Genomic DNA, 461,373 nt, shown 5'->3' with positions numbered 1-461,373 from the left:
ATTTTACAAGATGTTGATTTAAATGAAATATTAGAGGTGCTTAAATTTTCTACATTTGAGCAATTAAAAAAATTTTTGGATAATTTACAAGTGAAAAAGCTGGAGTTCTCAATTTTTAGTAATGACAAAATTGTACTTTACGGACGATTTCCAATTTTAGTGTCTTACAATATTGTTTATTCCAAAATTGAATTTCAATTTGCAAGAGAAATTCAAAATGCTCGAAAAAATAATACTTTATTCTCACTTCTTAGACTTGATTTTCTGGTTTTTATGGGAGACGAGGCTACTTATAATTTTTATACTTATTTAATTTCTGATAAAAACTATAATAATGATACTGTAATTACGTTAGAAAGACTAAAAGAAATGTTTGATACTGGGGATAAATATGAACGTTTTTTTGACTTTGAAAAACAGGTTTTAAAAAAAGCGATTGAAACTATAAATCTTTTTTCTGACATTAAGGTTGTCTATAAAAAAATTAAAGTTGGAGAACATGTAAATAATAAAGTGGAAAAAATTCGTTTTAAAATAATTGATAACAGTAAATCTTCTGAAGTGAAAAACAAGGAGCTTGCTCAGCATATAAACAGCATTATGGACTTGATAAAAAATGATGTAAAAGATTTTCACGCTACTTATGAATTGATAAAAAAGTATATTTTGAAGAAAAATTACGATTATGTTTATACAAATGTTATTTTTACAAAAAAGCAATTTAAAAACAATATAGAAAAGCAGTTAAAAAAAGTTTTGTTGCTTGACTTGGCACAATTTTCAAAAACTAATTTCAGAAATGAGTTGGAAATTATTAACATTAAGAGAAAATATATCACATCTTTTTTTCTTCAGTTAGATGTAGCAAATATTCTAAGACAAAATCATTTAGAAAATGAACTCAGAATAATAGTCGATGATGGTTATTTTAATGAAATTCTTACTTTAAAACATACACAAGCTATGGAAAAAAACTTTTATGATTTTAAAGTCTATATTCAATATTTTCAAAATTCAGAGAGTATTGTAAAATTTACTAAATTTTTATAAAAAAATATATAAAATTTTATTTTTTTTAAAATATTTGCCTAAAAACTAAACGAAAAATTAAATATTATTTTATCGTTTATTTTATTTTTAGATTTATAAAGACTTATTTTGATTATATTTAAAACAAAAGATAGACGAAAAATAATGGTTTTTTTATAAAATTTGACTTATAGAAAATTAATGGTATACTATGGATATAAAAGCTAATCTCATTGATTTGATAAAACAATGAAGTATAGAACAATAAAAATTTTAAGAAGAGAAGGAAGGATGATTAGAAATGAAAAAAATCTTATTATGTTGTGCAGCAGGAATGTCTACTAGCCTATTAGTAAACAAAATGAAAGCAGAAGCTGAAAAAAGAGGAATTGAAGTAGAAATTTGGGCAGAGCCACTTGATAAAGCAAAAGAAGAATTTGCAAAAGCTGATGTTGTTTTATTAGGACCACAAGTAAAATATGCTTTACCAGAAGCTAAAAAAATCGCTGAAGAAAATAACATTAACATAGATGTAATTAATATGGTTGATTATGGAATGATGAATGGTGCTAAAGTATTAGATCAAGCACTAAATTTACTTTAAAATATTATATTTATAGTATATTTTTTGTTTAAAGTTTAAATACTAATATTTTTTATTTTTAAGTACTTATATTAATCTTGAAATATTAGTATTTAGCTTTAAAACAACTTATTTTAATTCTATTTGGAATATAGAAAAACCACTTTAATATTAAACTTTAATTTTGTGACTTTACTAGTCTAATTTTGAGAAAGTTAAAGATTAATTTGAAACTTTATAGTTATCCATATCATTTTATTTTATTGATTTAATAATTTATTCTTATAAATTATTTTGATAAATATTTTTAAAATTAACATATTAATTACATCATCTATTCGTTTTATATACGACAAACACTTTATTCATTAAATGAAATTGAATATTATTTTAGATAAAATATAGAATATTTTTACAACTAAACATTAAAATTTCAAACAATTATTATTTAGGAGGAATTAAAATGGCAAACATTATGGACAAATTTACACAGTTTTTAGAAGAAAAATTAATGCCTGTTGCTGTAAAAGTGGCTAACCAGAGACACTTGGCAGCAGTTAAAGACGGAATGGTTATTACATTACCGTTTATTATTGCAGGATCTGTATTTTTGATTTTAGGAAACTTACCAATACCAGCATTAGCTGACTTTTATAAAAATAACGCAACTGGGCAGATTATCGCAAAATGGTTATCTTATCCTGTTGGTGTAACATTTAGTTTATTAGGATTTATTGCATGTGTCGGTATTTCATACAAATTGGCTCAATACTATAAATTAGATGAAATTTCGAGTACAATCTTAGGAGTTTTGGCATTTTTACTAGTAACACCTTTTGATAACAACGGAATTCCATTAGCTAGTATGGGAAGTGGAGGTTTATTTGTAGCTATAATAATGTCACTTTTAGCAATAGAGATTGTAAACCTTATTGTGAAAAAGAACATTATTATTAAAATGCCTGATTCTGTACCGCCTGCAGTATCAAAATCATTTGCTGCATTAATTCCAGGATTTTTTGTTATTCTAGTTTCATTAATAATAAGAATTGCATTCGAAGTTTCTCCATTTGGAAATATTCATAAGGTTGTTGAAATGGTATTAACTAAACCGCTTACAGCATTGGGAGGATCTTTCTTTGGAATGATGGGACTTTCTTTCATAACTAATTTACTATGGACTGCTGGAATACATGGTTCAAACCTAGTAACAGGAGGTATAGCAAGACCTGTACTGGATACATTAATGGATCAGAATAGAATTGCACTTAGTGCAGGACAACCTCTTCCAAATATAGTTACAACTCAGTTTTTTGACATTTTCCATAATATGGGAGGTTCTGGAACTACTTTCTCTCTTGCTATTATGCTGCTTTTCCTTTCTAAGAGTAAACAGCTTAAAGAAATTGGTAAATTAGCAATTGGTCCTGCTTTTTTCAATATTAACGAGCCTATTTTATTTGGACTTCCAATAGTTATGAACCCTATTTTAATTATTCCGTTTATATTGGCTCCTTTAGTTACAGTAATGGTTACTTATCTAGCTATGTACTCAGGATTAGTTGCAAAAGTAACTGGAGTCGCCTTGCCTTGGACAACGCCTCCTTTCATTTCTGGTTTCCTTGCAACGAACGATTGGACAGGGACAGCCATACAAGTAGTAAACTTCTTCATAACAGCGGCTATTTACTATCCATTCTTTAAATTATGGGATGATAAGAAACTTCAGGAAGAAAACGGAACAGCAAGTACAAATTAATCATTAGCAAAAGTTATGGTTAAATTAATAAAATATATTTTACAAAATACATTTTTTGTGATATATTATTTGTAAAGTAAAATAATAAATAAAAATTTTAAGGAGTGATTACAATGATCAAACAAACTTGGACTTGGTGGAAAAAATTAAATACAATTTAATATTTTTTTGCCAGCTATGTTGAAATTTATTGTAATTACTATTATTAAATATTGTGAGAAAAGCATTGGTGAAACAAAATCAATGCTTTTATTTTATACAATTCTCTTAGTCGGTAAAACGATTTAAGAGAATTTTTTTATTATAAATTTCAACAAAAAATAAAAATAGAGAAAGGAATACACCTATGTTAACAAATAAACCTACTTATTACTACTCCATTATCAGAAAAAAATTTAGCAATTCCTATTTTGCTGAAGATGAAAGGCAAGTTATTATTGGGATTGACTGTGAATATTTTGATTCTAATGAATACAGTTATAACTCGTTAAAAAAAATATACAATTCTTTTGTAAAACAGAAAAGACTTTCCCCTTTTGCAGGGCTTTTTGGAACATTTGCTTATGAGTCGATACATTTTTTTGAAAAAATTGGAAAAATTGAAAAAGAGCAGTTTAAATTTCCACAGTTTATTTTTGCCAATGCAAAGGCATATTTACACTATTCAAAGACTAGTAAAGAATTTTCCTTTTATGGAGATGAAGAAAAATATTTTAATTTTTTAAATGATAAAATTTCTGAAAAATTTAATGATTCTGATTTATTTTATGATATAAAAACAGATTTTGAAGAGGAAAAATTACATTATTATGAAATTATTGAAAAAGCGAAGGAATATATTAAGTCTGGAGATATTTTTCAAGTTGTACTAAGCGAGCAGTTAAAACTTAAGACAAATATGGATTCTCTTGATTTTTATAAAAAATTGTCAAAGGCAAATCCGAGTCCGTATATGTACCATTTTCCTACGAAATATGGAGACATTGTTGGTTCAAGTCCTGAAATACTGGTTGATATTTCATCGGATAATATTTATATTGCTCCTATAGCTGGAACACGTCCCAGAGGAAAAGATGCCAACGAAGACGCATTTTTAGCAAACGACTTATTAAATGATGAAAAAGAATGTGCTGAACATCGGATGCTTGTTGACTTGGCTCGAAATGATATTGGGAAATTTGCGGAAAGTGGCTCAGTTGTTGTAAAAAATCTTATGCATATTAAGAATTATGAGCATGTAATGCACATTGTGACGGATGTTTATGGGAAAAAGAGAAAAGATGTGTCGATATTTGAAGTTATTGCTCAGGCTCTTCCAGCGGGAACACTTTCTGGGTCGCCAAAAATTCGTGCTATGCAAATCATTTCAGAACTGGAAAAATTTAAAAGAAATGTTTATGCTGGTGGAATTGGATTTTTAAGATTTAACGGAGATGTTCAGCTTGCGATTATTATTCGTACTGCATTTTTTGAAAATAAAAATTACGACTTGAATAAAGTTGATGAAGTTCGAAATGTATTTATTCAGGCTGGAGCAGGAATTGTGTTCGATTCTCTGAAAGAGAAGGAATATGATGAAATTTGCCATAAAAGAGCATCTGTGCTAAATATTTTTAAAAAATTCTGTAATGAAGAAAAAAATAAAAACAATGAAAACAAAAGTGGAAAGGATGTGAAATAAATGATTTTGATGATTGACAATTATGATTCTTTTGTATTTAATGTTGAACAGTATTTAAAAGAAATGACTGATGATGAAGTTATTACTGTTAGAAATGACGCAATTACAATTTATGATATAAAAAAAATGAATCCTAGCAAAATAATTTTTTCTCCAGGTCCAAAACATCCAAAGGACAGTGGAATTTGCCTAGAAATTTTAAATAATACTGATGAACTGGGGAATATTCCAATTTTAGGAATTTGTCTTGGGCATCAGGCAATTGGAATGAATTTTGGCGGGGAAATAAAAAGGCTTGAAAATCCATTGCATGGTAAAACTTCAGAAATTACAGTTTTATCCGAGAATTCTGTATTATTTAAAAACTTGCCAAAAAAATTTAAAGTTATGAGATATCATTCGCTTTATGTTGACGATATTCCAGAAGATCTTGAAGTTACGGCGAAATCTGAGGATGGGATTGCAATGGCTGTGGAACATAAAAGTAAAAATATTTTTGGAATACAGTTTCATCCAGAATCAATTTTTACTGAATATGGAAAAAATATGATACGAAACTTTTTGAATATTGAAGTTTCAGAAACTTTGCAAAATAATGAAAATTCTAAAAATATTAAAGAGAAAGGAAACTTTATAGATATGAATAAATATTTAAAAAAATTACAGGAAAATATTGCATTGACAGATACTGATTTTCGTGAAATCTGTAAAATTATTGATAGCAAAAATTATGACATTGTACAGCTTGGAGCTTTGCTTGTACTAATTTCAGAAAAAAGCCTTTATCCTGAATCGCTTACAGCATTTGTAAAAAATATTCTGGAATACAGTACAACTTTTGAAGATGAAACTCCAATGATTGATGTTTGTGGGACTGGTGGTGATGGATTTAAGACAATAAATATTTCGACAGCTGTCGCATTTATTCTGGGAGCAATGGGAGTAAATGTAGCAAAACACGGAAATCGTGCAATCTCGAGTAAAAGTGGAAGCAGTGATGTACTTGATAGACTAGGAGTACCGCTTGAAAACTCACTTGCAAATCAAATTGAAAAACTGCACGTAAAAAATCTTGCTTTCTTTCATGCCCCATTTTTTCATAAATTAGTCGGAGAAGTGCGAGAAGTTAGAAGCCGTCTTGGAATCAGAACTGTCTTTAATATTTTAGGTCCACTGCTTCACCCAAACACAAAATTGCAATATCAATTGGTTGGACTTTACCACGAGCCTGTACACAGATTGTACGCTGAAACATTACAATTACTAGGAAGAAAACACGCATTAGTTGTTCGAGGAAATGATGGGCTTGATGAAATCACGATTTGCGATGATACAAGAATTATAGAAGTAAAAGGCGAACAGATTCTCGAATATACAATCTCGCCTGAAAGTTTTGGCTTTAAGCGAGCTTTCCATTCTGAAATTGAAGGCGGAACTCCAGAGGAAAATGCTGAAATTTTGGTAAAAATCTTAAAAGGTGAAGAAAAATCAGCAAAATTTGATATTGTCGTATTGAATGCAATGTTCGCACTTTATACCGCGGATGTGGTGGATCATCCTGCGAAGGCGAAAGACATGGTTTTGGAAGCGATTAAGAGTGGGAAGGTTTATGAGTTTTTTGAAAATTATGTGAAAATTACAAAATAATTTTTTAGATATAATTGATAAAATTACTAATTTATATTTTTTATAGATTATAACTGATAAAAAGCAAAAAAATATCTTTTTTATTAGTTGTAAATATGATAAAATATTTATAGAGGTGATTTTATGATAGAAAGAAAAATTTATTTTGAAAAAATTAAGCCCTTTATAGATAAAGATATTATCAAAGTCTTGACAGGAATTAGGAGAAGCGGTAAATCTGTAATGTTAAAATTAATTATGAAAGAATTGAAAAAAAATGGTATTGACGAAAATCAATTTATTTATATCAATTTTGAAAATTTAAGAAATAGACATCTTTGCTATGCTGATACATTGAATGAATATATATTGGAAAAAGCAGAAAATATTCAAGAAAAATGTTATTTATTTTTGGATGAAATTCAGGAAGTAAAAGAATGGGAAAAGTGTATAAATTCATTAAGAACAGAGGATAAGCAATTTGATATTTATATAACAGGTTCCAACGCTAAACTATTGTCGGGAGAACTTGCCACTTACCTTGCAGGAAGATATGTTGAAGTTGAAATTTACCCTTTTTCATTTAAAGAGTTTTGCTCAATATACCAAAATATAAATAAAAATATTTCAAAAGAAGAAATGTTTGAAAAGTATGTCAAACTAGGTGGAATGCCATTTTTACATAATTTGAATTATGAAGTGGAATCAAGCATGCAATATTTAAAAGATATATATTCATCAATAATATTAAAAGATATTACTCAAAGAAACAATATAAGAAATACTGAATTATTAGAGCGAATCATCAATTACATTGTAATGAACATTGGGAATACATTTTCTGCAAATTCAATTTCAAAATATTTCAAAAGCGAAAATAGAAAAGTTGCAGTAGATACTGTGCTAAATTACATAAAAGCCTGTGAAAACGCATTTCTGATTCACAAAGTCCCTCGTTACGAAATACAAGGTAAAGAAGTTCTAAATGTGAGTGAAAAATATTATATTGCAGACCATGGAATAAGAGAAGCTATTTTGGAAACAAACGAAAGAGATATAAATCAAATTCTTGAAAATATTGTCTATATGGAATTATTGCGAAAAGGCTATAACATAAAAATTGGAAAATTGAATAATTTAGAAATAGATTTTGTCTGTACAAAAACAAATAATGAGAAAATTTATATTCAGGTAGCATATTTACTTGCATCTGAAGACACTATAAAAAGGGAATTTTTACCATTTGAAAAAATTAATGATAATTATCCTAAATATGTAATTTCTATGGACAGATTTGATATGTCAAGAAACGGGATAAAACATTTGAATATTATTGATTTTTTATTGAAAGACTAAAAAGAAACTGAAAATATTTATAAATTAAAATTTTTAGAAAGAATGGTGCAAATATGTTAAAAACTTTATATAAAGAAAAATTTTTGAGGTATTTTATAATCCCAGAAATAATACTATTGTTTATATTTTTCTTCAAATTTTCGATATTAGCAGTATATGTAATACTGCCTCTTTATGTTTTTGAAAGTATATTTGATAATATTTTTTTCAATATCCCATTAATTTGGTTATTATTTAAAATAACAACCATGTATTTTTGCTCTATAAAATTTGAAAAAATAAATAAAATTGAAGATGAAGAAAAAAAGAAAAAAGAGAAAATTAGATTAAAGATAATAATTTTTTTATTAAATATAATAGCACTTATTATTTTTACAATATTTTCTATTGATTTAGTAAACAATATTTTTAATACATTATTAAGTTTTTAAATGTGAAAGGAGAAATATGGATATTTTAGAAAAAATAAAAATTAAAAGAGAGATACAGCTTGAAGACGAATTAAAGTCTTTTAAACAACCATCTTTAAAAAAGACACTTAATCAAAAGGGAATTCAGATTATTGGAGAAATTAAGAGAGCTTCTCCATCGAAGGGAAAAATTGCGAAAGATGATTTTGATTTATTAAAACAGGCACAAAGTTATGTGGATAAAGGAGTTTCCGCTTTTTCGATATTGACAGAAAAGGAATATTTTAAAGGGGAGAATGATTTTATAAAAATTGTAAGAGAAAAATTTCCAGAAATCCCGATTTTGAGGAAAGATTTTATTTATACTCCGTTTCAGGTGGCTCATGCTAAGTTTTTGGGGGCTTCAGCGATTTTGCTGATTGTGAGAATGTTGGATGATAAGACACTTTTGGAACTTCATAAGCTGGCACAGGATTTGGAAATGGATGTTCTGGTGGAAACTCATGATGAAGAGGAAATAAAAAGAGCTTTGAAGATTCCGAATTTGGAGATTTTGGGGATAAATAACCGAAATTTGAATACTTTTGAAGTTGATATTAAAACTACGGAAAAACTGATAAATGAAATTCCAAGCGATGTTTTTAACAATTTGACTATCGTAAGTGAAAGTGGATTTTTGTCAAAAGAGGATGTGGAGTATGCAGAAAAATTGAACGTGGATGGGCTGCTAATCGGAGAGGCACTTATGAAAGGGCTTATTTAATAAACTCAAAAATTTAAATAAATAATTATGATTTTGGAATTTAATTTTCTTGAAAATAGAACTAATTTAAATTAATCAAAATTTATTAAATGTTTGATACTTATACTATTCCCCACTAAAGCAATGGAGTTTTTATAATTCCGTTTAGCAAGGGGTCAAGACCCCTTGTCAGAAAGTAAATAGGAGATTATTTCTTTTCTTCAAATGGAGTTTAGTATTAAATGGAATAGTATTAGTAAAATAGTTATAAAAATAGATTTATGGAAGGAAAAAAATTGGAGAAAAAAGAAAATAATGTGGCAACTGATAATTTCATAGAAAATACTACTAAATTAAAGGTTTGTGGAATTAGGAGCATTACTGAAATTAATGAATTGAAAACTTTGGATATTGACTATTTTGGATGTATTTTTGCAGAAAGTCAAAGACAGGTGGATAGCGAACTTGCTGCTAAAATTACACGGATTGCACACAGGCATGGGAAAAAAACTGTAGGAGTGTTTGTAAATGTAATGATTGAGAATATTGTAAAGATTGTAGAAGAAACAGATGTTGATATTGTGCAACTGCATGGAGATGAGTCAATGGAATATTGCATGGAACTTACTCAAAAATTAGAAAAATTGTATGAGAAAAATTGTTTTAGAAAACGTAAAAATTTCCCTGCTAAAACAAAACTTTGGAAAGTTTTTGGCGTAACCGATGAACTTCCGAATATTACTGACTACAAGCCATATATTGAATATCCTCTATTTGATGCAAAAGGAGAAAATCGTGGGGGAAATGGAATTGTCTTTGATTGGAACATTTTGAAAAATTTGGAGAAGTATTCATTTGTGCTGGCTGGAGGGCTGTCAATTGAGAATATTCAAAAATCGCTTGAATACAAGCCTGCCATTTTGGATATAAACAGCAAAGTTGAAGTTAATAATAGAAAAAATAAAAAATTAGTTGAAAATATTGTAAATTTGGTAAAAAAGAAATAATAATAATTTTAAAATATGAATACGAAAGGAAAAAAATATGGAAAATAAACATTTTAATGAAAAGGCATATTTTGGGCAATTTGGTGGACAATTTGTACCTGAAACTGCGATGTTTGCTCTATCGGAACTGGAATCCGAATATGAAAAACTAAAGAATGACAAGGAATTTTTTCAAGAATTTGATAATTTGCTAAAAAATTATGTTGGACGTGAAACTCCGCTCTATTATGCTAAAAATTTGAGCGAACATTATAACCACGATATTTACTTGAAAAGAGAAGACTTGAACCATACTGGCGCTCATAAAATTAATAATGCGCTTGGGCAGGTTTTACTTGCTAAAAAAATGGGAAAGAAAAAAGTTATTGCTGAAACTGGGGCTGGACAGCACGGAGTTGCTACTGCTACTGCGGCCGCTCTATTAGGTTTGGAGTGTGACGTTTACATGGGAGCTGTTGATATTGAAAGGCAAAAATTAAATGTTTTTAGAATGGAACTTTTGGGTGCAAGAGTTATTTCTATTGAAGACGGGCTTAAAACCTTGAAGGAAGCGACAACTGCAGCTATACAGTCTTGGGTTGCAGAGATAGAAACTGTGTTTTATGTAATCGGATCTGTTGTAGGGCCTCATCCATATCCGACTATCGTGCGTGATTTTCAGTCAATTATCGGTTACGAAGCAAAAGCACAGCTGGAGGAACTTGGAAAGCATGCTGATCACGTGATTGCCTGTGTTGGTGGCGGAAGTAATGCTATTGGTATTTTCAGTGCATTTTTGGAAGATAGCTCAACAAAACTTTATGGAGTCGAAGCTGGAGGATATGGAATTGACACAGATATGCACGCTGCTACATTGACACTTGGAAAACCTGGAATTATTCATGGAATGAAAACTTATGTTCTTCAAAACAAATACGGACAAATAAGCCCAGTTCACTCAATTTCCGCTGGACTTGACTATCCGGGAGTAGGTCCCGAACATTCACATCTATTTGATACAAAAAGAGCAACTTACGCACCAATTACTGATGATGAGGCAATGAAGGCACTAATGCTTGTTACAAGAAAAGAAGGTATTATTCCAGCAATTGAGAGTTCTCATGCGTTAGCCTATCTTGAAAAATTATGTCCTGCACTTTCTAAAGACAAAAGAGAAACTATCGTCGTAAACGTTTCTGGACGTGGAGATAAAGATATGCACACTGTTTTTTCTGTGTTAAAAGATAAGGAAACTGGTGGAAAAAATGGAATTTATGAGTTAAATGGAGGTTTGGAAAATGAGTGAAAAAAAATTAGATAAAAAAATTATTGATATTTTTAGAGAAAAAGAAAAAGTAAACATTGGTTATATTGTCGCAGGCTCCCCAAGCGTTGATTTTACAAAACAATTTTTACAAAATTTGGATAACACGGCTCTTGATATACTAGAAGTTGGTATTCCCTACTCTGACCCCATAGCCGATGGAAAATTGATTTCACATGCTTCATTTCTTGCTTCAGAAGCTGGAGTTACTACCGATATCGTATTTGATTTATTAATAGAAATAAAAAACGATATTTCAAAACCTTTAATTTTCTTAATTTATTACAATTTAATATTTGCTTATGGAATTGATGAATTTATCAAAAAATGCTGTGAAGCTAATATTAAAGGTATAATCATTCCAGACTTGCCTTACGAGGAAGCCTTTGAAATGTCGGAAAAACTAAGAGAAAACAATATCGCTCTTATCCCCCTTGTAAGCGTTACTTCTGGAAACAGAATGAAAAAAATCATCTCTCAAGGTGACGGCTTTATTTACGCAATTGGTTCTCTTGGAGTTACAGGTTCAAAACAAGTTGATTTGCCACGTTTAGAATCTTTTATTAATGAAATTAGAGAAGTTTCGGATTTGCCAGTTTCATTAGGTTTTGGAATAAAAAATAACGATAACGTGAATACGATGAGAAAATATGCGGATGGAGTGATTGTGGGAACGAGTATTGTTGAATTTTTAGAGAAAAATGATGTAAATTATTTGATACAGAAAATTAATGAGTTGTTTAAATAGCTATTATTCAACTAAAAGAGAGGTCTCATAAGTCAAAATATTTTTTCTTACCTTATGAGACACACTCCTTTATATGAAATCAAAATATAAATAAATCATATTCATTTTTATTTTGTTAAAAATTTTCTATTCCTTTCAACAGTTCCCTTAATGTCTCAGAATTTGCTTTTGGCTCATTAATAGATCTTTTCCAAGCCTTGCTACCACGTACGTTGTGAAATAATCCATGAGTATGCATTAGAAACAAATGAGGTCGAAGAGATTGTTTTTCCATGTTTTCAACATAATAAATCATTTTTTCAATAATTTCTTTACGAGTAATATTTATTTCTTTTCCATAATATTTACCAAATTCAGTTAAAATCATAGGATTGTCGTAAATTTCACGACCTAACATTACAGAATCTACATACTTTAAATGATTATCAATTTCTTCGATTGTTTTTATTCCCCCATTAATTTCTACATGTAAATCTGGATTTTCATTTTTTACACGGTAAACTTCATCATATCTAAGCGGTGGAATAGTTCTGTTTTGTTTTGGATCAAGTCCTGCCAATATCGCTATTCGTGCATGAATTATATATTTATTCACACCAGCTTTTCTAGTAATATTAATAAAGTTCATCATATCTTCGTATTTATCAAGCAATGTACGTTCAAAGCTATTAGGCAGTATATTTTTCCCATCAATCCCAATTCTATGCTTTATCGAAATTGGCTTACTTGTTGCATCTTTCATTGCTCTAACAATGTTTGCAACTTCTTCTGGAAATGCCATAAGATAAGCACCCATCATATTTCCAGAAACTCTGTCAGACGGACAACCAACATTTAGATTTATTTCATCATAATTATATTTTTCAGCAATTTTTATGGCTTCATACGCCTCTTTTGGATTAGTTGCTGCAATTTGCAAAACAATAGGATGCTCAACTTCATTAAACCCCAAAATATAATCTAAATCTCCATTTAAAATTGCCTGTGCAGTTATCATTTCAGTATACAGCAAAACATCTTTATTTATCATTCTCACAAAATTTCTAAAATTCTTATCCGTCCTATCCACCATTGGAGCTATGCTTATCTTATTTTCCACTACATTTCCTTTCGTACGTTTTTTATTATTTCAATTTATCTTGCCTTGTAATATTTCATTGCTTCAGGTAAAAATTTTCTAGCTGCTTCAATTCTGTTTTTTCCAGATGGATGTGTTGATAATATTTCTGCTCCTTTTCCTGTTCCTAGCGAATCCATTCTCTCAAGAGCTGTAATCGCTTCAGATGGATTATATCCAGCCATTGCCATAAATATCATTCCATATTTATCTGCTTCATATTCCTGAGTTCTATTAAATTTTAAAAGAGTAATCGAAAGTCCACCTGAAACAAGGGAAGATACTCCATTCCCACCTGTTACAGCATCTGTCACAGTGGCAGCAATTCCAGCAAGAGCTTTGTTACTTGAAGCTTCAGCATGGTGCCCTCCAATAACATGCCCAATTTCATGCCCCATTACAAATGCAATTCCAGCATCAGTATTTAAAACTGGTAATATTCCAGTATAAAAAGCAATTTTCCCACCTGGCATAGCAAACGCATTTACCTCATTTGTTTTTATCAAATTAAATTCCCATTGTAAGTTTGAAACTTTGTTCGACATTCCATTTTCATTTAAATATCGTTCTACTGCTGATGAAATTCTACTACCAATTGTTCTTAATCTTTGTCCATCTGCTGTATTATTTGCAAGCAATCCCTTTGCATTTGCCTGCTGTATAAGTTGTCTATAAGCTGAAACCGAACTTGAGGCTACACTTTCATCACTCACAAGTTTAAGCTGCCTTCTCCCAGTAAGCGGTGCTACTGTACAACTAGCAATCATTCCTAAGGCTGTTATTAAAAATAATATTTTTGAATACTTTTTCATTATTAATCCTCTCTCTCTTTTTTATTTTATAAATTAATATTCTTTATATAATTTTACAATTTTTTCTTAAAATTTTCAATATTAATTCTCTTATAATTCTTTTAAAATTTCCAAGTTATGTTAATACCGCATAAAAAGCAATTTAAACGCTAGTTATTTTTTACAGTGCTTACTCTTTCTGTTACGTACTTGTTACATACAGTACAATTTACAAAAATAATTTCACAAGTTTTTTCTTATTTTCCTTTATTGTTTAATGGTTTTCGTTAAATACGCCAAATCTTTTAAATCCAACTATCAGAATCAAAGCAATTACATTTGTGTCTATTAAAAATATAATATGTACCAAATGAACTATTATTAAACACTTTTTTGTAACAAAAAATCACAGCTAAATTAATAACTGTGATTCAATACATTACTTATAAATTTCTCTCCGATGAGCAAAATCAATTGCAACTATAATCAGCTTATCATCTTGAATATCTACAATTAATCTATAATCCATTACTCTATATCTCCAAAGCCCTCTCAAATTTCCTTTTAGAGCCTTGCCGTTTTTTCGTGGGTCATCAGTGTTCTTTAAATTTCTGATAATATAAGAATATAGCATTTTTTGAATATTTTTATCCATTTTCTTAATTTTCTTATTTAATTTTTCAGAAACTTCTATTCTAAATCCCATTCTTTTATTGCCTCCTCAAATGGAATTGTAACCAAAGTTCCTGCCTCTTTAGATTTTAGATATTCTTTACAAACTTCCAAATCATACTCATCCTCTATCCTTTCCATAAGAGTATCTTTTATTAATTGTGAAACCGAAAAGCCTTTTGCCTTCGCATAATTTTTAACAATATCTTCCTCATCGTCGTTAAATCTAATCGAAATAACAGACATAACATCACTCTCCTTTCTTGTTTACATTGTAAACTAAAAAATAAAGAAAGTCAACTAATTCTTTATTACTGAAATGTACAAACAAATACATAGAAGTATGGTATAACAAAATATACTCGAACCCTTTTAAAATATAACAGCTAAAAATTTAAAAATCTAGCTTTTGAGTTTAGTTTTAAAGAAGTTTCAATAATCATTTCTTATAATTCTTTTAAAATTTCCAAGTTATGTTAAACTGTGTGTTAGATATTTATATCAAAATTTTATTTTGGCTTTTTTCTTTCTAAATTTAACAAACAATAAAAGAAAATTCCATTGACAAACACCCCAAAAATGAAGTAAAATTTAATAACAAAATGAGGAGGAAACTTAATGGAAAAAAAGAGAGCAGCAAAAAAAAATAACAATAAAAGTAGCGGATTAAATATAACATTTGAATCAATTTTAATTGGAATTATCGGAGCAATACTTGTATCTGCCAGCTCTTTTTATATCGTACTCAAATTTGGAGCATTACCATGGCCAACGATAATGGTTACACTTTTATCAATGATGGCGCTAAAATTCTTTAAAAAGACAAATAATAAGGAAATTACAATTACACATACCATTATGAGTGCTGGTTCAATGGTGGCGGGAGGAGTTGCCTTTACAGTTCCAGCCTACATTATTTTAGGCGGAAAATTAACAGACATAAATCAGCGGCTGCTTTTTATCACAATTTTGACTGGAAGCATTGCAGGTTCGTTTTTGTCCTACATTTTTCGTTCAAAGTTAATTGAAGAAGAAGATTTGGAATTTCCAATTGGGGAAGCGGCTTACAATCTTGTAAATTCTGGTAAAAATACTGCGAGTTTTCATTATGTTTCATTTGGAACGTTATTTAGCTCAATTGTCGCCCTTTTCCGTGATTTCAGCTTTACAAAGGGAAAAGCTCCTATTATTCCAGCATTAGTTTCACTAAAAAATGTGCCTTTCAGCTTTTATGTGTCGCCTCTTTTAGTCGGAATCGGGTATGTGCTTGGATTTTTAAATACATTTGTCTGGTTTTTAGGTGGCGTTGCTGTAATTTTTGTTGGGGAACCGCTTGCAAAAATGTTTAAAATTGCTGATTTTCCCATTATGAAAAATAGTTTTGGAATGGGATTTATGATTGGAATTGGAATTGCTGTAATTTTAAAAATTATTTTTTCAAATAAATCAAAGAATAATTCAGAAAATAGAAGTATCATTACCAAATTATTTATTTTATCAGCCGTTTCAGTAATTATAATAATTTTTATTTATAAACTTCCAATATTTCTTGCATTAGTTTTAGTATTAATCTCGATTTTATGCACGATAATCGCAGGTTATTCGACTGGAAAGACTGGAGTTAATCCAATGGAAATTTACGCCATAATCACAATTCTAGTAATTTCGTTTTTAAATAAAATGTTAAATGGATTAAACATTGGTGGAATAAAATTTTCTACAAACTTAAACACTCTGACGTTATTTTTACTGGCTTGCATTATAGCTGTCGCATGCGGACTTTCTGGCGATATTCTAAACGACTTTAAATCAGGCTACAAAATGAAAGTAAATCCATCAGAACAGCTTTTTGGTGAATTAATCGGCTCAATTGCAAGTTCTTTTGTAATAACATTCTTATTTTTTGTATTTTTCAGAGTCTATAAAACTATCGGTCCAGTAGAAAATACCGATTTGATAGCATTACAAGCCTCCATTGTTGCAACAGTAATAAACGGAATTCCGTTTTTGAATATTTTCTTTATTGGACTTGTAACGGGACTACTTTTAAGCCTGTTAAATTTACCAGTTTTAACTTTTGGAATTGGAATCTATGTGCCGTTTTATTTAACTTCAACTGTATTTTTAGGCGGACTTGCAAGTTTTTTTGGAAACAGAATTTCACAAAAATCTCACTCAAACCTGCTTTTAATTTCTAATGGATTAATGAGTGGAGAAGCAATTATAGGCGTTATTTTATCAATTGTTGCTTATATTAATCTGTTTATAAAATAAAAAAATATCTTTATATATTTAAATTTAGACAAGATTTTGAGTTTAATCTTTTAATAAACTTACTAACAGAAAGGAAAAATAATGATTTTAGGATTTGATATTGGAAATACACATATTATACCGATTTTTTATAATGAAAGTGGCGATATTCTAGCAACTTTCAGAATACCAACACATCTGGAATTTACCGAAGATACTCATTTTGTAATGTTAAAGGAATTTGCAAAAAACAGCAATTTAGAAATTTCAGATATTAAAAATATTGTTATTTCATCAGTTGTTCCAAATATTAACGAAAATTTTACAAGGCTTGGAAAAAAATATTTTAACATCAATCCAATGTTTGTAACACTTGACAATGTAGAAAATGAAATAAAAATTTTGCCAAATATGGAACGTGGTCTCGGTGCTGACAGGATTGTAGACATTTTGTCCGCAAAAAAACTGTATCCAGAAAAGGAACTTTTAATAATTGATTTTGGTACAGCCACAACTTTTGACATGATAAAAGATTCCACTTATATGGGTGGCTGCATTCTTCCTGGAATCACACTTTCAATAAATGCCTTGTTTAGCAATACCGCTGCCTTGCCAAAAATCGAATTTACCAATCCTGAAACAGTTTTGGGAATAAATACAATTTCACAAATAAATGCTGGTATCTTTTACGGAAATGTTGGTTCAATAAAAGAATTGATTTCACAATACAAAAACTTCTTTCCAAACACTTACGTTATCACAACTGGCGGACAGGGACAGAAAATTTCAGAATATATCAAAGAAATTGATGAATATGTAGCAAAACTTGGAGAAATGGGAATTTTTGAATTTTACAACTTAAATAAAAATAGATAAAGGAAATAAAATGAATAAAATAGCAAAAAATATATTAATTAGCTCAATAATTACAGTAGCTGGAGCAGTTGCAACCCAAAATGTTGTTGCTGGACTTCTTTACCATGAATATAAAATCAAGACTTACTATGAAAAAGATGATAAATCTCGAAAAAATCAGGATTTTATGGTACTTCTTCACGGTATTTACGGGAAAAGTTCGGATATGGAAAGTATCGCACAAAAATTTAAGAATAATTACAGGGTTATCAATATTCAGTATCCTACCACTAAGGACACTGCTGAAGAGATTGTTGAACGTTATATAAAGCCAAATATTGAGGACATTAACGGGCAGATTTATGCAGACAATCTGCATAGAAAAATAGAAAATCAGTATTATGAAATTGATGAAAATGGTAAACGAAAAGATAAAAAAAATGATGAAAATACACAAAAAAATATAAAGATTAATTTTGTGGCACACTCGATGGGAACTGGGATTTTACGATATTATTTAAAGGAAAATCCTCTTGAAAATTTAGGAAAAGTTGTATTTATTTCTCCGCCATCGCACGGAAGCCATCTAGCAGATGTTCCATTTGTAGACAAACTTCCATTTATGCTTGGAAAAGTCGTCCCCCAATTTAGCACGAAAAAAGATAGTTTTGTAAATCAGCTTGGCGAACCTAATTATGATTATATGATTCTGATTGGAAATAAGACAAATAATCCGCTATATTCAATGATTATTCGTGGAAAGGACGATGGAATGGTGCCTTTGGAAACTGCAAAAATGGAATCTGATAATTTTAAAATTATTAATAATACTACTCACACGAGTATTTTGAAAGATAACCGAACAATGAAGGAGATTTCTGACTTTTTAAAAAGTCCTGATATAAAAGAAAATGATGAAAAAAAAGACAATAAAACGAACTAACTACACAACAAAAAAAACTACAAGAACAAGAAATATTCCAAAAGCTGAGCAACCTTTCTTAGAAGGGATTTCCTGTGACATCTATGTCGGAAAAAAGGCTGGAATTAGTGTACGAAATGCAATCCAAAAAGCCAAGAAATCAATCACGGTAATCTCTCCCTTTTTAAGTGGGGATATGATAACTGAAGATATTTTTAGTTCATTAAATAAAGACGTGCAGGTAAATATTGTCTCAAAAGATAATGAAAAAATTTATCCTTTTTTACGAAAAAACTTATTTAAATATCATTCAATGCCAGGTTTTGGAAAATTTATTGTCCTCTTAGGAAAACTCATACTAACAATGTTTTATTTAATTTTGTCGATTGCAGCACTAGAAATTTTTACACTATTTCTTTTTGATATTTCCTTTACAAAGTCTGTATTTCCAATTACAAAAAACAATCTTTTAGTTTTAACAATTTTTCTAGGAATTTTTACATTTTTTCTAAGAACAGCAATAAAAAACAACGAATTTTACTATTCGTTACGTGATAATTTTAATATTCATATTTTAAGCAAGAACTACAATCTTCACAGCAAAATCTACATAATTGACAATAAAATTGCATTTTTAGGCTCCTTAAACTTTACCGATACAGGATTTATGCTAAATCACGAAACTTGCATAAAAACAACCGACAAAACTGCAATTAAGCACCTAAATAACGTTTATAAAGATTTGCTGAAAGTAAACTCAATATCACTGAAAGAATTGAAATATAAAATTAGCAAAAAAAATTAGAGTTGCCTAGTTTAACAATTTAGACAACTCTTTTTTTAAATACAATTACAATTAATCTATCGGATTATAGCTTCCGTCCCATTCCAACCCCAAACTGTTAGCATAATCAAAATTATCTGTTGCAAGTTTACCAGTTCTCTTATTTACAGTATAACTGAACAAACGTGGCTCAACATTTGGATCTCCACCGCATTTAGCATTATTACTTCGCACATCAATTTCAAATTCCTCATCAGTTTCATCAACATAAAATCTCATGCATTTTGTCCCTTGACTACCACCAAATTTATGCTTAGCTATTGAATTTTGCACAAGTCTCAAAGCTTCATTCTCACTTCTTACAGGTGCAGCGTTTGCCAATCCCGCACATACCAAAGAAAAAATCAAAACACCAATCTTTTTATTAAAAATTTTTTGCATCAAAATCACCTTCTCTTTCAATCTTTTTCATATAATTATACCATATTTTTTTATAATACAAAACCCGATTTTTAAAATAGAAATAAAATTCTATAAATTAATTTGACAGCTTTGTTAAAATTCTTAGTTATTCATCTTAAAGACTTTTATAATTTTATTTATAAATATTATTATTAATAAATGTTTTTTCTTATTTTATTTATATATTTTTCCTTTAACGGAATTTTGCTTATTTAATGTTTTTCAAATTTCAGAACCATACTAAAACAATTCTGAGTGTGAACCTAAACGAGATAAGGATAATACTAAAATGTCATCATAATATTTATATATTAATAGCCAATCAGGTTCTATATGGCATTCTCTGAATCCTTTGTAATTACTGATTAATGCATGATCTTTATATTTAATGTCTAATACTTTCTTTTCAGCTAAAATATCAACGATTTTAAATAGTTTATTAATATCTTTTCCTTGCTTTTTGGCTAATTTCAATTCTTTCTTGAATTGTCCTGTAAATTTAATTTTATACACCAAGTGCTTCTCTCAACTCCTCTATGCTGTCATATCCCTTTACACTATCATCTCTTGCAATTCTATCAGCTTCTCTCATTGCTTCTAAAGTCACTTCATTTGGCTCTTCTTCCAATTTCAATTCAAAAGGGATTCTATTTTCTCTAATTGCAGTTTTTAAGAACATATTTACTGCGGTTGTCATTGTCAAGCCAAATTTGTTAAATAATTCGTTCGCTTTTTCTTTTGTTTCTTTATCAACTCTAATACTTAAATTTGCATTTGCCATAACAAATACCTCCTTTTTTTCTTCATTGTATCAATTTTTAATTACATTGTCAATACAACAAACCAACATTATTAATATTGAAAACAGAATTAATTTTATACTAAATCCCATTTAAATAAAAAATTTATTACAAACTTTTCCAACAAAGGATAAAAATTTAGTATTTCAAAATAATTAAAGTATAATTTTTAATAAACCGACGGAGCTTTTATTTGTTCAACTACGACTGTTTGACGACTGAAAGGAGGAGTTTCGGAGTTGAATAAATAAAAGTCGTAGTCTAGCCATAGGTATTGCGTAGCAATCTTGCCACAATTTTAATTTTAGGATAAACCTTTAATGCAAGATAAGGTTTTGCGGCAATGAGCAATCCTGCGAAAAAAAGAAAAAAACTAATAAAAACAGTAAAAATTAATATTAAATAAGATGGTCTAATACTAAATCCCATTATAAAATAGAAACTATATTAAGGGCAAAAAATTTAATTCTTTATTAATATAGTATGTAATTCAAAATTTATTAAAAAATACAATTATTTAACTAAAATAAAAAGAGCAAGATACATCCTCCCCAAACAAGAAGCATCTGCCCTTCCTAATATAAATTCATTATTTCTTATTTTGTACCTTTGCAGTATACATTAGAATTCCCTATTTCCGTATCTATCCTCACAATATATATATCCACTAGGACGTTTGTAACATTTCACTCCTCTTTCAGCTGCTTCTCTCTTAGCTTCATTGTATTCATCTACAATACTACAGCTGAACACTGTCATAGCCAATATAGCCAACATAATTATTTTTTTCATAAATATACCATCTCCTTTTGTATTGTTTTTTCTATATCAAATTATCATTCCATTTCATGTATTAACTATTTATGTGTTTTTTTATATTTTTATTATACAATATTTTGAGTTTGGATGCAAGTTATTTTATATTTCGATATTTTTCTATAACTTCCCAATCTCCACTTCCAATTTATCTAACAGCAAATCAAATTGTTTTGCCACAGCCTCGATTGTTTCAATTTTTGACAAGTCAACTCCTGCTTTTTTAAGCTGTTCCATTGGGAAGTCATTTCCTCCTGAGCTTAATAATTGGATGTATTTGTCTAGTGTTTGTTTTTTCTCGCTTTCATCACTTGAATTTATCATTTTTTCATATAAAATCGCTGATGAGGCAAAGCAAGTGGCGTATTGATACACGTAAAATGGCGAGTTGAAAAAGTGTGGAACTCTTGCCCAGAAAATATAGATTAAATCATCTTTTTCGATTATATCGCCGTAATATTTGTCAAACAAGTCTTCCATAATTTTGCTTAAAACTTCCACTGTAATCGGCTCTCCAGCTTCTGCCAGCTTGTGTGCCTGATATTCATAATCTGCTAGCAATGCCTGAAAATAGAATGTTCCAACAATATTTCCAATTTCCTGCTCCAGCAGTGCGATTCTTTCTTTTGGATCATTGGTATTTTCCAGCATATAGTCAAGCAGTAATCTTTCGTTAAATGTGGAAGCCACTTCCGCTACGAAAATTGTGTAGTCTGCCATCGAGAAAGGCTGATTTTCATCTGAATAAAGAGTGTGCAAGGTATGTCCCAGCTCATGTGCCAATGTAAATACGCTGTCTAAAGTCTTGTTGTAATTTAGAAGCATATATGGGTGAACTCCGTAAACTCCTGCAGAATACGCTCCCGTTCTTTTCCCTTTCGCCTCAAATACATCCAGCCAGCCTTCTGAAATCGCTTTTTTCATTTTTTCTACATAATCTTTTCCAAGTGGAGCAACTGAATTTAACACTATTTCCTTCGCATCATCATACTCGTATTCCTTGTCAAATTCTATTAGATTAATTGAACCATCAAAATTATAATATTTTTCAAGTCCTAAAATTTTCTTTCTCAATTTTAAGTATCTTTGTAATGGTTTTGTATTATTTTTTGCTGTATTTACAAGATTTAAGTAAATTTCTTCTGGAATATTGTCACTTTCCAGATGGCTTAACAAAAATGAATCGTAATTGTAGGCTTTCTTTGAAGCAATTCCTTTTTGCAAAATTGAGTTATAAATTGCAGCAATTGTATTTTTTTTCTTTTCATAAATTGTGTAAAATGTCTGAAACATGAGTTTTCTGTCTTCCTGATTTCTATTTGTAGACAAAATTTTAGAATAATTGGCAGGCGTTACATCTACTTTTTCTCCAGAGCTAAGGGTAACTTGAGGCCATTCCACATCCGTAACAGTAACTTCCGAATAAATGCTTCTCGGTGCTGAAAAAAATGAACTGTAGTACGATAGCAATTTGCTTTCCTTTTCTTCCAGAATATGCTTTTGCAGTCTAAATAAATTTTTTAGTCCAAATCTATAATCATCAAATTCTTTTTTTTCAATCCATTTTTCAATATTCTCACGATTATCAACCAGTTCTGAATTTACCCAAGACAATTCAGTAGAAATCTCTGCAAACAAAAACTGCACCTTCTGCAAATGCTCCACAGCGTCCTTATCCGATGAGTTCAAATCCCTCGCAAGCTGAGGATACCGATACAATTTATAAGAAATCTTATCCATTTCCTCCTGCTTCTGAAAAAACTCCAACAACTTCCCTTCATTCCCAAATTGCCCTTTAAATCCAGCCAATTCTTTTTTCAGCTCACTAACTTTCTCAAAATCCTTTTCCCAAGCTGAATAATTTTCATAAATATCCGATAAATTCCATTTATATTCTTGTTTTATTTCACTTCTTTCCATCTTTTCATTCCTTTTCTATTTTTTATAATAATACTTTTTCAAATCTAAATGTAAAAGTTACATATTTTCAAGCCCTAAAATTACTTAATTATCAATTTGATAAAAATTTTTTAAAAAAACTATTTTTCTTTAAATTTTTCATACAAAAATAATATCAATGCAATTGGAATTATCCATACTGCAACTGATAAAAATACTGCAAGTGCCAATTTCAGCAATGCAATCACGGCAACAATCCCAATTGCTATTACAAGACATCTTATCAATATTTCAAAATTACTTTTTGGCGTAACATCTTTCATTTTTCTACCTTCTTTCTTTAATTTAGAACATTCTCTATTTTAAAACATTTAAACCAAGTTATAAATAATAGACATGTTCGATAACCTGAGTTTTTGTGTTTCCACAAGTGGTCAAGACCCCTTGCTTTAGAATATTTATTTTTATTGAATTCTAAATGTATTTCTTCACAAGTATCCGTTCTTTCCCCTTTTTCGTTTCCCCCTTATCCAAAAACAATTTATACTTCCCAAACCCTCTAATCGTAATCAAACTCCCAATTTCAAGCATTCTAGACTTATCCTTTTCTTCCACATAATCAACTAGAACCTTTCCTTTTTCAATCGGCTCAATTACTTTTGTACGAGATAAATTTGTAATCGTTGAAACAATGCTGTCCAGACGCTTGGAGGGAACTGTAATTAACTTATCATCATATTTATATTGCGGAAGAGTATTTTTATTTTTTGTGTCAATAATTTCAATTTCACAAGACGCTTTTCCTATTTGCTTTAATTCCGAAATAATATAATCCGCAATTTTCTCTGATACTGGAATATACCCTGATATTTTCCTGCCCTCATTTTCCAAAATCAAGTCTCCCATAAGCTCCCTTTTTATATTAAGTCCCATAAGGCTTCCTAAAAAATCCTTATGAAGATATTCACGAAATCTTGAATCTATTGATATTTTTAACAATTTATTTGGAAATTGAAAACTATTCTCATTAAACTCATTATTACAGTCCGCATAATCTTCAAATTTTTCATCATCTTGTACCAAACTTTTGCCATTTTTTTCAAAATTATCATAAACATCTCTATTTCCAACTATAAAACTATCAGGCACAAATGCAATTTGCCGTCTATCACTATCCGCAAAAACTCCATCACAAATAACATTAAGTCCATCCATCCTTTTTCCTAGCCTCTTCCAAAAATTCGGCGTATAAAACTCCTCAGTAAAGCTCATAATCTCATATTCCTTTGCCACTTCATAACAATTATACAATTTACTAGCCAAATACTCCATTTCTTTCGGAAACTGTCTCAAAAAATTTTCTTTTTTCATATTTCTCCACTTCTAATCTTCATTTACAACCCTTAGATTATCCCAATCTACATTTCTGTCCTTCTCTTCCCTTTTCTTCTGAAGCTCAAATTTTTCATATTCAGAAATTAAACTTCCCAGCTTTGAAATCACATACGCCACAACACCTATATCATCACCAAACCCAATAATCGGCAAAATATCAGGCACTGCATCAATTGTCGAAATCACATAAATAATCGCTCCAATAATTTTTACCTTATCCATCGTTGGAATCTTAAATTCCCCTCTTTTGTCCGCTTGCAACATTCTCACAAGAAGTCCAAACTTTGATGCAACTGCTCCTAAATTATTTTTCAACTTTCCAGCCTTTTTCAAATCTTCTGCTGTAATATTTGTCTTTTTATATTTCTCATATAATTTTTTTGCTCTTTTTAACATAATATTCCCCCTTTCGTAAATGAAACTTTTGGTAACCTAATTATACTAAAAAATTTCTTACAATTCAACTTAAATAATTATGGATTATTCTAGTTAAATTATAAAAGCTCCGCCAGTTTATTAAAACTAAAAAGTTTATTTTATTAAAGAAAAAACATTTATTATAAATTTCAATATAAATAAAATAAAAAAAGTGATATTTAAAAGTTTAAAACTCTATACATCACTTTTTTAAATTCTTATAATTTTATCCATTTAATCTTAAAAATAAATTCAATATACTTCATTTAAGATCCATTATCATTACTTTCAATCCTTCATCAGAAATAATATGCTCCAAAAGTTTAAATCCAAAATCTCTATAAAAATTAATCAATCTAGATTCATTCTGACATTCCAACCATACATATTTAGTATTTATCAATTCCTTTATCTTCAATAACAAATTATATGCCGAAGTTAGTAAATCTTTTCCTGTAATTTTTTTCAAAATATCATCTGAATAATTTTTCCCCAGTTGTCCCAACAAAAAACTACTTGTCATCAAATCACCATTTTTTAATATACTTCCGCTATTACTCAGTTTCTTTTGCTGTGTTTTTGAAAGCACATTCAATTCTTCTTTTGAAAGAATTAAACTTCTATTTGCAATAGTAAAATATCCTAACATTTCTTCAATATTATCATCGTATACAAGATATGTGGAAGAAATACAAGATTTTTCAAATTTGATCGCTTTTTCCTGTAAAAATATCTCTATATCATTCTTTTTATTTGAAATAGAAATACTTTTAAAATTTTTCAACATTTTATTTACATCTGTTTCTTCATATGTATTCACAAAATTTTTTAAATTGATATTTTCCAATTATTTTGTCCCCTTTTTTCTAAGATTCCATTTTTTACCTATCGCTTCTATAGTTTTTTCATCATTAACCTTAATCTCTAAATCCTCATTTTTATTTACAGTAAATCCCTCTTCCATCATTTTAATCAGCTCTTCAGCTGCTTTCTTATTCAATTCTAAATTTTTGAAAAAACTGCTTGTAGCCATAACTATCACCCCTTATCTTTTATTTCCTAATTAATACTAAACCCCTTTTGAAAATAGGAATAAATTTTTATAATAGAATTGTTTGATAATTAACTCATAATCATTCAACTAAATTATTTTTTATTATTTTTTGGATATTTTATTAATAAATATTTTTTCATATTACTATGTTTTTTCTTTTTTATTTTCGTAGGATTGCTCATTGCCGCAAATCCTACAACCTATGGCTAGTCTACGACATTTTTCTGCACTGCCAAAAAACTCGCTATGCTCAGACAGTTTTGCCAGCACAGAAAAATGCTCCGACGGATTAATTTATACTAAAATCTGTTTAAAAAGTAAAAATTATGTTTTAATTATTTGAAAATATTAAGTTTTATCCTTTAATTAGAAAAATTTGTAATAAATTCGTTGTTTAAATGGAATTTAGTATAAGATAATTATACCACATAAGAAATAAAATTTCCACAAAATTTTAAAAAATAGTTAAAAAAATTAACACAAAAAAGAGAACTACATATTAGTAATCCTCTTTAAAAAATATTATTTATTCAAAATATTATTTATCCTAGCCAATGTTCTTTCTTTTCCAATAACTGCAATTACTGTGTATAAATCCGCTCCTCTGGCTTTTCCTGTAATAACTGCCCTAAGTGGCATTAATACTGCTGCTGGACCTTCTCCAATTTCATCTTGCAGTTCGTGCAGGATTTGTTTCGCTTCGTCTTCTGAAATTTCTTCATTTAATTTATTGATTTTTTCAATAAACATTTGGATAGATTTTTTACCAGTTTCTGTTTCAAGTGAAGAAGTTAATTTTTCAATTGATTTTCTTTCCTTTTTATTCATTCCTTCCTCAATTACTGGCAATTCAAATTCATCTTCAAAATAAATTGCCGCATTTACTGGCAATTCCTTTAATGTTTGTGAACCTTCCCTTGTAATTTCCACAATTCTTTTTAATTTTGAAAATTCTTCATCTGACAAGTTTTCATTTTCATAATAACCAGCTTGCACAAAATATGGAATAGCCAATTTTGTCAATTCATCCAGATCCTTTAATCTCATGTGATGATTGTTTACCCATCCTAATTTAACTAAGTCAAATACAGGCCCTCCAAGAGAAATTTTATCAAATGAGAAATTTTGAATCATTTCATCAATAGTAAAAATTTCCTTGTTTTCTCCAAAGCTCCATCCCATAAGTGCAAGGAAGTTTAACAATCCTTCTTTTAAATAACCTTCTTCTTTATAATAGTTCAATGAAACTGGATTTTTTCTTTTTGAAATTTTAGTTTTGTCAGCATTTCTCAAAAGTGGCATGTGATACCATTTTGGCTCATCCCATCCAAATGCTTTGTATAATTGAATATGCTTAGGCGTAGAAGAAATCCATTCTTCCGCTCTTATAACGTGAGTTATCCCCATCAAATGATCATCAACAATATTTGCCAAATGATAAGTTGGGAATCCATCAGATTTTAGTAGTACCTGATCGTCAATTTTACTGTTTTCAAATCTAATTTCTCCTCTTAATCCATCATTTACAACAGTTTCACCTTCATAAGGCATTTTCAGTCTAATAACATAAGGCTCTCCAGCCGCTAATTTTGCTTCCACTTCTTCTTTTGACAAGTTTCTGCAATGCCCGTCATATCCTGGTGCTTGTTTCATAGCCGCTTGTCTTTCTCTTAATTTCTGTAATCTTTCAGCAGTACAGAAACAATAATATGCTTCCCCTTTTTCCACCAGTTGTTCAGCATAATCCTTATAAATCGAAAATCTTTCCGATTGTCTATAAGGCCCTGCTTCTCCCCCAACGTCTGGACCTTCATCATAATTTAACCCAAGCCATTTCATCGCATCAAAAATTTGCTGTTCCGAATCTCCTGAAAATCTCGTTCTATCTGTATCTTCTATTCTTAAAATAAAATCTCCGCCATTATGTTTTGCAAACGCATAATTAAATAGTCCAATGTAGGCAGTTCCTACGTGCGGATCTCCAGTTGGAGACGGTGCTATTCTAACTCTTACTCTTTTATTATCACTATTTGACATTTTTTTCTTTTTTCTCCTATCTATTTTGTTATTCTTTGTATATTATATAATAAAATAAAGTATTGTGCAACAATTTGATTTTATGATATTCCAATAAATTTAATTAATTTATGTTTTTTTATATATTTTTTTATTTTTTATTCTCAATTACTTCTATAGCCTCTTTAGACCAATTTACATTTTTATCTTTATATAAAATTTTATTATTTATAAATGAAAAAATATGTTTATATTTTATAGAATTATCATATAGGTAAACTTCATCAAACTTTGTAATCATCTGTTTTAAATTTTTTAAAGATTCATAATATCTTTTTTCGACTATTTCATCAGCTATATTATGACCACCTTTTTCTACTCTATTTCTTATTCTTTCCTTTGCTATTTCAGGATTATTTACACCAACATAGAATAGTTGTAATTCATAACCTAATTCTTTTGCTTTATCAATAGTTTTTAAAATCGTTTTTCCAGTTAGAGTTGTTTCTTCATTAAACGATTTTCCATCCTTCAAGCAGTCATTTCTTAAATTTATTGCTATTTTCGCTGCTTTTATTTGATCAGAATTATTCTTCCAATCTCCGATTTTTCTAACAATTTCATCTGTATTAATTCTCGTACTGTATTTTATGTTATCATCTAAATTTCCAGAATTGTATAGGGTTGATTTTCCTGCTCCATTTACTCCCGCAAAAATATATAAAACTTTTTTCATTAAAATACACCTTTTTTTATTAATTCATCCTGCTTTGTTTCCAAAATTAAATTAAATAACTTATTATAAAAAATTTTATCTTCTTCTTTTTCAGATTTTGCCATTAACTCATTAATATCTTTTTGATTTAATGTCAATATAAAATCTTTTAAATTTTCCTTTTTTAAATCCATATTTTTTTATATGATAAAGAATATAAATAATTATATAAAATATCACACACACACCTTTCTTTATATTTTTATTTCATCCTTGTTATTTATAAAAAGATCTATTTCCAACAGGTCTAAATTTACCCAAGATTCGAAATTATAGGAATTTATAAACAACTGTAGTTTAAATCAGATTTATTCTAACAAAAAATCCATTGTCTCAATATCTTATAGCTCTTTTATATTTATCAAAAGCATCACTTATTGCCTGCTTGTATTCTTCCTTTTCATAAAGGTTTTCTAAAATATATGAATAATATATGGACTCGCTAATCCGTTCTTTCTTATCTAAATCAAAAAACTGAACAATTACAAATTTATATTTTGTTCCTTTATCTTTGCACCATTTCCCAATAGTCTCAATAATATCAACTCTATCAATAATAATTTCCTTAGCAGTTTCTTCTTTATTTGTAGGATCATTAACTGCTTGCACTATAAAAAAACGTCCATCGTTTGTTACAGCAGTTATTACTGAATTTTTAAATTTTTTTTGGATAATCTGCTTTATTTCAGTCACATCTTTATCACTTAATTGTTTATATTCAGGACCTCCATCAACCTTAACTTTCATTAAATCGTTTTCATAAGTTGTTTCTGCTTCTATTCTTTTTTTCTTCGTTCCTTCTGATATCTGTTCTGAACTTTCTTGCTTTTGATTCGTCTGTTCAGATGTATTATTTGGTTTATTTTTATTTTCATGTTGATTATTTTTATTACCACACGAAAATGCCGTTACCAGCAACATCATTACAAAAATTTTTTTCATAAAAATCCTCTTTCTGCAATAAATTAATTTTACAATTTTGGTATATTCAAAATTCAAGTATTCAAAAACTACTCAACAATCTCATAAACTTCCAACAGCTCTCTTCTAGTTTTTGGAGTAATATCTTCATCCCTATACCCAAAACTTACAAAATATGAAATTCCATATTCCTTCAAATCAAAGACACCTTTTTCAGAGAAGTATTTTTCAGCCATTTCTTTATTAAATCCTTCAATCGCACAGCTGTCAATCCCAAGAGCCGCAGCCATATTCATCATATTTACCATTGCAATGTAAGTCTGTTTTGAAGCCCAGTCAAATAATGCTCTTTCACTTTCCAGCAACTTAAAATGCTCTTTTTGAAATTTTGTAAAGAATTCTTTTCTAATCTTCAAATTTTCATCAGAAATATTTTTTATTTCCTTCCCAATTTTTTCAAAATACCCGCTATCGCCAGTAACACCTTTTCTAGCTAGCACCATAACAATATGGCTCGCCCCATTCAAGCTGTTAATCGCTCCCCAAGCAAACTCTCTCATATCATTCAGCATTCCCTCATTCTTCACAAGAATAAATTTCCAAGGTTCAAGCCCAAAAGAACTAGGAGAAAGTCGCCCTGCCTCAATAATTGCCATAAAATCTTCATCTGAAACAACTTTTGTCTTATCATATTTTTTACACGCATATCTTCTGTTAAATATTTCAAGCAATTCCTTTTTTGCCAATTCTTTATCTTTTAGCATTTTTATCACTTCTTTCTGTATATTTATCATATCTTATATAAACTTTACTATTTTTTTATTTATTTAAAAAATTATTTTCTATTCTAAAATCTTGTAGCTCTTGAATACTTAGAAAACCCTTCTTTAAGTGCTTTTTTATAATCTTCATCTTCGTATTTGATTTGTAAAATATGAGAATAATAAATTGAACGACTAATTTCTTTATTCTGTTTTTTATCATAAAATTGATTAATTATAAATTTAAACTCTATCCCCTTTTCCTCACACCATTCTCCAATGGTATCAATAATATCTACTCTATCAATTGTAACTTCTTTTCCTGTTAATTCTTTATTATTACCATCGGTTACATTTTTTCTTATAAAAAATCGTCCATCTTTTGTTACGGCTATTAATTCTAAATTGGCAAATTTTTTCCGAAGCATCTTTTTTATCTCTTTTACATCACTATCACTAAATTGTTTAGAATTATCGTACCCGCTAACTTGAATATTCATTAATTCTTTTTCATATATTTTTTCTTCTTTATTACCACACGAAACCAAAAACAACAAAAACAATAAAAATAATCCTTTTTTTATCATGCATCAATTCCTTTCATATTCCAATAGAATTTACTGATTTTTGATTTTCTCCATCACATCTTTGTCAAACTTCCCAGCTCTAAGCATCTCAATCTCAAATTTATACGGCGGAACTTTCTTAGCCTTTTTATCATCGCTCAAAGCCACATAAGGCGTTTCCAGAATTTTTGGCAAATGAGAAAATTTCTCAAAATGTGCAATTTTATTTAGCACTTCAAAGCCAATGTTTCCAAATCCTATATTTTCATGCCTATCTTTATGTGCACCACACACATTCTTACTATCATTCAAGTGAATTACTGAAATCCTGTCAATTCCAACAATTTTGTCAAACTGCTCAATAACTCCTTCAAAATCGTTTACAATATCATATCCAGCATCGTGAACGTGGCAAGTATCAAAACAAACTGTCAGTTTTTCCTTCAATTTTACACCATCAATAATTTTTGCAATTTCTTCAAAACTTCTCCCGCATTCTGTACCTTTTCCAGCCATCGTTTCAAGTGCCACAGTCGTTTTCTGATCTTTTGTCAAAACTTCATTCAATCCTTCAATAATCTTATTAATCCCAACTTCTTCACCTTCTCCAACGTGAGCACCTGGATGAAGAACAATTCTTTTTGCGCCAATAGCATCTGTCCTTTCAATCTCCGTTCTCAAAAACTGCACTGCAATTTCAAAAGTTTCAGGCTTTACAGCATTCCCAAGATTAATTATATAAGGAGCATGCACAACAATATCGTCAATATCAATATTATTCTCCTTCATAAGTTTAAGCCCAGCCTCAATATTCAGCTCTTCAATCGGCTTTCTCCGTGTATTCTGCGGTGCTCCAGTATAAATCATAAAAGTATTCGATCCATAAGAAACCGCTTCCTTAACCGATCCCAAAAGCATATCTTTCCCACTCATTCCCACATGTGATCCAATTTTAAAAATTTCTTTTTTCGACATTTCTATTTTACCTTTCTATTATTTCTTTTTTTTCTTCAAAACAGGAAGTTCATCATACATCGCTTCAAATAAATTCTTCAAAAACTCTTTATTTTCAACATCATCAACAAGCAACATTTCCTTTGCCCCCTCATAAGGAATTTCATGCAAAGCATTCGGCATAAGTTCTTTCGCCGATTTTACAGCCTTCACAAGAAACCTGTCATCATAAATCCCACCGATAACTTTTTCCCTATAATAAAGAATATATTCCCCCATCATCGCTCTATATCTAATATTTTCCACTTCCGACAACTGTTCCAATACAAAATTTAAATATTCTTTACTTGAAGCCATATTTCATCACCTATTTTTATTTTAATTCTCAATCAGTTACAAGTTGTAACCAATTCATTACCTTCATCTTTCACAGTTTCTCAAAATTGATAATCCAAACAGATTTTGCCTTATTATTCTTTTAATTCTAAATATTTTTCCACATTATATTTTCCTCTAAATCTATTTAACTCTTATAGATTATCTTCCTAATTCTTTATTAAGTCTTTTGCAATTTCATTATCTGGAACATATTTTGTTGTAAACTTAGTTTCTCTTTCTGCTGTTTTAAAAAATCTCTGTAAAACATCTTTTGCAATATTGTCGTATATTTTTATATCCAGCTTTTCTGATAATTCCTTCTGCAATTCAAAATATGGCTGCATATCATCCCCATAAGCATCTTCAAAATTTTCTCGCCCTTCTGGTTCAGCTTTTTCTACTTCCTTTTCTAGCAGTTCAAAATTTTCCAAATATTCCCTATTCGCATAATTCCACCAAAAATTAGCACAATTTAAAAGCAATTCACACCATTCTACCAAATTTTCAGCAATTCTTCCACACTCAAGCGGAAAATCAAAACAAACAAATCCAATACTGCCATCTTCCAGCAAAATATAAACCCCAGCTCCACCATCTTCTGCAAAAGCTTTTCCATCAAGATTAAATTCATAATCTGGATATTCATCTTTTACCGATGCCAGTTCTTTAAAGTCCAATGCAAATAATGCTTCTGTTTTTTCTCTCAAATCTTCATTTTCTAAAACCATTTTAAATAATTCAGCTTGAGTATATTTTTTATTTTTTGTCAATTTTTCTGTATTATCAAACATAAACTTCTCCATTCTACAAACTCTCCAATTTCTCCCTCATCTTATAAAGAAAAATCCCTGTCGCCACACTCACATTCAATGATTCTATATTCCCATAAATTGGAATAATCGCTTTTATATCAGAATTTTCTATCAGATATTCAGACACTCCGCCACCTTCGTGTCCAAAAATAAACGCATTATTTTCTCGCAATTCTATTTTTTCATAAGAAATCGAATCTTCATATAAAGCAGTTGCTATTTTCAAATAATTTTTATTATTCAAAAATTCCACAATTTTTTCAGGTGTTTCATAAATTATGTTTAACTTGAATATCCCGCTCATTGTAGCACGTACTGTCTTTGGATTATAAACATCTACTGAACCCTTTGTCAGAATTAAATTCTGAAAGTTTGCTGCAATCATTGTTCTAATGATAGTCCCGGCATTTCCCGGATCCTGAATATCATCCAGAATTACAACATCACCCTGTATATCCTCAATTGTATTTAAATTTTTAGAATACAGGAATATTATTCCCTGACTATTTTCCTGAGTTGAAACTTCATCAAACAGATTATCCTTCAAAATTGTCAAGTTATCATGTCTAGAAATTTCATATTTTTCATCAAAATATTCAAATTTCGATTCCTTTACAATAATTTTATTAAAATTGATATTCTCATTTAAAAACTTTTCGCCTTCAGCCTTAAAAATACTATTTTCATCACGATACTTCTTTTTATCCAGCTTTTTTAACAATTTATAAAATTTGTTATCTGGGCTTGCTATTACATCTCTCATTTTATATTTTCCGCTTTCTACTTATTTAAAGGTACAAAAATCCCAATCTATTCAATTCATAAAGCTCAATTTTAGAGGGATTTCTGTATAATTTAAAATATTTATGTTTAATTATTGTTCACAACTGTCTGTGTATTTATAAATTTTATTTTTATCTTTTATTATATCTTCACCATCTATAGTAAATGCTGCAAAACTTTCAACATCTGCACCTTTAACTTCCTTAGTTCCACAATATACTTTATTTTTATCTTTTGCATAACCTGCCATATATTGTACAAATGATGAAATATCAGCATTTTCAACTTTAGATAAAATATTATTTGGAGTTAATTTAGCTAATCCATTAAAATAATAAACTCCATTTTTATCTTGAAAATAACCAGTATAATTTAAATTAGTTAATTCATAAAAACCTTTATTAGAATATTTAAAGGACTTGCTGTCAAAGTTTAAAGGTATTATTTCATATTTTTCCTTTCCTATTTTCCCTTTCAAATAATAAACGTTATTTTTATCTTTTAAGAAAGAAATAAAATCTTCATGATTTTTAAATACAAATTCGTTTCCAATAAATTCAAATCCATCTGGACTTATACCTTTAATTTTATTTCCATAATAATAAACATTGTTTTTATCTTTTGAAAATTCACTATTCAAAATCTCAAAACTATTTCTATCTGCACCTTCTATTTTTTTCAAGCTCATTTTGTATAATTCATTTTCATAATACACATTATTTTTATCACGGAAATAAACAGGCCAATACTCAAATGTTTCAAAAGTTTTCGAATCTACTTTAGGATTTTTTACAACAGCCGTTTTTACACTCTTTAGTTCTCCAGTTTCTTTATCAAATATTTCAATAAGTTTGTATATATTTTTATCATCCTTTAAAAAAATAATTGATTGATTTGAATTATTATCAACCCTTGTTACCTTAAATTCAGATGGTTTTATATCATTTAATTTTCTTCCTGCATAATAAACATTTTTCTTATCATATGAAAAACCATTTTCTTCTCCAATAACAAAACTATCTTTATCTACATCCTGTAGCTGTACAACATTATGTCCTGCATAATAAATGTTATTTTTATCTTTTGAATATCTAGTATCCTTTTCCATTACTTCAAAAGTATCCTTGTCAGCATTTTTTATTGCCTTGAAATATCCATGCTTTTCATCTGATGTTACTACATATATATTTTCATCATCTTTTCCATAAAGAATGTGTTTATCATCTGAAACTTTTATTGGTTCAAATTTTTCAGGATTTTTTATATTAGCTTTTTCTCCCGAATAATACATTTCATTTCCATTTTTAATTAACTTGCTGTCTAAAATTTTAAAATTATTTTCATTTATTTTTCCAAGAATTTTATCTTCACCATAATAGTAATACAGATTATTTTTATCTCTGGCATAATTTGTTTCAGAAATTCTTTTAAAAGTTTTAGGGTCTGCACCTTTTACAATTTCTCCTGCAACATAGACATTCTTATCATCCTTTGAATACATTCCATCCGATATTATTTTAAATGTTTTTGAATTCGCACCTTCTATTTTTTTCCCAAAATAATACACTAAATTTTTGTCCTTTGCATAACCATTTTCTTTGTCCAGAACTACAAACGAATTTACATCTGCATTTAAAATTTTATCTGAATTATAAAATACATTTTTATCATCTTTTGAATAATATTGACTCAAAACTTTTATTGTTTTTGGATTTGCCCCGTTTATTTTCTGAATCCATTCGTTAATTGGACTGTAAACATTATTTTTATCTTTTGAATAATAGTCTGGTAACACTTCAAAAGTTTTACTGTCCACATCTTCAAAAGATTTATTTCCTAAAAAATAAACGTTTTTATCATCTTTCGCATATTTATCATTCAATATTTTAAAGGTATTCAAATCCACATTTTCAACTTTAAATCCTGAATCATCTTCTCTATCATATTTATAATAAATTTCGTTATTCTTTTTCACATATTCTGCCATTCCTAAATTAGCTAAAATAAATATCCCTAATACAACTTTAAAAAATTTAATTTTCATAAAAATTCCTCCTTTTTTTAATAATTCATTTAATAAAAATAAAAAATATTTAAAATACTTCAAAATTGAACTAAATAATTAAAAAAAATTTTAGTAGAATAATTATGATTTCTAAATTTTTTTTCAAAGCAGTTTTACTGAAATATAAAGCAAAATAATTTTTACTTGTCACTCACAATTATTTTCATAAGTCCTATTTTTATCCTTAACTACAACTCCCTCATCTTCCCGCACGACAGTAAAGCTTGGTACATCCACCCCTTTAAATTCTTTATATTCACAATAAACTCTATTCTTATCTTTGGAATACCCATATCCAAATGCTTTAAATGTTGGAATATCTGCCCCTTCGAGTTTAATGAAGGCATTCTGCACATTCTTTAATTCTGAATTTAACAGTTTACCGTAATCAAGATAATAAATCCCATTTTTATCTTTAAAATAATTACTTGTATCCTTATTCGCTATATCAAATGAAGCACTGTCAAAATTTAAAGGTACTATCTCATAATCTCCTTCTCCAGTTTCATCTTTCAAAAAATATACACCATTTTTATTTTTTGCAATATCTGGACCAACAAATTTAAACCCTTCTGAGCTGATATTCCTAATTTGCTTCCCAAGATAATAGACATTTTTATTATCCTTTGCAAAAAAATTATCCATTTCAACAAAGCTTTTGCTATTACTACCTTCGACTTTTCTTAGTTCATTTTTATTCATATCATAATAAAAAACGCTGTCATTATCCCTATAATAACTTCCCGTGTCTTCTTTAACAATCTCAAAACTCGGAGCATCTACTTTTACATTTGTTACAGTAACCAATTTTATATTTTTCAATTTATACGTTTCAGGATCAAATTCATAAATAAGTTTATATAAATTTTTACTGTCTGTCAATAGTGCAAATGTTACAGGCTCCCAAAAATTAACAGCTAAATCAACAATTTTAAATCCTTTTGGGCTTATTCCATCTATCTTTTTCCCATAAAAATAAACACTGTTTTTATCATACGAAAAGCCATGTTCTCCGACAGTAAAACTGTCTTTATCTACATCTTTCATTTGCACAACATCAGAATACGTAAAATAAATATTATTTTTATCTCGTGAATATGCACCAATTTCCATTATTTCAAAAGAGTTTATGTCCGCATCTTTTATTACTTTACTACGAATTTTTTGTCCATTTCCTATAATTACGTATATATTTTTATTGTTTTTTCCATAAATTATATTTGGATTACTGTAATAATCATTTTTTATTATTTTAAAATTTTCTGGATTTTCTATATCAAGACTATTTCCATTAGCATAAATTCTGTTTCCATTTTTTATAATATCAAGCACTCCAGCACTCATAATTTTTAAGTTATCTTTAATTTCATCAATTTTTTTCCCAGAATAATACAAGTACTTTCTATCCTTTGAATAAGACGGCTCTTCTTTTATAATTTCAAAAGTTTTCGGATCTGCTCCTTCTATAATGTATGTTTCCAAATAAACATTATTCTTATCTTTTGAATAGTGCTTAAAAAATTCTTCTGAAATTACCTGGAAAGTTTTTACATCGGCTTTTTTTATTTTTTCTCCCATTAAATATACATTGTTTTTATCTTTTCCGTAGTGTTGTCCTAATGCTTCAAAAGACTTAACATCTGCATTTTTAAGTGTATTACTAAAAGAAAAATCCGAAAAAACAGTTTTATCGTCTTTTATATATACAATATTCAAAACTTTTATTGTTTTTGGATTTGCCCCTTTAATTTTTTTATGTCCTGCATATACGCTATTTTTATCTTTAGCGTAGTAATTTGGCATTATTATCTGAAAAGTATCCATATCCACATCAGACAAAGTTACACCATCATAATAAATATTATGTTTATCTTTTGAATATTCATCATCCAGTACTTCAAAAGTATCTACATCTTCAATTCCATTAAGTTCATCTAATCCTTCTAAATCATATATTTTCCCATTATTTCTAAAATATACTATTTTATCCTTATTTTTATAAAATTTAAAATCTTTTGGATTTATTTTTACTTTCTGGTTATACCAATAAAAGTTATCTTTATCTCTTCCAATATTTTCCCCAACTGCCTGAAATGTTTTAAAATCTGCATTTTCTAGTTTTTCGTCTCTATAAAAAACATTTTTATTATCTTTCCCATAAATCTTATTCAGCTCTACAAATGTCTTAAAATCGGCATCATTTACCTTATTCTCATCAGCCTGCCATATTTCATCCTTATAGTAAACAGCATTATCTTTTTTTATATATTCAGCCATTCCTAGATTTGCCACGAGAAAAACGAATATCACAATTTTAGAAAGTCTGCTTTTCATGCACTTCCTCCATAATTTTAGAAAATTTGACTGTTTCTATTTCAATGTAACTGGTAATTTTTCTCCACCTAAAATGTGATAATGAATATGATAAACTTCCTGTCCGCCATTGTCACCAATGTTAGTTATAACTCTATACCCATCCTTATCCAATTCCAGAATTCTAGCCACTTTTGCCACAGTCAGCTGCAATTTACCAAGCAGTAAAGTATCTTCCTCAGTTGCCGCATCCAAATTTTTAATTTCCTTTTTTGGAATTACAAGTACATGGACTTTCGCCGCTGGATTTATATCATGAAAAGCTAGAAACTCCTCATCTTCATATACAATATTCGCTGGTATTTCCTTATCTATTATCTTTTTAAAAATTGTTGACATAACAATCACTTCCTTATTTTATTTTTTAAATTTTGAAAAGGGGTCAAAACCCCTTATTTTATAATAATATTTATTTTGTTAAAACTTAATAATTTCCAAAAAAGTCTAACAAATATTTAGCAATAAAATTTTAATTAGAATTTTTTAAGATATTTTCTAAATTATAATTCTATTTTTCCAACTCTTTTAGCGTGTCTTCCACCTTCAAACTCTGTATTTACAAATGCTTCAACACATGCTAATCCCAAATCTTCTCCTAAAACTCTAGCTCCTAATGCTATTATATTTGCGTTATTGTGAAGCCTTGAAAGTTTTGCTGTATACTCGTTGTGGCAAAGAGCCGCACGAATTCCTTTTATTTTATTTGCAGCAATAGAAATTCCAATTCCAGTCCCACAAATCAAAATTCCAAAGTTAACTTCCTCATCCAAAACTTTTTTACTAACTTCCTTAGCAATATCAGGATAATCAGCCGAATCCAACGTATCAGTCCCCACATTCACAACTTCATACCCCTTACTTCTAAGTTCCTTCATAATTTTATTTTTAAATTCTACTCCTGCATGATCATTGCCAATTGCTATTTTCATTTTTAATACCTCTTTTCTTTTTACGATTTATAATAAATTTATTTCATAATTTTAATTTTATTTCACAAAATTATTTTAATAGCAATATATACTTGAACCATTTGAACCTGAACTGCTAAAATTATATAAATTTAGAGTTTTAGTAAAATAGCCCTAGCTTTTGAGTTCGATTTTAAAGAAATTTTACTATAAATATTACAAATAACTATTTAATAAGTTTTTCCATCAATTCATTTGAAATTCTTTTTAATTTTCCATTTTCATCCACGAAAACATTTACAGTTTCAGCCTTTGCCTTTAAAACTCCATCTGAATTGTGCATCTCATAAGAAAATCTGATTTTAATATTGTTTATTTCTTCAATTTTCACAGAAACTTCAATTTCTTCATCGTATTTTGCAGAATTAATATATTCGATATTCAGCGTCTTTACTGGCAAAATAAATCCCATATCTTCCATATTCTTATATGGAAAAACATCCCTAAAATATTCAGTTCGTGCCATTTCCATCCATTTCAGATAATTTGAATGGTATACAACTCCCATTTTATCAGTATCATAATAGTAAACTCTTAGTTTAAAGCTTTTCTTTTTCATTACATTTCCTTAACTTCAATTTTTACACTTTTTCTATCTTTTTTTGCAAGTGAAGACATAAGAACCCTAAGTGCTGTGATTATTCTTCCGTTTTTCCCGATTACTTTCCCCATATCATCTTTTATTACATTAATCGTTATATCTACAAATTTCCCTTTTTCATTGCTTTCAATTGTATAGCTTTCTGTTGAATCCAATAAATTCTCAACCCAAAAATCCACAGTTTCAAAATATTTACTCATTTTATTTCTTTCCTCCATTTTTTTATTTAAAATTTTATTTTCTTATAACTATTATATCATAATTTCAATATTCTTATCAAATTTTGTTTGTTAATTTTTTGAAGAAAATTTTTTGGAATAAATTATTATAAAATTTAATTATAAATATTGCTTGTTTTTATAATATATAATTAATCATAAACGTCCGATAATATAAATTAGTGATTATTAAAAATTTAGTATTGATTTTTTACACAATATTATGTATAACCAATTTGAGGTGATACTATGCCAATGAAACCAAAGTAAATGATTAAATTTTTATTGAGAAATGGTTTTGTTGAAATTAATGGCGGTAAAGGTTCTCATAGAAAATTTTTCAATCAAAGTACAGGCAGAACAACCTTAGTTCCATATCATTCTAAAGAATTGAAAAAAGGTATGGAACATACAATTTTAACGCAAGCAGGGCTTAAAAAATAGCCTTGTTTGTAAAAAAGAAAAAACAGGAGGTAACGAAATGCTAGTATATCCAGCAATATTCCACAAAGCCACCGAAGGTGGCTTTATAGTTGTTTTTCCAGATTTTGACAATGGTGCAACTCAAGGAGAAACATTGGAGGAAGCAATGGAAATGGCTCAAGATTATATAGGGACTTATTTATATGATGATTTTATAAATAATAATGAACTTCCTAAAGCCAGCAATATAGACGATCTTGAAATAAAGATTGGAAATGATGAAAAAGAATTTTATATTCCAAATCAAAGTTTTAAATCATATGTAAGTTTAGATATGCAAAAATATGTGAAAGAAAGCAAAAATCAAATCGTAAGAAAAAATGTATCAATTCCAAGTTGGCTAAACGAAATGGCAAAAAGAAATAATATAAATTTTTCAAATACTCTTCAAAAGGCTTTAAAACAAGAGTTAGGTATTTAAAATTCATAAAATCACAGTTATTTTGACTGTGTTTTTTTATCCAAAATTTTTTTATACATAATTTTAATTTATACTTCTAAACTATTTAAAAATAAGGTTTTATTTGATATAATATACAAATAAATTATGTTTTTAGAAAGGACTGAGAAATATGAAAAAAATGTGGGAAGGGCGATTTCATAAGGAAACTAATAAATTGTTAGAAAAATTTAATGCATCAATTACGTTTGATAAAAGAATGTATGAAGAGGATATTGCTGGAAGTATTGCACACAGCAGAATGCTTGCTAAGCAAGGGATTATTGCGGAAAATGAACAAAAAGATATTGAAAATGGGTTGCTTCAGATAAAGGAGGAAATTGAAAAGGGAGAATTTGAGTTTAGAATTGAAGATGAAGATATTCATATGTCGATTGAGAAAAGGCTGACACAGATTATTGGGCCTATGGCTGGGAAATTGCATACTGCCAGAAGCCGAAACGATCAGGTGGCTCTTGACGTGCGAATGTATGTACGAAAAGAAGCCCGTGAAATCTCAAATTTACTTGTAAAAATGGAAAATATACTGCTAGGGCTTGCTGAAAAATATAAAAATGTTATTATTCCTGGATATACTCATTTACAGAGAGCTCAACCAATTTTATTCTCTCATCACTTGATGGCTTATTTTCAAATGTTTAAAAGGGATATTTCAAGGATTGAGGACTTTCTCAAAAGAAGTGATGAAATGCCACTTGGAGCAGGGGCATTGGCTGGAACTACATTTAATCTTGATAGACATTTTGTGGCAGAAGAGCTTGGATTTTCAAAGCCTACTGAAAATAGCCTTGATTCTGTAAGCGATAGAGATTTTATAATTGAGCTTGCAATGATTATTTCAGTAATTTCAATGCACTTGTCAAGATTTTCAGAAGAAATTATTATCTGGTGCACATCCGAATTTTCATTTATAAATCTAGATGATGCTTTTGCAACTGGCTCTTCAATTATGCCACAGAAAAAAAATCCCGACATTGCTGAACTTGTAAGAGGAAAAACAGGCAGAATCTACGGAAATCTTATGGGCATTTTAACAACAATGAAGGCACTTCCGCTAGCTTATAATAAGGATATGCAGGAGGATAAGGAAGGAATTTTTGACTCTATTGACAACATCAAATTATCCATCGAAATTTTCTACCTAATGCTTGACACAATAACAGTAAATAATGAAAAAATCTATGCTTCAATGCGAGCAGGATTTCTAAACGCAACAGATGTAGCTGATTATCTTGCAAAACACAACGTTCCATTCAGACAGGCACATAAAATCGTTGGAGAAATCGTATCCTACTGCGAAAATAAGAAAATCGCAATTGACGACATGAAACTAGAAGAATTTCATAAATTTTCTGACGTTTTCAAAGATGACATTCTTTCAGAAATCACAATTGAAAACTGCGTAAACAAGCGAAATTCATTTGGTGGAACTTCCATAAAAAATGTTGAAATGCAAATTGAAAATGGAAAGAAATTTTTAGAAACTTTATAATATTACACTCATTTAAAAATGAGAATAAATTTTTATAATAGGTTTAATAATCATTCAACTTTTTCTTTTTTATTTTCGTAGGATTGCTCATTGCCGCAAATCCTACAACCTATGGCTAGTCTACGACATTTTTCTGCACTGACAAAAAACTCGCTATGCTCAGACAGTTTTGCCAGCACAGAAAAATGCTCCGACAGATTAGTTTATGGCAGACTCTGTTTAAAAGATAAAAATTATATCTTAAATTACTTGAAAATATTAGATTTAGAAAAATTTGTAATAATTTCGTTATTTAAATAGAATTTAGTATTAGATATAATTTTATTTTCTATTAAATTTTTGGAAGAAATATAAAAAAATTGCATTTTAACTTGAAATATTGTATAATTAAAATATAAAAAGAACACAAGTAATTAATACATAAAATGGAATAAATATTTGATATTGATATTTAAAACAGAAGGAGATGATATGCAATGTTTAAGAAAATTTTACTCATGATTATACTGACCGTGGCAGTTATGGGATGCACAGCAGAAGATATAGCCCTATGGAAAGAAGCGGAACAGGAAAGAAGAGAAGAAGGTCGAACATGTTATAAGACTTCTAGTGGATATTATTACTGTGTAGATGACAATGGAAACAGGGTCTACTAGATATATGTGACATGGAAAAGATAAGATGGATGACAAAGGTTTAAAAGCTATGAAATATATACAGAAGGGCAGGGGCTTCCCATACAAGGGAATGTACTCCTGTCTGTCTTTTTTTGTTTAAATAATTATAAAAATTATATCTAAATTTTTAAATTTTAATAAACTGATGGAGTTTTCATTATTAAACCCTATTCAGAAAATAGAAACTATTTTAAGAACAAGAAGTTTTAATTCCTTGATAAGACTATATAATTCAAAATTTATTAAACATTCACTATTTAAATAGGAAATAATATTAAAAAAATACAAATGAAAGGAAAAATTATTACAATGAAAGAGATTAGACTAGCACAAGAAAAAGATATTCCAAAAATAGAAAATTTACTGGAACAAATTTTATTAGTTCATCACGAAGGTCGTCCAGACATTTTCAAGGCAACTGGGAAAAAATATACAGCAAAAGAATTAACAGAAATGTTAAACGACTCAAGTAAGCCAATATTCGTAGCAACTGATGAAAATGATAACGTAATCGGATATATTTTCTGTATTTTTGAGCAACAAACAAATCATAATATTCTAACTGATATAAAGACATTATTTATTGATGATCTTTGTGTTGATGAAAGCACTCGTGGGCAGAATATCGGAAAGAAATTATACGATTTTGCTTTGGATTTTGCAAAAAAAGAAGGCTGTTACAATTTAACATTGGATGCTTGGGCGGATAATGCTGGAGCTGTCAGATTTTATGAAAGATTGGGAATGAAAGTTCAGAAGTATGTTTTTGAAGAAATTTTGTAATTTTCTATTATTTAATAATAGCTAATTTATAATCATTCAATTAAATTATTTTTTAGATATTTTGATTAATAAATATTTTTTTCATATTATTATGTTTTTTCTTTTTTATTTTCGTAGGATTGCTCATTGCCGCAAATCCTACAACCTATGGCTAGTCTACGACATTTTTCTGCACTGACAAAAAACTCGCTATGCTCAGACAGTTTTGCCAGCACAGAAAAATGCTCCGACAGGCTATTTATACTGAAATCTGTTTGAAAAATGAAAATTATATTTTAATTATTTAAAAATATTAGATTTATACCTTTCATTAGAAAAGTTTGTAATAATTTCATTATTTAAATAGGATTTAGTATCAGGCATAATTTTATTTTCTATTAAATTTTTGGAAGAAATATGGCAGAGTAAAAAATATAGGGGCAAATAAATTTAATTAAATTTCAAATTAACAAAAAAGAGGAAACCAGTTACAATATAATCCCTAAATCCTATCGAAAGGTGGTTCCCTCTATGATTAGAATATCAAATTTTTCTTCACTTGTAAAGACTTTTTTTAAAAATATTTTTTCTTTCAGACTTCCGTTTGAGCAGCAGTTTAAGCTGTTTGTCTCGAAGGCCTTTGAAACGCTGTTTAGAGTTTATGTCAAAAGAGTTGATGATTACTTCTTTCATTCTAACGAAAGAAAAAATAAGTTTAAAAGCAAAGGATTTGTTAAAAGAACTGTTACCACTGCCTTCGGGGATGTAACTTTTGAACGTCGAAAATATGTAGACAAGAAAACAGGCATTCACTATTACATTGATGAGAAAATTGGACTTAAGCGGTATAGACGGCTTTCTGAGGAGATGATTTTTACTATACTTTTTGAATATCAGCATACTACAGCTTCATTTCTTGCAAAAACTTACGGTGTTTCAAGGGCTACCGTGTATAATCTTGTCAATTCTTTTCAAATGCCAAAACTTGATATTGAAAGATTTGAAAGAGACAACAATTCGCCAGTATATATGGAGATTGATGAAGACCATATGAAGTGTAGAAGAAGTAAAAATACATATATGAGGATGGTTGTAATACATCGTGGAATTGAGGAAATCTGCACAGACAGGAACAAACTCATTGACAAGCACACAATAATGTTTCCTACATCCGTATCGCTTGAGGAAGTGTCGGAGTATGTACTTAACTATCTTGAAAAAAGATACAATATGGACAAAAAGAAACTAATTGTGAACTCTGATGGGGGAATATGGATAGACAGCTTTGTAAGAGAACTTGGAATTTACAAGCCAATACACATCTATGACAAGTTCCATTTAGTAAAAGCCATAGCTGAAATTTCTAAAGGGACAAGGAAATATCAAAAAATCTTTACAGGTGGCTTGAGAAAGATAACTTTGCAGAACTTAAAAATTTTTATGAGAATTTCAAGGAAAAAAAGAATGTAAGCCATAGAAGAAAAGACCAGACGAAGATGCTGTTTAACCAGTATGAGAAGATAAGAAGAATATATACGGAGGAGGACTACATAGGCTCAAGGACGGAAGCCCTTGTGTCCCACGAATGCTCAAGATTTCTATCAAGCAGGCCAAAAGCATTTTCAAGAAGAAAGATAAAGGCAAGAGCGTTATACCACACTTTCTTTGCAAACTATGGAAAAGACAGGGAAAAGGCGTATGAATTGTACTTTAGCAGCAAAAGAATGGGTTCACTAGAAAAGGTAATAGAGATGGAATGCTTGCCAGAAATTGTTAATGAAACAGGAAAAAGCACAAATATGCCATATTTGAGAGGAGGAGAATGTCCGATTAGGGAAGTTTTGAAAGAAATATCACAAAGTAAAATATTTTAAAAAAAGCAGTCAAAAAAGATTTGTTGTGGTATTTAATGACTGCCCCTATATTTTTTACTCTGCCATAATTTTAAAATCAATTTTTAAATTTTTTAAAAATATGATATAATATGCTAATTACTTAAAAAAATTTAGGAGGAAAAATAAAATGTCTGAGGGCAGTTTATTATTACAGATTGTAATAATAATAATTTTAACGGGAATCAACGCTTTCTTTTCCAGTGCGGAAATGGCGATTGTTTCGTTAAATAAAAACAAATTAAAAATATTAATTGAAGATGGAAATAAAAAGGCAATTTTACTTGATAATTTGCTGCAGGAACCTAGCAAATTCCTGTCTACTATTCAGGTTGGGATTACTTTGGCAGGTTTTTTTGCGTCAGCATCGGCGGCGACTGGTTTATCGCAATATTTGTCGAGTGCATTGCGACCTTTGAATATTCCATACAGTAATCAAATTTCGATGATTTTAATAACTTTTTTGTTATCATACATCACTCTTGTTTTTGGGGAACTGATTCCAAAGAGAATTGCACTTAGAAACTCAGAAAAGATTGCTTTATCGTCAATTGGAGTTATTGTATTTATTTCAAAGTTATTTTCTCCATTTGTAAAATTTTTGACATTTTCTACAAATTTGGTGCTTACAATCTTGAAAATGAAAGAAGACAATATCGAAGAAAAGGTTTCTAAGGAGGAACTGCGTTCGCTTGTGGAAGTCGGTAAGGAACACGGTGTTATCAATGAAACTGAACAGGAAATGATTGAAAATATTATTGAATTTGATGAAAAAATTGCAAGAGAAATAATGATTCCGAGGACAAAAGTATTTTTGATTGATAAAAATATCTCAATTCATGAACTTTTTGAAAATAAGGAAATTGGAAAATATTCACGTATTCCAGTTTATGAAAATGAAGCTGACAATATTGTCGGAGTATTGTTAACCAAGGACTTGATGATGGAAGCCTACAAAAAAGGGTTTGATAACATAAAAGTTGCTGATTTGCTGCAAGAGGCGTATTTTGTTCCTGAAACAAAAAATGTAAATGAACTTTTTAATGAAATGCAGCTAGAGAAAAAGCACATTACTATACTGATTGATGAATATGGAGGTTTTTCGGGAATTGTTACCCTTGAAGACTTGATTGAGGAAGTCATGGGAAATATTGCCGATGAATTTGATGATGAAGACTTGTCAATCCGTCAGTTGTCACGAAATAAATATTTAATTAGTGGAGAAGTTTCGCTAAATGACTTGAATGATAACTTTAACTTTGAACTTGAATCAAAATATTATGACACTTTAAGTGGAATTTTAATTGAAAATTTAGGATATATTCCCGAAGACAATGAAAATATTGAGCCAATTACAATTAATGGTGTTGTATTCAAGCCACAGCGAGTCAGAAATAAAAAAATTGAAAAAGTTGTTATGACTTTTGACAAAGATAAAACAGAAGATGAAAAAGCTAAAAATAAATCGAATGAAGACGAATAATATTTGTAACAACATAAATAATACATAGAAATGGAGTTGATTAATCAAAATGGGCATCACTAATGTTCAACAAACAGGCGGACTTAAACGACTTTTCCCGCTTCTAGCAAATGAAAATGTCAATATGAAAAAGGAAATTATGGCAGGGATTACAACATTTCTTACAATGGCGTACATAATTGCTGTAAATCCAAATATTTTGTCAAAAACAGGGATGGATGCAGGTGCATTAGTTACAGCTACTTGCTTTTCCGCTGCACTTGGCTGTTTTCTTATGGGCCTTATTGCAAACCTGCCTTTTGCCCTCGCCTCAGGTATGGGATTAAACGCATTTTTCGCATTTACAGTTGTATTAAAAGGCGGTATCAGCTGGCAAACTGCTCTGACTGCCGTATTTTGTGAGGGAATTATCTTTATCTTCCTAACACTCTTTAAAGTGCGTGAAGCCGTAGTAAATTCCATTCCAGAAAATATGAAACACGCCGTTACCGGTGGAATTGGAGTATTTATTGAATTTGTCGGCTTTTCAGGAAGTGGACTGATTGTTTTAAATGAATCTACCAAAGTTAGCATGGGGCATTTTTCTCCAGCCGTTATTATTTCATTTATCGGATTATTTTTAATAGCAATTCTGGATAAAAAGAATGTACGTGGCTCAATTCTTTATGGAATTGTTTTAAGTTCTCTTCTAGCTTGGGGATATGCTCTTATAAATCCTGCACATGCAAAAGAATTAGGGATTTATTTGCCATCTGGTGTCTTTAAATATGAATCAATGATGCCTGTTATGGGAAAATTAGACTTTAAGCTATTTACAGATTTTAAAACATTTGGAAATTTATTTGTTATAGTTTGCACATTCTTATTTGTAGACTTTTTTGATACTGTCGGAACATTAGTCGGTGTATGCTCAAAAGCTGATATGCTGGATGAAAATGGAAATGTTCCAAACGTAGGACGGGCTTTAATGGCAGATGCACTTGCAACTACAGCTGGTGCTGCACTTGGAGTTTCAACAGTTACAACTTATGTAGAAAGTTCAACAGGAGTTATCGCTGGCGGAAGAACAGGGTGGACAGCTATTACAACAGGCTTCCTGTTCCTAATATCAATGTTTTTCTCACCAATATTCATCTCAATACCAGGATGTGCAACAGCTCCAGCCCTAATTTACGTCGGTTACCTAATGCTGAGTTCAGTTAAAAATATAGACTTGCACGATATTCTAGAAGGTGTTCCATCTTTCATTACAATTACAACAATGGCTTTGACTTATAGTATCGGAGATGGATTAACATTAGGAATTCTATCTTATGTATTAATAAATCTATTTTACAATTTATTCTCGAAAAAAGAGGACAAAAGGCATGTTTCATGGGTAATGGTTATTCTAGGAGCATTATTTATAGTTAAATTGTTATTTATGTCGTAAATTAATAATCAAATAAAAAAATTTTCATAAACAAAAAATATGATCTCTTATACATTAATCTGTATTTGAAATCATATTTTTTATTACTTTTACATAAAATAATTTAAAAAGTTATTTGTAATGATTAGCACAAGCTATTATTATAACTTCATTTTCAGTCAATTTATAAATAAATCTGTGCTTATCAGTTATTCTTCTGCTCCAATACCCACTTAATTCATGCTTTAAAGCCTCTGCTTTACCTATTCCTTCATTTCCGTTTCTCTGAATATCTTTTATAATTTCATTTATTTTTTTTATAACTTTTTTATCTTGAGCTTGCATTTCTGCTTGCTTTTTACTTTTCAATAATTCATTATAATAATCTTTATTAGACATAATATATAAATTTTCCATAAGATTATTGTATTCTTCTTCACTCATTAATACCACATTTTCATCATTTTTTCTAGTTGCAATTATTGTTTCATAATCTCTTGTTGCCTTATCACAATACTTTTTAAAATTATTTCTAATATTAGAATAATTTGTAGCTATCATATTTCTCACTCCTTTTAAACCTTTGTTCAATTTATTGTACAATATATAATGAAAATTGTCAATTATATTTACAAAAAAATAGAGAACTAATTTTTAATTCTCTATCTTTTATAGTCTCAAATATTAAATTTTTATAACAAAATTTTAGAAAAAAATCCCATTCCTAAACTTACCTTCTGACTCAATCGGCTCTGTTCCAGCCTTAAACAATGCTGTCCGCTTGTTCACTCCATCTCTGTCAAGTAATCCAATTTGTAAATCAATATCTCTTGTTGTCAAATCTTTTCTTGTAATATAATCATCTATAAATTCAAAAACTCCAACATTGTAATTTGGCAAGTCAACTACCGTCTGCATATAAGTTTTCCAAATTGGTGCAGCCGCAGCTCCTCCAGTCATTCCTGCTCCCATTGACTTGTTATCATCGTTTCCAACATATACTACAGTAGCAAGAGTTGGAGTATAACCTGTAAACCACGCTGAAACATAATCAGAAGTTGTTCCTGTTTTTCCAGCCATCGGAATAAGCTGTCCATCCTTAAATACTTTTGCAGATTGCCCAGTTCCATAATTTACAGCATTTTCAAGCATATAAGTCAAAATTGCTACATCTTTTGAATCGTAAACTTTTTTCATTTTTGGTTTTGCTTCATAAACAACTTCACCATATTTATTTTCGATTTTGTAGATATACTGAGGTTCCACTTGATAACCTCCGTTTGCAAGTGCTGCGTAGAACATTGCCATATCTATTGGTCTTGTAGAAATTGAACCAAGTGCCAATGTATAGTTTTTAGGAAAATCTCCTCCTACAATTCCTGCATCTCGCCACACTTTTTCAGCAGCATTAATTCCAACGTGCTGTAATAATTTTACTGGTATTATATTATTTGAAATTTCCAACGCTTTAGCAAGTGTCATACTGTCTCTAAAAACTCCATCATAATTCTTTGGACTCCAGTTTCCAATTTTTACTGGGGAATCTTCCATAACACTGTTCATCGCCATATTTTTTTGCAATGCCGCAAGATAAACAACTGGCTTGTAAGATGATCCTGGCTGTCTTAATGCACTTATTGCACGGTTAAAATTACCTTTTTTATAATTTTTTCCTCCAACCATCGCTTTTACAAATCCATTACTTGGATCAATTGAAAATAATGCACCATTCAAACTTGCACGGCTCTTCAAGTTATAATTGTTATTAAACGCTGAATAAGCTGCCCTTTGTAAATCCAAATCAACTGTTGCATAAATTTTATAACCATCAAATAGGAATTTTTGATCTTCTTCAGGTATTTTCAATATTTTTCTTACTTCGCTTAATACAACTGTTGTAAATTCAGGTGCCACATTTGAAGTTGAAATCTGTTCTTCTTCATTACGGCTTTTAATATTTCCATTTACAAATGTAATTTTTTCTTTAACAGCTTCATCATATTCTTCCTCTGTTATAAACCCAAAGTTTCTCATCTGATGAAGTACAATTTTCTGTCTTTCCAGTGCATTTTCTATTTTTGAATATTTTGTTGGTGATTTAGGAAGACTCGCTAAAATTGCCGCTTGTGCAATGGATAATTTTTTTGGCTCTTTATTAAAATATTTTATTGCCGCATTTTTTATTCCGTAAGCTCCTTGCCCAAAATAAATTGTATTCAAGTAATTTTCCAGAATTTCATCTTTTGTATATTTTCTCTCGATTTCTATTGCTAGAATTGCTTCTTTAATCTTTCTTGTCATTGTTTGTTCTGGCGATAAAAAAGCATTTTTTGCAAGCTGCTGAGTAAGTGTACTTCCACCTTCACGCCGTCTTCCTGTAATTGTCAAAAACGCCGCTCTTGCTGTTCTTATAAAGTCAAATCCATGGTGAGTCCTAAACTTTCTATCTTCAATTGCCAAAAACGCATTTTGAACATGCAAAGGAATTTCTCCGATTCCAATTGGTGCTCTATTTTGAACCATTATCGTATCTATCTGATTTCCGTTGATGTCATAGATTACCGAAGGCGATACAGGTGCATACCCATCAATTAAATCAACAGGTGTTTCCTTGCTTACTGTATAAACCAAAAAAGCTCCAGCTCCAACTCCGATTACAAACAAAAATACAAAAACTTTGAAAAAAAATGAAAATAAACTAAATTTTTTTCTAGGTTTTGTCACTTTCTCTTTTTTCTTATTCTTTTTCATTACTACCTCTTTTCGTAACTGTTTCAACATTTACTTAAAATAAATTTTTTAAATATTATGTACAGAATCCATTTGTTTTTTTGCCTTCAACTGTCCACAGGCCGCTGCAATGTCCTGCCCTTTAGTTTCCCGCAACGTTACATTAACATTTTTATCTTTCAATAATTTATAAAATTCCCTTTGTTTTTGTTTTGATGGTGTTTTATATGGCTTTCCACCAACAGGATTATAAGGAATCAAATTTACCAGACACGAAAATGAATTTAAGAATCCAGCTAATTCCCTCGCATCTTCAGGCTCACAGTTCAAATCATCAATCAAGATATATTCAAATGTAATACGATTTTTAGTTTGTTTCTGATACTCCAGAAGAGATTCTTTTAATTGTTTTACTCCCCATCTTTTATTTATTGGCATAATCTCGCTTCTCACATCATCCTTTACCGAATGTAGCGAAATTGCCAAATTTATCTGATTCTCATTTTCTGTAAATCTTTTTATTCCATTCACAATTCCGCTTGTAGAAATTGTAAAATTCCTTTTTGAAAAATTTTGCCCTTTTGGAGAATTTAACATATTAATTGAACCAAGAACAGCATCATAATTTAAAAAAGGCTCTCCCATTCCCATATAAACTACATTTCCAAGTTTTTCTCCACGTTGCAGCAAATGTTTCTGAACATAATAGTATTGCAGTAAAATCTCAGAAATTGACAAGTTTCTTTCATAAGTCATTGTCGCTGTTGCACAAAAATCACATCCAATAAGGCATCCAATTTGCGAAGAAACACAAAGCGTATGCCGATTTTTATGAGAAATAAGCACACTTTCAATCAGCCTTCTATCCTTCAGTTCAAACAAAAATTTCTCAGTATCCCCATCTTCTGAAACTTGATGCGTCTTAAATTCAAGCTTTGCCACATAAAATCTCTCTTTCAAAATCTCTCTGTCTTTTTTGGAAATATTAGAAAACTCATCAAAATCAAATACCAATTTATTATGCAGCCAGTCAAAAACTTGACTCGCATTAAACTTTTTAAGACCAATTTCAACAAATTTCTCCTGCAAACTATCTAAATCCATCCCCAAAATATCAATTTTCTCAACTGTATTTATATTTGTCATTTCATTATTATTTATCTCCATTATTTTATTCTTTTCAATTTCCTCCTTTTATTTTTACAATTTTCATTGCCTATATCATACCATATTTTGAAAAAATATTACAGCATAAAAAATAGAATTTTCAATTGTTTTCAATTGTTTTCATTCTCATCATTTAACTATTTTTAACAGGTGCTGTTACCTTTTGCTACAAATTTTAAATATATTTTTTTTCTTCAGGAAGCATAATTTCTGAAAAAGTTCCATTTTGAATGCTATTTCTCATCTCAATAACTTTATCTGTTATATCCGTTATATTTACAATCCATTCATTTATATATTTTTTTACCATTTCTCCCTTTATACCTAACTGTATCGCTCTTCTTCCTATTGGATTGCCGTAAATATCCCTGTCCGGATCCCACTGACATCTTACTTCTGAATTTTCCAGTTTTTCTTTCCATTCTTCCTTAGATAAATCAGAAACTTCTCTAAAAGATGAAAGTACAGAATTTTTCACTATTTCATCAAATCCTTCTCTTTTCAGGTCAATTGCAAGTATTCTTTCCTGTCCTTGTTTAGTAGCCCAGCCGCTTCGGTACATCATCCATAAAAATGATGGCTTTATCCAGGTCATTCTTGTAAGGCTGAATTTACTTCCAAACTTTCCTAATTTTAAAGCCTCATCTGCTATTTCATTGTTATACGCCTGATAAACTCTTATTGTTTTATCATCAAATACAGCATAAATATTTCTTTCCTCTTCTTTTTTCATAATTAATCCTTTCATTCAACATCCTTATTTGTAAAGTCACATCTGTTCAGCTGTTCCATTGCATGTTCTCTTATAGTCTCTTCTTCACTTTGTAATAATAATTCCAATTTTTCTTTCGCCTTAGGAGTATTAATATCTCCCAAAGCAAAACAGCATTTTCTCACTAATGCAAAATTATCATCCCAACGGTATTTTTCAAAATTTGAAATTGCTAATTCATATATGCAGTCTATTGTTCTTGGTAACCTCATTTCTTGAAAATAACTTGCAAAATCCTCATGTTCGTTATGCCAATTTTCTTTTGATAATTTGCATAAAATATCTATCCATTCTTCAGTATATAAATTAAATTCCCATATTGCTGAACATACATAATAAAGCTTATCTTCATCTTTTTCATCATAAGCCTCTTCTAGTCCTTTTTTAATAATTTTTACTTTTTCTTTATCGCTAATATTGAATTTATTTTTTATCTCATTTTTATTTTTACTTTTCATTAACTCAATCATTATATTTAAAAGTTTATTATTTTTTGCTTCCATTTTATTTATTCTCCTTTATAAATTCATACTTTTTCAAATTCTGATTAAATATTTCTAATCCTTTCCCTCCTTCTTGTCCTAATTGTATATCTATTGCATTTTCTCTAGTTACTTTATTCGCCTTTTCTTTAAAAGAAATCATTTTTTTAACATCTTCAGTCTTCTCACTCAAAATCCTTATTTGTAAAATCACATCTGTTTAATTGCTCCATTGCATGTTTTCTTATCATTTCTTCATCATTTTGCAACAATAGTTCCAATTTTTCTTTCGCCTTAGGAGTATTAATATCTCCCAAAGCAAAACAGCATTTTCTCACTAATGCAAAATTATCATCCCAACGGTATTTTTCAAAATTTGAAATTGCTAGTTCGTATATACAGTCTATTGTAGAAGGTAATTCTAGTTGCTGGAGATAAAACACTATGTCTTCGTGTTTTCCATGCCATTCTTCTTTTGTTAATTTGCATAAAATGTCAGCAACTTTTTCACTATGTAATTCAAACATATATATTGCTAAAATCAAAGTGTTTATACTTTTTCCATTTTTTTCATTATATGCTTTCTCCAACTCTGTTTTTATATATTCTATTCTTTCATTATCATTTTTTAAAAACTCTTTTTGTAACTGTCGAAAACTTATTTCTTTTCTATATTTTTTCAACATTAAATTTTTCAGTTTTTCAAGACTATTTTTTTCCATTTTTTATTATTTCCTCTTCTTTTTTCATAATTATTCCTTTCATTCAACATCTTTATTTGTGAAATCACATCTCTTCAACTGCTCCATTGCATGTTCTCTTATCATTTCTTCATCACTTTGTAATAATAATTCCAATTTTTCTTTCGACTTAGGAGTATTTATATCACCTAAAGCGAAACAGCATTTTCTTACTAATGCAAAATTATCATCCCATTGATATTTTTCAAAATTTGAAATTGCTAGTTCGTATATACAGTCTATTGTTTGGGGTAAATGTAGTCTTTGAAAATATGATGCTATAGTTTCATGTTCTTCATGAAATTCTTCTTTTGCTAATTTAATATAATCTTCAATAAATTCAGATTTACCATATAATCCAAAAAAACTAATTGAAAGCATCAAATTCTCTATTTCAGTTGAATTTTTTCTTTGGCATGCTATTTTTATTCCCTCTTTTATTATATTTATTTTTTCTTCATCTGTAACATCAGAAAAATTTGAAATTAATTCCTCATTTCTCAGTTGAAAATTTACAATATAAGTTTTTTTGCTTAATTCAAATAATTTTTTTAATTCATTTTCATATTTTGCTGATATTTTCATTATTTGTTCTCCTTTATAAATTCATAATTACCAATTTTACTTTCTTCAGCCGTCATTCGTGCAACAGAATATTTAGTTTAAAAGTTTTGCTATTTGTTATTCATTCCTTTCCCTTAGTAATAACAACCATTAATAAAAACTGTTAATTATTACTCATTATAAGCAACTGAAATTTCTTTTTTAATTGTAGCTATTTTACCTTCATTTTCTATTACAAACTCTAAATCAAATCCTTTTTCCATATAGATTGATGTGGTAATTTTATATTTTTCGTTTTTTGAACCTAAAATGTCAGTTATTTCCTTATTTATTGAATAAATAAATTCTTTTTTATCAACATCAATATATTTGGCATCTTTTAAACTATCAATTCCCAATCTTTCATTTACAATAATTTCACCAATTTTTTTATTTTTATAATACACTATTATTTTTTTCAATTCCATTTTATTGTATATTTTTTTTAACTTTATAATAATATTTTTAAAATAATCAATTTCAATATCTTCAACTTCAAAAATCTTTTCTTTATTGTCAGAATAAAAAAATGAAACCGAGTAAAACCCTTCTTTTTTTACTTCTCTTGAATTATTAAAATAAAGAAATATAACTAATATAATTAATAATAATACAATAATTTTTTTCATTTTATTTTCTCAAATTTTCTATCCAACTTTCATAAAATTCTTCTTGTTCCTTAACACTGCCAATTTTTAATTCACTATCGTAATCAAAAATATCTACTACATCAGATAAAGTAGCTTGTTTTCCCATTTGTAATTTATACGCCTTTGTCCCTCCAAATTCTTTTTGCATTCCAGAAGGATAAACATTAATAACCGAAGCATTACAAAGTAAATAAATGTTTTTTAATTCTAATTTTTTTCGCAATTCCAGAACAGAATCAAAAATATTATCACTTTTTGAAAAATATATTGTTCTTTCAATTTCTATTTTTAAATTAATTTCATCTTCAATTTCTGATAAAAATAGTTTATTTTTTTCTATTTTTCCATTATTAATAATCTCAATATCAAATATTTCCACATTATTTTCATCTTTCACATTTACCAGTCCTTCTTTCACTTTCAATTTCTATATTTTTAAGTACAGAAATATGCTCTTTCTCTTCAATTTTCTTTAGTACAACTTTTTATTATTTCTCCAACTCACTTCCAACAACAATTTTCATAATTCATATTAACATACATATTTCAAAAATACAATGTAATTAAAATAAAAAAATATAAAGATGCATTGTAAATCAAAATATATAAATTCTTTTTACATTGACTTTGGCAAATTTCGTAGTACAATACTATTAGAAAAGGATGATAAACAGTAAAACTTAGTATAGAAAGAGGGAGCCTATCATGTTTAAAAAGTTTAAACCATTAGTTATAGTTTCAATGTTTCTAACTATTTCATCTATTGGATTTGGCAATCAATTCAGAGGCACTCCAACACAAGCAACTCTTGAAGCTAGCTACAGACAAGCATAAAATGCCGTTAATAAAGGATTGGGGAAATGTTTAAGTGACGCATATAGTGTAGGGGCAGGAAGAGAAGTGGAAGATTACATAAGACGCATAAATAATCAATACTTTAGCGATATTTCTTTTTTTAGCGGAGGACGAGTAACAGTAAAATTATTACCTAGAAGCAAAGACATTGATGAGGATACATATTTAGATTTAGCAGACTTTTATGCAGGAGAGGCATACACCAGATGTACTGCGGCATTATCAGAATATAAACGTAAAAATAAAAAATAATTAATTAATAACAACCAAGTCTTTCGTATATTATCACATCGCAAATTAAAAAATAAATTTAAAAATATCATACTAAGTTTTACAACATATAATACTAAACCCCATTTAAATAAGGAATTTACTACAAATTTTTCTAATTAAAGGATAAAACTTAATATTTTCAAATGATTAAAACATAATTTTTATTTTTTAAACAGATTCTAGTATAAATTAATCCGTCGGAGCATTTTTCTGTGCTGGCAAAACTGTTTGAGCATAGCGAGTTTTTTGGCAGTTCAGAAAAATGTCGTAGACTAGCCATAGGTTATTGCGTAGCAATCTTGCCACAATTTTAATTATTAGGATAAACTTTTACTGCAAGATAAGGTTTTGCGGTAATGAGTAATCCTACGAAAATAAAAAAGAAAAAACATAGTAATATGAAAAAATATTTATTAATAAAATGTCCAAAAAATAATAAAAAATAATTTAGTTGAATGATTATGAATTAATTATCAAACAACTTTATTATAAAAATTTATTCCTATTTTCAAAAGGGGGTTAGTATAATTTTATACTTAATGATTAAACTGTTTCATGAACTTTATCATTTATGAAGCAGTTTTTTTATCTATTGTTGTGAGATAATACATATGTGACAAGAATATACAAAAAAAGAAAGGTTTCTGATATTAATGTAAATCTACCAAACCACATTAAGGAGAAACCTTTCATATGAGTAGTATATCAGAAATATACCGTGTTCGTCAACGGGCAATTGAGTATGCAATAAAACATAATAATAATTCAAAGGCAGCAGTGAAGTATAAGACATCACGTCAGCAGATAAAACGTTGGAGAGACAGATACGACGGCACAGTCCAATCTCTTCTACCAAAAAGCAGAAGACCTAAAAGCCACCCAAACCAGCACACGCAAGAAGAAATAGAACTGGTTATGAAAAAATACAGGAAATTTGGCTATGAAGGGCTGGCAGAAGTTTATGTCAAAGCAAGAAATGAAGGCTACGGCCGTACATACGATTCAATGTGCAAGATAATAAGGAAAATGAAGGGTAATGCCAAAGAAAAGCTTAAAAAGCTACATAAAAGAAAAAAGAAGGTTGAACAGGCTAAGTACCCTGGGGAAAGAGTACAGATAGACATAAAATATGTTCCGGAAGAATGCATACAGTTTGGTACACGTGACCAGAAGTATTATCAAATAACGGCATTAGATGAATATACAAGAAAAAGAGTGTTAAGAATAGCAGATGAAAAAAGTACCTATCAGACTGCAAAGTTTCTAGAGAACTTGGAAAAGGAGCTGGGATTTGACATAAAGAAAGTTCAGACAGACAACGGGAAAGAGTTCACAAATTCTGAAAGTGATAAGAAAACACTGTTTGAGCTGAAACTGGAGGAGAAGGGGATAGAGTACGTGACAACCCGTCCATATTCGCCATGGGAGAATGGAAAAGTGGAAAGAAGCCACAGGCTTGACAGCAAGTACTATGGGGACAAGAAATTTAAAAGCAAGGAAGAACTGTTAAGGGCAATAAGGAAATACAATACAAGATACAACAACATATCAAGAAAAGTACTAGGCTTTAAGAGTCCAAATGAAGTATTAAAAGAGTACAAGGAAAATCAGTAGGTTAAAGATATATTAGGAAAGAAATATTTTTTTTAATATATTTTTGTAACAAATGTTTGACATCTATACAATTTATGAAGCAGTTTTTTTATCTATACACTATAAATATTTTCCAAAAAATGATATACTTTAAAATAATTATACTTAATTTTTGAAGGAGTCAAAGTGAATTTATTTAATCAAGAAAAAAATAATGAAAATGAAAATATAGATAATGAAAAAAATATGAGTTTTTTTGATATTCAAGAAAAATATACAAAATTAAGAAATGAAATCGAATATCATAACAATCTTTATTATAACGAGGATAAGCCTCTTATTTCGGATATGGAATACGACGCTTTAATGCGTGAATTAAAACAGCTTGAACAGGAATATCCAGAATTACTGAAAAATGAAAAAAATGGAGAAAGTTCACCTACTGAAAAAATTGGGGGTACTGCGAGTGAAAAATTTTCAAAAGTACGACATCGGGTGCCTATGCTTAGTCTGTCAAATACTTATAATATTTCTGAAATTGAGGATTTTGATAAAAGAATCAAAAAAATTATTTTATCTGAAAATCTTAAGGATCATTCAAAGGAGCTAGAGTATATTCTGGAATTGAAACTGGATGGGCTTAGCATAAGCCTGATTTATGAAAATGGAGTGCTTGTTCAGGCTGTAACACGGGGAGATGGGCAAGTTGGGGAAGATGTGACTGAAAATATTATGGAAATCACAACTATTCCTAAAAAATTGAAAAAAAATGTTTCATTAGAAGTTCGTGGAGAAATTATCTTGCCAATTTCTAGTTTTAACCGAATAAATCAAGAACGGGAAGATGATGGAGAAGATGTTTTCGCAAATCCTAGAAACGCGGCTTCTGGGACAATAAGACAGCTGGATAAGACAATTGTTGCAGAACGTGGGCTTGACTGCTATCTCTATTATCTTGTAAATGCTGAGAATTACGGAATAAATACTCATTTGGAAAGCATTGAATATATTGAAAAACTTGGGTTTAAAACAACAAAAATATTTGAGAAATATACTGATTTTAAAGAATTGGAAAAATCCATCGATAAATGGCATAACGACAGGAAAAAACTTGATTACGAAACAGATGGGCTTGTTATAAAAGTAAATAATTTTGCACTTTACGAAACGCTTGGCTACACAACTAAAAGCCCACGATGGGCAATTGCCTACAAATTTCCCGCTGAACAAGTAAAGACTAAATTAATGGACGTAACTTTCCAAGTTGGAAGAACTGGTGTAATTACTCCTGTCGCTGAACTTGAAGCTGTGAATTTATCAGGTTCTGTTGTGAAAAGAGCAAGTTTACACAACTTTGATGAAATTCGCAGAAAAGATATAAAAATTGGCGATAATGTCATTGTAGAAAAGGCGGCAGAAATTATTCCTCAAGTTGTAAATGTTGTGTTTGACGATAGAACTGGAAAAGAAATTGAAATTCAGGAGCCAACAAATTGCCCTGTCTGCAATAGTGAGCTTGTACACGAAGAAGGACTTGTCGCCTTAAAATGCCACAATCCAATTTGCCCCGAAAAAGTCAAACGTCAAATTGCCTATTTCGTTTCCCGTGATGCAATGAATATTTCTGGACTTGGTGACAAAATTGTCGAAAAATTTATTGAATTAGGAAAAATAAAAACAATAGTTGATATTTATTCGCTTAAAAAATACCGTGAAGAATTGGAAAATCTGGAAAAAATGGGACAAAAAAGTGTAGACAACTTGATAAATAGCATTGAGTCCAGTAAAAATCGTGATTTTTCAAAAGTTCTCTATGCACTTGGAATCCCTTTTGTTGGAAAATTTAATGCGAACCTTTTGACAAAAACTTTTAAAAATATTGAAAATCTGAAAAATCAGTCAATCGAAAATTTACTGGCTGTAAAAGGTATTGGCGATAAAGTGGCAATTGCTGTAAATACTTTCTTAAATGATGAAAATAACTGGAAAATTATCACAGATTTACAAAATATAGGATTGCAGTTTGCCGTTGATGAAACTAATTCAGAAGAAATAGCAGATAATCCAATAAAAGACAAAAACTTTCTTGCAACTGGAAAACTCCAAAAATACAAACGAAACGACATAAAAGATATTATCCTGAGCAAAGGCGGAAATTATCTGTCAGCAGTTTCAAAAAATCTGGATTTTCTAATCGCTGGGGAAAAGGCTGGAAGTAAACTGGAAAAAGCTGAAAAATTGGGCGTTCGGGTACTTACGGAAGATGAATTTGAGAAGGAATTTTTGGAAATTTAATTTTTAACATATCACCGAACACTTTCAATGTTAAATAAATTCAATAGATTTAATAAATTTTATTTATAAATAAAAAAATAGGGATTTCGTTAAATTACAGTAATCCCTATTTTTATTTCAATGAATATATTACTTCACTATCTCATTTGTTTCTTTGTCCAATTTATTTTGATTCATCAATTAACCATTTTCCATTTTGTTTTACGAGTTTTAACATTATTTCTGTCCCACCTTGGTAATTTTTCGTACCATTAACAACAAATTCTTCCTCGTATTTATCTTTTAAATAAACCGTTTTAGTCTTAGAATCATATTTTTTCAATTGAAATCCACTTTCTTCTCTTATATCTATTATTCTTGATCCTAATAAAGCATCATAGTCATAATTAATATCGTCATTTTCTTTTAAAAATTTCTCATCAGCAGGAGATAATTTTCCTTCAAGTGATTTTTGACTTAATTCTATATATTTTTCTCTTCTTCGGTATTCTTTTCTGAATTTTTCTGTAATTGGAGCTTTTGCAAGCCATTTATCGAACTCATCAGGATCTCTAATTTCTATATATTCGTTCATAAAGTTTATTGCTGTATTTATCGCTTCTTTATCCTCACTATTTAATTTTGTATTTGCTTGATTACTTTCTTTAACTGTTTTTTGAACTTTACCTACTTTTGTTTTATTTCTTGTAACCGCCATTCCTAAACTTGCTACTATTAACATAGCTATTCCTACTTTTTTTAACATTTTTATCACTCGCTTTCATTTTTTATTTTTTATATTTATTCATAATTTTTCAAACTATTGTTTAATTTTCCAACATTATAAAGAGCAACATTTATAAATGTATGGTCTACTACTCTATATATTTCAATTATTTTTTTTGAATTATATAATAATAAAGCTCCTTTATGCTCTTTTATATTCATTTTTTCTTTAGAAATCTTGCTTATATTTTTTTTATAACTTTCAATTATTTTTGCATGCTCCTCATCTGTTGTAGCCGAATCAAAGATTGTCGAATACAGCTTATTTTCAGAAAAAGCAAAACTGTTAAATTGTCTTTTTATACCTAACGGATCCTCTACATTTGCATAATAATAAACAGCATAACTTCCATCATCATGTGAATTTGATAACGGCTCACTTTTCACAATATTTCTCAATTCTTTTGGAGAAATTTCAAAATTAATTTTATTTGTAACTTTTTCTCCAAATACTATTGCTGATAATAACAACATCATAAATAATAACATTTTTTTCATAATTAGCTCTCCTTTATTTTTCTTAAATTATTTTATTTTTGATTCATCAATTAACCATTTTCCATTTTGTTTTACAAGTTTTAATACTATTTCTGTTCCACCTAAATAACCTTTTCTACCATCAATAACAAATTCTTCCTCATACTTATCTTTTAAACGGACTATTTTAGATTTAGGATTATATTCCTTCAGTAGAAATTCACTTTCCTGTCTTAAATCTCCTATTCCTAATCCTAATAAAGGATCGTACTGATAATAGGAATCAATATCATCATTTTCTTTTAAAAATTTCTTTTCAGCAAGAGTTAATTTTTCTTTAGGTGATTCACTTGTTACTGCATACAATTCTTTTTCCTTTAAATCTATATATTTTTCTTTTCTAAAATATTCCTTTCTAAATTTTTCTGTAATTGGAGCTTTTGCAAACCATTTATCGAACTCATCAGGGTTTTTTAATTGTATATATTCATTTGCAAAGTTTATTGCTATATTTATTATTTCTTTATCTTCATTGCTTAAGTTTTTATTTACCTGATTACTTTCTTTAAATGTTTTATGGAATTTAATTTGTTTTAATTCATTTGTTGCAGCTGCAATTCCTAAACTTGCTATAATTAACATTGCTATTCCTATTTTTTTTAGCATTTTTTATCCCTTGCTTTCGTTTATATTTTTTTTAAATATTAATTTTATAATTAACCTGCTGGATAATATTCCAATACATTCTTTATATTACCATTTTTATCAGTAATTACAACCTTTCTAGATTTTTCATCAAATCCAAAGTACAATTTAGGATGTTTTTTCCCATCTTGACCAATATAGTTGTCTATATAATAAATTCCTTTTACAGCTGTTTTTCTTATTTTATAATATGAAACATAAGCTTCAGAATTTTCATCAAGACTTTCTTTAATGGTAAAACCGTTTAAATTTTTGATATTATTAAAATCTGATACTAATGGAAGGCCATTTTCAGGTTTTTCATCATAATATGATGATAGATAAAAGTTATTATTTTTACCAGATTCTAATTTTCCTATTTTAAAACTATATGCGTTATATACACCCTCTACACCATCTTTTTTATCCAACCAGCTAAAATTCATTATGCTGATTTCCTGTCCGGGAACTTTATTTTCTTTTTCAATTTTCTCCCAGCTTTTTCCTGTTGTAGTAATTTTTGCTGCAAATGCCATTGCACTTAATACAAGTAATCCTGTTAAAACTAATTTTTTCATGTTTTTCTCCTTTCCCTTTGATAAATCTATTTTAACAAATGAACCTTAAAATTAACTGAAAATTTTTAAAAAAATTAAATTATACTTGAGCGTATTTAAAATTGAACTACTAAAAATTATATAAATTTAAAAAATAGTCGTAGCTTTTGAGTACTATTTTAAAGAAGTTTTACTATACAATAAAAAAATTGTAAATGAAGAAAATTTCAAATACAGTTTTTTTATTACTCCTAAGTTTGTTTATGATAATTTAGTGTTTTTATTATGATTTATAGCACTAATACATAATTGGTAACGGAGTGTATTCTCTTACACCACTATCTTTTTTCTCTGTCAGTTCCTTAAGTCTTTCAAAATCATATCTGTAAATAGTATCTTTTATATCCGTTATATTTATTTTACTTAAAGTTTTTGATGCTTCTTCAAATTTTCCTAAACGACGCTCAGTTTCAGCTTTTAAAATTATAGATAGATTATATTGAATTTTATCAGCACCATTATTTTTAGAAATCATTTTTACTAATTTGTCAGCATAGCTTAGTGCTTTTTTCAAATTATCTTCCGTCGCTAATTTTTTTTCATCATAGACATCACCAATACTTCCTATAGGCTCGTCTAAATAATATGACACAATCGAACTCCAGTATTCTGATGGTGCTTTGGAAAATAATTCATCAATTGACCTCTCATTTCCTAAAGATTTATACAAATTTACCTGTCTAAAAAGTTCTTCTTCTGAATAACGTCCTTTATTTTTCTTAATTACATCCTGTAAGTAATACAACGCTTTTTCTCTAAATTCTTTTTTTGTTTTTTTATCAATACTTTCCTTATTAAAATCCATATAGTCATAACCATAATAGTTTATTTGAGATTTTTCTATATCAGAGAGAGTGTAGTAAAAATTTGCTATTCTTTCCAAATGAACGTTCTTATCCTGTTTTTCCACTAAGGCATTTGCTTTATCAAATTCTTTGTTACTAATATATAAATAAGCTAAACTCCAAGGAAATTCGCTTTTATTTTCCATAGGCAAAGATTTTTCAAGATAACTTATCCCTTTTGTCAAACTTTCCTTTAAAATATCAATATTTTCAGAATTCCAATTAATTTGCGCTCTATACGCTTTGTAATACGTTTCGCCTATTTCCTTATCTGAAAATCCGCCTGCCATTTCATAAAATCTCCCTAAATAATATTCTTTAGGCAAATTTTGGGGAATAGCCTTGTATTCTTTTGAATTTATTATTTTTTCATATTTTTCCAATTCTTCTTTTGTAAATTTATTCTTGAACATTACAAATTTATTAGTTGGGCATTGTGGCGAATAATCAATGCTTCTAAACTTCTCTTTTCCTATTGGACAAATATAATCCATTTCTATTGCTGGTACAGAAAATCCATTTGTAGCATAAAGTGTTAATCCTGCTACAACCAATGCTAATAAAATCCTTACTTTCTTCTTCATAATAATTCCCTGCTTTCTTATCATAAACTTTCCTTAAATATTATGATATGTTTAAATTTAAAAAGATTCAAGTATATCTTAGCAAATTAACCTTAAATTTAACTGAAAATTTTTACTTTTTTAGATTCTATTTTTTTAATTTCCATTTTAGAATTTCACCTGTTGATAAATTAATTTTAAAATTATACTCTATATAATTGGCTTTTATTGTACCCTTATAAATTGATTTCTCAGCATCTATAAGAATAATTTCTTCAAATGAAGCATTTTCAAGGTTTTCAGAAACTTTTCGTTTCAGTTTCCCTAAAATCATCTCTTCCACATTTTTTTCTTTCTCAACATGCTTAGCAGAACCTTCCTCGCTGTATCTTCTCTTGCTGTATTCCAACTTGTTCTCCATATCGGCATATTCATCAGGCTCAGACTTTTGTTCTATTGGTGATGGTGCTGGCGGCACTGCTATTGGTGCCTCTTTCGGTGGCAATGTTATAGCGTTTCCTATGTTCCAACGAGAATCAGATACAAGTCTTTCACTAGAACTATATGTGATTACTTTTCCTGTATTTGCATCAACATTATATCTATATCTTTTATTTTTATAATAAAATTCAATTGCATAAATATATTTTTTATTTTCTTTTTCTAAAATAAGTTTTGTCAATTTTACATTATTTGAATGCACTTTAGAATGTTCAAAAACAATTTTTTTGGCTTTTTCCAAATTTATTTTCACTCTATTGTTTCTTATTGTTACAGTCGTTATTTCTGAAGAATATAAATTTATGCCAGATACAGCAGGAATCATCGTTAAAATTAGAAACGGCTTTACTTTTTTCTTTAATGTTTTCATTTTTTTCCTTTCTATAAATAAATCTTTATTACACTCTAACCTATTTAAAATTAAACTATTAAAAACTATATAAACAAAGGGTTTGACTAAATAGTCACATCTTTTGAGTTCGGTTTTAAAGTGGTTTTACTATAATATTAATCAAAATAATTTTTTTAATTTTATGCTACAAAATTTTTTCAGGCAAATAAAAAGTAAAAATTGTCCCTTTCCCTAATTCACTTTCTACCATAATTGTCCCCTTATGCTCTTCTATTATCCATTTCACAATAGAAAGCCCAAGTCCTGAATTATCGCTGGAACGGGAAGAATCAACCTGATAAAACCGATTCCATATTTTATTAATATGTTCACTTGAAATTCCAATTCCGTCATCAATAATTTTACATTGTATTTTTGAATTTTGCAAATCAGTATTTTCAGATTCATTTTCTATTTTATCTAAAGTTATTTTTATTGTTCCATTTTCATTTCCATAAGTAATTGCATTTGAAATAAGGTTTATAAAAACTCGTGTAAGCATATCCTTGTCAACATCTGCAAAAATATCATTTTTCTCATCGTAAATAATTTTGATATTTTTTTCTTTAGCATAATTACTTTCGATTTCGATAACTAACTGAATAATTTCATTCAAATTCTCATTCTCGATATTAAGTTTTTGATTCTTTTTATCCATTCTGGCAAGCATAAGTAGTTGAGAAATCAATGTTGACATTTTTTTAGATTTTTCCAAAATATTTTTTAATATATCTTCTGATTCTTCATTTAAGTTCAAATATTTCAAGCTGTACTCACTTTGCATACGAATTGCTGAAAGCGGAGTCCTTAATTCGTGAGCCACATCCGATGTAAACTGAGCCTCTCTATCAAATGCCTCCTGCAAGCGATTAAACATCTGATCAAAAGTTTCAGCCAAATCATATATTTCCCTCTCTCCACTTTGTAAATTAATTCTTTGAGAAAGATCATCCCCTCTTGAAATTTTGTTAACCGTTTTAACTATTTGCTCAATTGGGCTAAAAGATTTTTTTGTTATAAATTTTCCGCTTAAAATAGAAACAATTATTAGGAATGGAAATATAATAATAAATATTAAAATAATTAGTTCTATATTTTTTTCAAGGCTTGAAAAAGGTGTAATTCCCCTAATTAATATTTCTCCATGTCCGATAAAATTTTTCCTTATATCATAAACGTACCATTTTGAATTTGAATTTTTCTGTTTTACTATTTTTACTTTATTGCTTTCATCAGAATTTTGAGAAACTTCTAAATCAATATCTGTATTTCCGTATATAAAGTTAAGATTTTTATCATAAATTGAAATAAAAATATCATCGGTTATTACGCTAAGATTATTGTCAATTATTAACTCCCCATTTTCAAGTTCAATGCTTTTATTTATTTTCTCTACTGTTGTTTCAAGCCTTTTATAAACAGAATTTTTCACAGCAATAGAACTGATATAGAACATAGCTCCCAAAAAGCACAACACAATTATAATTATCATGCTTGTATACCATAACGTAATTTTGGTTTTTATTGAAATTCTTTTTTTATTATAACTAATTTTATTATTCATCTTCTTCCTTCAAGACATATCCTACACCTCTTATAGTATGAATTAATTTAGGTGTAAAATCTGTATCAATTTTTTTTCTTAAAAGTCTTATATGTACTTCTATTACATTACTGTTTATTTCAGAGTCAAAATCATAAATATGCTGTTCAATTTTATCTTTTGAGATAACTCTTTTTTTGTTTCTTATCATATATTCTAATATTGAAAATTCTTTTGGAGACAACTTTATTTTCTTTTCATCCCTAAATACAGTATGCATGTTGCAGTCAACCGTAAGATTGGCTATCTTAAAAATATTTCCTACTGAATCAGACTTTATGCTATTTTTTCTAAGTATTACACGGATACGTGCGAGAAGCTCCTCAAAATCAAATGGTTTTACCAAATAATCATCAGCTCCATAATCCAGCCCTTTTACCCTGTCCTGAACACTCTCCCTCGCAGTAAGGAACAATACTGGCGTCTGTATCCCCTTATTCCTTATCCTTTTCAACACTTCAAACCCATCCAATTTAGGCAGCATTATATCCAGTATCAGCACATCATATTCTGCAGAAAAAATATAATCTAACGCCTCTTGCCCATCAAAACAGCTATCAACACTATAATTCTCTTTTCTTAGCGTTCTAGCTATAATGTCATTTATCATTCTCTCGTCTTCTACTATCAAAATTCTCATTTTCCAAATCCTCGTTCCCATTATTTTGTTTCCAATTAAATATTTTTTATTTATTCAAAATTAATTTAATATCAGCCTATTAAATTAATTGTTTTCTAAATTTGATTTTAAAGCGATTCTGTTATGTATTCCTTCTCAAATTCTTTTGAAGCATGCTCCAGCACTTTAAAGTTATTTACTCTTCCATACATTTTTTTCTGCGATTCACTTAATTTATCAAGATTTTTTGTAAAAATATTATATATCTTTTCAGCTTTTGCAAGTATAATATTTTTATTTCTTTCACAATATTCCAATTGATTTTTTAATAATCTAAAATATTTTATGTCGTCTGTATTTAAACTCTTACTTAGCATTTCTAAATCCAATTTATTTCTACATAAATCATTATTAATAACAGGTATCATATTGTTAAAATTAATAATTCCTAAGTTACCTTTATCTATTTTGAAAAAATCTATATTAGTTTTCATTCTTTTATGTTTTTCTTTTGGAGAAGATAATGGTGCAAAATACTCTTTATTATTTACCTTAAAAACTATTCCTATAAATGGTCTGTTTGCTTTTAATGAAACTTTATTTTCATAAATTCCTAAATATTTTAAATAATTTGACGTTAATGTTATAAAGTATAATTTATCCTTTTCATTCATCTAATTTCCCCTTTCATTTAAAAAGGCGATACAAAACAATATCGCCTAAAAAATACTTTAAATTAATGATTAATAAATCAGGAAGACTTAGACTGCTCGCTCCTTTATGGTCTAACTTTTTAATACCTGACTGAACCAGGAAGACTTAGACTTGCTCGCTCCTATTATGACCTAACTTTTTAATACCTGACTGAACCAGGAAGACTTAGGTTTACTCGCTCCTTCATGTCTAACTTTTTAATACCTGACTTTTATTAATCCTTTTCAAGTATATTATATCTTATTCTCGTTTATTTTTCAAGGCAAATTTTTAATTTTCTCACTGTTTCTTAATAAATCAATTTTTTTAATTTCTCCATTTTCTATTTATACTCATTCAAATCAATCCCCTGATCCATCGCAGCAAATACGCAGCCACAGTAACATTGCCTATACACATCATATTCTGCACACATATCAACTGAACGTTTGTATCCGTTATTTTTCTTAAAGTCAGATGGCAAGTATTTTACATCAAAAATTTCCTGAATTTCCAGTCCCAACGTGTTTATTAGCTGGCTGTTCTTATGCGGGCTTAACGTCAAGGCGCTTCCAAAATAGTCAAACCCCAATTCCTGAGCCTTTTTTGCCACAATGTCAAGCCTCATCTGAAAACAGGCAGTACATCTTGCTCCACCCTCCTTTTCATTTTCCAGACCTTTCACAGCCTTATAAAAATCCATCGGCTTATATTCATCTTCAATAAATCCAACATTATTTCCAGTACGCTCGTTGAATTTCTTAATAAATTCCTCCTGCACTAAGGCCCTTTTTACATATTCTGCTTTTGGATGAATATTATTATTTGCAAACAGAACGGTCACGTCTGCATATTGCGTTAAAAATTCCAGCGTATAAGTACTGCAAGGCGCACAGCAACTATGAATCAATATTTTAGGACGAATATCCTTATTTTCCCAATCTGAAATCAGTTTTGTCAAAATCGTATGATAATTGATTTTCTGATTAGGATTCATTCTTTCCAGAATTTCCTTCGCATTTTTTATATCCCTTTCAATATAGCTTTCCGTGTTTTTTGTACTTTCCAATTGTTCAATATTTCCAATATTTTTCATTAAATTATTTTCTCTCCCAAATTTTTTTATATATTTATACTAAATTCCATTTAAAAAATAATAATAAAATTCTATAATAATTAATTTAATAGCCTTGTCAAAAAAATGCTTTAATTCTATGAATTTCATGATTTCTACTATTTAAATGAGAAATAGTATTAAATAATCATAAATTTTACTTTCTGCTAGATTATAAAATTAGACTTGTCTACATAATCAAGCATTTTGAATTATTAAACAAGTCTACTAAAATTTTAAAAACTATTTTTTATTATACTCTTCCAGCGCCTTTTTCAACACTTTCATTCCATTTTCAATTTCAATCAAGTTATGTGTACAAAACGAAAATCTAGCTTCCTTCGTACCTTTTCCTGGCGTTGTATAAAATCCAGGTCCTGGTGCAAACGATAATGTTTGATTTTCATATCTAAATTCAGTCAATAGCCAGATTGCAAATTTTTCAATATCATCTACTGGAAGTTCTGCGATTAAGTATAATGCGCTGCTTGGCTTATATGTTACAACTCCTGGTATTTTTATGATATTATTATAAATCATATCACGTCTTACTTTGTATTCTAATTTTGTATTGTCAATGTAAGTATCTAACGTATTAATTAAGTTTGTACTTGCATATTGCTCAATTGTCGATACTGATAGTCTTGCTTGACAGAATTTTAGCGCTTGTGCTAAAAAGTCTTTATTTTTAGAAGCAATAACTCCTATTCTTGCCCCACATGCACTATAGTGTTTTGAAATACTGTCAACTAAAATCACTCTGTCTTCAATTTCTTTTATTGACATAAACGACTGATAACTTTTCTCAATTTCTTCATCGTAAATAAACTGTCTGTAAACTTCATCAGTAATAATATATAAATCATGTTTTATCGCAATATCCCTAATTAACTCCATTTCTTCTGTTTTGAAAACAATTCCAGTAGGATTGCTTGGATTTGAAAACATTATTGCCTTTGTTTTTGGAGTGATTAATTTTTCAATTTCTTCCCTTTCTGGCAAATGATAATGATTTTCAATAGATGTTTCAATTGGAACTAACTTTGCGTCGGCAATTCTCAAAAAACTGTCATAATTTGTGTAATATGGTTCAGGGACTAAAACTTCATCTCCTGGATTGCAAATTGTCTGCAATGTAATTTGAATAGCCTCACTTCCACCTTGAGTAATCAATATATCTTCAGGCAAAATATCAATTCCAACTTTTGCATAAGATTTTGAAAATGATTCTCTCAATTCAATAATCCCTGCCGAATTTGTATATTTAACAATTTTTTCCTTATAATTATTTAATCCTTCAAAGAATGTATCTGGTGTTTCTACATCAGGCTGCCCTATATGTAATTGATATACTTTCACACCAGATCTGTTTGCTTCGTCAATATATGGCACTAATTTTCTAATTGGTGAATAGTGCATTTCTAAAACTCTTTTTGAAAATTTTTTCATATTGTAATTTCCTTCCTTATGTAATTTTTTAAAATTTAATTTTTAAAAAGGGGTAAATTACCCCTTGATTAATTATTTACTATTATATTTATCATTTAATGCTTTTAAGATCGCATAAGTTTCCAAATCAAGTTTTCCATCATACTTAGACGGTCTAAAATGATATTGGAATGCTTTTATTACATTTTTAGTTTGCTCATCCCATTTTCCAGTTGCACTAATTGTATATCCAAATTTATTAAATTCTGCTTGTACAGTCGCAGCTGGTAATGTGTTCCAAGTACTTGAATATTCAGTTTCGTAAAATGATTTTTTATCATTATCATACCACATTCCTATGTTATGTTTTCTATACAAATCTTCCCATGGGAATAATGGACCTGGATCAGGCTTTCTTTGAGGAGCAATGTCTGAATGTCCCAAAATATTCGTTGCCGGAATTTCATATTTATCTGCCAAATATTTTACAAGAACAGCGACTTCCTTAATCTGAAAATCTCTAAATGGCTCGAAATTTCCACTTACATTTCCATTATTAACAATTTCAATTCCAATTGAACTATCATTTAGATTTTTACTGGTTTTCCACTCACTTACTCCAGCATGCCATGCTCTTTTATTTTCATCCACTAAATAGTATACTGGATCATTTTTTTGATCTGATATTAAATAATGAGCACTCACTTCGTTGGTTGTCAATGCTTTAAGTGACCCTTCTCTATTCATCGCTGTATAATGTAAAATTATAAATCTTTGTCTATAATTTTGCCCTGTTGAAGTGTAAGAAGAATCAACTGTTATTGAACCTGCTGAATTTTTAATTGTTTGTGTGCCACCTCTTCCAGACTGATTGTTATTATTTCTACTACTGTTATTATTACCTGTCTGATCTTTCATTACTTGTCCATTTTCATCAATACGTATATTTATTGGTGGTTTTTTAACATCGTTTGAAACGTCTTTATTGTGAGCATTCAAAATACTTCCAATTGACAAAATTGACGTTAGTAATAATAATTTTGTTATATTTTTTTTCATTATACTTAGTCCTCCTTATATTCTATTTCATTAAATTATTTAGCATTTTCAAGTTTTGGATTATCAGTTTGTTTAAAACTGTATTTTATAATATTCTTTAAAAAAATATAATAACCAATTGCTAAAATAGCAATAATAATTCTCATAATAGCGGTAATATTTCCATCAAAGTCTAACCAGATCATTACCGAAACTACTCCATTTAATAATGATATGATAAATAAAAACATATTTCTTCTGCTCCATGCAATAAAACCGAATACTATTGCTGAAAAAATAAATAAGACTCTTGTTCCACCAAAAAACAAAACATACGAATTTACTGTTGATACAACATCGTTCATATACGGAGAACTTTGTAAGATAACACGTGAAATATTTACGCAAATTAAACTTATTAAAAATAATGCAAAACAGATTAGTAAATCACGTATATCCTTTTTTTCTTCCAATTCAACAGTTTCTCGACTTTTTCCATTTGAATCATTACTAATACTTTTGTTCTCTAGATAAAAAACCGAATAAAGCAACATAATCCAAAAAAATACCTCTACAATTCCAAGCCATAATGTTATATGAAAAATTTTGGCATTTGTGTATTCATGGTAAATAGAATTATAGAAATTGTAATTTACAAAAATGTAAAAGAATGATACTATTATTGCCAATATTTTTTTATAATAAAAAAACATAGTTATTCTCCCGAAAATTTATTTATCCAGCTCAAATAATTTGAGTCTGTAATATTCAATGCTTCTATATTTGCTTGAAAATTAACATCATCATCATATATTTTAAATATGATTGGTGCAAGTATTTTTAATGTCTGTGTTTCAAATATTCCGTGAATATTCATACTATAAATAATTGGTTTTTGAAATTTTAATAATTGACTGTTTGTTTGCTTTATTTCATACAAAAGTTCTAACAAGTTGATTTTCTTCAAGTCATTATTTCTATCTTCAAGCACCACATCAATCTGATCAGAAAGTAATTTTTTGTATCGCCACGATTGATGCTCCTTATGAACTTTGCTTTGAATCAAAAATTTCATTTTTGGTGAAAATAAAACTAGGTTATTCATATTTTTTTCATATTTTATCGCAAAATCTCTTTCAAAAAAACTGCTTACTGATTTTAATAAATCATTTTGAACATTATAAATCGTGTTTTCATCATAAATTTTATTAATCAAACTTGACTTTTGTTCATTAAAAGTATCGTATAAATAAATTTCAATTTCATATTTTTCAACATTCGGCATTTTTAAAATATTCCCAGCCAATACAAAATTTAAATTATTGTTCTGTTGTCTTATTAGTTTCATATAATCTGTACTGTAACGTTTTTTAGATACAAAAAGATTTTCATTATTATAAGCAATTGCCAACTGATAATTTAAGTTTGTCTTATAATGTAAATTTTCATTTAAATATAAAGGCAGAGAAATCGCAAGATTTTCAGCCAATTCTGATTTTTCTCCAATTGATGTAAATGCCAAAATAAGAATATTTGGTTTTACACGTCTATTTTGGTTCAACATAAATTCAGGATGATTGAATTCATAATACCAAAGAGGTTTATTTGTTGAAAAAAATCGATTTGCTGTTTTCTCCTGTTTATCTTTATTTTCTGCTTTCACTTTTAACTTCCAAAAATAATCCTCATAGTACATAAATTTTTTGTAATGCTCAATCCAAGGAAATTTTGAAGTAAATTTACAAAGTTCTAATCCCTCTTTATACATATCTTTTACTTTATAATATTTTAGTACATTTAAAGCAGTGTGGGCATTATGATTTTCAGGATTATAATATGCCAATACGTATTGCTTAAATTCATCATAAAGTTCGTTCAAAATATAAATACTTGATGTAATATACATTACTTCTGAATTATATCCAGACTCTTTCAAAGCCGTTATCAAAAAATAATTTCCAGTTTCCTTATCGCCTTTTTTGAAATAAACAACCGCTTGCATCATTTTTGCCCGCCAGTTTCCTCTTATTGCAGACAATTTTTCCATTTTGTTTTCATATTCGCTACTGCTTCTTTTTTTCACAATATCAAAATATTTTTTGAATGCTATTGCAGAATTTGGATTTATTTCCAAGGCTTCATAATATTTTTTTTCAGAATCTGCAGCACGTCCACAAAGTTCCAAGGCTTCAGCATAAGCTATACAAAGTCCTTCTGTCATATTATTAATATTTAGATTTTTTTCATAAAGCTCAACAGCATTTTGATAAGCTCCCGTTCTCACATGATAAGTTCCAAGCAAAATTAGTTTTCTTTCAAAATCTTCATCAGCCGCATAAAATCTTAACACAGCTTCTTTTATTTCAGGATAAACTTCTTTTGAAAAAGCATCCTGTATTATAGGATATAATCCGTCCATATTACTCCAGTTTTTTCTTACAGCTGGATATAATTTCTTATTAAGCCAGTCCTTTTTAGGCATTTTAAATTCTTTTCCAAATTCATCGTAATAAGAAATTTCCTTAAAATCATCTGAATAATTATTATTTTCCATAACTTCTGATTCATTATTTACAATATCGTAAATTTCTCTTCTAATTTGACGGTTGGGTTGATTAACATTAGTATTTATATTATTTTCATTTATTTCCTTATTTTTCCTCTTATCAGAAGATTTAAAAAAATCAAAAATCCCCATATATCCTCCTATCTAAAATAACTTTTTGCTACAATTTCTTTTTCAATCTATTTTTAAAAATAGTTCTATATTGTATCCTTTACTTAAATATGGTTTAAATTAAAACTTATCCATTTTCAACTATACTAATTTTATCACAGATAAGATAAAAATACAACGGAGTAAAGATGAAAAAATTAAAAATTACTTTTTGAAAAATTTACACAAAATATTGATTATTTAACTCTTTTAAACAAAATGATTAAGATAACCTATTCCTAAAGTCTTCATATTCAAATTTTCTAATGACCTCAACTCCACCTTTTTCTGTATAAACTGCAATCACAGGCAAATTTATCCCATTAAAAGTATTCGTCTTCACCATGCTGTAATGTGCCATATCAGTAAAAATAAGCTTATCTCCCACTTTTACAGGATTATCAAAGGAATAATCTCCAATTACATCTCCAGCAAGGCAAGTAGGCCCTCCCAATCTATAAGTGTATTTCTTCTCATTTGGCATTCCTGATCCGAAAATAAATGGACGGTATGGCATTTCGATTACATCAGGCATATGGCATGAAGCTGAAGTATCCATTAACAATATATCCATCTCATTTTTTGTAATATCTAAAACTTCTGAAACTAAAAATCCTGTATTCAAGGCAACTGCTTCTCCTGGCTCCAAATACACTTCCACATCATATTTTTCTTTTATATAATTTATACATTTTACAAGTTTTTCAATATCATAATCTTCTCTTGTAATGTGATGTCCTCCACCGAAATTAATCCATTTCATATTATGTAAATATTTTCCAAATTTTTCTTCAAAAATTTTTAATACATTTTCAAGAGCATCCGAATTTTGTTCACAAAGTGCGTGAAAATGAAATCCATCCAATCCTTCAAGCTCATCTTCCTTAAAATTTTCAAGTGTTACTCCGAATCTCGAAAATCTTCCCGCTGGATTATAAATCTCAGTTTCAACTTCTGAAAATTCTGGATTTAATCTAAGTCCACAACTAATTTTCTTACCATTTTTTTCTTCAAATTCCTTTACTTTACTTTTAAATTTTTTCCATTGATTGAAAGAATTAAAAACAATATGATTTGTTATTTCCATTATTTCATCAAACTCATCATCCCTGTAAGACGGATTAAAAATATGAGTTTCCAATTTTCTACCAGAATTTTTTAACTCCATTTCCTCATACCCAAGTCTTGCCTCAAATAGTGAGCTTGCAGTCGTTCCATTTAAATATTTACTAATTAACGGATAGAAATAAAACATTGAAAATCCCTTTTGTGCAAGTAATATTTTACATCCTGTTCTATCAATTACACTTTTTAATGTTTCAAGATTTCTTTTTAACAGCCTTTCATCAACTATAAACGCTGGTGTTGGCAAATTTGTTATATCCATATCAAGATACTTATTTTTTGACATTTTTTATCATCTCCTTTTATACTTTACACTTTTTATTAATATTATAATTTAAATATCTCTAAAATTTATTCCTTATTATATCACACTTTTCTCAAAATCTATAAAAAAAGATTATCCTAATTTAATATTTTAAGATAATCAATTTTTATTTTTATTTAAACATAATTCTAATCTGTTCTCAGTGCTTCCATTGGCTCCAATGCCGCGGCTTTTTTCGCTGGATAAACTCCAAAAATTAATCCTATCATTGTAGACACCAGTATGCACACAAATACTATAACTGGACTTAAAATTGGCGAAGTTTGTATAAACATTCCAACCAAAAGTGCTAACGAATACCCAATTACAACTCCAATTATACCTCCAAAAAATGTCAAAATAACTGCTTCTATAAGAAACTGAATAAGAATATGCCCTGTTTTCGCTCCAATCGCCTTTCTAAGTCCAACTTCTCTTATTCTCTCGGTAACACTTACAAGCATTATATTCATAACTCCTATCCCGCCTACAAATAATGAAATAGCAGCAACTCCACTTATAAAAAGTGAAAGCATATTAAGAATATTGTTAAATTCATCTAGCCCTTGACTTGTTGAATTTACATTATAAACATTAGGCTCACTCCCTCTTGTTTTTAGCTTTTCTTTTACAACTTCCATTATTCTGCTCATTTCATTAGCATCCGTAGTCTTTATCTGAAGAGCAGTGTATTTATTCTGCTCATTTCCTTCCAAATGGTTTAAATAATTATTAGGAAGAAGTCCCATTGCAGGCATTTGAGCACCACCTCCCAGACTTGCATAAGGATTTTTAAACACTCCAACAATTGTTACAGTTTGACTATTTTTTCTAAAATTTAAAGTCAACTTCTTTCCTATAGGATTTTCACCCGCAAATAGTTGATCGGCTGTTATGTTATCTATTATTACATATTTCCCATCTTTTCTGTATTCATTTGGCAAAAATTTCCTTCCTTTTATTATTGTGTAATCAGAAATTTTAAAATAATCTTCTGTGACTCCCGTTCCAGTAAACATCTTATCTGAACCATCATTTGTAGATAATCTTGCAAAAGTGCTGGAAGTTGGAGTAACTGCTTCAACACCTTCTATATTCTTTAATTCTTTAATATCCTTAGGTGTCAGCAAATCTTGCGACTTATAAGTCTGCCCCGGAGAAGTGTCAATTGACACTTCAAAATTTGACACTCCAAGTTTATTCAAATCTCCAGTAATATTTTCTTTAACTCCCGCTCCTAATGAAGACATCATTATAACTGAAGATATACCGATTATTATTCCAAGCATTGTCAAGAAGGAACGTACCTTATAGCTAAATAAATTTGATACTGATAATTTTAGTAATTCCATAAAATCCATTTACACTACACTCCTCTCCGATGCTGAACAATTTCATCCTTTTCTATTACACCGTCTTTTAATCTAATAATTCTTTTACAATGCTCTGCCACATCTTCCTCATGTGTAACCATTACTATCGTTGTTCCATTATCATTCAGTTTTTTAAAAATTTCCAAAACTTCTTCCCCAGATTTTGAATCCAGATTTCCAGTTGGCTCATCTGCCAAAAGGATTTTTGGATTATTTATTATTGCCCTTGCAATTGCAACCCTTTGTCTTTGACCTCCTGACATTTCATTAGGTTTATGATGAATTCTTTCACCAAGTCCAACACTTTCTAGTGCCTCTGTTGCCTTTTTTAGTCTTTCAGCTTTTTTTACTCCGGCATACAAAGCTGGCAAAGCCACATTCTCTAAAGCAGTCATTTTAGGCAATAAATTAAAAGTTTGAAATACAAAACCTATTTTTTTATTTCTTATTTCAGCAAGAGCATTTCCTTTTATAGTCGAAACATCTTGATTATCTAAAATATAAGTTCCAGATGTAAGGCTGTCAAGACAGCCCAAAATATTCATAAGGGTAGATTTTCCACTTCCAGACGGTCCCATAAAAGCCACATATTCCCCTTCACTTACAGAAAGATTCAATCCTTTCAAAACCTTTAATTCCATGTTTCCATTTTTATATATTTTTACTATATCGCTCACTTTTATCATAAAAATTTACCTCTAAAGTTTATTTTTCTATCTTGGTGGTGGTCCACCAGGTCCTCCACCTTTTCCTGTTTGTTTTTCTTCCTTAAATATTACACCATTAGGAGCTACTTTCTGTTTTGACGGATCTGCAATTTTTATTTTTTGTCCGTCTTTCAATCTTTCATCCGCAACAGTAATTACTCTTTCTCCTACTGATACTCCTGTTTCTACAGCATAAAAAGAATCATCGTTTATTCCAATTTTAATTTCCCGTTTTGAAACTTTGTTATCTTTTCCTACAATAAAAGCGTAATATTTACCATTTTCATTGATAACAGAGCTATATGGCAGTTTTGTTACATTTTTACTTTCCTTGTAAAAAATTGTTGCCGTTATTGTAGCACCTGGTTTTAAACCTTTAGTTTCATTTATTTGGATTTTTACAGTAGTATTACTTTCATCAAGTGTTGAGCTTTTTTCAGCCACTCCAGAAATTTGCAAAACAGATCCTTCTATTTTCTCTCCGTCCGGCAATGAATCTGAAGTAATCTCAACTCTTTGTCCAACTTGAATATTTTTTACCTCATTGTCTGAAAGGCTTACCTCTACCCTCATGTTTGTTGAATCCGATACTTTAAACAAAGTCGTTTCAGTATTTACACGGTAATTTTCATCTGCAGTCATTTCTGTAATAACACCATCAACTGGACTTGTTATTTCATCTTTTATAAGCGACAGATCTTCCTGCAATGTAGCCAGTTCTAATTTTGCTGTCTTTAATGATGTTCTCGCATCTTCAATGCTGGCCTTCTGCTCACTGTCAACCGTATCCAAATCCAGCCTTGAATTTCTTAGATCTTTTCTTGCATTGTCTACATTAACCCGTGTTTCTCCACCAACTTTATACAATTCTTCAGCATTATGTAAATCTCTTGATTTTTGCTGAATTTCCAAACTTTTAGACTCTTTCTTTCTTCTAAGTGATCCTTGAGCATCAACCAAATTTCTTTCATATTTTTTAATTTCTAAATTTTTCATTTGTATTTTTCTCAAAGTCTCATTTTTGTCAACTGGATAAAATGTCAGAACTACATCGCCTTTTTTCACATTATCCCCTTTTTTAAAGAACACTTTGTTTACTCTTTGGCTTGAAGTCGTAAATACTGAAACCGCATTATCTGATACAACTTGTCCATTTTTTGAAACTGATAGCGAAATATCTCCCCTATCAACAGTTGTCACTTCATATTCAGGTTCAGCTTCTTTTTTTCCACATGAAACTGCAGCAAACAATATTACAGCAAATATTGTCATAAATTTATAAAAATAATTTTTCTTTTTTGACTTTTTCCTCTTTGATTCAATAGTTTTAACTATTTCAGAAAATTCTGTATTTATTTCCACAAAATCACCGCTTTCCTAATTTTTGTTTTTATTTTTTACATTAATAATCTCTATTTATAATATTTTATTTTTTTAGTAAATGCCGCAAGTTCATTTTTGGCGGTTTCATAGTCTATTACAGCTTTTTTATAGTTATTCCGCTTTTCCACGTAGTTAGAATATGTGTCAACTCCCAGTTCGTATTTCTTAGCATAAATTTCATATTCTTTTTTCTTAATATTCATTGTATTTTGTGCTGTTAACTCATTTGTCTGGTAAGTTGTGTAAGTTATCATCTGCTGTCCAGCATTTGACACTAGCTCATTTTTTTTCTGTTCATACTGCAGTTTTAATTTATCTGCTTCATTCTTCAAATCCTCAAGAGTATCATTGTGTATTTTGAAAGTTTTTGACACAGATAACCCAACAACAACAGAATGATCCTTTAACGAATATCCAATATCTCCTGATAATTTAGGATACTTATAGTCAATATTTTCCTTTCTTAACTGTTCATTGTTCAGCTGTGAATTCAATTCTATTGTTTCAGCTTCTGATAATCTAAGAGCATAGAAATCATCCTTTTTCAGCTCAACTTTTTTCAAGTCATCAAGTTTCTCTTTTTCAGGCAAAGCAACATTGTAAACTGTAAACCGTTCCCCTAGAACCTGCAGTTCCCGTCCAAGATTTTCATATTTGAGCTGAGAATTTTCATATTCTGTTTTTGCCAGCTCATAGTCATACTGCGTCGCCGTCCCCAGTTCCAATTTTTTAGTCTGAATAGCATAATCTTTTTTAGTATCTTCTAACGTAAGTGCTTCCTGCTCAATTTCTTTCTGCTTATTTTTATAATTTTTGTATAAATCTATCAAATCACGTATTTCTGAATTTTTTGTAGTTTCATTGCTAATTTTCTGTATATTTCGTGAAATTTGATTGGTTTTTTTATTATAATTAACATCACTATACCCAAAATAATCATTCAAAGTTTTAGAAATACCAATTTTATTTTCTGTAAGTTCACTGCTTCTAAAATTATATGCATTCCTATAATAAAACATCCCATACTTTACATTATTTTGCATAGTTAGACCATTTGCTACTCCGTGTAATGTATAATTATTATCCGAAGTTACACTAACTTCATTCCACTCCCCATTTTTTAAAGCCTTATCCTTTATATCAAACTTTCTCATATTTTTTTCATTAATTTTTGTCGTATACGAATTTTTTTCATACTCAGAAATCAAGTCATCCACATTAACTGCAAACCCTACTACACTAAACGTGAATAATGCTGATAAAACCTGTATTTTTCTATTTTTAAAATTCAAAAATATCTTAACCATGTAATCTCCTTCCCTCTAGAATGAACAGCTTATTTTTATCAAGATTTATTATAACACCTATTTCATAGAATATCATTTTTTTTTGACAAATTTATGTCATTTTTTTAAATTTTTTATTTAATTAACCTTAAAATGAATCGATTATTTTTTTATATTTTTAAGTACTAAATTTGTTTAACAATCTAATTTATCAAATTCTATAATCTTTTAGTATTTAAATTAGTGATTTTAAGATAAAATTATTAAACAAACTTAATTTTTAAAAGATTGAAATATAATAAATAAAATGATATACTTTTATAAGATAAATAACATTTATAATTATTTTTTAATAAAAAATAACAACACAAATTAAATAATATAAATTGGAGGATGATTTAATGGAAAAATCCGCATTTTATCATAGAACTGAATCTGAATACGCCTACCTTTATACAGAAGATGAAATTCACATTAGACTAAGAACTAAAAAGAACGATGTTGCTCAAGTAATACTTCACTATGGAGATACAGCTCTATTTGACTTTACGCAAGATTATCAGTATCATATTTCAATGTCAATAATTACAAGCGATCTTTGTCACGATTACTGGCAAGCCAGTGTAAAAGTTGATTATCGTCGGATTTCATATTTATTTGAAATAATAGGCACAGATGGGGAAAAAGTATTTTTTGGTGATATGGGAGTTGTTGAAAATCAGCCATATCAGTACCAAGCTGGGGCAAATAGTTTTAAAACACCATATTTACATGATTCTGATAGGGTAAAAGTGCCTAAGTGGGTTCGAGAAACTGTATGGTATCAAATTTTTCCAGAGCGTTTTGCTAATGGAAATCCTGAAATTTCTCCCATAAACAGCTTGGCTTGGGATACAGATATTTCGCCTAAGCACGATGATTTTTTTGGTGGTGATTTGTATGGGATACTCCAAAAACTTGACTATTTACAAGATTTGGGTATTACAGGTCTTTATTTCTGCCCTGTATTTGAAGCTCCAAGTAATCATAAATACGACACTGTCAATTATTTTGAAATTGATAAGCATTTCGGAGATAAAGAAATTTTCAGAAAATTAATTGAAGAAGCTCATAAACGAAATATGAAAATTATGCTTGATGCTGTTTTTAACCATATTGGAAATCATTCAGCACAATGGCACGATGTTATAAAAAATGCAGAAAATTCCATTTACCGTGACTGGTTTTACATTCACAGTTTCCCAGTTTATACAAACACAGAAAAAATTCCAGATATTCATCATTACTTAAATTACGACACCTTTAAATTTAGTCCAAAACTTCCTAAACTAAATACTTCAAATCCTGAAGTTAGACAATACCTGCTCGATATTGCAACTTATTGGATAAAAGAATTTAATATTGATGCATGGCGGCTAGATGTGGCAAATGAGGTTGAACATCAATTTTGGAAAGATTTTCATAACACAGTAACAGCTATTAAACCAGATATTTACATACTCGGAGAAATCTGGCACAATTCACATACGTGGCTAAATGGTGATGAATTTCACGCTGTAACAAATTATCCTCTTGCTGCTAGTATAAAAAATTATTTTCTAACAAAGACACTTTCAGCAGAAGAATTTAAGAATCAGATTAACAGCCAACTTATGTATTATCGTCAACAAACTAATGAAGTTATGTTAAATATGCTTGACTCCCACGATACCGAGCGTATCCTCACTACAGCCAAAGAAAATCATAATGCCGTTAAATCTGCACTAGCCTTTACGTTCCTGCATTTAGGATCTCCATGTATTTATTATGGTACTGAAGTCGGTATGAAAGGTAGTTCAGATCCTGATTGCCGTCGAGTTATGCCTTGGGATGAAAATAAGCAAGATACAGAAATGAAAAATTTTATTAAGAAATTGATTGCTTTAAGAAAAGAGTACATAAACTGGATTATTTATGGAAAACGAAACATTGAAATCCTTGAAAATAATATTTTGCAAGTTACAATTAATTATAATAATTTTAAGCTTACTATAAGCTATAATAACACAAGTAATATTATTAAATTAGCAAAGATAAGGAAAACTCTTTTAACTAATTCTAAGCTTATTCCCGAAGATAACGCTGTTCTCCTTGAACCTGATACTTTTCTAGTACAGCTGCTTTAAACCAAACTTAAGTTTTAGATTTATCAATTTTAATCAAATTTTAGAAAATTCCTCTTGCATGAGAGGATTTTATTTTATAATCTATCATATTTATCTAACTTACAAAACAAATTTAGACTGTTGCGAACCGTTGCGAATTGTTAATTTATATTTTTTGGTCGTTAAAATTCAACATAAATTCTATTGAAAATATAGATTTACAATTTCACGCATTTATTATATAATAATCTATAAAATAAATTATCAAGTTAAGAAAAGGAGTATTTTATTATGGCAAGTTACAAAAATTTTGACTTCAAAAAATTATATTTTCTTGTATATATTGCTTTAATTTTGCTAGTGGTGTTTATAGCTTTTAAGCTAGGAATATTTTTATTTCCATTCACAATAGCATTATTTTTGTCAATCTTAACACGTCCATTTACAAGATTTTTAGAAAAAAAATTGAAATTATCAAAAAAGCTTTCAACAATAATTTCAATTGTAACATTTTTAATTATATTTTTTGGAGCAATTGGATGGGGGTCATTAAAGTTAATAAGTGAAATCTACAAATTATCACAAAATCTTAACAATTACAGCGAGATGGCACAAAAACTATGGTCTGACAATATGACAAAAATCGATACTTACTTAGGAAATTTCCCCTCAGGTTTTACAAGACAGGTAAATGATACTATAAACAGCTTTATTTCATCAGGTTCTGCACGGCTTGGAATATTTATAAAGGGATTGATAAATTTTATCACTTCTATTCCGACGTTGATTTTATATATTTGCATAACAATTTTAGCGACTTTCTTCATAAGCCTTGACAGAGATGAAATTGTAATTTTTTTAGAACAACAATTGCCAAAATCTTGGCTAGATAAGGTTTTTAATATTAAAACAGACATGTTTACAGTTCTTGGCTCTTATATAAAAGCTCAGATTATCTTAATGACAATTTGTTTTTTTGAACTTTTGATATGGTTAAACTTGTTATCATTCCTAAAATTAAACGTTCCTTATCCTTTACTAATGTCAATTATAATTTGTCTAATTGATGCTTTACCAATTTTAGGAGCAGGAACAATTTTAATCCCATGGGCTATAATTTCTTTTGCTTTAGGTGATATTAAATTAGGAATTATGCTAATAATAATCTATCTATTTGTTTTATCAGTGAGACAAATGCTAGAGCCAAAATTAGTAAGTCAAAACTTGGGAGTTCATCCATTAATCACACTGATTTCAATGTATTCAGGTTTTAAAATTTTTGGAGTAATTGGATTTCTAATAGGACCTGTTGTAATGATTATTTTAAAAAATGTATTTTCAAGAGAATTGGAAGTTGGATTTTTTAGGGATATTTTTGGTGATTCGTCTGACAATATTCAAAACAAAATACATAAAGAAAATAAAAAGAGCCGCAATTAAGCGACTCTATTTTTTTATTTCAAAATAAATTTATAATTTTATGCTTTTTCAGCCATCATATCCTTAACTTTCATAAGCCTTGTGATGCTTGATCTTTCATTTTCATCAAGTTTCATCTGAATATAACGGATTGTTTCTTCAAGCTGTGGAATTGTCATATATTCCAGTGCGTTTACACGCCGTCTTGTTTTTTCCACTTCATCTGCCATAAGCTGACATGCCTTTTCGATTTCTGCCAGTTCCAGCAAGTCTTTCATTACTCGATTCAAGCCATCAACAGCATCATCTAAATCAGCAGATGTTTGAGCATATCCATAAGGATAAGATACTTCTGGATTTTCCATATCTCTATTAAAAGTCATTGTTGGAACAATTACGCTCATTACATTTTTAGTTTTTATATCTGCTAAAAGTTTATCTTCCGAATATGCAATAGCATTTTCAAGCATTTCATCAGACATTACTCCTCTTGCAAGTAAAAAATCCTTAAATGAATTTTGTAATTTTCCTTCCACTTCTTCACGTAATTTTCTATTCTGTTTTATTAAAATAATAAATTGACGCATAAGTTCATCTTGCTTGTCCTTTAACAGTTTATGTCCACTTTTAGCAGTTTTTAGACGTATCTTTAAACGGCTCAGCTCCATTCTTGTAGGATTTACATTTAATCTTGCCATAGTCTATTCATCTCCTGCAGGCAAATATTTTTCCAAATATTCGTCTCTAATTCTTTTCAACTCTGTTCTTGGTAATATTTTTAGTAAATCCCATCCTAAATTTAAAGTGTCTTCAATAGTTCTGTTGTTATCAAATCCTTGAGCTACGTATTGTTCCTCAAATGCAGTTGTAAATTTAACAAACGCTTTATCAGTTTCAGATAATGCTGATTCCCCTAGAATTACAGCCAGTTCCTTTGCTTCCTTACCAGTTGCATAAGCTGCAAATAATTGGTTCATTGTATCTGCATGATCTTCTCTAGTTTTTCCTTTTCCAATTCCTTTATCCTTCAATCTTGAAAGTGATGGTAAAACATTTATTGGAGGCATTAAGTTCTGTTTGTATAAATCTCTTGACAAGATTATTTGCCCCTCTGTAATATATCCAGTCAAATCTGGAATCGGATGTGTCTTATCATCTTCTGGCATTGTCAAAATTGGTATTTGCGTAATTGAACCTTCACGCCCTTTGATTCTTCCTGCTCTTTCATAAATTGTGGATAAGTCAGTATACAAGTATCCAGGGTATCCTCTTCTTCCAGGAACTTCTTTTCTTGCTGCCGAAACTTCCCTTAACGCTTCACAATAGTTAGTCAAGTCAGTCAAAATTACAAGTACGTGCATTCCTTTTTCAAATGCCAAGTATTCTGCACAAGTAAGTGCCATTTTTGGTGTAGACAGACGCTCAATTGCAGGATCGTTAGCCAAATTCATAAACAATACTGCCCTATCTATTGCTCCAGTTTTTATAAAGTCTTCCGTAAACGTCTGAGCTTCTTCAAACGTAATTCCAATCGCTCCAAACACCACTGCAAATTTTGAATCTGTTCCCAAAACTTTTGCCTGTCTTGCAATTTGAAGCGCTAATTCTGCATGTGGAAGCCCTGAACCAGAGAAAATTGGTAATTTTTGCCCTCTAACAAGGGTATTTAAGCCATCAATCGCAGAAACTCCTGTTTGAATAAATTCTGACGGATAATCACGTGCAACTGGATTTATAGCCGTTCCATTTATATCCAATGTTTTTTCAGGAATTATTTTTGGTCCATTATCTTTTGGTCGTCCCAACCCATCAAATACACGCCCTATCATATCTTCTGATACTCCAAGCGACAAAGGTCTACCCAAAAATCTTACTTTTGAATCCTTTAAATTAATTCCAGCTGAATTTTCAAATAGCTGTACTACTGCCTTATCGCCATTTACTTCAAGTACACGTCCACGACGAAGCTCTCCATTTTGTGTTTCAATTTCAACAAGTTCCTCGTATTTTATTCCTTCAACACCTTCAACAACCATCAACGGCCCTACTATTTCCTTAATAGTTTTGTATTCCTTAAGCATTTGCTACACCTCCTTTATTTACAAGTTCATCAATTTCTTTTTCCAACTCTTTTGCTATTTCTTCAATTTTACCTAACTCTGCCTCAGGTAAATATTTTGCTCTTGCGATTCTTTCTCTTACAGGCATTGCAACGATTTCATTTAAATAAGCTCCATTTTCAAGTCCTCTTAATCCCTCATCATAGAATTTCAATACTATATCAAGCATTTTATCCTGTTTTTCAAGCGAAGTATAAGTATCTGACTCCATAAACGCATTTTGCTGCAAGTAATCTTCCCTTATAGATTTTGCAATTTCCAGTTTAAGCTGATCTTTTTCTGACAAAGTATCCTTACCAACCAGTCTAACTATTTCCTGTAGACTGTTTTCTTCTTGTAATAATGAAATTGCACGTGCTCTATTTTTAGAAAATTTCGGTCCTACATTCTGATCCATCCAATTATCCACTTTTCCTTGATACAATGAGTATGAATTTAACCAGTTAATTGCTGGGAAGTGACGTCTATACGCCAGATTGGCATCTAATCCCCAGAATACCTTAACAATACGAAGTGTAGCCTGAGATACTGGCTCTGAAATATCTCCACCTGGAGGAGAAACTGCTCCGATAACTGTAAGTGCTCCTTCTCTTCCATCTTGTCCAAGACAAATTACTTTCCCCGCTCTTTCATAAAACTCAGCAGCTCTTGAACCTAGATACGCTGGGTATCCTTCATCTCCCGGCATTTCTTCAAGCCGTCCAGACATTTCCCTAAGAGCTTCTGCCCATCTTGAAGTGGAATCCGCCATTATTGCCACAGAGTATCCCATATCCCTAAAATATTCTGCAATTGTGATTCCAGTATAAATACTAGCTTCTCTGGCTGCAACTGGCATATTTGAAGTATTTGCTATAAGTACAGTTCTTTTCATTAGTGATTGTCCTGTTTTTGGATCTATTATTTCTGGAAATTCCATAAGAACATCGGTCATCTCATTTCCACGTTCTCCACATCCTACATAAACTATAATTTCAGCATCTGCCCATTTAGCCATTTGGTGCTGTACAACTGTTTTTCCAGATCCAAAAGGTCCTGGTACACATGCAGTTCCACCTTTAGTTACAGGAAAGAATGTATCAATTACTCTTTGTCCTGTAATTAGTGGCGCTTCTGGATTTAATTTCTGCTTGTATTTTCTTCCACGTCTTACTGGCCATTTTTGCATCATTTGAACTTCTATCAATTCACCTTTTTCTGTTTCAATAACTGCGATTGTATCAACTACTGTGTAGCTTCCACTTTTAATAGTTTTCAAAGTTCCTTTAATTCCTGCTGGAACCATAATTTTATGGCTTACAACAGAAGTTTCCTGAACTGTTCCCAGAATATCTCCAGTTTCAACTTCTGCTCCAGTAGATAAAACAGGCTCAAATTCCCATTTTTTATCTCTATTTAAAGGATTTACTTCTACCCCTTTATCCAAAAAATCTCCTGCTATTTCCTGATATTCCTTTAGTGGACGCTGAATTCCATCAAACATCGCTTCAATAAGTCCAGGTCCCAATTCAACACTCAAAGGCTCTCCAGTTGTAAAAACCTCTTCTCCTGGACCAATTCCAGATGTTTCTTCATATACTTGAATAGAAGCCTGATCGCCTCTCATTTCAATAATTTCACCTATCAACTTTTTCTCTGAAACTCTTACCACATCATATACATTGGCATTTTCCATACCTTCTGCAACAACAAGAGGTCCAGATACTTTTATTATTCTTCCTGTTTTCAATGAATTTCTCCTTTCATCTAAAATATATTAGATCCTATCGCTTTTTCAACGTACTCATCTATCTTTTTAAGCCCTATTCCCAGACTTCCTTGATTATTCGGAATCAAAATAACAGCTGGAAGCACTTCACGATTGTATCTTTCAATAGTACTTTCTATCATAACTGCAACTTGCTCTGTTACAAAGATAATACCATAGTTATTACTTGCCATTTCATCTATTGTACTTCTTGCCTCTTCTTTTGTAATAACTGGATACACGTCAATTCCCAATGCTTTAAATGATAAAATAGAATCTTTATCTCCAACTACACCTATTTTATGCATAAGTTTCACGCAACCTTTCTCTTATTTTATCCGAACTTATATTATTTATCTTACTTACCATTATCATTCTTATTGCATTAATTTCACGCTCTTTTGCAACTAGATATGTAAATAATGGCTCTGGTCCAAATACAACATATTTTGACTCTTTATTTAATTCCATCAAGTAATTATCAGAAATTTTTTCAAATTCTGATAATCTTTTTGTTTCACTAAATACTTCTAGTCCTTTTGTTAGATATATTCCCAATTTTTCCTTCTTGAACTTATTCAAAATAGTATCTGTATTGTCATTTATTGACTCAACAATTTTATTTTTTGAAATTGTCCCACCTTCAAAAATAACAGTTTCCAAAAATCTTGCATCACGATTTTGTTTTTTCACTCTAAATAAAGTTATCATATTTTGAAAATCAATCAGTCCTTCAACATAATCAGTAATAACTTTCACATCAATTTCTCTTGATAGTCTTGATAAATTTTTAAAATAATGTTTATCTACGAGTATATCAATTCTTTGTGGATCATGATTTTCTTCAAAGTCCTTCTGCACTTCGTTAATTGCATCTAGAATTTCTTGTGGCAAATCATGACTTTGCAAATCAAATTTTGTCTTAAACTTCCCAGCATCAATTGTCCCAGCTTGCATAAGCAAACTTGAAAAATCTTTTCCTGTTATTTTACTTTTTAATAACACCTTTAGATTATGATAATCATATTTAAGAGATAAAATATCAACAATTGCAGTGTTTTTAACCATACTTCTTACAATGGAAAAAACACGCTCTGTTTCTCTTTTCAGTATTGTTTCATAATCTTGACTGCCGTGAATATCAGCCATATCTTGAGAATATTCCGTTTCTCCCAATAATTTTAGCACTTCTTCGGGAGTTTCGGCTTCTATCATACGTTCCAGCCTATTTCTAGTCAAAAGCCTCTTTTCAAGTACTCTAATAGTTACGACACTTTGTCCGTAATCCATTCTATCCATTTTTTTCTCCCTTGTTTACAAATTCCAGTTAATTATAAAATTTATTTTGTAAAAGAAAATATAAAACTTAAATTTCTATAAATTTTATTTACATTATGAAAAAAGAAGTTTGGAAATTTCAACTTCCAGTTCATCTCTCATAAAATCCAGTTTCACTTCAAAAGTGTAATTTTCTTGAATTCCATTTTCTTCAATAATAAATCCTGAAGTTACAAACTCATTTTCTTTCACTTTTGCACTTGGAAATTCTTTTTTTACTTTATTTAAAAACTCTTTTTTTACAATTAGTTCTTTTCCTGTTATAGATTTTTTATCAATATTTTGATTCAAATAATTAATATATTCCTTCTCATTCATATTAACAAGTTTTGTTTTTAATTTATTTATAACTTTGTCAATTACTATCTGTTTTGCCTTTAATTTTTCATTTCTAGCCTTTAAATTTGCACTTGACTTAATTCTGTCTGAAAGCAGTTCACGCTCTCTTCTTGCATTTTCAAGCAATGTTTGTTTTTTTGCAATAGCTTTTTTTATTTCCAAATCGTATTTTTGCTTTGCTTTTTCCTCTGCACTTTTTACAATTTTGTCGGCTTCCTCTTTAGCATCATTTAATATTTTTGATGTTAAATTATTTAAATTAGACATATTCACTCCTTACCATATTTAAGGGGTATAAATACCCCTTTTTAAATTAGAATCTTCCTAATAGCATAATTGATACAACGAATGCCAATAATGCATAAGTTTCAACCATTACTGAGTAAATAATACCTTTTGTATTTTGTTCTTCATTTTTTGCAAGCAGGCTAATACCAGACGCCGCAACTCTTCCTTGCGCGATTGCCGAACCATAACCTGCTATTGCGATTGGTAAACAAGCCATTAAAATTCCTAATCCAGTTTGTAAAGGCATTTCAGGTTTTAATTTTCCTAACACCATAAGTCCAATAACGAATCCATATAACCCTTGTGTTCCTGGTAATAATTGCAATACTAACGATTTACCAAATTTTTCAGGTTCTTCACTCATAAGTCCAGTAGCTACTTCCCCAACAATACCTACACCTTTTGCAGACCCAATACCTGCTAATAATGTCGCTAATGCCGCACCTAATGTCGCCATTACGATTCCTCCATTTTGTACTAAAAATTGTGAAAAATTCATTTTATTTCCTCCTAATTTTTTCTATTTTTTGTTAAACATTTTTACTAAACTTAAATTATAAAATTAATCATCAAGATTTATATATTTATTTTCTGTTCTAAAATCTTTAAACGGTTTTCCTCCACCTTCGTAAAATTTTCCAAAATACTCTACATACATAAGTCTTGAAGTATGAACATAAGCACCTAGGAAAGATAAGAACATATTAAACAAATGTCCTGCTATCAGTATTACTGGAATAAAAATCATACCAAACCAGTTTCCACCAATCATTCCTGCTATCATATTTATAGCTGACGCAATAAATCCACCAGAAAGTCCTAAAGCCATAAGTCTTGAATATGATACAAAATCTCCTACATAACTTGAAATTCCATAAAGGCTATAAAGTCCGCCACCTAATTTTGCACCGACTCCTTTAGCTTCACGTCCACCAGTAAGTACGATTCCAGCCATTCCGGCAATCATTACCCACATTGACACGTTTGCCACAACTGCTGATAAATTCATTAACTTGAATATTAGGAATAACATTCCGCCAATAAGAGCCATATACCAAAACAATACATCATAAACTGCTTCCAATGATTTACCATCTCTAATTAACATATACGCTTTTATTGCCAATCCAACAAATATATGGACTACACCAAATACAATTGAACCTATCAATAAATCGTTATATTGTGACGCTGGATCTACCAATCTCCACATTCCTGGGATTGTCGCTCCAAAATATGAACCATATAAAAGCCCCCAGAAAATAACAGAAAAACTTAAATAAAAGAAAAACTTGATAGATTTTCTCATTTGAGAACTTAAATTCACTACTTTTAAAACAAACATTGTTGCAAGCAGTAATACAAGCCCATAACCTACATCTGCTCCCATCATTCCAAAAAATAAGATATAAAACGGTGTAAACAGTGGAGTTGGATCAATTTCATTATATCTTGGATATGCATACATTCCAGTCAAATTTTCAAATGTACTTGCAACTTTTCCATTTTTCAGCTTAATAGGCACTGTCGCATCATCCCTATCCGCATCTGTAAATGTCAAGTAATAATTATCTCCAGCCTCATCTTTTATCACTTTCTCAAATTCACTTACTTTTTCAGTTGGAATCCATCCTTTTATCAAAATAGTATTTTCAGTCTGTGCTAATTTTTCTGATTCAACAATTCTTAACTTTTTATTCTGCATATATTCGTAAACTGCCTGTAAATCAGTCAAATCTTCACTATAAGTTTTAATTTGAGCTTTTAGTCTTCGTTTTTCCTTCTTCAGCTCTGAAATTTCCTTTTGCAGTTCATTTTTATAATCTTGTGGAACTGCATCAATGTCAAGATTTTCCACTGTAAAACTGCTATTTCTAAAAACTTCAGCCAACTTTTCCTTTTCACTTTCATCAATACTTGAAATTACAAGATAATACACTTCATCTTTTACTATTTTCAGCTCTTCATAATAAGTTTTATCAAGCTTAGAAATACCATCAATAAAAGTTCCTTTTAACTTTATTGGCACTGTACCTAAAAATGTATTTACTTTTTTCAAGTTCTTTAATTCTTTAGGATTTACATCTAGTCGTTCCCACAAATCAATTTCATCATAACGCATGTATTTTTTAGAAATTTCCGATTTTATTTGTGAATATTGTGTTCCAATTTTATTCAGTTCAAAAGAAACTTTCTTCCAGTCATAACTCAATGCTTTTTTTGCCAATTCATCAAATGTATAATTTTCATTTCCATGAATAACATCTCTTAAACGTGTTTTTCTTTCATCATATTTTTTAATAAGAGAAATCGCATTGCTTAACTGATAAAGACGTTCATCAATGTGTGTCAGCTCTTCATTATTCACATATTTAGCAACACCTTCAACAGCATCTTTACTAAGTTCCCCATTTTCATCATGCAACTCAATATCTACAAAATTTACTTCTTTAAATTTTTGAAGTTTCTTTAATACTTTAGCTCTTTGTTCTGCGAAAACAACTAAATCAAATTTGCTCATTTTAACTATTGCCATTATTTCACAATCCTCTCTGCTAATAAATTAACAACTTCATCTATTTTCTTTTCGTCAATTTCAAGAATTTTGTTTACATTTTCTTCTTCACTGCTCAAAAGAGATTTTACTCTTTTTTCAGCATCATCCATTGACTCTTTTTTCAAATTTTCTACTTCAAGATTTGTCTCAGAAATTAGTTTATCGCCGTCATCTTTTATTTTCTGCTCAATATTTTTCAAAATATCTTTTGCCTTTTCATTTGCATCAGCAATAATCTTGTCTGATTCACTTTCAGCATCTTTTATTTTTTGTAAAACTTCTTTTGCCAAGATATAACCTCCTTCAAAATTTATTTTTACTTTTTTATAACTATAATAATATTACTTTAAAAACAAAACTTCACAAATATTATTTTACTCTCAAACCTCTAATTTATCTGTTTTTTTATTCATAAATATGATTTTTTTTAATTTTATATTTATAAAAACTAAATTTGGAATCGAGTAGTATAATTGTGACCTAAAAACTTTCTTAAAATAGTTTTACTATAATTATAACAAAATAAGTTGACTGCTTAGTCAGTATATCAATATGTTACCAATTTTTTGACTTATTGTCAATATTGATTTTACAATTTGTTTATATTGTTGGGTTTTGTAAACATTTGAATTTTAAACTGTATCTTATTTGTATATTACCGTAAAATAAATACAAAAATTTATACAATCTTTACAAAAATAAAAAAAAGAGGATAGCCATTTCTGACTACCCTAATAACTTACAAAAATAATTTCACAAGTTTTTTCTTATTTTCCTTTATAGTTTCATCGCTTTCCTCAAACACTCCAAATCTATCGAATCCGACAGTTATCATTAAAGCGATAAAGTTTGTGCTTATCAAGAGTATTAAATCTTCCGTCTTCGACTTCTCTTCTATGTAATTAAATACTTCTTTGTTGCTTTCGTTCTTCAATTTACTCTGCAACAAGTTTAAATTCTGCCTTCTTTGATAGCCTCTTAATTCCAATATAATTACTGAATTTAAAAATATCAACGCAAACATTACGATTGCAAACTTCCTACTTCTGTGATATATCTTCATCTTTACCATCCCTCTTCTTGACAAACCCCAGCTTTTCCAGTAAAAGTTCCAAAAATCCTGTGCTTATGCCATATCTTTTCTGATTTACTGTCTCTAGCAGAGCCTCTCCGAAAAATCCCAAGACAGGACTCCACGGATATAGAAACCCAGCTTTAAAATGCCCTACGACTTTGTTCAAAGATAGAGCGATAGCCATTGTCATTCCGGCGACGGCTATTCTTTTTATGTACGGTTTTACTGGCTGGTTGTCTATCATTTTCTGTGCAACCACGCCAAAGAGTACACCGCTGAAAAACAGTATGAGGAAAAGTCCGTGATTGTCTATTATTACTTTTAAATCCTCTATCATTAATTATGCTCCTTATATCCCTATTGCTGTTTTTTCTTCTCCAAGTATTTTGTGTATTATTTCATCCACATTTATAGTTTTTTCAAGTGCTTCAGCACCTTTTAACAATAAATCCTCAGTGAATCTCTCAATATCATCAGGAATGTATGGGTTGTTTATCTCCTGTGCCTTTTTTACAAACTCCTTAAACTTTCCAAAAAAGTTGTTTTTAACAGCTTCCAATTTTTCTATTCCTTTTTTAGCTCCAAAGATTATTTCCTTCTCTAGTACTTCTTTTCTAGTGAAATCTACCAACATCCCTATTAAAATTACTTGTAACTGTTTATCCATTTTTTATCTCTCCCTTTTCTTATTTTAATTAATATCAATTTTAAGCTATCCAGCAAGCCCTACAATCAATTTTATCTTACTAGCTAAATTTATACCAAAATTATTTTTAACGCTTGTATTAGGCTTATATCAAAGCCATTTGTACATTACTTCAGTTCAAAATGTGGTGTATCGTGCATTTTCCAGTTTCCGCCCCATTCAATATTAATTTTTTTACTTTTTGCTACTGCCAAAATATGATCTGCTATTAATTTTAATTTTTTATCATCATATCCTTCTTCTGATGTGAATTTTCTGTACACACCATTTTCTATAACTCCACAAGGGAATATGTCAACCGCATGTCCGTATCCATCAGATTTTAATTGATGATTAGATTTAAATGTTTTTCCGTCACAATTAGTTACTTTTTTTAATTTTTTTCCTTTTTTATCATATAAAACAGTTCTTCCTTGTTGATATAAAGCAAACTGTTCCTCTGTTGTTCTAGCACCGTCTGTGATTCTAAAATCAAACGGACTATTTATAATTGCAGCTTTCATAACTTCGACTAACTTTGGATGTACTTTTTTCATTTTATCCAAACTTTCTTGGCTGAAAGAATACGTTTTATTCTCTGTTGCTGTATTTTCCTTATTCCAGTCTTTCAAATATTCCTCCTTTCTCTGAACTCTGTTTAACCAGCCTGTCAAAAATCTTTCTTGTGTGTTGTCAGCTTCAACTTTACCTTTGTAATAAATTCTCTGCAAGTTGTGATAAACTTCTAAAAATTTACCAGAATCTGCTGCATTCAATGCTTCCAATGTTTTATTTCCAATTATTCCGTCTACATCAAGATTTGCATTTGTCAATTGATTTATGGCAATCTGTGCGTTTTTTGTTCCATTTCTGCCACTGTTTACAGCCCAGTCGCATATAGATAGTGCCACTTTATCATTTACAACTTTATCCAGCTTGTTTCCTAAGTAATATTTTTTCAGATATATATTTTTTGCAAAATCTATTGTTAAATCTTGCATATCTCCAGTATAGCCAAATTCTCTTGCTTCTTCTTCAATGATTCCATACTTAGTTTTTCCACCTTTATCGTGCTTATCATTTGAATATCCTCCCTCAACTTTCAGCAGATAATCAAATATTCTTTCAAATGGGTCCATTTATACCACTTCCTTTTCTTTTATTAATTCCATATTTTTTAAATACTTATACAACTTTGCAGGGCTGAACTGATAGCCAACCCTATCCTTTAATGATTTACCTTTATAGGTCAAGGTAAATTGTAAAGCATAATCGATTGCATTAAGGCAGAACTCACTGCAAAAATACCTATTATCGTCCTGCACCTTATCAGCATAGAAAAATTGTCCTAAAATTCCTAAATAATCATAGCCCTTGCCTTGAGCTGTTCTAAAAAATTCAATCACATCTTTGGGATCGATATTTTTATCAAGCTCATAAATTTCCATATTTTTCTGATACTCAAATTTCCTTGTCCTAACTCCTCCAGGATTAGATAAAAAAATTTGACCATTGTAAATAAATTCACAGTGAGAGTATTTACCTAGCGTCCATAATGCTATTAAATGCCCTATCAGTCTCTTGGGCTTGTGGAAACATATATATAGCTTGTCTTTTTCTAACTGCATAAATACCTCCTAACCTTGCTTTATTTCACTTTCAAAAAGTTTATTGTATTCTGCTTCGGCGTCAAATGTTTTCAGCTCCTCAACCGTCTTGTTTTCCAAACTGTGCGACAATGTTGTCTCGGCAACCATTGAAACGGTTGTGTGCTTTCTCATTATCTCACTCATTTCAATAAATCTCTGAACGCTTACATTTACATACTTTTCAGAGCCGTCTTCCGTGTAAAATTTCCAATTGCTATACTCTGTATTCATTAAATCACCCATTACTTGAGTGAAGTCCAATTTCTGACCCTTAGCAATTTTTCCCATAAGTCCAAGAACGAATTTCAAAACTAAGCTGAATAATATTTTGGTTATATTACTTTGGTCTATCGTCCTGTTATGTTGTAAATACTTAGTTCCCTTTACTTCAAACTCAAAGGGCTTCTTTTCCCTTTCAAGCCTTAACTGGTATAATTCTTCTTTCAGTTTTTCAATTTTTCCTTCTTTTCTGTACTTTATTTGATTGTCTTCGATGTACTCGAATTCAGATAGTTCAACTGCCTTGATTTTTCCGTCCTCGATTAATTCATTTTCAGCTAAAGTATATTTTCCAGCCTTGTACAACTCTTCTTTTGTTGCCTCCCTTAGATTTCCATTTTCGAGAACTGGATTTTGATATTCCAATTCGTTCCAGATGTGCTTTTCCGAATCCCAGTCTGGATAAAATAAATTCGGCTCTTTTTTAAAATCTTCCAGATTGGTAATAATAGGTCTCGCTATTACTTCAAGACTTTTTTTATCATAAATTACAACATTCATCTTTGTTTTCCTTTCTATTCATTATTTTGCTAAAAAACTGACATTGAAATATAAGTAGCCTGATAACTTGATGTTTGACATCAGAATTACACGTCCATCAGTTTCTACGTTGAACACACAAGCCTGTCCTGCACCTGTGTTTCCTGAAAAGCTTGTACGATTTCTGGGTCTGAAACCGTCTGGCAGTGTTAAGATTACATTGCCCTCGGTTCTCCCATTTAGCCTTTGGTTATCGTCTATAATCAAGAAGACTATTCCAGCCTTCTTGTATAATGTTGCAGAAGAAAAGCCAGCAATCTGACTTGCATTTAAAGTTCCTGGTATAACTTCGTATAAATTTTCTAATTTGTCTGAAAGTGGCTTGTTGGAGATAGCTCTGAATTTTGACACATCGTTATATGTTAAATTTGTGTCCGCGATACATTCGTAATAAAATTTTGTTACACTGTCATAGTAGAACTTGCCTCTAGTTTTATTGCCGACGTCCTGTATGTTTCCGCCAAATTCTAGACCTATTATTTTTGCTAATGCCTGTATTTCCAGATATCTTCTGTCTGCCGACTCTCTTGTTAAGTATGTCATTGAATTATCTATTGTTACATTTAAATTAGCAGCCTGATCGATTATAATAATGCACTTCTCAACAATATCAATAGCATTTTTTCCATTGTAAACAGGTATATAATCGCCATCTGTTCCTTTATTGTATGCATATAAAATTTCTGTTCCTGAATCATCCTGGGCATAAATCCCCATCTCTGAAATTTTATATGAATTCGTTATTGTACTTGTACCACTTCCAGTTTTGTTAGAAACAATGAAAGTAAATTCCACTATTCCATTTTCTTTTCTTTCGTAACTGTTCACAGGGAATTCATTTCTTTTATCCAGTAAATCTGTTAATTCCCTGTCATTTCCTGTGTTGTATCCAGCTCCAATCTTAAATTTTGTGATATTTATTTTAGTCTCGTTATTTATTGCCTTTGCAAGAAGCTCCCTTCCTTTATTAGTCAATATCCAACCTATGTAATTAGCCATACTACCTCCTTATCTAATCCCTATTGTATTTTCTTTTACAGTTACATTTATTATTCCTTCACTTAAATTCTGTTCCATCCACGGAAGTTCAAAGTTTCTTTCATTCAGAATATTAATTATCAGTTTTTCAGAAAATATCCCAATATGCTTTCCAAACTCTGCAGTCCTGTCAAATGTCAATGCTTCAAGCCAACTTCTTTCATTCTTATATTCATTGACTACATCTAATACTTTAAGATAATCTTTTTCATCTTTAAGTTCTCCCAAAGTAGATATTTTAAAATATCCTGGTCGACCACCATACTCAAACCATTCTTTTATTTCTGCATTTCCAAAAAGAATTTTACAAATAGCCTTTACACTTCCAAGTGTTCCTTTGTTAAAATGGGCTATTACTGCTATTTTTACCAATTCTCTCTTGCTTTCAAGACTGGCATTTTCTCCAACATAATCTACATGATATTCCCACAATAAATAATCAATTTCCGTTTCACTTAATTTATCAATATCAAGAAAAAATTTACTTATTATTCTATTTTTCTGCTGTTCTATTGCATAATCTATTGATTCATATATCCATTTTGTTGTTTTATCTGTAAGAGTCGATTTTGCAGCAATGTCAGTTAATTTTAAATCTTGTACAGTTATCATAACTCTTCAACTCCTTGATAGTTACTTGTTATGCTGTTATTTATTCCAACCTGGTTAAAATTCAATTTTTGGAATACAGGGCTTCTTAATACCACTCTTTTTACTCCGGCAATTTTTAATCTTTTAATCAGTTCATCTGGATTAATATCCTTGCCTATCTTTTCTTTTTGCCATTTGATAAACTCCTGTATAGTCTTGTCAACATTAGATTTTATTATATTTACAAGAGTTTCATTATCCTTATCAATATAGTAGTCAAAATCTATAGAATAGTTGACTTTGTTTGGCTCTTTAATATTTACATTGTCAGTTAGTGGTCTTACATTTTCTTCATTGAGTACTGCCTTTACTTTTTCCTTAAGTTCTTGACTTACTGTGCCAGTATCTGTCCAAATGTACACATCTACATTAGTAGCACTAGGAGAATGAACTTTTACATCAATAATATTTGTACTTGCTGTTTTAGTCCAGAATGTATAAGCTCCTGAACTCCCAGCTGTTGTGAAAGATTCAGGAATTTCCCTTATTCTTTCCCTGTAGCTTTCGTCCGCTTCTTCATTTGTTCCTGAATTGCTTTCCGTGATATTTTCTACTTTTGAATAATTTGGATAAATGTCCACCATATCCTTTATTTGTCCTACTGGGATACCGTTTCCAATAATTCCAAGTGTATTACATGTAGCTTTTCCATCAACTGACAGATTTCCTTTTAATATCTTATATTCCTCATTTGTTTCAAAATAAAGCTCATTGTAACGTATTCTTGACCCCTTTGGGATAACTGTGTCAGTTGCTTGAACACTAGATATATAAAATCTGAAAGTTGCTATTGCAGGCTGTTCTACCAGCCTTTTACCTCTGTTCCCATAGATTTCTCCTTTCAGGTCAAGCCTTTCATTTCTTGCATATCTCAAATAATTCTGCTTAATATCATCATTATATTTCTCTTCAAGCAATGCCAACTGATAAGCAACTGTACTAAAAATTAATGTTTCCGGACTTGCTTCAGTCAGAGTTTTTCCACTCAATTCCTGAAATTTGTCTATCATATCTCTTTTTATTTCCCAAGCATCGCTGTCTATCGCTTCGTATTCCTCAAAATTATCCAATATTTATCACCTCAATTCCCAGTTCAATATCAAAATCATTATTGTGTTTATCTATCATTTTTATTTCTGTGGTTTTTAAAATTGCCCTCGGCTCATATTTCCTGAACAACTCAAGCAACTGAGACATTATTTTATTTTCCACAACGTTTATGTTTTTATCTATTAAATCGCTGTCAAAACTGAAATCACGGTTAAGTGGCTGTTCTTCCTTACAAACTCTTAAAAGCATTCCAACATTTGTTACAACTTCCTCAACATAATTTTTTGGAGCGTAATTAATTTCTTCGTTAGATGAAACGTATATCATCATTTACCTCCAATCTGATTTCTTAAAAAATTCATTAGTATTTCTCTATCTGTTTTATCAAAATTTTTAGCATAATCAATCATTTCATTAACTTTATCTGCTGTAATCATTCCGGCTCTTACTAAATTCATCAGTTCATCAATTTTGGCATCTTTTTTGATTTTTTCAAGCTGGCTTAGTATTTCGTTTTTCTTATTTTCTGCAATCTGAATAGCTTTATCTACTTTTTCAAGCGTGCTATCTACTTTATTTTTTACTTTTTCCGCAAATTCCTGTAATTTTGTTTTCTGCTCGACTTCAATATTCACAGCTTCTGCTTCAACAAGCTCTTCCTGCTCTTTCTTTTGAGCTTTTAACTGTTCTATTATCTGATTATATTTTTTAGGATCATCTATATATTCCTTTAACGTCAGGTCTAAATTTATATAATCAAACTCAGAAGTTTCTCTGTTGAAATAAGAATTCTTTTCACTTATATCTATTATCAAAAACGGAAAAGCTCCAAATGTCTGCCCTCCTAATGTTAAATAACCATACTCTCCGAACTCCCACATAGTCTTTATTTTATCAAGCTGTTCCGATGGTGTTGTTTCTTGTAGTAATGAGGAAATTAATGTAATCCCAAAAGTTATTTCCGTTAATTCTCTGCCTTGATGTCTTAACATACCAGGACCGTATATTGGATTATGTTCAGAAATTTTAGATTTATATGATCTATTTATCTGATTATTAATTGAAAATACTTTCTTGTCAGATACTTCAAATATTACATCTCCGAGACTTCCTATCATTATTCAGGTCCTCCTGTCTTATCTCCACCAATCATAACGCCACTATGTTTATGTGTATTAAGATTAATACTTCCACCAGTTTTTGTAGTTCCACTGACTTCCAAATCTCCATTAATTACAATCTTGCCAATATTCAAAGTCAACGTATTTTTATCATAACTCCAGCTTCCACCATCAGAAAAAGTCCTTTTAACCTCACTTTCACTGCTGGAAGACCCTCGCATAGGACAGCCAAGCACAACTCCTTGTTCAGGCATTTCTGAAAAGAATAAGCAATAAACAGTCTGTCCTAGTCCAAGTGTGTAATTGTCGCTGTGGCTTTCAGAATAAGGAACCAATACATTAAGCCAGTCCGTCGTTTTATCATCATCGCCCTTTAACAGCACTCTCACTTTTCCAGTTTTTGAATCTATCGCACTTACTTCTCCTGCTTTTAATGTTTCAATCAATTTAACCACCTGCCTTATCACTTTTTGTAACAAAAAAATCACAGCTAAATTAATAACTGTGATTTTAAATATTTTTAAAAAATTATTCTATTTCCAATTCTTTTTCCAAGGCTTCTTGCAACACTTTTGAAAAATTTATATTATATCTTTTTGCTGTTTCATTAAGCCAGCTTGGTATAGTTACATTTTTTCTAACCGTTGTTTTTTGTGTTTCTTTAACGTATTTCAGTAAATCTAATCCAACTAAAGTTGTGTATGAATTTTTTACAGCTTCTTCTATTTCATTCTTTTCTGTATCTTTATCGTATAATGTTTCAAAATAGGCTCTTATATCTATTTTTTCAATTTCTGTTGCTTTTGGAAGTTCCTTTTTTTCTAAAAAATCTTCCATTAATACCGTACCTATATAGTCTGTTGCCATATAGTAGGCATCTTCTAAATCGCTACCACATGTCGCACCGCCTAAATCAGGAAAATGAACGCTATAGCCTTCTTTTTCTTTAGAAAAAATACTTGGGTACACTACATACATAATTAACCTCCTATTTTTGAAATGAGGAACAGGATTTATTTCAATCCTGCTTGTTTTAATATCGCTCTTTCGAGATTCTTATTAAGTTCCCCACTATGACAAGGCACTTCGGTTACCTTACCGGTATCGAAATTCTTAAATCTTCTATGAGAGCCTTTTCCACCTTTTATTTCGGTGAATCCGTTTCTCTTCAAAAATCTAATCATTTCTCTTGAATTCATTGGCATCCTAACCACCTCAAAGATATTATACATCAAAATACGTATAAAGTCAACGATTTTTTTATCACAGTTATTATATTTAATTGTAATTGTCCTATAAATAATTTACTTCTTCTTATTTCTAGCTTTTCGTCCTTTTTTCTTGCTAGAACTCTTGCTACTTCTACCTTTTCTGCCTTTAGATTTAGCCTGTCTTTCTGCTTCTTTTTGCCGTTGCTCCTCTTTAGTCTGGGCAATCGCATTTTGTTCGGCATTTTCTCTTGCTCCAAGTTTCATAGCATTGATTTCACAGGTATAATCTCCAGTTACATTGTGCGTTACCTTATCGATTACATATTTACCTTCAAATTTTCCCCAACTCTCATCCAGTTCTATTATTGCTCCTGCCAAGTATTTAGTATTTCCGTCAACATTTAAAGTTATCTGATACTCCTGTTTCATATTTTCTTTCAATGTTTTTTTAGCTACTTTCTTGGCTGTACTTTTCCCTTTTGTCTTAATTTTTAAAGTTTTCTCTTTTTTACTTCTGCCCTTTTTACCTTCAGCTTTATTTTTTAACTTCTCTTTCGATTCCTTAACTGTTTTTCCTTTTTTGGAGGAATTTTTACTTCCTGATTTTTTACTTTTTTCCTTTTTAAAAGACGCGTAGCTCATTCTTTACCTCTTATTTTTTCTTGGATTTAACCTTTTTGCTAGACTTCTTGTTTTTAGAAGACTTGCTACTGTTCTTTGATTTTTTATTTTCTGACGATTTTTCTTCTGAGCTTTCAGTTGTAACTTGATTGCGTTTTTCAAGCTCTTTTTTTGTAATAATTTCCTTAATAACTTTCTTCTTGTCAGGATCATAATATGAAACTTCAACATTATCATAAATTTCCTTATTTTTCTTTTTCAAACTGAAACTTCTGATTCTCTCATCATTAATATTAAAAATCTCAACAGTATCATTCTTTTCCATTTCTTCATCATCAAAAATGATTATCTTGTCATCAGATACTTTCATATTTAATCCAGTTTCCTTGACAACTCTGTTAATAAAAGCCAAATCTGTTTCCTGGTTCTGATCAAGCCTTTCAAAAAATTCGTCATCTGCATATATTTCCGCATTCATTTCATGCTTATTGGCAATCTGTGTAACAAGCTCTTTTAGAGTTATCCTTTCCCAAGCAACACTATTCTTTTGGTCTCTAATATTCTGGTCTAATGGTAAAGCTAAGCATTTCAGATTAAGCCTATTATTTTCAAATGTCGGCTCATCCACATAAAAAGTTCCTAAATCCAAAAAATTAGTTTCATTTTCCAAGTCTTCATGAATCCCAACAAGTAATTGAGCATTTTCATCTGGATACCATTCTTTCAGCCAATGGTAATCCAAATTTTCAAGTTCCAGCTCCAAGTCATCTATAGCATTCTTAGAGTTATCAGTATAGTTTAGAGATGAAATAGAATGGGCTATCTCATCAGAAATATCAACTTTATTAAAAATTACTACAACTCTTATATTTCTAGCAAAAGCCACTTCTATTCACCTCTTTTCCAAGGTGGCAAACGCTCATCGTTATCATTTTCTTCATCAGCGATTTCAGGAATAATAACAGGAATATCGGCATCGAAAATAGCAATGTCGATTAATCTTAAATTGCTTCTTATAAGATCATGGAAATATCCTTCACTTCCGTAAACTTTGTAGGATATTAAGTCCCAGGTGTCGCCTGAAACTGTTCTATACACTTTTACCTTTGCCATTATCCGAATGCCGTCCTTTCTCTTTTGTTTATATCTCCTGCTATTACTTTCCTTACAATTCTTTCGACTTCTGATGGATTTCCGCCATTTACATTTATAGTGATTGAATAATTATTTCCGCCATGAGAATTGCCACCTTTTAAATTACTTACTCTGTCTCTTAGATTAGCCACTTTATCTCTCAAAGTGTTCTTTGTTTGAGAATTATTAAGTATTCTCGTACCTTTCGGAAGATTTAAAAGCATTTCACTTTCAGCTAGGAATGCTGGTTTGCCTGGTATCTGAATTAATTCCGCCCCACGTTCTGCTACTGTTGTAAGCCCTCCGCTCCAGTAGTTAGTTCCTGCTGCATTTTTCCCAAATCCTAAAAGTCCTCCAACTGCTCCAAGTCCTTTTGAAACCATATTTTTCAATCCGTTCCATTTATCCGTGAAAAATTTTACAACACCGCTGATTGCACTTTTCAATCCAGAAGCAACTGCATCAAATGCCGATTTAATACCGTTCCACACAGCAATTGCAGCTCCTTTTATTCCTTCCCAGGTTGATTTAAAAAATGATCCAACCGCTGTTATACCTGATTTTAATCCGTTCCATAATGCTAGTGCTGCCGCCTTAATTGCATTCCATACTGCTTTAGCTACAATACCAATTGTTTTGAATATCGCTTTCCATACTGCAACATATACTCTTATATACGCAGCAATTCCAGAAATAACAGCCATTACTACCGGCTTAATTCCTTGCCAGACTTGTTTTATAAAATTTCCTACAGCTCTAAAAATAGCATTTACCCCATTCCTGAACCATGAACATTTATTATAAAGTACTACTAAAATTACAACAACAGCAACTATTGCCGCTATAATAAATCCAACTGGATTTGCCATAAAAGCAACCTTCAAAGCTACTCCCACAGCTTTAACCGCTCCAACTGCTTTTTGAGCTCCAGTTGCTAACAATTGCATTCCTTTAGCAGCACCTTGCATCGCAAAATTACCTACAGCCTTAGCTCCTGTCCCAATAACTTTTGCACCTTTTACAGCACCACTTCCTACAACTTTAGCACCTTTAACTATTCCACTACCTGCTATTTTAGCTACTTTTCCTGTTGCCTGTACTCCTTTTACCAATCCTTTTCCAAGTGTTTTTCCTATTTTTAATCCAGATTGTCCTAATTTTTTTAATCCGCTTCCAACTTTGGATAATGTTGGAAACGCTGTTTTAAATCCTTCAGCAAAACTTCCAGCAACTTTAAATTTATCAAATATTAAAATTCCTTTTGATATTGCACTAAATAAAGGAGAAAATACTTTTGTAGCTCCACCAATTCCAATTGATAGCACAGCAAATCCAGCTACAGCTTTCATAATTCCTGATGCTAGTTTGGGATTTTGTCTTATCCATTCGGCAACTTTTTTTATCATCGGCGTTAAGGCTTCCAATGCACTTTTTATAGTAGGTGCTAGAGCCATTCCCAAATCTGCTAAAGTATTCATCATTTGGTTTTTAGCAATTTTCAATTGTGTTCCCAATGTTTTCATTCTTTCGGCGTATTCTCGTTCAACAGCACCATTTGCCATTTCAGATTTAGCTTTTGACAAATTTTCTCTTAACTTATCAGTGTCGTTTGCCAATGTAGCTATACTATTCGCAGCTTGTTCACCAAATATATCAGTCAATAATCCTATTTTATCTCCAGCGTGAGAACTCTTTATTTTTTCTAAAACTTTCAGAATTGTTCCTTCGGCATCTCTTGCCATATCATGTGCTAAAGTCTCTCCATTTATTCCTAAAAACTCAAAAGCATTTGCTTTTTTTTTGGTATCTGCCCCTTTTCCAAGCTCCAAATATAACTGTTTTATCCCTGTTGCCGCAACATTTGCCTCTGTACCTGTCGCAATTAGAGTTGCCCCTAATGCAATGTTTGCTTCTTTTGATACATTAGCAGTCCTTGCTACAGAACCTACTCTCTGAGAAAAATCTACTAGCTGTGCAGCAACAGAAGCGGTATTATCAGACATATAATTGATAGTATCAGCAAATGAGAATACTTCTTTTTTCGTTAATCCTAACTGTTCTTTTGTTTTTGCTAAAAACTGTCCCGCTTCCTGTGTAGACATATCAAATGCAACCTTTAGTTGTTGAGCTTTATTTGTGTATTCAACGATTTGATCTCCTACTATTCCTGACTGTGCTAAAGAGCCAGCAATTTCATATAGTTCTGGTTGAGATAATGGTGAATTTTCCGAAATTTTTCTAATGTCTGCATAATATTTTTTCGCTTCGTCGCCTAACATTTTTCGTAAATCTGCCTGACTTTCTTCAACATCCATATAGACTTTCATAGGTACTGCCAATGCTCCAGCTGTTGCTATTCCTCTATTAAAAGTTCTGTCGCTAAATTCTTTAACTTTTCCAATATTTTCTTGTCGAGCTTCATATCTTTTTTGGGCTTCTTTCAGTTTATTCATCTTTTCAAGTTCAGAATTTACTTTGGTTAATTGAGATTTATAGCTTCCCAAACTTTGATTTTCGCCTTCAATTGCACTTCTTGCGGCTTCAAACACATGTTTTTGACGTTCTTTTTGTTTGTTTAAACTGTTTACAACTTTTTCTTGCTCTTTTATTTTTTTAGCAAGTTCAGTATTACTTTGCCCTGTCTTGTTGTATGCTTCTTTGAGTTCGTGAAGTTTTCTTGCGGCATTAAGATATTCCTTGCTTACATTTACATAAGCACTTTTTAATTTTTCGATTTTTTCCAAAGCTCTTTGAGCCTTTTCCAATTCTTTAGCCTTTTTTCCTAATTCCTCTGCACTTTTTGCTGTATTTTTCATAGCATTTGCAACCTGTGCCATTCCAGTCAATGCTCCTGCTACAGCCGCACTCATAACTATATTCAGTTCCATATTTTTAGCCATAAATTCCTCCTTTCCTGTTGCTTTTTTACACTTTTCAATGTATAATCCTAATGAAAATAAATTTTAAATTAGGTGATTTTATGAAAAATAATAAAAAAGATGGTATTCTTTATATAATTTTTGCATTTTTGGGAACTCTTCCCGCATTATTTTTGAATATTTTTCCAATCTTATTTTGGGGAATATTCCTATTTTTTATGATACTTTTGTGTCTTTCTCTAGGAATATTTGGTATTTTCATCATAATAACAATGATAATTACAGTTATAATATCAGCAGTTTATATTTTTGGAGGCAAATAGCCTCCATTTTTTATTCCTTGCTTTCTTCATACCTTGTTTCTGCTTCCTGTATCAGTTCCTCTGCTCTTGTTTGCCAATATTCCAGTTCATACAAGCTACAGGACATCAGTGTCTCGTAGCTCATATTTAAACTGCTTTTATATTCATTTGAAAAGTTTAATGCTTCAAGAATATCAGTTACTGTATCAAGCAGCTGTATTATTTCTGGTCTTCTTTCTTCATTTCTTCCTCTTGTGCTTCCGTTTCCTCTATCACGAAATTCTCTGTATCGTCTGCTGAACCCAAGCCTGCGTTCAAAAAACCCTTAGTTTTATTCAAAACTTTTATATAATCAGTTCCTTTAAGCCCAAGTAAGTCACCGTATTTGATTCCGCTGGCTTTCGACGCAACTGTTAAAGCCCAGCCGTCTTCAAGCTCCTTTACTGTTGCTCCTTTATTTCTTGCCTTATATTCTTTCTCGGCAAAAACTAAATCTTGCCCTGACAACTCTTCTAAATCTAATACAATCTCCTTAATATTTTTTGCTCCAAATTTATATTCTCTTCTTAATTTAATTACTTCTGCCATTTTGTATCCTCCTAAATTTTTATGATAATCCTAACATTCTTCTGATTTTTCCGTTTGTTTCTCCGTTTATATTACTGATTCTGTTAAATACATCAAGAAATGCTATTTCTTTACCATCTATCACTACTTTATAATAACTTAATGATAAATCAAGCGATGCTTCAAGTTTGTTTCCTGGTTTTAATTTTGGTCCATCAAACTTTTTAAGCATTCCTTTAAAAGTTACATCTAAACCTATATAAGTTGGTGCATGTGTTATTCTATTCATCTTTTGGATTACACCTTTACACTCAATCATTAACTCTCCTTCATTATTAAAATTCAAAAGAGTTTCGTCTATACATTCCATTTTTATTTTTGCTTCCAGTTTTTTATAGTGTCCTGTAAGCACGGCATCGTACTCTGATACCATTCCAATTTGGTTTACACTTACGGTTGAAGTTTCCACAGTAGGTAATTCTACTTCACCTATTCCTACCAAATTATTTTCTCCATTAATAAATATTTCTATATCGTTTAATGCTATCGGTATATTAGCTTTTCCCATTTTTTAACCTCCTAACTTCCTAAATTGTTTGCGAATGTCTGCAATGCATCCACGTCGTATTTTTTCTTAAATGTCATGGATTTTAACCCTGGAGCAATTCCAAGTTTTATAATCCAAGTAACATCTCCGTTTATTACATTTGTTAAAGTATTATCTTCTTCTGATAATACAGCCTCTGCAGCAAGGAAATGATTAGCTGCGACAAGTCCGTTTAATCTTATGTTCATAGACTTTGTAATAGTTTCAGCCAATTTAAGTGTAAATCTCTTATCTATGCTATTGAAATAACTAATTACTAATTCATTTCCTATATACTTGAACATTCTACGAGTATAACCAAACTTGTCTTTTGGATCTGTTGCTAGAGGATTCTTTGCTGTTTCGGTTCCCCAGCAACGCCAACCTTTAAAGTTTATTGCTGTTACAGCTCCATTTTTATTCAAAAAGTTTGCTTGCTGTTCTTTATCCAACATTATTTCTTCAAAATTTCCGCTTGAATTTTTATATGCTAAGGCATCTATTTTATAAGCATGATTTGAAGGTGCTTGTGATGGAATGTTGTCATTTTCTGAATCCACTTTTAATGATAATGCTCCATAGTGGATAGAATGGAAATAAATATTTCCTGATAGTTTTGGGTAACCGTATAAAATTATCTGATCTTCTGACAATATATTTTTACTGTCTTTCCAAGATACAATTTCATCATATCTTTTATCTGCAGGTGCATTTATCAAGGCTACTGCCTCAAACATTCCCGAATTTATATTTTTAGCTTTTGTCGCCATTACAGCCGCTACTGCACTGTCGTTTGAAAAATCTGGAACATCAAGAAACGCTGGAAGTTCCGAAAATTTTAAATACACTTCATCAACCAAATCAAGCCCAGTTCTTTGCATTGTGTTAATGTTATATCCACCAATTGCTTCTTCTTTTTTCACTTTTGTCAAATCCACCTCATAATATTCAATGTCAATTTTATTATTATTTAGTGCTGTTGCATAAATTTCCAGTCCCTCATCTGTCCATAAATATCTTGCATCCGATATTTCAGAACTTGTCGAATTATCTTTTACAACAAAGGTATCTGTTATTATTTTGTGATTTTTAACAAGAACTTTTCCGTTTTTTATTTCCAGTCCTTGTACTGTTTTTTTGTTATCAGACTTATGTTTATCTAAATCCAAAATATTTACAACAAATAAAGGTGCTACTGCATAAAGCTCAAAAAATACTTTTACTGCCTGAGAAATACTGAAGTCTAAATCATAAGTATCTCCAAAGTATTCAATAGCTTCTCTTAGCGTTCCAATTCTGACAACTTCATTAGTTTTCCTTTTTTCTTTTTTAACTTTATGAATTGGTGCCATTCCTACGATAAAATGCCCATAATCAAGTGTAACAGGCAAATTTATGTCGCTTGCTGCTTCCGTTTGATACGTTCCGTGTTTATACGCCATCATTTTCTCCTTTCACACTTTCTAAAAGTTCATCTGTTAGTTGCTCAAGCAAAATTTCATTCTTTTCTGCAAAAGGTAAATCATCTGCTTTAATAAGCAATTTTTCAAGTAAAGGATATTTTTTTCTTATTTCTTCTACCTTTTCTCCAAAATATATCCCGCTTTTGTTAAGTCTTACATCAGGTAAATCAATATTTTTACCTATATAAACATATCTTGTTTCTGTTTCCATTTTTCCTCCTATAAATTTGTATATTCTGACACAATAGGTTCTGCATAAGCTGTAAATTTTAGCCTAGAATAAAAATATGGATTAGCCTGATCACTATAAAAAGCAACCTTGATTTCTTTATTCTGTTCCAATACAAACTCCGCATTCCCAATATTATTTTTAACTCTTGTTGTTTCTTCAAGAAGTTTTCCGGCTATATATCTAGCCATTTCTAAATTTTTTAGATAATCCTCTTCTTTTTCCTCTTTCGTCCCAACCCAAATTTCAAAATCAGAAAAAGCGTTATAATATCCAACTCCAGCTCTATCCTGTCTAAACTCTAATGCTCTTAAAATTACAAATGGGAAATAATCGTTTGTCTTTTTTCCGTTTTCTCTATCTTCAAAGCTATTTGAAGGTAAGAAACCTCTATAAACATTAAATCCTTTTTCTTTCATTATTTTTTTAAGAAACTCATAAATCTTTTTTTCGGTATGAATCATTATTCCAATATCCTTCCAAGTTCGTAGTCTATTCTCATATTAAACTTCTCTTCCATAAATCCTTGCAAGTAATCAAGAATACTCATTTCTCCAAGCATTTGAGGGGCAGATGGTCCCATTCTACGTTTTATTGGCAAAGATTTTCCTGTTTCTCTTGTAAATGCCCCCAATCTTCCGTCAGAATAAGCGATAAAGGCATTTGGTAAATCTCCACCTTCTCCTTTTTTGACTACTGCTGAAACCATTGTTTTTCTTCTTGTTTTTGGATTTAATTTGAAATGATCTAACCCAATCATTCCCCCTTTTGAATTTATTTTTCCAACCAAGTTTCCTGGACTGGCATTAAATACGTTTATTGATTCTGCCAATTTTCCTCTTGCAACAGTATACATTGCAGTAGTTCTTCTCATTTGTTCCGTTTTCGTCATCGCAAGAGAACGATTTACTGCAAATGCTACAGCTTTTGGAAATTTATCAGGAAATTGACTCAATGCACTTTCTACTTTTTCCAGTTGATGTGGATCTAATTTTACATCAAACATTTAGACCTCCTCATATTTCGCCAAATCTATCTCATGCATCCCCATATCAAATTTACTTAGCATAACTTCATAAGTTTCTCCATCCAATGTCATCATTTCCCCTGGATGCGGCTTAATTTTTAAATCCTTTTCTCCAACAAAGACTGTAAATCCTTCCTGAAAAGTTCCTTCTTCCTGTGTAATAAGCCCATTTTTCTGCTTATTCTGAAAATTTTCCTCATCAATCACACATTTAATTTCACGTCCATTAAAAGTATGCGTTGTACCAAATTCATCAATATTCAAAAATACATTTTCAATATCATTGGCAACCATTTCTTTAAAATTCATAATTATCACCTATTTATTTTTATTCTTTTTATCTTCTTTATCATCTTTTTCTATATCTTGATTATCTTCATCAACTGAAGTTTTAGATACTACTTTTTCAGCAGTATCCTTTATTTCTTCAATTAATTCTCTTTCAAGACAGCTTTTTACAACTGATTTTTCCAAAATATCCACTTCTGCCCCTGCTTCATAACTAACGCCACTATAAATCAAAGGCTTTAATGCTCTATACTTCATCACAACCTCCTATTTAACCTTCAGTATTTTTATAGCTTCAATATCGTATACAACTGGCAAAGGTCTTGATTCAGTTCTGATTTCTACAGTGTTAGATTTTGAATCTTCATCAGTAAATACTGAACGTTCTGCCACAATTATTCCTTGTTTCACATCTGCCGCTGGTCCGTACATAATTTTATTGTTACTTGGTGCTAATAGGACTTTCCCTTCAGGAATTAAATCCTTATCACTATAAGTTTTTCCATCAGCATTTAATACAGAGTATTGAGATTGATAAGAATAAATTGGCAACCCAAAAGGTGCTATTGTTCCAATATAAACGGCTCCTGCTGCTGTTTCTCTTGGATTTACTTCTCCTACATTATAATTTTTTACATCCAACAACTTCTGAATTTTGTCGTTATCTACAAATAATTTTGCTGCCACAGGATCCATTAATATCATTTCGGGTCTTAATCCCGTAACTTTCCCAATTTTTGTTATAGCTGCCTGTAAATCTCCAATTATATCCGCATTAGGCTGCGTCCATAGAGTAGCAGGAGTAATTTCTTCAACTGTTCCGAATTTTATTTCTCCTTTTATTCCTTCACCTTCCACAATTACTTTTCCGTTAAACAATGCTTCAGTACACATAATTTCTTCACGTCTTGTAATTTGTTCCTCAAATTCTGCAAACGATTCAGCAAGCAAGTCCGCTTTTCGTTCTTCAGGACTTTTTCCACCATATATAGTTTCTCCTGCCGTTTTATTAAAAAATAACTCAAAAGCCGAAAAAGTTCTTTTTGGTGCTACTTTTGGAGCTTGAAAAAATTTACTTTCATAAGTGTTCTTTACCATTTCTGTTCCTGGAATAAATTCAGATACAAAAGGTGCAACAAGCTGTCTCCCTTTTCTAAATTCTATTTCCATTTTTTGATTTTCTGATGTTTTTCTATTTTTAAAATAACTGTCTTTTATAAATGATTTTGGTCTAATCACATTTTGGTCATACAACCCAATAAATTCTATTACTGCTGGCATTATTCCTTACCTCCTAATCCTTTTATCACAATCCCTTTATCTCTAGCTGCCTTTGTAAAGCCTGCTTTCTGTGTTCCTGCTTTCACTTTCAGCCCTTCAAATATAAATTCTCCTGAAATAGCTACAGTTGTTTTAGTTTTTGCAGTTGTTCCATCCGCGTCTTCCATAACTATTCCAAACAAATCCGTCCCATCCGAAAGTTCAGCACCTGCATTTACAGCGTCTCCTCTTTTCACATTCTTACCTTGTGGCACTTCAAATTCCATATATTTATGCCCTGTACCACTTAAAAACTGTTCGCTGGCATATTCATTGCCTTTTGTTACAAAATCCATTATTTGCCCTCCTCTGTTTTTTTATTCATTAAAGAAAAAATGTTTGAAATGTTCACTCCCATAAATTTTTTCTCTTCATTATTTTCCGCTGTACCATTATTTGGAACTGGCGGTGTAAAATTATTTTGACTATCATTCTTAATATTTTGTAATTTCTTAATTCTTTCTTCCTTCTGTTTATTCAAAATATTTACTGCCAATACACTAGCTTCTACTGGCTCATTATATTTAGCATTTTCAATAAGTTCAGAATAATTTGATACATCCAAGTTATCAATTTCTCTCATTCTTTCCCTTTCTTTGGTTATTCCAGCTTCCTTACCTTCATTGAAGATTTGATTGTAAAGTTCTGGAAATTTGTTTTTTAACTCTTCTAACGTCATATTTCCTCCTTCATTTTTTTGATTTTCTGTCGAATTTAATATATCTCTAAATTTATCAGCTATTTCTTCAGGACTTCCTGTACTATTTACAGAAATATTTATAATTCTTGGATCTTGATTTTTCTTTTCTTTAAAATTTTTAAATCTTGAAATATCAAAAGCCATATTGTTTATAATCAATTTATTCTCAATAACTTCTTTTTCCACACTTTCATCTAATATTTCATCAACAAATCCATATTCCTTAGCTTCTTCTGCGCTCATCCAGGTTTCATTATCCATTAATTCCGACAATGTTTCCTTATCAGTCTTTGCTTTATTTAGATATGTCTCGATAATGCTATTTTTAACTTTATTTAGCATTTCAAGCGTTTTTTGCATATCTTGATTATTTCCGTAAGCAAAAGTAATTGGATTATGAACCATAAACAAAGCATTTTTAGGCATTTTTACAATATCACAGGCACTCGTTATGATAGTTGCCGCACTTGCTGCCAATCCATCTATATTTGCTGTTATTTTAGCCTTATGATTTTTAAGAGTATTCGCTATTGCTACAGCACTAAATACACTCCCACCTGGACTATTTATATGCAAAGTTATGTTTTCCACGTCACCAAGATTTTCAATGTCCTGTTTAAACGCCTTATCAGATATATCATCCCAATATTCATCACTTCCAATACTTCCATAAAGTATAAGTTCAGCTGATTTTTCTTCATCATTCTTCATCACGTTCCAAAATTTGAGTTGTTTCGGCATTCAACACCACTCCTTTCTCTGTTAATAATTTATTTTCCTTTGCCAAAATTCTTACATTCTGCTCAAAATCTCCGCCATTAAGTTCGGCTGTTTCTCTCGTCCTAGTCGATAATCCATTATTGATTCTTATAACTGCCGCATTAGCCTCTTTTAACGGATCTATTTGTCCTTGAGACGGTCCGTTCCATTGAGAGCCACACCACGCTTTGTCTATAAGAAAATCAGTTCCATAATTTTTAAGTTCAACTCTACCTAACAAATACGCTTCGTTTAACCATTCCTCATAAACAGGCTGGGTAAAATTCTCTACAAACCATTCACGTCTTTTCCTAAACATTTTCCACGCTTCCAGAAGTGCTGCACGACTTGCTGAATAACTTGCTGTAAAATGCTTTATTAAAAGCTCATATGGTACTTCTAAGGCACTTCCTATCTGTCTTAAAATACTTGTAACAAAAGGGTCAAACTGTGCATTAGGTCTCCCTGGATTAGTAGCTTTCGCTTTTTCTCCTGGATTAAGTCCTACAACCATTCCTGGTGCAAGTTCTATAGTAGTTTCATCTTCTGAATCTACCAGCAAATCATTTTCAACTGCTTCTAGTTCACCTACATCAGCACCGCTCGAATTTTCGGCATCGCTTTCAATAAAAATTGCATACATTCCGCTTATAACTGCTGCCATTAGTTCGGCTTCAGTATAATTCCCAAGCTGCTTTAAATTCTCAATAACTGGAGATAATATCGGAATTCCTCTTACTTGTTCAGGTCTTTCTGTGAAAAGAAGATGTATTATATTTTTTTGATTTTCACTTCCATAAACTTTTATAAGTTTCTCGCTTACTCCCCCAGTTGCGTCTAATGGATGTTCAGATGAAACATAATAGCCTTCAATTCTTCCGTTTTTATCTATTTTCACACCTTCGACTACACTTTTATCTGAAATCATATTGTTTGGAGTATATATTCTGTCAGGTTCTAAAATTTCCAGTTTTAAACTGTATGGATTTTTTGGAGTTTCAAAATAATTTAATTTTATAAAACATTCTCCATTCATCAGCACTGTCAAAAATACAAGTTCCTGGATCTGATAAAAGTTCATAGTCCCTAGATTATCAATCTTGTCTTTAGACCAAAGTTCAAATTCTTTTTCAATTAAACTTTCTATTGCTTCGGCTTCTTCATCACTAATACCTATTGTTTCGTTATCAATAGCGGACTTTAATTTTAATCCGCTCCCAACGACATTCGTATTAATAGTTTTCAACGCCCCAGTAGCCACAGAAGTTCCCATATATAAATCTCTCGAACGTTCAATCAACTTTTTATGGTTCTTATAAATATCCTTTTTTACTCCGCCGCCAGCACTTTGCCAGCCTAGCATTGATTTTTTAGTAGTTGAAGCACCGTGATTTGAATATCCAGTATTAAGAATTTCTAATTTTCTTCTTGCTTGAAACCTTTTAAGTCCTTTTTCCGGATTAAATGCCGTTACCAATTTATCAATAAAATTCATAAAACACCTCCTTTTCTGCTAAAGATTTCTAGGCACACCTCTTCTCACTCTCCTGTTGCCTTTGCCATTTATTTTTTGAAGTTCATTTTCCCAGTAAGCTCTTCCTTTTCTTATTGCATCTATTCCCATTCGAGTAAGTTCCCTAGTTCCAATTTTATAACTAGTTCCAGCCAAAGCCGCTCGTTCAGCTTTACCGTATTCAACAATCATTTCTAAAATATATTCTCTTGAATAATTTGATTTTCCCATTTTCTAAATTCCTTTCGACAATATTTTTCTTTTTGTTTGCACTTTTGGCCTTTCTGTAACATCAATCAAATATTTTTTACTCAAATCAGGATTAGCTATTTTTAACGCAGCATAAGCATAATTTCTAATATCCAACGGTTCATTCCTTTTAGTTCCTGTAACAACCCACTTAGTTTTTCTTACTCCTTTTTCAAAAGTTGTAATCTTAACTTCTGCAGTCAATCCTTTAAAGTATGTTTCATCATACCCTCTTTCTGCATTATCCGGAAAATGCATATATCTTGGTCCAGGTAAATCAATTCTTAATCTGGCCATAATAGTTTCTTTCCCAGTATCAGTATTTAATACAAATAGCGAAATTTGTCCTTTATTTGTTTTAGTTGGCCTTGTAATAAACGGCTTACCTTCCACACTTCCACCTTTTACTCCAAATATTCTTTTAATTTCACGAGGTTTCACAAATCCGTAAGTTGACATTGTGTGATTTCCTCCTGTGTCAATACAGGTGCATATTATTTTTATTTTCTGTCCGTTAGAATAGGTAAATTCAGTATCCAAGAATCTCTCAAGCTGATTCCACACATGAGTTTCTGCAGGATTTCCTATGAATACTTTATAATAAATCCCCCAGCTTTCTTCATCAGATCCCCAGCCTACAACTTCACATTCCAATCTATCATCTTGAACATCAACTCCCGCAGTCAAAACGTTTACTTTTTCAGGAATTTCGCAGCCATAATGTTCTTTTCTGTGAGATATTTTTTCAAAATCTATTTTATCTCTTTTTTCCTCAAAAGTTTCACCTAATGCAGTATTAGTGAAAACCTTCATAAGTTGAACATCGCCTTTAGATTCCTTGAATTTTTTTATTATACTTTTCCAAGTCGAAAAAGGACTATACAATTCACTAATATGAAATCCTCTTACTGCTTTCGGATCAATTTCAACATTTCCCGCAATCCATTCTCCCTCTTTCATATTTTTTTTCCATTCGTATTCACTTGAAACTTCAAGGCAATCTTGACATTTGTGTCCAATATTTTCAAAAACAATATTTTTCCATTCTAATCTTTGCATTGTTCCACATTTTGGACAAGGGATATAATATTCTTCCTGTGTACTGTTTTCATACTCCTGTTCTATTCTTGATTCTCCTCTTACTGTTGGCGTACTTGTTAAAACAATTTTTTTGTTCCAAAATGTTTTTGTTCTCTCAATTGCTAAATTTAACGGATCACCTTCACCCTTTACATCATTTGGAAATCTATCAATCTCATCTGCCAATAATATCCGTATTGGTCTACTCGCAAGTTCAGCTGCTGAATTACTTCCAGTTAAAATAATATATCCACCTGGAAAATCTTTTTGAGTTTTAGTATCTCTTGACGTTTCATTTTCAATTATTTTACTTTTTAATTGTGGTGTGCTAAGTATCATGTCATTTAATCTTGTTGTCGCAAAATCTTCTGCCATTTTTTGAGTCGGCATTAAAAACATTATAGGAGCAGGGTCATAATCTGCATGATGTCCAAAAGTATTCAATAAAAGTTCTGTTTTGGATAATTGAGCTCCATACATCATTATCACTTTTTCTGTTTGTTTATCAGATATTGCTTTCATCACTTCTCTTTGAAACGGTACTCTATCAGTATTCCACCTACCTGGTTCCGCAGAAGTTTTGGAACTTAATATTCTATAATTGTCTGCCCATTCATCAATCGTTAATTTTGGCGGTGGCTTTAATACCGAAATAATTTTTTTAAACAAATTATTTGCTTTTTTTAGGTCTGCCTCTCTTTTTCGGGTTGTCATTTTTCTCTTCCTTTAAATTTTTTTTAATTGATTTAGTGCTTAAATTCTCTTCATCCTCATCTTCATCAATATAATTTTTACTTTTAAACATTTCAGGACTATATTCACTTAATTCTGTCAAAGTATCAGATATTCCTGTTAAAATGATGTCCTGTATTTCTCCCAAGTTATCACAAGCAATTACAGCAGGTGCTAATTTATTAGGCAATGAAAGCAATTTTCCCTTTATATTGACAAGCATACTCGTCATTACTTCTTCAATTACTCCCGCCGGATGTAATTGATTCTTTAACTCCGATATTTTCAAGGCTTTCAATTCTGTATCTTTTTTTATTTTCTTTATTTCTTCCCTAATTTTTTCGTCTTTCAAATCTACATCTGCATCATTTTTTAACTCCAGATACTCAATATATGAATGAATACTTTCCAAAAATAAATATTTATTTTGTCCGTTTTTTTTGATAACATTTTCCTCTGCCAAACGCCTTAGATGCCTTTCACTCAAATTCAATATTTTAGCCAATACAACACCTTTTACAACCTCGTCATATTTCGCTTCCATTTTCACCTCCTATCGGACAGGACATGAACTTAAAAAAAATTCATATCGGGATGTTTTCTGGCACTCGCCAGACCCACGACCCAAAAAAATCTCCCAAAAGTACCTTTTTTTTATTTCATTTTTTCCTTTACTTTTTGTGTCAATTCCCTGTACTCTCTTTCCATTTTCCTTTTCTTTCTCAAACTCTCTTTACATCTATCAAGATACATATCATATATCTTAATCTTCACATTATTTATCTTTGTATCCAGTTCATCATTTATATTCTCAAGGTTTTCTAAAAGGGTAAGGCCCTCATCAATACTTTTCTCAATATATTTTCTTAGCCATCTTCCCAAATAATTTATAGAAATTATTAATATTAATGTTATTACTAAGTAATAAAATATAATTGCTATGACTATCATAATTTCAATTCCTTTTTTAGTTTTTTAGACAAAAAAAAGAGCCATTAAACAAATAGACTTATTTTAAAATCTATTCATCTAATGGCTCATATATCTATAGTCTTGCCTATTCAATTGTAGTTTAATGATGTAAACTTCTTACAATATATTTTTTTTTAGTAAGTTTCCCTTTATTGAAAACAATTCTTATTTCACATTCCTTCTTCGTTTTCTTTAAAGTTAGAATGTCGTCAAGTAAATATTTTATGTCTAAATCCTCTTCAATTAAGATTTCATATTTTTTATTCACATTACCTCCTAATTATACCTTATTTCCCTGTTTTTTTCAATCCTATTTCTTCAAAATATTTCTCTTTCAACTCATCGAAGTTCATTTCATTTATTTCATCAAATTTTAAATTCTTTTTCTTATTTCCTCTACACATTTTTTTATACCTTTCAAACAATCTCTAATCATATTGTCAGCACAATCATAATTTTTACGTCCACAAGTTAATAACCGTAAACCATATGCACCCATTTCATCTGCCATCAATCTAGCCAACACTTCTAAATTTTCTAAAAAATTTTCTATATTTTTATTTTCCTGACATGCTTCACACATTTTTCTTAGTTGCTTTTCCATTTGTTCTAAATAAAATTCAACCGTTTCATAAGCTATGGTAAATTTCTTTATTCCTACTTCCCTAAAATAAACACGGTAAATTTCATGCATTTTTTTAGCAACCCTAATATGGGATTTTATTTCATTTGAATAACCGTTTATTTTTCTTTCTTTTATAGTTTCACCAAGTAAATATCCCTTTAAATAACTATACTTTTCTTCAAATTCTCTTACAATTTCTTCTTCCGATAAAAACTCTATCCCATTTGCTCCAACAAAATTAGATAACCGTATATATAGAGTGAAGGTGTCACTATCATCAATTTTAAATGAAATTTTTAATCGATCTATCCCATACAGATTACTTTCCTCTTTTATTTCCAAATCACTAATCGATTCGCCTTTCAAAATTTCAGACAACTCTTTTATTTTTCTTCCAAATAATTCTATGTATTTCATATTAACTCCTTAGCTCTAATTGATTATTTCAAGTTCATTTTTTATATCTTGCGGTATATTATTTTTCCATAGATAACTATTTTTCAAAATAAACTGATTATATTGAATCGCTGTATTATTTGCTCTTATCTTTGCTTGTAAGGCTATCTCCTTATTCTCATCTTTCATAGACAAATAAATTTGCTTATCACTTTCATAACTGCTTACCATTGCTCTTGCAGTATCTTCCACTTTTTTTAATCTGTCATATCTTTGTCTATCATTCTGTTTTTCTAATTCATAGTCTATTTTATTAAACCAACTATTTATCCCTAAAAAAGGATTGCAGGCTGTCGTAGATAGCCCACAAATAATTAATATAAACATTTTTTTCATTTTATTCTCCTTTTATTTTTCAAATTTAACAACTGTATTTTCTACTTTCATTGGAATATCTGTATATATGTATATTCCTGTCCACTCAATATATTTTCCATCTGGAGTAAAGAAAAATATTCCGTTATCATTTTCTCCATAACTTCCATCTACATCAGGAATCCAATTATTTTTACAGCTATAATCACTTGAAGGATTGCATTCATATAATTCACTATCTGGAGTTAAAAAACTATTTAAACTTGACACTTTTCCATCTACTACAAAACTTCCAACTATTCCACCGTTTTCTGTAAACAATGTTATATATCCTAACGGACGTTTCACAGCACTTGGTAAATTCAATGCTTTTTCACGCTGTCCATTTACCCAGTAGGCCCTTTTTATTAAATTATATCTTTCTAAACTATAATCAATATCACTAGGTGTTGCTTGATTGCCTGCTAACTTATCACCTATTTTTAAAGTATTCTCTTTATCATTTTTTGTATCATTCCCAAAATTTTCTTCATCACAGCTTGTAACTAATGCTCCTAAAATCATCACAATTAATAGTAATTTTTTCATTCCTATTCCTCCGCTTTCCATATTTTATAAATTTCATTACCTATTCCCGCTCCTAACGTAACAGATAATATTGTTTTTGCTAATTTTAATAAACAAAATATTGTTTCCATTATTTTTCTTACCATTTATCCTCCTCAATTTTAAACAATCCAAAAATAAAAGTTAAAATTTGAACCCCTACTCCCCAAAAAATATATAATATAAAATCTATTAACATTAATTTCGCAAATTCTAATAATGTTTTTACACTTGAAATATCACTTATTGTTTTATACACTAATAATCCTAAACTTCCCAAAATAATTGCTAAATATAATATTGTTATTATTGCTGATACTATTTTTCTCATACTAATTCCCTTCCTATTTCTTTTTATACTTGTCTTTATTTAATATTCTTTTAAAACTCGCTTTATTTTCATCTTCCTTATTCCATAAACTCCAATTCAATTTTCTCCAGTTTTTTAAATTAAATTGCATTCTATCCTTGTTTTTCATACTTTTCTCCCAATTCTAATATAATTTCAAAAAAAGTTTATCCCTTCTTTTTGAATTACTAATCTCAAATAAATTTATAATTTCATCATCAGTCAAATTGTTACTATCAAAATTCACTTTATACACATTCATTTGTCTATTTAGATTCAACCTTTGTCTAATATCAGTCTGTGTAATAAGTCTTTGCACTTCTTCCACATTTTTTGTGATTACTGATTTGTATTCATCTTCACAATATAATATTTTAAACATCTTTTTCTCCTGATTATTCAAATATTAAACTTTTACTTTTATTCTATTTTCCAAACTTTCTATTCTGTTATTTAATGTTTCAACAATATCAATTAATTCATTAATCGTTTTTTGACTATCTTTACTTGTGTCATTTACTGCACCAGCTCCAGCACACAATTCTCCCATCATTCTATAGTACCTCCTGATGTCATCATCACTATATCCTTTTTTTACTAAAGAATTTATAATTTCTATCATTTCTTCTGTGGCTTTTAATTCTTTACTCATTTTTATATTTCCTTTCAAATTTTATTTTGTAATAAACTGTTTCAAATTTGGCCTAAAAAAATTAGGCCCTTTTATTATCTTACCGTCTTCACGAAATATTGGTTTCCCATCTTTACCAAGTTTACTCATATTGCTTTTATGAACTTCTTCAAATGCTTCAGGTAAAATTACATCAAATCCATTTTTTACTTCTAATTTAAAAAGATACTCCGTTTCTTTATCTCCCAAAAAAAATATTTTATTTGCAATCTTTTCTATATCACCCTTATTTTTCTCAAGTAGTGTCCCGATGTGGATATAATACATATCACAAACAGCATCTAACATTTCTGCTCTATCCTTATTTTTTTCTGCCACTTCATATTCTTTAAATTCTTCATCAAACAACTTTTTTCTTAATTCCATTCTTTCATTAGTCATTTCTTTTTCCAAAAATTCCTGTTGTCCAAATGTTATATAAAACTCTTTTACAAGCTTAACTAATTTTTCCCACTGTTCCATTTATCCTCCTATATATTTTCTATAGTTTCTATTATTTCATCAATCCATTTTTCATTTTTAAGTTTTCCCAAAACCAATTCTGTTTTCAGTTTTAATAACAACATTTTTTTTGAAAACCAGTCTGTATTTTCTTCTAAAAATTTTATATTATGTATTAAATTTTTCTTATACTTAAAAGGGAAAATCCTCATCATCTTCTGTTTCATCATAATCATTTTTGTTACTTTGAGCATTTACAGTATTTTTACTTTCGACAAACTCAAAACTATTTGCTAATACTTTTGTAAATTTTCTTTTTTCACCGTTTTGTTCATAGTTACTTACGCTCAATCGTCCTTGTATAAGAATTTTACTACCTTTTTCAAAATATTCAGCAATTGTTTCAGCTGTCTTTTCCCACGCTGTACAATCAATAAATTCTGCCTCATTCTTATTTTTCTGTACAGCTAGTGTAAAATTGGCGTATGCTTTTCCACTTGATGTATATTTTAATTCTGGATTCCTTACCATTCTTCCCATTAGTATCACTATATTCATAATCTATATTCCTTTCTTTTTTGAATTATCAAATAAATATTCCTATTCATCTTTACATCTCTTTTCAAAATCTTTTTTTACATTTCTAAAAAAATTCAATACTTGTTTTTTAAAGTCTTCATATTCCATCATCACATCTTTTTTATCAAATAATAATTGTTGCTCCATTTGTGGACTAACTATATTCTTTTGCATTTGTTACACCTTTCTTTTTCAACTTATACAATTCCTCGATAGAATACTCTAAGGCCCTTTCCAATTTATTTTTTGGAATTTCCCAACTAAAACATAAAATTTCTTTTATATCTTTCCTGTTTCTCCTTACAAATTTTCCCAGTTCCTTGTAATCTGTTGTTTTTATTTCATTTTCATTTATTTTTAAACAATATAGCTTAATTTTCATATTAATGTTCCTTTATAATGCAATCTATTACTCTAATTCCATTTTTATTTTTTATTTTTCTAAATTTTATTTCAGCTTTTTGTTTATTTTTCAACTCTAATTGCAGCACTTTTTTCTTTCCATCTATCCAATACGATTGAATTTTGTAATATTTATCAAAAGTGTATTTAGCTCTTTTTGCTATATCAATTAATTCAATGCCCTTCAAGTTTCGTAATTCCTTTAATAATTTTTCGTTCATTTAAACATTCTCCTCTTGCACTTGATTACGAATTTTAACAATTTTTCTACAAAGCCTTTTTTCTCTATTTTTTATCATCAAATGCTTTAAAATGCCCAGTATAAATATTTTTTAATTCTATAACCTGTTTCTTTTTAAGATATATTCCTTCCACATAATATTTATTTTTAAAACCTTCCTGTCCCATAAAATGTTTTTCAATATGATGTTTTCTACAAAGAGATATAAATCTTCCTTTCAATCCATCATCATATTTATATCCTCCCGCTGTACTTGCTACAGTATCCCAATGTTCTAAATCAATTGATTCTCCATTTTCAAAATCATGTGATTTGTTACATACTGCACATATTCTCTTTTTTAGACAAAAATAAACATACTTTTCCGTATCTGGATATATCTGTGCTGCAAATCTTTTTCTCCCATTTTTTTCCTTAATCACAATTGGCACATTGTAATCAAGGCCCAACTCAATCAGATATTCAATAAATCTATTTGCAGTATCAATATCTAACGTATCAATTGAATCAGGACTTAACGAAAAATTGGGAATTTCATATTTTTCTGCAAAAAATATTTTCAATATGTCTTTCATATATCCATATTCGCTGCCACCACCTGCAAGATGTTCAGAAAATTGATTTATCAAGGCATATATCATTCTCATCTGCTGTAATGTCATCGCTTTAATTGGAACAATTTCTACTGAATAATTATTTAATATTTTTTCCAGATCTTCCTTTACTCCTGGAACAATCTTTTTCATTGGATAAAATATTTTTATTTTCTTATTCTCAATTTGTGTTCTTAACATTACGATTCTTCCTTAATTTCAATTTTTGATAATATTCCCAGCAATGTTTCTATTTCAGGATTTCTAAAAGCAAAATTCAAATAATCCATTGGATTTCTATAATGATGTTTGTTCTCCTCTATGTGTTGTCTACATGCTTTTTCTGTAAAAAAAACATTATTGAAAATATATTTAAAATCACCAATATAACAATGAAAATATATCCATTCCCTATCCAAATCTTCCAGACAAATATTGTCAATTTCTTTCAAAACATTTTCATCGTCAGTAATTTCCCTTAAAATAGCCTTTACTTCTTCCACACCCTCTGAGGTATATTCAAAAATTCCTAACGAATCCCCTTCAAATACCGCTTCAAAATATTTTCCTTCTCCATTAGGATTTGTTTGAAATTTTTCACTTCTAATTTGATATATTCTAGGATTAGCAGTCATTCTACTATTTTGTGTATTCAATTCGTGCTTTAATTCTTTTAAAAATTTAATATCTTCTGTAGTTAAATTATTTATTATCATTTTTACACTCCTATCAACATTTTATTTTTCAATTCCGACAGATCAACTTTATTTTCAATCTGCGGAGTATTTTTATATTCCAACGGTATAAATTCTAAATTTTGAGTATTCTTTACTCCTATGCTCTCGTAAGTAATTCTTGTTGGATTTTTCTGTCCGATAATTTTATAGTTTCCAGTGTAATAATCACTTGTTTCATAAGGATTTTTCATAAATTCTTTGTATATTCCATCGAATTCCCATTTCAAAAAGTTATCAAATTCATCATCCTTCATCGAACATAATCTTTTCCAACCGATAAAATCAATTACAGCATGTATTCCCTTATCCTCAAAATTTATCATCCCGCTTTTTCCACATTTATGGATAGTCTCAATTAACATCTTCTTAGCCAATATCACTTGATTTTCTACATTCCTATTTTTCGCATATTCAAGTATTTCAGCAACCTGTGGCATAAATTTTTCCTTACTTGTTTTTATAATTTTAAGTGTTGCATTCATAAATTCCTTAGCAGTTAATTCATTTCCTAATACTAAAAAATAAAGACTTCCTAACTCATTTGGATTTTTTGTATTTGGATAATTTGTGCATAATAAATTAAAGACTTTATTAAATTCATCCCTTGTCATCATTGTGTAAATCCTCCTATCAGATCTTCAATACTTTCATCTGTAACTCCCGTAAATTGATTATTAGATTTTTGATAATATTCTTTTGTATTTTTAGGACTGGAATCGGTATTAACTTTATCATCATAATTTCCTTCCAGCACTTTTAATAGATTTGCTTTATTAATAAACCAGTCAAATGTTATTTGCCAGTTATTTTTATTATCTCCCTGTAAAAATTTAGAAACATAAATTTTGTCCATTGCCTGAAAAATTTCCTCAACAGTATATTCTTTAAGCAATGTTTTTATTGATTTTTTACGTTTCTCATTTATTTTTAGTCGTGTTCCAGATAGTCCAAATGTATTTGCAATTTCTATCCATTTATTTTTTATTTCCTCACACACAAAAGAAAAATTAATTTTTTCTTTTTGGACACTTGTATTATTATAATAACTATTATTAATATAATTATTATTATATTTATTATTCTTATTCTTATTCTTATTTATTGTCCCCTTATCGTTATACGTGTCGTTCGACGTATCGTCAAAAGTGTTGTTTTCAGGACTTTCATTAATATTTTCTATATTTTTCTCTATTATTTCTGCTTCAATTATTTTGTCATCATCTAAATTATCAGAATTTTTTTTATTTCCTAATGTCAAATTTTCCTCAATCATTTTTGGCTTATCAATATATTTTTCTATTATTTTTTTTATTTCCTTTTTTTCACACTGACGATAAATAATTTCTATAAATTCTTTTTGTTTAACTTCTTTCAGTTCACTTAAAATTAGATCCTCAAAAGGTTTCCCGCCTTTATTAAGATTTGTTTTTGCCCATTCAAGCAATATTATTTCCCGTGTTTCAGAATCATATTTAATCAATTTATGCTGCTCCATAAATCTTTTCAATAAATTTCCCACTGATTCAATTGAATATCCCATATCAAATGCTATTTGCTTTTTCGTTATTTTATATATACCTATCTGTGTTGACTTTTCATTTGTCATTAAGTATAAATAAAAAAACTTATCTTCGGGAGTCATTTCTTCCTGAACATAGGGATTGCTCCAAAAATCCGTCTGTATCTGTCTAAACTTAGCCATATTTCTCTCCTTCGATAAACAAGTTACCTTATTTTATTTTTCCTATTTCTCCAAGCAATAAAATTCTTATATTTCACAAACTTCACGCCTATCAAACTAACATTTTCTCCGTCAATAACAATATACGGATATTGAATTTCAAAATTTCTTATACCCGTATATGTTACTGATCCTACTCCATATTCTAAAATTAAATTTTTTTCTCTTTTCATTTTCTCTCACTTGTGATATAATAATCTTGAGAATACGAAAGTGTTTTTTAGATCTTTTATGTCAGTGTTTTTCCACTGGCATTTTTTTATTCAATTTCTTCCTCTTCTTCAAATTCGCTTAATATTTCCATTGTTTCATCAGATCTATTTTTATCATCAGAAATACCTTTATTAATTTTCTCAATTATTATTTCCATTTCATCATTCAAGGCCCGTATATCGTTTTTAAGCTCCTGAAAACTTTTAGCCTTACTCATTATCAGCTTTTCATCAATCCAAGCTCTCAATGCACTCCTAAGACTCGTAAAGTACCATTTTGCTACAAATTGTACTTCACCTTTACTATTTTTCTGTTTACATCCAATCACAAAACACCTTGGTTGACTTTTGATATAATAATTTCCACTCAAATTTATATACATTTTTCTTCTCCAAACTTTTTATTTTATTCCTAAAGCCGCTTTTCTTATTTCTGCTATCATCGGAAATTCTCTTTCCATTCTATTTTTTATTATTTTATAAAAAGCTGTTTTCAACTGTTCAACACTTAAATCTTTCAATCCCAAATAATAAATATCTATCTTTTCAGATTTCATTCCTTTCATTCCATAATAAAGAATAAAACCACGAAAAACTTTATTAAATTCTCTTAATTCCACTTTTTACTCCCTCCTAATACCCATTTTAATATCTTTACTCTTTCATTCATCTTTTCTGCTTCAGAATCCCATCCTGAAATTCTTACGTGCTTATAAAGTTTTACATTCAACTTTGTAATTTCAATTCCAATTTCTTCCTTTGTTTTCATATTTTTTATCCTCTATTCCTAATTTTTATTCATATCATTTTTTCCTCCAGCTCCAATTTTCTTGTTTTGCTTTCTCAAGTACCTCATGCACTTCAACTTGGCTAATTTTACATCTATTAGCAAGCAATTCCACCTCATAACCCAATAATTTTTTATCTCTTAAAAATGATATTGATAAATTCAAATCATTTAATGTTTCAAGAAATGTTTCCTTTAGATTTTCTATTTCCATAATCCCACTCCCTCCTATTTCCATTTTTTAAAATAAGATGGCCACCAAAGCAATATCGCCAATAATACCGGAAATGCTAAATTTCCACCAGCAACCCAATGCCCTTTTTCCCTAATCACTTCCAACTGTATCAGAACTGTCATTGTTATCAGGAATATTATTTTTATCAGATTTCTCACTTTCAGCATTTTCTCCCTCCAGTTCCTTAATTTCCTCTTGATCCATTTCTTTTTCCAGCTGTTCTCTTATTGTCATTTTGATAGTCCAACCTTTCTTACAAGTTTCTTGATTCTGTTCTTAATTTTTCTTTCTTCCATTTTTCTTCTTGTTTCTTTATTTTGATTGTTTACCATTACTAAAGCGTCATATTTCATTTTAAATTCACCTTCTTTCCTATTATGCTACTACCACATATTTCAGTTCCAAAAATTTTCTATAGCTTATTCCAACATATCTTTCAACATGTACTCTTTGAATATCGTAGTCCCAATTACGTTTCCCAGCTCTCCTTCTTGCTTCTTTTTCATTTTCATCTTTAAATTTGGGTACTGCCGTTCCAAATTTAAGTCTTCCTGTCTGCAATCCTACTCTTACATATTGCTGACCTTTTCCGACAAATTCAGCGGTTTCCTTTATTGATAATTGCAATTTTGTAGCCTGTTTCCTTATCCATGATTCTGAAACTTCCATAGTTTTTTCCTTTCCGGGATTGCCGTCCCTTAATTTTTTTTGGTGTTTGATTTTTCATTACTTAGTCCCTTAACGACATTTTTTATTTCCTAATTAACTCCCAATTCCTCAGAATTTTTCCTTTTTAATTTTTCTAATACTGAATCTAATATTCCAAGATTTTTATTTGTCAACTGTTCCTTTTGAACTTTTTCATACCACTTATTCCAAATTTTTTCACAGTTATTTTCTGCTTTTTCCTTTAATTTTTCATCTTGTATCTGATTTATAATGCTATTTATTTTAACTGCCCATCCAGTCATCACTAAATCATTTTTTAGATTATATTTTTCTTTTATCATTTCTTCCGCAACTTTTTTTAATTCACTTACTGTTGCCAAATGAAATGTATCCGTATTGTGAATTTCCATTCTTAAAATTCTCCTTTAAATAAATTTATGTAACTAAAAGAATTTTGTACGATTCTTCTTTTCTTTTTCATCCATATCTTTTAATACTGTGACTATTATTTCATTAATATCATTTTTCTTTTTCGTTTTTGTTCTTACCCTTGTACTATAATTTCTATATTTACTGCTTTTTTTCCTTCGTTTCTTTTTAAAAAACAAAGGATAACCATATAATAATTTTTTAGGTTGCAAAATTTCTTTTTCTTCCTCTTTTTTCCTATCCAATATAGCCTTAGTTCCTACCAAAGCTACAATTATAACCGATGTTATCATCAAAATTATTTTTTTCATCTCTCACTCCCTTACTTCAAAATTATTCATTTTTAAATATTCTATGGTATAATCTAACTACTCTAATTGGAAGGAGGTTAAACTGTGGAAAAACATTTTGATTTTATTGAAAATGGTGTCTTTTATGATATTCAAACTTCTCAAAGATTATTTAAAGATGTTATTATTATTAATGATGAATCTTATCGCCATAATTTTATAAGAATTATTGAAGGTAATTTTGTTTATTTCCTGAATATTAATCAAATAATCTATATCACACAAACACAATAATAACTTTCAAAGAGTGCTAACGACAATAGTACTCTTTTTCATTTACTTCAACTATTTCAATTTTATCCATATCCAACACAGTTTTCCGTTTTTCTCTCTCAAAAAAACCATCTATTTTTCTTTTTAACTCTTCCCATTCAAGATATGTTATATTACATTCATTCAATTTTATCAGTATTTCTCTAAAACGATTTCCATTCATCCCATCCTCTCACTCCCTTCTTTTTTCCAAATAACCTCTTTTGTGCTATAATATTATCACCAAACAAAATCAAACAGAAAGGAGGTGTCACTATTATTAAAGCTATTGTTTATGCAATTTCAAAAGTTAATGATTTTAAAGTTTTGTTACTTCCTAATGGAGAATTTGCTCCTATAGAAACTACTGAAAAATTACATTTAAAAGACGAAATTTTTATCCAAGATTTCGGTCTTGGCGGTGTAACTTTTAAGTACAATAATGAAATTTGTACAGGATTTATTGAAGATTTTTGTTCTTTGGAAATCGCATTGTCTTTTTTGAATTAGTTTTAATATGTGTCCTTACGATTCAACGCATCTAATAAAAGGACACATCTTCTATTTCTACTCCTAAAATCTTTCAATTCCGTACATTTGTATAAATTTTTGTAAATTTCTTGTTTTATTTCTTTTTCTTTTTCAAAATCTCTGTGTTCACTTCTTCTAATTGCAGTAAAAATATGTATAACATCAGTAATATTATTTTCGTCTTCCAACAAATCTATTCCTAATTCAATTTTTGTAAAATCTTTTTTTAAAAAATTCAGCATTTCTTCATAACATTTTTCTACTAACTTTTTCTCATTTCCCATTCTCTCACTCCCTTACTTCAAAATCTTATTCATTTTTAAATATCTTATGCTATAATCTAACCATCCTAAATGGAAGGAGGTACAGCGATTATGTATAAAGTTTATGCTTGTCTACTTGGACAATGGACTGAACTTACTGAAGATGATTATCAAATTGGATATAATAATCAATTCTTTTCTCCATATAATTGGGCTAAAGAGGGATATATAAAAAATATTCATAATTTTATCGAAAACAGTTTTTATGATATGTCAATAGTCCAAATTATTCATAAAAATAAAAAATATTTTTTAAGTCTAGTACATATTCAAGTTGTTATAGAAGAATAGGGCTTTTAATACTTTTATAAAAATCTTTTATTTTTTTTAGAGACTCATCTTCTGTAATTTCAACATCAAAGGTGAGTTTCTCTTTTTTATTTTTAAAATATTTTTCTATTTCTTTCACAACTATTTTAAATTCTAATTCTGTAAGTCCTTTTAACGCTTCCATTCCAGCTACAACTTTTTCAGTTTCTATTTCTCCCTGTGCAGGAAGATGTACTCTCATTAAAATACCTCCTTTCCAAAAAAATTAAATTATTAATTAAATTCCTGGTTTCTTGGGTTTTTTCACACTTGGTTGTAGATTTGAACCACAACAAGATTGACTATTTAGAGCAATTTCAGATTTTGAATATTGCTCTTTTTTAAATGTCGCTTCTTCTTTAAATTCCATTTTTATCCAACCAGAAATTGTTTCAAATTCCTCTAAAGTAACATCATTTTTTTGTAATATTTGCTTAAACATTTCTTTTATTGATTTACATTTCTTTGATTTTTCACTAAACCTCGTTTTTCCCATCCTCTCACTCCATTCTTTCAAAATTTGATATTTCTATGTTATAATTTTTACGTGTGCGATTATTAAGGAGGTACTACTTTGATAGATTATGATTTTCAAGGTTTTGTAAATAATAAATATATTATTAAAGCCAAAAGTGATAAATTTTCCATTTTGATTGAAGCTGATAGTTTGGAAGACGCTCAAGCTAAAGCCAAAGAAAAATTAATTGAACTATCAAAAACAGCAGAAACACAAATTCAAAACACTAAACCACATAGAAAACCTAAGCGTAAAATAAGATACAGATTTAATATATAGACATTAATTAAATTTTCAAATCGCACACACTTTACAGACTAAATGATAGTTCCATTAATTCCCGAATCAGTTCTAAAAAATAATTCATTTCTTTATAACCTACATGATACTTTTCAAATACTTCCATAACCTCCTCTACAACTTTTTTACAATCATCTGAATTTCTTTCTACTAATTCAAATCCTAACTTTTCTAATTCAGTTTTTTGAGTTTCTTCTCCCATCCTCTCACTCCCTTCTTTCAAAATTTATTCATTTTTAAATATTCTATGGTATAATCTAACCATCCTAATATGTCTATTTTATAAATATCAATCAAATTATATCTATAACATTACATCAAAATTAAATTTTACTTTGGGCTACTTCTATAGAGTAGTCCTTTTCATTGTCAGCATTAACTGAAATAACGAAGTCTTTAATATCAAAAAATATTTTTTGTATACTGTTTTTTATTTTCTTTTGGAAACATCTTTGCATTATAATGTCCAGTTCTCTCCATTCTTCAGAAGTAATATTGCATTCACTTAATTTATTTGCTATTTCTAAAAATCTTTCTTTCTCCATCCTCTCACTCCCTTTCTTTTTATTTTATATATTCTATGATATAATTATTAAAAAATTTTTATCATAGGAGTTTAATTACAATGAATAACAAATATTCTATGCCAAAATACGATTTAAACATTTTAAAACATATTAATGAACATTATAAAATTTCATTTAGAGAACTTTGCTTAAAATATCCAGAAGAAAAATTTTCAACAAACGAAAGGCTTGTTTTTCTAATTTCAGAAGGATATGTTCAATATTATCAAGTCATCGAAAAATCTAATATAGATAATCAAAATTATAAATTTAAAAGATTTATTGTTTCCCCTAAAGGAAAAAAATTTTTACAAGATTACTTTGAACAAAAAAGACAAGACAATATAAATAATTTCAGAACTTTAATTTTAGAAATTATGCGTTCTTTCTTTTTCCCCTTAATTGTTTCTATTATAGCCGCATATCTTACAGCAAAGTTTACAAAATAGTATTTTCATTTAGATTTAATAATGAACGAAGTCTTTGATTCTCTTTTTCTAATTTCTCATTCTTAATCTTTAGTTTTACAATTCTCAAAATATTTATTATTGTTTCAATTGTTATCATTACAGAATAGACTCTAATAAATATAATCCAAAACTCTTCTCCCATCCACTCACTCCCTTTTTTCAAAATTTATTATTTTAAGTGATTTAAAATTTGAAAATTCTAAAATAATTTTAGTTTTTGGAAAAATATCATTACTATTTTCGGAATGCTGTATTTCGTATGCAGTAACTCCTTCCAAAATTTTTCCGTCCATTTGTACTTCTAATGTTTTTTGACTTTTTGTATCTCTTAAAATCTTAAATTCTGGCAAATTTTCAAATCTTTTATTAATCTTTTCCTCTTCTCCCATCCTCTCACTCCATTCTTTTTTTTAAAAATTTGTTTACTTTTCGTGTACTAAATCTTTAAAAAAAATAGACTCTATTGACACGCCATAGTATTTTGCAATTTTAACTTTTATTTGATCTCTCGGAGTTCTAATGCCTGATTCATAATTAGCTAATGCTGATGGAGTTATACCTATTTCCTTTGCTGTTTTAGCTAATGACTTATCCCCTCTTAATCCTCTCAAAATCTCAGAGGCATTATTCACTTTTAATCACCTCACTTCTTTATAATTTTTTGTTTACATTTCGTGTACAAAATGATAATACCATATTAATATTTTTTTGTCAACACATTTTGTGATTTTTATTCTTGACTTTTTTTCACAATTTGTGTATCATACTAATGGAGGTGTATTTTATGAATGCTTTTTCTGAAAGATTAGTATTATTAAGAAATGAAAAAAAACTTACTCAAGAAAAATTTGCAGAAATTATTGGAGTTTCTAAAAGTACCATTAGTATGTATGAAAACGGAAATCGAACTCCGTCGTTTGAAATAGAAGAAAAAATAGCAGATTATTTTAATGTTGATTTAGAATTTTTAAGAGGACGAAGTAATATAAGAAATAAATATCAACATAATAAAAATATGAAACTAAAGAATGAAAATAGTGTTATCCTTATAAATTCTCCGATATGTAGATATGATTTTGTTCTTCCGAATGGAAAAGCTGGAGATATAAAAATAAAAAAAGGAAAAATACATGTTTCCATTGGAATACCAGAAAATCCTAAATCTTTTAAGGAAGTAAATCTCAATGATGAAAAGAATTTTAGATTGAAAAATGCTCTACAGTTATTAGAATTGTCCATAAAAGACATCAAAATAACCTCTGAAATAACAGCTGATTTAGAAAAAGCCGTTGCCAAAATATTTCTTGAAAATTACACGTCTGATAATATAGAAATTAATGAATCAGAAAAAGTCGATGATTAAAGTAAATATCCTCTGAATTTTATTTACGAAGATAATTAAAAAAAATATTTATAGAATGGAGAGTGATTTATTATAGTAAAATTTTTTAAAATTTTAGGTTTTATATTTTTATGGATTATAATAATTCCAATGATATTTAATGGAAACAATCTGATGTTTTCAATTGCAGGATTAGTATTATCTGCGATATTATTGTTAAGAGGATATTTAGGAATTAAGGCCAGAAAATTTCAAAAAGAATTATTAGAAACCAAAAATAAGTATGAAGAGATGTTAAAACCTGATTCTGATGCATTAGAAAAATTAAAAGGCGAACAAAAGGAAGTATTAGAGAGTATTCAAAAATTAAAAGAAGATTTTAATAATACTCAAAATAACTTAAATTCTGATATTAAAGACTTGGAAATTGATAAGCAAAAAATTATTGATGAAATAACTGAATTAAATAATAAATTATCTCCTTTAATCGAACTAGACAATTTAGATATTGCTATTTCTAATTTGAAAACAAAAAATAACAAATTAGCTGAAACTAAAAGAGAATTAAAAATTGAAAAAAATAGATTGATTGAAGAAATAGAACGTAAAAAGAACGAATTAGGCGATTTTAAACGTGATGAACGTAATATATTAGTTCTAGAAAATGTAAAAGATTTACAAGCAGCATTGGAGAAATTACAGAAAAAAGAAGATAATCAGAAAAAACGGCTAAAAAAAATTAAAGATTACTATGATGCCGTTAAATATGCTATTGATAACTATTTTATTTTTGTTCCTGAGGCATTTAATGTAAAACTGAACAAGGAAAAAGAGATAAACGAAATAGTGCCTCAAGTAACTTTACATTTACATCATATGGAAGTTAAGGAATTGAACAAAGCATTCAAGGAAAATTACAAACAAATTGATCAAACTTTGAACAAAGTAAGTGATAGATATTCAACTAAAACTAATAAAATGGTTTATGATTTAATGGTTATTGCCTTAAAATCTGAATTACAAAACATTCTATACGATTTAAAATATAATAAACTTGAAAAAGCTATTGAAAATATAAAGGCTGTTACAAATAAATATATTAATATTGCTTCAGAAGGAAACCAGACTATCGCAGGAACAATGGCTCAATTCATTGGTGTACTGGAATATCAATTTATAAATGCTGTTAAAATAGAATATAACTACTATATCAAACAAGAACAGATAAAGCAGGAGCAAATAGCTTTAAGGCAAAAATTAAGGGAAGAAGCAGAAGAACGGCGACTATTAAAACTTGAAAAAGAACGTATAGAACGTGAAGAAGAAAAATTTAAACAAGAAATTGAAAGAACACAGGAAATACTTCAAAACTCACAAAACAATGAAGAGATTCAAAACCTAAAAATGAGAATTTTAGAATTACAAGGACAATTATCTGATGTAACAATCAAAAAAGATGAAATCACAAGTCTACAAAATGGAAAAGCTGGAAATATTTACATAATAAGTAACTTAGGCTCTTTTGGGGATAAAATGTTCAAAATCGGTATGACAAGAAGGTTAGATCCACAGGAAAGAGTAAACGAACTAGGAAGTGCTTCAGTTCCTTTCAAATTTGATGTTCACAGCTTTATATTCTCTCAAAATGCAGTAGAATTAGAAAAAACATTACACAAACGATTGAATGACAAAAGAGTAAATAAAGTGAATTTAAGAAAGGAATTTTTTTACAGCACAGTAGATGAATTAGAAGAATTAGTAAACGAATTAGATCCAACAGCAGTCTTCAACAAAACTATGCTTGCTGAAGAATATAATCAAACAACATCGGTTATTTCTGATGAATACGGAATTGAGGATGAAGATGATTTGGATGATGAAAATTGTTTAATTTAATATTCAAAATAAATTAAACGACAGAATATTTAAAAATTAATAAAAAAATAAGAAAGAGAATATAAATGAACAATAATAACAAGTTAATAATTGCAGTCGAAAATTCAGAAGGTAAGATTATTTCAAAACAAGACTTTAACAACTTTTTTAATAAACCATCAAATATTGAAATTATAAATTTATACACAGGACAAAAGTTATTTGATATTTTACTTGATGAATTAGGTTATATAAAATGGGAAGAAAACAAATGGGTTTTTAGATATATTTTAAACCAGAATCCTTTAATTTCTGTAATGCAAATTCTAGGACGAATAGCTGAGGCGATTATTGTTAGAGATTGCAACAATAATGAAATCTTAAATAATATTTGGTTTTCAAAAGCACGTTTAATGAAAAATACCAATAAAAAATTTTCTAAAAAGTTTAAAGCCATTGGAACTGGGTTATTAAGTACAAAAAAACAATTTTCTCAAAAATATAATCCTTTTGATCCACAACGAGATATTGTTTGGATTGATAAAAAAGATAGGTATGCTCTAGTTTCAAAAAAAAGTTCACAAATATCGGGTTTAATAGCTGGACTTCAAATTAAAGTAAGTACAGATTATAAGAACTATATCTTACAAGACATATTAAATTCTAAATATGAAAACCCAATAGTATATTTTGATTTGAATGAAGATTTTTATAATTTGGTTGGATATTTAACTTCTAATAATGTTATTCAACCAAATGAAATCGGAACAAATATTATTCAAGGAAAAAGCATAAATGTAAATACTCATATTGAACTTTTACATTACTATGAGCTTATTAATGCTATAATTAATAATAAATTAACTATTGAGCATTTGATTTCAAATCCTGATGCTTATGGAGATAAAAATATTCTAAAAAATGTTATTATAGGTAATTCATTTAACATTATTAATAATGAAGATATTTTATTTTGAATACTCTATGTAAAATGTCTATTTTTTAGAAGGGAAATATAAATATATGCTTAACTAAATCAAGATAATTAAAAAAAATAGTCCCTACGGCAATAGGGACTAAGCAATGTGATATACTCACAAACACCAATAGAAGTATATCACACAAACCTTTAAAATTCAATACAAGGAGTGTGATTTTTTTATGAAAAATCCAAATGGATATGGATCCGTTATAAAACTGGGTGGAAAAAGAAGAAAGCCCTTTGGCGCCAGAATTACGACTGGCTATGACGATAAAGGAAAACAAATTTTTAAATACATAGGATATTTTGAAAACAGGAAAGCGGCTATGCAGGCCCTCGCTGAATACAATACTAATCCTTATGACACAAAGCTGTCGGATATGACTTTTAAAAATGTAATGGACATATATCTTAACCGAAAAAAGCACACTGTCGAAAAATCATCAATGAAAGTATACACTTCATTAAGTGCCTACCTGTCTTCTCTCCACAATAAGAAAATGTGCGAGATTAGAACAGCCCAGCTTCAAAATTTAATTGACAGCTTACTGCATTTATCTTCAGGAACATTGAAAACTATAAAATCCTTTATAGGAGCTATTTTTAACACAGCGATGGAAATGGATGTAATAAGCAAGGACTACAGCGAATTTATCAAACTACCTAAGCATAAGCCCAAAATAGAGAGAAAAGTATTTACTGAAGAAGAAATTGCATTACTATGGGAAAATATTAATGATCTGGAATATGCTGACGTGATTTTAATATTAATATATACAGGAATGAGAATAAATGAACTTTTAAAACTTCAAAAATCAAATGTAGATCTGGAACAGAACATAATTATTGGTGGAAGCAAAACAGAAGCTGGTAAGAACAGAATAATCCCGATACACCCCAAAATAAACCCACTTATTGTTAAAAGAATGGGAAATAAAACGGAGTACCTTATACCAAATAGAACAGAGAAGAATTATTACGGGTATAATAATTTTAGAAAGTTTGAATTTATGAATATCATGAAACAACTTGGAATGGAGCATACTATACATGATACAAGACACACTTTTGCGACAATGATAAGTGATGTATCAGATAATGAAACTGCAATAACTGGAATAATAGGACATACCAACATAAGTATGACTAAGAAGTATACACATACCAATATTGAAAAAATGAGAAAAGAAATTGAAAAAATAAATTAGAAGATACTGGGGTCTAAACCCAGTATTTTTTAATGGTTATTTGTATACTACTTGTATATTACCTCTAAAAATTTAGTAGTTTTGATAGATATTTTTAAGTAATTAAAAAATTTCAATTCCCTTTAAATCCTTTATTTATGGGTATTCAAATAAAAATATTTTTTAATTCTACGCTTATTAGTTAATTGACTTATTGTCAATAAAAAAATATAACACCTGTACTTTTAATGTTATATTTTATTTAGTTTAATTATTCAAATCTATATATATTGGAGAATTTGGAAATTCAAAGCCTCTTTCTTTAGCTTTTATTTCCTTAGTTTTTAAATCTTCCTTGTTGACCATTTGAGTATCTAATAATGCAATTTCTTTTTGTAACATTACTACTTGTTTTTCTTTGGTATTAATTTCTCTTTGTAACTCAGAAATATTAAATGAAACAAAAACACGAAGTAAAGCTACTATTGTTACAATAGCGACATAAATACTAACTATAACTATTACTCTCATATTTAACCCCGCTGTTCTGGAAAGTTTTTTTCTAACTTCTGTAGGAGCTACTATTCTTTCTCTTCTTGCATCTTCTTTTGATCTTGCTGTATTCGTAATTTTTGGAACATCAAGGATTTCCATTTGCATTTTTTTGTTTTTTGAAACACCATTCATAACTGTTTATTCACTCCTTTCAAAAATTCTCAATTTTGCTGAATGTGCCCGATTATTTTCTTCTAATTCTAATTTTTTAGCAATAATTGGTTTTTTTGTAATTATCTTTCCCAAACTTTTTTTATTACATACACAAATTGGTATATCTTTTGGACAAATACACGGATCTTCATATTCACGAAATTTTTCCTTTACAATTCTATCTTCCAATGAATGAAAAGTAATTACTAATAACCTACCATTTTTATTAAGTAGTTCTACTGCTTTATCCAATGTTTCGCTCAGCACTTCAAGCTCCTTATTTACAAAAATTCTTATAGCTTGAAATGTTCTTTTGGCAGGATGCCGTTTCATACTTTTTCCTATTGATTTTATAACAATATCCGCAAGTTCCAATGTTGTTTCGATTGGCTTATTTTTCCTATATTCTACAATTTTTTTTGCAATTTTACGAGATTTTGGCTCTTCACCGTACTTATAAATAATATCTGCGATTTCCTTTTCAGAAAAATCATTAATAACTTCGTAAGCACTTATTTTTAGGCTACTATCCATACGCATATCTAACCGTGCATCAAATCTATATGAAAAACCTCTTTCGGCATTATCCAGTTGATTTGAGGAAACTCCTATGTCCATAAGTATTCGATCCACTTTTTCAAAGCCTGCAAGATAAACAGCTGTATCAATATTTCTAAAATTGTCTTGAAATATCTGCAGTTTGTGCCCATATTTTTCAAGCCTTTTTTTTGCAAACTCAATGGCTTCCATATCCTGATCAATTGCAACAACTTTTGAATTTTCAGAAGAATTTTGTAAAATACCCTCTGTGTGCCCACCGCCGCCAAGTGTACAGTCAACATAAACAGCGTCTTTTTTCGTTATTATATTATCAATCACTTCGTCAAACAGCACGGGCTTATGGTATTCCATATTTTCTTCCTTTCTTAGACATTTTAAAATATACAAATCTAGCATTTATAAAACTTTTTAAAACCAATTTTAGAATGTAAACTAATTTCATGCAAACTCCTAAATATCTAATTTATTTTTGGTTTTATTTTTAAAATTATTTTAAAATAGTTGTATATTGTACTTAAATCAATAGTTTGTAATCTTGTTAATTATCAAATCATTTTATTTCTTTCATAATTACTGAAACATTTTAGCATACTTTTCTTATTTTTTCCATATAACTTTTTAAAATTTATACTTTTATTTACAAATTTATTTATAAACTATCTCATCAGCAATTTTTTCTGCTTCTTTTTTTCCCAAAAGTTCACTAATAATTTCAAAGGCAAAATCCAATGCAGTTCCTGCACTTCTGCTTGTTATAACATTGCCATCTGTAACAACTCTGTCTTTTCCTAACACTGCCTTCCCTTTTACCAGTTCATTTTCGCACGCTGGAAAACACACTGCATTTTTCCCTTCCAAAATTCCAAGGCTAGATAATACCGTAGGTGCCGCGCATATTGCCGCAATTTTTTTATTTTCATTGTCTTTTGAAAATTTTAACACATTATCTAACAGTGTCTGTGAATTAAAATAATTTCCGACTCCAGGACCACCAGGCAATATCAGCATATCATATTCAGAAAAATCAATATCATCAATTATCTTATCTGCCAGTATTTTCATTCTTCTCGCACTCTCCACAAGGTTATCCTTTGTGATTGAAACTGTATCTACATTAATCCCTGCCCTTTGAAGCAAATCAATTGGAGTTACTGCCTCAATTTCTTCAAATCCGTTTGCCAAAAAAACTGCTACTTTTTTCTTTTCCATATTTTTACTCCTCAGTCATTATACTTATTATTTTTTAGAAATAAAATCTAATATCGAATAAAATTATGGTTTAAACAATTTTTTCATTTGTCTTCAAAATAATTTTATTCTAAAATAATAATCCCGATTTTAAGGCAAAAAAGGCTAAGAAACTAACTAGCCTTTTTTGTTATAATTTATTACACTTTTGCTACAACTTCTTCAGGGGTATCTTGTTGTAAAATTAAATCTCTGAATTTTTTCGCATCTGCATAATTACTGTTTCTAATTATTTTCTTAACAGTTAATCCTGATGATGCACTCATACTGAATGAATCAAGCCCCATTCCTAACAATAATTTAGTTGCTCTTTTATCTCCAGCAAATTCTCCACACATACTAACATTTATATTTGCTCCATGTGCAGCGTCAATTACTTTTTGAATAGCTTCTAATACCGCAGGGTTAAATGAGTTGTATAAGTTTGCAACCATTTCATTTCCTCTATCTACTGCTAAGAAATATTGTGTCAAGTCATTAGTTCCTATTGAGAAGAAATCAACTTCTTTTGCAAATTTGTAAGCAATAATAGCTGTTGAAGGAGTTTCAACCATTATTCCCACTTTTATGTTTCTATCATAGATTTTTCCAATTTCATCAAGTTCTCTCTTACATTCTTCCAAAATAGCATTTGCTTTTCTTATTTCATTAATTGAACTAATCATTGGATACATAATTTTGATTTGTCCATATTGAGATGCTCTTAAAATCGCTTTTAACTGAGTTTTGAACATATCTTTATTTTCTAGCGAAATTCTGATTGCTCTATATCCTAAGAATGGATTTAATTCTTTTGGTAAATCTAAATATGGTAATTCTTTATCTCCACCAATATCCATTGTTCTTATTGTTACAGGTTTTCCTTGCATTTTTTCAGCAACCACTCTGTATGCTTGATATTGTTCCTCTTCTGTTGGGAAGTGATCAGAGTTCATAAATAAAAATTCTGTTCTATATAATCCAATTCCTGTTGCTCCTGACTCAATTACAGCGTCAACATCATTAGGGCTTCCAATATTTCCCCAAATATCAACTTTTCTACCATCAAGAGTAACTGCATCTTCATGAATTAATTTTTTCAATTCTTCTTTTTCTTTTCTTATCGCTTCTTGTTTTTTAATATATTCATTTACCAAGTCTTCAGATGGTTCCAGGTATAGTTCTCCAGTTTCTCCATCCATAACAACAACTTCACCATCTTTTACTTCAGCAAGTATTCCTTTTACTCCAACTACTGCCGGTAATTCAAGTGATCTTGCCATGATTGCAGAGTGAGCTGTTTTTCCTCCAATTTCTGTAATAAATCCTATACAGTTTTCCAAATCCAATTGAGCTGTGTCAGATGGAGTCAAGTCTTCAGTTACAACGATTGTCCCTGGCTCTAAGTTGCTCAAGTCATGAATTTTCATTCCTAATAAATTTTTTAGCCATCTTTTACCTATATCTTGTAAATCAGCGGCTCTTTCTCTTAGGTACGGATCATCTAATTGTGAAATCATATCACAATATTCATTAATTCCATCATGTAACGCTTTTGCAGCTGGAAGTCCTTCTCCTTTAATTTTATCTTCAACTTCCATAATCAAATCTTCATCCTCAAGAAGCATAATATGACCATCAAAAATTGCTGCTTTATCTTCCCCCATTTTCTCTTTTACTTTTTCTCTAATTGCAATTAATTGAGTTTTGGACTGTTTCAATCCATCTTGCAATTTTGCCAATTCAGATTCAATTGTTGAATCCGCCTCTTTTGTTTGCGGAATAACAATCTCCTCTGCGATAAAAAGTAATACTTTACCTATAGATACTCCCTCTGAAGCACCAATTCCTGTCATTCTTTTCATTGTTTTCTCCTCTATATATAAATTTTTTTATTACAAACAAATTCAAAAAACTATAATCTGCCTCTATTAGCCTTTATGTAATCCCTCAGCATTTTTACAATTTCACCTTTTCCAAATTTTGTTGCCATATCCATTGGAGTCCCACCATGCTTATCTTTAATTGTGGGATTTGCTCCATGTTCCAACAACATTTTGACGATTCTGGAATTAGCTTTTAATGTTGCATCTTGGAGTGGAGTCCATCCATCCACATCACTTCCAACATTTGCAAGTCTTGCATCTTTTTTTAACAATATTTCCACTGCTTCGGCATTTTCATAATATGCTGCTGTTCCAAGTGTAGTTCTATTAAAAATTGGATGTTTTTCATATAAATCTGCACCATTTTCAATAAGAAGCTTCAAAATTTCATTATTTTTAGCTTCAATGGCTACAATAATTGGTGTATATCCATCCTTGGTTTTTGCATTTACATCAATCAATTCACCATTTCCTTGAAACAATAATGCTTCATCTAAATTTACACCATACACTCCTTCTTTCCGATTTGCAAACTGGTCTTTTATTTTTTCTCTATTATTAATATTATCTTTAGTTGCAAGATAAAATCTAACAAATTTATTATTATGTCCACGTATAGCATCCAATACTGATTTTATTAGTTTTTCCTGTTTTTCTTCACCTCTTATCTTTTGTACTAGATTTTCTCCAGTATTATATTTAAAAGTTACAGGAAATAGTATTTGATAAAAAAATACAAAAAACATAATAACAATTATTTTAAAATTTTTAAATAAAAAAAACTTGTTCACTTTTTATACCTCACTATATTTAATATTATACCATATCATTTTAAAAGTGCAAATATTTTTTCAGTTTTTTTCCAATTTATAACAATATTTATATAAAATTAAAATTAGAAGTTCTGCTCATTTTAGGCAATTTCTAAATTTTTTCATAAATTCCTAAACTATAAATATTAATCTATATCATCTACATTAATTCTTCCTTCCAGTGATCTTCCCAGTGTTGCCATATCTGTATATTCAATATTTCCTCCCATTGGAATTCCACTGGCGATTTTTGAAATTTTTATATTTTTATCTTTTAAGAATTTTGTTAAATAAAGGCTTGTCGTTTCCCCTTCTAAATCAGGATTTAGGGCAAGTATAATTTCTTTTACACTCCCATCCAGCCTTCTTATCAATTTTCTCAAATTCAAATCTTCAATAGTAACTCCATTTAATGGATCAATTTTTCCGCCAAGCACATGATAGAGCCCATTGTATGTTTCTGATTTTTCAAAGGCAATTACATCTCTTACTCCTTCAACAACACAGATTACTTCCGTATCTCTTTTCTCATTAGTACAAATATCACAAATATCATTTTCCGATAAATTTCCACAAATTTCACAATGTTTAATATTCGTATGTGAATCTTTTATTATTTCAAGCATCCTATCAATATCAGCTTCACTTCTATCAAGTACATCAAACGCAATTCTTGCTGCACTTTTTCTACCAATTCCTGGTAATTTTGCAAAAACATCTATTAAATCATCAAGTTTTTTCACTTTTTTATTCCTTTCCTAAATTTTGCAATCAAATCGTTTTAAGTATATTTCTTAAGTTTAAGTCTATAAAAGTTCTAAGTATATAAACAGAGGGAAAGGCATAAGACCGTTTCCCTCATAAAGTATTTATAATTGCTTGTTATGTGTGGTATGGTTAAATAATCAGATTTTTAATTATTCTCCAACTCTTTCTACTCTGAATGTGTTAGTTGTTCCTTCTTTAGAGATTCCAGTTACCATTACTACTAAATCACCTTTGTTAGCTTCTTCATGGTTAGCTGCAATTTCTCTTGCTTTTGCGAAGAAATCATCTGTTTTATCCAATCCTTTTGCTACATAAGCTCTAACTCCTCTTACTAATGCCAATTGTCTAGCAGTTTGGTCATTGTCTGTCAAAGCAATAATTGGTATAGTTGGTCCATATTTTCTAATCATTCTTGGTGCTCTACCAGTTTTTGTCCAACATACAATTAATTTAGCATTCAATGCATGAGAAGTACTTACTGCACCGCTTGAAATTGCTTCTGTAACAGTAATTTCTGATCCTTCTGGAGTTTCAATTGTTTTGAATTTTTTAAATTCATCTGTTCTTTTTGAAATAGTAGCCATCATTTTAACAGCTTCTACTGGATATTTACCTTTTGCAGATTCTCCTGATAGCATAACTGCATCTGTTCCATCCAAAATAGCATTAGCAACGTCTCCAGCTTCTGCTCTTGTAGGACGTGGGTTTCTAATCATTGAATCTAGCATTTGTGTTGCTGTAATAACTGGTTTCCCAGCTTTGTTACATTTTCTAATCATCATTTTTTGCATAAATGGAACTTCTTCAGCAGGTACTTCTACTCCTAGATCTCCTCTAGCAACCATGATTGCATCACTTAATTCCAAGATTTCATCAAAGTTATCAACACCTTCTTGGCTTTCAATTTTTGAAATAATTTGGATATTTTTTCCACCGTTATCATCTAACACTTTTCTTACTTCAGCAACGTCAGAAGCTTTTCTTATAAATGAAGCCGCTACAAAGTCAACACCTTGTTCACAACCAAATTTCAAGTCAGCAATATCTTTTTCAGCTAATGCTGGCAATCCAACTGAAACGTCTGGCAAGTTTACACCTTTAGTTTCTCCTAATTCTCCAGTGTTTGTAACAACACAGTGAACTTCTCCAGCTGCCTTATCAACACTTTCAACTTTTAATCCAACTAAACCGTCATCCAATAAAACTGTTGTTCCTTCATATAAGTCATCAACAATCCCAGGATAAGAAACTGCAAATTTTTCAGCATTTCCAACGAAAGAGTAGTCAGTAGTAATAGTTACCTTTTTACCAGTTTCTAATAATACGTCTTTTCCACCCTCTAGTTTACCAGTTCTGATTTCAGGCCCTTTAGTATCTAATAAAATTCCTACTTCTCTACCTGTTTTTTTCATTACTTCTCTAATATTTTTAATTCTTGCTCCATGTTCTTCAAAATCACCATGTGAAAAGTTTAATCTCATTACGTTCATTCCACTTTCCACTAATTTTGTCAACATTTCAACACTTTCAGTTTTTGGACCAATGGTACAAACAACTTTAGTCATTTTAATTTTCATTTTTCCTCCTAAAATTTGATTTAAAATTTCATTGTCTTATTATCAATGAATTCTCACTTTGTGTAAGAAATTTCATTTATTTTTAAAAAATCAGTTTTTCATTAACAATTATAATGATAATATATTTGCTATTGCATAATCGGCAACAGATGCTTTTGAATAATTTTCCCAAGCGTAAGATAATTTATGAGTTGTTACTTCTTCACTTTGAATTCCAACCATTAATCCACCTTGTCCTTCTTCAATAAGCTCAACAGCTCTTACTCCTAATCTTGTTGCTAAAATTCTATCAAATGCAGTAGGCGCCCCACCTCTTTGTATATGTCCTAAAATAGTAACTCTTATGCTTGTATCAACTTTTTTGGCTAACTCATCTTTAATTTTCATAACATCTCCTACACCTTCAGCAACAACGATTATGTCATATAATTTACCTTCTTCACGTCTTTTTTTAATTACTTCTGATATTTTATCAATAGATGTTTGAGTTTCTGGAATCATAACTCCACTTGCTCCTCCTGCTATTGCAGCATAAAGAGCCAAATCTCCACAGTTTCTTCCCATTACTTCTACTAAATATGTTCTTTCGTGAGAAGTAGCAGTATCTTTCAATTTTGAGATAGCGTCTAATATAATATTTAATGCTGTATCATAACCAACTGTATAGTCTGTTCCAGCTACGTCGTTATCAATAGTTCCTGGGATTCCAATTGTTTTAATTCCGTGTTCTTCATACAAATAATGTGCTCCATGGAATGAACCATCTCCTCCAATTACAACTAGTCCGTCTATTCCATGTTTTTTTAAATTAGCCGCCGCTTTTGCTCTAACTTCAGGATCTTTAAACTCTGGCAATCTAGCTGATAATAAAATTGTTCCACCTTTATCAGCAATTCCACTTACATCTAACAATGTCAATGGAAAAATTTGATCTTCAAGCATACCTTTATATCCTCTTCTTATACCATAAACTTCCATTCCTTTGTTTATTGCAGCTTTAGTGACAGCTCTTATCGCTGTATTCATACCTTGTGAATCTCCTCCACTTGTTAAAATTGCGATTTTTTTCATTGTATTTTTTCTCCTTCTATACATATAATTACAAATTTATTAACTTAAAAAAATCTTTATAAATCTTACATTTTTATATTAGCATTTTTAATTTCCATTGTCAAATAATTTTTAAAATTATTTTATTTAAGCCTGTTTTTTTAATGGTTTCAAAATAATCTAGCAATAAGTTTTTTTATGTATGAATTACAATATCATCCATACTTTTTCCGTCCTGAACTACCCATTCCACTGCCAACCTACTAAAATATAAAATACTTTCATTTACAATTCTTTCATACCCATTCATTTTTATTTCAACATTTGCCCAGTTTAACCTATATATATAGTCAAGCATATCCATAATTTTATTTTTAGAACGAATCTCACATTTCCTTGCAAATGATTTTAAATTTTCATTTTTTATTCCATTTATTAAAATTGAAATATCACAAAATGTATTAAAATCCTGAAATTCAATATCTATAATTGATAAAACCCATAGTAGCATTTTTGCTGACTCAAGTCTAAAATAAAACTCTGCATTCAAATCCTTATCCTCACTTAAATTTTCAATAAAATCTTTTTCACGCTCTGATAAAACTTGCTTAAACTGGTACTTTTCTTCAAAAACATCTACCATTGCAGCCAACTCTTTTTTACCATTTTCTTTTTTCTCAAGATATGTTTCTGCAGCAAGGCGTGTTACTACTATTGCTACAATTCTTCTTATAATATCCCATTTTTTATGTATCTTCACATTTTTTTCAGAGATACTCACTTCCATTTTTTCATCATAAGGAAGGCCGTTTTCTCTCAAAATTTCAATATTTTTTTTCATTCTTTCGACATCATTGTCAGTCATTTCTATTTCATATTCAAAGAACATTTTATCTGAAAGGGGTGGAATAAAGTCTGAAATCTGCCATTTTTCATTATTCTGAACCATTCTTTTTCTATCATAGTGATAATGTTTCAAATTTTTTTGTATAATAAATTTATGGAATTCCCCTAAAAAAACTGCCAGTTGATCTAATAATTTCCCATTTTCTTTTTCTTCTTCTTTACTTACTGCTTCAAAAATTACAAACAGACTGTTATACTCAAAAAGCTCTTTCTCATCTATATTTTTAAAAGTTTCTGACTTTAATTTTTCCAAAAATATTTCAAGTCCTATTTGCTGTTTAAGAAGAAAATTACGTTTTGGATTTATTAATACTGTAACTTTTCTCCCATCCTTTAAATAAAGAAAAAATTTACTTGTATTTCCAGTTAATTCTTCTCCAGTCTCTGTCTTAATTGTTTCAATTTTATCAGCATTAATTTCCAAAAAGTTTTTTACTAGTTCTTCTTTTGACTTTTCTTTTGAAAAACATATTCCTGATTTTGTTTTTTTCTTTCTTTTAAAAAAATTCCACAGATTCATCTTATCTCCCTTTCCTAATTTATTTTTATCGCTTAAAATTATCCAGTTCCTTTTCAATAATTGAAACGACTGTTGTTTCTGCAGGTATCATACTCAAAATTTTTTGATACAAATCTTCTCTTTTCTCCCTGCATACTTGTAGGAATAGCAGACATTCTCTTTTTTTTCTCAATCTTAGACTATATCCGTCATTCAGATATATATTGAAGTTTATCGTTCTAAAAGTTCCTTTCTGAATAAGTATTCTTGTTAAAAGACATATTTTTACTTCATCAATATTAAAATAAATTTCTTTCTTTTTTATTCTTTTTATAAAAGTAAATATAAATTCTCCGTCTAGTTCTTCTAAATTTTCCACGTTAAATTTGATTTTCCTCATAGTTATTGCAAAAACTGTATAAACTATATAAAAAATCAATATTATGACAGGTAGTGGCAGATAAAATTTGTTCATACTATCCTCCCTTCGTAAATTTTTACTTACCTAAAAATTATTTTTTATCTTGAAAATATGTTACCGCCAATATTGTTTTCATATCAGTTGATATTTTTGTAATATCCTTCACATTAACCCATACTACTTCCACTTCTTCCCCATGGTCAAGTGACTGCTCTATTGGTTTAATATCATCAGATTTTAGTCTCGCACTGAAAAAATACAATCTTTCAGTAGTGTATCCTGGCGATACATACAGTCCTTGTGGCATTTCTTCAATGTCTGTCACATCTTTTTCTAAATACCCAGTTTCCTCTTTCAGCTCTCTAAATGCAGCCACTCTAGGCTTCTCATTACCATCAATTAGCCCAGCACAAACTTCAATTTCATAATTTTTTGGCCCTGGTCTGAACTGTTTCACTAAAATTACTTTTTCTTTTGTTTCGTTAAACAGCACAAAACAAACTGCATCAGATTTATCTAAATACTCCAAAGTTATCCCTGTCGTAGGATGTATCATTTTTGCCCCTTTTAAAAATTTAAAACTGTTATCCATTTTTTTCCTCCTAAAGCTTACTTTCCTTTTATTTAAAAAATACTCTCAATCACATTCAGCCCAATTTCCTTCGCAAACTCCCTCGCAATTTCCATCTCTTTATCTTCCATCCTGTTAAAATCGTGTGCATCCGAACCGATTATTGTTCTAACATTATACTGCTTCGCAATTTCCCAGAATTCCTTGTACGGATACATGTATCTATCCCAGTCTGGATGTCTTTCAAATGTTTTTCTTATTCCGTTTGCATTTACTTCAAGGGGTACATCCATTTTTTCTGCCGCTTTTGAAATCATGTGTGCCGCTTTTTCACAGCTTTCATCCCAAGTCCGATAATTTATTACATACAAATCTGGATGTGCAATATAGTCAAATTTTCCACTTTCAATAGCTTCAGCCATATATTTTGCATAAGCCAGCACATCTTCCCCTGTCTGTATCTTCCAAGCATTATAATTTGTATTATCTCCATCTTTTCTAAAGGCATGCAGCCCTAAAACAAGATAGTCCAATTTTTCCTTGTATTTATCATATTTTTCAATAAATTCTGGAAAATATTCAATTTCTAATGATTTATAAATCTTAATCTTATCTCCATATTTTTCCTGTGCTTCTTCTATTTCCTTCAAATATCCGTCAAAATCTTCTTCTTTCATTCTATTATTTTCATAATATTCAGACATTGGAGCATGATCTGATATTCCAAGTTCAGTATAACCCTCCCTAATTGCAACTTTTACATAGTCTTCCACATTTCCAACAGCATGTTCACATCGGTAATTATGAGTGTGAAAATTTGTTTTATTCATACGTTTTCCCCATTCTATTTTTTCAAAATTTTTCCTTTCGTATATTTTACCAATTATTTTGGAAAAAATAAAGGTTTTAAGTAAATTTATTTTGTTTTTAGTGAAAATTTTTGATATAATATAGATAAATTATAAATATTTAAGGAGGAAATTTTTTGATTTCAACAAGTAATTTATCTGTCCAGTTTGGTGGACGAAAACTTTTTGATGAAGTAAATATTAAATTTACAGAAGGAAACTGTTACGGTATCATTGGACCGAATGGAGCTGGAAAATCAACTTTTTTGAAAGTGTTAACTGGAGAACTTGATTCTACTTCTGGAGAAGTTATTGTAGAAAAAAATAAAAGACTATCATTTCTAAAACAGGATCACTTTGCTTATGAGGATGAAGAAGTGTTAAATGTAGTAATGATGGGACACGCAAAATTATACGATATTATGATGCAAAAAAATGCTTTATATGCAAAAACCGAATTTACAGAAGAAGACGGAAATTTGGCGGCTGAACTTGAGGGAGAATTTGCAGAGCTAGATGGCTGGGAAGCTGAAACAAATGCTGAAAAATTCCTTATTGGTTTAGGAATTCCCGCTGAACTTCATCATAAACTGATGAAAGAATTAACAGAGCCTGAAAAGGTAAAAGTTCTGCTTGCACAGGCTATTTTTGGAAATCCTGACATTTTATTATTAGATGAGCCTACAAATGGACTTGACTTGCACGCAGTAAAATGGTTAGAAGATTTTCTAATGGAACTGGAAAACACTACTGTACTTGTCGTTTCGCATGACAGACACTTTTTAAACAAAGTTTGTACTCACATTGCTGATATTGATTACGGAAAAATTAAAATGTTTGTTGGAAACTACGATTTCTGGTATGAATCAAATCAATTAATGCAAGAATTAATCAGAAACCAGAATAAGAAAATGGAACAAAAGAAAAAAGAATTGCAAGACTTCATTGCACGTTTCTCTGCCAACGCCTCAAAATCAAAACAGGCTACAAGCCGTAAGAAACAGCTGGAAAAATTGCAATTTGAAGATATGCAGGTTTCTAACAGAAAATACCCATACATTGAGTTCAAGCCTGAAAGAGAAGCTGGGAACAATATGTTAAAAGTTGAGAACTTAACCAAAACTGTTGATGGAGAAAAAGTTCTTAACAACATTTCCTTTACGATAAATACTGGGGACAAAGTTGTTATTTTATCAAAAAATGACATTGCAAAGACTACTCTTTTCCAAATTCTAGCTGGAGAATTAGAACCAGATTCAGGAACTGTTGAGTGGGGAGTTACAACTTCACAAAGCTATTTCCCAAAAGACAACTCAGCATATTTTGAAGATGTAGATTTATCGCTAATTGACTGGTTAAGACAATTTTCGACTGACCAGCACGAAGAATATGTACGCGGATTCTTAGGAAGAATGCTATTCTCAGGAGAAGAGGCAAGAAAAAAAGCCAAAGTTCTTTCTGGAGGGGAAAAAGTCCGTTGCATGCTTTCAAAAATGATGCTATCCAACGCAAACGTCCTATTATTAGACAACCCAACAGATCACTTGGATCTTGAAGCAATTACATCGCTTAATAAATCGTTAGAAAGATTTGACGGAACAATCTTATTCACAACGCACGACCACGAATTTATTCAGACAATTGCAAATAAAATCATTGAAATCACTCCAAAAGGAATTTTGGAAAAAGAAATGGAATATGATGATTATCTAAATGACGAAACTGTTGAAGCAAGACTAAATGAAATGTATAGCTAAGTTATTGTGTAACTTTTATTTTTGAAATAAATTCTTGGATATAAAAATAGCAGGATTATATTTATTAATATTTCCTGCCATTTTTTATTTAGTTGTTTGAGAATCTATTTTTTAGCTACCTGATTACTGTAAATATATCCGTATTGATTTCCGTTGTATTTAATATAATACCAGTCATCGTCTGTTTTGCTTATTGCGTAAACTGTCTGTCCAGTTTTCAGTTTAGTTTTAATTGTAGATTTTGTTGTTGGTTTTTCTCTTATATTGCTGTATCCTTCACTTGAAGTTATAACGAGCTTACCTACAATTTCTTTCAATTGGCTATTGTGAATATAGCCAGTAAATGACTTTTTAATTGCATCGTTATAATATGTTACTTTATGCCATTCACCAGATTTTTCATTGCTTTCTAGTATGTGTCCATTTGTAATAGTTTCAACAACTTTAGAATCTGTAGTTGCAGACTGTCTTATGTTAATTGCATTATCTTTTGACGAAGTCACAAATGCAGCTCCCATTGAGATAGCACTAAAACCCATAGATAAAATTGAAACTAGAAACATTTTCTTTAGTATAAACTTTTTCATAAAAATCACTCCTTAATAATTTTATATAACACACGTTATTTTCAATTATATTATAACCTATTTTTTTAAGTTTGCAAGTAAAAACTAATAAAAAATATAATATTTTTAAAATAAATTTCAAAAAATAATATAATGAAGATTTCTAGAAATAGGTATTTTTACCTTCTCCTCTCATAATAATTATACCTTATTTTAAGAAAATTTCAATATTATTCTTCAAAATAATTCAATAAAAATTTTGTTTATTATTTAACTTTTACAAAGCCTCTGGTCCAAATGAATATGGTAACAATTCATCTAATGAAGTAATTCTATATTTTCTATTTTTATTTGTCAAAATAATAACTGTGTCTTTATCTGAAAATTCTTTTATTACCTGTCTACATGCTCCACACGGACTAATTGGCTCAGGTGTATTTCCTGTTACAACAAGTAACTTTATTTTTTTCATGTTCCCAGTAATTGCTGTTGTGATTGCATTACGTTCAGCACAAAGAGTAAGTCCAAAAGAAGCATTTTCAACATTAACTCCTTTATGCTTGTTTCCATTATCATCAATTAATAATGCGGCAACAGGAAATTTAGAATACGGCACGTATGCTTTTTCCAGCAAAAGATTTACTTCATCAATATAACCTAATATTTCTTTTTCACTTAAAATCATTTGTTCCACTTCCCATCTTAAATAATTTTTTATTAAAATATTCTAATAATTTATTTTAAATCGTCAAACGACAACTGAACTACATTACTTTTCAAAATCGAGCTTAACTGTACTCCAATAAGCCGTACTTCATCCTTTTTTTCAAAAAATTCCAGATTTTCAAGGGCTGCTTTATATATTCCATTTACATCATTCGTTGCACTTTTCAACGTTTTTGAGCGAGTGTGTGTTACAAAATTGGAATATCGGATTTTTATTGTAACTGTTTTGGCAAATTCATTGTTTTCAATAAGTTTGCTGCTCAATCTTTCAGACTGTTTTTTTAATTCAGCATGCAATGCCAAAATATCATTTTCTTCCTGATGAAAAGTTACTTCGTGTCCATAAGACTGTCTTTTTCTATCTGTATTTATCTCAGAAGAATGTAAGCCACGAACAGAATTATACAGATACTCCCCTTTACTTTCCCCAAATCTTCTGATTAATTCATTTTTCTCAATTTCATAAAGCTGAAAGACATTCGTTATATTAAATAATTTTAATACTTCCCTTGTCTTTCTTCCAATTCCTGGAATTATTCCAAGCTCCTTATTATAAATATAATCTAAAAAATGTTCACGGTTCCTAAATATAAAATAACCATTCGGCTTATCAATATCACTCGCGATTTTAGCGCTTATCTTGCTAAAACCTATCCCAACTGAGCAAGTAAGCCTTGAATTATCATAAATGTACTTTTTAAATTTTTTTATAAATCTTTCAATTTTTAAAATTTCATCTCTTTTATCAAGTCTTGTATTTTTATTCCAAATAAACTCTGTAATATCAATATAACCTTCATCAACAGAAGTAAATTCGCATTTTTTCAAGACTTTTTTTATTAATCCCTGTATTCTTCTGCCTTCTTCAAAATAAACACCTTTTCTAAGGCTTACAACAATAAGATTTGGGCATAGCCGTTTAGCCTGAACTGTTGGCATCGCAGATTTTACTCCATATTTTCTGGCTTCGTAGCTTGCCGTTGTAACAACTCCATGTCCTATTGCGATAGGCTTTCCCCTAAGTTCCCTGTTATCCCTTTGCTCAATTGCCGCAAAGAAAGCATCCATATCATAATGCAGATAAATTTTTTCTTTTTTCATTAGTAAATTTTCCTAAAATTGTATTGTCGGTAAAATCATATTAAATTCGCCATTTTCAATTTTATATTTGTAAGAAGCCAGATTTGCTAGTTCCAGACTGTGAGTAACTATTATTATAGACTGGTTTCTTTCCTGATTTATTTTCATAAATAATTCATTTATCATATTACTTGTTTCTGTATCCAGATTTCCTGTTGGCTCATCAGCCAGTATTATATCAGGATCGTTAATCATAGCTCTTGCTATCGCCACACGCTGTTTTTCACCGCCTGAAAGCTCCATAGGTTTATGTTTTAAACGTTTTGCAAGCCCCACAAGCGCAAGCAGTTCCTTTGCTTTCCTCTGTGCCTCATTCCTGTTCATATTTTTATTGACAAGTGCAGGCATCATAACATTTTCAAGTGCTGTAAATTCATTTAAAAGATAATGAAATTGGAATACAAAACCTATTTTTTGATTTCTTATTGCAGTTTTGGCTTTTTCATTTTTATAATGGATTCTCTCTCCGCCAATATAGATTTCCCCATCAGTTGGTTCATCCAAAAGTCCCAGTATATTCAGAAGTGTTGTTTTTCCATTTCCTGATTTGCCTTGAATCGAAATAAAATCCCCTTTGTTAAAGGCTAAATTTATATTTTTCAATATATGAATGTTTTCAACTTTTGTATTATAAATTTTATTAACATTTTTCAATTCTATTATTTTATTCATATTTTAACGCCTCCACAGGTTTTAATCTGGCCGCTCTGGCTGCCGGAAAAATTGTTGATAGAAATACAACTACAAATGTTACCCCATAAATAATTAAAAGTTCCTTTTGAGAAATATACAATGGCAATTCTTCTAAATAATAGGTTCCACCTTTCATATATTCCTTAAATAAAATTTTTAGTCCTATCAATACAAGTGGCGACAATCCACTTGCCATAATCATTCCAAAAACTCCGATTATTAACCCTTCTATTGTAAAAATTCTACGAATGTTTTTATTTGTATATCCAATTGATTTTAAAATACCTATATCTTTTATTTTTTCCCGGACAATCATATTTAAAATTACCGATACAGCAAAACTTGCTATAACAAGAAGCAGACTTAAAATCGCAATTAATACAAATTTTTCAAACTGTACTGCCTTCAAAAGATTCTGGTTAATTGTTTTCCAACTTATTGTACTGTATTCTTCCTGATTAACTATATTTCTCACTTGGTTTAATATTGTTTCCACTTTTTGTGGACTTTCAACTTTAATTCCTATTTCCGTTGCAGCTTTATCTTGTTCTGCTAAAATTTGCATAGTTTCCAATGGAACAACAATAAGATTTGAGTCATAATCTAAAAAACCAGTTTTAAAAATTCCTCTTACGATTAATTTTATTTCTTTATTTTCTGAAGACACAAGACTTATTTCCTGTCCAACTTTTAATCTCATTTCATATGCTAACTGTTCTCCAATCAGAACTGAATTAAGCTCTGCAATATTATCATTTCCTTCAACTATTTTCAAATTTAGTCCATGTTTTACATTTTCAGGACTAATTCCATCAGCAAGAACTCCTTTTGCAAAGCCTTCAAATTTTATTATCGATTGACTATTAATTTGTGGAATAACAGCTTTTACACCTTGTATTTTTTTTATATTATCTACAATTTGATTATAATCTTGAAAAAAAGTTTTTTTCTTATTTTTTATCAAAATATGGGGACTCATTGTAAGCAATGAATTAATCATATTTTTTTCAAGTCCGTTTGAAACAGTAAGTGAAACAATAAATACTGTTACAGCAATAGCAACTCCAAGCACAGAAAATATACTTTGAAATTTCCTTTCAACAACATGCCTAAATGCAATAAAAAATTCAACCATATTTTATTTTTTCTCCTTTCATATGAATAAATATCTTTTATTTTATATCACTTGACATTTCACGTGAAATATTATAATTTTCCATCAATTCTGATTTCTGAGCATTAACTTTTGCTACATCCAGTACTATTTCATTACTATCTTCATCTTCAAAAACAATAAATTCACTATTTGTACTTTTAACTTTTTGTACAAAATCATCAAAATCCTTATATTTTTTTTCATTAACCTTTGTAATTATTTTATTTTCCAAATCAGAATATCCAAGATTAACATCAAATGGCAAAACTCTCACTAAAATTACTAATCCGTTATAATCCTTAAACAATTCTTCTCTATCATAAATTGCAGCAAGTGTATTTGTTGGACGAGATTGGGAAAGCGCTGTAATATAATTTGTTGTAAGTGGTTCAAAGATTAACCCTCCGTAGACATAATACGATGGTGCATCCTGCAATTTTGTACTTTTTACGACACTATATTTTATATCTGTTTTCTTTAATGTAACTTGCCCTTTTTGAACCTTTTTATCCCTTATAATTTCATAACTCAAACTTTGTCCATATTTTTTTTCCTGATTTATAAAATTAAAGTCTGTTTTTTCATTTCTACGGAACTCAATTGTTCCATCTGATTCAATATCTTGCCCATCTAATTTTAATAATACATCATTTCGTTGTAAAATTCCATAAAATGGTGAATTTGTAAACACTTTTTTTATAATGATACCCTTTGAATCATTTTTTAATCCTAACATCTGACGTTGCGACGTACTTTCTAGTTTTCCCCATTGTACTCCTAGTTTTGGTGGTCCATCATAATTTCCATCTCTTACATCATCAAGAAAGTTTTCAAGTATATTAACAGGAATAAAATACCCAATATTATCAGCTTGTGTAAGTCCAGCAAAAGCAACACCTACAACTCTGTTATTACTCAAAACTGGTCCACCACTGTTTCCACTGTTAATAGCCGCATCAGTCTGTCCAATCAAAAATTTCTGATTTGTTAATGTATACGTATTATGCTCCATTCTTGAAACTATTCCTCTAGTTGTACTAAGCTTGTCACCTCCAAGCGGGTATCCGTAAACTGTTAAATTTTCCTGAATTTGTGGTAATTTACCTAATTTTAACGAAGTTGTTCCATTAAAAAATGATTTATCCTCCACATCAATCATCGCCAAATCATATTCTTCTGATACAAATTTTACACTTGCTTTATATTTTCGTGAATCTCCTTCTTTTCTAACTTGTAAAAATTTTTCATTTAGTACAGCATGAGCATTTGTAATAATTCTATTTCCATCAATTATAAAACCTGTTGCCGTCGAATTGTAATCTTGCCCATTTTGCCAAGGTGATGCATAATTATACATCTGATGAGCTGCATAAACTTTTACAAGTGCTTTTTTTACTGAACTATCATCTGCAAAAATAAAACTGCACAAAAATATATTAATTATTAAAATTATTTTTTTCATTTTAATCATTCCTTTCTAAAATTTCAAATTATACTTATAACTTCTTAAAATTAAACATACTTATAATTTAATTAACATTATCCTAATTTATAAATTATATTTAAATATCCAGTTTCTCTCCAATTTGATTTTGTAATAATTTAAAAAATAATAATTCATTACTTATATTTAATCTAATTTGTATTCTCTTTTTATCTTTTGTTATTATTTCCAAAAATTTATCGACTTTGCTTGCACTGACTTTAATAATTTTGACAGTCGCACTTTCAATATCTTCCATTTTAATTTGCATATTTTTTAAAACTATTTCATTGTTTTCAATTGTAATTTTAAATTTAAACAAAAGAAAAGAAGCGATAAGAACATACCCAAATAAAATTACTATAAAAGCTATTTTTAATGGCGTAAGTTTTTCTATACCTGTAATTCCTTTATATAATGAATATCCTGCAATAAATGCAATTATTATAAAAAAAATAGATGATGAAAGTACATATTTTAAGTTTGCCCTAAAAATATATTTATTTCTGTCATCTTCTATTTTATATTTTTCTAATTTCTCTTTTAATTGTTTGGTATTATTAAAATTGTTCATTGTTCTTTAGACTTATAAAATTAACTATTTAAAATCTTAGTCAACAATTTTATAAGTTTCTTCTCCTTTTTTCTTTAAATTCAAATTATTTCTTGCAAATTTATCGGTATTGTCATCATCATTAGAATTTTTTGCTTGTTCCAATAATTTATTTTTCTTATCAGTAAGCTCTTTTATTTCATTATTTGCTGTTTCCAATTTTTTTTGCATGCCAGGCTTTCCTAAAAATACTTTTACACTTTGACCAATGAAATATACAACTAAACATATAAAAATAATATTCCCAACAACAATAAGTTTTTTCATGCCTTCTCCTTTTCAAATTTTTTAATTTATTTTTTTTTATCATTTCTTATTTTTTCAATTTCTTTTACAAAACTATCTAAGCTATCAAATTTTTTATAAACAGACGCAAATCTAACATAGGCAATTTCATCCAAATCAATTAAATATGAAAGTATTTTGTCACCCAGCTCACTAGATTTTATTTCACCAGAATAATCTGTTAAAATTTCACGTTCAAGTTTATCCAAGGTTTCTTCAATTTTTTCATTCTCAATATCTCTTTTTTTAAATGCTCTAATAATTCCATTATAAACTTTTTCACGTGAATATGGCTGTTTTTCTCCATTTTTCTTTATTACAAAAAGTGATAATTCAACCACTTTTTCATGAGTTGTAAATCTTTTTCCACATTTTTCACACTCACGTCGTCGTTTTATTGAATTTCCTTCAAAATAAACACGACTATCAACAACTTTTGTATTTTCATAACCACAAAATGGACATCTCATAAATTTCCCCTATCTTTTCTAAATATTAAAATATTTTTAGAATATCTATCAAGCTCTAAAAAACAACATTTAGAAATTTAAAGTTTAATTCTTTCATTTAGTCTAAAGAAATTTTACTGTTTACTAAAAAATGAAGCTGGAATTTACTTACTTGTTTTAGTTTAATTAACTGCTAATTTCTTCTTTTCTGATAAGTTCCAGAATCTCTTGATTAGAAGTTGCTTTTAACAAATCATTTACAAATTTATCTTCTCTTATTAATCTTGAAATTCTTGCCAAAACTTTTAAATATTCCTGCGTTTTATTTTCTGGACACAAAAACATGAAAAATATATTTACATTTTCGTCGTCTACCGAATTATATGAAATCCCATTTTTTGAGATTCCAAATGTTATCATTAACTCATCCACAGCTTTTGTCTTTGCATGCGGTAAAGCTATTCTTTTACCAATTCCAGTTGATCCCATGTCTTCTCTTTTAAAAATATCATTCAGTCCTTGTTCTTCATCTTTTATTAAATTTGTTTGTTTTAAATTGTTATACAACTCTCTAATTACTGCATTTTTATTTTTTGATTCTAAATTCAAATTTATTGTTTCAACCTTGATATAATCAGCAATATTTTTATCTTCCATAAAATTCCTCCATAATAAATTTCCTTATTTTTATTTCAACTTGTAAATTTTTATTTATAAAATTTTCAAAAATAATAACCATTCTTCTCAAAAAATCAGCATAATCTTCTAATTTCTGCTGAGTATCAAGAATATCTGAACTATTTCTTACAATTTTCAAAATTTCTTTATATTTTTGTAAATTTTCTTTTTTTTCCTTTTCCATTATTAAGCTAATCTCTTCAATATCATAAATACCCTGTTCTATCATTATTCTTCGTAAAAATGATAACACAACATAGTATTTATATCCTCTTTTCATATATGGAAGAATATCAATAAAGCTCAATATTTCTAGTAACTTATCAAAAAAATCCCCATTTTCATCTGTAATATAATAAATTTTATCTATACTATCAAGTACATACAATGAAATTTCTAACTTTTCAATGTTCTTTAAAATATTTTTAAAGTTTTTTAAAATTTCTACATCTTGTACCACATAAAAATTATTTTTTTGTGAAAGCGTTATCTCAACTTCATTTAGCGGATTTAAAGAAACAACATTTCTTTTTCTTGATTTGCGAATTCCATAGGCTGTTGCCATTATTTTACCGTATTCTTTGCTAAAAAGTGTTACTAATAAATCCGCTTCTTTCATTTCCTTTTTTTTTAAAACAATACAATTTGTCTTTATTATTTTCATACTCTACTTCACATTTTTATTTCAAAATTCAATTTTTTAAATTATCTGAAATTTGATAATCTATAAATTATTTGAGAACTTCCGTCTGAGACAGAAATTTTTGTTGGATAGCTATATCCATTTGAAGTTTTATAATCACTAAAGTTCACTGTAGTTCCACTACTTTTTATAGATGTCAACCAATTGCTTGAAAATGTGAAAGTGTTTCCATTTTTAGTTTGTGTTTTTTTAGACGTTATACCACGTAGCTTATTAAATACTCCTAGTATATTTGCTTCACTTTTTTCAACTTTTTGTGTTACAGTCTGTTTTAATTTTGGATAGTAAATTGTTTTTTTACTTCCACTAAAAGTGTAAACTTCTCCTTTGTTCATGCTTGGTGCTGTGATTGTAAGCTTCATTGTTCCTGAATTATATGCCATCACATAGCTTTTGCTTCTTCTTGTTCCATTAATATTAGCATCTTCAGTAACATTTACCGTAAAACTGCTCTTTTCCCAAAAATCCTTAGAAAAAGAAAAAACTGATACCAATAAAAATAATAATATAACTTTTTTTGTCAATGTTAATTGTTTTAACATAACTAAACTCACCTCTTTTTGATTTTTTATAGCTCCTTTTTATATTGCTATTTTTTATATATTAATACAAATTTCTTTAATTTGATTGTGAATTTTCTTTATTTTCTTGTTCCGCTTCTGCTTTTACCTTATTTTGTATTTGTGTATTAATAGCATCGTTTACGCTCCATTTGTAAACTAACACACTTTGAATATCAAATATATTAAAGCTAGGTTTAAATCTAATTTCTTTCATTTTATTAAAAGCATTTATCTCTGTCACTTTAAATGTACCAATTCTTATTCCTTTTGGTAATACATCACTCACACCAGAAGTTTCTATATTAAAAATTGTATCTTTAGTTACACTTCCTTCATTAAAGTTTTGTACTGAAAAAGTTCCATTTCCATTTCCACGCAAAATTTGCTGGGTATTACCATTTAATACTACACTTAATTTCGATGCTTTACTTGTCAACAAAGTAACTTCTGAGTATTCTTCACTGACTTTTGAAATTTTACCAATAAGATAACCATCATACATTACTGGTAGATTAACTTTTATTCCTTGTGAAGTACCTTTATTTATATACATTTTTTCTGATGAATTTCCATTTTCTACAAGTGCCACATCCGCAGCTATAAATTCAGCAGGATTTTTTTGTCTCATTTCCAGCATTTGACGTAATTTTTCATTTTCTTGTTTTAGATATGCAAGTTCCATATTCTGAACCTTATTTTTTTGCAATTCAAAATCCCTAGTTTTATTATTTTCAACATAATCTTCAATATAACTGATGTCATTAACTCTGGACTTCAATTTCAAAACTTGAGTATAAAGCATACTTTTTACTTTTACTAGCCTAAAATTGACTGCCTGTGTTATTCCATCAAGAAATGTAAAAGAACTTGTAATTCTATTTTTAAAGGCAAATAAGACTATTATTATAATTACTATTATTAAAAGCGTTCTACCTGTACTTTTTTTCTCAGAAAAATTATCCAAACTCATTATTATATAATCCTCTCGTTTATTATTTTAAAAATTATACTTAAAACCCCAGAAAAAATGAACTAAACAAAACTGACATGTATCTAGTTTATTTAAAGTAGTTATAACTTTTAACTTTGGCTTTAAAGTAGCATTATTATAATAGCACATAACCTATATTATATCAAGTTTTTTTATAATTAATTTTTTTATACAATTATAAAATTTTAACCTACAAAACTTCTTTTAATATTAAATTTCTAAAAGCAAAAGTAAAAAAAGAAGAAAAAAAGACACTTTCTAATTTGTGTCTTTCTTTAATTTAATTAGTCTTTACCAATAACCGCTTTATAACGTCTTTGAAGTTTTGCATTTTTTTCAGGATTATTTCTTAAATAAAAGTTTACTTTTTCAATTACATCTTCAGTAGTATGTGTTCTACCATCATCAGCATCTTCTACAACTTCCTCTACTACTACTTCTTCTGTAACTTCATCAACTGGTTGAAAAGTAATTTTTTTGTTAGATTTTTTTTCAGGTTTTACTTCTTTCGCTTGTTTTTCAACTTTTGATTGCTCCATAAGAGCTTCCTTTCTGTATTGCTCAAGAATCTTTTTTGTATTATCAGCAAATGATACTACTGAAATAGCTGTTAATGCAATTAAAATAATTTTTTTCATGCTTATCACCCTTTCTATAATTATGCATATTAACTTTAAATTGTTAAATAATTTCAACTTATTATACCAATAACTGTAAAAAACTGCAAGAAAAAAATAAATATTTCAATTTATAATTATATTTTTGTTAAAAAGATTTTTAAAAAATAAGTGCATAATTATTTGATATTTAAATTTTTTTATAGTACAATATGTATGATTAAAGAAAATTGAATACAACAAAAATAACATTTTTAAAGATTCTTTCAAAAAATAATTAATTAGAAAGGCGAAATTTGTATGAGAATAAAAGAAAAAATTAAAATTGGAATAGATAAAATTGGCTTTGCTATGCCAAAATACTTTTTAGATATACGAGATCTAGCACTTGGAAGAAATGAGAATGAAAATAAGTTTGTTAAAGGTCTTATGCAAAGTGAGATGAGCATTGCACCTGTAACGGAGGATATTGTGTCACTTGGGGCAAGTGCGGCTGAACAGATTTTAGATGAAGAAGATAAAAAAAATATTGAAATGGTTATTGTCGGAACAGAATCAGGAATTGACCAAAGCAAGGCTTCTGCTGTTTTTATCCATCATCTGCTGGACATTCAGCCATTTGCACGATGTATCGAAATTAAGGAAGCCTGCTATGGGGCAACTGCTGCTTTAAGTTTTGCCAAAAACTATATTGAAAAAAACGAAAATGCCGCAGTTCTCGTAATTGCTTCAGATATTGCAAAATACGGAATTGACACTCCTGGAGAATCTACACAGGGGGCAGGAAGTATCGCAATGCTAATAAAAAAAGACCCAAAAATTGCCATCATAAATGATGAAAATGTATGCCAAACCCGTGATATTATGGATTTCTGGCGTCCCAACTATTCAGATTTCCCAATAGTTGACGGACATTTTTCAACAAAGCAGTATCTTGACTGCCTTGCAACGACATTTGATGAATACAAAAAAAGATATAATCAAGATTTATCCGATTTTGATGCTTTCTGTTTTCATTTACCATTTCCAAAACTTGGATTAAAAGCGATTAATTCACTTTTAGAAAAAAATATTGAAAAAGAGATAAAAAATAAATTTTTGGAAAAATTTCACACTTCAATAATTTATGGAAAACGAGTCGGAAATATCTACACAGGCTCTCTTTATCTAAGTTTGCTTTCATTACTTGAAAACTGTGATAGCTTGAAAGCCGGCGACAAGATTGGAATGTATAGTTATGGAAGCGGTGCTGTTTGTGAATTTTTTAATCTAACTCTTGCAGAAGGCTTTAAAAATCATCTAAGGCATGATAGATTAAATGATTTTGACAATAGAAAGCAATTGTCAATAAATGAATATGAAAATTTATTTTTTGAAAAAATAATTTTAGATAATGAAGGAAATTGCGATTTTTCAAATAGAAAACTTATTCAGGAAAGTGATAATGCGTTTATATTGGAAAAAGTGGAAAATCATAAAAGGATTTACAAAAAAATAAAATAAATTTCTGAAAGGAGCTAATTAATATGAATTTAGAAGAACAGCGGCAGTTTATTTTATCTGGAAAGGTTTACAATGATTTAACTCCAGAGCTTATAAAAGCTAGAGAAAATACTGTTTTTTTAACAAATAAATACAACGAAAGTTTTGGAAAACCGTCATCAGAAAGAGAAGCAATCCTAAAAAATCTTTTAAAATCAATTGGTAAAAATGTACATTTTGAACCAACATTCCGATGTGAATTTGGATTTAATATTTCAATAGGAAATAACTTTTATGCAAATTTTGACTGTGTAATGCTAGACGGTGGCGGAATTGAAATTGGAAATAATGTTCTTTTTGGTCCAAGAGTAGGAATTTATACTTCCAATCACAGCATTGATGCAGAAGAAAGAATAAATGGGGGATGTTATGCCAAGCCTGTAAAAATTGGGAATAATGTCTGGATTGGTGCGGGAGTCCACATTAATCAAGGAGTTACAATCGGAAACAATACTATTATTGGCTCTGGAAGCGTAGTTACAAAAGATATTCCAGATAATGTAATTGCCGCAGGAGTGCCGTGCAAAGTTATCAGAAAAATAACAGAAAAAGATAAAACTGGCTATAAACCTTAAAAATTTAAACTATATTTTCACTCAAGCATTAGAATTTGACAATTTTTTAAGTGTTTGAGTTTTATTATAAACTCAAAACGGAAGGAACTGTTTTTAAATATGAAAAGGGAAAATCAAAAAAAATTAAGCTGGCCTGGATTTCAGAAAAAAGAACGGACTGAGCGAATACAGATGTTAAAAGATAATGGCTTTTTAACTGAAGAATTTGAACAACTTCTGAAAAAAAACGAGAACTTGCCACTAGAAACTGCAAATCAGATGTCTGAAAATGGAATTGGAACATTTGCCTTGCCATTCAGCGTTGCTCCAAACTTTGTTATTGATGAAAAGGATTATGCTGTGCCAATGGTTACAGAAGAACCATCTGTTGTAGCAGGGTGCAGTTACGCAGCTAAAATTATTGCAAAATCTGGCGGTTTTACGACAAAAATTTTAGACAGAAAAATGATTGGGCAAGTTGCATTGTATAATATTTTGGACTTTGATAATGCTATTTCAATGATTTTGGAAAATAAAAATGAGATTTTAAAAATTGCAAATGATGCTCATCCTTCGATTGTAGCCCGTGGTGGTGGTGCAATTAATATTGAAGTAAAAAATATTGATGAATTTCTGATTGTTTATCTGATTGCCGATGTGAAGGAGGCTATGGGCGCAAATATTTTGAATACAATGCTTGAAGCCATAAAAATACCGCTTGAAAATATTACAAACGGAAAAAGCCTTATGGCAATTTTATCAAATTATGCAACTGAATCCCTTGTAAAAGCCGAATGTGAAGTAAATGTAAAACTTCTTAGCAGCTCAATGGAAACGTCTATTGAAACTGCAAAAAAAATAGAACTTGCAAGCAAATTTGCAAAACTTGATATTTATCGTGCCGCAACTCATAATAAAGGGATTTTCAATGGAATTGATGCTGTAGTAATCGCTACTGGGAACGACTGGCGTGCAATTGAAGCTGGAGGAAATGCTTTTGCTGTGAAAAATGGAAAATATGAAGGGCTTACAACTTGGACTTTTGATGAAAGCACAAATAAATTAAAGGGAGAACTTACCCTTCCAATGCCAATTGCAAGTGTAGGCGGCTCAATAGGACTAAATCCAAGCGTAAAAGCCGCATTTAATATTTTAGGAAATCCTGATGCAAGGACACTGGCAAGCATTATCACATCAGTAGGACTCGCTCAGAACTTTGCCGCGGTAAAAGCGCTTGTTACAACTGGAATACAGCACGGACACATGAAACTACAGGCTCGTTCGTTAGCACTTTTTGCTGGTGCAAAAGGCAAGGAAATTGATATTGCCGTAGAAAGGCTTTTGGAAAGTGGAAAAAGTATTAATTTGGAAAATGCGAAGACAATTTTGGAAGAAATAAAAATCAAAAAATAATATAGCAGAAAAAAAGAGGTAGTTCATAGTGGCTACCCCTTATTTTATTACATTTTATTAAATTTACATCATTCCTGGCATTCCCATTCCACCTGGCATTCCGCCTGCTGGTGATTGTTCCTTTTCATTTCCAACAGCAACTTCAGTTGTTAATAATACTGATGATACTGATACTGCATTTTGAATTGCAGAACGTGTTACTTTAGCAGGATCAATGATTCCAGCTTTTACCATATCTACATATTCTTCTTTTGCAGCGTCAAATCCTGTTCCATTTTCAGAATTTTTTACTTTTTCAATTACAACACCTGCGTCAATTCCAGCATTGATAACAATTTGTCTAAGTGGTGCAGATAATGCTTTTTTCACAATTTCCACTCCAAGCCCTTCTTCACCTTCCAATTTAAAGTCTTCAATTGCTTTTGCAATTTGAATTAAGATTGTTCCTCCTCCTGGAACGATTCCTTCTTCCACAGCCGCTTTTGTTGCGTTTAAAGCATCTTCAATTCTCAATTTTCTTTCTTTCATTTCAGTTTCAGTTGCAGCCCCAACTTTTATTACAGCTACTCCCCCAGCTAATTTTGCAAGTCTTTCCTGCAATTTTTCCCTGTCATAATCAGAAGTTGTTTCAGCAATAGAATTTTTTATTTGCCCAATTCTTGCTTGAATTGCATCTTTTTCTCCAAGCCCATCTACGATAACTGTGTTATCTTTAGTAATTCTAACTTTTTTAGCTTGTCCCAAGAAATTCAAGTCAGCAGTTTCAAGTTTAATTCCTTTTTCTTCAGAAATAACTTCTCCACCTGTTAAAATTGCAATATCCTGTAACATAGCCTTTCTTCTATCCCCAAATGCAGGAGCTTTTACAGCGGCAATGTTTAATGTTCCACGAAGTTTATTTACAACAAGAGTTGCAAGTGCTTCTCCTTCCACATCTTCAGCGATTATAAGCATTGGTCGTCCTAATTCTACTGTTTTTTCCAAGATTGGCAATAACTCTTTCATGTTTACAATTTTTTTATCTGTGATTAAAACAAATGGATTATCCATTTCCACAACCATTCTTTCAGAATCTGAAACCATATAAGGTGACAAATATCCGTTGTCAAACTGCATTCCTTCTACAACTTCCAGAGTTGTATCTAAAGAACGAGCTTCCTCAACTGTAATAACTCCAGATTCTCCAACTTTTTCCATAGCCTGTGCAATAAGTTGCCCAATTTCGACATCTCCTGCTGAAATTGCCCCAACTTGTGCTATTTCTTCATTTGATTCCACCTTTTTAGCTCTTTTTGTAAGTTCTTCAATAACTTTTTTAGAAGCAAGCTCCATTCCACGTCTTATAAACACAGGATTTGCTCCAGAAGCTACCATTTTCAGTCCTTCTTTGATTAAAGCCTGTGCCAGTACAGTTGCAGTAGTTGTACCGTCTCCAGCTACATCATTTGACTTTGTAGCCACTTCTTTTACAATTTGCGCTCCAAGATTTTCGATTGGATCCTTAAGTTCGATTTCTTTTGCTATTGTAACACCATCATTTGTAATCATTGGTGCTCCAAATCCTCTATCTAATACAACATTTCTTCCTTTTGGTCCAAGTGTAATTTTTACAGCGTCAGCCAATGTATCTACTCCCACTTCAAGCGCTTTTCTTGCATCTTCATTAAATTTTATTATTTTTCCCATTTTTTATCATCTCCTTCTAAATTTTGTAAATTTTTTATTCTAAAATTCCTTCGTAATTTAACAATATAATTTTTATTTTAATAAGAAATCAAAATTACTTGTTTTGTAATGTCTGTCTTATTTTTTAATACATTTAATTTTTATACAAATTTATTTTTTAAAATTTTTATTATTCAACAATTGCCAAAACATTGTCTTTTTCTAAAATTAAGTAGCTTTCTTCCCCATCCTTAACTTCTGTTCCAGAATATTTTTCAAAAATTACTTTATCTCCAGCTTTAACTTCCTCAACCTTTGAACCAACTGCTAAAACTTCTCCAATTATCGGTTTTTCCTTTGAAGCTGTCCCTGGCAATACAATTCCACTTTTTGTAACTTCTTCCTGTTCTGTCTGTTTTATTAAAACTCTTTCTCCCAATGGTTTAATTATCATTTTTCCCTCCTAAAATATCTTAATCTTTAATTCAATTTTATTTTTAGCACTCTTTAAGTTTAAGTGCTAACAATATAATAATACATTTTTTAAAATTTTTCAAGTCTTTTTTCCATTTTTTTCAAAAATTTTTATAGTTTTTTAAAGACTAGAAAAAATGACTCATTTCTGAGCCATTTTTTTTATCTTTTACCTTTATCCTTGTAATAACTTTCACGTATTTCTTTTAAGATTTTTTGTGCTTTATCATTTTGCTCTTTTGTGTGCCTTACTGCTTCAACATTTCCTTTACTATCAGATTTTATTATTATTTTATCTGTACTTTTCGGCGTTTTTGCAGGTTTGGCTGCTTTGTTTCCACTAAAATAACTTGCTCTTGCTGCTTTTAGTGCTTTTTTAGCTCGTTTCATTTCTTCTGGTGTCAATTCACGTTTTACAGTTGGAGCTGGAACTGGTTCATATGTTGAAGAAGCATCTGTTATTCTAACTTTTTCCTTTTTATCCTTTACTTTTGGTGTTTTTCTTTCAACAACTTGCTGTTTTTTTTCTTCTTTTTCTTCAACTGATTGTTTTTCCCTTTCAGCTTTTTCTTGCTGGAGCAATCTTTCACGTTCAGCCTTTTCTTCGGCTTGCTTTCTAGCTTTTTCTTCCCTTTCTCTAGCTTTTTCCGCTTCAATTTGCTCTCTTTGATTTTTGTAGTAATCATCCCTTACTTTTCTTAAAATTGTTTGTGTACCAATAGCTAGTAATGGGATTCCTACTGCCAAAATTGAAGTTATAATTATTAATTTCTTTTTATTCTTCATGAATATTCCTCCTAATTTTACTTTAAAAATAAAGTAAATAAAATATATCTGAAGTTATTTTAAGATATTATATTTTATACAATTATCCAAAAAAATTCATCCATATCTTACCTACTAATGATACCACATTTATTTTATTTTTTCAATTTATTTTTACTTATAGTATTTTTAATAAATTCCCAAATATTTTAAACAAATTTTTAAAAACCTTTGACATGATAATAAATATCTGAAATTACCTTGCTTTTTTATTTATAATATGTTATTCTTTGCTTGTGAAAATATTGAGAAATATATTTAAATAAAATAGGAGGTAAAATGGCTTTAATTATACAAAAATATGGTGGAACTTCCGTAGCCGATGCCAAACGTGTAAAAGAAGTTGCAAAAAGGGTTGTAAAGTATAAAAAGGCTGGACATGATGTAATTGTTGTTGTTTCTGCACCAGCTGGGAGAACTGACGAGCTAATAAAACGAGCTTATGAACTGTCAGATTCTCCAAATAAACGTGAATTTGACATGCTTTTGACATCAGGAGAGCAAATTTCTATTGCATCTCTTGCCATTGCTGTTGCTGATTTGGGAGAAAAGGCAGTTTCATTAAATGCGTTTCAAGTCAATTTTAAAACAACATCTGTGCATACAAAAGCTAAAATCATTGACATTGATACCCAAATCATACAAGAAAAACTAGACGAAGGAAATGTAGTTGTGTTTGCTGGATTTCAAGGAATCACTGAAAATAATGAAATTACTACGCTTGGGCGTGGTGGTTCTGATACAACTGCTGTTGCACTGGGAGCTGCTCTTAATGCTGATGAAGTTGAAATTTATACTGATGTTAATGGAGTTTACACAGCTGATCCCAGAATTGTAAAAAACGCTAAAAAGCTGCAAACTATCTCATATCAGGAAATGCTGGAATTGGCGGCTTCAGGAGCAAAAGTGTTGCATCCAAGATCAGTTGAAATTGCTGCAAAGTATGGTATAAAAATACATTTACGTTCATCATTTAACGATTCTACTGGAACTATTGTCCAATATAATGAAAATGCTGGCGGAATAGAAAGCGAAAATATTAATATAAAAGGAGAAACTATGGAAAAAGTAAAAATTTCAGGTATCACATCTTCTAAAAATGAAGGAAAAATTACACTTTTTGGAGTACCTGACAAACCAGGAATTGCTGCAAAAGTATTTTCCAGACTTGCAAAGGAAAAAATTAATACTGACATAATTTTACAAAGTTCGAGCAGAAATAAAGAATTGAATAACATTTCATTTACTGTTAAAAGTGATGATTTAAAGGAAGCTGTTGCTATTTCAGAACAAATAAAGGAACAAATTGGAGCGGAAGGTGTTTCATTTGAAGAAAAAATTGCAAAAGTATCTGTTGTTGGAATTGGGCTAAAAAGCCATTATGAAACAACATCTGAAATTTTTGACACACTTGCAGAAAACAATATAAACATTGATATGATTTCTTGCTCTGAAATTAATGTTTCATGCATTATCCATGAAGACGATGTAGATAAAGCTGTTACTGCGCTTCATAAAAGATTTATTGAAATTGATAATTAAAAAAACAAAAATAAACAACTTAAAGGGAGGTCTTTTAAAAATATGAAAATAGGAATTGTTGGACTTGGAACTGTCGGAGAAGGAGTTCTTAAAGTATTAACTAACGAAAAAGAAAGCATTTTTGAAAAATCAAGAGCCGAGATTGAAGTGAAATATGCTTGTGATTTAAACATTAACCGTGATTTTTCTTTTGATTTTGATAAATCAATACTTACAAATGATTACAAAAAAATATTAAATGATCCTGAAATTAAGATCGTTGTAGAACTAATTGGTGGAGAAACTATAGCAAAACAAATAATTATTGAAGCATTTGAAGCTAAAAAAAGTGTTGTTACAGCAAACAAGGCTCTAATTGCAAAATACGGAGTGGAACTATTCCAACGTGCAAAACAAAATGGAGTATCATTTCTATTTGAAGCCGCTGTTGGTGGAGGAATCCCTATTGTAACACCTTTAATGGAAAGTTTAGTTGCAAATACAGTTACTGAAATTCGTGGGATTATGAATGGAACTTCAAACTATATTTTGACAAAAATGAAAGAAGACAACTTATCGTTTGATGAAGCACTAAAAATTGCCTCTGAAAAAGGATATGCAGAAGCTGATCCTACCTATGATGTAGATGGAATTGATGCAGGACATAAAATTAATATTCTTGCCTCACTTGCCTACGGAGGTTCAATCAAATTTAAAGATATGCAATTATCAGGAATAAGAGAAATCAGCACTGTTGACATTTTCTCAGCAAATCAGCTAAACTCAACTATAAAATTAATTGCAAGCTCAAAACTATTGTCTGATGCATCAGCACAAATTTCTGTAGAACCAACATTAATTCCAAATAGCGAAATTTTAGCAAAAGTTGATGATGTTTACAATGCAATTGAAACAACTGGTTCTTACACAGATAAAACTTTATTTTATGGAAAAGGTGCTGGAATGGATCCTACTGCGTCAGCTGTGGTGGCAGATATCGTAAAAATTGTAACAAGAAATCACATTGAATCAGATTATTTCTTTAATTCTACAAAAGTATTTGAGATTGTTGATTCTAATACAGTAAAAGATTCTTACTATATAAGAGTTTCAGATGATTTTGATATAGAAAATTCGCCTTTTGAACTAATAAATCAAATTGAAAATTACTATATCATCTTGGCAAATAATATTTCAAAAAATGAGATTAATGAGATTTTGAAAGATGCGAAAGAAAAACTTGTATTAAGAGTCATGAAATAAAAAAGTTTTTAAGGATATTTTTTTACTAGTACTGTACCCTGTTTAAACAGCGAAAATTATATTTTAATTCTTTGGGAATATAAAGTTTCAATTTCCTTTATTAAAAAATTTTTTAACAAATTCGCTATTTAAATGGGGTTTTTTTAGTATAAATAATAAGTACTTTTTTAAAATTCTACTTACATTGTTTATGTTTATCAAATAGTAATATAAAAAGAAAGAACTTTCTTAAGTTCTCTATAACTTTTGAAAATTCTTTCTTAATTTTTATGTTTTATTTAATTAAATTTTCAATTCTTTCTCTTACTTGCGGTACTGTTAGACCAATAATTACTTGAATTGCTTTACCTTTTCTAACTACTCCATGTGCTCCACCAGCTTTAAATGCAGCGTCTTTTGCTAATTTTGATTCATCTTTTACACTTACTCTTAATCTTGTTGCACAGTTATTCAATTCTTCAATATTATCTTTTCCACCTAATGCTTCAAGAATGATTATTGCTTGATCCATATACTGATCATCTGAAGAACCAGAAGCAGCTCCACCTTCACCATGTTTAGCTTTATAATCAGCTTTAGTATAAAGTTTCATTTCTTCATCTTCATCTTCTCTACCTGGAGTTTTAAGATTCATTTTTTGAATTAAGAATTTAAATACAAAGAAGTATATTGCTGTAAATATTAATCCTATTATTATTTGAGTAATTACTGTTCCAGAGTGATTTTTAAACATAGGTATCCAGTTTAGGAATAAGAAGTCAAGTAATCCTCCTCCCATATTTCCAACTACTCCAAAAGCATACATTGTTGCTGCCATTGTTGCTGCTAAGAAAGCGTGAACCGCAAATAATAATGGCGCTATAAATAAGAATGTAAATTCTAATGGCTCAGTTATACCTGAAACTACTGCTGTAAATACTATTGGTATTAATAATGCCGCTACCGTTTTCTTTTTCTCAGGTTTTGCAGTAGCATACATAGCAAGTGCTATTCCTGCTGCACCAAATATTTTTGAGTTTCCATGTAATGCAAATCCACCACCTGGGAATAAAGTTTTTAATGCTTCTGTACTTTGAGCAAATTCTTTTATGTGTTCAACCCAGAAAACTTGAATTCCGTTAGGAACTACTGCCGGACCAAATACAAATGGTGTATAAACAAAGTGGTGTAATCCTGTAGGTATTAATATTCTTTCTAAGAATGTATAAACCCATACTCCCAATACTCCTGAAGCTTTCATAAATCCTTGCATTGCACCAATTCCCATTTGAACTTTAGGCCAGATTAATACTGTTAAGAATGCACAAGGAATCATAACTACAAACCCTACTATGTATACAAATACTGAACCTTGGAATACTCCTAAGAAATCAGGTAACTTTTTATCAAAGTATTTATTATGTAAATATACTACTAGTGCCGCGATTAGAATACCACCGAATAAACTTGTATCTATTGTTGGAACCCCAGCTATTGCAGAATAACCTGTTACACCGTCTGCTATTTGTTTAGCTGCATCTATTCCGTAGAATACTTTTAATATCGCTGATACAAAATAGTTAAATGTCATATATAATGCAAATGTTTCTAAACATGCTCTTGCATTTGTCTTTGTTGCCAAACTTATTGGTAATCCTATTGCAAATAATAATGGCATTTGTCTAAATACTGTCCAACCACCTTCTGCAACTACATACCAGAAATTATACCACATTGACCCTTCTTCAGCAATTTTCCCTACAACTTGCGTATTAGTGAATACTGATGCTAGTCCTACTACTATCCCCGTAAATGCAAATAATAGAACTGGCGCCATCATTGCTCCACCAAAACGTTGGATTTTTTTCATCATTTTTACTACCTCCTAAAAATTTTTATATATTTGATTTATTTTTTCCTTATATTAAATATACCACACTTTTTTAAAATGTCAATACATTTACGTATATCTTTTTTCTATCAATTTTTTTAAAAATTCGTTATGTTATTAAAAACCTCCGATTATTACTAGGTTTTTTGTTAGTTTAATATTATGATTTCATTTTAAAATTATCGTTTATTAATCAAAATTTAAGTTTCTAATTCCAATTCTATTCCAAAATGATCTGATATTATTCCTTTATTTTCATTATTAAAAATAACTTTACTTTCTTTTACTTTTATTTCCTTATTACTAAATATATAGTCTATTCTCTTTTGAGATTTATCATGATCCCATCCATGAATTCCTTTATCAACAGTTACCCCATGGTCTTTTTTTTCAGCTAAAACATATGTATCATATAATCCTTGGTTTAAAATATTTTGATAATCTTCAGGATTTCCATTGGCATCTGTATTAAAGTCTCCCATTAATATTTTTAAATTATCTGTTTTAGATCTTTTCAAAATATTTCTCAAATTTTCTCCCATATCTTCAGTTTCACAATTTGGTAAATTCATATGACAACTGTAAAATTCAATATCCTGTCCTTTATAATCAATAGTGATACTAACAATTCTTCTTGCCGATATTGTTCTTACTGATTGTGCAAAAGTACAGTAAAACTCATCTTCAGCCTTGATTTTATGTCTTGTTATTATTGCCACACCTTCATTATACTTACTAAATCCAATATGTGAGTTACTCCAGTGATAATAATAATCTGTGTCTGTATATTCCTGTAATTTTTCCAAAAGTACCCATCCATAGTTTTCCTGTCTTATATCATCAAAAATTATAGGATTGTTCATAAGTTGATTTACTTCCTGCATCGCTATTACATCATACTGCTTTTCTGCAATATCTCGTGCTAAAATATCAATTTTCTCCATTTGATTTTCTTCCAGCCACGCATGAACATTAATTGTTAATAATTTCATTTTTGTACTCCTTATACATTTTTTTATTTATAAAATTTATTTTTCTTCCAAATATTTTTTTATAAGATTGTCACAGCTTTCTCTATTTTGAATCATTAAGTTAAATATGTTATCTTTTTCGGCTTTTAATTCATCCAAATCAACATATTCTTTTGTTTTAAAGACATAACCTAATATATCCAAATTACAGCCTTTTTTTAATACAGCTTCATTTGAAATTAGTCTCGAAATACCATTTATTTCTTTTTTGTTTCTAAAAACTTCTACTAATTCCTTGTAATTTTCAGGTTTTATTTTGTCACTGCCTTTTTCAAAGAAATTTTGTGCCTGAATAAATAATATATTATTTCTATTAGTTTTATCATCGTTAAAAATTATTACTTGATTTTTCAATATATTATTAAAAGGCATTGAAATAACACATTTTATCTTATCCATTTTTATAATTTCTTCTATTTTGTTACTATCCATTAGATAAAAAGCGTCTTTTTCAATCATTCCTTTTTTATTTTTTATAAAAAAATCATATACTGTTTTTTCATTATTTTCTTTTTTTGTCAAAATTTTTACTGTGTTTTCTGAATTTTCGAGATTTGCCATAGCATTTAAAATTTCAATGATTGTATTTTTATCATTTTTATTTATTTTCTCTCCATAAAAATTGTTATTTTCAAAAAAATCATTATTATATAAAATTTCATTCTTTTGAATATTTAAAAACTCTGCAGATAACTCATTAATACTTTTATCATGCATAATAGACATATTAATTACACCATCTGCATAATTTTTGACTATTTTTGCATATCTACCTCTTAAAATATCTAATTTTAAATCCATTTCTGATTGTTTTAAGCTTTCGATAAATTCGGCTGTATCAGGATAATTAATTACAAAATCATATGTTTCTGCAAACATATCTATCTTATTTGATAGTTTTTCTATATTTTCCAAATAACTACTTTGAAAATTATATTCAAATCCAAGATTGTTTAAATATTCTAAAAATAAATAATTATCATCTCGTAAATTTTCTAGTTCTTCCCCCACAACTTTACTCACAGAAGCAATATATAAGAGAAGCGACATTTTAAGGATTGATGATTTTTGATAATTTTTATTATTTTCCAATTCTTCCATTATAAGTTCAAAAAATTTATTCTTCATTTATTATCACCTTATTTTCCGCCAGAATTTTTTCTTCTATATACTTTTTCTTAAGCTGTAAATATTCCATTGTGCTTTCTTCTTCTGTTTCAAAATTATTTATTATTTCCACCATTCTATCCTGTACTTCTCTTTCAGGCAAGTCTATATCAAGCTCTACAATATCAGTTTTGTTTACTGCCCTTACAGCACTCATTGTCTTGTATTTTTTTTCAAAATAAAGCAATAATAACTCTGTTTTCAAAAGCCATTGCAGGTATTTAGGATTTACCTTTTCATTTGCTCTCAAAATAAAATAAAGTGTAGCTGGTAATACATTTTCATAATCTTTATCCACATACACAACTTCTATTTTACTTCCCTTAGCTTGAAATAGTACATCATTTTTTCTTACAAAATATTTTTCATTTATTTTATTTTTTCCATCTCTATATCTTTCTGGAACTTCTGCATTTTCAAAACTTTCTATCTTTCCATTATTTACAAGGGTTGGATTTAATAAAAGATAGCCAGTCTTTGAATCGGCTGTTTTTACATTTAATGGTGCTATTATATCTACATTATCCCCTAATTTCATTTTTTCACTTCCTTTTTCATTTCCTGCTTCTGTAAATATTATACCATAAAAAAATATGGAATACTATAAGATAACATGTTTTGATTTGTATATATTAAAAAAAACTTTTATTTTAATTATTCTCTTTGACTTTTGTAAAATCAGTAAAACATCCTTTGTTTTCTTTAATGTGTGCATTTTCTTCCGCAATGTCTTTATTTTTAAAGCTTACAACATCTTCAGCATTCTCAACAAATAATGTTGTTCCTTTAGCTTTTAACTTTACTCCACATTTAAATTTAAACACTCTGTTTTTTACTCCATTTTCGAGCAACATATCGTATCTGTTTTTAGAAAATTTTTCTATAACTAATGAAGTATAGTTTCCTATGTTACTATTTCCTACCATTGCTGTTTGTTCTAAATATGTATCTGTTTTTCCGCTGTAATAAAGATTATTTGTTGTAACAGAAAAAATAGCATTTGGCTCTAAAGGTATTATTTTTTCTTCTCCCACAGTTGAAATTATATTTTCATTGTCTAATTCTGTATCCTCTTGATTTCCTTGTATTTCAGAAGATCCCAATGATGTTGTTATCCAATAAATTGTTAAACAAAATACTATTAATATTATTGAAAAAATAATATTTATACCATTTTTATTATTATTACGTGTATATGTTTTAACCTCTTTTTTATGACTAATTCTGATACTTTTATTTATTTGATTTACAGTATTACTACTTTTATTCGCCTGTAGTTTTTCTCGTTTAACTTCATCTAATTTTTCTTGCAATACAGTGATTGATGAATTTTCAGCCCAGTATAATTTCGCATCATTCAAATATTTTTGTGCTTCTGCAAACTTAGATTTTTTTATAGCTCTTAGAGCTTCAATACACAAATTTTCTGATTTTTCGGCATATCTGCTTTGTCTTATTTCTCGTTTAGATTTATTACTTTCAATATTTTCATTTGTTTTATTTGAAATATTTGAAGTTATATATGGTATTTTATTTTCTTTACAAAATCCAATTACAATGTTTTGTGCTTCATTCCTATTTTTTAATATTTTATCAATTTTATGAATACATTCGTTAGCAGGAATTTTATTTTTTGTTAAATTATGAACCTGCTCTATTTTCTCTAATTCCTTGTATACTTTCAAATACTTTAAATGCTGCAAATAATCATCATATTTTTTTATTTTATTTTTATCATTTAACATTAATTCACAAGCACTATATAGCTTTTTTTTGGCAGAAGTTTCATTGTCAAACTTAATCAATTTTTTTCGATTGTCATCAATTTGCTGTTGTATTAAATTTTTCATATTCAGCCCTTCTGAAACCAGAAAATCATATAAATTATCCTTGCTTAATATTTCTAGATACTTCTCAAATGCTGAAAATTCATAAAACTCATCAAATTTTATATGAACATATTTCAAAAATTTTTGGTATACTTTCTCATCGTACTCTTTTTGTTCTATTTTTAGTCCACTTTTTTCTATCCGTTCTCGTACAAGATTTTCCTTCCGTCGAGTTTTATTAGCAATCTCTGTTACTATTTTTTCAGTAACTGTAACTCCACCAAGATATTTTAAAAAGTCATCTATTGGTTCAAACAGTTTTTGTTGAGCGTCTTTGATAAGTTCTTTTCTTTTAGTCTCATCTAGCATTTCTTTCTGTATAATGCCACTTTTGGCCAAATTATTATATTTTTTATATTTTTTTCCATCAAATGGATCACTTTCTTTTGCCAACCAATGCCGCTTTTTCTCTTCAATTCTAGCTTCTATCTTTTTTTCATTTTCTTCAGGAACTGGATAATATTCTAATTCAAGTATTTCATACCAATTATTGCGTATTTTGGCTATTTTTTTGTTCTCTTCTGCCATTTTTTAAACTTCTTCCTCCTTCCATAGAAAATTATTTTAAATTTGCAATTATAAAACTATAATTTTGTTATTTCATACTACTAAATTATTTAGTATTTATCAGTTCAATTTTAAACTCAAATATGTTAATCATTATTAAGAATTTACTATAATACCGCTATTCCCTGTGATTTTTGTGTCAATCTTTCTAACTCTTCCTTTGTCATTACACCTTTTGTTTCAAATTTTACATTAACTTGCTTATTTCCAGTTTTATCTAATCCTTTTACTTCTAAAATCCCTTCTTTATTTAATTTAAGAGTAATTTCAACTGGCGAGCCAGCAGGTGTATTTTTAGGTAATTCTAACACTGCATCTCCTATTTTCAAATCCTCATCCACTTCAAAATATTTATCCATGTAATCATTTTCATATATTTCAATGTCAACTGTAGCTTGATTATCATAAAGTGTACTAAAATTACCTGATACTTCCAAAAATCCACTAGGCATTGCTTCGTTTTTTATTATCATATTAAAACAACTTTTAATTCCTTCTTTATTTTCTACTTTTACAGCAAAACTTTTTGTTGTTGCTATAACAATTTCTCTCGTATTTCCACCAATACTCATCATTTCAGGAGAAAATGTTAAATTTTCCTTATAATCTTGTGCTTTCAGCTCTTTTTCATCGCCATTAACTGTAACTTTCACTTCTTCATTTGATTCAAAGTCCTTCGCTGTAAGACTTTTTTGATTGTTTACATAAACATTTACAGCATGAATTGCTGCCCCTTTTGCTACAGCTTCATCTGGTTCAAGAATCTTAATTTCAATTTCACTGAAATTTTTGGCAAGTGCTTTCTTAACTTGCGGCATTCTCGTAGAACCACCAACCAACAGAATCTCATTAATTACATCATATCCTTTATTTTTTGCAACTTCAATAGCTTCTTTAGTTTTCTTCAATGTTTCATTTAATAAAGTAGATGTTATTTCATCAAATTCATCTCTAGTTATTGTCACTTTTTCTCTATTTCCCATAACTTCCAACATATCTCCAGCTTGACTTCTCGAAGTTAATTGTTTTTTTATTTTTTCTGCTTTCAATCGTAAATCTTGTTTTGCATATTCGTCAAATTCAATATCATAACCTATTTTTTCGACAAACTGATTAGCTAAATATCCAATTAATACCTCATCCCAGTTTTTCCCACCTAAATCGTGGTCTCCATCTGAACAAATAACTTGAATTTTATCAGCACTTATCCTCATAATTGTTACATCAAATGTTCCACCACCGAGATCATAAATTAAAATTGTCTTTTCATCCTGTTCCTTTGCACATCCATAATATAGTGCTGCTGCTGTTGGCTCACTTATGATTTCCAACACATTCAGCCCAGCAATCTTACCAGCATTTTTTGTAGCTGTACGTTCTGCTGTACCAAAATAGGCTGGACAAGTTATTACGACGTCTTTAACTTCCACTCCAAGCTGCTCTGACGCATCTTGCGTTAATTTCCTCAAGATAAATGCTGAAATTTCCTCAGGCGTCTTATCTTCCCCATTATAGTTAATTGCAAAATCAGTTTTTCCCATCAACGTTTTTACGAGCATAACTGTTGTTTCGGGATTTAATACTGCTTCAGCTTTTGCATCAGCTCCAACAATAACATTATCTCCTTCAAACGCAACCACAGAAGGTGTTATATTGTCTCCATCATTATTTTTTATCACTTCCGCTCTTGCCGTATCATCTACCCGTGCTATACATGAATACGTTGTTCCCAAATCAATTCCAAACACATATTTTGACATTTTTATTCTCCCTTCATTTTATCATTTTCTTCGTCTTTTTTATGAATATAAACTTCTACTTTTTCAGGCAAAATCACTTTTCCTTTGTACATATAGCCACTGCTCAAAATATTATAAATTTTACCATGTAGTTCTTTATCTGAAGTATCAATTTTTTTTATTATTTTTTGCTTTTTCCCATCAAAATCTAAATTTTCCTCATTCTTTGTATCATAAATTTCTATATCATTGTTATCAAGAATCATTTTGATTTCTTCAATATAACTTTGAAGTAATTTTAACTTTTCCTCATCTGTTTTTTCCTTAAAATTTCCCAAACCTCTTTTCATACTTTCCTTCATGTTTATCAAATCAAATATAAGAGGCTTTATAAGCTGAAAATGTAAATCATTCCTATATTCTTGAATTTCTTTGTGAAGTTTATCCGCAATTTCTTTTTCAAAACTCGTACTCTGAATTTTTTTCAAAAATAATTCATTCATGCCATCTAGCTTAGTATTAATATTTTTAATATTTTCTAATATTTCATCAATTCTATTATTATCACTGTGTTCAACTTTGCAATTAATATTTCCCTTTTCTTCCATCTCCTCTTTTTTCATAATTTTCATCCCTTCTCCTAAATTTAGATATTATCTTTATTTCATTCTTAATTTTGATATAAAAAATTAGCAATAATTAAAAATTGTAACTATTCTATCTAAACTTTAATATTTTTCTGAGTAAAAAAATTAAACTTCTCCCTTTTTTATTCATTTTTCATTCTTTTTAAAATAACATTTCTCTTAAAACTCTTACTTTTTATTTAAAAATCAAGTATCTATAAAATTAATTGTTTTAATTATACCATATTCATTATTAAATTTCATTAATTTTTTTTGTAGAGACCAAAAAATGCATTTGAATTCTTTGTTATTCACATTTCAAAACAATATAGAGCTTTAAAAGTATTACCATATAAATAGTTTAAAATTCATTAAAACTTTTCAATTCTCAATATCTTAAAAAATCTTTTAGAAATAAATTTTAATAAAAAAAAAGACTAAGTCCTAAAAAATTAACTTTTTAGAAAAATAGTCCCTATTATTTTTGTAGACAAATCATTTATTATTTCTTATTTTTTTCAGAATTAATATTATCCTTAGTTTCAGAATCTAGTTTTTCTTTATCAGAAATTATTTTCCCTCCCAGCATTCCAGCCAATACAGATTTTAAATCAATTCCTGTTGAATCTGTAATACCATCATTAATTTGAGCAATTGATTTTGTAATATCTCCAACTAATTTAGAAGTATTTCCATCACCATACATAGTTATTTTATCAATATTATTAAGTGGAGCAGCAACATTTTTTGAAATTTCTGGCAATGCTTTAAAGTACATTTCCATAATTGCGGCATTTCCATATTTTTTCATTGCATCAGCTTTTTTATCTATTCCTTCGGCTTCAGCAAGAGCTTTTGCTTTTATTGCTTCAGCTTCGGCAAGTCCTATTTCACGTTTACTTTGAGCTTCTGCCAATGCTTTTAATTTAATACTTTCTGCTTCTGCTTGAGCCTTTAATTTTATACTTTCAGAATCAGCTTGTGCTTTGATTTTCATAGCTTCTCCCTCCTGTTGTGCCATTATTTTCAAGGCTTCAGCTTCTTTCGTCTTTTGGTAAAGGATTGCTTCGGCTTCTCTTTGTTCTTCAATCAGTTTACTTTCAGCCTGTTTCGTCTTTCTATAAAGTTCTGCATCTGATTTTATTTGATTATCTACTTTGATTTCAGCTTCTAATTTTGCCTGATTTGTTTTTATTGCCTGTGTTTCACGAGTAAAGTTACTTTCCCCCTGAACTTCTTCCAGTTCTTTTCTTTTTCTTTCAGTTTCTAGTTGATAAGTCATATCTGCAGAGGCTTTTTTCGTATCTGACTCAATTTTTAAATCTGCTTTTTTTATTTCTAGTTTATTTGTTTTTTCAGCAATTTCTTCTGCTACTTTTAATTCAATGTCCTTTGCTTCTTTATCTGCATTAGCTTTTGCAATAGCAATTTCCTTTTCAGCCTGTGCTTTGGCGATACTTGCGTCTTTTGAAATTTTTGAAATATTTTCAATTCCTAAATTATCAATTACCCCTTTTTCATCCATAAACGACTGTACAGCAAATGAAACTACGACAAGACCCATTTCCCGTAAGTCTGGGGATACATTTTCTTGAACTTTCACATTAAATTCTTTTCTATTTTGAACCATATCCTTCAAGTTCATTTGTCCTATAATTTCACGTAAATTTCCTTCCAGCACTTCCTTTACAGATTCACCAATATATTCACTTTTTTTATTTAAAAAGTTTTTAGAAGCAATATTTAAAATTTCTGGCTCTTGTGAAATTTGTAGTTTTACAATTGCATCAGCCTTTATATTGATAAAATCATTTGTTGGAACAAAAACCGAAGTGTTAACATCTACAGAAAATAACGATAGATCTAAATAATCCACTCTTTCAAAATATCTCAAATAAAAAGCCAATTTCCCAGTCACAACTCTTCTTTTAAATCCACTTATAAATGCTGCCCTATCCATCGGAACACGAATAAATCCGACAAGCGAAAGTACAAAAATAATTAGCAAAACACTCGATATCGGAATAAAATTTCCTAATAAAAATGCCATATTTACCAACTCCTTATTTTTTATTTACAACTATAAATTAATAAACTTATTAAAAAACGAAAGAAAGGGCATGAAATATCATACCCTTATAAAATAAATTAATCTAAGAAAAACAATTTTTACCAAAACTTATAAAAATATGAATATTTTTTATTTAAAATTAGTAAGTTTTTTAATTTTTCAAAATTATACATTTCTTCTTTCACGTTCCCTTCTTTCTCTTCTTGAAAGGGGACGGTGTGATTCATTTGGTGCTCTATCTGAAATATCATCACCTATCATCTCATTTTCCTCATGCTCGTATCTTACATTTGAAACTTCTTCGTGAGTCAAGTTGTTTGTATCTTCTTCACTACGAACTCTTAATTTTAAGATAAATGAACTTGTTTCACGTTTTATAGCGTCAATCATTTCATTATAAATCTCATAAGCCACAATTTTATAATCATGAATAGGATTTCTTTGTCCATAAGAACGTAGTCTTATTCCTTCACGCAGTTCTGTTAAATCTTTCAAATGTTGTCGCCATTTAGAATCTAGCACTTCCAGCATAATGTATCTTTCAATTCTTCTAAAAATTTCTTCTCCAATTGCTTCTTCTTTTTCATCATAAATTCTTACCAAATCATTGTAAACACTATTTGAAATCTCATCTGCACTTGCATTTGCTAAATCTGCTGAAACTTCATATTCAAATATTTCGTGAAGTTTATCTGATAATAAATTGAAGTCTTTCTCCCCATTATCTTCACCAACATACGCAGAATGCACAATATCATCTACAGTATCTGAAATCATATTTGTAATTAACTCTTTCAAGTTTTCATTTTTCAAGATAGCATCCCTTTGCTCATAAACAACTTCCCTTTGAGTATTATTTACATCATCATATTCGATAAGGCTCTTTCTTGATGAGAAGTTTCGGCTTTCAATACGTTTTTGAGCATTTTCAACAGATTTACTTATTTGTTTGTGACGAATTTCTTCATCTTCGTCAATTTTTAACATTTTCATCATGCTTTTTAATCTATCTCCACCAAATAATCTCATCAAATCATCATCAAGCGACAAATAAAATTCTGATGTTCCAGGATCCCCTTGACGCCCTGCCCGTCCTCTTAACTGATTATCAATACGTCTACTTTCATGTCTTTCTGTTCCTAAAATAAATAATCCACCAGCTTCAAGCACTTTTTTCTTGTCTTCTTCACATTCTTTTACATATGCTCTGTAAACATCTTCATACTCAGGTGTTCCTTTTACCGCAACTTTTGTAGCAAACGACTCTGCATCTCCCCCAAGTTTAATATCCGTTCCACGTCCTGCCATATTTGTTGCAATTGTTACTGTTTTAAAACGTCCTGCTTGTGCTATAATTTCCGCTTCTCTTTCATGATGCTTAGCATTCAATATTTCGTGTGGAATTTTAGCTTTTTTTAATAATGCAGATACTTCTTCTGAATGCTGAATAGAAGCTGTACCAACAAGAACTGGCTGTCCTTTCTGATAAAGTTCTTCTATTTTTCTTGCAATTGCTTTATATTTTGCGTTCTTATTCATATAAATAACATCGGCTAAATCTACTCTAGCAACAGGTTTATTTGTAGGCACTACAATAACTTTTAAGCTGTAGATTTGTTTAAATTCGTCTTCTTCTGTTTTTGCAGTCCCTGTCATTCCTGATAATTTTTCATACATTCTGAAATAGTTTTGTAACGTAATTGTCGCAAGAGTTTGGTTTTCTCCAGCAACTTCCAATTTTTCCTTTGCTTCGATTGCTTGATGCAGTCCATCTGAATAACGTCTTCCTTCCATCAAACGTCCAGTGAACTCATCTACTATAATAACTTCATTGTCATCGTTTATAATATAATCTCTGTCTAGTTTAAACAATTCTTTTGCTTTCAATGCCTGTGTTAAAAAGTGAGTAAGTTCTACGTATTCTGGCGAATATAAATTATCAATTTTTAACATTCTTTCAACATTTTTAATTCCCTTATCAGTAATTGTAACTGTGTGTGATTTTTCATCAACTTCATAATCTTCCCAATCTTCATCAGGAATTACAGTATTTTTCTTATCTTTAATTTCTTCAGTTTTGTAGCTTCTTTTTAATTTTTTTGCAACTTCTGCAAAAGTATTGTACCATTCTGTAGTTTCTTCTGCTGCTCCCGAAATAATAAGTGGCGTTCTTGCTTCATCAATTAGGATTGAATCTACCTCATCGACAATAACATAGTTATGCCCACGTTGCACTTTCTCATCAAGTTCTGCCACCATATTATCTCTCAAATAATCAAATCCAAATTCATTATTTGTTCCATAAGTAATATCACAGTTGTAAGCAGCTTTTCTTTGTTCTGGTGTAATATTCCCAACAACAACTCCTGAAGTCAGTCCCAAAAACTCAAAAAGTCCGGCCATAATATCTCTATCACGTTTTGCAAGATAATCATTAACCGTTACAACGTGTACTCCTTTACCTGGCAATGCGTTCAAATAAATTGGCAGTGTTGCCATCAGAGTTTTTCCTTCCCCCGTCTTCATTTCTGCGATGCAACCTTTATGAAGTATCATTCCACCAATGAGCTGAACATCATAGTGACGCATACCCATAAGTCTTTTAGAAGCTTCCCTAACTGTTGCAAATGCCTCCACTAATATATCGTCAAGTGTTTCTTTTTCTAATCTTTCTTTAAATTCAACTGTTTTATGGCTTAATTGCTCATCTGTCAGTTTTTCAAAAAGTGGTTCAATCTCGTTAATTTTGTCTACCAATTTTTGCATTTTTTTGATTTCTCTTTCATCTGATGTACCAAATATTTTTTCTCCTATTTTTTTTAACATTTTTTCTAATTTTCCTTTCATATATTAAATTTTTAAAATTACAGGCTTTAAAATATTTGATTTTTATTCTCGTGTCCGTAAATTATTTTCATCTTTTTTCATTAAAAAAGCACTAATATTTCCAATACTTTTAGGAATTTTATCATAAGTTTTATAAAAAATGATATTTTGTTTTTTTTCAAATGACAAAAAAAGGCTATCTTTATGTTTTTCCTTTTCTTTCTCCTTACGTTTTCCAATTTTCTTTAGTTCCTTTGTCAATCGCCTATTGTTTATAGTTTCAAGTTGATTAATTTTCACAATCAAATCTCGAATATCCTCATGGGTCAAATCATTCTCATCTACAAAAACACTTAATTTATGACTAAAACTAGCTGTCCCCAAAAGACTCGAATAAGTCATCATAAAGAGAATACAAGTCATAACGAGCATTACTCTTTTTCTTTTATCTATAACTATTTTTCTCACTCCTAAAATTTCAATATTTTAGTTTATTAAAAACTTATTTATTATATCATATTATTGTGCTTTTTGTCTATTATAAAAAAAATGCCTTTGACAAAATAAAAAATTAAAAATTTAATCCTAAAAATTCCATCAAACGCATTTATAAAACTTTAAAATTATTCTATTATTTCTAAAATTGCCTTCGGTTCTTCAACTTTTTCTGGTGTTATTACATATGCATCCAAAATCATATTTTTAGAATCTTGCACATTTTTGTCATCATTGTAATATATTTCGGCGATTTTTTCATTTTTTGATACTTTTTCTCCAACTTTTCTAAAAATATTAATTCCAACTGCATGATCAACTTCATCTTCTTTTTTCGCACGTCCAGCACCTATAATCATTGCGGCTTTTCCAATTTCTTCTGTCTTTATTTTTTTTACATATCCTTCATTTTCAGAAAAAATTTCCATTACAGAGTTAGCTTTCGGAAGTAAGTTATAGTCATTTATAAGCTCTTTATTTCCGCCACTTTCCCCAATAAATTCTGCTAATATTTGCAATGCGCTTCCATTTTTTATTACTTCGTCAATTTTTTCTTTTGCTTCACTAAGCTCTGTTACTTCACCCTTTTCTTTCAAGGCAAGTCCTACGATAGTATAAACAACTTCTTTTACGTCAGCTGCACAATTTCCTTTTAGAAACTCAATAGCCTCAATAATTTCATTTGCATTCCCAACTGCGTGTCCAAGCGGTTCATCCATATTACTAAGCACAACTTTAACTTTTCTTCCAGCACCTTTTCCAATTTCAATCATTCTTTGAGCCAATTTTTTAGCTTGTTCCAAATCTTTCATAAAAGCTCCATCCCCAACTTTTACATCAAGAATTATGACATCTGAATAAATTGCTAATTTTTTACTCATAATACTGCTTGCAATTAATGGAATACTTGGTACAGTTGCAGTTACATCACGCAAAGAATATAATTTTTTATCAAGAGGAACAATTTTGTCACTATAGCCCATCAGCCCAACTCCCGTTTTATTGGCAATTTTTACAAGCTCTTCTTTTGTTGCTGAAAACTTAAATCCTTGAATTGATTCAAACTTGTCAATTGTTCCTCCAGTATGTCCAAGTCCTTTTCCAGATAGTTTCACATTTCCCATTCCAAGTGCTGATAAAATAGGAGAAAGTATTACTGTAACTTTATCTCCCACACCTCCTGTACTATGCTTATCCACAAGAAATCTATCTATCTCATCAAATTTTATCACATCTCCAGAGTCTCTCATTACCATTGTAAATTTCAACAGTTCTTCCTGTGTCATATCATTAAAGTAAACTCCCATAAGAAATGCTGACATCTGATAATCAGGTACATTTCCAGCCAAATATTCATTTAATAAAAACTCTATCTCTGTGTCAGACAGTTTAAGATTATCACGTTTTTTCTCAATTATATCAACTGCTCTCATAAAATCATCTCCTAAATATTTTGATATTATTAAATTCCATTTTAAAAATTAAAATCTTTTTATTCCAATTTCAGATTAATAGTTTAATAAAAATTTTAAGGTAAAGAATAAAGAAAAGATAAAAAGGTTGCAAAAGAATGGCAATCAATCAATTTCCACTCTCAAACAACCATTTATTATTGTACTGAGTATTCAAATAACTTATTTTAGTAAATTTTTACACTTTAATTTTTATGTTTTATTTTTTGAAAAATAATTATAATGCAGGTTTTACTTGAATTTTACCATCTTTAATGTCTTGTTTAATTTGTTCAAGACGTTTGATGTTTTCTTCTCCAATTTTATCTTTTGTAAATTCAAAGTTAGTTGTTCCTACTCCATTTTCCTTGATTCCAAAAACTTGTAATTTTGCTTCAAATTTTCCATCTATAGTAGATTTTACAACATCAAATACTGCGTTATCAACATATTTCATCATAGATGTCAAAATTATTCCTGGATACAAATTATCTTGGTTAGAATCCACACCAATTCCATAAACATTTTTTTCTTTAACTGCTTGGAATACTCCTAGTCCACTTGCTCCAGCAGCATGATAAATAACATCTGCACCTTGTTGAATTAATGTTTCAGTTTTAGCTTTTGCTGATGCTTGATCGTTAAATGAGTTAGTTCCACCAATATATACAGGTAAAACTTTGATATCTGGTTTTACATATTTTGCACCTTGTGTATACCCTGCATAGAATCTCTTAATTAATTCAGATTCGTTCGCACCCACAAATCCAATACTTCCTGTTTTGTCCATCATTCCAGCCAATGCTCCTACCAAGAATGATCCTTCTTGTTCTTTAAACAAAATAGAAGCAACATTTGGTAGTCCATTTACAGTTTCATCAATTATTGCAAATTTTTGATCAGGGAAAGCCTGAGCTACTGCAACTAATGAATCTTTCATGCTGTATCCAACTGCTATAATCAAGTCAAATTCTCCAGATTCTGCAAATTGTGTTAAAGCATTTTTTGCTTCTGTTGACGGGTCTTTTGGCTCATATTCTTTAAAAGTGATTCCTAATTCTTTTTGTGCTTTCTCTAATCCTCTGAAAGTTGCATCATTAAATGATTTGTCACCTTTACCTCCAGTAGAATACACTACTGCAACCGCTTTTTTAGAATTTGTCGCATCTGCAGATGTTTTACCATCTTTTACCTGCTCTCCTGTAGCTGGCTTATTTCCACAAGCTACGACTAACATTAATGCAAAAATTACACTAAAAATTGTAACAATTTTTTTCATTTTCTCCTCCTATAAAATTTTATATTTTTTTCATACTTAATTATACCCTATTTTTTTAAATTTTAAAATACTATCTTCACAAATTTTTTAAAAATTTTTATAAAAAAAAATCAAATTGCTAAAAAATGTAAAATCTAACATCTTTCAGCAGTCTGATTTTCAAAAATTTATTTTACTGTAATATTTTTTTTAATCAACCAATGTCGGTTTAAAATCTTCAACCCAAGGTAGTCCAAATTTATTTAATGCTTCCATAAATGGATCTGGATTCATTTCTTCTACATTAAACACTCCTGGCTTTTTCCATTCACCAGTAAGTACCATTGCAGCTCCTATCATTGCAGGCACTCCTGTTGTGTAAGAAATAGCTTGTGAACTAACTTCTTTGTAACATTCCTCATGATCGCAAACATTGTATACGTAATAAGTTTTTTCTACACCATCTTTTTTACCTCTGAAAATGTTCCCGATGTTTGTCTTACCTTTTGTTCTAGGCCCAAGTGAAGCTGGATCAGGCAATACTGCTGTTAAAAATTGCAATGGAACAATTTGCTTTCCTTCAAATTCTATTGGCTCAATTGAAGTCATCCCAACATTTTCAAGCACTTTTAGATGAGTCAGGTAACTTTGTCCAAAAGTCATAAAGAATCTAATTCTTTTAATACCTTTAATATTAACTGCAAGCGACTCTAATTCTTCGTGGTGCAGTAAGTACATATCTTTTTCACCGATTTGTGGAAAATTGTACACTCTTTTAATTTCCATCGGTTCTGTTTCTACCCATTTTCCATCTTCCCAGTAACTTCCATTAGCTGTAACTTCTCTAATATTAATTTCTGGATTAAAGTTTGTTGCAAACGGGTAACCATGATTTCCTGCATTTGCATCAAGAATGTCAATGTAATTTATTTCATCAAAATAATGCTTTTGTGCATACGCTGAAAACACTCCAGTAACACCTGGATCAAATCCACTTCCTAAAATAGCGGTAATCCCTGCCTTTTCAAATTTTTCTCTATAAGCCCATTGCCATTTATACTCAAATTTGGCTGTGTCCAATGGCTCATAATTTGCTGTATCCAAATAATCAGTCTTAGTTTCAAGACAAGCATCCATAATTGTCAAATCTTGATATGGCAAAGCCACATTTATCACAATATCAGGCTTATATTCATTAATCAATGCCACTAACTCAGGCACATTATTTGCATCCACCTTTGCAGTTTGAATTTCAATTCTTCCAGCATATTTACTTTTTTCAATTCTTTCCTTGATTTCATCGCATTTTGCCTTTGTACGGCTAGCTATCATAATTGAACTAAATACTTCCGAATTTTGTGCACATTTGTGACACACTACATTTGATACTCCTCCAGCTCCGATTACTAATGCTTTTTTTCCCATTAATTTTCCTCCTCAATATAAATTTATTCTTCTAAATATTATTTCAAAATTTTTCTAACCATTTATTTTCAATAATATCACTCTATTTTCCTTTGTTCATATTATACTGTAAAATCTTTATTCTGTAAATTGTTTTTTTTACTTTTTTCTATTCTGTATACAAAAAATACCCAGGCAATATCACACTACTGTCTGAGTATCTTTTATTTAAAATTATTTTCTCACAATAAAAAGTTTATCATCGCCATCATATTCAACTAAAAAAATATCATTAATATCAGAAACATTATACTTTGCAAGTTCTTCCCAAAGCCATTTGTCATCTTTTCCAATATGTTCAAGATTTTCTTGCAGAATTTTTCCTTCCGAAATTAATAAACTTGAATAATTTTCATCATTTTTTTGTATAACAATTAATTGTCCATTTGATTCCATAAATGCATCTTCAATCTCCGATACTTTGAAAATCCCTTTTGTTCTTAATTTCGTGTAGAAATCAGGAATAGAAAGAGTTGCCTGAGCAAAATTTTCTGTTAGCATTTTTCCACCTTTTATTAAGTATACAATTTGTCCATCTATCATTTTTTTTACATTTTTGCTTGAATTTTTTAGAAAATCTATTGTTGTCATTAACAGTCCCCATATTAACAGTACTATTAAAAACTGAACTATTGTTATGCTCGGATTGTAAATTACACCACCAATAATTCCCCCAAGAACATAGTTTCCTATCTGATCTTCTGTTGAAGTCGGTGCCAGCTGGCTTCGTCCGTTTAAATTCATAAATACTACTAAAGCAATAAATCCAATTGTAAGTTTTATCGCCACAGGAATTATAAAATCCAAATTACATCATCTCACTTTCTTTATTATCTTTCCTTTTAAAAAACAAGAAATTTCGCTATTCTTTAAATGTTTTAATTTCATCTACATAAGGAACTGTCATTTGTTCAACCAGAATATTATTGTCTACCCAATGAATCTGATAAAACTTATCCCTTATTTTATAAACTGTATGTTCTGTTATTTCGGGAGTATTTATAAAAATCTCATTTTCTCCAACTTTAAATTTTTCAGCTAATTTTTTGATAACGCTTGCCGAATTTTTATAAACTTTTTCCCGATTATTATTAGCTCTGTAATTTTCAAAATGATACAATCCAAACAAGAAAATAAACATCAAACCAAGCATACTAAGCTGATTATCTCTTAAAGAAATACTTCCTTTAAACCATTTCCAGAATGCAAATAATACAAATGCAATTACAAAAATAATCATAATAAGAAAAAACTTGTCAATTACAAGCTTTTTATTCTCTAAATAAATAAAATTATAAAATTCCATATTTTTAGCATTCTCTCCTTTCTTTATAATTTACATCCTATATAGTATCATTTTTTTATCAAAAAATAAAGAGTTTTATAAAAAAAATAATTTGAATTTCTAAATATGTTTCTAAATTTTATTCTTAAAATTTTCAAATTAGTGATTTTTATTGAAAGTTTATCAAGAAATGATTATTAATAAATATTTTTTATAATTTTCAAGTTTATTAAAAAATAAATTGGAAAAAAATACCAAATTTGCTATAATATATAAGATAAAACTTTTAGAAAAATGGAGAGAAAATTAAATTGGAACAAGATATAAATTTTGATAAAAAAGGAAAAATGAATATTTTAGCACCAGCTGGAAATTATGAAAAACTAGTTTCCGCTGTGAAAGCTGGAGCTAATGAAGTATTTTTTGGTCTGAAAGGATTTGGAGCTAGAAGAAATAATGAGAATCTCGCAATGCAAGAAGTATTCGATGGGATTGATTATGCTCATTCACGTGGAGTTAAGACACTTATGACTTTGAATACAATTTTAAAGGATAGCGAAATTAACAGCATGTATAACAATATTAAAAGAGTTTATGAACACGGAATTGATGGGTTCATTGTACAAGATTTGGGATTTGTTAAGTTTTTGAAGGAAAATTTTCCAAATTTAAAAATTCATGGAAGTACGCAGATGACTGTGGCAAATCATGTAGAAGCCAATAAATTAAAAGAATTAGGACTTACTCGTGTCTGTCTTGCAAGAGAACTTTCATTCGAAGAAATAAAAAGTATCCGTGAAAAAACTGATATTGAGCTGGAAATCTTTGTATCAGGTTCACTTTGTATTTCTTATTCTGGAAATTGCTATATAAGCAGCTTTATTGGAGGAAGAAGCGGAAACCGTGGACTTTGTGCCTATTCCTGCCGTAAAAAGTTTACAGATGAAAATGGAGAAAGTGCTTATTTTTTAAGCCCGAATGATCAGTTATTACAGGAAAAAGAAATCAATATGTTAAAAAATATTGGAATTGATGCGATAAAAGTTGAGGGACGTAAAAAATCGAGTGAGTACGTTTTCGAGACTGTCAGCTACTATGACAATATTTTAAAAGGTACTCCACGTCCGACGGAAAGTTATAAGTTGTTTAACCGTGGATATTCAAAAGGATATTTTTATTTGGATAACAAACTTATGAACTTTAAATATTCTTCAAATTTTGGATATTTTCTTGGAGCAAGAATTGGAGAATCAAATAACTTTAAAATTGATGATGAGCTTATTTTAGGAGATGGTGTTCAATTTGTAGATGAGAATTTTGAGCAGATTGGCGGAGAATATGTAAATAAAATTCGGATTATTGAAGCTGGAAAAAATGAAAATTCTGAAAAGAAAAATAAAAAGCAAAATAGTCACAATGAGAAAGAAAAAGTTCAAAAGGCTAGTAGATTTGACATTGTTTCAATCGGAAAATTACCAAAAGGAACAAAATATATTTACAAAAATTATTCTAAAGAAATTAATGACAGAATTATCCATAATATAAAAGTTTCTAAAAGATATGCCACTGTTAATGCGACATTACTTGCAAAAAAAGGGCAGGAAATCGAACTTACGCTGGAAATTGAAAATTTGAAAAATGAGATAATTTCTGTGACAAAGAAAGGGAGTCTTATTGAACAAGATGCCAAAAAATTGATTACAAAAGAGCAAATCGCAGAGAAAATTGGTGAACTTGGAGATACGACTTTTGAACTTGGTAAAATTCAGATTGATTATGATGGAACTTCGTTCATTCCTTTTAGTGAACTAAAAAATCTCAAAAGAGAATGCGTTTCAGAACTTTTGGAAAAATTGCTTGGCTCTTATAAAAGAACTGCTATTGAGCGAAAAAAATATAATTTTGAACCGATTAATCTGGAAAATGAAAAATTTAAAGATAATAAAAAACCTGTTATTTCAGCACTTGTTACAAATGATGAGCAGGAAAACGCCTGCCATGAAATGGGAATAACAAAAATTTACCGAAAACAGTTTGACGTTGCAAAGGAAAAGAATTTGTCAAAAACAGATAAGATAAAAACAGGTACAAATCTAGTTTCCAATCTTTATCAGGCAATTATGGGAGAAAAAACTGGAGTAAAAGGACAAACGCTGGACTGGAACTTAAATGTTTTCAATAATCATACAATCGAGATGTTTTCTACTTTCAAAAATCTTGAAACAGTATTTTTATCGCCAGAATTAAGTTATCGGCAATTAAAAAACATAAAATCTGATAAACTGAAAAAAGGGCTTGTGATTTACGGTTACCTAAAAGGAATGTATATCGAACATAAAATTTTTGATAAGGAATACAAGGAGCTGGAAGGCGAATTTTATGACAAGTACAAAATTGTAAAAAATGAACTTGATAATATTGAACTCTATCTAGACAAGCCAATGAATCTGATACCAAGGCTGGATGATGTTTATGAACTGAATTTAGATGAATTGAGGCTAGATTTCACATTTGAAACAGCAACGGAAGTGAAAAAAATTATTAAAAGCATTGATACAAAAAGTGGCAAATATACTCCTTATGCCTTTGAGCAGGGAGTCTTATAAAAAAATTTAAAATTTAGTTTTACTATGTTATTATAACTATAAGGAGGAAACTTGGAAACAAAAAATCAGAAGTATCTGGAAAAATTGTATTTACTTTTAGGTGCTTCAATTTTTATACATTATGCTTTAGTTGTCTTATTTAGCATTCTAATATTAATAAATATATTTATAACTGGAGAATATAAAAAAATATTTAAGGACAAGTCGCTCATTACCGTGGGAATTGTTTTGGGATTTTCACTTATAACTTCCGCCTTTTATAAAAATATTTTAGGTCTAATGGCGATCCCAATATTTTTGTGTATCATAGTTGGACGTTATTATACGTTAATTGTTGATGTAGAATTTAAAAAAAATAATTTGGAATGGATGGCAAAATTTTCGGGAATTTCACTTTTAGTGGGAATGGGAGAATTTTTATTCACACATAACAGAATCGGATATTTTGCATACTTTAATCCGAATTATCTAGGAAGTATTATGATGATGTCTGCAATCATAAATTTATATTTTACATTTGAAAAAAAATCAAAAATTAATTTTGCTGTATTTTTAATGAATATTCTGACAATACTGCTTACTGGTTCAAGATCTTCGTTAATTGCAGTTGTTTTAGGAATATTTACATTATTTTTCTACTTTTTACGAAGAAGATATTTTGCTGGATGTATTTTAATTCTTTTATCATATATTTTGGGAGTAGTTTCAGGCGTTTTCCCATTCTTGCGTGAAAGTACGTTAATAGAATATTTCTGGCTAAGAGTCGAAATTATTGATATGGCGTTTAGAATTTTTAAAAAAACCAATATCTTATATGGACATGGAAACTTTTTTTACTACAAATTTACCAATTATGTGTATCCACATTCACATAATGCACTTGTAGAACTGCTTTTAAGTTACGGACTAATTGGAACAATAGCATTATTTGCTGTGTTTTTACGCTACTTGTATGATATTTTGAGAAATGACAGAAATAATGTATTAAAAATTGCTCTAATTGCTGGAATTGTAGTACATAATTTTACCGATTTTGCAATTTTCTGGATACAAACTGTACTGCTGTTTATTATGGCCTTATCTTATAAGGAGCAAAATGAACAGATACGTGGCTACAGGCAGAAACGAAATAAATAAAAAACTGAAAGGAATACCAAAATGAGAGATAACATATATGTGGGGCTTGTCCACTACCCTGTTTATAACAGAAATAACGATGTTGTGGCAACTTCTGTCACAAACTTTGATATACACGATATTTCTAGGACTTGCAGAACTTATGATATAAAAAAATATTTCATTATAACTCCAGTTGATGCCCAGAAAGAGCTGACTGGCAGAATTATCGGCTACTGGACTGAAGGAAATGGGATAGAATTTAACAAAAATAGAAACGAAGCCTTTGAAAATACAGAACTTGAAGATTCTGTCCAAAGTGCTATAGAAACAATTGAAAAAATTGAAGGAAAAAAACCAAAAATTATTACAACTTCAGCAAAAATTTTCCCAAATACTGTTGGATATGCTGATTTAGGCAAGGAAATCGTGGAAGATAATACTCCGTATTTAATTTTATTTGGAACAGGATGGGGACTTACAAATGAAATTATGGATTTATCCTATAAAATTCTGGAGCCAATCCGCGGGAATACCAGATATAATCATTTGTGTGTCAGAAGTGCTGTTTCAATAATTTTAGACAGATTGCTAGGAGAAAACTAAAAATATAACCATAATATGAAAGGACATAAATAAAAAATGAAAGAAAATAATCATAACTTAGTAGGAATTGTGGTAGTTAGCCACAGTAACACACTTGCACAGGAAATTATTAATTTTGTAAAAGTGTTTAAACAGGAAGAATTTGCATTGGAAAACGGGGGAGATGTAAAAAGAGAAGTTTATGGAACAAATGTAGAGAATGTGAAAGAAGCAATAATCCGAGCAGATAATGGAGCTGGAGTACTTGTTTTCGTAGATATGGGAAGTTCTGTATTTAATGCAGCTAAGGCAATAAAAGAGCTGGAAGGAAAAGTTGAAGCAAAAATTGCAGATGCTCCATTAGTGGAAGGAGTAATTTCAGCAGTTGCAGCCAACTTCGATGAAATAGATCTGGATGAATTGAAAATGATTGCAGAAGACAGCAGAAAGTTTACAAAATTGAAAAAAATTTAAGAAAGCGAGAAATTTAACTAAAAAATGGAAAATTTAATAAATATAGGAATAATTGTCGGAACACACCATTTACGTGGAAGTGTCAAAATTAACTCAATTTTTGAAAATATTGAACTTATCGAGAATGAACGTGTTCTTCTTGAAAAAAACGACAAAAAAAGATTATTTGTTGTAAAAAATGTAAAAAGGCTAAATGATAAAAAAGCAATCTTGGACTTTGAAGGGATTGACAATATTAATGCCGCGAAGGAACTGAATGGCTATAAAGTCAAAATTCGTCGTGATTTACTTCCTGAAAGAAATGAAGATGAGTTTTATGTAAAAGACCTGTTTGGAATAGAAGTATTTTCTGAAAATGAAAAAATTGGAGAAGTTACAGATGTTATGGAAACTGCAGCACACAACATCTTAATTATAGAAGATATTAATACAAAAAAAGAAATTATGGTTCCATTAATTGATGAATTTGTAACAAAAATAGACTTTCCAAATAACAGAATCGAAGTAAGCCTGATTGACGGAATGAGAGAATAAAAAGAATTTGAAACTAAACGCAAGAGGTAAAATCAATGAAATTTAACGTACTTACACTATTTCCAGAATTATTTGAACAATATTTATCCCAAACTATACTAAAAAGAGCATCCGAAAGAGATATTATCGACTTTAACATCGTAAACATAAGGGATTATGCCAGAAATAAACACAGCCAGATGGACGACATCCCTTTTGGCGGCGGTGCTGGAATGGTTTTAAAGCCAGAAGCCTACTGGAACTTCTTTTACGAAAACTACGAGTTTTATATCAACGAAAATAATGAAAATTCAAAAAAACCTTATGTAATTTTTTTATCCCCACAAGGAAAACAGCTGACTCACAACAAAGTTACAGAACTTTCAGAAAAAGAAGAAATCGTACTTATTTCAGGTCGTTACGAAGGACTGGACCAAAGAGTAATTGATAAATTTGTAGATGAAGAAATTTCCATTGGAGATTACGTCTTAAGCAGTGGCGATTTACCTTCCCTTGTAATTATGGACTCTGTAATCCGTATAAAAGAAGGCATAATAAAAAAAGAATCCTTTGAAACTGACTCTTTCTATAACGGACTTTTAGGCTTTCCGCAATACACAAGGCCCGTAGAAATTGACGGATACACCGTTCCAGAAGTCCTGCGAAGCGGCAATCATGCTAAAATAGATGAATACCGGCAATTTCATTCGATTGAGAAAACTATGAAGAATAGAATGGATTTGTTTGAGAAAAAGTTGGAAAATATTGATGAGGATTTGGAATTTAAAAAAATTTATAAAAAGTATTTGAAAAAGAAAGATATGTAGTTAGGAGAGTGTATTCAGGATGATTTATGAATTGGACGGGATAAAACCTAAAATATCGGGAGAGGTATTTATTGCTGAAAGTGCTGATGTTATGGGAAATGTAGAACTGAATGACGGAGTAAATATATGGTTCGGTGCGGTACTAAGAGGAGATGTGGAGAAAATAACTATAGGAAAAAATAGCAATGTTCAGGATAATTCGACATTACACACTGATTTTGGACTTCCCTGTGTTGTGGGAGAAAATGTTACTGTAGGTCATAATGTGATACTTCATAGCTGTGAAATAGGAGATAATGTAATCGTAGGAATGGGCAGCACAGTTTTAAATGGATCAAAAATCGCTCCTAACTGTCTTATAGGTGCAGGTTCTTTAGTTACTCATAAAATTCCTTACGAAAAAGGTGTTCTCATTTTAGGAAGTCCTGCTAAAATAGTGAGAAAACTGACTGATGAAGAGATAGAACATATTCAAAAAAATGCTGACCATTATGTGAAAAATGGAAAATTGTTTGCTAAAGCTCTGAAAAAAGAGAATGTCTAAAAAAAGTATAAAGTGTAGTTTGTTTAAGGGCAGCCTAAAGGTTGTCTTTTTTTATTCACTATTGATATTTTTATATTTTCTTAGGAGCAATAAAATTGGAAAATTACTTTGTACTTTAATAACAATGAAGCTAAAATGATAAAAATGGGAAAAATGAAATACTGAAAATTATAAAATAAACTATTTTCTATTATTTCTGTTTAAATAGTAAATGTTAATACATTTTGAATTACAGACTATGTTATATAGCTTAAAATATATCAAAATAGGAGTTTTAAAACATACAGAAACTCCCTTTCTAGCACAATATTAAAAATTACCTATTCAGTTTTATTAAAAAACTTAAACAAATACTTTCCACCTAACCCAATAACAGCACCTATCGCTGCTGCAGTCAATAATCCTGGAATCCATCCGTACATATCAATAACTTTGCTTCCAAGTATGGAAGAAATTACAGAGGTTACTATAATTAATAAATTTTGATATTTTTTACTGCTCACAATTTTTACCTCCACCAACGATATTTTAATTTATTTTATCCTTCTGCGTATATATTACTCTAATTTAAATATTTTGTGAAATTACTTATTAATTAAAATATTTTATAATTAAAGAAAAAATTAGAAACTACAATCGCAAATATTATCAGCAGATACAGAAAATCATTTTTCACAAACTCAGCTAATTTCTTCCTATCTTCAACATTTAATTTTAAAATAAAAAATATCTCCTTGTATCTTCCTTTTGCCAGTCCAATTATAAAAAATATTAATAAAAAGATAATTAAAAAGGCAAAAAATAGACTAACTAGAATTAAAATTAACTCAACTCTTAAAAGAATTAAAGCTTGAGATATTTTCGTTACTGCATTTATAAAAAAATGTATTAAAATAGAATATTTTATTGAATATTTATACGCAACATAAGAAAAGACAATGCCTGTCAAAAATGCTGGAACAATCATCTCTATGTTATAATGAGATAGCCCAAAAAGAAGCGAATTAATAATTATTGCTACTCTAATTCCATATTTTCTCAAATTATTCATTATAACTCCACGAAATACAATTTCTTCCAATATTGGTGCTACAAATACTGCCATTATTACATCTATATACAAAGGCTCATTTATTAAAGGAGTTCTTCCTTTAAATTTAAATATTGATATAATCAATAAATTACAGATATTTCCTATGAAAAAAACTAGTGCAAAATATGTATTAAAGTCTTTTACATTCAATTTTTCATTCGTTTTAAAATATTCATATTTATTATAAGTCTTTAAAAAATAATAAATTATTGGAAGACTAAGTATCCATCTATATATTCTAAACATGTATATATGTCTAAATATGTGACTTTCTATAACTAATGTTTTATTATTCACAAAAATCATAAATACTAGATGAAGCATATAAATTATAAGTGGAATAAAAAAAACATCTTTTCTTGGATTATCCTTTAAATTCACTATTCTCTTCATTCAATTCTGCCTCCTGTTTTATGAATATCATCGCAAAATTTTTAAAGTCAGAAAAGACACTTAAACATGCCTTTTCTTCATAATTAAAATAAATTTTTTCAAACAAAATCACTAATAATTTTTCTTCAAAAGCCCCACAACATCTCTAACTTCATCCATCTTCGCAGTTGCAATGCTTCTAGCCTTATTTGCACCTTCTCGCAAAATTCCATATACATAGTCCATATTATTTTCCAGCTCTTCTCTTTTTTTCTGGAATGGAGAAAAATAATCCATGAATTTATCAAACAATTCATTTTTAGCGTGTCCGTATCCAAAGTTTCCAGCTCTGAATTTTTCCTTCAGCGCTTCCACTTCCGTTTCTGTTGCAAAAAGAGCATATAATTTTGTAATGTTGTTATCAGGATCTTTTGGTTCTTCTAAAGGCGTTGAATCGGTTACAATGCTCATTATTTGTTTTTTCAAGGCTTTTTTTGAACCAAACATATTTATTACATTTCCATAGGACTTGCTCATTTTATCACCATCTGTTCCTGGCACAGTTGCTACATTTTCAACGATTTTTTCTTTTGGCAATTTAAACACTTCCTTGCCGTAAGTTTCATTAAATTTAGTTGCAATATCACGAGTCATTTCCAAATGCTGCTTCTGATCCTTTCCAACAGGCACAATATCTGGCGAATACATTAAAATATCAGCAGCCATAAGTATTGGATAAGTAAAAAGCCCCACATTTGGCTTAATTCCCTTCGCAACTTTGTCCTTGTATGAATGAGCTCTTTCTAATAGCCCCATTGGAGCAATGTTCGATAAAATCCAAGATAATTCAGCATGTTCAGGCACATCTGACTGCAAAAACAGCGTTGATTTATCAGGATTCAGCCCCAAAGCCAAATAGTCCAAAATTACACCAATTGTATTAGCCTTCAAATCCTCTCCTTTTGGTGAAGACGTCAAAGCATGATAATTTGCCAAAAAATAAAATCCTTCATATTCATCCTGCAACTCTACAAACTGCTTAATAGCCCCAAAATAATTTCCAATATGTAAAATCCCGCTGGGTTGTATTCCCGATAAACTTCTCATAAAAACCTCCATAATTCTGTATTATTAAATTTGTCCAATAACTTAATTTTTATTCTATAATTTTTTTAAATACCCCTACCTATCCATAAGTATTCCATTTAAAAATTAGATTATTAAACAGATTCTTTTTCTTTAAAAAACATATTTACATTATATCATTAAAAAAAAATTTTGTAAAATATTGAAAAAGTCGAAGAAATAAGGTAAACTTATATTGATATAATAATTAATTTTAAAGATGTTTTGCTATGCGTTATGTAAATAAAATAAAATTAGACTTAGGAGGAGATATGAAATATTATGTAGGAATCGACTTGGGAGGAACTAACACAAAAATTGGGCTTGTTGATAAACAAGGAAATATTATTTTTACTACTATTGTGAAAACTGATTCAATGGAAGGTTTTTCTGAAACAATTCAAAGATTATCAAAAATTTTGATTACTCAAATTGAAGGAAGTAATATTAATTTTGATGATGTTGTTTCAGTCGGTGTTGGAGTGCCAGGACCTGTGTTAAATTCTAGAGTTGTTAAGTTTTGGGCAAATTTCCCTTGGAAACACGGAGTAGATTTGGCATTGGAATTTGAAAAAAATCTTGGCAAACCAGTAAAAGCTGATAATGATGTTAATGTAATTACACTTGGAGAAATGTGGAAAGGTGCTGCGCGAGGATATAAAAATGTATTAGGGCTTGCTGTAGGAACTGGAATTGGTGGCGGAATTATTGTCGATGGAAAACTTGTAAGTGGAGAACACGGAGCAGGTGGAGAAGTTGGACATATTAAAATTGAGCCAAACGGAAAATTATGTGGATGTGGGCAAAAAGGATGCTGGGAAGCCTATGCTTCTGCTACAGGAATAATTCGTGAAGCAAAAAGCCGTCTTGCAGTAAATAGACAAAACTTGCTTTATGAAATGACAAAAGGTAGAGATTTGGAAGCAAAGGATGTATTTGATGCTGCTAAAAAAGGAGACGCATTTTCAATTGACATTGTAGACTATGAAGCAGAAAAATTAGCATTGGGAATCGGAAATTTACTTAGCATATTAGATCCTGAAATCGTAGTCGTTGGTGGGGGAGTTGCACTTGCTGGAGATTTTCTGTTTGATCGTGTAAAAGAAAAATTAAAAGACGTGGCGTTCCCATCAATTTTGGAAAATTTAAAAATTGTTGCAGCAACTCTTGGGAATGATGCAGGAATTTTAGGTGCTGCTTATCTTGGAATGATGTAATTTACAAACAAATAATATCGGTGCTAAGACTATTTTAAAAAACAAAACTTATATTTTATTTATTTTCTGATAACAAGAACTGTTTTTTTTAAGATCTTATACTAAATTTGCTATTTTATTTAACAATAGTATAGAATTTAAGCATATTAAAAAGACTATATAGATTATTATTAATTTTCCATATAGTCTTTCTTTTTATTTATCTTTTTTCAAATTTTATAATTGAACCGCTGCTAGCATCAATATCAAATTCGTATCTTAGCTTATTTGCAATAAATTCTATTACATAAACAGCTTTTCCACTTTTATTATCTAGCTTTATCTGTTTAAAATTGGCAGCCGATTCTGAAACACCAGCATGTGCCAATGCAATTTCTTTTGCTCTATTTGGTGTTATTTGTGCATCAGAAGTTTTTATGCTTACCATTGGTACTAATTTTATATCATTTTTAGCCATACCACTAATTTCTTTCGCCATCAAATTGACAGAAAGAAGAAATATTATTAAAGCAATTGTATTATTAAATCCTCTTTTTTTAATTTTATTTATCATCTTTTTTTCTCCATAACTCTTTTTTAAATTCTTATTTTTTTTCTTCACTCCAATTAATTATTTTCCCATTATAAACATCAATTTCAAAGTTATAAGCAACACCTCTATAAATAATTTGTCCTTTATAGAAATTATTATTTTCTGAATTAAATTCAAGAACATTTGCAAATGTTGCTCCAGGGACTTTAGCTAAGGCTATTTGCTTCGCTTTAATTGCAGTTATTTTTTTCCTTTCTTTATTCGCAGCTACCACTAACGAACAGATGATTAACATTCCGAATAATGTAATCTTTAAAAAATTTCTCTTCATAGCTTATCATCCCTTTCCTTGTAATTATGTCTATTATTTATTATCTATAACCTAACTTTTTTCTTCAATAAGTTTAATAATATACAATTACTTAATAAATTTCTCCTTTCTTCTAAATCTAATTTTTTCATTTTTCACATATGCATTTTTATAAAATGCTATTTTTTACTTGAGTAACAGTTTGGTATTAATGTTGAGCTAATGTACCATCCTTTCTGACAAGTTAATAATACCATACAAACATTAAAGAAAAATGAGAACTTTTAAATTTTTTTCATTTTTTGAAATTTTTTTAGTTTTTGTATATTATTTTGTGTTAAAAGTCCAGTTATAGAGTGCTTTTTTAATTAATCAGAATGTTGTTTTTGTTTTTTATCTTACAATTAAATTTTTTCTAAAATTATTGTAAAAGTCGTCCCTTTTCCAATTTTACTTTCTACAAAAATTTCTCCATTATGCAGTTCTATAATTTTTTTTACCATTGAAAGCCCTAGTCCTGAATTATCACCACTTTTGGAAGAATCCACCTGATAAAAACGTAACCATATTTTATCTAGCTTATCTTCTTCAATTCCTATTCCATCATCAGAAATTTTACTGATAATTTTATCATTTTCAGAAAAAAGCTCTATTGTTATTGTTCCATCTCGCTTTCCATAACAAATTGCATTTGAAATTAAATTTGTAAAAACACGAATTATCATCATTTCATCAATATTTACATAAATTGCAGGAGCGATTTTTGTAATAAATTTTATATTTTTAGTATTTGCACTTGAAATCTGTGTTTCTATTGTCATTTCAATTAATTCACTTAAATCAATATGTTCCAGCTTTAACTTTTGCTTTCCACGTTCCATTCTTGCTAAAGTTAGTAGCTGGGATACCAATTTTGACATTTTTTGCCCTTCCTTTTCGATAATTCCAAAGGACTTTTTAGCTTCTTCAATTGAATTTATATAGCCTTTTCCATATTCAGCTTGTGTCAAAATTACTGTAATTGGAGTTCTAAGCTCATGTGAAACATCTGAAGTAAATTGTACTTCATTTTCAAAGGATGCCTGAAGTCTGTCAAACATGACATCAAAGGTATTTGCAAGTATATGAAGTTCGTCATCACCTTTTTTCAAATTAATTCGTTGAGATAAATCGTTACCTTCATTAATTTTTTCTGCAATTCTTCTGATTTGTTCAATCGGTCTAAACGCATTTCGTGTAATAACATAACCACCAATTGCTGAAAGTATAAGGAAAAATGGTAAAATTATAATAGAAATCTGGATAACTGTTTCAATCGCACTTGATTGGCCAATATTAGGCATTACACCTCTAATCCAGACTTTTCCATAGTTATCCAGCTTGATTGTTTTGTTATAAACATACCATTTCTGATTGTTACTCCTAATTATCATAATTTTATCGTCTTTAGATTTACTGTTATCCATCTCAAAGCCATTTGGCGAATTTCCATAAAGAAATTTAAAATCCTTATCATAAATAGCAATTTCCACATTTTGAATCATTGTATCAAAATTGCTGTCGATGATAATTTCTCCATTTTTTATAGTTAAATAGTCAAGTCTATGTTTGACTACATCTTTCAAATAAGTACGGACACTTGAATGAATAATATTTTCACTTATATAAAAAACTATAGCCAGCGATGAAAATACAAGCAAAATCATAATTCCCATGTACCATAAGCCAATTTTTAACTTTATTGAACTGTTATTAAAAAATCTTTTCATTGTTTATTTTTATTCCTTTTTATTTAAGATTTAAAACCTATTCAACCTTTAACACATATCCAACTCCACGAATTGTATGAATCAATTTAGGTTCAAAATCCTTATCAATTTTTCGTCTTAAATACCTTATATAAACATCAATTACATTTGTGCCACCTTCATAATCATAATTCCAAATATGCTGCTCAATTTGTTCCCTAGACAAGACACGCTCTTTATTCCTAATCATATATTCCAAAATCGTAAATTCCCTTGTTGACAATTTTATAGAGATTTTATCTCGAAAAACATCGTGAGATTTACAATTAACAGTTAAATTTGCAATTGAAAAAACATTACTTGCATTAGAATTATTAGTTGTCGGATTTCTACGTAAAAGTACTCTTATCCTAGCCATAAGCTCGTCAAAAGCAAATGGTTTCACAAGATAGTCGTCAGCTCCATAGTCAAGCCCTTTTACCCTATCTTCTATACCATCTTTTGCAGTGAGAAGTAAAACTGGTGTTTTTATACCTTTTTCCCTTATTCTTTTTAAAATTTTAAATCCATCTATTCCTGGAAGCATAATATCAGAAACAATAACATCGTATTCAGCTGAAAAAATGTAATCAAGTGCATCTTTTCCATTAAAACAGCTATCTACACAATATTTTTCTAATACCAGCTTTTTTACAATTATATCATTCAAATTTTTTTCATCTTCAATTACTAAAATTCTCATTATTCAAAAAACCTCCTTAAAATTTTTTCTAACAGCGTTATCTTTTGGCTACTGTTGAAAATACAAATTTATCAGGTCTATAAGAATTTATACCATATTGAAATAAAGTTCCATTAGATAAGTATGTATAACTTTCTATAACAACAACTGAATCAAAATTTTTTAAATCCATGTATTTTTTTTCATCTTCAGTAGCATACCTAAATTTTATTTCCCTTCGTGAATGCGATATTTTTAAATGTAATTTTTTTTCCAGATAATTATAAATTGAACTTTCAGCAATTTTTTTATCCAGGAAAGGTACAACTCTTTTATTCAAATATGTAATCTCATACTCAAGTGCTTCCCCATCCAGTACACGAGTACGTGAAACCTTGTAAAATGAAACATCATCAGACACTTCAAAAACATCCATAATTTCCTTAATTCCACTAACAATTTCCATTTCAATTAAGTTAGTATGAATATCAATATTTTCAATTTTATTAAGTTCTTTTGAAGTTCTCAAGTTTGATAAGCTATTTTTAAAACGTCCATTTTCTAAAACCATGGAATTTTTACCTTTTATTTTTTGAATATATCCATCCAGTTCAAGCATGGAAAGAGCTTTTCTTATAGTATCTTTAGAATACGAATATTTATGTGCCAAATCTGATTCACTTTTTAAAAATTCCCCAGCCTTGAATGTCCCATTTGTTATTTTTTCTTTTATGTCATTATAAACTTCTTTATATTTGCTCACAGGCATATCTCCTTTCAAGAAATATCAATTTTATTATAGCCCATAAATTGCAAAATGACAATGGCAAAAAACATATAAAAACAAGGAGAATAAAATTTTCTCCCTGTTCTAAAAAAATAATTATAAAAATATATTTCCATCTTCATCAATTGCCTTGTATGCTGGACGGATCAATTTTTTATCCACAAGAATCTGCTCCATCCTGTGTGCATTCCAACTGGCTATTCTCGACAATGCAAATAATGGTGTAAATATGTTTTGCGGAATATTCAGAAGTCTATACACAAAGCCTGAATACAAATCAACATTAGCACAAATTTCAAAATCCTTGCCTTTTAATTCTTTTCCAATTTCTTTCGTAAATTTTTCAACATTTGAAAAAAGCTCAAATTCTTCAAGCGCATCTTTTTCCTTTGCCAGTTCATAAGCCTTTTTTTTCAAAATTTCAGCACGTGGGTCTGAAACTGTATAAACTGCATGCCCCATTCCATAAATTCGTCCTGTCTTGTCAAATGCTTTTTTCTCAAATATTTTTTTCAAATATTCTTTTAATTTTATTTCATCATAAGGATTTGAATTTTTTTTCATATCTTCTATCATTTTTGTAACCATCGAATTTGCTCCACCATGCATAGGCCCTTTTAATGAGCCAATTGAAGCAGAAATTGAAGAATAGGTATCTGTTCTTGTGGAAGAAATTACGTGCGAAGTGAATGTTGAATTATTTCCACCACCGTGTTCTGCGTGTATAACTAAAATTAAGTCCAGTATTTCAGATTCCAGTTTTGTAAATTTGCTGTCGCTTCTAAGCATATGAAGAATATTCTCAGCAATGCTATATTCCTCCATTGGATTATGAATTATCAAACTCTTTTTAAAATGCTTGTAATTGCATGCCTGATAACAGTATACTAATAAACTTGGAAATTTTGCAATTAAATTTAAAGACTGATCTATTAAATTTGATAAACTCACGTCATCTGGATTTTCATCCAATGTGTACAGGCATAAAACAGCTCTCTGAAGATGATTCATTATATCTGTGCTAGGTTTTCGTAAGATAAAATCCTCTATAAATTCATCTGGCAAGTGTCTGTACTCTTTCAACGTGCTTACAAACATTTTTAATTCGAAATTAGAAGGAACTTTTCCAAAAAGTAGCAAAAACATTGTTTTTTCAAAGCAAAATGTCTTCTCTTCCTCAAACTGCTCAACAAGCTTGTCAATCGAAATTCCTCTATAATAAAGCTTTCCTTTTTCTGGAATCTTTTTCCCTTTTTTGTTTACCGAATACCCTAAAACTGACCCAATTTTAGTTAATCCAACCAGAACCCCTGTCCCATTTTTATTCCTAAGCCCTCTTTTCACATCAAGCTTATTATAAATATCGTCTGAAATTGAATTGTTCTGATTAAATAACGTGCCAAGCTCATTTATAAAATCACTTTTCATAATGCCCTCCTATCCTAAATTTTCAATAATTTTTTTTGTAAATTCAGTCGTTGTAGCATTTCCACCCAAATCTTTCGTTTTACACCCTTCTTCCAATGTCTTTAGAATAGCATTTTCTATATTTTCTGCAAAATTATTCAGCTTTAAATATTTTAGCATTTCTAATGAAGATAGCAGCAATGCCAAAGGATTTGCCTTATTTTTCCCTGCAATATCCGGTGCAGAGCCATGCACAGCTTCAAAAATAGCTATATCATCTCCTATATTTGCACCAGGGGCAACTCCCAGCCCTCCTACAAGCCCAGCCACCAAGTCCGATAAAATATCTCCGTATAAATTCATAGTAACAATTACTCTAAATTTTTCTGGATTTGTAACAAGCTGCATGCACATATTATCAACAATAAGCTCTTCCAGTTCAATTCCTTCATAGTTTTTTGAAACTTCCCTTGCAATTTCCAGAAACATTCCATCTGTAAATTTCAGTATATTTGCCTTGTGTACAACCGTAACTTTGGAAATTCTGTTATTTTTTGCATATTCAAATGCACTTCTTATAATGCGTTCGCTTCCTTTCCTTGTAATTCGTTTTATGGCAATCGCGCTTGTCTTTTCATCATTTTCATACTTTTCTTCACCAATATAAATCCCTTCGGTATTTTCCCTAAAAATTGCCAAATCAATATTTTCATACCGAGTTTTAATCCCCGGCAAATTTCTTGATGGTCTAAAATTTGTATATAAATCATATTTTTTTCTAAGATACACATTTATACTTCTAAATCCTTTTCCAATTGGTGTTGTAATCGGCCCCTTTATAGCAATTTTATTTTTTTCAACACTTTTATAAAGGCTGTCTGGTATTAATTCTCCTGTTTTCTCATAAACATCTGCTCCTGCATTTTCAGTTTCAAATTCAACTGGAACTTTAGCAGCCTTAAAAATTTCTACTAAGCTTTCAGATATTTCATATCCAATCCCATCCCCAGGTATTAATGTAACTTTCTTCATAATAAACCACTCTTTCTATTTTATTTTTCTATACGATTAAAAATTCAAAAATTAAAATTAACTTTCACAATTTCTATGTTTTTATCAACTTGATTTTGAGCAATAAAGCTAAAGTAAATATCTTAGCTTAAAAACTCATCACTTGTCGCAAATTTCAAGTAGCCACCAAATTTTAATATTTTAAGTTCTCTCTCTGAACCATTGAATTTTGCAGGAAATTCAGTATTTTTAGTAATATTTTTTATTATAAATCTTCCGTTTATCAATGAATTTGGAATGTCTGACAGCTGTAATTCATCATATTCATCAATTTTATCATAATCTTGCACGTTCTCAAATTCTAATGGTATAATTCCGCTATTTATCAAGTTTGCCTTATGTATTCTTGCAAAGTATTTTGCAATAACTGCCTTTATACCAAGATAAAGCGGCAATAATGCGGCATGCTCACGGCTTGAACCTTGCCCATAATTTTCTCCACCGACAATTATTCCGCCATTATTTTTTTCAGCTCTTTCCTTAAAATCTGGAATTATTGTTTCAAAGCAATGTTCTGATAATTTTGGAATATTTGAACGGAATGGCAGTAATGCGGCATTTGATGGGCAAATATCATCTGTTGTAATGTTATCTCCTGTCTTTAAGATAACTTTACGTGCAATACTGTCCTGCAGCTCTTCTCCAATTGGAAATGGCTTAATATTTGGTCCCATTACGATTTTTACTGCTTCTCTTTCCCTTTTTGCTTCTTCTTCATTTGGATTTGGGAAAATAAAATAGTTATCTGATATTTCAAATTTTTCAGGCTCTTCTACAATAATTTCTGCTCCCAGTTCCCTAGGATCTGTCAAATATCCTGTAATTGCCGATGCGGCGGCTGTTTCTGTACTTACCAGATACACTCCGGCACTCATTGTTCCACATCTTCCCTTAAAGTTTCTGTTAAATGTTCTAAGTGAAATTCCATCTGTCTTTGGTGCCTGCCCCATTCCAATGCAGGGTCCGCAAGCGGCTTCCAACAATCTTGCCCCAGCTGCTATAAATTTTGCTAATGCGCCATTTTCTGAAATCATTTTCATAATATTGCTTGAACCAGGTGATAATACAAGGCTCACATCTGGATGAACTTTTTTTCCGTCTAAAATTGCTGCAAGCTTCATAAAATCTGAATACGATGAATTTGTACATGAACCAATTGCAATCTGATCAACTTTTAATTTTCTGTCCTTTGGAATTTCATGCACATTGTCAGGACTGTGAGGAAAAGCCGCAAGTGGTACAAGCTCATCCAAATTGACAACTAATTTATCATCATAAAACGCATTTTCATCAGGCAATAATTCTGCAAAATCTTCTCCACGTGACTGTTTTTCCAAAAAAATCCTTGTTTTTTCATCGCTTGGGAAAATTGATGTTGTCGCCCCTAATTCAGCTCCCATATTTGTAATTGTCGCCCTGTCCTCAACTGATAGTGATTTAATACCTTCTCCAGTATATTCCATTACGTATCCGACTCCACCCTTTACTGTAAGCTGTTTCAAGACATATAAAACAACATCTTTAGCCGACACCCAAGGTCGCAATTTTCCTCTTAGCTCAATATTATAAACTTTCGGAACTTTCAAATAATACAGTCCCCGTGCCATTCCAATTGCAACATCAAGTCCTCCCGCTCCAATCGCAAGCATTCCAAGCCCTCCTCCAGTTGGAGTGTGGCTATCTGATCCAATCAGTATTTTCCCAGGCTTTCCAAATCTTTCCAAATGTAATCTGTGACAAATTCCGTTTCCAGGTTTTGAAAAAACTATATTGTGCTTTTCAGCTGATGTTTTAATAAACTCGTGGTCATCTGCATTCTCAAAGCTAGACTGCAGCATATTATGGTCGACATAAGCCACAGAAATTTCCGTTGCAACTTTATCAACATTCATAGCATTTAACTGTAAATAAGCCATCGTTCCTGTAGAATCTTGTGTAAGTGTCTGATGAACTCTAACAGCAATTTCATTTCCTACTTTCAATTCACCCTTCAAAAGATTTTTAGCTAAAATCTTATACGTTAAACTCATATTATTAGAGTTCAAATTTTTACTCATAGACATAATATTGCCCTCCTTACATAACTTTTCAATCATAGTTCCATTATATTACTAATTATTAACCGTGTCAACGATATATATCATATATTTTTTATATAATTACATATATATTATAAATCTTTTATTCGAAGTCAATAAATTCAGTTTTTTTGTATATTCAAACTTTATTTTTTTATCAAACTTTTTATTATTTGAATATCAAATAAATTGGTTTAAACAATATTACTAAAAAAAAATTACATATCTAATCTATAAAAAATAAAAAAAAATAAATTCGCTTTCCTTATAAATAAAAAGCAACCATATATTAAAATATGATTGCTTTTTATTGTTTATCTTCGTCTAGGTTTTAACGCATTCTTTCCATGATACAATATTGTAAATAATAGCGGACTCCAGGCATTTCTATGAATTTTTACAGGTTTATTCTCTGCAAGTCTTCGGATTTGCTGCTCATAATAGCTTAACCCTATAAGACCTCCTAATTTTTTATCCAATCCTCTAAACCCAGTTGTTAATCTTTCTAAGGAAACTGATGATATATGCCCTTCTTTGATTTCATTAGGCAAATTTGGATATATTACTACAGGTCTTGCAATTCCTATCATGGATATTTTTTCTTTTTCGATAGCTTTTTGCATAGTTTCTACCTTTTTAAATCCTCCTGTAACTACGATAGGCGTATCTATTAACGACAATACTTAGCATAATCTATAAAAAATACCTTTTCATTATCTCCTCTTTCAGAAAGCATTTTAGAATTTTCATAATTCCCACCTGATATTTCTATAAGATCTACTCCTATTTCGGACATTTTTTTTATAACAATAATAGACTCCTCTTCTGTAAATCCATTGTTACTAAAATCTGATGAATTTATTTTTAATCCTATCGGAAATTCTTTTCCTACTTTTTCTCTCATTTCATTATATACATCAACTAAAAATCTCATTCTATTTTCTATGCTTCCGCCATATTCATCGTTTCTCACATTATCTGCAGATGATAAAAACTGGCTTATTAAATATCCGTGCGCTCCATGTATTTGAACTCCTGTAAAACCTGATTTTTTAGCAATTTTCGCTGCTTTTCCAAAACGTTTTATCAAATTTTTTATTTCATCTTTTGTAAGTTCCCTTGGCTTTACAAATCCACTTTTCAAATCTCCTTGAATTTCTATCGCACTTGGTGCAACAGATTCTTTTGCTACACTTTTAGGAGCCTGTTTTCCTGGGTGGTTTATCTGCATCCATATATGCGTATTATTTTCTTTCCCTGCTTCTGCCCATTTTTTAAGCATTTCCATATCTCTTTCATCTTCTATTACTACATTTCCGGGCTCGCCTAAAGCCTGTCTATCTATCATAACATTTCCCGTTATCAGAAGTCCTGTCCCTCCGTTTGCCCATTTTCTATATAAATTTACATGCAACTCATTTGGAGAATTAGTTTTAGAATTTGCCATTCCCTCGCTCATTGCAGATTTTAAAAAACGATTTTTTATAACTGCTCCATTTTTTAATTTTAATGGAGTAAATAATATTTGATTTTCCATATTTATCCTTTCACTTATTATATTTCACTATGCAAGTTTAACATATTTATTTCTATTTTGAGAAACTTTTAGTTATTAAAAGTATCTTTTGACACTTTTGGTACAAAAAAGTTGCATTTTAGTATTTTTCATTGTAAAATTCCTTATAGCATAAAAAATTTAAAAATATTACACATTATCAATTTATATAATTTTTATTATTTGAATTTTAACTATTTTTGAGTTTATTTTAGAAAGGAAACTGGTAAAACTATGATTAATTATGAAGATATAAGAATTAAAAAAACAATAAGGAATATTCACAAGTCCTTTATTGAACTTTTTAAAGGAAAGGATTATGAAAAAATAACTGTAAAAGAATTAATTGAAAAAGCTGAAATTAGCAAAAAAACTTTCTATCGTTATTATTCATCTATTGATAACTTATTTTTAGAAATACAAGATAAAATTACTAACGAATATATACAAAAATTTTCCTTGCTTGCTTTTCCTAAAGATTTAAAAAATATTATTAATACTTTTATTGATTTTTCAGAAATTTATGGAAATGCTCACGACAAAATAATAATTGATTCAAAAAATGATTATGTATTACAAAAAATGATAAACAATATTATTAAAAAAACATGGGAAAAGTCAGAGTTTTTTAAAGAAAAAGAGCCTTATCTACGTAATATTATTTTATCATTTGTATTTTCATCTATTTTAGGAAGTTATAAGCAGTGGATAAATGATGGAAAAAAAATACCTCTACAAAATTTTATAGATACAATAGAAAGCCTTGTTTACAATGGAATTAAAAATTTTGATTCAAACAATTATTCAACAAATAAAAATTAAAATATTTTTTCTAAATTTTTATATTATATTTTTATTAAAAAAAGACTATCTTTAATAAATAGCCTTTTTCTATAAATTTCAATTAATTATTTTTCTTTGCTAAATTTTTGATTGATTGATTACTCCTAGTTTTTCTCTTCTACGTTTAATTCTAACTATTTTTTTATCTTTTTTACAATAAGTAGAATCTTTCACATAACGGATTTCATGCATTCTACTGTACACAAATTTTGCAATAAAATAAGAAATAATAATGCTGGCAATAACATCAGTAGTCCAATGATATACCAAAGAAATTCGACTAACTCCTACTAAAAATCCTAAAATAAATAGTAACATTTTGAGAACTCTGTTTTTTATGAAAAAACTTAAAATCCAAATTGTTCCCCAAACAGTAATTGTATGTCCCGAAGGAAAGGAGGCATAGTCGCCTTCAAAAAGAAACTTATTTTTTATTAAACTTAAAACTCCATAAAATTTCTCTGGATTTGCAGTTATTGAAGGTCTCGCTCTTCCAAACAAAAGTTTAAATAAATTCACAGTAATTTGTGTAGAGAGTAAAGTAAAAAAGATACCTGCAATGTATTTTTTAAAAATATGAGATTTCTTTTTGTTTAAAAAAATAAATAAAAATAATATAAGAACTAATGATAATTCAAAATATCCTTCTCCAAATTTAGTAATAACACGAAAGATTTTTTCAAGATTTTCTGAACGATGAAAAATACTAAACTCTGAAAAAAATGATAAATGTTTAAAAAAGAATCTGTCAATAAAAAAAATACTATTAGTTAGTTGCAATGGCATCACCTTCTCCTCTTTTGTTTTAAATTAAATAAATTATTTTAAGATTATATCTTTTTATTTTCTTAAAATTAAGATATAATATCTTTGGTAAGGTAATAATACCACAAAAAATAAATTTAAAAATGAATTTAGTCTGAATAAATTTTAGAAAGGGAAAAAATGGGAAAAATACTGATTGTTGAAGATGATAAAAAAATATCACGTATTTTGAAATTACAACTAGAAAGAAAAAATCATGAAATAACAATAATTGAAAATGAAATTGATGCATTAAATGAAATTGACAGAAAAAGAGACTTTTATGACTTGATTCTTTTAGATTTGGGACTTCCTTCCATGGAAGGAAATGAAGTTTGCAAAAATGTACGAAAAATATCAAAAGTTCCCATAATTGTTGTATCTGCCAAAAACAATATAGAAGAAAAAGTTGATTTGTTAAAATCTGGAGCAAGTGATTATGTTACAAAACCTTTTGATTTTTTAGAATTAGAAGCAAGGATTAATATAAATATTAGAAAAGAGAAAATTTCTGAAATTATCTATAAGACTTTAAAATTAAATATGGAAAATTATTCTGCATACCTGGAAAATAATCTTATTTTATTAACAAAAACAGAATTTGAACTAGTAAAACTACTAATTGAAAATAAAGAAGAAATTGTTTTAAGGGATAAAATTGTTGAAAAAATATGGGGTTGGGAAGCAAGTGACAATCTTCTTGACAGCACAATAAAAAAAATAAGGCAAAAACTAGGAAAGGAAAAAATTAAAACAGTGAGAGGAATTGGCTACATTTTAAAAATATGAAAAAAATAAAAGACAAAATAATTATTGCAAATACAGTAAGCCTTGTTTTTATTTCCTTTATTATTATTTTATCAATGACAATTTTTTTGATTCATACAGCAGTTGAAGCTGAAACTAAAGAAATGGATAAATTACTTCCAACTGTTATTAAAAGATTGGATGAAGTTCCTGACTATAAGTTAAAAGAAACTTATAGAAATTATGATTATGCTGATAAAGAATATATTTCGCTTGCAGTCGAGAAAAACGGGAAATTCATTTATTTATCAGATGATAAAGATAGTTTTAAGTTAAAAAAATTTGAGTCAAATAAGCTTAAAATAAAATGGGACAGATTTATCTACAAAAAAATCTATGCTGGACACAATACAAAATATTATGCCATAAGAAATTTTGAATTTATGGAAGCACATGAACTTCTGTATGTTATGATTGCAATGTTTATTTTAATAACAATCTCAATTATTATAATTTCCAAAATTGTAGCAGAACATGTCTTGACTCCACTTTCAAATATAATTTCTCAAAGTAATGAAATGAGTAAACATAACATTGATTTACAGTTAACAAAGACACGAGATGATGAAATCGGAGAATTAATTGATGTTTTAAATGAAACTTTTAATAAAAAAAAGGAAATTATAAAAAGTCAAAAAGCATTTACTTCTAATGTATCACATGAATTAAAAACACCTCTTGCTATAATGAAAGGTTATTTAGATATACTAAAATGGGGAAAAGATGATAAAGATTTATTGAATGAAGCTATCGAAAATCTAAATCTTGAAGTAAAAAATATTGAAAGAATAATCAATACACTATTTTTAAATTCAAATCTTGAAAAAATAACTGTGAAAAAAGAAATTACCGATGTAAAAGAGCTTTTCAAGAAAATAAAAAAAGATTATGAACTTCTAAATATTAAAAATAAAATGATAATAAAAGTAAATAATGAGGTAAATATTTTTGTTGATAAAAATCTAATTTCAGAAGCTTTGCGTGGATTAATTGACAATTGTATTAAATATTCCGTAGGCAATATTGAATTACTTGCAAGAGAAGATGAAATAGTCAAAATTATTGTAAGAAACTATGGAGAAAGGATCCCTGAAGAAGAAAAGAAAAATTTGTTTAATCGAAATTTTCAAGGTAAAAATGCTAAAAAAGGCTCGGGACTTGGACTTCCAATCATAAAAGATATAATTTTACTAAATGATGGAAAAATTTATTTAGAAAATAGAAAAGATGGAGTTGATGTAAAAATTCAGTTTAAAAAAATTAATTACGAAAATGAATAAATAGTAAAATAAAAAACAGGCTGTCTCAATATTTGGGAAAAGCCTATTTTTTATAATTTTTAATTGATAATTATCTTCTTTGTTGAGATCTTTGCTGTTGTTGATAGTTAAATGCTTCCAATTTCATAGAAATATTTTTTTCAGTTCCATTTGATGCTATTTTTAAGTTAACTGTTTCACCAATTTTTTTAGCTGCAAGCTCTCCAATAAATGATCCTGCTGATGTTACACGTTTTCCATTTATTTCAAGAATTAAATCATTAACTTTTAATCCATATTTTGCTGCTGGTGAATTTGGATAAATTTGTTGAACCAAAATACCTGTTGAATATGAAATTCTTCTTTCTTTTCTTAATTCAGGTGTTAAATCTAATACAGAAATTCCTATGTATGGACGTTCATATTTTCCTGTTCTTACAATTGAATCTCTAACATTTTCAGCCAAGTTTGATGGAATTGCAAAACTTAATCCCACGCTTCCACCATTTGGAGAATAAATAGCAGTATTTACACCAATAACATCTCCATTAATGTTAAGAAGCGGTCCACCACTGTTTCCTTGATTAATAGAGGCATCTGTCTGTATAAAGTTTTCAACTTGCTCAATTCCCAATGAACTTCTTCCAGAAGCTCCAACTACTCCAACTGTCATCGAACTATTCAATCCTAATGGATTTCCAAATGCAATTGCCCAGTGCCCAATTTTTATATTATCTGAATCAGCAAATTTTAATGGTTTAAATGTTCTATTTGCATTTACTTTTAAAATTGCAATATCCACTTCAGGTGAAGTTCCAACTAATTTTGCCAAATACTCATGTCCATCAGATAATTTTACATAAATTTCATCTGCTCCATCGATAACGTGATTATTTGTCATCATATATCCATCGCTTGAGATTACAAATCCTGAACCCAAACTTCCAGATTCACGTCTTTGCTGTCTTACTCCAGATGTTCCAAATAAAAATGCTTCAAGTGGATTATACGTTTGTACTACAATTGTTTTTTTTGTTCTTATATTTACAACAGAATCTTTTGCCTTTTCATAAACTGCTGAAAATGCATTTTGAGCACTATACATATCTCCTGTAACATTTGTATTTTGAACAATTTGTTTATTTTGTAAAATATTTGTATCATTTGAAACTGCTGCAGTTGCTGTAAGAGCAGTCGCTATAAATGATGTAGTTAAAAGCCTTTTTAATTTCATAATTTAAAATCTCCTCTTTCATAAAAATTTCTATTTCTTAAATTTAAGTAATTTAATGTTAGTTATTGTACTCCTCTTTTCTTAGAAAAGATAATATTCTTATTGTTTTTAATCTTAGTTCCTTTAATTTTTTGCTGTTTCAAAATAAAATAACAAACTATAATTTAATTTTTCTATTCTAATTTTAAGATTTTTAAATTCCTCCAATAAAAACAACTCTCACAAATATTTCTTTTATTATCTTTAGTATCATTAAACCTAAAATTCCAGAAATATCTAAATTCATATTTCCAATCGGAATTATTATTCTGAACATTTTCAAATAAGGATCTGTAAATTTTCTAATCCATTGAAAAATCGATATTTGATTATACGGATCAATCCAAGTTCCTAAAATATTTAGCAAAATAAGAATTGTGTACAAATTAAATATTTTTAATATCATATCTATAATAATATACAAAATAGTACCTCCAAAAATTTAACCTTGAAAAAAATTCCAAGGTTTTTTTATTATTTATTTAAAACATTTTTACATTTTAAAACATATTCAACTCCTGAAACTATAGTCAATATTAACGGAATTAATAATAATATGTTGTTTATTGTAAAATTAAAAGGTATTAAAATTATTAGTGTAAGTGCTACCATTTGAGTAGCAGTCTTCCATTTTCCAAGACTCTCTGCCGCAATAACAACCCCTTCAGCCGCCACAATTGAACGAAGTCCAGTTATAAGCAATTCTCTAAAAATTATTATTATTACAAACCATAGACTTATTTGATTAAATTTTGCAAGCGTTACTAATGCTGAAATAACAAGTATTTTATCAGCTAATGGATCCAGTAATTTCCCTAAATTTGTAATTAAATTATATTTTCTTGCAATTTTTCCATCATAATAATCTGTAATAGATGCCCCTACAAAGATAATTGCTGCAAATATTCTCATTGTTACAGAAACTGCTACATTATCTGAAACTTCTAGAGCTAAACTTAGAAAAATCACAAATGGTATAACTAGAATTATTCTTAATGTTGCTAATTTATTAGGTAAATTCATTTTCATTTTTACCACACTCCCTAAATATAATAATATTCTAAATTAATTTAATGTTTTCATGCTCAAGTTAAACTTGTCTTCACTTTCCATTGAAATTACCTTAACTCTGACATTTTGTCCTTCTTTTAGTACATCTTCAGTCTTTTCAACTCTCTTATTACTAATTTCAGAAATATGTAAAAGTCCTTCTTTTCCTGGCAGCACTTCCACAAATGCACCAAATTTCATCAATTTTGTAACTTTTCCTTCATAGATTTCATTTAATTCAACCGACTGAGTTTGTCTTTTAACAAGTTCCAGCGCTTTTTTCATATTTTCAGATTCTTTTCCAAAAATTGAAACAGTTCCATCATCTTCAATATCTATCGAAACTCCAGTTTCATCAATAATTGCCCTAATAACTTTTCCTCCTGGACCGATAAGCCCAGCAATTTTATCAGGATTAATTTTAATAATCTCAATTTTCGGCGCATTTTCAGCAACTTGCGCTCTTGGCTCACTAATTACTGCCTCCATTTTATCAATAATGAACAATCTTCCTTCTAATGCCTGTCTTAAAGCAATTTCCATTATTTCCCTTGTAATTCCTTCAATTTTTATATCCATTTGAATTGCAGTAATTCCATCTTTTGTACCTGCAACTTTAAAGTCCATATCTCCAAGATGGTCTTCAAGTCCTTGAATATCAGTAAGTACTGTGAATGTTTCACCTTCTTTTATAAGTCCCATAGCAATTCCGGCAACTGTAGATTTTATCGGAACTCCAGCAGCCATTAATGCAAGCGATCCTCCACAAATTGAAGCCTGTGACGAAGAACCGTTTGATTCTGTAATTTCAGAAACAAGCCTTACTGTATATGGAAATTTATCAGTCTCTGGCATAACGTATTTTAACGCTCTTTCAGCCAAATTTCCGTGTCCTAGCTCACGTCTTCCTGGTGCTCTCATAAATCCTGCTTCTCCAACTGAATATGGCGGGAAATTATAATGCAGGAAGAATTTTTTACGTGTTTCATCTTCCATTCCATCAATAATTTGCTCGTCTTCCTTGCTTCCAAGCGTTGCAACAACTAATGCCTGAGTTTCTCCACGTGTGAACAATGCAGAACCATGCGGTACTGGAAGTGTATCTATTTCTACATCAATTGGACGGATTTCAGTAGTTTGACGACCGTCAGCACGATATTGCTTATATAAAATAGCATCTCTGACAAGTCTTTTTTCAACATCTCTATAATATTTCTTAAATTCTTTTTCAAGATTTTCGTCAATTTCTTTATCTTCATTTTCAAGTTTTTCAACATATTTTTCAAAAAGTTCTATTTCTAAGTTATCAATCGCTTCATATTTTTCAAGTTTACCTGGTGTCATTATAGCCTTTTCAACTTCATTTTCAAAACTGTCAATAAATTCCTTGATTTCAGAATCTACTTCCTTTTTCTCAAATTCATATTTTTGTACATCAAACTGTTCTAAAAATTTGTCTTGCTCTGCACAAATTTCTTTGATTTTTTCATGCCCAAACATAATCGCTTCCAGCATAACTTCCTCAGAAACTTCCTTAGCTCCAGCCTCTACCATTGTTACAGCATCTTTTGTCCCTGCAACTGATAATTGAATTTCGCTTTCCAGCAACTGCTCTCCTGTCGGATTCAAGATGTATTCTCCATTAATGTACCCAACTGTGACTCCAGCCACAGTTCCTGCAAATGGAATATCTGACAATCCTAAAGCGGCAGAAACTCCAATTGTAGCAAGATTTTCTGGATAATTCACTTCATCATAAGAAAACACCGTAACTACAATATGTACCGCATTCAAAAATCCTTCCGGAAATAAAGGTCTGATTGGTCTGTCAATCAATCTTGAAATCAGGACTTCATCAGTTCCTGGCTTAGTTTCCCTTTTTATAAATCCACCTGGAAATTTCCCTGATGCATAAAATTTTTCAATATAGTCAACTGTTAAAGGAAAAAAATCCTGCCCTTCCCTGACATCCTTGCTTCTAGTTGCTGTAACCAAAAGCACAGTTCCTCCACATTGAACAACAACTGAACCTCCAGCTTGACGTGCGATTTTTCCTGTACTTATTTTAATTTTCTGGTTTCCTAAATTAAAACCATAAATTTTCTCTTCAAACATTTTTCCTCCTAAAATTTATTTATTTTTTAAGAAGGGAGCAAATAATAGTAAAATCTTTCATCAAATTTTTGATAAAAAACTTTACAATTACTTACTCAAAATACCTTCTTAAAATTTTTATAATTATACCATTTTTTCGTAATTTTTACAAATTTAAAAATTAAAGAAAATTAAAAATACAAAAACTTATTTACCTATTTGCTTATCATTTGATTAATAATAATTTTTTCTTATTTTTTTATATTTAAATTTGCATTTTGCTAAAATCCAGGTATAATGTATTAGAATACTTTGATGGTCAAAACATTTTTCAGGAGGAATAAACTATGAAAATAAATTTAAACAACATTTCTGAAACTATGCTTATTACTTTGTATATGAGAGCTACTGATGCTAAAAGCCTAAAACCAATTTTGAATGATAAAAAGTCTTTAGAAATACTTTCACAGATAGATTATGATTTCTCAAAATTTAAAAATGCTTGGACATCGTATTATGGTGTACTCTCACGTGCAAAAGTAATGGATAATGAAGTAAGAAAGTTTATGGAAAAATATCCAGATTGTGTGATTGTATCTATTGGATGTGGATTAGATACAAGATTTTTACGAATTGATAATGAAAAAATAAGATGGTATAATCTTGATTTACCTGAAGTTATTGAAAAACGAAAATTATTTTTTGAACCTAATGAACGTGTTACAAATATTCCAAAATCAGCTTTTGACTCAGCTTGGACAAATGAAATTAAATTGGATGGAAAAAAATTACTTATTATTTCAGAAGGCGTATTAATGTACTTTGAAGAACAAAAAATTAAACAGTTTTTGGAGATACTAACTAATAATTTTAATTCTTTTGAAGCTCATTTTGATCTTATTTATAAAGGAACCGTTAAGTTAAATGACAAGCATGACGCTTTAAAAAATATGAAAGCAAAATTTATTTGGGGTGTAAAAGATGGAAGCGAAATTATAAAATTGAATCCAAAATTAAAACAAATTGGACTTATCAACTTTACTGATGAAATGAAGCATCATCTTCCTGGTTGGAAAAAATTATTTATTCCATTGCTTTATATTGTAAATAATCGACTTGGAATTTATACTTACGAAAAAAATAACTATTAAATTTTAATAAAAAAATATACCCAACCTTAAATTTTTCTACTTTTAAGTTTTGAGTATATTTTTATTTGTCGTTAATCCTTTAACAACGGATCTTTTTTTGTAACTTCAACCACCAATTTATGCAAACAAATCAATGCTATCAAATTTGGAATTACCATAAGACCGTTAAACATATCCGCAAGTTCCCACACTAAATCAACTTTTTGAAGTGAACCGGCAATTATGCAAATCATTACTAAAATTCTATAAATATTAAGCGCTTTTTTACCAAACAGATATTTCACATTAGCTTCCCCAAAGAAATACCATCCAATTATAGTAGAAAACGCAAAAAAGAATAATGCAACTGCAACAAAAATCACTCCAAAATGCCCCAATACTGCGTGAAATGCCTGTTGTGTCAATGAAATCCCAGTTCCATCTGCTTTTCCATCTGCAATCAAAATTACTAATGCCGATAATGTCAAAATTACAAAAGTATCAATAAAAACTGTAACAATTGCAACGTGCCCTTGATCTTCAGGATTTTTAACCTTTGCAATTGCGTGAGCATGCGGAGTTGAGCCCATTCCAGCCTCATTCGAGAACAGCCCTCTTGCCACTCCAAATCTTATTGCCTTTTTTATCCCCATTCCTAGAAATCCACCTAAAACTGCCTTTGTCGAAAAAGCATTCACAAAAATTGCTTTAAATGCCAAACCTGCATTTCCAATATTCAACACAATGATGAACAGACATATTACAACATAAAGAACTGCCATAATAGGAACTATTTTTTCAGTAACTGAGGCAATTCTTTTTACTCCTCCAAAAAATATAAATCCAGATAAAATTGCCAAAAATATACCTGTTATAACTGTCGGAACATGAAAAGCATTATGAAAAGCATCTCCTACCGAATTTGCCTGAACCGCATTTCCCATAAATCCTAAAGACAGTACGCATGAAACTGCAAAGAATCCTGCCAGAAATTTGGCCGCTTTTCCTCCTTTAAATAATGTTTCAATGTAGTAGGCTGGGCCTCCTGTCATTTCTCCATCTTTTTTCTGTTTAAAAATCTGACTTAATACAGCTTCTGAATAGATAGTTGCCATTCCAAAAAATGCACTTACCCACATCCAGAATATTGCTCCTGGACCTCCTGATACAATCGCTGTTGCCGCTCCTGCAAGATTTCCTGTTCCAACTTGCGCTGCAATAGCCGTTGCCAAAGCCTGAAACGACGACATCCCATTATTATCCGCCTTTTCTCCGCTTAAGTCAAATCCGCTCGTCAACTGTTTCAAACCGCTCTTAAACTCCCTAACTTGAATAAATTTCAGTCGAAATGTATAAAATACTCCTGTTCCAACTAACAAAACAATTAAAATAACTCCCCAAAAAAATTCATTGAAATTTTTAATAATTTCTAACATCTAAATCCTTCTCCTTCGTTTTTTATTTCTGAATTTTAGAATGGATAGAAAAGCTTAAAGCGTTTTAATACAAATTTTATTATAAATCAAAGAAAAAGGCTGTCTTTTACTTAAATAAAGTCAAGACAACCTCTTAAAATTTCTTTTATACAAAAAAAGAAATATAAAATCCATAATTTTATATGTATTATTCTCTGTTCTTTTACCTGAGAGTTTAGGGAATAAAAATTCCTTTGCTCCTTCGGTGCCGTCATTTAAGACAGTCTCTCCAGAGGCTCGTCCACTATGAGTCCTTTTACCTGAAAGAGTTACTTCTTCGGTGTTTTATTCTACATTTACAAATTTATAAATGAGATAAAATCTCTCCTCATACCTTCATCCAAATTATTCACTTTTCTATATGTTAGCATATTTTTTTCTGTGTGTCAAAAAATATTCTTTATTAGGCAGAGTAAAAAATATAGGGGCAAATAAATTTAATTAAATTTCAAATTAACAAAAAAGAGGAAACCAGTTACAATATAATCCCTAAATCCTATCGAAAGGTGGTTCCCTCTATGATTAGAATATCAAATTTTTCTTCACTTGTAAAGACTTTTTTTAAAAATATTTTTTCTTTCAGACTTCCGTTTGAGCAGCAGTTTAAGCTGTTTGTCTCGAAGGCCTTTGAAACGCTGTTTAGAGTTTATGTCAAAAGAGTTGATGATTACTTCTTTCATTCTAACGAAAGAAAAAATAAGTTTAAAAGCAAAGGATTTGTTAAAAGAACTGTTACCACTGCCTTCGGGGATGTAACTTTTGAACGTCGAAAATATGTAGACAAGAAAACAGGCATTCACTATTACATTGATGAGAAAATTGGACTTAAGCGGTATAGACGGCTTTCTGAGGAGATGATTTTTACTATACTTTTTGAATATCAGCATACTACAGCTTCATTTCTTGCAAAAACTTACGGTGTTTCAAGGGCTACCGTGTATAATCTTGTCAATTCTTTTCAAATGCCAAAACTTGATATTGAAAGATTTGAAAGAGACAACAATTCGCCAGTATATATGGAGATTGATGAAGACCATATGAAGTGTAGAAGAAGTAAAAATACATATATGAGGATGGTTGTAATACATCGTGGAATTGAGGAAATCTGCACAGACAGGAACAAACTCATTGACAAGCACACAATAATGTTTCCTACATCCGTATCGCTTGAGGAAGTGTCGGAGTATGTACTTAACTATCTTGAAAAAAGATACAATATGGACAAAAAGAAACTAATTGTGAACTCTGATGGAGGAATATGGATAGACAGCTTTGTAAGAGAACTTGGAATTTACAAGCCAATACACATCTATGACAAGTTCCATTTAGTAAAAGCCATAGCTGAAATTTCTAAAAGGGACAAGGAAATATCAAAAAATCTTTACAGGTGGTTTGAGAAAGATAACTTTGCAGAACTTGAGAATTTTTATGAAAATTTCAAGGAAAAGGAGAATGTAAGCCAGAGAAGAAAAGACCAGATGAAGATGCTGTTTAATCAGTATGAGAAGATAAGAAGAATATATACGGAGGAGGACTACATAGGCTCAAGGACGGAAGCCCTAGTATCCCACGAATGCTCAAGATTTCTATCAAGCAGGCCAAAAGCATTTTCAAGAAGAAAGATAAAAGCAAGAGCGTTATACCACACTTTCTTTGCAAACTATGGAAAAGATAGGGAAAAGGCGTATGAATTGTACTTTAGCGGCAAAAGAATGGGTTCACTAGAAAAGGTAATAGAGATGGAATGCTTGCCAGAAATTGTTAATGAAACAGGAAAAAGCACAAATATGCCATATTTGAGAGGAGGAGAATGTCCGATTAGGGAAGTTTTGAAAGAAATATCACAAAGTAAAATATTTTAAAAAAAGCAGTCAAAAAAGATTTGTTGTGGTATTTAATGACTGCCCCTATATTTTTTACTCTGTCTTCTTTATTATTTTTCTTTCAAAAAAGCTTTTAATAGATTATTTTTCATTTACATTTCCTTTTTCCAAAATATTTTATTTACTTTTTAGCACAGCCCTAACTGCATAATGTAAAAAATAATAAACTGACTTCAAAAACGGTAATTTCTCAACTTTTCGATAAATTTCCCAACGAACTTTTGCCGTTTTAACCTTATTGCTCGAACGGGAATTATCCAGTACTCGATAATAAGCCAAATTTTCCTTGAGTCCAAAAATCGTTTTCACATCCTTCACAATCTCCAGCCAAAGTACATAATCCTCATTTTTCTCCAGTTCCTTAAAATACCGCTTCCCAACTTTTTCCACATCATACATAACTGTAAGACAGCCTAGATAGTTATTTTTTAGCATATCAGTATAGGAGATTTCCGATTTAATTACAACTTCATTGATTTTTTCGCCATTTTCCTTAACTCTCGTGTACTCTGTACAGCTTATACCTGCATTTTTTTCTTTCATAAATTGTATCTGCTTTTCCAATTTTTGGCTATGCCAGTAGTCATCAGCATCCAAAAATGCAATATATTTCCCATTTGCCAAATCAATCAAATGATTTCTCCCTTTTACAACACCCATATTTTTTTCAGTATTCACAACCTTTATTCTATCATTTTTTTTTGCAAATTCATTTACAACTGCAAGACTGTTATCCGTTGAAACATCATTCATAATAAGCATTTCCCAATTTTTATAAGTCTGTGAAAGCACTGATTCTATTGTTTTCCCAATAAATTTTTCTGCATTATACATTGGCACAATTATTGAAACTTTTTCTTTTTCCATTTTCTCTCCTTATTTTACAATTTTCTAATCCTGCGGAAACCTAATCCCCGCCCCAAGTCTAGCTTTTGTCTGCACTTCGCTTACCAGAAGGCTTTTTTCTAGCTGTTTATAACAAAATTCCAAGTCATTTTCATTTAATGCACGAATGAATTCTTTAAACTCAGGAACAACTCTATCTTTTGAAAATCCATCATCAAAGCTTTCTGTTGTTCCATCATACATTTTTAATGTAACTTTTCCGACAAGTCCCGGAGCCTCTTCACTTAAGATTTTTCCTTTACTTCCTTGAATTACTCCTATTCTTTCTCCTTCACTATCTTTTGCACATACACACATAGCATTGAAATTTTTGTATTCTATCATAAGAACACCGCTTGTGTCAATATTTCTCTCAATATTAGCATAATACTTAGCATTTTCAGGCTTTCCAAAAAGTCCTAAAACATAATGTAAATTATACAGTCCCAAGTCCATCAATGCTCCTCCAGCTTTTTCGGGATCAAATACAGGTAAAATTTCTCCTCTCTTAAAAGCGTCATATCTGCTGGAATACTGACTATACTGGCTCTGAACAAGTTTCACATCTCCAATTTTCCCAATCCAGTCTTTTATTTTTTTATAATTTTCAAAATAAAGTGTCGTTATAGCTTCAAATAAAAACAGTTTTTTTTCCTTTGCCAAATCCGACAATTCTTTAGCTTCTCCATAATTAGTTGTCATCGGCTTTTCAACAATAACATTCAGACCTTTTTCCAATGCTTTTTTACAATATTCAAAATGCAAAAAATTCGGAACAGCAATACAAACAGTGTCAATCCCAAATTCACAAAGTTTGTTAAAATCATCAGTAAATTTCGGAATACCATATTTTACACAAATTTCCTCAACTTTTCCAATACTCTTTTTTGTCCCCTGCATCCCCATGATTTCCAGACCTTCCAACTGAACAAGACTAGGCAAAAATTCCTGAACAATCATCCCTGAACCAACAATTCCCAATTTCATAAAAAATCCCTTCTTTCATCTTTCTGTTTTTTATATTAATAAAATGTTTTGATAATTTATTTTAAAATTCCAAATATTTCACTTCAATATCATCAGTCAGCCAAACGCCATTTTTTGAAATAAAAAATTTTTTCCCATCTTCATACATTTTTTCAGCCAAAACCTTTATTACAAATGGTTTTCCGTGTCTTTGACCAACAGAATATGCCGTTTCTTCCGTCTCTGACAAATGTACAAATTGCCTGCTTTTCTTTTTTAACCCCTCTTTTTTTATCTGCTCCAAAAATCTATCCGCTGTCCCATGATACAAAATTTTAGGAGGCTTAACAGCTTTTAATTCTAAATCAACATCTATGCTATGCCCTTGACAAGCTCTAATTTTTGTAAAATCCTCATTAAATTCGTATCTCTTTTTACTGTTATTCCTTACAATCTCCTCCAAAATTTCAAAATTTATCCGTTCCTCTTTTCCGTCTTCAACATCTCCAGAGAGATTTATTCCGTTAATAAGCTCATCTACATTAGCCCATCCTTTCCTATCCAGTTCAATCCCAATCATCTCAGGCTTATGCCTTAAAATCAAGCTTATAAATTTTCCTAATCTTGTTAATTTCTTTTTCACGGTTCTCCTTTTTTCTATATAATTTATTAAGTAAATTAAATCTTTATTTATTTAATTTTTTTTAAAATAAAATCGGCTATATTAAAACAATAAATAGTTAATTCATCAAATTATTATAATCATTTATCAACTTATTATACTTTTTAATCACATCGTTCGGAGTCCCAACCATATCCTCCGTATAAACCTTCTTCTCAATTTCACTCTTGCTCATCGACTTGCTTTTTTCAATTTCCCTAATAAATATTGTAACCGATTTTTCAAATTCTGCAAGCTGTTTGTTAAATATTTCCAATTTTTCTTTTGTATAATTTTCTTTTTTTAGCTGTTTATCATTTGCAATTGCTTTCTGGAAGTTAGCTGAAGCCACTAAAATATTTTGCTGCGCTTTTTTTAATTTCCCTAAATCACCTTTTATAAAGGTTGTCATGCTAAGTTTCTGATTATCCATTTTATCCACAAAATCTTCACAGCTGTTTATCAAAATTGTCAAATTGTATTTTATTAGGCTGCCTTCATTTTTATATGTTTCCAGTATTTTCTGCATTCTTTCCTTTGATTTATTTGCCACTTCAGTTTTGAAAGCGTCTGAATTTTCTTTATATCTTTTGTAAATTTTTAAAAAATTTGTATGTAATTGCCGCCCTTTTTCAAAGCCATCTGCCAAATGTTCTTTTTTTCCATAGTAATTTGTCATGGAATCCGTTACTGTTTTTAATTCTTTTAAAATCGGCAATAATTTTTTGGAAGAGTTATCCAGCTTTTCCATCTTAAATTTTGAATTTATATTTTTTTCAAGTTTCTGGATAACAGCATTGTCGATTTTAATAACAGGAACGCTTTCCAGAGTCCCCATTTCCTGTACATTTATTTCCTTGCCTTCTCCAGCCACATCAATATATTTTGAAATTTCATTCTCAATATTTGTTAAATTATTATGAATTTCAATATAACCGTTGTACTTCTCCATCTCTTCATTTTTCACTTTTTTTATACTAAATTTTCTTCCAATTTCCTTAAATGCATCATCACAGGAAAATAAAAAAATCGAAAGAAATCCTATTAATATTATTTTTTTATAATTCATTTTTACTCCAGTATTTTTTATTTATTCAATTCGCTTAAAAATTTTACCAATTCCGCGAATCCTATTCCTCAAAATAAAACTAACGAAATTGGTAATTTTTAAAATTTATTTTCTATTTTATTTAATAAAATCAATAATTAATTATATCGAACTTACATTAAATGAAATGGATTCCAGAACTTTCAGTAAAGCGTCCGTTGTATCAAGTGAAGTCAGGCAGGCTATTTCCTGCTCACTTGCGGCACGTCTGATTTTAAATCCATCGTTTCTTGCAGTCTTTTTCTTACCAGCTGTATTTATTACCATATCGACAAGTCCTTTATAAATCAGCCCTAGCACATCGTGTTCATATTTTCCTTCTTCTTCAATTTTTCCAACTGTTTCAACACGAAGACCTTTTTCCTCAAAATATCTAGCTGTACCTTTCGTAGCCATTATATGATAACCTAACCGAGAAAATCTCTTAGCCAGTCCATAAGCTTCCTCTTTTGCAGTTCCACTAATTGTAAACAGTACACTTCCTTGATCCTTGACTTTAATTCCAGACGAAATCAGCCCTTTGTAAAGTGATTTTTCAAGGTTTTCATCACTTCCCATAACTTCTCCTGTGGACTTCATTTCAGGCCCCAGCGTTGTGTCCACATCTTTCAGTTTTTGAAAACTGAACACAGGAACTTTTGTATACACATGTTTGCTTTCTTCAATTAATCCTGTTTGGTATCCTTTACTTTTCAACGTTTCTCCAAGAATTCCCTTCATAGCAAGATTTGCCATAGGAACACCTGTAATCTTGCTTAAAAACGGAACTGTCCTTGAACTTCTAGGATTTACTTCCAGCACATAAACTTCCCCATCGCTAATTACATACTGAATATTCAAAAGCCCTATAATGTTTAATCCCTTTGCAAGCCTTGTTGTATAGTCAATTAATGTACGTTTTTGTGAATCTGTAATGCTTTGTGGAGGGTAAACCGCAATAGAATCTCCAGAATGGACTCCCGCTCTTTCGATATGCTCCATAATTCCAGGAATTACAACTGTTTCCCCATCACAAATTGCATCCACCTCGATTTCCTTTCCAACTAAATATCTGTCAGTAAGCACAGGATGATCAGGAGACACCTTTACAGCATTTTCCATATATTGACGCAATTCCTCTTCACGATATACGATTTCCATTGCTCTTCCACCTAATACGTAAGATGGACGCACTAGAACAGGGTATCCGATTTCAGCTGCATTTTTTACAGCAGTTTCCGTATCAAACGCAGTTTTTCCAAGTGGCTGGGGAATATTCAATTTATGCAGCAATGCCTCGAACTTATCACGGTTTTCCGCATTATCAATTTCTTCAAGCGCTGTTCCCAATATTTTAACACCATGCCTTGCCAATTTTTCAGCCAAGTTAATTGCCGTCTGTCCGCCAAACTGAACAACAACGCCTTCTGGCTGTTCAAGCTCAATTATCGCCATAACATCTTCTTCTGTAAGTGGCTCAAAATAAAGCTTATCTGAAATTGAAAAGTCCGTTGAAACAGTTTCTGGATTGTTATTTACAATAATTGCCTCATAACCAGACTCTTTTATTGCCTTCACAGCATGAACTGTAGCATAGTCAAATTCAACACCTTGCCCAATTCTTATAGGTCCTGAACCAAGTACAATAATTTTTTTCTTATCCCCCACAATACTTTCATTTTCCTGCTCATAAGTCGAGTAAAAATAAGGCGTTTCTGACTTAAATTCAGCCGCACAGGTGTCAACCATCTTAAACACAGGCTTAATATTGCATTTTTCACGAAGTTTGTAAACTTCATCTTCTGTCGTATTCCAACGGTGTGCAATAACTTTGTCTGAAAATCCATATCTTTTGGCAAACAGCAGTACATCCGGATTATTTACATTTGCCTTCAATTCCACTTCAATATCAATTATATTTTTCATTTTATCAAGGAAAAACATGTCAATTTTTGTCATATCATGTATTTCCTGCGGAGTAACTCCTCGTCTTAACGCTTCCCCAATGAAAAACAATCTTTCATCTCCAGCTTTCTGGATTCTTCTCAAAATGTATTCCAAACTAAATTCATCCCCATTTGGAAGCCCTAAGTGATGTACTCCGTACTCAAGCGAACGAATAGCTTTTAACAAACTTTCCTCATAAGTTCTTCCAATTGCCATTACTTCACCTGTTGCCTTCATTTGTGTACCTAAATGCCTATCCGCCTTTTCAAACTTATCAAACGGAAATCTCGGTATTTTACTTACAACATAGTCAAGTGACGGCTCGAAGCACGCATATGAATTTTTTGTAACAGGATTTATAATTTCATCAAGTGTTAATCCAACTGCAATTTTTGCGGCAATTTTCGCAATTGGATAACCTGTTGCCTTTGAAGCAAGTGCTGATGAACGCGACACCCTCGGATTTACCTCAATAATATAATAATTGAACGAATAGGGATCTAATGCCAGCTGAACGTTACATCCACCTTCTATTTTCAATGCTCTTATTATTTTCAGCGAAACATCTCTCAACATGTGGTATTCCCTGTCTGTCAATGTTTGCGAAGGTGCAACTACAATCGAATCTCCCGTGTGAATCCCAACTGGATCAATATTTTCCATATTGCAGACAACAATCGCTGTGTCATTGCTGTCACGCATTACTTCATACTCAATTTCCTTGTATCCTGAAATTGATTTTTCCAATAAACATTGAGTTACTGGCGAATATCTAAGTCCATTTGTAACAATATCTTCCAGTTCTTCATCATTATGGCATATTCCTCCACCAGTTCCTCCCATTGTAAAGGCAGGACGCACAATCACAGGATAACCAATTTTTTCCACAAATCTACGTGCCTCTTCCAAATTATGAATAATATCCGATTCAGGCACAGGCTCTCCCAGTTCATTCATCAAATCTCTGAACAGTTCCCTGTCTTCCGCTTGCTTAATTGAGTCAAGCTTAGTTCCTAGCAACTCTACTCCACATTCTTCCAGCACTCCCGCTTTGTGCAGTTCCACAGCCAGATTTAGCCCAACCTGCCCTCCAAGAGTAGGAAGCAAAGCATCTGGATGCTCTTTTCTTATAATTTTTGACACAAATTCAACAGTTAATGGCTCAATATATACTTTATCCGCAATTTCCTTATCTGTCATAATAGTTGCAGGATTGGAATTTACAAGGATAACCTTGTATCCTTCTTCACGCAATGATAAACACGCCTGTGTCCCCGCATAATCAAATTCAGCGGCCTGTCCAATAATAATCGGTCCAGATCCAATCACTAAAATCGTTTCTATATCTTTTCGTTTAGGCATTTCCCTACATCTCCTTGCTATTAATTTTTTTGCCAACATTTTTATTTCAATATTTTATAATTTTTAATTTCATGTAACAACTTTACCTAAAATAAACTAAAAAATTTGTTTTCAATCAATAATTCTAAAATTATTATTTTCGATTCTTTTTCATATTTTCAATAAATATATCAAATAAATAATTTGGGTCATGTGGACCTGGAGAAGCCTCTGGATGATACTGTACCGAAAATACTGGATATTTTTTATGTCTTACGCCTTCACAAGTCCTGTCATTTACTGCGATATGTGTCAATTCCAGCTCTGTATCCTTCAATGAGTCAATATCTACAGCATATCCGTGATTTTGTGCTGTAATATCAACTTTTCCAGTCCGTAAATTTATTACTGGCTGATTTGCCCCACGATGTCCGAATAGCAATTTATATGTTTTTGCTCCGCAGGCAAGTGAAATTAGCTGATGTCCCATACAAATTCCAAAAATTGGCACTTTATCTATTAATTCCCTAATTGTAGCAATTGTTTCTGGAACATCTATCGGATCTCCCGGTCCATTGCTTAACATTATTCCGTCTGGTTTTTGTCTTAAAATTTCTTTAGAAGTTGCATTATGTGGCATTACGACAATATCACAGTCTCTTGAGTTAAGTTCTCTCATAATTCCTGATTTCATTCCTAAGTCAAGAAGAACAACTCTCATCCCTCTTCCAGATGAAAGAAATGCCTTTTTTGTCGATACCTGTTCGATTTGATTGGTTGGCAATGAATTGATTTTTAAATTTTCTGCAATTTCTTGCGGGTCTTTGTCTGCACTAACGATGATCCCTTTAATCGTTCCATGCTCTCTTATTTTCTTTGTCAGACTACGTGTATCAATCCCAGAAATTCCTGGAATATTCAAATCCTTCAAAACTTCATCCAATGTAAATTCATTTCTAAAATTAGAAGGTTTTCTACATATTTCACGAGTTATAATTCCCTTAATACTTGGATTAATAGTTTCATAATCATCCCTATTTATCCCATAATTTCCAATTAACGGATAAGTAAATGTAATAATCTGCCCATTATACGATGGATCTGAAATAGTTTCCTGATATCCAGTCATCGCAGTATTAAAAACAACTTCTCCAGCCATTTCCACATCTGCTCCAAATCCATACCCCTTATACACACTACCATCTTCCAAAACAAGCTGTTTATCCAATGCGTACATAAATACTACCTCCCTAAATTTTAAATGATACTATTTGTTTTAAAATTTGTTCAATTGTCATTAACGTGTCTGATTGGCGATATAGCAAACTATTTTAATTCAAATCCTAGATATGTATTTAATAAAAATCTGAATGTATTTACTAACATCTCTAATCTCATAATTATACTATATTTTCAAAGTTTTATCAATAATGGCAAATCATTATTTTTTTAATTTTTACAAAAATAATTAATTTTAATATTTAAAAGATAAAATTAAAAATTCTCATTTTTCTTTAATGTTTATATGATACGATTAACTTGAAAAGAAAGATAAGGCATAATAAAAAATTATATTTAAAACAATAAATTGTTTACATCATAATATTAATAATAATTATATTTTAGGAGTGATTTATTATGAAAAAAATTTTAATTTCTATGTTTTTATTATTTAGTGCTTTAAGTTTTTCAAGATTTATCGAACAATGTGAAATTACTTCCAAAGGAACTTATAGAAATGGAGTTGGATATGTAAACTGTGTAAGTTTAGAATCTGGAAGACACTTTAATTTTACAAGAGTAAACTATAGAACTAGAAGCAATTTAGATCTAGGAGGAGTTTACAAGCTTTATTTTAATGGTCAAGGATACAAAAATTTATATTTAACATCATACGAATATCTATATTAATAAAAATGAAAGTATAAAAAATTATGATGTCAACAAATCAATACTTTAAATTTATAAAGAGCAGGTGATTAAATTACCTGCTTTTTCAAAACACATTTTTTTCTTAAATTTCTCTTATAAATAATATAAAAATATCGTATCTCAAAAGCAAAAATTTTCAATTATTATTTTCTAAAAATTATTTTTTTAAATAAAGAAAAATCTAGACTTTTATAAAATATAAGGTATAATTTATAATAAAGATTATGTTAAATTAAAAGTTGAAAATTTGTAGAAATAAATGAAGAAAGGAGGTAGTTCAATATGAAAAAAGTGTTATTATTTGTAATTGTGATTTTATTAGTAGGAGTGCAGTTATTCGCTGATTATTCAATAAAAAATAATAAAGTTTACTTTAAAGAAAAAATAATCAAAGGAGCAGATGCTAAGACTTTTAAAGAAATTAACTATGAATATTCTAAAGATAAAAGCAATGTTTATTATTATGGGGAAAAAATTGACGATGCTAATCCTGAAACTTTTAAGGAAATTAATGATGCAGGCCTTTTTTACATTGACAAAAGAAATGTATTCTTTAAAGGACAGAAAATAAAAGGGGCTGATGTCAAAACTTTTAAACTGTTAAATAATGGTCCTTATTCCAAAGATAAAAATTATATTTTCTTCAAAGAAGCACTAATTGATGATGCTGATTATGAGTCTTTTGAAGCAACTGACTCCATCTGTGCCAGAGATAAAAATGGCGTTTTCTATAAAGGGGCAAGAATGGAAAAAGACGATACTTTAAATTCTTGTGTTAAATACTATCAAAACAAATAAGATTATCTGCTCAATTTCTAAATTTATTGATTTACAATTCTATTACAAAATTTACAAACTCTCATTTTTCTTTAATATCTACATGCTAATATACAATTGAAAAAGAAAAATACAAAAAACATATTATACTTATTCACAATTACAATATTTGAAAACAAACTCAAAACTATTCACAATAACCTAATAAAATTTAAATTCTTTAAATTTGAACAATAGAATTGATTAATGTTACTTGAAATAACAAATGAAATTAAGACATATTAACATTATTTACGTTACTCTATCAGAAAAGCGGGGACTCAAAACCTGCTTTTTACTTAAAAAAGCTATTAACATTATTATTAAGAAACACAAATAAAGAGGTACTTGTATAAAAAAAATAACAAAAATTATTTTTATAATAACAATTTTAATTTTTTCTATAATTATAAATGGTTCTGCTATAAAAAATTATGATGTCGTAATGAACATAAATAAAGAATCATCATTGACAATTACAGAAAAAATAGAATATGAGTTCGCCGATTTAAATCATAGGGGCATTTTTAGAGATATTCTTTTAAGAAAAAAAGATAAAGAAAACTTAAAAAAAAGCCTTATTAAAATAAATTCTGTAACAATGAATGGGCAAAAAGTAAAACATACGTATGAAGAGTTTGATGAAGGACTTAGAATAAAAATCGGTTCAAAAGACAAAAAAATAACACAGCTTAAAAATATATATGAAATAACTTATACTATGTATACTGATATTTTTAAACATGAAGATATTCAACAAATATATTTCAATATAATACCACAATTCTGGAAAGTTCCAATAGAAAAAGCTAATGTTACAATAAGATTTTCTGATGGTCAACCAATAACAAGTGAAGAAATTAAAAAATTTGAGATTTATACAGGAAAAGCAGGAATAAACGAAAGAAATTATAAAATTTTACAGGAAAATGGAGAAATAAAATTTACAAACCAAAAACCATTAGCACCTCAAGAAGGAATTACATTTCTTTTAAATTTAAAAACAAATAAAATATCTCCAAGTTTTTCGGATAAATTAAAACTATTTTTTACAACCTCAAAAAATCTAACCTTCAGTTTAATACTTTCCTTTGTATCGTTAATTCTTATGTTAATTACAAAACTCACAGTTTTAAAACAGCCTTCCAAAAAAACAATTATACCCGAATTTGAAATTCCAGATGATATGTCTGCAATGTTTGTTTCCTATTTCGTAAATCAGGATGATGAGAAAAAAATAATTAGTACAGGAATTTTTTCGCTTTTGTGCAAAGATATCGAAATACAAAATACTCAAAAAAAACAACATTTTGAGAAAAAAGAAGAAAATTTAAAAGATAAAAAACAAGCCTTAAAAAAATTAAAGAAAAAGAAAGAAAAAATGGGAGAAAAATTTATCATACCAGACAAACCTAATGATGATACCATCCAAAATTTTTCTAATGGTGAACTTTATGAGGAAGAAAAAAAACTTTTTAAAGCTTTAGAAAAAAAGGAAAATAAATTTGTAATATCAGATCAACCTAAAAATAATATTATTAACATTTTTTTAAAAAGATATAATAAACTTTGTGAAAATAAAGATTTTTATTATTTAATCCCTTTATCTGCTATTATTATTGGCTATCTTGTAATTACATATAACGGAAACGTGGTAAACATTTCATCTATTATAGTAAATATATTAACTGCAATAATATTTGGTACTATTATTATAGCTTTAGTTTATTTTTATCGTATAATGTCAGGAAATAAAAAATTTTTGCAAAAAAATTTACTTGAAAAAATATTAACTATTCTGAAATGGATAATGATTTTCAGTATAATAAACGAAATGTATTCAGATAAAAATTTTTTAATTGCATCAGTATTTATTTTGTTATTAGTTGCCAATGCACTTTATTCACGTAATTTTCAAATATATTCTGAAGAAGGTTTACGAAAAAAAGAATATATCGAAGGTTTAAAAATGTATATAAAAACCGCTGAAGAAAATCAGATAAAAAAATTTGACAGTACTGAGGAGCTAGTAAAATATTTTAAAGGAATTTTACCTTACGCAGTAGCTTTGAATGTACAAAATGAAGCTATAAAACTGATGGAAAAGACAATCAAAATTAATTCAAGTCTAACAAGAAATGACGAAATGCTAAAAGAACTTAATAGTTTGTATGCATATTCGAGAAAAGAAGAAATGAAAGTAAAAATTAGGGAATCATATTCTTCTTCGTATAAAGGTTCAAGAAGTTCAACCTCTTCTTCATTCAGTGGTTCAGGAAGCGGCTATAGCAGTGGTGGCAGCGGTTACTCCAGCGACAGCGGTCACAGTGGGGGAGGTTCTGGTGGTGGAGGTGGCGGAGAATGGTAATTTCCCATCATTTTCTAAAAAAATAATTTAAAGTCTAATTTTAAATTTTGTAATTATAAACTTTTACTAAAACATAAAAGGAGGTAATTTAGATGAAAATTTCAAAAAATAAATTTTTAGGAATGTTAGTATTTTTATTGATTTCCAGCATTAGTATTTCAGGTCAGTATAAAGATGCATTAATAAGCCGTATGAATGATTTCCGTAACAGTGTATTTGCAAATGTAGATGAAGGCAATGATTTTCAAGAGAAGGAAGCTTTAAGAAAAATGGAAAAAGAATGGGACAAGGAACTGAACATTGTATATCAGAAAATAATGAAAGTCGCTGATCCTGTAACTAAGAACAAGCTCAGGAATGCACAACGTGCATGGATTAAATTTAGGGATTCTGAAGTAGAAAAAAGCTATTATACAAACAATCCTAACGGTGGAAGCATGGGAATTCTATTTTCACTTAATACTGCCGTAAAACTTACTGAAGAAAGAGCTGTTCAGCTGGCAGAAATGTATGATGCTTTAGACAAATAATTAAAATCACAATAACTTTAAGAAGGAATTGAAAAGTATGTACAAGAAAAATATATCTATAAAAGTTTTTATGCTTGTATTGGCTATATTAATGTTCATATCATGTTATGGAAAGACAAAGGTACTTACTATCTATACAAATCCATTAACAAAAAGCTATGCTTCACTAGGAAAAGGGAAATTACTGATTTCAAGAAGAAATGAATTTGATAGGGAAATAAAATTTGTTGCGAAAGTTGACAGAGTTACTGTAGAACATAATTATGTTGAATGGAATGATTCATATTTTTACCCTATTGGAACAGGATTTATAATTAAACCTCAAAGAAATGTAGTTTATAGCTTTATGGGAATCGTTCCTGAAGGAATTCCGGAAGCGAGATTAATAATTAGTTATAAGGGAGAACAGAAAGTGGTAATGATAGACTGGGGACTGGAAATGCAAGAAGATGCTCAAGAAAGCGAACATTATGACGTATATTTTTAAAATCTATTTTTTAACTAATATCAAATCTTAAAATAAATCAGTTTTATCACTATAGTTTTAAATAAAAGGAGATAACCTATGAAAAAAAATATTTTTTCTATTCTTACTTTAATCATTTTATTTACAGTCTGTTTTATTTCCAGTGCCATTTCAAGCGTAAAACTAATTTCAAGCGGGGATGAAAATAATGTTTTTGAAGCAGAAGGTACACTTCGCTTTGAATGGACTGATGAAGATGACTGTGAAAATAAGACTGAAATCTCTAAAACCTAAATTAGGATGTAATGCAACCTTATTATACAGTGAGTTGGTAAATGTTAAAGAAATAAAAGCACCAAAAATAAAATTATCTGATGAAAAATTTGATGAAAAAGTATACGGAAACTTTACTGTCGAATATGCTGTAAAGTCATCAGAACAGTCTGTAAATATTATGGAAAAACCTAGTGAAAAATCTAGAATTGTAAAAAAAATTGGAAAAAATGATATTGTAGGAGAAATACAGGATTTTGGAGAATGGGTTTTTGTATATTATCCTAATACATATCCTGATTTCACATATGGATATGTGCGTAAAAGTAAACTGAAGAAAAATATAAGACATCCTTTTGAAAATATTGATTTATTTCATTAGAATGTTATACAAAGAAAGAAGGGATTTTTATGAAAAAAGTATTAGTGCTGATAATGCTTATAATTACATGTATTTCATTTGGAAAAAATGATAATGGGGATAATATTACTACGGAAGCTAAAGGAATGCTGCGTTTTATATGGAACGATCATGGAAAATATAGTAAATCTTCAAAATTTCCTATAACAGGATTTGAGAATAATGGAACAGCAGGTTTTGCAATATATCTAGAATTTACTCCTGAAGATAAAGGGAAATTTATGAATCGTATTCTGACTGTATGGCCTGGAGATACATCTGGAAAAGTTAATGGAAAAGAAATGCATAATAGAATACTTAATATAGGAAAGGAAATATCTCCCGATATTGAAAGTAAAATGAAAAAAAATGAATGGGGATATGTTACTCAGCCTATAAAATTAACCTTAAAACTTGTTAAAAATTATGAAAGCTGCTGTGCAGTACATTATTATTATGCAGAAATAGTAAAATATGAAAAAATTCCATCAACAACAGTAAAAATACCCAAAAATATAGATGTGATGGACAATGGTGATAGAATATCATTTATTGGTGAGGATGATATAACATATATAATATATTCAAAAGAAGGTTATACAAATATAAGAAAAGGGCCTTCCAGAGAATATGATGTAATAAAAAAAATTCCAAATGATGCTAATGTAGAAATGATACAGGATTTTGGAGAATGGAAATATATCATATATTTTGAAGAAGGATCAAATGAACCTGGATACGGTTTTGTACATGAAAGTCAATTAAGAAAGGACTAATACTAAATAAGAAACTGTAATGGAATATCTGAAAAATCCAGAATTAAGAAATTATATTTAATAAATTTCTTAAATAAAATTATAATTAGAGGTGATTTAATATGAAAAAAGTATTAGTGCTGATAATGCTTATAATTACATGTATTTCATTTGGAAAAAATAGTAATGGTGATAATATTACTACGGAAGCTAAAGGAATGCTGCGTTTTGTATGGAGCAGAAATGGAAAATATAATAAAGATACTGTTCTTCCTATAACAGGAGAAGATGGAACAGGAGGTTTTGCAATATATTTGGAATTTACTCCTGAAGATAAAGAAAAATTTATGAATAATGTCCTGATTGTATGGCCTGGAAATACAGACGGAAGAATCGGTGGAAAAGAAATGTATAACAGAATACTCAATATAGGTAAGGAAATATCTCCGGATATTGAAAGCAAAATGAAAAAAAATGAATGGGGATATGTTACTCAGCCTGTAAAACTAACTTTAAAACCTGTTAAGATATATGCTGGCTGTTGTGCAGTAGATTATTTTTACGCAGAAATAGTAAAACATGAAAAAATTTCATCGATAACAGTCAAAATACCAAAAAATATGGATTTTGGAGAAAGTTTAAACAGAGTAATAGGTTCAGAAGATAATAAAGCATATACTATATATTCAAAAGAAGGTTATACGAATATAAGAAAAGGGCCTTCTAAACAATATGATATAATAAAGAAAATCCCAAATAATTATTATGCAGCAATAACACAGGATTTTGGAGAATGGAAATATATCATGTATTTTGAAGGAGGATCAGATAAAGTTGGATACGGTTTTGTACACAAAAGTCAATTAAAATTAGCAGAATAGTTTGTTAAAATAAAAAAAACAATTTATACAAATCAAACTCAAACCCCTTTAATATTAAAATACTAATGGGGTTTGAGTAAACTTTAATATTATATTTATTTCTTCAACAATTTATTTTCCAAAAATTTCAATGCCTTATTGACATCTGCCTCTTTTCCTTCCTCAGACACATATTCAATGTATTTCACATTATTATTTTCATCCACTATCATCAATGCTCTTGTTAAAAGCCCTTTTTCCTTTATGAAAAATCCATTTTGAATACCAAATTGATGATATTTAAAGTCAGAAACCGCTTTTAATCCGTTAATTTCATTGGCTGTACAGAATCTTTCCTGAGCAAATGGAGTGTCAACTGTCACAGAGTAAAATTTCACGTTTGTGTGAGTTTTGGCAGCTTCATTTAACTGTTTTGTCTGCAGTGAACAAACTTTTGTATCAAGTGACGGTGTTGTATAAATTACTTTTATATTTTTATCTTCAAAAATATTTTTTTCTTCTAATTTCGTATTTACAACTAAAGGCACTTCCCTTATTTTATCTCCAACTTTTAATTCTTTTCCAACAATTGTTACAGGAACTTTTCCCATTGTGATTTTTAAATTATTATCAGCTTTCAAAGTATCTAAATATTGTGCATATTCGGCATTTTGTCCTGCCTGTCCTGTTTCATTTTGTGTTTTTGGCTTATTTCCACAGGCAGCCAGAACTACTGCAGCTACTCCTAATAATAATATTTTTTTCATTTTTTCCTTCTTTCGTAATTTATCTGTTGTTTGTAAAAATTCAAATTGTATGATTTTTACAGTTTTAATTCAAACTATTTTTATCATTTCTATTTTGATACTTCTCTAATTAAACTCGGATTATACAATAAACTTTCATTTTTTCTTACTTCTTCAAAAGTATATGTTTTTAAAATTTTTCCATTTTCAAAAACACATTCCATTACGGAATCTTCATGATATTGATTTTCAGGTAAATCTGAAATATTTACTGTTTCAAATTCTCCATTTTTATTCTTTATCAAGTCAAGCCGTCCTTTTTTACTGACTTTTCCTTTATCTGTAACAGGATTTTTGTAAACATCTCTAACTTCATTTCCAATTTTTATACAGCTGCATTTCATGGCAAATTTATGAGTATCCCTGTTAATGCTAGATTTTTCATTTCCTTGCAAAAGTGAGCCTCCACAGCCTAAAGTAACATTTTCAGCAGAATATTTATTATCTTTTAAAGATTTATAAATATCCCAGATTGTATCTTCATTAATTCCATCACCTTGTAAAATACGAACTTTGTTAATTACTTTATATCCTTTGGAGTTTATAGTATAGCCAAAATTCTTTTCCAGACTTTCAAGTGCAAATAGAATATTTGTAATCGCATCTCCACTATCTGGACGTATTGTAACCATTCCATCTCTTGCCAATATTTTTTCACGTAAATCTTTTCCGATAATATTTTCTACCGCATTAAAAAAATTATAGCTGTCAAGAACGATTGAAACAATTCCTTTTGGAAATTTATCAAGCATATTTTCGTATGCCTCTTTTTCAAATTTTTGAGTCCATGAAGTCATTGTGCTATGTTCAGAAGCAGGCACGCTGTAAGCGGCTATTTTTTCATTATAATATTTACGGGCAAAAACAAGTGCATTTAAAGTATCCGTTCCATAAAAATTGGTAAGATGAGCCATTCCTCCAATTCCCGCACTTTCCTCGCTGGAAACACCACGATAACCAAAATCATGCAATTTAAACTTCAATTCTGACTCCACATTATCACTTGTTTCTTCTAAAAAGTGTTTTATAATCTGTTTTGCCTTGTATGAAAATGTCGCAACTGTAATTGGATACCATACTTTTAACAGCAATGTTTCCACCCAGCCTACAATCCAAGGTACATTTTTGTCAGTTGATTCAACTGTAACCAGCACATTATGATTTTTTACAACACTGCCTTCTGGCACAGTTCTAATTCTAAGTGGCAATTTTCCATCCAGTTTTTCTACAATATACCTCCATCCCTCTTCAAAAAACGGCAATCCATGCAATTCGCAAATTTCCTTAGCCTCATCTATCATTTCATTTGTAATTTTTTTTGTTAAATATTCCATTAAGTAATATTGCAATCCAAAAAATTTTACATATCCGTATAAGCCACCACGACTTTCGATATAATCGTGCATATACGTCATATTTTCTGGATATTGAAATGGATGTGTAATTTTATAAGAATCTGTCGATAGTATTAAATTTTTCATTTTTGTTTTGTATGATAATTACAAGTTATGTAAAAACCATACTCTCCTTCCCTATACTTTTTTATTTGTATATTCAATTATAACTCTTTTCCCTTTGAAAATATGCAAAAAATACAGTAAAACCTCTTTGAATTAAACAAAAAGATTTTTACTATAATAAGTTTTTTTTATTTTTCTAAAATTTTATCCGCCAAAACCAACGCTATTTTCTTTTCTCCAACCATAAATTCCACAATCATGCTTTTCATATCCACTTTTTTTATTTTCCCACGTCCAAATTTTTTGTGATTAACCACATCCCCAACTTTATATTTAGAATTAACATTTGAAGTTGTTTGAGAACCTGATTTTTTACCAAATGTTCCCAACTTATCTTTAGAAAATGGATTAAAGTTTTCTATTTTCGGTGTAAAACTTCTTGGAGCTGAAGATTGTCCTTTTAGGCTTGCGTATTTTCCGCCCACATATTCCAGATTGTCTTGCTTCATTTCATAGATAAATCTTGATGGACGACGTAAATTGTCATCTTTTCCCCAAATTTTTCTTGATGAAGAATAAGAAATAAACAGTTCTTTTTTAGCACGAGTTATCGCTACATAGCAAAGCCTACGCTCTTCTTCCAGCTCTTCTTCAGGAGAATCAAAAGAAATTGACGGAAATAGCCCATCTTCCATTCCCGCAAGAAAGACATAATCAAATTCCAGTCCTTTTGAACTGTGAATTGTCATAAGTTTTACATAATTTTCATCATCTTCCATTTCATCGGTTGACGAACTTAAAGAAATCATATCAAGATATTCATTTAAACTCATATTAGGATTTTGTTTTTCAAGTTCTATAATACTATTTAACAATTCTTCGATATTTTTAACTCTATCTTCTTTATTATCTTCAATCGAGTCAATATAACGAGTTCTAATTAATATTTCATCAAATATTTCCTTAATTGACATTTCTTCAAGACTTGAGTAAATGCCTTGCATTAAATTGTAAAATTCCTTTAATGCCAGCTTTGTAGCTGCTCTTACTGGAATTTCATCAATGTAGTGAAGTGCTTCAAGCATGGAAATATTTTTTTCATTTGCAACTTCCTGTATTTTTTCCAGCGTCTTTTCTCCAACAGAACGTTTTGGAACATTAATTATACGATAAAAATTATGATTATCATTTTTATTATTTAAAAGGCTTAAATATGCCAATATATCCTTTATTTCCTTACGTTGAAAGAACTGCATCCCGCCGTAAATTTTGTAAGGAATATTTGCAGACAGCAGTTTTTCCTCCAAAACTCTTGACTGTGCATTTGTCCTGTACAAAATCGTCATATCCTTGTAATCGGCACCGACTCTTTTCTTTTTCTTCATCTCTGACACAATGAAATCCGCTTCATCATAAACAGTCATTGCATTATAAATCTTTATTTTTTCTCCATCTGAGCCATCTGTCCAAAGTGTTTTCCCTTTTGAACTTTTATTATTTTTAATAAGCTCATTGGCTGTATCCAGTATTTTTTTTGTAGAACGGTAATTTCTTTCCAGTTTTACCGTAAATGCTTCCTTGTAATCTCTCTCAAAATTCAGAATGTTATTAATATTTGCCCCACGAAATGCATAAATACTTTGATCCTCATCTCCTACGACACAGATATTCCGATATTTTGCTGCAATCAGATTAATCATTTCATACTGAATATCGTTAGTATCCTGATACTCATCCACCACAATATACTGATACCTTTCCTGTATTTTTTCCAAGACAAAGGCATCATCCAGCAATTTTCTCGCATTCAAAAGCAAATCTGAAAAATCCATCGCATTATTTGCCCTCAAAACTTCATTATACTTCTGATAAATCTCGCCAAAAAGCCTGTTCGCAGGAATCCTCATATCAATTTCACGTTCAAGCTCCTTTATTCCTATCCCCTGTTCCTTCAATTTACTGATTCTATTTGCAAGTTTTCCTGGCTGAACATTGTCATTATCCTTAATTCCCATATCCTTTTTTATCTTTGTAATAATTGACTTCTGATCATCCACATCATAAATATTAAAATTTCGCCCATATCCAATTCTTTCAGAATAAGTTTTAAGCAATCTTACCGAAAACGAGTGAAATGTAGAAACTACAAGATTATTCGCCTCATGTCCAATAAGTGCCGCAGCCCTTTCTTTCATCTCCCTCGCCGCCTTATTCGTAAAAGTAAGTGCCAGAATATTAAGCGGCGAAATCCCTATCTCTTTTACCATGTGTGCGATTCTATAAGTAACTGTACGTGTTTTACCGCTTCCCGCTCCAGCCAGTATCAATACAGGCCCTTCTATTTTTTCCGCAGCTTTTCTCTGCTCTTCATTTAATTCATCTAAAATACTGCTCATATTTCTCCTTTTTTATATAATTTCTATATTTTTTATAAATACTTAATAATAAAAATGATATTTTTATCTTAAAATTGTATAATTAAATTTTAGAACTCCAAATTCTCATTTGTTGAATAATAGCTACTTTGTATTTCTATATCTAATTTCATTTTTTCTATTCCTGAAAATTTTATTTTTTTTCTACTGAAAGTTTTTAAATATTCAGCATCATATTTATTTTTTTGAAATTCAGATACTGGTATTACACTATCAGAATTAACAAAATATTCTTCTTCCCAATTTCTTCCATCATATTTAAAGTTTAAGTTTTTTTGTTTTAAAATTTCTGTTATTACTTTTTTATCAGATTTAAAAACAGGAAAATACTTTCCATCTTTGCCTTTCTTCTCAGCAGGATAATTACTAGGATTATAAGAATACCCTTCATCATCAGTAATGTTAAAATCTGCTATTTTAAATACTATTGCATCATTTATTTCAGCAATTCCAGTTATTATTATATTACCTCTAAAATTAATATCTCCTTGTCCATCAGCACAACCCACGCCATGTCCGTCATCACTACCACCATTTGGTTCTAAACAAATTCTTTCTCTTAAATTGTTCCTATAAAACGGAAACCAACTACCATCAACATATCCACCCTCATATCTTTCTGCAAATACATTAAAACTGAAAATAATACATACCAATATGATTAAATTTTTCATCTTTTTTCCTTTCTTATTCAAATCTATCACAACCCCAACGAGAATAATATAACTTTTTTCCATTAGGAGTTGCACAAATGTCAAATCCATTATCATTGTTTAAAATTAATTTTGTTGGTATAATATCTAAAACTGTTCTTCCTGTTTTTATATTTTTTTTCTCTGAACCAATAAATTTTAAATATTTATCATCCTCAATTAATCGATTATTAATAGTCTTATCAGTCATAATTATTGGAATAAAAGTTTTGTTTTGTTCATTTGGATAGTTGTCTTTTGTATAGACATTTCCATTAATATCAGTTAATTTAAAATCTGTTACTTTTAAATGAATATATTTAAGTACTCTATCAGATTTTAACATTTCATCTTTTCCATATTCCATTTCTACTCCAATAACATCTATCTCCAGAGTTTTAAACCTATGATATTTTTCTTTCATTACTTCTTCTTTTCCTAAAAAAGTTCCATCATACCAAGCATACCATTTTCCATCAATATAACCTCCTTTTACTGGAACGTTATTTCTTTTTTCAATTACGCTTAACTCTATAGTTTTATTACTATAATGATTCTTGATTGTATTTTGTAAATCAGAAAAACCTAAATTAAAAACTAAAAACAAATTTAAAAATAATATAATTTTTTTCATAAAATTCTCCTATTCTTCATTTTAATAATCTTCATCTAAAAATTCCTCTTCAGAAACTGTTGGCACTCCCAAAGTACTTCCATAAACTTCTACTAAATCTTCATCTACAATTTTAGCACCTTGTTCTTTTATATTTTTTGAAGTTATAGGTAGAATGAATCCATCTGGTAAATTTTTGTAAGCTGTTCCACGCATTTGCATGTGCATTCTTAGTATATTATTATCTGAATTATATTTTGCTTGAGCAAGATTTACAACAGGAATGAAAAATAATTTTTTTCTAATATCATAATTAGTATTCACATCTATATAGTCAAATAAAACTGTAACATTCCTTACAACTTTATCATCCACTCTACATAAAGCAGCTCTAAAAGTTGTTGTCCCAGTATATTCATCCACCTTATTTACTTTTGCTTTCCCAATTCCTAAGCAATAACCACTCATATTATAATTATCATCTTTAATATTAAACGAACTATTAGCCTGTGCCACAAAAGTTAATATAAAAATCCCTAACAAAATAAATTTTTTCATTTCAAATCTCTCCTTTAAATTTTTAAAATTATTCTTAATTTCTCTCTCAAATTTTAATCTATCGCATGAAATTCCATTGTTAAAGGATCTTTACCAATTTTTTCAGCCCACTGCATTGAATCTGTTTTTAATTTGCCTGTTTTCTTATTTACTTGATAACTAAATAATCGTGGTGCTACACCTGAATCTCCACCACATTTTTCATTATCACTACGAATATCGAAATAATAGTAATTTTCATCTTGTCCGCTATCTAAGGTCATTATACAATTAACATCAACTAAATCATGTTTAATGATAGATTTTCGCACCAACTGATATGCTTCTTCTGAACTGCTTATTGATTTAGTTTTAGCAATTTTTTGTTTTCTTATATTCTCATCAGAAACTAAATCACTTTCTAAAACTATTTTCCATTCACCATTAATTTTTTCAAATACTAAATATGATGGATAATCTTTTATACCCTTTTTTGTTGTAACTTCTTTCACAAATTCTGCTTTCACTTGTTTATTTGAGATTTTTTCTACTTTAATATTACCTTTTAATACTTGCCCATAAACTGGATTTTTTTCAAAAAATTTCTTTTGGTCTTTAATATAATAATCTCTCGATACTGTTGTCTGATAGTATTCAATTCTATCTGCTAATATTTTTTCCAATGTATCAAAATCTGCATTACTTGAAGCTTCATTCCAAATATTTACCATTTCTTTAATTTCATCTTCCATTGTTTTAGTTCTTAATTCAGTATTTTGAACAGAATTTTTTTTATTGCCATTTTTAATTTCCTGATTTTTCTTTCCGCAAGCAATTACACAAAAGCTAAGCAAAACAATAATCAATAATTTTTTCATTCTTAAATTCCTTCCTTCAAATTTTACTACTAATTTACATTCTAATTATAATAAATTCAAATCTTACAATTCTCTATATTTAACTTCCGTTATTTTCGATATTTTCTCAATAACGCCATTTTCTTCCTTTTCTTCCCCAGCGTGACTATTCCCATTCTTATAAACAATTTCCTTCAAGTTCAAGTCTGATTTTTTTAATAAGTCAACTGTTAATAAAATCTGATTAAGTACACCTTTTTTATTTTTTGAAACAATAATCACTTCTGAATTCTTTCTAAATTCACACATAAAGTCCAGAATACTGTAGCTTCCTTCAAGCTTTAACAAAAGTCCGCCAGTAATTCTGACAAAGATATAGTCGTTTTCAATCAATGCCAAATTTATTTCTTCACGTAAATTTATTAAATCACTTTTTTTATTTTCCTCCATTTGCCCTTTTACAACTATTGTTGCCACTTTTTTATTTTCAAATAGCTGCTCTTCATACATTTTTTCAACAAATTTCTTGCCAACATTAATTTCAGTTCCAACTATAAAATATATTTTCCCTTTTTTATCAGTTCTACATCTGACAATGTGATGCCTTCGGCATCTTGCCTCGTAATTTTCATTCGCACCAACCATAACGAGCGGATCATCATAATATGCAGGCTCTCCATTGATAAGACGCTGGCTCGCATAAGCAGGCTTTCCACAAACCATGCAAATTGCGTGAAGCTTATCCACCTGATCAGCAATACTCATAAGTTCTGGAACTGGCTCATAAGGTTCTGCCCTAAAGCTCATATCAAGCCCTGCAACAATCACTCTTTTTCCATATTCCACATATTTTTTGCAAAACTCAACAACTTTTTCCCCAAAAAACTGAACTTCATCAATACCAATTACTTCAGCATCAACATTTTTTTCCATAATTTCTTCCATTTGAGAAACATCACTCACGGGATAAGCTCTAAAACTGTCATTCCCATGTGAAAATACCCCTTCTTCCCCATATCTATTATCAATTGAATGCTTAAATGCCACAATTTTCTGCTTTGCATACTCTGCACGCCTAAGCCTTCTTATAAGTTCCTCACTTTTTCCTGAAAACATGCTTCCAGTAACAACTTCCAACGTTCCTATTTTAGAATTTTGTATCATTTTATCTTCCTTTTTTATTTATTTTTTTCTCATTGCCACAATTTTTTGAACAAAAATATCCCTTTTGCTTAACATATTTACGTTTTAAAAAGGGGGACTTGCCCCCATATTTTTAATCTTTATTTTGTCTAAATGAATCAAACATATTTTTTGCGTTACTATATAAAACCTTAACTTCATAAGGTTTTACGTTAATTTGAATTTTTTTATCAGAAATTGCGTAATTTTCTTTTAAATTCAGCTGATTTCGATAAAATCCAAATAATTTTGGTACTTGCAATGATAATGGATATTCGTCTGCTCCGTTATTTACTACAATTATCATTGATTCATTTCCAGCTGAAATTTCGTAGGAAATAAAGTCTGTATTTGGTCTTGCTGGTGTAAAATCACGTCCTTGGTACAATTTTGCCCGTCTATTCTGATCTGCTAAATAAGCAGATATTTCTGAATCAATACGACCTTGTGTTTTGGGATCGCTGTAAACTTCAAGGATTCTTAATTTCCCGTTTTTAAACAAATTTTTATGTTCCTTTCTGACTTTTAGCAATGCTTTATAATGATTTTCTATATCTGCATTGCTATTTACAGGATATGAGATCCATTTTTGCACTTCGTTTACTTCCACAACACTAGGAAAACTTCTAAGTCTATCTTTATATTTACTTATACTATCTGTCTCAGGATCGTATGGCGCGTAATCTTCCCACAACATAGGCTTTCTATTTCGTGGCGAATCTGCTCCCCACATTCCCTTTTCATCACCGTAATAGATAACTGGTGTAGCAGGCAACATCATTTGCATTGCAACGACTCTTTTCAGCTTACTTACAGCTGTTCCGTCATACAAATCAGGACGAATATTCAAGTATCCTTGATCCGATTGATTATTTCTATCATAAACTCTATTCGAATTTATCATTCCACTAAAGATTCTATCTGTATCAAGTGACCCAATAAAAACTTGTGTCATATTAAAACGATTGCTTGAATATCTGTTATAAATCTCATTTAATTTTGTTGCAAATTCTACGCCGTTGATTCGGTAATTTGGATTAGTATTCACAGTATATTTTATAATATTATTGACAATATTATAATCTGCTCCACTGTCATAAATCCCATCTTCAACATCTTTTGTAATACTATTTGAAACTTCTCCTGTGATTAGCAAGTCAGGTTTATATTTTTTCAAATTTTCTGTAATTTGTGCAAGATATTCTTTATTCTCGTTGTCGTAATAAACATATCTTATTCCGTCAATTCCGTCATCATATACATCTTTTTTAAAAGTCTCATCAGGCCCTAAAATCCATTTTTTCATTGCATTTTCAATATAATTTCTAACTTGCGGATTTTTTAAGTCAAGTACAGTATCCTTTAAATACCAGTTAGAAAATTCTTTATTATTTCTAGCAAAAAATCTGCTTGACGTTATATCAGGAGCCACTTCCAAAACTACTTTCAGCCCTTTTTGATGAGCTTGTTTCACAAGGCTTGCCAGCTGCAAATCAGAATCTGTCCAAATCCAGCTTTTTACATTAAGTAAATCCTCGTCAAGTAAATTTTTATCCGTTTCAGGATTGAAAATAAGCAAGTTTAACTCCTTATCTCCATTGTTATTATGGACTTTTGCCTTTATATCAAGCCCTTTTGATGTTCCAGTCTGTTCTATGTATCCAAAATACGGATCCACGTGATTAAAGTAAATCGTATCATATTTATGGTTTGAAAGAGAATAAAACGGCGATGATAAAATTATGTATTCTACACCAAGATTTTTAATATAATCCAATTTATCAATTATTCCCTGTAAATCTCCACCATAGTAACGTGTATAGTTCTGTACATCATTTAACGTATTTTCTTCCCATTCGTTTTTTTCCTCATAGTTACTGTTCCATTCATTCAATGAAAACTGCGGTTTTTCATTTCCACCCCAATATGCCAGCACTAAGTCTTTTTTTGAAGTTCCTGAACGAATTTCTCCAGTAGGCTCTGAAAAGTCATCTGTCCCAAATTCGTTAAAAATCGCATCATTATCCACATCGCCATTTCTAAACGAATCAATATAAATCTGATATCCAACAGAACCTCTAGCCCATTCTGGAATTGTCGTAAGTTTTGTAGAACGCGAATACTCAAATTTTTCTATATCCTTTAGGTTTTTTGAAATATTTCTTCCCATATAATATTTAGTCTTGTCATCAGTCAATACAAAATAATAGCTTGACACATTGCTCGGAATTTCAGCCATAAAAATCTCATTACCACCATAATTTCCAATTCCACGCATCATTTTTTTCCCGCCACTGTAGACAACTTCGGCAGAATAAACATCGTTATTTTTCGTTCTTAACATAATCTTTACATTATTTCCATTAAGTACCCTGAATTCAGAATCTTCCTTATGAACTAACGAATTCAAGTCAATAACTCCATCATTTCTTTGGCTATATTTCAATGATTCTGTTGAATTTTCCTCACTTTTCCCTGTTTCATTATTCTCTAGATTTTCAATATTTTCCTGTTTATTCTTATTTTTTCTTTTTACTGCACTAATCAAATAACCTTCACGATTGTTTACATCATTATTTTTAATATTCATTTGAAAATTTTCATTTTGTGCAGAAAATGAAACAACTGAACTTACCAAAAACAATAAAACTTTCATTTTTAATTTAAAACTCATATTTCTCCTCTATTTACCTTAATCTCCCTAGCCGCAGCCAGACAAAAAACAGTAATTTTTATATTATTTCCATTTTTTTTATCTTTATTATCAAATTGCCTTAAAATGCTATTTTTTATTTCCCTAAGCGTAGCTCCTGTCGTTACAATATCATCAAGTATCAAAATTTTTTTATTTCTCAAGTCAACATTTTTAGAAACTCTGAAAGCTCCCTCAATATTCCTGTTCCTTTCCTCTTCGTCTAAAATTCCAGCCATCTTTTTTGTATTTTTTATTCTCTCAATCCGAACATAATTCACTTTCAGACAGTTCAGAATCTCATCAACCTGATTATACCCTCTTTCATTCTTTCTTTTCCTGCTGACAGGCACACTCACGACAATATCTATCTTTTCACGTTTCAAGACATAATAAAATTCTTCCTTTATTAATTCAGCAATCAATTTTGCCATGATTTTTCTATGATTATATTTATAAGAATAAATTAACCTCTTAAACTCCTTATTGTAGTCCCACACATAATAAATATTGTTTAATTTTCGCAATTTTTTCAGACTTTTCAGAATATTTTTCGTATCCTTCGATACAATACCGTACTCAACTAATTCCACCCCTGAAATTATATCCTGATTTCTAAATAAAATTCCTTTAAAATTAAATATTATTTCCTTAAAAAATTTAATATCCTTCAACAGTATCCTCAACCTTTTGAACTATTTTAGTTGAGTACATCTCTGTATATCCGCAATTTTTACATATTTTTAAATAAAATGTATCAATGGCAATCTGCGTTCCAGCAACTTTTTTTGTAGGAATTGCCACCTTTTTCATTTCAAATATTTCTTCTCCACACTTGCAACATTTTTCATCATTTCTCATACAATCACCTCAAAACGCATTTTTTAACCACTCAATACTGTTAGAGCCACGATTTACTCCGACAATATCATACCTTACATTTTTATCCCATTCCTTTTTTAAAAGATAAATTTGTGAACTCGCAAGAATCTTATTCTGCTTATCCTCCGTCACCATCTCAATCGCTGATCCAAAAAAATCATTCTTCCGATATTTGACCTCCACAAACACCAGTGTCTGACTCTTCTTTTCAAAAAAAATCAAGTCAATCTCCCCAAACCTAGTATAAAAATTACTCTCAACAAACGTAAGCCCTTGCAAAATCAAATATTCCTTCGCCATATTCTCATACTTAAACCCAATTTCCCTTTTATTCATACTATTTCTCGTCCCATCCCCTTTTTTTACATTGTATCATAAATATCTATATTTATTCTTTTAATTTTATATTATATGATACCAATTTTTCATTTATTTTTCAAGACTGGAAAACTAAACACTTTTGTAAGTGTAATTAATTTTTTAACTATTCCAATTTTTTAGTTTATAAAATCTATTATATTTTTTAATACACTGAGCTTCATCATAAATTTTATATTCATTTTCTTTTATCAATTCAAGCAAGTAATTTTGATTTTCATCATTATCACTTTTTTCAAATTTTTTATATATGAAATTTTCTAAATCAAAATTACTTTTTCTTAAACGTACACTTTGATGTTTATATATCCCTATAATTTCTTCAAGAAATTCTTTTTTCTCTTTTTTAGTTAAATTTTCTAAAGATAATTTACTGCATTTTTTTATTATTAATTTATCATTATTCAATCTATCTAATATTTCATTAAAAACTTCTTCATCAAATAATTCATCAATAAATTGATATCGTTCAAAAAGTTCTATTTCATCTACTATATTATTTAAATATTTTTTGTATTCAATTAAACTTTTATTTTTTATAAAATTAAAGAAGATTTCCCATAAAATATTTCCACTCCATATTATCATATTGCCATTTAATAATTCTATTTTTATTCCTTTTATTACTGTTATATATGAAATTTCTCTAAATACCTGTTTTGTTTTTTCAGTATTTTCATTTAATATTTCAAAACTATAAATTTTTAGAAGATTTTCAATATTTTCTTTTTCTCCTTCATTTATCCAATCAATAAATTCTCTCAATGCAATCTCATAAGATTTATTCAATTGATCTCTTTTTAAAACTTCCAAAATAACTTCATCCCATAATTCAGAATTTTGATGATGATATCCCATCCAATATAAAGGTTGTGAGTAACCGCAATATATATTTAAACATTCTTCTAAAATATTCTCTTCTATTAACTTATCTACAATTTCAGGTATATTCTGATTTATTTCTATTCCTAATACTTCTTTTTGTATTTCATCTGGAATATTATCTATATTTAATGAAATTGCTTTTATCCATTTCACATCATTCCTATCGCTTTTTAATAAATTTAATATCATATTTTTTTCATCATCATATAAATCACTCCATCTATTAACAGCTACCCAAATACTTACAGTTAGTATAAATGTGGACTTTGTTTTTAAAATTTTTTGAAATAGTTCTTTTCTACACTCGTCCTTCTTTTCTATTCCTTCTAATAAATAAATCATGACCCAAAAATGATGTTTATATGGTTCTGCAAATTTCTTTGATTTCTCTAAAAAATAATAAAACTCTTCAGTATTGGGAATTTCAAACTGCTCTAACCAACCAAGCCATTTTTCTGCAAATTCAATAACTTTCTTTTTTTCTGTTACATAATCTAATGAAAAAATTGCATCCTTTGTTAAAGTAATATTATTCATAGTTGCATATTCAAAAGAACAATTGTCAAAATAAAATTCTAAAATTCCAAACCATCTTTCCCACATTTTTTTCTTTAAATCTTCTTCTGTTTCTGAAATTTTTAATGAATAATCTGATAAAAAATAACGTATTCTTAATACTAAAACTATGTTTGATAAATTTTTTAAAATTAAACTTCTAATTTTATTTTTAAATTCAAGAGTATATTTATCCCAAATTACAACTGCATTTATAAGTATACTAAAAATATAATCAGGATGTTCGTAATTAATTAAATATTTATCAATTTCATTTAAATTATAAGCATATCTTTCAAAAATTTTCCCAATTGCAATACTACGAATAAAAATTTCGTCATATTCTAGACCTTTTTCTAAAATTTCTAAACTTACTTGCGGTTCATTTATCAAACCAAATATTTCTTCAGAAGAAAGATTATCATTTAAATTTTTACTATTAATATTATTTGATTGGGAAATATTCCAATTAAAATACTTTTCAAATTCTTCTCTTGTATTTAAATCATAATACGCTATCCCTTTATTCCATCTAATTTGTCTATTAACAGAAATCTTATATATAAAATCATCCTGCTCTTCTTCTGATAATTTTGACAAAATTTCAAAATTATTACTAAAAAAAGTTACCACTTCTGCCTTTACACTTGGAAAAATATCATCTAATCCGTTTAAAATAATACTTTTTAACTCCTCATCTAAAGTTTTTTTATATAATTTTTCAATAAAATCTAATGTACAAAGATTCATATCTGAAAACGGAAAATATAAAAGCTTTTCTATTTTAACTATTAATAATTCCTTTTTTTCTCTCGTTTCCCTATATTCTTCTTCAAGTAACATATAACTTGCATAATGATATATTGGGTGTGTAAAAGTTATTTCACCATTGTAATCTTCTTTTATCAATCCTCTTTTTTTTAAATAATCAAACTCTTTTTGATATTCACTATCCCATTCATCATTAATATTACTTTCTAAATTTAAAAATTTTTTTAATTTTTTTTCATAATTTTCAATATCATTTTTAGTGTTCAAAATATTTTTTAATCTTTTTTTTGAAATGGATTTATTAGTATTACAAATCATTCCTAATTTAATAAAAAATTCTATTGCTAAATCTCCTCTTTCTCTTATTATTCCTGCAATTGTTTCAGAATCAATCATTGCCATTTTAACAATTTCTTCCAGAGATTTTTCTTTTAATTCTTCTTTTTCTACACTATTAAAAATATTTGTAATATGTCCAAATTGCAAATTTTTTTCCTTTTTATTAAGTTCTCTTGAAATTTTATTATACATTTCTTCCATTTCTATTGAATTATCAGTGTGTAATTTCCATAATTGCTTTACTTCATCGCTATTTTTATTTGTCAAATCAATCCATTTATATTTATTAATTTTACAATCTTCTATTTTATTTTTTTTCATTGTTTCAAATAAAATATCTTTACGAGTTGTAACTATTAACTTTCTGTTATTCTTTTTACTAACTTCATTTACTAATTCTCGAAATTTTGATAAAATATTATTCTTATTTGTAGAAACTTCTACATTACCGAATGGATCTTCTAATATTAGTAACTTATTTTGTATTTTTCTGTCATTAATACCAAAAGAAAAAATTTTTTCTATATTTGAATCAATTATTGTTTCATAATTTTTATCTCGATATTCTTGAGCAATCTCTTTTGCTAACTCAGTTTTCCCACAATATGTAACACCAGTCAAAAGTAGAATTTTATTTTCCTCTAATATATATCTATACATCTACTCTCTTCTTTTCGCTTTATATGTTCTGGATTTGAAATTTTATTCTCTCTATATTTATCAATTATTGCAATTATTTCATCTGTAATTGAATTATCATTCCCAAAATTTTCAAACATTAACTTCTTCATTTCACCTACAGCTAAATCTATGCTATTTTTAGATATATAAAAATTTTTTTGAAAAAGTTTAGTTATTTCATCTTTTAATCGCTCTTCATCAAAATTTTCTTGTATTTCGACCCTACTTAGTGCTTCTTTTAAATCATTGTCTTCTAAATTTTCAATATATCCTTTTTGAAATTTTTCTCTTTCTTCCTTTAATTTTACTCCATCTGCTTTCACTTTTTTTAGTTTTTCTTTAATTTTTGTTAGATCTTTTTTTGTTAAATTTTTTTTACCTTTATCAGTAAAAATATAAGTATCATCTTTACATCTTCCCGAAGTCATAAAAATTATTTTTCTATTTTTACCTTCAACTAATTTTTTTAATAAGTGAATATCTAATTTATTGCCTTCAAAGTTACTTAACCATTTACAAAATTCTTCTATAGTTATTTGTTTTCCAATTTTATTTTTAGACTGTAAATCTATTATGTGTTTCTTGTCTAAAATAACCTGAGCATCTTCTTCATTTTGTTTTTCTATATATATTTCCAAATTTTTTTTACTAATATATTTTAATATACAATATATTGTTGCTATTTCTTGATACTTAAATCCTTCTAATAAAGGTTTTATTTTGTTTCCCATACTTTTCACCTTCTTTATTAAATTATATTTTTATTAACTAACTTTCATTTCCCAATATTTTCTTCAAAAACGTCTTCCTATGATACCTACAAGCCCCTTTTTCAAGTAAAATCTCCCTATGTTTCTTAGTTCCATATCCTTTATGTTTCTCAAATTCATACTCAGGAAATTCCTTTGCAATCTCACAAAGTATTCTATCCCTTGTAACCTTTGCCACAATCGAAGCTGTCGCAATAGCTAATGATTTGCTGTCTCCCTTTACAATGCATTCCTGCTCTCCTTCATACTCACGAATCAAATGATTACCATCGACCAGAACTATATCAAATGCTGATTTTTCAGCCACTTGATTTATCGCTCGACGCATTGCTAGAAATGTTGCATTCAAAATATTCATCTCATCAATTTCTTTTTCTGAAGCAATTCCGATTCCCACGATACAATTCTTTTCTATCGCTTCAAACAATCTTTCCCTTTTTTTCTCAGTCAACTTTTTTGAGTCATTGATCTCCTGCAATTCTGGAAAATCCTGAATCACAATTACAGCTCCAGCCACAACTGGTCCCGCCAAAGGCCCTCTCCCAGCTTCATCAACCCCAACAACAATCTTATTATATTTTTCGTCAAATTCCATTAATTCATTTTTTTTGTTTTCTAATTTGTCTTTACACATAAATTTTTCCTCTTTTTTATTATTTTATAAAGTTTCAAATTCCAGCCCGTATTTTTTCAATGCTTTTTTAAAATCTTCTGGCAATTTTGCAATAAATTCTATATTTTCTTCTGTAATCGGATGTTGAAATTCAAGCTTATAGGCATGAAGCATTTGGCGTTTTTCGGTGTCTGTTCTGCCGTAGACACTGTCACCTAGAATTGGGTAGCCTAAATGTTTCATGTGAACTCTGATTTGGTGAGTTCTTCCAGTTTCAATATGAACTTTAACAAGCGTAAATTTTTCTGTCTGTGAAACTACTTCGTAGTTTGTAATCGCAGTTTTTCCTGAATTTAAGTCATTTATTACAGTCATTTTCTTCCTGTCGTTTTTATCACGCCCAATTTGCGTTACAATTCTTCCGCTTTTTTGGTTTAGTTTTCCTTTTAAAATTGCAAGATAAGTTTTTTTTACAGTTTTATCGTGAAACATTTGTGACAATTTTAGATGTGACTTGTCATTTTTGGCGATTATTAAAAGTCCGCTTGTGTCCTTATCTAGCCTATGCACAATGCCAGGACGGATTTCTCCATTTATTCCTGACAAATCTTTGATGTGATACAAAATTGCATTTACAAGCGTTCCCGAATAATGTCCGTTTGCAGGATGTACGACAATTCCAGCTTTTTTATTGATAACTGCCAATTCATTATCTTCGTAAATTATTTCAATATCAATGTTTTCAGGTTTAATTTCAACAGTTTCCAGTTCTGGAATTACAACTTTTATTGTATCATTTTCTTCAATCTTATAAGCAGGCTTTGTCTTTTTTTCATTTACTAAAATATTTTCATCTTTTATAAGCTGTTGAATACGTGTCCGTGTCAACTCAAGCCTTTCTGACAAAAATTTATCAATCCTGCTCCCTGCCTCTTCCTTCAAAACAACAATATTTTCTTCATTTTCACTATTTTCAATATCTATTTCATCTTCAAATTCATTTTCAACTTCATATTTTTCTTTCATAATTATCTATTTTCTTTCTTTTATAATTTTTTATTTCCCAAAATTCTATTCTCTTTTAAAATTTATCCCATCAATGCAATGATTATAAATCAATTCCTTAATTCCACTCGTATCATTAGTTTCATAAAATTTGACAAGCAGTTCCAAAAATTTCTCTTGCTGTTTTATCGGTACAGAAATAATTCCAGCACCATTTTGAATCATTACGTGATTTGCAGTCATCATGCTTGTTCTTTTATTTCCATCATAAAAAAGTTGGCTTCTCATTAAATACAGCATTAAATTTATTGCTTTTTCTGTTGCAGAGTTTTCACTTTCCAAAATTTTATTCAAATTATCATTCACTTTTTCCTTATCTGGAATTTCAGGCTTCCAATCTGTTCCACCCATACTTACATCCGAGAATCTCAATTGTCCTGGAAAAGGATTTACATTTGCCTCTCCAATTAGCTGATTAATTTTGCAAATATAGTTTAAATCAAGAGGATATTCAATATTTTCCAAAATAAATTCCCACGAATGTTTTAAATTAACAATGGCATTTATATCCTTAACTTTCATATTCTGAACTCCTAGTCCCTGAAAAATCGTTTCTGTCTGAGGATAAGTTACAGCTATTCCTTCCAGATTTGCCGATTTCCAAATTGAATCCACTATATTTCTTTTCGCAACAAAAATATTCTCCTCCAATGTCATTTTATACTTATCTTCCATAAAATCACTCTTTTCTAAAAATTTTTCATCAATTTCTTAACTCTCATCATCACATTTCTGAAAAATGTCCATTTCCTGGGAATAACCTCTATTATGATGATTTTTCGCCAAAACTGCTACTTCCTCATCTACTTTTTCCAACTTTTCAAAACTTCTTTGTGCATGATTTCGTAACTGCGTTTTAAATCCTAATTTATGCAAAACTCTCGTTATAATCGACGCATTTTCTTTTCCACAGTCGTGCAGAAGTGCCAATTTTAAATATTTCTCGTTGTTTTTTAGTTCCGTTTTTTTTATTTTTTTATAAACTTCAAGCGAATGAAACTTGTCGTAATCAGACATTTCCAAAAATATTTTTTTTTCTTTTTCTGTCAATTTTTTCAAAGCCTCATTCATATAAGCCCTGTTAATTTTCGGTTTAAAATACTCCATTGCTTTTCTAATTATATACATTTTTCCACTCTTTTCCTAATCTTGATTTTTCTTATTTTTCTAAGCTTTCTGACAAGATATGTTAATATCCTGCTATCAAATTTCATCATTCAATATTTTTTTATAAACAGTATCTAAAAACTTTTAAAAACAATAAATTTCTTCATAATCTATAAAATATTTTCAATTTTTTCAAATCTCTTTTATAACTATATCCCCAAAAATCTTCTTTAACTTCCTAATATTTTTCCCTCTTTTCCCAATAAATTCCCCTTTATCTTTCTTTTCAACGAAAAATACCGTAAAATAACTATTTCTCTCAATTTTTTTAACTTTATCTATACTTTTTAATTGTTCATTCAAATCGTCTATTTTGATTTCAGAATTTCCTGTTTCCAAAATTTCATTATTATTCTTTTTCAAATTTATCAATTCTTCAATATTTTTTACATCAAAAAAACTGATTTTTTCCAATTCCTCTGAAAAATCAACTTTCATAAGTGTCAAATATTTCCCATCAAGTGGTTTATCTTTTATCCCCAATTTCCTATTTTCAAAATTCTCATCATTTAACTTTTCAATATCAAACTTTGTATTATTTAAAATAAAATTGCTCATAATCCGCACTTGCTTTGGCAAAAATCCATCTCCCATAAAATACAGCTTATCATTTTCATATTTCACAAAAATTTCTCTTCTACGGTTTTTTAATTTTTTACCCTTTTCTGAAGTAAATTCGTAAAAATCCTTTTTCCCAGATACTTTCTTACAAATCTGATTTATTCTCTCTTCATCGTTTTTCCTAAGTTTTTTTGGATATTCATAAATATAATATCTTTTTTCAATCATTTGTGGAAATTCAAGAAATGGCAATGTTCTTACTATTTTATTGATTTTCAGGCCCTCTGTTTCCAAAAATTTTAATTTTGAAAAATCAATTATCTCTTTGGAATTTATATAAAGAATATTTTCTTTTGCACTCACATTTGCATCAGTCCTTCCAGCCTGCTGAATACCTTTAAAAATCTTGATTTTGTTATTTTCCAAAATTTTCCTAAATTCTGATTTAACACTCTTTTTATTAGGATTTTCATCAAAAGATTCAAACTTTTGACCATCATATTCCACAAAAAACATATATCCAAAATATTTTGTATTCTCAAAATCTCTTATTAATTTATCTATTTTTGTCTTCTCCGTATCAATTTTTTCCATTTTTTATCCTCTAGCTATTCTCATTTCATACCTAACTTTATTATTTTTAAAAAAAACTTAAAAATTATGATTATTTCCCCAAAACCCTTATTTTATTTAACTTTTATTACCTCAAGTTTACAAAATAAGTATATCAAATTTCTTTTAGAAATACAATTTTCATTTTTGTAAATTTTGTAAATCTTGAAAAATTAAGTAAATTGCGTTATACTTTATTAAAATCTTATCTTTTTAAATTTGAAGGAGAAAAAAATGATTAAAAAAATTGTATTATTACTCACTTTACCATTAATATTAAATTCCTGCGAGATAATAGCTGGATATGCCGTCCTTCATACTGCAAATGAAGGAATCAGGGAAATGAACAAAACTAACCAGTCTAAAAAATCAGATGGAGAATATGCCATTAGAAATAAAAAATACAAGCAGGGAGTTTTGATGGCTCTTAAAAATACTAGCACTCGTGAAATAAGTGGAAAAGGAAAAATTTGGAAAATAGAAATTTCTATTCCTGAAAATACTGAAATTAAAGAAAATGCTAAAGCTATTAAAACGAGAGAAAGCTATTTTAATTATCATTTGACTGATTTGAAAACTGGATATGGATTGCCAATCTATATTAGAATAAATAGTTGCAATTATGGCGAAACTGGAAAAGAACTAGATTTTTCCTATGATATTCAAAATCTCGATGAAGAAAGCAGAAAAGAAGCCAGAAATTTAATTGAAAAAATAAAAGAAGCAAACTATGATATAAAATGCGAGATTTCCTCAAAAGAAAATTAGGTGTGTAAATTTTACACACCCTTCTATCAATTTTTAAAAATTCCTTCAAAGATATCTTTAGTATCGCTATCACCTATGATATAAACCCCTTCTTTTAATATTTTTACATAAGTTATTTTAACTTGCAAACTTCCAAAATTATTTATTTTCTCAGTAATTTTATAAGCATTATCACCTATTTTTTCTAAATTAGTTGATATGTCAAAGCTTTTCCCCTTTTTTTCCTTGTACTCTTTCAAATTATTTTTATAATATTCATCAAGCGGATATTCTACTAATTTCTTTTCATAATATTTTATTTGCTTATCAATATACTCTTCACTCTGTTTTTTATAATATTCCTCATAATTCTCATCTTTTCCATTATTTACTATCTTTTCAAAATTCTTTTTACCTCTTTCAAATACAACTAATTTTTTAGGAAAATAACTTTTCTTTTCCTTATCATACAAAACTGATAGCATATTTCCGAAATCTGTTTCCATCGGTTCCTTCACTCTTCTAAATTCAAGTCCTTCAGGCATTAAAATCGAGATATTTTCAAATACTTCTGTATTTTCTCTTTTTCGTAAAATTACACTTTGAATATAGTTCTTTTCTTGAATTTCTTTTTTTTCCATATCAATTTTCGCTTGTTCCTGTTTTTTTCTTTCTTTTTCCTTTCTTTTTGCCTCTTGTTCTGGAGTTTCAGGCTTTTCTGGCAAAGGATTACAAAAAAAACTATTTGGATATTCTGCACAAGCATACACCAACGCTGTTCCTCCAAAATATGTTACTGCTGCTGCAGTCGCTAATGTAGCACAAGAATTTATCCCAAATATCCCTATCAACATTAAAAATAAAATCTTAAATTTTCTCATCTTTTTCTACCTTTCATAAAAATATTTTTTTGTATTATATTGTATTTTTAATATTTAATAAAAATTATATTCAAATAAATTATTTCTAACCATTTTATTACTCCTTTTCCAAAAATTTTTGTACAATAATTATTAAATAAAAAATGCACTTAAATTATTTTAAAAATTTATAACTATTCTATTCAAATCGCTGCATTATTTAATTTTACCGCCTTGATATTATACTCGAACCTATTTAAATATTATTTTAAGTTGTAAACAAGCCTATTTTGTAAGTTCTCCTGCCACATTTTCAACCAATCTTTCCTTCACTTTTTTAACATCATATTTCCCTAAAAGGCACATAAATTTGGTAATTGCAGCTTCTGGTGTCATATCGTATCCATTTACAACACCCAGTTCCGTAAGTATTGCATTTGACTCATAAAGTCCCATTTCTACGCTTCCAACTGTGCATTGAGTTACATTCAGAATTATAACTCCCATATCAATTATATATTTTATGGTTTCTAAAAATTCCTTATTTTGTGGAGTGTTTCCACTTCCGTAAGTCCGTAATACAAGTCCTTTTATACTATCATCATCTTGGAATATCCGTTTTAAAATTTTAGGGTTAAATCCAGGGAATACATCCATCATCAGTACATTTGGATTAATTTTGTAATCTACATAAAATTTCCCCTCTGGCTTTGATAATAGCCTGTTTTCATATATTTTTATTTTTGAGCCTGCCTGCCCTAATGGAAGATAATTTGGGGAAGAAAATCCAAAATAATTTGTAGAATCAAGTTTTCTCGAACGGTTTCCCCTAAAAAGATGATCTCTGAAAAATACGCATACTTCTGGAATTATTGGCAATCTTTCATCTTCTGAATTACAAATTTCGCTATTTCCCTGTGTCTGTTTTTCAATTATTTCAATAGAAGTTAGCAAGTTTTGCAGTCCATCACTTCTAATTTCCTGAATCGGACGCTGTGCTCCTGTCAAAATTACCGTTTTCCCAAGATTTTTTAACATAAAAGAAAGAACACTTGCAGTATAAGACATCGTATCCGTTCCATGAAGTATTACAAAACCTTTGTACTTATCGTAATTTTCTTCAATTATGTTACCAATTTCCAGCCAAATTTCATAATTCATATCAGAAGAATCTATAATTTTCTCCGTTTTTACATAATCTACATTCATTTCCTTTAAAAATTCATAATTATGAATAACTTCACTCCAAGATGTAGACGGCTTTAATGCACTTTTATTGTCTTTTTTATCCGAATGAACCATACTTATAGTTCCCCCAGTATTTATTATCAAAACTTTCTGAGTTTTTTGTTTATCCATATATTCCACTATCCCCTTTGCTACCATTTATTTTCTATTCAAAATTTATTTCATCTTTTTCATTTTCATACTTAACTACTTAAAATATTATAATTAACTATTTTAAAAAATAAACTTAAAAATTATGATTATTCTCGAAAAAATCGTTGTTCTATTTAACTTTTATTATCTTATGTTTATAAAATAAGTATATCAAATTTCTTTTATAAATACAATTTGGATTTTTAAGAAAAAGAATAAAAAAGAAAAAATATAAAAAAACAGGAAATCCCTTATTTACTAAGTTAGTTCCTGATTTTATTTAATATTAATTATTTCACAATGTCTAAAATATCCTGTGTAATCTGCTCTTTTGTTAATCTATTATTTTTAAACGCCATCTCTGGAACCATCCTGTCAGTAAATTCCTTTTTGATACCGTAATTTAATACTTTTGTATCAGAAGTACCATAAAATCTTACAATTTTTTCTCCAAATCCGCCATCTATTACACCATCTTCTAGTGTAACAACTAATTTATGTTCTGTTTTTAGTTCGTTTAATAATGTTTCATCAATCCCTGAGGCGTATCTTGGATTAATTAATGTTGCATCAATTCCATTTTCTTTTAAAAGTTCTTTTACTTCTTTTCCTAATTTATAAAAGTTTCCTAGCCCTAAGATTGCTACTTCTTTTCCTTTTTCAGTAACAAGATATTTGTTTAAGTCGCTAAAATCTTTTTGTACATTTCCTGTATCTTCTGACAATTGAGAAGGCACTCTTATTGCAACTGGATGCTCTTTGTATTCAATTGACCAATTTAGCATTGCGAAATATTCTTCCTTACTTGTTGGAGCTAGAAATACCATGTTTGGAATATTTGACACTAATGAGATGTCAAACCAGCATAAGTGAGTAACATCGCTCATTCCGCCTAGTCCTCCGCCAAAAATAAGGATTGTAGCTGGATTATTATTTATTGCCAAATCTTGAGAAAGCTGATCGTAAGTTCTTTGAATAAATGTGCTAAAAACTCCATATATTGGTTTTCCTTCATTTTTAGCCATTCCTGAAATCATCGCCACAGCCTGCTCTTCTGCAATTCCAACATCAATAAACTGTTTTGCAAATTTATCTCTTCTATCCTTTGTAAATCCTAAAACAGTTGGTGTTCCGGAAGTTACAACAGCTACTGTCGAATCTTTTTCCATTTTATCCATCAAAAATTCAGCAGTATCATTACTCAATCCGCCAGAATAAGAATTACGTTTTTCTCCTGTTTCTGGGTCAAAAGGCATTCCATAGTGCCAAGTTTCCTTATCCTTTTCAGCGTAAGACAGCCCTTTTCCTTTTTGAGTATGCACGTGAACAACTATTGGATAGTTAATGTCTTTTACTTTCTCAAAAACTTCTATCAAAGCATCCAAATCATTTCCTTTATCCACATAAACATAGTCAAGCCCCAACGATTTAAAATAATTATTTTGAACCTGTCCGTTACTTTCTCTTAATTCTCTTAAATTTTTGTAAAGCCCTCCATGATTTTCAGCAATCGACATATCATTGTCATTTGCAACAATAATCATATTCGTACCAAGTTCAGAAGCCATATTAAGTCCTTCAAATGCTTCTCCGCCACTAAGAGAACCATCTCCGATAATTGCAATTATATTTTCTTTTGCACCTCGTAAATCTCTCGCTTTAGCAAGTCCAGTCGCCAAACTCACAGAGGTCGAAGTATGTCCGATTTTAAAGAAATCATGCTCGCTTTCATCTTGATTGGTATACCCCGAAATCTCCGAATATCTATCCAAATCTAAAAATCCAAATTTTCTCCCAGTAATAATTTTATGCGGATAACATTGGTGTGAAACGTCAAATACAAATTTATCAATAGGTGAATTAAACACCTTGTGTAACGCAATTATTAGTTCAACTGCTCCAAAGTCAGGTCCTACATGTCCCCCTTTATTGCTAACTCTGTGAAGCATTGCATCCCTAATATCCTGAGCCAATACAGTCAGCTCTTCTCTACTTAATTTTTTCAAGTCTTCTGGCGAATTTACCTTTTCTAATGCCATTTTTTCCCTCCTAAAGTTATTATTTTTCATTAAACTTATACCCAATTGTAACAAATATTACTTAAAATCTCAAATGCTTTTTTCTTATAATTACTATGTCTTTTAGCAATAACTAAATCTAAATTTTGATATTTTTTTGAAAATTAAAAAGACAGTACTTTTTAATAATAGACCAGCTAATAATCAGTTAATATTAAAAAGCCTGTGCTTATATTTATTTTTTATTTACCTTATCTGTTTCTACCTGAACCACTTCCGCTATCTGCAGATTTGCCTGAAATTCTTTTACAGTAACTTCACTTCTGTACTTTTATGTTTTGCGAAAAACTTAACAGTCCAAATGATAATAATGCTGTTAAGACTAATTTTTTCATCGAAAATCATTCCTTTCAAAATATTTATACTTTAATTCTTTCTACTATATTACTTAATTACAGGGTTTTTCAAAAATTCTCTCAAAGCTTTTGAATCTTTATTGTAATCCTTCACAAAACTTAATGAACTTTCCGAAGGAACTTTACAATAACTCTTGAAATATTTTGTAATAAAATCTTTGTCGTTAAGTTCAGTATATTTTTTTGATACTTTTTTAATATCTTTAGACATCTTTAATAAATATGATTCTATAAGTGCTTGAACAGGCTCTCCTTCAAATATATAATACTGAGGAATAACCATTCCCAACGAAGAACAAAAAGATTTGTTTCCAAAAAGTTTTACTTGTTCCTTATAGTGTTCTTCTGTTAATCCCTTTAAATTGAATTCCTTCAATGTCTTGAAAAAGTAGTCCCTATCCTCGACATTTACCTTATAAGTGCTATCTTGTGCAATAAATCCTAAAAACTTATCAATTTTTGTTGAACTTGCAACTTCATCATCTTTATAGGTTCCTTCTTCTAAAAGTCGTCCTTTATTATCAAAAACTTCAAATTTACCATCTCTAATAAATGTATAATAGGAATAGACAATTCTATTTATTTCTTTGTATATTACTTCAACTTTCATTGTAGTTTCTTTATTTCCTTCTTTTGTGTGAATTTCCATTATACCTCTATTTCCTGAAGTTTGAGTATATGTGGATTTAATACTTCCATCTTGATTATATACTTTAGCAAAAGTCAAAACATCATTTTTAAATATTTGTATATTCATTAGTTGTCCATCTTCATAATAATTTTTGGATTCACCATCTTTTACCCCGTTTTTCCATTCACCAACATCAATTAATTGTCCATTATCTGTATAAGCATAAAGTTTTCCATGATTTTTACCATTTTTTATAGTGGATAATCCAATAATTTTCCCATCCAAATAGAGAACTGCCACTCCACTAAATCCTTTTCCTGGCTGTCGCGGAATTCCATTTATTATTTTAAGCGTTGTTATATCACTCACATCAACATCTTTAAGCTCATTATAATTACTCAACTTTGAAAGCCCTTTTATTGTTCCTAATTTTACTCCAAATGAAATTGTACTTACTAGCATAGCTAGTATTAACATTACTAATTTTCCTAGATAACTTTGTTTTTTTGAATTTATTTCACAAAAATAGTATTTCATTTTAATCTCTCCTATCTTCATTTAAATATTTTACAATAGCACATTATTTCATGAATTACATCATAATATAATCTTATTAATGAAATTCAATAAATTATATCACACATATCTGATATTATTCTTTTTTTCTAATGTTAATATTGATGTTTTGTTAAAAAATATTAAATTATAATATATTTAGTAAAAAAATAACTATTAATTTACGAAAAAATATGTTGACAATAAATATTAAATATAGTAAACTATATATGAATAGATGTTCATATATTAAAATGATGTAAAATTGATAAATAAAAAAACTTTTGGAGGTTAGGCTCATGAAAACTAATGAATGCACGTTATTTATTGAAGGGATAGACTGCCCTAACTGTGCCGCTAAGATTGAACGTAGATTAAATACGCTGGAGAGAATTAAGGCGGCTACTGTTGATTTTCTTGGGAAAAGGGTTATTGTGGAGTCTGAGAATTTTTCACAGGATGAACTGGCTGAATTTATTCAAGCCGAAGTGAATAAAATTGAGGATGGAGTAAAGATTTCTACCAAAAAACTTCATGCCCACAGCCATAGTCACTCACATTCTCATGCACATATCCATGATCACAGCCACTCTCACGCTCATGGAGAAGAGGATACTGATAAAATAAAGAAAAAATTATTAATTGGCGGAATTTTATTTTTACTAGGAATTTTTATTCCAAAAACTTTGTTTATTCCTAAATTAGCTGTATTTCTGGTAAGTTATTTCATAATCGGCGGCGATGTTCTGCTTTCTGCTGTAAAAAATATTTTGAAGGGACAAGTTTTTGACGAAAACTTTTTGATGGCAATTGCGACAATTGGGGCATTTGCTATTGGAGAATATCCTGAAGGTGTGGCTGTTATGCTATTCTATCAGCTTGGGGAACTGTTTCAAGGTATTGCAGTTAATAATTCAAGAAAATCTATTATAGCGTTAATGGACATTCGTCCTGATTATGCAAATCTTAAAACTGATACTGGAATAAAAAAAGTAAATCCTGAGGAAATCAAAGTTGCTGATATTATTGTAGTAAAACCAGGAGAAAAAGTACCTTTGGATGGAAAAATTATAAATGGAAATTCAACTTTTGACACTTCTGCACTGACAGGAGAATCACTTCCTCGTGAAGCAAAAACAGGGGATAATGTCCTAAGTGGATTTATAAATAAAACAGGGCTTGTGGAAATTGAAGTTGCAAAAGTGTTTTCAGAATCAACTGTTTCCAAAATACTTAACTTGGTGGAAAATGCCAGCAGTAAAAAATCAAAAACAGAAAACTTTATTACAAAATTTGCAAAATATTATACTCCAGCAGTTGTAATAACAGCTTTAATTATGGCAATTTTCCCTCCATTGTTAATTTCAGGTGCAACATTTACAGACTGGATTTATCGTGCTTTAATTTTCCTTGTTGTATCTTGTCCATGTGCTTTGATTATTTCTATTCCATTAGGGTTTTTCGGTGGAATTGGTGGTGCTTCAAAACACGGGATTCTGGTAAAAGGTGCAAATTATCTGGAAGCATTGAATGATGTGGAAAGTGTCGTTATGGATAAAACAGGAACTTTGACAAAAGGTGTCTTCAAAGTTACTGAAATAAATGTTGAAAATAATGTAAAAATAAATGATTTTGAAAATAATAAAACTGATTTGACACAATCTTTACTATTAAAATATTCCGCACACATTGAAAAATTTTCAAATCATCCTATTGCACAGTCAATAGTTTCTGAATACGAAAATTCTGCTACAAAAATTGATGAAAGTATTGTAAAAGATTTTGAAGAAATTTCAGGATTTGGAATAAAGGCTAATATAAATAATCATCAGATTTTAGCTGGAAATTCTAAATTGATGAACTTGGAAAATATTAAATTTACTGAAAAAGAAAATTTAGGAACTGTAATTTACATTGCATTTGATGGGCAATATATCGGAAATATCCTAATTTCTGATGAAATAAAAGCAGATTCTCCAAAAGCAATCAAGGGAATGAAAGCAAACGGAATCAAGGAAATTATAATGCTTACTGGCGATAATAATTCAATTGCTAAAAACATTGCTCAAAAACTTGGAATTGATAAAGTGTTTGCTGAACTGCTTCCAAATGAAAAAGTTGAAAAACTGGAAGAAATTTATAAAACTAAAAGTGAAAAAGGGAAGGTTGTATTCGTAGGAGATGGAATAAACGACGCACCTGTACTTGCCAGAGCCGACATTGGAATCGCAATGGGAGGTGTCGGAAGTGATGCCGCCATCGAAGCTGCCGATGTTGTAATAATGAATGACGAACCTTCAAAAATAGTAACCGCTATGAAAATAGCCAAAAAAACTAAAGCAATTGTATGGCAGAACATTACTTTAGCATTTGCTGTAAAATTAATCGTTCTAGTTCTAGGGCTTTTTGGGGATGCAACAATGTGGGAAGCTATATTTGCAGATGTTGGTGTTGCCTTGCTTGCTGTATTGAATGCAACTAGAGTTTTGAAATATAAAGTTAATGAAAATTATTAATTGTAAATATGTTTAATACTAAACCCCATTTAAACAACGAACTTATTATAAACTTTTTTAGTAATGGATAAAAGCCTAATATTTTAATATAATTTTCGCTTTTTAAACGGGGAATAGTATAAAATAATAACGTAAAAAATAAAAAAAGTACATTTGTAGGATAAATAAATACCTTTGAATGTACTTTTTATTTTCTCCATCAAAAAAGACTGTCTAAACAACAGCCTTTTCTATTATATTATTATTTTATCTTATTTCAACTTATACTAAAATCTTCCGCCAATATCTTTTCTAAAATACATTCCTTCAAAATTTATAGTTTTCAAAAGTTCATACGCCTTTTTTTGTGCTTCTTCCAATGTATTCCCAAGAGCCACAGCATTTAATACTCTTCCGCCATTTGTCAACAGTTTTCCATTTTCAACTTTTGCTCCAGAAATAAATATTTTGTTGCCATCACTTTCTTTAAAGTCAAGCACTCCAGTGATTTCATCGCCTTTCCTGTAACTTTCTGGATAACCTCCAGCAGCGGCTACTACACAGCACGAATGTAGCGGTTTCCAATTGACTTTAACTTCCGATAATTTTTTATCAAAGGATTTTTCTATTAACTCTAGCAAGTCATTTTCCAGAAGTGGCAATACCGCCTGAGTTTCCGGATCTCCCATTCTCATATTGTATTCAAGCAGATAAACGCCTTTTTTAGTAATCATAAGCCCAAAGAAAATCACTCCCGCAAAATCCATTCCTTCAGCCTGTATTCCCTTCAAAGTCGGCTCCATTATATCTGACTTAAATTTTTCAAAAATTTCATCTGTAACAAACGGATTGGGACTGATAACTCCCATTCCTCCTGTATTTAGTCCCGTTTCATCTTCCCCTATCTTTTTATGGTCTTTTGCTGACAATAACGGTACAATTACTTTACTGTCTGTAAACGATAAAATCGAAGCCTCTACTCCATCCAGAAATTCTTCAATTACAACTTGACTTCCAGCGTTTCCAAATTTCTCATCAACCATTATATCTTCCACAGCCTTAATCGCCTCATCCAAATTTTGAGCAATAATAACTCCCTTTCCTGCTGCAAGCCCGCTAGCCTTTATAACCACAGGAAAATCTTTCCAGTTATTCAAAAATTCCTTAGCTTTTTCAGAATTATCGAAAATTTCATAAACTGCTGTCTTTATTCCATATTTTTTCATAAAATTCTTAGAATATGCCTTACTTCCCTCAAGAATCGCGGCCTTTTTATCAGGCCCAAATATTTTCAGTCCATTTTTGTGAAATTCGTCCACAATTCCCTGAACAAGCAATTCCTCACTTCCCACAACTGTCAATTCAACATTATTATCTTTGGCAAACGAGATATACTCATCAATTGATCCTAAATTCACACTTTCAGCATTTGGTAACATTTCTACACAGGCATTTCCTGGAGCTATAAAAATCTTCTCCACCTTTTCATTTTGAGAAAGTTTCCAAGCAATCGCATGTTCTCTTCCACCAGCACCCACAATTAATATTTTCATCATTTCCTCCTGTATACTTATTTATATATATTTTTCTATATACTCTAAAAGTTCACTAGCAACTCTCAGTGGACCTTGAGGTGCAGTTTTTAATCCATTATCCTTAAGATTTTCTAAAGATAAATTTTCATTATCTACATATTTTAATAATTTTAATCTTATAAATTCTTTTTTCATATTTTTATTTTTATCAAATTCACTTTTATTAAGCCAATATTTCCTATCATCTACTTCAATATTAGAAGAAATAAAGATTTTCTCTATAATCGCTTTATACATTATTTTTTGTTGAGGTCTTGTACAATATAGATATACAGTATCACCTTCTTCATATTTTGATTTTTTTGTCCAATCTATAAATCCCTTATCGTTAAAAGCAGCAAAATAATCATACTTTGTAGAGTTTGCTGGTATTATCCAATATCTCATTTTTCCTCCTAAATATATTTTATCACATTTTCCTGTAATATTAAATGCAAAAAATTGAAAATTATTTTTAATAATCTATTTTTCTCCAATTATAAAGTTGTTGTTTATTTTTTATCAATTTTACTATAAATACATCTAAAATTTTTACAATTCAATATCAAATTGATACTCATCATCAATAAGCGTATAATCAATATTATGAATTTTACATAATTTTAACACTCTGTCATTATCTCTCAAAACACTTTCCAATGTGCAGTAACTGTCATCTATTCTGCTTTCAACAACATTTGCATATTTTTTTATATCACTAAAATGCTTATTAATGTAATTTTTACTCATAACCAGACAAATACATTTTATATTCTCTAAATATTCTTTTTCAAAATCTTTTTTCCAGTCAAATGAAATATAACATCCCTCGACAATAAGATTCTGTTTATTTTCAATAGCCGTTTTTATCATTTCCAAAATAATTGGCCATAACAAATCTGTTAATTCATCATCACTGCTCATAGCCGTCAATTTAGTATATCCACTTCGGATAAGTCCCATTTTTAAATGATCAATAGACAAATACGGATACTTATATTTTTCAAGTAATTTTTGTGCCAGTTTTGTTTTTCCAGTATGAGAAGCTCCCATTATTAAAATTATCATTTTCCCTCCTAATCTAACTTCTGATGTCGTGGACAATCTATCAAAAAACAGTCATACAAAAATTTAGGATAAATTTTTACTTCTGGTTTATAATCCGTTTTCAATATTTTTTCATACTCCGCCTTCAAATTCTTTATTTGCCTTTTTATCTCCCTAATTTCTTCTTTTTTCTCAGATTTTGTCCATTCTCTTTTAAATTCTCCATTTTTAACATCTTCTATTTCTTCATTTTTAAATTTCAATACTTTCTCAAAAGATTTTTCTAATTTATCAAATTTATTTAATCGCTTTAATGAATAAAAATAAATTGGTAGTTCTTCATATGGTACTTGGCAATCTTCTTGAGCCTCTATTTTTAAGTAAATCTCTACAAGTTTTTTATAATTCTCAGATAAATAATACAGACTTTCTAAATCACTACCAAAAAAATAATCATTATCAATATTTTCTGACATTAATTCATCAATTTGAGCCTCAATATTTACAAATTCCTTCAACTGAACCTTATTCGCAATATAAATATACTTTATCTTAACAAAATCTTCTTTTCCAAACTCAAAATCTTTTTTTATTAATTCTTCCAAAATTATTTTTGCCTCTTCGTATTTTCCATTAACCATCATCAAATTCGCATATTCAAACTTATAAATTGGATTATTTTCGAGCTCACAAGCTCTTTTATACATTTCTTCCGACTTATCATATTTCCCAGCACCATAATAATCCGCCCCAAGTCCATAATAAGCCTTTGAATTATTCGGATTAAATGCCACAGCCTTTCTCAAAGTTCTGATTGCTCTCTTACTGCCATCTCTCTGATCATCATAATAATACCCTAAATTAGTATAAATCCGTGATTTTTCCTCATCAGTCAATTCATTTTCATATTTTTTAATAAATTCATTCAATAATTTATAAATATCATCCCATTGATAATTTAATTCATAATAAGTTGTTGTTAATTGACAAATAATTTCTACATTTTTAGGATTTTCTAAAAGACATTTCTCCAAATAATCCTTATATTCAATAAACGCATGCTTATAATTATCGTAACTATCATTTTTTTTGATTTCATCCTGAATATATCTTGCCCATTCTTTTTGTGTTTGTTTCATAATTTTATTCCTTTCATATTTTTCAATTCTCATCAATTATCAGATGCTGTGGACAATCCAGTAACCAACATTCATATTTCAAGTACATAAATATTTCCATCTTAGGCTTAAAATCTGTATTCAATATTTTTTCCAGCACTAAATTAATGTTTTTCAATTTCTGCTTTTCATCTTCTATCATTTCCAAAAGTTCTTCTTCTGTTGTATCTTTCTGATATTCTTCGTCAGTCTTTATTTCTTCAATGTTTTGAAAAATCTCTTTTTCAGCTTCTTTCAATATTTTATCTATTTTCTCAAATTTATCCAATTGTTTTAACGAATAAAGATACGGTGCCATATAATTTGCTTCTAAATTAAAATTAACATTCTCTGCATATTTGCAATATTTTTCATAATTACCACATAAATAATATAAATCTTTTATTACATCTTCGTCAAACGTGTTAAAACCTTCATACGTCAACCAATTCAAATATCTTTCATAATCTGTTTTCTCCAGCATTTCAAACTTTTTTATTTTTTCCAAAAGTTTTTCTATATTTCCAGTATCTTTATTTCCTAAATAAATTCCACAAAGAACTCTGTAAAAATGATATTTAATGTTGTTTGAGTCTTCCATTAACAAATTATCTAAAATTTTTTCAGCTTTTTTATATTCTTTATTTTGAATTAAAATCAGTGCATATCCATAACTATATTTTGTTTCATTACTCATTTTGCAGGTAATCTCTATATTTTCAAGAGATTTTTGATACATTTTAGCATAAAAACAAATAGCTGAAAGTCTGTAATAAATGTCTGCATTATTTGAATTAATTTTTATTGCTTTTTCAAGATAATCAATAGCCTTTTCTTCCATACATCCCATATCCTCACACAAATAAGCCAAATCAGCATATATTCTAAACTTTTCATCTTCTGTCAAAATATCAAAATTCCTTTTCAAAAATGTTTCTAAAATTGCTATATCGTCGCATTTCCTGCTCAAATAGCAAACTCCCGCCAACTGACAAACGACCGAAACATCTTCAGGATTTTTCGTGGTTTCCTTTAACAAGTATTTCCTATAATTTTCAAGTGCAACATCATATTCTGTTCTATCTTCATTTCCCATTTTTTCCCATATTTCATAAATATATTTTTTCATACCTTCATTCAATTTAACTTCAATATCCAATTTCATCTCCCAATTTTTATTTTAAACTTATTATAACATTTTTTTAAAAAACAAAAAAGGTTACAATTTTATTTGTAACCTATCTTCTTTCACAATTTATTTCTTCTACTTTTAAATTTCGTAATGTGTCCACATACTAATGATATTTATTCTTTTCTCTTCTTCTATAACTTCATACACTAGCCTGTGCTGTTTATTAATTCTTCTTGAATAATAACCTTTCAAATCTTTAGTTAAAATCTCATAGGACGGTGGTGTTTGAAAAGGATTTTTCTTTATAAGACTTATTAATTTTTCCACATTATTTTTTAATGCTGGAAATTGCTTTATTTTCTCTTTATCCTTATTAGCTTTTTTCAAAATATAAATTTTGTACTCTTCTACCATTCAAAAACCTCGTAATCTTCATCAGAAGCCTTTTTTGCCGCTTCAATTTTTTCTTTCATTGTTGGATCTGATAACAGGTATAGAGTTTCTAATAAACCATTATATTCAGTTTCGCTAATGATAATAGCATTTCCTTTTTTAGTGTTCACATTGATAACATCATTATAGTCAATTGCCGACTCTAAATAAGAAAATAAATTTTTTCTCAAATTAGTTGCATTCGTATTTGTCATAAAAATCACTCCTTTCATCTATGTACATAATACAGTACATCATTATAAAAGTCAAGCAACTTTTTATAATTTCTATTTTCCCCTGCTTTTTATAATCTTATCTACATTATTAACAACTTCATAGTCATCTTCTCCCAATTCCACATTTTTTCCAATTGGAATATACCACAGGAATTTTGAGAAATAATCTTTTAATTTTTTATCAGAAAAATCATATCCTGCTGCTGCATAAGGATAATTTCTCATTATTTTCAAATCTTCATTGGTAAGTTCTTTTAATTCATCTGCTGTTAAATATCCCGCGCTGTAAGCGGCTTTTGTTAGATTATCTCTGTATTTATAGCCTTTTTCCGTTTTTTCAGGAAAATAGTAATTACCGTTTAGATATGCTATTTCTGATAGATTAAATTCATCTTCAGGACTAAAATTCTTTGTTTTAAAATGTAAATATCCTTTTTTTAATTTCGCATAAAGAACTTTATATTGCCCATCTCTATCGTAATAATTTCTGTATCCGTAATCAATATTCCCTTCTCCAGCTAATTTCCAGTCTATATATTTTCCATTCTTCATCTTTATTTCAGGGATTGCAATCAAAGCGCTTCCAGGCTCAACAATTACTTCAAAGTCATCCACTTTTTGATTTTTCCATTTTGAAATAGTAGACCAGACATAATTAAAGTCGTTATATCCAACACCGCCACTTCCATCGTAACGATAGCTATGCTCAATTACATTTTCTCCCTTCTTCAAGTTTGCTTTAAAATAATAAACATAGCTTCTTTTATAATAGTCGGCTTCCTCTTTTGCCTTTTCTTCATCATATTCCTTAAAATATTTTTTCACTTCTTCAAGTTTTTTCACGTCCTTTGGAACAAAATCGGTTAGTCTGTAAGAAACTGTATTTACACTCTTCCCATTTACAACAGTTCTAAAATTTTTAAAATGATTAACTTCATCCCATTCCTCATTTCCACCTTCAGGCGTAATAAACCCAATGTACTTCTCCCCAGCCTCAGGACTGTCAAACACAAATCTTACAGTTACCGCCATTTCATTTACTGGTCCATACTCCCCCTTGACTTTTTCCAGCTTAAAATGAAGTTTCTCACTTTTTATCGCAATATTAGACACATTCATTGGAACAATATGTCCACCTTCCGAACCAAATTCCCAGTCATTTGCTAGTAAATTCAATCCAACAAGAAACATTAAACAGAATAATAAAACTCTTTTAATTCTTTTCATGGCTACCATCTCACTTTCATAATTTGAAATAAATAATTTATATATTTATTTTTTTCTGCTTTTTATAATCTTCTCAACATCTTTAATAACTTCTTAGTCATTTTCATATAATTCCACATTTTTTCCAATAGGAACATACCACAAAAATTTTGAGAAATAATCTTTCAGTTTTTTATCTGAAAAATCATAGCCTTTCAACGCATAAGGATAATTTTTCATTATGTTCAGATCAGCATCAGAAATTTTCTTTAATTCATCTTCTTTTAATAATCTTGCGTTATAAGCTGCCTGCATCAAATCATCTGTATATCTAAAACCTTTTTCAGTTTTTTCAGGAAAATAGTCCTCAAGGTTCAGATTACGTATTTCTCTTAATCTAAATTCATCTTTAGGACTGAAATCCTTTGTCTTGAAACGTAAATATCCTTTTTTTAATTTTGCATAAAGAACTCTACTTTTTACATTATCACCATCATATTTTTTATATCCGTAATCAATATTTCCTTCCCCAATTAATTCCCAATCCACTCTTTTTCCATTTTTCATCTTTATCTCCGGTATTTCAATAAAAGCATTTCCTGGCTCGACAATCACTTCAAAATCATCCACTTTCTGATTTTTCCATTTTGAAATAGTCGTCCATACATAGTTAAAATCATTAGAAATAGAACCCTCGATTCCACCATAATGATATCTATGTTCAACTACATTTTCACCCTTCTTAAAATTTGCCTTGAAAAAATAAACATAGCTCTTTCTATAATAATCAGCATCCGCATTTGCTTTTGCTTTATCATATTCCTTAAAATATTTTTTTATTTCCTCAAGCTGTTTTATATCTTTCGGAAGAAAATCTGTCAATTTATACGTTTTCATACTTACATTTTTTCCATTTACAGAAGTTTTAAAATTTCTGAAATTATAATCTTCGTTTGCTTCTTCTCTGTTCTCCGGATCACTAAGCCATTCTTCCTGTCCACTTTCAGGTGTAATAAATCCAATATACCTCTCACCGGCCTCAGGACTGTCAAATACAAATTTTACAGTTACTGTCATTCCCTCTGCCATTCCATAGTCAGCTTTAACACTTTCCATTTTAAAATGAATTTTTTCACTCTTTATGGCTATATCCGATACATTCATCGGAACAATATGTCCACCTTGCGATCTAAATTCATAATCATTTGCCGTCAAATTCACACTTATAAGAAACATTAAACAAAGTAATAAAAATATTTTTATTTTTTTCATGGTGACCACTCCACTTTCTATTAATTTTTTTACTTTTCAATATAAGTATACCTCGGATATTAATATTTTTCCAATATTTTTCTGCGAAAAAAATACTCCAAAACTAATTTTTTTGTAAATTATCTAGTTTTCACTGATACCCAATTAAATAATTTAGCAGACCTGTTCGATAACTATCTAAATTTGAAAATACAATGAAATAAATATTACTAGCAAGTTGTTAAATACAAAGAATATTAGGTTACTGAAGTATATTGTCAACTGCAAAAATAATTATTATTTTATAATCTTACAATATTCATATTTATGATTTTTATCCTGTGCTGTAATTGAACTCTTTTTAGTTTCGTTGCTTTTTTCTAGTGAACTAAAAGCGTCAAAAATATTTTCCAAAGTATCTATAAATTCATCCATTGCTTCATCCTTGTCATTTCCTACCAGTTCAAAAGTTTTTACATCAGCACCTTTTAGCACTTTGTCATTACAATAAACATTATTTCTATCTTTATAATAATTTTTGCTAAATATTTTTACACTATCCTTATCTACATTCAATTTTACAACCTTATTTTTCGTCAAATCAAAAGGATCTTCAATTAACAGCTTAAATACTCCATCCTTATTTTTAAAAAATATTGCATACGCAACATTAGCATTTTTACTCATATACAGTGTCTGAAATTCAATCGGGCTTATGTTTTTTAATTTATGTTCTTTATAAAAAACATTGCTTTTATCTTTTTCAAAGAAATTATCCACTATTTGAAAAGTTTTTGCTTCTGCTCCTTCAATTTTATTTTTTTCAAAATAAACATTATTTTTATCCTTTGAAAAACCATTACCTATTAATTGAAAAGTTTTTACATCTATATTCTTAAATTTTTCATTATTGTAGTAAATGTTATTTTTGTCTTTTGAATATCCCTCTCCAATATTCTCAAAGCTCTCTTTATCAACATTTTCCAACTTTGAAATATTATAGGAATCATCACTATCATAAAAAATTACTTCTGCATCTCTATAAATACCATTCTTATCTTTTATATATCCATCACCAATATTTTCAAAACTTTCCCTGTCTATATTTCTTAATTTCATTTTTCCAGAATAAATCCAGTTTTTATCTCTCCCAAAGCCTCCACCTAAATCTTCAAAAGTCCTTTTATCCACGTTATCAACTTTTTCTGCATATATTCCTTCCATAACATAGATGTCATTTTTATTTCTAAAATAATCCATTTTACCCTTAGAATTCTCATAAAAAGTAACTTTTTTCATATCTACCGGTTCGCCACTATTTTCATACCGTACAGTCTGCCCATATAAATAAATATAATTTTTGTCTTTTCCAGTATCTTCATCCAATATTTCAAAACTATTTACATCTGCTTCCAAAATATCATATTCCTTATAATAAATAGTATCCTTGTCTTTTGCAAAATTCTCATCCAATATTTTAAAACTCTTTAAATCAGGACTTTTTGTTAAATATTTTTCACTTTTTTCATCATCTATCCGCTTTACAACCAAAGTTTTATGATAATCCTCATTATAATAAATTTTACCATTTTCAATGATGTATTCGGAAAATCCCGCATTTATTATTAAAATTAACAAACCTAATATTCTTAAAACAGTGCTTCTCATAAAAATCCTCCTTTTTTCAAATCCATCATTCCTTTAATTATCTCACAGAATAACAATCATAATACCCGTGCTTGCTATCTTTCGCTGTTTCCACATCTGAATCATAAAATACTTTAAAACTCTTAACATCAGCTCCTTCCAAAATTTTTCCATTGCAAAAAATATTATTTTTATCCTTTGAATACAAATCGTTTATCAATGCAAAAGTCTTTGAATCTGCCTTTTCTACAACACTTAATTCGGATATTTCATTCAAAAAATACACCTTGTTCCTGTCTTTCAGGTAATAACTCACATCATAAACATTTCCCACAACTTCAAATCCATTAGATAAAATCTTTTCCAGCTTAATTCCCCCATAGTACACCCTATTCTTATCCGCAGAAAAGACAAAATCAATGATTTTAAAACTATTTTTATCCAGTCCCTTCAATTCATCCGCCTTCCCATTTGCAACATAATAAATTCCTGTTTTGTCTTTTACATATCTAAAATATTTTTTATTAACCACTTCAAATGTATTATAGTCAATATTCCTTAGTAAAATTAATTTCCCATCAAATTCAGGAAAATTAATATTTCTTTCTAAAAAGTAAACATTTTTTCCATCTTTAATATAATATTCAACTCCGTCTTCCTTATTCGCAATTATTTCCATCTTACTGTTTTTCAAATTATCAATTTTCCAATAAAAATAATAAAGGGCATTCCCTGATTTTACCAAATAATTATTTATTCTCTCAATCGGCTTGTCTTCTAATTTTCCAATTTTCTTCCCTTCAAAATAGACATTATTCTCATCTTTTCCGTACCAAGTCCCCTCAATCCATCCAAATGTTCTAATATCCGCACCTTTCACTATTTCGCCATTAAAATAAACTTTCCCCTTCTCCACTAAATATGGATTTTTAGGTTTTTCAATAACATTCTCACTTTCATTTTGCTTTTCAATATTATTTTCTATTCTTTTATTTTTATCACTATTTTCACCACAAGTCATTACAGTTATCAACAACAACATCAACAATATCACTCTTTTTAAAATTTTTTTCATAAATAAAAATCCTTTTCCAATTTTTTTTTATAATAATTCATAAAATAAAAAAATCAATTAATCTAAAAAATTATAGATATTCTATTCAAATCGTTATCTTGTATTAAATTTTTTATGACCTATAGATTTCAAATTATGCATTGCTTAATAAATGTTTTTCATAATTTCATGAATTTTTTGATTTCAACTATTTATCCTAATTCTATTATCTTAATGGGGAATAGTATTAATAAATTATACCACATTTTTTATTTTAAAAGACATCAAAATATAAATAAAAAAATCGTCTTAATACAAAATACTAAAACGATTTTTTCCTAAAAACTTTCTATTTACCTTTTATTCTTTCAATAATTTCCTGAACGCTAGACACCTTTACATCTTCATCAATTCCATCCTCGCCTTTTACTTCACCAAATCCCCATTTACAGTAAACAATATCAATTCCAGCATTTTTAGCTGTATTTACATCCACAAGCATATCTCCAACAAATAATATTTTTTCTTTTGAAATATTTAAGTTTTGTGCCATTTTGTAAACATTATACGGATTCGGTTTATTTGGATATTCCTTTTCATTTGAGCCAAATATTCCATCAAATTTCCATTTAGATAATTTTTTATCAACTGCAGATAAAGCTGTTTCATGATCCTTGTTTGTTACAATACCTTTTTTCACGCCATTCTGTTCCAGAAAATCAAGCAATTCAGGTATTTCTTCATAAGGCTCAACACCATAGTCAAAGTAAATATCATAATATTTTCTTATAACTTTTTCCATTTCCTCATTCGTTACATCCTCATACTTCTCTTTTCCCAAAATATTCCGTGCAAGCCCTGAAACTCCACCACCAACAAATTTTACACATTCATTAGCAGAATATTGCTTTTTCCCAAGTTCTTCCATGGCTGAATTTACAGTCTTTGTAATAGATTTTGACGTATCCATAAGCGTTCCGTCCAAATCAAATATAACTAAATCGTATTTCATAAATTTCTACTCATTCCCTTCCTAATCCACTTTAAACAATTATCAAAATCTTATCAATCCAACTTTCAAGATTTTAAAAGATTAATCTCTAAATACTGTTATTACTGTTTTATTTATGCTTCAGGCTCAATAACATTCCCGTCATCATCAATTGGATTCCCATCGTCATCCACTCTAACAACTTTAATGCTATCCAAATGCCCTCTCACACTTTCCTTAAATTTTTCAATATACATTTTTCTATATTTTTCACGCTCTTTCTTCTCTTCTTCGGTCAATTCTCTCTCACGTGCCAATCTCGAAAATTCATTTACCTTTTTAATAATATCTTCCATTTTTCTAATTTCCTTTCTAAAAAATATTACTTTAATTTCTAATTTCCATCTTGATTTTATCTAAAATATGGCATAACATATTAAAGTAAAATTCGATTATATTTAAGCCCTTAATGTTGGGGTTATTTTTTTATCTTTTTTCTATTGCAAAAATTTCGTAATCCAAAAAGTATATAACAATATTATTATACTGCATTACTCGTAATTTATCAACACTTTTTCCTAAAGCATTTCCCTAAAAAAATTTAGACATTTCACAAATGTCTATAGCAAAAAATCACAGTTAATCTTAATAACCGTGATTTTAATTTGAAGAAATTTTTTATTTATTATTCTATCTATTATTTTTTAAAATGCCGAAACAGCATATCCTATAAATGCAATATATGATATAAAAATATTTGCAATATCCAGTAAAGATAGCGTTAAATATCCACAATCTCGCAATTTATCTCTATCTTTTCTTAAAATTACAATTATAAAAATATACACAATTACCGTAATGAACGTAATAAGATATAATTTTAGCATATTTAAAAGAAATAAAACAATTATTATATCAATTGTTATTATTGAAAATAAAATATAATTATGAATTTTTTTGTTTCTTTTATTTATCAAAAATATTAAAATAGCAACATAGTAAAAAACTGAATGAAATATTTGACTAGGTACTAAAATAATTGCATTTCTCATCAAATTTATCCATCCCAAAAAATAAATTATTTCAGAAATCAAATCAATTTTCAAAAACCTTTTTACTTTTTTCTTTAAAAAAATTACTCTTATAATATTAAAAATAATCTTAAATAGATTATAAAATACTACTAATCCCATAATTATTAACTCGCCCATTTATTCTCCATTCTTTGTAGTATTTTTAATACTTCATAAAAATTCATAAATTTTAACTAAAATATTTTTTTATTTTCTTTATTTCACACTTCCAAATAAATCATTCAAAGCCTCACTCATTGTTGGGTGAGTAAATATCATGTCTTTTAGGAATGTATATTTTTGCTCAGCTTTCATAGCCGCTGCAACAATGTTTATCATTTCGTGGGAAGTGTTGCATAATAAAGTACATCCCAGTATTTTATCTGTTTTTGCGTCTATAACTGCTTTAAGTAGTCCATCTGTTACACCTTCTATTTTTGCTTTTGGAATTGCCATTGCTTCAAGTCTTCCTGTTTTTACTTCATATCCTTTGGCAATTGCTTCACTTTCAGTCATTCCAACTCTTGATAAAGGTGGATTTATGAATACGCTGTATGGAATTACATTTCTGTCGTTTACCGTTCTGTTTCCTCCATTATAAAGGTTATCTCTTATTATTCTAAAGTCATCAAGAGAAATATATGTAAATTGAAGTCCGCCTTTCACATCTCCCATTGCCCAAATGTTATCAGCTGTCGTTTTCAATGTTTCGTCAACTACAACCGCACCTTTTTCGTCAGTTTTTACTCCTGCCGCTTCTAGATTAAGACCTTCTGTATTAGGTTTTCTTCCGATTGCCACAAGAATTGCGTCTGATTCAATTTCGCTCTTGTTTGCCCCTTGTGAAATTTGCACATATCCTTTTCCATTTTTATCAATGATTTCCTCAATTTTTGATTCCAGTAAAAATTTGATTCCTTTTGCCTCAAATATTGCCTTTGCCCTGTCAGCAATTTCTTCATCTTCTCTAGGCATAAGTCTTTGTGCCAAATCAATTACTGTAACTTCTGACCCAAAATCAGCATACATAGAAGCAAATTCCAGCCCAATGTACCCTGCTCCCAAAATAGTCAATTTTTTAGGAAGTTCCTTTAATTCCATAATTGAAGTGCTTGTATAAACATGGTTACTTTCTTTAAGCCCTTTTATACCAGGAATTATTGTAGTTGAACCTGTATTTATAAATATTTTTTCTCCTTCAATCTGAACATTTTCCCCATTGCTTTCAATATTAACTACATTTTTTGAAGCAAAACTTCCAAATCCATCGTAAATATCAATATTTTCCTTTGTAGCTAGCATTTCATAATTTTTTCCACGTAACGCATCAATTAATGTATTTTTATTATTTATACTTTCTGTATAAAATCTCTCCTTTTCCTCAATACCATTTAATCCTTTATTTTTAAGAACTTTTGTACTGTCAACAAGTTTTTTCGTAGGAATACACCCAATATTTATACAAGTTCCTCCATACATCTTATCAGATTTCTCAATCAAAGCCACATTCTGACCTTTCCCAGCCAAAAATCCTGCCAAAGTTTTCCCACCTTTTCCAAATCCAATTATTACTGCATCATATTTTTTCATTTTCTTCATCCTTTCCATTTTATACAATTATAGTTACATAATTGTATTCATTATAAAATTAGATTTCCTTGTCTTAAGAATACCACATTTTTTATAAAAAAACAAGAGTATTTGTGTTTACAAATTTATATTAATTTTTTCAATATCCTCCTCCTTAATAACTAAAATATCCAAAGTCTTCTCATCTTTCATAAACTCTACCATATAATCATTTGGAAATTCAGGAAATATCATCACAACTGTTCCAATCGAATTTTTTAAAACTTTATCAGACAATTTTCTTTTTGCTTTTACTACATCGTATTCATCAAACATAAAATCTCCATTTTTCATTTTCATATCCAAATACCTCTATTTATCATTTTATTTCACAATTAACTAACTATTTTACTCTTTTTCTTTTAAAAATTTTTCATATTGCTGTATTCTTCTACTGTCAGCTTCACTATAATTTTTTAATCCATTTGATTTTTTAACTACATCTACCCATTTTTTTATTTCTTTCAGATTTTTCTCTCTGTAGTAATATTTTAATAAATAATTTATTGCTCTATAATCTTTTAGTTCAGCCGCTTTTAAATACAAATTCACAGCTTCGGTTTTATCGCCTTCTTCTTCTAGAATTTGTGCTAAATATATTTGTGAATCAGTATTTCCTATTTCCGAGGCTATTTGATACCATTTCTTTGCTTCATCAATATTTTTATTCCTGTGTTCAATAATTCCCATAAAAGTTGCAGCTTCCTTTAAACCATTTTCATATGCTTTTTTATATTTTTCCATTCCCTTTCCAGTTCAAAGGCAATTCTTGCCATTAATTGAGCTTTTTCAGGATTTTTTTTATTTTCCTGATGAAAAGAAACATCATCAACATCTTTTATTACTACATTATTTCCTTGATTCCTACATCCTGTTAATAGACAAAGCAACATCAGTAAAATATATTTATTCATTTATAATTCCCCTTTTCAAAGTTTTTATTCCTTCCGATTTTTAGATTCCGTACCAAATCCTGCCATCCTGTATTCATCATCAAAAAATAGCAAATATCCTTCCCAAATTTCAACTTCCAGAAAAATTTTCTTCCCTTCCTTTAAATAAACTGTTTTCCCATCAGCCCAATATTTTTCCAGCTTATCCTCAATTTCTATTTCCACATACTCGTACAATCCATATTCATAATCTAAAATAACCGAATTCCCCTTAAATTTTAATACCGCTTCCCGTTCAATTTTTTTTTCAATTTTTTCATTTTCACTAACTATTTCTATTTTTTTCAGTTCTCCTGTTTCATAAGACAAATATATTTTTATCTCTTCATTATTAAAAGAAAAAATCATATCCCGCTCGCTTACAACATTCTCACTTTTTCCAGTAAAATCTATCATCTTCAATTTTAAATTTTCCATAAATCAAAATTCCTTCTACATAATTATTCCTATTTATTAAGATTACTATATTTTCACAAATTTTTACTCCAAAATAAATATTAAGCCTGTTATCAGTAAAATAACATCCGATAATATTTTGGGAAATATCAATCTCCAAAAAATCTAATTCTTTAACTTTTATACCATCTTCATTGTATTCTTCCCTTTTAAAATAAATATCGCCTTCTATTATATTTTCAGGAATTTCTATTTTATGTCTAAATTTAGCCATTTTCAATATATTGAGAATTTCCAGCGAATTTATTCTCCCATCTTCTCCTATTAATAAATAAAAACTGTATAATTTTTTTTCATACGAAACACTTGAAAGTTCCGTTACCTTCCTATTTAAATTAATCTCTACATATTCATCAGAATTATTTTCAAATTTATCAATATTTTTTACAAATTCCAGTTTTTCTATTCTCATAAAATTCTCCATTTTTTATTTCTTTTATGATTTATTTTTTTTGTTTTTTTCAATTCTACCAATTCTTCATTTATTTTCAAAGCTTGACTATATTTCCCTTGCTTTTTGTACAATTTGGCTAAACTTTTTAATGCAAGTTCCTTGTATGCAAGTTCTTTTGCTTTTAAAAGGTTATTTTCAGCCTTGCCGTAATCTCCTTTCATTTCATAAACTTCTGCTAACAGACGCAATAATCTTGCTCTTTTTTCTTCAATCCGTTTCACATTGTCTTCTGAATGTGAAAATAATTTTTCCGATTCTTTTAATAACCATTCTTCAGCTTTGTCATAATCTTTTTTCCACATATAAAGTTCCCCTAAAAGTCTTTCTGCATTCGGATATTTTTCATTAACAAGCTCCTTGTAGAGTTTTTCAGCTTCATCAAAGTAATCGTGCCTCTGATAATAAAAAGCCAAAGAATTTTTTACCTCAATATTTTTATTTAAATTTCTTTTAAATGCTTCCACCACTTCGCTATTAATTTCTTTCCTTTCTCCATATACCCACACTCTAAACAAGGTATCTTCCCTATAATCTCCCTGATCCATTGCCTTTATATAATATTTTCTTGCATTCATTTCATCTCTCTGATTAGCATAAATCTGTCCTGCAAATGCACTTGCTTCCTTCACTCCTCTGTCCGAACCTTTTCTTGCCCATTTGAGTGCCTTTTCTTTTTCCCCTCTCGCACTATAGTTTCTTGCTAGATAATAATCTGCCATTGGAATATCCTTTTCCACACTTTTAAAATACACTACCCCAATTCGTAAATATTTTTTCTGAACTTCCAGCCCCTTTTGCAAAATTCTTTACTTTTCTGCCATTGTCGGATTTTTCTTCATTTCAGCAATTTCCGTTTTTGCCTTTTTTAAAGCTCCTTTTTCCTCCTCCGAGAAAGGAATACCCCCACTACAGCTCACTAAAAATAATACACTTACCAAAATTAAAATTATCTTTTTCATAACTTGCCCTTTCTATATTTTTTCAGTATTAACAAAATTTATATTTTTAATTTTATACAATAATATTATACCTCATTTTTGTTTATATTCCATTTTATACTATTTCCCATTTAAAGAGCAGAAATCAAAAAATTTATAAAATTAAAGTTATTTTTTTATAGGGTTATGCCTTTCACCATACAAAAAAGACTGAAAAAAATTCCAGCCTTTAATTAAATATTTCTATACCAATCTTTCGCCCTATTTTACTATTAGGAATTTCTATAAATTTATAATTAAATCCGTTTTTTGTTACAATACTTATATCATTTAGTTCAATAAATGATGTATTTCTTAAAAAAAATATAAATCATTACAATTAACAAAAGATGTAATGGATAAAAACTGTAAAACATATATTTTGTAATTTTATTATGAATACCTTGCTTTCCATTGTAGAGCCATATAAAAACTAATGAAAATATTGCAAATGATTGTGATGATACATTTATTTCATTTCCAAAACAATTTAAAGTAACATTATATCCCCATATAAGAAAAATATTTATCCATGCTAATAAGATGACTTGAGCTATAAAATTCCACCATTTTTTACTTCTGAAAAAATAAAATACTAAAACCATCATAATTCCATATTCTCGGTAATCACTAACTATAAGGCGTGTAATAAACATAGCTAAAATACTTATAATAATTTTTCCAAAAATTTTTACTGTTACAGGTAAGTTATCTTTATTTTTAATTTTTTCAAACAAAACTAGCATATATAAAGCAATCCCAAAAGTCCACAAAACATTATTATATGGAAAAAATATCGACGGACTCCCAAATATAGAAGTACTTAGCAAAAGATTAAAAGGAATTTCTGAAATAACAGCAAAAATAAAAATACGCTTTAAATATTTACTCCTATTCTTCGTTTTATAAAACCCCTCTACAAGCATAAAGGCAAAAATAGGAAAGGCAAGTCTGCCTAAAAGATTCATCCATATCTGATTCTGATTAACAAAAAATACATTCCACGAATGGTCTAATATCATAAATAAAATAGCTAAAATATGTAGCGTAAAAGAATCTAATCCTTCTAAAAATATGTTTTTTTGTTTCATTTTAACTCCTTAGATAGTATAATTAAAATAATATCTAAATTTATTTTTTTAATTTCTAGACTCCTTTTATTTTAACATACAATTAATTTTCCCACAAGTAAAAATTATTTATAAAAAAATCATACTGATAAGAAAATTTACATTGAAATATCTAGAAAATTTAAAATAGCGAAAGAACAAGCAAAAATAAATAATTATCCAAGAAAACTTTTTAATGGAAGAAGCTCAAATGAAATGTATGAAATTGACCTAAAACAATATATTTCATAAAAAGTGTTATTTATACTTGTAATTTACTTTTAAAGTAGTTTTACTATAAAATTGTTTTAAATTTTACAAAAAAGTGCTATAATGAAAAAATGCAATAAATTTTAAAGGGAGGAAAATTAAAATGTTATTTAAAGCTCAATCAAATGAAGAACGCCGCCAATTGATTTTAAATGGAAAAGTTATTAATACTTTACTTTTTTTGTCTATTCCAACATTGCTGGTCGGAATTATTCAAGCACTTATCCCACTCTCAGACAGTTTATTTCTAAACAGACTCACAAGTGTAGAAATTGCCAGTTCAGTTACATTTAGTCAGCCTGTACTAAATATTATGATTGCATTTTCGCAGGGGCTTGGCGTGGCTACACTTGTTATGCTAGGTAGACTTTACGGTAAAGGAAGAATGTTAGCGGTAAAGGAAACGATGCTACAAATTTTTGTATTCAGTTTTTTTATTGGGCTTTTACTAATTCCTGTATGTATGTTTACAGCTCTTTTAATTTCAAATAACACAACCTCTGAAATTCGTAACAATGTCTATATCTATATTTCCCTTTATTCACTGGTAATGCCTTTTGTATTTTTGGCTGCCATTTACAATTCTTCAAAAAATGCGATTGGACGTCCTGAGGTTACATTTGTTAGAATTTTTCTTTTATTAATTTTAAAAATTATTTTTAATTCAATTTTTTTATATGTTTTAAAAATGGGAATTGTCGGTGCAGTAATGGCATCACTCTTTTCTTACATAGTTGTTACAATCTGGATGTTTTACGATTTATTTTTAAAAAGTGGAGATATAAAACTTAATTTACGAAGTTACACAATAAAATTGCCAATTATAAAACGATTATTAAAAATCGGATTTCCTTCAATGTTAAATTACGCCTTCTTGTATCTTGGATTTTTTCTTATAAACAAGGAAATGGAAAAATTTGGAGCTGTTGCCTTAAATGCTCAGGGAATTGCTTCCAATATCAATGCAATCTGCTTTATTTTACCTTCTTCAATAGGAACCACCGTTTCCTCAATGATTAGTATAAATATGGGAATTGGAAATGTAAAAAAATCTAAGGATGTGTTTAAGGTGGGCTGGATAACTGGCGTTACTATTTCAATTTTGACTATTGCCTTAATCCTGCCTATTTCATTACCACTCGTATTAACTTTTACAAAGGTTCAAAAAGTAATAGAAATTGCAGATAAGGCTCTTCATATTTACACATACTCAGTAATCGGATTTAGTATCTTTATGATAGCACAAGGAGTTTTTATAGCACTTGGAAGAACAAAAGTTCCGTTAGTTATGTCAATTTTAAGAATCTGGCTGTTAAGATATATTTTTATTTTATTAACACAAAAATATCTTGGCCTTTATTCAATATTCTGGGGAAATTTATTTTCAAATACATTGGCAGGAATAATATTCTTTATTTTAGTAAAAGCTATCGATTGGAAAAAAGGAATAAAAACTGTAAAATAAAAAATCTCTAAAAAAGTAGAAATACTCTTGCTTAAATAGAGATTTTTTGAATAGAATTTATTTTATTAAATTATTTTTGAACATTTAGTACAACTGTTTCTCCAGCTGTTGCAGTTCCAGATTCAACTGGGTTTAATGAAGCATAATCTTCATAGTTTGAAATAATTACTGGTGTGATAATTGATTTTGCATTTGCTTTTAAGAAATCATAATCATATTTAATTAATGGATCTCCTGCTTTTACTACTGCTCCTTCTTCAGCGATTCTTTCAAATCCTTTTCCTTCCAATTGAACTGTATCCATTCCGAAGTGAACAAAAATTTCGATTCCAGAAGGTGTTACAATACTGAAAGCATGATTAGTATCAAAGATTTTTTCTACTCTTCCAGAAGCTGGTGCTAACATTACACCTGACGCAGTTGGTTCGATAGCAATTCCATCTCCTACCATTTTTTGTGCGAAAACTTCATCAGGTACTTCTGATAAAGGTAATAGGTTTCCTGAAATAGGTGCTTTTACTTTTCCGTCAAATTCCTGTTTAACATCATCTTCTTTTTTACCTTTTTTGAATAAATCAAATAATCCCATTCTAATTCCTCCAATTTATTTATTTTATATTTAATTATCTTATTTTTATGTTACCATATATAATGAAATTAGTCAAATCTTAATTTGACAACCAATCAAAATTTTATTTTTTTATTTTACTAAATACTTTTTATATGCATTTATTTTTAATTAGACTTTTTCAAACTACTTCTTAGCACTTTTAAATTGCTTTTCGCATGCTCATCCCCAAGTGCCGCAGCCTTCAAAAACCATTTCTCAGATTCCTTAAAATTTCCTTCATTTCCAAAAATCATCCCTAAACGGTTCATTGCATTAACATCATCTTTCCAAGCCATTTGTAAATAAATATCTTTCAATTTTTCAGTTTGATTTGTTGTATTATAAAATATAAGTAAATTTTCCTTAGCTCCTTCACAATTTTTTTCAATTGCTTTTAGGTAATATTTCTCAGCTTCTTCATTTTTACCATTTTGTTCATATAAAATTGCTAAATTATTTAATGCATCATAATCTTCATTTTCAATTGCAATCAAATAATACTTTTCAGCATTCTCAAAATCATGTTGGCTAGCGTAAAGATACCCTAAGTTATTCGCACATTCATAATCTCCAGCTTCAATAGCCTTCAAAAACCACTTTTTCGCATTTTCATTATCATAATTATTTTGAAAAATAAGACCAATTTCATTTATAGCCTTCGTATCCCCAGCCTGTATTTTTTTCATATATTCATCAAACAATTTTTCCATACCAGTTTTTTTCATCTATTCTTTCACCATCCTTTCTAAATTTTATATTTTTTATTCAGATTTCTAAAACTTCTTAACAAAATTTTTCTTAACACTTACTTTATTTAAATAGCTCAAAATTAATTTTTATTTATAAACTAAATAACTTATGAAAGGCATTTTTTGATAATTCAATAAACTTCAATAATTCCGCATGAGTAAAAGTTGCTTCTTCTCCTGTACCTTGTAGTTCAATAAATTCGCCTTTGTCGTTCATTACAATGTTCATATCTACATCAGCTCTTGAGTCTTCTTCATATTCTAAATCAAGTAAAAGTTCATTTCGAACTTTCCCAACACTTATTGCTGCAACTTTTGATTTTATTGGAATTTCTTTTAGTTTTCCTTCATCTATAAGCCTTTCAACCGCTAGTTCCAAAGCAAGATAAGCTCCTGTAATTGAAGCTGTTCTTGTACCACCATCTGCCTGAATTACATCGCAGTCTATCATTATTGTTCTTTCTCCTAATTTTTCCAAGTCTATTGCAGCTCTTAGTGCTCTTCCAATTAAACGCTGAATTTCCATTGTTCTTCCAGATAGTTTTCCTTTTATTGATTCTCTTTGGATACGTGTATGTGTTGCTCTTGGAAGCATGCTATATTCGGCAGTTATCCATCCTGATCCTGTCCCTTTTAGCCATCTTGGAATTTTTTCTTCAATTGTTGCATTACAAATAACCTTTGTATTTCCAAATTCGATTAAAACAGAACCTTCTGGATGAACAATATAATTTTTAGTTACTTTTACTTCACGCATTTCATCGTTTTTTCTATTATTATTTCTCACATTTTCTCCTAATTTTTTATCTTTAAATTATTTACCTTTATAAAGTGGAAATTTTTCAGTTAATTTTAAAACTTGCTCTTTTACTTGGGCAATTTTTTCATTGTTATTTATATTTCCTAATACTGTTAATATAAATTGTGCCACCTGTCTTGTTTCTTCTTCCTTAAATCCACGAGCTGTGATTGCAGGTGTTCCTAGTCTTATTCCGCTTGTTTCAAATGGCTTTTCAGGATCGTTTGGAATAGCATTTTTATTACAAGTTATTCCAGCCTCTTCCAATTTTGCTTCGGCTATTTTTCCTGTAACTCCCATTGGGCGTAAATCAACCAGCATTAAATGGTTGTCAGTACCACCACTTACAATTCTAAGCCCGCCTTTTACCAATTCTTCTGACAAAATTTTAGCATTTTTTGCCACTTGCTCCTGATATTTTTTATATTCTGGGCTAAGTGCCTCTTTAAATGCAACAGCTTTTGCCGCAATTATATGAACTAGCGGTCCACCTTGTATTCCAGGGAATATTGTTTTATCAATTTTTTTTGCAATTTCTTCGTTATTTGTCAAAATTATTCCACCACGAGGTCCTCTTAAAGTTTTATGAGTTGTTGAAGTTACTACATCTGCATATTCTATTGGATTTGGATGAAGTCCAACAGCTACGAGTCCAGCGATATGAGCCATATCTACCATCAAATACGCACCAATTTCATCAGCAATTTCTCTAAATTTTTTAAAATCAATTATTCTTGAATAAGCACTTGCTCCTGCAACTATCATTTTAGGTTTTTCTCTTAATGCAATTTCTCTGACTGTTTCATAATCAATCAGTTCTGTTTCAGGATTTAGACCATATTCCAGTCCAATGTAATTTTTTCCTGAAAAATTGATTTTATAACCATGAGTTAAATGTCCACCAGCACTAAGGCTCATTCCTAGAATTTTATCTCCAGCTTCAAGCAGTGCAACATACACTCCCATATTAGCTTGAGATCCAGAATGTGGCTGCACATTAGCATATTTTGCTCCAAACATTTCTTTCAATCTTTCAATTGCAAGGCTTTCCACAACATCAGCATTTGCACATCCACCGTAATATCTTTTCTCAGGATATCCTTCTGCATACTTATTTGTAAATACAGAACCTGCAGCTTCCATCACAGCCTTTGAAACAAAATTTTCAGAAGCGATTAGCTCAATTCCTTCCTCCTGTCTTCTTTCTTCTTCCACAATTGCATTGTACACTTCTAAATCCACATCTTTTATGTAACTCATATTAATTTCCTCCTATATTTTCACCAAAATAATTTTTTTAGCAGAATATTTTAAACTTTTTATTTCACAACTTGTATTTTTCTGTAATTATGATAAAGAGCTCTCACTAAATCATATTCAAACGGAGAATTCAAATCCCCATATCGCATACTAAGTATAGAACGTGCATTCAGTCCTGTTACAACTGGTCTTGTAAATCCATAGACTGTTTTATCAAAAACTCTCGTATCAAAAAACAGTTTTTCTTCAGCTACACCTCTTACTGCACCTTCTGTTACCGTGTCTATTCCTGTTCCAATTGCATCTCTTATATTACTTGGCCCAAAGATTGGCAATACTAGATAAGAACCTGTTCCAACCCCATAATGTCCTAATGTGTCTCCCATTGTTTCAGGATCTCTTTTCATTCCCATATTTTTAGCAATATCCGCTACCCCTAGTACTCCTACTGTTGAATTTACAACAAATCTTCCAAGTGCATTTACTGCTTTTCCAGGTTTTAGCTGTAACAGTGAATTTACAAATGTTGGTATTTCACTAAAATTGTTATAGAAATTTGAAATTCCCTTTCTTATTGGTTTTGGAACAACTGCTGCATAAACACGTGAAGCTGGATAAAGTACTTTTCTGTCAAGCTGTGTATTAAAAGCATACATTCTTCGATTAAATGGCTCTAATGAGTCATTTATACCTGTTAATTGGAAGACTTGACTTGATGCAATGTAATCTTCATCCAGTTCTTCCAAATTTGCCGCCAATATTCCATAACCATCTTGCTCAAAAGCGATGTATTTATTTTTATCAACTTTATTTTTTTTCGTTTTTATATTCGTTTGTGAAACCAAATCAATATTTTTATCAGGCGTTTCTGCTATTTTTCCATCAACGAATTCTACAAAAAGGTCATCATTTACTTCCTTTTCATTTTCTTCCATAAACATTATTGTATTTTCATTCTTAATTTCCAACATTTTGGAATGTCCAATTGTTGCAACAATCAACATTGTTCCAAACATTAATAATTTATTTTTTTGTGCCATTTCTAATTTTCCTCCAATTTATCTACCATTAAATTTGCCACATCTTTATGCCATAAAACACCTGTATGTCCACCAAACGGTATCAGAACTTTATTTGAAAATGTATTTTCTATATAATCTAAATCCTGACTCGAATACAGTACATCATTTGTAGATGTTATAAATATAATATTTTTATTATTTCTATTTATAAAATCTTGACTATGTTTTAAATCAAATTCCTCTACAAATTCATTAAAATCAAGATTAGGATTTATATTTTTCTTCAAATATGGATACAAAATTTCTTTTGCGTATTCATCAAATGCAACAGACAAACCTTCTCTAAATTCTTTTGAAATAGAATCAAAACGTTTGTAAGATTTTTTATCTGAAAGTCTACCAGTTGCATTTCTACCGCTGAATACTTCTCCAGCAAAAGTCATATTAGCTGAATAAAATCGAAATAATAGCCCTGTCAATACTTCAAAATCTTTTTCTCCAAGTCCTAATTTTCCTAATGAAGTAGTTAAGTTTGAAAATTCTATATCTTTTATTTTTATTGTGTCATCATACATAAGTCTGCTAAATATTGTATCCATATATTTTTCCAAACTTCTAGCATCGTAAATTCCATTTTTCACCAAAAAATTGTCTAAATTCTGTGTTGCAGTTAAAATACTAATTGGTGAATTTAATAATAATGATTTGTTAATTCCAATTCTTCTATTATTTTTTTCATCAAGTTCATGAAGTAAAAGTGACTGAAAACCACCTAAACTGTAACCGCCGATATAAGTTTTATCAATTTTCATTCCATCGCCTTTTTCTTTTGAAATAGCCTGACTTATCAAAGAATACATTTGTGTCGTTTCATCTTTTATATACCCTGCATATGTATTTTTACTTTGACTTACAATATAAGGCATTGTTGTTGGTGAGCTAAATGCAATTACATTGTATCCCTTGTCATAAAAAACATTTGCTAAATAAAGTGACATTCCACTGTTATAAAGTGAACCTGTTCCTGAAATTATAATCATAAGTGGTGCTTTTTTCCCTTTTTGAGTCCATACACCATACTCATAATCCTTCCATTGTCTTAATATTTCAGGAATCTTTTTGGTTGTCGTAAATTTTCTAACTTTTGGACCCTTTGGGTTTTTAAATTTGTACTGCTGATCAGCAGGTGTTCCAAGAACTGTTGCCGCTATTGCACTATCTTTATATGGATAATCACTCGCTATCTGTGAAATATCTACATCAGCAAAACCTATAACTGATAACAAAAATATTGCTACTAAACCTAATAATTTTTTTAACATTTTCTCAATTATGTGAAAATCTTTTTACACATATCTCCTTTCAAGTTTTAATCGTACTTTATATAACTAAATTTCTTTAATATAAAAAAAATTAAATATTTTTTAATTTGAAATTCAGCTTTAAAGTAATTTTTATATATTATAAATTTTACCTATATTCTATCAAAAATATCAAAAAATTTCCAGTAAAAAAGTTTATTAAATTACACGTCCACCGAAACAATTTTAGTTTCCCCAATTTCCTTATTCATCGTAACCCCGTAAAGTCTATGAGAACCCTTCATTGTTTCCTTATTATGAGTAATTAATATAAACTGCGACTTGTCAATAAACTGATGCAGCAGTTCTACAATTTTTTTTGTATTTTTTTCATCCAAAGCCGCCTCAATTTCATCAAAGAAAGTAAATGGACTCGGCTTAAACATAAAGATTGCCATTATAAAGGATACTGCAAGCATTGATTTTTCGCCACCTGAAAGTAAAAGTAAAGTCTGTTCCGGCTTATTTTTATATTTTACACTAAGTTCCAAGCCAGTTGTAAGCAAGTTTTCAGGATCTGTCATTTTAATCAGTCCTTTTGCTCCATTTAAAATAGTTTCACACATATACTGAAAATTTTTATTTATTTGTTCATAAGCCATAAAAAATTTACTTGTAACTTCCTCTTCAATTTCCTGAATAAACCCAAGCAATGCCTCTCGGCTTTCGAGCAAATCTTTTTTCTGTGCGACAATATTCTGATACCGCTCATTTTCATGCTCAAATTCTTCAATTGAGGCAAGATTCACTGCTCCGATGTCAGTTCTGCTTCTCTCATTTACTGCCAGTTTTTTCTTTGTCGCCATCAACTCATTCTCATCAGCAATTTCAAAATATTCCTCATTTTCGAGAATTTCTTCATTTTCCAGTTCCTTAAATTCAGCCAGCTGAAACTCCAGCTCACTTTCGTTTCGTGTTATTTTTTCAATGATTTTTTCATAGTCATTTTTATGTTTTAACATATTTACTTCAATATCTTTGATTTCACTAATAAATTTTCGCTCTTTTTCTTCAATTTCATGAATATTTTTTTCAATTTTTTGAATTTCGCCTAAAATATTCTCATTTAATTTCTCTTTTTCAGAAATTTCATCTTTTTTATGAGAAATTTTTACAGATAATTCCTTTCCTAACATTTCCCTTTTCTTTTCAAATTCAGCCAGTTCTGCTTTCTCATTCAAAAGCTTCTTATAATCAGACTCAATTTCTGCAAAACGATTTTTATTATTATCTGTTCTAACTTTCAAAATTTCATAATCTCTGTCGGCAGCATTCAGTTTCTGAATAAATTCATCAATATTTTCAAAATTTTTCAAATCTTGATTCAAATTTTCAATTTTAAGATTATTTTCTTCAATATTTTTTTCGATTTTTTGAATTAATTCCAAATTTTCCTTTATTTTAGTTTCTTTTTCCAAAATAAATTTCTCATTTTCAGAAATTTCATAGTTCAAAGTATTAATTTCCCGCTGTTTTCGACTAAATTTAATATTAAAATCATCGTAGTTTTCATTAAACACCTGATATTCATTTTTAAAATTCTCAAATAATTTTTCTGTTTCTGTCCTTTCTGACTCAACTTTTTCAGCTTCCAAAACAATTTTAGACAGTTTATTCTCAAGTTCAACAAAATTATTTCGATTTTTCTCAATTTCACTTTCCAGATGTTTCAATTCCTTTTTTCGCTCAAGAATTTCATCTTTACCCCTAAACGAATGCCCTCCAGTCATTCTACCACGAGAAGTGATAATATCCCCTTCAAGCGTAACAATTCTGTCATTAAATCCTTTTTTCAAAAGCTGCGTCCCAACTTCCAGATTTTCCACAACAACTGAATTTCCATACACAAACTGAATAACTTTTTCTATATTTTTATTTACAAATTTTTTATCAATTTTTACAATATTCCTTGCAAAATCAATAATTCCATTTTTCCCTTTTGTGTTTGAAATTATATTTTGAATTTCTTCTTCTGTCATTTTATTTTTAGAGTCACTTTGCTGAAAAATATCATCAATTGTAGGCAAGAAATCATTCATTTTAGAAACACGAATATTTTCAATCGGCAAAAATGAAGCTCTTCCCAGCTTTCTTTCCTTCAGGATTTCAATACATTTTTTCCCAATTTCACTGTCTTTTACGACAATATCCTGAAACATTCCACCAGATAAAGTTTGTACCGCTTCCTCAAATCCCACTGGAACATCAATCAAATTAACAAAAGCACCAATTACTCCATCAATTTTTTCATTCAAAATATGCTTTATGCTTCGATTAAAAGTTTCATTTTTCTCAATAGTATCCGAAATCGCCTTTTGTTTAACCTCAAAATTCTGAAGTTTGTAGCTAATCTCATTTTTCTGTTTATTAATTCCAGAATATTCCTTTCTAAGTTCCTCTGTTTTTTCATTGAGTTTCTGAATTTTCAGCTCTTTTTCAAGTTTCTGCTTCTCATTTTCTGATTTTTGCATTTCAAAAGTCTGTTTTTCTTCATTTATTTTGTTAAACTCGGCTTCTGCAATACTTTTCTCAGCGATATGCCTTTTATTTTCAGTTTTCGCAGCCAAAACTCTTTTTTCCAAATCCTCATTTTCCCCAGCAACTTTTATTTTATCCACTTCAAAATTAAAGTTCTTTTGTGTCCGCTCCTTTAGTTCAAGGATTATTTTATCACTTTCCTGCTTCAATTCCCCAACTTTTGCTTCCCACTCAGCCTTTTCCTTTTCTTTTTCAATCAAATCCTTTGTTATAAGCTCAAGCTCATTTCTAGACTTATTTAAAATCTCTTCTTTTTCAGCAATATCCTTTTCCAAAATATCTTTTCTCTTAGCTTTTTCATTGGCTTCCGTTTCCAAATTGGAATTTTGATTCACTAGCTTTGAATACTCATCTTTTAAAGTTTCCAAATTTTTAAAGTTTTCGCTATTTTCATTTTTTTGACTTTCCAGATTTTTGTACAATTCTTCCCGAATTTCATTAGTTCTTTGAAATTCCACCTGTTTTTCTGAAAAATTCTTTTCACTTTTTTCTAATTCTTTCTGTATTTCCTGACTTTTTTCCTCATACTCATATTTTAGCGAACTTTTTTCATTGACATTATATTCCAGTACCATAAACCTTTGAACATCAATCTTTTTTGTATATTCCTTAAACAGCCTGGCCTTAGCCTGTTCATCCTTCAAATAGTCAACTCGCAGCTTTAATTCCTTTTCTACATAATCAATTTTTTCAATTTCATTTTTTAAGTCCTGCAGCTTTTTCTCAGAATCTTCCTTCTCAATCTTAGCCCTTTTGACTCCAGCCGCCTCTTCAATAATTTCCTTTAATTCCTTTGGCGAAGAGCCAATAATTCTCTCTACACGCCCTTGCCCAATTATCGAGTAAGCCTGCTTTCCAATCCCAGTATCCATAAAAAGATTATGAATATCTTTAAGCCTGGATTTCTTGTTATTTATTAGATACTCGTTTTCTCCAGTCTTAAAAATCCTTCGAGTAATTTTAACCTCTGAAAAATCTACATCCAGATATCTATCCCCGTTATCAATAATAAGACTGACTTCCGCCATAGACTTTGGCTTTTTGTTCTTCCCGCCAGAAAAAATAATATCCGAACTCTCTTTCGCCCGTATGTTCTTATAACTCTGCTCTCCCAAAACCCACAAAATCGCATCCAGAATATTACTCTTTCCACTTCCGTTAGGCCCAACAATCGAAGTAATCCCATTATCAAACTCCACAACAGTCCTATTCGCAAACGATTTAAACCCTGTCAGCTCCAATGCTTTTAAGTACATCTTTTCTCTCCTAATTTTTTTAACAACTCTTTTTTATTTAATGTAATTTTATCATACTTTCCTCTCCTAAGCCACATTCTTCCCTAATATTTTCTCCAGTTTCTTCAATTACAACACTGCTTTTTCCATCATTCACATCATAACGAATATAAATAGTTGAAGTATCTTCTGCAATATATTCTGTTTCTTTATTATCAAAATTTACCTTTTTACGTTCAATATACTTCCCGGTTATCCCATCTTTATAATAAAACGAATCTTTTGGAGCCAAAAAAGCGTTGAAAAAGTGCATATCCTTTAACTTTTCCTTCTCAATCTTACCATATTGAAAATAAAATTTAAAATCTTTTAATTCTGATATTTCTCTTTCGGTATTTTTATAATAAAATTTATTATTTCTATATACAATATCAAAAATTTCATTATTTAATTTATACTTTCCTTCCCAAACTTCCTCTTTTTTCTCCAAAATCAATTTCATCAAAAAATTATTTTTACGAATTTCCAGCCTGTAATCCTTCTCACAAAAATCATTCAATTTATTTTTTTTATATAATTTTTCTATATTTTCTTCTATTTTTGCAATTTCATTTGATATTTTCATTTCATTGTATATAAAATAAATTAGTAATGAAAATATCGGTAATAATATAATTATTAATATTATTAGTATTTTTTTCATATACATCTACAGATTCTCCGTTTTATGCCTCAATACACATATCCACAAGTTTCTACAATTTTTGTTTTCAATTTAGAATCTATAAATTCAATCTCCCCCATAGTTCCTCCTCTATTTTGTGAATATATTTTTATTTTTTCAAAATTTTCTTTTATTCCAAACTGACTAATATAACTGCTTATCGAATTTTTATCTTTATATTCTGCAAACAATGCTGGAAACATCGAATCTTTTTTATCAACTTCACTCAAAATTTTAATTTCATTCTTTTTTATGGTGTCTGTCTGAAAAAATCCCATTTACATATCGAATTTTTATAATTTCCTCATTAACTTGATATTTACCTTCCCAAATACTATTACCTATTTTTGATAAACTTATTTTTTTATTATATCCCTTATTATTTTTAAAATAACGAATCAACAAACTATACTGATTTTCTTCGCAAAATTCCTCTATATTTTGCCTATTTGATACATTTTTTCCAGTGCTTCTATCACAATTTGAGAATTTTTAGGTTTACAGGACACTAAAATCAATAATAGCAATGAAATTATTATTTTTTTCATATCGTTTCCTTTTAAAATTTTATTTTATATATCTGCAACTTTCCTTCAAACGTAATTTTTCATTTTCAGTTTCAATTATCATTTGGTAATAAAAAGGTTCGATACTTTGATAATTTACATCCATTTTCAAATCCCCTTCTAAATTCCAGTCTGAATCTTTAAAAAATTCCTTAAATGATTTTTTATTTAAATATTTTCCACGAAAATATCCTTCATTTGGACTATGATCTGATATAATTCCTGTACTCACTTCTTCTGTTGTTTTTAATTCCTCATATTTTATCACACTAGTCTGAAAATAAGGTTTAAAGTCTGTTATTTCTTTTCCTGTCTTGGAATCATAATACTTTTCATTTTTATATATAACTTCTTTTGTAATCTCATCTTTATTATTAATTGATTTAGAATATTGACCAGTCCATATATTTTCTCCTGTTTTTCTTAAGTTCATTGATTCATAATATTCATCCTTCCCTTTGCTATATGCTTTGGAAAATTCATAATAATCACTGCAAAAAGTATTTATAGTTTTATTTTTATCACTATACTGAGACACTATAAATTTTTTTGTTTTTTCAGAAGTCTTATAATCACGAAATAGTATCACATATAATAAAACAAATAAAAACACTAAAATTGATAAAGTTATTAAAATAAATTTTTTCATTTCTGTCCTCCATTAATAAATTTCATTACCTTCTCTCAAAAATCCAAAATTATTATCTCCCTTTTCCAAAAATCACAATCGTAACTGTCTTTAACAATATCTTCACATCAAATAAAATATCGTGGTTTTTTATATAATACAAATCATACTGCAATTTTCTATAAGCGTCTTCAATACTTGCTCCATACGGATACATAACTTGTGCCCAGCCAGTAAGCCCCGGTTTTACAGTATGTCTTAGATTGTAGTACATAATTTCCTTTTCCAGCTGCTTTATAAAAAATTCTCTTTCTGGACGTGGTCCAACGAAACTCATTTCTCCACGCAGCACATTCCACAATTGCGGCAATTCGTCAATTCTTGTAAGACGCATAAATTTACCAAATTTTGTGACACGGTTATCATTTTTTGTAGCCCATTTTGGTCCATCTTTTTCGGCATCAGTTGTCATTGAACGAAATTTTACTATTTTAAATGGCTTGTTTCCTTCGCCGATTCTTTCCTGTATAAAGAATATTGGTCCTTTCGATTCGATTTTTATTATTATTGCTGCAACAATCATAATTGGAATTACACAAACTCCGATTAAAAGTGCAAAAATTATATCAAGAATACGTTTGGCTTTCAAATTAAAACTGTTGTAGTAAATTTCAAATCCTGTATTTTCCAAAAACCATTTTGGACTCAAGTTTGAAACTGGCAATTTATTTTCGTATATTTCATAAAATTCCAGATAGTTATAATACTGTATTCCTCCAAGTTTATACTGCAAAAGTTTATCCACAAGCTTTGTATCGTATAAAAGATTGCTTGTAAAATCCACAATTATATCAACTTTTTTATTTTCGCATAAATTCAATAATTTTTCTGTTAAAATATCCATATTTTTTTCTTCTTTTAAAAAGTCCGATAATTTATACTGACGATCTTTCTTTATGCTTTCCAGCAAATCTTCTGTATACCCATTTTCACCAACAAAAACAATTCTTTGCTTTTCAGCTAATCCGATCATTATAATATAACGGTAAATAATCTGAAACATTGTAAGCAGACCAAACAGAATTATCGCTTCATTCAGAATGAAAATGCGCAAAAATGTCGTAATCATAACAAGAATAAAGTTAATTCCAACAATAATCACAATATCCCGTAATCTATATCTTCCTGCCATATTATAAACATTCGCCACATAATAAATTACCATAGAGCAAATAATCACAATAACATTTGTAAATCCAAGTCCACGATTTATAAGCAACAGTCCTATAAAATACATTAAAATCATCAATATTCCAAATAAATAGGAATAATTTTTTTTCATTCCACTTACTGCCATTCTAAACTACACTTCCTTTTTTTATTTTTTTAAAAATATATTCAATTACTAAAATCTTGATCATTTTTACCAAAAAAATTTATTTTTCCATTATTTCATATTTCATTTTAATTTTTTTTCTATAAAACGCGAGCCCAACGCAGACAATTCTGCCTGTTCCTCTATTTCTTAATTCTACATCGTACTCTTTCTCTTTTATTTGTTCAAATCCAGCTTTTGCATAATTTTCCAGCTCATCTTCATTATTTACAGCTTTAAATTCAAATATATACGCTGGATTTATTTTATTTTTAGGCTCTAAAACCAAGTCTGCCCTTCCATAGCCACTTTCTCTTTCCGACAACCTAATGTAATCGTTTCCCAATATTATAAATATTCCAATTAAAAATATTTTATAATATTTCTCGTCCTTTTCCGTGTCAAAATAACTAAGTGAAGAAAGTATCTCGTCTTGAAGCCCTTTTGCAAATTCTTCTATTTTCCCATTTTTTAAATTTTCCACAATATTTGAAAACTGTGTATAATTTCCAACAAATCTATCTATAAAAATTTTTCTAAAAAAAGTCTGTATTTCTTTATTTGGAAGCCTTAATGGATAGAGTTCCCCCTTTTTCTCCCCATCAGTTGTCAAATATCCGCTGTACAAAAACAATTCCCATATATCACTTGCATTAAATGCATATTCCATATATTCATTTATTGCCTTATAAACTGTTTTCCCCACAAAAAGTTTTTCCAAGTCTTCTATTACTTTTTTATCTGCTTTCCCTAACAAATCATATATTGTCTTATTGCCTGAGACTCCTATCCAGTATGGACGTAATTTTTTTTCATCCAAAAAGTTAATAATCGACCAAGGATTATAAATTTCAGTTTCTCCAAACTGATAACCGTCATACCACTCCCTGACATCTTCCATCTCATAGTCAAGTCCATAATATTTCACAGCCTCAATAACTTCATTTTCAGTAAGTCCATAATACTCTGAATATTTTTCGCTAAAGATATTATTTACTTTCAAATTATTTAATCCTGAAAAAATTCCTTCTTTTGCAATTCTCAATATTCCAGTCATAATTCCAAACTGCAAATATTCATTATCCTTCATTGCATCCCCATAAAACTTCTTAAAAAAAGAAATTGCCTGTTTATAATATCCCTCCTGATAAGCCTGAATTATCGGCGTATCATATTCATCTATTAGCACAACAGCTTTTTTCCCATAATATTCATACAAATATTTTGTCAACGCTTTCAATGAGCCTTTCCAATTTGAATTTTCATTATTAAAACAAATATTGTTAAAATCCATCAAATCAAATTCATCTAATTTTTTTCTTATATATCTAAATTCTATATAAATATTTCTTATTAAGTCTTTTATTTGACTCAGACAGTTTTCCCAGCTAACCTCTTCCATATTCCTAAAACTTATATATATAACAGGATATTGCCCCTGCTCCTGCATGTGTTCACTTTCAAAAATATTTAATCCGTTAAATAATTGTCGATTTTCTTCTCTATTTTCTATATCAAAAAAATATTTAATCATTGACATATTAAGGGTTTTTCCAAATCTTCTTGGACGTGTAAATAAGTTTACTTTTGCTCTGTAGTATAAAATATCTTCAATTAGCTTTGTTTTATCAATATAATAATAATTATTTTCTATAATTTCCTTAAAATCAGACACCCCTATTGGCAATGGCTTTCTAGTCTTGTTTTCCGCCATATTTCTCCCTCCTTTTATTTATTCCAGCTAAAAAATTATATATTCTATTTAATATTTCGCTTGTAAAAAATGATAGCAAAAATACTATTAAAAATGTAATAATTATATATAAAAAATAATTCATTCTGGATTTTAATATTCTTTCACAAAAAAATAAAAAAATCGGATGAATTAAATAAATATCATAAGTTTTTGCTGATACAGATTTTATAATTCCTTTTACTTTGCCTAAAACTTTTTCTCCATCAAAAATATTTACAATATAATCATAAAGAAAAACTGTGGCTATAAATACACTAACCGAGTGATAATCGTAAAAATAGTCAAAAAATTTTCCACTTGATTTTGTAAATATATATGTTAAAAAGACAGTTAGTGACACTGCTATTAAAAAACCTGTATATTTTTTCCATTTTTTCATATTCAAAGGCTTTTCTGCAAGTAAATAGCCAATTAAGAAGTAACCGACATATTGCCCAGCTGGAGAATATATTTTTATATTTTTCTTAAAAATCACATTTAGAAATGGTACTAAAATCATAAATATTATCCACACAAAAACCAGATAATTAATACTTTTTCTATCAACTTTTGCTACAACCTTTCGTAAAAAGGGAGTTATCAAATAAAGCGACAATATCATATAAATATACCACAAATGATAATAAATTTTCCCTTGAAAAAAGTTTGAAAAAAAATTATTATAACTTTCTTTCTGGAAAAAAATCGAAATTATAGTCTTATAAGTTGATTTTCTAAAAAAAACTGAAAATAATTCATTATCTTTAACACCTTTAAAAATTATTGTAAATATAAAAAAAATAACAGAATATACAAAAAACTTAGGCAGAATTTTTGCAAATCTTTTTTTAAAAAATATTTTCACATCCTCATCTTTTCTCAACAGAAAAAATCCACTAACCATAACAAATATCGGCACGCACATTCTGCTAAATGAATCTGCAATATTTGCCATCATCCATCTGTTTCCAGATATTTTACCATAATTATACAACTCGCTTGCAACAATATGAATAAATAAAACCATACTAATTGCAATGCATTTTAAAATATCAAAATTAAAAAATCTGTCCTTATTTTTTACCATTTATAAATCTCCAAATTTATGAATCTTCCTCAATAGAAATATAAATAATTTTAACATAGTTCCAGCTATTTTTCAATCAGTTTTCCTTTATATAAATAGGCTTACGATTATAATTATTGGTCTCAAATACCAAATTTATATGATTTTAACAGTTTAATAACTATTTTTATTTTTTAAATAAAACTTGCATTTTGAATAAATGCGGGTATAATTCTATTAGATAGTTTGATAATCAAAATTTTATAATAAGGAGGGATGTGTTATGGGAATAAAACTTGACAATGTTTCTGAAACTATGCTTATTACTTTGTATATGCGGGCAACTGATGCTAAAAGCGAAAAACCTATTTTGAATGATAAAAAATCTGAAGAAATAATTTCACAGATAAACTATGATTTTTCAAAATTTAAACATGCATGGGCTTCGTATTATGGTGTGCTTTCACGTGCAAAAATGATGGATAATGAAGTGAAAAAATTTATGAAAAAATATCCAGATTGTGTAATTGTGTCGATTGGATGTGGACTAGATACAAGATTTTTACGAATAGATAATGGAAAAATAAGATGGTACAATCTTGACTTGCCAGAAGTTATTGAAAAACGAAAATTATTTTTTGAACCTAATGAACGAGTTACAGATATTGCAAAATCTGCATTTGATTCAGCATGGACAAAAGATATTAAGCTGGAAGGGAAGAAATTACTTATTATTTCCGAAGGTGTATTAATGTATTTTAAAGAACAGAAGATTAAACAGTTTTTGAAAATATTGACTGATAATTTTGATTCTTTTGAAGCTCAGTTTGACTTGCTTTATAAAGGAACAGTTAAAATGAACCAAAAACATGATACCATAAAAAATATGAACGCAGATTTCAAATGGGGAGTAAAAGATGGAAGTGAAATTGTAAAATTGAATCCAAAATTAAAGCAAACTGGACTTATTAATTTCACAGATGAAATGAAACATCATCTTCCTGGCTGGAAAAAATTATTTGTTCCTCTGTTCTATATTGCTAATAATCGACTTGGAATTTATATTTATGAAAAATAAATTGATTCAATAATCTATTATTTTTTTGTTTAATAACGTATTTTCTTTGACAAGTGGATGGAGAGATTATTATGAAAGAATTGAAATATTTATTAAGTTTATCTGGTAAACATAAGATGAAGCTGATTTTTTCAGCAATATTCAGTATAATTGGTACAACATTGTCTGCTGTGCCTTATCTTCTTGTGTATCAGATTGTTCTGGAGCTTTTTAAGGCAAATATTGATTATTCAAGAATAAAATTCTGTGTTTTTATTGCGATATTTTTTATAATTGTAAAAATAATTATGCAAATTTTATCAGGGGTATTTTCACATATTGCGGCTTTTTCGATTTTGTACAAAATTCGAATTGATTTGATTGAGCATTTGTCAAAGCTGAATATGGGGTTTTTTAAGAAAAATATGACTGGAAAACTGAAAAAGATTATTAATGAGGATATTGAAAAATTGGAACTCTTTATTGTACATCAGATTCCAGATTTATCATCGGCACTTGTAACTCCGATAATATTTTTAGGGATTATGATTTACTTTAACTGGAAATTGACACTTGTTTTATTTATTCCAATTATTTTGAGCATAATGGTACAGGGAAAAATGTTTCAAAGTTATGGAAGTCGTGTAGAACATTATTATACTCTTCTTGCAAACTTAAACGCTACTATTATGGAATACATAAATGCAATGAACGTTATGAAAGCATTTAATCTTACTGCTAAATCATTCAAGAATTATCGGGATATTACTCAGGAATATGCAGATTACTGGATTGAGCTTACAGAACTAAGTGTGCCGTTTTACTCGATTTTTCTCTGTCTAACTGATTCGGGCCTGCTTTTCATTATTCCAGTTGGTGGACTTATGCTGTTTCATAATCAAATTTCAGTATCTGTGTATATTTTATTTATTTTGATGAGTACAATTTTTTTAAGCTCATTAAAGGCATTATTTGACTTGGCACACCATCTTTCAGCATTAACTAAAGGGCTAGGGAAGATTATGGAAATTAATAGGGAACAGGAGCAAAAATCTGGAAGTGTAAATTTTCCTTCTAATTTTTCAGGTTTTATAAAATATGAAAATGTAAATTTTGCATATAAAAATAAAAATGTTATAAATGATTTTTCTTTGGAAATAAAGGCTGGAACTTCAACTGCACTTGTAGGGCCTTCTGGCTCAGGAAAAACAACGATAGGACTTCTGCTTGGAAGATTCTGGGATATAAATAGCGGAAAAATAACAATTGATGGAACTGATATTAAGGACTTTGCTTACACAGGATTGGCTGACAATGTTTCATTTGTCTTTCAGGATACATTTATGCTTCACGATACTATTTTTGAGAATATAAGAATGGGGAAGGATTATTCGCTGGAAGAATTGGAAAATGCGGCAAAAAAGGCACAAATTCACGATTTTATAATATCCTTGCCTCAGAAATACGAAACTGTGATTGGAGAAGGAGGGATTAAGTTAAGCGGTGGGGAAAAGCAGAGAATTTCAATAGCTCGTGCCATTTTAAAAAATGCCTCAATTATTGTGCTAGACGAAGTTACTTCCTACTCCGACATTGAAAACGAAGCCAAAATTCAGGAAGCTTTACGTACTTTATTAAAAGGAAAAACTGCCATTATCATTGCTCACAGGCTTTACACAATAAAAAATGCCGATAATATCGTTGTGATGAATAAAGGACGTATTACCGAGCAAGGTTCTCATAAGGAGCTTCTGCAAAACAAGTCAGAATACTGGCATTTATGGAATTTATATAGCGATAATGATTTGATGGAAAATAAGGAAATTTAGGGGGTGCAGACAATGATTAACGATATTAGAAATATAAAAACTCTTGCTGGAAATAAATATAAAAATCTTAAAAATCCAATATTTTTTCTAACAATAGATGCCTTATTTTATATGATGAACTATGCAATGTTTTATTTTACAATTATTGATTTGATGAATAATAATTTTACGTTGAAAAAATTGATAATCTATACTTTTATTATGATTTTTGCAATTATTTGCAGATTTGTATTAAATCGTATCGGATATATCGGGATTCAAAGTGAGGGGGCTAAAATTATTCAGGATTTGAGAATCAGGATGGGTGATCATTTGAGAAATTTGAATCTAGGATACTTTAACAGTCACAACATTGGGAATATTATTAATATTATGACAAATGATTTACAAGATTTTGAGCAGGTTATAACTCACAGCACATCAGAAATTATAAAGTTATCTATACTGACAATTTATCTTCTGTTAATTATATTTGCAATTTCTCCCTTGCTTGCCATACTGCAACTAATAATCTCGCTGGCTGGATTAGTATTTGTCATTCTGGGAACGAAAAAAGGTGCAAAAATAGCTTTGAAAAAGAAGCATACTATGGATAATGTTGTTTCACGGATGGTGGAATATATTGCTGGAATGGAACTTTTTAAAGCATATAATCTGACTGGGGAACGATTTAAGAGGTTAAAGGACAGCTTTAATGATTTGAAAAGGGAAAGTATAAATACTGAAATTGCTCTTGCCCCTTATGTTATGATTTTTCAACTTATTACGGATATTTCCTTTGCCTTACTTCTGCTTATGTCTACACAACTTTTTATGGCTTCTTCCATTAATAAAGTAGAATTTTTTTCATACATAATTATTGGACTTTCACTTTCAAATGTGCTAAAAGCCTTTTCTACACAATATACTTTTATCCAATACTTGAAACTCGCCACAGATAAACTAATAAATGTGCATAATGAAAAGGAAATTTCCTATGAACTTGAAAAAGTTACTTTACCAAATTATGATATAAAATTCCAGAATGTAAATTTTTCTTATGAAAAAGACACTCCTATTCTAAAAAACATTACTTTTGAAGCAAAACAGGGGACAAAAACTGCCCTAGTTAGCTCGTCAGGCTCTGGAAAAACAACTGTTACCAGCCTTATTGCAAGATTCTGGGACTGCCAGTCTGGCGAAATTACCATTGGTGGAATAAATATCAAAAAAATATATCCTGAAGAACTGCTTACAAATATAAGCATAATTTTTCAAGATGTCTACTTGGTAAATGACACTTTTGAAAATAATATAAGGCTTGGAAAACCAAAGGCTACAAGGGAAGAAGTAATAAATGTGGCTAAAAATGCCAATTGCCACGATTTTATAATGGAAAGCGAAAATGGATACGACACTATAATTGGAGAAGGGGGCTCTACTTTATCTGGTGGAGAAAAACAGAGAATTTCAATCGCAAGAGCTTTATTAAAAGATACCCCAATTATCCTAGTCGATGAAGCCACAGCCTCACTTGATGCCGACAACGAACACGAAATAAGAAAATCACTAAGTATTCTTACAAAACACAAGACTGTAATTACAATCGCTCATAAACTCAACACAATAAAGGATTATGACAAAATTATAGTTATGTCCAACGGAATAATCGAAGAAATTGGAAATCATGAGCAGCTTATGGAAAATAAAAGGCGATATTACAAAATGTATACTGAAATGGAAAAGGCACAATCAGAATTTGAATTAATTTAATTAAAATTTCAATTCACTATATAAATTTAATTTAATATAAAAAACATACCCAGTCTCGAATTTTTCAATCTAAAATCTGGGTATATTTTTATTTTATTCTTCCTTTATTTCCTCCGCCTGCGGATAAATCTTGATAATTTCATTCGCAATTTTGTCAATTTCAGCAATCAGGTAATCTGTACTACCTCTATCGCCTTTCATTGCAATTCTTACATGAACGCAGCCTTCCTTTGCATAAGGCGCAACTGTTGGATTTGACATTTCAAAATAATCTTTTAGCCTGTCATCAATTTTCCCTTCTGGAACTCCCTTTATTTCAAGAGTTTTCATTAGCAAAATATCGTTTGAATATTTTTTTAAAAATGGCAAAACTTGATTATCCACCATCCAAGTCATTTCCCTTGGAGGCCCTGGCAATACTATTATTTTTTTATTATCTTTTTCATAAAAAAATCCTGGTGCAAGTCCAACTTCATTATCAAGCAATTCTGAGTTCTTTAAAATCGAAGCCTCTTTTCTCGCGCCAGAAGCAACTTCTCCAAAGCCCCTCTCATTATATTTTTTTACAATCAAGTCATAATATCGCTCTATCACTTCCAGCTCTTCCTCAAAATAATCGGCTACAACTTCTTTTGTAATATCATCAATTGTAGGTCCAAGTCCCCCAGTAGTAATTACCAAATCAACCCTTTTAAAAGCATTTTCCAGACACTCCATAAGCCGTCCGTAATTATCCCCAACAGTAGTCTGATAATACAAATCAATCCCAATATTTGTGAGCTTCGCTGAAATATATTGTGCATTTGTATTCACTATATCTCCAACTAATAATTCAGTTCCAACGCATATAATTTCTGTCTTCATTTTGATTTCCTTCTTTATTTTTTATTTAAAATACCACCAAATAAGTTTAAAAAACGATAATCCTATTTAACGGTAAAATTTATTTTTTATTATTCATAATTTTTATTATTTTTTAAAGATAGTTGATTCATAAGGTTTCAGAATAATTTTCCCGTCTTTAATTTCAGGTTCTGTTTCATAATTTGATAATAAAACTTGAGCATTTTCCAGTCCTGTAACTCCGTTTCCTTCCAGTTCAAATTCCACTTCAGGTTCATAGAAGTTACTGATTACAACTAATTCTCCATTTTCTCCAACACGTTTGTAGGCATAAACACTTTTATTTTCCAAATCAATGTCTTCATATCTTCCTGCTATCATTAATTCTTCATTTCTTCTTAAATCAATTAATTTTTTGTAATGATAGAATATTGAATTTTTATCTTTTAAAGCCGCTTCAGCATTAACTGTCCTATAATTTTCAGGCACTCCAATCCACGGAGTTCCAGTTGTAAATCCTGCATTTTCAGAATCATTCCATTGGACAGGCGTTCTAGAATTATCTCTCGATTTCTGCATTAAAATTTCAACAGCTTCTTCTTCAGAACATCCTTTATTGAGTAAAATTTTGTAATTATTAGTTGACTCAACATCACGATATTTACTAATATCATCAAAATACGGATTTGTCATTCCAAATTCTTCTCCCTGATAAATATAAGGCGTCCCTTGCAGTCCATGAAGAACTGTGGCAAGCATTTTAGCCGACTCCCTATGATATTCCTTATCATTTCCAAATCTTGACAATGCCCTTGGCTGATCATGGTTATTCCAGAAAGTCGCATTCCATCCATTTCCTTCATACATTCCAATTTGCCATTTAGAGAATATTTTTTTCAATTCCACAAAATCAAATGGTGCTTTCGCCCATTTTTCTCCATTTGGATAATCTACTTTTAAATGATGGAATGAAAATGCCATTGATAATTCCTTTTCATCAGGATTTGAATATCTGATACAGTTATCAAGGCTTGTAGAAGACATTTCTCCAACCGTAATAAGTTCTCCTCCTCCAAAGGCTTCTTTATTCATTTCCTTCAAAAATTCGTGAATTCTAGGTCCGTCTGTATAAAATCTTCTTCCATCAGGAATAAATCTTGTATCACCTCCGTCATCATTTAAAAATCTCTGATCCTTTGATATAAGGTTTATAACATCAAGCCTAAATCCATCGACTCCTTTATTTAGCCAAAATTTTATCATTTCATATACTTTTTTTCTTACATTTTCATTTTCCCAGTTTAAGTCAGCTTGCGTAACATCAAACAGATGTAAATAATATTGCCCTCTCTTTTCTGAATATTGCCAGGCATTTCCTCCAAATTTTGATTGCCAGTTTGTAGGCTCTTTTCCATCAACTGCATCTTTCCATATATAGAAATCTTTATATTCAGGATCTCCGGCTTCAGACTTTTTAAACCATTCATTTTCAGTTGAAGAGTGATTTACAACAATGTCCATTACTATTTTCAAATCTCTTTTATGTGCTTCTGCCAGCATTTCCTCAAAATCTTCCATTGTTCCGTAATTAGGATCAATATTGTAGTAGTCACTTATATCGTATCCATTGTCATTCTGTGGAGATTTATACATTGGAGTAATCCAGATTACTTCTACTCCAAGTTCCTTCAAATAATCAAGTTTCTCGATAATTCCTCTTATATCTCCTTCTCCGCTTCCAGTCGTGTCATTAAAACTTTTTGGATAAATTTGGTAAACTACAGATTTATGCCACCACTTTTGTTGGAACTTTTTTTTCATAAAATTCACTCCTAAATTTTTAATTTATTTTACAATTTCTTTTTAAATTATACTCCATTATTTCCATATATACAATCAAATTTTTAACTTTTCCTAAAAAAACTCATATATAAAAAGAGCAGTGAATAACTGCTCCTATTTTTATTCAACTTCCTTACCACCTGTATATCCAAACACATAATCTAAATTTATATTTTTCATCGAATTAAACACGCTTTGCTTGATTCCAGGATTTTTTTCCTCAAGTGCAGCAAGCAAGTCTTTTACTTCCCTACGTTTGCTCGAAGTCTTTCCAGCTTCGATTGTACATCCGCAATTCATCGCACGTATTCCATTTGTTTTCGTATAATCAATTATATCGGCTTCTTTTACATAAATTAATGGTCGAATCAACTCCAATTTCCCAGAAGTTGACGGAACTTTTGGGGTCATTGTTTTCATTGTACCAGCATAAAACATATTTATCAAAGTAGTTTCAATAACATCGTCAAAATGATGCCCAAGCGTCAATTTATTAAATCCCAGTTCTTCTACTTGTGAGTACAAAATTCCACGCCGCATTTTAGCACATAAAAAACATGGATAGTCCTTTGCCTTTTCATTCGCAATCTCCCAAATATTTGTATCAATAATCTCACACTCAATATTTAATTTATCTAAATTATTTTTAAAATTATCTAAATCCGAATGTCTAAAACCAGGATTTAAGCTAACCGCTTTAAAGTCAAAATTTTTTCGTCTATCTTTCTTCAATTCCTGAAACAACTTTACTAAAAGCAGGCTATCCTTTCCACCAGATACACCAATTGCAATCTTGTCCCCATCCTGTATCATATCAAAATCACTAATTGCCTTTAAAAACTTTGACCATATGCTTTTTTTATAAGTTGTCATTATACTTTTTTCAATTTCTTCCACATCCTTCATCGGACAATCTGGAAGAATAGCTTCACATACTAAATTTACCACTTTTCTCTCCCTTAATATTTTTTTAAATCATATTTTTAAATACTCAAATAATAAAAAGTTGTCATAGATAAGTTCAGTTACTTATTTTAAGACAACTTCATAAAGCAGAATTATTACTTTAACCATACATATTTAGTTTAATTTTAAACAATTCCTAAATTTGCTGCTCTAAAATTTAATTTTTTATCCTTTTTATCTTCTTCTATTACATTTTTACATTTATTTTCTATGTAATGTATTTTTTCAATTAGCCCTTCGTCTCTTGAGTCAATTCTAAATGCTGCCTTATATTCTTCAAGAGCTTTTCGATGTCGTCCCATATGTTCATATTTTCTAGCAAAATCAATGTGAGCAATATACATGTCAAAATCTAGGAATATAGCAAGTTCGTAACAGTCAACCGCTTCTGATATTTTTCCTTTTCTTGAATAAATATTTCCTAGTAAAAATAATACAAATGGCTCATCTTCTGTTCTTACGTCAAGTGCCTTGTTAAGGTTTTCCTCGGCTTTGTCAAGGTCTTCATTTTCGTAATATAAATATCCTAAAAATGCTAATATCTCAATTTCATCAGGTTTCAGCTTTACTAATTTTTCATAGATTTCAATTGCCTTGTCATTTTCCTTTAACGCATGATAAATAGATGCTAATGTTTTTAACACTTCCACATCATCAGGGTTCTCTTTTATTTTTTCCAAATTTTCTTTAAGAAGCCGCTCGTTATTTTCATTGTATCTTATTTCTCTAAAAATTAATGTTTCTAACATTATTTCCTCCTGCTACTGTATTTACTTTATATTAAAATATCTGTAATATTCTTTTAATTAAAAGCATGCTTTAAAAGTAGCATCTCCTTTCTTATTACATTATTTCCCATTTTTATATAGAATTTACTGAATTTATAATTGTAAATATATTCTTTACTCAATATTCCTGTATTTTTATATTTAAACTAAGATTATAAAACTAAAAAAAATTAAATTAAATATAAAAATATATAAATTTCTTCAATATTAATTTCTTGTATTCATTTTATCATAAATAACAATTTTAGTAAATAAGATTATTTATAAATTTTCTCTAATTTTAAGAAAAAATCAATTCAAATATTAATAAAACTTGTTTTTTTCAGATAATAACTGGACTTTCTTAAAATATGGCTGGTTATACGATAATTTATTTTATTTTATTTCAAGTTATTTAATTTCTTACTAGCTTCCTGACTTCCTGATTTTACAGCTTTTTCGTACCATTCCCTAGCTTCTTTTGTGCTTTTTTCCACACCTTTTCCAGCGGCATATAAATCTCCTAGAGCTTCATACATTGGAGCTGTAACATAATCCATCCTGTTGTCTGTTTTTTTATAAAGTTCTACTGCTCTTGCGTAATCGCCTGCCTTTTCATGAATTTTTCCTAAGTTGTATCGTGACGTCAAGTCTCCGCTGCTATCCCCAATTTCATAGTAAAATGCGGCATCATCAAGGCTTTTTTTCACTCCAAGCCCTTTCTCAGACATTATTCCCAAGTATCTTGGCCCTTTCATATCTCCGCCATCTGTCGCCTTTGAAAATGAATCAAAAGCCTTTTTATAATCTTTTTCCACTCCAAGTCCATCCAAATAAAGAATCCCGATGTTAGTCATTGCCCGGTAGCTTCCTTTTTCAGCAGCTTTTTTACTCCACTCCATGGATTTTTTATAATCTGCTTTTACTCCATTTCCGTGAAGATACATTTCTCCAAGTTCAGTTTGTGCCGATATATCTCCCTTTTCAGCTTTTTTTATCAATTCCTTGAGCTTATCATCCTGTCTATTTTCAATATTTAGCTTACTTTGAGAATTTTGTGATTTTTTATCTTTTTTACCACAGCTAAACAATAAAATTAATATTAATACTGCGATAGTATATTTTTTTTTCATAATTTTCCCTCTTTTCTTTCATATTCTTATCTCTTGCTGTAAATCAGCATTTATATTATGCCTTCATAATTATAAAATATTTTCATAGATTTTTATTTATTACAAAATTAAATTTCCTAATTCGATTATTTTTAAGTCTGTAAAAAATAAATATGTTTAGTAAATTATTATTCCTGCAATTGCCGCAATTACTGTAAGCAATATTGGATTCATTTTCCATTTTAACACAAGTGCCACAGAAATAATGAATATTGCTGCACTTTTCCAGTCTATAAAGTTCTTTTTATCAATCAGCATTATAGCTGCCGCCAGAATTAATCCGACAACAACGATTTTTAATCCTGCAAAAGCATTGTCCATATATTTATTGTCTTGAAATTTTAAATAAAATTTACTAAAAATTGTCATTATAATAACTGACGGAAGAATTAATCCCAATGTTGCTGCTGTCCCCATTATAAATGCATCCCAGAATCCAGCCTTGTTTCCAATCAGATAACCGACATAAGTTGCGGCATTTAATGAAATTGGTCCCGGCGTTACCTGTGAAATTGCCACAATGTCCGTAAACTGCTGTACATTTACCCATTTATGTAAATCTACAACATCTGCCTGAATAAGCGGTAAGATTGCATATCCACCACCAAAACTGAACATTCCAATTTTAAAAAATACAAAAAATAATATCAATAATATCCCTAAATTCATTTATTCTTCCTCCAAATCATCCAGACATTTCCTAAAAAAGCACCTAAAATAATCATAACAATAGGCGGAAATTTAAGAAATGCAACCATTACTGCCACCAAAATTACAATCCATAACGTTTTTCTATTAATTTTAGCCGATTTTCCAATTGTATAGACACTCGCGGCAATCAATGCAACTACCATCGGTCTTATAGCCTTAAAAGCCTTTATAACATATATGTTATCCTGTATATTGCTAAATAATGAAGCTATTACAAGAATAATTATGAACGACGGCAATGTTGCTCCCAGAACTGTAGTTATAAGCCCCAGCAATCTCTTCATCTTATACCCCACAAAAACCGAAACATTCACAGCCAATGCGCCGGGTGAAGACTGGGCAAGTGCCAAAAGCTTTACAAACTCCTCTTCCTCAATCCATTTTTTCTTATTCACAATTTCATTCTGTATTAGCGGAACCATGGCATATCCGCCACCGAGAGTAAATGTACCTATCTTAAAAAAAATCCAGAACAATTCCAAATATACTTTCATTCTACTACCTTTCTGCTATTTCGTATTATTTTCATTTTATCATAGATACTGTAAAAAAACAACAAACTTGCCATAAAAAAGATAGCCAATATACGGCTATCTCCTTAAAAATAATATTTTTTATCCTTTTGAAAAAAATTCCTTTGCCAGTTCCTTTAAGTAAAACACATCAAAAATTCCACATAATTCACGTACCGAATGCATCGCAAACATCGGAACTCCCAAATCCACTCCGTCTATATCAAGATGTGTGGAAGAAAGCGGACCGATTGTACTTCCTCCAAGTTCGTTTGATTCATTGACAAAAGGCTGAATCCGTATATCCGTTCCTTTTATAAGCTGTCTAATTACAGCAATTGAATATCCATCGGATGTATATTTCTGTTTTGCGCTAATTTTTATTGAAATTCCTTCATTTATTTTTCCACGATTTGTAGGATCCGTTTTTTCCAAATGTGCAGGGTGTGCAGCATGTGCAGCATCAGCCGACAAAATAAACGAATTTTCAAGCATCTGCAAAAAATCACTTCGATCAAGCCCTAACGATAAAGCAATTCTTTCCAGCGTATTCAAAAGATAATTGGAATCTGCTCCCTGTTTTGTAGCACTTCCTATCTCTTCGTTGTCAAACGCTACAAAAATGTTAATCTGGTCCTGACTCGCCTCCTCTTCCACAAGACCAAGAAGACCTGTATAAACAGAGGCAAGGTTGTCAAGTTTTGGAGATGACATAAATTCTTCATTTGCACCTAAAAGACATCCTTTTTCTGTTGCATATAAATACAAATCAAAATCAATTATATTTTCTTTTTTTATCCCTGTCTTTTCCAAAATAATTCTTTCAAGATAGCCTTCCTTCTCAAAATTTTGATTAATAAGTGAAATTACAGGCAAAACATCATTCTGTTTATCAATTTTTACTCCATTATTTACTTCTCTATTCTGATGAATTGCAAGATTTGGTATTGTCAAAAGCGGTTCATCTATCTTAATTTTTACAGTTTTTGGAAAAAATGGATCTTCTCCTTTCACAATAACACGTCCAGCAATGGAAAGAGGTCTATCAAACCACGTACTCAAAATAGGCCCTCCATAAACTTCTGTATTTAATCTCACCATATTTTCTGTAACCATTTCAGGATTAGGTTTTATCCTAAAACAAGGAGAATCGGTATGTGCTCCAAAAATCTTAAACCCTTTTCTCACATCAAAATTTTCACCAATTGTAATTGCAATTATAGTAGAGCTGGATTTTTTCAAAAAATATTTTCCACCTTTTTTTAGTTCCCATTTTTCACGAGGCATAACCCTCTCAAAACCATTTTCTTCTAAAATATCTGAACAATTTTTCACAACATGATAAGCACTGGGACTTTCATCAATAAATTCAATAACTTCCCTTGCAAAACTTTTTACTTCCATTTCGATAAAATTTTTCTGTATCTCTTCTAACTCTTTTGTTGTGTGTATCATCTTTATTCATTCCTCTCAATTTCTAATTTCCATTATTAAAAAACATTTCCCTATTAACAATATTGTACCCCATAATTTCAGATAATCAAAAAAATTTTTATATTTTTTTAAACTTTTTTCTTCTTGCGTTATACTATTTCCCATTAAATTACAAATTATTATATTTATACTATTCCCAATTTAAATAGCGAATGTTTAGATTTTTTAGATGAAAATTTTTTCCATAAATTTTTTAAAAATAGCTTTACAGTTGTCGTAATTTATGATATTATAGCTGATAGAAGAAGAGTTTTTCTAAAAAACTTCTAAATTCTTTTGGGAATAGAATCCAAAGATTAGCTTTTGAATGTTTATTGACTAGAGAAAAATATGAAATTCTTTTAAAAAAAGTAGAAAGATTTGCAGAAGAAGGTGATTTAATAAGAATACGCATACTTAACCAAAATGCAAAAATTGCCACGATACTGTAAAAATGGGACTTAGAACATACTTTTTACTTTTTTGGAAAAGAAAACTGAAAATTTAAGCAAGTCTCACGCAAATAGTCAAATAACATACCATAAAATAAGGGTTTAATTGCAGGTAGGTTATATACTCCGAGAGGAGACGGATACTTTCTATCTCAACAGTATTCTTAGATTTGTCTTCCAAAACAATTGTTATATACTCCGAGAGGAGACGGATACTTTCTATATCTTTTTCTCGCTTTCTATATGCAATTCCTTTTGACCAGTTATATACTCCGAGAGGAGACGGATACTTTCTATACCTGCGGCTACTATTGAAAGAATCGAAAAGGGCGGAGGTTATATACTCCGAGAGGAGACGGATACTTAGAATGCTTTTAGTACCATTTCTAAATGTGATTTTTAAGAAATTATATACTCCGAGAGGAGACGGATACTTTTTATCCAATCACTCCGTCATTTCTTTGGCTATATTTTAATAATGTTATATACTCCGAGAGGAGACGGAAACTAAGAAAGCAGAAATAAATTATGTTTTAAAATTAAAAATGTCTATAATAAGGCATTTTTTTTATCTTCATAAATTGTAATATTAATTGAGACATTTTACCAAATTTAAAAGTTTGAAACCTAAATATAATAATTTTTATAATTTATACTAACCCCCATTTAAATAACGAATTTAGTACAAACTTTTCTAATAAAGGATATAAACTTAATATTTTCAAGTAATTTAGATATAATTTTCATTTTTTAAACAGAGCCTGGTATAAGCTAGTCCGTCGGAGCATTTTTCTGTGCTGGCAAAACTGTTTGAGCATAGCGAGTTTTTTGTCAGTGCAGAAAAATGTCGTAGACTAGCCATAGGTTATTGCGTAGCAATCTTGCCACAATTTTAATTATTAGCATAAACCTTTACTGCAAGATAAGGTTTTGCGGCAATGAGCAATCCTACGAAAATAAAAAAGAAAAAAGTTGAATAATTATGAACTAGCTATTGAACAACCTATTATAAAAATTTATTCTCATTTTTAAACGGAGTTTAGTATGATTATGAAAAAATCACCGTTAAAAATTTAGTAGAAAAAGCAAATATCAATAATAAAAAAACTGGATTTTACTCCAGCTCTTTTCATAATTCAAAATTTTCCAGCAAATAAAAAATTAAAAAATCCCTTTTTCTTTAAACACTTTTGTCAATTTCCCATAAGTATCGGCTTCAGCTGCCGTCAACGGCAATCTTACTATGTCATTGTCAAGTTTTCCAAGTATTTTCATAGCAGCCTTCACAGTTACAGGGTTTCCTTCTACGAACATGTTTCTGCTTACATCGTATAATTTTGTGTGCAGTTCAAATGCCTTATCAAAGTTCTTGTTTAAGAATGAACTGATTAAATCGCTCATTTCTTGAGGCATTATGTTGGCAACTACTGAAACGACTCCTTTTGCACCGATTGACAGCATTGGCAGGATCAGGTGATCTTCCCCTGAAAGAATTTCAATTTTATCTCCACATAAATCCTGAATTCTTATCATTTGTTCAAGACTTCCTGTTGCTTCCTTTACAGCTACAATTTCAGGCAGTTCAGCCAGTTTTGCGATTGTTTCTGCTTCGATATTTGTTCCTGTTCTTCCAGGCACATTGTAAAGCATTATAGGAAATTTTGCTTCCTGCGCAATTGTTTTGTAATGTTCATAAAGTCCTCTTTGACTTGGTTTATTGTAGTATGGGCAAGTGCTTAACGCTGCATCTGCTCCCAGTTCCTTCGCATATTTTGTAAGTTCTATCGCTCTTGTTGTATTATTTGATCCTGCCCCTGCGATTACCTGTATTCTTCCTTTCACTTCTTCCACAACTATCTTTATTACTTTTTCATGTTCTGCAAATGTCAGAGTTGGAGCTTCTCCAGTAGTTCCGCAGGGTACTATTCCAGATGTTCCATTTTCAATGTGATAATTTACCAATTCTCTTAATTTATCTTCATCCAATTCCGTTCCATTATTTTTAAATGGCGTAATTAAAGCCACATACGAACCTTCAAATTTCATTTTATTCCTTCTTTCCTTAATTTAGTTTCCTAATTTTTTTATTTTATTCCTATTTAAAATTTTAAATATAACTAAACTCTATCTAAAAAGTGCAAATTATATTTTAAAAAGGCTTAATTTCATTGCTGAATAGTATTTACTTTTAAATTTATAATTAACTTAATTATTACGCTGAAAATAATACAATATCCAAATTATCTTTGATATTTATACAATCCTTCAGCTATTTTTTCACTAGGTCCTGTCATAAAAGCATCATTTTCTCCACCTTCATACTCAATAACAAGCTGACCGCCTGGAACTTTTACATTTACCTTGCTATCTACAAAATCAAAAGTTCTGGCAAGTACAGCCGAAGCTGTAGCTCCTGTTCCACAAGCCAATGTCCGCCCTGCTCCACGTTCCCAAGTGATTACTTCTATATGCTCCCTGTCATACACCTTTACAAAGTTTACATTGACTTTTTTGGGAAATAAGTCAGTATAATTCTCAATTTTTTTACCAAGCTCATCAATGTTATAATCTACAAAGTCATTTACAAATATTACAGAATGGTCAGTTCCCATAAAAATATACGAAATTTCAATTTCTTTTCCATCAACATTGATTTTTTCTCTTAAAAACTGCTCTTTTTCAGTATTTATCAAGTCTTTTACGTTAAAAACAGGTTTTCCCATATTCACTCTTGCTGAAAAATCATCTTTTTCCTCATCATAATTTACTCTTATCATCAAGTCCCCAGGAACTGTTTTTACAACAAATTCATCCCCTTCAACTAAATGATTATTTACAAGATAATGTGAAAAACATCTTATTCCATTTCCACACATTGGCGCTTGACTTCCATCTCCATTAAAGAAAAACATAAATGGCATGCTTGCCACATATTTTAAAATAATCAGACCATCCGCACCTATTCCAAAATGCCTGTCACAAACCTGACTAGCAAATTCCCCATATTCAGGTATCCCCTTTTCAATTAGTTCCCTTTCAGTAACAATAATAAAATCATTCCCCGCACCTTGATACTTTTCAAATTTTAACATTTCAAAACCTCCTTTAATTTTTAAAATATTCTCAACTTATACTAAAATTTTTTTATTAAGAATCTTTCTTTTTTTCCTGAATTTTTCTAGCTATTCTTACAACAAACTTTCTTGAAAAAAATCTAGTTCCAAAAACTGCAATTCTATTAAAAATTCCAGGAATTATAATCATTTTCCCCTTCTGAAATTCCTTATAGCCGATTTCAGCCACTTTTTTAGCTGTCATAACTTTCATTCGTTCAAAAAGTGAACTTTCTTCCAAATTACTGCTTTTTTCAAATTCAGTAGCTGTTGGACCAGGACAAAGAGCACATATTTTTATATTTTTCGTGCGAACATCATTTTTCATTTCTTCCCTAACCGCTTCAGTAAACGACTGCACAAAGGCCTTGCTCGCATAATACGTGCTCATCAGAGGTCCCGGCATAAAAGCAGCGACTGAAGAAACATTTAATATCTCGCCTCTTCCATCTTTTATCATGTCAGCCAAAAACAGCCTTGTCAATTCTACAATTGCCTTTATATTCAAATTTATCATTGCATCATTTCTTTTCATCGTTTCCTCATCAAATTCAGAAAACCTTCCATAAATACCAGCTCCAGCATTATTCACAAGCGTATCAATTTTAAGATTGCTAGATTTTATCTGATTATAAAGCCTTTCAGCAGCCTTTTCCTGCGACAAGTCATTTTCAATCACAGTTACTTTAATATTTTTAGAAATTTCCTCAAAAATTTCTTTTTGCAGCATTCCCAATTTATCCCTGTTTCGTGCCACAATAACCAAGTCATGTCCATTTTCTGCATAAATTTTAGCAAGTTCATATCCAATTCCACTGCTTGCCCCTGTTATCAAAACTCTTTTCATAAAATTTCCTTTAAAAATGCTTTATCTAGTTCACATTATAAAATTTATTTTTTTTAATAATCTTTGAATTGCTTAAAAAGATACTTTGATATAGTTTCATTACTATTCTTTTAACTCAGACTCTCCTTTTACAAATCAAATTCCTTAGCAAATAATTCAGCTACTCTTTTTCCCATAACTTCATCTACAACTAATGAAATACTAATTTCTGATGTAGAAACCTGATGGAAGCTTATGTCATTTTCTGAAAGAATTCTAAACATTTTGGCAGCAACTCCAATGTTGCTTATCAGTCCTATTCCTACTACAGAAACTTTTGTAATGTAAGGATTTATTATGAACGATGTTCTTGGAAATTCTGCTTCTATTTCTGCTCCAATTTTTTCAAGTGCGGCAATGTCTGTTTTTGGACAAGTAAAGGCAAAGCTTCCGTGATGGCTTGTTACATCATTTTGACTTATTATATCAATGTTTATTCCGTTTGCTTCGGCTCTTTTGAAGATTTCATACACGTTTTGTGCATTTGTTGGAATTTCCTCCACGTTTACCATTACCATATTTTCATTGATTGATACCCCTGTTATTACTTTTTGCTCCATTTCCTTATTCTCCTTTGTTTTTTCTCTCGATGTTATAATCGTTCCGTTTTTTTCTCCAAGCGATTTTCCAACGTAAATTTCTACACCATATTTGCTTCCAAGTTCAACAGCTCTAGGCTCCATTACTCCAGCTCCCAGAAAAGCCAGCTCCATCATTTCATCATAAGAAATTACAGATAATTTTTTTGCCTTTTTATAAACTCTTGGATCAATTGTATAAATTCCGTCAACATCTGTGTAAATTTCACATCTTCCACCAAGCGCCGCAGCCAGAGCCACTGCAGATGTATCAGATCCTCCTCGTCCCAAAGTTGTCACATCGCCTGCTTCATTTACTCCCTGAAACCCAGCTACAACTACAATTTTTCCTTTTGATAAATGTTCTTTTATTTCTTTTCCGTTAATGTCCTCGATTCTGTTTTTTGTATAATGTCCGCTTGTTTTTATTCCTGCCTGAGCCCCTGTAAGCGAGATAGCCTCGTATCCAAGCGTCTGTAAAGCAATGCTAAGCAATGCAATTGTCTGCTGCTCTCCCGTCGACATCAGCCTGTCCATTTCCCTCAAATCAGGTTTATCGGTAATTTCGTGAGCCAATTTTATTAAGGCATCTGTAGTTTTTCCCATTGCTGAAACCACGACAACCACATCGTTTCCAGAATCCTTTACACTTCCTAGATATTTTGCGATATTCATTATTTTCTCCGTTGTAGCAACCGAAGTTCCACCATATTTATGCACAATAATCACAATAAATTCACCTCTTTCTTATTTTTTATAAATCAAAAATTTCATCATTTCTAATCAGATCATCCAGTGTTTCTCTTTTTACCGCAACTTTAGCTTTTCCATCCTTTACAAATACAACTGCTGGCCTCATCATTCTGTTATAATTGCTTGACATTGTGTAACAATATGCCCCTGTTGTCGTTACTGCCACAATATCTCCAATTTCTGTTGCTTTTGGCAATTTTCCTTTTTCAATAATAATATCCCCTGATTCACACAGTTTTCCTGCCAAAGTTATTTCTCTTACATCTGTGTCATTTAGCTTGTTTACAACTCCAGCTTCATATTCTGCCTGATATAATGCCGTTCTTATATTGTCCGACATTCCTCCATCTATAAACACATACGTTTTTCCGCCGACTGTTTCCTTAATTCCTCCAACTTCGTACAAAGTAGTTCCCGCATTTCCAACGATACTTCTTCCTGGCTCAATACAAAGTTCCTTAAATCCAATCTGATATTTAATTTCCATTGCTTCCGTGTATGTTATTATTTCACTCAGAACTTCCTCTATCGGTTTTGGATCATCTCCTTCTTTATAGTAAACTCCAAATCCTCCACCCATATTTACTGTGTGAACTACTATTCCCAATTCCTTTTTCAATTTATCCAAATATTTAAAAATCTCATCTAGAGCAAATATAAAGAACGCCGATTGGAAAATTTGCGAACCGATATGCGTATGAAATCCTTTAAATTCTATCCATTCGCTATCATTCAGCCTTTTAATTATATCAAATAAATTATCCTGAAACAATGAAATTCCAAATTTTGAAGTAAGCCCAGAAGTTTTTATATAATGATGCGTATGTGCCTCTATTCCTGGATCGATTCTCACAAGCACAGCCTGTTTCTTCCCTTTTTCACGGCAAATTCTCTCAATTTTATCAATTTCATCCTCATTATCAACAACAATCGTATCAATCCCAAATTCGACAGCCATTTCAATTTCATTTAACAATTTATTATTTCCATGTAAATGAACTTTATTCATCGGAAATCCCGCTTTATGAGCAGTATAAAGTTCTCCACCCGAAACAACATCTAAATCCAGCCCTTTTGATTCAACCAGTTTAATCATCCCTGTTGATAAAAACGCTTTTCCAGCATAAGCAATTCTTGTATTAAATCTCGTTGACTTAAATGCCTCTTTCATTTTATCTATCGTTGTTTCAATAAGCTCCTGATCCATCACATAAAGTGGCGTTTTAAATTCTTTCACGAGTTCAACTGTATCTACTCCTCCTATTGATAAATTACCATTTTCATTAACTTTCGACGTTCCAAATAATTTCATATTTCTACAGAAACTTTTTAAAAATAAAAAATTTCCTTCTCCTTTCAGTATTTTTGTTTTTTGGATAATAAAAAATGCCGATAACAAGCATCAGCATATAAAACATATATCTAAAAATTTTTATTATTTTTATTTAAAACTAAAAAACTTAAAAAATTTATATGAATTATATCTGACAGCTCCCCATTATCCTTTGATAATGACAGTCCTATGGATATTCTCCATAGCCCCAGCAATAAAGATAGTCAATCCCTACGCTTCGGCAATTATTCCTTTCAACTTATTTCACAGAATCGACTTTTCTCCGTAAATTTACTTTTAATAATTGCACCTCTATCACATAATATTTATCATTATAACTAATTTTTTCATATTTGTAAAGTTTTTTTCAAAATTTTGTATATGAATATTGTATAGATGTCAAACATTTGTTACAAAAATATATTAAAAAAAATATTTCTTTCCTAATGTATCTTTAACCTACTGATTTTCCTTGTACTCTTTTAATACTTCATTTGGACTCTTAAAGCCCAGTACTTTTCTTGATATGTTGTTGTATCTTGTATTGTATTTCCTTATTGCCCTTAACAGTTCTTCCTTGCTTTTAAATTTCTTGTCCCCATAGTACTTGCTGTCAAGCCTGTGGCTTCTTTCCACTTTTCCATTCTCCCATGGCGAATATGGACGGGTTGTCACGTACTCTATCCCCTTCTCCTCCAGTTTCACCTCAAACAGCGTTTTCTTATCACTTTCAGAATTTGTGAACTCTTTCCCATTGTCTGTCTGAACTTTCTTTATGTCAAATCCCAGCTCCCTTTCCAAGTTCTCTAGAAACTTTGCGGTCTGATAGGTGCTTTTTTCATCTGCTATCCTTAACACTCTTTTTCTTGTATATTCATCTAATGCCGTTATTTGATAATACTTCTGGTCACGTGTGCCAAACTGTATGCATTCTTCCGGAACATATTTTATGTCTATCTGTACTCTTTCCCCAGGGTACTTCGCCTGTTCAGCCTTCTTTTTTCTTTTATGCGGCTTTTTAATGTTTTCTTTGGCATTGCCCTTCATTTTCCTTATTATCCTGCACATTGAATCGTATGTACGGCTGTAGCCTTCCTTTCTCGCTTTGACATAAACTTCTGCCAGCCCTTCATAGCCAAATTTCCTGTATTTTTTCATAACCAGTTCTATTTCTTCCTGCGTGTGCTGGTTTGGGTGGCTTTCAGGTCTTCTGCTTTTTGGCAGAAGAGACTGGACTGTGCCGTCGTATCTGTCTCTCCAACGTTTTATCTGCTGACGTGATGTTTTATATTTCACTGCTGCCTTTGAATTATTATTATGTTTTATTGCATACTCAATTGCCCGTTGACGAACACGGTATATTTCTGATATACTACTCATATGAAAGGTTTCTCCTTAATGTGGTTTTGGTTGGCTTACATTATATCAGAAACCTTTCTTTTTTTGTATATTCTTGTCACATATGTATTATCTCACAACATGTTCCAAAAAACAGATTTTCCGGCAGCTGTATCACACAATCTACAAAGTTATTATCTACTAAATATTTACGAATTGTTCTCTCTGCTCCTTTACGATAAAAAATACCGGGAAAACATACTATTGCTGCTCTACCTTTGCTAGATAAATAACTTAAAGAATGCATTATAAATGCATAATCTGCATAGGATTTTGGTGCGAGCTTTCCAGCAGGTGCAAAACGTACATCATTGATAAGTGTTGGATCCCCATCCCCTACCCATTTAATCGAATATGGAGGATTAGAAACAATTGCATCAAACGGCTTTTCATCATTATGCAATGGATTAAGTAAGGTATCTCCACGTTTTATTGAAAAATTATTATAGTTTACATTATGTAAAAACATATTCATACGAGCCAGGTTAAAGTTAGTCATATTTATTTCCTGCCCAAAAAATCCCTCATCAATAATATGTTCCTCAAACTGTTTTTTCATTTGAAGCAACAACGAACCACTTCCACATGTCGGGTCATATACTTTATTGATATTTTCTTTTCCTTCCATTACAAGTCTTGCCAAAAGTTTAGAAACTGTCTGCGGTGTAAAAAATTCTCCTCCAGATTTTCCTGCATTACTGGCATAATTTGAAATCAGATATTCATATGCATCTCCAAAAGCATCTGTATCATTATGCTGTAAACTTCCAAAATTAATTTCAGAAATTCCTATTAAAATATCTGCTAATCTTGTATTTTTCTCTGCTACCGTTCCACCTAGACGGTTACTGGTTGTATCGACATCTTCAAACAATCCTTTAATATCATTTTCCGATTCAAAACCAATAGCACTTGCCTCAATGGATTTAAAAATATTAGCCAAATCAGTATTTAAATTTTGATTATTTCTCGCTGTTTTTACAACATTCTGAAATAATTGGCTTGGTAAAATAAAAAAAACTTTATCTTCTACTGTATTAGGTCTAAAATCTTCTTCTGCTTCTTCATCAGAGATATCTGCATAATTAAATTCTAAATCTCCAGCTTCATGTTCTGCCTTATTAAAAAATTCCACCATGTTCTCAGAAATAAATCTGTAGAATAAAATTCCTAAAATATACTGCTTGAAGTCCCAACCATCTACTGCTCCACGTACATTATCAGCAATAGACCATATTTTTCTATGCAGTTCTGCTCTTTGCATCATCTCATTTGACCCTTTTGTGTTATTCATTTTTTATTTCTCCTATTTTACTTTATTTTTTTTCTATTTATAAAACTCTATAAACTTATACCTTTTCTAATTATTTTTTATTTCACTCATTTATCCACTTAAAATAATATTATTTTTATAAATACATTATATTTATTTTATAAAAAATTGTCAAACAATATGTTTATTTTTACATCTTTTCTCAAAAAAAAGAAGTATCATTTCTGATACTTCTCTATTTCCTAAAAACTCACTTCAAAAAATACTTTAAAGTTTTATTCAATTCCTAATTTATTTCTTCACATCGTAAATCAATTTTTCCCCATCACTATCCAGCACAACTGTACTATTTTCAGGTACTTCATTACTCAAAATCATTTTCGATAAGTTAGTTTCTATATCTTTTTGAACAAAACGTTTTAGAGGTCTTGCTCCGTAAGCCGGGTCATAAGCCTCGTTTACGATGTAGTCCAGAGCTTTGTCTGTAAATTCAATTTTTATATATTGTTCCTTTAATTTATCGTTTATTTCATCAAGGATAAGTGAAATAATATTTTTCACACTTTCTTTTCCTAATGCTTTAAATACGATAATATCGTCAATTCTGTTTAAGAATTCTGGCTTGAATCTATGTTTCATTTCGTTTAACACAGCCTCTTTTGTTGGCTCGGAAACTTGCGGATCTTCCAATATGATTTCACTTCCAATATTTGAAGTCATAATGATAATTGTGTTCTTAAAGTCTACAACTTTTCCTTTACCATCTGTAAGCCTTCCATCGTCAAGTAGTTGCAACAGAATATTAAATACATCTGGATGAGCCTTCTCAATTTCGTCAAACAAAATTACTGAATAAGGTTTTCTTCTTACTGCTTCTGTCAATTGTCCACCTTCTTCGTATCCTACATACCCTGGAGGCGCTCCGATTAATCTTGTGGTGCTGAATTTATCCATGTATTCACTCATATCAATTCTAATAATATTGCTTTCATCGTCAAACAGGTTAAATGCAAGAGTTTTTGTCAAATAAGTCTTACCTACCCCTGTTGGTCCTAAGAAGATAAATGAACCAATTGGACGGTTTGGATCTTTTAATCCAGCACGTGAACGGATTATTGTGTCACTTATTGTTGTGATTGCTTCATCTTGTCCGATTACTCTTTTCATCATTTGTTCTGCAAGATGTAAGATTTTTTCACGCTCTCCTTGTAATAATTTTGAAACTGGTATTCCAGTCCATTTTCCAACAATTTCTGCTATTTCTTCACTGTCAATTTCCTGTTTTAATAATTTATTTGCATCTGGATTTTGATTTTTGGCTTTTTCTTCTTCATCTGCCCTTTGTTTTTCCAGTGCTGGCAATTTACCGTATTGCAGTTCAGCCAGTTTGTTATAGTCATTTTTTCTCTGTGCATCAGCAATTTGAAGTTTAACTTTTTCAATTTCTGTATTAATATTTTGAATCTTTTCAACTTCCTGCTTTTCACTTTCCCACTGTGCCTTAAATGCAGCTTTTTTCTCGTTAAGTTCTGCCAATTCTTTTTCTAATGTAACAAGTCTATCCTTAGAAGCCTGATCTTTTTCCTTCTCAAGTGCCACTTTTTCAATTTCAAGCTGCATAACACGTCTTGTCACTTCATCAAGTTCTGTCGGCATTGAATTAATTTCAGTCTTTACTTTTGCAGCTGCCTCATCAATCAAGTCAATCGCTTTATCTGGTAAAAATCTGTCATTTATGTATCTGTCACTCATTGTAGCCGCAGTAACTATAGCATTATCCGTAATTCTAATTCCATGGAAAATCTCAAATTTTTCTTTCAATCCACGTAAGATTGAAATTGTATCTTCCACAGTCGGCTCATCTACCATTACAGGCTGAAATCTACGCTCAAGTGCCGCATCCTTTTCGATATATTTTCTATATTCGTCAATTGTAGTAGCTCCGATAACCTTTATTTCACCACGTGCAAGCATTGGCTTCAAAAGGTTTCCAGCGTCCATAGATCCTTCTGTTTTCCCAGCACCCACAATATTATGTACTTCATCAATGAAAAGAATTATTCTTCCTTCACTTTTTTCAATTTCTTCCAATACCGCTTTTAATCTTTCCTCAAATTCCCCACGATATTTCGCTCCTGCAACCAAGGCACCCATATCAAGTGAGAAAATTGTCTTGTCTTTCAAGTTTTCAGGCACATCACCTTTTAGTATTCTTTGTGCAATCCCTTCTGCAATGGCTGTTTTCCCAACTCCAGGCTCTCCAATCAGAATCGGATTATTTTTATTTCTTCTTGATAAAATCTGTATAGCCCGTCGAATTTCATTATCTCTTCCAATAATTGGATCAAGTTTACCTTTTCGAGCCAGTTCAACCAGATCTTTTCCAAATTTATCTAATGCTTCGTATGTACTTTCTGGATTATCTGTCATAATTTTTCTACCTCCTCTTACATTTTCAAGTACAGTTTCAAACTGTTTCTTGTTTATTCCGTAATCTTTCAAAAAGCTGTTATTATCATAACTTGCCAAAAACAAATGTTCTGTACTAATATAGCTGTCTCCCATTTTCTTTGCAATATCTCTTGCTCCAACGAGAACTCTATTTAATTCACTATTTGCTCTTGGCTCACTATTTCCGCCTTCAATCTTAGGAAAACTTTCTAGTTTGCTCTCAATCTTCCTAATCATATCAGTCGTATCAATTCCCATTTTCTTAAGCACGCTAGGAATCAATCCATCCATCTGCCCCACAAGTGCAAGCAGTAAATGTTCCACCTTTATATCAGAATGTCTGTATCTAATCGCAAAGTTATTAGCCTCTGAAATAGCCTCAAAACTTTTTTGCGTAAAGTTCTGTTCCATATCCATCACCTTTTTCTTTTTAAATTTTTCTAATTAAAATTATTTTTATTTTATTAGCACTCTACTTATATGATTGCTAACAAATATAATATATCACTATTTAATATTTTTGTCAATCTTTTTTTGAAAATTTTTTTACATTTTTTCAAAAAATTTATAATATACTCAACAAAGAATGTAATTATAGTATTTAGAAAATATAAAATATTTTTTAAAATTTATAATAATATAAAAATCAGAACCAAATTACTAGTTATCTAAACTTTTTGTATAGCAAACAAAATATGGAACATCTAAATCAATCAATCCAAAATGTAAAAGAGGGAAAAACTACATTAAAAGAACACGAATTAATTGAGGTGGAATAGTGAAAAAAGTATGGTCTGATGAAGCATGGGAAGAATATCTCTATTGGCAAACTCAGGACAAAAAAATTATAAGAAAAATAAATAATTTAATTAAAGATATAGACAGGAAAATACTCCATATTTACGTAAAAAATTACAAATTTTGAATATGATTGCCACTTATTTACATTATTCTGATAAAATTATTTTGTATTCTTTTTATTTTTTGTTAAATATAATATTTGCAATATTAAACAAAGAATTAAACTCAATACCCAAAAAATTCTTTTCTTTTTTATTCTTTTTTCGATATTCTCTGCGTATTTTATATCTTTTTCACTCTTCAGTTTACCCTGTGTAAGTTCACATGCGTCTCTATACCAATTTGACAATTCTCTATCCGTCCCAAACTTATCTACAAAAAATCTAGGATTTTTTAAACTTAATTTTTTTAAATTAAATTTCCTCATTACTTCTTCTTTTGTTAAGTGATATTTAGTCTCATTTGAAGTTACATAAAAATATCCCGAATGTTTATTTACATATTCTTTTACTGCCAGTTCATCTCCATTTGGTGGATTACTAGCATACGCTGGGCTTTCTTCCATAATTTCATCAAAGGAGTAAACATAACCTATCCATACATCTCGATTTTTCATCAATCCTTTCACATACGCTCTTCCTGCATCATCCTGCTCTTCCCCGCCAAAATTAATATTAAATAATAAATCACTGCTCTTAACAATCGGATCAATTGTATTTGGAATCAATCTTCTATAAACTTTTTTATTGTGCAAAGACAAACTCATATTTTCAGTTATTGGAAATCTATAAAAATACCAAATCGTAATCCACAATAAAATTATATTTATTCCTAAAAATACTTTTTTCATGATATCTTCTCCTAAAAAATATGTAATAATTTCTATTTATACTATTCCCCATTTAGATAGCAAATGTTTAATAAATATTTTTTATAATCCTATGTTTTTTCTTTTTATATAAGCAAGGAAAATCACGATATTCTATATTAAATTATAAGGATTATTATACAAAAAGGGCATGACTTCTGATCCCCTTACGTAAAAAAAACGTATAAATAAGATAAAAAAAACATTTATTAATCATAATATTTATAAATACACTTATAAATATTATACCTTTATTTTATCAAAAAAAGAACAGCAAAACCTAAGTTCCGCTGCCCTCTCTTTCTTTATTCTGTCTTCTGGCTTTGTTCTAGTAAATAGCTCTGAATCCTATTCCTGCCCTTACGTTATTTCCTTTAGTATCATATCCAGCATTTACAGTAACTCCAAATCTTGTGTTATCCACTCCGATATTTAAGTCAAACTTACCATTTCCACGTCTATCTTCTTTTTCTTTCTCTAAGTTATACCATCCAGCTGTTGTATATCCTACTCTTGCTTGATTTCTTTCTTGAAGTTTTCCGATTTCATTTTCGTAAGCTGCTGTCAATCCTACTGATAAATTAGTTCTTACTGCTAATGGTTGAACAAATTTAAATTCCATTCCAACTTCAGGTTTTACTGAGAAGTAGTCATTTCCTTTAACTTGCAATCTCATTTGTCCTGTTTTCTCTTTTATGTCATTAAATTTACCATATTCCATTTTTAATGCTCCATATGGACGTAAATGTGTTCTTTCACTCATTCTTATATCATAGCCTAGCTCATTTTTAATAGCTGCTCCATAAGAATGGTAAGTTGATTTAGCCTCAAAAGTATCGTCAACTACCCAGAATCTACGTTTCATATTATTAACTCCTGCAAACACATCTCCTGAAATTGTCCATTGCAATGCACCATTATGATCTCCTTTTGGCGACATTGTCTTGAATACTCCAAGTTTAAGCATTGTTTGATCTTCTCTTGAATGTCCAATATCTTTAAATCTAAATCTATTTGTTACAGCTCCAGCATACCATCCACTTGAGTTACCCATTCGTATTTTTTCATCTTCATGAACATAAGCTACACCATAGGCGTTACTTTTATAATTAATGATTCCTGCTGTGTCAGTACTATACTCATCTCTTGCACCAAATACTTTAATTTTGTTATTTTGTTTAGATGGGTTTCTCCACTCATCTCTCAAATATTTAAATTCTTTATCCAAAGTATTTCCAGTTGCATTAATTCTTTGTTGAAGATTTGCATATTGATGCCCTTTCATTTCATCCACAGCTTGTGTAAAGATATGAGTTTCACCTTTACCAATTCCATTAAGTTTATCAAAGATTAATCTTTCTCTTGATCCTAGTGGTTCAACACCGTATCTTTGTTCCAATCCATCAAGGAAATTATATGAATTTTCATCTTTTGCACTTGTGAAGAATGTATAAGGTATTTTTACCATATACAATGTTTCAATAGGTTTTGTTGCACCTTGTACAGGTTGTGCAAGCCAAGTTAGTCCTGCTGAATTAATATTCAATGTTGTTCCTGTTGTAGTCAATGAAGATATAGCATTATTATATGGACTCAAGATATTTTGACCAATTTCAATTGCTTTTGCATTAGTATATTTAGCCGCTTCTGTACCAATAATAAGATTAATATTTTCAAGTCCAATTAAGTTATTTAATCCTTGAATAGGATTTGTATAGTTTACTCCTGAAGTATCAACATACATTCCAATTTCGGTTACTTGTGCATTTGAACTTGTATTTGCATACAATGGCAGTGATAAATCAAGTGTTGTTGAGCCTGCTGTTACATATGCAGGTGTCGGACTTGCTATATTTGTATCTACTCCTGTAAGTGTTACTTCTCTATCATTAATTGTTAATCTTGGTACTTTTGGAGGATTTTGAATTAATAGTTTCCCTTTTGGCGTTACAATATACTTCTGATCTGTAGAAGTCGCAGAATACACAGCCGCTTTTGTTCCACTTACTGTTCCTGTACCAGCTGTTGGCTCATTCCTTTGACTTAATGCTGACAATGCATCTTGATATATTCCTATTCCTCCTGGTGAAGTAATTGAAATAGTTCCATAGTTCTTAATATATCCACCGTTTACTGTTGCAACTCCTTTAATTCCAGAAGCTGTTCCAGTAGATTTAATAGTTCCGTAGTTTACTCCTTCTGCTCCTTGGTCAATATACATACCAGTTGCATTTTTACCAGAAATATCAATTGTACCATGATTGATAGCTTTTGAACCTGCTCCTACAGCGTACATACCTATTGAATTATCTTTACCTACATTAATTGTTCCTCTATTTTCAATAAGCCCTTCATTTGAAATCGCTCCAGTTGTTTCATTGTAGTATCCTGTTGCCATACCAATACCGTATTCTTTAGCAACTAAGTCAGTTCCACCAACTGTTATTGTTCCGTAGTTAATTGCACCTAATCCAGCCGAACTTCTTCCTGTTGAATAAATACCAACATTTCCATTTCCACCAGTTAAATCAATATTTCCATAATTTTCAGTTCTTCCAGCAGTATACAATCCATATGATTTTCCGCCAGTAGTTGTAATATCAGTATTACTGTAAACATATCCGTTTTTATCATTTGAATAAGCATAAACTGAATCTGGTCCAAGTGAAGCTGTTAATTTATTTGTTGCTGTACCAAGCAATAAATCAGTTCCTGTTTTAGAATCCACAACATAACCAAATGCATTTGTTCCAACAGTCATATTAGTTCCTGTATTTGTAACTGTTGTTTTCAAAGGATTTGTAGCATCATCTGCAATAAATACCCCTACTGCCTGGTTATTACCAACATTAATTGTTCCACCTCGTAAATCTACTGTTGAAGCTGTAATTATTCTATTATCAGATGAACCAGTTGCAAAAATACCTACCCCATCTTCTCCAACATTAATCGTTCCATTTGACATAGTTACATCATTTGAGGCTCCATAAATACCATAAGATTTCTTACCAATATTTAAAGTTCCAGATGTTTCTATTGTTGTATCAGCATCATTTGTAAACATACCAATTATTGGTGTAGTTCCTGTTGTATCAGCAAGTTCAAGTGTTCCTTTATTTACAAGAGCTGCACTTAATCTATCAGTTGTTAATCCTTGTGCTGCTACAATAGCAGGATCAATTGAACCATAAGTTCCATACATTGCAACTCCCTCTTGTCCACTTATTGTAATCTTACCTGCTGTATCATTTGTAAGTACTCCACCTTCGGTAATCATACCGATAGCATTCTTACCTGACATTGTAATTTCGCCTTTATTAGTAGCTTGAGTATAAGCATTTCCTATTTTAGCGTAATCCATATTCGTTCCAGTAGCATTTAAGCTATTATTCTTAGCATAAATTCCTAAAGAATTATCTCCATCAAGAGTAATTTTACCACTACTTGTAATATCTACAGTTCCTAATTTATTTACAGGTGAAGATGGACCAGTCGTTCCGAATTTTTCATACACAACATTACCTTTACTGTCTATTCTATATGAAAGTCCAAGAATACCAATACTATCTTTACCACCAACTTCAATAGTTCCGTTAGTTTTATTATCCACTTGTGTTCCATTTGTAGCATAAAGTCCTACTGCAAAATCATTTGGTGTTGTCTTTTCAACTTCAATTTTTCCGTCATTAGAGATAGTTCCGTAGTTTACATACGCACCTACTCCACCATTTCCACTATCTGTTCTGTCTACAGTGAGTGTAGCACCATTTGCAACATTTACTCCAGTTGTAGCTCTACTTGTAGAGTTTCCGCTGGCACTTACGTCAAGTCCTACAGGTACTGTTAAACTTGTATTAATTGAAGATAATTCTGTAGTGTCAAGGTGAGCCTTTAATTGATGTCCAGAATCCACATTAATTATAGAGTTTTGTACTTGCAATCTTCTTGTAAATACTTCACTATCTGAACCTGTTGTTGTATCAGCTTTATCAATATCTCCTTTAATATTTATAGTAGCTCCATCAACTAAAGCATATTTATATTTTGTAATACCACTTGCAGCAGTTACAGTTACACCTGAACCAAGAACTTGATCTTTCAAACTTGGTGTACTATTAGTCGCATTTAATACCATTCCAGAACCTGAAGTATCTTTCAAATCAGCTATTATAACATCATCCGATAATACATTTACTGTTGCATTTGTTAAAGTTACCCAATTATTAAGCCCTGAAACATCTTTTACAAAACCAATAGATTTTCCACCTAATTCTAAAGTTCCATTTGTCAAATCAATTGTTCCTGTATTTCCTGATATATCTGGATTTCCTGTGTAAAGAGCATAACCTTCTCCAGTATAAGATACTTTACCGTCTTCTAAATTTACATCAGCTCCTTTTATTGAAGCTACTGCTGTAGATCCATTTGTAACTTTAATAGTGTTATTTTTGGCTTTTATTTTAGTATTTGCATCAGATGCAAATAAACCAAATCCAGTATAATTCTTTGTTGGTTTATATGTAGCAGTTGCTGAATCATATTCAGTTACATTTGCTCCAGTTATATCTACATTTGCTCCACTTCCAAAAGTATTTGCTGAACTACGACTAATATCAACTTCTGCCCCATTTACAGCATAAACAGCTCCTGTTGTTTGTCCAGTTTTTTCCGGATTTGAAGCATCGTATGCTACAATTGGATTTATAGTACTAATTTGACTTTTTACTTTCAATCCACCTTTATCTTCATGAGTTTTTACTTTAGTTCCATCAGCATAAATATATATTGCATCTGTTGTTGGAGTACTTCCAGTTTCTATACTTTTTGCTGACACAACATTTGATGGTGTCCCTTGTGCGAATATAGCAGTATTTCCTACCCCTCCATTTAAAAGCATTTCACTTTCAGAATACACACTACCATTACCCTTAACAGCTATACCAGTATTTCTGATACCTTCATCCATTCGAACTCTACCAAGTCCTAAATTTACTATCGCATTACTATCAGTCGGATAAACTCCAACATTATTTGAACCATTTTCTAAGAATATATAATGCCCTTGCAAATCCATAGATGAAGCTGTATATATACCTGCTGATCCAGATTTTATCAATTTCTTTGTAGTCGGATCTTCTCCTTCATTTCCTGTATTAGTTAATTTTGCCGCAAAAACACCATTAAAGAAACTGTTTGTTACTGGAACATATAATCCTGCACTTTTATCTCCACTAATTTCTATTGGTTTTGCATGAGATTCTGCAGTTGCTCCATCTGTAATTAAACCAGTTAATTTATTGTAAGTTTTTCCGGTATTCCCTGTTACATAAGTCATCGTACGTGTCGCAGTTCCTGGAAGAGCAGCACCTACTGTTTCTTGACTTCCAGCTGAAGTATCGTCAGAGAAATTCAAATGAACTGCTGTTCCGTTATTAACTTTTAAATATATTCCTACTGATTCAGGTTTAGTTATTTTTATTGTTCCTTTATTTGTAAAACCTATGTATCTTTTTGCCATACTATTATTTATAAATAAAATTGCTGTTTTTTCAGTATTTGAAGTTATATTCCCAGTGCTCCCGTTATAATAATACTGATGTCCTCTCGTTGAATAAACATGGGGTGATACTACAAAAATCCCATGACCATCAGCATCAGTAGAATTTAATTCTATTTTACCTCTATTAATAATTACTCCGTTACTATTGTCTTCATGAATATAACTATTAGAAAAAGAAGCAGACGGACCTGTCATAGTAACTGTACCACTATTACCAAACACATTATATTCATCTAGTGTAGTTCCTGTACTATCAAAAATGTTTGTATCAACAATATCATTAAAATCTGCAGTAAAGCCTGTTAATGTAGAAGTTGTTATTGCTGTTCTAACAGCAGCAGCATTTATTCCATGATGCACATCCTGATGAACTAATTCTTCCGTTTGAGTTGACGGAGTTTGACTAATATAATTAACAGTTGCATTATTTAGTATAAATGAGCTAGGAGCATTTCCATTTCCAGATGTTTGAAAAAAACCATTTTTGCTAGTTTCAGAACCAGTAATTTGATTTGTTACTGTTGTAGTTGTTCCTGGAACTTTACCACTTAACTCTGGTACTGAAGAAGCAATATTCATAGCAGAGGTATTCACTACTTTAAGACCATCTATTGTATAACTCCAAGTTGAATAATTAGTTTGAGTTCTAACTGCTCTAATTGTCCCATCTAAAACTGTCACACCTTCAAAGACACCATTATTATTCCCACCACTTCCATTGTTTACAGCTAATGTTTTTGCTCCACTTCCCTTTGATTCAGCATTAAGCACTAAATTTATAGTAATACTTGGATCTGGCGGTAGTACTGTTGGTGCTGTTGGTGCTTCTACAACTCTTGGCTCAAACGATGGCAAACTTGCAATCGCCACATTTTTTTGAATATTTGGATTAGTTTTTGTTATTGATTTTGGTGTGATTGAAGCACTTATAGGAATTGCTGCATTTGGCTCGTAAGCAAATCCTAATGTTGTTGTGTTGTTTGCACTTCCTTCACTTATTGGTTTTGCGATATATCTATTTAAAGTTTGATCTCTTTTGTAAATGACATTACCAACTTTATTTCCTTTTCCTTTAAAACTTCCATGCCAGTCATTATAAAAATAATTCATACCATATTGCCAGCTGCTCCAAGGTGATTTTGTTACATGATCTCCTTGTTCCATTAACTGAGTCAATTCCAATGTTGTATCTTTGATTAATTTGTTATTTTCTTTTCTTGCTCTTTTAAAATCAGTTCGTATTTGATTTATAGACGTGTTTATTTGATTAACTTGATTTTTAATATCTGTATTCTCATTTTCTGCAAATATATTATTTGATGCAAAAAGCATCCCTGTCATTAAAAATGTAATTAATGCAGAGTTTGTATATTTAAAATCTTTTGTTCTTTTTGCAAATGCACGTAGTTCTTGTGAAATTTTTCTAAGATTGTTTTTCATAGACTCTTTTTCTCCTTTTCTTTATTAAAAGATATTTTTATAATTTGTATTGTAAAAACATATTCAAAATTACTATTCATAAGAAATCATGAAAAGTTTTGATATTTATAATATTTAAGCATAGATATTAAAAAAAATTTTTTAAAAGTGTGATTTTAGTGATTTTAAGTGAATTTCAGCTTTTAAAATATACTTTATTACAATTTTCCATTTTACTTAAATACTATATTTTAGTTTTAAATACAAAAATTTAAAATATACTATTCTAATATTTTAACAGATTTTCAAAAATTGTCAATACCTTTTTTATTAATTATTTTTAATTTTTTTCAAAGAAATTTTATTTTAATTATTTGAAAATATATCTTTGTCTGATAACTTTGCATCTTTTGTTTTAAACATTTCAAGCAATTTTTCCACCGTCAGTTTTTTCTTTTCCTCTCCTTTTATATCAAAAATTATTTCTCCTGCATGAAGCATAATAAGCCTATTTCCATAAGTTATGGCATCTTGCATATTATGTGTTATCATAAGACTTGTTATATTATTTTTTTCAATAATTTCCTTTGTTTTTTCCAAAATTATTTCTGAAGTTTGAGGATCAAGCGCTGCTGTATGTTCATCTAATAATAAAATGTCTGGACGGTTCAAAGTTGCCATTATTAAGGACAAGCATTGTCTTTGTCCACCAGATAATAGTCCTACCTGTGTAAACAATTGATTTTCCAGTCCAAGTCCCAGACTTGCCAATTGCTTTTTATAAAATTCAATATTTTTTACATCCAATCCAAAGGTAAAGTTAAAACGCTTTCCTTTATTTTTAGCCATTGACAAATTTTCCAGCACTGTCATTGATGGAGCTGTTCCCATTGTTGGGTTTTGATAAACTTGCGAAATCCATTTTGCTCTTTTATGCTGTTCTACATTTGTTATATCATTCCCATTTAAAACAACATTTCCTCCATCTGGAATAATTTGTCCATTTAATACATTCAAAAGTGTAGACTTTCCAGCACCGTTACTTCCAATAATTGTTATAAAATCCCCGTCATTTATTGTAAAATTCAAGCCTTTAAATACTTGTTTTTCTGTTCCCAGTTCAGAGAAGAAAGTTTTATGTAAATTTTTTAATTCTATCATTAATTTTCCTCTCCCTTCTCAATCAATTTTACTTTTTTCTTACCTTTTTTAGTTTTCTGAATCAACTCATTCCATAGGATTACTGCAAGAATTATCGCTGTTATAACTTTTACATCTGTTGGCTTAACTTCCAGTATCTTTATAACATTATCACTGAAATGAAGCCCTTCGTACATATTTCTTGTCCAGCTATTCGACATCAGAGCTAAATTTATTATGAAATAATACATTAAAGAACCGATTGTAACAATGGAAATTTCATTTATTACTTGTGATTTTTTCAATACCCCAAGTCCTAGAATAATTGCCGCAAGCCCAATAACAATTGTTCCTACTCCAGACTGCAAATCCGCAACTTTAATATTTTGTGCAAATAATGCGCCTGCTAATGCCACAACTCCATTTGCCAGCATTAACCCAAATATTTTTAATCTTTTTTCATTTACTCCAAGACTTACTACAAGCTGTTCATTATTTCCCAATGCTCTCAATGCAAATCCAAATTTTGATGTCAAGATATAATCAACAATCATTTTTATAACAAATGCAATGAGTATTGTAAGCATAAGTTTTACATCTTTTGTACTCGCAACATAAATTATCAATCCAATTACAAAAGCTATATAAACAATAAGACTTCTTATCATATATTTATTTTCTTTTATTTTATAATCATAAAGACCTTTTAAAATAAGTAAAATAACAAACATAATTATAAAAGGTATAAAATTCTTTTCATAAGAAATTATTTCATAAATACTTCTTTCTGGCGAGATAAACACATTAGGCATTCCAACAATTCTCGAATTTATACTGTAAAGTCCCGTCATTACCAAAATTCCTGAAAGCAATCCATTAATTTTTAGATAAACATGCAATGCTCCTGTAATATATCCTGCAATCATTCCGCACACTACTGCCAAAATAAGACCCATAATCGGACTTGTTATTCCAAAAAAACCGTTTTTAGAAAGTGCAAATGCCGCAAATACAAATCCTCCTAATGGAAAAGTTCCATCTACTGACATATCAGGAAAATCCAGTATCTTATAAGTCAAATACACTCCCATAACCATTATTGAATATATAAACCCTGTTTTAAAAGCCTCTGGAAGACTTTGTAAAAATACTAATAATTCATTCATTTAACTTTTTTCTCTCTTTCTTTTCTGTTCTCTCCATTTAATTTATTATTTATTTTCCTACAAATTCAGCTCCATTAAACATAGGATTTTTTATATCCAGTCCTAATGCCTGTGCTGTCTTCTGGTTTACGTACAGTTTCATTTGCTTTGAAGTTTCAAAAGGAATTTGAGAAACTGGTTTTCCTTTAAGAATTTCGATTGCCATTTCTCCGGTACGTTTTCCTAATGCATAATAGTCCAGTCCCATTGTAAACAATGCTCCCAGTTCCACAGAAGAGTTTTCACTTGCAATTACAGGTTTTTTAGCTGCAATCGCTTCGGAAGCGACAAAGTTTGCCCCTGATACAACAAGATTATCTGTTGGTAAATACAATGCATCAGTTACTCCCAATAAATTTTTAGTAGCCTGTGCCAGTTCACCAAAATTGCTTATTCCCTGCAACACAACTTCTATATTTTTTTCCTTGGCAATTTTTTGAATTTCCTGAACTTGAACAGCCGAATTTTGTTCTGATGGATTATAGAGAACTCCAACTTTTTTTACATCAGGCTTTATTTTCAAAAGTAAATCCAATTGTACTGCAATATTTTCTACTTTATCACTTGTTCCTGTTACATTTGGATTCAAAAGTTTTGCACTTGATGGATCTGTAACAGCTGAAAATAGCACTGGAGTATCTGAAATATTATTTACCAATGCCTGTGCAGATGGTGTTGCAATCCCAAATACTAGGTCTTTTTTATCTGCCTTGTAATTTGAAGCTATCAAATTTGCATTTGTTACTTCCCCATTTGCATTTTTTTCATCAAAATCTGCATTTATACCAGCTTCCTTGAATGCATCCTCAAATCCTTTTTTTGCCAAATTAAGTGATGGATGTTCCATGAACTGTGTTACACCAATTTTATAAACTTGTTTATTATCAGCTGACTGTGAACCTTTATTTCCGCTGACAGTATTGCTTTCGTTGTTTCCACATGCCAATACCATTAATAAACTTATAACTACTAATAATATTTTTTTCATTTCTCTTCCTTTCCTATTATCTCGCTAAATCTTTTTATCAAAATTTTATTGAACAATCTGTGCTTTGGCTTTTACATCTTCAGGCAACGAAATTCCAAGCGTCTTAAGAGTATTTCCATTTACCACAATTTCATTTAAAGGCATTGTCTTAAACTGTATTTCAGCTGGTTTTTTACCATTTTTCAAAATTTCAATTGCCATTTTACCAGCTTCTTTTCCTATTTCATAATAACTTACACCTTGTGTAATCAAAGCTCCGCCTTTTACATGAGCCGCTTCCCCACCAAATACTATTTTTTTAGCTGCGGCTGCTTTATCTGTAATCAAGCTTACAACAGATGCCACAAGATTATCTGTTGGCAAATAAATTGCATCTGTTTCCCTAACTAGATTATCTACCGCCTGAGGTATTTCATTTGCTTGAACAATACTTTTTTCAACAATATTTATTCCTAGTTCCTTTGCCGCATTTTTCAAATCTTCCACTTGAACCTTTGAATTTTGTTCCGAAGAATTGTAAAGTACTCCAACTGTCTTTATTTTTGAATCTAATTTTAACAGTAATCCCAATTGCTGTTTTACATTCATTCTGTCACTTACACCCGTTACATTATCTTTCAAAATTCCAGCTGACTGCGGATCTGTAATTGCTGCAAATACAACAGGTATATCATTTGTAGCCTGTGCCGCCGGCTGAGCCGCGTTTGTCGCAATTGCAAATATTAAATCCTCTTTTGAACTAACAAAGTTATTAGCAATCAAATTTGCATTAGCTGTTTCTCCATTTGCATTTTTCTCATCAAAATCAGCTTCAATTCCTGCTTCCTTAAAAGCAGCCCTAAATCCTTCCCTTGCACTGTCAAGTGCTGGATGTGATGCAATCTGTGTAATTCCAATTCTATACTTCTTAGAGCCTGTCCCAGCTCCACTGCTACCTTTATTCTCACTACCTGAATTTCCACAGCTTAAAACCATAAGTGTCAACGCACTAATTAAAATCAATAATTTTCTCATCAATTTTTCCTCTCTTTCCTACTATCCTACAAATTTTCTCAGAACATTCAAAATAATTTTTAAAATCTATTTTAAAGTTTTGAGTTAATAAAATATTATCCTTTCAGCAAAATTAGATAATATTTTTTCCTACTATAAAATAATAACATTTTTTTCTCTTTAAAGCAATATTATTATTTCCTTTTAATAACTTTTTTGATTTATTTTTTCATTTTTAAATTAAATAAAATCTTCTTTAATTTTTATTTTATTTGATTAATAAATATTTTTTCTTGATTTTATTTTTTGTTTTAGTTAAATCAATTGTTTTAATTAAACTAAAAATGTCGTGATTTTTTGGAAATAAAAATTTCTGTTTGAGCAAAGCGAGTTTAATTTTTATTTTCAAAAAATTCTTAGACAAGCCGGGATTAGTGCTTAGCACTTTCGCCTATATCTAAAAATATTATAATTTTAAGAAATTAAAATAACTAGTATTGCGAAATAAAAGGGGATGGCGACTGTTCCCCTTTGCTTTAAAACAAAGAAAAACTAAAAAATTATGAAAAACATTTTTTTATCATTAAAACTTAAAATTACAATAAATGTTTATCTAAATAATTAAAAATAAAACAAAAAAACTATCTTGAAAAAATAAACAATCTTCAAGATAGCTTTAATTTATTAAAAATAGAATATTTTATTATTTAGCGTCAGCAACTTTATCAGCTAATTTTTTCCCAACTTTGAATTTTACAACTTTTTTAGCTTTTATTTTGATTGGTTTTCCAGTTGATGGATTTCTTCCTTCTCTAGCAGCTCTTTCTTTTACTTCAAAAGTTCCCCAACCTACAAATTGGATACTTTCACCTTTTACTAAGAATTCTTCTGCTGTTCCTAAAAAAGCATTTACTAACTCTTCAGCTCTTTTCTTAGTTTCTCCAGTTGCTTTTGCATAAGCATCTACAAATTCTTTTTTTGACATTATATCTCCTCCAAACTTTTTATTACATCATTTACTATATGTTACCACATTTTCAGTATTTGTCAAGACTTTATAAAAATTAAAAGTTAAGTTTATATGGATTTTTAATTGGCTTTTTTTCTTGAAATTAATTTTATAATTTCATTTACAGCAAACGGTATTAATGCAAATATTAGCACTACATCCCAATTTCCAAATGAAATGTTTGTTACTTTAAATATTTTTGCAATTGGTGCAAATGAAGTTAATCCTATTTGCAATGCAATTCCGATTATAATCGAATAAATTAAATATTTATTTTTGAAAATTCCAATTTCAAATATTGTTTTTTGGCTGTTTCTCATTGTCAACGAATAGAATAATTGTGATACCGTAAGCACGATAAATGCCATTGTTCTACCTTGTGTCAAGGCATGTTTTGCAGCTGCATCTCCAGCTTTTGCCATTGCTTCTAACTGCCCTAAGTTCCCAATCATTCCAGTTTCGTTAATTCCGATATAAAATGCAATTAATGTCAATAGACCAATTAATGTCCCACCAATTACTGCTCGCATTCCTGCACCTTCAGAAAAGAAACTTTCCTTAGGATTTCTTGGCTGACGTTTCATTACATCCTTATCCCCTGGATCAATTCCAAGTGCTAACGCTGGTAAAGTATCAGTAACTAAGTTTACCCATAATAATTGTGTTGCAACAAGTGGCAAATCCCAATTTAGCAATGTTGAAAGAAAAATACAGATTATTTCTCCCAAATTACATGAAAGCAAGAAAATTATCGTTTTTTTGATATTGTTATAAATGTTTCTTCCTTCTTCAATTGCATGAACAATTGTAGTAAAATTATCATCTGTTAAAATCATATCACTTGCACCTTTGGAAACATCAGTTCCTGTAATTCCCATAGCAACACCAATATCGGCAAATTTAAGCGACGGTGCATCATTTACTCCATCTCCTGTCATTGAAACGATATTACCTTTTTCCTTAAATGCTCTTACAATTTTTACCTTATGTTCAGGAGAAACCCTTGCAAAAACTTTATATTTACCAATATTTTTAGAAAATTCCTTATCTGAAATTTCATCAATCTCAGCACCAGTCAAACTTTGGCTTATATCTGTTGCAATTCCTAATTCTTTTGCAATAGCAACTGCCGTATTCTTGTGATCTCCTGTAATCATAATTGGAGTAATTCCAGCACTTTTTGCTTCCATTATTGAATCTTTAACTTCTGTTCTTGGCGGATCAATCATTCCAACAATTCCAACTACAACCAGTTCTTTTTCCATTTCTTCAGGAGCAATTACATCATCTACATCTTTAAAAGCTACTCCAAGCACACGAAGTGCATCATCAGACATTTCTGTTGCAACTTTTAATATTTTTTCTTTCATTTCCTCAGTCAATGCAACAATTTTTCCATCTACTAAAATTTTATCTGCTCTTACTAGAATATTGTCAATAGCACCTTTTGTATGAACTCTATACTTTCCACTTCCTTCTTCATTTAATGTTGACATTAATTTTCTGTCTGAATCAAATGGATTTTCACTAACTCTTTTATACTCTGCATTCAAAGTATTTTTTTCAAGATTAAACCTGTCTCCCAGTACAACCAGTGCCACTTCTGTCGGATCTCCGATATCCTGTCCGCTGTCAATTGAAGCGTCTGAACAAAGAACAAACGAACGGATTAACTCAGTTTCATCCTTATTTGCCACAAAATCTCTGCCTTCTGACGGTATATCTCTCAAATTATCAAGTGTATAAGTTTTTACAACTGTCATTTTATTTTGCGTCAGTGTTCCTGTTTTATCAGAACAGATTATATTTACTGCTCCCAATGTTTCAACTGCAGGCAATTTTCTTACAATCGCATTTTTCTTTGACATTTTATTTACACCCATTGCAAGCACAATTGCAACAATTGCAACAAGTCCTTCAGGAATCGCAGCAACTGCCAAACTTATTGAAGTCATAAACATTCCCAAAATAGGACGTTTCTGAATAATCCCTACAATAAATATCACAGCACAAATTCCCATTGCAATATAACCAAGTGTTTTACCCAATTCATCTAATTTTATTTGAAGCGGAGTCAATGTACTTTCATCTTCATCAAGTATTTTCGCAATTTTACCAATTTCAGTTTCCATTCCTGTTGCAACTATGACACCTTCGCCACGTCCATAAGTAGCCATAGTTGACATAAATGCCATATTCTCCTTATCTCCAACAGGAATTTTTTCATCTTTTGTAATAAAATCAGCATTTTTCTCACTCGGTACAGATTCTCCTGTAAGTGCTGACTCTTCAATTTGTAAATTGGCACTTTCTATAAGTCTTACATCAGCTGGAATATATCTCCCTGCATCAATTACCAAAATATCTCCTGGAACTAAATCTTCCGAATTAACCTCTATAACTTCTCCATTCCTACGAACTAGGCTCTTAGGAGTTGTCATTTGCTGTAGTGCCTCAAGTGCCTTTTCAGCTTTAGATTCCTGAACCACTCCAACTACCGCATTTATAAGTACTACTGCCATTATAATCAAAGCATCCGTCCAGCCATGTTTAATATCCACAATCAAGTTTATTACAGCCGCAGCAATTAATACATAAATTAACATATCCTGAAGCTGTGCAATAAATAGCTGTAATAATGTCTTTTTAGGTTTTCCTTTCAATTTATTTTGTCCATATTTTTGAAGCCTAGCATTAACCTCATCAGTTGTCAAACCAACTTTAGGATCAACATTCAGCTCCTTTAACACATCATTTTGTGATTTTGTAAACCACATAATTTTTACACCTCTTTCTCTAATTTTATACTATTCCCAATTAAAATAATATATTTACTATCATTTCTACTACGCAAGTGCCAAGACTCCTTGTCACAAAATAAATAAAATATTATTTTTATTTTTAAATAGAGCTTAGTATTATTAGTTCAATTTTAAAAGTATTTTGGTATATTATACACTAAAATAAATTTTATTTCACTATAATTCTAAAATTTTTTACAAAAAAATTGTCTAATTGTTTCAATAAAGAAATAACTAGACAATTTATAAAATACTTCCCATTTAATATTTACTATTTTGTAGCTTTGAACTCAATTCTTCTGTTTTCAAATCTTCCTTGTTCAGTATCATTTGGAGCGATTGGTTCAGATTCTCCTCTTGATTCTACACTTAAGACTCTTGCAGGATCTAATCCAAATTCTATCAATTTATCTCTAACTGCTATTGCCCTTCTCATACCTAAAGCCATATTATAAGCGTCAGTACCTTTAGAATCTGTATGTCCTATAATTGTTAATCTGAAGTCATTTTGTTCAGCATAGTCTTTAACGTTTCTCAATAATTCAAAGTATTGTGGTTTTACTACTGACTTATCGAAGTCAAAGTTTAATCTTCCTGAATCAAATACCCAAGTTTGTGGTTCTGGAGCTGGTTCTGGTACTGGTTCTGGGATTGGTTCTGGAGCTGGCTCTTCTAACTCAAGAGCATTAATTCTAATTGTATTTTCTCTCATTTGAGTAGTTGTCAGCCTTCTTGCCATCAATGGTGAAGCAACTAACAACCCTAATGCAATTATTGTTGTTGTTGTTCGTCTAACCATGTTTCAGCCTCTCTTTCTAATGATCTATATTTTTGGCTACCTGGATTTGGTTTGTTTTCTTTTAAATAATCTTCAATATGATTCAATCTAGTTGTGTTGTAATCTACTAATTTTGCGTTTGTACAAGACAAAGCTCCTAATCCTACGAATAATAATGCTAACTTTTTCATATTTTTCATTTCCTTTCTAAACATCCAATTTATTTTTTATTTTCTCTCTTGATTTTAACTCTTAGTTCATTCTATTTTGAATAGCATCTAATCTTTGTTCCATTTGATCTAACATTTCATTTGTTTTATGGAATTTTTCAATGTTACTGTTGATTTGATCTACTCTTTTTCTAATTCTTTGAATTTCTACATCCATCATTTTACTTTCAGACATATTTTTTCTTTGAGCTCTTAAGTTTCTTGTTTCTGCTCTTCTTTGAGCTGCTTCTTTAGCTTTTGCTGCTCTTGCTTCAGCTTGTGCTCTTGCTGCTTCTGCTTTTTGACGTGCATCTTGGCTAACACCTGAAGTTGTTTCAACTACTTCTTCAACTGGAACAACAACAACTTCTTCTTCCACAACACCTTTTGCTGCTTGTTTAGCTTGTTGTGCTTGTCTTTGTTTAGCTACTTTAACTAATCTTTGCACAGCGGCATCAGTATTTGTTGGAGCTGAAAATGATAATTGACTCATCGCTAACACCATTACAGCTACTAATCCTAATATTTTTTTCATTGATTTTCCTTTCCTGAATAATATTTATATTAAAAATATTGTCCTTCAAAATAACTAAATTTTTAATTTTTTAATTCTTATTTAGTTGTTCTTCTAGATTTTTTTGGAGCATTTTTTACGCCATCTCTTCCAAGAACGCTATCAAATTCTCCTAGTTCTTTTTCTTCTCTTTGTACACTTCTTACTACTCTTTCGTAAAAGTCTACTCTATCTGCTGCTTTAGCTGCGTTGTATTCTAATTTTTCAATTGGAGATTTTCTTTTAACTACTTCTTTTTCTTCTACAACACCATCTTCATCAATTGTAACTAATTTTTCAGTTGTCATTTTTGGTTCTTTAGGTGCTTTTATACTTTTGTAGTAATCATCTCTAGCTTGCTTTAATATTTCTTGTGGAGAAGCTGCCATCATAGGCACAGATAATACTGCTACTATTCCACACAATAATAATTTTTTTGCTTTCATCTTTTAATTACCATTCCTTTCAATTAATTCATTACTGATAATAATGTATCCAATTCTGCAATTTTTTGTTCTTTTGCTGCAATTGATTTGTTTATATTTTTATAAAGAGTTTCGGAATTATTCAGTATTTTTTTATATTTGTCTCTGTGCCATCTAACTTCTGAATCCACTCTTAATTTTTCTAATAATTTTTCTCTATTAGCTTGTTTAGATTTTAAATCTTCAACTTCAGCTTCTAATTGTGCTTTTTGTTGTCTATAGCTTTCTTTTTGTGCTTCTTCTTTTTTCATTAATTCATTGAATTGACTTTCAATTGAATTTAAGCTGCTTTCTAATGTCTTTTTTTCAGCAGAGAAACCTATTGACGAAACCATCATTATTCCAACTAAAAAGAATATTGTCTTTTTCATTCGATTTTCCTCCTAATTATTTAATTTCATAACAATAAATGAATATGAAATCACTGTTAAATCACTTACCTATCATCACTTATTTAATATTATACCAAATTATATAAAAAAATACAATTAATTTTTCAAATAAAATACAAAAATATTTTTTTTTAATTTTAGAATCTCAAATAAAATCAGTAAATATACATACTTTATTAATATTATTTTTAAATATTTTTTAATTTTTCAAAAATTTCTTCTATTGTTTCTACATTTTCCATTTGCTCAATTAATTCTTCTTCATATGTTAGTTTTGAAATTTCAGCTAACAAATCTAAATGTTCTTTTTTTGTTTCTTCTGGAGCTGCAATCATAAAAATTAATTTTGAAGGTTCTCCATCCATACTTTCAAAATCCACACCTTTATTAGAGATTCCTAAGGCAAGGGAAAGTTTTTTTACAAACGGTGTTCTTGCGTGCGGAATTGCTATTCCATCCTGCATTCCTGTAGGTGTCAATTTTTCCCTTTCATTTATTTCTTTTACAAATTCTTCCAGATCTTCTGAATCAAGCACTCCACTTTCCACAAATAATTGTGCCATTTCCTTAATAATTTCCTTTTTAGTTTCCCCAGTCAAATGTAATTTTACTCTTTCTGGTGTCAAATATTCTAATATCTTCATGATTTTATACAGGACACAGCCTGTAATCTCCTTTCTAAAATTTTTTCCATTTTTCAAAAATGTCTTTTATTACTTCATTTTCAGATAATTCTGACAAATTATAAGTAATGTAGTTTTTTTCTTTTTTGAACCATGTCATTTGTCTTTTTGCATATCTTCGGCTTTCTTTTTTTATTTCTTCAATCGCTTCCTCTAACGTTATTTTCTTATCAAAATAGCAAAATAATTCCTTATAACCTATCGACGATATTTTGAAACAACTTTTGTTATATTTCGTATATATTTTGTGTGCTTCTTCAATAAGCCCCTTTGAAATCATAATGTCCACTCGCTTGTTAATACGCTCATAAAGTTCTTCTCTATCCCGTGTAAGAAAGATTTTAAGAAATTCATAGTTATTATTCTTGACATTTTGAACACGCAATTCACTAAATTTCCCACCAGTCAAAAGACAAACTTCAATAGCCCTGACTAATCGTAATTTGTTGGATAAGTCAATCTCATCATAAGACTTTTTATCGAGCCTTTTTAGCATCTCCTGTAATTCTTCTATATTCCTGCTTTCTAAATCAGCTCTAATTTTTTCATCTTTTGACGGCAACTGTGCAAATCCATCTGTAATTGATTTTATATAAAGTCCTGTTCCACCTGCAATAATAACATTTTTTTCAGTATTTTGATAATTTTCATTCAAAATAGCATTTACAGCTCTTTCAAAATCTCCCACAGAATAATCTTCATCAGGGTTTACAAGGTCAATCATATAATGTGGTATTCCCTGCATTTCTTCATGAGTTATCTTTGCTGTTCCAATATTCAGTTCCTTATAAACTTGAGATGCATCTGCCGATATAATCACTGCATTTAATTGTTTTGCAAGTTTTATTGACAAATCTGTTTTCCCCACTCCCGTCGCACCTGCAATAACAATCCCTTTTAATTTTTTTTGCATTTTCTAATTTTTTATCCTCCCTCATTATAAGTAAACCACATTTTTCTTTCTTTGTAAATATTTTTATAAAAATTTATTACTAAATCACATATTCAAATTCATAACCAGCAATAATTATAATATCTCCTTCTTCAACCCCAGCCTTTTCAAGCTCTGTCTCCATTCCAAGACTTCTCATTTTCTGAAGAAAATTTATTATTCCCTCTTCTCCTATAAATACATATTTTCTCAGCACATCATCAACAATACGTCCATCAATTTCAAATACATTATCTGCTGTTTTCTTAATAATCCAGTCTTCTTTCCTGTTATTTTCCTGAATTAGTTCCTCAACCGAATAAACTTCTTCTAACTCTTCTCTAGGTATTTCTTGAATTAATTCCCACGCCTTTGATAAAACTGGTTTTAATCCGTCATTTGCGATTACAGAAACTGGATATACGTATTCTGCCCCATTTTCCTTCACAAATTTTTCAAATTCATCGTATTTTTTATCTTCATAGAGCATATCAATTTTATTTGCTACTACAATCTGCCTCTTTTGAGATAACTTTTCGCTGTAATTTTTTAATTCGTGATTTATTTTTACAAAATCTTCCTTAGGGTCACGTCCATCAAGGCCTGAAATATCCACAATATGAATAATCAGCTTACATCTTTCAATATGCTTTAAAAACCTATCTCCAAGTCCCACTCCTTCGTGAGCGCCTTCAATAAGTCCTGGCACATCCGCCACCACAAAACTTTCCTCATCTCCCATTCTGACAACTCCCAATTTAGGCTTTAATGTTGTAAAATGGTAACTTGCAACTTTTGATTTGGCAGCTGACACTTTATTAATAAAACTTGATTTTCCTACGCTTGGATAACCCACGAGAGCCACATCAGCAAGCAGTTTTAATTCCAGTTTTATTTTTAACTCTACACCTTCACGCCCACTTTCTGCAATTCTTGGAGCTTTTTTTACTGATGATTTGAAATGAATGTTTCCACGTCCACCATCTCCACCTTTTAAAAATATTACTTTTTCATTTGGATTATCCAAATCAAGCAGCAGCTTATTTGTTTCAAAATCTCTAATCATTGTTCCAACTGGAACTTTTATAATCAAGTCTTCCCCTGATTTTCCAGTAGAACGTGCAGCAGACCCTTTTGTCCCGTCTTGTGCCTTAAATTTTTTACTGCTCTTAAAATCCACAAGAGTGTTGATATTTGGATCAGCGATAAAGACAATATCTCCGCCTTTTCCGCCATCTCCACCGTCAGGCCCTCCAAACTGTACAAATTTTTCACGTCTAAATGTAGCCGCTCCATCTCCTCCATTTCCAGAAATTACTGTAATTACACTTTCATCTATAAACATTTTATCATCCTTTTCTTTATTTCACTTCTTTTTATTCATTTAACAAAATTACTTAAACTCATTATTTACCTTTAGTTCTGCCCGTTGCTGATGATTTTTTCTCTCTTCTGTAATTCCACGGCTCTATATATCCTCTTTTCCCAAACAGTCCAAGTTTATTCTTTTTGGCATTTTCCTGATAAGCCTGCATTCTAGTATCATTTTTATCGTATTCCTGATACCACCACGCATTCCCAGCCTTTACCATTTCCTCATTTACATTTTTTCCGTCAGCATAGACTACAGCCACTGTTCTGCCATATCTATCCCTGTTTTTCTCCTCAATTTCAAGTGTCTTTCCGCTCACCAGCTTTTCCAGCTCCTGCTTGCTTTCATTACCATAATCCTGCGTCTTTTCAGGAGCATCAATTCCAAACATCCTGATTTTTATAACTTCTCCAGTAAATTTTCCATTTTCCACTTTCTGAACATTCATAGTATCTCCATCGCTGACTTTTACAGCCTGATAACCTTTCAGAATAGTCGGATTTTGCACAACTTTAGCATTTGAAGAATTATTTTTTGTACTTTTTGCAGCTGTACTTTTTTTGGAATTGGTTGTTTTTGCTCTTTTTTTACTCGATTTTGAATTAACTCCATTGTATGCAAATCCAAATATTGCTAATAATACAGTAATTATCGCAGCAATTAATTTTTCATTTCCAACTTTTGAACTTCTTCCAGTTTTTCTTCTTCTTTTTGTTGCCATCTATTTTTTCCTTTATTCTTTATTTTTCCAATGCCTGTTTAAAATCTTCAATCAAATCATCAATATTCTCAAATCCAACTGCAATTCTTATCAATGAGTTTGTAAATCCTCTGGCCGCTTTTTCTTCATCAGGCATTTCGGCGTGCGTAATCGTACTTGGATGAGTTACCAAAGTTTCTGCCCCACCAAGACTCGCTGCAAATAGCGCCACATTCAGACTTTCAAAAAATGTTTTTACTTTTGAATCGTCCTTTAAAGTAAATGAGAACACTGAACCTCCACCTGTTGCCTGACTTTCATGAATTTTTTTACCTTTATTTGTATCCAAAGTCGGATAGTAAATTTTATCAACTGCATCATGGCTTTGAAAAAATTCTATTAGCTTTTCCGTATTCGTTTGTGCCGCTTCCACTCTAAGTTTCAATGTTTTCAGACTTCTCATCAAAAGCCAGCTGTCAAATGGAGAAACTAAGGCTCCAGCCGCAACTTGTGAAAATTTAATTTTTTCCGCAAGCCCCTCATCATTTGTAATCGCAACTCCAGCCAGCAAATCATGATGCCCAGATAAAAATTTAGTTGCACTATGAATTACAATATCAATCCCAAAATCAAGCGGTTTCTGTAGATACGGAGTCATAAAAGTATTGTCTGCAATTGTTATCAAGTTATGCTCTTTTGCAATCTCTACAACTCCTCTCATATCTGTAACATCAAGCAATGGATTTGACGGAGTTTCAATAAAAATAGCCTTTGTATTTTCTTTAATAGCATTCCTAATATTATCCAAATCAGTTGTATCGACAAAAGTGTATTCCAATCCAAATTTTGAATAAATATCATGAACAATCCTATAAGTTCCACCATAAATATCCTGACCTAAAATAATATGATCTCCAGCTTTAAACATTGTAAATACAGACGTTGTAGTCGCCATTCCCGATGAAAAGGCATATCCATATTTACCATTTTCCAATGCCGCAAGTATTTCTTCAAGCTCATTTCTCGTAGGAGCCGAAACTCTTGAATATTCAAATTCCTGCGTTACTCCAAATTCTGCCACAGGAAAAGTTGAAGCAAAATTAACATTTGTTCCCCAAAGTTCTCTCTTTTTTCCTTTTCTTATCCCATGTATCGTTTTTGTTTCAAATCTCATAACACTATCACACTCCATTTCTTTTTTTACTATTTTACCATCTAAACTTTTGATGCTCTTCTAATCTTATAAATATTTAATTTTTATTTTTTATTATGTAAATTAATGATTTTTTATACTTCTTATGTTATAAGTTGTTTTTATTAATATTTATTTTTTTATCTCTTTTAATATCTTTTTATTTCAAAAAAACACTCCATTTCATACTGTTTAGCAAGGAATTTAAATTTCTTGTTCTCAGCACAGTTTATATCTTAAATGTTAGTTTATTTAATAACAGTTTTACTATTTTTATTATTTTTTTCGCAGGATTGCTCATTGCCGCAAATCCTGCACCTATGGCTAGACTACGACTTTTATTTGCCCAACTCCGAAACTCCTCCTTCCAGTCGTCAAACAGTCGTAGTTGAACAAATAAAAGCTCCGTCAATTTATTAAAATCATAGATTGAATAAAAATATAAAAACAAACAAAATTTCGTTAAAAGAAAAATAGCTGTTTGAGCTTTTGAAATAAATTTTAAATTGTATTTCATTATTTATATTAAAATAACCAGTATTCAAAAGTGAGTTCTATTTTTCTTTTATAAGAAAGTTTTGTGTAAAGCAGGGTTGTAAGGGCATGGCGTCTGATGCCCTTACGTTAAAATTAATCAAAATATAAAAAATGTTTTATTTGAAGGTTTAAAAAAAAATATTTAAAATAATTTATGTGGTATTTTTATTATTTTCTCATAAGCAATCCTCTTTTCTCCAACATCAGGCTCTCTATCCAAATAAATCACACCGCAGTAGCTGAATCCGTTCTTTTCAAGAAATCTCTTCATTGGTTCATTGTTTTCATGTGTATCTGCTTTTATACTGAGTATTTTGTTTTTTATACACTCTTTTTCCGAAAATTCTAATATCTTTGTTGCAATCCCTTTATTCTTTATTTCAGAATCAACTGCCAGCCTGTGAATTACAATATAATCATCATTTGTTATCCATTTTCCTTCAATTTTAGAATATGGTTCTTCCTTTTTAGGCGACAATACAATAGTTCCGACAATTTTTTTAGAAATCTGATTTTCGGATTTATCATTTTTTTCGGAAATTTTTTCTAAAATATAACTAATTCCCAATTTTATATCATTTTCAATAACTTCTCTATCTGGATATCCATTTTGCCATTGATCTAAGCCAAGTTTCCTTAATTCGATTTTTGCTTTTTCGATGATTTCTAAAATTCTGTCCACATCATCAAAAGTTGATTTTCTAAAATTCACAAAAACTCCTCCCTTTCGTAAAATTTAAATAATCATTTAAAAAATTTCTTTGGAATTTTGTTAATACAGTAACTTTCTATTTTTGGACAAGAGAACTTGACCTCTAGATAGCAATATTACTCAATTTTTATAATTTTTTTATTTTTATATTTGCCAGTCAATTTCCTCTTTCCCTAGCTCTTTCAAAATATCATTAGCTTTCTTAAAGTGTCCACAGCCAAAAAATCCACGGCTTGCAGATAATGGGCTTGGATGAACACTTTCCAGAATATAATGTCTATTTGTATCAATAAAGGCTTTCTTGCTTTTGGCGTTATTTCCCCAAAGTATAAAAATTATTGGCTCTTCACGTTCATTTAAATATTCTATTACATTATCTGTAAAAATTTCCCAGCCTATTTTTGAATGTGAGTTGGCATTTCCAGCAACTACAGTAAGTGCTGTATTTAAAAGTAGAACTCCCTGTTTTGCCCATTTTTCAAGAAATCCATTTTTACTCATTTTATACCCAAATTCATTTTCAATTTCTTTATAAATATTTTTTAGGGAAGGTGGCAAGGCAACTCCCTGCTTTACAGAAAATGCCAGTCCATGTGCCTGATTTTCGCCATGATACGGATCTTGTCCTAGAATTACAACTTTGCAGTCCTTATAACTAGTTAGCTTAAATGCAGAAAAAATCTCATTTTTATCAGGATAAATTGTTTTTGTCTTATATTCTTTCACTAAAAATTTTCTCAAATCCAAATAGTAATCTTTTTCAAATTCTTTTTCTTTTTTAAAAATTTCATCCCAGTCATTTCCGATATTAACCATTTTCCCATCATTCCTCTCATTAAAAATTCAAATCTTATTTCACAGTCAAATTTTTCTAATTCACAAAAGGATTATAGAATCTTCCACCATTTATTTTTATAAGTACAATTGAAGCAATTACGAATATTGCTGTTACAAAGATTGCTATAACATCTGGCATTTTCATTTTTCTTGACTGATACCACGTTCTCTTTTTTCTTTTTCCAAATCCTCTTAAAATCATTGCATTGCTTATAATATCTATTTTTTCAATGCTTGAAAATATTAACGGCATTAATGTATAGGATATATTTTTTATTCTTGTTATTAATTTTACATTTTTGGAAATATCTATTCCTTTTGCCTGCTGTGCCTTGCTAATTGTAACAAAGTCCTCTTGCACAGTTGGAATATATCTTAGTGCAATCGAAACTGCATAAGAAAATTTATACGGCACACCTATCCTGTTTAATGAAGACGCAAACTCGCTTGGATTTGTTGTAATTATAAACAGCAAAGCGACAGGAATAACCGAAAAATACTTGACAAATATATTAAACTCATAAAACAGCTGTTCCTTCGTTATCACACAATTTCCAAAAATTTTCAAAATATCATGCCTTGTTCCATAAATTTTTGTTCCTTCAAGCGGAGAAAATAAAAAAATCATAATTAAATTTAATACAAGAAAAATAGTAATTAGATAAAATACAATTTTTATTTCATTAAACTTTATTTTGGAAATTCTGAAAAGTACAAATCCTAAAAATGTCAAAATTAAAAGAAGCCTCGTATCGTAAGTAAACATAATTGCAACAGTCCACAATATGAAACAAATCAGCTTTGCCGCTCCATTTAGTCTATGAATCACAGAATCCTTTTCGATATATTCCAGTAAAAATGTACCTGCCATCTAATCACCCGCCTTTTTCTGCTCTTTTTCATAATGCACAAATGTTCTTATAAGCTCTTCGGAATTTATCCCAGCCTTTTCCGCCACATAGTGAAGTGAAGTTTCCTTCAAATTTGCCTGCTCCAACACATTTCTATCTACCAAAATCTGTGCTGGATTTCCTGATTTTATAATTTTACCTTCATTAAAAACGTATGCTTTGTCAGTATACTCTAACATTAAATGCATATCATGCGTTATAAATAAAATTGTAATCCCAAATTCATTCAGCTGTTTCAAAAATTCCATTATTTCCCTGTAATGAAATAAATCTTGCCCTGCTGTCGGCTCATCCACTATTATCATCTCAGGCTGTAATACAAGGACAGATGCTATTGTAACCCTTTTTTTCTGTCCATAACTAAGTGCTTTTATAGGCCATTTTCTAAATGGCTTTAATTTACATATTTCCAGAATTTCAATAACTCTTTTTTCTATTTCATCTTCTGAAACTCCTCTAGTTTTTAGACCTAATGCTACTTCATCAAAAACTGTAACTTTTGAAATCATTGCATTCGGATTTTGCAGTACAAAACCTATTTTTTCAGCCCTTTTTGTTATATTTTCTTCACTTATATCTAAATTTTTATAGTAAATCTTTCCTTCATCTTGCTTTTCAAATCCTGCAATAACCTTTGACAGCGTAGATTTTCCAGCTCCATTTGAACCAACTATGCTTATCATTTCACCTTTTTTTACATCTATATCTATGTTTTTTAATATTTTTCTTTTCTTATTGTATGAAAATGAGATATTTTCAAGTTTTAATAATGTTTCTTCAGATTTTTCCCTTGCTTTCGGAGAATTATATTTTATCCAGTTTAAAATGCCATCTTTTGATTCAGAAAAGTCAATCTTTTCAATATTAGAAATACTGCTATATTTCTCAAGATTGGCATTACTGTATTTTAGCAAGGAAATATACAAAGGCTCTCTTATGTTTATCTTGCTTAATAAATTTCCAGTTAAAATATTGTCTGGCGTATCATCAGCAACAATTCTGCCCTCATTCACAACAATAATCCTGTCAATTCCCCTGTGCAGCACATCTTCAAGCCTATGCTCTATAATTATTGTAGTTAGTTTTTTATTATTATGAAGTTCATCTATCAGTTCGATAGCATATTTTCCGCTCAAAGGGTCAAGATTTGCAAGTGGTTCATCGTAAAGAACAATATTGGTATCGTCCACCATTATTCCAGCAAGTGATACTTTCTGCTTCTGTCCGCCAGATAAATCATGCGGCTTCAAGTCAAGCAATGTTTCAATTTTTACAAATTTTGCAATTTCTTTTACCTTCTCTTTCATAATCTGTGTCTTTACTTCATCATTTTCCAGAGCAAACGCTATATCTTCCGCAACAGTAAGCCCCACAAACTGCGCATCCGAATCCTGAAGAACAGTTCCCACATATTTAGAATGTTCAAATACTTCCTTACACTTTTTTCCATAAATCTCAAACTTTCCTGTTATTTCCCCCTTGTAAAAATAAGGAACAAGTCCATTTATACAATGTCCCAAAGTGCTTTTTCCCGAGCCTGACGGTCCTATTATAACGACTTTCTCCCCTTCGTAAATTTTCAAATTTATATTATGTAATGTAGGTTCCGACTGACTTTCATACTTAAATGTAAAATTTTCAAAATTTACAGCAATTTTTCTATTTTCTTCCAAATTCTCCTCCCTTCAAGTTAGGAATATATTTTTATTTAAATTTATTCAGTAATCTAAATTGTAAATTTTTATTTTATAAAGGTTAAACAAAATACCCGCCTAATCTTCTCATAGCCATCAAAGCTACTTGAAAAATGCGGGTTATTTAAATTATTCCTGTTTTAAGCTTCCTTTGCTTACTATTGTTTTTGAAAATGCAAATATTAAAATTGTACCTAAAATCGCTACAACTAACATATTTCCAAGTGCCGCTGTAACTCCTTGCGCAAATGCTTTCGCCTGTGGTTCCTTATATATTGCAATATCAATAATTGGAGCTAGAGCTACCCAGCTTATCAAACTTATAATTACTTCTCCCACTATAAATTTTACAATTTTTGCTCCATTGAAATTCTCAATTTTAACAATTTTTCCTAAAAATCCAGTTGCCAGCCCAAAAAATGCTGCTGCTGCAACCCAGCTGAACCACACACTTCCATATCCTGAAATATCATTAAGCGTATGCCCAATAAATCCAATTCCTAGCCCAACTGCAGGGCCATATATAAATGCCATCAACGCCACAAAAGCAAAAGTTACTTGTAATGTCGTATTAGGAATTGGTGTCGGAATTGCTACAAATCTTGATAATACAATATAAATCGCTGCACCGATTCCCATTGCTACCACTTTTTTAATTGTTGTTGCTTCCATTAGTCTCACCTCTTTTAAATTTTCAAAAGTTTAAATACATTATATACTAATATTACTTTTTTCTCAACTAAAAATAACAATACTTTTTCATAAATTTTATTAAATTATATTTAATCTTTAAACTGGATATTTATCACTTCTTTCTCAATTTCAAGATGTATCGTTTCTACCTGTGCATTTTCAAAAATCCTTCTTGAAGCCTTTGTAGAATCAAGCGACTTGTGTTTATCAGAAAAATATATTACCTTTTTTATTCCTGACTGTACGATTGCTTTTGCACACTCATTGCACGGAAAATGTGTCACATAAATAGTACAGTTCTTCAATGATTTTATACTGTTAAGGATAGCGTTCAGTTCAGCATGCACAACATAAGGATATTTCGTATCCAAAAACTCCCCGTCCTTATCCCAAGGCATACTGTCATCCGAACTTCCCATAGGAAACCCGTTATATCCAATTCCTATTATTTTTTTATCTTCATCAATAATACAAGCCCCAACCTGTGTAGACGGATCCTTACTTCTCATTCCTGACAAAAACGCTATTCCCATAAAATATTCATCCCATGATAAATAATTATCTCTTTTAGACATTCTTCATACCCCACTTTCTAAAATATCCAATATTTTAAAAATATTACTTCCAATACTTACATTTTCAGGTTCTTCAATGCTTAAATATTTTTCAATTGATTCTTTCATTATAAATTTTTCAGCAATTTTTACCTTTTCTTTTTTATTTTTAGTTTCATTATCGATTTTTAAAATCATTTCAATATTTTCATTATTTTTAATCAATTTATATTTATTTCTTTTAACAAATTTCTTTATATCAATTAAAAATGTTATATCTTTATTATCATCTCGATATTTATCCAAATCAATCACATAGATAATCTCATAATCAGAATTTCTATTTTGATTTTTAAATTTATCTATTTTCTGCTTAATTTGTTTATCTTTTTTATTATAATTATATTTCCCGTCAAGAATAATCCATTCTAATTTAATTTCTTTTTTCAACTTTTCAGATTTCACATAATACTTGATAATTTTATCAACATATATTTTATCTGAATTTCCCTCAACCAAAAACAGCCACAGTTTCATAATTCCCCCTTAATTCTCCTCTTCAAACGTATTAAATATTTCAAAAAAATCATAATATTCAATATTATATGGCATATTTGGTAACATCCCCTCCAAATACTGCTTTCTTGGAGAATAATTTCCATTTTTTATCCAAGGCTTTATTTCCTGATATTCAGTTATAAAATCTATCGAATTTTTATATTTTTTTAAAGTATCCAAAATACTTGTATTATGAGCCGTAAACGTAAACTGTCCTTTCCCATTTTCAGCAAAAAACTCAATTAACCTATTCAAATATAAATCATGAATACTCATATCTATTTCATCAACAAATACAATTCCACCATTATTAATCGTATCCAAAACATCAAATAATCTAAACAGTGATTTCATTCCCATACTTTCATATTCAAAATTTATCTTATAATCCTTGTAGTTGAAAACATATTCAATTTCATAATAATTTTCATCAAAATCTTTCTTTTCAAACTCTATTTTATTTAGTTCAGGATTAAATAATTTCAAAAATCTTTCTTTTCTTTCTAGACTTTTATTCAAATTTTCAATTTCTTCTTTTGTTTTAGATAAGATATTTCTCTTTTTAGCTTCTTGATTTACATAATCAACATCTATTTTATAAAGCCAATTTTGATTTTCAATATTAACAGAAAACATTTTATAATAACTGTCTTCCAAATGAGTAAAAATATTAATTTTGGAATACAACATATACAAATATGCAAATTCAAATTTCTCAGATTCTAATTTATCTTCTCTATCTTTCGCAATATCATTAATAATCAAACTTATTATACTTTTTCTTTCTAATAAATTCATTGATAACTTTTCTATTTCATCTAAATTTTTAAAATAATTTGACTTCTCTTTGTTTATCTTTCCATTTTCTATAATTAATGTTTTTAATATCTCTTTTCTATCTAGCTTTTTTTTATTTATTATTTCTTTTGTAATAATAATTTTCCCATTTTCTATTTTCAAATTTATTGAATGTTCAAAAATATGTTTTTTATTATTTTTATCAACAACTAAAAACTCAGCAGATAAATAACATTCTTTAAGTTTTTTATTTATTATTTCATTTAACAAACCACTTTTTAAAATTAAATAATCACTATCTAATACAATATTTCTTAAAATTTCAATTCCTTTTATAACAGCAGTTTTCCCAATTCCGTTTCTTCCAAAAATTCCTTTAACATTATAATTTTCCCTATTAAAATTGCGAATATCCTGCTTATAAAAACTAATTTCAATCGTTTTTTCAATGTTTTTTATTCCATTTAATCTAAATTCTAAAAGATAAAATTCCATCTTAAACCACTCCTTTTAAAAAATATACATTTTGTATATTTTAATACAAAAGGTTAAAAAAATCAATATTTTTCTTTAATAATAATTACTTAACAACCACTTTCTTCTTAACATCCGAAAACTCTATCTCCAATTTATCTTCCTTGCTAAGCTCAATTCCTCTCTTAACAATCTTCCCATTTTTTCGAGTTATTGTATAACCTTGTTTTAAAATATCACTTACTGAATATTTCGAAAGCTGTGCTTTTTTATATTTGAGTTCCTTTTTTCGATTTTCAAAAAATTCCAGTATTATTTGGTTAAGTTCGGCTGATTTTTTCTTTAAATTTTCTTTTTCACTTAAAATTATTTTTTGTAAATTAATTCTATCAAATCTCTGTTTTCGGTAATCCAGCTGTTCTCTTGATTTCTGTACAATTCTTCTAAGTTCCCTTGATAATTTCTGTTCTTTTTCCATCAATTCAAATTTTTTATTATCCAGAATATTTGCAAAATTCTTTATATAATAATTATTTTTTCTGTATTCCAGCTCTTTTTTCATCAATGCAACTTTATTTAAAAGTAATTTGCTCAAAAGATTCTTTTTACTTTCCAATTCATCTGTCAATTTTTCTTTTTCAGGAATCAAGATTTCTGCCGCCTGAGTTGGTGTAGCCGCCCGTTTATCAGCGACTAAGTCTGAAAGAAGATTATCAATTTCATGTCCTACCGCCGAAATTACGGGAATTTCAGATTTATAAATAGCTTCTATCACAGCTTCCTCATTAAATGCCCACAAATCCTCAATGCTTCCTCCACCACGTCCAACAATAAGCGTATCTATTTCAAGGTACTTTTCTTCGTTCATTCTATTAAAAAACTCAATTCCTGCCGAAACTTCCCTTGCTGCACCTTCTCCCTGAACCTTTGCTGGGTAAAGGTAAATATTCACATTTGGAAATCTTTTATGCGTTGTATTTATAATATCCCTAATTGCTGCTCCTGTATCAGCTGTTACAACACCAATATTTATAGGCAATTTCGGTAATTGTTTTTTTATTTCATCAGAAAAATATCCCTTTTCAAAGTACAACTTTTTAAGCATTTCCATTTTCTCATAAAGCAGCCCTAGAGAATTACTTTTTTCAAGAAAATCTGCTACAATCTGATAACTTCCATTTGCTTCATAAAGCGTAACGCTACCCCGAATTTTTACCAAATCCCCTTCCTTCAAATCCTCAGGCACTCCTCTATATTTATAACGAAAAATAGCACATTTCACACTTGCATTTGCATCTTTTAACGTAAAATACAAATGTCCCGAACGATAATACGTAATATTAGAAAGTTCCCCTTCAATAAAAATGTTCTTAAAAGTATTTGTTCCCTCCAAAAACATTTTAACTTCCCTATTTATATCACTTACGGAAAATACTGTCTGTTCCATAATTTCCCCCATTTCTTACATTTTTTGTTCTTTAATAATAACATATTTCATCTCTTTTCTCAACTGATGAAATTTTTTTACACAATTAATTTAAATAATTTCTAAAATTTTTATAATATATCCTAAAATCTATTTTAAATTAAACTACTAAAATTATATAAATTTAAAATTTGAGTAAAATAGTCATAACTTTTTAGTTGAATTTTAAAGCTGTTTTACTGTATATAATTACAAAACTATGATACTTTACTTAAACTATATTTCAAGCTCAAAATTTATCATATTGCAATCATGAATTTTATACATATCTGAATTTAAATTAACAAACTTTTCAAAAGATATTGATTGAAATTTATTCTCTTCTGCTAAGTAGATAATTTTATCACATTGAAAATTTTTAATTTCCTTATCCTCAAAATCATATCCCGAAGCAAGCCACTGTCCATAAACAGATGATATTTTGAAAAACTGAACAAAATAATATTTCTCTTTCTTTTCTTCTTTATACAAAATTTTACAAACTTTTTCTTCTATTGAATTTTCAAGAATTTTCTTTAAAAATGGACTTTCCTTTTGATGCTTTGAAACTTCAAAATTTAATATTGTCTCCATTTTGTTAATTTCCTCCACTTGTCTCTGCGGAAGACAGTTTTTAAATTTTTCTTTCAATTTTTCAATATCTAAATGAAAAGGTGTTGTTTTGTATCCTTTTAACGTAAGCATAGTGAAGTATAACGCATATATTTCATTTACATTGAACAAGACAGGAGAGAGCAGTTTATTTTTTAAAATTTTATACCTTCCATTTCTCCCGCTAAAAGAATAAATTGGCATCCCAATTTCCTCAAGAGATTTTATGTCTCTTAAAGCCGTATTTTTGGAAATACTGTATTTTTCCATAATATCTTTTAAATTAAAAGTCTCTTTATTGTTAAGATACATCATCATATCATTAATCCGTTCTGATTTTTTCATTTTTCTCCCAATTTTTTTATTTTAATAGTACCATATTTTGATACTATTTTGAAGTATAATTTAAAATATAAATTTAAGGAGGAAATTATGGATATAACAAATAACTTTTTAGAAATTATGGAAAAAACTACTGATATGGCAATAGCTTCTTCAGACTCAAGTAATCAGCCTAATGTAAGAATTGTAAGATTTTATTATAATTCAGATGAGAAAATTTTATATTTTTTAACACTAAAGAATAGTCAAAAAACAGTAGAATTTGAACAAAATAACAAAGTAGCTTTTACAACAATTCCTATAGATGGTCTAAAACACATTAAAGCTAAAGGAATTATAAGAAAAAGTCAAAAATCTGTTCAAGATTTAAAAAACAAATTTATAGAAAAAATACCAGAAGTAAAAAAGAATATTGATGAAGGAGAAAACTTTATGGAATTATATGAAGTATCTTTTACAAAAGCAACTGTTACTCTTGATGTTAAAAATACTAAGGAATTTGAGATTTTATAATCAATCATAAAATAAACTTAAAATTTATGATTATTTTTCAAATTTCTATTTTATTTAATTTTCTAAAAATAGATTTGAATATAAGTTAAAAGGGTATCACTCAGCATACCCTTTTTAATAATAAATTATTCTTCCTCTACTACAACCTCCACATCCTTTTTCCTAAATCCCATACCAATTTTCACAATTTCTTTATAACCTTCATATCTTAACCCTTCAGAATAATTCCTGTCATTTATTTGCTTCAAGGCACTTTTTGCAGTTCTTTTCAAATTTTTGCTATCTTTTGCTCTTGAATACTTAAATTCAAATATAAACGCTTTTTTAGTTTTATTTTTTGGCTTCAATACCAAATCAGGAATTCCATCTCCACTTTCTACATTTGATTTTACAAAATAATTTTCTGACATTATGGAAACTAGTCCAATTACAAACAGATGATAAGAATTTTCTTCCTTCAAGTCTCTAAAACTTATCGCATTTTTTAAAAGTTCCCTTATTTCCAATCTAAATTTTTCATAATTTCCATTAATCAAATGCTCTCCAAGTCCATAAAATCTGTAATGTCCCCGATAAGTCCTATACAAAAATCTGATTCTGAAAAAATCAAACAGTTCCTCATTTGGAATTTTCAAGTCATAAACGTTTCTTTCAAGCTTCTTTTCGATGCTTACACAATTGGAAGAAATTATTGCTACCTGTAAAGATACAGTCGATTTTATTTATTTTGAAAATTTAAATCTAAGAGGAAGATACAAAAAAATTATTTTAAATTTTATTTCAAAAAATTTTCCCGAGTATAATCAGCTATATCAGGATATCTATACAAAGAATAAAAAAGAATACTGGTATTTACTAATGGAAGATATAAATAGATTATGTAAAATTTATGATATAAAATATAAAACTTTCTTTTTTCATGATAATAAATCAAGTTAAATCTTAAAAAATTAAAACACAAAAAAAGCACCCCCTTATAAGAGTGCAATATATTTTTATTTTTTATTCAAAAACTTCCGTCGCATTCGTAACTTCATTCCCTAACGCCACATTCAAAGCTACAATTGCCACTTCCAATTGGCTTTCATCAGGCTCGCTTGTAGTTATTTTTTGTAGCCACATTCCAGGAATTGCAATCATTTTGGCAAAAACATTATCCAGATGGTAGCTTGTCCAACGCTGTATTTCGTAAGAAAGTCCAGCAACAAATGGTACAAACAGTATTCTTGTCACTAACTTATAAAGAAGCATCGTAAAATGTCCAGTTGGAACTTTAAAAAACAAGTCAACTGTTGAAAATACTAAAATACTAATAAACATTACAAGTAAAAGAAAGCTTGTACCACATCTTGGATGAAATCTTGTACATTCTTTTGCATTTTTTGGTGTTAATTCCTTTTCCATTTCGTAATTCATAATACTTTTATGTTCTGCTCCATGATATTCAAAAACTCGCTGTATATCCTTCAAAAACGAAATTCCGTAAATATATCCCAAGAAAAGTATCAATTTTATAACAGCCTCAACAATATTGGCTTTTAAAACATTGTCTTTAAAGAAAAAGCCTCCAACAGCAGATGGTAACCACATAAACACCGCTATTCCCAATAAAACCGATGTCATAACAGTAAACCCAACCTGTTTATCCGTCAATTTCTCCTCTTCCAGTCCAGCCTGATTTGACGCAAAAATAAGCTCCTTCGTCCCAACGACCATTGCATCATAAAGTGCTATAACTCCTCGCACAAAAGGTACTTTTAACCATTTATTATTTTTCTCGGTAAGCGTTATTTTTTTATAAACAATACTTCCATCCTGCTTACGAACAGCTGTTGCAATAGCTTTAGGCCCTCTCATCATAACCCCTTCTACAACAGCCTGTCCTCCAACAGTCACTCTTTTATCTTCCATTTTTACCTACTTTCTTAATATCTTCTATTTTTATAAATTTTTCTCATTTTAATTAATATTTTATTCCCTGTCAATTACTGCTCTATTTTTTATACGTTTTAATGATTTATTAATATGCTCAGCCTTATATTTACTTACTCCTTTTATTTTAGCAATATCTGAGGCTGTTGACATCAAAATTGACTGAACATTTGAAAATTCCTTTACAAGAATCTCTCTGTCCTTTTTGCTTATTTTGGTTATATTGCTCAAAAGTCCATAACCACGTGGCTCTATCTTCTCATCAAGATTTATGATATTTGTGTCAAATCCAAGAAGGCACACGATTTTTTCATCATCCAGTAATTCCTCTTTTGTTAAGGATTTTACTCTTAAACCAATTTTTTCTGCTGTTTCCTCACTTATTTTATAATCCTTTATAAGAGCATCAAAACTTTCGTTTTTATTTAACATTATTTCTTCATACTGAATTTTTATAAGCCGTCCTTCACTTCCTAGCTCCGCCATGTATTCAATTAATTCTTCCGACATTCTAAAAAGCAATCCATACATTCTTACACACTCTACAATATCATAAAGCGTTACCATATTGTCAAATTCCAAGATAGACAAATTAACATGATTTTTCTCAATCGCAAGGGAATATTTCTCAAGAGCCGTTATTGCCTGTGAAGATTTTGTCAACAAATCTCCAATTTCATTTAATAAATATCTAAACTTGCCATAATATACTGTTATTTTATTTCTTCTCTCAGAAACTGCAACAACTAAATTTCCTTTTTGCTGAGCAATTCTGTGTGCCGCTTGATGTCTTGTTCCGCTTTCATCTGTTTCTATGGAATAATTTGGCTGTAACTGGATATTTGCTCCATAAATTGTTTTTATATCCTCTGACAATATAATTCCACCATCCATTTTGGACAATTCATAAACTTTTTGTGGTGAATATACTGTATTTAGCTCAAATCCACCACCCATTACATCTTTCAAATCATTAGGATTTCCCAATACAATTAATGCACCTAACTTTGCTTCCTGAATTTTATCTACCGCTTCTCTCAAAGCCGTTCCTGGTGCTATCCTCTCAAATATGTGCTCCAATATTTTCTTCTTGTTCACTACCTTTTTTAACATTTTCTTATCCTTTCGCCCATTTTTCTCTGTTGGCTTATCTTATCCTCTCGACAAGTTCACTTATATTGCTTATATAGTTAAGCTTTATTTTTGTTTTTTCTTTTTCAAAATCAGCCTGATGGCTCTTTGGTAAATACACTCCCACAAATCCCAGTTTTTCCAGTTCATTTACCCTATTTTTGATAAATGAAACTTTTCTCACTTCGCCCCGTAATCCAAGCTCTCCAATAGCAGCTATTTTTTGACTTACGGGTATGCCTTTTATTGAAGATAAAAGCGAAAAAACTACAGCTAAATCAGAACTTCTGTCGTTCAAGTCAATTCCACCTGGAATGTTAATATAAATATCTTTAGAATTCACATCCACCTTTAATGACCGAGATAAAACCGCACTCAATATTTCCACACGATTTTTATCATACCCCTCAACTGTTCTCCTAGGCATCCCAAAATTTGGTGTTCCCAGTAACGATTGTACTTCAAATAAAAATACACGGCTTCCTTCAAAAATTGGTACAATAATGCTCCCAACATTTTTCTCGTCTCTATCACTTATAAAAAATTCAGATGGATTTTTCACTTCACTAATTCCGTTTTCCTTCATATCAAAAATCGAAATTTCATTTGTAGAACCGTAACGGTTTTTTATTGAACGGATAATTCTGTAATAGTTATTTTCTTCTCCTTCAATCTGCAGTACAGCATCAACCATATGCTCTAATAACTTTGGTCCTGCCAGTTTTCCATCTTTTGTAACGTGTCCTACAATATAAAACGCAATTTCATTCTTTTTAGCAATTTCAATGATTTTTAAAGTTGTTTCACGAATTTGTGTTACACTTCCAGGGATAGAATTTACATTTTCTGAATAAAGTGTCTGAATTGAGTCAATTACTACGACTTTAGGCTTATCTTTTAAAATTACACTTTCAATTTTTTCTATATTTGTATCATTCAAAATATACAAATTTTCACTTTGTACATTAACACGTTCTGCACGCTGTTTTATCTGTCGAGGCGATTCCTCTCCAGAAACATAAAATACATTCCCAATTTTTGTATACTCCTGTGACAACTGAAGCAAGAAAGTTGATTTCCCGATCCCAGGGCTTCCTGTAATAAGCACAACTTCCCCTTTTATAAGTCCGCCTCCTAAAACCCTGTCAAATTCTTCAAATGGAGTTACCATCCGAAATTCCTTCTCAATTTCAATATCCGTTATCTTACTAATTGAAACATCCCCCGATTCTACATTTCTAAAAGTACTCTTTATATCAATCTCTTCTTCAAAAGTTCCCCATGAATCGCAGTTAGGACATTTTCCAAGCCATTTTAATGAACTATAACCACATTCTGAGCATATATATTTTGCCTTCGTTTTTTTTACAGCCATTTTAAGTCCTTCTTTTATCATTTCTTATTCATATTACCAAATTTTTTTAACAAAATTATGTTTTTTCCCTTTTTATTAACTGTGAATTTTAGTAATCTAGCAATACATTTAAAATTATTTAGTCTTTTTGTAATTCTTCAACTTTTTTAATTAAACACTTTTTAACATTTTCTGTAACAAAAAAACTCAAATCACCTTTATTTAATGCGACTTCCTTCACAAGACTTGAACTCAAGTACAGATATTCCCTTGAAGCTGTTAAAAACACTGTTTCAAATTCACTTTTTGAAAGTGTTTTATTTGTAAGCGTAAACTGTAACTCGTATTCATAATCTGATAAAGCACGAAGCCCTCTTATTAAAATATTTACGTTTTCTTCGTACATAAAATCAACTAACAATCCGTTAAAAATTTTTATTTCAGCATTAATGTCTTCTTTTTTCAAGATTTCTTCTATCATCTCAACTTTTTCTTCATCTGAAAACCAGGCTTTTGATTTTGTAGAATTTTTAAAAATTCCTATTATTAACTTATCAAATAAATGCGAAGAACGTTTTATAATATCAATATGTCCCTTCGTTATTGGATCAAAACTCCCTGGATATAACGCCACTTTTTTCATATTGTTCTCCTGTTTTTACTGCTTTTGTTTTTTTAATTTTGCTAACGCCTCTTTTGCCGCATGTTTTTCAGCTTCCTTTTTACTTTTCCCAATTCCTACTCCGTAAATTTTATCATTCCAGCTTACAGAAATTTCAAAAACTTTATCGTGGTCAGGACCTTTTGTATTAAGCAGCTTATATTCTGGCATTTTTCTATATTTTCCTTGAACAAATTCCTGTAAAACCGTTTTATAATCACCAGTTCCTTCTATTTCTTCAAGTTTATTTATTTTTCCAAGCAGTAATTTCAATGCCACATTTTTCGCAGTATAATAATCTGAATCTTTAAAAATCGCACCAATCAAAGCCTCAAAGGCATCACCTAAAATAGACCTTCTATTTCTGCCGCCAGACATAATTTCGCCATTGCTCAAATACAAATATTCTCCTAGTTCAATATCGCTTGCAATAGTAGAAAATACAGGTTCACTTATAATTTGGCTTTTTAGTTTTGCAAGTTCGCCTTCCGTCTTTTTTTCATAAAGTTCATAAATATATTCTGTTGTTATAAGATTTACAACTGCATCTCCTAGAAATTCCAGTTTTTCATTGTTAAATCTTCTATCTTTTTCCGTTTCATTAGAATACGATCTATGTGTCAACGCCTCTTCTAAATATTCCTCATTTTTAAATTCATAGCCTATTTTCTGCATCAATTCCTTAGCATCCCTATTTGCACCCGTTTCCATAGTTTCACCTCCTTCATTTTTATTATTTATTTTTTACGCTTTAATTAAGGGGAAAATCAATGTTTATTCTCCCCTTAGTTATTTCAAAATATTTTTATTATTTATATTTTCTAAATGCTAGAACCGCATTGTGTCCACCAAATCCTAGCGAGCTTGACATTCCTACTTCAATATCTCTTTTCACAGGCTTATTCGGTACATAATCCAAATCACATAATGGATCTGGATTCTCATAATTTATAGTTGGAGGCATAATTCCTTCTGAAATTGCAAGTGCCAAGAACGCCGCTTCAATTCCTCCTGCTCCACCTAATAAATGTCCAGTCGCACCTTTTGTAGAACTTACAGAAAGTTTGTATGCATGTTCTCCAAATGCTGTTTTTATTGCCTGAGTTTCATTTTTATCATTAGCAGGTGTCGATGTTCCGTGCGCATTAATGTATCCAACTTCTTCAGGTTTGATATTTCCTTGCTCTAAAGCCATTTTAAAAGCTCTTGCGGCACCTTCTCCACCGTCAGATGGTGCTGTCATGTGAAAAGCATCTCCTGTTTCCCCATATCCAACAACTTCTGCATAAATTTTTGCTCCACGTTTTTTAGCGTGTTCCAACTCTTCCAGCACTAGCACTCCAGCACCTTCCCCAAGTACAAATCCATCTCTATCCGCTGTAAATGGACGTGATGCAGTTTTTGGATCTGGATTAGTTGACAATGCTTTCAAGTTTGCAAATCCTGCTATTCCTGATGGAGTTACTGTTGCTTCTGTTCCTCCAGCTACCATTGCATCAGCCTTTCCTAACAAGATTGCCTGAAAAGCATCTCCAATTGAATTTGTTCCTGAAGCACAAGCTGTAACAACAGTCTTATTAGGTCCTTTTGCGCCTATATAAATTGAAGTATTTCCAGAAGCCATATTCAAAATTGCCGCTGGAATATAAAATGGAGATACTCTCTTAGGCCCTCTTGTAACAAGTTTTTCCACTTCCTGCTCAATTACATCCAGCCCACCTATTCCTGAACCAATAATTACTCCTATTCTATCCGCATTTTCTTCAGTAATTTCCAAGTTCGCATCTTCCAATGCTTCTTTAGAAGCCGCAATCGCAAATTGTGAAAATCTGGCTATTTTTTTCAATTCTTTTTTTTCAATGTAATTTTCAGGCACAAAATCCTTCACTTCTGCCGCAATATGCACTGAATGCTCCGAAGTGTCAAACTGCGTAATCTTGTCAATTCCACATTCTCCAGCCAACAAATTTTTCCAAGCCTTATCTTTTCCAGTTCCTAATGGTGTTACCAGTCCTATTCCTGTAATAACTACTCTTCTCATTAATACACCTCTCATCTTTTATTTTTTTATTTTAAATATATTTAATTTATTGAGATAATATTTTAATTTTTCCCTTATATTATTTATTTTAAGCAGAGGTATCAAACGCCATACCTCTGCACTCCCGCTTTACGCAAATTTTCTTATAAAAGAAAAATAGAACTCGCTTTTGAACATAGATTATTTTTAATTTAAATAACTTTATCCAATTTAAAATTTACTACAAAAGCTCAAACAGCTATTTTTCTTCTAACGAAATTTTGCTTATTATTTGTTTTAGTTAAATTAACTGTTTTAATTAAACTAAAAATGTCGTGATTTTTTGGAAATAAAATCGACTAAACACATTTATGTGTTTTTTTCGCCATAACTTCTACAATAAATTCATTTGATAGAATTAAATTCACTCTGTAATTTGCGAAAGTGAGCGTAGTTTTACGTAGCGAGTTTCGATTTTGTTTTCAAAAAATGCTTAGACGAGCTGGGTTTGCAAAGGGGATAGCGACTGTTCCCCTTTGCTTAAAAAAAAGAAAAAACATAAATATTATAAAAAAAGTATTTATTAATAGTAATCTTATTTTTATAAAAATTACAAACAACTACTTATTTATTTTATTATTTTAAATAATAACTTTTTTACAATAAGATTATTTTAACATTTTTTCATTTTTTTTTCAATAAAAAAGGGGGAAAAGTCCCCCAAAAGTTTTATCTATTATTTAGATTCGATGTATTCAATTACATCTTTAACTGTTTTAATTTTTTGTGCATCTTCATCAGGAATTTCAATGTCAAATTCTTCTTCAAAAGCCATGATTAATTCAACTGTATCTAATGAATCAGCTCCTAAATCATCAACAAAAGACGCATCTTCTGTTACTTGATCCTCATCTACACCTAATTGATCTACTACTATTGATTTAATTTTATCTAGCATTATAATGCCACCTCCATATTTATTTTCTAAAATTATTATACCAAATGAATTTGAAAAATGCAACTAAAATTTATTAATAATTAAAATTTTCAACTTTAACTAAGTAATTCCATTAGTTCCTTATCGCTCATCTCAAACAAGACTTTTTCCCCGTCTTTATTTTCTAACAGATTCTCACTTAACTTACGTTTACTTTCCTGTATTTTTATAATTTTTTCCTCAATTGTACCTTCTGTCACAAGTTTTATAACTTGCACGCTTTTTTTCTGCCCGATTCTATATGCCCTGTCACTAGCTTGATTTTCCACAGCAATATTCCACCACGGATCATAATGAATCACAACATCAGCTCCAACGAGGTTTAGTCCTGTTCCACCTGCTTTTAACGAAATTAGAACCACTTGTCGCTCTCCAGCGTTAAATTTGTTACAAATATCAACTCTTTCCTTAGATTTTACACTTCCATCAATATAAAAATACTCAATCCCCATATTTTCAAGTTCTTTTTCAATTTCCTTCAAAGTTCCCACAAATTGAGAAAATATTAATAGTCTATGCCCATTTTCAATTATATCTGGCATTAAGTCACGCAATACTTCCAGTTTGGCTACCTCGCCTTTATAATCTTCCTTAAATAAAGTTGGAGAATTACATATTTGACGCAATTTTGTCAATATAGCCAATATTTTCATCCGATTGTTTTCATTTTCGTTAAATTTCTTCATTTCACTTTTAGCTTTCTTTATGTACGACATATATAGCTGTTTTTGCTCATTGCTCAATGTTACAACCATATTTGATTCAATTTTATCCGGCAATTCTGTGAGCACTTCTTTTTTTGTTCTTCTTAACAAGAATGGAGCGATAATTTCACGTAAATTGTGTATTTTGGAAGAATTTGGATTTACAATTGCTTCTTTATAGGTTTTTTTAAATTTTGTCAAATTATCTAAATATCCCGGTATTACAAAATCAAAAATTGACCACAGTTCTAAAATATTGTTTTCTACTGGTGTTCCCGTCAATGCAAAATTTACTTTGCTGTTGATTTTCATAACAGCTTTTTTTATTTGAGAAGTTGTTGTTTTTATATTTTGAGCCTCATCCAGCACTACTACATCAAAATCTCTGCTTTTGTACTCTTCTATATCATTTCTCAAAGCCTGATAAGTTGTTATCATAAATCCTCTTGATTTTTTGGATATAATTTCCTTTCTTTGAGTCGCCGTTCCTTCAATTAGAGTTGGACTTATCCCTGTAAACTTGATAATTTCTTCCTTCCAGTTATATAGCAGTGAACTCGGCACAATAATCAAAGCCGAAAAATCTCTGTTTTCCTGATAAATCTCATTTAACAGCGAAATTGTCTGTAAAGTCTTACCAAGCCCCATATCATCAGCCAGAACTCCTCCAAATCCAATATCATACATATTTTTCAGCCAATTAAAACCTAATTTCTGATACGGAAATAATTGTACATTTATATTATGTGGCTCGATTTCCTGCCGGTTTTTTATTTTATGGAACAAATCCTTAAATTCATCCATTTTTACAAGTTCTTCCTGAATATTTTTTGAAATTTGAGCAAGCTGTAAAGCTTTTATTTTAGAAATTTTATTTTCTCCAACTTTCAGATTAGAAATGGAATCTGTAATTCCAACCAGTTCTTCAATGCTTTTATTGGCAATTTTTACGAGTTCACCGCTTGAAAGAGTTATATATTTCTGTTCATTTTTAATTGCTTCCATCACAATTTCCACATCTTCAGTTTTTATGCCCTCAATGTCAAAACTGACATTCAAAAAATTATTTTCTACCTTTTTTATTCCAACATGAACATCTATATTTCGTGCATTTTTTATTTTGTTATCCAGATGAATTTTTACCTTATCTGGATATTTTTTATCAATATATTCGGAAATCTTCCCCAGCCCTTCATAATTTACATTGTAACTGCCTTCCATCGACTCCAAATTCACAAAAGAATAACTTTTCACAAGTTTTTTCAATTCCTCACATAATTGTGCATTTTTTCTGGGAATAAAATATTTCCCATTTTTTTCCAACGCACAAACAGTATTTGACAAGTTAATTTTTACAAGTTCCTTTTCATCAGTTTCTGTAACAAAAATGTCAATATTTCCATCCTCATCAGCATATTCGGCAACATTAATATTTTCATATCCCAAAACTGCCTTTAACTTCTGATTTTCATCACTAGAAAGCTGATTAAACAGTTCCGTATCTAAAAAATCAAATTTTTCAAAAAATTTTATTTCATTTTTATCCATTTTGAAAACTTTCGTTGTGTCGTTTGAAAAAGTGTAAAACGGACTATTTTCAGAAATTTTTTCGATATTTCTCATTGTAATTTTTTCATTTTCCAATACAAATAACGGCTCATACGAATTCATTATCTGCTTTTGCTCTCCCAAAAGAACTAGGCTTTTTCCTTTTTCCATAGCTATAAGCAGTCTATTTAAGAGCATTTCATACACTTTTAGCCCTTTTTTATCCTTAATTCCGCTGTCAATTACGCTTTGAATTTCTTTACTGTATTCGTAAATTGCATGGATTATTTTTTTATTTATATCATTGAAAAAATAAGTTTTTGGATTATAAGTAATTTTAGAAGTTACTTCATATTCTCTGTCTTTTACAACCGATTCGATAAATTTTAAAATATCTTTCACATAGTAAGTTTTCTTTAGCCCTGTTTTTAGTCTTAAAATATATCCCCGTGCATTATTTTCCTGATTATAGTCATATCCATATTTATAGTCACTGTAACTTCCCTCGTCAATTTCAACTTCAAGTCGCATTTCCTGCTGTTCTTCCGCTTCGATATTTTGATTTTCCAAATGTAAATTATAAATTTCATTGATTTTTGCAGAAACACTTTCAAGATTTTCCACTATTTCTTCATTATTTTTAGTTTTTTGCGTATTCTGGAAATCTATTTCGACTTTTATACTATTATCTTTTAAAGTATTTTCAGTATCCCCTTCAATAGTTTCAAATTTAACTTCCACACTTTTACTTTTTTTATCAAAATTTTGCAATTCTTCATTTTTAATATTTTCTATTCTTTCAGAGGTTTTATTTGATTTATCTAATTTTTTTATATTTATATTCTCGGCTTTTAATTTTTGGCTTTGTCGTAATTTATTTTTTTTATCATTTTCTAAATTTCGCTTAGCAACTTTTTCAGCTTTGGCTTTTTGCTCTTTTTCTTTAATTTTAGCTAATTTTTTATTATCTTCCTCAAAGTCATCTTCAAACATCATTTCAATATCGTCAGTTCCAATAACTTTTGAAATTTTTTCTGAATGGTCCGCCATCATTCCCAATGTTACAACATGTTTACAGCAATTTTTCTTATTGTTCTTAAAAAACATGCAATCACAGTCTGCTTCAACAAATTCCCCTTTTTTCTGCTCCACCGTAATCGATGTCTTGCAAAGGCTATTTTCCTTGTACTCACCTTCTACCGTCATAAAGTTCCCATCGGCAAAAAGTGCAGTTATATTCCCCAAACTTTTATTATAATATTCCTGTCCAATTATAAAAATACTCGGTGTTATCTGTTTTTTTAATTCTAATGAAATACTATTCTGTCCCATTTCTCTCCCTTACTTTTATTTATGCTCAAACTAAATGATTTTCATCATTATTATTGCATCCTCATTATTCCCATAATAATTTTTTCTTACAGAAATTTGTTCAAATCCAATTTTTTTATAAAGTTTTAGTGCTTTTATATTATTTTCATTAACTTCCAGCAAAAACTTATTTTCTGAAAAATGTATATTTTTAATTTCTGAATTTTTATTATTTTTAAGTAAATTCCCCATGCTTTCAGTTAATAATTTTTCACCAAAACATTGCCCCTGATATTCTTTTTTTATTGCAATTTCAAAAATATCTATGCTCTCTATTGTACCATAAAATGCGACATATCCCAACACATTTTTCTCAAATTTTTCATTTTTATCCAAATCCGTTTTTTCTTTTTGATTTTTTTCTAAAATTTTATTTTTATCTTCTTTTTTTAATTTCTCCACAAAAATATTTTCTTTCGTATAATTAAATAAGCAGTATATCTCATACTGCTCACTTAACATCATTTCAGAAAAATATTTATCCCCAACTTTATTTTTAAAGTTTCCATTATGAATTTTAACCAATTCACTGACAATATTTTCCATTTTATTCTCCATTTTTCTTTACCTTTATCAAACTCTTATTTATAATATTAAAAACGAACACATTTGTAAATACTCTCAAATTATAATAGCCCAATTCTAGTCAACGGCCACCATCTTACAAGTAATTCACCTTTAATTCTAGGTTCTGCCACAAGCCCAAAATATCTCGTATCCTTACTGTTTGAAGTATTATCTCCCATAGCCATATAATAATTCTTATCAAGTGTTATAGTTTCACCATTCAACAGTCTCTTAAACAATTCATCATCATACTTAAAGTCCATAATTGGCATAACCATTTCATCTCTTCCTTCTACTTTTAAAGTAAATGTATAATATGTATTTGTCAATATATTTGTTGGGTTAGAATTAAATTCATCATCATTTCCGATTATATCTTTAAAATTCTTATCAGTTTTTATTAAATCCAAAAACTCTTTACCAGTCAGATTTTTAAATCCTTTTCCATCATAGTAGCTTTCCCAGTCTACTTGCCCAATTAAAGTATGGTCTTTGTCTTTCATTTCTCCAAATATTTTGTCAATTGCAACAATTTTATCTAGTTTTACTTTATCTCCTTTTTTAGGAATATAAATTTTGTTGTTCATAAGAAGTCCTTCTGGCAAATATACTTTTTGTGGCGTTACTTTGTCCAAGACCTCCGATTTTTTATCGTTTATCAATATAGCTCCACCAACAGTCTGAACTTTATAGGAATTAAATTTATTCACTTCCTGATTATATTTTTTCAAATCTTCCCTATATTGTTGTTCATCACCAGAAAAAACTGGATAACTTGGCTTATTATCAACATTGGCAATTTCAAATTCATTAATACTCATTTTACCTTTTTCAATTTGAAGCGTTGTTCCTGGCTCTCCAACTATTCTTTTTGTATACATCACTTTATCAGTCATTGGCTCTTTAAACGCAATTATTTGTCCAATTTTAGGATTTGAAAAATGATATTTCACCATATTTGTAAAAACTCTATCTTTCACTAAAATCGTAGGCTCCATCGAACCTGTCGGAATAACATAATTACCAATATAAAACAATTGAATAACAGCCACCAGAATAACAGCAATCAACGCATTATCAATTCTTGTTAATGCTTTTCCAAATGTGCTTCTTTTTCTTTCTTCCTTTGCAATTCTTTCATCTACTGAAAGATTATCATTTGGAAATATCTTTTTAAATATTTCTTCTGTACTTTCCTGTTTTACTCTTGATTCTGTCAATATTTTTTCCAATTTCTTATTATCATGTGTGGCTTCTTTTAAAATCGAGTGTTCTGTAACTTTTTCCTTTGATAAATCTTTAAATAAATAAATAAGAATCAACGAAATTACAACATTTATTATCAAATAAATATAAAAATTTGTATCTAAAATATTAAACATCAATTTCCCTAAAAACAGCATAATTAAATCCAATAAAAAAATCCATTCATGCTGCATTCTAAGTACATAAAATACAACATTTAATCCAAAAACTCCATAAATTCCCCAAACCTTAATCCAAATATTTGGATCTTCAGTTTTATCTACAATTACAAAAAATATCGCCGATATAATCAACGCTACAACTGTTAACAAATTCCCAATCATAGCATTTTTTTGATTTTTCTCAAGTGAGACTTTTTGCAATATTTCATCCTCTTTCACTCTTATCCAATGGATAACCTGCTTTTCTTTAAAAAAGAAAAATAATAGAAATAGCGATGCAACAATATAGAATGCTCCCCATAATAACATATTCATAATTTTCCCTCTCCTAATTTGTAATTTTTAAATTTTAAAACTCTCTTTAAAACTGAAACAATAAAAATTATAACATTCAAGTTCACTTTTAAAGCAGCAATTACTGAATTATACATAATTAAACTTTATTTTTTTTAAATTTTTATTTGCCTAAAATATATTTAATACAGTAAGGTTTATTTTTTTATTAAAACATTAAATTTTTAGTCTGCATAAAAAATAAAAAGCTAGCATTTTGCTAGCCTTGAAGCTACTTTCTAATTTCTTTAATTCTAGCAGCTTTTCCTGATAAGTTTCTCAAGTAATATAATTTAGATCTTCTTACTTTACCAATTCTCTTAACTTCGATTTTTTCTACTAATGGAGAATTTAAAGGAATGATTCTTTCTACACCGATTCCTGAAGATACTTTTCTAACTGTGAAGTTTTTAGCAACACTTCCACCAGAAACTCTGATAACTACACCTTCAAAAACCTGTATTCTTTCTTTGTTTCCCTCTTTTACTTTGTAGTGAACTGCAACTGTATCCCCTGCTTTAAATTGAGGTACATCAGCCTTCAAGTAATTTTTTTCTACTAATTCGATTAATTTCTCTTTCAAGAAATTCACTCCCTTCTTTCTAAGACATTCTTTCTATCTATACCAATCTTACCGATTCAAAAACTTTTCTTGCTTATAAATCCTTCACAAAACTGGTAGCAACAATAAAAGCGGAATATCTTTTATTCAATAACTTATTAAGTTTATCACATTTTCAATTAATTTTCAATACAATTACAAAATTTTTTTCAATTTTTTCAAAATTTTTAAAATCATATTCTTTTTTCCTAAAATACTTTTTTTAATCTAAATATTTCAAACTCAAAAATTATAATCTTTTTATCAAATATCTATATTAAATTATAAATTTTAAGCAAATTCAAGTTTATTTCAATTTTTCAATCCACTCAGCTTCCTTAAATCCAACCAGCACAAAATCCTTCCCTACCAAAAGTGGTCTTTTTAATACCATTCCATTGCTTGCAAGTAATTCAAACTGCTCATCTTCTGACATCTCTGCCAATTTTTCCTTCAAGTTTAGCTCTTTGTAAACATTCCCGCTTGTATTAAAGAATCTTTTTAACGGCAATCCACTTTCTTTATAATATTTCTTAATATCTTCCTTCGATGGTGTTTCTTCCACAATGTGCTTATATTCGTATTCAATCCCATTTTCCTCCAGCCATTTTACAGCCTTTTTACAAGTTGTGCATCTTGGGTAACAATATACTTTGTTCATTTTTTTATCTCCTCTTTCAATTTTAATTTTTAAAATCTAAACTTTATTAATTTAATCAATATCTACTAATTTTTTTAGTCAATAACTTTCTGTAATTTGTCACTTAAAACATGTGTTATTGGTTTTTTAGAAATTTTTGTTAAGTATTCTTTTTTTATTAATTGTTCTATATTATTTTTTAGTGTAGGTCTGCTCATATTTATTATTTTACATAATTCTTTATCTTCTAAATCAGAATTAGAAAATATATGATTTTGAATATATACAAACATTATATCTTTCTCCAAATCGCTTAAATTAAGATTATTCAAATAATTTCTCGAAAAATTCAATTTTTCTATTTTATCTTCCAGCATTTTCATTATACTTTCTTGTCCTTTTTTTATTAGTTCCAACATGCCTATAAGAAAAAATGTTATTTCACCAAAATTTTTAGAATTTGAAGTATTCAGAAATAACTTTGAATATTTTTCCTTTTCAGAAAAGATTGCATAAGATAGTGACAATCCCGTAAATACATCTAATTTTCTTGCCAGGTACATTGAGAAAATCAGTCTTCCAAATCGTCCATTTCCATCATAAAACGGACGAATGTATTCAAAATAATAATGAATAATGCAGGCTTTTAACAAGAAATTTATATCTTTTTTATTCATAAATATTATTAGATTTTTAATATGCTTTAGTATCAGTTCTTCATTTGAATCTCCCAAATGAACATTTTTCATGCTGGAATCTGTAACATAAACCAATCCTTTTCTAAATAATTTTCCATCTAATTGATTCTCTGGATTAATCATAATTTCTTCACTAAAAACTTCATCGTATATTTTTCGTATTTCTTCTGCTGAATTAATTTTTTCAATCTTATTTTCTGTTATTTGCTTATATTTTTTTATAATTCCTGAAAATCTATATTTTTTATTGGAATTCATGCTATCATACACATCTTTTTTTGTTGTATGAACTCCTTCAATCCCATTACTTTTTATTATTTCATTAACCATAATTTCTCTTATACAATAATTTAAAGCCACTTCAGGCAGTTCGTTAGACAAATTTAAAATATCTCTACTATTTTGAATTATTTCATCTTGCAACATTAATACATTTTTTATTGGCAAAAAAAACAATTCTACTTCCTTTGGAACTCTTTCTCCCCGTAAAATTGGTGAAATATATAAGGATGTTTTATAAACACATGGATTTTCAAGTTCTTTTATTCAATTCTTCTTCAATATTAGCTTTTTGATAGTATAATTTTGACAATTCCAAATAATTATTCATAAAAAACTCCTATTTTCTAAATATTTATCATATTATACCTTATATTTTTAAAAAAATAAAGTTTTTTCAAGTTAATGCTAAAATTATATTTCTATAATTGAAAATTTTACATTTTTTCGTTTTTTAATCCATAAAGTTTAGCGTAATCAAAAATATAGTCTTTTTTAGATATTTTGGATAAATTTATAATTAGAAATATAAAAAATATCTAGATTTTACAAAATTTTAATTAAAAAATCTCCATTTTTGCTCCATTAGACTTGTCTGACAATTCAATACACTTTATCTTTAACAATTGTGTTTAATCCCTTGCGAATAATATTTATTTCATTATATACTCGAACCCGTTTAAAATAGAACTGTTAAAAATTATAAAAATCTAGGGTTTGAGTAAAATAGTCATAGCTTCTGAGTTCAGTTTTAAGGCAGTTTTACTATATATCCAAATTTATATAATTACTGAACAGTTTCATTTCTTTCCAAATTGAAAAACTTCCTACAGTTGAAAATCACTCTCATAATACAAAACCTGATTCATATTTCCTTGCAAAAATTCAACCTTTTCCCTAATTTCCTCAGATACAAAGGGCATTTTTATATCTGACAGAGTTTCTTTTAAAGTTTGTGTTAACTCCACTATTTGCACTTTATATTTACCCAGTTTCAAATCATTTGCCATTGATTTTATACAATCTTCAAGAGTTCCAATTTCATCAACTAAATTGATATTTTTGGCTTCGCTTCCAAGCCACACTCTCCCCTGTGCAATCTTTTCAAGTTCCTCATCATTCATTCCTCTGGCTACCATTACATGTTCCTTAAACTCGCCATAAACTTCATTCATATTATGGATTAATTTTTCTTTTGAATCTTCTCCCAATTTTTCAAACGGATTCAGCATATCAAAGCCAGCACCCTTTCCAAATCCTTCCAAATTAATGTCTAACTTTTTCATTGTTCCTGCAACTTCAGGATACATCATAACAACACCGATTGAGCCTGTCAAAGTAAAGTTATTTGCAAATAATTTTTTTCCAGTTGTGGCAATGTAATAACCACCGCTTGCACAGACATCTCCCATTGAAACATATATTGGCACAGTCAATTTTTTTAATTTCTTATATATTTTTTCAGAAACTAAAGCACTTCCACCAGGCGAATTTATTCTTAATACTAACCCTTTCAAATTCTTTATTTCTTTTAATTCCTCAAGTTTTTCACAAACATTATCATAAGTAATATTTTTGTTGGGATTTTTCATATCAATAACGCCCTCAAGATTTATCACAGCAATTGTATCTTTTGCCTTTTCCTTCTTATCTTTTGTCATCACAATATAATCTTCAATCGAAACTGTATCTTCTTTATAATTTATCCCAATCTCATCATAATCAGCAACACCGTCAATCAATTTATATTCCAAAGCCTTTTTCGCCCCAGCAAAAATTAGATTTCCACTCAATATCTCATTTTCAATATCAACGCCTCTTTTACTTTTTACCAGTTCCACAAAATCTTCAAAAACTTTATCCTTTATATTTTTAATTGATTCTTTTTTCTCTTCCGACATTCTATTATGGCTATATTTTTCTCCAGCCACCTTGTAATCACCAATATGAAGCACATTCATCCTTATCCCAAACTTTTCCAGAAACGACTTCAAATAAAATTCCTTATGCAAATATCCCCTAAAAATAATAGTTGACTGCCTTGTGTCAAACATAAAAATCTTATCCGCAAGCATAGCCTGTCTATATCGACTTTCCTCAAAAAGCGTCCCTATCGCCACAACTTCCTTATTTTTCCTAATCTTATCAAAAATTTTAGAAATCTCTTCCAGCTGTGAAAGTGTCAAATTCAACTTATCTACATCAATAATCACTTTTTTTATATTCTTATCTTCCGCAAGATTATTTAATCCTTGCAATATTTGATAATACGATAATTTCTCTTTCCCCTTTAATGCCGGCATAGCCACATCTTCCTTCAATTTCTTGACATCAAACACAACAGCTTTTACCTTTTTTAAAGGTATTTTCTTCTTATTTTTTACTCTAAGAATCTTCTTCACAAAAATTAAATTTAAAATCACACACAAAATAAGCATTATTAATATTTCTAATAACATTTTCAAAATAAACATCATCTCAACTCCCTTTTTTATTCTTAAACTATTTCACTAATAATCCTAATCCAAATGTAATACAACATCCTATTAACAATAACAATTCTTTCATATTGAAAATTAATATCAAAAAAATATACATCAATATTAAACTCCCCAAAATATAAAATACATTTTTCATCCTAATTTCAAAATCATACATAACTCCAAGTACAAAAAAGACTATTAGCGGAAAAATTAAAGTTACTGAAAAAAATATTGGAAATTCAAAAAAACGAAATATAAATATCAATATTGAACTAGTACTATTGGTTTCTATTATCATATTTCTTGTATACAGAGCTATCGGATACAATATCATTTGACAAATAAAAAATGGTAATAACGACATCCGAGCCAAAAATTCTATTTTTTTATTTTTATTCAATTTATTACTCCTATCAAAAATTTCAATATTTTAAATAATTTTCCCTTTAACGAAATTTTTCTTAATTTTTATTTTTGATTAATTTATCTATTATAACTAAAACTATCGTGATTTTAAAAAAAAATTAAAAATAAATATCAGTCACTTTTATTTCTTTTCATTTTTTTCAATAATTTTATTGCTTTTTCGCCCCATAATAGTCCAACTACATAAAATAAATGGCAAATATATGATAAAATATGTGCAAAACCACACTCTAATGCTACTGGACTTTCTGTCGTTTTACAATTAAGTGAATCACAATAAATTAAAAAAAATATTACTAATAATACTATGCCTAGCAAAAATTTATTCATGTATTTTAATATAAATTTGCTATAATAACCTAGATTAAACATTCCTAAAATCATCAAAAAAGGTAAAAAAAATAATCCAAGAATATTTAATATTAACAAAAATATCCAAAGAAAAACAGGTAAATATAGAGCTATAATCTGATAATAAATTGTAAGATAAAATAATAAAATCAGACTTCCAATCAAAAATTTTGATATTTTATTTGTCATTTTAGAATAACCTCTCTTTTTACAGAAAATTGAAATTTAATAAATATTTTCCCCTGTCATGCGCTTTAAAAGGTTTATCATACACAATTTCTCCCATTTCCCCCTCCACAAAAAAATCCACTACGCATAATGGATTAGATAGTCCTGTAATAAAATTACATCTGACCAAGTTATTTTCTATGCATATTCATAGTATAGATTTTTTCAATTGTCAATCATTTTTTTAATTAATTTTTTATAATTTACAGTTCAATTAATAACTTTTTCAATTCATTCATTTTATCCCTCAATTTAATTGCTTCTTCAAAATTAAGCTCCTCAGCCAGTTTCTTAATTTGCTTATCAAGTTTCTTAATTTCTTTTTCCACATCTTTTTCGCTCTTATACTGCTTAATTGCTTTGTTTAGTTCATTTTCTTTTTCGATTTCATAGTCTACGATTGACTCTGCAATTTCTCTTACGATTGATTTTGGATTAATGTTGTTTTCCAAATTGTATTTTTCTTGAACTTCACGCCGTCTGTTCACTTCGTCAATGGCTTCCTGCATAGAGCCTGTTATTCTGTCAGCATATAAGATAACATGTCCTTCCACGTTTCTTGCGGCACGTCCCATTGTCTGAATTAAAGATCTTCTCGAACGTAAATATCCTTCCTTGTCTGCTTCCAATATTGCCACTAACGAAACTTCTGGAATATCCAGCCCTTCCCGCAGCAAGTTTATTCCAACCAGAACATCAAATTCACCTTTTCTCAAGCCTCTTATTATCTCTGTTCTTTCTAGCGTATCAATGTCAGAGTGCATATATTTTACTTTTATTCCATATTCCAAATAGTAATCTGTCAGTTCTTCTGCCATTTTTTTTGTCAAGGTTGTAACTAAAATCCGTTCTTTTCTTGCTGTTCTTGTTTTTATTTCATCCATCAAGTCATCAATTTGATTTTTTGTTTCACGAATGTCGATACTTGGCTCTACAATTCCTGTTGGACGTACAAGCTGCTCTACAACTTCACCATTTGAATGTTCCAGCTCATAATCGCTTGGAGTGGCTGAAATATACACAACTTGCGGGATTTTTCCAAAAAATTCCTCAAATTTTAACGGACGGTTATCATAAGCACTTGGAAGCCTAAATCCATTGTCAATTAAAGCCTTCTTTCTTGCTCTATCTCCCTTATACATCCCATTTATCTGTGGAACTGAAATGTGCGACTCATCCAAAAATACGACCAAATCCTCTGGAAAATAGTCAATCAACGTATCGGGCGCTTCTCCTTCACCCTTTCCAGTCAAATATCTAGAATAGTTTTCCACACCTTTACAATAACCAATTTCCTCAATCATTTCCAAGTCATATTTTGTCCTTTGCTCAATTCTCTGTGCTTCCAGCAGTTTTCCTTCTTTTTGGAAAAAATGCACTCTTTCTTCCATTTCTTTTTTTATTGCCTCAAACATCACTTTTGTATCTTCGTTTGTCAAATAGTGAGTTGCAGGCATTATTGTGATTCTTTTTATATTTCTAATTTTCTGTCCAGTAAGCGTATTAATCTCTGAAATGCTTTCCAAATCATCTCCAAAAAATTCAAAACGGTATCCTGTATCCTGATAAGACGGATGTAAATCAAGAATATCCCCTTTCACGCGGAATTTTCCACGCTCAAAGGCAATGTCATTTCTCTCGTATCTAAGTGAAATCAGTCTTTTTATAAGTTCATTCCTCTCAAATCCTGTTTCCACATCAATCGGAATCGATCTCTTTTTATATGCTTCTGGCGACCCCAATCCATAAATTGCCGAAACCGAAGCCACAATAATAACATCTCTTCTATTCAAAAGTGCCGCTGTTGCTGCATGCCGCAATTTATCAATCTCATCATTAATCGAAGAGTCTTTTTCAATATACGTGTCAGTCTGCATTATATATGCTTCAGGCTGATAATAATCATAATAAGACACAAAATATTCAACAGCATTTTCAGGAAAAAACTGCTTGTATTCATTGTAAAGCTGTGCTGCAAGCGTCTTATTCGGTGCCATTATTAAGGCTGGACGATTTATTTTTTCAATAACATTCGCAACTGTAAATGTCTTTCCCGACCCTGTAACCCCAAGCAAAATCTGATCTGTAATACCATCTTCCAAGTTTTCCACAATCTTTTTAATAGCCTGAGGCTGATCTCCAGTCGGCTGAAATTTTGAATGTATTTTAAAATCCATCTCTATTTTCCTCTTTCTTTTTTTCAAAATTCTCTTTTATTATTAAAATATTAAACTTAATTACCAAAATCTAAACTCATATTTTTACTTTCTCTCATAAATATGTATTTTCAAGCAAAATTTTTATAAAAATTAAAAGAAATTATTATTAACCAAATGGAATCTAAAATAACTGTTATTTTATTTTATAACCCATTTCATCAAGAAATTTCTTATTCTTTCTCCATTTCTTCTTAACTTTTACCCACAATTTTAAATTAACCTTCAAATCAATTAAATGCTCAATTTCACGTCTAGCCTCTGTACCAATTTTCTTAAGCATAGCCCCATCTTTTCCAATAATAATTCCTTTTTGGCTATCTCTTTCAACATAAATATTTATATCATATTTTCTAATTGTAGGCTTTGTTTCTACATTAATAATCTCCACAGCCACACTATGCGGAATTTCATCTTTCGTATGATGTAAAATTTTTTCTCTAACTGTTTCCACAACAATTTTATTTACTGGTAAATCTGTATAGTAATCTTCTGGATAAAACCATACATCATTTGACAAATATTTTTCGGCAACTTCAAATATCTTATGAATTCCAATCGCATATTCCGCCGTAAGAGTTATTATCTCATCAAATTCTCCCAATTTTTCACGAATTTCCTTTTTCTTTTCCTCAATTTCCTCATCCGACATTTTATCAATTTTATTAATAACAAGTACAATTGGTGTCTTTACACTTCGCACATTTTCATTAACAAACATATCCCCAGTTGAAATTTCCTGTGTCCCATCCAGCATAAACATTATCAAATCCACATTTTCAAGTGCCTCTAATGCCACATTTGTCATATGTTCCCCAAGTAAATGTTTAGGCTTGTGAATCCCTGGCGTATCCACAAATATAAACTGATTCTCTCCAATATTTACAATTCCTTTTATCTGATCCCTAGTCGTCCCAGCCTTATCCGACACAATCGCAACTTTTTCTTTCACAAGCTTATTCATAAGTGTAGACTTCCCAACATTTGGACGCCCAACAATTGTTATAAATCCTGACTTCATTCTTTCTCCAATTCTATTTTTTATATTTTTTTAACAAATTCCGATTTCAGTTTCATTGCACCAAAACCGTCTATTTTACACTCAATGTTATGAATCCCATCATCAATTAATCTTATATTTTTAACTTTTGTTCCTCTCTTCAAGTCTGACGATGCACCTTTTACTTTCAAATCCTTAATAATTGTAACGCTGTCTCCATCCTGTAAAATATTTCCGTTTGAATCTTTCACAACATTTTCCTCACTGTTTTCTTCACCATTTTCAGCCCATTCATAAAAGCATTCTGGACAAACTAGCATATTTCCATCCTCATAAACATATACTGATCCGCATTTTGGACAATTTGGTAAACTCATATTCTATCTTCCTTTCAAATTATATTATTTTTTTATCATATCATTATACCACGAAACAGGAACTTATAAAATATATTTATTATCACAATTTTCATTTATATTATTAACGGTATTCTAAAATCAATCTCCAAAATTATTTTATTGTTTCAGTATTAAAAGAGCTTGAGTACATATCAATTTTTGCAGTAAACAAGGGCATTACAAAAAATGTTATAAAAAATAACATTCCATAATATGCAAAAACCGTCCATAATGGTGCTTTTCCATTAATATTCATCTGTAAAAGCGGAATTTTGCTTCCAGCATAAATAAATCCTTCAAAAGCCTTAAAAATAACTTCTGTAATAAAAACTACTATTCCATTAAATAAAGATAATTTAAAAATATTTAAAAGCACTGCAAAAAATAAACATTGTATAATAACAGTTCCAATCGGTATTCCTACAATATTTAATAAAAATGAAAATAAAGGCAGTTTTTCAAAATAATACAAAAATAAAGGAATACTCGTAATTTGTATTGTTAAACTTAAAAATATCAAATCTACAGTATTTCTCAATACTTCGTTTTTTATTTTATCCAAAATTTTTTCCTGATAAATTTTCTTAAATTCAGGATTTACAAATATTATTGCCACAACTGCTGCATATGAAAGCTGCATTGAAATATCAAAAAGTGAATACGGATTTAGCACAATTATAACAATAAACGATACCAGAAGGGATTTTTTACTGTCTTCCTGCTCAAATAAAATTCTTGCCAAAATCATCATCGCTCCCATAATATAAGCACGTAAAATTCCTGGAGAAAATCCAATTAATGCACAGTAAAAAGTAAGTGCAACAAGTGCCATTAAATACTTAAACCTGTACCCTAGCGACAGCCCATCCAAAATTTTCACAATCCCAATCACAACCAGACTTATATGAGTCCCAGAAATTACAATTAAATGAGCCAGTCCCGTGTATTTAAACTTATCCTTCATATCCTTAGAAACTTCCGCCTTTTCTCCCAGAACCGCAGCACGTGAAAAAGCATACAAATTTTCTTCAGTTATAAACAAATTATCAAAAATCTCCAAAATATATTTACGAACGCCATTTAATCGTGATTCTTTATATCCCAGCAGTTTCCCTTCAATCTTAATATTGCCATTTTTATTTACAACTTTCCTAATTTTGTACCGCATAAGGTAAAATCCATATTCAAGCCCCTTCTTATTTTCAATGCTCGCTTGACTTTTCAAATATTTGTTATTAACCTTCAAGACACTTCCACGATTTCCATCAATTTTCACATAAAGTGTCTTTTCACCAGAAAGTTCTCCCTTAAAAGTAACAAAATTCAAATAAAAGATAAACAAAAAAATCCCTGCCAAAATTAAAATTCCAAATTGCCAAGTTCTTTTCACTTCTTCAATTCCTATTTCCATATTAAAAAATTTTACTAAATTTTGTTTCCTGCGTGAAAGTTCAGATTTTATATACTTTTTTCTAGCCTCTTTCTCCCTCAATTTTTTCATTTCCAGAATATATTTATCAAATTCCTTATTTTCAAATTTAGTTACATTTTCTTGAGTTTTATCACTTCCACTATTTTTATTTATTTTTGTATTCCCATAATTTTTAAAATTTTCTTTTCTATACGTTTTTTTCACAATTTTACGAAATCTTATATTCTCAAAATCTCTTTTTTTACTGTTTTGTCCAGTTGCTGTATTATTCTCAACATTTCCCCCACTTTTCATTTAAATTTCCTCCTCCCACAAGTTAGCCTTTGAATAATCATCCGAAAGATTAATTGGCTTTTTAGCCCTGTAAATACTTATAATCGGATATTTCGCCGCATTTATTGTGTTTGTAGAAATTCTGTAATAAATTTTTTCTCCCTTTTTATCTAGCAAATAAACGGAAAATCCTTTTTCAAAATTCCCTTCATTTGTTGTACGTCTTCTAAAATCAGCATTTTTATTAGAATTATTTGTCATATAAGATAAGTTTTTGGAAATCTCCATTTTATCAACAATATCCTTTTTCCCATTTTTTTCGTCCAAAAAATAAGCTGTATTTTCAGATATTTTAAAATCCAGCACATATTCCTTTCTGTTGTGCTGTGCATACTGCTGAATTTTTCTGATAAACTGGCTAATATTCCTCTTTTGAATTGCGAACTCCTGATTCTGCCTCTGTTTCTGTAAATTCACAGAAACCACCATAAATAAAATCGCCATAATTGAAATGTATAACAAAACCTCAATGAGTGTAAACCCATCGTTATTTCCCTTTATTCTCATTTTTCCCCCTTTTAAAAAACTATTTTTATCCGAAATTTAATTTTTAATTAATATTATTATACATCATTTTCTCAAAAAATCAAATATTTTTTACAAATAAAAAAATCCTCATTCAATGAAGAGGAATTTTTTCGCAGTTTTTTACTTGTTTGAATTTTGTTTTATTTACACTCTAATCTAAACATAAAAAATTAATTTTTACTTTTTGTTTCACTTGATTTGACAATAAACCTAATTCGCAATTTTAATCATATAAATAAAAATCCATTATTTGTAATAGTTCCCTAGAATTAGCATCTATACTTTCATTCGCTAATACATCTTTTATTTCCCCTTGCAATTTCATTCTTTCATTTTTAAATTCTTCCTTCCTTTCGGCATCATAAGCCATATGTGCCATTCTTCCTATTGCTGAAAATCCGAAAGTAAGATAATTAAAAATTGTTGTAAATCGTTTTTTCTTCTTAGTTCTTTTAAATTTCATATATTTTTTATCAATTGAACTTATGTCTAGATTTTCTTGTTTTGCTGATTCAAAAAACTTTTCTAGCCTGCCTACACTATTTCTTGAAAATAATTCTAATCCACGTTCTATTAATTCCTTTACTTTTACCATTTATCTTTCCTTCAATTTATAAATTTACAAACTTTTCTCTGCTTCATCAATCGTCTTATATCCTTTTTCCAGTACAATATTTTCCAAATTATTTTCTGCCAAGTTGACCTTATTTGCAACACAGCTTTGGATATACTCGTAATATAATTTCAATGTTTTTACTGAATATGAAGACAACTCACCTTTTAAATAAGTTTCAATTGAAGTATGATTTGGTGTGTCAAATTCAGAATGAAGTGGTCGTCCTTTTGCTGTAACTTTTGGATACTTTTGTATTATTTCTTCTTCCCAATGCAAATAAATTTCTACTATTTTTTGTACCAGCTCTTCTTTTTCGGGCGAGATTTCAGGCAAGTAATCCTTGATTATCTCGTATTCTTTTGGAACGCTGTATTTCATCATTCTGGCATATTTGTCCTGAACAATGTTTTCACCACGATGTTTTGCCAAAATCAAGTCTTCCAGATAACTTTCCAAAATTTCATCAGGCAATGTTTCCCATTGGCTTCTTCTCATAATCTCAAATTCCTGAGGATTATCCTGACATTCTGCCCTTCCTTCCGTATGATGCACATTTTGAAAAAATTCCCATTCCCTTTTTAAAATTTGTCTAATAAAACTTTCTTTTTTACTAATTTCTCTTTCCATTTTCGATTCTCCTATTTTAAAATCCAATATTCTTTAATTTTGTTGATTGTTTTTTAAATTTTATATTTTAATCCATGGCAGGATTCCAGTTTCTTAATTTCTCATCTTCTATTTTATTTTGCACAAAAGGTCCATAATCCTGTAAAAAGTCACTTGTTAATTGTCTTGGAACAATATCTTGATTTTTCATTTCCGAAATTACATCGGCACTTATTTCTTCAATAATCTGAAATTTTCGATTAACCGCACTAACTGGCAATTTTACTAGCTCTTCAATTAAAAAATACGTTTTTTCTCCCAAAATTTTCAAGTTTTTTAAAGCTCTTGGCATCCATTTGTAAAAAAGTTTATATTTTTTATTTAATAGAAAAATCATATGTATTGCCTCATTTATAAATTCAGTTTCTGCCAGCCTTGCTGCCACAATTTCATTCCTTTTCATGCACCGTAAATAGTTATACTGCCCAGATTGTGCCATTTTCATACATCTTGTCGCAATTTTGTTAAGCCGTATATCTTCTGGAAAATATTTTTCTAAATCATTTCTAATTTTTGTAAATTGTCCTGAATTATCCATAAAAATTTCTCCATTAACCGCCGTTGCTAGCAATTCTTCTGGGATTAATCGCCAATCATACAAATTCTGAGGTGCTTTCACATCTCCCAAAAATTTGAAAAACCAGTCATCCATATTAAGGACACCACGCCGTCCATCTCCAAACTCGCTCACATTCAATGCTCTAAAGCCCAAAAACTCCTTTGGCAATTCATTAAGCCTTTTCTGCAAATTTAGTCCATATTTTTCATAATCTTCTGAACTTAGCCAAATACAGCAGGACGGCCCAAAATCATGATCCTGTGAAATCTCATCATCAAACCCAAAACATTCCGAACCTTCCCCCGCAAGTCCGGCCGCCATTTTCTCAAAAATTTCTGGAAATTCACTTTTTATAACTGGAAGATAAACTTCTTCAAAATATTTTTTAGAAAGTTCCAGTCCTTTTATTTTATTTGAATCCATTTTTTCTCCTTTTTCCATCTAAACCATTTTTTCCTTCACAACTTCAATATTTTCCAAAATATTTTTGTAATTATTGCTTTCTTTACCAAACGTCTTTTCACAAATTTCTGCACTTTCTTCAAATAATTCCAATGCTTTTTCATACTCATTTTCTGCAAAATAAAAAGTTGCCATATTGTTAAGGACTGCTGCATACAAGTTATGAGTTTTTCCAACTTCCTTTTCAATTAGTTCCAGTGATTTTTGCAAATATCCTTCTGCTTTTTCTTTATTTTTTACCTTCAAGTAAGGCTGTACAAGATTACTTAGCGTAATTGCATACTGAATAGGATTTTCTCCAACTTTTTCCAATACTTCCAGACTTTTTTCCTGCAACTCAATCGCTTCCTCATATCTTTCAAGCTCCTGATAAAATAAAGCCAAATTATTGCATACGCTCGCATAAACATAGTCATTCTGCAAATTATTATTTTCGTAAATTTTCATAGTATTAAGATAAATATTCTCTATGTCATCATACTTTTTCATAAATCTGTAAACTTCAGCTAGGTTAAGGCTGCAAGTCGCATACGGAATACTGTCCTTGCCATATTTTTTCTCAATAAAGCCTTGTGCCTTCAGCAAAGCATCTTTCGCCGTGTCAAACTCCCCAACATATTTAAGAGTCCCCCCAACTTCATTCAAAATTTTAATATTTTTATCACTTTCCTCACCAAAAACATCTTCTGTAAGTTCTGCTAATTCCTTTAATACTTTAACCTCTTCCACAACATTCCCCTGCTGCATAAGTTCTTTTCTCAAATTTGTCAATTCGTTTATTCTGACTTTTTTTTCAAATATATTTGACATTTTATATTTCTCCTTTATCTTAGAATTTATTCCTTAACTTTGGTATTGCAAAAATATAATTTGAATACATTTCAATTTTAAATTTATTATTTATAACAAAAGTTTACCATACAAAATTGTAATCTGCAACAATATTAAAAATAATTTTAAGATTTCAAAACAGTTTTACTATAAAATAAAATTATGTTGTTGAAATAAAAAAACTCCTATTATATAATAAGAATAGATTAAATATTTTTAGAGGAAAGAAGGAAAGATAATATGAATAAAGAAAAAATTGATTTTAAGTACCATCATATAAAGCATTATAAATATCAGGCACAATCAAAGAAAACTTTGATAACTTCAATTTTGCTGACGCTGTTTTTTGCTTTAGTTGAATTGTTTGGTGGAATATTTAGCGGCTCGCTTGCGCTTATTTCAGATTCATTTCACATGTTTTCAGATGTCGTTGCACTTTTATTCAGCATTGTAGCAGTATTTTATTCAGCCAAAAAGCCAAACAAGAATTTTACTTACGGATTTTTGAGAATTGAGATAATTTCTGCATTCATAAATGGACTGGCTCTTATGATAATTTCGCTTGGAATAGTTATTGAGGCTGTAAAACGGCTTTTCAATCCAGAGCATGTTGATTTTTTTACAATGTTCACAATTGCAGTAATCGGACTTTTGGTTAATATAATACTTATGTTTGTGCTTATGAAAAGTTTGAAAAAAGAAAATAATCTTAATGTAAAAAGTGCATTATGGCATTTTTTAGGTGACACATTAAATTCTGTCGGAGTCATAATTGCGGCAATTATTTTGAAATTAACTAACCTTGTTATCTTTGACATAATAATAAGTGTGATTATAAGTGTTGTTATTTTTGCTGGCGGATTAAAAATTGCAAAAGAGGCGTTTTTTATCTTAATGGAAGCTGTTCCCAGTGATTTAGACATTGACGAAATTCATGCTAAAATTTTGACAATTGATAAAATAAAAGATATTCATGAATTTCATTTATGGAATATTTCTGAAGAAAATGTAAGCCTTTCATTTCATATTTTACTTGATGAGTATGATGGTGTAAATGATTACGAAATTGTAAATGATGTGGTAAAGCTTCTAAAAAATGAATACGGAATAGAGCATGTGACAGTTCAGATTGAAAATCCTGAAATAAATCCGCATCTTTAGTTATTTCTTCTTTTAATATTACCTGAAATCAAACTAATACTAAACCCCTTTTAAAAATAGGAATAAATTTTTATGAGTTGTTTGATAATTAATTTATAATCATTCAACTAAATTATTTTTTGGATATTTTATTAATAAATATTTTTTCATATTACTATGTTTTTTCATTTTTATTTTCGTAGGATTGCTCATTGCCGCAAATCCTACAACCTATGGCTAGTCTTCGACATTTTTCTGAACTGCCAAAAAACTCGCTATGCTCAGACAGTTTTGCCAGCACAGAAAAATGCTCCGACGGATTAATTTATACTAGAATCTGTTTAAAAAGTAAAAATTATGTTTTAATCATTTGAAAATATTAAGTTTTATCCCTTGATTAGAAAAATTTGTAATAAATTCGTTATTTAAATGGGGAACAGTATAAAACATAAAAAACATAGCCTTCAGACTTTCTTCTAATCTGTCAGCTATATTTTTCAATTAATTAAGAATAAATTTTGTTATCTTCTTGTGCAAGATTTTTCAATGCCATTAGGTCCTCTATAAATAGCATCTTTTCCACCTTTGAAGAATTCTACATTTCCATTTTTAGAAACATATCTTGATCCACTACCTGATACTGCTACTTTAAGATTATAAACATTCCCTGCTTTAGTCACTACTCTTGCAGCATTTGTTGCTGGATAAGAAACTGTTATTCTTTCAGAACCGCAAGTATATGATTCTGAAGCTACCTTTCTTGCAGCGGGTCTTTTCTTAGCTGTTGCAGCAAAACTCATTCCTCCAATTAATGTCATTACAGACAATACTAACATAGATTTTTTCATTAATTTCATCTTCATCATTCCTTTTCTTTAAATTTTGTTTCAACAGTAATATACCATATAAAACTGTTAAATTTCTTATAAAGAGCTATTTATTTAAAATGAAATCATAATAAAATTCCTTATATCCAAATCTTTTTAACCTGCAATTGTAAAACCTAGCTAGATACCTCTATTTATAGATGTTTTACATTTAATTCCAATTTATATTTTTCCAAAAATTTTTTAACATATCTCATTAAAAATAATGATCTTGCTAATGAAAAAACGATGAAAGATAACCATAATCCATGATTTTGATATGCTGGTAGCACTGTAAAATACAATATCAGGAAAATTACTAACGATTGCAGCATTGAATTTCTTATGTATGTTGTTTCTGTTGCTCCTGTAAAATTTCCATAAATTACTAATCCAAAACTTACAACTATTGGAAATATAACTATCCACATTTTATATTGGTTTGCAGTGTTTATAACTTCTGCATTCTTTGTGTAAAATAATAACAGTTTTTCGCCACCTAAAATAAATGCTGTACTCAAAAAGGCTGAAATTATAATGCAAAAATGAATTGATTTTCTCATTACCCATTTTAGTTTTTTAAAATCTTTCTCTCCCACTGATATACCCGAAAATACGCTTGAAGCATTGGCAAAGCCGTCAAAAATGTATGACATCAAGTATTGAACCTGAAATAGTATGGAATTTGCAGCCAATATAATTTTTCCATTGTGTGCAGCCTTTTCCAAAAATAAATTTGTTGTTACCAAAAGACATACTGTTCTTAATACTAAATCCAAATTTACCGCTCCAACCTTTTTTACTTCAGCTTTGTCAAAAATTTCTTTTAAATTTATGTTGTGTAAAATCTCCTTTAATGAAAAAGTCTTTAAAATAATAAAAACTGATAAAAGAGTTGTTGTTATTTGAGAAATTAAGGTAGCAATTGCCACTCCCGCAACATCCATTTTCAGAACTTTTACAAAATATAAGTCTAGAGCAATATTTACAAAATTTGTCATAAGCTGCAAAATCAGACATTTTTTTATTTCCTTACGTCCCATTATCCAGCCTAAAAATGTATAATTTAGGAGCACGAACGGTGCTCCCCATATCAAAATATTAAAATAGACTGCTATATATTTCGTAATTTCCCTGCCAGCATCAAAAAAATGTGTAAATCCCCATAAAATAGGTTTTTGAAACAAAACAAAGAAAATTCCCAATAAAACGGAAATTAACACTGGACGTACTAGAACTGTAATTTCTTCCCTTCTGTTGCTTTCTCCAAAAGCTTTTGCAGAATATCCCGATGTGCTGACACGTAAAAAGCCAAAAAGCCAATAAATTGTATTAAAAATCGTTCCTCCAAGTGTTACTCCACCTATAAAGACTGGATTTGAAAGATTTCCTACAACAGCTGTGTCAACAGAATTCAACAAGGGTGTTGTCAGCGTTGACAAAGTAAACCCAAGTGCTAATTTCAAATATTCTGTATTTCTAATTTTTTCTATATTTACACTTTTTTTCATCTTCCTCCTTGAATTTACAAAAAGCATTGTTATTTCTAGTAATTTTCAGGAAATAAAATTCTTTCTACACCTTCAATTATAATGTGTAAAATCATCATGTGAACTTCCTGAATCCTGTCTGATGTTTCTCCAGGAATTATAAATTCATAGTCACATACTCCCTTCAATTTTCCACCATCTTTTCCAAGTAATGCCACTGTTTTTAAATTTCTTTCCTTAGCTGATTTAACAGCTTCAATTATATTTTTAGAATTTCCCGAAGTTGAAATTCCAAAGAAAAAATCACCTTCCTGTCCAAACGCTTCCACACCTTTTGCAAAAATAAAGTCAAATCCATAGTCGTTTCCAACGCATGTAATATGAGAAGAATCGCTAATACTTATAGACGGCAATGCTTTTCTGTCTTTTCTAAATCTTCCTGTAAATTCTTCAGCAAAGTGCATTGCATCACAGTTACTTCCACCATTTCCTGCAATAAGCGATTTTTTACCATTTTTGTACGCTTGTGCCAGCTCCTGTGCAATTTTTTCTGTTTTTTCAATATTTTCCTCATTTTCCACAAAAGCCTTCACGGTTTCAAAAGCTGTTAAATACGAATTTCTGATATTTTCTTTTAACATAATTTTCCTCCTAAAATTTATTTATAAATTATCTGTTTAAATTATTCTTTATTTTTTACTGAAAATAACGCTGGTGTAATTTTGTAATCCTTCACAAATTTCACAAATTTGGAAATTCCAGGTTTCTCTCCATTTTCACGAATATAGGCAATTTGAAACTTATCTTCAGATTTTTCAAAGTTATGAATTACTTTTAATGTGCCTTTTTCGATTTCCTCATAAACGCTGTAATATGGCAGAACGGCAAAACCAAGCCCACTTTTTATAAGGTTTTTCATCGTTTCGATACTTCCATTTATGACAATTCTGTTTTCAAAATTAAATCCTATTATTTTTTCAAATAAATCCAAGTATTTGCTTGTCAATACAGTATCTCGCTTTAACAGCTGCATTTCCTTTAATTCATTGTAATCTGATATTTTTTTCCCTGCCACAACGACAAAAGGATATTCCTCAGTTTCGATAACTTTTATTTCTTTATCTTCAATGAAATATTCCTCCATTAAAGCAATGTCAACTGTTCCTTCTTTCAGATGTTTTACAAGGGATTCACGATTTTTGATATACAAATCAAATTCAATTTCAGGATTATGTTTCTTAAATTCCACCATAATTCTTGGCAGTACAGGCTCTCCAATATTATGAGTCGCTCCTATGCAAATTTTCCCTTTGCCATAGTGCGAAATTTTTTCCATTTCCTTTTCTACTCGCAAAATCTTGTCAAAAACATCCTTTGACATTCGATAAAGCTCTTTTCCCGCAAAAGTCAATCTAAAATTTTTAGAATTTCTTTCAATAAGCTGGATTCCCAATTTTGTTTCCAATTTTTTTATTTGTATTGATACAGCAGATTGACTTATAAATAAATTTTTCGCAGCTTTAGTAAAACTTTTTTCCTTGCACGCCTCAAAAAAAATTTTTAAATGATGTACATCCACACTTATTTCTCTCCAATCATATATTCTTTGTACTATTATAACTCATACATATATTTTTGTCTAGTAAATAAAACATCGAAAAATAAAAGAATTCATTTAAAAATTACTTTGCTTAATGATTAAATTTTTTTGTAAATAATTTTGTTTAAAGCTTTTACATTTGTTTTAAAATGCATAAATATTATACCATTATTTATTTTGACAATCAAATTATTTTTGTTTCGTTGTAAATATCTTAAATTAAAATAATAAAACTTGTTAAAGTCTAAATTTTAAGTAAAATAGTAATTTCTAAATACGTTTTAATTATTTCTATCTATCAAAAAATTATAGAAAAATATAATATTTAATGATAGAATACAAACATTAACATAATTAAATTTTTAAAACTAGGAGGAAAAATGGTAGAACAATTATTTAAAGAACTGTCTTTATTGGAAGAAGTTGAAGCAATTGCATTAGGAGGCTCACGAGCGGGAGAAAATTATGATGAAAAATCAGATTACGATGTGTATCTTTACGTAAATTCCCCAATTAGTGAAGAAAAAAGAAAAAATATTCTAAAAAAATTCTGCAGTTATATGGAAATTGGAAACAGCTTTTGGGAATACGAAGATAATTGTGTCCTAAATAACGGAATCGAAATAGACATTCTTTACCGAGACATGAAAGATTTTATGAAAGGTATCGAAAAGGTTGTTGCTGAATATCACCCAAGCAATTCTTACACAACTTGCATGTGGCACAATCTAATTACTTGCAAAATTTTATATGATAAAAACGGGACTCTTGAAAAATACAAAAACAAATATACCATAAATTACCCAAAACAGCTAAAAGAAAATATTATAAAAAGACAGCTGGAATTAATAGATTCTTCAATGCCAGCATACCCAAACCAAATAAAAAAAGCAATTTCAAGAAAAGATTTTGTCAGTATAAATCACAGAATAACAGAATTTCTAGCTTCATATTTTGACTTATTATTCGCAATAAATGAGATAACACACCCTGGTGAAAAACGTTTAATTCAACTTTGCAAAAAACAATGCAAAATCTTGCCTGAAAACTTTGAAGAAAATCTAAATTCTCTTTTTTCACATATGTATTCAGAAGAAAATCAATCTTTATTAATGAATGATATAGAAAATATTGTAAATAATATAAAAAAAATCTCATAAATTTTAAATAGTTTTTATTGCAAAGAGTTTGAAATTTATTTAGCAAATTTATTTTAAGTTATTTTGATTAATAATTATCTTTTCATATACGATGTTTTTTCTTTTTATTTTCGTAGGATTGCTCATTGCCGCAAATCCTACAACCTGTGGCTAGTCTACGACATTTTTCTGCACTGACAAAAAACTCGCTATGCTCAGACAGTTTTGCCAGCACAGAAAAATGCTCCGACAGATTATTTATACTGGAATCTGATTGAAAAATGAAAATTATATTTTAATTATTTGAAAATATTAGATTTATACCCTTTATTAGAAAAGTTTGTAATAATTTCATTATTTAAATAGAGTTTAGTATTATGTTATTTTGTTTAATAAAAAGAAAAAATTTGACAATAAATAAGAATTTTGATAACATTTACAGGTAGAATAAAAAACTGGGAAAGAAGGAGAGTATATGTCAAGTATTATAATTCCAAAAAATTATGATCCAAAATACGGGATTATGGAAACAGAAATTGCTATAAAAGTGGCAAAAGACTGTTTTGAGAGAGAGCTTGCGAAAGCATTGGACTTAACAAGAATTTCTGCACCTATGTTCGTTAGAAAGTCAGCAGGAATTAACGATAACTTAAATGGCGTTGAACGTCCTGTGGCTTTTGAAATGCTGGAAATGCCAGACACAACATTGGAAATTGTGCATTCACTTGCAAAATGGAAAAGAATAGCACTGAAGCAATATGGTGTAGAGGCTGGAAAAGGTATTTATACAGATATGAATGCCATTAGAAGAGATGAAGATCTGGATAACACACATTCAATTTATGTGGATCAGTGGGACTGGGAAAAAGTTATTTCAAAAGAAGATAGAAATTTAGATTTTCTAAAGGACACTGTAAAAAAAATATATCAAGTCTTTTTAAATGCAGAAAAAGAATTGACAGACAAATTCAATAAATTTGAAAAATTTTTACCAAAGGAAGTAACATTCATTACTTCACAAGAATTAGAAAATTTATATCCTGAATTGACTCCAAATGAAAGAGAAGACAAGTTTGCAAAAGAAAAAGGTGCAATTTTCATTATGCAAATTGGAAAAGTGTTGGAATCAGGAGAAAAACACGATGGACGTGCTCCAGACTATGATGATTGGGAATTAAACGGAGATTTAATTATGTGGAATCCAATTCTTGACAGCTCGTTAGAATTATCGTCAATGGGAATCCGTGTAGATAAAAAGGCACTAGAACGTCAATTGAAGGAATTGAACTTAGAAGAACGAAAAAATCTTGATTTTCATAAAATGCTTTTAAATGATGAATTGCCATTGACAATCGGCGGAGGAATCGGACAGTCAAGAATTTGCATGTTTTTATTGCAAAAAGCTCACATTGGGGAAGTTCAGGCTTCAGTTTGGACTCCTGAAATCGTAAAAGAATGTAAAGAAAATGGAATTAATCTTTTATGGTACTAAAATAAAAAATCCGAAATAAAAAAAGTGAATTACTAATTAATTTTAGTTTTTCACTTTTTTATTTAAAATTTAAATTATTTTCCACAACTTTCAATAAATTTATCAAAAATCTTCTGCATTTTCTCATTTCCACGAACTGCCATCATTTCAGGATGCCATTGTACTGCGTAAAAGAATTTATGATTTTTGTTTTGAAAAGCTTCTATTATACCATCATTCGCTTTTGCAATAGAAGTCAAATTATTTCCCAAATCTTTTATCATTTGATGATGATAAGAATTAATTCTTGTTTTTTCACCAAAAATTTCAAATAAAATATTATCTTTTTCAATATTTATATCGTGCGTAGGCAAGTCAGGAAGCCACTTTTGCATGTGATTGACAGTTGTGTCTATATATTTTACATCTTGATACAAACTTCCGCCAAAATAGATATTTGCAATTTGTAATCCACGGCAAATCCCCAAAATAGGCTTTCCAGTTTTCATAAACTCATCCAAAATTGTAAGTTCAAATTTATCCCGCTCTGGCGTAATGCTCCCAACTTCCTGCAGACAGTCCTCTCCATATAAAATCGGATCAGGATCTCCTCCTCCAGAAAGTAAAAGACCATCTAAATGCTGAATTTGCTCCCTTATAACTTCCATATTTTCTGTTATTGGCAAAATAAAGGGTATTCCTCCAGCATTTATAATCGCCTTGCTGTAATCTACAGAAACTATTGTCTTATGATCATTTAGTCTGTTCGGGTTTAATTCTAGCGAAGTAGTAATCCCTATAATTGGTTTTCTTTTATTGTTCATTTATTAAGTTCCTTTCTTTTCTAACTTTTGCTATTATTTTTTATTTAAAATTTCTCACTCTTCCAAAAAAGTCAATAAAGTTTTTATACGTTACCATCTCAATCTCATTTTCGGAATATCCTCTTTTTTTCAAGGCTTTTTTCACATTTCCTAACTCTGTAACATCGTGAAGATCAAGAAGCCCATCAGCCTCTTCTCCTTCTGGAGTATAATATTCCGCAAAGTCAAGTCCAAATCCAACTTTATCCAGTCCAATTTTTTCAGCTACATACTCTAAATGATTTAAAAGCATTTCCAAATTTTTCTCATTTTCATTCTGACTGACAAAATTATGGTAACTGTTCATTCCAACCATTCCCCCTCGTTCACCAATACACAAAATTTGATCGTCAGTTAAGTTTCTCATTGACGGGCAAAGGCTTCTGGCATTAGAATGTGAAGCAAAAAAAGGCTTTTTAGAATGTTTGGCAATATCCCAGAATGTTTTATCATTGGCATGTGAAACATCAAGCAGGATTCCCAATTCATTGATTATTCTCACAGCATCAATTCCAAGTGAAGTCAATCCCCTGTTTTTATCTCCGCTCTGCCCTGTTGCAAAAGCGTTTGTTTCATTCCAAGTCATTCCAATATGTCGCACACCAAGCTGATTTAATAAATAAATATAGTCAAGTTTATCTCCAATCCCTGGAAGCCCTTCTATCCCAAGCATAACTCCAAACTTTTTGTCTTCTTCCTTAACATTTTCCCAATTTTGAAATATCTTAAAATCATCTGGTTCTTTTATAACCTTTATCAAATCTCTTGCGTGGTACAATTCCTCAGTCATTGCTCGCAAATCTGCAAAAAAATATTCTTCAGCATTCTCCACTTCATTTACATTCAAATAAATAACAAAAATCCCTCCAGAAAGCCCTCCTTTTAAGAATTTTTCCTTGTATTTATTTCTAATAACATCTTTATTTTCCTTCTGATATTCCCAGAAATTATCTGTCCACACATCCGCATGCATATCAAAAAACATTGATTTTTTCCTTCTTTCTATGTAAATTTATTTTATACTATTTTCTGTACTTCTATTTTTCAAAATAAATTTCATTCTTATTTTCATTAATTTTCAAAGTACATTTTGCTCCCATCGGCATTGTTACCAAGTCAGGCTTTTCATGTCCACTTTCAAGTCCATAAATTACAGGCTTTTCATAATTTTTGAAAAAATCTTTTAAAAAATCCATTAACTCATAATTTTCTCCATAAGTATTCTCACAGCCTGCAAAATTACCTAACAAAACCGCATTACAATCTTCAAATTTTCCAGCATATTTCAAATGTGTCATCATTCTGTCAATTCTGCTTATTTCTTCTTCGATTTCCTCAATAAAAAATATTTTTCCTTTTGTATCAATTTCATAATCTGTTCCTAAAGTTGTAACAATTATTGAAAGATTTCCACCAGTTAATTCGCCGTTTATTTTTTTATTTTCAAAATCCTTTTTATACAGAAGTGAAGTTTCTTTTTCTATTCCAGTTTTTTCATCTATTGGATTTTCAAATAACCATTTTTCATCTTTTTTCTTATCCAAGGCATTAAAAAAAGATTTTTTTGTAAACTCATTAAAATCATTAAACATATTCGATTTTACCATAGGACCGTGAAAAACTCCCAAATTACACTTCTGATTAAAAGAAATACTCAAATTTGTAACATCGCTATAACCTACAAAAACTTTAGGATTTTTCTTTATCAATTCGTAGTCCAGCTTATCCAAAAGTTGTGAAGCACTAAATCCGCCCTTCACACAAAAAATTCCTTTAATTTCATCATCAGAAAAAGCCCTATGTAAATCCTTTACCCTAATTTCAGGCGTTCCCGCCATATATCCTCCAATATTCTCAAAAAGGCTCTCCCCTAATACTGGTTCAAAACCTAAGTTTTTGATAATTTCCTTGCATTTTTCAATGTCTTCCTCAAAAATAGGAGAAGAAGTGCAAACTAAAAACACTTTATCTCCTTGCTTCAATGGTTCTGGAAAATTCATTCTTAAACTCCTTTTTATTTTTCAATTTTATATCTTTATACTTAACTGTGTTTATTATTTATTGAACATTCTTATTTTGTCAATTTCAATTTTAAAAACAACCTTTGTAACGATTTTTCTTATACTTCCAGAATTATCAGTTTCAGAAATATTAAGTTCAGGCTTATGTACATCGTTTGGGAAAAATACAAGTACATCTCCTGTTTTCATAACTACATCAAATTCTTTTTCACCTTCCAAAATTACTAAATCCTTTTCCGAATCAAAGCTCTTAACTTCCATATTACGAATATTACTAATTGCAACTTTTTCATTTCCATTAATCATGATTTGTACATCCAGATATTTTTTGTGACTTTCCCAAAATTTCTCATTTTCGCTTTTTGTAAAATATTTTCCTACATTCATTTTAATATCATTATATCCTACATCATAACTGCCATGTACAAGTGATAAAATTTTATTTTCATTTCTTTTCGCATATTCAATGCAAAATTGAATATCCTTTGCCAAACTTTTGTTTTGCACTTCATCATTCATATTTGTAAAAATCATTTTTTACACTCTCCTTTAAAAAATCACAGCTAATTCTTAACTGTGATTATACCCTTTTTTATTAAGAATTTCAATAAAAAAACTTATTTAAAACTTTATTTACAACATTTCAATCATCTTTATTTTTTGCACAATTTCTTTTTCTAAAATAATTTTATCAATTTTACTTTTTAAATTTTCATCATAAAAGTTTTCAATTAGAGTAATTTCAGTATTTCTATTCAAATTTTTATCCCAAAATTTTTGAAAATATGGACGTAAAAATTTATTTATTTCAAGCACAGCCTTCATTTCCCCTTTATTTTTCAGGATATTTTGCAAATGTTCCAAAACAAGTGATTTTGTTTCATTAAAAGTTTGAATAGTGTTTACTTTTCCAGTCTGTAGAAATTCCCTTGTTTGTGAAATTAACCAAGGATTTCCAATTATTCCTCGTGAAAGTATTATACCGTCAAGGTTGCAGGAGGCTATTTTTTGCTGTATTTCAGAAGGCTCAAATAAATCTCCGTTTCCAAAAAAATCTATATTCCTTGGTATTTTACTTAGTTTTTCAACAATTTCCCAGTTGGCAGTTCCAGAATACATTTGCTTTTGAGTCCGTCCATGCACACAGATAAAATCAAGATTATGCTTATTTGCCAAATTCAAAAATATTTCAGGATTGTTAAAATCTTTATAGCCAATACGTATTTTTATAGAAATTTCAGCACCAATATTTTGTGTTTCAAAAAGAACCTGATCAACTAAGTTATAGTTTTCAAGAAGTGCTGAACCTGCTCCGTTTTTTATAATCTTAGGCTGTGGACATCCCATATTTATATTAATTTTTTTAAATCCAAAATTTTTCAGTTTTAAAATTCCTGAAATCAATTCTTCCTTATCTCCGCCAAAAATTTGTGTTCCAGTTCGCTGTTTATCATCACATTTTAAAAGTTCATTTATTGTAGTATCATCTTCACGATTTAATAAATTAGCATTTACCATTTCTGTGAACAAAAAATCTGGATCAAATTTTTCAAGTATCTTTCTAAAGGAATAATCTGTAGTACCAGCCATTGGGGCAGTATATATTTTCATTTTTTCTCCTACTTTTTTTTATTTTATATTATACACTTAAACTCTTTAAAAATCAAACTAAAAACAGTTTTTTTATATAACAGGCTAAACTTAATAATTCTAGTACATTTTCAAATTTTAAGTAGATTTTATTATTCTCAATTAGATTTTGAAGAATTATAAAGTATTTATAAATAATTATTTTTTATATTCCAGATATAAAAACGGTTATTTTATTACTTTTTTTAAAAACGTAAAATATTTTTACAAAAAAAATGTTGACATTTGAAAAATTATGTTGTATAATTATGTTGTAAAAAGAAATGAAGTTATTAGATGCATTATAACAGGAGGAAAAAATAGTTATGAAAGCAAAAATCAAATTATTTCTATTAGCTTTGGTTCTTATGTTGAGCTGTACAAGTTGTGCGACACTTTTAGGAGCAGCTTTTGGCGGAGTAGAGGGAGCTGTTACAGGAGCACTAATAGATAGCGGATATTATTAATATTGTTAAATCAAGAAAATTAAAAAAAGTAAACAAGGAGTGATTTAAGATGAAAAAATTGATTTTAGGAATCTTTTTAGTATGTGGGATGTTGGGATTTTCAAGATATGTTGTAAGTTGTAGGGTTACAGATGTTAATTATAACTCTTCAACATGTAGAAGTTTAGATTCTGGTAAATACTTTACATTTACAGATGGTATTTTTGATAGACTTGAAGAAGGTTATACTTATACAGTTGAATTTTATGGAAATGGATATAACAATTTATATTTAGAAGATGCTGAATTCGTTGACTAAATAAAAAATTTATAAAATGATGTTATAGAAAACCCTTGTAAGAAATAAAATTAAAAAGCACTTGGAGAAATAACTTAAAAAGCTACTTTCTGAGTGTTTTTTATTTTTGAACATTATAAAAGGATTTGTTAAAGAACTTTATTATTTCCTTTGAAATTAAGTAAAGCTAAAATTTGACATTTATAAAAATCATAGTATAATGAATATAATAGAAGAAATACTAATAATTTTATAAACTAAAAATTTTTTAACTATTTAACAACTTTAAGATTATTGATTTCAATAAAAATTTAATCGTGAAAGGAGCAATGGATGAAAAAAATTTTATTATTACTAGTGGTACTTCTATCTTTATTCTCATGTGAAAAAAAAGAAAATAACATTTCCTCATCTAGCATCGAAAAACCTATACAAAAGGAAGAAACAAACGAAGAACAAATTAAAAAAATGGTTAATGTCTGGAATGAAGCCTCAAGTAATGCTGACTTTGATACCTTAGAAAAAATTTTAGGAGATAAAATTGAATATTATCAGTCCTCTGTTACTAAAGCATACTATATTTCAGATCAAAAAAAATTTTTTGCAAATAATCCTATTTACGGACAAAAAATAAAAGGAGACATCACTGTTACTCAAATTTCCAATAAGCAAGCAAAAGCTGAATTTATCAAGGAAGTTACAACTAAAAAAGGTACAAAAGAATATCCTTCCTATCTTGTTTTTGAAAATGTAAATGGCGAATGGAAATTGATTTTGGAAAGCGATTTGATTTCTGATAAAAACGTTGAAAATAAACAAAAGAATGTTTCTGAAAATCCTAATAAATCCACATACAAATATGATGAGCCAGTTACAATCGTTGGAACTTTTGGAATTAAGGAATTTGAAACAGAAACGGGAATTCAAAAACCGTATGTTTTAAAATTAAGTTCGCCAATTACAGTAGTCACAAATGGAGAGGACGAATTTAATGAAACAGAAACCAACCAAAGCATAATTCAAATGGCTCCCTCAGAAGAACACATAAACTATTTAAAATCACACAATGCTTACGGTAAACGTATTCAAGTTACAGGTTCATTTTACCATTCTCATACAGGACATCATTTTACACCTGTTTTAATTTCTGTTTCTGAAGTTAAAATTTTAAATTAATAAATAGAAAAATTAGCTGTTTTATTTAAAGTAAGACAGCTTTTTTATTTCCTATATTTAAGGAATTTGAATAATTTAACAACCTATTTTAAAAACAGAAATTCAATTACTTTAAAAAAATATATAATTTGGTATTGACTTTTCATAAAATATAAGCTACAATAAAAATGTAATATAAAAACAGAATTTTATTTACTGTTTAATAATTTTGTTATATATATTCTTTAAAGGAGAGGATTATTATGAAAAAAAATAAAAAATTAATGTTACTTGCAATTTCATTAATTGCTTTATTGAGTTGTACAAGCAATAATACAACGACTGGTATAGGCAAAAGAGGTATTGGTGGAAGTACTAGAACTGGCGGAAATAACGGAGGTATCGGAAACTCATCGGTTACCAATCCAATTTCTCCAGCTAACCCAGCTGCTCCAAATCCTGCAGCACCATCATTAAGTCCAAATGCAAGATTTCCAAAAATAAATCTTGGTGCAATTCCTAATTCGGAATTAGACATTTTTGCATATAACATTGCTGGAGAAAAACTGGACGCACCTAAAACTGCCAGCAAGAATCATTATGAAGTTAAAGACAGGGAAGTTGGATTTTACTTGAGCCGTTCAGCTACAAAACCACTCACTATAGCTGTTCCAACAACAATGGATGTAAAAGCAGGCGGAGGAGCAATGGCATTTTTTGAAGGAAATAGCGTTTACAGTGGAAACACACACTTTTTTACAGATCCTCAGGAAGCTGTTAAGCATTACTTGACAAAACTCATAAACAATGCTGAAAAATTGACATTCAATATGGAGCCTAATTCATATTTGTTCGTACTTAAAGGTGTTGAAGTAGAATTGTCTAAAACTGATGTTTCAAATCTTCTTGCCAAAATTCCTGCAAATCAAAGACCAACAATTAATGGTACTGGCTATAAATTAGTTAAATTTGATAATTCCAGACTTTTTGTAGACAAGGATGTAAACTTGGATAACCCTAACGACTTGTATAATAAAGTAGATGTTACAAATTCTACTTTCACTATTAATTCTGGTAAAACAATTACTGGAACAAAAGACAATCAAATTGGAATTAAAGGATTGTATGGATTTGAATATGAATTTGTTCCAAACGATATGAATTATAACCGTGGTACTATCGATATGAAAGGTAGCAACTCAATCGGAGCATACGGTACTGCATCAAACTTTGATAACCGTGGAAAAATTTCTGTTGGTAAAAACTCTGTTGCGATTTACTGGAGTGCAGAATCTGAATTTGACTATGGACTACTTGGACCTTCTGCTCCTATTCCGCACAATTCTGCAAGAAACGACGGAGATATTCTGCTCGGGGAAAATTCTACAGGAATGTATATGGACAAGCCTTACTTTGATAACAAAGGATTTATTACAAATTTAAGCAATGGAAAAATTGAAAGTACAGCACCTAATGTAATCGGAATGTGGTCAAATGTTCGTAACCAGAAGAAAGATCCTGCAGCTTCAGATACTCCACAAGACGTAATTGGAAGTGTTGGGGAAATTAATCTTTATGGAGATAAGTCAATCGGAATCTACGCTGGCGGAGATGGTGCCTATAATGTAGAAAATCAAAAATATTTTGGTTCTACTGGAAAAATCAGAATAGGTGATTCATCTGACAGAAACAACCCAAGCATGGGAATGTACAGCGATAATCCAAATGCAAAAATGATAAATAACGGAATTATAGAAATCGGTAAAGATTCAATCGGTATGGCAGGAATCAACGGAAATACTTTAGAAAACAAAGGAACTATCAGCATCACTAAGGATGGCGGTATCGGAATGTACTTGGCAAATGGCTCTAAAGGTACAAACAGCGGTATGATAACAACTGTTGGAACTCCAAAAGATGCAATTGGTGTAGTTGTAGGAAAAGATTCTGAATTCACAAATACTGGTAAAATTCACATTGAATCTGCTGGCGGTGCAGGAATTGTTATTGCTGGCGGAATAATTAAGAATTATGGAGATATAGAAGTTAGTGGCGGTGCCGTAAGAGACCGTGTAGACAACACAAGAACTATTAAAGTTCTCTCAAGCAAAACAAAACCAATCAACGGAGATTTGGGAGTTTACGTAGACACATTAGGAAAAACAAAACCAATAGAAGGTCTTTCAAACTTAGGATTACAAAGTGCAGATTTATTAATCGGTGCAGAAGCCACTGAAAAAACTAATGCAACAGAAGTAACTGTCGGAAATGATGTGCTTGATCCATTTAACAAATCTATTCAATCAAGCAATATTGCAAACTGGAATGTAAAGACAGGTTCTTTAGTGTGGGAAGCCGATTCAGAAATTAAGAATAACAAAGTGGAAAAAGTTACTTTGAAAAAACAATCCTATGCAAAATTTGCAGATAGTGAAACAGCTGCAGAAGTAGCTAATGGACTGGATGAGAAATATACTGGAACTAGTGCAGATTCAAAAGATAAGCAAGTATTCAACTACTTAAATACCTTGAGCGACAGAAAAGCGTTGGCAAGAACTTACCGTGAAATTAATGGAAATCAATATATCAATGTTCAGCAGAGAATTGCACAGACTGATAATATTTTAGACAGCAAACTTTCTGCTTTACAAAAAGAAAATGCTGATAAATCTGGACATTATGTTTCTACTTTCTTTAACAGGGATAAGCATGAGGCAAGAACTCCAGAATTAGCAGATTCAAACAGTTCAGCTTACGGAATTTCATACTTATTCAACAATGCTGATGCGAAGCAGGGAATTTATGCTGGAACAGTTATTAACAACTTCAAATTTAGAGACAGTGGAAAATCAAAAGAAAATGTAACAATGTTTAAATTAGGTGCTTACAAGACATTTGACTTAAATAATCTTGAGTGGACTTTAAGCGGAGATGGATTTGTTTCTAAAAACGATATGAAGAGAAGATTTGTAATCGGAAATAATGTTTATGAAAACAAAGCTAATTACAATGCTTACGGATTTGCAATCAAGAACGAATTAGGAAAAACTTTCCAAGTTGGAGAAAATGTTACAGTTAAACCTTACGCTGGTCTAAAACTTGGTTATGGTAAATTTTCAAAAATTAAGGAAAAAGATGGAACTTTAAATATGGAAGTTAAAGGAAGCAATTACTATTCTATAAAACCATCTGCAGGAGTTGAAGTTGGATATTCCGCTCCAATTACAGAAAACACTAAATTTAAGGCATCTTTAGGACTTGGTTATGAACATGAGCTAGGAAAAGTTGAAAGCAAGGCAAACGAAGCTAAATTTGCGAACACAAGCACTAAAATCAACTTAAAAGGTGCAAAATACGAAAGACGCGGAAACTTCAAGAGCGACGTAAAAGTAGGCTTTGAAGCAGGAAACTTTAATTTCACAGTAAATGGCGGATATGATACGAAGGATAAAAATTCACACGTTGGTGTAGGACTTGGTGTTTCATTCTAATTTATTTTATATTTGATTTTAAAACAGGGACAGAGAAAAATTTGTTCCTGTTTTTTATGTGAAAATTTTTAAATTAGATTTGCCTTTTTTGGGTATTTTATACATTACTTGCTTTAATTTCATTAAATATAGATATTTTTCTTATATATTTTTAAAATTTAATCATTTACAAAATATATTAATGATATATATATATATATTGTATATGACTTTATGTAGATTATATGATATAATAAAATCAAAGAAAATATAATAGATTACTAAGAAAGGATGATTTTAGATGAAAAAATTAACTTTATTAATGCTTTTTCTTCTTTCTCTTTTGACTTATGCAAGAGCTGGAGAAGTGGGAACCAAAACATTTGAAAATATTACAGGTTATTGTGAAAATGGGAAAGTAACCAGTATTAAAGAAGCAGATACTGAGAACTATCTTGTTTATGTAAGAGTAACATATCCATTATGTAGAATAAATGGATTACGATACAGAAATATAAAATTTTCGTACCGTACAAGAGAAGAAGCTGATTATGTTGCAAAACAAGTAAAAAATATAAATTTAGATGGATATGATATTGAAATAAATTATGATACTAGAACAATATATACCAGATATTAATATTTAAATTTTTGAAGAGTTAAAAACTAAAGAGAAAACTGTATCCAAAATCTTTGATATAAACTAGATTGGAGATACGGTTTTTATTCTTGTTAATTAGAAAAACTTTCTTACATTCTATTTTCAATTTCATTTTTCACAACAAATCTAAAATTTTTTATTTTAAAATTTTTCGTTCCAACATTTAATTCCTCAAGATAAAATATTTTCAAAGTGAAAATAAACTTAAATAATAGAATAATATAGTACAATATATTGAAAATAAATATTTTCTTATTAAGGAGGAGTCAATATGAAAAAAGTATTAGCAATTATTCTGTTATCATTATTAACAGTAGTTTCTTGTACAACTGCTACTGATGGAACTAGAAAAGTTAGCAAAACTGGAGTTGGTGCAGGAATTGGAGCGGCTGCGGGAGCTGTAATCGGACAGGCTATTGGAAAAGACACAAAAGGTACATTAATCGGTACAGCTGGAGGAGCTGCAGTTGGAGCGGCTATTGGAAATATTTTTGACAGACAAGAAAAAGATTTAAGAAATAAATTAAAAGGAACAGGGGTAGATGTAAAAAGAACTGGAGAAGGTGAAATTAAATTAACAGCACCTGAAAACATTACTTTTGATATAAACAGCTACGTAATTAAACCACAATTTAGAAATACACTGGATTCAGTAGCAACTGTATTAAAAACTTACCCTGACTCAACAATCGTAGTATCAGGACACACAGATACAACAGGAAATGATGCAATTAATAACCCATTATCTGTAAACCGTGCAAGTTCAGTAGAATCTTACCTTGAGTCACAAGGTATTTCAAGTTCAAGAATAACTTCACGTGGTTTTGGAAGTAAACAGCCAATTGCAAGTAACGCAACAGAAGCTGGAAGAGCTCAAAATAGAAGAGTAGAAATTGCTATAATCGCAAATCAACAATAATCTTTAAAAATTTTTAGGGGTTTTTTCAAATTAAATTTTGAATTAACTCCTTTTTTTACGAAGTTTTAAAATGATAGGTAGTCTTTTTGAGATTGAAAAAAATATATAAAAAAATAACTTGGCTATAGATGAGCCTATCTTCTTACTCTAGTTTTAAACTAAAATTACTATAAATTTAGGAGATTTTTATGAAAAAAAATATATTATTAAAATCTATGCTGTTAATCGCTATTTTACTAAGTTTCACATTAAATGCTGGAAATAAGGAAAATTTTAACAATTTTGAAAAATTCTCATTTAGAATGTCAAATAATCCCGATTATATAAGCTACAGAATAATATCAGGAAATGGGGATAAATATCCTGTTCAGCTAAATGTGGGAAACTATCTGGCCTTTATGCCTTCACGATATGCAGCAGTCAATGTTTATGAATTTTTATCTGATACTTTGAAAAAAGATTTTAAAATCATAAAAATAAATAAAAAAGGAAAAATAACAGATCAATCTAAAATTATAAAATATTCTTCAAACGATTTTTTTCTAAATTATAAAGATAATGTAAATTTTGAAAAAGCTGAATTAAAATCGCTAGGGATGGTGTTTGCAGGAGTAAAAAATGTAGGAATAGGAGAATATAAAATAACTGCTTATGGAAATAAGGGAATTGCTGGAGGAATTGACAGTAAAGGCCTTAATTGGTTGAACTTGGCGTTTATTCCGACAAATTCGGCATTTTATATAAAAACTGCTGGCGATAAAAGTTTGGTGTGGAGTCCAAATCGTGATTATAACAGTATTCAATATACATTTTCAGTTGAGAATGGAAAAGTAGTGGCTGTGGATAAAAAAGGAAAACATTATTTAACTATTTATCAAAAGGATAACTCTTTATTTGTGGATATGGTGAAATATAATCTTGAATTCCGTGTAAATCCGGCTGAAAATCAGCTAGAATATTGGATAAATAATAAATTAAAATATGTGGAAAAATATCAGATTATGTAAAAGTAAATCTATTATTTAAATGGGGTTTAGTCTTTAGAATATTTATAAATATAGCAAAAGAGGGGATTTTACTCCCCTGCTATTTCCTTTGACTTTTCTGTACAAGCCTTAACAGCTTCCATTACAGTTCCTCTAAATTTACCATCTTCCAGCACTTTCAAAGCGGCAATTGTAGTTCCTCCTGGAGAAGTTACCTCATCTTTCAAAATTCCTGGATGTTTTTTGGTTTCAAGCATCATTTTAGCTGAGCCTAAAACCGTCTGCGCAATGATTTCGTAAGCCTTGTCTCTTGGCATCCCTTCCAGTACCCCGCCATCCGCAAGAGCCTCCATAAATACGTAAACATACGCTGGTAAAGAGCCGCTGATTCCTGTATAGGCATGCATAAGTTTTTCCTCAATTTCAATACTTTTTCCAAAACTATTCAGTAATTTAAAAATCATAGTTTTTTCATTTTCCTGAATGTTCTGATTAAAAGAAACTGCGGTCATTCCTTCCATCACTTGAGCAGGCGTGTTTGGCATAGTTCTAATAACTTTTTTATCAGTTCCAATAATATTTTCAATAAAATCAATGCTAATTCCAGCAGCTATTGATAAAACAATTGTTTTTTCCAACAAATCATCTTTTATTTTATCCAATACTTTTGGAACAACATTTGGTTTTACAGAAAGAATGAGAATATCACTTTCCTTTGCAAGTTCGTTTTCATTTTCTGCTTTTTTTATTCGATACTCTTTTGATAATTCTTCAATTTTTTTCTCGTTTAAATCAAAAATAGCTATATTTATATTTTCAAGAAAGTTTGAAGCTGTAACGCCTTTCAATATAGAGCTTCCCATATTCCCTGCTCCAATAATTCCTAATTTCATTTGATTCTGCTCCCTATTCTGATATTTTTTAAAAGTCATTTTAGAAATATTTAAATCACAATCTTAAAAAGTTTTAAACGCACATTATTTACTATTTCTAAAAACCTTTTTACTTTTTTTATAAACAGTCTCGCTAAATCCCAATTTCAAATTTACAAGGCAAGCCACTACAAAAAAATAGTCCGAAAGTCTATTTATATACTGAAGTCCAATTTTATTTATTCCTTCATTTGCTTCAATTACGGCTATCATCTTTCGCTCCAAATTACGCACACTTGTACGCATCATATGAAACATGCTCGAAATTTTACTTCCTCCTGGAATGATAAAACATTCTAATCTAGGCAGCAACGGAATATATTCATCCATTCTCTGCTCAAGCCACTCTACATCACCAATCTGCTGCTTATATTCTCGTATCCCTTCAGGTACTGCTAAATCACTTCCACAGTCAAAAAGCTGCTGCTGTATATTTTCACATTCTTCACGGATTTCCCCAAGCACGCTATTTAATTTTTCATCTTCACGAATTTCTGCCACAATAACTCCAAGCAGTGAACAGACTTCATCCATCGTTCCATACGCTTCCACTCTCACATGAGTCTTGCTCACACGTTCCCCGCCAGCAAGTCTTGTAAAACCCTCATCACCATATTTTGTGTATATTTTCATAAATATCAACTTCCTTTAATATATTTTTATTATTTTGCAATAATTTTTTAATTTTTTAAATTTCATATAAATTATCTATAAATTCATCAAAATTATCCGCTATTTTTATAACAAATGTAAATGCGTAATAAAAATAAATTCCTCCATTCCCTTTGTGTAAAAGAAAAATTTTATCTTCTTTATTTTCAATTAAATCAAACGGAATCAAATCATCTCTTAATTTTTCCTCATTATCTAATCCAATATAAGGAGAGTGTTTCCAATTTTCCACACATTTCTCTAAAACTCTATCTTCAAAGACTAATTGCCATACACTTAATAATTTTTTATAGTCAAAAAAGGCTTCTATTTCTTCATTAAACATTTCTTTTTCTTCTTCATCTTCCAAATCGTAAGCATCTTTATACATTTCACATAAATTTTCTTTAATTTTTTCATAAGTTTCATTTTTTAATTTATAACCATATTTTCCAGAACAATAAATAGCATCATTTTCTTCTATCAATTTTCTGTATTTATTTAATCCCAATTTATCAAGTAATTCTGTTGATAAATATTTCCTTTCATCAAAATTTTTTCTTTTATCCAGTTCAAAATACTCCAACATTTCTTATATTTTCTCCTATTAATTATTATTTCATTTGCTAACAATTTCCACGCTTTTTCTATAAAATATTAGACTAATATTTATTTTTTTTATTTTTCCAATAATCCCACTACCTCAATATGCCCAGTCTGCGGAAACATATCCACAGGTGTAATTTTTTTAAGCAAATATCCATTTTCAGCTAAAATCTTCACATCTCGTGCAAAAGTAGCAGGATTGCAGGAAATATAGACAATTTTTTCAATTTTATTCTGTACAACACTCTTTAATGCTGACTCTTCGATTCCTCGTCTTGGCGGGTCAAAAACTATTGCTCCGACATCTTCTCTCTTCAAAATTTTTGGCAGTTCCTTCTCAACTTTTCCATTTACAAATTCTACATTTTGAATGGAGTTTTCATAAGAAGTCAGTTTTGCAGCAAGTGTTGAACTTTCCACGCTTTCAATTCCAATAACCTTCTTTATATTTTTTGAAAGCATCATCGCAATTGTTCCAGTCCCTGAAAATGCGTCAATTACTGTTTTTTCGTAGATTTTATCAATATTTTTATTTTCTTCATTCAAAAAGTTTATTGCAACATCGTAAAGTTTTAGTGCCTGTTTTTTATTAATTTGGAAAAATGAATTTGGATAAATCTTGAATTTTAATCCTTCCATTTCCTCTTCCAAATACTGGCTTCCAAATAAATGGACATTTTTACCTAAAATTACGTTATTCTGTTCAGTTTTTACAGAAATATAGATTGATTTTATGCAGTCATTTTCATCATACATTTCTTCCAGAACTTTTGAAAGCTGATTATACTGCGAATTTTTATTCACGACAACAACTATCATAACTTCATCTTTTTCATTATTTCTAACCATTATTTGCTTCAAAAATCCAGTATTATTCACTTCGTTAAAAACTTTAAATTCCTTTTTTGTGCCTGCAAAACTATTTACTTTCTGCAAAAATTTATCAATAATTATTTTGGCAATTTCTGACTTTAGAAGACTTTCTTTAGCTGAAAACACATTGTGGGACTTTCTTGAATAAAATCCCGTCTGAATAATTCCATTCTTTTTAAAAAATGGCTCAGCTGTCTTGTTTCTATAATTAATTTTTTTATCACTTCCAATAATTTTGCTAATTTTTACCTTTTTCAAATCAATTTCAGCAATCTTTGTCAACACTTCTTCAAGCATTTTATCCTTATATTCAAGCTGTTTCTCATATTTAAGCATTCCAAAATCACAGCCATCAAAATCCTCAAAACTAATTTTGGACAAATCCTCAATTCTGTCCTTTGATGGTTCAATTATCCTAGCTATAAGACCCCTCGCATACGATTTTTTTACCGAAATAATCTCCACTTCCAATTTATCTCCTGGCACACTCATCGGTACAAATACTGTAAATCCATCAACTCTTCCGAGTCCTTCCCCACCAAATACTATTTTTTCTATTTCAATTTCCAGTTTTTGCCCAACTTCATAATTATTTTTTATTTTATTCATCTCATTCCTTTTTTTATTTCAAATATTCTAAAATATTTTTCAATTGCAACCCCATTCCGATTTTTAAACTTTCCTCATCAATATTAAATTTTGGATGGTGCAAATCATAGATTAAGCCTTTTTCTTCGACTCTTGTTCCCAGTCTGAAAAAACATCCGGGGATTTCATTTAGGAAATAACTAACATCTTCAACATCCATTCTAGGCTGTTTTATTAATTCCAGAGCATTTTCTCCGTATAAGTCAAGAATATTATTTTCTACTCTTTTTGTCATTTCTTCGTTGTTAATTACAGGAGTATAGCCACGCTTAATATCCACATTTACTGTTCCGCCTAGTGATTCTACAAATTTAGTCAGGTCTTTTTCAAGTGTTTCAATTATAAATGTTCTTGTTTCTTCGGACATTGTTCTTGCAGTTCCTCTCATTTCCACTTTATCACACACTACATTATCAGCAAAGCCTCCATTAAATGTTCCTATTGTAATTACGGCTTCTTCTCTTGGATCAATTCTTCTGCTCACTATTGACTGCAAGAATTCCATAACTTTTGCTCCGATTAAGATTGCATCAACTCCTTTGTGTGGCAATGCGGCGTGGGCAGAAGTACCATTTATCGTAAGATGTATTCTTGCTGATGAAGCATGTGCCTTTCCATATTTTATCCCAATTTTTCCAAGTTCTATTTCTGGAGCCATGTGTAATGCAAAAAAGACATCTATTTTTCGATTTTCATCATTTTCAAATTTTAATGCTCCATTTTTTATCATTCTATCTGCACCGCCAGTTGTTTCTTCTGATGGCTGAAAGAAAAATCTCACAGTTCCGTGCCATTTATCCTTGTTATCTACCAAAATTTTTGCTACTCCAAGTTGAATAGTTGTATGTGCATCATGTCCGCAAGCATGCATTTTTCCAATATTTTTTGACTTATATTCAACTTCATTTTCTTCGAAAATTGGTAATGCATCAATATCCGCACGAGTCGCAACTGTCTTATTTTTCATATTTTCCTTATCATTATAAATTGTCGCAACAACTCCTGTATTTATAATCTCAGAAAATTCAATTCCATTTTCCATTAAAAAATTTTTTATAAATTTACTTGTTTCAAATTCTTCATCCCCAAGTTCAGGATTTTCATGAATAACTCTTCTGACTTTTACCATTTCATCATAAATTTTATCAACATTTTCTTTTATAAACTCGTTAATTTTAAGCAATTCCATTTTTCCCTCTTCCCTTTCTAAATCTCTGTTTTTTATAATTTTATTATATCAAAAAATACTGCCTTTGTAAATTTTCTATTATAATTTTACCATTCATTTACAGAATATAAAAGAGCAAGCCTGATTTGTGTTAAAAGTTCTTCCGTAAGAATGTCATATTCAATTTCAAGCCCTTTTTCGTGTGCATAATAAGGAGGGCTATCATTCCAGGAACCCATTCCGCCAAAAACATTAGAAATTTTGGCTGAATAAAAAAGTCTTGCATTTATTTCAGGTATTTTGAAAAGAGTTTGTCCATAAAAAGTATTTCTTATATTTTCAAAACTTTCCCCATTTAAAATGTTAAAAGCTTTTCTAAAGATATTTCCAAAATTTGGAAAATTAATTTTATCAGCTAAAATCGCTATTCTATTCAATACATCTTTAAAATTTTCTGTATTATCATAAAATTTAGGTTTTGATTTTAGAGGAAGTTCCCATTTATGTTCTGTGTAAATAATGTGCCATTCATTATTGTAATCTTCCCATTTTGGAGTAAAATAAGTAACTAATTTATTGTCAAAAAAGCAGACTATACTAGCTTGACTTATATTAGTAAAATTAAGAAAATCACTATCTTTTATAGGTAGAGGAATTAAGAACTTAATATTTTGTAATCCTCTATCAATACAATAATCAAACCATTCTTCAACACTTTTAGCCTTATATTTTTTATTATTAAAAAATATGAAAGTAGATTTTTTTTCATAATATACAGGTTTATATTTAATTCTGCTTCTTTTTTTTAAAGCACTTTTAGTAGCCAGCACAATATTACATATTTGTGCTATTTCACCATTCATAAAATTAACCTCCATCTTAATATTTTGTATCTGATACTCATAATTTTTTATCGTTCTATTATCGTATCGCGTGTTTATTTAAGCGTAAAAAGGGAAAATTGCTCTTTTTTAATTTCTTTGCGTTTTGTAATTTATCATTTTTTTCTTGGATAATAAATTTAAAGTCATAAAATAAAGTTTTTGCTGTATAATTTATTTTACTACAATTTCAAAAAAAATTAAATATACATAATTAAAGAAAAAAACTATAATAATATCATAGATAAATTTGAATAAAAATTTTTTAAATATATGTTATAATTAATTATATTAATCTAAATTTATTTAAAACAAATTCAATATTTAAAAAATATTAAAAAGGAGCTGCTATGAAAAAATTAAATTTACAAATAGAAGATAAAGAATGTATTTTTTATGTCAAGGAAAACGAAAATGCAGAGTATGTTTTGATACAGCCTGTAGATGAAAATGATATCAATGTTCTGGATAACGAAGTAGAATATATTTCTGAAAATACAAATAAAAATTTTAGCCTTGCTGCATTTAAAATAAACGACTGGAACAGCGAACTGACTCCGTGGGAAATGCCACTTCTTCGTGGAAAAGGGAACTTTGGAAATGGAGCCGATAAAACGTTGAAGTTTATAAAAGAAAAATTGATTCCAAGTTTGGCAGAATTTATAAATATTCAAGATAAGAATGTGAAATATATTTTAGGCGGATATTCTCTTGCTGGATTATTTTCTCTGTGGAGCGGTTATGAAACTAATACTTTTTATGGAGTAGCAGGCGTTTCTCCTTCTGTGTGGTATGAAGGCTGGATAGATTTTGTAAGAAATGCTGAGTTAAAGGCAAATAATGTATATCTGAGCCTTGGAAAACTGGAAGAAACTTCTAAACATAAAATATTAGCTAAAATTGGTGACAATATAAGGGAGTATTCTGAAATATTAAAAAATTCTGGAATTGAAAAAAGTATTTTGGAATGGAATGAGGGAAATCATTTTAATAATTCAGATATACGAACTGGAAGAGGATTTGTTTGGATTTTAGAAAATTGTTAATTTTATTAATTTATAATTTAAATAAGTTGAATAGTTCAAATCCCCTAAGGGTAGAGGTAGAGGTGAAATTCGAGATTTTTCGACTATCTAGTCAATCTGTAAATAATATACATAATAACTTAGAAGTCTAATAAGTTCATCGCTATTCACAGCTCTAAACCTCCTTATAATAGAATATGAGTTTACTGAACTCTTTGTTATTACAAAAAAAGCTAGAAAATTCTAGCTTAATTTGTCAGTAATTTTATTCTATTATAAGTTCCCCTTAGGGTTTTTAACAATTTAATTATATCATATTTTAAAAAAAAGTCAATTATTCAAAAAAATATTTTCTCAAATGTTGTGAGATAATACATATGTGACAAAAATATACAAAAAAAAGAAAGGTTTCTGATATAATGTAAATCTACCAAACCACATTAAGGAGAAACCTTTCATATGAGTAGTATATCAGAAATATACCGTGTTCGTCAACGGGCAATTGAGTATGCAATAAAACATAATAATAATTCAAAGGCAGCAGTGAAGTATAAGAACATCACGTCAGCAGATAAAACGTTGGAGAGACAGATACGACGGCACAGTCCAGTCTCTCCTGCCAAAAAGCAGAAGACCTAAAAGCCACCCAAACCAGCACACGCAAGAAGAAATAGAACTGGTTATGAAAAAATACAGGAAATTTGGCTATGAAGGGCTGGCAGAAGTTTATGTCAAAGCAAGGAAGAGCTGTTAAGGTCAATAAGGAAATACAATACAAGATACAACAACATATCAAGAAAAGTACTAGGCTTTAAGAGTCCAAATGAAGTATTAAAAGAGTACAATAAAAATCAGTAGGTTAAAGATACATTAGGAAAGAAATATTTTTTTAATATATTTTTGTAACAAATGTTTGACATCTATACATTTTTTACTAATTTTTACAAAAAATAAAAGTTTTATTTAGTGTTTGTTTATGCTATAATACAACTAAATATACCTATTCAGAAACTGTTATTATAAAACAAAGAGCTTACCTCTTGTGAAAAAAGAAAGGAAGAGAACAATGCGTAAAATAAAATATCAAATTTTAATAATTGGAATTTTAAGTTTGATTTCAATTAATGCAAATGCAGGATGGGCGAAACGTAGAGACAAAATTTTAAAAGGCTTTAAAAATTGGATAAATTCTAACGATCAACGGCATAGTAACAATAATAGATACAAAAATGATAATAGCCCAAACAAGACAAATACTAATAATTCTGTATCAAATACAAATACTTACACAAATAATAGTCTAAATTTTGAAATGGAAGTCGTAAGACTTATTAATATAGAAAGAACTAAAAGAGGAATTCATCCACTTTCTATATCTAATAAACTTTTTGCAGCAGCAGCTATTAGAGCTAGTGAACTTGCACAAAAATTCAGCCATACAAGACCCAATGGGAGCAGTTATCTTACAGCAGTACAAAATGTTGGATATCCATCATCTTATGTAGGTGAAAATATTGCTGCTGGTCAAATAAGCCCTATCGCTGTAATGGAAAGCTGGATGAATAGTCCTGGTCATAGGGCTAATATCTTAAATCCAAATTACACAGAAATTGGCGTTGGAGTTAATTATGAAGATAGTTATTATGGAATATCTTGGGTACAGCTTTTTGGAAGACCCAATTGGTAAAATTCAATTTATACCTTTATATATTCATTACTAGAGTGATGGCTTAACAACAACATTTATCTTCTGAATTTCCAATTTTCTTTTGAAATACATGTGCATAATTCCTTTACTTCTACAATATTAAAATTTTTATTGCATTCACTAAAATTATATTATATAATTAATGCATAATTTATTAAAGGAGGAATTTGTTATGAATGATATTACTAATTCGCAATCAGATAGAATTAACCCTGATTTTGTACAACAATACATTATGGCGAATTCTAAATTTTTTCCAGAAGATTCAATAAATGAACTTAAAGCAAGATTATCTAAACTTTCACAAAATCAGTTCAACGCAATTCAAGGAATTCAATTAAAAGATCCTATGATAATGCTACTTTTGTCACTTTTTCTTGGTTCTTCGGGTATTGATAGATTTCTTCTAAAAGAAATTGGATTAGGTATAATAAAATTATTAACTGCTGGTGGATGCGGTATTTGGACTATCGTTGACTGGTTTTTAGTTATGAATAGAACTAGAGAATTTAACTACAAATTAGTTTCTAACTCTTTACCTATCGTTTAATTTAATGTGTAATTTTTTTAAGATTTAAAATGTTTACATAATAAACTAATTCTATACAATTGGAAATCAATATGAAAAAGTACTTTAACTTATTATTTAATTATCATAAAAACAATCTTATTTTGTACATATCACTTGTATTTATAATTTCTATAAGATATTATTTTAAAATACCGTCACCAATTGGATTTGTTTTAAAACCATTACATATTCGTTATTGGAGTGAAGGTTTAACAACAGCATTTATACAATTGATAAAGGGTAATTTTTACCGTGCTTATAAAATAAACCCTTTGATATTTATTATTGTGATAATTATTTTTTTTCATATTTTTTTAGAGCCTATAATTTTTAAAAATTTAAAAACTAAAAAACAGTAAAAAGATTTAAATAAAATCAATCTACTGTTTTTTTTATTCCCGAAAACTTAGTCAGCACATCATCCTGTATTGTCCCCACCCACTTTGCTACTTGCCTCAATGTTATTTTTTCAGTAATTCCATTTTCAACATTTTTCTGACTTCCAACAATTACAACTTCATCATTCACTTCTACATTTTCTATGTCCGTTAAATCAGCAAAAATCATATCCATACAAATTTCTCCAATAATTTTTGCCTTTTTACCATTTATTAAAACGTACGCTTCTTCTGAATTTTCAATTTGCTTTTGAAATCCGTGTGCATAGCCTATTGATACAATGCCTATTTTAGAGTCTCTGTTTACAATGCCTTTACTCCCATAGGAAATTTTATCGTTTTTTTTCACATTTCTTATGTTTATAATTTGCGACTTTACTGTTATAACTTCTAATAATCCCACATCATAAGATAAAGGCTCCATTCCATAAAGTGCCATTCCCACACGTGCGAAATCATAATTGTATTTTTCTCCGTATTTAAAAAGCAACGGACTTGCCTGCAAATGTTTGTACTGGTATTTTACATTATTTTTGTCAAATATCTTTAAAATATTTTCATATTTTTCAACTTGCTTTTCAGTTTCAATTTGATTTTCCGCGTCTGAAATATGAGAAAAAATAGAGATTATTTCCAATTTATTATTTTTAGAATTCATTTCATATTTTTTTATTGTCTCAATTAATTCTAAAATTTCGCTTTCATTGAATCCAAGCCTGTTCATTCCGCTATTTACTTTTATATGAATTTTCAAAACTGTATTTTCAAAGGATTTATCTAAAATTTTTAAGTAATCGGATAATTGTGAAAAATTAAAAATTGTAAGTTCAACATTATTTTCTATCACATATTTTAAATTTTTAGGCTCAATATAATTAAGTGCCATTATCTTTATTTTTCTATTTTCCAAAAAATTTACTTTTTTTTCTTTTTCAAATTTTTTTAGAATTTCACGAATTTTTATCGCTTCCTGAATATATGCCACCGCAAAGTAATTACAATTACTTTCTAACAATATGGGAAAAATATTTTCAATTCCTAGTCCATAAGCATTATCTTTAATTACACAAACGATATTTTTATTTATAGAACGTATTTTTTCCAAGTTCCTTTTTAGATTTTCCCTATTTATTTCCAAATTTACTAACATTTTTTATTTTTTCTCTCCTTAACAAATTCCTAAACTGTTATTATTAATGGAGCCATTATTCCTAAAAGGATAACTAATCTCAAAAGCAGAATTTTACGATAAATTTTTTGATACTGTATTTCAGGTATTCCTTTTTCTTTTAGAAAAAATCCGATTGCTGTGATTTTATTAGAAGTGTCGCTTCTGCTGTAACGGTTTACGTATGGTTCGAATAATATTTTTTCTTCATTCACTGTCAAATGTATTCTTGGTGTTCCCACATATTTATCCATGTATCCTGTCGTATTTTTACTATCCAATTTTTTTCCATTTAATGAAACCACCCCATTTTCAAATTTTAACTTGTCAATTCTCAAAAAAATAAACAAAATCCAGACAACAATGGTGGCAACTGGCAAAAAAGCTGAAATTGTCCTTGCAACCGGAATTTTTTCCAGCAAAGTAAATGCTATTCCATAAACAATAGACAATATCGCCATTAATATCAGAATTTTATCCACTCCCTTGTGAATTAATCCATTAAGTTCAATTTTTTCATTAGTAATTTCCATAATAAACAACTCCCTTCCAGCCTTTTTTAATTTAAAAAACAATACTAAAAACTGAAATCAAAATTTATAATTTACCTAAATCTATTTTTTAGTCTGAAAAACAATTAATATTTACTTTTCTTCCAAAAGTCCTGACACAATGAGCTTTCTAAATGCTCTTGCCCGATGGCTCACACTTTTTCTTTCTTCGTCATCTGCTTCTCCAAATGATTTTCCTAGCTCATACGAATAAAAAATTGGATTATAGCCAAATCCATTGTTACCTCTTGCTTCAAACAAAATTTCTCCTTCTATTTCTCCACGAAACGAATGAATTTCTCCATTTGGGAAGGCAATGCTTACAACAGATACAAAATGTGCTTTTCTATTTTCTTTTTTTACATCCTTTAGAAGTTCCAGCATTTTTTGGTTCTTTTCGCTGTCAGTCGCATTTTCTCCTCCAAATCTTGCTGAATAAACTCCAGGTCCTCCATCTAAAGCATCTACACAAAGTCCTGAATCATCTGAAATTGTTACAATATTTGTATAATCTGCAATTTCCTTTGCCTTTTTTCGTGAATTTTCCTCAAAAGTTTCTCCATCCTCCACAACATCAGGAATATCAAGCCCATCTAAAATTGTTACAACTTCTAAATCCATCCCTTCTGTCAGTTTTTCAAAATCTTTTATTTTTCCCTTATTTTTCGTCGCTAAAAATACTTTCATTGTATCACTTTCCTTTCTTACGCAAAATAGGGGTATACTTACCCCCACCTAAAGATTTTTTTCTTCTGTATAATTATCTTTTATAATTTTGTTTACAATATTGTGAACTTCCTTTTTTTCTTCTCTTGACATAGATTTTAAATCTACTGGTTTATCCACAACAATTTTTATATTTTTATTTGGTGTTACCTTTAAACTTTTACGGCTTTGTACTTCATAAGTTCCAATAATTGTGATTGGTAAAATTCTTGCATCTGTATCTGTTGCAAGTTTGAAGCTTCCTTTTTTAAATTCACCAATTGTACCATCCTCACTTCTGCTTCCTTCAGGAAAAATCACATAAGAATGCCCTTTTTTTATTTTACTTATAGCATCTTTCATATCCTTCATTCCCTGTCTTGCATTTTTTCTATCCAAAAATATACAGTCAAATGAACGCATCCAACGTCCAATTGCAGGCCATCTTTTCATTTCCTTTTTTGCAATAAAAGAAAAATCAAGTGGCAAATATCCTAACAATGCAGGAATATCTACATTACTCTGATGATTTGAAATTAATATCACTGCTTCGTTTGTGTCTCGTATTTTTTTTATTTCTTTCTCACTGCCATTTTTGTAAATAACTTTTACTTTGCTTCCAGCTCCCCAAATTAGATTTTTTCCCCAGTTTTTGGCTACTTTGCACACGTATCTATATCTTTTTTCGCCTTTGTTGAATATTAGATACCATATATGAACAAAACTTCCATAAATAAAAGTTCCCACTAATACAAGATGGTAAAATATTGTTCTCATGTTCTTTTCCTCCCTTACTGTTTATTAGTAATTTTCCTTGTATTCTTTTAACTTTTTAAAGATTTTATCAAGAGAAAAACCTTGCCTTGCCAAATATTGTATAAGTTTCTGCTCTTCCTTCAATTTCTTTTCATCCCGACTGTTGCTTATATTAATTTTCCTACTATTTTTATCAATTAATTTTTCCAGTTTTACATCATCAATATTTTCTTCTTTTTCCTCATCCAAAGCCAAATATGCTTTTTCAACTGTACTTCTGTCAATTCCCTTTTGAAAAAGATTGTAAGAAATACGATTTTTTCCATAAGTTTTGCTTTCGATGTATGAAATCGCATAGTTTAGGTCATTCAGATACCCAAATTCCTCTAGCTTTTCTATTGCCTTTAAAACTGCATTCTTGTTCCAAAATTTTTCTTCCAGCTTTAACCGTACTTCTTTTTTTGTCCTGTCTTTTAATGAAATCAGAAAAATCCCTTTTTCAAGAGAGGCTTCATACGAAATCTCATCATAAAACCTCTCAATATTATCATTTACCTTCAAATCATATTTTTGTCTAATAAGTGGACTTATATCCATAATTTCATCGGTATCAAGATATATTTTATTTCGATAAATTCTATTAATCTTCATTATTTTCCGCTACTTCTTCATTTTCAATGTTTGTCTCATTTTCCAATATTTCTTCTATTTCCTCAGATTTTCCAGCTTTTTTCCCCTTGGATGATTTCTTTTCAGTAGTTCCTCCATTTGCAACAATCGCCTCAAGCACTTGACTTTCCAGTCTTCCATACAATTCTGTATTTTCTTTTAGCATATTTTCTACATTAACACGACCTTGTCCAAGTCTTTCGTCTCCATAACTGAACCAAGCTCCACTTTTTGATGCAATTCCTAAATTTATTGCCGCATCCAGAACTTCTCCAATTCTTGAAATTCCAGTTCCATACATAACACTGAATTTAGCTTCTTTAAATGGAGGCGCAACTTTATTTTTTGTGACTTTGACTACAACTTCGCTTCCAATAACGTCGTCTCCCTGCTTAACAGAACCTACTCTTTTTACTTCCAGCCTCACAGTTGAAAAGAATTTTAAAGCACGTCCTCCTGAAGTCGTTGTCTGTACTCCCGGAACAAATGAAAATCCACCAATTTTTTCTCTTATTTGATTAATAAAAATCATAACTGTATCAGATTTTGAGATACTTCCTGTCAATTTTCTAAGTGCTTTTGACATAAGCCTTGCCTGAAGTCCCATTTGCTGATCGCCCATTTCTCCTTCGATTTCAGCTTTTGGAACAAGCGCCGCAACTGAATCGACAACAATTACATCCATTGCTCCGCTTCTTACAAGCATATCTGAAATTTCAAGTGCCTGCTCCCCTGTATCAGGCTGTGAAATTAAAAGTTCGTCAATATTTACTCCAAGCGCCTTTGCATAAACTGGATCTAAAGCATGTTCCGCATCGATAAATGCTACAGTTCCTCCAGCTTTCTGAGCTTCCGCAATAATATGAAGTGCAAGTGTTGTTTTTCCAGATGACTCTGCTCCATAAATTTCAACAATTCTTCCTCTTGGTACTCCGCCAATTCCAAGTGCTATATCCAAATTCAAACTTCCTGTAGAAATAGCCCTAATATTCATTTTTTGATTTTCACCAAGTTTCATTACAGCACCGTCGCCATAGTCCTTCTGAATTTGTTTCAGTGCCAGGTCAAGCATTTTCTCCTTTTCGCTTAGCCCCTTATCGTCTTTTTCTTTTTCTTCAGCTTTTTTTCTAGCCATTATACCCTCTCCTTATTTATTATTATATTCCAAACATTATTATATCATAATTTGATTTCTTTTTATATATTTTATTTTATATCTTTCAGAATTTATTGAAAAAAGCTTTAATTTTTACGAATTTTTATTTTATTTTAAATTTGCTGCATTTTATTAGACAATCTATCATATAAAATTAAGATAATGGATAAATGATATTAATTTTAACAAAAAGTATTGAAATAATGCTAAAAAAGTGGTAAAGTGAAGTGAAAATAAAATATTTAGGAGGAAATATGAAAATTGATAAAGCTGAATTAAAGAACAGTATTCTTAGGGAACTGAGAAGGCAATATGGAAAAACTCTTGAAGAAGCTCATGAATTTGAGTTATATAATGCAATTTCAAAAGTAGCTTTGGATTACGCAATGGAAAAATGGTACAATACTAAAAAAACTTATGCTAAAAAACAGGTAAAACAAACGTACTATTTTTCAGCAGAATTCCTAATGGGAAGATTTTTGGGGAATAATCTGATTAATTTACAAATTAATGACGTTATAAAAGAAACATTGAATGAATTAGGCGTAGATATTAACAAAATTGAAGATCGTGAGATGGATGCAGGACTTGGAAACGGAGGGCTTGGAAGACTTGCTGCATGTTTTCTTGATTCGCTTGCAACATTGGCATTGCCGGGACATGGATATGGACTTAGGTACAAATATGGAATGTTTGAGCAAAAAATTGAAAATGGGTTCCAAATGGAATACCCAGATGACTGGACAAAATACGGAGATCCTTGGTCAATAAAAAGAATGGACAGAGTATTTGAAGTGAAATTTGGCGGACAAATTGAAGTTCATCGTGATGAATTTGGGAAAGAATACTTTAAACGTGTAAATACCGAAACAGTTCATGCTGTACCTTATGATGTGCCAGTTATCGGTTATGGAAACGATACTGTAGATACGTTGAGATTGTGGGAAGCAAGATCGCCTGAAGGATTTGACTTAAAATTATTCAATGATCAAACTTATTTACAGGCTTCTGCAAAAGCAGTTCAAGCTGAAGATATTTCAAGAGTATTGTATCCAAATGATACTGAAAAAGATGGAAAACAATTAAGATTAAAACAGCAGTTCTTCTTTACATCAGCTTCATTACAGGACATTATCAGAAGATATAAATCTGTATTTGGAAACGATTTTTCTAAATTTGCAGACAAAGTTGCAATTCAGTTAAATGACACTCACCCAGTAGTTGCAATTCCTGAATTGATGAGAATTTTCCTGGATAAGGAAAAATTAGGATGGGATGAAGCTTGGAACATTTGTAAAAATGTATTTGCTTACACAAACCATACAATTTTGTCAGAAGCATTGGAAAAATGGGATATTTCACTATTCCAGCCATTATTGCCAAGAGCTTACCAAATTATTGAAGAAATTAACAGAAGATTTATCGCAGAATTGCAGCAAAAATATCCAGGAGATTGGGAAAGAATCAACAAAATGTCAATCATTGGAAATGGACAAGTTAGAATGGCATGGCTTGCAATCGTAGGATCGCATAAAGTAAATGGAGTTGCGGCACTGCATACAGAAATTCTTAAAAACAGTGAATTAAAAGAATGGAATGAATTATATCCTGAAAAATTCCTAAACAAAACAAATGGAATTACTCAAAGAAGATGGCTATTAAAAGCAAATCCTGAGTTAGCAGCGTTAATTACTGAGTTAATTGGAGACAAGTGGGTTACAGATTTATATGAACTTAAAAAATTAGAACAATACTTGGACGATGACAATGTTTTAAGCAGAATTGCTGAAATTAAACTGCACAATAAGGAAAAATTGGCTAAATATATAAAAGATACTACAGGAATTGAAGTAAATCCTCATTCTATCTTTGATATTCAAGTTAAGAGGTTGCATGAGTACAAAAGACAGCTGTTAAATGTACTTCATATTATGGACTTGTACAACAGATTAAAAGAAAATCCATATTTGGATGTTGAGCCAAGAACATTTATCTTTGGAGCAAAATCAGCTGCTGGATATAGACGTGCAAAAGGAATTATCAAATTAATCAATGCCGTTGCAGAAAAAGTAAATAACGACAGCGACATTAACGGAAAAATCAAAGTTGTATTCCTTGAAAACTATAGAGTTTCACTTGCAGAGAAAATATTCCCATCAGCAGATGTATCAGAACAAATTTCTACAGCAAGTAAAGAAGCATCTGGAACTGGTAATATGAAATTTATGCTAAACGGTGCATTAACTATCGGAACAATGGACGGAGCAAATGTGGAAATTGTTGAAGAAGTTGGACTTGACAATGCATTTATCTTTGGACTTTTAGCACAGGAAGTGGAAAATTATCAAGCACATGGAGGGTATAATCCATTTGACGAATATAACAGCGTAGAAGGCCTTAAAAAAGTTGTGGATCAGCTAGGTGACGGAACTTATGACGATAACCATACAGGAATCTTCAGAGAATTACAAAATTCATTATTATACGGAGTAGATGGTTCTCGTCCGGATGTATATTTCCTATTAAAAGATTTCGCATCATATAGAGAAGCACAAGATAGGCTTCAAAATGCCTTCAAAGATAAAAGAGAATGGACTAGAAAAGCTCTTAAAAATATTGCAAATGCAGGTAAATTCAGTTCAGACAGAACAATTGCCGAATATGCAAAAGAAATTTGGAATATTGAGTCAGTTGAAGTTCATGACTATATAGAAGATTAATCTAAAAAATAAAATATGATTTAATAAAAAAGGAGTTATTTTTAATTAATTTTAGAAATGCCCCTTTTTTTATTTTCCTTGATTTTTCGAGTTTATTCTAGTATAATTTATACTAAGCAGAAGATTATTTATTGTAATCAATAAATAATTTAATTTCTAATATACTCTAAAGAAAAATTAAAAAAGCTGTGTTATAATAAAAATAAATTATTCTTATAGAAGAAAAAGGTATGATGAATGGATATAAATAAAAATTTGGATTTAGGAGAAATTCGAGAAAGAATAGACAAACTGGATAGACAGCTTGTAGAATTACTTGAGGAAAGGCTGTATATTGTACAGGAAGTGGCACAATTTAAAAAAAATACTGGAAAGAAAATTTTTGATGAGGAACGGGAAAAGGAAGTTATTAAAAAGAATCTCAAAAGAGTTAAAAATAAGGAGCTGAACCATTATATCGAACTTATCTTAAAGGATATTATGAATTCCAGCAAAGAGTACCAAAAGTTTAAAATTGGGATTTCTACTAAATATGTGAATGACTTGGAATTGGAAAATAAAAAACTGGGATATACCGGAGTACCAGGTTCTTATGCTTACGAAGTGCTTATGAACTTGCTCAAAAATAACAAAAATTCAAATTTTTCCAATATTGAAGAAAATAAAAATATCTTTCATTTTAATTCACACAAGGATTTAGTAGAAGCCGTGCATACTAATCAAATTGATCTTGCAATATTGCCGATAGAAAATTCTATCGTTGGAGAAGTGCGGGACAGCATTGACTTGATAAATACAAAAAATATCCACATAATCGGAGAAGTCAGACATAAGATTTCACACAACTTGCTTGGTGTAAAAGGAAGCAAAATCGAAGATATAAAGAATGTTTATTCTCACGAACAGGCTTTTATGCAATGTTCAGAATTTTTATCAAAGCAAGAGTGGCATCTTAATCGAATGACAAATACTGCAATTAGCGGAAAATATATTGAGTCAAAAAACCAAAAGGAAAACGCCTGTATTGCAAATATGAAAACAAAAGAAATGTACGATTTAGAACTATTGAAACAAAATATCAATAACGAAGAGGAAAATTATACAAGATTTTTTGTGATTTCAAATGAGAGCATTGTAATTGACGAAAGTGATAAAATTAGCATTGTAACGAGTGCAAAGAATGAATCAGGGGCCTTGATAGAGTTACTGCAGATATTTTATAAATATGGGCTGAATATGGTAAATCTAAAATCACGTCCGAGGGTAAATAAACCTTGGGAATATTATTTTTATATTGATTTTGAAGGTAATATGGCTGATGAAAAGGTAAAAATGGCACTCGAGGAAATGAGAGAAAAATCAAATTACTTACAAATTTTGGGGAATTACAAATTATATAATTTGAAAATATAAAAAAACGTGATAAATTAAGATTAAAAGCAAAAGTTGTATTATTTGTTTCAAAATATGTGTTTATTTACATTTTTAGGTACAAGATTAATTTTGAAGGAGTCTGAATGCAAAATGAGATTGGATAAATTTTTGGCAAATTCAGGAATTGGAACAAGGAAAGAAGTCAAGGAAATACTGAAAAATAAGAAAATAAGTGTTAATGATGCTTTTGTAAAAGATGGAAAAATTCAGATTGATGAAGAAAAAGATATTGTAAAATATGAAGATAACATTATTCATTACAAGCCATTTGTCTACATTATGATGAATAAACCCGCTGGAGTGATTTCCGCAACGGAGGACAATCATCACAAAACTGTTATTGACTTGTTAAACGATGAGTACAGAACTTACGATATTTTTCCAGTCGGACGGCTTGATATTGATACGGAAGGTCTGCTCTTACTTACAAATGATGGAATTTTGTCGCATAATTTACTTTCTCCAAAAAAACATGTAGATAAAAAATATTATGTAAAAATTGCCAATCCTCTTACTGAAGAGGACATAAAAACGCTTGAAAATGGAATAAAATTAGAAGAAAATTTTATAACCAAAAACGCAAAAGTCGAAATAATTTGTAATAATAGTGAAAACAATGAATATTTGGCATATATAACAATTTCTGAAGGGAAGTTTCATCAGGTAAAGAGAATGTTTAAAGCTGTTAATAATGAAGTTCTTTATTTGAAACGGATGAAAATGGGAAATCTTTTGCTAGATGAAAATTTAAAATTGGGGGAATATCGGGAATTAACAGCAGAAGAATTGGATAGTTTGAAAGTTTAATTATGTGGAAAAGAGGAAAATATGGAAAAATATGGATTATTAGGGGAAAAATTGGGACATAGTTATTCAAAAGAAATTCATGAAATCTTTTTTGAGCTGACTGGAAAAAAAGCTAGCTATAAAATGATTGAAAGGGAGATTGATGAAATTGAAGAATTACTGGAAAGTGTGAGAAATGGGGAATTTAATGGGATTAATGTTACAATTCCGTATAAACTGGAAGTTATTAAATATTTGGATGAAGTATCAGAAACGGCTAAGAAAATTGGTGCAGTAAACACGATAACATTAAGGGATGGAAAATTGATTGGAGATAACTCTGATTACTTTGGATTTTTGAAAACGCTAGAATTAAATGACATTGATGTGAATGCTAAAAAAGTGCTTATTTTAGGAACTGGGGGAGCTTCAAAGGCTATTTACAATGCATTGATTGATAAGGGAGCAGAAAATATTTATCTTGCTACAATTATTGAAAATGACCCATTTAAGACTAGAACACAAGATAGATTAATTCATTATTCAACAATTTCATCATTACGGGATATTGAATTAATTGTAAACTGTACTCCGGTCGGAATGTACCCAGCGGTTGACAATTGCCCGCTCGAAGGGAAAAATTTGATTAATGCGAATGCAGTTGTGGATATTGTTTACAATCCCGAAGAAACGGTTCTTATGGCAAAATACAAGTTAAGAGGCGTAAAAGTGGCTAATGGACTTACAATGCTTATTTCACAGGCAATAAAGTCTGAAGAAATTTGGCATAATGAAGAATATGGGTCAGAAATTTTAAAAGAAATTCATAAAAGATTGGCAGAAAAATTATATAAATAAAAATAAAAAAAGAGTTGAGAAGAAAGGAAAATTTGATGTTTAAAAAAATAATATTGGGAATATTAGTTCTTGCAAGTATTAGTTTTGCAGGAACAAATAAGGAAATTATTGATGCAGGAAATGAAAGACAGAAAGTGATTTTTGATAAAAATTTTAATTCCTCCAAAGATAAGACGGCTGTTGCAAATTCAACTTATACAGAAGTAATGACAAATTTATATAATGAAAACCGTGCATATTTTGACAAGGAGTTTGCAAGACTTTCGGGAAATCGACGTTCTAACTTTAGAACAATGTATGCATATTATAGCGATTATGTTTTGGAATATCGAAAATTTTTACAAAATGCATTTGGAGCCTTTTTGGCTGATACAGGAGAATTTCAGTCGTATGCCTACACTAATAATTACTTACTTTTGGAAACATTTAACTTAAATATGAATACTTATCTTGAAGCTGAAAAAGATCCAAAAACTGTAGATGAGAATATAAATGCAATTTATGATTATTTATACAGTGCAGGGGATAAAATTGATAAAGAAGAGTACAAAAAAATGGCATCTAGTAAAATGCAGACAATTGTAGATGAAGAATACGACAAACTGGAAAGACTACTGGAGGTAAGAGGAACTGAAGGAAAAGAAATGAAAAAGGCTGCAGCTGCTTCAAAATCAAGTCTAAAAAAACTTAGAAAACTATATAATAACTATGACAAATGGTTTGATGATTATATTAACACTTCTTCATTGTCGTATGGCAATAAGGAAAAATTGAAAAAAATAGTAAAATTTGAAAATATATCAAATATTAAATTTATAATTCAATCAATTGAGAAAAAAGAAGAAAAATAAATTAATAAATAAAAAGTTAAAAATCGGAAGGAGCCAAAATGAGTGAAAAAAACTTTAACAACAATCAAGATGTTAAAAATGTAAATGAGGAAAAAGATGAGAAAGTTTATACTTTAGAAAATCCAATAGAGGAAGAAAAGAAAATCTTGAAGGATCGAAAATACATAAACTTAGCTGATAAAACTAAACATCTTGACTTATCTGTTTATAATGAACTTGACGATTTTGCTGCGGAAGTGTTAAATTCAGATAACTTTTTGAAATATGTAGAGGCTAGAAGAGAATATTTATTTGAACCTGAAGAAACTGTAAAAAAATATTTTGGTGAAGAATTTCTAAGTGACGAAAACAGTGAAAATAAAATTGCAACTTTTTCAGACTTTTATTACCAATATTTAATAAAATATTCTGACAGCTATTTTTACAAATTTATGACAAAAGGCTATACTGAAGGATTTAGAAACTTACTTATAAAAAAAGGCATAAATCCTGATGATTTAAATATAAATTGGGAAAGTATCCGTTCAAAAGAGCTCGAGTATGATGAATCTCTTGTTGATATTTTGTACTCAATTGTAAATTATGAGCTAGAACACCGTGGACATATCATCTTTGGAATAAATATGGGTTATGAGTCAACATTGTATTTCATCGTTCCTGAAAAAGCATTTTTCAGAATAGACAATGAACCACAATTATTCACAATTTTTGATATTGGATTTTTGGAAACAATTTATAATGAAGTTTACGAAGTTGTTGGAAATCTCGGTACAGAAAATATAAGAATTGGAGATTTTTTGGAAAAACGTGGAAATGAATATTATACTTTATTTTCAGATACAAGTAAAAATGTTATAATTGAAAATATTGATGAAAATGACGAATCGAAAGTAAAAATAATTTTGTAAAATTATAAAAATTAGGAGAAAAAATGATAAATTTTGAGACACAAGATATAATGCTGCTTTATAGCCTTATAAATATGAAATTACGAGATGAATTTTTAGATTTGGATGATTTGATAAATTATTACGGCGTTGATAAAGATTGGCTTCTAAACAAATTTAGTGAAGCTGGTTATAAGTATGTAGAAAGCGAAAATCAGTTTAAAAGAATGTAATTTTGAAAACAAAAAAACATAAAGAAAAGGTAAACAGTTTATGAAAAATATTGTATTAATTGGAATGCCTGCCTGTGGAAAAAGTACGATTGGATATTGGCTATCCAAAAAAATTGGTTATCCACTTTTGGATACAGATAAATATTTGGAAGAAAAGGAAAATCGTATTATTTCAGACATTTTCTCAAATGAGGGGGAAGAATATTTTCGAAATCTTGAAACTAAATATTTGAAGGAATTATCGGAAAAAGAAGGTCTTATAATTTCAACAGGCGGTGGAGCCGTTAAAAAGAAAGAAAATATTGATATTTTGAAAAAAAATGGAATTGTAATATTTCTAAATAGAGAAATTAATGATATTTCTAAAGAAAACCATAAACATCGTCCTCTTTTACAAGATATTAATAATATTCAGAAATTATACGATGAAAGAATAGACTTGTATAAAAAATATTCGGATATTATTATAAAAAATAATGATGATATGAGTATAATTGTTGATAGAATAATTACTGCTTTAAAAGGAAAACTTTAAAATAAAAAATAAGGATGGCAAATAAAAAATGAAAAAAATAATGATTATAAATGGTCCTAACTTAAACTTTTTGGGAATTAGAGAAAAGGATATTTATGGAAATGATGATTATGAAAGTATTTGCAGCTATATAAAAGATAAATTTTCTGATAAAAAAGTAAGAATAGATATTTTGCAATCAAATTCTGAAGGAAAAATTATTGATTTTTTACAGTCGGCATATTTCAGAAACTTTGATGGCATTGTAATAAATCCTGGAGCTTATACTCATTACAGCTATGCAATTTTTGATGCAATAAAATCAATTTTCATTCCAACTGTAGAGGTACATTTAAGTAATATTCACGAAAGAGAAGCTTTTAGAAAAACTTCAGTTACAGCACCTGCTTGTATTGCCCAGATTTATGGTAAAGGTAAGGAAGGATATGTAGAAGCTGTGGAATTGTTAATAAATGAAAAAACTAAATGATTAATTTAAATAAAAAAATATATCTTTAAGGAGATTCCAAAAATGGAAGAAAATAATAAAAGTGTAGAAATATGCAGAACAGCTTTAAAAATGGCTATTTCTTCACGTGATGAAGAAAAAAAATTAATGCAAGACTACAAAAAAATTGGGATAAAAACTGCTGCTGTAAATGTTGGTGGTGCTATGCCACAGTCTCGTTTTAAATTTATTGAAAGTGCATTAATAGCAGCAAAACGAAATAATCTGATTCAGGATGTGCATGCTCACGATGGTGCAGTAATTGGTGCAATGCGAGAGGCAATGAGTCAAATTGAAGCGATTATAAATGGGCTTAGTGTTGGTGGGAAAATTGGGCTGGCAAGAGAAGGGGAACATTTGGCTGTAGCAATATTTTTGAGTGTGGGAATATTACAGTTTAATGAAGTTATAACTTCTGTTGCTCATCGTTCTGTTTCAATACTAGACAATGAAAAATAAAATTTATAAAATAAAAATACAGTTAAACATAAATAAACAAGGAAATTAAAAATGGGAAAATTAATAATTATTGAAGGTACAGATGGAAGTGGAAAACAAACACAAACAGAATTACTATGCAAGAAGTTAAAAGAAATAAAAGGTGAAAATAATGTAAAAAAAATATCCTTTCCAAATTATGAAAGCAGGTCCTCTGAACCAGTAAAAATGTATCTTGCAGGTGAATTTGGAAAAACAGCTGAAAGTGTGAATGCTTACGCGGCTTCCGTGCTTTATTCAGTTGATAGATTCGCTTCGTTTAAGACAGAATGGGAAGAATTTTACAATAATGGTGGAATTGTAATTAGTGATAGATACACTATTTCAAATATGATTCATCAAATTCCGAAAATTCTAGAAAAATCTGAACGTGAAAAATATTTGGATTGGTTAATAGATTTGGAATGGAGTAAAATTCAAATACCAAAACCAGATATTGTATTTTTTCTAGACATTCCTTTTGAATTTAGTCAAAAACTTATGAAAGATAGAGAAAATAAAATAACTGGTGAAAAAGAGAAAGATATTCATGAAAAGGACAAAAATTATTTGAAAAATGCATATAAAGTTGCTAAAGATTTATCAGAAAAATACAGCTGGAATGTGATTTCATGTGTTAATAAAGACAATTTGAGAACAATAGAAGATATAAATGATGAAATGTTGAAAATAGTATTGAAAAATATATAATCTTGATTTTATTTACACATTGTTTTAACCTATCTCTAAACCACAATAAAACCATCTCAAAATCAAACCAAATTTTAAATTTTTATATTATATTTTCAAGTAAGGGCACAGTTATTATCATGCCCTTACATTTTTTATTATTTATTTTATTTTTATTTATAAAAGAAAATAAAGTTATATAAAATCCTGTAAAAAACTATCTCATTGGAGTAATAGCCGTTAATTCCCACTTATGAATGCCCTCATCTTTTTTTGATGAATCATATCCAATATAAACATTTTTTAATCTTTTATTTACTGGATAAAGTTTATATCTGTACATTAACGGAACTTCCGCCGCTTGCCCAATGTAGTATTTTTGCCAGTTTTTGTAGGCTTCCACTTTATAATTTGGAACTGTTAATGATTTTTCTCCTAATATTTCACCTATTAGCCTGTCATTTTCTTCTGATGCAAAACGAGAAAAGTTAAGCTGGGATTTTCTTCCTGCTGATCCAGTTGGATCTAGACTTGTTCCAACTCCCCAAGCTCCAAAGAATACATCTATGTCTTTAGAATCTCCTTGTACTTTTTCATAAAAATTCTGGAAAGCGAGCAATCTTCCTGATGTAAGAACTGCTTTTATCCCTATTTTTTTCCAGCTTTGAATGTAGTTTTGAGCAAGTGGTTCTGCTACATCCCCTCCTGCCATAAATGCCATCTTTATTTCAAAGGGCTTTCCATGTTTATCTTCACGGATTCCATCTCCATTTACATCCTTATATCCCGCTTCATCCAGCAGCTGTTTTGCTTTTTCAGGATTATAAGGATAACCTTGCAAGTCCTTTGGAAAATATTTCTTGAAAACAGGAGGGATTGCTGAAGTTGCTTCCTGCCTTAACCCAAAATAAAACGCATGTGCTATTTCCTCAACATTTATCGCATGCACAAGAGCTTGACGTAATCTTAAATCCGACATCTTGGCATTCGGATCTGTCACATTTTCTCCTTTTGATTTATCATAATGCCCCAATTTAAAGGCCAAATACGAATAATACAAATCCTGTTGTCCTAATGTTTCTATATTTTTAAAATCTTTATAATTATTGTAAAGAGAATCAGGCATGCTAATTACAAAATCATATTTCCCAGCTTTTAATGCCGCCACTATAGATTGTGAATTTACTACTTGCACTATTGCCTTTTCAATTTTCGGCTTTCCTTTGTAATAATAAGGATTTGCTGTAAATTCTAGACTTTCTCCACGTGAAACTTTTGTTAAATTATATGGTCCTAATGTTACTGGTTTCATTCTAATTTTATCCGATGAAATCAATTCTTTTATTGGAATACCTTTTAAATAGTGCTTCGGTAATGCATTTCCAACCAGTCCGTTTGCAACTGTATAAATGCTTTGTCCTAGTTGTAAAAAAGAAATTTCCACTGTTTTATCATCTATTTTTTTTATACCTGAAATATTTGGGGCTTTCCCATCGTGATATTCCTTCATTCCAACAATCTTTTGACTTTCTTCAGTATACCGCACCCCTGTATAATCTTTATGTCCTACAATTTCATAGGGGAAAATAATGTCATCAGCAGTCAGAGGCTGTCCATCAGACCACTTCACACCATCTTTTATTTTTATTGTAGCTTTTTTATTTTTTGCATCAACTGTAAGAGTAGTCGCTCCTGTATCTGTTATTTCAAAATTTTCATCCACTTCAAATATACCCGAGCTTAAAAACATTGAGATAATCTCACCATCGTAACCATCAGAATAAAATGTTTCATTAAAAACTCCAACCAACGGATCATCCTTTACTAACGCCACTTGTAAAGTCCCACCTTCTATCGCAGGCTCATTGTTTGATATTTTTTCTGGAAATAGTGATAAATTTAGTTTTGCACCTGGCATTTCACTTCTCTTTTTACCAGGATTACACGAAACTGCGAATATCAATACAAGAAACGTAATTATTAATTTCCATTTTTTCATACTGTTCTCCTTTTTTATTTTATCCTCTTCTCTGTTTTGCGTCAGCTGCCCTGTTTAAAGCCTGTCCGATATAATTAATACATAGCATCATAATTAAAATTAATATTGACGCTGGAAGCCATATCCATAATTTTGTTGACAATACTTCCGGATCTGCCGCATAACCAACCAAAGTCCCAAGGCTCGGAGTAGAAAGAGGTAATCCAAAGCCAAGAAAACTAAGCCCTGTTTCAATTCCAATATTTCCAGCAAAACCTAATGTCAATTCTACAATTATAATTGAACTCAAGTTAGGCAGTATTTCCCTGAAAATTATCGTAAAATCCTTTGTCCCCATAGTTTTTGAAGCCAAAATATAATCTTTTTGACTTTCTGCAAGTGCCTTGCTTCTAATCAGCCTTGCTGCTCCAACCCAGTAAAACGCACTCATTATCAGCACAAAAGTTGCTATAGTATACTTTGGAACAATGGTTACAAACACAATAATTATCATAAGTGTAGGCAAAATTGTAATAAAGTCGATAACCCTCATAATTACATTATCCACCCATTTTCCATAATATCCTGCAATCAGTCCAAAAAATATTCCAATTCCTGATGTCAGAATTGTTATTGTAAAACCAATAATAATCGAGTTTCTGGCACCTAGTATCAGCTGACCCAGTATTGAACGCCCTCCAGAATCAGAACCTAGCCAAAATCCCTCTTTCATAGGAATGGCATATTTATCCAGAAGGCTTATTTTCATAATTTCCTCCTGATTTGCAAAAAGCGATCCAATAAAAATTATTCCAAAAAGAATTACAAGAATAATAAGTGAAGCAAGTGCCAATTTATCTTTTAAAATCTCTCTTACAATAACACTAATTCCAGTCGGCTTGCTGCTTTTCTTAATTTCATCAAAATTTTCTGCTTTTTCATTATTTTCCTTTAAAATTTTATTATTAGACATTTTTTCACCACCTACTCTATTCTAATTCTAGGATCAACAATGCTAAGAATAATATCTGAAAGCAAACTTCCAAGCAATGTTAAAAATCCAAACAGCAGTATTAATGCTGTGACAACGCTGTAATCCCGTGTTATAATTGAATTTACAAATAGTCCTCCCATTCCAGGATAACTGAATATTTTTTCAATAAAAATCGAACCTCCCAGAAGCCCTGTTATCGAATATCCAAAAAACGCTGCAATCGGTAAAATTGAATTTCTGAAAATATGTCTTGAATAAACTTTATTTTCAGGTACTCCTTTACTTTTCGCCGTTTTTACATAATCCAGATTCTTGGCATCAATTACTTCATTTCTCAAATACTGCACAATCCAAGTTGTTCCCAGCAACGCATACGTAATTGCAGGCAATATGATGTGATAAATCCTGTCCAAAATATGCCCCAAAGTACCAGTACTAAGTCCAGCTGTCACCGATCCAGTTGTCGGAAACCATCCAAGCGTATATCCAAAAAACCAAATCATTATAAGCGAAAGCACAAAAGTCGGAATCGCATAGCTCACATAATTATAAAATGTGACAAATTTATCAAGAAATGAGTTCTGATAACGTCCAGCAAGCATTCCAAGCGGTATTGCAATACAATATGTCAAAATAAGGCTAAGCAGCGACAAAATAAACGTATTTACTGCACGTTCCCCAATCAGCGTCTTTACAGGAACATTATAAGTGTAGCTCATTCCCAAATTTCCAGAAACGGCATTTTTTAACCATCTTACATACTGAATATGCCAAGGATCCAGCAATCCTGCCTTTCTTCGTAATTCTTCAAGTGCCGCAGGATCAGTCTGTGGTGTAATCAGCCCAGTAAACGGATCTCCCGGCATAAGTTTTGCCAGAACAAAGATTAATAGACTAAGTATAAATAATTGCGGTATCATAACCAGAATTCTTCGTAAAACTGTTTTCCACATTGATTATTTTCCCCCTTTTCCGTTATTTTGCATTATTTCATCTTTAATAGCGACAAAATGGGTATCTGTTAATTTTTTTAAATCAAAGACACGCCCATTTTCATCATAATATTTTTTTTCATTTTTCAAATATTCCTTTTCAATTTCTATCCTTCTTTTTTTATTCTCCAGCCTTTTTTCAGGATGTACTTCTGGAATTGCAGCAATTAGGCGTTTTGTGTAAAAATGTTCAGGATTTTTATAAATATCATTTTTTGTCCCAGTTTCCACAAATCTTCCACGATACATTATAAACATATAATCACACATATGCTTTACAACTCCCAGATCGTGGGAAATAAAAAGATAACTTAGCCCAAACTGCTCCTGAATATCCTTCATATAATTCAAAACTTGTGCCTGAACCGATAAATCAAGTGCCGATACAGGCTCATCCGCAATAATCAACTTAGGCTTAGTCGCAACAGCCCGTGCAATTCCCAGCCTCTGCCTCTGTCCGCCAGAAAATTCATGTGGATATTTGTAAATATCTTCCCTATTCATTCCTACAATTTCCAGCAATTCTGATACTTTCCTCTTTTCCTCATCTAAAGTCAAATTCTCAAAATTTCTCAAAGGCTCAGAAATCAAGTCAATCACTCTTTTCTTAGGGTTTAAGCTAGACAACGAATCTTGAAAAATCATCTGCACATTCCTATTATACTCACTTCTTCTATTCCGAAACTTACCATCAATTTCCTTACCTTCATAAATAATCTTACCACTTTTTATCTTCTCCAGCCCAATTATCGCTTTCCCAATCGTAGACTTTCCAGACCCCGACTCTCCCACAAGTCCATAAGTCTTCCCTTCTTCAATAGTCAAACTAACACCATCCACAGCATACACATGGTCAATTACCTTATTGAAAAAGCCCCCACGAATAGGATAATGAACCTTCAAGTCTTTCACTTCAATAAAACTCATATTTTTATTTATTCCCTTCTTTAATATTATTTAATAACTTAAATTTTAAAATATTTAATTTATTTTAATTAATAATTTTTTTCTTTTATATCTTTAGTTTTTTTAACGCAGAGGTATCAAACGCCATGCCCTCTTTCGCAATAACAGTTATTTTAACATCTTTAACTGACTGTTGCTTAGAGATACTGGCGAAACGTTCTACGAACTCCCCCGCTTTACGCAAAACTTTCTTATAAAAAAAAATAAAACTCGATTTTGAATTAAGATTATTTCAACATTTATAACTGTATATAATTTAAAATTTAATCCAAAATCTCAAACAGTTATTTTTTCTTTAACGAAATTTTGCTTGTTTTTTATTTTAGTTAAATTAATTGCAATAATTAAACTAAAAATTCTTAGACGAGTCGGGATTAGTGCTTAGTACTTTAGCCTATATCTTAAAATATTATAATTTGAAGAAATTATAATAACTAGTATTGCGAAATAAAAGGAAATGGCAAATAATCCCTTTACTTATAAAAAAAGAAAATACAGAAAAAATATTTATTAACAAAAAATTTATTATATTAAAACTTTAAAAACAAGTTAACTCTATGATTTATTTTTCAAAATGAAAATTTTTCCAGCAAGTACATCTTACAAAATGCTCTTTTTCCACTTCATGCAATGTCGGATTTTTTTCGTGTTCACTTTCCTTTATCCACGGAATTCTTTGAGAAAAACGGCAACCTGTTCTCTCTAATTTAGTTAGTGACGGAACAATTCCTTGAATTACGTGTAATTTTTCAGTTTCTGTGTCAAGTTGCGGGATTGAATTTAGCAGAGATCTCGTGTAGGGATGTTTTGGATTATTGAACAAATCATTTACGTTTGCAATTTCTACAATTTCTCCAGCATACATCACTGCCACTCTATCCGCCATTTCAGCAACAACACCTAAATCATGTGTAATCAGTATAATCCCAGCGTTTATTTCACTTTGCAAAGTTTTTAATAAATCCAGTATTTGTGCCTGTATTGTAACATCTAATGCTGTTGTCGGCTCATCGGCTATAATAATTTCAGGCTTGCAGGAAAGTGCTATTGCAATCATTACTCTTTGACGCATTCCTCCTGATAATTCGTGCGGAAATTGCCTTGCTACACGTTTTGGATTTTTTATTCCTACATTCTGTAGTAATTCCAGCATTCTAGCTTCTCTTTCGGTTTTGGACAATTTTGTATGATAAATCATTCCTTCCTCAATTTGTTCCCCTATTCTCATCAGTGGATTTAAAGCCGATAGAGGATCTTGAAATATCATGCCAATTTTATTTCCTCTAATTTTATTGTATTCTTCTTCATCAATTTCTACCAAATTTTTCCCTTCAAAATTGATTTCCCCTGTCAATTTTGTGTTAATCGGATTATGCAGTCCAATAATAGAAGTTGCAAGCGTACTTTTTCCACATCCTGATTCCCCTACTATCGCAAGTATCTCATTTCTTCTAAGTTCCAGCGAAATATTATCCACAGCTGGAAAATATTCATCTTTTATCCGAAAACTTGTAACAAGATTATTAATTTTTATTAATGTTTCAGTTTGTTCCATATTTTTCTCCTTATGTAAAATTTTAATTAAAAAATTTATGTTTTTATAATATTGATAATATTGTAACACAGATTTAAACATTTTACCTTATAATTTCCAAAAAAGTCACATAATAATTTTTACAATCATAAAAAAAATAAAACCACAGCTAACTCTAATAACTGTGATTTTTTTAATATATTTATTAGTGGTGCGAGTGACGGGAGTCGAACCCGTACGGCTACTGCCACTACCCTCTGAAAATAGCATGTCTACCAATTCCATCACACTCGCAGTATTTCTATTTTATAATTAACTTAATAAAAAATTATTGAAAAAAATATTTTTTAAAATACCCCTATACAAAATTTCATTTAAATAAATGGTGCGAATGATGGGACTTGAACCCATACGGCTACTGCCACTACCCCCTCAAGATAGCGTGTCTACCATTCCACCACACTCGCATAATTTTATTTCATCTTATAGATATAAAAAATTAATTTACTTTTTCAACAACCAAATTTATTATACATAGAAATTTCTAAATTGTCAATCAGAAAAAATATACAATTAATTAATTTGACATTTTAAGTCTCAAATGATATAAATAAATGGGAAATAATGTTTAATTTTAAGGAGGAAAATTATGATTTACACATTGACATTGAATCCAGCATTGGATTATGACATGTATCTGAAAAATGACTTACAGGCTGAACATCTGAATCTTGCCCATGAAGTTAATTACAGAGCTGGTGGAAAAGGAATTAATGTTTCAAAAGTATTGAAAAATCTGGATGTGGAATCTACAGCAATCGGCTTTGTGGCTGGATTTGTTGGAGATTTTATTATTAGAGATTTGCAAAAAGATAACATTAAATCTGAATTTGTGGAACTTGAAGGAAATACTAGAATTAATGTAAAAGTTAATGGAAACGACAAGGAAACCGAACTTACGGGAGTTTCACCAGAAATTACATCTGAAAAATTGCAGGAACTGACTAGTAAAATTTCTGATTTGAAAGATGGAGATATTCTTGTACTTTCAGGAAGCATCCCTGCTTCAGTTAGCAGTAAAATTTACAAAGAATTATCTGAAAATGTAAAAGCCAATGTGGAAATTGTGCTTGACACAAGAGGAAATTTACTGCAGGACAATATTCACAACAACCTTTTTGTAAAACCAAACATTCACGAACTAAGGGAAATGTTTAACGAAAAATTGGAAACAAAAGCTGAAATTGTGGAAAAATGTAAATTCTTTTTGGACAAAGGTGTAAAAAATGTTATTCTTTCCAGAGGTGGCGAAGGTGCATTGCTTGTAAACAAGGACTTTGTACTGGAAGCATCGGTTCCAAAAGGACAGCTAATTAATTCAATCGGAGCGGGAGACTCTATGGTTGCAGGATTTATTGCTGGATTTGTAAAAGGGCTTTCTCCAGAAGATTCATTTAGGCTGGCAGTCGCTTCGGGAAGTGCAACAGCTTATTCTTACGGACTTGCAGAAAAAGATTTAGTAAATAAATTATACAGCGAAATTGAAATTACAAAAGAAACTTTCTAAAATAAACTTAAATCAATAAAAATCAAATTTCAATTTGAGTAAAATAATGATGATTTTTGAATCGAATTTTAAAGTGGTTTTATTATGTTAAATACAAAAATAAATTTAAAAAATAAAATTAATAAGGATGGTATAAATATGAAAATATCAGATTTACTGATTAAAGATAGAATAAATCTGGATGTAAAATCTACAAATAAAGTAGACATTATAAAAGAACTTGCAAAATTGCATGAAAAAACAGGTGTCTTAAATGACTATGACGGCTATGTCAAGGCATTGATGACAAGAGAGGAACAAAGTTCAACTGGAATTGGGGAAGGAATCGCGATTCCGCATGCGAAAACAGAATTTGTAAAAAAACCTGCACTTGCTATGGGTAGAAAACCTGAAGGGATCGACTACGACTCATTAGATGGAGAGCCTGCGACACTTTTCTTTATGATTGCGGCTCCAGATGGTGCGAATAACACTCATATCGAAACACTTGCAAGATTATCACAGTTATTGCTAGATGATGATTTTAAAGCGGCACTAGAAAATGCAAAAACTGCTGACGAAGTATTGGATATTATTAACAAGGCTGAAGCAGAAAAATTTGCAGAAGAAGAAAAGAAAGAAACAGCACCTGCACAGACTTCATCAGATGAAAATGCTCCTTACATAATCGCAGCAACAGCCTGCCCAACAGGAATTGCCCACACTTATATGGCGGCAGAAGCACTTAAAAAAGCAGCTGATGAAATGGGAGTAAACATAAAAGTTGAAACAAACGGTGCTGATGGAAGAAAAAATGTCTTAACTGATGAAGATATAAAAAAAGCAACTGGTGTAATTTTAGCAATTAACAGAAATATTGAAGTCAACAGATTTGACGGTAAACCATTAATTCAAGTGGAGGCAAAGTAAGGTATTAACAACGCAAAAGCATTAATTCAGCAAGTTTTAGATGGAAAAGCCCCTGTTTTCCATGCAAGCGGTTCTTCTACAGCTTCTTCTGAAGAATCTTCATCTGAGAAAAAAGGACTTTACAAACACTTATTAAGCGGAGTTTCTTATATGCTTCCATTAGTAATAAGTGGAGGTATCTTGATTGCGTTGGCATTTTTGGTTGATACCTTGGCAGGAAAAGGAAATGCAGAAAGCCTTGCTAAATCTGTAAATACTGATGACCCTAGACAGATTTACGGTTCAATTACAACATTAGCATACATACTGAAAGTTCAAATTGGAGGCGTTGCATTTGATTTATTTATACCTGTTCTAGGAGGATATATAGCATACAGCATAAGTGAAAGAGCAGGGCTTACAGCAGGATTAGTTGCAGGAGCAATGGCAAAAGCTGGAGGTTCAGGTTTCTTAGGGGCGTTAGCTGGAGGTTTCTTAGCTGGTTATGTAGTTAAATTTTTAGTAAAAGCATTAGCAAACTTGCCAAAATCATTAAATGGATTAAAAATGATCTTGTTTTATCCTGTTTTATCTGTTTTAATGACAGGTCTAGGTATGGTTTTAGTATTAAATCCGATAGTTTCAATAATAAATACAGGATTAAATAACTGGCTTACTTCAATGAGTGGAGCAAGTGCAGCATTGCTAGGATTGATTTTAGGCGGAATGATGGCAATAGATATGGGAGGTCCTGTAAATAAAGCAGCTTATGTATTTGGTGTAGGTTCTCTGGCAGCAACATTGTCTTCTGGCGGAAGTATTCCAATGGCGGCAGTTATGGCTGGAGGAATGGTGCCACCTATCGCAATTGCATTAGCATCGACATTATTTAAAAATAAATTTACTGAGCAGGAAAGAGAAGCTGGACTGTCAAATTATGTAATGGGATTATCATTTATTACAGAAGGTGCAATTCCTTATGCGGCGGCAGATCCGAAAACAATTATTCCAGCAAGTGTTGTAGGTTCAGCAATTGCAGGAGGATTAACAGGTTTATTCAACATAAAAATACCTGCTCCACATGGTGGAATTTTAGTAATGGTATTAAGCAATAACTTCTTATTATACTTAGTAGCAGTTATTATTGGAAGTATCATTTCAGCTCTTATATTAGGAGCATTAAAACCTGTTATAAAAGACTAAAATTTAAATATATTTTATAATAAATAACAAAAAACCGTCTTATTTGATTAATTCATTTAAAACGGTTTTTTCTATTTTAAGTAATAATAATTTTAAAACTAATCTTAATACCAAATGTTCCGACGGATTAGTTTATGGTAGACTCTGTTTAAAAAGTGAAAATTATATTTTAATTATTTGAAAATATTAGGTTTTCTTTTTTTCTCATTTTCAAATAACATCTTTATCGTATTCATATTTTCCTCTTCATAATTTATTTCCAAAACTTCCTTAATTTCATTTCCAAAATAAATCATTTTTGCCTTATCCATTATTGCCTTTGTTAGTTCAAAAATATTATTCTGTGTCAAAATCTTCTCTGCCATCTCAAAACTTTCCAGACTGTTTAAATGTGAATCAAATGCCATTTCAATCATTGCTAGTGCATATCCTAAATCTGCAGAGTTTTTTAAATATTTAAAATAGTTATTCTGTAAATTTGTTTCTGTTTCAGAAAATTTTTGACTTTGCAGTTTTGAAAGTTTATAGAAAGATTTATAATTGTCATTTTTTGAAGATATTTCGTACCATTTTATCGCATCGTAAAGATTGTTTTCGTGTTCACTGTACTTTCCAAGCTGATAAGATGTTTCTGATCGTATTTGTTTCAGAAAATTATTTTTAAAAATCCTTTTTAGTTTTTCATATTTATCAAATTCTGCAAATTTTCCATAATATTTAGCCAGTTCTACATTCCCATATTCACTATATTCAATTGATTTTTTATAAAATTTTTCTGCTTTTTCTATTTCCCCCAATTTCTCAAGATTTTTAGCGTTTTCCACAAACTTTATATATTCCCTGCTCTTTTCATCTCCAAGCATACATTCAACATTGTATAAAATTTCTTTTGTTAAATACAAAATTTGGCTTTCATTCAGCAGTTTATTCTGAATTTCCTTTATTTTTTCAGCATCATTTCTCCAAAAATAATATTTGGCAAATTCATATAGATTTTTAGCACTCTCGCCGTATTGCAGCAAATAATAAAAATATCCATCTATTGCCCAGAAATTTTGTTCTCTTATCGCAAAATAAAACAGCTTCATAACAGACTTCTCAGAAAAATTAAAACTGGTAACATACCAGTTTCTAGCTAAATTCACATTCCCGCTCTCTTCTTCCAGCCGCCCTAAATAATATCCAGACTTCACAATCCCGTTTTCAAACGCAATATACAAATTGCTCTCTGCCTTGCTCAAATCCCCTTCACAGAAGTAATAATACTTCCCAAGCTCATAATATCCCATCCGATGAAGCCCCTTCATCTCTTCCAGAATATTTTTTGCTTTCTCAAATTCTCCCCTTTTTATAAAATCATTTACTTTCTTAATATTCTGATTGTACTCAAAAACATTCTTTTTTTCATCTACCACACTTTTTGTCTTTCTTTCCAATTCCTCCAAAGTCCGAATATTCACAAAAATATTTCCAAGTCTTTGATTTATCCCCTTTAAATAATTTTTCATTTCTTTATTTTCCTCATTTTTTATTTACTAATTTTTTTGTTATTATATCATATTTTAAAAAAATTTATTCATTAAATATTCAAGTAAATAGTCTTTATTTGCAAGTTTTATTTTAAGTTTTTTTAGTTAATAATTTTTATTTCTTAAATTTTACTTTTTTAGGTTATTTTAAGCAATGAAAACAAAAGCTTTTTCTTTTCTTTAAAATTTTGTTTTTATTTTAAAAATAAAATAGTAATATTTAAAAACTTCCAGCAAAACAAATGTACCTCTTACATAAGGATTATTAAATTTAATTATTGGAAATAGCATCATTCCGCTTGAAAAAAGTAATATTCCTATTTTGGCCTTTAAACTCATACTTCTGTTTTTTTGAAAGTCTTCCAGATGGTTTTTATACAGCTTTGTTGATTTGAACCATTTGTCAAATCGCCTTGAGCCTTTTGCAAAGCAGAAGCTAGCTAATAATAAAAGTGGTGTCGTCGGCAACCCTGGCAGAAAAACTCCTATAAATCCCAATGCTACTGCCAGTAATCCTGCAATTACATAAATTATTTTCATAATTTGTCCCCTTTTTTTATTCTTAATTCTACAATCCTTCAAATATTCTCTTAGCATTTTCAATATCCTTTTCGTCTGGATGTTTTGCCGCTTCTGCCCATCTGGCTTCTCTCTCTGGAGTAACTGCAAAAGGCCCTGCTATACCTTGTTTTGTCATTTCACGAAATTTATTTATTAGATTGGGATCAATCGCACCTTGACATACAAATATTTTTTCTACAATGTTTCCATTTTTTTCCAATGATTTTTTTATTTCCTGAAAGCAGTTTTTTGCTCTGTCTGTTTCTGGATTTCCACCCATTGTTACAAAAAGTCCAAGTTTTTTATTTTTTAGCTTAGTCACAAATTCTTTGGCTTTTTCATCAATTTCTCCTTTATCAATCCAGCCACCAATAATAATTTTCTCAAATTCATTCATATTTACAGTCTTTATTTCGTTCACATCTACTATTTTTTTATCTGTATCCTTTAAGGCTGAAAAAATGGCATCAGCTATTTTTCTTGTGTTTCCTGTTGATGTGGAAAAGACTACTAGGCTTGACATCCTTTACACCTCCTAAACATTTTTTTAATATTGTTGCACTTATGTTGTTTCCCCAGAAAATTCCTTCTGGCGTGAGCTCTGTGTGAGTTTCATGAATTTTCAAGTATCCTTTTTTTTCAAAATTTTCAAGAATCTTATAAATTTCATTAAACATTTCATCGGAAACATATTCTTTCAATTTATCAAAATAAATTTTCGGATACTGTAAAAGTCCACTTATTCGTTTCATCTTCATTTCATTTTCATCTGAAGAAATCGCATAAAATGCGTTGTCCTGACTCAATCTGAAAATTTCAAAATTATCAATTTTCCCGCCTGCACCTACTCCAATCGGCAGAATATCCTTCCCTTGATGTGTATTTCTTATATATCTATACTCATCCCTTCCTTTTCTGACAATTTTTGTATGCTCCATCACTTCATATTCTCTATTTTCAAGCATACTTTTGAGAAAAGCGTCATGCAGTTCAAAATCCTTTTTCAGTTCATAATTCAGCTCCAGCGTGTTATTTCGTATATCCTTAGACATTTGAGAGCCTTCGTAAATCATAAGCGAATAAAAACTTGTGCTGTCAATTTTGAGCTCCTTCACGATTCTCGCATCTTCCAGCACTTCCTCAACTGTTTCATCAGGATAATTATAAATTATATCAGTACAAACCATTCCACTAAAACTCTCTTTAAGATTTCTCAATCTTTTTACCGTTTCCTCCTTTGAAAAAGTCCTGTTCAGAATCTTCCTTCCTCTGTCAGAAAAAGTCTGAATTCCAACACTTAGCCGATTTACTCCGCCTTTTTCCAGAATTTTTATTTTCTTTGGATTCAAGTTATGCAATGTTGTTTCAAATGTAAATTCACAGTCGTCCGTTAACGTAAAGTTATTATTTATAGCCTTTAAAATTCGTTCCAGCTGGTGTTCCTTATAAATAGTCGGTGTTCCACCACCAAAGAAAATTACATTTATTTTTTTGCTTTTCATATAAGGTGTTTTTCCGTATTTTTCAAATTCTGAAACAAGAAAATTTGTGTAATCTTCCAAATCATTGTCAATCTGCTTTCGGTTCAAGTTGCAAAATGAACAGATTTTATCACAATATGGAGTATGGACGTAAATTGTTCCAAGTTCATTTTCCGCAGGTTTCTGCATTCTTTCCAGCAGTTCCGCTTCTGTTCCAAATTTCTTATTTTTCCTGAAATAATCCGATACGATTCCCGCCGAATCGTTATGTGACTTAAACCTTTTTGGGAAAATTCCCTGCTCCTCCAAATTTGGTTCTGAAATTTTACCTTTTTTCATTTCCTTTGGCATTTCTTTTCAGCTGTTTTCTGACGCTCCCAACATAACTTCCACAACTCTTCTATTCTTTGTAATATCAAAAGCCTGTCTAGGTCCTTTTACATATCTTCCGCTTATTAATTTTGCTTTTACCAAATGAAAAATTGGCACGTTTCTAGTCATTTGTATTGAAAAGTCATTTTTCTGAAATTCGTCCAAAATTTCGTTATAGTAATCATTTTTTTCTAAAAACTGAATTTCTACATTGTATGTAACTCTTTGTCTCATTGATGGAACCATTGCCTGTACTTCATCCTGAATAAACAGCAAACTTGCTTTCCCATTTTTCTTAAAATTTTCAAAATAAACTTCTGTTTCATTAATATACAGATAACTGTCCCCATGATACTTAAAAAATGGTGCATAACTTGCATTCGGCTCTCCTTCTTCCGACACAGTTCCAATTATAACCGATTTGAAATTTCCAATAAAATCACTTATTTCCATTTTCATTTTTTCTTCTTCCTGATGCCCTTTATCCTTATAATGCTCAGGTGCAGGAACATTCAAGGCTCTTCTTGCAATCTTTGCCATCTTTATCATTTCCAAATGAATCCCTTTAAAATCAGTCTTTTTCGTAAATTCAATGTTAACTCTCTCATTTCCGTTTACAAGCAAAGTCATCCCCTCTTCATTCACATCAATCAGTTTTGCTTCCTTCACATCTTCTCTCTTGCAAAAATGCCTTACATACAAAGGCAAAACATCTCCATGATCGTTATTCATATGATCCAAAATTCTTTCTATGCTTATATCCATTTTTCACTCCTTCTATTTTGATTTAACAAATTTTCCTCAAAGTATTACTTTGTAACTGCTTTTGCAATTTCTTCAATCTGATCAATAGTTCTTGGCGAACCTCTTAAAATTTGTGATGAATTTACAACAATAAATTTGCTGTTTTTTATTGCATTCACATTTTTTAACTGTGGATTTGTAGCCACAATTTGAGATGGATTTGGTAATAATGTAATTATCATGTCTGGATTTTCCTTTATTATAAATTCAGGCGTTACAATTGGATTTCTCCCCTTCTGATTTTCTGCGATATTCTTAATATTCAACAATTTCATTATATCATTTGGTAAATTATCGTTTCCAAACACCATAAGCGGTGAAGCTGACATAACAAACAGCCCTTTTTTATTGATCGCTGCCATCTTTTTAATTTCTTCCAGCTTTGCTCTTTTTTCAGCAATTATTTTATTTGCTTCATTTTCTTTCCCCAGCATTTTTGCTACTTCCATAAAATTGGTAAATATTTCTTCTATCGAATTTGCCTGAATTCTTTTTGCTTCAATGTTATTTGATTTAAGCCCATTATTAAGGTTGTCATCTGTAAGAGCTGACGTTATAACCAAATCAGGCTTTAAGACAATTATTCTTTCAAGCGACGGCTTCATAAAAGTTCCCACGCTCTCAAGTTTTGCAACCTTTTCTTCAGGCCATACCTTTGAACGCTCCAAATTAGCAACTCCCACGATTTTATCTTCTGCTCCAAGCATATAAATCATTTCAACAGCCGCAGGATCCAGCACAACAATCCTGTTATATTTTTTATTTTCCCCCTTTTTACTTTCAGCATTTTTCTTTGCACAAGAAATTATAAACATTGAAATAATTAGCAATGTCAAACAAAAAGAGTTTTTCATCATTTTTTCATTTTTCCAATCCTTTCCTATTAAATTTTTTTAGGTATTACATACAAAAGTCCATTATTTTCTACAATTTCACATTCAAATCCATAAATTTCAGAAAAAACTTCCTTTTTGTAAAGCTCCTTTGGACTCCCTGAATATGCAATTTTTCCATCCTTTAAAAACATCACATTATCACAGTACATCGAAGCCAGGTTCAAATCATGTAAAACCATCACAGCCGTAATCTTTTTCTCTTTCACAAAATCCGATGTAAGCTTCATAATTTCAAGAGCATAATTCATATCCAATGCAGAAGTCGGCTCATCCAGTAAAACAATCCTCGTTTCCTGCACTAATGCCCTTGCCAGCAGAACACGTTGAAATTCTCCATCCGAAAGTGAAAAAATCGATCTGTCCCTAAATTTTTCAAGCCGCAACTTTTCCAAAATCTCATTTACCTTCCGCTCATCTTCCTTATCAAACCCAATCCATTTATTCTTAATATGTGGCGTACGTCCCATATAAATCATTTCGATTACACTTATCGGGATATTCAAAGCCGACTTTTGAGGAACAAAACTTATTATTTTTGCCATTTCCTTAGGGCTATACAAACTGATATTTTTGTCAGAAATCTCAATATTCCCCGTTTCTATCGGAAAATATTTCAAAATCATTTTCAAAAGTGTCGATTTCCCACTCCCATTTGCACCAAGAATCCCGACAAATTCACCTTTTTTTATATTTATATTTAATCCATCAATTATCTTTTTTTGGGAATTATCATAATTAAAACTTACATTTTTTATCGAAATTTCTGAATTATTATTTCCAATACTCATCTTATCCACCTTTTTTCCTTCTTATCGCCAAATATAGAAAAAATGGTGCTCCAAAAAATGAAGTTACCACTCCTATCGGAATTTCCGTCGGTGCCAAAATTGTACGTCCAATCGTATCACAAATCAGCAAAAACAGCCCTCCACCCAATGTTGCTAAAGGCAGTAGCTTAGTATTACTTCCACTTTTTAGCACAAGCCTTACCGTATGTGGTGCAATCAGCCCAACAAATCCTATCATTCCAGTAAATGCCACAGAAAAACCGACAATCAGTGCCGAAACAATCAATAAATTTCTTTTCAGCCCATCAACGTTCACTCCAAGCGAATGTGCCTCTTCATCCCCGTTCATTAGCAAATCCATCTCATATCTTTTCAAATAAAAATAAACAACAGAAACTACAAGCGGTATCATAAGAACTCCGATTTTCAGCCAAGAAGCACTTCCCATATATCCCATCATCCACGTTACTATTCTAAAGGAATCCTGCCCAATCAAATACATGCTGAACGACGTAAATGCCCCTAAAAAAGACGAAATCGCAATCCCAACAATTAAAAGCACCGCCACATCCGTCTTAGTCCTGCTTCTCGAAATTCTAAAAATTATCAACGCCACGATAACCGATACAATAAATCCACAAATTCCATACATAACATCAGGAAAATTAAAGATATATGCAATAACCGCTCCAAGCGTAGCACTAGCCGAAATACCAATTATATAAGGATCCGCCAACGGATTCTGAAAAACCGACTGCACAACCGTCCCCGAACTAGCAAGCAACATCCCAATCAGCACCGCCATAATAATTCTCGGCAACCTCACATTAAATATTATCGATTTTACAGATTCATCCCTCATTTTCACGCCTAAAAAACTTCTAAATATATCTTTTGCCGAAATATTCACAGTTCCTATTTTCAAAGACAAAAATGCCACTACAATTATAAAAATTATTAATACCAAATATATTTTCCACATATTTTTATCAATTTTTATATATTTCTTTTTCTTATTTTGAATTTTCATATTTTACTTTAATCCTTGTCCATAAGTTAAAAGTTTTTATAAATATTTTTTCTATAAACAAAATTAATCATATTTTTATTATAATAACAACTATTGCAATACAAACTAATTTCCAAGCAAAATTTCGTTAAAAGAAAAATAGTTGTTTGAGCTTTTGAAATAACTTTTATTGCGAAAGAGGGCATGGCGTCTGATGCCCTTACGTTAAAAAGAAATTATAAATATAAACGAAAAAATAATTATTAACTAAAATATTTTAAAACTTAGTATAATAACTTATATAAAAAATTTATTTATAAAATACAGCCAAACAACTTTATAACAATTGCTTGACTGCCACTTTCCATATTTAAAATTATTTTTAGAAGTTGTAACTTACACCGACATAATATGTTCTTTCAGCTTCAGGAATGTAACTATTTCCGTTTTTATATTTATAGTATTTTTTGTCAAATACATTTTTAACTCCTGCTTGTACACCTAACCCTGTTCTATGAGCATAATTTACCCCTAAATCTGTTGTAGAATAACCTTTTATTTTTTCATAGTTTTCATCTACAGAATTTGAGAAGTAATTCAGATCGGCTGTTAGGTTTAATCCTGTCAGGATTTCATAATTTGCTCCTAAAGTTGCTTTTGTTTTTGATACATAAGGAATTTTTTTATTTTTGTCTGTACCTTTGCTAATTTTAGCATCCACATAAGAAACTGATTCATTTACTCTAAATGATCCAAAATATTGTTCTGCAAACAACTCTACTCCTTTTCTTTCTGTTTCCTGCAAGTTTTTATATGTCCAACTTACTCCATGTCCCACCATATTTATAAGAATTTCATCATTTTTCTTAGTGTAAAATCCTGTTAGGCTCACAAACGATGGTCCAATCATATCTTTAATACCGATTTCATAAGTATCATATTTTTCAGATTTTAAATTATTTAGAGTATAACCTTGTATAGGAGATTTGTCAGCCATTTCTGTAGGACTTGGTGATCTGTATCCTCTTTCATATTTTGCATAAACATTTCCAGTATCAGAATATTTAAAGTTCAATCCTGCTTCATAAGCACTATTGTTCTTTTTAGTTTTTTTATCTATAGTATTTGTTCTATCATTTCTATAAATATTATAATCTGCATGTTCATATCTATAACCTAAAATTCCGTCTAATTTATCTGTAAACGAATGTTTTCCTTGAATAAAAGCTGAATGCGTATCTTTTTTCAAATCAATATCTGTTTTTGACATTATACTATAAGAATGTCTATTAGATTTATTCTTTATATATTCATATCCAAAAATAATATTCCCCAAAGAATAATCATATTTTCCCTTTAAATCAATTCCATTTTTTGTATCTTTAAAAAATCCATCTGTTTTTAAAATCATTCCTCTCATAAGTGTGGCTATATCATAATCTCTAATAGTTTTTTGATTATATCCTAATAATGAAAAAGTTAAATTATTAGTAGGCTTAATTTCATAGTTTAAAGTATATTCTGTTCTATTCAAATTTGAATCAGTTTTTTCACTTCCAGGCGCTTTTCGGTCTCTATCCAGCTGTACTTTAGTTATACCACCTGTTTCTTTTGATTCTTCCTTATATTTTGTTGCTCTAAATCTCAATGTCTGATTATCAGTGATATTATATGTAAATCCACCTCTCAAATTTTCTCCATCTCTTTTGTCTCCACGTCTATACCCATTTCCATTAACATTTTCATATGCCAAGTCTAGCAAGAAATTATCTGTAAACTTGATACTTGTTCCAAATCCAAACTTATTTGTTTCAAAAGAGCTGTTTTGATAGTAAACTTTATTTTTTACAGGTTCTTCCTGAGTTTTTTTAGTAATAATGTTTATTACTCCTCCAGCAGTTCCACTACCATAAAGCACAGTCCCTCCACCATTAATAATTTCTATTTTTTCAATATCTTCCACTGGAACAGAATTTAAAGGTAAAATAGCATGCGACATATCAAGTATGTTTAAAGGCGAACCATCCACAAGAACTTTTACATTTTTCGCAGCTCCTTGAACCCCCTGCCCTCTAACATCAACAATATATCCAAAAGCATTATTTACAAAATTAACGCCTGGAGTCCGTCTTAATATTTCCTCTACAGTGTTATATCCCTTATTGTGTATATCCTGAGCCGTTACAACTGTCGTATTCTTAATTTGATTACTTTGAATATCATCAAATCCCGTAGCTGTAACAATTGATTCTTCTAATTTAACATTAAACGTATCATTATCATCCCCAAACGCCATTATTCCAACCACAATAAAACTTAAAATCGCTAATTTTTTTAACATGTTTTCCTCCTCATTCCTGTGTATTAAATTCTTTAATTTCAGTTAATTTTTTCTCCAAAAATACTTTGATTATAAAAATATTTTACTACAAAATATTATTTGTGTCAATATTTACTTTTTAAAAAAATATGTTATAATAAAAATACCTTAAAAATCTATAAAAAAATTACGGAGGTGTTAGAAATGGGATTTCACGAAATAAAAATTCAGGATTTTAATTTAAATCCATTCACAAGTACAGGTAAAGACTGGAGTCTTGTCACGGCGGGAGATGAGAATGGGATAAATACAATGACTGTCACGTGGGGAATGATGGGCTATCTTTGGCGAGGTCCTGTTATTTCAGTTTATATAAGACCTACAAGATATACTAAAAAATTTGTAGACGAGCAAAATTGTTTTTCTTTAAGTTTTTTTAATGGTTATAAAAAGGAACTTCACGTACTTGGACTGAAATCAGGAAGAGATGTAGACAAAATCGCAGAAGTTGGATTTAATCCAATATTCTTAGATGGTGTTCCTGCATTTGAAGAAGCAAAATTAGTTATTGTAGCTGAAAAATTATATATAGATGATATAAAACCTGAAAACTTCATAGATAAGAGCATACCTGAAAAACTATACACAAAGGAAGATCCTCATATAGTTTATACAGGAAGAGTAAAGAAAATATACGTAAAAGACTGATTTTTATTATCTGCATAAATAATTACAATTAAAGGGAAACTCTTAAATTGAGTCCCTTTTTTTATTAAAAGAAATTTCTTAGAAATGTTGTGAGATAACACATATGTTGAAAGAAATCAAAAAAGTATCTGAATGATATTGTCAAACAGATACTTTTTCTCTATTTTTAATAAATTTAAAACCTATTTATTCTCTTCTTCATCAATTTTAGCCTCTATCATCATAATCAAATAATCAAGTTCCAATTCCCCACGCATTGCAATCATTTGAAGAGTCGCTATTTTAGACATCATCATATACTGAATAGGATCTAAAAGTTTTTTGTATTCTGGAGAAATTAATGGCATATATTCCCTGATATAAGGATATTTTTTAACAATATCTCCTATTACAGTTTTTCCAGTCAAATTATACTTGCTTGTAAATACTTCTCCTGTTTCTTCTTTTTTCTCATCTTTGCCTTTATTTTCCCATGTTACAAGTCTTCTTTCCCCTGTTAGACTTCTAATTTTCGTAACATCCTGCATCATTTCCAGAACACCTTTAAACACGCCATTTTCATCTCTTACAGCCACATAATAGATATAAATGAATTTTCCACGCATTTCCAGCCAAAAATCAATCTCGTCCTGCTCTCCTTTTCTAAAAGCGTCTATTATTTCAAGTACCGAACTGACGCTTTCTCTTGGATGGCAATTTTTAACATCACGCCCTATAACTCCTGCACTTCTTGGAAAAACCCTATGTTTGGTATCTGTATAGAACTTCACAATTTCATTTTCATCCACAAAAGACAAGTCCACAGGCATATGCTGAAAAATAAGATTAATCTGTTCAAGCGTTAATTTCCCCTGCTTTACATCAAAAACTTCATTTTCTTTATTTTCGCTTCCCATATTATATTTTGCCATAAGACTTGCAAGGTCATTCATAAAGTTTCCAGCATTTTGATTATTCTGAACATCAGTTTCTGATTTTAGATTTTCCTCTTTTACAGACTGATTACTGTTGTCATCTTGTTTTTCTATGTTTTCAAGATAAAATCCAGTTGGTTTATCAATCAGGAAATATCCAATTTCATCATCTCCAGCACGCATTTGCTTAAATTCTTCTTCACTAATCATTTTCATCGAAGTTGGAAAAAGCACTTCCTCTTCCTTATGCATGATATCAAGCGTCAATTCCCATACATTTTCCTGTTTTTCCAAAAATTCTTCAATTTTATCGTTTTCAAGTAATTTATATGCTTCACTTATGCTATCTCTTACGTTATTATCAAAGCTCCACATTATTCTTGATGGACGGTCAAACCCTTTTTTTTCTAATATTGAAAATAATTGATGCTGTTTTCTTGCAAGATGGGTAGGATTAAATTGAGATAATTTTTCATAAAGTTCAAGCCATCTGTTCTTTATAAACTTTTTCCCAAACTCTTCTTTCATTTCCGCAATCAGCTTTCTAGCCGCTTCATTTTCCAAAATATACGTATTTATCGGATGTCCCTCAGGCAAGTCAAATTCATCCTTTACAATAATATCCTCAAAAAGTCCTAAAACATCATTCATCTTATCATGAACCGTATTATCATCAAATCCAAGTTCCTTAATTTTTTGCTCTGAATAAGCAAACTCACTTGCAGTCATCTTGTCAAAATTCTCTTTTATTAATTTTTTAGTAGTCTCAAAGTCAGTCT

General features: G+C 29.8%; 471 protein-coding genes, 2 tRNA genes, 5 pseudogenes and 3 riboswitches (2 of these 481 only partly in view). Of the genes and pseudogenes, 101 read left to right on the top strand and 377 right to left on the bottom strand.

Annotated features, from left to right (window positions below):
• The 10 genes from ACZ5B9_RS06440 to trpA all read left to right on the top strand — a co-directional run.
• Nucleotides 1–1,050 carry the 3' portion of a replication initiation protein gene (locus tag ACZ5B9_RS06440; protein WP_464423895.1) on the top strand. Its footprint begins 150 nt before the window's first position, so 1,050 of the gene's 1,200 nt are visible here — the last part of the coding sequence; its start codon lies off the left edge, out of view; the stop codon is at nucleotides 1,048–1,050.
• A 280-nt stretch (nucleotides 1,051–1,330) separates the two neighbouring features.
• Nucleotides 1,331–1,633 carry a PTS sugar transporter subunit IIB gene (locus ACZ5B9_RS06435; protein WP_021768746.1) on the top strand — a complete coding sequence of 101 codons (303 nt, stop codon included), beginning with the start codon at nucleotides 1,331–1,333 and terminating at the stop codon, nucleotides 1,631–1,633.
• A 442-nt stretch (nucleotides 1,634–2,075) separates the two neighbouring features.
• Nucleotides 2,076–3,371, top strand: a complete 1,296-nt coding sequence (gene celB / locus ACZ5B9_RS06430) for a PTS cellobiose transporter subunit IIC (RefSeq protein ID WP_464423893.1) — start codon at nucleotides 2,076–2,078, stop codon at nucleotides 3,369–3,371.
• A gap of 346 nt (nucleotides 3,372–3,717) precedes the next feature.
• Nucleotides 3,718–5,052, top strand: coding sequence for an anthranilate synthase component I family protein (locus ACZ5B9_RS06425; RefSeq protein ID WP_464423891.1), 1,335 nt, complete (start codon nucleotides 3,718–3,720; stop codon nucleotides 5,050–5,052).
• The gene (gene trpD / locus ACZ5B9_RS06420) at nucleotides 5,053–6,699 is read left to right on the top strand and encodes an anthranilate phosphoribosyltransferase (RefSeq protein WP_464423889.1); all 1,647 of its coding nucleotides are present in this window, start codon (nucleotides 5,053–5,055) and stop codon (nucleotides 6,697–6,699) included.
• 123 nt (nucleotides 6,700–6,822) lie between these two features.
• Nucleotides 6,823–8,034: an ATP-binding protein gene (locus tag ACZ5B9_RS06415; protein WP_464423887.1), complete on the top strand. Its 1,212-nt coding sequence runs from the start codon at nucleotides 6,823–6,825 to the stop codon at nucleotides 8,032–8,034.
• A gap of 447 nt (nucleotides 8,035–8,481) precedes the next feature.
• On the top strand, nucleotides 8,482–9,207 hold the full coding sequence (gene trpC / locus ACZ5B9_RS06410; RefSeq protein ID WP_464423885.1) for an indole-3-glycerol phosphate synthase TrpC: 726 nt from the start codon (nucleotides 8,482–8,484) through the stop codon (nucleotides 9,205–9,207).
• Between the two features lie 275 nt (nucleotides 9,208–9,482).
• Entirely contained in the window at nucleotides 9,483–10,193 is a 711-nt protein-coding gene (locus tag ACZ5B9_RS06405; protein ID WP_464423883.1) for a phosphoribosylanthranilate isomerase, read from the top strand.
• A 37-nt stretch (nucleotides 10,194–10,230) separates the two neighbouring features.
• Nucleotides 10,231–11,478: a tryptophan synthase subunit beta gene (gene trpB, locus ACZ5B9_RS06400; RefSeq protein WP_464423881.1), complete on the top strand. Its 1,248-nt coding sequence runs from the start codon at nucleotides 10,231–10,233 to the stop codon at nucleotides 11,476–11,478.
• Nucleotides 11,471–12,244, top strand: a complete 774-nt coding sequence (trpA, locus tag ACZ5B9_RS06395; RefSeq protein WP_464423879.1) for a tryptophan synthase subunit alpha — start codon at nucleotides 11,471–11,473, stop codon at nucleotides 12,242–12,244. Before trpB ends, trpA begins: the two co-directional genes overlap by 8 nt.
• Before the next feature lie 115 nt (nucleotides 12,245–12,359).
• On the opposite strand, the gene dusA is transcribed toward trpA, so the two are convergent.
• From dusA to relB, 4 genes are all read right to left on the bottom strand, one after another.
• Nucleotides 12,360–13,316: a tRNA dihydrouridine(20/20a) synthase DusA gene (dusA, locus tag ACZ5B9_RS06390; protein ID WP_464423923.1), complete on the bottom strand. Its 957-nt coding sequence runs from the start codon at nucleotides 13,314–13,316 to the stop codon at nucleotides 12,360–12,362.
• Between the two features lie 62 nt (nucleotides 13,317–13,378).
• Nucleotides 13,379–14,173, bottom strand: a complete 795-nt coding sequence (locus tag ACZ5B9_RS06385) for a M48 family metallopeptidase (RefSeq protein ID WP_464423877.1) — start codon at nucleotides 14,171–14,173, stop codon at nucleotides 13,379–13,381.
• A 418-nt stretch (nucleotides 14,174–14,591) separates the two neighbouring features.
• A complete protein-coding gene (locus tag ACZ5B9_RS06380) occupies nucleotides 14,592–14,858 on the bottom strand; it encodes a type II toxin-antitoxin system RelE family toxin (protein ID WP_315287914.1) in 267 nt (88 codons plus the stop codon).
• On the bottom strand, nucleotides 14,843–15,070 hold the full coding sequence (gene relB, locus ACZ5B9_RS06375) for a type II toxin-antitoxin system RelB family antitoxin (RefSeq protein ID WP_315287915.1): 228 nt from the start codon (nucleotides 15,068–15,070) through the stop codon (nucleotides 14,843–14,845). The genes ACZ5B9_RS06380 and relB overlap by 16 nt, the downstream gene beginning before the upstream one ends.
• Nucleotides 15,071–15,442: 372 nt before the next feature.
• Here relB and ACZ5B9_RS06370 point away from each other — a divergent pair, with 372 nt between their 5' ends.
• The 4 genes from ACZ5B9_RS06370 (at nucleotide 15,443) to ACZ5B9_RS06355 (ending at nucleotide 19,659) form a co-directional block, all read left to right on the top strand.
• Nucleotides 15,443–17,098, top strand: a complete 1,656-nt coding sequence (locus ACZ5B9_RS06370; protein WP_464423874.1) for an OPT/YSL family transporter — start codon at nucleotides 15,443–15,445, stop codon at nucleotides 17,096–17,098.
• An 81-nt stretch (nucleotides 17,099–17,179) separates the two neighbouring features.
• Nucleotides 17,180–17,953 carry a type III pantothenate kinase gene (locus tag ACZ5B9_RS06365; protein WP_464423872.1) on the top strand — a complete coding sequence of 258 codons (774 nt, stop codon included), beginning with the start codon at nucleotides 17,180–17,182 and terminating at the stop codon, nucleotides 17,951–17,953.
• Between the two features lie 10 nt (nucleotides 17,954–17,963).
• Nucleotides 17,964–18,875: an esterase/lipase family protein gene (locus ACZ5B9_RS06360; protein ID WP_464423870.1), complete on the top strand. Its 912-nt coding sequence runs from the start codon at nucleotides 17,964–17,966 to the stop codon at nucleotides 18,873–18,875.
• Nucleotides 18,847–19,659, top strand: coding sequence for a phospholipase D-like domain-containing protein (locus ACZ5B9_RS06355; RefSeq protein WP_464423868.1), 813 nt, complete (start codon nucleotides 18,847–18,849; stop codon nucleotides 19,657–19,659). The genes ACZ5B9_RS06360 and ACZ5B9_RS06355 overlap by 29 nt, the downstream gene beginning before the upstream one ends.
• Nucleotides 19,660–19,710: 51 nt before the next feature.
• Here ACZ5B9_RS06355 and ACZ5B9_RS06350 read toward each other — a convergent pair whose 3' ends face one another.
• From ACZ5B9_RS06350 to ACZ5B9_RS06220, 27 genes are all read right to left on the bottom strand, one after another.
• Entirely contained in the window at nucleotides 19,711–20,079 is a 369-nt protein-coding gene (locus tag ACZ5B9_RS06350) for a hypothetical protein (protein ID WP_374141312.1), read from the bottom strand.
• A gap of 261 nt (nucleotides 20,080–20,340) precedes the next feature.
• Complete coding sequence (locus ACZ5B9_RS06345; RefSeq protein ID WP_372582553.1) at nucleotides 20,341–20,613, bottom strand: type II toxin-antitoxin system YafQ family toxin; 273 nt, start codon at nucleotides 20,611–20,613, stop codon at nucleotides 20,341–20,343.
• On the bottom strand, nucleotides 20,606–20,881 hold the full coding sequence (locus ACZ5B9_RS06340) for a type II toxin-antitoxin system RelB/DinJ family antitoxin (RefSeq protein ID WP_006804298.1): 276 nt from the start codon (nucleotides 20,879–20,881) through the stop codon (nucleotides 20,606–20,608). Before ACZ5B9_RS06340 ends, ACZ5B9_RS06345 begins: the two co-directional genes overlap by 8 nt.
• A gap of 640 nt (nucleotides 20,882–21,521) precedes the next feature.
• Nucleotides 21,522–21,692, bottom strand: a complete 171-nt coding sequence (locus tag ACZ5B9_RS06335; protein WP_314293549.1) for a hypothetical protein — start codon at nucleotides 21,690–21,692, stop codon at nucleotides 21,522–21,524.
• Between the two features lie 144 nt (nucleotides 21,693–21,836).
• Nucleotides 21,837–23,636 carry an oligoendopeptidase F gene (gene pepF / locus ACZ5B9_RS06330; protein WP_464423865.1) on the bottom strand — a complete coding sequence of 600 codons (1,800 nt, stop codon included), beginning with the start codon at nucleotides 23,634–23,636 and terminating at the stop codon, nucleotides 21,837–21,839.
• A 119-nt stretch (nucleotides 23,637–23,755) separates the two neighbouring features.
• Nucleotides 23,756–23,938 (bottom strand): hypothetical protein, encoded by a 183-nt coding sequence (locus ACZ5B9_RS06325; RefSeq protein WP_464423863.1) that lies wholly within the window; start codon nucleotides 23,936–23,938, stop codon nucleotides 23,756–23,758.
• Nucleotides 23,939–24,089: 151 nt separating this feature from the next.
• Nucleotides 24,090–24,986 carry a YlmH family RNA-binding protein gene (locus ACZ5B9_RS06320; RefSeq protein WP_464423861.1) on the bottom strand — a complete coding sequence of 299 codons (897 nt, stop codon included), beginning with the start codon at nucleotides 24,984–24,986 and terminating at the stop codon, nucleotides 24,090–24,092.
• A gap of 12 nt (nucleotides 24,987–24,998) precedes the next feature.
• Complete coding sequence (locus ACZ5B9_RS06315) at nucleotides 24,999–25,406, bottom strand: YkvA family protein (protein WP_071124777.1); 408 nt, start codon at nucleotides 25,404–25,406, stop codon at nucleotides 24,999–25,001.
• A gap of 283 nt (nucleotides 25,407–25,689) precedes the next feature.
• Complete coding sequence (locus tag ACZ5B9_RS06310; protein WP_464423859.1) at nucleotides 25,690–26,274, bottom strand: GNAT family N-acetyltransferase; 585 nt, start codon at nucleotides 26,272–26,274, stop codon at nucleotides 25,690–25,692.
• The gene (locus ACZ5B9_RS06305) at nucleotides 26,275–26,460 is read right to left on the bottom strand and encodes a hypothetical protein (RefSeq protein ID WP_464423857.1); all 186 of its coding nucleotides are present in this window, start codon (nucleotides 26,458–26,460) and stop codon (nucleotides 26,275–26,277) included. It abuts the gene before it with no gap.
• Nucleotides 26,461–26,625: 165 nt separating this feature from the next.
• Complete coding sequence (locus tag ACZ5B9_RS06300) at nucleotides 26,626–26,751, bottom strand: hypothetical protein (protein WP_282705127.1); 126 nt, start codon at nucleotides 26,749–26,751, stop codon at nucleotides 26,626–26,628.
• Between the two features lie 252 nt (nucleotides 26,752–27,003).
• Nucleotides 27,004–28,518 (bottom strand): glutamate--tRNA ligase, encoded by a 1,515-nt coding sequence (gltX, locus tag ACZ5B9_RS06295; RefSeq protein WP_464423855.1) that lies wholly within the window; start codon nucleotides 28,516–28,518, stop codon nucleotides 27,004–27,006.
• Between the two features lie 130 nt (nucleotides 28,519–28,648).
• Complete coding sequence (locus ACZ5B9_RS06290) at nucleotides 28,649–29,233, bottom strand: zeta toxin family protein (protein ID WP_464423853.1); 585 nt, start codon at nucleotides 29,231–29,233, stop codon at nucleotides 28,649–28,651.
• On the bottom strand, nucleotides 29,233–29,406 hold the full coding sequence (locus ACZ5B9_RS06285; protein ID WP_464423851.1) for a GNAT family acetyltransferase: 174 nt from the start codon (nucleotides 29,404–29,406) through the stop codon (nucleotides 29,233–29,235). The genes ACZ5B9_RS06290 and ACZ5B9_RS06285 overlap by 1 nt, the downstream gene beginning before the upstream one ends.
• Nucleotides 29,407–29,605: 199 nt before the next feature.
• Nucleotides 29,606–30,214 carry a hypothetical protein gene (locus ACZ5B9_RS06280; protein ID WP_464423849.1) on the bottom strand — a complete coding sequence of 203 codons (609 nt, stop codon included), beginning with the start codon at nucleotides 30,212–30,214 and terminating at the stop codon, nucleotides 29,606–29,608.
• Between the two features lie 68 nt (nucleotides 30,215–30,282).
• On the bottom strand, nucleotides 30,283–30,957 hold the full coding sequence (locus tag ACZ5B9_RS06275; RefSeq protein WP_464423847.1) for an NAD(P)H-dependent oxidoreductase: 675 nt from the start codon (nucleotides 30,955–30,957) through the stop codon (nucleotides 30,283–30,285).
• 83 nt (nucleotides 30,958–31,040) lie between these two features.
• Nucleotides 31,041–31,541 (bottom strand): hypothetical protein, encoded by a 501-nt coding sequence (locus tag ACZ5B9_RS06270; protein WP_464423845.1) that lies wholly within the window; start codon nucleotides 31,539–31,541, stop codon nucleotides 31,041–31,043.
• Between the two features lie 30 nt (nucleotides 31,542–31,571).
• Nucleotides 31,572–32,495, bottom strand: coding sequence for a deoxyribonuclease IV (locus ACZ5B9_RS06265; protein WP_464423843.1), 924 nt, complete (start codon nucleotides 32,493–32,495; stop codon nucleotides 31,572–31,574).
• Nucleotides 32,496–32,513: 18 nt separating this feature from the next.
• Entirely contained in the window at nucleotides 32,514–32,831 is a 318-nt protein-coding gene (locus ACZ5B9_RS06260) for a TfoX/Sxy family protein (protein WP_147005464.1), read from the bottom strand.
• Between the two features lie 188 nt (nucleotides 32,832–33,019).
• Nucleotides 33,020–33,655: a hypothetical protein gene (locus ACZ5B9_RS06255; protein ID WP_464423840.1), complete on the bottom strand. Its 636-nt coding sequence runs from the start codon at nucleotides 33,653–33,655 to the stop codon at nucleotides 33,020–33,022.
• Between the two features lies 1 nt (nucleotide 33,656).
• Nucleotides 33,657–34,427, bottom strand: a complete 771-nt coding sequence (locus ACZ5B9_RS06250; RefSeq protein WP_464423838.1) for a TrmH family RNA methyltransferase — start codon at nucleotides 34,425–34,427, stop codon at nucleotides 33,657–33,659.
• A 111-nt stretch (nucleotides 34,428–34,538) separates the two neighbouring features.
• Entirely contained in the window at nucleotides 34,539–36,491 is a 1,953-nt protein-coding gene (locus tag ACZ5B9_RS06245; protein WP_464423836.1) for a DKNYY domain-containing protein, read from the bottom strand.
• A gap of 168 nt (nucleotides 36,492–36,659) precedes the next feature.
• Entirely contained in the window at nucleotides 36,660–38,846 is a 2,187-nt protein-coding gene (locus ACZ5B9_RS06240) for a DKNYY domain-containing protein (protein ID WP_464423834.1), read from the bottom strand.
• A 36-nt stretch (nucleotides 38,847–38,882) separates the two neighbouring features.
• Nucleotides 38,883–39,224, bottom strand: a complete 342-nt coding sequence (locus ACZ5B9_RS06235) for a histidine triad nucleotide-binding protein (protein WP_464423832.1) — start codon at nucleotides 39,222–39,224, stop codon at nucleotides 38,883–38,885.
• 161 nt (nucleotides 39,225–39,385) lie between these two features.
• Nucleotides 39,386–39,814, bottom strand: a complete 429-nt coding sequence (gene rpiB, locus ACZ5B9_RS06230; RefSeq protein WP_464423830.1) for a ribose 5-phosphate isomerase B — start codon at nucleotides 39,812–39,814, stop codon at nucleotides 39,386–39,388.
• Nucleotides 39,815–40,019: 205 nt separating this feature from the next.
• Complete coding sequence (locus ACZ5B9_RS06225; RefSeq protein ID WP_464423828.1) at nucleotides 40,020–40,412, bottom strand: acyl-CoA thioesterase; 393 nt, start codon at nucleotides 40,410–40,412, stop codon at nucleotides 40,020–40,022.
• Nucleotides 40,412–40,654: a KH domain-containing protein gene (locus tag ACZ5B9_RS06220; protein ID WP_036069730.1), complete on the bottom strand. Its 243-nt coding sequence runs from the start codon at nucleotides 40,652–40,654 to the stop codon at nucleotides 40,412–40,414. Before ACZ5B9_RS06220 ends, ACZ5B9_RS06225 begins: the two co-directional genes overlap by 1 nt.
• Nucleotides 40,655–40,942: 288 nt before the next feature.
• Here ACZ5B9_RS06220 and ACZ5B9_RS06215 point away from each other — a divergent pair, with 288 nt between their 5' ends.
• The 3 genes from ACZ5B9_RS06215 (at nucleotide 40,943) to argH (ending at nucleotide 43,107) form a co-directional block, all read left to right on the top strand.
• Nucleotides 40,943–41,116: a type II toxin-antitoxin system HicA family toxin gene (locus ACZ5B9_RS06215; RefSeq protein WP_464423825.1), complete on the top strand. Its 174-nt coding sequence runs from the start codon at nucleotides 40,943–40,945 to the stop codon at nucleotides 41,114–41,116.
• A gap of 37 nt (nucleotides 41,117–41,153) precedes the next feature.
• Nucleotides 41,154–41,576: a type II toxin-antitoxin system HicB family antitoxin gene (locus ACZ5B9_RS06210; protein ID WP_464423823.1), complete on the top strand. Its 423-nt coding sequence runs from the start codon at nucleotides 41,154–41,156 to the stop codon at nucleotides 41,574–41,576.
• Between the two features lie 151 nt (nucleotides 41,577–41,727).
• Entirely contained in the window at nucleotides 41,728–43,107 is a 1,380-nt protein-coding gene (gene argH / locus ACZ5B9_RS06205) for an argininosuccinate lyase (RefSeq protein ID WP_464423821.1), read from the top strand.
• 50 nt (nucleotides 43,108–43,157) lie between these two features.
• Here the strand turns inward: argH and ACZ5B9_RS06200 are convergent, their stop codons facing one another.
• The gene (locus ACZ5B9_RS06200) at nucleotides 43,158–43,286 is read right to left on the bottom strand and encodes a hypothetical protein (RefSeq protein ID WP_464423819.1); all 129 of its coding nucleotides are present in this window, start codon (nucleotides 43,284–43,286) and stop codon (nucleotides 43,158–43,160) included.
• 318 nt (nucleotides 43,287–43,604) lie between these two features.
• On the opposite strand from ACZ5B9_RS06200, the gene ACZ5B9_RS06195 reads away from it, so the two are divergent.
• The 5 genes and pseudogenes from ACZ5B9_RS06195 to ACZ5B9_RS06175 all read left to right on the top strand — a co-directional run bounded on the left by ACZ5B9_RS06195 (nucleotide 43,605) and on the right by ACZ5B9_RS06175 (nucleotide 49,353).
• Nucleotides 43,605–43,763 carry a hypothetical protein gene (locus ACZ5B9_RS06195; RefSeq protein WP_464423817.1) on the top strand — a complete coding sequence of 53 codons (159 nt, stop codon included), beginning with the start codon at nucleotides 43,605–43,607 and terminating at the stop codon, nucleotides 43,761–43,763.
• Between the two features lie 330 nt (nucleotides 43,764–44,093).
• Nucleotides 44,094–44,567, top strand: a complete 474-nt coding sequence (locus tag ACZ5B9_RS06190; RefSeq protein WP_464423815.1) for a GNAT family N-acetyltransferase — start codon at nucleotides 44,094–44,096, stop codon at nucleotides 44,565–44,567.
• 510 nt (nucleotides 44,568–45,077) lie between these two features.
• Nucleotides 45,078–46,420 (top strand): annotated as a pseudogene (locus ACZ5B9_RS06185) (ISLre2 family transposase).
• 148 nt (nucleotides 46,421–46,568) lie between these two features.
• Nucleotides 46,569–47,921 (top strand): hemolysin family protein, encoded by a 1,353-nt coding sequence (locus ACZ5B9_RS06180; protein WP_464423813.1) that lies wholly within the window; start codon nucleotides 46,569–46,571, stop codon nucleotides 47,919–47,921.
• Between the two features lie 49 nt (nucleotides 47,922–47,970).
• Complete coding sequence (locus ACZ5B9_RS06175) at nucleotides 47,971–49,353, top strand: NCS2 family permease (protein ID WP_464423811.1); 1,383 nt, start codon at nucleotides 47,971–47,973, stop codon at nucleotides 49,351–49,353.
• A 111-nt stretch (nucleotides 49,354–49,464) separates the two neighbouring features.
• On the opposite strand, the gene ACZ5B9_RS06170 is transcribed toward ACZ5B9_RS06175, so the two are convergent.
• The 11 genes and pseudogenes from ACZ5B9_RS06170 to ACZ5B9_RS06120 all read right to left on the bottom strand — a co-directional run bounded on the left by ACZ5B9_RS06170 (nucleotide 49,465) and on the right by ACZ5B9_RS06120 (nucleotide 56,894).
• On the bottom strand, nucleotides 49,465–49,677 hold the full coding sequence (locus ACZ5B9_RS06170; protein ID WP_218975124.1) for a Txe/YoeB family addiction module toxin: 213 nt from the start codon (nucleotides 49,675–49,677) through the stop codon (nucleotides 49,465–49,467).
• Nucleotides 49,678–49,893: pseudogene (locus tag ACZ5B9_RS06165) on the bottom strand (type II toxin-antitoxin system Phd/YefM family antitoxin); the annotation flags it as partial. It lies immediately after the preceding gene.
• A 144-nt stretch (nucleotides 49,894–50,037) separates the two neighbouring features.
• Entirely contained in the window at nucleotides 50,038–52,083 is a 2,046-nt protein-coding gene (locus tag ACZ5B9_RS06160; protein WP_464423809.1) for a transglycosylase domain-containing protein, read from the bottom strand.
• Between the two features lie 48 nt (nucleotides 52,084–52,131).
• Entirely contained in the window at nucleotides 52,132–53,229 is a 1,098-nt protein-coding gene (rlmN, locus tag ACZ5B9_RS06155) for a dual-specificity RNA methyltransferase RlmN (protein WP_464423807.1), read from the bottom strand.
• Nucleotides 53,230–53,404: 175 nt separating this feature from the next.
• On the bottom strand, nucleotides 53,405–53,977 hold the full coding sequence (locus ACZ5B9_RS06150) for a DUF4291 domain-containing protein (RefSeq protein WP_464423805.1): 573 nt from the start codon (nucleotides 53,975–53,977) through the stop codon (nucleotides 53,405–53,407).
• Nucleotides 53,974–54,504 (bottom strand): HEAT repeat domain-containing protein, encoded by a 531-nt coding sequence (locus tag ACZ5B9_RS06145; RefSeq protein ID WP_464423803.1) that lies wholly within the window; start codon nucleotides 54,502–54,504, stop codon nucleotides 53,974–53,976. Before ACZ5B9_RS06145 ends, ACZ5B9_RS06150 begins: the two co-directional genes overlap by 4 nt.
• A 1-nt stretch (nucleotide 54,505) precedes the next feature.
• Nucleotides 54,506–54,646: a hypothetical protein gene (locus ACZ5B9_RS06140; RefSeq protein ID WP_464423802.1), complete on the bottom strand. Its 141-nt coding sequence runs from the start codon at nucleotides 54,644–54,646 to the stop codon at nucleotides 54,506–54,508.
• Nucleotides 54,647–54,668: 22 nt separating this feature from the next.
• The gene (locus ACZ5B9_RS06135) at nucleotides 54,669–55,205 is read right to left on the bottom strand and encodes a HEAT repeat domain-containing protein (protein ID WP_464423801.1); all 537 of its coding nucleotides are present in this window, start codon (nucleotides 55,203–55,205) and stop codon (nucleotides 54,669–54,671) included.
• A gap of 39 nt (nucleotides 55,206–55,244) precedes the next feature.
• Nucleotides 55,245–55,808, bottom strand: coding sequence for a HEAT repeat domain-containing protein (locus ACZ5B9_RS06130; RefSeq protein WP_464423800.1), 564 nt, complete (start codon nucleotides 55,806–55,808; stop codon nucleotides 55,245–55,247).
• A gap of 149 nt (nucleotides 55,809–55,957) precedes the next feature.
• On the bottom strand, nucleotides 55,958–56,455 hold the full coding sequence (locus tag ACZ5B9_RS06125) for a hypothetical protein (protein WP_464423799.1): 498 nt from the start codon (nucleotides 56,453–56,455) through the stop codon (nucleotides 55,958–55,960).
• Between the two features lies 1 nt (nucleotide 56,456).
• Nucleotides 56,457–56,894 carry a hypothetical protein gene (locus ACZ5B9_RS06120; RefSeq protein ID WP_464423798.1) on the bottom strand — a complete coding sequence of 146 codons (438 nt, stop codon included), beginning with the start codon at nucleotides 56,892–56,894 and terminating at the stop codon, nucleotides 56,457–56,459.
• 482 nt (nucleotides 56,895–57,376) lie between these two features.
• On the opposite strand from ACZ5B9_RS06120, the gene ACZ5B9_RS06115 reads away from it, so the two are divergent.
• The 3 genes from ACZ5B9_RS06115 to ligA all read left to right on the top strand — a co-directional run bounded on the left by ACZ5B9_RS06115 (nucleotide 57,377) and on the right by ligA (nucleotide 61,492).
• Nucleotides 57,377–57,583 carry a hypothetical protein gene (locus tag ACZ5B9_RS06115; RefSeq protein WP_464423797.1) on the top strand — a complete coding sequence of 69 codons (207 nt, stop codon included), beginning with the start codon at nucleotides 57,377–57,379 and terminating at the stop codon, nucleotides 57,581–57,583.
• Nucleotides 57,584–58,297: 714 nt separating this feature from the next.
• Nucleotides 58,298–59,218, top strand: coding sequence for a DDE-type integrase/transposase/recombinase (locus tag ACZ5B9_RS06110; protein ID WP_464422627.1), 921 nt, complete (start codon nucleotides 58,298–58,300; stop codon nucleotides 59,216–59,218).
• 165 nt (nucleotides 59,219–59,383) lie between these two features.
• Nucleotides 59,384–61,492, top strand: a complete 2,109-nt coding sequence (gene ligA / locus ACZ5B9_RS06105) for an NAD-dependent DNA ligase LigA (RefSeq protein ID WP_464423796.1) — start codon at nucleotides 59,384–59,386, stop codon at nucleotides 61,490–61,492.
• A gap of 163 nt (nucleotides 61,493–61,655) precedes the next feature.
• On the opposite strand, the gene ACZ5B9_RS06100 is transcribed toward ligA, so the two are convergent.
• The 19 genes from ACZ5B9_RS06100 to ACZ5B9_RS06010 form a co-directional block, all read right to left on the bottom strand.
• Nucleotides 61,656–62,237: a hypothetical protein gene (locus ACZ5B9_RS06100; RefSeq protein ID WP_464423795.1), complete on the bottom strand. Its 582-nt coding sequence runs from the start codon at nucleotides 62,235–62,237 to the stop codon at nucleotides 61,656–61,658.
• Nucleotides 62,238–62,272: 35 nt separating this feature from the next.
• Complete coding sequence (locus tag ACZ5B9_RS06095; protein ID WP_464423794.1) at nucleotides 62,273–62,755, bottom strand: hypothetical protein; 483 nt, start codon at nucleotides 62,753–62,755, stop codon at nucleotides 62,273–62,275.
• 27 nt (nucleotides 62,756–62,782) lie between these two features.
• On the bottom strand, nucleotides 62,783–63,400 hold the full coding sequence (locus ACZ5B9_RS06090; RefSeq protein WP_464423793.1) for a hypothetical protein: 618 nt from the start codon (nucleotides 63,398–63,400) through the stop codon (nucleotides 62,783–62,785).
• 50 nt (nucleotides 63,401–63,450) lie between these two features.
• Nucleotides 63,451–63,996, bottom strand: coding sequence for a hypothetical protein (locus ACZ5B9_RS06085; protein WP_464423792.1), 546 nt, complete (start codon nucleotides 63,994–63,996; stop codon nucleotides 63,451–63,453).
• A 277-nt stretch (nucleotides 63,997–64,273) separates the two neighbouring features.
• Entirely contained in the window at nucleotides 64,274–65,488 is a 1,215-nt protein-coding gene (locus ACZ5B9_RS06080) for a hypothetical protein (RefSeq protein WP_464423791.1), read from the bottom strand.
• A 103-nt stretch (nucleotides 65,489–65,591) separates the two neighbouring features.
• Entirely contained in the window at nucleotides 65,592–66,314 is a 723-nt protein-coding gene (locus ACZ5B9_RS06075; protein ID WP_464423790.1) for a PepSY domain-containing protein, read from the bottom strand.
• A 166-nt stretch (nucleotides 66,315–66,480) separates the two neighbouring features.
• Complete coding sequence (locus ACZ5B9_RS06070) at nucleotides 66,481–67,899, bottom strand: HAMP domain-containing sensor histidine kinase (RefSeq protein WP_464423789.1); 1,419 nt, start codon at nucleotides 67,897–67,899, stop codon at nucleotides 66,481–66,483.
• Nucleotides 67,892–68,578 (bottom strand): response regulator transcription factor, encoded by a 687-nt coding sequence (locus ACZ5B9_RS06065; RefSeq protein ID WP_464423788.1) that lies wholly within the window; start codon nucleotides 68,576–68,578, stop codon nucleotides 67,892–67,894. The genes ACZ5B9_RS06070 and ACZ5B9_RS06065 overlap by 8 nt, the downstream gene beginning before the upstream one ends.
• Nucleotides 68,579–68,685: 107 nt before the next feature.
• Nucleotides 68,686–69,231 (bottom strand): type III toxin-antitoxin system ToxN/AbiQ family toxin, encoded by a 546-nt coding sequence (locus tag ACZ5B9_RS06060; RefSeq protein WP_464423787.1) that lies wholly within the window; start codon nucleotides 69,229–69,231, stop codon nucleotides 68,686–68,688.
• A gap of 362 nt (nucleotides 69,232–69,593) precedes the next feature.
• Nucleotides 69,594–70,346 (bottom strand): epoxyqueuosine reductase QueH, encoded by a 753-nt coding sequence (locus tag ACZ5B9_RS06055; RefSeq protein WP_464423786.1) that lies wholly within the window; start codon nucleotides 70,344–70,346, stop codon nucleotides 69,594–69,596.
• 261 nt (nucleotides 70,347–70,607) lie between these two features.
• On the bottom strand, nucleotides 70,608–71,813 hold the full coding sequence (locus ACZ5B9_RS06050; protein ID WP_464423785.1) for a pyridoxal phosphate-dependent aminotransferase: 1,206 nt from the start codon (nucleotides 71,811–71,813) through the stop codon (nucleotides 70,608–70,610).
• A 72-nt stretch (nucleotides 71,814–71,885) separates the two neighbouring features.
• Nucleotides 71,886–72,851 carry an N-acetylmuramoyl-L-alanine amidase gene (locus ACZ5B9_RS06045; protein WP_464423784.1) on the bottom strand — a complete coding sequence of 322 codons (966 nt, stop codon included), beginning with the start codon at nucleotides 72,849–72,851 and terminating at the stop codon, nucleotides 71,886–71,888.
• A gap of 35 nt (nucleotides 72,852–72,886) precedes the next feature.
• Nucleotides 72,887–73,543, bottom strand: coding sequence for a hypothetical protein (locus ACZ5B9_RS06040; RefSeq protein ID WP_464423783.1), 657 nt, complete (start codon nucleotides 73,541–73,543; stop codon nucleotides 72,887–72,889).
• A gap of 2 nt (nucleotides 73,544–73,545) precedes the next feature.
• A complete protein-coding gene (locus ACZ5B9_RS06035; RefSeq protein WP_464423782.1) occupies nucleotides 73,546–75,528 on the bottom strand; it encodes a tetratricopeptide repeat protein in 1,983 nt (660 codons plus the stop codon).
• Nucleotides 75,529–75,769: 241 nt separating this feature from the next.
• Nucleotides 75,770–76,957, bottom strand: coding sequence for a carboxynorspermidine decarboxylase (nspC, locus tag ACZ5B9_RS06030; RefSeq protein ID WP_464423781.1), 1,188 nt, complete (start codon nucleotides 76,955–76,957; stop codon nucleotides 75,770–75,772).
• Nucleotides 76,958–77,124: 167 nt separating this feature from the next.
• Complete coding sequence (locus tag ACZ5B9_RS06025; protein WP_071124671.1) at nucleotides 77,125–78,336, bottom strand: ABC transporter permease; 1,212 nt, start codon at nucleotides 78,334–78,336, stop codon at nucleotides 77,125–77,127.
• 5 nt (nucleotides 78,337–78,341) lie between these two features.
• Nucleotides 78,342–79,034 (bottom strand): ABC transporter ATP-binding protein, encoded by a 693-nt coding sequence (locus tag ACZ5B9_RS06020; protein ID WP_315287515.1) that lies wholly within the window; start codon nucleotides 79,032–79,034, stop codon nucleotides 78,342–78,344.
• 27 nt (nucleotides 79,035–79,061) lie between these two features.
• Nucleotides 79,062–80,417 (bottom strand): efflux RND transporter periplasmic adaptor subunit, encoded by a 1,356-nt coding sequence (locus ACZ5B9_RS06015; protein ID WP_464423780.1) that lies wholly within the window; start codon nucleotides 80,415–80,417, stop codon nucleotides 79,062–79,064.
• 50 nt (nucleotides 80,418–80,467) lie between these two features.
• Entirely contained in the window at nucleotides 80,468–81,745 is a 1,278-nt protein-coding gene (locus ACZ5B9_RS06010; protein WP_464423779.1) for a TolC family protein, read from the bottom strand.
• Between the two features lie 380 nt (nucleotides 81,746–82,125).
• On the opposite strand from ACZ5B9_RS06010, the gene ACZ5B9_RS06005 reads away from it, so the two are divergent.
• A complete protein-coding gene (locus tag ACZ5B9_RS06005) occupies nucleotides 82,126–83,889 on the top strand; it encodes a glycoside hydrolase family 13 protein (RefSeq protein ID WP_464423778.1) in 1,764 nt (587 codons plus the stop codon).
• A gap of 270 nt (nucleotides 83,890–84,159) precedes the next feature.
• The gene (gene ytvI, locus ACZ5B9_RS06000) at nucleotides 84,160–85,308 is read left to right on the top strand and encodes a sporulation integral membrane protein YtvI (RefSeq protein ID WP_464423777.1); all 1,149 of its coding nucleotides are present in this window, start codon (nucleotides 84,160–84,162) and stop codon (nucleotides 85,306–85,308) included.
• 38 nt (nucleotides 85,309–85,346) lie between these two features.
• On the opposite strand, the gene ACZ5B9_RS05995 is transcribed toward ytvI, so the two are convergent.
• From ACZ5B9_RS05995 to ACZ5B9_RS05865, 27 genes are all read right to left on the bottom strand, one after another.
• Nucleotides 85,347–85,985 carry a V-type ATP synthase subunit D gene (locus ACZ5B9_RS05995; protein WP_464423776.1) on the bottom strand — a complete coding sequence of 213 codons (639 nt, stop codon included), beginning with the start codon at nucleotides 85,983–85,985 and terminating at the stop codon, nucleotides 85,347–85,349.
• Nucleotides 85,986–85,988: 3 nt separating this feature from the next.
• Nucleotides 85,989–87,368 carry a V-type ATP synthase subunit B gene (locus tag ACZ5B9_RS05990; RefSeq protein WP_015769015.1) on the bottom strand — a complete coding sequence of 460 codons (1,380 nt, stop codon included), beginning with the start codon at nucleotides 87,366–87,368 and terminating at the stop codon, nucleotides 85,989–85,991.
• Complete coding sequence (locus tag ACZ5B9_RS05985; RefSeq protein ID WP_464423775.1) at nucleotides 87,361–89,136, bottom strand: V-type ATP synthase subunit A; 1,776 nt, start codon at nucleotides 89,134–89,136, stop codon at nucleotides 87,361–87,363. The genes ACZ5B9_RS05990 and ACZ5B9_RS05985 overlap by 8 nt, the downstream gene beginning before the upstream one ends.
• A 17-nt stretch (nucleotides 89,137–89,153) precedes the next feature.
• Nucleotides 89,154–89,462, bottom strand: coding sequence for a V-type ATP synthase subunit F (locus ACZ5B9_RS05980; protein WP_006803742.1), 309 nt, complete (start codon nucleotides 89,460–89,462; stop codon nucleotides 89,154–89,156).
• Nucleotides 89,455–90,453, bottom strand: coding sequence for a V-type ATP synthase subunit C (locus ACZ5B9_RS05975; RefSeq protein WP_464423774.1), 999 nt, complete (start codon nucleotides 90,451–90,453; stop codon nucleotides 89,455–89,457). Before ACZ5B9_RS05975 ends, ACZ5B9_RS05980 begins: the two co-directional genes overlap by 8 nt.
• Nucleotides 90,454–90,546: 93 nt before the next feature.
• A complete protein-coding gene (locus ACZ5B9_RS05970) occupies nucleotides 90,547–91,098 on the bottom strand; it encodes a V-type ATP synthase subunit E (RefSeq protein ID WP_464423773.1) in 552 nt (183 codons plus the stop codon).
• Between the two features lie 46 nt (nucleotides 91,099–91,144).
• Nucleotides 91,145–91,618, bottom strand: coding sequence for a V-type ATP synthase subunit K (locus ACZ5B9_RS05965; protein ID WP_006803739.1), 474 nt, complete (start codon nucleotides 91,616–91,618; stop codon nucleotides 91,145–91,147).
• 63 nt (nucleotides 91,619–91,681) lie between these two features.
• Nucleotides 91,682–93,655 (bottom strand): V-type ATP synthase subunit I, encoded by a 1,974-nt coding sequence (locus ACZ5B9_RS05960; RefSeq protein WP_464423772.1) that lies wholly within the window; start codon nucleotides 93,653–93,655, stop codon nucleotides 91,682–91,684.
• Nucleotides 93,655–93,966 carry a hypothetical protein gene (locus ACZ5B9_RS05955; RefSeq protein ID WP_455036671.1) on the bottom strand — a complete coding sequence of 104 codons (312 nt, stop codon included), beginning with the start codon at nucleotides 93,964–93,966 and terminating at the stop codon, nucleotides 93,655–93,657. The genes ACZ5B9_RS05960 and ACZ5B9_RS05955 overlap by 1 nt, the downstream gene beginning before the upstream one ends.
• Before the next feature lie 449 nt (nucleotides 93,967–94,415).
• Complete coding sequence (locus tag ACZ5B9_RS05950; protein ID WP_455035804.1) at nucleotides 94,416–94,739, bottom strand: hypothetical protein; 324 nt, start codon at nucleotides 94,737–94,739, stop codon at nucleotides 94,416–94,418.
• Nucleotides 94,717–95,088 (bottom strand): hypothetical protein, encoded by a 372-nt coding sequence (locus ACZ5B9_RS05945; protein WP_464423771.1) that lies wholly within the window; start codon nucleotides 95,086–95,088, stop codon nucleotides 94,717–94,719. Before ACZ5B9_RS05945 ends, ACZ5B9_RS05950 begins: the two co-directional genes overlap by 23 nt.
• A 12-nt stretch (nucleotides 95,089–95,100) precedes the next feature.
• Nucleotides 95,101–95,418 (bottom strand): hypothetical protein, encoded by a 318-nt coding sequence (locus tag ACZ5B9_RS05940; protein WP_464423770.1) that lies wholly within the window; start codon nucleotides 95,416–95,418, stop codon nucleotides 95,101–95,103.
• 146 nt (nucleotides 95,419–95,564) lie between these two features.
• Nucleotides 95,565–96,575: a glycosyl hydrolase 108 family protein gene (locus tag ACZ5B9_RS05935; protein ID WP_464423769.1), complete on the bottom strand. Its 1,011-nt coding sequence runs from the start codon at nucleotides 96,573–96,575 to the stop codon at nucleotides 95,565–95,567.
• Nucleotides 96,576–97,064, bottom strand: coding sequence for a cytoplasmic protein (locus ACZ5B9_RS05930; RefSeq protein WP_464423768.1), 489 nt, complete (start codon nucleotides 97,062–97,064; stop codon nucleotides 96,576–96,578).
• Nucleotides 97,065–97,073: 9 nt separating this feature from the next.
• Complete coding sequence (locus tag ACZ5B9_RS05925; RefSeq protein ID WP_464423767.1) at nucleotides 97,074–97,865, bottom strand: hypothetical protein; 792 nt, start codon at nucleotides 97,863–97,865, stop codon at nucleotides 97,074–97,076.
• A 21-nt stretch (nucleotides 97,866–97,886) separates the two neighbouring features.
• Nucleotides 97,887–98,903, bottom strand: a complete 1,017-nt coding sequence (locus ACZ5B9_RS05920; protein WP_464423766.1) for a phage tail-collar fiber domain-containing protein — start codon at nucleotides 98,901–98,903, stop codon at nucleotides 97,887–97,889.
• A 9-nt stretch (nucleotides 98,904–98,912) separates the two neighbouring features.
• Entirely contained in the window at nucleotides 98,913–99,554 is a 642-nt protein-coding gene (locus ACZ5B9_RS05915) for a phage tail protein I (protein WP_464423765.1), read from the bottom strand.
• On the bottom strand, nucleotides 99,551–100,663 hold the full coding sequence (locus ACZ5B9_RS05910) for a baseplate assembly protein (RefSeq protein WP_464423764.1): 1,113 nt from the start codon (nucleotides 100,661–100,663) through the stop codon (nucleotides 99,551–99,553). The genes ACZ5B9_RS05915 and ACZ5B9_RS05910 overlap by 4 nt, the downstream gene beginning before the upstream one ends.
• On the bottom strand, nucleotides 100,656–100,973 hold the full coding sequence (locus ACZ5B9_RS05905) for a hypothetical protein (protein WP_464423763.1): 318 nt from the start codon (nucleotides 100,971–100,973) through the stop codon (nucleotides 100,656–100,658). The genes ACZ5B9_RS05910 and ACZ5B9_RS05905 overlap by 8 nt, the downstream gene beginning before the upstream one ends.
• Nucleotides 100,970–101,761, bottom strand: a complete 792-nt coding sequence (locus tag ACZ5B9_RS05900; protein WP_464423762.1) for a phage tail protein — start codon at nucleotides 101,759–101,761, stop codon at nucleotides 100,970–100,972. Before ACZ5B9_RS05900 ends, ACZ5B9_RS05905 begins: the two co-directional genes overlap by 4 nt.
• Nucleotides 101,761–102,219 (bottom strand): phage baseplate protein, encoded by a 459-nt coding sequence (locus ACZ5B9_RS05895; protein ID WP_464423760.1) that lies wholly within the window; start codon nucleotides 102,217–102,219, stop codon nucleotides 101,761–101,763. The genes ACZ5B9_RS05900 and ACZ5B9_RS05895 overlap by 1 nt, the downstream gene beginning before the upstream one ends.
• Before the next feature lie 73 nt (nucleotides 102,220–102,292).
• Nucleotides 102,293–102,742, bottom strand: a complete 450-nt coding sequence (locus ACZ5B9_RS05890; protein ID WP_464423759.1) for a type II toxin-antitoxin system HicB family antitoxin — start codon at nucleotides 102,740–102,742, stop codon at nucleotides 102,293–102,295.
• A 35-nt stretch (nucleotides 102,743–102,777) separates the two neighbouring features.
• Nucleotides 102,778–102,969: a type II toxin-antitoxin system HicA family toxin gene (locus ACZ5B9_RS05885; RefSeq protein ID WP_464423758.1), complete on the bottom strand. Its 192-nt coding sequence runs from the start codon at nucleotides 102,967–102,969 to the stop codon at nucleotides 102,778–102,780.
• A gap of 99 nt (nucleotides 102,970–103,068) precedes the next feature.
• On the bottom strand, nucleotides 103,069–103,617 hold the full coding sequence (locus ACZ5B9_RS05880) for an XkdQ/YqbQ family protein (RefSeq protein WP_464423757.1): 549 nt from the start codon (nucleotides 103,615–103,617) through the stop codon (nucleotides 103,069–103,071).
• 10 nt (nucleotides 103,618–103,627) lie between these two features.
• On the bottom strand, nucleotides 103,628–104,482 hold the full coding sequence (locus ACZ5B9_RS05875) for a phage late control D family protein (RefSeq protein WP_464423756.1): 855 nt from the start codon (nucleotides 104,480–104,482) through the stop codon (nucleotides 103,628–103,630).
• A 2-nt stretch (nucleotides 104,483–104,484) separates the two neighbouring features.
• Complete coding sequence (locus ACZ5B9_RS05870; protein WP_464423755.1) at nucleotides 104,485–104,709, bottom strand: tail protein X; 225 nt, start codon at nucleotides 104,707–104,709, stop codon at nucleotides 104,485–104,487.
• Nucleotides 104,709–107,630 (bottom strand): phage tail tape measure protein, encoded by a 2,922-nt coding sequence (locus tag ACZ5B9_RS05865; protein ID WP_464423754.1) that lies wholly within the window; start codon nucleotides 107,628–107,630, stop codon nucleotides 104,709–104,711. The genes ACZ5B9_RS05870 and ACZ5B9_RS05865 overlap by 1 nt, the downstream gene beginning before the upstream one ends.
• An 80-nt stretch (nucleotides 107,631–107,710) precedes the next feature.
• Here ACZ5B9_RS05865 and ACZ5B9_RS05860 point away from each other — a divergent pair, with 80 nt between their 5' ends.
• On the top strand, nucleotides 107,711–107,932 hold the full coding sequence (locus tag ACZ5B9_RS05860) for a hypothetical protein (RefSeq protein ID WP_464423753.1): 222 nt from the start codon (nucleotides 107,711–107,713) through the stop codon (nucleotides 107,930–107,932).
• 198 nt (nucleotides 107,933–108,130) lie between these two features.
• Here the strand turns inward: ACZ5B9_RS05860 and ACZ5B9_RS05855 are convergent, their stop codons facing one another.
• The 44 genes from ACZ5B9_RS05855 to ACZ5B9_RS05640 all read right to left on the bottom strand — a co-directional run bounded on the left by ACZ5B9_RS05855 (nucleotide 108,131) and on the right by ACZ5B9_RS05640 (nucleotide 129,815).
• Nucleotides 108,131–108,499 (bottom strand): hypothetical protein, encoded by a 369-nt coding sequence (locus ACZ5B9_RS05855; protein WP_006803904.1) that lies wholly within the window; start codon nucleotides 108,497–108,499, stop codon nucleotides 108,131–108,133.
• 19 nt (nucleotides 108,500–108,518) lie between these two features.
• Nucleotides 108,519–109,046, bottom strand: coding sequence for a phage major tail tube protein (locus ACZ5B9_RS05850; RefSeq protein ID WP_464423752.1), 528 nt, complete (start codon nucleotides 109,044–109,046; stop codon nucleotides 108,519–108,521).
• A gap of 11 nt (nucleotides 109,047–109,057) precedes the next feature.
• Complete coding sequence (locus ACZ5B9_RS05845) at nucleotides 109,058–110,506, bottom strand: phage tail sheath protein (protein WP_464423751.1); 1,449 nt, start codon at nucleotides 110,504–110,506, stop codon at nucleotides 109,058–109,060.
• A complete protein-coding gene (locus ACZ5B9_RS05840; RefSeq protein ID WP_464423750.1) occupies nucleotides 110,496–110,738 on the bottom strand; it encodes a hypothetical protein in 243 nt (80 codons plus the stop codon). The genes ACZ5B9_RS05845 and ACZ5B9_RS05840 overlap by 11 nt, the downstream gene beginning before the upstream one ends.
• A gap of 8 nt (nucleotides 110,739–110,746) precedes the next feature.
• Nucleotides 110,747–111,220, bottom strand: a complete 474-nt coding sequence (locus tag ACZ5B9_RS05835) for a hypothetical protein (RefSeq protein ID WP_021744370.1) — start codon at nucleotides 111,218–111,220, stop codon at nucleotides 110,747–110,749.
• Nucleotides 111,220–111,762 carry a hypothetical protein gene (locus tag ACZ5B9_RS05830; protein ID WP_464423749.1) on the bottom strand — a complete coding sequence of 181 codons (543 nt, stop codon included), beginning with the start codon at nucleotides 111,760–111,762 and terminating at the stop codon, nucleotides 111,220–111,222. Before ACZ5B9_RS05830 ends, ACZ5B9_RS05835 begins: the two co-directional genes overlap by 1 nt.
• Nucleotides 111,763–112,092 carry a hypothetical protein gene (locus ACZ5B9_RS05825; RefSeq protein WP_464423748.1) on the bottom strand — a complete coding sequence of 110 codons (330 nt, stop codon included), beginning with the start codon at nucleotides 112,090–112,092 and terminating at the stop codon, nucleotides 111,763–111,765.
• Between the two features lie 9 nt (nucleotides 112,093–112,101).
• A complete protein-coding gene (locus tag ACZ5B9_RS05820) occupies nucleotides 112,102–112,329 on the bottom strand; it encodes a GTP-binding protein LepA (protein WP_464423747.1) in 228 nt (75 codons plus the stop codon).
• 9 nt (nucleotides 112,330–112,338) lie between these two features.
• A complete protein-coding gene (locus ACZ5B9_RS05815; RefSeq protein WP_464423746.1) occupies nucleotides 112,339–113,352 on the bottom strand; it encodes a major capsid protein in 1,014 nt (337 codons plus the stop codon).
• Nucleotides 113,352–113,687 carry a hypothetical protein gene (locus tag ACZ5B9_RS05810; protein WP_464423745.1) on the bottom strand — a complete coding sequence of 112 codons (336 nt, stop codon included), beginning with the start codon at nucleotides 113,685–113,687 and terminating at the stop codon, nucleotides 113,352–113,354. Before ACZ5B9_RS05810 ends, ACZ5B9_RS05815 begins: the two co-directional genes overlap by 1 nt.
• Nucleotides 113,687–114,832: a head maturation protease, ClpP-related gene (locus ACZ5B9_RS05805; RefSeq protein WP_464423744.1), complete on the bottom strand. Its 1,146-nt coding sequence runs from the start codon at nucleotides 114,830–114,832 to the stop codon at nucleotides 113,687–113,689. Before ACZ5B9_RS05805 ends, ACZ5B9_RS05810 begins: the two co-directional genes overlap by 1 nt.
• Complete coding sequence (locus ACZ5B9_RS05800; protein WP_464423743.1) at nucleotides 114,792–116,345, bottom strand: phage portal protein; 1,554 nt, start codon at nucleotides 116,343–116,345, stop codon at nucleotides 114,792–114,794. Before ACZ5B9_RS05800 ends, ACZ5B9_RS05805 begins: the two co-directional genes overlap by 41 nt.
• Nucleotides 116,346–116,363: 18 nt before the next feature.
• Entirely contained in the window at nucleotides 116,364–116,594 is a 231-nt protein-coding gene (locus ACZ5B9_RS05795; RefSeq protein ID WP_021744362.1) for a DUF6148 family protein, read from the bottom strand.
• A gap of 3 nt (nucleotides 116,595–116,597) precedes the next feature.
• Complete coding sequence (locus tag ACZ5B9_RS05790; RefSeq protein WP_464423742.1) at nucleotides 116,598–118,406, bottom strand: phage terminase large subunit family protein; 1,809 nt, start codon at nucleotides 118,404–118,406, stop codon at nucleotides 116,598–116,600.
• Entirely contained in the window at nucleotides 118,363–118,968 is a 606-nt protein-coding gene (locus ACZ5B9_RS05785) for a hypothetical protein (RefSeq protein ID WP_021744360.1), read from the bottom strand. The genes ACZ5B9_RS05790 and ACZ5B9_RS05785 overlap by 44 nt, the downstream gene beginning before the upstream one ends.
• Before the next feature lie 110 nt (nucleotides 118,969–119,078).
• Nucleotides 119,079–119,375 carry a hypothetical protein gene (locus tag ACZ5B9_RS05780; protein ID WP_464423741.1) on the bottom strand — a complete coding sequence of 99 codons (297 nt, stop codon included), beginning with the start codon at nucleotides 119,373–119,375 and terminating at the stop codon, nucleotides 119,079–119,081.
• A 121-nt stretch (nucleotides 119,376–119,496) separates the two neighbouring features.
• Nucleotides 119,497–119,664 (bottom strand): hypothetical protein, encoded by a 168-nt coding sequence (locus tag ACZ5B9_RS05775; protein ID WP_464423740.1) that lies wholly within the window; start codon nucleotides 119,662–119,664, stop codon nucleotides 119,497–119,499.
• A gap of 105 nt (nucleotides 119,665–119,769) precedes the next feature.
• The gene (locus ACZ5B9_RS05770) at nucleotides 119,770–120,438 is read right to left on the bottom strand and encodes a hypothetical protein (RefSeq protein ID WP_464423739.1); all 669 of its coding nucleotides are present in this window, start codon (nucleotides 120,436–120,438) and stop codon (nucleotides 119,770–119,772) included.
• A gap of 15 nt (nucleotides 120,439–120,453) precedes the next feature.
• Entirely contained in the window at nucleotides 120,454–120,813 is a 360-nt protein-coding gene (locus ACZ5B9_RS05765; RefSeq protein ID WP_464423738.1) for a hypothetical protein, read from the bottom strand.
• Between the two features lie 12 nt (nucleotides 120,814–120,825).
• Nucleotides 120,826–121,380, bottom strand: coding sequence for a hypothetical protein (locus ACZ5B9_RS05760; RefSeq protein ID WP_464423737.1), 555 nt, complete (start codon nucleotides 121,378–121,380; stop codon nucleotides 120,826–120,828).
• A 2-nt stretch (nucleotides 121,381–121,382) separates the two neighbouring features.
• Nucleotides 121,383–121,505, bottom strand: a complete 123-nt coding sequence (locus tag ACZ5B9_RS05755) for a hypothetical protein (RefSeq protein WP_464423736.1) — start codon at nucleotides 121,503–121,505, stop codon at nucleotides 121,383–121,385.
• Entirely contained in the window at nucleotides 121,499–121,729 is a 231-nt protein-coding gene (locus ACZ5B9_RS05750) for a hypothetical protein (protein ID WP_021744352.1), read from the bottom strand. Before ACZ5B9_RS05750 ends, ACZ5B9_RS05755 begins: the two co-directional genes overlap by 7 nt.
• A 13-nt stretch (nucleotides 121,730–121,742) precedes the next feature.
• Nucleotides 121,743–121,877, bottom strand: a complete 135-nt coding sequence (locus ACZ5B9_RS05745; protein WP_464423735.1) for a hypothetical protein — start codon at nucleotides 121,875–121,877, stop codon at nucleotides 121,743–121,745.
• Nucleotides 121,878–121,892: 15 nt separating this feature from the next.
• On the bottom strand, nucleotides 121,893–122,129 hold the full coding sequence (locus ACZ5B9_RS05740) for a hypothetical protein (RefSeq protein WP_464423734.1): 237 nt from the start codon (nucleotides 122,127–122,129) through the stop codon (nucleotides 121,893–121,895).
• 24 nt (nucleotides 122,130–122,153) lie between these two features.
• The gene (locus tag ACZ5B9_RS05735; RefSeq protein WP_464423733.1) at nucleotides 122,154–122,399 is read right to left on the bottom strand and encodes a hypothetical protein; all 246 of its coding nucleotides are present in this window, start codon (nucleotides 122,397–122,399) and stop codon (nucleotides 122,154–122,156) included.
• 21 nt (nucleotides 122,400–122,420) lie between these two features.
• A complete protein-coding gene (locus tag ACZ5B9_RS05730) occupies nucleotides 122,421–122,900 on the bottom strand; it encodes a pyrophosphohydrolase domain-containing protein (RefSeq protein WP_464423732.1) in 480 nt (159 codons plus the stop codon).
• Between the two features lie 171 nt (nucleotides 122,901–123,071).
• Nucleotides 123,072–123,437 (bottom strand): single-stranded DNA-binding protein, encoded by a 366-nt coding sequence (locus tag ACZ5B9_RS05725; RefSeq protein WP_464423731.1) that lies wholly within the window; start codon nucleotides 123,435–123,437, stop codon nucleotides 123,072–123,074.
• A gap of 42 nt (nucleotides 123,438–123,479) precedes the next feature.
• Nucleotides 123,480–123,632 (bottom strand): hypothetical protein, encoded by a 153-nt coding sequence (locus ACZ5B9_RS05720; protein WP_464423730.1) that lies wholly within the window; start codon nucleotides 123,630–123,632, stop codon nucleotides 123,480–123,482.
• Entirely contained in the window at nucleotides 123,613–123,840 is a 228-nt protein-coding gene (locus ACZ5B9_RS05715) for a hypothetical protein (RefSeq protein ID WP_464423729.1), read from the bottom strand. Before ACZ5B9_RS05715 ends, ACZ5B9_RS05720 begins: the two co-directional genes overlap by 20 nt.
• Nucleotide 123,841: 1 nt before the next feature.
• Nucleotides 123,842–124,081 (bottom strand): hypothetical protein, encoded by a 240-nt coding sequence (locus tag ACZ5B9_RS05710; RefSeq protein ID WP_464423728.1) that lies wholly within the window; start codon nucleotides 124,079–124,081, stop codon nucleotides 123,842–123,844.
• A gap of 64 nt (nucleotides 124,082–124,145) precedes the next feature.
• Nucleotides 124,146–124,895 carry a putative HNHc nuclease gene (locus ACZ5B9_RS05705; protein WP_464423727.1) on the bottom strand — a complete coding sequence of 250 codons (750 nt, stop codon included), beginning with the start codon at nucleotides 124,893–124,895 and terminating at the stop codon, nucleotides 124,146–124,148.
• Nucleotides 124,895–125,410, bottom strand: a complete 516-nt coding sequence (locus ACZ5B9_RS05700; RefSeq protein WP_464423726.1) for a hypothetical protein — start codon at nucleotides 125,408–125,410, stop codon at nucleotides 124,895–124,897. Before ACZ5B9_RS05700 ends, ACZ5B9_RS05705 begins: the two co-directional genes overlap by 1 nt.
• A gap of 2 nt (nucleotides 125,411–125,412) precedes the next feature.
• Complete coding sequence (locus tag ACZ5B9_RS05695; protein WP_464423725.1) at nucleotides 125,413–126,045, bottom strand: hypothetical protein; 633 nt, start codon at nucleotides 126,043–126,045, stop codon at nucleotides 125,413–125,415.
• Nucleotides 126,042–127,133 (bottom strand): hypothetical protein, encoded by a 1,092-nt coding sequence (locus ACZ5B9_RS05690; RefSeq protein ID WP_464423724.1) that lies wholly within the window; start codon nucleotides 127,131–127,133, stop codon nucleotides 126,042–126,044. Before ACZ5B9_RS05690 ends, ACZ5B9_RS05695 begins: the two co-directional genes overlap by 4 nt.
• A 23-nt stretch (nucleotides 127,134–127,156) precedes the next feature.
• Complete coding sequence (locus tag ACZ5B9_RS05685; protein WP_464423723.1) at nucleotides 127,157–127,345, bottom strand: hypothetical protein; 189 nt, start codon at nucleotides 127,343–127,345, stop codon at nucleotides 127,157–127,159.
• A gap of 86 nt (nucleotides 127,346–127,431) precedes the next feature.
• Entirely contained in the window at nucleotides 127,432–127,767 is a 336-nt protein-coding gene (locus ACZ5B9_RS05680) for a hypothetical protein (RefSeq protein ID WP_464423722.1), read from the bottom strand.
• 18 nt (nucleotides 127,768–127,785) lie between these two features.
• Nucleotides 127,786–128,004, bottom strand: a complete 219-nt coding sequence (locus ACZ5B9_RS05675; RefSeq protein WP_464423721.1) for a hypothetical protein — start codon at nucleotides 128,002–128,004, stop codon at nucleotides 127,786–127,788.
• Nucleotides 127,995–128,153: a hypothetical protein gene (locus tag ACZ5B9_RS05670; RefSeq protein ID WP_464423720.1), complete on the bottom strand. Its 159-nt coding sequence runs from the start codon at nucleotides 128,151–128,153 to the stop codon at nucleotides 127,995–127,997. The genes ACZ5B9_RS05675 and ACZ5B9_RS05670 overlap by 10 nt, the downstream gene beginning before the upstream one ends.
• A 34-nt stretch (nucleotides 128,154–128,187) precedes the next feature.
• On the bottom strand, nucleotides 128,188–128,385 hold the full coding sequence (locus tag ACZ5B9_RS05665; RefSeq protein WP_146996903.1) for a hypothetical protein: 198 nt from the start codon (nucleotides 128,383–128,385) through the stop codon (nucleotides 128,188–128,190).
• 111 nt (nucleotides 128,386–128,496) lie between these two features.
• Nucleotides 128,497–128,640, bottom strand: coding sequence for a hypothetical protein (locus ACZ5B9_RS05660; RefSeq protein WP_464423719.1), 144 nt, complete (start codon nucleotides 128,638–128,640; stop codon nucleotides 128,497–128,499).
• Nucleotides 128,637–128,759, bottom strand: a complete 123-nt coding sequence (locus ACZ5B9_RS05655) for a hypothetical protein (RefSeq protein WP_295687353.1) — start codon at nucleotides 128,757–128,759, stop codon at nucleotides 128,637–128,639. Before ACZ5B9_RS05655 ends, ACZ5B9_RS05660 begins: the two co-directional genes overlap by 4 nt.
• Before the next feature lie 22 nt (nucleotides 128,760–128,781).
• On the bottom strand, nucleotides 128,782–129,075 hold the full coding sequence (locus ACZ5B9_RS05650) for a hypothetical protein (RefSeq protein WP_464423718.1): 294 nt from the start codon (nucleotides 129,073–129,075) through the stop codon (nucleotides 128,782–128,784).
• Between the two features lie 89 nt (nucleotides 129,076–129,164).
• Nucleotides 129,165–129,485, bottom strand: coding sequence for a hypothetical protein (locus ACZ5B9_RS05645; protein ID WP_464423717.1), 321 nt, complete (start codon nucleotides 129,483–129,485; stop codon nucleotides 129,165–129,167).
• A 33-nt stretch (nucleotides 129,486–129,518) separates the two neighbouring features.
• Nucleotides 129,519–129,815: a hypothetical protein gene (locus ACZ5B9_RS05640; protein ID WP_464423716.1), complete on the bottom strand. Its 297-nt coding sequence runs from the start codon at nucleotides 129,813–129,815 to the stop codon at nucleotides 129,519–129,521.
• An 84-nt stretch (nucleotides 129,816–129,899) separates the two neighbouring features.
• Between ACZ5B9_RS05640 and ACZ5B9_RS05635 the strand changes: the two genes are divergently transcribed.
• On the top strand, nucleotides 129,900–130,088 hold the full coding sequence (locus ACZ5B9_RS05635) for a hypothetical protein (RefSeq protein ID WP_464423715.1): 189 nt from the start codon (nucleotides 129,900–129,902) through the stop codon (nucleotides 130,086–130,088).
• A 16-nt stretch (nucleotides 130,089–130,104) separates the two neighbouring features.
• Here ACZ5B9_RS05635 and ACZ5B9_RS05630 read toward each other — a convergent pair whose 3' ends face one another.
• On the bottom strand, nucleotides 130,105–130,290 hold the full coding sequence (locus ACZ5B9_RS05630) for a hypothetical protein (protein WP_464423714.1): 186 nt from the start codon (nucleotides 130,288–130,290) through the stop codon (nucleotides 130,105–130,107).
• Between the two features lie 328 nt (nucleotides 130,291–130,618).
• Nucleotides 130,619–130,921 (bottom strand): hypothetical protein, encoded by a 303-nt coding sequence (locus ACZ5B9_RS05625; protein ID WP_146996908.1) that lies wholly within the window; start codon nucleotides 130,919–130,921, stop codon nucleotides 130,619–130,621.
• 90 nt (nucleotides 130,922–131,011) lie between these two features.
• On the opposite strand from ACZ5B9_RS05625, the gene ACZ5B9_RS05620 reads away from it, so the two are divergent.
• Nucleotides 131,012–131,251, top strand: a complete 240-nt coding sequence (locus ACZ5B9_RS05620; RefSeq protein ID WP_464423713.1) for a hypothetical protein — start codon at nucleotides 131,012–131,014, stop codon at nucleotides 131,249–131,251.
• Here ACZ5B9_RS05620 and ACZ5B9_RS05615 read toward each other — a convergent pair.
• A complete protein-coding gene (locus ACZ5B9_RS05615) occupies nucleotides 131,238–131,471 on the bottom strand; it encodes a hypothetical protein (RefSeq protein ID WP_071124795.1) in 234 nt (77 codons plus the stop codon). The genes ACZ5B9_RS05620 and ACZ5B9_RS05615 overlap by 14 nt on opposite strands.
• Before the next feature lie 36 nt (nucleotides 131,472–131,507).
• Complete coding sequence (locus ACZ5B9_RS05610) at nucleotides 131,508–131,765, bottom strand: hypothetical protein (protein ID WP_464423712.1); 258 nt, start codon at nucleotides 131,763–131,765, stop codon at nucleotides 131,508–131,510.
• A 78-nt stretch (nucleotides 131,766–131,843) separates the two neighbouring features.
• Between ACZ5B9_RS05610 and ACZ5B9_RS05605 the strand changes: the two genes are divergently transcribed.
• On the top strand, nucleotides 131,844–132,065 hold the full coding sequence (locus ACZ5B9_RS05605) for a hypothetical protein (protein ID WP_464423711.1): 222 nt from the start codon (nucleotides 131,844–131,846) through the stop codon (nucleotides 132,063–132,065).
• A gap of 31 nt (nucleotides 132,066–132,096) precedes the next feature.
• Here the strand turns inward: ACZ5B9_RS05605 and ACZ5B9_RS05600 are convergent, their stop codons facing one another.
• Together ACZ5B9_RS05600 and ACZ5B9_RS05595 are read right to left on the bottom strand one after the other, a co-directional pair.
• Nucleotides 132,097–132,288, bottom strand: coding sequence for a hypothetical protein (locus ACZ5B9_RS05600; RefSeq protein ID WP_464423710.1), 192 nt, complete (start codon nucleotides 132,286–132,288; stop codon nucleotides 132,097–132,099).
• Between the two features lie 121 nt (nucleotides 132,289–132,409).
• Nucleotides 132,410–132,631: a hypothetical protein gene (locus ACZ5B9_RS05595; protein WP_146996914.1), complete on the bottom strand. Its 222-nt coding sequence runs from the start codon at nucleotides 132,629–132,631 to the stop codon at nucleotides 132,410–132,412.
• Between the two features lie 80 nt (nucleotides 132,632–132,711).
• Between ACZ5B9_RS05595 and ACZ5B9_RS05590 the strand changes: the two genes are divergently transcribed.
• On the top strand, nucleotides 132,712–133,101 hold the full coding sequence (locus ACZ5B9_RS05590; protein ID WP_464423709.1) for a hypothetical protein: 390 nt from the start codon (nucleotides 132,712–132,714) through the stop codon (nucleotides 133,099–133,101).
• On the opposite strand, the gene ACZ5B9_RS05585 is transcribed toward ACZ5B9_RS05590, so the two are convergent.
• The 3 genes from ACZ5B9_RS05585 to ACZ5B9_RS05575 are packed head-to-tail and all read right to left on the bottom strand — an operon-like array spanning nucleotide 133,091 to nucleotide 133,754.
• The gene (locus ACZ5B9_RS05585; protein ID WP_464423708.1) at nucleotides 133,091–133,264 is read right to left on the bottom strand and encodes a hypothetical protein; all 174 of its coding nucleotides are present in this window, start codon (nucleotides 133,262–133,264) and stop codon (nucleotides 133,091–133,093) included. The genes ACZ5B9_RS05590 and ACZ5B9_RS05585 overlap by 11 nt on opposite strands.
• A 4-nt stretch (nucleotides 133,265–133,268) precedes the next feature.
• Nucleotides 133,269–133,511, bottom strand: coding sequence for a hypothetical protein (locus ACZ5B9_RS05580; protein ID WP_464423707.1), 243 nt, complete (start codon nucleotides 133,509–133,511; stop codon nucleotides 133,269–133,271).
• Nucleotides 133,512–133,544: 33 nt separating this feature from the next.
• Nucleotides 133,545–133,754, bottom strand: a complete 210-nt coding sequence (locus ACZ5B9_RS05575; RefSeq protein ID WP_464423706.1) for a helix-turn-helix transcriptional regulator — start codon at nucleotides 133,752–133,754, stop codon at nucleotides 133,545–133,547.
• 152 nt (nucleotides 133,755–133,906) lie between these two features.
• On the opposite strand from ACZ5B9_RS05575, the gene ACZ5B9_RS05570 reads away from it, so the two are divergent.
• From ACZ5B9_RS05570 to ACZ5B9_RS05555, 4 genes are all read left to right on the top strand, one after another.
• Nucleotides 133,907–134,485 carry a helix-turn-helix domain-containing protein gene (locus ACZ5B9_RS05570; protein WP_464423705.1) on the top strand — a complete coding sequence of 193 codons (579 nt, stop codon included), beginning with the start codon at nucleotides 133,907–133,909 and terminating at the stop codon, nucleotides 134,483–134,485.
• A gap of 153 nt (nucleotides 134,486–134,638) precedes the next feature.
• The gene (locus ACZ5B9_RS05565; RefSeq protein ID WP_464423704.1) at nucleotides 134,639–136,360 is read left to right on the top strand and encodes a GIY-YIG nuclease family protein; all 1,722 of its coding nucleotides are present in this window, start codon (nucleotides 134,639–134,641) and stop codon (nucleotides 136,358–136,360) included.
• A 65-nt stretch (nucleotides 136,361–136,425) separates the two neighbouring features.
• Entirely contained in the window at nucleotides 136,426–137,316 is an 891-nt protein-coding gene (locus tag ACZ5B9_RS05560; protein WP_464423703.1) for a hypothetical protein, read from the top strand.
• A gap of 184 nt (nucleotides 137,317–137,500) precedes the next feature.
• The gene (locus tag ACZ5B9_RS05555) at nucleotides 137,501–138,529 is read left to right on the top strand and encodes a tyrosine-type recombinase/integrase (RefSeq protein WP_464423702.1); all 1,029 of its coding nucleotides are present in this window, start codon (nucleotides 137,501–137,503) and stop codon (nucleotides 138,527–138,529) included.
• A gap of 246 nt (nucleotides 138,530–138,775) precedes the next feature.
• Here ACZ5B9_RS05555 and ACZ5B9_RS05550 read toward each other — a convergent pair whose 3' ends face one another.
• The 12 genes from ACZ5B9_RS05550 to ACZ5B9_RS05495 all read right to left on the bottom strand — a co-directional run bounded on the left by ACZ5B9_RS05550 (nucleotide 138,776) and on the right by ACZ5B9_RS05495 (nucleotide 150,324).
• The gene (locus ACZ5B9_RS05550) at nucleotides 138,776–139,195 is read right to left on the bottom strand and encodes a hypothetical protein (protein WP_021769338.1); all 420 of its coding nucleotides are present in this window, start codon (nucleotides 139,193–139,195) and stop codon (nucleotides 138,776–138,778) included.
• A 6-nt stretch (nucleotides 139,196–139,201) separates the two neighbouring features.
• Nucleotides 139,202–140,128: a 16S rRNA (cytosine(1402)-N(4))-methyltransferase RsmH gene (rsmH, locus tag ACZ5B9_RS05545; protein ID WP_464423701.1), complete on the bottom strand. Its 927-nt coding sequence runs from the start codon at nucleotides 140,126–140,128 to the stop codon at nucleotides 139,202–139,204.
• Between the two features lie 294 nt (nucleotides 140,129–140,422).
• Nucleotides 140,423–140,986: a DJ-1 family glyoxalase III gene (locus ACZ5B9_RS05540; RefSeq protein WP_464423700.1), complete on the bottom strand. Its 564-nt coding sequence runs from the start codon at nucleotides 140,984–140,986 to the stop codon at nucleotides 140,423–140,425.
• A gap of 179 nt (nucleotides 140,987–141,165) precedes the next feature.
• Nucleotides 141,166–142,869 carry a phosphoenolpyruvate--protein phosphotransferase gene (gene ptsP, locus ACZ5B9_RS05535; protein WP_464423699.1) on the bottom strand — a complete coding sequence of 568 codons (1,704 nt, stop codon included), beginning with the start codon at nucleotides 142,867–142,869 and terminating at the stop codon, nucleotides 141,166–141,168.
• A 50-nt stretch (nucleotides 142,870–142,919) separates the two neighbouring features.
• Entirely contained in the window at nucleotides 142,920–143,681 is a 762-nt protein-coding gene (locus ACZ5B9_RS05530; RefSeq protein ID WP_464423698.1) for an ankyrin repeat domain-containing protein, read from the bottom strand.
• 167 nt (nucleotides 143,682–143,848) lie between these two features.
• A complete protein-coding gene (gene recR / locus ACZ5B9_RS05525; RefSeq protein ID WP_464423697.1) occupies nucleotides 143,849–144,445 on the bottom strand; it encodes a recombination mediator RecR in 597 nt (198 codons plus the stop codon).
• A gap of 174 nt (nucleotides 144,446–144,619) precedes the next feature.
• Nucleotides 144,620–146,047: a pyruvate kinase PykF gene (gene pykF / locus ACZ5B9_RS05520; RefSeq protein ID WP_464423696.1), complete on the bottom strand. Its 1,428-nt coding sequence runs from the start codon at nucleotides 146,045–146,047 to the stop codon at nucleotides 144,620–144,622.
• 108 nt (nucleotides 146,048–146,155) lie between these two features.
• Complete coding sequence (gene pfkA, locus ACZ5B9_RS05515; RefSeq protein WP_021769331.1) at nucleotides 146,156–147,118, bottom strand: 6-phosphofructokinase; 963 nt, start codon at nucleotides 147,116–147,118, stop codon at nucleotides 146,156–146,158.
• Between the two features lie 175 nt (nucleotides 147,119–147,293).
• Nucleotides 147,294–148,523: a DUF4272 domain-containing protein gene (locus tag ACZ5B9_RS05510; RefSeq protein ID WP_464423695.1), complete on the bottom strand. Its 1,230-nt coding sequence runs from the start codon at nucleotides 148,521–148,523 to the stop codon at nucleotides 147,294–147,296.
• 25 nt (nucleotides 148,524–148,548) lie between these two features.
• The gene (locus ACZ5B9_RS05505) at nucleotides 148,549–148,977 is read right to left on the bottom strand and encodes a hypothetical protein (RefSeq protein WP_021769329.1); all 429 of its coding nucleotides are present in this window, start codon (nucleotides 148,975–148,977) and stop codon (nucleotides 148,549–148,551) included.
• Nucleotides 148,978–149,014: 37 nt separating this feature from the next.
• The gene (locus tag ACZ5B9_RS05500) at nucleotides 149,015–149,515 is read right to left on the bottom strand and encodes an NUDIX hydrolase (protein WP_464423694.1); all 501 of its coding nucleotides are present in this window, start codon (nucleotides 149,513–149,515) and stop codon (nucleotides 149,015–149,017) included.
• Between the two features lie 32 nt (nucleotides 149,516–149,547).
• On the bottom strand, nucleotides 149,548–150,324 hold the full coding sequence (locus ACZ5B9_RS05495; RefSeq protein WP_464423693.1) for a histidinol-phosphatase: 777 nt from the start codon (nucleotides 150,322–150,324) through the stop codon (nucleotides 149,548–149,550).
• A 155-nt stretch (nucleotides 150,325–150,479) separates the two neighbouring features.
• Here ACZ5B9_RS05495 and ACZ5B9_RS05490 point away from each other — a divergent pair, with 155 nt between their 5' ends.
• Complete coding sequence (locus tag ACZ5B9_RS05490) at nucleotides 150,480–152,099, top strand: ABC-F family ATP-binding cassette domain-containing protein (protein WP_464423692.1); 1,620 nt, start codon at nucleotides 150,480–150,482, stop codon at nucleotides 152,097–152,099.
• Between the two features lie 104 nt (nucleotides 152,100–152,203).
• Here the strand turns inward: ACZ5B9_RS05490 and ACZ5B9_RS05485 are convergent, their stop codons facing one another.
• From ACZ5B9_RS05485 to ACZ5B9_RS05420, 14 genes are all read right to left on the bottom strand, one after another.
• Nucleotides 152,204–152,686: an SH3 domain-containing protein gene (locus tag ACZ5B9_RS05485; RefSeq protein ID WP_464423691.1), complete on the bottom strand. Its 483-nt coding sequence runs from the start codon at nucleotides 152,684–152,686 to the stop codon at nucleotides 152,204–152,206.
• Nucleotides 152,687–152,942: 256 nt separating this feature from the next.
• Nucleotides 152,943–153,350, bottom strand: coding sequence for a cytidine deaminase (gene cdd, locus ACZ5B9_RS05480; RefSeq protein ID WP_464423690.1), 408 nt, complete (start codon nucleotides 153,348–153,350; stop codon nucleotides 152,943–152,945).
• Between the two features lie 50 nt (nucleotides 153,351–153,400).
• Complete coding sequence (gene dinB / locus ACZ5B9_RS05475) at nucleotides 153,401–154,492, bottom strand: DNA polymerase IV (RefSeq protein ID WP_464423688.1); 1,092 nt, start codon at nucleotides 154,490–154,492, stop codon at nucleotides 153,401–153,403.
• Between the two features lie 12 nt (nucleotides 154,493–154,504).
• Nucleotides 154,505–155,203: an ABC transporter ATP-binding protein gene (locus tag ACZ5B9_RS05470; RefSeq protein ID WP_464423687.1), complete on the bottom strand. Its 699-nt coding sequence runs from the start codon at nucleotides 155,201–155,203 to the stop codon at nucleotides 154,505–154,507.
• Nucleotides 155,196–156,359, bottom strand: coding sequence for an ABC transporter permease (locus ACZ5B9_RS05465; RefSeq protein WP_315287562.1), 1,164 nt, complete (start codon nucleotides 156,357–156,359; stop codon nucleotides 155,196–155,198). The genes ACZ5B9_RS05470 and ACZ5B9_RS05465 overlap by 8 nt, the downstream gene beginning before the upstream one ends.
• 37 nt (nucleotides 156,360–156,396) lie before the next feature.
• On the bottom strand, nucleotides 156,397–157,842 hold the full coding sequence (locus ACZ5B9_RS05460; protein ID WP_464423686.1) for a S1C family serine protease: 1,446 nt from the start codon (nucleotides 157,840–157,842) through the stop codon (nucleotides 156,397–156,399).
• 100 nt (nucleotides 157,843–157,942) lie between these two features.
• Complete coding sequence (locus tag ACZ5B9_RS05455) at nucleotides 157,943–158,437, bottom strand: hypothetical protein (RefSeq protein ID WP_021769318.1); 495 nt, start codon at nucleotides 158,435–158,437, stop codon at nucleotides 157,943–157,945.
• Between the two features lie 36 nt (nucleotides 158,438–158,473).
• Nucleotides 158,474–158,743, bottom strand: a complete 270-nt coding sequence (locus ACZ5B9_RS05450; protein ID WP_021769317.1) for an FtsB family cell division protein — start codon at nucleotides 158,741–158,743, stop codon at nucleotides 158,474–158,476.
• A gap of 26 nt (nucleotides 158,744–158,769) precedes the next feature.
• Nucleotides 158,770–159,231, bottom strand: a complete 462-nt coding sequence (gene nrdR, locus ACZ5B9_RS05445; protein ID WP_464423685.1) for a transcriptional regulator NrdR — start codon at nucleotides 159,229–159,231, stop codon at nucleotides 158,770–158,772.
• A gap of 165 nt (nucleotides 159,232–159,396) precedes the next feature.
• Complete coding sequence (locus ACZ5B9_RS05440; RefSeq protein WP_021769315.1) at nucleotides 159,397–159,867, bottom strand: PTS sugar transporter subunit IIA; 471 nt, start codon at nucleotides 159,865–159,867, stop codon at nucleotides 159,397–159,399.
• Nucleotides 159,857–160,552, bottom strand: a complete 696-nt coding sequence (gene recO / locus ACZ5B9_RS05435; protein ID WP_021769314.1) for a DNA repair protein RecO — start codon at nucleotides 160,550–160,552, stop codon at nucleotides 159,857–159,859. Before recO ends, ACZ5B9_RS05440 begins: the two co-directional genes overlap by 11 nt.
• 41 nt (nucleotides 160,553–160,593) lie before the next feature.
• Nucleotides 160,594–161,133: a hypothetical protein gene (locus ACZ5B9_RS05430; RefSeq protein WP_464423684.1), complete on the bottom strand. Its 540-nt coding sequence runs from the start codon at nucleotides 161,131–161,133 to the stop codon at nucleotides 160,594–160,596.
• Between the two features lie 76 nt (nucleotides 161,134–161,209).
• Complete coding sequence (mreC, locus tag ACZ5B9_RS05425; protein WP_464423683.1) at nucleotides 161,210–162,124, bottom strand: rod shape-determining protein MreC; 915 nt, start codon at nucleotides 162,122–162,124, stop codon at nucleotides 161,210–161,212.
• 305 nt (nucleotides 162,125–162,429) lie between these two features.
• Nucleotides 162,430–162,783 carry a hypothetical protein gene (locus ACZ5B9_RS05420; RefSeq protein ID WP_464423682.1) on the bottom strand — a complete coding sequence of 118 codons (354 nt, stop codon included), beginning with the start codon at nucleotides 162,781–162,783 and terminating at the stop codon, nucleotides 162,430–162,432.
• A gap of 279 nt (nucleotides 162,784–163,062) precedes the next feature.
• Between ACZ5B9_RS05420 and ACZ5B9_RS05415 the strand changes: the two genes are divergently transcribed.
• The 3 genes from ACZ5B9_RS05415 (at nucleotide 163,063) to ACZ5B9_RS05405 (ending at nucleotide 166,271) form a co-directional block, all read left to right on the top strand.
• Nucleotides 163,063–164,265, top strand: a complete 1,203-nt coding sequence (locus ACZ5B9_RS05415; RefSeq protein ID WP_464423681.1) for a hydroxymethylglutaryl-CoA synthase — start codon at nucleotides 163,063–163,065, stop codon at nucleotides 164,263–164,265.
• Between the two features lie 23 nt (nucleotides 164,266–164,288).
• Nucleotides 164,289–164,879, top strand: a complete 591-nt coding sequence (locus ACZ5B9_RS05410; RefSeq protein ID WP_018499649.1) for a sugar O-acetyltransferase — start codon at nucleotides 164,289–164,291, stop codon at nucleotides 164,877–164,879.
• A gap of 99 nt (nucleotides 164,880–164,978) precedes the next feature.
• Nucleotides 164,979–166,271 carry a hydroxymethylglutaryl-CoA reductase, degradative gene (locus ACZ5B9_RS05405; protein ID WP_464423680.1) on the top strand — a complete coding sequence of 431 codons (1,293 nt, stop codon included), beginning with the start codon at nucleotides 164,979–164,981 and terminating at the stop codon, nucleotides 166,269–166,271.
• Between the two features lie 63 nt (nucleotides 166,272–166,334).
• Here the strand turns inward: ACZ5B9_RS05405 and groL are convergent, their stop codons facing one another.
• The 3 genes from groL to ACZ5B9_RS05390 all read right to left on the bottom strand — a co-directional run bounded on the left by groL (nucleotide 166,335) and on the right by ACZ5B9_RS05390 (nucleotide 169,196).
• On the bottom strand, nucleotides 166,335–167,957 hold the full coding sequence (groL, locus tag ACZ5B9_RS05400) for a chaperonin GroEL (protein ID WP_464423679.1): 1,623 nt from the start codon (nucleotides 167,955–167,957) through the stop codon (nucleotides 166,335–166,337).
• 169 nt (nucleotides 167,958–168,126) lie between these two features.
• Nucleotides 168,127–168,390 carry a co-chaperone GroES gene (locus ACZ5B9_RS05395; protein ID WP_071124638.1) on the bottom strand — a complete coding sequence of 88 codons (264 nt, stop codon included), beginning with the start codon at nucleotides 168,388–168,390 and terminating at the stop codon, nucleotides 168,127–168,129.
• Between the two features lie 182 nt (nucleotides 168,391–168,572).
• Entirely contained in the window at nucleotides 168,573–169,196 is a 624-nt protein-coding gene (locus tag ACZ5B9_RS05390) for a hypothetical protein (protein ID WP_021769305.1), read from the bottom strand.
• Nucleotides 169,197–169,514: 318 nt separating this feature from the next.
• Between ACZ5B9_RS05390 and ACZ5B9_RS05385 the strand changes: the two genes are divergently transcribed.
• Both ACZ5B9_RS05385 and ACZ5B9_RS05380 read left to right on the top strand, forming a co-directional pair.
• Nucleotides 169,515–170,777, top strand: a complete 1,263-nt coding sequence (locus tag ACZ5B9_RS05385; RefSeq protein WP_464423678.1) for an aspartate kinase — start codon at nucleotides 169,515–169,517, stop codon at nucleotides 170,775–170,777.
• Between the two features lie 42 nt (nucleotides 170,778–170,819).
• Entirely contained in the window at nucleotides 170,820–172,019 is a 1,200-nt protein-coding gene (locus tag ACZ5B9_RS05380; protein WP_464423677.1) for a homoserine dehydrogenase, read from the top strand.
• Nucleotides 172,020–172,293: 274 nt separating this feature from the next.
• On the opposite strand, the gene ACZ5B9_RS05375 is transcribed toward ACZ5B9_RS05380, so the two are convergent.
• From ACZ5B9_RS05375 to ACZ5B9_RS05305, 15 genes are all read right to left on the bottom strand, one after another.
• Complete coding sequence (locus ACZ5B9_RS05375; RefSeq protein WP_464423676.1) at nucleotides 172,294–173,871, bottom strand: alpha-glucoside-specific PTS transporter subunit IIBC; 1,578 nt, start codon at nucleotides 173,869–173,871, stop codon at nucleotides 172,294–172,296.
• 218 nt (nucleotides 173,872–174,089) lie between these two features.
• Nucleotides 174,090–174,881, bottom strand: coding sequence for an endonuclease/exonuclease/phosphatase family protein (locus ACZ5B9_RS05370; protein WP_464423675.1), 792 nt, complete (start codon nucleotides 174,879–174,881; stop codon nucleotides 174,090–174,092).
• Nucleotides 174,882–174,917: 36 nt separating this feature from the next.
• A complete protein-coding gene (locus tag ACZ5B9_RS05365) occupies nucleotides 174,918–176,048 on the bottom strand; it encodes an N-6 DNA methylase family protein (RefSeq protein ID WP_464423674.1) in 1,131 nt (376 codons plus the stop codon).
• Nucleotides 176,038–176,625 carry a restriction endonuclease subunit S gene (locus ACZ5B9_RS05360; protein ID WP_021769299.1) on the bottom strand — a complete coding sequence of 196 codons (588 nt, stop codon included), beginning with the start codon at nucleotides 176,623–176,625 and terminating at the stop codon, nucleotides 176,038–176,040. Before ACZ5B9_RS05360 ends, ACZ5B9_RS05365 begins: the two co-directional genes overlap by 11 nt.
• Before the next feature lie 112 nt (nucleotides 176,626–176,737).
• Nucleotides 176,738–178,504, bottom strand: coding sequence for a hypothetical protein (locus ACZ5B9_RS05355; protein WP_464423673.1), 1,767 nt, complete (start codon nucleotides 178,502–178,504; stop codon nucleotides 176,738–176,740).
• A gap of 146 nt (nucleotides 178,505–178,650) precedes the next feature.
• Nucleotides 178,651–180,303: an Hsp70 family protein gene (locus ACZ5B9_RS05350; protein WP_464423672.1), complete on the bottom strand. Its 1,653-nt coding sequence runs from the start codon at nucleotides 180,301–180,303 to the stop codon at nucleotides 178,651–178,653.
• 2 nt (nucleotides 180,304–180,305) lie between these two features.
• Complete coding sequence (grpE, locus tag ACZ5B9_RS05345) at nucleotides 180,306–180,914, bottom strand: nucleotide exchange factor GrpE (protein ID WP_464423671.1); 609 nt, start codon at nucleotides 180,912–180,914, stop codon at nucleotides 180,306–180,308.
• Between the two features lie 496 nt (nucleotides 180,915–181,410).
• Entirely contained in the window at nucleotides 181,411–182,958 is a 1,548-nt protein-coding gene (locus ACZ5B9_RS05340; RefSeq protein WP_071124630.1) for a flotillin family protein, read from the bottom strand.
• A gap of 186 nt (nucleotides 182,959–183,144) precedes the next feature.
• Nucleotides 183,145–185,805 carry a preprotein translocase subunit SecA gene (secA, locus tag ACZ5B9_RS05335; protein WP_464423670.1) on the bottom strand — a complete coding sequence of 887 codons (2,661 nt, stop codon included), beginning with the start codon at nucleotides 185,803–185,805 and terminating at the stop codon, nucleotides 183,145–183,147.
• A gap of 63 nt (nucleotides 185,806–185,868) precedes the next feature.
• Nucleotides 185,869–186,273, bottom strand: coding sequence for a hypothetical protein (locus ACZ5B9_RS05330; RefSeq protein ID WP_464423669.1), 405 nt, complete (start codon nucleotides 186,271–186,273; stop codon nucleotides 185,869–185,871).
• 155 nt (nucleotides 186,274–186,428) lie between these two features.
• The gene (locus ACZ5B9_RS05325) at nucleotides 186,429–187,733 is read right to left on the bottom strand and encodes a thymidine phosphorylase (RefSeq protein WP_464423668.1); all 1,305 of its coding nucleotides are present in this window, start codon (nucleotides 187,731–187,733) and stop codon (nucleotides 186,429–186,431) included.
• Between the two features lie 256 nt (nucleotides 187,734–187,989).
• A complete protein-coding gene (locus ACZ5B9_RS05320) occupies nucleotides 187,990–189,030 on the bottom strand; it encodes a BMP family lipoprotein (RefSeq protein ID WP_147005697.1) in 1,041 nt (346 codons plus the stop codon).
• A gap of 189 nt (nucleotides 189,031–189,219) precedes the next feature.
• On the bottom strand, nucleotides 189,220–190,434 hold the full coding sequence (locus tag ACZ5B9_RS05315) for a saccharopine dehydrogenase family protein (protein WP_464423667.1): 1,215 nt from the start codon (nucleotides 190,432–190,434) through the stop codon (nucleotides 189,220–189,222).
• A 213-nt stretch (nucleotides 190,435–190,647) separates the two neighbouring features.
• Nucleotides 190,648–191,280, bottom strand: coding sequence for a DUF421 domain-containing protein (locus ACZ5B9_RS05310; protein ID WP_464423666.1), 633 nt, complete (start codon nucleotides 191,278–191,280; stop codon nucleotides 190,648–190,650).
• A gap of 55 nt (nucleotides 191,281–191,335) precedes the next feature.
• Entirely contained in the window at nucleotides 191,336–191,779 is a 444-nt protein-coding gene (locus tag ACZ5B9_RS05305) for a DUF3290 family protein (RefSeq protein ID WP_464423665.1), read from the bottom strand.
• 326 nt (nucleotides 191,780–192,105) lie between these two features.
• Between ACZ5B9_RS05305 and ACZ5B9_RS05300 the strand changes: the two genes are divergently transcribed.
• The 7 genes from ACZ5B9_RS05300 to ACZ5B9_RS05270 are packed head-to-tail and all read left to right on the top strand — an operon-like array spanning nucleotide 192,106 to nucleotide 198,423.
• Nucleotides 192,106–194,364, top strand: coding sequence for a peptidase U32 family protein (locus tag ACZ5B9_RS05300; RefSeq protein ID WP_464423920.1), 2,259 nt, complete (start codon nucleotides 192,106–192,108; stop codon nucleotides 194,362–194,364).
• A 51-nt stretch (nucleotides 194,365–194,415) separates the two neighbouring features.
• A complete protein-coding gene (locus ACZ5B9_RS05295) occupies nucleotides 194,416–195,501 on the top strand; it encodes an O-antigen ligase family protein (RefSeq protein ID WP_464423664.1) in 1,086 nt (361 codons plus the stop codon).
• Nucleotides 195,502–195,522: 21 nt separating this feature from the next.
• Nucleotides 195,523–196,086, top strand: a complete 564-nt coding sequence (locus tag ACZ5B9_RS05290; RefSeq protein ID WP_026746164.1) for an RNA methyltransferase — start codon at nucleotides 195,523–195,525, stop codon at nucleotides 196,084–196,086.
• A 36-nt stretch (nucleotides 196,087–196,122) separates the two neighbouring features.
• On the top strand, nucleotides 196,123–196,539 hold the full coding sequence (locus ACZ5B9_RS05285; protein ID WP_464423663.1) for a PTS-dependent dihydroxyacetone kinase phosphotransferase subunit DhaM: 417 nt from the start codon (nucleotides 196,123–196,125) through the stop codon (nucleotides 196,537–196,539).
• Nucleotides 196,540–196,563: 24 nt separating this feature from the next.
• Nucleotides 196,564–197,073: a ribosome maturation factor RimM gene (gene rimM, locus ACZ5B9_RS05280; protein WP_464423662.1), complete on the top strand. Its 510-nt coding sequence runs from the start codon at nucleotides 196,564–196,566 to the stop codon at nucleotides 197,071–197,073.
• Between the two features lie 35 nt (nucleotides 197,074–197,108).
• Nucleotides 197,109–197,879 carry a tRNA (guanosine(37)-N1)-methyltransferase TrmD gene (gene trmD, locus ACZ5B9_RS05275; protein ID WP_464423661.1) on the top strand — a complete coding sequence of 257 codons (771 nt, stop codon included), beginning with the start codon at nucleotides 197,109–197,111 and terminating at the stop codon, nucleotides 197,877–197,879.
• 19 nt (nucleotides 197,880–197,898) lie between these two features.
• Nucleotides 197,899–198,423, top strand: coding sequence for a gamma carbonic anhydrase family protein (locus tag ACZ5B9_RS05270; RefSeq protein WP_464423660.1), 525 nt, complete (start codon nucleotides 197,899–197,901; stop codon nucleotides 198,421–198,423).
• 320 nt (nucleotides 198,424–198,743) lie between these two features.
• Here ACZ5B9_RS05270 and ACZ5B9_RS05265 read toward each other — a convergent pair whose 3' ends face one another.
• The 3 genes from ACZ5B9_RS05265 to trpS all read right to left on the bottom strand — a co-directional run bounded on the left by ACZ5B9_RS05265 (nucleotide 198,744) and on the right by trpS (nucleotide 200,995).
• Nucleotides 198,744–198,926, bottom strand: coding sequence for a hypothetical protein (locus ACZ5B9_RS05265; RefSeq protein WP_039901140.1), 183 nt, complete (start codon nucleotides 198,924–198,926; stop codon nucleotides 198,744–198,746).
• Nucleotides 198,927–199,018: 92 nt separating this feature from the next.
• Complete coding sequence (locus tag ACZ5B9_RS05260) at nucleotides 199,019–199,909, bottom strand: lysostaphin resistance A-like protein (protein WP_464423659.1); 891 nt, start codon at nucleotides 199,907–199,909, stop codon at nucleotides 199,019–199,021.
• 111 nt (nucleotides 199,910–200,020) lie between these two features.
• On the bottom strand, nucleotides 200,021–200,995 hold the full coding sequence (trpS, locus tag ACZ5B9_RS05255) for a tryptophan--tRNA ligase (RefSeq protein WP_036070869.1): 975 nt from the start codon (nucleotides 200,993–200,995) through the stop codon (nucleotides 200,021–200,023).
• A 290-nt stretch (nucleotides 200,996–201,285) separates the two neighbouring features.
• Here trpS and ACZ5B9_RS05250 point away from each other — a divergent pair, with 290 nt between their 5' ends.
• Nucleotides 201,286–202,230 (top strand): ROK family protein, encoded by a 945-nt coding sequence (locus ACZ5B9_RS05250; RefSeq protein ID WP_464423658.1) that lies wholly within the window; start codon nucleotides 201,286–201,288, stop codon nucleotides 202,228–202,230.
• Between the two features lie 199 nt (nucleotides 202,231–202,429).
• On the opposite strand, the gene ACZ5B9_RS05245 is transcribed toward ACZ5B9_RS05250, so the two are convergent.
• From ACZ5B9_RS05245 to ACZ5B9_RS05200, 10 genes are all read right to left on the bottom strand, one after another.
• Complete coding sequence (locus tag ACZ5B9_RS05245) at nucleotides 202,430–202,783, bottom strand: PepSY domain-containing protein (RefSeq protein ID WP_464423657.1); 354 nt, start codon at nucleotides 202,781–202,783, stop codon at nucleotides 202,430–202,432.
• Nucleotides 202,784–202,814: 31 nt separating this feature from the next.
• Complete coding sequence (locus ACZ5B9_RS05240) at nucleotides 202,815–203,093, bottom strand: PepSY domain-containing protein (protein WP_036070863.1); 279 nt, start codon at nucleotides 203,091–203,093, stop codon at nucleotides 202,815–202,817.
• A 383-nt stretch (nucleotides 203,094–203,476) separates the two neighbouring features.
• Nucleotides 203,477–204,841 (bottom strand): sensor histidine kinase, encoded by a 1,365-nt coding sequence (locus ACZ5B9_RS05235; protein ID WP_464423656.1) that lies wholly within the window; start codon nucleotides 204,839–204,841, stop codon nucleotides 203,477–203,479.
• A gap of 37 nt (nucleotides 204,842–204,878) precedes the next feature.
• Nucleotides 204,879–205,562 (bottom strand): response regulator, encoded by a 684-nt coding sequence (locus ACZ5B9_RS05230; protein WP_464423655.1) that lies wholly within the window; start codon nucleotides 205,560–205,562, stop codon nucleotides 204,879–204,881.
• A 37-nt stretch (nucleotides 205,563–205,599) separates the two neighbouring features.
• Complete coding sequence (locus ACZ5B9_RS05225) at nucleotides 205,600–206,304, bottom strand: UTRA domain-containing protein (protein ID WP_464423654.1); 705 nt, start codon at nucleotides 206,302–206,304, stop codon at nucleotides 205,600–205,602.
• 120 nt (nucleotides 206,305–206,424) lie between these two features.
• Entirely contained in the window at nucleotides 206,425–207,756 is a 1,332-nt protein-coding gene (locus ACZ5B9_RS05220) for a citrate/2-methylcitrate synthase (RefSeq protein ID WP_464423653.1), read from the bottom strand.
• A 9-nt stretch (nucleotides 207,757–207,765) separates the two neighbouring features.
• Complete coding sequence (locus ACZ5B9_RS05215; RefSeq protein ID WP_464423652.1) at nucleotides 207,766–208,767, bottom strand: isocitrate/isopropylmalate dehydrogenase family protein; 1,002 nt, start codon at nucleotides 208,765–208,767, stop codon at nucleotides 207,766–207,768.
• Nucleotides 208,768–208,889: 122 nt separating this feature from the next.
• The gene (locus ACZ5B9_RS05210) at nucleotides 208,890–210,863 is read right to left on the bottom strand and encodes an aconitate hydratase (protein WP_464423651.1); all 1,974 of its coding nucleotides are present in this window, start codon (nucleotides 210,861–210,863) and stop codon (nucleotides 208,890–208,892) included.
• Nucleotides 210,864–211,198: 335 nt separating this feature from the next.
• A complete protein-coding gene (locus tag ACZ5B9_RS05205) occupies nucleotides 211,199–211,507 on the bottom strand; it encodes a hypothetical protein (RefSeq protein ID WP_464423650.1) in 309 nt (102 codons plus the stop codon).
• Between the two features lie 47 nt (nucleotides 211,508–211,554).
• The gene (locus ACZ5B9_RS05200; RefSeq protein WP_464423649.1) at nucleotides 211,555–212,421 is read right to left on the bottom strand and encodes an NADH:flavin oxidoreductase/NADH oxidase family protein; all 867 of its coding nucleotides are present in this window, start codon (nucleotides 212,419–212,421) and stop codon (nucleotides 211,555–211,557) included.
• A gap of 252 nt (nucleotides 212,422–212,673) precedes the next feature.
• Here ACZ5B9_RS05200 and ACZ5B9_RS05195 point away from each other — a divergent pair, with 252 nt between their 5' ends.
• Nucleotides 212,674–213,261, top strand: coding sequence for a TetR/AcrR family transcriptional regulator (locus tag ACZ5B9_RS05195; RefSeq protein WP_464423648.1), 588 nt, complete (start codon nucleotides 212,674–212,676; stop codon nucleotides 213,259–213,261).
• Nucleotides 213,262–213,360: 99 nt separating this feature from the next.
• Here ACZ5B9_RS05195 and ACZ5B9_RS05190 read toward each other — a convergent pair whose 3' ends face one another.
• Nucleotides 213,361–214,068 (bottom strand): phosphatase PAP2 family protein, encoded by a 708-nt coding sequence (locus tag ACZ5B9_RS05190; protein ID WP_464423647.1) that lies wholly within the window; start codon nucleotides 214,066–214,068, stop codon nucleotides 213,361–213,363.
• Between the two features lie 159 nt (nucleotides 214,069–214,227).
• Here ACZ5B9_RS05190 and ACZ5B9_RS05185 point away from each other — a divergent pair, with 159 nt between their 5' ends.
• Nucleotides 214,228–214,875, top strand: a complete 648-nt coding sequence (locus ACZ5B9_RS05185; protein ID WP_464423646.1) for a response regulator transcription factor — start codon at nucleotides 214,228–214,230, stop codon at nucleotides 214,873–214,875.
• Nucleotides 214,872–216,173, top strand: coding sequence for a HAMP domain-containing sensor histidine kinase (locus tag ACZ5B9_RS05180; RefSeq protein ID WP_464423645.1), 1,302 nt, complete (start codon nucleotides 214,872–214,874; stop codon nucleotides 216,171–216,173). Before ACZ5B9_RS05185 ends, ACZ5B9_RS05180 begins: the two co-directional genes overlap by 4 nt.
• A 70-nt stretch (nucleotides 216,174–216,243) precedes the next feature.
• Here ACZ5B9_RS05180 and ACZ5B9_RS05175 read toward each other — a convergent pair whose 3' ends face one another.
• The 4 genes from ACZ5B9_RS05175 to pnp all read right to left on the bottom strand — a co-directional run bounded on the left by ACZ5B9_RS05175 (nucleotide 216,244) and on the right by pnp (nucleotide 220,590).
• Nucleotides 216,244–217,386, bottom strand: coding sequence for a S1C family serine protease (locus ACZ5B9_RS05175; protein ID WP_464423644.1), 1,143 nt, complete (start codon nucleotides 217,384–217,386; stop codon nucleotides 216,244–216,246).
• Between the two features lie 193 nt (nucleotides 217,387–217,579).
• Nucleotides 217,580–217,849, bottom strand: a complete 270-nt coding sequence (locus tag ACZ5B9_RS05170) for a YggT family protein (protein ID WP_464423643.1) — start codon at nucleotides 217,847–217,849, stop codon at nucleotides 217,580–217,582.
• A gap of 50 nt (nucleotides 217,850–217,899) precedes the next feature.
• On the bottom strand, nucleotides 217,900–218,448 hold the full coding sequence (gene pgsA / locus ACZ5B9_RS05165; protein WP_036070235.1) for a CDP-diacylglycerol--glycerol-3-phosphate 3-phosphatidyltransferase: 549 nt from the start codon (nucleotides 218,446–218,448) through the stop codon (nucleotides 217,900–217,902).
• Between the two features lie 42 nt (nucleotides 218,449–218,490).
• Complete coding sequence (pnp, locus tag ACZ5B9_RS05160) at nucleotides 218,491–220,590, bottom strand: polyribonucleotide nucleotidyltransferase (RefSeq protein ID WP_464423642.1); 2,100 nt, start codon at nucleotides 220,588–220,590, stop codon at nucleotides 218,491–218,493.
• Nucleotides 220,591–220,916: 326 nt separating this feature from the next.
• On the opposite strand from pnp, the gene ACZ5B9_RS05155 reads away from it, so the two are divergent.
• Complete coding sequence (locus ACZ5B9_RS05155; protein WP_464423641.1) at nucleotides 220,917–221,720, top strand: class I SAM-dependent methyltransferase; 804 nt, start codon at nucleotides 220,917–220,919, stop codon at nucleotides 221,718–221,720.
• 71 nt (nucleotides 221,721–221,791) lie between these two features.
• Here ACZ5B9_RS05155 and ACZ5B9_RS05150 read toward each other — a convergent pair whose 3' ends face one another.
• Nucleotides 221,792–223,135 (bottom strand): alanine/glycine:cation symporter family protein, encoded by a 1,344-nt coding sequence (locus ACZ5B9_RS05150; RefSeq protein ID WP_464423640.1) that lies wholly within the window; start codon nucleotides 223,133–223,135, stop codon nucleotides 221,792–221,794.
• 192 nt (nucleotides 223,136–223,327) lie between these two features.
• A riboswitch (glycine riboswitch) is annotated at nucleotides 223,328–223,409 on the bottom strand.
• A gap of 3 nt (nucleotides 223,410–223,412) precedes the next feature.
• Nucleotides 223,413–223,514, bottom strand: a riboswitch (glycine riboswitch).
• Nucleotides 223,515–223,692: 178 nt separating this feature from the next.
• Between ACZ5B9_RS05150 and ACZ5B9_RS05145 the strand changes: the two genes are divergently transcribed.
• Entirely contained in the window at nucleotides 223,693–225,036 is a 1,344-nt protein-coding gene (locus ACZ5B9_RS05145; RefSeq protein WP_464422392.1) for an ISLre2 family transposase, read from the top strand.
• 138 nt (nucleotides 225,037–225,174) lie between these two features.
• Here the strand turns inward: ACZ5B9_RS05145 and ACZ5B9_RS05140 are convergent, their stop codons facing one another.
• The 6 genes from ACZ5B9_RS05140 to carA form a co-directional block, all read right to left on the bottom strand.
• Complete coding sequence (locus tag ACZ5B9_RS05140) at nucleotides 225,175–225,924, bottom strand: glycosyltransferase family 2 protein (protein WP_464423639.1); 750 nt, start codon at nucleotides 225,922–225,924, stop codon at nucleotides 225,175–225,177.
• Nucleotides 225,925–225,948: 24 nt separating this feature from the next.
• On the bottom strand, nucleotides 225,949–226,929 hold the full coding sequence (locus ACZ5B9_RS05135) for a Gfo/Idh/MocA family protein (RefSeq protein WP_464423638.1): 981 nt from the start codon (nucleotides 226,927–226,929) through the stop codon (nucleotides 225,949–225,951).
• A gap of 61 nt (nucleotides 226,930–226,990) precedes the next feature.
• On the bottom strand, nucleotides 226,991–227,488 hold the full coding sequence (locus ACZ5B9_RS05130; RefSeq protein ID WP_464423917.1) for an RNA 2'-phosphotransferase: 498 nt from the start codon (nucleotides 227,486–227,488) through the stop codon (nucleotides 226,991–226,993).
• Between the two features lie 160 nt (nucleotides 227,489–227,648).
• The gene (locus ACZ5B9_RS05125; RefSeq protein ID WP_464423637.1) at nucleotides 227,649–228,638 is read right to left on the bottom strand and encodes a YiiG family protein; all 990 of its coding nucleotides are present in this window, start codon (nucleotides 228,636–228,638) and stop codon (nucleotides 227,649–227,651) included.
• A gap of 141 nt (nucleotides 228,639–228,779) precedes the next feature.
• On the bottom strand, nucleotides 228,780–231,965 hold the full coding sequence (carB, locus tag ACZ5B9_RS05120; protein WP_464423636.1) for a carbamoyl-phosphate synthase large subunit: 3,186 nt from the start codon (nucleotides 231,963–231,965) through the stop codon (nucleotides 228,780–228,782).
• Between the two features lie 133 nt (nucleotides 231,966–232,098).
• On the bottom strand, nucleotides 232,099–233,181 hold the full coding sequence (gene carA, locus ACZ5B9_RS05115) for a glutamine-hydrolyzing carbamoyl-phosphate synthase small subunit (RefSeq protein WP_464423635.1): 1,083 nt from the start codon (nucleotides 233,179–233,181) through the stop codon (nucleotides 232,099–232,101).
• A gap of 401 nt (nucleotides 233,182–233,582) precedes the next feature.
• Between carA and ACZ5B9_RS05110 the strand changes: the two genes are divergently transcribed.
• From ACZ5B9_RS05110 to ACZ5B9_RS05070, 9 genes are all read left to right on the top strand, one after another.
• On the top strand, nucleotides 233,583–233,855 hold the full coding sequence (locus ACZ5B9_RS05110; RefSeq protein ID WP_021768303.1) for a hypothetical protein: 273 nt from the start codon (nucleotides 233,583–233,585) through the stop codon (nucleotides 233,853–233,855).
• Nucleotides 233,856–234,158: 303 nt separating this feature from the next.
• A complete protein-coding gene (locus tag ACZ5B9_RS05105) occupies nucleotides 234,159–234,674 on the top strand; it encodes a DKNYY domain-containing protein (protein ID WP_071124599.1) in 516 nt (171 codons plus the stop codon).
• A gap of 463 nt (nucleotides 234,675–235,137) precedes the next feature.
• Nucleotides 235,138–237,060, top strand: a complete 1,923-nt coding sequence (locus ACZ5B9_RS05100) for a DUF2207 domain-containing protein (RefSeq protein ID WP_464423634.1) — start codon at nucleotides 235,138–235,140, stop codon at nucleotides 237,058–237,060.
• A gap of 92 nt (nucleotides 237,061–237,152) precedes the next feature.
• Nucleotides 237,153–237,590: a lysozyme inhibitor LprI family protein gene (locus ACZ5B9_RS05095; RefSeq protein WP_464423633.1), complete on the top strand. Its 438-nt coding sequence runs from the start codon at nucleotides 237,153–237,155 to the stop codon at nucleotides 237,588–237,590.
• 37 nt (nucleotides 237,591–237,627) lie between these two features.
• Nucleotides 237,628–238,077 (top strand): hypothetical protein, encoded by a 450-nt coding sequence (locus ACZ5B9_RS05090; protein ID WP_464423632.1) that lies wholly within the window; start codon nucleotides 237,628–237,630, stop codon nucleotides 238,075–238,077.
• 78 nt (nucleotides 238,078–238,155) lie between these two features.
• Nucleotides 238,156–238,350 (top strand): hypothetical protein, encoded by a 195-nt coding sequence (locus tag ACZ5B9_RS05085; RefSeq protein WP_464423631.1) that lies wholly within the window; start codon nucleotides 238,156–238,158, stop codon nucleotides 238,348–238,350.
• Entirely contained in the window at nucleotides 238,319–238,711 is a 393-nt protein-coding gene (locus ACZ5B9_RS05080; RefSeq protein WP_464423630.1) for an SH3 domain-containing protein, read from the top strand. Before ACZ5B9_RS05085 ends, ACZ5B9_RS05080 begins: the two co-directional genes overlap by 32 nt.
• A 29-nt stretch (nucleotides 238,712–238,740) precedes the next feature.
• Nucleotides 238,741–239,505 (top strand): SH3 domain-containing protein, encoded by a 765-nt coding sequence (locus ACZ5B9_RS05075; RefSeq protein WP_464423629.1) that lies wholly within the window; start codon nucleotides 238,741–238,743, stop codon nucleotides 239,503–239,505.
• A 101-nt stretch (nucleotides 239,506–239,606) separates the two neighbouring features.
• Nucleotides 239,607–240,365 (top strand): SH3 domain-containing protein, encoded by a 759-nt coding sequence (locus ACZ5B9_RS05070; protein ID WP_464423628.1) that lies wholly within the window; start codon nucleotides 239,607–239,609, stop codon nucleotides 240,363–240,365.
• Between the two features lie 95 nt (nucleotides 240,366–240,460).
• Here the strand turns inward: ACZ5B9_RS05070 and tpx are convergent, their stop codons facing one another.
• The 19 genes from tpx to ACZ5B9_RS04975 all read right to left on the bottom strand — a co-directional run bounded on the left by tpx (nucleotide 240,461) and on the right by ACZ5B9_RS04975 (nucleotide 260,879).
• A complete protein-coding gene (tpx, locus tag ACZ5B9_RS05065; protein ID WP_464423627.1) occupies nucleotides 240,461–241,111 on the bottom strand; it encodes a thiol peroxidase in 651 nt (216 codons plus the stop codon).
• An 89-nt stretch (nucleotides 241,112–241,200) separates the two neighbouring features.
• On the bottom strand, nucleotides 241,201–242,631 hold the full coding sequence (locus ACZ5B9_RS05060) for a nicotinate phosphoribosyltransferase (protein WP_015769615.1): 1,431 nt from the start codon (nucleotides 242,629–242,631) through the stop codon (nucleotides 241,201–241,203).
• A 167-nt stretch (nucleotides 242,632–242,798) separates the two neighbouring features.
• Nucleotides 242,799–245,006, bottom strand: coding sequence for an ATP-dependent helicase (locus ACZ5B9_RS05055; protein ID WP_464423626.1), 2,208 nt, complete (start codon nucleotides 245,004–245,006; stop codon nucleotides 242,799–242,801).
• 89 nt (nucleotides 245,007–245,095) lie between these two features.
• Entirely contained in the window at nucleotides 245,096–245,719 is a 624-nt protein-coding gene (locus ACZ5B9_RS05050) for a hypothetical protein (protein WP_464423625.1), read from the bottom strand.
• A 13-nt stretch (nucleotides 245,720–245,732) separates the two neighbouring features.
• A complete protein-coding gene (locus ACZ5B9_RS05045) occupies nucleotides 245,733–246,371 on the bottom strand; it encodes a hypothetical protein (RefSeq protein ID WP_464423624.1) in 639 nt (212 codons plus the stop codon).
• 21 nt (nucleotides 246,372–246,392) lie between these two features.
• Nucleotides 246,393–246,908 carry a hypothetical protein gene (locus ACZ5B9_RS05040; protein ID WP_464423623.1) on the bottom strand — a complete coding sequence of 172 codons (516 nt, stop codon included), beginning with the start codon at nucleotides 246,906–246,908 and terminating at the stop codon, nucleotides 246,393–246,395.
• Nucleotides 246,909–246,961: 53 nt separating this feature from the next.
• Complete coding sequence (locus ACZ5B9_RS05035) at nucleotides 246,962–247,765, bottom strand: DUF4431 domain-containing protein (RefSeq protein ID WP_464423622.1); 804 nt, start codon at nucleotides 247,763–247,765, stop codon at nucleotides 246,962–246,964.
• A 63-nt stretch (nucleotides 247,766–247,828) separates the two neighbouring features.
• Nucleotides 247,829–248,908: a thymidine kinase gene (locus ACZ5B9_RS05030; RefSeq protein ID WP_464423621.1), complete on the bottom strand. Its 1,080-nt coding sequence runs from the start codon at nucleotides 248,906–248,908 to the stop codon at nucleotides 247,829–247,831.
• A 112-nt stretch (nucleotides 248,909–249,020) separates the two neighbouring features.
• Nucleotides 249,021–251,600: an alpha-amylase family glycosyl hydrolase gene (locus ACZ5B9_RS05025; protein WP_464423620.1), complete on the bottom strand. Its 2,580-nt coding sequence runs from the start codon at nucleotides 251,598–251,600 to the stop codon at nucleotides 249,021–249,023.
• The gene (locus ACZ5B9_RS05020) at nucleotides 251,597–252,292 is read right to left on the bottom strand and encodes a ComF family protein (protein ID WP_464423619.1); all 696 of its coding nucleotides are present in this window, start codon (nucleotides 252,290–252,292) and stop codon (nucleotides 251,597–251,599) included. Before ACZ5B9_RS05020 ends, ACZ5B9_RS05025 begins: the two co-directional genes overlap by 4 nt.
• Nucleotides 252,279–252,479 (bottom strand): zinc ribbon domain-containing protein, encoded by a 201-nt coding sequence (locus ACZ5B9_RS05015; RefSeq protein WP_464423618.1) that lies wholly within the window; start codon nucleotides 252,477–252,479, stop codon nucleotides 252,279–252,281. The genes ACZ5B9_RS05020 and ACZ5B9_RS05015 overlap by 14 nt, the downstream gene beginning before the upstream one ends.
• A 9-nt stretch (nucleotides 252,480–252,488) precedes the next feature.
• A complete protein-coding gene (locus ACZ5B9_RS05010; protein WP_464423617.1) occupies nucleotides 252,489–252,836 on the bottom strand; it encodes a YraN family protein in 348 nt (115 codons plus the stop codon).
• A 144-nt stretch (nucleotides 252,837–252,980) separates the two neighbouring features.
• Entirely contained in the window at nucleotides 252,981–256,088 is a 3,108-nt protein-coding gene (locus ACZ5B9_RS05005; protein ID WP_464423616.1) for an nSTAND3 domain-containing NTPase, read from the bottom strand.
• Nucleotides 256,070–256,840: a hypothetical protein gene (locus ACZ5B9_RS05000; protein ID WP_464423615.1), complete on the bottom strand. Its 771-nt coding sequence runs from the start codon at nucleotides 256,838–256,840 to the stop codon at nucleotides 256,070–256,072. Before ACZ5B9_RS05000 ends, ACZ5B9_RS05005 begins: the two co-directional genes overlap by 19 nt.
• 37 nt (nucleotides 256,841–256,877) lie before the next feature.
• Nucleotides 256,878–257,513, bottom strand: a complete 636-nt coding sequence (locus tag ACZ5B9_RS04995; RefSeq protein WP_464423614.1) for a ribonuclease HII — start codon at nucleotides 257,511–257,513, stop codon at nucleotides 256,878–256,880.
• 24 nt (nucleotides 257,514–257,537) lie between these two features.
• Nucleotides 257,538–258,518, bottom strand: coding sequence for an RluA family pseudouridine synthase (locus tag ACZ5B9_RS04990; protein ID WP_464423613.1), 981 nt, complete (start codon nucleotides 258,516–258,518; stop codon nucleotides 257,538–257,540).
• A gap of 45 nt (nucleotides 258,519–258,563) precedes the next feature.
• Entirely contained in the window at nucleotides 258,564–259,232 is a 669-nt protein-coding gene (locus ACZ5B9_RS04985; RefSeq protein ID WP_464423612.1) for a Fic family protein, read from the bottom strand.
• Nucleotides 259,233–259,268: 36 nt separating this feature from the next.
• Entirely contained in the window at nucleotides 259,269–259,685 is a 417-nt protein-coding gene (locus ACZ5B9_RS04980; protein WP_464423611.1) for an HD domain-containing protein, read from the bottom strand.
• A gap of 171 nt (nucleotides 259,686–259,856) precedes the next feature.
• Entirely contained in the window at nucleotides 259,857–260,879 is a 1,023-nt protein-coding gene (locus ACZ5B9_RS04975; RefSeq protein ID WP_464423610.1) for a pseudouridine synthase family protein, read from the bottom strand.
• A gap of 252 nt (nucleotides 260,880–261,131) precedes the next feature.
• Here ACZ5B9_RS04975 and ACZ5B9_RS04970 point away from each other — a divergent pair, with 252 nt between their 5' ends.
• Nucleotides 261,132–261,665, top strand: a complete 534-nt coding sequence (locus tag ACZ5B9_RS04970) for a hypothetical protein (RefSeq protein WP_464423609.1) — start codon at nucleotides 261,132–261,134, stop codon at nucleotides 261,663–261,665.
• A 26-nt stretch (nucleotides 261,666–261,691) separates the two neighbouring features.
• On the opposite strand, the gene ACZ5B9_RS04965 is transcribed toward ACZ5B9_RS04970, so the two are convergent.
• The 4 genes from ACZ5B9_RS04965 to ACZ5B9_RS04950 form a co-directional block, all read right to left on the bottom strand.
• Nucleotides 261,692–262,525 carry a hypothetical protein gene (locus ACZ5B9_RS04965; protein ID WP_464423608.1) on the bottom strand — a complete coding sequence of 278 codons (834 nt, stop codon included), beginning with the start codon at nucleotides 262,523–262,525 and terminating at the stop codon, nucleotides 261,692–261,694.
• A 264-nt stretch (nucleotides 262,526–262,789) separates the two neighbouring features.
• On the bottom strand, nucleotides 262,790–263,863 hold the full coding sequence (locus ACZ5B9_RS04960; RefSeq protein WP_464423607.1) for an asparaginase: 1,074 nt from the start codon (nucleotides 263,861–263,863) through the stop codon (nucleotides 262,790–262,792).
• Between the two features lie 311 nt (nucleotides 263,864–264,174).
• A complete protein-coding gene (locus ACZ5B9_RS04955; RefSeq protein WP_464423606.1) occupies nucleotides 264,175–265,923 on the bottom strand; it encodes a 1-deoxy-D-xylulose-5-phosphate synthase in 1,749 nt (582 codons plus the stop codon).
• Nucleotides 265,924–266,346: 423 nt separating this feature from the next.
• Nucleotides 266,347–267,486, bottom strand: a complete 1,140-nt coding sequence (locus ACZ5B9_RS04950) for a toxin-antitoxin system YwqK family antitoxin (protein WP_464423605.1) — start codon at nucleotides 267,484–267,486, stop codon at nucleotides 266,347–266,349.
• 317 nt (nucleotides 267,487–267,803) lie between these two features.
• Between ACZ5B9_RS04950 and ACZ5B9_RS04945 the strand changes: the two genes are divergently transcribed.
• Entirely contained in the window at nucleotides 267,804–270,020 is a 2,217-nt protein-coding gene (locus ACZ5B9_RS04945) for a heavy metal translocating P-type ATPase (RefSeq protein WP_464423604.1), read from the top strand.
• A 266-nt stretch (nucleotides 270,021–270,286) separates the two neighbouring features.
• Here the strand turns inward: ACZ5B9_RS04945 and purD are convergent, their stop codons facing one another.
• From purD to ACZ5B9_RS04830, 23 genes are all read right to left on the bottom strand, one after another.
• Nucleotides 270,287–271,552 carry a phosphoribosylamine--glycine ligase gene (purD, locus tag ACZ5B9_RS04940; RefSeq protein WP_464423603.1) on the bottom strand — a complete coding sequence of 422 codons (1,266 nt, stop codon included), beginning with the start codon at nucleotides 271,550–271,552 and terminating at the stop codon, nucleotides 270,287–270,289.
• A 21-nt stretch (nucleotides 271,553–271,573) separates the two neighbouring features.
• Nucleotides 271,574–271,981, bottom strand: a complete 408-nt coding sequence (locus ACZ5B9_RS04935; protein WP_464423602.1) for a hypothetical protein — start codon at nucleotides 271,979–271,981, stop codon at nucleotides 271,574–271,576.
• 144 nt (nucleotides 271,982–272,125) lie between these two features.
• Entirely contained in the window at nucleotides 272,126–272,641 is a 516-nt protein-coding gene (locus ACZ5B9_RS04930) for an adenylate kinase (protein WP_464423601.1), read from the bottom strand.
• Between the two features lie 8 nt (nucleotides 272,642–272,649).
• Complete coding sequence (locus tag ACZ5B9_RS04925) at nucleotides 272,650–273,759, bottom strand: tetratricopeptide repeat protein (protein WP_464423600.1); 1,110 nt, start codon at nucleotides 273,757–273,759, stop codon at nucleotides 272,650–272,652.
• 22 nt (nucleotides 273,760–273,781) lie between these two features.
• Nucleotides 273,782–274,942, bottom strand: coding sequence for a tetratricopeptide repeat protein (locus ACZ5B9_RS04920; RefSeq protein WP_464423599.1), 1,161 nt, complete (start codon nucleotides 274,940–274,942; stop codon nucleotides 273,782–273,784).
• Nucleotides 274,943–275,047: 105 nt separating this feature from the next.
• Nucleotides 275,048–275,323 (bottom strand): Txe/YoeB family addiction module toxin, encoded by a 276-nt coding sequence (locus ACZ5B9_RS04915; RefSeq protein ID WP_021769151.1) that lies wholly within the window; start codon nucleotides 275,321–275,323, stop codon nucleotides 275,048–275,050.
• Nucleotides 275,317–275,556 (bottom strand): type II toxin-antitoxin system Phd/YefM family antitoxin, encoded by a 240-nt coding sequence (locus ACZ5B9_RS04910; protein WP_464423598.1) that lies wholly within the window; start codon nucleotides 275,554–275,556, stop codon nucleotides 275,317–275,319. The genes ACZ5B9_RS04915 and ACZ5B9_RS04910 overlap by 7 nt, the downstream gene beginning before the upstream one ends.
• 72 nt (nucleotides 275,557–275,628) lie before the next feature.
• Nucleotides 275,629–276,804, bottom strand: coding sequence for a YARHG domain-containing protein (locus tag ACZ5B9_RS04905; RefSeq protein WP_464423597.1), 1,176 nt, complete (start codon nucleotides 276,802–276,804; stop codon nucleotides 275,629–275,631).
• 93 nt (nucleotides 276,805–276,897) lie between these two features.
• Nucleotides 276,898–278,055: a YARHG domain-containing protein gene (locus tag ACZ5B9_RS04900; RefSeq protein ID WP_464423596.1), complete on the bottom strand. Its 1,158-nt coding sequence runs from the start codon at nucleotides 278,053–278,055 to the stop codon at nucleotides 276,898–276,900.
• Nucleotides 278,056–278,331: 276 nt separating this feature from the next.
• Nucleotides 278,332–279,702, bottom strand: coding sequence for a DKNYY domain-containing protein (locus ACZ5B9_RS04895; protein ID WP_464423595.1), 1,371 nt, complete (start codon nucleotides 279,700–279,702; stop codon nucleotides 278,332–278,334).
• A 37-nt stretch (nucleotides 279,703–279,739) separates the two neighbouring features.
• Nucleotides 279,740–280,756 carry a DKNYY domain-containing protein gene (locus ACZ5B9_RS04890; protein ID WP_464423594.1) on the bottom strand — a complete coding sequence of 339 codons (1,017 nt, stop codon included), beginning with the start codon at nucleotides 280,754–280,756 and terminating at the stop codon, nucleotides 279,740–279,742.
• Nucleotides 280,757–281,084: 328 nt separating this feature from the next.
• Nucleotides 281,085–281,747 (bottom strand): HAD family hydrolase, encoded by a 663-nt coding sequence (locus ACZ5B9_RS04885; protein ID WP_464423593.1) that lies wholly within the window; start codon nucleotides 281,745–281,747, stop codon nucleotides 281,085–281,087.
• A gap of 113 nt (nucleotides 281,748–281,860) precedes the next feature.
• A complete protein-coding gene (locus tag ACZ5B9_RS04880) occupies nucleotides 281,861–282,082 on the bottom strand; it encodes a DUF896 domain-containing protein (protein ID WP_036070711.1) in 222 nt (73 codons plus the stop codon).
• A gap of 348 nt (nucleotides 282,083–282,430) precedes the next feature.
• A complete protein-coding gene (locus ACZ5B9_RS04875) occupies nucleotides 282,431–282,937 on the bottom strand; it encodes a hypothetical protein (protein ID WP_464423592.1) in 507 nt (168 codons plus the stop codon).
• Between the two features lie 78 nt (nucleotides 282,938–283,015).
• Nucleotides 283,016–284,389 (bottom strand): FAD-dependent oxidoreductase, encoded by a 1,374-nt coding sequence (locus ACZ5B9_RS04870; RefSeq protein ID WP_464423591.1) that lies wholly within the window; start codon nucleotides 284,387–284,389, stop codon nucleotides 283,016–283,018.
• Nucleotides 284,390–284,506: 117 nt separating this feature from the next.
• Nucleotides 284,507–284,728 (bottom strand): DUF4926 domain-containing protein, encoded by a 222-nt coding sequence (locus ACZ5B9_RS04865; protein ID WP_464423590.1) that lies wholly within the window; start codon nucleotides 284,726–284,728, stop codon nucleotides 284,507–284,509.
• A gap of 48 nt (nucleotides 284,729–284,776) precedes the next feature.
• A complete protein-coding gene (locus tag ACZ5B9_RS04860) occupies nucleotides 284,777–285,172 on the bottom strand; it encodes a tetratricopeptide repeat protein (protein WP_464423589.1) in 396 nt (131 codons plus the stop codon).
• Nucleotides 285,136–285,342 carry a hypothetical protein gene (locus ACZ5B9_RS04855; protein ID WP_464423588.1) on the bottom strand — a complete coding sequence of 69 codons (207 nt, stop codon included), beginning with the start codon at nucleotides 285,340–285,342 and terminating at the stop codon, nucleotides 285,136–285,138. Before ACZ5B9_RS04855 ends, ACZ5B9_RS04860 begins: the two co-directional genes overlap by 37 nt.
• A gap of 24 nt (nucleotides 285,343–285,366) precedes the next feature.
• A complete protein-coding gene (locus ACZ5B9_RS04850) occupies nucleotides 285,367–285,798 on the bottom strand; it encodes a hypothetical protein (RefSeq protein WP_464423587.1) in 432 nt (143 codons plus the stop codon).
• On the bottom strand, nucleotides 285,752–286,249 hold the full coding sequence (locus tag ACZ5B9_RS04845) for a hypothetical protein (RefSeq protein ID WP_464423586.1): 498 nt from the start codon (nucleotides 286,247–286,249) through the stop codon (nucleotides 285,752–285,754). Before ACZ5B9_RS04845 ends, ACZ5B9_RS04850 begins: the two co-directional genes overlap by 47 nt.
• Complete coding sequence (locus ACZ5B9_RS04840; RefSeq protein WP_464423585.1) at nucleotides 286,246–287,091, bottom strand: tetratricopeptide repeat protein; 846 nt, start codon at nucleotides 287,089–287,091, stop codon at nucleotides 286,246–286,248. Before ACZ5B9_RS04840 ends, ACZ5B9_RS04845 begins: the two co-directional genes overlap by 4 nt.
• Before the next feature lie 6 nt (nucleotides 287,092–287,097).
• Nucleotides 287,098–287,250, bottom strand: a complete 153-nt coding sequence (locus ACZ5B9_RS04835; RefSeq protein WP_464423584.1) for a hypothetical protein — start codon at nucleotides 287,248–287,250, stop codon at nucleotides 287,098–287,100.
• 314 nt (nucleotides 287,251–287,564) lie between these two features.
• A complete protein-coding gene (locus ACZ5B9_RS04830) occupies nucleotides 287,565–288,359 on the bottom strand; it encodes a TraX family protein (RefSeq protein WP_464423583.1) in 795 nt (264 codons plus the stop codon).
• A gap of 391 nt (nucleotides 288,360–288,750) precedes the next feature.
• Here ACZ5B9_RS04830 and ACZ5B9_RS04825 point away from each other — a divergent pair, with 391 nt between their 5' ends.
• The gene (locus ACZ5B9_RS04825) at nucleotides 288,751–290,112 is read left to right on the top strand and encodes an MATE family efflux transporter (protein ID WP_464423582.1); all 1,362 of its coding nucleotides are present in this window, start codon (nucleotides 288,751–288,753) and stop codon (nucleotides 290,110–290,112) included.
• 70 nt (nucleotides 290,113–290,182) lie between these two features.
• Here ACZ5B9_RS04825 and ACZ5B9_RS04820 read toward each other — a convergent pair whose 3' ends face one another.
• The 13 genes from ACZ5B9_RS04820 to ACZ5B9_RS04760 all read right to left on the bottom strand — a co-directional run bounded on the left by ACZ5B9_RS04820 (nucleotide 290,183) and on the right by ACZ5B9_RS04760 (nucleotide 305,801).
• Nucleotides 290,183–290,701 (bottom strand): PTS sugar transporter subunit IIA, encoded by a 519-nt coding sequence (locus ACZ5B9_RS04820; protein ID WP_315288530.1) that lies wholly within the window; start codon nucleotides 290,699–290,701, stop codon nucleotides 290,183–290,185.
• Nucleotides 290,702–290,847: 146 nt separating this feature from the next.
• Nucleotides 290,848–291,447, bottom strand: coding sequence for a tetratricopeptide repeat protein (locus tag ACZ5B9_RS04815; protein WP_464423581.1), 600 nt, complete (start codon nucleotides 291,445–291,447; stop codon nucleotides 290,848–290,850).
• A gap of 115 nt (nucleotides 291,448–291,562) precedes the next feature.
• Nucleotides 291,563–292,258: a ribonuclease PH gene (gene rph / locus ACZ5B9_RS04810; protein ID WP_464423580.1), complete on the bottom strand. Its 696-nt coding sequence runs from the start codon at nucleotides 292,256–292,258 to the stop codon at nucleotides 291,563–291,565.
• Nucleotides 292,259–292,285: 27 nt separating this feature from the next.
• Nucleotides 292,286–293,530, bottom strand: coding sequence for a serine hydroxymethyltransferase (gene glyA / locus ACZ5B9_RS04805; RefSeq protein WP_464423579.1), 1,245 nt, complete (start codon nucleotides 293,528–293,530; stop codon nucleotides 292,286–292,288).
• A gap of 59 nt (nucleotides 293,531–293,589) precedes the next feature.
• Complete coding sequence (locus ACZ5B9_RS04800) at nucleotides 293,590–294,570, bottom strand: MlaA family lipoprotein (RefSeq protein ID WP_464423578.1); 981 nt, start codon at nucleotides 294,568–294,570, stop codon at nucleotides 293,590–293,592.
• A gap of 2 nt (nucleotides 294,571–294,572) precedes the next feature.
• On the bottom strand, nucleotides 294,573–295,874 hold the full coding sequence (locus tag ACZ5B9_RS04795; protein ID WP_464423577.1) for an alpha/beta hydrolase: 1,302 nt from the start codon (nucleotides 295,872–295,874) through the stop codon (nucleotides 294,573–294,575).
• 203 nt (nucleotides 295,875–296,077) lie between these two features.
• On the bottom strand, nucleotides 296,078–299,707 hold the full coding sequence (locus ACZ5B9_RS04790; protein WP_464423576.1) for an AAA family ATPase: 3,630 nt from the start codon (nucleotides 299,705–299,707) through the stop codon (nucleotides 296,078–296,080).
• 37 nt (nucleotides 299,708–299,744) lie between these two features.
• Complete coding sequence (locus ACZ5B9_RS04785; RefSeq protein WP_464423575.1) at nucleotides 299,745–300,389, bottom strand: hypothetical protein; 645 nt, start codon at nucleotides 300,387–300,389, stop codon at nucleotides 299,745–299,747.
• 29 nt (nucleotides 300,390–300,418) lie between these two features.
• Entirely contained in the window at nucleotides 300,419–300,688 is a 270-nt protein-coding gene (locus tag ACZ5B9_RS04780; protein WP_464423573.1) for a hypothetical protein, read from the bottom strand.
• 289 nt (nucleotides 300,689–300,977) lie between these two features.
• Nucleotides 300,978–301,625 (bottom strand): hypothetical protein, encoded by a 648-nt coding sequence (locus ACZ5B9_RS04775; RefSeq protein ID WP_464423572.1) that lies wholly within the window; start codon nucleotides 301,623–301,625, stop codon nucleotides 300,978–300,980.
• Between the two features lie 52 nt (nucleotides 301,626–301,677).
• Complete coding sequence (locus tag ACZ5B9_RS04770; RefSeq protein WP_464423570.1) at nucleotides 301,678–302,961, bottom strand: exopolysaccharide biosynthesis polyprenyl glycosylphosphotransferase; 1,284 nt, start codon at nucleotides 302,959–302,961, stop codon at nucleotides 301,678–301,680.
• 79 nt (nucleotides 302,962–303,040) lie between these two features.
• Nucleotides 303,041–304,693 (bottom strand): AAA family ATPase, encoded by a 1,653-nt coding sequence (locus ACZ5B9_RS04765; RefSeq protein WP_464423568.1) that lies wholly within the window; start codon nucleotides 304,691–304,693, stop codon nucleotides 303,041–303,043.
• Nucleotides 304,674–305,801, bottom strand: a complete 1,128-nt coding sequence (locus ACZ5B9_RS04760; protein ID WP_464423567.1) for an acyltransferase — start codon at nucleotides 305,799–305,801, stop codon at nucleotides 304,674–304,676. The genes ACZ5B9_RS04765 and ACZ5B9_RS04760 overlap by 20 nt, the downstream gene beginning before the upstream one ends.
• 262 nt (nucleotides 305,802–306,063) lie before the next feature.
• Here ACZ5B9_RS04760 and ACZ5B9_RS04755 point away from each other — a divergent pair, with 262 nt between their 5' ends.
• From ACZ5B9_RS04755 to ACZ5B9_RS04745, 3 genes are all read left to right on the top strand, one after another.
• The gene (locus ACZ5B9_RS04755; RefSeq protein ID WP_464423565.1) at nucleotides 306,064–306,858 is read left to right on the top strand and encodes a class I SAM-dependent methyltransferase; all 795 of its coding nucleotides are present in this window, start codon (nucleotides 306,064–306,066) and stop codon (nucleotides 306,856–306,858) included.
• Nucleotides 306,859–306,929: 71 nt separating this feature from the next.
• Nucleotides 306,930–308,666 carry an ABC transporter ATP-binding protein gene (locus ACZ5B9_RS04750; protein WP_464423564.1) on the top strand — a complete coding sequence of 579 codons (1,737 nt, stop codon included), beginning with the start codon at nucleotides 306,930–306,932 and terminating at the stop codon, nucleotides 308,664–308,666.
• A 12-nt stretch (nucleotides 308,667–308,678) separates the two neighbouring features.
• The gene (locus ACZ5B9_RS04745) at nucleotides 308,679–310,418 is read left to right on the top strand and encodes an ABC transporter ATP-binding protein (RefSeq protein WP_464423563.1); all 1,740 of its coding nucleotides are present in this window, start codon (nucleotides 308,679–308,681) and stop codon (nucleotides 310,416–310,418) included.
• 93 nt (nucleotides 310,419–310,511) lie between these two features.
• On the opposite strand, the gene ACZ5B9_RS04740 is transcribed toward ACZ5B9_RS04745, so the two are convergent.
• The 8 genes from ACZ5B9_RS04740 to ACZ5B9_RS04705 form a co-directional block, all read right to left on the bottom strand.
• Nucleotides 310,512–311,282, bottom strand: coding sequence for a molybdopterin-binding protein (locus ACZ5B9_RS04740; RefSeq protein ID WP_464423562.1), 771 nt, complete (start codon nucleotides 311,280–311,282; stop codon nucleotides 310,512–310,514).
• A gap of 105 nt (nucleotides 311,283–311,387) precedes the next feature.
• On the bottom strand, nucleotides 311,388–313,082 hold the full coding sequence (gene treC, locus ACZ5B9_RS04735; RefSeq protein ID WP_464423561.1) for an alpha,alpha-phosphotrehalase: 1,695 nt from the start codon (nucleotides 313,080–313,082) through the stop codon (nucleotides 311,388–311,390).
• Between the two features lie 141 nt (nucleotides 313,083–313,223).
• Entirely contained in the window at nucleotides 313,224–314,051 is an 828-nt protein-coding gene (locus tag ACZ5B9_RS04730; RefSeq protein ID WP_464423560.1) for a tRNA lysidine(34) synthetase, read from the bottom strand.
• A 143-nt stretch (nucleotides 314,052–314,194) separates the two neighbouring features.
• Nucleotides 314,195–314,818: a tetratricopeptide repeat protein gene (locus ACZ5B9_RS04725; protein ID WP_464423559.1), complete on the bottom strand. Its 624-nt coding sequence runs from the start codon at nucleotides 314,816–314,818 to the stop codon at nucleotides 314,195–314,197.
• Between the two features lie 419 nt (nucleotides 314,819–315,237).
• Complete coding sequence (locus tag ACZ5B9_RS04720; RefSeq protein ID WP_464423558.1) at nucleotides 315,238–315,969, bottom strand: tetratricopeptide repeat protein; 732 nt, start codon at nucleotides 315,967–315,969, stop codon at nucleotides 315,238–315,240.
• Between the two features lie 156 nt (nucleotides 315,970–316,125).
• A complete protein-coding gene (locus ACZ5B9_RS04715) occupies nucleotides 316,126–316,677 on the bottom strand; it encodes a chromate transporter (protein ID WP_464423557.1) in 552 nt (183 codons plus the stop codon).
• Nucleotides 316,674–317,213 (bottom strand): chromate transporter, encoded by a 540-nt coding sequence (locus ACZ5B9_RS04710; RefSeq protein WP_464423556.1) that lies wholly within the window; start codon nucleotides 317,211–317,213, stop codon nucleotides 316,674–316,676. The genes ACZ5B9_RS04715 and ACZ5B9_RS04710 overlap by 4 nt, the downstream gene beginning before the upstream one ends.
• Nucleotides 317,214–317,333: 120 nt before the next feature.
• Nucleotides 317,334–318,686: a M18 family aminopeptidase gene (locus tag ACZ5B9_RS04705; protein WP_006804396.1), complete on the bottom strand. Its 1,353-nt coding sequence runs from the start codon at nucleotides 318,684–318,686 to the stop codon at nucleotides 317,334–317,336.
• Between the two features lie 326 nt (nucleotides 318,687–319,012).
• On the opposite strand from ACZ5B9_RS04705, the gene ACZ5B9_RS04700 reads away from it, so the two are divergent.
• Nucleotides 319,013–319,156, top strand: coding sequence for a hypothetical protein (locus ACZ5B9_RS04700; RefSeq protein WP_464423915.1), 144 nt, complete (start codon nucleotides 319,013–319,015; stop codon nucleotides 319,154–319,156).
• A 1,161-nt stretch (nucleotides 319,157–320,317) separates the two neighbouring features.
• On the opposite strand, the gene dapA is transcribed toward ACZ5B9_RS04700, so the two are convergent.
• The 8 genes from dapA to clpB all read right to left on the bottom strand — a co-directional run bounded on the left by dapA (nucleotide 320,318) and on the right by clpB (nucleotide 331,352).
• Nucleotides 320,318–321,202, bottom strand: a complete 885-nt coding sequence (gene dapA / locus ACZ5B9_RS04695) for a 4-hydroxy-tetrahydrodipicolinate synthase (RefSeq protein ID WP_464423554.1) — start codon at nucleotides 321,200–321,202, stop codon at nucleotides 320,318–320,320.
• Between the two features lie 194 nt (nucleotides 321,203–321,396).
• Nucleotides 321,397–322,248, bottom strand: a complete 852-nt coding sequence (gene dapF / locus ACZ5B9_RS04690; protein WP_464423553.1) for a diaminopimelate epimerase — start codon at nucleotides 322,246–322,248, stop codon at nucleotides 321,397–321,399.
• Nucleotides 322,249–322,303: 55 nt separating this feature from the next.
• A complete protein-coding gene (locus ACZ5B9_RS04685; protein WP_464423552.1) occupies nucleotides 322,304–323,116 on the bottom strand; it encodes an SDR family NAD(P)-dependent oxidoreductase in 813 nt (270 codons plus the stop codon).
• Between the two features lie 128 nt (nucleotides 323,117–323,244).
• The gene (locus ACZ5B9_RS04680; protein WP_021770136.1) at nucleotides 323,245–324,462 is read right to left on the bottom strand and encodes an aspartate kinase; all 1,218 of its coding nucleotides are present in this window, start codon (nucleotides 324,460–324,462) and stop codon (nucleotides 323,245–323,247) included.
• A gap of 25 nt (nucleotides 324,463–324,487) precedes the next feature.
• Nucleotides 324,488–325,798: a diaminopimelate decarboxylase gene (gene lysA / locus ACZ5B9_RS04675; RefSeq protein ID WP_374125382.1), complete on the bottom strand. Its 1,311-nt coding sequence runs from the start codon at nucleotides 325,796–325,798 to the stop codon at nucleotides 324,488–324,490.
• 168 nt (nucleotides 325,799–325,966) lie between these two features.
• A riboswitch (Lysine riboswitch) is annotated at nucleotides 325,967–326,142 on the bottom strand.
• A 136-nt stretch (nucleotides 326,143–326,278) separates the two neighbouring features.
• Nucleotides 326,279–327,199 (bottom strand): DDE-type integrase/transposase/recombinase, encoded by a 921-nt coding sequence (locus tag ACZ5B9_RS04670; RefSeq protein ID WP_464422173.1) that lies wholly within the window; start codon nucleotides 327,197–327,199, stop codon nucleotides 326,279–326,281.
• 76 nt (nucleotides 327,200–327,275) lie between these two features.
• Nucleotides 327,276–328,511, bottom strand: coding sequence for a type I restriction-modification system subunit M (locus ACZ5B9_RS04665; protein WP_464423551.1), 1,236 nt, complete (start codon nucleotides 328,509–328,511; stop codon nucleotides 327,276–327,278).
• A 270-nt stretch (nucleotides 328,512–328,781) separates the two neighbouring features.
• A complete protein-coding gene (gene clpB / locus ACZ5B9_RS04660; RefSeq protein ID WP_464423550.1) occupies nucleotides 328,782–331,352 on the bottom strand; it encodes an ATP-dependent chaperone ClpB in 2,571 nt (856 codons plus the stop codon).
• A 367-nt stretch (nucleotides 331,353–331,719) separates the two neighbouring features.
• Here clpB and ACZ5B9_RS04655 point away from each other — a divergent pair.
• A pseudogene (locus ACZ5B9_RS04655) lies at nucleotides 331,720–331,827 on the top strand (type II toxin-antitoxin system YoeB family toxin); the annotation flags it as partial.
• A gap of 75 nt (nucleotides 331,828–331,902) precedes the next feature.
• Here the strand turns inward: ACZ5B9_RS04655 and ACZ5B9_RS04650 are convergent.
• From ACZ5B9_RS04650 to ACZ5B9_RS04515, 28 genes are all read right to left on the bottom strand, one after another.
• Nucleotides 331,903–332,592 carry a hypothetical protein gene (locus ACZ5B9_RS04650; protein ID WP_464423549.1) on the bottom strand — a complete coding sequence of 230 codons (690 nt, stop codon included), beginning with the start codon at nucleotides 332,590–332,592 and terminating at the stop codon, nucleotides 331,903–331,905.
• A 346-nt stretch (nucleotides 332,593–332,938) separates the two neighbouring features.
• A complete protein-coding gene (locus ACZ5B9_RS04645) occupies nucleotides 332,939–339,610 on the bottom strand; it encodes an autotransporter-associated N-terminal domain-containing protein (RefSeq protein ID WP_464423548.1) in 6,672 nt (2,223 codons plus the stop codon).
• A gap of 345 nt (nucleotides 339,611–339,955) precedes the next feature.
• A complete protein-coding gene (locus ACZ5B9_RS04640; protein WP_464423547.1) occupies nucleotides 339,956–340,750 on the bottom strand; it encodes an ABC transporter ATP-binding protein in 795 nt (264 codons plus the stop codon).
• A complete protein-coding gene (locus ACZ5B9_RS04635) occupies nucleotides 340,750–341,895 on the bottom strand; it encodes an ABC transporter permease (protein WP_464423546.1) in 1,146 nt (381 codons plus the stop codon). Before ACZ5B9_RS04635 ends, ACZ5B9_RS04640 begins: the two co-directional genes overlap by 1 nt.
• 49 nt (nucleotides 341,896–341,944) lie before the next feature.
• Entirely contained in the window at nucleotides 341,945–342,922 is a 978-nt protein-coding gene (locus tag ACZ5B9_RS04630) for an ABC transporter substrate-binding protein (RefSeq protein ID WP_464423545.1), read from the bottom strand.
• A 45-nt stretch (nucleotides 342,923–342,967) separates the two neighbouring features.
• A complete protein-coding gene (locus ACZ5B9_RS04625; protein WP_464423544.1) occupies nucleotides 342,968–343,936 on the bottom strand; it encodes an ABC transporter substrate-binding protein in 969 nt (322 codons plus the stop codon).
• 682 nt (nucleotides 343,937–344,618) lie between these two features.
• Complete coding sequence (locus tag ACZ5B9_RS04620) at nucleotides 344,619–344,900, bottom strand: HU family DNA-binding protein (RefSeq protein ID WP_021768153.1); 282 nt, start codon at nucleotides 344,898–344,900, stop codon at nucleotides 344,619–344,621.
• Between the two features lie 104 nt (nucleotides 344,901–345,004).
• Nucleotides 345,005–347,701, bottom strand: a complete 2,697-nt coding sequence (locus ACZ5B9_RS04615) for a cation-translocating P-type ATPase (protein ID WP_464423543.1) — start codon at nucleotides 347,699–347,701, stop codon at nucleotides 345,005–345,007.
• Nucleotides 347,702–347,996: 295 nt separating this feature from the next.
• On the bottom strand, nucleotides 347,997–348,524 hold the full coding sequence (locus ACZ5B9_RS04610; RefSeq protein WP_464423542.1) for an OmpA family protein: 528 nt from the start codon (nucleotides 348,522–348,524) through the stop codon (nucleotides 347,997–347,999).
• Entirely contained in the window at nucleotides 348,497–348,694 is a 198-nt protein-coding gene (locus ACZ5B9_RS04605) for a hypothetical protein (RefSeq protein ID WP_026748477.1), read from the bottom strand. The genes ACZ5B9_RS04610 and ACZ5B9_RS04605 overlap by 28 nt, the downstream gene beginning before the upstream one ends.
• 61 nt (nucleotides 348,695–348,755) lie before the next feature.
• Entirely contained in the window at nucleotides 348,756–349,217 is a 462-nt protein-coding gene (locus tag ACZ5B9_RS04600) for a hypothetical protein (protein ID WP_464423541.1), read from the bottom strand.
• Nucleotides 349,218–349,324: 107 nt separating this feature from the next.
• Nucleotides 349,325–349,711, bottom strand: coding sequence for a hypothetical protein (locus tag ACZ5B9_RS04595; RefSeq protein WP_021768158.1), 387 nt, complete (start codon nucleotides 349,709–349,711; stop codon nucleotides 349,325–349,327).
• Nucleotides 349,712–349,734: 23 nt separating this feature from the next.
• Nucleotides 349,735–350,121: an adhesion protein FadA gene (locus ACZ5B9_RS04590; protein WP_021768159.1), complete on the bottom strand. Its 387-nt coding sequence runs from the start codon at nucleotides 350,119–350,121 to the stop codon at nucleotides 349,735–349,737.
• A 209-nt stretch (nucleotides 350,122–350,330) separates the two neighbouring features.
• A complete protein-coding gene (locus tag ACZ5B9_RS04585; RefSeq protein WP_314294092.1) occupies nucleotides 350,331–350,786 on the bottom strand; it encodes a PTS sugar transporter subunit IIA in 456 nt (151 codons plus the stop codon).
• A 34-nt stretch (nucleotides 350,787–350,820) separates the two neighbouring features.
• Complete coding sequence (miaA, locus tag ACZ5B9_RS04580) at nucleotides 350,821–351,738, bottom strand: tRNA (adenosine(37)-N6)-dimethylallyltransferase MiaA (protein WP_464423540.1); 918 nt, start codon at nucleotides 351,736–351,738, stop codon at nucleotides 350,821–350,823.
• Between the two features lie 79 nt (nucleotides 351,739–351,817).
• Nucleotides 351,818–353,101, bottom strand: a complete 1,284-nt coding sequence (obgE, locus tag ACZ5B9_RS04575; protein WP_464423539.1) for a GTPase ObgE — start codon at nucleotides 353,099–353,101, stop codon at nucleotides 351,818–351,820.
• Between the two features lie 61 nt (nucleotides 353,102–353,162).
• Nucleotides 353,163–353,849 carry a thermonuclease family protein gene (locus ACZ5B9_RS04570; RefSeq protein ID WP_464423538.1) on the bottom strand — a complete coding sequence of 229 codons (687 nt, stop codon included), beginning with the start codon at nucleotides 353,847–353,849 and terminating at the stop codon, nucleotides 353,163–353,165.
• Between the two features lie 19 nt (nucleotides 353,850–353,868).
• Nucleotides 353,869–355,002 carry a trans-sulfuration enzyme family protein gene (locus tag ACZ5B9_RS04565; RefSeq protein ID WP_464423537.1) on the bottom strand — a complete coding sequence of 378 codons (1,134 nt, stop codon included), beginning with the start codon at nucleotides 355,000–355,002 and terminating at the stop codon, nucleotides 353,869–353,871.
• Between the two features lie 697 nt (nucleotides 355,003–355,699).
• Nucleotides 355,700–356,269, bottom strand: a complete 570-nt coding sequence (locus ACZ5B9_RS04560) for a GNAT family N-acetyltransferase (RefSeq protein ID WP_464423536.1) — start codon at nucleotides 356,267–356,269, stop codon at nucleotides 355,700–355,702.
• A gap of 144 nt (nucleotides 356,270–356,413) precedes the next feature.
• Nucleotides 356,414–357,085 (bottom strand): uracil-DNA glycosylase, encoded by a 672-nt coding sequence (locus tag ACZ5B9_RS04555; RefSeq protein WP_464423535.1) that lies wholly within the window; start codon nucleotides 357,083–357,085, stop codon nucleotides 356,414–356,416.
• A 55-nt stretch (nucleotides 357,086–357,140) separates the two neighbouring features.
• Nucleotides 357,141–357,977 carry an energy-coupling factor transporter transmembrane component T family protein gene (locus ACZ5B9_RS04550; RefSeq protein ID WP_464423534.1) on the bottom strand — a complete coding sequence of 279 codons (837 nt, stop codon included), beginning with the start codon at nucleotides 357,975–357,977 and terminating at the stop codon, nucleotides 357,141–357,143.
• Nucleotides 357,978–359,690, bottom strand: a complete 1,713-nt coding sequence (locus ACZ5B9_RS04545; protein WP_464423533.1) for an ABC transporter ATP-binding protein — start codon at nucleotides 359,688–359,690, stop codon at nucleotides 357,978–357,980. It abuts the gene before it with no gap.
• A gap of 150 nt (nucleotides 359,691–359,840) precedes the next feature.
• Nucleotides 359,841–360,383 carry an ECF-type riboflavin transporter substrate-binding protein gene (locus tag ACZ5B9_RS04540; RefSeq protein WP_464423532.1) on the bottom strand — a complete coding sequence of 181 codons (543 nt, stop codon included), beginning with the start codon at nucleotides 360,381–360,383 and terminating at the stop codon, nucleotides 359,841–359,843.
• 110 nt (nucleotides 360,384–360,493) lie between these two features.
• The gene (locus tag ACZ5B9_RS04535; RefSeq protein ID WP_464423531.1) at nucleotides 360,494–360,979 is read right to left on the bottom strand and encodes a deoxycytidylate deaminase; all 486 of its coding nucleotides are present in this window, start codon (nucleotides 360,977–360,979) and stop codon (nucleotides 360,494–360,496) included.
• Between the two features lie 3 nt (nucleotides 360,980–360,982).
• On the bottom strand, nucleotides 360,983–361,495 hold the full coding sequence (locus tag ACZ5B9_RS04530; RefSeq protein WP_455041353.1) for a hypothetical protein: 513 nt from the start codon (nucleotides 361,493–361,495) through the stop codon (nucleotides 360,983–360,985).
• 9 nt (nucleotides 361,496–361,504) lie between these two features.
• Nucleotides 361,505–362,809, bottom strand: coding sequence for an AAA family ATPase (locus tag ACZ5B9_RS04525; RefSeq protein ID WP_464423530.1), 1,305 nt, complete (start codon nucleotides 362,807–362,809; stop codon nucleotides 361,505–361,507).
• A gap of 85 nt (nucleotides 362,810–362,894) precedes the next feature.
• Entirely contained in the window at nucleotides 362,895–364,235 is a 1,341-nt protein-coding gene (gene xseA / locus ACZ5B9_RS04520; RefSeq protein WP_464423529.1) for an exodeoxyribonuclease VII large subunit, read from the bottom strand.
• Nucleotides 364,236–364,490: 255 nt separating this feature from the next.
• Nucleotides 364,491–365,210: a helix-turn-helix transcriptional regulator gene (locus ACZ5B9_RS04515; protein ID WP_464423528.1), complete on the bottom strand. Its 720-nt coding sequence runs from the start codon at nucleotides 365,208–365,210 to the stop codon at nucleotides 364,491–364,493.
• A gap of 87 nt (nucleotides 365,211–365,297) precedes the next feature.
• Between ACZ5B9_RS04515 and ACZ5B9_RS04510 the strand changes: the two genes are divergently transcribed.
• Nucleotides 365,298–365,720: a pyridoxamine 5'-phosphate oxidase family protein gene (locus ACZ5B9_RS04510; protein WP_021743981.1), complete on the top strand. Its 423-nt coding sequence runs from the start codon at nucleotides 365,298–365,300 to the stop codon at nucleotides 365,718–365,720.
• A gap of 125 nt (nucleotides 365,721–365,845) precedes the next feature.
• Here the strand turns inward: ACZ5B9_RS04510 and ACZ5B9_RS04505 are convergent, their stop codons facing one another.
• The 25 genes from ACZ5B9_RS04505 to ACZ5B9_RS04385 all read right to left on the bottom strand — a co-directional run bounded on the left by ACZ5B9_RS04505 (nucleotide 365,846) and on the right by ACZ5B9_RS04385 (nucleotide 394,491).
• Nucleotides 365,846–366,355, bottom strand: a complete 510-nt coding sequence (locus tag ACZ5B9_RS04505) for a PD-(D/E)XK nuclease domain-containing protein (RefSeq protein WP_464423527.1) — start codon at nucleotides 366,353–366,355, stop codon at nucleotides 365,846–365,848.
• Nucleotides 366,356–366,722: 367 nt separating this feature from the next.
• Nucleotides 366,723–367,631 carry a DUF1385 domain-containing protein gene (locus tag ACZ5B9_RS04500; protein ID WP_021768294.1) on the bottom strand — a complete coding sequence of 303 codons (909 nt, stop codon included), beginning with the start codon at nucleotides 367,629–367,631 and terminating at the stop codon, nucleotides 366,723–366,725.
• A gap of 60 nt (nucleotides 367,632–367,691) precedes the next feature.
• Complete coding sequence (gene disA / locus ACZ5B9_RS04495) at nucleotides 367,692–368,765, bottom strand: DNA integrity scanning diadenylate cyclase DisA (protein WP_021768293.1); 1,074 nt, start codon at nucleotides 368,763–368,765, stop codon at nucleotides 367,692–367,694.
• 34 nt (nucleotides 368,766–368,799) lie between these two features.
• Entirely contained in the window at nucleotides 368,800–370,158 is a 1,359-nt protein-coding gene (gene radA, locus ACZ5B9_RS04490; protein WP_464423526.1) for a DNA repair protein RadA, read from the bottom strand.
• 118 nt (nucleotides 370,159–370,276) lie between these two features.
• Nucleotides 370,277–370,780: a pantetheine-phosphate adenylyltransferase gene (coaD, locus tag ACZ5B9_RS04485; RefSeq protein WP_071124508.1), complete on the bottom strand. Its 504-nt coding sequence runs from the start codon at nucleotides 370,778–370,780 to the stop codon at nucleotides 370,277–370,279.
• A gap of 15 nt (nucleotides 370,781–370,795) precedes the next feature.
• Nucleotides 370,796–371,509, bottom strand: a complete 714-nt coding sequence (gene rnc, locus ACZ5B9_RS04480; RefSeq protein ID WP_464423525.1) for a ribonuclease III — start codon at nucleotides 371,507–371,509, stop codon at nucleotides 370,796–370,798.
• A gap of 97 nt (nucleotides 371,510–371,606) precedes the next feature.
• Nucleotides 371,607–372,839 (bottom strand): beta-ketoacyl-ACP synthase II, encoded by a 1,233-nt coding sequence (fabF, locus tag ACZ5B9_RS04475; protein WP_464423524.1) that lies wholly within the window; start codon nucleotides 372,837–372,839, stop codon nucleotides 371,607–371,609.
• A 715-nt stretch (nucleotides 372,840–373,554) separates the two neighbouring features.
• A complete protein-coding gene (locus ACZ5B9_RS04470; RefSeq protein ID WP_026748316.1) occupies nucleotides 373,555–373,776 on the bottom strand; it encodes an acyl carrier protein in 222 nt (73 codons plus the stop codon).
• 95 nt (nucleotides 373,777–373,871) lie between these two features.
• Entirely contained in the window at nucleotides 373,872–377,399 is a 3,528-nt protein-coding gene (locus ACZ5B9_RS04465) for an SNF2-related protein (protein ID WP_464423523.1), read from the bottom strand.
• Between the two features lie 30 nt (nucleotides 377,400–377,429).
• Nucleotides 377,430–377,984: a GNAT family N-acetyltransferase gene (locus ACZ5B9_RS04460; protein WP_315289529.1), complete on the bottom strand. Its 555-nt coding sequence runs from the start codon at nucleotides 377,982–377,984 to the stop codon at nucleotides 377,430–377,432.
• A gap of 80 nt (nucleotides 377,985–378,064) precedes the next feature.
• Nucleotides 378,065–379,747 carry a signal peptidase I gene (gene lepB, locus ACZ5B9_RS04455; RefSeq protein WP_464423522.1) on the bottom strand — a complete coding sequence of 561 codons (1,683 nt, stop codon included), beginning with the start codon at nucleotides 379,745–379,747 and terminating at the stop codon, nucleotides 378,065–378,067.
• Nucleotides 379,748–379,997: 250 nt separating this feature from the next.
• Nucleotides 379,998–380,348 (bottom strand): 50S ribosomal protein L19, encoded by a 351-nt coding sequence (rplS, locus tag ACZ5B9_RS04450; protein ID WP_021768283.1) that lies wholly within the window; start codon nucleotides 380,346–380,348, stop codon nucleotides 379,998–380,000.
• 325 nt (nucleotides 380,349–380,673) lie between these two features.
• Nucleotides 380,674–381,027 carry an arsenate reductase family protein gene (locus ACZ5B9_RS04445; protein WP_021768282.1) on the bottom strand — a complete coding sequence of 118 codons (354 nt, stop codon included), beginning with the start codon at nucleotides 381,025–381,027 and terminating at the stop codon, nucleotides 380,674–380,676.
• 74 nt (nucleotides 381,028–381,101) lie between these two features.
• The gene (locus tag ACZ5B9_RS04440) at nucleotides 381,102–382,160 is read right to left on the bottom strand and encodes a Fic family protein (protein ID WP_464423521.1); all 1,059 of its coding nucleotides are present in this window, start codon (nucleotides 382,158–382,160) and stop codon (nucleotides 381,102–381,104) included.
• A 650-nt stretch (nucleotides 382,161–382,810) separates the two neighbouring features.
• Nucleotides 382,811–384,457, bottom strand: a complete 1,647-nt coding sequence (gene sppA, locus ACZ5B9_RS04435; RefSeq protein WP_464423913.1) for a signal peptide peptidase SppA — start codon at nucleotides 384,455–384,457, stop codon at nucleotides 382,811–382,813.
• Between the two features lie 546 nt (nucleotides 384,458–385,003).
• Nucleotides 385,004–385,432, bottom strand: a complete 429-nt coding sequence (locus ACZ5B9_RS04430; RefSeq protein ID WP_464423520.1) for a hypothetical protein — start codon at nucleotides 385,430–385,432, stop codon at nucleotides 385,004–385,006.
• A gap of 242 nt (nucleotides 385,433–385,674) precedes the next feature.
• Entirely contained in the window at nucleotides 385,675–387,648 is a 1,974-nt protein-coding gene (gene uvrB / locus ACZ5B9_RS04425) for an excinuclease ABC subunit UvrB (protein ID WP_464423519.1), read from the bottom strand.
• A 175-nt stretch (nucleotides 387,649–387,823) separates the two neighbouring features.
• On the bottom strand, nucleotides 387,824–388,708 hold the full coding sequence (era, locus tag ACZ5B9_RS04420; protein ID WP_369712394.1) for a GTPase Era: 885 nt from the start codon (nucleotides 388,706–388,708) through the stop codon (nucleotides 387,824–387,826).
• A 20-nt stretch (nucleotides 388,709–388,728) separates the two neighbouring features.
• Nucleotides 388,729–389,064, bottom strand: coding sequence for a zinc ribbon domain-containing protein YjdM (locus ACZ5B9_RS04415; protein WP_464423518.1), 336 nt, complete (start codon nucleotides 389,062–389,064; stop codon nucleotides 388,729–388,731).
• Between the two features lie 133 nt (nucleotides 389,065–389,197).
• The gene (locus ACZ5B9_RS04410) at nucleotides 389,198–390,811 is read right to left on the bottom strand and encodes a ComEC/Rec2 family competence protein (protein WP_464423517.1); all 1,614 of its coding nucleotides are present in this window, start codon (nucleotides 390,809–390,811) and stop codon (nucleotides 389,198–389,200) included.
• Nucleotides 390,812–391,357 (bottom strand): type II secretion system protein, encoded by a 546-nt coding sequence (locus ACZ5B9_RS04405; RefSeq protein ID WP_464423516.1) that lies wholly within the window; start codon nucleotides 391,355–391,357, stop codon nucleotides 390,812–390,814.
• 244 nt (nucleotides 391,358–391,601) lie between these two features.
• The gene (locus ACZ5B9_RS04400; protein WP_464423515.1) at nucleotides 391,602–391,973 is read right to left on the bottom strand and encodes a hypothetical protein; all 372 of its coding nucleotides are present in this window, start codon (nucleotides 391,971–391,973) and stop codon (nucleotides 391,602–391,604) included.
• Nucleotides 391,974–391,997: 24 nt separating this feature from the next.
• Entirely contained in the window at nucleotides 391,998–392,621 is a 624-nt protein-coding gene (locus ACZ5B9_RS04395) for a DUF4125 family protein (RefSeq protein ID WP_039888587.1), read from the bottom strand.
• A 67-nt stretch (nucleotides 392,622–392,688) separates the two neighbouring features.
• Nucleotides 392,689–393,642 carry a DUF4037 domain-containing protein gene (locus ACZ5B9_RS04390; protein ID WP_464423514.1) on the bottom strand — a complete coding sequence of 318 codons (954 nt, stop codon included), beginning with the start codon at nucleotides 393,640–393,642 and terminating at the stop codon, nucleotides 392,689–392,691.
• Nucleotides 393,643–393,660: 18 nt separating this feature from the next.
• Nucleotides 393,661–394,491, bottom strand: a complete 831-nt coding sequence (locus ACZ5B9_RS04385) for a tetratricopeptide repeat protein (RefSeq protein WP_464423513.1) — start codon at nucleotides 394,489–394,491, stop codon at nucleotides 393,661–393,663.
• 261 nt (nucleotides 394,492–394,752) lie between these two features.
• Between ACZ5B9_RS04385 and ACZ5B9_RS04380 the strand changes: the two genes are divergently transcribed.
• Nucleotides 394,753–395,673 (top strand): cation diffusion facilitator family transporter, encoded by a 921-nt coding sequence (locus tag ACZ5B9_RS04380; protein ID WP_464423512.1) that lies wholly within the window; start codon nucleotides 394,753–394,755, stop codon nucleotides 395,671–395,673.
• A 500-nt stretch (nucleotides 395,674–396,173) separates the two neighbouring features.
• Here the strand turns inward: ACZ5B9_RS04380 and ACZ5B9_RS04375 are convergent, their stop codons facing one another.
• The 4 genes from ACZ5B9_RS04375 to ACZ5B9_RS04360 all read right to left on the bottom strand — a co-directional run bounded on the left by ACZ5B9_RS04375 (nucleotide 396,174) and on the right by ACZ5B9_RS04360 (nucleotide 399,587).
• Entirely contained in the window at nucleotides 396,174–396,509 is a 336-nt protein-coding gene (locus ACZ5B9_RS04375; RefSeq protein ID WP_036070413.1) for an MliC family protein, read from the bottom strand.
• A 164-nt stretch (nucleotides 396,510–396,673) separates the two neighbouring features.
• Nucleotides 396,674–398,029: an MATE family efflux transporter gene (locus ACZ5B9_RS04370; protein WP_464423511.1), complete on the bottom strand. Its 1,356-nt coding sequence runs from the start codon at nucleotides 398,027–398,029 to the stop codon at nucleotides 396,674–396,676.
• Nucleotides 398,030–398,064: 35 nt separating this feature from the next.
• On the bottom strand, nucleotides 398,065–398,649 hold the full coding sequence (gene gmhA / locus ACZ5B9_RS04365; protein ID WP_039888796.1) for a D-sedoheptulose 7-phosphate isomerase: 585 nt from the start codon (nucleotides 398,647–398,649) through the stop codon (nucleotides 398,065–398,067).
• A gap of 41 nt (nucleotides 398,650–398,690) precedes the next feature.
• Complete coding sequence (locus ACZ5B9_RS04360; RefSeq protein WP_464423510.1) at nucleotides 398,691–399,587, bottom strand: LysR family transcriptional regulator; 897 nt, start codon at nucleotides 399,585–399,587, stop codon at nucleotides 398,691–398,693.
• Between the two features lie 401 nt (nucleotides 399,588–399,988).
• Here ACZ5B9_RS04360 and ACZ5B9_RS04355 point away from each other — a divergent pair, with 401 nt between their 5' ends.
• A complete protein-coding gene (locus ACZ5B9_RS04355) occupies nucleotides 399,989–400,768 on the top strand; it encodes a nucleotidyltransferase domain-containing protein (RefSeq protein ID WP_464423509.1) in 780 nt (259 codons plus the stop codon).
• 454 nt (nucleotides 400,769–401,222) lie between these two features.
• Nucleotides 401,223–402,239, top strand: coding sequence for an aspartate--ammonia ligase (asnA, locus tag ACZ5B9_RS04350; RefSeq protein WP_464423508.1), 1,017 nt, complete (start codon nucleotides 401,223–401,225; stop codon nucleotides 402,237–402,239).
• 74 nt (nucleotides 402,240–402,313) lie between these two features.
• Here the strand turns inward: asnA and ACZ5B9_RS04345 are convergent, their stop codons facing one another.
• From ACZ5B9_RS04345 to ACZ5B9_RS04325, 5 genes are all read right to left on the bottom strand, one after another.
• A complete protein-coding gene (locus ACZ5B9_RS04345) occupies nucleotides 402,314–403,042 on the bottom strand; it encodes a gamma-glutamyl-gamma-aminobutyrate hydrolase family protein (protein ID WP_464423507.1) in 729 nt (242 codons plus the stop codon).
• A 40-nt stretch (nucleotides 403,043–403,082) separates the two neighbouring features.
• Entirely contained in the window at nucleotides 403,083–404,066 is a 984-nt protein-coding gene (locus tag ACZ5B9_RS04340; protein WP_464423506.1) for a dipeptidase, read from the bottom strand.
• 52 nt (nucleotides 404,067–404,118) lie between these two features.
• A complete protein-coding gene (locus tag ACZ5B9_RS04335) occupies nucleotides 404,119–405,081 on the bottom strand; it encodes a S66 peptidase family protein (protein ID WP_464423505.1) in 963 nt (320 codons plus the stop codon).
• Between the two features lie 54 nt (nucleotides 405,082–405,135).
• Complete coding sequence (locus tag ACZ5B9_RS04330; RefSeq protein ID WP_464423504.1) at nucleotides 405,136–405,636, bottom strand: NanQ anomerase/TabA/YiaL family protein; 501 nt, start codon at nucleotides 405,634–405,636, stop codon at nucleotides 405,136–405,138.
• Nucleotides 405,637–405,735: 99 nt separating this feature from the next.
• On the bottom strand, nucleotides 405,736–406,713 hold the full coding sequence (locus ACZ5B9_RS04325; protein WP_464423503.1) for a tRNA dihydrouridine synthase: 978 nt from the start codon (nucleotides 406,711–406,713) through the stop codon (nucleotides 405,736–405,738).
• A 344-nt stretch (nucleotides 406,714–407,057) separates the two neighbouring features.
• Between ACZ5B9_RS04325 and ACZ5B9_RS04320 the strand changes: the two genes are divergently transcribed.
• The 7 genes from ACZ5B9_RS04320 to ACZ5B9_RS04290 all read left to right on the top strand — a co-directional run bounded on the left by ACZ5B9_RS04320 (nucleotide 407,058) and on the right by ACZ5B9_RS04290 (nucleotide 414,687).
• Nucleotides 407,058–407,198, top strand: a complete 141-nt coding sequence (locus tag ACZ5B9_RS04320; protein WP_021768842.1) for a hypothetical protein — start codon at nucleotides 407,058–407,060, stop codon at nucleotides 407,196–407,198.
• A gap of 49 nt (nucleotides 407,199–407,247) precedes the next feature.
• Entirely contained in the window at nucleotides 407,248–407,496 is a 249-nt protein-coding gene (locus tag ACZ5B9_RS04315; RefSeq protein ID WP_006804646.1) for a hypothetical protein, read from the top strand.
• Nucleotides 407,497–407,808: 312 nt separating this feature from the next.
• Entirely contained in the window at nucleotides 407,809–408,651 is an 843-nt protein-coding gene (locus tag ACZ5B9_RS04310) for a DUF4431 domain-containing protein (protein WP_464423502.1), read from the top strand.
• Between the two features lie 242 nt (nucleotides 408,652–408,893).
• Nucleotides 408,894–412,121, top strand: coding sequence for an autotransporter outer membrane beta-barrel domain-containing protein (locus ACZ5B9_RS04305; RefSeq protein WP_464423501.1), 3,228 nt, complete (start codon nucleotides 408,894–408,896; stop codon nucleotides 412,119–412,121).
• Nucleotides 412,122–412,401: 280 nt separating this feature from the next.
• Nucleotides 412,402–412,740, top strand: coding sequence for a hypothetical protein (locus ACZ5B9_RS04300; protein WP_464423500.1), 339 nt, complete (start codon nucleotides 412,402–412,404; stop codon nucleotides 412,738–412,740).
• Nucleotides 412,741–413,032: 292 nt separating this feature from the next.
• Nucleotides 413,033–413,680 carry a YiaD family glycine zipper/OmpA-like lipoprotein gene (locus ACZ5B9_RS04295; RefSeq protein WP_464423499.1) on the top strand — a complete coding sequence of 216 codons (648 nt, stop codon included), beginning with the start codon at nucleotides 413,033–413,035 and terminating at the stop codon, nucleotides 413,678–413,680.
• 188 nt (nucleotides 413,681–413,868) lie between these two features.
• Nucleotides 413,869–414,687: an oligoendopeptidase gene (locus tag ACZ5B9_RS04290; protein WP_464423498.1), complete on the top strand. Its 819-nt coding sequence runs from the start codon at nucleotides 413,869–413,871 to the stop codon at nucleotides 414,685–414,687.
• A 68-nt stretch (nucleotides 414,688–414,755) separates the two neighbouring features.
• Here the strand turns inward: ACZ5B9_RS04290 and proC are convergent, their stop codons facing one another.
• The 6 genes from proC to ACZ5B9_RS04260 all read right to left on the bottom strand — a co-directional run bounded on the left by proC (nucleotide 414,756) and on the right by ACZ5B9_RS04260 (nucleotide 420,407).
• The gene (gene proC, locus ACZ5B9_RS04285) at nucleotides 414,756–415,559 is read right to left on the bottom strand and encodes a pyrroline-5-carboxylate reductase (RefSeq protein WP_464423497.1); all 804 of its coding nucleotides are present in this window, start codon (nucleotides 415,557–415,559) and stop codon (nucleotides 414,756–414,758) included.
• A gap of 84 nt (nucleotides 415,560–415,643) precedes the next feature.
• Nucleotides 415,644–416,231 (bottom strand): cob(I)yrinic acid a,c-diamide adenosyltransferase, encoded by a 588-nt coding sequence (locus ACZ5B9_RS04280; protein ID WP_464423496.1) that lies wholly within the window; start codon nucleotides 416,229–416,231, stop codon nucleotides 415,644–415,646.
• A gap of 55 nt (nucleotides 416,232–416,286) precedes the next feature.
• Nucleotides 416,287–416,838: a CDP-glycerol--glycerophosphate glycerophosphotransferase gene (locus ACZ5B9_RS04275; protein ID WP_464423495.1), complete on the bottom strand. Its 552-nt coding sequence runs from the start codon at nucleotides 416,836–416,838 to the stop codon at nucleotides 416,287–416,289.
• An 89-nt stretch (nucleotides 416,839–416,927) separates the two neighbouring features.
• Nucleotides 416,928–418,337, bottom strand: a complete 1,410-nt coding sequence (gene rlmD, locus ACZ5B9_RS04270; RefSeq protein ID WP_464423494.1) for a 23S rRNA (uracil(1939)-C(5))-methyltransferase RlmD — start codon at nucleotides 418,335–418,337, stop codon at nucleotides 416,928–416,930.
• A gap of 13 nt (nucleotides 418,338–418,350) precedes the next feature.
• A complete protein-coding gene (locus ACZ5B9_RS04265) occupies nucleotides 418,351–419,565 on the bottom strand; it encodes a M20 metallopeptidase family protein (protein WP_464423493.1) in 1,215 nt (404 codons plus the stop codon).
• Between the two features lie 86 nt (nucleotides 419,566–419,651).
• A complete protein-coding gene (locus tag ACZ5B9_RS04260; RefSeq protein WP_464423492.1) occupies nucleotides 419,652–420,407 on the bottom strand; it encodes an RNA polymerase subunit sigma in 756 nt (251 codons plus the stop codon).
• Between the two features lie 368 nt (nucleotides 420,408–420,775).
• On the opposite strand from ACZ5B9_RS04260, the gene ACZ5B9_RS04255 reads away from it, so the two are divergent.
• From ACZ5B9_RS04255 to ACZ5B9_RS04240, 4 genes and pseudogenes are all read left to right on the top strand, one after another.
• Entirely contained in the window at nucleotides 420,776–421,471 is a 696-nt protein-coding gene (locus ACZ5B9_RS04255) for an alpha/beta hydrolase-fold protein (protein WP_464423491.1), read from the top strand.
• 438 nt (nucleotides 421,472–421,909) lie between these two features.
• Nucleotides 421,910–422,195: pseudogene (locus ACZ5B9_RS04250) on the top strand (helix-turn-helix domain-containing protein); the annotation flags it as partial.
• 321 nt (nucleotides 422,196–422,516) lie between these two features.
• Complete coding sequence (locus tag ACZ5B9_RS04245) at nucleotides 422,517–423,137, top strand: CAP domain-containing protein (RefSeq protein WP_464423490.1); 621 nt, start codon at nucleotides 422,517–422,519, stop codon at nucleotides 423,135–423,137.
• A gap of 193 nt (nucleotides 423,138–423,330) precedes the next feature.
• Nucleotides 423,331–423,708 (top strand): TM2 domain-containing protein, encoded by a 378-nt coding sequence (locus ACZ5B9_RS04240; RefSeq protein ID WP_464423489.1) that lies wholly within the window; start codon nucleotides 423,331–423,333, stop codon nucleotides 423,706–423,708.
• 396 nt (nucleotides 423,709–424,104) lie between these two features.
• On the opposite strand, the gene alr is transcribed toward ACZ5B9_RS04240, so the two are convergent.
• The 6 genes from alr to recA form a co-directional block, all read right to left on the bottom strand.
• A complete protein-coding gene (alr, locus tag ACZ5B9_RS04235) occupies nucleotides 424,105–425,277 on the bottom strand; it encodes an alanine racemase (RefSeq protein ID WP_464423488.1) in 1,173 nt (390 codons plus the stop codon).
• A 29-nt stretch (nucleotides 425,278–425,306) separates the two neighbouring features.
• Entirely contained in the window at nucleotides 425,307–425,828 is a 522-nt protein-coding gene (locus ACZ5B9_RS04230) for a hypothetical protein (RefSeq protein WP_464423487.1), read from the bottom strand.
• Between the two features lie 111 nt (nucleotides 425,829–425,939).
• Nucleotides 425,940–426,533: an XTP/dITP diphosphatase gene (locus ACZ5B9_RS04225; RefSeq protein WP_464423486.1), complete on the bottom strand. Its 594-nt coding sequence runs from the start codon at nucleotides 426,531–426,533 to the stop codon at nucleotides 425,940–425,942.
• Nucleotides 426,534–426,581: 48 nt separating this feature from the next.
• Nucleotides 426,582–427,328, bottom strand: coding sequence for a lysophospholipid acyltransferase family protein (locus ACZ5B9_RS04220; RefSeq protein WP_464423485.1), 747 nt, complete (start codon nucleotides 427,326–427,328; stop codon nucleotides 426,582–426,584).
• A 24-nt stretch (nucleotides 427,329–427,352) separates the two neighbouring features.
• A complete protein-coding gene (locus ACZ5B9_RS04215; RefSeq protein WP_314291569.1) occupies nucleotides 427,353–427,958 on the bottom strand; it encodes a regulatory protein RecX in 606 nt (201 codons plus the stop codon).
• Nucleotides 427,948–429,111, bottom strand: a complete 1,164-nt coding sequence (gene recA, locus ACZ5B9_RS04210; protein WP_464423484.1) for a recombinase RecA — start codon at nucleotides 429,109–429,111, stop codon at nucleotides 427,948–427,950. Before recA ends, ACZ5B9_RS04215 begins: the two co-directional genes overlap by 11 nt.
• A 275-nt stretch (nucleotides 429,112–429,386) precedes the next feature.
• On the opposite strand from recA, the gene ACZ5B9_RS04205 reads away from it, so the two are divergent.
• The 11 genes from ACZ5B9_RS04205 (at nucleotide 429,387) to ACZ5B9_RS04155 (ending at nucleotide 439,111) form a co-directional block, all read left to right on the top strand.
• The gene (locus ACZ5B9_RS04205; RefSeq protein WP_464423483.1) at nucleotides 429,387–431,852 is read left to right on the top strand and encodes a glycogen/starch/alpha-glucan phosphorylase; all 2,466 of its coding nucleotides are present in this window, start codon (nucleotides 429,387–429,389) and stop codon (nucleotides 431,850–431,852) included.
• A gap of 237 nt (nucleotides 431,853–432,089) precedes the next feature.
• Nucleotides 432,090–433,265 carry a chorismate mutase gene (locus tag ACZ5B9_RS04200; protein ID WP_464423482.1) on the top strand — a complete coding sequence of 392 codons (1,176 nt, stop codon included), beginning with the start codon at nucleotides 432,090–432,092 and terminating at the stop codon, nucleotides 433,263–433,265.
• A gap of 111 nt (nucleotides 433,266–433,376) precedes the next feature.
• A complete protein-coding gene (locus ACZ5B9_RS04195; RefSeq protein WP_464423481.1) occupies nucleotides 433,377–434,093 on the top strand; it encodes a pseudouridine synthase in 717 nt (238 codons plus the stop codon).
• Nucleotides 434,094–434,114: 21 nt separating this feature from the next.
• Nucleotides 434,115–434,930: a shikimate dehydrogenase gene (aroE, locus tag ACZ5B9_RS04190; protein WP_464423480.1), complete on the top strand. Its 816-nt coding sequence runs from the start codon at nucleotides 434,115–434,117 to the stop codon at nucleotides 434,928–434,930.
• A gap of 35 nt (nucleotides 434,931–434,965) precedes the next feature.
• A complete protein-coding gene (locus ACZ5B9_RS04185) occupies nucleotides 434,966–435,781 on the top strand; it encodes a hypothetical protein (RefSeq protein ID WP_464423479.1) in 816 nt (271 codons plus the stop codon).
• 38 nt (nucleotides 435,782–435,819) lie between these two features.
• Complete coding sequence (locus ACZ5B9_RS04180; protein ID WP_464423478.1) at nucleotides 435,820–436,689, top strand: hypothetical protein; 870 nt, start codon at nucleotides 435,820–435,822, stop codon at nucleotides 436,687–436,689.
• A 23-nt stretch (nucleotides 436,690–436,712) separates the two neighbouring features.
• Complete coding sequence (locus ACZ5B9_RS04175) at nucleotides 436,713–436,901, top strand: DUF4250 domain-containing protein (RefSeq protein ID WP_464423477.1); 189 nt, start codon at nucleotides 436,713–436,715, stop codon at nucleotides 436,899–436,901.
• A 40-nt stretch (nucleotides 436,902–436,941) separates the two neighbouring features.
• Entirely contained in the window at nucleotides 436,942–437,436 is a 495-nt protein-coding gene (locus ACZ5B9_RS04170; protein WP_021770205.1) for a shikimate kinase, read from the top strand.
• Nucleotides 437,437–437,464: 28 nt separating this feature from the next.
• A complete protein-coding gene (gene aroQ, locus ACZ5B9_RS04165; RefSeq protein WP_464423476.1) occupies nucleotides 437,465–437,905 on the top strand; it encodes a type II 3-dehydroquinate dehydratase in 441 nt (146 codons plus the stop codon).
• A gap of 42 nt (nucleotides 437,906–437,947) precedes the next feature.
• The gene (locus ACZ5B9_RS04160; RefSeq protein ID WP_314291551.1) at nucleotides 437,948–438,382 is read left to right on the top strand and encodes a HutP family protein; all 435 of its coding nucleotides are present in this window, start codon (nucleotides 437,948–437,950) and stop codon (nucleotides 438,380–438,382) included.
• 51 nt (nucleotides 438,383–438,433) lie between these two features.
• Nucleotides 438,434–439,111, top strand: coding sequence for a dTMP kinase (locus ACZ5B9_RS04155; protein ID WP_464423475.1), 678 nt, complete (start codon nucleotides 438,434–438,436; stop codon nucleotides 439,109–439,111).
• 196 nt (nucleotides 439,112–439,307) lie between these two features.
• Here the strand turns inward: ACZ5B9_RS04155 and ACZ5B9_RS04150 are convergent, their stop codons facing one another.
• From ACZ5B9_RS04150 to ACZ5B9_RS04120, 7 genes are all read right to left on the bottom strand, one after another.
• On the bottom strand, nucleotides 439,308–441,089 hold the full coding sequence (locus tag ACZ5B9_RS04150) for an oligopeptide ABC transporter substrate-binding protein (protein ID WP_464423474.1): 1,782 nt from the start codon (nucleotides 441,087–441,089) through the stop codon (nucleotides 439,308–439,310).
• 19 nt (nucleotides 441,090–441,108) lie between these two features.
• Nucleotides 441,109–442,041 (bottom strand): ABC transporter permease, encoded by a 933-nt coding sequence (locus tag ACZ5B9_RS04145; protein WP_464423473.1) that lies wholly within the window; start codon nucleotides 442,039–442,041, stop codon nucleotides 441,109–441,111.
• Nucleotides 442,042–442,052: 11 nt separating this feature from the next.
• Entirely contained in the window at nucleotides 442,053–443,015 is a 963-nt protein-coding gene (opp4B, locus tag ACZ5B9_RS04140) for an oligopeptide ABC transporter permease (RefSeq protein WP_372583056.1), read from the bottom strand.
• A 3-nt stretch (nucleotides 443,016–443,018) separates the two neighbouring features.
• Nucleotides 443,019–443,981 (bottom strand): ATP-binding cassette domain-containing protein, encoded by a 963-nt coding sequence (locus ACZ5B9_RS04135; protein WP_464423472.1) that lies wholly within the window; start codon nucleotides 443,979–443,981, stop codon nucleotides 443,019–443,021.
• Nucleotides 443,982–444,582: 601 nt separating this feature from the next.
• Nucleotides 444,583–445,575: an ABC transporter ATP-binding protein gene (locus ACZ5B9_RS04130; protein ID WP_464423471.1), complete on the bottom strand. Its 993-nt coding sequence runs from the start codon at nucleotides 445,573–445,575 to the stop codon at nucleotides 444,583–444,585.
• Nucleotides 445,576–445,763: 188 nt separating this feature from the next.
• Nucleotides 445,764–445,848, bottom strand: a tRNA-Leu gene (locus ACZ5B9_RS04125).
• Nucleotides 445,849–445,937: 89 nt separating this feature from the next.
• Nucleotides 445,938–446,021, bottom strand: a tRNA-Leu gene (locus tag ACZ5B9_RS04120).
• A 182-nt stretch (nucleotides 446,022–446,203) separates the two neighbouring features.
• On the opposite strand from ACZ5B9_RS04120, the gene pfkB reads away from it, so the two are divergent.
• The gene (gene pfkB / locus ACZ5B9_RS04115; protein WP_006804823.1) at nucleotides 446,204–447,121 is read left to right on the top strand and encodes a 1-phosphofructokinase; all 918 of its coding nucleotides are present in this window, start codon (nucleotides 446,204–446,206) and stop codon (nucleotides 447,119–447,121) included.
• Nucleotides 447,122–447,259: 138 nt separating this feature from the next.
• Nucleotides 447,260–449,212, top strand: a pseudogene (locus ACZ5B9_RS04110) (PTS fructose transporter subunit IIABC).
• Between the two features lie 173 nt (nucleotides 449,213–449,385).
• On the opposite strand, the gene ACZ5B9_RS04105 reads toward ACZ5B9_RS04110, so the two are convergent.
• The 9 genes from ACZ5B9_RS04105 to ACZ5B9_RS04065 form a co-directional block, all read right to left on the bottom strand.
• On the bottom strand, nucleotides 449,386–450,720 hold the full coding sequence (locus ACZ5B9_RS04105; protein WP_464423470.1) for a hypothetical protein: 1,335 nt from the start codon (nucleotides 450,718–450,720) through the stop codon (nucleotides 449,386–449,388).
• A gap of 201 nt (nucleotides 450,721–450,921) precedes the next feature.
• Nucleotides 450,922–451,281 (bottom strand): YbaN family protein, encoded by a 360-nt coding sequence (locus ACZ5B9_RS04100; RefSeq protein WP_464423469.1) that lies wholly within the window; start codon nucleotides 451,279–451,281, stop codon nucleotides 450,922–450,924.
• A 28-nt stretch (nucleotides 451,282–451,309) separates the two neighbouring features.
• Entirely contained in the window at nucleotides 451,310–451,825 is a 516-nt protein-coding gene (locus ACZ5B9_RS04095) for a flavodoxin family protein (protein ID WP_464423468.1), read from the bottom strand.
• Nucleotides 451,770–453,122 (bottom strand): radical SAM protein, encoded by a 1,353-nt coding sequence (locus tag ACZ5B9_RS04090; protein ID WP_464423467.1) that lies wholly within the window; start codon nucleotides 453,120–453,122, stop codon nucleotides 451,770–451,772. The genes ACZ5B9_RS04095 and ACZ5B9_RS04090 overlap by 56 nt, the downstream gene beginning before the upstream one ends.
• A gap of 18 nt (nucleotides 453,123–453,140) precedes the next feature.
• Nucleotides 453,141–453,920: a DUF2470 domain-containing protein gene (locus ACZ5B9_RS04085; protein WP_464423466.1), complete on the bottom strand. Its 780-nt coding sequence runs from the start codon at nucleotides 453,918–453,920 to the stop codon at nucleotides 453,141–453,143.
• A 44-nt stretch (nucleotides 453,921–453,964) separates the two neighbouring features.
• Nucleotides 453,965–454,816, bottom strand: a complete 852-nt coding sequence (locus ACZ5B9_RS04080) for an ABC transporter substrate-binding protein (RefSeq protein ID WP_464423465.1) — start codon at nucleotides 454,814–454,816, stop codon at nucleotides 453,965–453,967.
• 26 nt (nucleotides 454,817–454,842) lie between these two features.
• Complete coding sequence (locus tag ACZ5B9_RS04075) at nucleotides 454,843–455,643, bottom strand: ABC transporter ATP-binding protein (protein ID WP_464423464.1); 801 nt, start codon at nucleotides 455,641–455,643, stop codon at nucleotides 454,843–454,845.
• 1 nt (nucleotide 455,644) lies between these two features.
• Entirely contained in the window at nucleotides 455,645–456,625 is a 981-nt protein-coding gene (locus ACZ5B9_RS04070) for a FecCD family ABC transporter permease (RefSeq protein ID WP_464423911.1), read from the bottom strand.
• Nucleotides 456,626–457,034: 409 nt separating this feature from the next.
• Nucleotides 457,035–458,993: a TonB-dependent receptor gene (locus ACZ5B9_RS04065; protein WP_464423463.1), complete on the bottom strand. Its 1,959-nt coding sequence runs from the start codon at nucleotides 458,991–458,993 to the stop codon at nucleotides 457,035–457,037.
• Nucleotides 458,994–459,176: 183 nt separating this feature from the next.
• On the opposite strand from ACZ5B9_RS04065, the gene ACZ5B9_RS04060 reads away from it, so the two are divergent.
• Nucleotides 459,177–459,680: a flavin reductase gene (locus tag ACZ5B9_RS04060; RefSeq protein ID WP_021770184.1), complete on the top strand. Its 504-nt coding sequence runs from the start codon at nucleotides 459,177–459,179 to the stop codon at nucleotides 459,678–459,680.
• 182 nt (nucleotides 459,681–459,862) lie between these two features.
• Here the strand turns inward: ACZ5B9_RS04060 and ACZ5B9_RS04055 are convergent, their stop codons facing one another.
• Nucleotides 459,863–461,373, bottom strand: partial view of a PAS domain-containing protein gene (locus tag ACZ5B9_RS04055; protein ID WP_464423462.1) — the 3' portion only. 88 nt of this gene lie beyond the right edge of the window; the window shows 1,511 of its 1,599 coding nt (coding positions 89–1,599); its start codon lies off the right edge, out of view; it ends in the stop codon at nucleotides 459,863–459,865.

The sequence above is a fragment of the Leptotrichia sp. SK-5 genome, assembly GCF_055387215.1.
Note: the sequence above shows the minus strand (reverse complement) of the source record. Positions and strands in the feature narration are given on the sequence as shown.

Bases quoted from the DNA above. Each gene is read 5' to 3' on its own strand.
- ACZ5B9_RS06435 (WP_021768746.1), top strand. From the start codon at position 1,331: ATGAAAAAAATCTTATTATGTTGTGCAGCAGGAATGTCTACTAGCCTA.
- celB (WP_464423893.1), top strand. From the start codon at position 2,076: ATGGCAAACATTATGGACAAATTTACACAGTTTTTAGAAGAAAAATTA.
- ACZ5B9_RS06425 (WP_464423891.1), top strand. From the start codon at position 3,718: ATGTTAACAAATAAACCTACTTATTACTACTCCATTATCAGAAAAAAA.
- trpD (WP_464423889.1), top strand. From the start codon at position 5,053: ATGATTTTGATGATTGACAATTATGATTCTTTTGTATTTAATGTTGAA.
- ACZ5B9_RS06415 (WP_464423887.1), top strand. From the start codon at position 6,823: ATGATAGAAAGAAAAATTTATTTTGAAAAAATTAAGCCCTTTATAGAT.
- trpC (WP_464423885.1), top strand. From the start codon at position 8,482: ATGGATATTTTAGAAAAAATAAAAATTAAAAGAGAGATACAGCTTGAA.
- trpB (WP_464423881.1), top strand. From the start codon at position 10,231: ATGGAAAATAAACATTTTAATGAAAAGGCATATTTTGGGCAATTTGGT.
- trpA (WP_464423879.1), top strand. From the start codon at position 11,471: ATGAGTGAAAAAAAATTAGATAAAAAAATTATTGATATTTTTAGAGAA.
- dusA (WP_464423923.1), bottom strand. From the start codon at position 13,316: ATGGTGGATAGGACGGATAAGAATTTTAGAAATTTTGTGAGAATGATA.
- ACZ5B9_RS06385 (WP_464423877.1), bottom strand. From the start codon at position 14,173: ATGAAAAAGTATTCAAAAATATTATTTTTAATAACAGCCTTAGGAATG.
- ACZ5B9_RS06380 (WP_315287914.1), bottom strand. From the start codon at position 14,858: ATGGGATTTAGAATAGAAGTTTCTGAAAAATTAAATAAGAAAATTAAG.
- relB (WP_315287915.1), bottom strand. From the start codon at position 15,070: ATGTCTGTTATTTCGATTAGATTTAACGACGATGAGGAAGATATTGTT.
- ACZ5B9_RS06370 (WP_464423874.1), top strand. From the start codon at position 15,443: ATGGAAAAAAAGAGAGCAGCAAAAAAAAATAACAATAAAAGTAGCGGA.
- ACZ5B9_RS06365 (WP_464423872.1), top strand. From the start codon at position 17,180: ATGATTTTAGGATTTGATATTGGAAATACACATATTATACCGATTTTT.
- ACZ5B9_RS06360 (WP_464423870.1), top strand. From the start codon at position 17,964: ATGAATAAAATAGCAAAAAATATATTAATTAGCTCAATAATTACAGTA.
- ACZ5B9_RS06355 (WP_464423868.1), top strand. From the start codon at position 18,847: ATGAAAAAAAAGACAATAAAACGAACTAACTACACAACAAAAAAAACT.
- ACZ5B9_RS06350 (WP_374141312.1), bottom strand. From the start codon at position 20,079: ATGCAAAAAATTTTTAATAAAAAGATTGGTGTTTTGATTTTTTCTTTG.
- ACZ5B9_RS06340 (WP_006804298.1), bottom strand. From the start codon at position 20,881: ATGGCAAATGCAAATTTAAGTATTAGAGTTGATAAAGAAACAAAAGAA.
- ACZ5B9_RS06335 (WP_314293549.1), bottom strand. From the start codon at position 21,692: ATGAAAAAAATAATTATGTTGGCTATATTGGCTATGACAGTGTTCAGC.
- pepF (WP_464423865.1), bottom strand. From the start codon at position 23,636: ATGGAAAGAAGTGAAATAAAACAAGAATATAAATGGAATTTATCGGAT.
- ACZ5B9_RS06325 (WP_464423863.1), bottom strand. From the start codon at position 23,938: ATGAAAGATGTTACGCCAAAAAGTAATTTTGAAATATTGATAAGATGT.
- ACZ5B9_RS06320 (WP_464423861.1), bottom strand. From the start codon at position 24,986: ATGAAAAAAGAAAATTTTTTGAGACAGTTTCCGAAAGAAATGGAGTAT.
- ACZ5B9_RS06315 (WP_071124777.1), bottom strand. From the start codon at position 25,406: ATGTTAAAAAGAGCAAAAAAATTATATGAGAAATATAAAAAGACAAAT.
- ACZ5B9_RS06305 (WP_464423857.1), bottom strand. From the start codon at position 26,460: ATGGCTACAAGCAGTTTTTTCAAAAATTTAGAATTGAATAAGAAAGCA.
- gltX (WP_464423855.1), bottom strand. From the start codon at position 28,518: ATGTCAAATAGTGATAATAAAAGAGTAAGAGTTAGAATAGCACCGTCT.
- ACZ5B9_RS06290 (WP_464423853.1), bottom strand. From the start codon at position 29,233: ATGAAAAAAGTTTTATATATTTTTGCGGGAGTAAATGGAGCAGGAAAA.
- ACZ5B9_RS06285 (WP_464423851.1), bottom strand. From the start codon at position 29,406: ATGGATTTAAAAAAGGAAAATTTAAAAGATTTTATATTGACATTAAAT.
- ACZ5B9_RS06280 (WP_464423849.1), bottom strand. From the start codon at position 30,214: ATGAAAAAAATTTTTGTAATGATGTTGCTGGTAACGGCATTTTCGTGT.
- ACZ5B9_RS06275 (WP_464423847.1), bottom strand. From the start codon at position 30,957: ATGCTAAAAGATAAAGAATTGGCAAAAAAGGAATTGCTTGAAATATTT.
- ACZ5B9_RS06270 (WP_464423845.1), bottom strand. From the start codon at position 31,541: ATGATAAAAAAAGGATTATTTTTATTGTTTTTGTTGTTTTTGGTTTCG.
- ACZ5B9_RS06265 (WP_464423843.1), bottom strand. From the start codon at position 32,495: ATGTCGAAAAAAGAAATTTTTAAAATTGGATCACATGTGGGAATGAGT.
- ACZ5B9_RS06260 (WP_147005464.1), bottom strand. From the start codon at position 32,831: ATGGCTTCAAGTAAAGAATATTTAAATTTTGTATTGGAACAGTTGTCG.
- ACZ5B9_RS06255 (WP_464423840.1), bottom strand. From the start codon at position 33,655: ATGGAGAAGTTTATGTTTGATAATACAGAAAAATTGACAAAAAATAAA.
- ACZ5B9_RS06250 (WP_464423838.1), bottom strand. From the start codon at position 34,427: ATGAGAGATGTAATAGCAAGCCCAGATAACAAATTTTATAAATTGTTA.
- ACZ5B9_RS06245 (WP_464423836.1), bottom strand. From the start codon at position 36,491: ATGAAAATTAAATTTTTTAAAGTTGTATTAGGGATATTTATTTTAGCT.
- ACZ5B9_RS06240 (WP_464423834.1), bottom strand. From the start codon at position 38,846: ATGAAAAGCAGACTTTCTAAAATTGTGATATTCGTTTTTCTCGTGGCA.
- ACZ5B9_RS06235 (WP_464423832.1), bottom strand. From the start codon at position 39,224: ATGTCAACAATTTTTAAAAAGATAATAGATAAGGAAATACCAGCGAAT.
- rpiB (WP_464423830.1), bottom strand. From the start codon at position 39,814: ATGAAAATAGCAATTGGCAATGATCATGCAGGAGTAGAATTTAAAAAT.
- ACZ5B9_RS06225 (WP_464423828.1), bottom strand. From the start codon at position 40,412: ATGAAAAAGAAAAGCTTTAAACTAAGAGTTTACTATTATGATACTGAT.
- ACZ5B9_RS06220 (WP_036069730.1), bottom strand. From the start codon at position 40,654: ATGAGTAAATATTTTGAAACTGTGGATTTTTGGGTTGAGAATTTATTG.
- ACZ5B9_RS06215 (WP_464423825.1), top strand. From the start codon at position 40,943: ATGATTAAATTTTTATTGAGAAATGGTTTTGTTGAAATTAATGGCGGT.
- ACZ5B9_RS06210 (WP_464423823.1), top strand. From the start codon at position 41,154: ATGCTAGTATATCCAGCAATATTCCACAAAGCCACCGAAGGTGGCTTT.
- argH (WP_464423821.1), top strand. From the start codon at position 41,728: ATGAAAAAAATGTGGGAAGGGCGATTTCATAAGGAAACTAATAAATTG.
- ACZ5B9_RS06195 (WP_464423817.1), top strand. From the start codon at position 43,605: ATGATTATACTGACCGTGGCAGTTATGGGATGCACAGCAGAAGATATA.
- ACZ5B9_RS06190 (WP_464423815.1), top strand. From the start codon at position 44,094: ATGAAAGAGATTAGACTAGCACAAGAAAAAGATATTCCAAAAATAGAA.
- ACZ5B9_RS06180 (WP_464423813.1), top strand. From the start codon at position 46,569: ATGTCTGAGGGCAGTTTATTATTACAGATTGTAATAATAATAATTTTA.
- ACZ5B9_RS06175 (WP_464423811.1), top strand. From the start codon at position 47,971: ATGGGCATCACTAATGTTCAACAAACAGGCGGACTTAAACGACTTTTC.
- ACZ5B9_RS06170 (WP_218975124.1), bottom strand. From the start codon at position 49,677: ATGCAAGCTCAAGATAAAAAAGTTATAAAAAAAATAAATGAAATTATA.
- ACZ5B9_RS06160 (WP_464423809.1), bottom strand. From the start codon at position 52,083: ATGAAAAAGAATAAGAAAAAAGAGAAAGTGACAAAACCTAGAAAAAAA.
- rlmN (WP_464423807.1), bottom strand. From the start codon at position 53,229: ATGGAGATAAATAATAATGAAATGACAAATATAAATACAGTTGAGAAA.
- ACZ5B9_RS06150 (WP_464423805.1), bottom strand. From the start codon at position 53,977: ATGAAAGGATTAATTATGAAAAAAGAAGAGGAAAGAAATATTTATGCT.
- ACZ5B9_RS06145 (WP_464423803.1), bottom strand. From the start codon at position 54,504: ATGGAAGCAAAAAATAATAAACTTTTAAATATAATGATTGAGTTAATG.
- ACZ5B9_RS06140 (WP_464423802.1), bottom strand. From the start codon at position 54,646: ATGATTTCTTTTAAAGAAAAGGCGAATAAAGTAACTAGAGAAAATGCA.
- ACZ5B9_RS06135 (WP_464423801.1), bottom strand. From the start codon at position 55,205: ATGGAAAAAAATAGTCTTGAAAAACTGAAAAATTTAATGTTGAAAAAA.
- ACZ5B9_RS06130 (WP_464423800.1), bottom strand. From the start codon at position 55,808: ATGAAAATATCAGCAAAATATGAAAATGAATTAAAAAAATTATTTGAA.
- ACZ5B9_RS06125 (WP_464423799.1), bottom strand. From the start codon at position 56,455: ATGAAAAAAATTATTGTATTATTATTAATTATATTAGTTATATTTCTT.
- ACZ5B9_RS06110 (WP_464422627.1), top strand. From the start codon at position 58,298: ATGAGTAGTATATCAGAAATATACCGTGTTCGTCAACGGGCAATTGAG.
- ACZ5B9_RS06100 (WP_464423795.1), bottom strand. From the start codon at position 62,237: ATGTTAAAAAAAGTAGGAATAGCTATGTTAATAGTAGCAAGTTTAGGA.
- ACZ5B9_RS06095 (WP_464423794.1), bottom strand. From the start codon at position 62,755: ATGAAAAAAATGTTATTATTTATGATGTTGTTATTATCAGCAATAGTA.
- ACZ5B9_RS06090 (WP_464423793.1), bottom strand. From the start codon at position 63,400: ATGCTAAAAAAAATAGGAATAGCAATGTTAATTATAGCAAGTTTAGGA.
- ACZ5B9_RS06085 (WP_464423792.1), bottom strand. From the start codon at position 63,996: ATGAAAAAATTAGTTTTAACAGGATTACTTGTATTAAGTGCAATGGCA.
- ACZ5B9_RS06080 (WP_464423791.1), bottom strand. From the start codon at position 65,488: ATGATAAGAAAGCAGGGAATTATTATGAAGAAGAAAGTAAGGATTTTA.
- ACZ5B9_RS06075 (WP_464423790.1), bottom strand. From the start codon at position 66,314: ATGAAAACATTAAAGAAAAAAGTAAAGCCGTTTCTAATTTTAACGATG.
- ACZ5B9_RS06070 (WP_464423789.1), bottom strand. From the start codon at position 67,899: ATGAATAATAAAATTAGTTATAATAAAAAAAGAATTTCAATAAAAACC.
- ACZ5B9_RS06065 (WP_464423788.1), bottom strand. From the start codon at position 68,578: ATGAGAATTTTGATAGTAGAAGACGAGAGAATGATAAATGACATTATA.
- ACZ5B9_RS06060 (WP_464423787.1), bottom strand. From the start codon at position 69,231: ATGAATGAAAAGGATAAATTATACTTTATAACATTAACGTCAAATTAT.
- ACZ5B9_RS06055 (WP_464423786.1), bottom strand. From the start codon at position 70,346: ATGAAAAATATTGGAAATATTGAACAATTGGAAAGTACAAAAAACACG.
- ACZ5B9_RS06050 (WP_464423785.1), bottom strand. From the start codon at position 71,813: ATGAAAAAATTTTCAAAAAGAGTTTTAGAAATGCACTATTCACCAATT.
- ACZ5B9_RS06045 (WP_464423784.1), bottom strand. From the start codon at position 72,851: ATGAAAAAAAATATAACAAAATTATTATTACTAACGTCAATTTTGTCA.
- ACZ5B9_RS06040 (WP_464423783.1), bottom strand. From the start codon at position 73,543: ATGTTTTTTTATTATAAAAAAATATTGGCAATAATAGTATCATTCTTT.
- ACZ5B9_RS06035 (WP_464423782.1), bottom strand. From the start codon at position 75,528: ATGGGGATTTTTGATTTTTTTAAATCTTCTGATAAGAGGAAAAATAAG.
- nspC (WP_464423781.1), bottom strand. From the start codon at position 76,957: ATGTCAAAAAATAAGTATCTTGATATGGATATAACAAATTTGCCAACA.
- ACZ5B9_RS06025 (WP_071124671.1), bottom strand. From the start codon at position 78,336: ATGGATTTTATGGAATTACTAAAATTATCAGTATCAAATTTATTTAGC.
- ACZ5B9_RS06020 (WP_315287515.1), bottom strand. From the start codon at position 79,034: ATGATAAAAGTGAGCGATATAGTAAAAATATATAAAAATGGAAACATG.
- ACZ5B9_RS06010 (WP_464423779.1), bottom strand. From the start codon at position 81,745: ATGGTTAAGATATTTTTGAATTTTAAAAATAGAAAAATACAGGTTTTA.
- ACZ5B9_RS06005 (WP_464423778.1), top strand. From the start codon at position 82,126: ATGGAAAAATCCGCATTTTATCATAGAACTGAATCTGAATACGCCTAC.
- ytvI (WP_464423777.1), top strand. From the start codon at position 84,160: ATGGCAAGTTACAAAAATTTTGACTTCAAAAAATTATATTTTCTTGTA.
- ACZ5B9_RS05995 (WP_464423776.1), bottom strand. From the start codon at position 85,985: ATGGCAAGATTAAATGTAAATCCTACAAGAATGGAGCTGAGCCGTTTA.
- ACZ5B9_RS05990 (WP_015769015.1), bottom strand. From the start codon at position 87,368: ATGCTTAAGGAATACAAAACTATTAAGGAAATAGTAGGGCCGTTGATG.
- ACZ5B9_RS05980 (WP_006803742.1), bottom strand. From the start codon at position 89,462: ATGCATAAAATAGGTGTAGTTGGAGATAAAGATTCTATTTTATCATTT.
- ACZ5B9_RS05975 (WP_464423774.1), bottom strand. From the start codon at position 90,453: ATGGATAGAATGGATTACGGACAAAGTGTCGTAACTATTAGAGTACTT.
- ACZ5B9_RS05970 (WP_464423773.1), bottom strand. From the start codon at position 91,098: ATGTCTAATTTAAATAATTTAACATCAAAAATATTAAATGATGCTAAA.
- ACZ5B9_RS05965 (WP_006803739.1), bottom strand. From the start codon at position 91,618: ATGAATTTTTCACAATTTTTAGTACAAAATGGAGGAATCGTAATGGCG.
- ACZ5B9_RS05960 (WP_464423772.1), bottom strand. From the start codon at position 93,655: ATGGCAATAGTTAAAATGAGCAAATTTGATTTAGTTGTTTTCGCAGAA.
- ACZ5B9_RS05950 (WP_455035804.1), bottom strand. From the start codon at position 94,739: ATGAAGATATATCACAGAAGTAGGAAGTTTGCAATCGTAATGTTTGCG.
- ACZ5B9_RS05945 (WP_464423771.1), bottom strand. From the start codon at position 95,088: ATGATAGAGGATTTAAAAGTAATAATAGACAATCACGGACTTTTCCTC.
- ACZ5B9_RS05940 (WP_464423770.1), bottom strand. From the start codon at position 95,418: ATGGATAAACAGTTACAAGTAATTTTAATAGGGATGTTGGTAGATTTC.
- ACZ5B9_RS05935 (WP_464423769.1), bottom strand. From the start codon at position 96,575: ATGGACCCATTTGAAAGAATATTTGATTATCTGCTGAAAGTTGAGGGA.
- ACZ5B9_RS05930 (WP_464423768.1), bottom strand. From the start codon at position 97,064: ATGCAGTTAGAAAAAGACAAGCTATATATATGTTTCCACAAGCCCAAG.
- ACZ5B9_RS05925 (WP_464423767.1), bottom strand. From the start codon at position 97,865: ATGAATGTTGTAATTTATGATAAAAAAAGTCTTGAAGTAATAGCGAGA.
- ACZ5B9_RS05920 (WP_464423766.1), bottom strand. From the start codon at position 98,903: ATGGCTAATTACATAGGTTGGATATTGACTAATAAAGGAAGGGAGCTT.
- ACZ5B9_RS05915 (WP_464423765.1), bottom strand. From the start codon at position 99,554: ATGATAACTGTACAAGATTTAAAATTAACTGACATTGCTGCAAAATCG.
- ACZ5B9_RS05905 (WP_464423763.1), bottom strand. From the start codon at position 100,973: ATGATGATATACGTTTCATCTAACGAAGAAATTAATTACGCTCCAAAA.
- ACZ5B9_RS05900 (WP_464423762.1), bottom strand. From the start codon at position 101,761: ATGATAGGAAGTCTCGGAGATGTAATATTTGAAGTATCTGACAAGAAA.
- ACZ5B9_RS05890 (WP_464423759.1), bottom strand. From the start codon at position 102,742: ATGTATGTAGTGTACCCAAGTATTTTTTCTAAAGAAAAAGAAGGCTAT.
- ACZ5B9_RS05885 (WP_464423758.1), bottom strand. From the start codon at position 102,969: ATGCCAATGAATTCAAGAGAAATGATTAGATTTTTGAAGAGAAACGGA.
- ACZ5B9_RS05880 (WP_464423757.1), bottom strand. From the start codon at position 103,617: ATGAGCTACGCGTCTTTTAAAAAGGAAAAAAGTAAAAAATCAGGAAGT.
- ACZ5B9_RS05870 (WP_464423755.1), bottom strand. From the start codon at position 104,709: ATGGCAAAGGTAAAAGTGTATAGAACAGTTTCAGGCGACACCTGGGAC.
- ACZ5B9_RS05865 (WP_464423754.1), bottom strand. From the start codon at position 107,630: ATGGCTAAAAATATGGAACTGAATATAGTTATGAGTGCGGCTGTAGCA.
- ACZ5B9_RS05860 (WP_464423753.1), top strand. From the start codon at position 107,711: ATGAAAAATAATAAAAAAGATGGTATTCTTTATATAATTTTTGCATTT.
- ACZ5B9_RS05855 (WP_006803904.1), bottom strand. From the start codon at position 108,499: ATGGCAGAAGTAATTAAATTAAGAAGAGAATATAAATTTGGAGCAAAA.
- ACZ5B9_RS05850 (WP_464423752.1), bottom strand. From the start codon at position 109,046: ATGGGAAAAGCTAATATACCGATAGCATTAAACGATATAGAAATATTT.
- ACZ5B9_RS05845 (WP_464423751.1), bottom strand. From the start codon at position 110,506: ATGGCGTATAAACACGGAACGTATCAAACGGAAGCAGCAAGCGACATA.
- ACZ5B9_RS05840 (WP_464423750.1), bottom strand. From the start codon at position 110,738: ATGGAAACAGAAACAAGATATGTTTATATAGGTAAAAATATTGATTTA.
- ACZ5B9_RS05835 (WP_021744370.1), bottom strand. From the start codon at position 111,220: ATGATTCATACCGAAAAAAAGATTTATGAGTTTCTTAAAAAAATAATG.
- ACZ5B9_RS05830 (WP_464423749.1), bottom strand. From the start codon at position 111,762: ATGTTTGATGTAAAATTAGATCCACATCAACTGGAAAAAGTAGAAAGT.
- ACZ5B9_RS05825 (WP_464423748.1), bottom strand. From the start codon at position 112,092: ATGAATTTTAAAGAAATGGTTGCCAATGATATTGAAAATGTATTTTTG.
- ACZ5B9_RS05820 (WP_464423747.1), bottom strand. From the start codon at position 112,329: ATGAAGTATAGAGCATTAAAGCCTTTGATTTATAGTGGCGTTAGTTAT.
- ACZ5B9_RS05815 (WP_464423746.1), bottom strand. From the start codon at position 113,352: ATGCCAGCAGTAATAGAATTTATTGGGTTGTATGACCAAAATGTGATT.
- ACZ5B9_RS05810 (WP_464423745.1), bottom strand. From the start codon at position 113,687: ATGGATTTTGTAACAAAAGGCAATGAATATGCCAGCGAACAGTTTTTA.
- ACZ5B9_RS05805 (WP_464423744.1), bottom strand. From the start codon at position 114,832: ATGCCGAAACAACTCAAATTTTGGAACGTGATGAAGAATGATGAAGAA.
- ACZ5B9_RS05800 (WP_464423743.1), bottom strand. From the start codon at position 116,345: ATGAATTTTATTGATAAATTGGTAACGGCATTTAATCCGGAAAAAGGA.
- ACZ5B9_RS05795 (WP_021744362.1), bottom strand. From the start codon at position 116,594: ATGGGAAAATCAAATTATTCAAGAGAATATATTTTAGAAATGATTGTT.
- ACZ5B9_RS05790 (WP_464423742.1), bottom strand. From the start codon at position 118,406: ATGACAACCCGAAAAAGAGAGGCAGACCTAAAAAAAGCAAATAATTTG.
- ACZ5B9_RS05785 (WP_021744360.1), bottom strand. From the start codon at position 118,968: ATGGAAGCGAAATATGACGAGGTTGTAAAAGGTGTTGTATTGGCTAAA.
- ACZ5B9_RS05780 (WP_464423741.1), bottom strand. From the start codon at position 119,375: ATGATAGTCATAGCAATTATATTTTATTACTTAGTAATAACATTAATA.
- ACZ5B9_RS05770 (WP_464423739.1), bottom strand. From the start codon at position 120,438: ATGAAATACATAGAATTATTTGGAAGAAAAATAAAAGAGTTGTCTGAA.
- ACZ5B9_RS05765 (WP_464423738.1), bottom strand. From the start codon at position 120,813: ATGAAAAAAATGTTTATATTAATTATTTGTGGGCTATCTACGACAGCC.
- ACZ5B9_RS05760 (WP_464423737.1), bottom strand. From the start codon at position 121,380: ATGAAAAAATTACTATTAATTGTGATGATTTTAGGAGCATTAGTTACA.
- ACZ5B9_RS05755 (WP_464423736.1), bottom strand. From the start codon at position 121,505: ATGGTAAGAAAAATAATGGAAACAATATTTTGTTTATTAAAATTAGCA.
- ACZ5B9_RS05750 (WP_021744352.1), bottom strand. From the start codon at position 121,729: ATGAGAAAAATAGTATCAGCAATAATAACAATATTATATTTAGCAATT.
- ACZ5B9_RS05745 (WP_464423735.1), bottom strand. From the start codon at position 121,877: ATGAAAAACAAGGATAGAATGCAATTTAATTTAAAAAACTGGAGAAAA.
- ACZ5B9_RS05740 (WP_464423734.1), bottom strand. From the start codon at position 122,129: ATGTTTAAAATATTATATTGTGAAGATGAATACAAATCAGTAATCACA.
- ACZ5B9_RS05735 (WP_464423733.1), bottom strand. From the start codon at position 122,399: ATGAGTAAAGAATTAAAAGCCACAGAAGAAATGATAGAAATTATAAAT.
- ACZ5B9_RS05730 (WP_464423732.1), bottom strand. From the start codon at position 122,900: ATGGAACAGTGGGAAAAATTAGTTAAGCTTGTAAAAGAGTTTTATATA.
- ACZ5B9_RS05725 (WP_464423731.1), bottom strand. From the start codon at position 123,437: ATGAATATAGTGATACTAATGGGAAGAATGGTAAGGAATCCAGAATTA.
- ACZ5B9_RS05720 (WP_464423730.1), bottom strand. From the start codon at position 123,632: ATGCAAAAGAATATAGTTAGTCCACAAATGGAGCAACAATTATTATTT.
- ACZ5B9_RS05715 (WP_464423729.1), bottom strand. From the start codon at position 123,840: ATGAAAATTAAGCTATATTGTTTAAAAATAAATGAAAATGAAATAAAA.
- ACZ5B9_RS05710 (WP_464423728.1), bottom strand. From the start codon at position 124,081: ATGAACGAAAAATTATTAAAGGAATTACGAAACTTGAAGGGCATTGAA.
- ACZ5B9_RS05705 (WP_464423727.1), bottom strand. From the start codon at position 124,895: ATGTTAAGAACACAAATTGAGAATAAGAAAATAAAAATATTTTATCCA.
- ACZ5B9_RS05700 (WP_464423726.1), bottom strand. From the start codon at position 125,410: ATGATAATAAATAATTTAACTACAGAAGATATTAAATTTTTAAAAGAA.
- ACZ5B9_RS05695 (WP_464423725.1), bottom strand. From the start codon at position 126,045: ATGATGACAAGGGATGAATTTAATAAAGTCTTTAATTTATTATGCACA.
- ACZ5B9_RS05690 (WP_464423724.1), bottom strand. From the start codon at position 127,133: ATGGCTAAGTTTAGACAGATACAGACGGATTTTTGGAGCAATCCCTAT.
- ACZ5B9_RS05685 (WP_464423723.1), bottom strand. From the start codon at position 127,345: ATGAAAAGAGAAAAAAATTTAATTTTAGAATATGGAGTAGGATCAGTA.
- ACZ5B9_RS05680 (WP_464423722.1), bottom strand. From the start codon at position 127,767: ATGTATATAAATTTGAGTGGAAATTATTATATCAAAAGTCAACCAAGG.
- ACZ5B9_RS05670 (WP_464423720.1), bottom strand. From the start codon at position 128,153: ATGAAAACAAAGGAAGAAATTGGAATTGAAATTACAAAGTTGAATGTA.
- ACZ5B9_RS05665 (WP_146996903.1), bottom strand. From the start codon at position 128,385: ATGGAAATAGAAAATCTAAAGGAAACATTTCTTGAAACATTAAATGAT.
- ACZ5B9_RS05660 (WP_464423719.1), bottom strand. From the start codon at position 128,640: ATGACAATAAGAGAACAGCTGGAAAAAGAAATGGATCAAGAGGAAATT.
- ACZ5B9_RS05655 (WP_295687353.1), bottom strand. From the start codon at position 128,759: ATGAAATATGACGCTTTAGTAATGGTAAACAATCAAAATAAAGAAACA.
- ACZ5B9_RS05650 (WP_464423718.1), bottom strand. From the start codon at position 129,075: ATGGAAGTTTCAGAATCATGGATAAGGAAACAGGCTACAAAATTGCAA.
- ACZ5B9_RS05645 (WP_464423717.1), bottom strand. From the start codon at position 129,485: ATGGAAATTCACAATACGGATACATTTCATTTGGCAACAGTAAGTGAA.
- ACZ5B9_RS05640 (WP_464423716.1), bottom strand. From the start codon at position 129,815: ATGAAAAAAATAATTTTGATGATAACATCGGTTATAATTGTAGCTTTG.
- ACZ5B9_RS05630 (WP_464423714.1), bottom strand. From the start codon at position 130,290: ATGAATGGAAATCGTTTTAGAGAAATACTGATAAAATTGAATGAATGT.
- ACZ5B9_RS05625 (WP_146996908.1), bottom strand. From the start codon at position 130,921: ATGGGAAATGAGAAAAAGTTAGTAGAAAAATGTTATGAAGAAATGCTG.
- ACZ5B9_RS05620 (WP_464423713.1), top strand. From the start codon at position 131,012: ATGTATAAAGTTTATGCTTGTCTACTTGGACAATGGACTGAACTTACT.
- ACZ5B9_RS05615 (WP_071124795.1), bottom strand. From the start codon at position 131,471: ATGAGAGTACATCTTCCTGCACAGGGAGAAATAGAAACTGAAAAAGTT.
- ACZ5B9_RS05610 (WP_464423712.1), bottom strand. From the start codon at position 131,765: ATGGGAAAAACGAGGTTTAGTGAAAAATCAAAGAAATGTAAATCAATA.
- ACZ5B9_RS05600 (WP_464423710.1), bottom strand. From the start codon at position 132,288: ATGGGAGAAGAAACTCAAAAAACTGAATTAGAAAAGTTAGGATTTGAA.
- ACZ5B9_RS05595 (WP_146996914.1), bottom strand. From the start codon at position 132,631: ATGGAGAAAGAAAGATTTTTAGAAATAGCAAATAAATTAAGTGAATGC.
- ACZ5B9_RS05590 (WP_464423709.1), top strand. From the start codon at position 132,712: ATGAATAACAAATATTCTATGCCAAAATACGATTTAAACATTTTAAAA.
- ACZ5B9_RS05585 (WP_464423708.1), bottom strand. From the start codon at position 133,264: ATGGGAGAAGAGTTTTGGATTATATTTATTAGAGTCTATTCTGTAATG.
- ACZ5B9_RS05580 (WP_464423707.1), bottom strand. From the start codon at position 133,511: ATGGGAGAAGAGGAAAAGATTAATAAAAGATTTGAAAATTTGCCAGAA.
- ACZ5B9_RS05570 (WP_464423705.1), top strand. From the start codon at position 133,907: ATGAATGCTTTTTCTGAAAGATTAGTATTATTAAGAAATGAAAAAAAA.
- ACZ5B9_RS05565 (WP_464423704.1), top strand. From the start codon at position 134,639: ATGTTTTCAATTGCAGGATTAGTATTATCTGCGATATTATTGTTAAGA.
- ACZ5B9_RS05560 (WP_464423703.1), top strand. From the start codon at position 136,426: ATGAACAATAATAACAAGTTAATAATTGCAGTCGAAAATTCAGAAGGT.
- ACZ5B9_RS05555 (WP_464423702.1), top strand. From the start codon at position 137,501: ATGAAAAATCCAAATGGATATGGATCCGTTATAAAACTGGGTGGAAAA.
- ACZ5B9_RS05550 (WP_021769338.1), bottom strand. From the start codon at position 139,195: ATGAATGGTGTTTCAAAAAACAAAAAAATGCAAATGGAAATCCTTGAT.
- rsmH (WP_464423701.1), bottom strand. From the start codon at position 140,128: ATGGAATACCATAAGCCCGTGCTGTTTGACGAAGTGATTGATAATATA.
- ACZ5B9_RS05540 (WP_464423700.1), bottom strand. From the start codon at position 140,986: ATGGAAAAGAAAAAAGTAGCAGTTTTTTTGGCAAACGGATTTGAAGAA.
- ptsP (WP_464423699.1), bottom strand. From the start codon at position 142,869: ATGAAAAGAATGACAGGAATTGGTGCTTCAGAGGGAGTATCTATAGGT.
- pykF (WP_464423696.1), bottom strand. From the start codon at position 146,047: ATGAAAATTAAAATGACTAAAGTTGTTTGTACCATTGGTCCAAAAACT.
- pfkA (WP_021769331.1), bottom strand. From the start codon at position 147,118: ATGAAAAAAATCGCAATTTTAACAAGTGGAGGAGATTCACAAGGTATG.
- ACZ5B9_RS05510 (WP_464423695.1), bottom strand. From the start codon at position 148,523: ATGAATCTGTGGAATTTTTTTAAAAGAAAGAAAAAAACAAAATCAGGA.
- ACZ5B9_RS05505 (WP_021769329.1), bottom strand. From the start codon at position 148,977: ATGAACAAATTTTATCTGCCACTACCTGTCATAATATTGATTTTTTAT.
- ACZ5B9_RS05500 (WP_464423694.1), bottom strand. From the start codon at position 149,515: ATGGATAACAGTTTTAAATTTTTAAAAGGGGCAAAAATGATACATCCT.
- ACZ5B9_RS05495 (WP_464423693.1), bottom strand. From the start codon at position 150,324: ATGAATAAAACAAATTTTCACACTCATAATTACCGATGTGAACATGCT.
- ACZ5B9_RS05485 (WP_464423691.1), bottom strand. From the start codon at position 152,686: ATGAAAAAGTTTATACTAAAGAAAATGTTTCTAGTTTCAATTTTATCT.
- cdd (WP_464423690.1), bottom strand. From the start codon at position 153,350: ATGATTTTAAGTGAAAAAGAAATATTAGGTTATATTGATGAAGTAAAT.
- dinB (WP_464423688.1), bottom strand. From the start codon at position 154,492: ATGAAAAAAGAAAAAATTTATCTGCATTATGATATGGATGCTTTCTTT.
- ACZ5B9_RS05470 (WP_464423687.1), bottom strand. From the start codon at position 155,203: ATGAATAAAATAATAGAATTGAAAAATGTTAATAAAATTTATAATACA.
- ACZ5B9_RS05465 (WP_315287562.1), bottom strand. From the start codon at position 156,359: ATGGTTGAATTTTTTATTGCATTTAGGCATGTTGTTGAAAGGAAATTT.
- ACZ5B9_RS05460 (WP_464423686.1), bottom strand. From the start codon at position 157,842: ATGAAAAAAATAATTTTAATAATTAATATATTTTTGTGCAGTTTTATT.
- ACZ5B9_RS05455 (WP_021769318.1), bottom strand. From the start codon at position 158,437: ATGAACAATTTTAATAATACCAAACAATTAAAAGAGAAATTAGAAAAA.
- ACZ5B9_RS05450 (WP_021769317.1), bottom strand. From the start codon at position 158,743: ATGAAAAAACTTATTGTTGTTGGGAATATTATTTTTATATGTTTAGTT.
- nrdR (WP_464423685.1), bottom strand. From the start codon at position 159,231: ATGAGATGTCCATTTTGTGGTTATGAAAATACAAAAGTTGTTGATAGT.
- ACZ5B9_RS05440 (WP_021769315.1), bottom strand. From the start codon at position 159,867: ATGGAAGATAAAAATATTGCTGATTATATCAAGGTTGAAACAATAAAT.
- recO (WP_021769314.1), bottom strand. From the start codon at position 160,552: ATGAAAATAATAAAGACAAATTGTATTGTTTTAAAAAAAAAGGAAATG.
- ACZ5B9_RS05430 (WP_464423684.1), bottom strand. From the start codon at position 161,133: ATGTTAAAACAATTAACATTGACAAAAAAAGTTATATTATTATTTTTA.
- mreC (WP_464423683.1), bottom strand. From the start codon at position 162,124: ATGAGTTTGGATAATTTTTCTGAGAAAAAAAGTACAGGTAGAACGCTT.
- ACZ5B9_RS05420 (WP_464423682.1), bottom strand. From the start codon at position 162,783: ATGAAAAAAATTATTTTAATTGCATTAACAGCTATTTCAGTAGTATCA.
- ACZ5B9_RS05415 (WP_464423681.1), top strand. From the start codon at position 163,063: ATGAGAATAAAAGAAAAAATTAAAATTGGAATAGATAAAATTGGCTTT.
- ACZ5B9_RS05410 (WP_018499649.1), top strand. From the start codon at position 164,289: ATGAATTTAGAAGAACAGCGGCAGTTTATTTTATCTGGAAAGGTTTAC.
- ACZ5B9_RS05405 (WP_464423680.1), top strand. From the start codon at position 164,979: ATGAAAAGGGAAAATCAAAAAAAATTAAGCTGGCCTGGATTTCAGAAA.
- groL (WP_464423679.1), bottom strand. From the start codon at position 167,957: ATGGGAAAAATAATAAAATTTAATGAAGATGCAAGAAAAGCGCTTGAA.
- ACZ5B9_RS05395 (WP_071124638.1), bottom strand. From the start codon at position 168,390: ATGATAATTAAACCATTGGGAGAAAGAGTTTTAATAAAACAGACAGAA.
- ACZ5B9_RS05390 (WP_021769305.1), bottom strand. From the start codon at position 169,196: ATGAAGAATAAAAAGAAATTAATAATTATAACTTCAATTTTGGCAGTA.
- ACZ5B9_RS05385 (WP_464423678.1), top strand. From the start codon at position 169,515: ATGGCTTTAATTATACAAAAATATGGTGGAACTTCCGTAGCCGATGCC.
- ACZ5B9_RS05380 (WP_464423677.1), top strand. From the start codon at position 170,820: ATGAAAATAGGAATTGTTGGACTTGGAACTGTCGGAGAAGGAGTTCTT.
- ACZ5B9_RS05375 (WP_464423676.1), bottom strand. From the start codon at position 173,871: ATGATGAAAAAAATCCAACGTTTTGGTGGAGCAATGATGGCGCCAGTT.
- ACZ5B9_RS05370 (WP_464423675.1), bottom strand. From the start codon at position 174,881: ATGAAATTATTAACAATTAATGTTCATGCGTGGCTGGAAGAAAATCAA.
- ACZ5B9_RS05365 (WP_464423674.1), bottom strand. From the start codon at position 176,048: ATGAAGAATAAATTTTTTGAACTTATAATGGAAGAATTGGAAAATAAT.
- ACZ5B9_RS05360 (WP_021769299.1), bottom strand. From the start codon at position 176,625: ATGAAATTAGGGGATAATGTAGATATAATAGCACCATTAAATGTAAAA.
- ACZ5B9_RS05355 (WP_464423673.1), bottom strand. From the start codon at position 178,504: ATGGCAGAAGAGAACAAAAAAATAGCCAAAATACGCAATAATTGGTAT.
- ACZ5B9_RS05350 (WP_464423672.1), bottom strand. From the start codon at position 180,303: ATGTCAAAATATGTGTTTGGAATTGATTTGGGAACAACGTATTCATGT.
- grpE (WP_464423671.1), bottom strand. From the start codon at position 180,914: ATGAAAATTATGAAAAAAGAGGAGATGGAAGAAAAGGGAAATATTAAT.
- ACZ5B9_RS05340 (WP_071124630.1), bottom strand. From the start codon at position 182,958: ATGGCATTTTTATTAGGAAATTTTATTCCGATATCGAGTGTTTTGCTA.
- secA (WP_464423670.1), bottom strand. From the start codon at position 185,805: ATGTTAAAAAAAATAGGAGAAAAAATATTTGGTACATCAGATGAAAGA.
- ACZ5B9_RS05325 (WP_464423668.1), bottom strand. From the start codon at position 187,733: ATGAGAGCAGTTGATATAATTGAGAAAAAACGTGATAATCTTAAACTG.
- ACZ5B9_RS05320 (WP_147005697.1), bottom strand. From the start codon at position 189,030: ATGAAAAAAATTGTTACAATTTTTAGTGTAATTTTTGCATTAATGTTA.
- ACZ5B9_RS05315 (WP_464423667.1), bottom strand. From the start codon at position 190,434: ATGGGAAAAAAAGCATTAGTAATCGGAGCTGGAGGAGTATCAAATGTA.
- ACZ5B9_RS05305 (WP_464423665.1), bottom strand. From the start codon at position 191,779: ATGGAATTTTATAATTTTATTTATTTAGAGAATAAAAAGCTTGTAATT.
- ACZ5B9_RS05300 (WP_464423920.1), top strand. From the start codon at position 192,106: ATGAATATTTTAGCACCAGCTGGAAATTATGAAAAACTAGTTTCCGCT.
- ACZ5B9_RS05290 (WP_026746164.1), top strand. From the start codon at position 195,523: ATGAGAGATAACATATATGTGGGGCTTGTCCACTACCCTGTTTATAAC.
- ACZ5B9_RS05285 (WP_464423663.1), top strand. From the start codon at position 196,123: ATGAAAGAAAATAATCATAACTTAGTAGGAATTGTGGTAGTTAGCCAC.
- rimM (WP_464423662.1), top strand. From the start codon at position 196,564: ATGGAAAATTTAATAAATATAGGAATAATTGTCGGAACACACCATTTA.
- trmD (WP_464423661.1), top strand. From the start codon at position 197,109: ATGAAATTTAACGTACTTACACTATTTCCAGAATTATTTGAACAATAT.
- ACZ5B9_RS05270 (WP_464423660.1), top strand. From the start codon at position 197,899: ATGATTTATGAATTGGACGGGATAAAACCTAAAATATCGGGAGAGGTA.
- ACZ5B9_RS05260 (WP_464423659.1), bottom strand. From the start codon at position 199,909: ATGAAGAGAATAGTGAATTTAAAGGATAATCCAAGAAAAGATGTTTTT.
- trpS (WP_036070869.1), bottom strand. From the start codon at position 200,995: ATGAGAAGTTTATCGGGAATACAACCCAGCGGGATTTTACATATTGGA.
- ACZ5B9_RS05250 (WP_464423658.1), top strand. From the start codon at position 201,286: ATGAAATATTATGTAGGAATCGACTTGGGAGGAACTAACACAAAAATT.
- ACZ5B9_RS05245 (WP_464423657.1), bottom strand. From the start codon at position 202,783: ATGATAAATAAAATTAAAAAAAGAGGATTTAATAATACAATTGCTTTA.
- ACZ5B9_RS05240 (WP_036070863.1), bottom strand. From the start codon at position 203,093: ATGAAGAGAAATTTTTTAAAGATTACATTATTCGGAATGTTAATCATC.
- ACZ5B9_RS05235 (WP_464423656.1), bottom strand. From the start codon at position 204,841: ATGAAAAGATTTTTTAATAACAGTTCAATAAAGTTAAAAATTGGCTTA.
- ACZ5B9_RS05230 (WP_464423655.1), bottom strand. From the start codon at position 205,562: ATGAGAATTTTAGTAATTGAAGATGAAAAAAATTTGAATGATATAATT.
- ACZ5B9_RS05220 (WP_464423653.1), bottom strand. From the start codon at position 207,756: ATGAAAAGTGATTTTATAAATGAGCTTGGCACGTTATTTAATCAGAAC.
- ACZ5B9_RS05215 (WP_464423652.1), bottom strand. From the start codon at position 208,767: ATGAAGAAAGTTACATTAATACCTGGGGATGGGATTGGATATGAAATA.
- ACZ5B9_RS05210 (WP_464423651.1), bottom strand. From the start codon at position 210,863: ATGAGTAAAAATTTGAACTCTAATAATATGAGTTTAACGTATAAGATT.
- ACZ5B9_RS05205 (WP_464423650.1), bottom strand. From the start codon at position 211,507: ATGCAAAAAGCTATCGAAAAAGAAAAAATATCCATGATAGGAATTGCA.
- ACZ5B9_RS05200 (WP_464423649.1), bottom strand. From the start codon at position 212,421: ATGGAAAATCAAATATTATTTACTCCATTAAAATTAAAAAATGGAGCA.
- ACZ5B9_RS05195 (WP_464423648.1), top strand. From the start codon at position 212,674: ATGATTAATTATGAAGATATAAGAATTAAAAAAACAATAAGGAATATT.
- ACZ5B9_RS05190 (WP_464423647.1), bottom strand. From the start codon at position 214,068: ATGCCATTGCAACTAACTAATAGTATTTTTTTTATTGACAGATTCTTT.
- ACZ5B9_RS05185 (WP_464423646.1), top strand. From the start codon at position 214,228: ATGGGAAAAATACTGATTGTTGAAGATGATAAAAAAATATCACGTATT.
- ACZ5B9_RS05180 (WP_464423645.1), top strand. From the start codon at position 214,872: ATGAAAAAAATAAAAGACAAAATAATTATTGCAAATACAGTAAGCCTT.
- ACZ5B9_RS05175 (WP_464423644.1), bottom strand. From the start codon at position 217,386: ATGAAATTAAAAAGGCTTTTAACTACATCATTTATAGCGACTGCTCTT.
- pgsA (WP_036070235.1), bottom strand. From the start codon at position 218,448: ATGAATTTACCTAATAAATTAGCAACATTAAGAATAATTCTAGTTATA.
- pnp (WP_464423642.1), bottom strand. From the start codon at position 220,590: ATGTTTGAAGAGAAAATTTATGGTTTTAATTTAGGAAACCAGAAAATT.
- ACZ5B9_RS05155 (WP_464423641.1), top strand. From the start codon at position 220,917: ATGAAAATAAATTTAAACAACATTTCTGAAACTATGCTTATTACTTTG.
- ACZ5B9_RS05150 (WP_464423640.1), bottom strand. From the start codon at position 223,135: ATGTTAGAAATTATTAAAAATTTCAATGAATTTTTTTGGGGAGTTATT.
- ACZ5B9_RS05145 (WP_464422392.1), top strand. From the start codon at position 223,693: ATGATTAGAATATCAAATTTTTCTTCACTTGTAAAGACTTTTTTTAAA.
- ACZ5B9_RS05140 (WP_464423639.1), bottom strand. From the start codon at position 225,924: ATGGAAAAAGAAAAAGTTTCAATAATTGTGCCAATGTATAATGCAGAA.
- ACZ5B9_RS05135 (WP_464423638.1), bottom strand. From the start codon at position 226,929: ATGAAATTGGGAATTGTTGGTTCAGGGATGATTGTTCAGGAATTTTTG.
- ACZ5B9_RS05130 (WP_464423917.1), bottom strand. From the start codon at position 227,488: ATGATTGGGATTGAACTGGATAGGAAAGGATGGGCTAATGTAGATGAG.
- ACZ5B9_RS05125 (WP_464423637.1), bottom strand. From the start codon at position 228,638: ATGAATTATAAAAAAATAATATTAATAGGATTTCTTTCGATTTTTTTA.
- carB (WP_464423636.1), bottom strand. From the start codon at position 231,965: ATGCCTAAACGAAAAGATATAGAAACGATTTTAGTGATTGGATCTGGA.
- carA (WP_464423635.1), bottom strand. From the start codon at position 233,181: ATGTACGCATTGGATAAACAGCTTGTTTTGGAAGATGGTAGTGTGTAT.
- ACZ5B9_RS05110 (WP_021768303.1), top strand. From the start codon at position 233,583: ATGAAAAAAATTTTAATTTCTATGTTTTTATTATTTAGTGCTTTAAGT.
- ACZ5B9_RS05105 (WP_071124599.1), top strand. From the start codon at position 234,159: ATGAAAAAAGTGTTATTATTTGTAATTGTGATTTTATTAGTAGGAGTG.
- ACZ5B9_RS05100 (WP_464423634.1), top strand. From the start codon at position 235,138: ATGAACATAAATAAAGAATCATCATTGACAATTACAGAAAAAATAGAA.
- ACZ5B9_RS05095 (WP_464423633.1), top strand. From the start codon at position 237,153: ATGAAAATTTCAAAAAATAAATTTTTAGGAATGTTAGTATTTTTATTG.
- ACZ5B9_RS05090 (WP_464423632.1), top strand. From the start codon at position 237,628: ATGTACAAGAAAAATATATCTATAAAAGTTTTTATGCTTGTATTGGCT.
- ACZ5B9_RS05085 (WP_464423631.1), top strand. From the start codon at position 238,156: ATGAAAAAAAATATTTTTTCTATTCTTACTTTAATCATTTTATTTACA.
- ACZ5B9_RS05075 (WP_464423629.1), top strand. From the start codon at position 238,741: ATGAAAAAAGTATTAGTGCTGATAATGCTTATAATTACATGTATTTCA.
- ACZ5B9_RS05070 (WP_464423628.1), top strand. From the start codon at position 239,607: ATGAAAAAAGTATTAGTGCTGATAATGCTTATAATTACATGTATTTCA.
- tpx (WP_464423627.1), bottom strand. From the start codon at position 241,111: ATGAAAAAAATATTATTATTAGGAGTAGCTGCAGTAGTTCTGGCTGCC.
- ACZ5B9_RS05060 (WP_015769615.1), bottom strand. From the start codon at position 242,631: ATGAAAAATTTAATACTATCGACAGATTCTTATAAAATTACACATCCA.
- ACZ5B9_RS05055 (WP_464423626.1), bottom strand. From the start codon at position 245,006: ATGAGCAGTATTTTAGATGAATTAAATGAAGAGCAGAGAAAAGCTGCG.
- ACZ5B9_RS05050 (WP_464423625.1), bottom strand. From the start codon at position 245,719: ATGAAAAATTTAATCATATTGGTATGTATTATTTTCAGTTTTAATGTA.
- ACZ5B9_RS05045 (WP_464423624.1), bottom strand. From the start codon at position 246,371: ATGAAAAAAATTATATTATTTTTAAATTTGTTTTTAGTTTTTAATTTA.
- ACZ5B9_RS05040 (WP_464423623.1), bottom strand. From the start codon at position 246,908: ATGAAAAAATTTATTTTGTTAGGGATTTTTATATTAACTTTTGTGGCA.
- ACZ5B9_RS05035 (WP_464423622.1), bottom strand. From the start codon at position 247,765: ATGAAAAAATTATTGATTATTGTTTTGCTTAGCTTTTGTGTAATTGCT.
- ACZ5B9_RS05030 (WP_464423621.1), bottom strand. From the start codon at position 248,908: ATGATACAAAATTCTAAAATAGGAACGTTGGAAGTTGTTACTGGAAGC.
- ACZ5B9_RS05025 (WP_464423620.1), bottom strand. From the start codon at position 251,600: ATGAGTTTTAAATTAAAAATGAAAGTTTTATTGTTTTTGGTAAGTTCA.
- ACZ5B9_RS05015 (WP_464423618.1), bottom strand. From the start codon at position 252,479: ATGAGAAATGATGAAAAATGTTGCAAGTGTGGAGAAGAAATATTTGAA.
- ACZ5B9_RS05010 (WP_464423617.1), bottom strand. From the start codon at position 252,836: ATGAATAAAAGGGAAATTGGGTTTAAGTATGAGAATATGGCGAAGGAA.
- ACZ5B9_RS05005 (WP_464423616.1), bottom strand. From the start codon at position 256,088: ATGTATAGATATATATTAGAGGAAAATAAAATTCTACTTTTGACTGGT.
- ACZ5B9_RS05000 (WP_464423615.1), bottom strand. From the start codon at position 256,840: ATGGGAAACAAAATAAAACCTTTATTAGAAGGATTTAAGTATCAAGAA.
- ACZ5B9_RS04995 (WP_464423614.1), bottom strand. From the start codon at position 257,513: ATGTGTAAAGACAAATTAGAAAACAAAAAAAATGAATTAATGGAATTT.
- ACZ5B9_RS04990 (WP_464423613.1), bottom strand. From the start codon at position 258,518: ATGAAAGAAAAATATGAAGTTGAAAATGAATTTGAAGATGAAATAGAT.
- ACZ5B9_RS04985 (WP_464423612.1), bottom strand. From the start codon at position 259,232: ATGGAAGATAAGTATAAAATGACATTGGAGGAGAATATTTTTGTTGCG.
- ACZ5B9_RS04980 (WP_464423611.1), bottom strand. From the start codon at position 259,685: ATGTATATAATTAGAAAAGCAATGGAGTATTTTAAACCGAAAATTAAC.
- ACZ5B9_RS04975 (WP_464423610.1), bottom strand. From the start codon at position 260,879: ATGGAAAAAATTGATACGGAGAAGACAAAAATAGATAAATTAATAAGA.
- ACZ5B9_RS04970 (WP_464423609.1), top strand. From the start codon at position 261,132: ATGATTAAAAAAATTGTATTATTACTCACTTTACCATTAATATTAAAT.
- ACZ5B9_RS04965 (WP_464423608.1), bottom strand. From the start codon at position 262,525: ATGAGAAAATTTAAGATTTTATTTTTAATGTTGATAGGGATATTTGGG.
- ACZ5B9_RS04960 (WP_464423607.1), bottom strand. From the start codon at position 263,863: ATGGATAAACAAAAAACTCAGAAAGTTTTGATAATAAATACTGGGGGA.
- ACZ5B9_RS04955 (WP_464423606.1), bottom strand. From the start codon at position 265,923: ATGGCATTAGAAAAGGTAAATTCGCCAGAAGACTTGAAAAAATTAAGT.
- ACZ5B9_RS04950 (WP_464423605.1), bottom strand. From the start codon at position 267,486: ATGAAATACTATTTTTGTGAAATAAATTCAAAAAAACAAAGTTATCTA.
- ACZ5B9_RS04945 (WP_464423604.1), top strand. From the start codon at position 267,804: ATGAAAACTAATGAATGCACGTTATTTATTGAAGGGATAGACTGCCCT.
- purD (WP_464423603.1), bottom strand. From the start codon at position 271,552: ATGAAAATATTAATTGTGGGTGCTGGTGGAAGAGAACATGCGATTGCT.
- ACZ5B9_RS04935 (WP_464423602.1), bottom strand. From the start codon at position 271,981: ATGAGATATTGGATAATACCAGCAAACTCTACAAAGTATGATTATTTT.
- ACZ5B9_RS04930 (WP_464423601.1), bottom strand. From the start codon at position 272,641: ATGATAATTTTAATAATGGGAGCTTCTCATACTGGAAAAACAAAACTG.
- ACZ5B9_RS04925 (WP_464423600.1), bottom strand. From the start codon at position 273,759: ATGAAACAAACACAAAAAGAATGGGCAAGATATATTCAGGATGAAATC.
- ACZ5B9_RS04920 (WP_464423599.1), bottom strand. From the start codon at position 274,942: ATGAAATTGGATATTGAAGTTAAATTGAATGAAGGTATGAAAAAATAT.
- ACZ5B9_RS04915 (WP_021769151.1), bottom strand. From the start codon at position 275,323: ATGGTAGAAGAGTACAAAATTTATATTTTGAAAAAAGCTAATAAGGAT.
- ACZ5B9_RS04910 (WP_464423598.1), bottom strand. From the start codon at position 275,556: ATGACAAATACGAATGCAACTAATTTGAGAAAAAATTTATTTTCTTAT.
- ACZ5B9_RS04905 (WP_464423597.1), bottom strand. From the start codon at position 276,804: ATGAAAAGAATTAAAAGAGTTTTATTATTCTGTTTAATGTTTCTTGTT.
- ACZ5B9_RS04900 (WP_464423596.1), bottom strand. From the start codon at position 278,055: ATGAAAAAAATAAAAATATTTTTATTACTTTGTTTAATGTTTCTTATA.
- ACZ5B9_RS04895 (WP_464423595.1), bottom strand. From the start codon at position 279,702: ATGAGAAGCACTGTTTTAAGAATATTAGGTTTGTTAATTTTAATAATA.
- ACZ5B9_RS04890 (WP_464423594.1), bottom strand. From the start codon at position 280,756: ATGAAAAAAATTTTAAAAAGAGTGATATTGTTGATGTTGTTGTTGATA.
- ACZ5B9_RS04885 (WP_464423593.1), bottom strand. From the start codon at position 281,747: ATGAAATACGATTTAGTTATATTTGATTTGGACGGAACGCTTATGGAT.
- ACZ5B9_RS04880 (WP_036070711.1), bottom strand. From the start codon at position 282,082: ATGGAAGATATTATTAAAAAGGTAAATGAATTTTCGAGATTGGCACGT.
- ACZ5B9_RS04875 (WP_464423592.1), bottom strand. From the start codon at position 282,937: ATGGGCGAGTTAATAATTATGGGATTAGTAGTATTTTATAATCTATTT.
- ACZ5B9_RS04870 (WP_464423591.1), bottom strand. From the start codon at position 284,389: ATGAAAAAATATGATGCAGTAATAATTGGATTTGGAAAAGGTGGGAAA.
- ACZ5B9_RS04865 (WP_464423590.1), bottom strand. From the start codon at position 284,728: ATGAAAATGAAAAATGGAGATTTTATGTTTGATGAATACGATGTAGTA.
- ACZ5B9_RS04860 (WP_464423589.1), bottom strand. From the start codon at position 285,172: ATGGAAAAATATAAAAAAGCATATGAAAATGGTTTAAAGGAAGCTGCA.
- ACZ5B9_RS04855 (WP_464423588.1), bottom strand. From the start codon at position 285,342: ATGAATAAATATATTTTACTGATGTTGCTTTGTCTATTAACAGGATGT.
- ACZ5B9_RS04850 (WP_464423587.1), bottom strand. From the start codon at position 285,798: ATGGAAAATTTAAAATTGAAGATGATAGATTTTACTGGAAAAAGTGAG.
- ACZ5B9_RS04845 (WP_464423586.1), bottom strand. From the start codon at position 286,249: ATGAGAATAGAAAAACTGGAATTTGTAAAAAATATTGATAAATTTGAA.
- ACZ5B9_RS04835 (WP_464423584.1), bottom strand. From the start codon at position 287,250: ATGAAAAAGATAATTTTAATTTTGGTAAGTGTATTATTTTTAGTGAGC.
- ACZ5B9_RS04830 (WP_464423583.1), bottom strand. From the start codon at position 288,359: ATGAAACAAAAAAACATATTTTTAGAAGGATTAGATTCTTTTACGCTA.
- ACZ5B9_RS04825 (WP_464423582.1), top strand. From the start codon at position 288,751: ATGTTATTTAAAGCTCAATCAAATGAAGAACGCCGCCAATTGATTTTA.
- ACZ5B9_RS04820 (WP_315288530.1), bottom strand. From the start codon at position 290,701: ATGGGATTATTTGATTTATTCAAAAAAGGTAAAAAAGAAGATGATGTT.
- ACZ5B9_RS04815 (WP_464423581.1), bottom strand. From the start codon at position 291,447: ATGAAAAAAACTGGTATGGAAAAATTGTTTGATGAATATATGAAAAAA.
- glyA (WP_464423579.1), bottom strand. From the start codon at position 293,530: ATGAGTTACATAAAAGATGTGGATTTAGAAGTGTACAATGCAATTGTG.
- ACZ5B9_RS04800 (WP_464423578.1), bottom strand. From the start codon at position 294,570: ATGGCACAAAAAAATAAATTATTAATGTTTGGAACAATGTTGATTGTT.
- ACZ5B9_RS04795 (WP_464423577.1), bottom strand. From the start codon at position 295,874: ATGTTAAAAAAATTATTAGGTTTAGTAGCAATATTTTTGTTATCAGTT.
- ACZ5B9_RS04790 (WP_464423576.1), bottom strand. From the start codon at position 299,707: ATGTACTTAAAAGCATTGGAGCTGACAGGGTTTAAATCGTTTGCGAAT.
- ACZ5B9_RS04785 (WP_464423575.1), bottom strand. From the start codon at position 300,389: ATGAAAAAAATACTAATAATATTAATAATTATATTATTACCGATATTT.
- ACZ5B9_RS04780 (WP_464423573.1), bottom strand. From the start codon at position 300,688: ATGGGATTTTTTCAGACAGACACCATAAAAAAGAATGAAATTAAAATT.
- ACZ5B9_RS04775 (WP_464423572.1), bottom strand. From the start codon at position 301,625: ATGAAAAAATTTATTTTAATAACTTTATCAATTTTAGTGTTTTTATTT.
- ACZ5B9_RS04770 (WP_464423570.1), bottom strand. From the start codon at position 302,961: ATGGCAGTAAGTGGAATGAAAAAAAATTATTCCTATTTATTTGGAATA.
- ACZ5B9_RS04765 (WP_464423568.1), bottom strand. From the start codon at position 304,693: ATGGCGGAAAACAAGACTAGAAAGCCATTGCCAATAGGGGTGTCTGAT.
- ACZ5B9_RS04760 (WP_464423567.1), bottom strand. From the start codon at position 305,801: ATGGTAAAAAATAAGGACAGATTTTTTAATTTTGATATTTTAAAATGC.
- ACZ5B9_RS04755 (WP_464423565.1), top strand. From the start codon at position 306,064: ATGGGAATAAAACTTGACAATGTTTCTGAAACTATGCTTATTACTTTG.
- ACZ5B9_RS04750 (WP_464423564.1), top strand. From the start codon at position 306,930: ATGAAAGAATTGAAATATTTATTAAGTTTATCTGGTAAACATAAGATG.
- ACZ5B9_RS04745 (WP_464423563.1), top strand. From the start codon at position 308,679: ATGATTAACGATATTAGAAATATAAAAACTCTTGCTGGAAATAAATAT.
- ACZ5B9_RS04740 (WP_464423562.1), bottom strand. From the start codon at position 311,282: ATGAAGACAGAAATTATATGCGTTGGAACTGAATTATTAGTTGGAGAT.
- treC (WP_464423561.1), bottom strand. From the start codon at position 313,082: ATGAAAAAAAAGTTCCAACAAAAGTGGTGGCATAAATCTGTAGTTTAC.
- ACZ5B9_RS04725 (WP_464423559.1), bottom strand. From the start codon at position 314,818: ATGTTAGAAACATTAATTTTTAGAGAAATAAGATACAATGAAAATAAC.
- ACZ5B9_RS04720 (WP_464423558.1), bottom strand. From the start codon at position 315,969: ATGAAAAAAAAATATACTATCGCAGTATTAATATTAATTTTATTGTTT.
- ACZ5B9_RS04715 (WP_464423557.1), bottom strand. From the start codon at position 316,677: ATGAATTTAGGGATATTATTGATATTATTTTTTGTATTTTTTAAAATT.
- ACZ5B9_RS04710 (WP_464423556.1), bottom strand. From the start codon at position 317,213: ATGAAAGTATATTTGGAATTGTTCTGGATTTTTTTTAAGATAGGTACA.
- ACZ5B9_RS04705 (WP_006804396.1), bottom strand. From the start codon at position 318,686: ATGATACACACAACAAAAGAGTTAGAAGAGATACAGAAAAATTTTATC.
- dapA (WP_464423554.1), bottom strand. From the start codon at position 321,202: ATGAAATTTGAAGGTTCGTATGTGGCTTTAATTACGCCATTTAAAAAT.
- dapF (WP_464423553.1), bottom strand. From the start codon at position 322,248: ATGTTAAAATTTGAAAAGTATCAAGGTGCGGGGAATGATTTTATTATT.
- ACZ5B9_RS04685 (WP_464423552.1), bottom strand. From the start codon at position 323,116: ATGAAAAGAGTTTTGATAACAGGGGCAAGCAGTGGAATTGGATATGAA.
- lysA (WP_374125382.1), bottom strand. From the start codon at position 325,798: ATGAAATTATTTGGAACGTCGAAAGTTAATGAAAATGGTAATTTATCA.
- ACZ5B9_RS04670 (WP_464422173.1), bottom strand. From the start codon at position 327,199: ATGAGTAGTATATCAGAAATATACCGTGTTCGTCAACGGGCAATTGAG.
- ACZ5B9_RS04665 (WP_464423551.1), bottom strand. From the start codon at position 328,511: ATGAATAACACAAAAGGGTCAAATGAGATGATGCAAAGAGCAGAACTG.
- clpB (WP_464423550.1), bottom strand. From the start codon at position 331,352: ATGGAACAGAACTTTACGCAAAAAAGTTTTGAGGCTATTTCAGAGGCT.
- ACZ5B9_RS04650 (WP_464423549.1), bottom strand. From the start codon at position 332,592: ATGAAAAAAGTATTTTTAGGAATAAATATAATTTTATTGTGGATTACG.
- ACZ5B9_RS04645 (WP_464423548.1), bottom strand. From the start codon at position 339,610: ATGAAAAACAATCTTAGAAAAATTTCACAAGAACTACGTGCATTTGCA.
- ACZ5B9_RS04640 (WP_464423547.1), bottom strand. From the start codon at position 340,750: ATGATAGAATTAAAAAATTTACATAAAACTTTCTTCTCTGAACTGGGA.
- ACZ5B9_RS04635 (WP_464423546.1), bottom strand. From the start codon at position 341,895: ATGAATGAATTATTAGTATTTTTACAAAGTCTTCCAGAGGCTTTTAAA.
- ACZ5B9_RS04630 (WP_464423545.1), bottom strand. From the start codon at position 342,922: ATGAAAAAAATATTATTAGTAGTTATAAGTTTATTAATGGTATTGGCA.
- ACZ5B9_RS04625 (WP_464423544.1), bottom strand. From the start codon at position 343,936: ATGAGAAAATTATTGATTTTAATTAGTGCGTTGACACTTATGGTTTTA.
- ACZ5B9_RS04620 (WP_021768153.1), bottom strand. From the start codon at position 344,900: ATGTCAAAAAAAGAATTTGTAGATGCTTATGCAAAAGCAACTGGAGAA.
- ACZ5B9_RS04615 (WP_464423543.1), bottom strand. From the start codon at position 347,701: ATGTGGTTTACAAAATCACAAAATGATGTGTTAAAGGAGCTGAATGTT.
- ACZ5B9_RS04610 (WP_464423542.1), bottom strand. From the start codon at position 348,524: ATGGTTAGACGAACAACAACAACAATAATTGCATTAGGGTTGTTAGTT.
- ACZ5B9_RS04605 (WP_026748477.1), bottom strand. From the start codon at position 348,694: ATGAAAAAGTTAGCATTATTATTCGTAGGATTAGGAGCTTTGTCTTGT.
- ACZ5B9_RS04600 (WP_464423541.1), bottom strand. From the start codon at position 349,217: ATGGTGTTAGCGATGAGTCAATTATCATTTTCAGCTCCAACAAATACT.
- ACZ5B9_RS04595 (WP_021768158.1), bottom strand. From the start codon at position 349,711: ATGAAAGCAAAAAAATTATTATTGTGTGGAATAGTAGCAGTATTATCT.
- ACZ5B9_RS04590 (WP_021768159.1), bottom strand. From the start codon at position 350,121: ATGAAAAAGACAATATTCTTTTTAGTTGGAATAATGATGGTTTCGTCA.
- ACZ5B9_RS04585 (WP_314294092.1), bottom strand. From the start codon at position 350,786: ATGAAGATATTAGAATATTTGACACCAGAAAGAGTAAAATTACATTTG.
- miaA (WP_464423540.1), bottom strand. From the start codon at position 351,738: ATGCAAAAAAAATTAAAAGGGATTGTTATTGCAGGTGCGACGGGAGTG.
- obgE (WP_464423539.1), bottom strand. From the start codon at position 353,101: ATGTTTATAGATGAAAGTGTAATTACAGTAATTTCTGGAAATGGAGGA.
- ACZ5B9_RS04570 (WP_464423538.1), bottom strand. From the start codon at position 353,849: ATGGCAACAAAAAGAAGAAGAAAAACTGGAAGAAGTTCAAAAGTTGGA.
- ACZ5B9_RS04565 (WP_464423537.1), bottom strand. From the start codon at position 355,002: ATGAGATTTGAAACAAAAACGATACATGGGATAAGAAAAGGAAAAAAG.
- ACZ5B9_RS04555 (WP_464423535.1), bottom strand. From the start codon at position 357,085: ATGGTTAATATCGGAAATGACTGGGATGAAATTTTTAAAAAAGAAAAA.
- ACZ5B9_RS04550 (WP_464423534.1), bottom strand. From the start codon at position 357,977: ATGGCAGGTACATTTTTACTGGAATATATCGAAAAGGATTCTGTGATT.
- ACZ5B9_RS04540 (WP_464423532.1), bottom strand. From the start codon at position 360,383: ATGGAAGCAACAACAATTAAAAAAGTGGTAGCAATGGGAATCGGTGCA.
- ACZ5B9_RS04535 (WP_464423531.1), bottom strand. From the start codon at position 360,979: ATGTCTAAAAGAGATAATTATTTATCATGGGATGAATATTTTATGGGA.
- ACZ5B9_RS04530 (WP_455041353.1), bottom strand. From the start codon at position 361,495: ATGAAACTGTGGCTGTTTTTGGTTGAGGGAAATTCAGATAAAATATAT.
- ACZ5B9_RS04525 (WP_464423530.1), bottom strand. From the start codon at position 362,809: ATGGAATTTTATCTTTTAGAATTTAGATTAAATGGAATAAAAAACATT.
- xseA (WP_464423529.1), bottom strand. From the start codon at position 364,235: ATGGAACAGACAGTATTTTCCGTAAGTGATATAAATAGGGAAGTTAAA.
- ACZ5B9_RS04515 (WP_464423528.1), bottom strand. From the start codon at position 365,210: ATGAAAAAATCAGAACGGATTAATGATATGATGATGTATCTTAACAAT.
- ACZ5B9_RS04510 (WP_021743981.1), top strand. From the start codon at position 365,298: ATGGATATAACAAATAACTTTTTAGAAATTATGGAAAAAACTACTGAT.
- ACZ5B9_RS04500 (WP_021768294.1), bottom strand. From the start codon at position 367,631: ATGGAAGATAAAAGAGTGACTGTTGGAGGACAGGCTGTTGTAGAAGGG.
- disA (WP_021768293.1), bottom strand. From the start codon at position 368,765: ATGTTAAAAAAGGTAGTGAACAAGAAGAAAATATTGGAGCACATATTT.
- radA (WP_464423526.1), bottom strand. From the start codon at position 370,158: ATGGCTGTAAAAAAAACGAAGGCAAAATATATATGCTCAGAATGTGGT.
- coaD (WP_071124508.1), bottom strand. From the start codon at position 370,780: ATGAAAAAAGTGGCGTTATATCCAGGGAGTTTTGATCCAATAACGAAG.
- rnc (WP_464423525.1), bottom strand. From the start codon at position 371,509: ATGGAAACGGGTGCAAATAGGGATGCTAAGGAATTGATGCAGAAAATA.
- fabF (WP_464423524.1), bottom strand. From the start codon at position 372,839: ATGAGAAGAGTAGTTATTACAGGAATAGGACTGGTAACACCATTAGGA.
- ACZ5B9_RS04470 (WP_026748316.1), bottom strand. From the start codon at position 373,776: ATGCTAGATAAAATTAAATCAATAGTAGTAGATCAATTAGGTGTAGAT.
- ACZ5B9_RS04465 (WP_464423523.1), bottom strand. From the start codon at position 377,399: ATGGGACAGAATAGTATTTCATTAGAATTAAAAAAACAGATAACACCG.
- ACZ5B9_RS04460 (WP_315289529.1), bottom strand. From the start codon at position 377,984: ATGGAAAATATTGTCAGTGAATTGGTTAAAATTCATAATGGAAACTTT.
- lepB (WP_464423522.1), bottom strand. From the start codon at position 379,747: ATGAATATGTTATTATGGGGAGCATTCTATATTGTTGCATCGCTATTT.
- ACZ5B9_RS04445 (WP_021768282.1), bottom strand. From the start codon at position 381,027: ATGAACAAAGTATATTGTTACCCAAGATGCACAACTTGTAAAAAGGCT.
- sppA (WP_464423913.1), bottom strand. From the start codon at position 384,457: ATGTTTATTTTGAAAATGTTATTAGAAATATTAATAATGCTTATTTTG.
- ACZ5B9_RS04430 (WP_464423520.1), bottom strand. From the start codon at position 385,432: ATGACAAATAAAATATCAAAATTTTTGATTGGAAGTCTGATTTTATTA.
- uvrB (WP_464423519.1), bottom strand. From the start codon at position 387,648: ATGGATTTTAAAATACATTCAAAATTTCAGCCGACTGGAGATCAGCCT.
- era (WP_369712394.1), bottom strand. From the start codon at position 388,708: ATGAAGTCAGGATTTATAACAATTGTTGGGCGTCCAAATGTTGGGAAG.
- ACZ5B9_RS04415 (WP_464423518.1), bottom strand. From the start codon at position 389,064: ATGAGTTTACCAAATTGTCCAAAATGCGGATCAGTATATGTTTATGAG.
- ACZ5B9_RS04410 (WP_464423517.1), bottom strand. From the start codon at position 390,811: ATGAAAAGTGGGGGAAATGTTGAGAATAATACAGCAACTGGACAAAAC.
- ACZ5B9_RS04405 (WP_464423516.1), bottom strand. From the start codon at position 391,357: ATGAGAATAAAGGGAAATAACGATGGGTTTACACTCATTGAGGTTTTG.
- ACZ5B9_RS04400 (WP_464423515.1), bottom strand. From the start codon at position 391,973: ATGGTAAAAGTAAAGGAATTAATAGAACGTGGATTAGAATTATTTTCA.
- ACZ5B9_RS04395 (WP_039888587.1), bottom strand. From the start codon at position 392,621: ATGGAAAGAGAAATTAGTAAAAAAGAAAGTTTTATTAGACAAATTTTA.
- ACZ5B9_RS04390 (WP_464423514.1), bottom strand. From the start codon at position 393,642: ATGGATTCAAATAAAATAAAAGGACTGGAACTTTCTAAAAAATATTTT.
- ACZ5B9_RS04385 (WP_464423513.1), bottom strand. From the start codon at position 394,491: ATGTCAAATATATTTGAAAAAAAAGTCAGAATAAACGAATTGACAAAT.
- ACZ5B9_RS04380 (WP_464423512.1), top strand. From the start codon at position 394,753: ATGAATAAAGAAAAAATTGATTTTAAGTACCATCATATAAAGCATTAT.
- ACZ5B9_RS04375 (WP_036070413.1), bottom strand. From the start codon at position 396,509: ATGAAATTAATGAAAAAATCTATGTTAGTATTGTCTGTAATGACATTA.
- ACZ5B9_RS04370 (WP_464423511.1), bottom strand. From the start codon at position 398,029: ATGAAAAAAAGTGTAAATATAGAAAAAATTAGAAATACAGAATATTTG.
- gmhA (WP_039888796.1), bottom strand. From the start codon at position 398,649: ATGTTAAAAGAAAATATCAGAAATTCGTATTTAACAGCTTTTGAAACC.
- ACZ5B9_RS04355 (WP_464423509.1), top strand. From the start codon at position 399,989: ATGGTAGAACAATTATTTAAAGAACTGTCTTTATTGGAAGAAGTTGAA.
- asnA (WP_464423508.1), top strand. From the start codon at position 401,223: ATGTCAAGTATTATAATTCCAAAAAATTATGATCCAAAATACGGGATT.
- ACZ5B9_RS04345 (WP_464423507.1), bottom strand. From the start codon at position 403,042: ATGAACAATAAAAGAAAACCAATTATAGGGATTACTACTTCGCTAGAA.
- ACZ5B9_RS04340 (WP_464423506.1), bottom strand. From the start codon at position 404,066: ATGTTTTTTGATATGCATGCGGATGTGTGGACAGATAATTTCTGGGAA.
- ACZ5B9_RS04335 (WP_464423505.1), bottom strand. From the start codon at position 405,081: ATGAATTTTCCAGAACCATTGAAGCAAGGAGATAAAGTGTTTTTAGTT.
- ACZ5B9_RS04330 (WP_464423504.1), bottom strand. From the start codon at position 405,636: ATGATTTTTACAAATATGAATGATGAAGTGCAAAACAAAAGTTTGGCA.
- ACZ5B9_RS04325 (WP_464423503.1), bottom strand. From the start codon at position 406,713: ATGAAAATATATACTGCCCCAATGGCTGGTACTACAGATTATTCCTTT.
- ACZ5B9_RS04320 (WP_021768842.1), top strand. From the start codon at position 407,058: ATGAAAGCAAAAATCAAATTATTTCTATTAGCTTTGGTTCTTATGTTG.
- ACZ5B9_RS04315 (WP_006804646.1), top strand. From the start codon at position 407,248: ATGAAAAAATTGATTTTAGGAATCTTTTTAGTATGTGGGATGTTGGGA.
- ACZ5B9_RS04310 (WP_464423502.1), top strand. From the start codon at position 407,809: ATGAAAAAAATTTTATTATTACTAGTGGTACTTCTATCTTTATTCTCA.
- ACZ5B9_RS04305 (WP_464423501.1), top strand. From the start codon at position 408,894: ATGAAAAAAAATAAAAAATTAATGTTACTTGCAATTTCATTAATTGCT.
- ACZ5B9_RS04300 (WP_464423500.1), top strand. From the start codon at position 412,402: ATGAAAAAATTAACTTTATTAATGCTTTTTCTTCTTTCTCTTTTGACT.
- ACZ5B9_RS04295 (WP_464423499.1), top strand. From the start codon at position 413,033: ATGAAAAAAGTATTAGCAATTATTCTGTTATCATTATTAACAGTAGTT.
- ACZ5B9_RS04290 (WP_464423498.1), top strand. From the start codon at position 413,869: ATGAAAAAAAATATATTATTAAAATCTATGCTGTTAATCGCTATTTTA.
- proC (WP_464423497.1), bottom strand. From the start codon at position 415,559: ATGAAATTAGGAATTATTGGAGCAGGGAATATGGGAAGCTCTATATTG.
- ACZ5B9_RS04280 (WP_464423496.1), bottom strand. From the start codon at position 416,231: ATGAAAATATACACAAAATATGGTGATGAGGGTTTTACAAGACTTGCT.
- ACZ5B9_RS04275 (WP_464423495.1), bottom strand. From the start codon at position 416,838: ATGTTGGAGTATTTTGAACTGGATAAAAGAAAAAATTTTGATGAAAGG.
- rlmD (WP_464423494.1), bottom strand. From the start codon at position 418,337: ATGAATAAAATAAAAAATAATTATGAAGTTGGGCAAAAACTGGAAATT.
- ACZ5B9_RS04265 (WP_464423493.1), bottom strand. From the start codon at position 419,565: ATGGAATTGCTTAAAATTAACGAGTTTATAAAAGAAAATGTTGATAAA.
- ACZ5B9_RS04260 (WP_464423492.1), bottom strand. From the start codon at position 420,407: ATGAATGGTGAAATAGCACAAATATGTAATATTGTGCTGGCTACTAAA.
- ACZ5B9_RS04255 (WP_464423491.1), top strand. From the start codon at position 420,776: ATGAAAAAATTAAATTTACAAATAGAAGATAAAGAATGTATTTTTTAT.
- ACZ5B9_RS04245 (WP_464423490.1), top strand. From the start codon at position 422,517: ATGCGTAAAATAAAATATCAAATTTTAATAATTGGAATTTTAAGTTTG.
- ACZ5B9_RS04240 (WP_464423489.1), top strand. From the start codon at position 423,331: ATGAATGATATTACTAATTCGCAATCAGATAGAATTAACCCTGATTTT.
- alr (WP_464423488.1), bottom strand. From the start codon at position 425,277: ATGTTAGTAAATTTGGAAATAAATAGGGAAAATCTAAAAAGGAACTTG.
- ACZ5B9_RS04230 (WP_464423487.1), bottom strand. From the start codon at position 425,828: ATGGAAATTACTAATGAAAAAATTGAACTTAATGGATTAATTCACAAG.
- ACZ5B9_RS04225 (WP_464423486.1), bottom strand. From the start codon at position 426,533: ATGAAAGTATTTTTAGCGACGAAAAATAAGGGAAAAATAAAAGATTTT.
- ACZ5B9_RS04220 (WP_464423485.1), bottom strand. From the start codon at position 427,328: ATGAGAACAATATTTTACCATCTTGTATTAGTGGGAACTTTTATTTAT.
- ACZ5B9_RS04215 (WP_314291569.1), bottom strand. From the start codon at position 427,958: ATGAAGATTAATAGAATTTATCGAAATAAAATATATCTTGATACCGAT.
- recA (WP_464423484.1), bottom strand. From the start codon at position 429,111: ATGGCTAGAAAAAAAGCTGAAGAAAAAGAAAAAGACGATAAGGGGCTA.
- ACZ5B9_RS04205 (WP_464423483.1), top strand. From the start codon at position 429,387: ATGAAAATTGATAAAGCTGAATTAAAGAACAGTATTCTTAGGGAACTG.
- ACZ5B9_RS04200 (WP_464423482.1), top strand. From the start codon at position 432,090: ATGGATATAAATAAAAATTTGGATTTAGGAGAAATTCGAGAAAGAATA.
- ACZ5B9_RS04195 (WP_464423481.1), top strand. From the start codon at position 433,377: ATGAGATTGGATAAATTTTTGGCAAATTCAGGAATTGGAACAAGGAAA.
- aroE (WP_464423480.1), top strand. From the start codon at position 434,115: ATGGAAAAATATGGATTATTAGGGGAAAAATTGGGACATAGTTATTCA.
- ACZ5B9_RS04185 (WP_464423479.1), top strand. From the start codon at position 434,966: ATGTTTAAAAAAATAATATTGGGAATATTAGTTCTTGCAAGTATTAGT.
- ACZ5B9_RS04180 (WP_464423478.1), top strand. From the start codon at position 435,820: ATGAGTGAAAAAAACTTTAACAACAATCAAGATGTTAAAAATGTAAAT.
- ACZ5B9_RS04175 (WP_464423477.1), top strand. From the start codon at position 436,713: ATGATAAATTTTGAGACACAAGATATAATGCTGCTTTATAGCCTTATA.
- ACZ5B9_RS04170 (WP_021770205.1), top strand. From the start codon at position 436,942: ATGAAAAATATTGTATTAATTGGAATGCCTGCCTGTGGAAAAAGTACG.
- aroQ (WP_464423476.1), top strand. From the start codon at position 437,465: ATGAAAAAAATAATGATTATAAATGGTCCTAACTTAAACTTTTTGGGA.
- ACZ5B9_RS04160 (WP_314291551.1), top strand. From the start codon at position 437,948: ATGGAAGAAAATAATAAAAGTGTAGAAATATGCAGAACAGCTTTAAAA.
- ACZ5B9_RS04155 (WP_464423475.1), top strand. From the start codon at position 438,434: ATGGGAAAATTAATAATTATTGAAGGTACAGATGGAAGTGGAAAACAA.
- ACZ5B9_RS04150 (WP_464423474.1), bottom strand. From the start codon at position 441,089: ATGAAAAAATGGAAATTAATAATTACGTTTCTTGTATTGATATTCGCA.
- ACZ5B9_RS04145 (WP_464423473.1), bottom strand. From the start codon at position 442,041: ATGTCTAATAATAAAATTTTAAAGGAAAATAATGAAAAAGCAGAAAAT.
- opp4B (WP_372583056.1), bottom strand. From the start codon at position 443,015: ATGTGGAAAACAGTTTTACGAAGAATTCTGGTTATGATACCGCAATTA.
- ACZ5B9_RS04135 (WP_464423472.1), bottom strand. From the start codon at position 443,981: ATGAGTTTTATTGAAGTGAAAGACTTGAAGGTTCATTATCCTATTCGT.
- ACZ5B9_RS04130 (WP_464423471.1), bottom strand. From the start codon at position 445,575: ATGGAACAAACTGAAACATTAATAAAAATTAATAATCTTGTTACAAGT.
- pfkB (WP_006804823.1), top strand. From the start codon at position 446,204: ATGATTTACACATTGACATTGAATCCAGCATTGGATTATGACATGTAT.
- ACZ5B9_RS04105 (WP_464423470.1), bottom strand. From the start codon at position 450,720: ATGAAAAATTATTTAAAGGGGATAAATCAAAGACTTGGAAATATTTTT.
- ACZ5B9_RS04100 (WP_464423469.1), bottom strand. From the start codon at position 451,281: ATGAAAATAATTTATGTAATTGCAGGATTACTGGCAGTAGCATTGGGA.
- ACZ5B9_RS04095 (WP_464423468.1), bottom strand. From the start codon at position 451,825: ATGTCAAGCCTAGTAGTCTTTTCCACATCAACAGGAAACACAAGAAAA.
- ACZ5B9_RS04090 (WP_464423467.1), bottom strand. From the start codon at position 453,122: ATGAAAAAAGGTAAAATTTCAGAACCAAATTTGGAGGAGCAGGGAATT.
- ACZ5B9_RS04085 (WP_464423466.1), bottom strand. From the start codon at position 453,920: ATGGATATAAGCATAGAAAGAATTTTGGATCATATGAATAACGATCAT.
- ACZ5B9_RS04080 (WP_464423465.1), bottom strand. From the start codon at position 454,816: ATGATGAAAAACTCTTTTTGTTTGACATTGCTAATTATTTCAATGTTT.
- ACZ5B9_RS04075 (WP_464423464.1), bottom strand. From the start codon at position 455,643: ATGAGTATTGGAAATAATAATTCAGAAATTTCGATAAAAAATGTAAGT.
- ACZ5B9_RS04070 (WP_464423911.1), bottom strand. From the start codon at position 456,625: ATGTGGAAAATATATTTGGTATTAATAATTTTTATAATTGTAGTGGCA.
- ACZ5B9_RS04065 (WP_464423463.1), bottom strand. From the start codon at position 458,993: ATGTTAAAAAAATTAGCGATTTTAAGTTTTATTGTGGTTGGAATAATG.
- ACZ5B9_RS04060 (WP_021770184.1), top strand. From the start codon at position 459,177: ATGGGATTTCACGAAATAAAAATTCAGGATTTTAATTTAAATCCATTC.